This is a genomic window from Bradyrhizobium sp. USDA 4504, from assembly GCF_054063995.1.
Genome location: NZ_JBSSGV010000001.1, coordinates 2,450,942 through 2,895,854, shown reverse-complemented (window position 1 = coordinate 2,895,854; position 444,913 = coordinate 2,450,942). Strand labels below are relative to the sequence as shown.

Genomic DNA, 444,913 nt, shown 5'->3' with positions numbered 1-444,913 from the left:
GCGTCGATCAGGACGCAGCGCTCCGGATCTTCGGCCGCGATCCGGCGGTACGCGTCACGCAAATCCTGATGGAACTTGATGCCTTCGGCTTCGAAGCGATCGGCGGTGGCGTCGCCGCGGCGCGAAGCGGCGCGTTGCAGTCCGACCTCGACCGGCACATCGAGGATGAAGGTCAGATCGGGCTTGAGATCACCGATGGTCACGCGCTGCATGGCGTTGACCAGTTCGGGCGACACCTGCCCGAGCTGGCCCTGATAGGCACGCGTGGAATCGAAGAAGCGATCGCACAGCACCCAGATGCCCTGGTTGAGCGCCGGCAGGATCACGGTGCGGACATGGTCGTCGCGCGCGGCGGCGAACAGCAGCGTCTCGGCCTCCGGCCCGAGCAGCTTGCCCATCCCCGACAGCACGAGGTGACGGATGATCTCCGCCCCCGGCGAGCCGCCGGGCTCGCGGGTCACGATCGCGCTCAGCTTGGCGGCATCGAGCCGTTCGGCAAGCTTGCGGATCTGGGTCGATTTGCCCGACCCCTCGCCGCCCTCAAAGGTGATGAAGCGACCGCGCAAGCTCGGCCGTTGGACTGCTGCTTCCGCCATGTCAGAGCTTCTCGACCCCTGCGCGGAACATGCCGATGACCAACTCCTGAGCGCCGTCGAGCGCGCGACGCATCGTCGATCCGGTGCCGACCGCGTCCGCTGCGAAGACCGGAGCCTCCATCGCGACATTGGCGCCGCGCCACACCCGCACCACCCCGATCTTCTGGCCGGCGGTGATCGGCGCCTTGACCGGGCCGCTATAGATGATGCGCGCGAGCAGCTTGTCGTTGCCGTTCTTCGACACCATCACCTTGATCGGATCGGGGCTGACGAGCTTGACCGAGCGGCTCTCGCCGCCGAACACCCGTGCGTAGCCGACCGGCTGGTTGGCCGCGATCAGGGTCCGGGTCTCGAAGCTGCGGAACCCCCATTCCAGCATCTTCTTGGCTTCGGTCGCGCGGTCCTCGGAATCCTCGAGGCCATTGACCACGACGATCAGCCGTGTGTCGTTCTGCACCGCCGAGCCGACCATGCCGTAGCCGCCTTCCTTGGTGTAGCCGGTCTTCAAGCCGTCGGCACCGGGCAACGCGTTCAGCAGCGGATTGCGGTTCTGCTGGCGGATCTTGTTCCAAGTGAATTCCTTCTCGCCGAACAGCTTGTACCGGTCCGGGTAGGTCAGGATGATGTGCCGCGCCAGCGTTGCGAGCTCCCGCACCGTCATCTTGTTGGCCGGGTCGGGCAGCCCGTTGGAATTGCCGAAGGTCGACTTGGTCATGCCGAGCTCGCGGGCGCGCTTGGTCATGAATTCGGTCGCAAAGGTATGCTCGTTGCCGGCAATGCCTTCGGCGAGCGCGATACAGGCGTCGTTGCCGCTCGGGATGATCGCGCCATGCAGGAGATCGTCGACCGAGACCTTGCTGTTGATTGCCGCGAACATCGTCGAGGTGCCGGACGGCGCCCCGCCCCGCCGCCAGGCGTTCTCGCTGATCCGGTACTCGTCCGTGAGCTTGATGTCGCCCTTCTTGATGGCGTCGAACACCACCTCGGCCGTCATCAGCTTCATCATGCTGGATGGCGCGCGGAGCTCGTCGGCGTTCTTCTCGAACAGCACGCTGCCGCTTGAGGCCTCCACCAGGATCGCGGTCGGCGCATCGCCGTCGAACCCGCCCTCTTCCTTCTTGGCGCCCTGGACACTGTTGTTGGCGGCATAAACCACTCCGCCGCAACCGATCGCCAGCGCGACCGCGGCCGCGACCAGGCCGCGCCAGCAACGCCCGGCGCGAGCTGACAACGTGCGGGGAACTGCGGTCTGGGCTGCCATCGGCGATGTCCTGAGAGACTGCGTTCTAACAGCTGGAAGTATCGCAAACAACTGAGGTTTCTGCGCTTGTGCACGGCCGGCCGGATTGCCGGTTGCGTTGAACGTCCCTATCCTTGGAACCAGCTAACGTCAGCAGAACCGGCAAACAAGGCGGAAACGCGAATGTCATCCTCCCGCACCATCTCCGCCAACGGCATCGACATGTTTGTGCGCGAGGCCGGGCAAGGCCCGCTGGTCGTGCTCTGCCATGGCTGGCCGGAACTGTCCTATTCATGGCGGCACCAGATCGCGGCGCTGGCCGCGGCAGGCTTTCGGGTCGTCGCGCCTGACATGCGCGGCTTCGGCCGCACCGGCGCGCCGGCCGAGGTCGGCGCCTACACGATCTTCGATACGGTCGGAGACATGGTGGCGCTGGTTGCCGCGCTCGGCGAGACCCGCGCGATGATCGTCGGCCATGACTGGGGCGCGCCGGTGGCCTGGCACGCGGCCCTGTTCCGTCCCGACATCTTCACGAAGGTCGCCGGCCTCAGCGTGCCGCCGCCGTTCCGCGGCCGTGGTCGCCCGCTCGAGACCCTGCGCGACAGCGGCATCACCAATTTCTATTGGCAGTACTTCCAGCCGCCCGGCGTGGCCGAGGCCGAGTTCGAGCGCGACATCGTCCACACCATGCGCCTGGTGCTCGGGCGTGGCGTCTCCGATCCGAGCTCGATGTTCGTCGACGAGGCCAAGGGCTTCCTCGGCAAGCTGCCGGCCGGGATGCCATTGCCGGCCTGGCTGACCGAGGCCGACATTGCCGAATTCGCCGAAGGCTATCGGCACTCCGGCTTCCGCGGCGGCCTCAACTGGTACCGCAATCTCGACCGCAACTGGGAGCTGACCGCGCCCTGGCAGGACGCGCAGATCCATCAGCCGTCGCTGTTCATCGCCGGCTCGAATGATTCGGTGATCACCGGGCTGATCGGCGCCAAGCGTGTCGCGGACATGGAGCGCGTGCTGCCGAACCTCAAGCAGAAGCTGATCATCGAGGGGGCCGGCCACTGGATCCAGCAGGAGCGCCCCGACGAGGTCAACGCGGCGCTGATCGCGTTTCTGAAGTGATCAGGCCAACAGCCTGATCTGTAAGCGCATGGCTCAGTAGAGGCCGCGCCCGCTCAGGACTTCGGCCGGTCCGCGCGCGTCGATCGGGACATAGGCGGCCGCCGGGCTCGGGCTTGCGGCGTAGCGCGCGTCGCCCTCATAGGAGACTTCGCGCGGATTGCTCAGAGCGCGGCGGTGCGACCGGCTCGAGGCCGACATTTCCGAGGTGGCGCTCACCGAGGCGTAGTCGGCCTGGGTGTTGCCGAGGCTGTAGGGCCGCCCCTCCGGCAACGGAACGTCGCCACGGACCCGGCCCGAGGAGGATGACATCTCCGGCACGAACGGCCGTGCCGAGGCGACGCGGACCATCGACGGGGACGGCGCTGGAGTACCGGTGCGCAGGGTCGCCATCAGCTGGCGGTCGTCGGACCCCTCGAGCGGCGCCCGGCCGACATATTCGACGCGGACGCGAGCCACGCCATTGCCTTTGAATTCAAGCAGCTCTGCGGCTTTGTTCGAGACGTCTATGAGGCGATTGCCGTGGTACGGGCCGCGGTCATTGACCCGAACGACGAGCGATCGGCCATTGCTCAGATTGGTGACGCGGGCGTAGCTCGGCATCGGCAAGGTCGGATGGGCGGCGGTGAGCGAGCCCATGTCGAACACCTCGCCATTGGCGGTCAGGCGGCCATGGAAATCGTCGCCGTACCAGGACGCCATGCCCTCGGCGCGGTAGTTCTCGTTCTCCTCCGGCACATAGGTGCGGCCGGCGACAACATACGGCTTGCCGATGCGATAGGTGCCGCCGCCTTTCGGCACGGGATCACCCAGCGCCACCACGCGCGGGCTCGACGACACCCCGTATTTGGGGTCGACCCGGTTGGCGAACTTGTTCGAGGAGGCACAATTGGCGAGGACGAGGCACGTCGCCACCGCAACGGCGCCGCGCGCCGTCCGGATCATCGAATCTGGCCGTCTAATCCCCATCTGCCCCAAGTACCATTCTGCCGGACGTGCGCCTACTCCGAGGCGTCGAAGTCGTTTGCCGTCGCTGTGCGGCCCACCTCCGCACCAGAGCGTGACGATATCGCAACCGGAACACGGCGGAAATGGGGAGAGCCGGCGGGCGGTGGCGTCTTGGTGAATGGTCTGTTGCGCCGCCTCCGTCGTTCTACTGACCTTCGCCCCTGCCAAACGCCCTCGCCTGTCCCGCGATCAGACACACTGTTGCAGCAAATCATCAGTCCGGGCGCATCTTGGATTCCAACAATTGAATCTTTTTGACTGTGCAAGCCTGCAATCGTTCTCTCCTCCGTGTGGGGCGCAAAGGAAGTTTGCGATGATCGAGACGGTTACAGCGGTGATGGGCCTAGTGAGTGCGGCGATCTTCTTGGCGCACGCCGTGGAAGGCTATCGGTACCGGGCCTGACAGTCCGTTGAAGGCGGAAAGACGCGTCACCTCTTTCCAGGAGTGAATGTTCGGAAAGCTTTAATCAATTCGGATGAGCATCGATTGAAGGCAGGTGTATCATGCGTAATCACGATTTGGTCTCCGACGGGTTTCTGACCCTGACCGCAGCAAGCCTCGTGCTGCTGTGCTCGAGCCTGCTGGCGTTCGCTTTCGGCTGAACGTTTTTGAGATTCTACCGGCGCCCGTGCGACGGGCATCGGTTACCCCTACTCATTCCCCGCCAAACGGGTTGCGGCAGACGCGCTGTCTTCTCCCCGCCCCACTCGTGACGCATCCTCGCCGTTTCCCGAAGAGGATGTACGGATGACCGGCAGTGTCAGGGAGGGAACGTCCGCCCTTCTCGTCAGCACAGATGGCCGGCTGCTGATGCAACTGCGCGACGACCTCCCGCATGTTACCGATCGCGGAAAGATCAGCCTGTTTGGCGGACGGCGGGAGGGCGCCGAGACCTTCCTCGAATGCGTCGTTCGCGAGATCCACGAGGAGATCGGCTACTACTTGCCGCCCGAGCGTTTCGAGTTGATCGGCCGCTATTCCGGTCCCGATCATGCAACGCCAAACGGCGCGCTTCGCGGCGAGGTGTTCCTCGCGCGCGATGTGCCCATCGACCAATTGACGGTGACCGAAGGCCGCCTCGAGATCGTCGCCATCGACGACCTCGAACGCATCAGCGGCAGGCTCGCGCGCCCGGCTACGTTTGCGCTGGAGATCTTCCTGAAGCGCGAACCGATGACCTGAGCGCCGAAACCAGCGTGCGGATGTGATCGTCGATCATGGCCAACGCGACTGACGGATGAGCAAAGTCGATATCGTCCACGTGCCAGTAAGTCACCCTGTCGGCGACCTCGGGGAACCGACGCTCGATCAGCGGACGGTGCTCGGTCTCCTTGAGCGCGATCACGAGGTCGGCGTCGTCGAAATCGGCCAATGAACAGGGCTGCGGAAAGCGCGCTGCGCCCTCCGGAACGATGCCGCTCGCGCGAAGACGATCGTCGGTGAAGACTGACATCGGCCCGACATTGTCGGGCGATCCCCGCTCGGCCGCGCCTCTGGAGGAGGCGCGCCACGCCAGTTGTTCGGCTCTTGCAAGATGGTTGAACAGTTCCTCTGCGTATCGACTGCGATAGTAGTTGCCGGTGCAGAGAAAGAGGACACGCTTCATGGGCGTCATGATGGCCAAGGTGGGCCCTCGCGGTCAACGGCGTTGCGAGCATGGGCCCTTTGAGTTCACGGACCGGGCGAATGACGGGTCGGCCCGGGTTTCGCTGCCAGGTTCGCGTTGCGTTCGGCGCCGCCCTACGCTAAGGGCCTGATCCTTGATCCGGAAGGGTGGCCGAGTGGTTTAAGGCACCGGTCTTGAAATTCTGGAATCACTGTCCCGCATGGTGTTAGCGCGTCCTGTTACGTGCTGAATTCCAAGGACAAAACGAAAGGGCGACACAGTGTTGTGCCGCCCTGTTTTGTTTCGTTTTGACGAGTTGGGTAGCAAAAGCGGTAGCAGTTCCCCTCCCCGGGTCAGTTCACCGTGCCGCCGCGGTGCTCGATCTGCTGGACGGCGCCGCCGGTCTCGCGGGCGATCTCCCGGGCGGCCTGGACAGCGAAGCCCAGGGCGTCGCCGATCGAACTGCAGGGCATGAGCAAGGTGCACTGGTCGTCCCAGGCTCCTTCGCGCTCTACCGCGAAGTAAAGCCGCACCAAGCCACCGCTCAGCGGCTCGACTTTGCGGACGGTCGACGCGACGTGTTCCGGCGCGCGCCGGCGGGCGGTGCTGCTCATGCCTGCCCCCTTACCGCCAGCGCATCCTGGATGGTGAAGAGGAGCGTTTCGAGCCGGCTGTCGCCCCGGAAGTGAAACTCGACGTCGTCGAATTCCTCCACGAGATAGGAGATGAGCGCGCGCAGGCCGTGCATCGTGGCAGGCGGTGTCGCCAGAAGCTCGTCGAACGCCTCTGATGCCGCGTCGCCGGCCGCATCGGTGGCACTCTCGGCATCGCCGAGAACGTCGCTGTGGCGCTTCAGCACCGCATCCAGATCGGCATGGGCCTTCTGGCGCGCTTGATCCGAGAGGCCGACGAAATTGTCTATTTGCTGGTGGCTATGGCAGATCATCGGTCGTGACATCCAAAGGATGGTCACGTATGGGCGAACGCCTATGCCCTCGTCGTAGAGCTGTTGCTCGCGTCGCGACTGCTCGGCGGTCGCGTCAGAATAGGCCTTCTCCGCCGCGCGATGCGCCTCGATCAGCGCAAAGATCGGATCGGCATCAACCGCCATTGCTGCGGCTGTGGTGGGGACAAGGGCGGCGACGGCGGCACCGGCGAGAAACCGCCGTCTCGATGTGGTATCTGTGGTCTTAGCCTGTTGTGACATGGATCAAGCTCCGTGTTGCTGGAGGTCAGGCTCGTCGCGGTGTTCCAAGCACTTCGGCGAGCCGCTTGCTTTTGGCAAGTTTGAATGATGTAATACATCAGAATGAAAAAGGCAATACTAAAATCATCGAGAGGCGGAAAGCGTCCTGGTGCTGGTCGGCCAGCAACAGGCAACGATCCCGTGCGCACACTGCGGCTGTCGGATGAGTTCATCCAAAAGGTCGACCACTGGGCAGCAGAGCAGGAAGATGCTCCCGGCCGGTCCGAGGCGATCCGCCGGCTGGTCGAGATCGGGCTGAGGGCTAAGACGAAGTGAATTCCCCTGATCCCAATTTCTACGGCATAACCCTGCCACTCGTTTTAAGCGCGGTCCTGACCTTGATGACGTCCATTGGAGCTGCCTTTTTTTCGGCTCGATGGGGCACCGCTCAAGCTCGAAGGCAATTCACAAAGCAGATCGAAGATGATGAACGAGCAGCCGCGGCGGAATTGATCCCGCTGCTGTTAAAGCTTTCGCTCGACTGCGACAGAAAGAAAAACAATCTGTCGCTCTACCTTTCTAGCGATGGCGAGGAAGGCAATGACGAGCCCATGAGCGGAGTGAACTTTCCGGCCGCTATCCACGCCGCCGCAGCCCGGCTTGGCCCTAGCATCACAGAGCGCGCGATCAAACTGGAGACCTGCAAGACTCGCGCTGAAGGGTACGTGCACGAAGGGTCCGGCCATATCGACCGCTTCGAGCTCGACCAATCGATTTTGAGTTTTCTCGCTCTGCTTTCATTGCGAGCACGTTACCTTGTCGATCAAGCTAGCGAAAGAGTTGGGCTAAGGGCGCGCCATCCTAAAGACGACATGGATCGCCTCTTGAAAGAGGCGATGAAGCATATGCACGAGATTGATTCCGGCAATGAAGAAAGCTGGTACTGACTACCGCAAAATCCTGTTCCTGAAGCCGCTGCTCTCCCTCACCTGAGAGCACAAGTACCTGAAGCCCAAACTAAACCCCCGTAAAAATCCGGCAGAACGCCCCGCAACCTTCACGCGTGTTGCATTTCTGCCATTGACTCAACCGAGGGTTATGGTGGTACCCTACAGCCTTTCATTGGCGGGGTTTTTCATGAAACAGTTTTTAGGCGCGCTGCCGCTGGTTTTATTGATTCTGTCGTCTCCTGTTCTCGCACAATCAACGACGGCTCGAGATCCATCACCACAAGGACCGGGAAAAGGGGAAGTTATCTCCGCGGTCGAGCAACTCAACATTGCTCCTGGTCAGGCGAAGCTGATCAAGTTCAATCGCATGATTGGCGATATCCAGACCAGCGTGAACAATGTCGTCAGATCGTCTGTTCTAGGCGACAAGTTTTTGATGTCGGTGACTGGAGTATCCGCCGGAGCCACGGATCTGATCGTCGTCAATCAATACGGCGACGTCATGTATATCGGGCACGTCACCGTTTCTCCAGGGCTTGAGGCAGACGGCGACGCTCCGCACATCGTTCGGATGTATGGTTGGTCGGACACCAAAAAGGGCTCCGCCAATTTCGGTACGATCCTCAATATCACCAATGGTGACTCGAAGGGTACGGCTGGCGAGCCGACGGCTAATTACGTCGAGATGTACTGCAGTTCTACGGGTTGCGGCCAGCCAATTAGCCGGGGCAATCAGGGAGCGGGTTTAGACACGACCGATCCGCAGAAGGAGCGGCAATGAAGCGCCTGCTGTTCGCGATTTTCATCGCGTCCATTAGCACGTCGTCGTGGGCCGGGGGGTATATGGGTTTCGAGAAGCCCTGCCCTGATCAAGATCCGCGCTTGAGTCCACCCGCCCCGTGGGAAACCTGCGATTACGTAACAATTATCAAGCGTTGCGATGGCGATTTATCGGAGCGCGTGTTCAAACTGCCACGCCATCCATCCAAGCTAATGTCGGAGAATGGGCCAGATCACCCGCGACGATTGGTCTGTCATCACGACAACGAGTGACCGCGGCTGCGGGCTAGGCACTGAAGAAGGCCTATCGGTTCCAACTTGGCGCAACTCCACCACTAGCGAGCTGCGCCATTATCGCCTCTCGCTTCAGTTCTTCGAGAACACTCCGCTTCATCTGCACAGGATAGTCGCCGGCATTGGTGCGGAGATCGATGGTATGATGCTCGCCGCTGCCTGAGCTGCTCTCGATCAACGGCGCTTTGCCACCGATGCTGCCATCGAAACCGATTGGGCTATCGATCGACAACTGAGGGAAACCTACCTGAGCGCCGCCCCAAGCTGATCCACCGAGACCCACCGATCCACCTTCCGCAAAGTGTCCGACCGCGCCGCCCGTTGAGACATAGGTGTCATCGTTGGGATTGTCGTTATGGCCAAATTTTCCTTTGAACCAGCTTTTGTATTTCGGCTTCTTGGACTGCTCCCGCATTCCCGCCTTGCTCTCTGCAATTCCTTTCTTGACGACAGGGTCATCCAGGAGTGGATCGCCGGGCAGGTGCAGGATGCCATCGACGATCGCTCCGCCGGATCCTGGATCGAACGTGACCGTATGCTGGCCGGGTCCAAGCCTGGTTGCATTGGCGAGTGTGCGGCCGATGACACCGTCATCATCCGACACGTCGCCACCATCGGCGTAACCGTTTGCGTTGAGCTGATCGAGACGGGATCGCCCGATCTTGCGGGCCGAGCTGGCGCGGATGACATATTCACCATCGCTTAGCCGCGCAGGTATGGAATCGCTTGTCGACGTGCCGGGCCCGCTGACGTGACCTCCGCCGTCCATATTCTTGCGCACTTCACCGCCTGAAGCCACTTGCACGCTCGCGGGTTTGGCCTCAATACGCGAGGCGACAGCTTCCAGCGCGGCTGCCAGCTTATCGCCCGCCGACGTGATCGACTGGCTGGCGTCGGCAACTGCTGTGCCGGAAGGGGCTTCGCCGCGAATGCCGCCGCTGGCTGGCTCGTCAACATTCAGGTCCGGCCGCTTCGCGTTGTTCGCGGCGGCTGAGATACTTTCTAGGATGGTGCGCAGCGCGCTGGACAGATCCGCAGTCTGCTGCTGCGGTTGAGCCTCACCCACACGCGGCGCCTGTTCAGGCGCGACGGAGGGCGCTGGGGTGGTCGGACCCGGCGCGATTGGCCAGTTGTATCGCGAGTTGGGATCGCGACGGATGTAATCGCCACCATCAGGCGCGGGCGTGAAGCTGTCTCGCTTTCCCTTTGGTCCGATGACGTCCACATCGTTGGGCGTGCCTTGATACGGTAGCGGCTTCGCTTCAATCGGCTGCCCAATCGTACCAGGATCGCTGATTGCCGGGGCGGGCTCGCTGCTTGCGCGGCGGCGACGCCGGCCGACTCTTTCGCTGCATGTAGTAGGCGTCGAACATCTCAAGTCCCCTTTCTGCGTAAGTGTCCGGGAGCGCGCGCCAATGGAGCCAAACACGCGCTCCCGGAGTGATGCCGGCACAGCACCGATCCATCCTCGGTACGCCCGACGGCCGGCATAGCTTCAATCCTTCTTCGGTGCGGGCATATCGCTGGCAAGGCCGAGCGCCGCGCGCGGATCCAGATCTGCCCGAGGCAACAGCCCAGCAAGTTCGCTGAAGGCCGCCTCGTCGCGTTCGGATGCCAATGTGTCGGCATCGATCTCGGCGAGCTTGGCGATGCGCTGCTCAACGGTGAGTGCGTTGGCATCGTCGCCGACGCCGGCCAGTTCGCGATCAATCGCTGCGATGAACTCCTTCGGGAACAGCCAGGCAAGCAGCCCGACCGGGTCGGTCAGGTAGACCGCAGCCGCGCTGCCGCCGTGCTGGGAAACACCGACGCGCTTTTGGGGAAACTCGATCGGCTCCAGCCGGTCAATCAGCGGTGACACGTCAGGTCGAGCCGCCTCGATGCGCTGCTCGAGCTGCTCCCGGATGAGCTTCTTGGCGAGAGCCACCGGGAACGGTGATGCCAAGACCGCCTGCCTGTCAGCCTTGAGGGTGCGGGTGCGGCGCGCCGCGCGCTCCAGTGCGTCGATGGCGGTTTCGCCTGATTTGAGAGCCGAAGCATCGCCATCATGCAGCCGAATGCCGCCATCCTCGGCATCGAGCAGATACCGTTCGAGATTGGTCACGAGCCGAGCTGCGGACTGCCAGGACGTGCTCAGCTCGGAATTGCGCTCGGTCGAGCGGGCCAGCGCAGCAGTCGCATTCTTGATCTCTGTATTGGCCTCGATGAACGCGGGGTGGCTATCGTCGTTTCGATGTTCGGGCGGCATATTGGCGCGAAGGTTTTGCAGCCGACCTTCCCACGTCTGCAGGTGCAGCCGCATTTCCGAGACACTGTCGGAAACCCGGCGCAAGGCCGCGTGTCGGTCGCCCTTGATGTCGCGCAAGCTGAGGAGCTTATCGCGGATCTGGTGCGGAACACGGTCGGCGATGTCGGGTGCGAAGCGGAGCGGCTCGGCACCGGCCTCGCTGCGATCAGCCTTGGCCTTGGCTTCCACTCCCTCCGACAACGTCGCGCCGCGAATGATGCTCATGTTTTTTGCTCCCAAATCAGTTGCCGAATTCGTCGCGCACCGCATTGCTCATCGCAACTTGGCAAGAATTCTCCTGATGGTTGATGGACTTGGAGTGTCCGGATTTGGCGGTGCCGTCCGAAGGATCATCCAGTACAACTCCGTCCTGCCTGTTGCCGGTGGTGTCGCTGCGGATCGATCTCGGCGCCAAGCGCCCGCCGCATAGCGGCTCAGGCCGCGCGAAATCTCATGCGCAGCGGCGTGGTCAGCAAGCTCGGCGAAGTACCGGCGCCGGCAATCGACGATGAGCGAATCCCGCTCGGCGTGTCTCGCCGGCATCACCGCGCGCAGCGCCTCCGCGGCCGCCGCTCTGTCCGACACCGACAACTCGGCGCCGGCAGCGAGCACCTCAGCAAGGCGGTGCAGGTTGACGCGCAGGGTCATTGGCGAGGCGCCTCGGCGGACCACCTCCACTGATCGACGCAGTCACGGTGAAGATGAACTCCACCGTCAGCACCTTCAAAGACTTCAACCGTGACGCCATTCCCGCCACAATGGGCGCACCGGCTTTTGTGCGCTACCTGCGCTACCTCGGCTACCGGATTGTTTTGATTGTTCAATTCAGTAGCGCTGGTAGCGCTGGTAGCGCTCATATTGGGCAGGTAGCGTTTCCAGGCGTCCGCGAAGCTCTCGGCCTGGTACCCCTTCTTGTTGGTGCCGGAGATTTTGACGTCGCAGGACTTGATCCCGTACCCTTTCAGTCGCTTCGCAAGCCCTCGGTCGTCGAGGGAGCGACCGTGTCCGATATTCTTCCACCGTGACTCCGGCCGGTCATGCAGCCGCTGCAGCAAGGTGTCGGTCCAGAGCCTGCCATCGGCGCCAAACGCCTCCCGGATGTCGGCCAGCAGCTCGACGCCGTCGGACATGGTTTCCGCCTTCCCGCCCTGGACGAAGTGCACGGCTGCCTTTCGCGCCAGCTCTGGCCACTTGCCGCCGGCGGCCTCAGCAACAAGCAGAAGCGGCTCCCAGCATTCGGCCGCCCGATCGGTGACGCCGGCCGGCATCTCCGGCGTCGCCGCGCTCAAGTCTGACAACGAGCTCGCCCACGCGGCGATCTTGTCGTAGATGCCGGTTGCGATCGGCTCGATCATCCGGGTTCGGAATTGCTCGACCTGCTCGTCTGGCGCTCTCCGACGCATTCGAATAATGATCGCGCGAGAGGCCAGCGTATCTGGCAGGTCCTTGAGACCCGCAAGCGCAACCGGAGCGAACGAGTCCAACTCCTCCACCTCGATGCGCTTGCCGACGGTGACGCAGCGATATGCCTTGGCGCCGCGCTTGTATCCAGAATTCAGGATGGATCGAACATCAAGGTTGCCCTCCTCGCGCTTGCTGTTGCCGAAGAGCGCGTCAATCTCGTCGAACAAGATCGTGTGCCCGCCTTCGGCCACCTTCCTGACGAGCGCCGCCGGCGACAGATTGAAGCTGAGCAATGCCCCCGGCGTTAGAGGTTCCGTGACTTCTAGCCCGCGCGTCTTGCCGCTCTCTTTCTCCTCCGACATGAAGGCTAGCCGCGGCGACGTGTGCCAATGCGTCATGCAGTGGGCGTGAACGATCCACAAGGTGTGCGCGATCTGGGCGTGCTCGCTCGGATGGCGCAGGTAGCGCCCGATGAATTCGAACACTTCGCGCAGGACGCGTTCGCCTTGACCGGCATCGGCCTCTTGTACAAGTCGGTCAAGCTCGTTGTTGTCGGCGATGCTGATGTCCATCAAAGCGCCTCCAAGACGGCCGGAGGTGCCGCTGTCACGGCATCGAGGCAACCGGGCGCAACATCGTGACACCACTCGACCGCCGTTTCCGGCGTTATCACCCCGGTGGCCAGAGCAACCCCAATGAGGTTGATTTCTTCGCGGACCAATTGGATGCGAAGCGACGCGCAGCGGAGCGCTGCAATGACAAATTCCGTGTTGCTCATAGTGCGATCCTCGCTCCCAGAAAGTCACCGAGGGCGAGAGCCGCAGCCTGTGCGTGCTCGATCTCCTGAAATCGATGCTTGCTCTGCCAAAATGTGGCGCGGCTTTCGTAGCAAACCGAATAGCGGACATCGCCGCTCGCCGGATCACGGATCAGCGAGACGCCGACCTTCCCGCCGACGGCACCGGAGATAATTTCCTGGATGTTCTTGGTCACGACTGCCCTCCCGCGTAGGCCAGTTCGGCCAGAACAAGAGCGGTTGCGACGGGCATTGCAAAGCGCGACATGATGCGCGCGGCTTGCAAGGTGAGAGGGCTGGCTGTAGTTTGCGGGAGATCGCCGCCAAGCAGATCACCGACAGACACAGCCCCGCCCCTTGTGGCGGGGTTTTTGCTGGGCATCAGTCAATCCCCAGCTTCTTGCGCAGCGGGGCCGTGGGCACCTTCAGGAGACGCCCCACGCGGATGGTTTCGATTTCACCCCGCCTGACGGCGTCGTAGCTCCCGTTGCGGCTAAGACCATAGCAGATGCGCCCCACGTCCGGCACATCCGCGGTCGGCCTCGACAGCAACGCCTGCAGTTCCTCATTTAACTTCAGCATTGGCTCACCTTTCGTAGTAGGGCCACTGTTGGCCCTATCCAAGAGATGCGCTTCGTACCTGACAGTCAAGTCTGAGCCAAAGTTGGCCCCAGAAAAATCATGGGGCCACTTGCGGCCCCATGCAGTTCATGCCAGATTGTCCCACGTAGTCATCGAGAACCGAGGGGCAATGCATGACAAAGAAGCCGACCGAGCTGGTGAAGCTGAATCTGCGGTTCGATGAGGGGTTGAGGGCGACCTTGGAGAAGCGTGCATCCAAGAACAACCTTTCCCTGAATTCCGAGATCGTGGCTCGGCTGGAGCGGTCGATCGATGCTGAAAAGGTCCGAGAAGAACGTCTTGCTGATCTGCGGGACTACTTGTCGTCGGAATGGGGCACAGACGTCTTCAACATCGCCTTGAGCACGTCGAGGGCGCTCGCCAGCATCGAGCGGTTTACCGGTCACCGGTGGGTTGAGGACGACCACACGTTTGAGCTGTTCACGCTCACCCTCCTTCAGCTCGCGAAGAACTACCGAGACATCGTCATGCGCAACTACGGGAAGGAGGATCCGCCAGGCAACCGGCTGGCAAACGCCAAGACTGACGAGCAGCTGGCCGAGGTGTTCGCAGAGCTGAGCGGTATCTCTCCTCCGTATCCACGGCCCGACAAGGACGCGGAGTATCAGGCGGCGGACCGGGCGAGCAGCCTGAGAGAGTTCAAACGAAAGATTGCCAAGAGCAGACCTTTGCCAGGAGACGAAGCATGAAAGGACATATCCGCGAACGATCACCGGGCCATTGGGCCATCATCATCGAGCAGCGCGATCCGGCGACGGGAAAGCGCAAACGCAAGTGGCATTCCTATAAGGGTAGCAAGCGGCAAGCGCAGACCGAGTGTGCTCGCCTGATTTCTGAGGTGAAAGCTGGCGCGTATGTCGAGCCTTCCAAGACCACGGTTACGGAATTTCTGACGCGCTGGCTGAAGCACATCAAACCCAACGTGTCGCCTCGCACTCACGAACGATACGAACAGATCGCGACGAAGAACATCGCCCCATTGATCGGCGCTAAGATCCTTTCGAAGCTGCAGCCCATCGACGTCAGCGAGGCCTATGGGAAGGCGCTTCAGTCAGGCCGGCGCGACGGCAAGGGCGGCCTGTCGCCGCGCACTGTGCACCATATGCACCGCGTCCTCTATTCCGCGCTGAACCAGGCCGAGCGCTGGAAGCTGATCGTTCGCAATCCCGCCGCCCTCCTAGAGAAGCGCGACCGCCCCAAGATTGAGCGAAAGGCAGTTCGAACGATCGACGCCCCGTCGACCGCCGCCGTGTTCGACGCGGCCCGGGAACGCCGGCTGTTTGTGCCGTTGATTCTCGCCTCTCTATGCGGTCTCCGCCGAGGCGAAATCACGGCCCTCCGCTGGAAGGCGGTCGACCTCGAGAACGGGCAGCTCGCCGTGGTGGCGAGCACGGAGCAGACCGACGCCGGTGCCATCCGGGAGAAGGAAGCAAAGAGCGGCCGGGCGCGAACGGTTGCCCTGCCCGCCATGGCGGTCGAGGAACTGCGGCGCTGGCGCGTTGCGCAGGCGCAGGAACTGCTGCGGCTTGGGGTGCGCGCGGATGATGACTGGCACGTCGTAACTCAAGCCGACGGCTCGCCGCTCCAGCCCAGGAGCCTCACACATGTCGTCTCGGCGTTCCTGAAGGAGTGGCGGGTCACCCTGCACGGGTTGCGCCACAGCCACGCCAGCCACTTGCTGGTGTCGAACATCCACCCCAAGGTGGTCCAGGAGCGGTTGGGACATTCCTCGATCGCGATCACGATGGACATCTACAGCCACCTGATGCCGAACATGCAGGGAGAAGCCGCGGCGGCGGTTGACGGGGCGATGCGCGCGGCCATAAAGAAGCGCACCGACGACGTTGGGTAGCAAAGCGGTAGCAGAGTCCTAGTTTTGTTCTCTCTGCCGAGACGAAAAGCTAAACAATTTCAAGGCTTGGAAGGGTGGCCGAGTGGTTTAAGGCACCGGTCTTGAAAACCGGCGTGCCCGCAAGGGTACCGTGGGTTCGAATCCCACCCCTTCCGCCACCGCTTTCAATTGGGCGCTGTCCAGCCGGGCTCAGAGCTGAGACCAAAGCGGCAGCGATAGCCAACCACCAAATGGCCGCAACGGAGGTAACGGGTTGCGCGTCGCCGTATCCAGCCACCTCCCGCAGGACGTGATCCGCAGAAAGTGATCGCTTCGGCGTTGTGCGGTTGTTTCCGAATATTGCTCGGGCTGGAGCCGTGATGATAGCTCTGAGGAGCAATGCGTCGCGCACTACCTTGGGTTTTGGCCGTTACTTTTCTGATTGGTTTTGTCGCTTCCTTTGCGGAGCTGCAGAGGATGCGCAACCGTTTCGGCGAAGTGTCTCAGCACGCCTTTCACGATCATGCCGCGGTGCGCGAATTCATGATACGCGCTGCGCTCGCCGACGCGCCGGCGCCGATCGTCGTGCTTGGCGACAGCATCACCGAAATGGCTCCGCTGCCCCGGCAGCTCTGCGGACGTCCGGTCATCAATGCCGGTGTTGGCGGTCAGACCATCGCGGAGGCAAAGCAGCTCGCCGGGCGCGTGCTGCAGGACCAGGGCGCATTCTTGCTCGTGCTCGCGGTCGGCGCCAACGACGCCGGATCGCCAACGGCGCAACGCGACTTCGCCAACCTCATCGAGACCGTCAAGTCGCTCTCGACGCGGCCATTGGTGACCATCGCCGTCGCAGCTGACGAATCGACCAACCGGGCGATCGAAGCCGCCGCAGTTGCGCGTGGTGTTCGGTTTATCGACCCGCATCTGCCGCCGGGCGCGAAGATGGCCGACGGCATTCACTTCACCGCGGCCGCCTACAAGGCCTGGGTGCCGGCACTTGAGGCTGCGATCTCGGCGGAATGCACGATGTGACGCGTAGTCACGTCTGCCGCATGAACTCCGCAATCAGGCCGGCGATTTCCCCAGGCGCATCCTCGAAGCAGTAATGCCCGACGCCGGCAAGGCGTCTGACCGGCGCCGTCGGGAAGATTGCGGAAAACAGCGGCAGGAAATGCTCCGCGCGCAGCGTGCGGTCCGCCTCGCCCCAGATCGCGAGCGCAGGCTTGCTGCGGATCAAGCGGTGGGCGGCGGGATCGGGCGTCTGGAATTGATGCGCGCCGGTCGCAAAGCCCTTGGCCCAGCCGATCGCACCGAGGCAGTCCGCCGGACGGGCGAAGTGCGCGCCGTAGGCGGCGAGCCAGGCGTCCGTGATGACGGCGTTGTTCTCGAATCCGTTGAGCTTCAGCGTGCTCAAAATGTTGAAGCCGAGCTGTCCGAGAACCGGCTCAAGGTCGCCGCTCGCCTCGGCCTTTGCGATCCATTGAAACCACGGCGAGACCTGCGCGTTGGCGGCGACGCGATCGAACAGATCGCTCTGCCCGAACGGCGTTGGCCCGTTGGCGGAGACGATGCGGCGAATCCGGCCCGGATGCCGGGCCGCCAGCCCCATGCCGACCGGGCCGCCGAAATCATGCATGACCAGCGTGATGTCGGTGAGATCGAGCGCGCGGACCAGCGCTTCGAGATTGTCGACATGGTCCTGAAGCCAATAGCTGCGATGCGCCGGCGTCGCGCTCTTGCCAAAACCCATGTGATCCGGAACGACCACCCGGTGCGTCGCACTGAGGCTCGGCACGAGGTGGCGGAACAGATAGCCCCAGCTTGGTTCGCCGTGCAGGCAAAGCAGCACCTCGCCGTCCCGCGGACCTTCGTCGACATAATGCATCTGAAAGCCCGGCGCCGCGCTGAAATGCGGTGCGAAAGGAAAAGTGCCGTCGAACGCGGCGTCGGCTTGGATCATGGCGCACCTCAGGAGGTTTTAATTTGCAACCATCGTGTATCGCTTGAGGTTTTATTTTGCAACCAATATATCGAACCCACGATCGGGTGGTTTTCCGGCCGCGGCTCTGAGCGCCGATCATCCCCCAGGGAATGAGTGTTGAGGATCACGATGGCCAAGCGAGTGAGCCACAGGGACTCGATGTGCGGCGTTGCCCGGCCGCTGGATGCGATCGGCGACTGGTGGTCGCTGCTGATTGTCCGCGATGCGTTCGACGGGCTGCGCCGCTTCGGCGAATTTCAGAAGAGCCTCGGGCTTGCCAAGAACATCCTCTCGGCGCGGCTCCGCAATCTTCTGGCGCACGGCATCATGGAGACGGTGCCCGCAAGCGACGGCAGCCCCTACCAGGAATATGTGCTGACCGAAAAGGGACGCGGCCTCTTCCCGCTCCTCGTGGCGCTCCGGCAGTGGGGTGAGGATTTCTTCTTTGAGCCCGATGAGGCGCATGTGCTGCTGGTCGACCGCAAGAACGGGCTGCCGGTGCGACGGCTCGAATTGCGCGCGCAAGATGGACGCGTCGTTGGCGCGGAGGACACGATGGTGCGGCTGCCGCCGGCTTCACCTGAGTGAGTGAAGCAAGCGTGTCGCGCGCGCCGTCAACGGCAACCGGATGTTAACTCTCCGTGCCGCAGCATCCGCGCGTGGAGGTTCGACCAATGCAGACATTCCGGATTTCGCTGAGCGATGGGACGCGGCAATTCCACACCGCGATTCAGGCGCCGGACCCCGCTTCCGCGCGCATCAAGGCCGCCTATTTCTTCGATATCTCGAAGTGGCGGATTTTGAGCGTGTCGCTGAGTGGAGCCAGCGCCGCGGCGGCGTAGTCGCTGCGCGCCCTACGCCATCCGGTCGAGTTCGGCGGCGGCGAGCTGTGCAATCGTAAGGTCGATTTCGGCGAGCGGATCGTCATCCCCCAGAAACCATGCGGCCGACAAGCCGGTCCAGGCTACGATCCATGACAGCAGGCGCCGGCGATCCAGCCGCGCGGCTTCAACGACGATGTCGAGTCGCCGCGCAAAGCGTCCGGGTTCGGTCGCGACCGGCCGTGTCGGATCCGCAAGATCCGGATTGGTGAAGATGTTGGCGAAGTCGAAGCCGCGCTCGCCGACGAGATGCTTCGGATCGATCGCAAGCCAGCCGCGCGCGCCGAAGTCGAGCACGTTGTCATGGTGCAGGTCGCCATGCAGGACCACGATCTCGCGCTGACTGCCCAGCAGAGCTTCGGCAACTTCCGCCGATCGGTTCAGAATGCCGCCATGCGCCCTCGCCGCGGGCCACAACTCACGAAACCAGTGCGTCAGCGGCGTCAGATCCGGCCGCGGCTTCGCTCGCTCGGCGTGAAGCCGATCAGCCGTTGCGCAGAGAATCCTGCAGGCCTCGTCGTCCCGGCCGGTTCGCGCCATTTCGCTGAGCGAAGCCGATCCCGTCGCCCTCTCGAGCAGAAGGGCGTCGCCGTCACGGGCAAGAACCCGCGCCGCACCTTCGCCGTCCCACCACTCCATCACGATGGCACCGAGGCGCTCGTCCGGCTCGTGCGAGAGCTTGAGCATGGCCGGCTCCCCATGCCGGCGCACCGGCAGCAACCGTGCGGCGCGCGTCACGATCGGGTCGCCGTCGGGGACAAGGCTCCAGGCCGAGAGATAGGGAGCGAACATTTGGGTGGACTGACCGGGGACGAAGAAGCGAGCCTCGTGGTTCTAATCATTGCTTCCGCGTGCTGCCACGCCGGTTCCCTGCGGCGCATCGTGGCAGGGCCACGCGAACCGGTTCCCGCTGCCCTGGCCATGTTGGCTGATGACAGCCCCCACCCATCTCGCGCTACAATGTCGCAGCCGGTGCTACGGAGGGTGTGGCGATGCCGCGAAAGGGAATTACCGGACACGACGAATGGGTGGTCACGGAGGCCCTGGCCACAGCGCTGGTGGCGCTCGAACAGCTGCCGACAAAGCATCAGCCGCGCGCGCATATGGAGGATGTCCGAAAAATTCTGACCGCCAGATGTGAGGCCGGCGCCGTCACGCTGCATCTTGCGCAGGCCAAGTGCCGGTTGTTTCCCGACACCGATCCCCTGACCATCTACGAGGAGTATGGCCTCAAGGACGGACTCGGCTAGCGCGCGCCGTCTGGAGCATTAGTCGCGGCTGACGCGCCAGATCGTGCCGTTGCCGTCTTCGGAGACCAGCAGTGCGCCGTCGCGAGCGACCGTCACACCGACCGGACGGCCCCAGACCTCATTGTCGCCGATCACAAAGCCGGTGACGAAATCCTCGTACTCGCCGGTCGGCACGCCGTCCTTCAGCCTGATGCGAATGACCTTGTAGCCGGTCCGCTTCGACCGATTCCACGAGCCGTGTTCGGCGGCAAAGGCATCGCCGCGATACTCCGGCGGAAAGCTGCTGCCGGTGTAGAAGGTCAGGCCAAGCGACGCCGAGTGGGCCTGCAACAGCACGTCGGGGACCGTCACCTTGTCCTTCAGGTCGGGCCGCGCGCCGGCATGCGCGGGGTCTTCGTTGCCGCCGATGTAGTACCAGGGCCAGCCGTAGAACGCGCCTTCGCGGACCCGTGTCACATAGTCGGGCACAAGATTGTCGCCGCGGCCATCGCGCTCGTTGGTCGAGCACCACGGCGTGCCGCTTCCGGGCTGGATCGCAAGTCCGACGCAGTTGCGGATCCCCGTGGCAAACAGCTTCTGGTTCTTGCCATCAGGATCGAAGGCGAGCACGGCGGCGCGATCGGTCTCGTCGCCCCATGCCGCGCCGAGCGCATGGTCGCGGCTCCAGGCCTCGATGCCCTTCGGCGGGCGACCCAGCCCCTCGCCTGCGTTGCCGGCGGAGCCGACAGACACCAGCATCCGCTTGTCGTCCGTCGTGAACACGATATCACGCGTGGAATGGCCGTAGCCGGGCGGCAGCCGGGCGACGATCGTCTCGGGTTTTCCCGACGCCTTGAGATCGCCGTTACGGTAGGCAAAGCGCACGACGCTGTCGGTGTTGGCGACATAGAGCCATTGCGGATTGTCACCGCTCGGAAAGAACGCGATGCCGAACGGCTGGTTCAGGCCGGTTGCGTAGACTTCATTGGTCGCAGGCCTGGTGGCGCCCTCGGCGCTGCGCAGGATACGAATGCGGCCGGAGCCCGTTTCCACCACGTAGATATCGCCATTGGGCGCGGTCCGGATGATCCGCGGACCGCTGAGCCCGCTCGCAAACAGTTCGACCTTGAACCCTGCCGGCACCTGCGGCGCGGCCGACGCAGGTCTCGGCATGACGCGCGGAAACTTGCTGCTCGACGCCGTTGCCCCGGGCTTGGGTAAGTCCTGCGGCGTGATCAGGCGCACCGTGCCCGGCTTGTCGCGTTGCCAGTCGCCGAAGGCTTCCGCGCCTTTCAGCACGGGCTCGGCGCCCGACCGCGTGATGCTGATCGCCGCGAGGAAGACGACCGACAGACCCGCACCGACAAGACTCGTCCTGGGCATATGCTCCTCGCGCGATTTCCCTTCGGCCACGCCGTTCATAGCGTGGTTCGGCCGCTCCCGCGTTCACAATGTCGTCTGCTCTAATGTCCCTTGGGTGGCGCCGTCAGATCGACCGGTTTGATGATCAGCGCCAGCGGGATCATCACGAGGCCGATGATCGAGAGCATCCAGAACACGTCGATATAGGCGAGCAGGTCGACCTGCCGCTGCAAGGTCTGGCCGACCCAGGCGACCGCCTGGGACGCGGCGTCCGATGCGTTCGACCCCTGTGCCTCAAAGAAGCGCGTCATCGTGTCGATGGTCTGCTGATACCCGATGTCGGACGGCGCGGCATGTTCGACCAGCCGGCTCTGGTGGAATTGCTGGCGTTGCGCCAGCGCGGTCTGGGCGAGTGCGACGCCCATCGACCCGCCGATGTTGCGCGCGACGTTGATCAGCGCCGAGGCTTGGTTGGTCTTGTCCGGCGGCACGCCGTCATATGAGGCCGTCGTGACGGGGAGAAACAGGAACGGAAGCCCGGCGGAGAGAAAGATGCGTGAGAGCGCAGCATAGCCATAGGTGATGTCGCCGTTCAGTCCCGTCAGATGCCACATCGAGAATGCGACGATGCAGCCGCCGATCGCGATCAGATATTTCGGCTGGACGCGGCTGACCAGATGGCCGACCACCGGCATCAAGATCAGGGTGACGACGCCGCCGGGCGACAGTGCGAGCCCGGCAAGCAGCGCAGTATAGTTCAGCTCGGTCTGCAACAGCTGCGGCAGGAGCTGCGTCGACGAGATCAGCACCGCGCCGGTGCACAGCATCACCAGGAAGCACGATCCGAACTGGCGACGTCCCAGCAGGCGGAGATCGACGATCGGGTCCTTGCGCGTCAGCTCCCAGGGGATCAGCGCGATCAGGCAAATCGCAGAGGCCAGCGCGAAGCCGACGATCATGTTGGACCCGAACCAGTCCTTGCGCTGGCCTTCGTCGAGCACGAATTCGAGCGAACCGAGCCCGATCGCGACCAGTACGAAGCCGATGTAGTCGACGCGCAGGCCGTCCTTGAGGAGCTCCTTGCGCTCCTGCTCGGCGCCGAACGGCTCCTTGACCAGCGTCCCGACCAGGAACAGCGAGAGCAAGCCCATCGGCACGTTGATCAGAAAGATCCAGTGCCAGCTATAGGTATCGGTGATCCAGCCGCCGAGCGTTGGCCCGACCACGGGAGCAACCACCACCGCGACGCCGTAGATCGCGAACGCCTGGCCACGCTTGGCCGGCGGAAAGGAGTCGGCGAGGATCGCCTGCTCGCTCGTCGCCATCCCGCCGCCGCCAAGGCCCTGGATGATCCGGAACAGAACCAGCGCCTCTAGGCTCCAGGCAAGCCCGCACAGCAGGGACGCGAACGCGAAGGTGCCGACGCAGATCATGTAGAAGCGCTTGCGGCCGATCACGGTCGAGAGCCAGCCCGAGATCGACAGCACGATCGCGTTGGCGACCAGATAGCTGGTGATCACATAGGTGCTCTCGTCGATGCCGACGGCCAGGCCGCCCGCGATATGGCGCAAGGCCACGTTCGCGATCGTGGTGTCCAGCACCTCCATGAATGTCGCGATCGAGACGACGAAGGCAATCAGATAAGGATTATGTCCGCCGGCAGCCGAACGCTCCGGCGACCAGGCCGCGCCGCCGCCTGCCGCAACGTCGCTCATCGCACCCTGGTCCAGGGCACGACCGACATGCCCGGCCCGATCGGAACGTCATTCGGCCAATTGTCGATCACGATCTTCACGGGAACGCGCTGCACGACCTTGACGAAATTGCCGGTCGCGTTCTCCGCCGGCAGCAGGCTGAACGCAGTGCCCGAGCCCGGCTGAACCGAAGCCACGCGGCCAGTGAGCTTGCGCCCCGGATACGCATCGATCCTGATCTCGACCGGCTGGCCCGGGCGCATGTCCGTCAGCTGCGTTTCCTTGTAGTTGGCGGTGATCCAGACCTCGTCAGGAACGAACATCATGACGCTCTGGGCCGGCGCCACATAAGTGCCGACCGCGCCGCTCAGCTTGACGACGCGTCCGGATTGCGCTGCGACGATGCGGGTATATTGCAGGTTCAATTTGGCCTGATCGAGCTGGGCCTGCGCCTGCTCCAGCGATGCCTTGCTGCTCTTGAGCTGAGCCTCAAGCGTCTTGACGCCGAGCTCTGCGGCAGTCACTGCCGTTCTGGCGCGGCTGGCATTGGCCTGCTGGGCGTCGAGATCCGAGCGGGTCTGCTGCTGCCGCTGCACCGTGCCCGCGCCCTTTTCGACGAGGTTCTGGGCGCGCTCCGCCTCCTCCCGCGCGAACTTCAATTGCGCCTCGGCCTGTTGCTGCTGCGCCTTGGCTTCCTTGATCTGCTCCTGCTGGCTGTCGATCTGGGCCTCGACATTGGCGATATTGGCCTCTGCGACCGCGACCTGTGCGCTGGCCTGATCGACTGATATCTTGTAGTCGCGCTCGTCGATCCTCGCGAGGAGATCGCCGGCATTGACGTGCTGGTTGTCGGTGACGGGGACCTCGACGACATAGCCGCCGACCTTCGCCGCCACCGCAAAGCTGCGTGCGGCCACGAACGCGTCATCGGTCGATTCATAGTGACGCACGTTGAGCCAATAGCTCACGCCACCGATGATCGCGAGCAGGAGCAGACAGGCGCCGACTGTGGCAAGCAGCCAGTGCTCGCGCAGCCGGTCGCGCATCGATGGCTTGCGCTCGGTTTCCTGCTGTGGCGCGGATCCGCGGTCGGGTCGCGATCCTTGCTCGGGGTTGCGCTCGGGCTGCCGCGGCTTCTCCCCGGACGGCCCGCGCTCTCGGGTTTGGGCATCCAAGGCAGCACCTCAAGCCACGAATGGAGCGATCAAGCCCCGTTAACCGCAGCGTCCGGCGCTTGGTTCCTGTTCGATGGGAGGCGCTACACGGCCCTGGAACTGACCATGGGCTGGCGCTGCTCGGCCGTCGACAAATCGCGGTAGGCCGCGGGCTCTCCGGCCAGCGCCTTGAGCGGAACCGTGAGCCGGCACACCAGGCCCTCGGTGCGCCAATCGAAGTCGGCGCGGCCGCCGAGCTGGGTCTCGATGCTGGCGATGACGCTTCTCGTGCCGAAACCTCTCTGCTTCGGCTTGGTCACGGGAGGTCCGCCGGATTCCACCCAGGCCAGGATCAGCGTTTCGTCGTGCAGTTCCCAGGTGATCGCAAGCCGGCCCGACAGCACCGACAGGCTACCGTATTTGGCGGAGTTGGTGACGAGCTCATGCAGCGCCAGCGCCAAGGTCTGCGCGGTCGCGGGCTGCAACTGCACCTCTTCGCCATCGATCTGGATCTGTCCGGCTTCCGAATACGGCGCGATCTCCTCGGCGACCAGCCGCCGGATTTCGGCGCCCTGCCAGCTCGACAGCGACAGCACGGTGTGAACGCGTGCCAGCGCCGTGATGCGGCCCTCGACCGCCCGCACATAGGCGGTCACGTTCTGCGCGCGCGTAAGCCGCACGATCGATTGTGCCAGCGCGAGCGCGTTCTTGGCGCGATGGTCCACCTCGCGGGTCAACAGGCTCTGCCGCTCCTCGGCCTTCTTGCGATCGGTGATGTCGACGGTGACGCCGCTCACCCGTACCACCTTGCCGTTGCGGTCGCTGGTGGCCGCGGCTGTACCGACGCACCAGCGCACTTCGCCGTCCGGCCGCATGACGCGGAATTCGGTTTCATAGGACGTCTGGCCCTTGCCGAAGCCGGTCCAGGCTTGCCGGAGGTGCTCGACATCGTCGGGATGAAACAGCGCTTGTATATTGTCGGAGGTGAGCTTGAAGGATTTCGGGTCGACGCCGAAGATCTTGTATTGCCCCTCGTCCCACATCCAGTCGCCGTTGACCCAATCCCAGTCCCACGAGCCCATCTTGCCGGCCGCAATCGCCATGCTGCGGCGTGCCTCGCTTTCGACCAGTCGCGTGGTCGACTGCTCGAGCTCGGCGGTGCGTGCGCGCACGCGGTCCTCGAGCTCCGCGTTGAGGCGTTCGAGCTGTCGTGTCTTGCGGTAGAGCTCGGCGAACACGCGGATCTTTGCCCGCAGCACCTCGGGCACGACGGGCACCGGCACGTAATCGACCGCGCCCATCTCGTAGCCGCGGAGCCGGTCGATATCGCTGACCTGGATTGCCGAGATGAAGATCATCGCGGTCTTCTGGAAGCGCGGATGGTCGCGGATCATCGCCGCGAGCTCGAAGCCGTCGAGCTCTGGCATGCAGACGTCGACCAGGATGACCGCGACTTCGTTCTTGAGCAGGAACTCCAGCGCCTCGCGGCCCGACGACGCGGCGACCAGTGTCTCGCCGAGCTCCTTCAGGATGACCTCATAGGCCAGCAGCTTCGCCGGCTGGTCATCGACCAGAAGGATGTTTACCTTTTCGTGGTCCATCATGTTCGATCGCCGATCAGCGGTGCAGCCACATGCGGATCGCCAGCAGCAGTTGCTCGGTGTTCACGGGTTTCGCCAGATAGTCGGACGCGCCTGCCTCCAGGCATTTCTCTCGATCGCCTTTCATCGCCTTCGCGGTCAGCGCGATGATCGGCAGCCGCGCGAAGGCGGAGTTTTGCCGGATGGCGCCGATGGTCTGGTAACCGTCCATCTGCGGCATCATGATGTCCATCAGCACGATCGCAATCTTGGGATTGGATTCGACCAGCGAGATGGCCTCGTGACCGGTTGTCGCAGTCAACACCTTCATACCTCGCCGCTCCAACACGCTCGAGAGCGCGAAGATGTTGCGGGCATCGTCGTCGACCAGCAGTGCGGTCTTGCCAATAAGATCCTCATCGGAACTATTGAGCTTCTCCAGCATCCTCTGTTTTTCGACGGGCAATTCCGTGATCACACGGTGCAGGAACAGTGACGTTTCGTCGAGCAGACGCTCCGGCGATTCCACGCCCTTGACGACGATGCTGCGCGCCATCGTATGCAGTTCCGCGTCTTCTTCCGCTGAAAGTTCCCGGCCCGTAAACACGACGACGGGTATATTGGACAGCGTCTCGTCCTTGCGGATCTGATCCAGCACTTCGAAACCGCTCATGTCGGGCAGGCGCAGGTCGAGCACGACGCAGTCGCACGGATTTTCGCGCATCGTCGAGAGCGCCCCTGCCCCGGTGCCGGTGGTCACGATCTCGATATCCTCGTGCCCGAGCAGTTCGGTGATGCTGAGCTGCTCCGCCGCATTGTCCTCCACGATCAGCAGGCGCTTGCGGCGTGGTCTGGCGTATTCCTTGATCTGCGACAGCGCAGCGCTGACGCCTTCCGTCGTCGTCGGCTTGTTGACGAAGGAGAACGCGCCGCGCGCCAGCGCGTGCTGCCGGTCCTCGTCGAGCGTGATGATCTGAACCGGAATGTGACGGGTCAGCGGATTGTGCTTGAGCTGGCTCAGCACCGTCCAGCCGAGCATGTCGGGCAGGAAGACGTCGAGCGACACCGCGCTCGGCTGGAACTGCTTGGCCAGATCCAGCGCTTCGGCGCCGCGGCTTGCGACCAGCACCTTGAAGCCCTTGTCGCGCGCCAGATCGATCAGCACCCGCGCGTAATGCGGATCGTCCTCGACGATCAGCAGGATGGTGTCGCCGGGCTCGAGATCGAGCCGGTCGTCCGGAAGCTGCTCGATCACACGCTCCTGCGCGCCCGAAGCCTGCAGTGCCGGCGCCGGCGCGTGCGGCATCGCGATCGGCTGAGCCTGCGGGCGCAGTGCCACCGAGGGTCCGGCATATTTCAGCGGCAGATAGAGCGTGAAGGTCGAGCCCTTGCCCGTCGCACTGCGCAGATGGATCTCGCCGCCGAGCAGACCCGCGAGCTCACGGCTGATCGCCAGTCCAAGACCGGTGCCGCCATATTTGCGGCTGGTGCCGGCGTCGGCTTGCTGGAACGCCTCGAAGATCAGCTTCTGCTTGTCCTGTGGAATGCCGATGCCGGTATCCGACACCTCGAACGCAACGACCGCAGGCGCCGCGTTGAGGATCGGATGCTCCACACTCCAGCCGCCGAGCGCGGCCGACACGGTCAGGCTGACGCCGCCTTCCGCGGTGAACTTGAACGCATTCGACAACAGGTTCTTGAGCACCTGCTGCAGCCGCTTGGAGTCGGTCACCATGCTGCGCGCAAGATTGGCGTCGACATCGATGCTGAACGAGAGATGCCGGTTCTCCGCCTCGTGCCGGAACGGCCGTCCGACGGTCTCGAGCAGGCTCGATGTCAAAATCTCCTCGGCGTCGACCGTCACCGTGCCGGACTCGATCTTGGAGAGATCGAGGATGTCGCTGATCAGGTTCAACAGGTCGGTGCCGGCGCCGTGAATGGTGCGGGCAAACTCGACCTGCTTGCCGGTCAGATTGCCGTCGGGATTTTCGGTGAGCTGCTGGCCCAGGATCAGGATCGAGTTCAGCGGTGTCCGCAACTCGTGCGACATGTTGGCGAGGAATTCGGATTTGTACTTCGAAGTCAACGACAGCTCGGTCGCCTTTTCTTCCAGCGCGCGCCGCGCCTGCTCGATTTCCTGGTTCTTGCGCTCGACGTCGACATTGCGTTCGGCCAGCTGCTGGGCCTTCTGCTCCAGCTGATCGTTGGTCTGCTGCAATTCCTTCTGCTGGGTCTGCAACTCGCCGGCGAGCTGTTGCGACTGCTTGAGCAGCGCCTCGGTCTGCATCGTCGCCTCGATGCTGTTGAGCACGATGCCGATACTGTCGGTCAACTGTTCGAGGAAGGTGATCTGCGAGGTCGTGAACGAGGAGATCGAGGACAGCTCGATCACCGCCTTGACCTGGTTCTCAAACTGCACCGGAAACACGACGAGGTTCTTCGGCATGATCCGCATCAAGGCCGAATTGATCGGCACCGCATCGCCGGGAATTTCGGAGACGAGACGCTGGCGCTTGTCGAGCGCGCATTGGCCGATCAATCCCTCGCCGAACTGGACGATCTGCGGATGCGGATTGCTGCTGTCGCTGGCATAGGCCGACAACAGGCGCAACTGCGCATTCTCGGGATTGTCGACCTGGTAGATCACGCCCATATGCGCGTTGATCAGCGGCGCAAGCTCGGTCAGCAGCAGCCGGCCGACGGTCGCAAGATCGCGCTGGCCCTGCAGCATGTTGGTGAAGCGCGCCAGATTGGTCTTCAGCCAGTCCTGTTCGGTGTTGCGCTCCGTGGTGAGACGGAGGTTCCCGATCATCGTGTTGATGTTGTCCTTGAGCTCGGCGACCTCGCCGCGGACGTCGACCTGGATCGAGCGCGTCAGGTCGCCCTTGGTCACGGCGGTCGCCACTTCCGCGATCGCGCGCACCTGCGAGGTCAGGTTGGCCGCGAGTAGGTTGACGTTGCCGGTGAGATCCTTCCAGGTGCCGGCCGCGCCGGGCACGTTGGCCTGACCGCCGAGCCGTCCCTCGACGCCGACCTCGCGCGCCACGCTGGTGACCTGTTCGGCGAAGGTCGCAAGCGTCTCGGTCATGTTGTTGATGGTGTCGGCGAGCGCGGCCACCTCGCCCTTCGACTTCACCGTCAGGTTCTGCTTCAGGTCGCCGTTGGCGACCGCGGTCACCACCTTGACGATGCCGCGCACCTGCTCGGTCAGGTTGACCGCCATGACGTTCACGGTGTCGGTGAGGTCCTTCCAGGTGCCGGCAACGCCGCGCACCTCGGCCTGGCCGCCGAGCTTGCCCTCGGTGCCGACCTCGCGCGCCACGCGCGTCACCTCGCCGGCGAAGGCGTTGAGCTGGTCGACCATGGTGTTGATGGTGTTCTTGAGCTCGAGGATTTCGCCCTTCACGTCGACCGTGATCTTGCGCGACAGGTCGCCGCGCGCCACCGCGGTGGTGACTTCGGCGATGTTGCGCACCTGGGTGGTCAGGTTCGCCGCCAGCAGGTTGACGTTGTCGGTGAGGTCCTTCCAGGTGCCGCCGACGCCGGGCACCACGGCCTGGCCACCGAGCCGTCCCTCGGTGCCGACCTCGCGCGCCACGCGCGTCACTTCGGCGGCGAACGAGCGCAGCTGCTCGACCATCGTGTTCAGGGTGTCCTTGAGCAGCAGGATCTCGCCGCGCACGTCCACGGTGATCTTCTTCGACAGGTCGCCGCCGGCGATCGCGCTCGCGACCTCGGCGATGTTGCGGACCTGCGCGGTCAGGTTCGACGCCATGAAGTTGACGTTGTCGGTCAAATCCTTCCAGGTGCCGGCGACGCCGGGCACTTCGGCCTGGCCGCCGAGCTTGCCCTCGGTGCCGACCTCGCGCGCCACACGCGTCACCTCGCCCGCAAACGCATTGAGCTGGTCCACCATCGTGTTGATGGTGTTCTTGAGCTCGAGGATTTCGCCCTTCACGTCGACGGTGATCTTGCGCGATAAGTCACCGCGCGCCACGGCGGTCGTCACCTCGGCGATGTTGCGGACCTGCGCGGTCAGGTTGCCGGCCATCGAGTTGACGTTGTCGGTCAAGTCTTTCCAGGTGCCGGCGACGCCGGGCACGTTGGCCTGGCCGCCGAGGCTGCCGTCGGTGCCGACCTCGCGCGCCACGCGCGTCACCTCGCCCGCGAAGCGGTTGAGCTGGTCGACCATCGTGTTCAGCGTTTGCTTCAGCTGAAGGATCTCGCCGCGCACGTCGACGGTGATCTTGCGCGACAGGTCGCCGCCGGCGATCGCGGTCGCGACCTCGGCGATGTTACGAACCTGCGCCGTGAGATTGCCGGCCATCGAGTTGACGCTGTCCGTCAGGTCCTTCCAGGTGCCGGCGACGCCGGGCACCTCGGCCTGGCCGCCGAGCTTGCCGTCGGTACCGACCTCGCGCGCCACGCGAGTCACCTCACCGGCGAAGGCGTTGAGCTGGTCCACCATCGTGTTCAGCGTTTCCTTCAGCTGAAGGATTTCGCCCGACACGTTCACCGTGATCTTCTTCGACAGGTCGCCCTTCGCCACCGCGGTCGCGACCTCAGCGATGTTGCGGACCTGCGCGGTCAGGTTCGAGGCCATCGAGTTGACGCTGTCGGTGAGATCCTTCCAGGTGCCGGCGACGCCGCGCACCTCGGCCTGGCCGCCGAGCTTGCCTTCGGTGCCGACCTCGCGCGCCACGCGCGTCACTTCGCCGGCGAAGGCGTTGAGCTGATCGACCATCGTGTTGATGGTGTCCTTCAGCTCGAGGATTTCCCCGCGCACGTCCACCGTGATTTTCTTCGAGAGGTCGCCGCCAGCGACCGCGGTCGTCACGGCGGCGATGTTGCGCACCTGCGCGGTCAGGTTCGACGCCATGAAGTTGACGTTGTCGGTCAGATCCTTCCAGGTGCCGGCGACGCCGAGCACGTTGGCCTGGCCGCCGAGCTTGCCTTCGGTGCCGACCTCGCGCGCCACGCGCGTCACTTCCGACGCGAACGCGTTGAGCTGGTCGACCATGGTGTTCAACGTTTCCTTCAGCTGAAGGATCTCGCCCGACACGTTGACCGTGATCTTCTTCGAGAGGTCGCCGCCGGCGATCGCGGTCGCGACGTCGGCGATGTTGCGGACCTGCGCAGTCAGGTTCGACGCCATGAAGTTGACGTTGTCGGTCAGGTCCTTCCAGGTGCCGGCAACGCCGGGCACCTGGGCCTGGCCGCCGAGCTTGCCCTCGGTGCCGACCTCGCGCGCCACACGCGTCACTTCCGACGCGAACGAGTTGAGCTGGTCCACCATCGTGTTGATGGTGTCCTTCAGCTCCAAAATCTCGCCGCTGACGTCGACCGTGATCTTGCGCGACAGGTCGCCGCGCGCCACGGCCGTGGTCACGTTGGCGATGTTGCGTACCTGGGCGGTCAGGTTGCCGCACATCGCGTTCACCGAGTCGGTGAGGTCCTTCCAGGTACCGGCGACGCCGGGCACGATCGCCTGGCCGCCGAGCTTGCCGTCGGTGCCGACCTCGCGCGCCACGCGCGTCACTTCGGAGGCGAACGAACGCAGCTGATCGACCATCGTATTGATGGCTTCCTTCAGCTGCAGGATCTCGCCGCGAACGTCGACCGTGATCTTCTTGGACAGGTCGCCGTTGGCGACCGCGATCGTCACCTCGGCGATGTTGCGGACCTGGCCGGTCAAATTGTTGGCCATCGAGTTGACGCTCTCGGTCAGGTCCTTCCAGACGCCGGTCACTTCCGGCACCTGGGCCTGGCCGCCGAGCTTGCCCTCGGTGCCGACTTCGCGCGCCACGCGCGTGACCTCCGAGGTGAACACCGAGAGCTGCTTGATCATCGTGTTGACGATGTTCGCCGACTGCAGGAATTCGCCGCGCAACGGCCGGCCCTCGACGTCGAGCTGCACGGTCTGCAGCAGGTCGCCTTGCGCCACCGCAGCGACCGCGCGGGTGACCTCGCGCGTCGGCCACAGCAGATCATCGATCAGCGTGTTGACCGAACTCTCCATATCGGCCCAGGCGCCGCTGGCGAGGCCGAAATTGACGCGCTGGCGGGTCTGTCCCTCGCGGCCGACGACCTGGCCGACGCGCGCCAATTGCTGCGCCATGCGCTCGTTGGCGGCTGCGATTTCGTTGAAGGCGTCCGCGATCTTGCCGTCGATGCCGAGATAGTCGCCACGCATCCGGACCGAGAAATCGCCGGCGCGCATCGCCTGCAGCGACTGCAGCAGGTCATGCGAAGAATCGAGGCTTCCGTTTGATTGCTGGCTGCGGCGCGTATCAGCACGGGGACGAGGCGACGAACCGAGATCGGTCATGTAATTTCCCCTACGCGCTGGCTGCGAATCCAGAGACTCGGAAAAGCCAGTGTGACCATCAGAATGACTGCCCTTGATCTATTCAAGCGGGAAAACGCCAAAACCGCAATTTGTGACGCAAACCGAGTACCTTAATCGCGATTGGAACCAAAAGTTCCGACCGTTGGCCGAACTTTTCCGAAGAACGACGGAGCCGGCCCTGATCGCCCGGTCCTCGTGCTCGCATGGAACATTGACCATCCCTGCGCGTTTCGGGCGGGGGCAGGATCGGTGATGGTTAAGAAATCAGAACAACTCAAACGGGGCATCGTCGAGAGCCGGCACGATCGTCGGCCGGTGGCTGGCGGCGTGGTCGACTACGCCATTTGCACGCTCGGCCCCGATGGCCGGGTCATCAACTGGAACAAGGGCGCCGAGCGCATCACGGGCTATCCGGCCAAGGCGATCCTCGGCAAGCACTTCTCGGTCTTCTATCCTGCCGAAGACCGCGCATCCGGCGTTCCGGCGAGAGCGCTGCAGATGGCGCGGAAGGAGAAGCACTCAGCGGCCGAAGGCTGGTCCGTCCGCAAGGACGGGTCGCAATTCTACGCCGCTGTGGTCATCGATCCGATCTACGAGAAGCGCAAGCTCGTCGGCTACACAATGGTCACCCGCGACATCACCGAGCGGCATCAGGCGCGCGCGGATCTCGAGGCCAGCGAAAGCCAGTTCCGCCTGCTGGTGAGCAATGTCACCGACTATGCGCTCTATATGCTGACGCCGGCCGGCATCGTCGCCAATTGGAACGCCGGCGGCGAGCGCATCAAGGGCTATTCGCCCGGCGAAATCATCGGCCAGCACTTCTCGCGGTTCTATACGCCGGCCGACCAGGCTGCCGGCAAGCCCGCCCATGCGCTCAAGATCGCGGAAGAGACCGGGCATTACGTGGAGGAAGGCTGGCGGGTCCGCAAGGACGGTTCGTTCTTCCGGGCGAGCGTCGTGATCGATCCGATCCGCGATACCGACGGCAGCCTGGTCGGCTTCGCCAAGATCACCCGGGATATTTCCGAGCGGCGCGACGCGCATCAGAAGCTCGAACAGGTGCAGCGCCAGCTTGCGGAATCGCAAAAGATGGATGCGCTCGGCCAACTGACCGGCGGCGTCGCGCACGACTTCAACAACCTGCTGATGATCATCTCCGGCAATCTGCACCGGATCAAGCGCGAGGTGATGAGCGAACGGGGGACGCTTGCACTCGGCGCGATCGAAACCGCATCCGAGCGTGCCGCGTCCCTGACCAGGCAGCTCCTCACCTTCGCGCGTCGGCAGAGTGTCAATCCGCAGACCATCAACGTCGCTGACAGGATCACCGCGGTGCGAGAGGTTTTGACCAGCGCGCTCGGCGGCGCGATCAAGCTGAACATGGAGATCGGACCGGATCTCTGGCCGATCTTCGTCGATCCGACGGAATTTGAGACCGCGCTGATCAACCTCGTGGTCAATGCCCGGGATGCGATGACCGGCGGCGGCACGCTGACCGTCGCGGCGCGCAATGTCCCGGAAGCCGCCCAGGTGGTCGTCAGCATTACCGACACCGGCGAAGGCATTCCAGACGATGTCATGAACAAGGTCTTTGATCCCTTCTTCACCACCAAGCCGGTCGGCAAAGGGACCGGCCTGGGGCTGTCCCAGGTTCACGGTTTCGCGCACCAGGCGGATGGCCGGGTCGAGATTACAAGCGCGCTCGGCAAGGGCACGACGGTCAGCATCTATCTCCCGCGCGGGACTGCGGCCGCAAAGCGCACGGCTACGGGGCACAGCACGCCCGGCTTGGCCACGATCCTGCTGATCGAGGACAATCCTGCCGTCGCCGATGCGAGCACGGGCCTGCTCGAACAGCTCGGCTACACCGTGCGCTGGGCCTCGAACGCGGAGGCCGCCTTGTCGGAAATCGACGCCAACGGGATCGATGTGGTGTTCAGCGACATCGTCATGCCCGGCAGGATCGATGGACTGAAGCTGGCGCGCACGATCCGGGACAGAAAGCCCGAGCTGCCGATCCTGCTGACGACAGGCTACAGCGCGAGCGCACGCGACGTGAGGTCCGACTTTCCGGTGTTACGCAAGCCGTACCACATCCACGACCTCAGCCGCGAACTCGCAAAGTTGACGGGGCACGGCGTCGGCAGCGCGACGAGCGGGCCATCCGGCAACGCTTCGAGCGAGTTCGATGCCACCGCGCATGACGTCGTGGCAAGACCAAAGGCGAAAGCCCGCTCCTAGTGTGCTGAATGCGAAGTTCGTGCGATTTCGCGGCAGCCACTTTCACGAACTTCGCATTCATAAAGCACACTAGAATCATAAGTTTGCCAGTGTCCTTATCGAATCCGAAGTTCGCTCCGAAGATGCGGCAAATGATGCGAACTTCGGATTCGGGACACTAGTTCAAAATCGAAAGGCTAGCGTTCCGCCGGCCAGCTTCGCCGCACCAATTGCACCCGCTCGATGCGGCTGCATTGCTCGCAGCGGTACTGAAGAATATCCCTGCCCTCGCTGCCCGGATGGCTGCTCTCGAGCCGCATCGTCCTGATGCAGCTGATGCAGGAGATCAGCGTCAGCAGTGGACTGCGATCGTCATTCATCGATGCCCGCGGTGGCGCGGTCGGATCGGCGATCATGGCGCTGGGCGATGCTATGGTATTGGCTCTCACCACAAGAAAATGCAGATCCTGCGGTCCCAGTTCCTTCCTTGAAACCTGATTTGGGCCTGAGCCGGTGTTCGAGGCTCCCTACTTTGGACAAACCCCCGGATCACACCCGGGCGTTGCTGTGACCGGGCGCAGGCTTCGCCTTGTCCTTGTCCACCTTGACCTTCGTGCCGGCGCGGTCCTCGAAGCTCCGGCTCAGCCGCTCCCGGACCGTAGGGAGACGCTCGCCGCCGCCGGCGGCTTTCCACCGGCCGACCAGTTGGGCCACTTCGGCTCGCATCGCCATCAGCCGGTACGATGCTTCACTGCAATCGAGGTCGCGGTTGACCTGATCCCGGATCGACGCCTCGATCAGGCTCATCTCAGCTCGCAACGTGCTGATCTTGCGCCGAATTTCATTGATCTTATTGTCCATGTCTTGTTAGAACAAAAATAGAACATATTGTCAAGTCACGATCCAGCAAGCGAGGCAAGCAATGAGCGTGGCAGCGGTAAGATATGGTGGGGTCGCGGAGCGGCTTGGTGGGCTGATGACCCGTGCCCAGGCGCTGCGGTTGAGGAGCCTTGCCGAGGAGGCCTATCAGCCGAACCAGTACGCACGCGACCTGACGTCCGAGGAAGCCGAACGGCGGATCGACGCGCTGAAGGCGGAGATCGCGCTGGCGGATTCGTTCTGACCGTCCGCGCCAGCCAGGCCGGACGTCCCCTTAAGGCTTTGATATAGCGGCGCAGCTAGGTCTGTTCCTGTTATTGCTGCTTTGTCTTATTGCTGCTTGGTCCTGGGGGAGCCTGACGTGCTGGAGTTGGAGAAGCGGTCGCCGCTTGCGTTCCCGATTACGCTGAAGGACGGGCGAACGCTGGCGACGGTCGGCGACGCCGCGGACTACCTGTCCGCGCTAAACCTGGATCAGCGCGAGCGCGGCTACTGGAAGACGGCGATCATGATGTTCAACAACGCCATGCGCGAGCCGAGCTATCTGAAGATCGCAACCATGAACCTCCGGTCCGCGCTCGTGTATGACCGCCTGGTCGATGACGTTGGCCCGTGATTGTGGTGCCGCGGCTACAGCCGAATCGGCGGTGGTTGCGTAAGGCGCTGTTCGTTATGGCCGCAAACAAGGTAACGGCGGTACACGCGACGGCCGGGTGCGCAATGCGCTTCAGCCGCACTCTCGGGCCGCCTTGGAGGGCCAATGGAACACCAAGGAGGCTCATTTTCTTTTCAAAGCAGTTTCGCGCGGACGAACAGCATCCGCAACGCGTTGGTCGCTTGCACCGTCAGCATGGCGTTACCGGCCGCTCTCTCGAGCGCAACCAATGCCTCGTCATGCAGCGAGCGGAACTCCATCCATTCGACGGCGCTGAGATTGCTGATGAAGCTATAGGCCTGGCCGACGGTCGCGAGCGTCACCGTCTCGCCGTTCAGCCGCACCTTGAACGTCGCCTTCAGCGGCGTGTCGGATTTGGATACGTCACCCATGGCGGGGTTGTGCGCCGCGCCGCGTTAATGTCAATCTAATTTCTCTCCGTCCGCCTCGGCGCGCCGGCCCCAATGAATCGCAATGTCTGTTAGCGTTTCGTGGGGGTGATTCGTGACTGATCTTGCCAACACAGCCTATCTCGATGCGCTCAATGCCGAGCAGCGCCGCGCTGTCGAGCACGGGGTCGGCAAGGATTGCATCGTCGGCGCGCCGCTGTTGGTGATCGCGGGCGCGGGGTCCGGCAAGACCAACACCCTCGCCCATCGCGTCGCGCATCTGATCGTCGCTGGCGCCGATCCGCGCCGCATCCTGTTGATGACCTTTTCGCGGCGCGCCGCCGCCGAGATGGCCGGCCGCGTCGAGCGCATTGCGCGCCGCGTGCTCGGCGATCGCGCCTCGGTCATGACCGACGCGCTGAGTTGGGCCGGCACGTTCCACGGCATCGGCGCGCGGCTGCTGCGCGAATTCGCCGAGCGTATCGGCCTCGACCCGGCCTTCACGATCCATGACCGCGAGGATTCCGCCGACCTGATCAATCTGGTCCGCCACGATCTCGGGTTCTCCCGCACCGAAAGCCGGTTCCCCACCAAGGGCACCTGCGTTGCGATCTATTCGCGCTGCGTGAACGCGGAGATGCCGATCGAGGCCGTGCTCGGCCAGTTCTTCCCGTGGTGCTCCGGTTGGGCCAGTGAATTGAAACAGCTGTTCGGGGCCTATGTCGAAGCCAAGCAGCGGCAGAACGTGCTCGATTACGACGACCTCCTGCTCTACTGGGCGCAGATGGTGACGGACAGCGCGCTGGCCGAGGAGATCGGCGGCCGTTTCGACCATGTGATGGTCGACGAATATCAGGACACCAACCGCCTGCAGTCCTCCATCCTGCTCGCGCTCAAGCCCGCGGGCCGCGGGCTCACCGTGGTCGGCGACGACGCGCAGTCGATCTATTCGTTCCGCGCCGCCACCGTGCGCAACATCCTTGACTTCCCGGCCCAGTTCAGCCCGGCCGCCGAGATCGTCACGCTCGATCGCAACTATCGCTCGACGCAACCGATCCTGTCGGCCGCCAATGGCGTGATCTCGCTCGCCAAGGAACGCTTCACCAAGAACCTGTGGACCGACCGGACCTCGACCCGCAAGCCGCTGCTCGTCACGATCCGCGACGAGGCCGATCAGGCCCGTTACATCGTCGAGCAGGTGCTGGCCAATCGCGAGGAAGGCACCCTGTTGAAGCACCAGGCGGTGCTGTTCCGCACCTCCTCGCACAGCGGACCACTGGAGGTCGAACTGGCCCGCCGCAACATTCCGTTCGCGAAATTCGGCGGCCTCAAATTCCTCGACGCCGCGCATGTCAAGGACATGCTGGCGCTGCTGCGCTTCGCCGCCAATCCGCGCGACCGGGTTGCAGGTTTTCGCATCCTGCATCTGTTGCCCGGCGTCGGACCGGCCTCGGCGCAGCGGGTGCTCGACCGCATGACCGAGGCCGCCGATCCGATTGCTGCGCTCGTCGCGCTGCCCGCTCCGCCCCGCGCCGGTGCGGACTGGCGGCTGTTCGTGGAGGCCATCGAGAACCTTCGCTACTCGGAATGGCCCGTCGATATCGAACGCGCCCGCCTCTGGTACGAACCGCATCTCGATCGCATCCACGAGGACAGCGAGGTACGCCGCGCCGATCTCATTCAGCTCGAGCAGATCGCCGCCGGCTACCCGTCACGCGAACGTTTTCTCACCGAGCTTACGCTCGATCCACCCGATGCGACCAGCGACCAGGCTGGCGTGCCGTTGCTCGATGAGGATTATCTGATCCTGTCGACGGTCCATTCCGCCAAGGGCCAGGAATGGAAATCCGTCTATGTGCTCAATGTCGTCGACGGCTGCATGCCCTCCGACCTCGGCGCCGGCACGTCGGCCGAACTCGAGGAGGAGCGCCGCCTGCTCTACGTCGCGATGACCCGCGCCAAGGACGATCTGCATCTGCTGGTGCCGCAGCGCTTCTTCGTTCACGGCCAGGCCGCCAAGGGCGACCGCCACATGTATGCCTCGCGCACCCGCTTCATCCCGGAACGACTGCTGCCGATGTTCGAGCGGACCACCTGGCCGCGCGCCGCGGCCGCGCAGGCCTCCGCGGCCAACCGCGCGCCGCCGATCGACATCGGCGCCCGGATGCGCGGCATGTGGCGCTGACGCCGGTTCGAAGATTTTCATACGGGCTGGAACCAAGCCGCCGACCTTGCGTTGAGGCGGCGTTCGTAATCGGCAAACGACCATCCCCGACGGCTTCGGCGCGCAGTTGCACGCTGGAGCCGTCTTTTTTGCGCCGCGTCAATTCACGCGAAAGCCAATTCACGCAGGAAATAATGTGACGGGCTGGTCGAAGCCCTTCAGGGTGTAATCGGCACCGGCTGCCGTGATCATGTCGCGGGTTCGATCCCGCACGGCCGTCGTCACAAGGATCTCGCCTGACCTGGCGGCCGCCTGCGCGCGTGCCGCGCGATTGACCACCGTGCCGACTGCCGTCAGGTCGCGGTGGGCCTGGCCGAACTCACCGAAATTGGTGTCACCGCTATCCAATCCGATTCCGATTCCGATGCCGATCTCGATGTCGCCGGCGCCGATCGCCCGCACCAGCGCATCGTGCCTGTCGCGAAAACTGCGCTGGATCTGGCGCGCCGCGAGCAAGGCCTGCACGGAGATCGTCGCGCCGCACCGGGAAATTGAAGATCGCGAACACGGCATCGCCGATGGTCTTGTTGAGGATGCCGTCATAGCGCCAGATCGCGGCGGCGCAGTCGTCGTAGAACGCGTCGAGCAGCGAGGTCAGCCCGTCCTGCGCGATGGTCTGCGTCAGTGTGGTGTAGCCGCGCAGATCGGCGAACAGGATGGTGGCGTCGATGGTCACGGCGCGCGCCTTCATGATCTTCGAGAAGGCCATCTCGCAGAGCGTGCATGTGTTCGGGTTCATGCGGCTCGGCCGGGCGCCGAACAGACGCAACGGCGCCGCCAATGGACCGCGCAACGGGATCGGCATATGCAGGTTCTGCCAGCAGCCAAGGCAGATCGTTGCAGGTTCCGGAGTCATCGGCGGATCACCTGCTGTTCCAGCAACGAAACCCGACCGCCTTGGCACGCAGGTTCATGGGCGTCCCCAATCGAGATAGCCGCGCTCAGGCGGTTGCCACGAAACTCACTCCAATTCGCGACTTCTTACTCCAGATCACCTGGCACTCGTAGACGACCGAGGCGTCGCGGGCCATCACCAGGCGGAATCGGTGCGGGACGAAGGCCGTATTCTCGACCTCGATGGCCGCCCCCTCCGGCGAGATGTTCACGATCGTGCAATGCATGACCGAACCGCCCGACGAGACATAGCCGGGTTCATTGACCTCGGTTCGCGGATGCTTGCGCTTTTCGTCCACCCGGCTGCTCCCCGCTTCCTCCACGCAAACGTGGGCGATCGGCATTGCAGAAGTCAACGGCTCCGGCGGCTCACATCGGGCTTTCGCACCACCATTTGTGCGCAGCTATACGCCGAACCGCTTATCGCGCGAATGCAGATGAGCCCCGCGTCGGCGCGGGCTTGTCGTTCGCGCTGGCACGAGGATAGCCTCATCCTATGGGCGATGCGCTGGCGCGACGCACGCTCCGGGGAACAATGAACAGGCGCCATGGGGAGACGCGCCATGTTCGAGATTCTCGATCGCCGGACGACTCTGACCGGCAACCAGATCAAGATCCTTGCGGCGGCCATCATCGGCGATGCGCTGGAATTCTTCGACTACTTCCTGATCGGCTTCGTGCTCGCGTTCCTGATCGGACCGTGGAAGCTCACCTTCGGCCAGTCGGCCACCGTGCTGATGAGTTCCGGCATCGGCGCCATCCTCGGCGCCTACCTCTGGGGCTGGCTCGCCGACCGGGTCGGGCGGCGTATCGTCTTCATCGGCACGGTGCTGAACTTCTCGATTGCGACCGGCCTGCTCTATTTCACACCGGATAATGGCTGGGTCTATCTGGCGATCCTGCGCTTCTTCGTCGGCACCGGCGTCGGCGGTCTTTATTGTGTCGACCTGCCGCTGGTGCAGGAGTTCATGCCCTCGCACAAGCGCGGCTGGGTCGGCGGCCTCGTCACCTGCGTGATCCCGCTCGGCGTCGGCCTCGGCGCGGTGCTCGGAGCCGTCATGGGAACCGATCAGTGGCGGCTGTTGTTTGCGATCGGCGTGCTGCCGTCGGTCCTGGTGCTGCTGGTTCGGATCTGGGTTCCGGAGTCGCCGCGCTGGCTGTGCCGGCAAGGACGCTATGACGAAGCCCGCAAGTCGCTCGCCTGGGCGCTGCAGGTGCCGCCGTCGGAGCTGCCGCTGCCGAGCGCGGCCGACGCCGGTCCGATCGTCACGACGAGCTGGTTCGATCTGTTCAAATATCCGCGCAGCCTGATCGTCTCCTGGCTCGGCAATGCCGGCGCGCAAACCGGCGTCTACGGCATCACGCTATGGGCGCCCGCACTGTTCGTGCTGCTGCTGAAGGTGACGCCGCAGGAAGCCGCCAAGATGATGATCCTGCTCAGCATCACCGGCTTCCTCGGCCGCATCTCGTTCTCCTGGTTCTCGGAGCTGCTCGGACGGCGTGTTGCCGGCGGCCTGCTCGGCTTCGGCGCCGGCGCGCTGACGATCATTGCCGGCTACCACTACGATGCGACTTTGTTCGGCATGTCGGCGTTCTGGCTGCTGCTGGCCGCCGCCTTCTTCTTCTCCGACGGCGGCTTTGCGATCGTCGGTCCCTACGCGGCGGAAGTCTGGCCGTCGCATCTGCGTACCACGGGGATGGGGTCGGCCTATGGCTTCGGCGGCATCGGCAAGATCATCGGGCCGGTCGGGCTTGCGCTGATCGTCGGTTCGAACAACTACCTCAAGCCCGACGTGCCACTGACCCAGATCCCGACCGCCTTTGTCTATCTCGGCTGCTGGTTCCTGATGGCGGGGGCCGTCTATTTGTTCTTCGGGCTCGAGACCCGGGGCAAGTCGATCGAGCAGATCGACAAGGAGCTCAATGCGACGGCCGACGTCGCGGCCTCCGCAACGATCCGGCGCGCCTGAGGGAGGCCGAACATGAATGTGACTGCTGCGGACCTTATCGGTGATCGCGACGTGATTGCCCGCGCCGAGGCGATCAGGGACACGGTGGCGGCCGCCTCCAACGATATCGAAACGACGCGCCGCCTGCCGCCCGACTTGCTCGACCGGCTGCATGAGGCGCGGCTGTTCCGCCTGCTGCTGCCGCGTTCAACCAACGGGATCGAAACCGACCCGGTCACCTTCTTCCATGCCATCGAGACCATCGCCAAGGCGGATGCCTCGACGGCGTGGTGCCTGAGCCAGGCCGGCGGCTGCGCGATGTCGGCGGCCTATCTCGACCTGCCGGTCGCGCAGGAAGTGTTTGCCGACCCGCGTGCCGTGCTGGCCTGGGGCCCCGGCCCGAGGGTCAAGGCCATCGAGTGCGAGGGCGGCTACCGCGTCACCGGGGTCTGGTCGTTTGCCTCGGGCGGGCGGCACGCCACCTGGCTCGGTTCGCACTGCCCGGTCTATGCCGCGGACGGCTCGCCGCGCCGGGATGCCAATGGCGAGCAGGTCGAGCGCACCATGCTGGTGCGGACCGAAGACGTCGCATGGACCGACATCTGGAACACGGTCGGATTGCGCGGTACCGCCAGCGACCAGTTCGCGCTCGACGATTTCTTCGTCCGCGCGGACCATTCGATCACCCGCGAATTCGACCGCGAGTGTCGCGAGGATGGCCCGCTGTACCGGATGAGCAACCATACTTGCTACCAGATCGGCTTTGCCGGAGTCGCCTGCGGCATTGCCCGCAGTGCGCTCGACAATTTCGTCGACGTCGCCCGCAACAAGGTGCCGCGCGGCATGAAGAAGACACTGCGGGACAATGCGGTGGTGCAGTCCGGCCTCGCCCAAGCCGAGGTCAATCTGCGCGCCGCCCGCGCCTTCCTGCTGCAGTCGATGGCCGACATCTGGAAGGATCTGGTTGCCGGCCACAGCATCACGGTGGCACAGCGCATGACGATCCGGATGGCGGCCACCCATGCCATCCACAAGGCGCGGGAGGCCGTCGATTTCGCCTACAACACCGCCGGCGCCACCGCGATCTTCGACGGCCATCCGCTGGAGCGGCGCTTCCGCGACATCCACACCGTGACGCAGCAATTGCAGGGCCGCTTCAGTCATTTCGAGACGGTCGGCGCCTGGATGCTGGGCGTCGATGCCGACCTCAGCTTCGTTTAACCCGATTTCTCAAGGAGAAGAACCATGCCATTGGGTGGACTACAGCATTACACCATCGAGCCGCAGGATCTGGAGAAGACCAAGGCGTTCTATTGCGATGTGCTCGGGCTTGAGAACGGCGAACGGCCGCCGCTCGATTTCCCCGGCTACTGGCTCTATTCCGGCGGTCAGGCCACCGTCCATCTGATGGGCACCCGCAAGCCCCGCGACGGCATCGTGGTGCGCGGCACCGAGAAGAAATATGAGGACACCGGCCGCCTCGACCATATCGCCTTTGCCGCCAGCGACGTCGAAGCCGTGCGCAAGCGCCTGCAGTCGAAGAACGTCACCTTCCGTGAGCAGATCGTGCCGCGCACCGGCGACACCCAGATCTTCCTCTACGATCCGGACGGCGTCGGTGTGGAGCTGAACTTCCCGAAGAGCTAAGCGCCAGCGTTTTGCGGATCGCTGATTGCCGCGGCAGAGCCGTCCGAAGGACATCGTCGCTTTGCCGCGCCGATGTCCCGGTCATTGACGGCTCAATCCGCGCTGGCCTCGGGCGCTGTGGATGGTTCCCGACAAGGCCCTGACTCGGCCATCACTCGGGCGTGATCCGGTCCGTTTTTCTTCAACATTGAATGACGAATTAACCGGGCCGCGCCGCTGCGGCAGAATAGCCGGGTGCTGCGCCTTTAACCTACCCCAGGGCTTGGTGGCCCGGCTATTCGTCCCCACTTGGCCGGCGAGATTTCCTCAGTCGAGCCCGCGTTCGTGGCTCAGGCGGACCATTTCGTTGATGAAGATTTGTTTCTGCTTGTCGTCGAGGCTGGCAAACAGCGGCTCGGCGGCGTCGGCGACGCCGCGCTGATCGACCGCCCGGTCATTGAGGAACTGGGCCTCGTTGCGCATCTGCTCGATGATGTCATCCGGCGGATCGCGCTGCGCCCGCGCGATGCGCAGGTTGAGTCGGTCGGCGCCGTTGTGGCCGAGATAGTGCATCGCACTGTTGAAGCCGGCCCAATTCTTCTCCTGCTCCGGCGTCAGGTTGAGCTCCTTCTTGATCCGTTCGATGTTGGCGTCGCTGTTGGCGACGATCTGTTCGGCCGTCAGCTGCGGCGCGCCGGCCTGGGTCAGCACGGTCGGCGCTTGCTTCGCGCCCTTGTCCTTTGCGGCGGCCTTGGCCGACTTGGGGGCCTTGGCGCCGGCCGCCGCGCCCTGTGCGTTCTTGCCGCTGCCGGCATTGGGGTTGTTGCCATTGTTGCCGGTCAACACCCCGGTCACGCCGGTCACCACCCCGACAACGCCGCCGATGGCTCCGCCGAGAACGCCGCCGACCGGCCCGGCAGCCTTGTTGCCCTCGCGCGCCCCCTTTTCGACGCCCTGCACGATCTGCGCATCGACCATATGAGGCACTGCGAGCAACGTGACGGTGGCGGCCCCAACCGCGGCGCACAATCTCCATTGTGCGCGCAGCTTCGCTACCGGGATGAGCATGATCGGGTCTCCGTGATCGGTGGTGGATTGCGGAATTGATGCGGGAGTAGGTTCGACAAATCCGGACTTTAGCGTTTCCGGCTTCAGCAAGTCTATCGGCCGCGCCGGGCATCAACATGGCGGAACAGAGTTCGCTGAGGCTTGACCGGAAAGCTGCGGCTCAACCGCGCACCGTCTGCGACCTTGTCTGCGTCGCCGCCCGCGTGCGTCGCAGCATGATCGCAAGACGCACGGCAAACCGCCGGCAACTGCAGTGATGCGAACGGCACTGCCTGCTATTTGACCACAACGTTAGTTCTAGTTGGCATCAGCATCTCGTTTCTCGACAGATGCCGGCAATTCTGTTCTGATCGGTTTCAACGCAATCCCGCGACGTCGCGCAAACGCGACGCACAAAAAAGAACAACGGGATTCAAAAAGTCTTTTGTCCGTCGGCTACCAGGGAGGGAATGCCATGTCACGGAAGAAGCTCTCGCGCCGAGAATTCGTCGCAGCGACAGCGCTGTCATCGGCCGCGCTGATTACAGCCCCCTACGTGCGTGGCGCCTACGCAGCCGGAAAGCTCTCGATGGGCTTCTGGGATCACTGGGTGCCCGGCGCGAACAGTGCGTCCACCGAGCTGGTCAATGAATGGGCTGCCAAGGAGAAGGTCGAGGTTCAGATCGACTACATCACCAGCCAGGGCAACAAGAACATCGTCACCATCGCCGCCGAGGCGCAGGCGAAATCCGGTCACGATATTTTCCAGATGCCGACATGGTGGCCGCAGGCCAACGCCGAGTTGCTCGAGCCGGTCAACGACATCATGGATCCGCTCCTCAAGCTGAACGGCGATGTCAACGGCACGGTGAAATATCTCGGCCAGGCCGGCGGCAAATGGCTCGGCGTTCCCGCCAGCGTCGGCAGCCAGATCAAGGGTCCTTGCTCGCGCATCGACCTGATGAAGAAACACGCCAACATCGACGTGCAGGAGATGTATCCGGTCGGAAGCGAGCCGAAAGCCGATAACTGGACCCTCGATACGTTCCTCAAGGCGGCTGAAGCCTGCCACAAGGCCGGATTCCCGTTCGGTATCGGCCTTGGCGAAACCAGCGACAGCGTCGACACCGCCGGCGCGATCTTCCAGTCGTTCGGCGCGCAGCTGGTCGATGCCAAGGGCAATCTCACCGTCAAGACCGACGCGGTGCGCCAGGCCCTCGACTACTACAAGAAGCTGCTCGCCTTCCTGCCGCCCGATGTGGCGGCATGGGACGACGCGTCCAACAACAAGTGGCTGGTCGCCGGCAAGGGCGCGATGATCCTGAATCCGCCGAGCGCGTGGGCGGTCGCCAAGCGCGATGCTCCGCAAGTCGCCGAGCAGTGCTGGACGCACGGGTTCCCGGCCGGGCCGAAGGGACGCTTCGCGCCCTATCTGCCGTTCTTCTGGTCGATCTGGTCGTTCTCGAAGAACAAGGAGGCGGCCAAGAGCCTGCTGACGCACCTGTCGCAACCTGCATCGATCGAGAAAATGGTGGTCGCCAGCGGTGGCTATGACCTGCCGGCCTACGAAAAGCTCACGACCTTGAAGGTCTGGGCGGAGCAAGCGCCGCCAAAGGGGACGCTCTACCACTATCCGAACCCCTATAAGCACCAGACGCTGTCGATTGCGGCCTCGCCCGCGCCGCCCAAGATCGCGCAGCAGATCTACTTCCAGGCCACGCTGACCAAGATGTGCCTGCGGTACTACCAGGGTGAAAGCATGGAAAAGACACTCGCCTGGGCCGAGGGCGAGTGCGAAGGCTTCATGCGAAGCTGACGACAAGCGAGGTCTCGCGCGACCACCCGTAATGTTGGCCGCGCGAGGTCCCGTCTTCACATCCCAGCCGCCGGACTGGCGAGCTGTGCAACCAACCCGCGCGAGGGACCTGCGTTATGGTTGACGTCGCATTCCAATCCAACCGCGCAGCCGCTGCCCAGACGGGACGAAGGCGCGCCGGCCTGCGCAACGCGCTGCGGCGCAAGTCGATGGCCGCGTTCCTGATGACATTGCCGCTGATCCTCCTGATCGCGATCCTGGTGCTCTACCCGGCCCTCTACTCCTTGCACCTCGCGACGCTGAACAAGGCGATGACGAAGTTCGTCGGGTTCGGCAATTTCGAGTTCCTGTTCAAGCGCGACACCTTCTGGCTGGTGGTCAAGCAATCCTGCATTTTCGCGATCTCGGCGGTGATCTTCAAAGCCCTGATCGGCTTCATCGTCGCGCATTTCGTGCACAACGTACCCGCCAACAAGCAGCGCAAGTGGCGCGGCATGCTGCTGGTGCCATGGGTGATCCCGCCGGCGATGAGCACGCTGGCGTGGCTCTGGCTGTTCGACCCCTCCTACAGCGCCTTCAACTACACGCTTTCCTTCTTCGGCATCGGGCCGATCCCGTGGACCGGCGATGCGATGTGGGCGCGCTTCTCGGTGATCCTCGTCAACGTCTGGTACGGCGCGCCATTCTTCATGATCATGTATCTGGCGGCGTTGAAATCGGTACCCGACCAGCTTTATGAGGCGGCCGCTATCGACGGCGCCAATTGGTGGCAGCGCATCTGGTACGTTACGCTGCCGATGATGCGCAACATCATCGCGATCACGACGCTGTTCTCGCTGATCGTGACCTTCGCCAATTTCGACATCGTGCGCATCCTGACCGCGGGCGGGCCGCTCGACCACACCCATATCTTCGCCACCTGGGCGTTCCGCGTCGGCATCGAGGGCAGTGATGTGCCGCTCGGCGCCAGCGTTTCGCTGTTCATGGTGCCGATCCTCGCGGTCGCGGCGATCTTCATCCTGCGCGACATCACCAAACGCGGGAACGAAGCCTGATGAGCTCGCTGACGATCGACAAGTCCGGACCGACCCGCAAGGTCAAGTACGGCAGCATGAGCCGCGACCGCGCCTGGGCGCTACGCTGGTCCTATTTCTTCCTGGTGCTGTTTGCGATCTTCTCGCTGACGCCGCCGATCTACATGCTGATCACCTCGCTGAAGAGCAGCGCCGAGATCTCGGCCGCGACCAATCCGTGGTGGGTCTATCATCCGACACTCAGCAACTACATCGAGCTGCTGACCTCGAACCAGTTCCTGCGCTTCTTCTGGAACTCGGCCTGGGTCTCGATCATCGTGGTCACCATCACGATGCTGATCAGCGTGCCGGCGGCCTTTGCGCTGGCGCGGATGAAATTCTGGGGTTCGGCGACGCTCGCGACCGGCGTGTTCCTCACCTATCTCATTCCGGACAGCCTGCTGTTCATTCCGCTGTTCAAGATGTTCGCCGTGTTCGGCGACTGGACCGGCATCCAGCTGGTCAATCGCTGGTACGTGCTGCTGTTCATCTACCCGACGCTGACGGTGCCGTTCTGCACCTGGATCATGATCGGCTATTTCGCCTCGATCCCGAAGGAGCTCGACGAGGCGGCGATTATCGACGGCGCGAGCTGGTTCCAGACGCTGACCCGGATCTTCATCCCGGTCGCGCTGCCCGGCCTGATCGCGGCCACGATCTTCGCCTTCACCGTCTCCTGGGCTCAGTTCCTCTATCCGCTGGTGTTCACGACATCGACCGATCAGCTGGTGCTGCCGGTCGGCATCATCACGACCCTGATCAAGGGTGACGTCTTCAACTGGGGACAGATCATGACCGGCGCCCTGCTCGGCGCCGCGCCGCCGCTGATCATCTATGCCTTCCTGATGGACTACTACATTGCTGGCCTGACCGCCGGTGCGACAAAGGGTTGAACTTATGGCTGATGTCAGTTTGCGGAAGGTTGTGAAGCGTTACGATGAGGTCGAGGCGGTGCGCGGCATCGACCTTGATATCGCCGACCATGAGTTCGTGGTGCTGGTCGGGCCAAGCGGCTGCGGCAAGTCGACGACGCTGCGGATGATCGCCGGCCTCGAGGACATTTCCGACGGCGACATCATGATCGGCGGCGACGTCGTCAACGACGTGCCGCCGAAGGACCGCGACATCGCGATGGTGTTCCAGAACTATGCGCTCTATCCGCATATGACCGTTGCCGAGAACATGTCGTTCGGCCTGCGGCTGAAGCACTATCCCAAGGCCGAGATCAAGAGCCGGGTCACCGAGGCAGCCCGCATGCTCGACATCACCGACCTGATCGACCGCAAGCCGAAGCAGCTCTCCGGCGGCCAGCGCCAGCGCGTCGCGATGGGGCGGGCGATCGTGCGCAATCCGAAGGTGTTCCTGTTTGACGAGCCGCTGTCCAACCTCGACGCCAAGCTGCGCGTGCAGATGCGGATCGAGATCAAGAAGGTGCATCAGAAGGTCCGCACCACGACGGTCTACGTCACCCACGACCAGGTCGAGGCGATGACGCTTGCCGACCGCGTCGTGGTGATGAATCACGGCAGGATCGAGCAGATCGGCACGCCCAACGAGCTCTACCACAAGCCGGCGACCCGGTTCGTCGCAAGCTTCATCGGCTCGCCCGCGATGAATTTCGTGCCCTGTCGGCTCGAGGACACCGGCGGCAAGCTCAACGTGCGGCTGACCGATCGCCTCGCTTTCACGCTGCCGCCGGCACGCGCCGCCCGCTACCAGGCTCTCTCCCGCACCGACAAGCTGTTGCTGGGCATCCGGCCCGAGCACGTCATGGAGGCGCGGCCGCATGCCGAACCGGGCATCGAGCCGTTCGACGCGACGCTCGACGTCACCGAGCCGATGGGGATGGAGACCCTGGTCTATTTCACGCTGGAGGGCACCCAGGTCTGCGGCCGGGTCAATCCCAATGCCGGTGCGCAGGATGGCAGCCCGCTCCGATTGGCTGTGGACCTCAACAATATGCATTTGCTAAACGAGGTGACCGGCGTCGTCCTTTGACGGCGCACAAGAAACCTCAAGGGCAGGAAATGGCCACCAACAAGAAGAAGATTTTCGTCACCCAGACTTTGTCACCGGGGGCACGGGTGCTCCTCAACGAGCGGGACGACGTAGAACTCATCGAATTTCCCAACCTGATCTCCGCCAAGGACTTTCAGACCATGCTCGAGCAGCATGCGCCGGTCCATGGCGTGGCGCTGGGCGCAACCCGCTTCGGCGAGGCGGAGCTGGAGGCGTCCAAGGGCATGATGGTGGTGACCCGGATCGGTGTCGGCTATGACGCCGTCGACGTTCCGGCGCTGTCGCGCCGCAAGGTGCCGCTGATGGTCGCAGGCACGGCGAACTCGCCGTCGGTCGCCGAACAAGCTGTGTTCATGATGCTGACGCTGGCCAAGCGCGCGCAGGAAATGCACACGATGGTCAAGGACGGCACCTGGGCGAGCCGGCTCGGCGTGCTGCCGTTCGATCTCTACGGCAAGACCGTCCTGATCGTTGGCTTCGGCCGCATCGGCACCCGCACCGCCAAGCGCTGCCTCGCCATGGAAATGAACGTGCTGGTCTACGATCCCTACAAGCCCGCCAGCGAGATCACGGCTGCCGGCTGCGAGGCCGTGTCGAACCTCGAAGCGGCGCTGCCGCGGGCGGACTTCGTCACGATCCATTGCCCGAAGAATCCCGAAACCGTCGGGCTGTTTAACGCCGCGCGGATCAGGTTGATGAAGCCGACCGCCTATCTCATCAACACCGCCCGCGGCGGCATCGTCGACGAGACGGCGCTGCACGACGCGCTGGTGTCAGGCAAGCTCGCCGGTGCCGGCCTCGACGTGTTCGAGGTCGAGCCGCCGCCGGTCGGCCAGCCCCTGCACGCTTTGCCCAACGTGATCATGGCGCCGCACGTCGCGGGCGTCACGGTCGAGGCCGTCGATCGCATGAGCGAGCAGACCGCACGCAATATCCTGAGCGTGCTGGATGGCAATCCGCTGCGCCAGAATGTGATCAACCAGGACGTCCTCGGCTGAGCTTTCAGCCTTCCTCGTTTGCGCCGCGGCCGATCCGAAACGATCGGCCCGGCGATGCGGAGTACCCACATGGCCTTCAAGGAATTCGGCAACTACGATGCGGTCGGTCTCGCCGAACTCGTCCGCAACAAGGACGTGACGCCGAAGGAGCTGCTCGACGAGGCGATCGCGCGCACCGCCGCCGTCGATCCGAAGATCAACGCGGTCGTCGTCAAGCATTACGACTATGCCGAGCGCCAGATCGCCAGAGGGCTGGCTGACGGTCCCTTCACCGGCGTGCCGTTCCTGCTGAAGGACCTCGATCTGCTCGAAGGCACCCGCACCACGTCGGGCGCCAGCCTGCTGAAGGACTTCGTCGCCGATCACAACGGCACCCTGGCCCAGCGTTTCCTCGATGCCGGGCTTGCGATCTTCGGCAAGAGCTCGAGCCCGGAATTCGGGCTGATGCCGACGACGGAATCCCGCCTGTTCGGCCCGACCCGCAATCCCTGGAATCTCGACCATTCCTCCGGCGGCTCGTCCGGCGGCGCTGGGGCTGCGGTCGCGGCCCGCATCCTGCCCGTCGCGCATGCCAGCGACGGCGGCGGGTCGATCCGGATCCCCGCCTCCGCTTCCGGGGTGTTCGGCATGAAGCCGACGCGCGCCCGCAATCCGGTGGGTCCCGATCGCGGCGAAGGCTGGGGCGGCTTCTCCGTCGGCCATGTGCTGAGCATCAGCGTCCGCGACAGCGCGGTGATGATGGATGCGATCCACGGTCCGGAGCCGTCGAGCCTCTACGTGGCGCCGCCGCCGGAGCGACCGTTCTCGCAGGAAGTCGGCCGCGATCTCGGCCATTTGCGCATCAGCTTCACCGACAAGTCGCCCTACGGCGATGCGATCGATCCCGAGATCGCTGCGGCGGTGCGCGACATAGCCAAGCTGCTGGCGGGCCTCGGCCATCACGTCGAGGAACGTGCGCCGCCGCTTGCGGCCGATCCCGCCGCAGTCATGACGACCATCGTCGGCGGCAACACGGCGCTGACGATCCGTCTGCTCGAGCAGCGCGTCGGGCGCACCCTGACGTCGGACGATGTCGAGCGGCTCACGCTCGCCAGCGCCCAGAATGCGACCAAGATGAACCCGGCCGACTACGTGGCCGCGCAGCTTGCGGCGTTCCAGATCTCGCGCGCGCTTGCGACCTTCTTCGAAGGTTGCGACATCTTCCTCAGCCCGACGCTGTGCGCGCCGCCGCTCCGCCTCGGCGAGCTGAACACGATGTCCGAGGACCTCGGCCACATCGCGCCGGTGCTGCGCCGCTACATGCCGGGCACCTCGATGTTCAACATGTCCGGACAGCCGGCGATGTCGGTGCCGCTGGCTTGGAACAAGGCCGGTCTGCCACTCGGCATGATGTTCGCGGCCAAGCTCGGCGAGGAAGGACTGCTGTTCCGCCTGGCCGGCCAGCTCGAACAGGTCCGCCCCTGGAAGGACCGGCGTCCGCCGGTTTGCGCGTAGGCCCCACCGAAGCGCCCGGGCTGACAAAGGCCAGTCAGATCAGGTAGATAGGAATGGCGTCGGCGCGATTCCGCCAACGCCGAGCCTGGGAGACCGAACCGTGAGTGACCCGACCGACAATGCGCTCGCCGCAATCGCGAGCATCCTCGATCAGACGACGACACCTCCCGAGAAGGCCAAATCGTCCGACAAGACGGCGGATAAGGAAGCCGAGCCCGCCAAGGAGCCTCCGGTCTCCATCGCGATGCCGCCGCCCCTTCCGTCGTCAGTCGAAGTCGTATCAGTCGAGACCGTGTCCATCACGACCGTGTCCGTCGAGGCCGCGCCCGCCGAGTCGTCGGCGGGCGAGCCGCCGCCGGTCGAGGCGTCCGAACCGGTCGAACAGCCCGAGGCAAGTAAAGCTGAAGCAAGTGAACCGGAGCCAACCGAACCGGAGCCGAGCCAGCCGGAAGCGGAGCCGGAGTCGATCCAGCCGCCGCCCCAACCGATCGAGGCCAATGGCTATTCCAAGTCCGGCCCAGGACCAATGGCCGCGCTGCGCTTCCGCTGGACGGTGCGCCAGGACGGCGCCCAATATTATGTCGACGAGACCGTCGGCGAGGCATCGACCCCGCTCGTCAACGGCCCGATGGAGCGGGACGCCGCGATCAAATTCGTCGACGATCGCGAGGCCCAAGCGCGGCGGCGCTTCGAGCATTTCAAGCACGAGATGCTCAGCCGCACTGCAAGCGTCGTTCAGGCGAGCAAGGACAGCAACGAGGCCTGAGACGCGATACGTGCCCTTCGGGCATCGCAATCAAATGCGGATGGAAAAGACCTCGATGTTTCGCGCGCTGGCCGGCCTCGCTCTCGCTTTGCTCCTGTCCGCCGCGCACGCGCAGCAGGCGCCGTCCCGGCTCGATGAGATCGTCAAGCGCGGCATCCTGCGCGTCGGCATGACCGGCGACTATTTGCCCTTCACCTATCTCGACAAGGAGACCAAGGCCTTCCGCGGCTTCGATGTCGACATGGCGCAGTCACTCGGCAAGGCGCTCGGCGTCAAGGTCGAGTTCGTGCCGACATCGTGGCCGCAGATGACCAGGGATTTCGAGGCCGACGATTTCGACATCGCGATGGGCGGCGTCTCCATCACCTTCGATCGGCAGAAGAAGGGTCTGTTCTCGACGCCGATCATGCGCGAAGGCAAGACGCCGATCGCGCGCTGCGCCGACAAGGGCAAGTTTGAGACGATCGCCGAGATCGACAAACCCGGCACCCGAGTCATCGTCAATCCCGGCGGCACCAACGAGCGCTTCGCGCGCGCCCACGTGAAAGCCGCCGAGATCCGCGTCTTCAACGACAACACCAAAATCTTCGACGAGATCGCCAAGGGCGACGCCGACCTGATGATGACCGATGCGTCCGAGACGCGCTATCAACAGAAACTGCATCCCGGCGTGCTGTGCGCCGTGCATCCCGACAAGCCGTTCGACTTCGCGGAAAAGGCCTATTGGATGCAGCGCGACGTCGCCTTGAAAGCGTTCGTCGACCAATGGCTTCACATCGCGCGCGAAGATGGCAGCTACGCGAAGATCTACGCTGCATGGTTCGAATAGCCCGCGCCACGCTCAAAATTTGAAGCGCACGGCCTGAAACCAGACCGCAATCCAGCGATTTGAACCTAGGCCGCGAGGATACGACTCATGTTCTGACCGTGATCTAGGACACGTTCAGCGAGGTGGTCACCGGATAGCCTTGCGAACAGGTTCCCTGCACCGGAGGTCGGGATGAGAAAACTACTGGCGATCGCCACGTTCGTACTGGCGAGCACGGCCGCAGCGCAGGCGCAGTACACATTCGATTACGGCGGCCGCACGATTCGAATCGATCCCGATCGCGGCACGGTTTCGATCCCCGGCGTCTACGACAATACTCCCCGCCGCACCAAACGCGCCAAAAGCGAGGACACCGAGCAGAAGCGCAAGGTTCCGAAGGAAGCCAACACGGACGCCAAGTCGGACACTAAGACGGACGCTAAGACGAATTCCCAGGCCGCGCCGCCCAGCGCGCCAGCAGCGACTGCTCCGCCCGCCGTCGATCAGGCCGCCGTCCCGCCGGCGCCTGCCGCAACGGCAGAGCCGCCCAGCACGGGCGTTGCGCCCACGCCGCCTTCAGCTACAGCCGCGACCACACCGCCGCCGCCCGCGGCGCCAGCCGTCCAGCAAACTGCGCCGGCTGCAAAGCCCACCACCGCTCCAACGGTCGGCGCCGCCTCGCCGAGCGCTCCGGTGCCCAAGCCGCTCGCCAATCCCGTGCAAGCAGCGAACTCGCCGCTCGGCGTCTGGCTCACCGAAGAGAAGGAAGGCAAAATCCGCATCGAGCAATGCGGTGGCAATCTCTGCGGGTACGCCGTCGACAAGAAATCGAACGCCAACGGCGAACAGGTGCTGGTCAACATGAAGGCGGGCAAGGACAAGTGGAGCGGCCGCATCTTCGATCCGAACAGCGGCAGCACCTACGATTCCACCATCGCGATGAGGAGCCCGGACACGCTACGCGTCCAGGGCTGTGCGTTCGGCGGCATGTTCTGCGGCGGCCAGACCTGGACGCGGGTGAATTGATTGCCTGCAAATCGTAGCCCGGATGGAGCGAAGCTTAATCCGGGATTTTCACCATGGGAGAGACTGCCCCGGATTGCGCTTCGCTCCATCCGGGCTTCTGTAACGGGCCTTGGTTAGTCAATCCCTTTTCGCGTCATCCACTCGCCGGGCACTTGCTTCTGTACGGGATCGGCGCGAAGGCCGTCGCCTGATGGGGTGCATTGAGGAGCCGGCCGGCCAATCTACGGATTGCGTGGTCGTGAGCCACTTCCCGGATGGCGGCCTGACCGGATCCATCGTCCCAGCGGAGGGACTTCGCTCGGGGAGAGCCTGGTGTCGTGGCCCGCCCGGAACCGATTGCTGCTCCTGGCTAGATGGCCTTGGTCATCGGGTTGAACGGTTTGGTGTCGGCGAGCATGCGATGCAGGATCACGGCGAGCTTGCGAGCCAGCGCTACCTTGGCCTTGCGCATGCCTGCGCGCCGGGCGATCCGCATCGCCCAGCTCTTCAATGCCGAGCAATTCTTGACCGGCTTGGTCAGCATGACGTGAGCTGCCTGGTAGAGTGCCTCGCGCACGGAGGCATCCCCGATCTTGCTGATGCGGCCGGTGTAGTCGGTCTCACCGGACTGGTACTTCTTCGGGGTGAGCCCAAAGTGGGCTCCCGTGGCCTTCGAGGAGCGGAAGCGCTTCGGGTCGTCGATCGCCGCGGCATAGGTGAGCGCCACGATCGGACCAACGGACGGCGTTGTCATCAGGAGCTTGGCGGATGGATGCGTCCTGGCGAGCTTCTGGGTGTGCTTGTCCAGGCTCTTGAACTCCCGCAGCAGCACCGCATGGGCTTGGAGCAGCGCCGCCGCGACCAACTCCAGTCCGGGATGGCCGGTCACGAGCTCGCGGATGCGTCCGGCGAACGTGCGCTCGGTGGTCGCACCGACCTTCAGGCCAAAACCGCGAAGTATGCCGCGCAGGCTGTTCTCGACATCGCGAAGCTTGGATTGCAGCAGCTTGCGCGCCGTCAGGATGGCGCGGGTCTCCTGCGCCGCGACCGACTTGCAGTGCACCGGCCGGAACCAGCCGAGCCGCATCAACTGCGCGATCCGGCGGGCATCGTTGCGGTCCGTCTTCACCGGCATCGACTTGAAGGCTTCGCGAACGTGCCGCGTTTCCAGCAGCTCGACCGCAAGCCCTGCGTCTCGCAGACCCGCATACAGCCATTGCGACAAGGGGCCTGCCTCCAGCCCGATCCGTTCCAGTACCAGACCCAGCGACCGGAACCAGGCGATCAGCGCCGCCGGCTCGCTCGCAACCTTCGTCTCGCGCAAAATCTTGCCTGTCCCATCGACAAGGCAAACGCTCGAGCATTCCAAAGACACGTCATTCCTGCATAGTGGTACATGGTCGTCCCTTAATGATGCTTGGAGCGGGCTTGCCCGACTCCGTTGAACACCATCAGTTTGAGGGACGACCGCCTTCCAACCAACAGGCCGCTCGCGAGCGCGCTTCCAAATTGCGCCGTAGCGAGCGGGCGGCCGGCCCGTCACCCCATCTACGGTCTCATAAAATCAAAAGCCCCACCTGATAGCGGGGCTTTCATCTTGCGAACTGCTACGACGCTTCAGCCGACCTTGCCGCTGTATTCCTCGTCGGTGACGTGCTCCATCCAAGTCGAATAGACGCCATCGAGCGCCTCCTGCATGGCGATGTGGGTCATGCTGTTGTCCGGCGAGGCCCCGTGCCAGTGCTTCTCGTTCGGCGGAATCCAGACGACGTCGCCAGGGCGGATCTCCCTGATCGGGCCGCCCTTGGCCTGCACGCGCCCGATGCCGGAGATCACATACAGCGTCTGTCCGAGCGGATGGGTGTGCCAGGCGGTGCGTGCGCCGGGCTCGAACGACACGCGCGAGGCGTTCAGCCGCGCCGGCGCGGGCGCCATGTTGATCGGGTCCTGTAACACCGTGCCGGTAAAATTCTCCTTCGGCGCGCGGCGGGTCGGCCGCGAGCCGGAAACGTGGATGTCCATGGGGTTACCTCCCTTTCTTGACGTTATTTCTTGGTCGCGGCGTAGCGCGCCTTGGTCTCGGCATTCATCGGATACAGGCCGGGCAGCTGGGCGCCATTGTTCACCTCGTTGACGATCCACGCTTCCATCCGTTCCTGCTCCGGCCCCTCGGCCAGCACGTGATCGAGGAACGCCTGCGGGATCAGCACCGCGCCATCCTGGTCGGCCACCACCACGTCGTTCGGGAATACGGCAACGCCGCCACAGCCGATCGGTTCGCCCCAGCCGACGAAGGTCAGACCTGCAACCGACGGCGGAGCCGCGTAGCCGTCGCACCACACCGGCAGGCCGGTGCCGAGCACGCCCTCGACGTCGCGCACCACGCCATCGGTGATCAGCGCCGTCACCCCGCGCTTGGCCATGCGGGCGCAGAGGATGTCGCCGAAAATGCCGGCATCGGTGATGCCCATGGCATCGACCACGGCAATGCAGCCCGCCGGCATCGCCTCGATCGCGGTGCGGGTCGAGATCGGCGACGACCAGGATTCCGGCGTCGCCAGATCCTCACGGGCCGGCACGAAACGCAGCGTGAAGGCCGGTCCGACCAGCCGCTTCTGCCCTGGCTTCAGCGGCTTGGTGCCGCGCATCCAGATGTTGCGCAGGCCCTTCTTGAGCAGGACGGTGGTGATGGTGGCGGTGGACACGTGCGACAGCGTCGCGATCGCTTCGGCGGACAGTGACATCTGGAAAGCTTGCTCCGATGGGAGGAAAAGACCGGCGCATGTTGCCGGGCAAAGGCCTTGCGTCAAGGGCTGCGCGAAAAAGCTGCGATCATCCAGATTTATCACTGGCATGCCGATTAATTTATTGAAGTTGCTGCATCATTTTGCACGAAGCGAATTCCGTTTTATCTCGAAACACGCTAGCTTGATGGTTGACGAACAGCGCTTCACCCAATGGCCGACCCCTTAAGTCCTCCCCGCCTTTTGCCGAGTGGCGACAGCGCCATCACGGTGGAATTCAGCCGCACCATCGACGACGCCGCCAACCGGCGGGTGCTGGCGCTCGACCGCGTCATCGCTGCCGAGCCGATTGCCGGCATCACCGAGACCGTGCCGACCTACCGGTCGCTGCTGGTGCATTACGACCCCGTGCAGATTACTTTCGATGCGCTGGGCGAGCAGCTGCTGGCACGCGCCGCCAAGGCGCCGCCGACCGAGACCGGAACGCGGCGCTGGCGCATCCCGGTGACCTATGGCGGCGAGCACGGCATCGATCTCGAGGACGTCGCGAAGGCGCTCAAAACCACGCCCGACCAGATCGTGGCGCGCCATGTCGCCGGCGACTATCGCGTCGCCATGATCGGCTTCACGCCGGGCTGGTCCTATCTCAGCGGACTGGAGAAGTTCCTGCACATGCCCCGGCGCAAAGATCCGCGGCTCCTGACCCCGGCCGGCACCATTTCGATCGGCGGCATCCAGACCGGCGTGCAGTGCCTGGCCGGCCCGAGCGGCTGGCACCTGCTCGGCCGCACCCCGGTGCGAACCTACCAGTTGCATCGCGATCCGACCTTCCTGCTGGAGCCGGGCGACGCCATCACCTTCACGGCGGTGGACGCCAAGACCTTTGCCGAACAGGACCGCGCCGCCGAGGCCGGCGAGTTCGTCGCCGAACTGGTGACGCCATGAGCAAGCTCGTCGTCAGCTCGATCGGCCCGGCGAGCTCGGTGCAGGACGCTGGTCGTCCGGGCTCGCAGCGCTACGGTCTCGTGCCGAGCGGCGCGATGGACCGGCTTTCGCTGGCGGCCGCCAACACGCTGGTCGGCAACGACCTGTTCGCCGCCGCGGTCGAGATCGGCCCGTTCGGCGCCAGCTTCACCGCGCGCGGGGGCGCGGTGCGCGTCGCCCTCGCCGGCGCGTCGCGCAATGCGGATATCGGCGGCCGGCCGGTCGCGTTCGACAGCTCGGCGACGCTTGCCGAAGGTGAGACGCTCACTCTCGGCTTCGCGCGCGGCGGCTCGTTCAGCTATCTCGCGATCGAGCACGGCATCGAAGGCGAGCCGATGTTCGGCAGCCTCGCCGTCAACGCCCGCGCCGGGCTCGGCAGCCCCTACCCGCGGCCGCTGCAAAGCGGCGACGAGTTGACGACGCAGGCTGCAAGCGGCGCGCCCGAGCGCCGCATCGAATTGCCGGCCGCGACCGATGCGCCGATCCGCATCCTGTTCGGCCCGCAGGACGACGAGTTCGCCGAGGACCACAAGGAGCTGTTGGTCGACAGCGAGTGGAAGATCTCGGCGACCAGCGACCGCATGGGCTATCGCCTCGAAGGTCCCGCCATCAAGCATCTCGACGGCCACAACATCGTCTCCGACGGCACCGTGAACGGCAGCATCCAGGTGCCCGGCAACGGGCAGCCGATCGTGCTGATGCCGGACCGCGGCACCAGCGGCGGCTATCCGAAGATCGCAACCGTGATCACGGCCGATTTCGGCCGCTTCGCGCAGATCTCGGCCGGCCGGCCGTTCCGCTTCAAGGCGGTGACGATGGCTGAAGCGCAGGCCGAGGCGATCAAGTTCCACGAGCTGCTGCGTTCCCTGCCCGACCGCCTCCGCGGCATTGAGGATTTTGGTCTCAACATCGAAGCGCTGCGGGATGCGAATGTCGCGGGTCAGGCCGTCAACGCCGTCGATGTGTCGACCTGGCAAGTTGCGCTACCCTGAATCTGTACAACAACAGACGGATCGATCGTCATGACTTCAACTATCGACCTCAATTGCGATCTCGGCGAAAGCTTTGGCCCCTGGGAAATGGGCAATGATGCCGCGATGATCGAGCTTGCGACCTCGGTCAACGTCGCCTGCGGCTTTCATGCCGGCGACGCCGACATCATGCGCAAGACGGTCGAGCTGGCGAAAGCGCGCGGCGTCAGCGTCGGCGCCCATCCCGGCTATCGCGACCTGCACGGCTTCGGCCGCCGCCCGATGCCGGGACTGACGTCCTCGGAGATCGAGAACCTGATCGCCTATCAGATCGGCGCCCTGCAGGCGATCGCGACCGCGGCCGGCCACAAGGTCACCCACGTGAAGGCGCATGGCGCGATTTCCAACGTCGCTTGCGAGGACGACATGACGGCACGAGCGATCGCCAATGCGATCAAGGCAGTCGATCCCAATCTCATCTTCGTGGTGCTCGCCAACTCGAAGCTGGTGCGCGCAGGTGAAGCGGCGAATCTGCGGATGGCGCATGAGGTGTTCGCCGACCGCGCCTATGAGGACGACGGCAACCTGGTGTCGCGCAAGAAGCCCGGCGCGGTGCTGCACGATCCCAAGGCGATTGCCGATCGTGTGGTGCGGATGGTGCAGGACGGCGCGGTCGTCTCGGTCACCGGCAAGGTGATCAAGATGCAGACCGATACCGTCTGCATCCATGGCGACACGCGTGGCGCCGTCGAGATTGCGCGCGGCCTGCGCGAGGCGCTGAAGCAGGCGGGCATCACCGTTGCGCCGTTCAAGACCGCGCACTAAGCCGCGAACATCGATCAAAAAAGGGCCGGCCGCCGTGCCGGCCCTTTCGATTCCGTTAAGAGTCTTCTTAAACCCAAACTTGCCGTTTGATTGTTAGGTGCAGCTTCCGAGCCTTTGATTGTCCTCTTAGGAAATTGGGTACGAAAGCATGTTCCGCACCAGCCTCTCCCTCACCATTGCCGCGGTTGCCACCGCCGCCTTCACCAGCGCGGCATCCGCCGGCTGCTACAGCTGCTATACGCCGCCGCCGCAGCCGTGCACGACCTGCTATCAGGTGCAGAGCGTGCCGCCGCAGTATCGCACGGTGCAGGAGACCGTCATGGTGGCGCCGGGCCGCGTCGTCGCGCATCGCACGCCGGCACAGTATCGCACCGTGATGGTGCCGAGGACGGTGATGGTCGCGCCCGAAGGCGTCGCCTATGAGCGCATTCCGCCGCAATACGCCACCCAGGAGCGCGTGCAGATGGTCTCGCCGGGCTATTCCTACTACGCGCCGGTTCAGCAGACCTGCAGCACCTGCGGTGGCGGCTACGGCTACGGATATGGTCGCGGTTACGGCTACTGAGCTGTCAGCATCCAGCCAACACAAAGCCGCCGCCTGAGGACATCAGACGGCGGCTTTTGAATTTTCCGAAGGACTCAGAACGGGTGGACGGACAGCGTGCCGAACACGATGGCCGCGATCACCGCAAAGGCGCTGTACAGCGCCGCCGTGTGAATTCCGGTCCCGGACTTCCGTGAAATGTTACGCGCGTAAAGGTGCAGGCGGGCCTCCGCCGATAGCTCGCGCATGGTCGATCTCCAACGCCCCATTGTCGGACGTATGGAATATCGTTCGCGCCCGGATTCAAGCGGGCGGCAAAAATAGCGACGCCGCCGCCTTCGGGAACTCGGTTCCGAGAGGAATATTCCTTCCCGCGCGCTCGGCCGAGAATCCTATTCGCCGCAATTCGAGGCGTCGGGAACCCGCGCCAGTCCCGCGATAACCGAAAATCTCGAAAACAACCCCATGCAAAGTAGCCGGAGGTCGATAGCCGAGGCGCTGCCGCCGCCGCGCCTGTTGCCCATCCCTGTCTGTCCCAGCAACACGACGCACCGGTCGTGCACGTGCCGCCGGAAGCGGCCGCTGCGGCGCGCTCAGGCCTTCCAGCGCCCGATCTTGAACGCCGCCAGATGGCCCGGAACGTCGCTCGGGTCGAAAGGCGGGCCGGCGAACGCCCCGATGGCGCTGGAGGCGCCGGCCGGGCGACCCGATGCCGCGTCGTAGAGATCGGGCCTGAACACGGCCATGGCGGTCTTCAGCGCTTCCGGCCGGTATGGCGCCTGGCCCCAGCGAACCATCTGCGCATAGAGCCAGGCCGCCTGCCCCGGATCAGGCCGCGCCGCCGCCTCGCGCCCGACCAGCAAATAGCGATTGCTCTCGCGCATGGTGCCGTCGGGCGAAATCTTCAGGTGGCCATCGAGCGTGCGCTGGATGACGCTGGCATCGACGCCGATCCGCTCGGGCTGCGCCAGGATGCGCGCGACCTCGGACCGGTTCTCGGGCCGCTCGATGAACTCCACGGCGCGCAGATGTGCACGCACCAGCGCCGCCACGATGTCGGGATGCTTCTCCGACCAGCTCTGCCGCACCGCCAGCACCTTTTCCACCGCGCTGAGCAGGATGTCGGAGACGAAGTGCAGGATGTGGCCGATGCCGAGATCGACCGCGATCGAATTCCAGGGTGCGCCGACGCAGAACGCGTCGACATGACCGTTGGCGAGACTGTCGACCATGTAAGGCGGCGGCAGCACCACGAGCTGGACATCCTCGTCGGGATCGACGCCGCCGGCGGCCATCCAGAACCGCAACTGGTAATTGTGGGTCGAGAACGGGAAGGTCATGCCGAAGGTCAGCGGCTCCGCCCCGCTCTTCCGCCGCTTGGCCACCACGCGGGCGAGCGCCTGTGCGGTTGCCATCGGATCGAAGCGGTCGCCGTCGATCTCTTCCATCAGCGCGGCGTGCAGCGCCGGCGATACGGTGATGGCATTGCCGTTGAGCCCGAGGTTGAAGGGCGCCGCGATCGGCACCTTGACGTGACCGAGCCCGAGGCTCGAAGCGATCGCCACCGGCGCCAACAGATGAGCGGCATCGAACAGGCCGATATTGAGCTTGTCGCGGACGTTCGACCACGACACTTCCCGCACCAGCGTGACGTCGAGGCCTTCGGCCGCCGCGAATCCCTTGTCGACCGCAACGATCAGCGCGGCAGCGTCGACCAGCGGAATGAACCCGATGCGCAATGGTGTGGTCATTTCAACAGCTCCGACGCCGTCAGGATCGATTGCGCGATCTCTCCGATTTTCTTTTTCTCGCGCATCGCGGTCGAGCGCATCAGCACGTAGGCCTCCTCCTCGGTCAGTCCCTTCACCTTCATCAGGATGCCCTTGGCGCGATCGATCACCTTGCGCTCCTCCAGCGCGTGCTTGGTGCGGTCGAGCTCGTCCTGCAATTTGGCGAAGGCATTGAAGCGGGAGACGCACAGATCGAGGATCGGCTTCATCCGCTCCTTCTTGAGACCGTCGACGATGTAGGCGGAGACGCCCGCCTCGACCGAGGCCTGGATCGAGGCGGCGTCGCTCTGGTCGACGAACATCGCGATCGGCCGGCGGACGGCGCGGCTGACCTGGAACATTTGTTCCAGCACGTCGCGACTGGGGTTCTCGAGGTCGATGACGATGATCTCGGGGTCGAGCGCATAGATTCGCGAGAGCAGGCTCTGCATCTCGCTGATATGCACGACATCCGTATACCCGGCCTCCCGCAGTCCCTCTTCCAGGATGGCCGCTCGGATCGGGCTCTCGTCGACTATGACGATCTTGGGAGACGATTCAGCGCTCATCGACAACTCTTAAGGCCCGGCAGATGCATCCATATCATGCCGGAAGCGCCGGGAAAGGGTTGTAATTCTCGGCAATTGGGACTAGCTCCTGCCCATTCATCAGGCAGATCAGAGATATGCAAGAGGCCGCCGCGCCGAAAGTGAGCTTTGTGTCCTTGGGGTGCCCCAAGGCGCTGGTCGATTCCGAGCGCATCATCACCCGGCTGCGCGCGGAAGGCTATGAGCTGGCGCGCAAGCATGACGGCGCCGACATCGTCATCGTCAACACCTGCGGCTTCCTCGACAGCGCCAAGCAGGAATCGCTCGCCGCGATCGGCGAGGCCATGGCCGAGAACGGCAAGGTCATCGTCACCGGCTGCATGGGTGCCGAACCGGAGCAGATCGAGAGCGCCTATCCCGGCGTGCTCTCGATCACGGGGCCGCAGCAATATGAGAGCGTGCTGGACGCCGTGCATCGGGCGCTGCCGCCGGCGCACAACCCGCATATCGACCTGGTGCCGCCTCAGGGCGTCAAGCTGACGCCGCGGCACTACGCGTATTTGAAGATATCCGAAGGCTGCAACAACCGCTGCAGCTTCTGCATCATCCCGAAGCTGCGCGGCGATCTGGTGTCGCGGCCGGCCAATGACGTGCTGCGCGAGGCCGAGAAGCTGGTGAAGGCCGGCGTCAAGGAATTGCTCGTCATCTCGCAGGACACCTCGGCTTATGGCGTCGACCTGAAATACGCCGAGAGCCCGTGGCAGGACCGCAGCGTCCGCGCAAAATTCTTCGATCTCGCCAAGGAGCTCGGTGAGCTCGGCGCCTGGGTGCGGCTGCAATATGTCTACCCCTACCCGCATGTCGACGAGGTCATCGGCCTGATGACCGAGGGCAAGGTGCTGCCCTATCTCGACATCCCGTTCCAGCATGCGAGCCCTGACGTGCTGCGCGCGATGAAGCGCCCGGCTGCGCAGGAGAAGACGTTGGCGCGGATCCAGAAGTGGCGCGAGCAGAGCCCCGAGCTGACGCTGCGCTCGACCTTCATCGTCGGTTTCCCCGGCGAGACCGATTCCGATTTCGCCTATCTGCTCGACTGGCTCGATGAAGCGGAAATCGATCGCCTCGGCTGCTTCAAATACGAGCCGGTTGCCGGTGCCGCGTCGAACGCGATTGGCAATGCCGTACCCGACGAGATCAAGCAGGAGCGCTGGAATGCGCTGATGGCGCGGCAGCAGAAGATCTCCGCGAGGCGCCTCAAGCGCAAGGTCGGCACCCGCCAGCAGGTCATCATCGACGAGGTTGGCCCCACGGTGGCGAAGGGCCGGTCAAAGGCCGATGCGCCCGAGATCGACGGCGCCGTCTACCTCACCAGCCGCCGCCCGCTGAAGGTCGGCGAGATCGTGACCGCCAAGATCGAGCGCTCCGACCAGTACGACCTGCACGGCAGCGTCGCCGGATTCTAGCTCCAGTCCGCTCCTTCGAGACCACCCCGGATACCAAACGGCGTCCGTTGCTAGACGGAACTCAAGCGTCGCCGACAAATTGTTGGTCCAGGAGGAATACGATGAGCCGAGCAGATCTTTTGAGGCAGGCCGAGAACGCGGAGCGCCACGCTGACCAAGCCACCGATGAGGAAATCAAGAGCGCGCTAAAGAAGGCCGCCGATGATTATCGGCGCGAGGCCGCGCAGGAGACTGCTATCGCGACAATCGCGTCAGAAGCTGCCGAGCGCGGCTGAAACATCACGGAAGATAGTTGTGCTGAGTACGAGGATCTGGAAGATCACGACGAGAATGCAAAGCAACTGATAAAATGGAACGGACGGTTCGATCGGCTTTGCCCAACGCACCCAAGCAAAGGTCTCTCGCCCCCTAGCGACAGCTTCATCAGTCATGCTCATTGCCTGCCTGGCTCCCCACAATGGCATCAAGACAAGCCAAACTAGGAAAATCGGGCAAACGAAGAGGTAGGATATAGCGTTCTCAGGCTCAAGCGGCTTACCGAACCTATCGAGCCCATGACGGATGATTTCCGAGGGAATTGGAAACTTGAGGTAGATGTACAAGGTCACGCTTATACCCACGAAGGCAAGCAATGCATTGATGATTGCCGTGCGCTTCATGAGTTGCCGAAGGACACCGGCCAACTCGTCGGGCACCCGAGGACGGGCTTGCGCATTTTGAGACATTCAGGTCGAAACCTTCGAGCTTCTGCGAACAAGGCTAGAACAGCACGCGGGCCGGTAGCAACTGCGCGGGGTTTCCGCTCCGTAGGAACGCCGCTTCTTTCCGTTCGTTAACGGAACATCACCGCACGGCTAGTGGCAACTATCGGTGATGAGATCGCCCGGTTTAGCGCTCCGGCCCAACACCAGCAGGGAGCAACGCCATGACCAGCAAGCGGCGTCGTTTCAAGCAAACCCAATCACTGCAAGAACGCCTAGCCGACGAGGCCGTGCGCTCGCAGGCCAAGGCACTCTCTCCGTCTGCAAAAAAGAAGCCCTGCTCAGGAGAGCCCGGCAAGGCGAGACCCCAGCCAATCTGACGGAGTGGCTGACGACCCCAGGTTCACGAGCGCCGATCTAGGCCGCGCCATGATCAACCAGCCCCAATTCGATTCCTATTCGACGGCTGCGCGCGTCTGTCTAGGAGTTGCGGTCTTTAGCGCCACGATGCTCGCTGCACCGATGACGAGCATTCTTATGTAATAGGGCCTCTCAGTTGGCCGGTCTGCAGCGAGGCTGACGTATTACCCCTATTCGCGCAGTAGAAAGGGCCCCAGCTGCGAAAGCTGAGGCCAGTGTTCAGCTGGGCGTCTCAGTGCCGGTAGCGGTGCGGCACCGAACAGGGCGAACAATGCGGCCGCAAGCGCTTCGTTCCTACTCATAAAAAAGGCCCCTGCATCCGGATCATGCAGGGGCCAAGCTGGATCGCCGCACCGCTGTTCACCGAGAAGCAACGGTCGTCGTCCTAGGGCAGAAAAAACACGAAATGAAAATCACGCGCCCTCTTGCCCGGATCATCCCAACGACATCCAGTTCCGGAAATAACTCGTGTGAATCTCGGCGAGACAAATTGCCGCTTTTTCCTGTCCCAAGCGACGGTCCCAATAGAGATGGTCGCGAATGTGCCCCGGGTCTTCGGGGGCAAGACCCGGGGCACGTTCATTCGTCTAATGCCGCTCTGCCGAGGAGCGGCGCATTGCTAACGACGCGTCGAAGGTACCGTTCCTAACGTCTTCCTTATCGCCGACCCGAGCCGGCGCTCAACTCGCTTGCGGCTATTGCCGACCTTCTTGACGGCCTTCTTCACCGATGCTGCCGACTTCCGGGTTTTCCTCGCCTCATAGCTCACCTCGTAATCCTGCCCGCCGGCGACGCGCGCACGGTCCTGCTTGCGACCGCGCGCGGTCTGCTTCCGCGCTATGCCCGTCGAATGAGGCGCTGTCCGCGCTTGACACCACCGCCCCTCTCGCTGTATGGGCCTGCGCCATGAAGCTGAACCGGACCCACCGCCGCGCCATCTGCCGTCGTCGCACCCGCGACGATGCTGGGCTGCGCCGTGTCCGACGCCATCGCTGATCCTATAAATCAGCCGAGGTTTTCGAGAAGGCCGCGCCCCCAAGCGCGGCCTTCTCGCTTTTCGGCCTGACCTTTCCCAACACCGACCCCAGAGGAGATCGACATGACCAACGCTACCCATCCGTTCGATGCGCTGATGGACATCACCGCTCGCCCCGAGGTCGTGTTCGTACGCGGCGCCGGCTCGTATTTGTGGGACAGCAACCGCAACCGCTATCTCGATTTCGTGCAGGGCTGGGCCGTCAATCCCCTCGGCCACTCCCCGGTCATCGTGGCCGACGCGCTGGCGGCGCAGGCGAGACGGCTGCTGACGCCGAGCCCGGCGTTCTACAACGAGCAGAGCCTGAAACTGGCAAAGCTGCTGGTCGACAACAGCTGCTTCGACCAGGTGTTCTTTGCGAACTCAGGCGCGGAGGCCAATGAGGGTGCGATCAAGCTCGCGCGCAAATATGGCACGAAGTACAAGAACGGCGCGCATGAGATCATCACCTTCGAAGGCGGCTTCCACGGCCGCACGCTCGCGACCATGTCGGCCTCGGGCAAGAAGGCGTTCGAGCCCCTGTTCGAGCCGAAGGTCTCGGGCTTCCGCAAAGCCAGACTGAACGACATCGAGTCGGTGCGAAAGCTGATCACGTCGTCGACGGTCGCGGTCATGCTGGAGCCGATCCAGGGCGAGGCCGGCGTCTGGCCCGCGACGGATGAGTTCTTGCAGGAGTTGCGGGCGCTGACCCAGCAGCGCGGCCTGCTGCTCATTGTCGACGAGATCCAGACCGGCATCGGCCGGACCGGAAAGCTGTTCGGCTATCAGCACGCCGGGATCGAGCCCGACATCATGACGCTCGGCAAGGGCATCGGCGGCGGCGTGCCGCTCGCGGCCCTGCTCGCGACCGAGCATGCCTCGTGCTTCGATCACGGCGATCAGGGCGGCACCTTCAACGGCAATCCGCTGATGTGCGCCGCGGGGCTTGTCGTGCTCGATCAGATCGGAAAGCCCGATTTCCTGAAATCGGTCGTCGATGCCGGCCTTTTGCTCGAGCGCGAATTGCAGCGGCTGTCGTCGCGGCACGGTCTCGGCGAGATCAGGGGCCGCGGCCTCCTGCTGGCGCTCGACCTCAAGATGCCGATCGGTGCCGCCGTGGTTGCCGAGGCGTTCGCGGCCGGCGTGCTGATCAACTCGCCGCAGCCGGACACGCTGCGCTTCATGCCGGCGCTGAACGTGACGCGGGAGGAGATTTCCCTTGTCATCGACTGCCTGGATACGGTGCTGACCAAGGTCGGCGCGGCGCGGCGGGTGGCGTAGGATCCTCCCCGCTCGTCATTGCGAGAAGCGAAGCGACGAAGCAATCCACCTTCCCGGGTGGAGAGGTGGATTGCTTCGCGGAGCCTGTCATCCGGCGGCGCTTTGCGCCGACCGGGTGGCTCGCAATGACGGCGAGAATTACGGCCGCAGGATCGCTGCGCCCGTCGTCGCCCGGCTCTCCAGGTCGATATGCGCCTTGGCCGCATCCTTCAGCGCATAGGCGTGGTTGATCGGCACATGCAGCTTGCCGTTGATCACGGCGGCGAACAGCGTGTCGGCGCCTTCGAGCAATTCCTTGCGGGTGCCGACATAGTCGTTGAGCTTGGGCCGCGTCGCGAACAGCGAGCCGTGGTTGTTGAGCTCGGCGAGCGGGAACGGCGGTACCGGGCCCGACGCGTTGCCGAAGGAGACGAACAGACCGCGTGGCCTGAGGCAGGACAGCGATCCCGGGAACGTGGTCTTGCCGACGCCGTCATAGACGACGTCGCAGAGCTCGCCGCGGCTGATCTGCTTGACGCGTTCGACGAAGTTCTCCTCGTTATAGAGGATGACGTGATCGCAGCCATTGGCGAGCGCGAGATCGGCCTTCGCCTTCGAGCCGACGGTACCGATGACATGCGCGCCGAGCGCCCGCGCCCATTGGCAGGCCAGCAGCCCGATGCCGCCCGCCGCGGCGTGGATCAGCACGCGATGGCCGTGCTCGACCTTGAAGGTCTTGTGCAGGAGATACCAGACCGTGAGGCCCTTCAGCATCAGCACGGCGCCCTGCTCGTAGGTGATATGGTCGGGCAGCTTGACGAGCTTGTCGGCCGGGATGACGCGCTCGGACGCGTAGCCGCCGAGATTGTAGTAGTAGGCGACGCGATCGCCGGGGTGGAAATTGGTCACGCCCGGACCCACGGCCAACACCTCGCCTGCAGCCTCATTGCCGGCAATGAACGGCAGGCCGGGCGCCTTGTAGAGGCCGGTGCGGAAATAGACGTCGATGAAGTTCAGACCGACCGCATGCTGGCGGATCCGGACCTCGCCCGTCCCCGGCGCGCCCACCTCGACGTCCTCGTAGGTCAGGACTTCCGGGCCTCCCACCTGGTGCACGCGCACAGCCTTGGTCATGTCGTCGCTCCCCTCAATATCAGCGTCAAGCGAGCGAATGCCATCGCGGCCGGCTTGTCAACCAAGCGGGCCGGAACCGGCTACGCCACGTTCCGGAAAAGTGGGAAGCGGCTTTCCCTCGCGACAAACGCGCTGCGTTTGCGCGGAGATCATGCCCATCAGCGCGCCGGCTTCCTGCGGTTGCGCTTGGCCATGACGTTGAACGCCTCGACCGCGGCCGAGAAGGCAATCGCGAAATAGATGTAGCCGCGCGGAATGTGGAATTTGAAGCCGTCGGCCACCAGCGCCACGCCGATCAGCACCAGGAAGGCCAGCGCCAGCATCTTGGTGGTCGGATGCTCCGCGACAAACCGCGCCACCGGTCCCGACGAGATGTACATGATGACGCAGGCGATCACGACCGCCGCGATCATGATCTCGATGTCCTGCGCCATGCCGATCGCGGTGATGATCGAATCCAGCGAGAACACCAGGTCGATAATGATGATCTGCACGATCACCCAGAAGAACGCGCTGGCGCTCGGCCTGTCGCCGGCTTCCGCCTCGCGCGCCTCGACCTCGCCGTGGATCTCATGGGTCGCTTTCGCGATCAGGAACAGGCCGCCGCCGATCAGGATGATGTCGCGCCACGACAGCGCGACGTCGCTGACTGATATCACCGGTTGGGTCAGCCCGATCAGCCAGACCAGGATCGAGAGCAGCAGAATGCGGAACACCAGCGCCAGCAGCAGGCCGATCTGCCGCGCGCGCTTGGCCTGCGCCGGCGGGATCCGCGACACGATCACCGACAGGAAAATCACGTTGTCGATGCCGAGCACGATCTCGAGCGCAGTCAGGGTCAACAGCGCCGCCCAGGCTTCCGGGCTGGTGATCAGTTGCATCATGCTCTGAAGGCTTTCATCCGGCGGATCACGGTATCGCTGCCGATGATGTAGACGGCGATGGCGCAGAGACCGAAGGTGATCGGGGCTCCGACCACGAAATCGTTGGCGAGCGTGTACATGCCGAGCAGCGCCCATGCGCCGAGCAGCCACAGCGTCAGCCAGCGCAGCCGCACCACACGCAGCGGATGCAGCACGTGGAACGGCGCGAAGGTCAGCACGATCAGGAGCGCGACCACGATCGTCGACAGCACGGGCGGCAGATGCAGCAGGAACAGGTAGAACGCCGCCGCATTCCACAGCGCCGGGAAGCCGCGGAAATGGTTGTCATCGGCCTTCATGCGGCGGTCGGCGAAATACAGCGCGCTGGAGACCACGATGCCGATGCCGAGGATCGGCGCCGCCAGCGGCAGCAGCATGCCGCTCGCGGTGATCGCATAGGCCGGCACGAACACATAGGTGACGAAATCAACCACCAGGTCGAGCACCTCGCCCGACCAGTTCGGCTGCAGCCGCACCACGTCGAGCCGGCGCGCCAGCGGGCCGTCGATCCCGTCGATGATGAGCGCGACCCCGAGCCAGGCGAACATGTTGGCCCAGTGCTCGCGCACCGCCTCCAGCATCGCCAGCAGCGCGACCCCGGCGCCGAGCGCCGTGAAAATATGAACGGTGAATGCGGCGGTCCGCATCCGTTCTGGCAACGCATCGGGCTGGCTCGAATGCTCCATCGGCCGAGTGCTATCAGGAATCGGACCGGTTTGCATATGCGGTCTTGCGGCGTTCCGCCGCGCAAAGCGTTGGAGACTCTTGGTGGTTACCGATGGCTTGAAAATCGGGCCAAGCATGTCAAATGTCCTGATATGACCGACAGCTCGCTGGATTATGACGTTATCGTAATAGGCGGCGGTCCGGCCGGATTAACGGCTGCGATTGCCCTTGCCGACGCAGGTGCGCGGACTGCGCTGCTGGCGCGCCGCGCGCCCTATGCCGACAACCGGACCACCGCGCTGCTCGGTGCCTCGACCGATATCCTGGATCGGCTCGACGTCTGGCGGCGCTGCAGCGACCGAGCGGCGGCGCTCAAGACCATGCGCCTCGTCGACGACACCGGCCGCCTGATCCGTGCGCCCGAGGTGCGCTTTTCGTCCGATGAGATCGGCCGCGAGCAATTCGGCTTCAACATCGACAACCGCTCGCTGGTCGCGGCGCTCGAGGACCGCGCCGGCGAAATGTCCGCGCTGACGCGGTTCGACGATGAAGCCGCCTCGGTGCGGCCGGACGATGCCGCGGTTACCGTGGTGACGCGGCAGGGCCAGTCGCTTCAGGCCCGGCTCGTGGTCGGTGCCGACGGGCGCAATTCATTGTCCCGCGAGGCCGCCGGCATCGAGGTGACAAGCCGCGAGCTCGGGCAGTCCGCCCTCACCTTCAACGTCACCCACACCCGGCCGCACCACAACATCTCGACCGAGTTCCACACCGAGCACGGCCCCTGCGTGTTCGTGCCGCTCAGCGGCGTCAGAAGCAGCGTGGTCTGGGTCTCGGCGCCCAAGGAGGCCGAGCGGCTGATGGCACTCGGCGACGACGAATTGTCGCTCGCCGCCGAGCGGCAATCGCATTCGATCCTCGGCCGCATCGAGGTCCAGGGCGGCCGTCACGTGTTTCCGCTCGCGATCGAGCGGCCGCGGCAATTCGCCAAGGACCGGATCGCGCTGGTCGGGGAATCCGCCCATGTGCTGCCGCCGATCGGCGCGCAGGGCCTCAATATGGGACTGCGCGATGCCGCCGATATCGCCGAGATCACCGGCCAGGCGATCGGTCGTGGCGAAGATCCCGGCGCGCCCAATGTGCTGTCGCGCTACCAGGCGGCGCGGCGCCCCGATGTCGCCAGCCGGACCTGGGCGATCGACATCGCCAACCGGTCGCTGCTGAGCGATTTCCTCGGCATGCAGACGGCGCGTGCTGCCGGCCTGCATCTGCTCGGCGCATTCGGCCCGTTGCGGCGCCTGGCGATGCGCGAAGGCCTCGCGCCGTCGTGGCGGCGGTGAGCAAAGCGTTTTCGAGCGAAGTGGGTACCGGTTCGCGTTAAGAAAATGCGTCAAATAAGAAGCGCGCCGATCAGGGAAACACCAGCCGTCCGCTCTGGATGAACCACATCACGCTGGTCAGCGTGACCACCGAGGCGAAGGTGCCGATCAGCACCGCGACCGACGCCGGCTCGATCCAGGTGTCGTTCTGCCGCGCGATCACGAACACATTGAGCGCCGGCGGCAGCGAAGCCATCAGCACCGCTGTCGCGGCCCAAGGCTGCGCGAACGGGCCGAACAGCAGCATCAGGCCGAACGCCAGCAGCGGATGGATCAAAAGCTTGATCGCGACCACGCCCGGGACCTCCCACGGCACCCGCTCGAACGGCCGCAGCGCCACCGTGATGCCGAGCACGAACAGCGCTGTCGGCGCGGCGGCGTTTTCCAGGAACTGGATGGTGCGATCGAGCGCGACCGGGATCGGGATGTGAAACGCGGCGACCAGCGCCCCGAACACCGCCGACATGATCAGCGGGTTCTGCACGATCTGTCGCAGCACCACGCCGAGTGCGTGCAGCAGCGAGGGATGGTCGCGGTCGGTGAGCTCGATCAGCAGCGGCACGATCGAGAACAGGAAGATGCTGTCGCAGCAGAAGATCAGCGCCGTCGGCGCCGCCGCCTTGGCACCGAGCACGGCGAGCGCGAGGCCAGGCCCCATATAGCCGATATTGCCGTAGGCGCCCGACAGGCCGGCCAGCGTCGCCTCGCGCAGCGTGAGCCCGCCGATCAGCTTGCCCGCGACCATCGCCAGGAAGAATGCGAGCACGGTTCCGAGCGTGGTGGCGATCAGAAATGGCGGGTTGTTCAGCTGCGCAAACGGCGTCTTGGACATGATCCCGAACAGCAGCGCCGGCAACGAAACGTAAAGCAGGAAGAAATTCATCCAGGCGAGCCCGCTCTCTGGCAAATCCTTGGCCTTGCCGCACGCATAACCGATGAAGATCAAGCCGAAATACGGCAACGCCAGATTGAGGATATCGATCATTCTGAAAGTAGTTTCTCGGCCGGATTTCGGGTCGTTTTTGCAGGGCTGGAATCGGTAAAGCGCGGGTTAATTCGGACCTTAGCCCCTAGCATCGGCCACAATGTTGGTCTATCGACGAGCCATGATCAAAGCGCGCACCGCCAAGTTTCAGATCGGGCAGATCGTCCGTCACCGGGTGTTCTCCTTCCGGGGCGTGATTTTTGATATCGACCCGGAGTTCAACAACACCGAGGAATGGTGGCTGTCGATCCCCGAGGACATGCGGCCCCACAAGGACCAGCCGTTCTACCATTTGCTCGCGGAAAACTCGGAGACCGAGTACGTCGCCTATGTCTCGGAGCAGAACCTCTTGCCCGACGAGTCCGGCGAGCCGATCCGGCATTCGCAGGTGGCGGAGATCTTCATCAAGGATAAATCGGGCGGCTACCGTCCGCGCAATCCCTCGCTGAACTGAGGTCCGGCGGCGCTCCGGCGAATGCCACGGCGTTCGCGCTGCCACGCTCACACCCCCTCGCGCCTGGCCAAGACAACCGCGATCGCCCAGACAACAAATCCCGCCAGCGCCAGCCCCGCGCCGACGAGGCCGGTCGACGTCCAGCCATAGCCGGCTGCGACCGCCATTCCGCCGAGCCACGGACCCAGCGCATTGGCGACGTTGAAGGCGGAGTGGTTGAGCGCCGCGGCGAGGCTCTGTGCCTCGCCCGCGACGTCCATCAGGCGGGTCTGCAACACGGTGGCGAGCGCCCCGCCCAGCCCGATCAGGAACACGTCGGCGGTCAGCGTCCAGAAATTTCCGGCCGCCAACGGATAGAGCGCGAGCGTCGCCGCCGACCACAGCAGGAGCCCGCCCGCGGTTGCCATCAGCGCGCGGTCGGCGAAGCGCGGCACGATGATGTTGCCGGCGGTGAGGCCGGCGCCGAACACGCATAGCGTGACCGGCACCAGCGCGGGCGAGGTGTGGGTCACCGCCAGCATGGTCGAGGCCAGGTAGGTGTAGACCGAGAACAGCCCGCCGAAACCGATGGCGCCGATCGCCAGCGTCAGCCAGACATGCTTGCGCCCGAGTGCCGACAGTTCGCGCAGTGGGCTCGCCTTGCTGTTGGCGGCATCACGCGGGGCGAAGATCAGGACCAGGACCGCGGTCAAGAGCGCGAGGCCGGCGACGATCGCGAAGGCCCAGCGCCAGCCGATCGCCTGCCCGACCCCGTTGGCGAGCGGAACGCCGATCGTGGTCGCGATGGTGAGCCCCAGCAGCACGCGGCCGACAGCCGCCGTGCGCTTGTCTGTCGGGACCAGCGAGGCCGCGACCAGCATGGCGATGCCGAAATAGGCGCCGTGCGGCAGCCCCGCCAGGAAGCGCAGCGCCAGCATGGCGTGATAATCGGGTGCGAGCCCCGAAAGGCCGTTCATCAGCGCGAAGAAACCCATCAGCGCGATCAGCAGCGTCCGCCGCGTCATGCGCGCCGACAACACCGCGATGACCGGCGCACCGACGACGACGCCGAGCGCGTAGGCGCTGATCGCGTGGCCGGCCTGGGGCTCGCTGACGTGCAGGTCGTGGGCGAAGAACGGCAACAGGCTCATGGTCGCGAATTCGGCGATGCCGATTGCGAAGCCGCCCATCGCCAGCGCGAGATGGACGATGCCGGGATGAAACGTTCCGGGGACGTTGTCCTGGCTGACGCGAACGCCAGCATCGACCGAAGCACCGCCGGCCGGCTGCTCCCGAGGCCGGGAGCGCAGTTCCCGCCGCTGCGTGCCGGCTTGCTGGGACATTGCGCGACTTCCATGACTGCGAGCGGCGGCCAGGATTCGCGGAAGAACCACGCGCGCATTCGCGCATCGAAGGCGCCGTTCGCGCTTTCGTCTGGCCTCCCGTATCGGATTTATGATTGTGCTTCGACGCCGGATTGGTCCGGACAAGGCACCAACGATGCGCGCTCATCGCGCGACGCAATCGAAGCACCCTTCGACGACCATCGCACACGATCTGCGCAATCACCAGCGCAGCAGGCTGCCAGCAGCCAGTCTGTTTCGCATGACAAAAAAGGCGCCCTTCCGGGCGCCTTTTAATCGCGATGATCTCGCGTTTTCTCGAACGCGTGATTGAAGTGCTTACTTGGCCGCCGGGTTGGCCGGCGCCGGAGCCTGCGCAGAGCCACCGCCGGCGCCTTCCAGCTTCTTGCGCTGCTCTTCGGCGCGCTTCTGCAACTCTTCCTGCAGCTTCTTCGAGTTTTCCTCGAACACCTTCGGATCGGTCGGCGGGCCGTCATAGGCCTTGGCGAATTCGGTGTTGAGCGGCAGCGGCAGCGTCAGCGGCGCGCCGTTGGAATTGATCGCCTGGACCACGAGGTTCTGGCCCTTCTTCATGTTGGCGATCAGCTCGGGCGTTGCTTCATAGTCGGACATGCAGCCGTTCTGGAAGCAGATCACATAGGGCGCCTGCTGCGGCGGGTTGCCGTCGACGATGATGCGGGTGCCGTGCACGAGCTGCATGCCGAGCGGCAGCGTGACGCGCAGGATCTTCTTCGGCTCGCCTTCCGGCTCGATGATCACGGCGGCGATCACCGGCTGGCCGGACTCGATGCGGCCGTCCTTGCCGGTGAAGCAGACCTGCTTGGCGTTGGCTTCCTGGCCCTTCAGGCAGAACTTGGTCCAGGGGGCGTAGATCAGCTGGATCTGCTGATCCTGCGCCGGCGGCTGGGCGGCCGCATTGGGCGGCTGGCCGGCGGCCGGTGCTTGGGCGGGCGCCTGGGCTGCCGGAGCCTTCGGAGCTGCCTTGGGTGCCGCCTTGGGCGCAGCCTTCGGTGCCGCAGGCGCCGGCGCTGCCGGCTGCTGGGCCCGAGCGGCAGGAACCAGGAGCGCTGCAGAGAATGCCGTCGCCGCCATCAGGGCAACAATTCGCCCATGCGGCCGGACCGGGGCGGCCAAGATACGGAAATTCATTGCGGAAAACCCTTTCTGAACGGAAGCCCGAAACCGCTGCAGGCGCCGACACATAGCCGTTTGGGCGGCTGTCTCCTAGTCAATTGAGGCGGATACGTGACAGGCGTTCCCGCCTTCGAATTGCACGCCTTCAATACAGCGGCGCGCGGAAAGATCAATGCCGACAAGCGGATTTGCGCCCATCTCGCGGCGAGTTTCAGCGGCCTGTGATAAACCTCCGGACGTGACGTTTCGCGAATCAAATCCGGCGCCTCACGCACGTGTTCCCGGGCACACTTGGCGCGCCGCATGGGCCGCCATCTGGCTGGTGTTGGGATTCCTGGGCTTGGGAGTCCTGACGAGCGGGCTGGTCCCTGCGGCCGCCGCCGAGAGCCACGCCATCGCGATGCATGGTGCCCCCGCGCTGCCACCCGACTTTACCCACCTGCCCTATGCCAATCCCGACGCTCCCAAGGGCGGCCGCCTGGTCCAGGGCGTGATCGGCACCTTCGACAGCCTCAATCCCCTGATCATCAGGGGCATCGCCGTGCAGCAGGTCAGGGGCTACGGCTATGAGCGCGGTTATGTCTACGAAAGCCTGATGGCGCGGGGCAATAACGAGCCGTTCACGCTGTACGGCCTGCTCGCGCGCAGCGTCGAGACCGACGACGCCAGAAGCTATGTGACATTCCACATCGATCCACGCGCCCGCTTCTCGGATGGCCGGCCGGTACTGGCCGACGACGTGCTGTTCTCGCTGGCGCTGCTGCGCGACCATGGCCGTCCGATGCACCGCCAGTATTATTCGAAAGTCGCAAAGGCCGAGGCGCTCGACTCGCTCACGGTCCGGTTCGATTTCGGCGGCGTGGCGGACCACGAATTGCCGCTGATCCTCGGCCTGATGCCGATCCTGCCGCGGCACGCCATCGACCCCGAAAAATTCGAGGAAACCACCTTGGCCCCACCGATCGGGTCCGGCCCCTACCGCGTGACGGCGGTCAAGCCCGGCGCCAGCGTCACCTTCACGCGCGACCCCAATTATTGGGGCCGCGACCTGCCCATCAACCGCGGCCTCTGGAACTTCGACGAGATCAGGCTCGATTACTACCGCGAGGCCAACGGCATGTTCGAGGCCTTCAAGCGCGGCCTGTATGATTTCCGGACCGAGACCGAGCCGTTGCGCTGGCACGACGGCTATGACTTCCCGGCGGCGCGCAACGGCGAGGTGATCCGCGACACCATCAAGATCGGCACGCCGCGGCCGTCCGAATTCCTGGTTTTCAACAGCCGGCGGCCGAAATTCGCCGACCTGCGGGTGCGTCAGGCACTGGCGATGCTGTTCGATTTCGAATGGGTCAACCGCAACTATTATTTCGGACTGTTCTCACGCGCCGGCGGTTTTTTCGCCGGATCGGATCTGTCCGCCTATGGCCGCCCCGCCGACGATCGCGAGCTCGAGCTGCTCAAGCCATATCTGTCGCACATCCAGCCCGATATCCTCGACGGCCGCTATCGTCTGCCGGTCACCGACGGGTCGGGGCGCGACCGCGGCCTCCTGCGCACTGCGCTCGCGCTGCTCGCCGAGGCGGGCTACGCGCTCGACGGCACGGTCTTGAAGCAGCGCTCGACAGGGACGCCGCTGCGCATCGAGATCCTGGTGACGACGCGCGAGCATGAGCGGATCGCCCTCGCCTATCAGCGCGACCTGAAGCGGGCCGGCATCGAAGCCGCGGTGCGGGTGGTCGACGCGGTGCAGTTCGAGCAGCGCCGGGTCGGCTATGACTTCGACATGATCCCCATCCGCTGGGACCAGTCGCTGTCGCCGGGCAACGAGCAGTGGTTCTACTGGAGCAGCCAGGCCGCCGATGTGCCGGGCACAAGGAATTACATGGGCGCCAAGGATCCCGCCATCGACGCCATGATCGCGGCGCTGCTCGCGGCGCGCGAGCGGCCGGCCTTCGTCTCGGCGGTGCGGGCGCTGGACCGGGCCCTGATGTCGGGCTTCTACGCTATCCCCCTATTTAACTTGGGAGAGCAATGGATCGCGCGCTGGAATCGGATAGAACGGCCTTCGACCACGGCGTTGACGGGCTACCTGCCGGAAACCTGGTGGCAGAAGCCCGCCGCGCAGTCCAAGTGATTTCCAAGTGATTTGCGACCCGATGCGGCATGACCTGGTCCGATCGAAGCGATGCAACCGACGTTGAACCTGTGAACCAGTCGATCACCTCGCCAACGCTCGATACCTTGTTCAAGCGCATTTTGGCGCGGCAACCCGAGGCGCTGGCGCTGGTCGACCCGCTCAACAAGCAGCGCATCACCGGACAGACCCGCAAGCGCCTGACCTATGCCCAGGCCGACCGCGCGATCTCGGCGATCGCCGCCCACTTCGTGCAGAGCGGATTGCCGGCCAACACGGTGATCGCCGTGCAGCTGCCCGGCACGGTCGAATTCGCCTTGACCGTCCTTGCCGCGCATCGGGTCGGCCTGGTGGTGGTGCCGCTGCCGCTGCTGTGGCGGCAGGCCGAGCTGACGTCCGTGCTCAACCGCACCGCGGCGCGGGCGATCGTCAGCTGCGGCCGGATCGACGGCGTCTCCTATGCCGACATCGCCATGAACGCCGCGGCCGAAGCGTTCTCGATCCGCCATGTCTGCGGCTTCGGGACCGATCTGCCCGAAGGCATGGCGTCGCTCGACCAGGCGATCCTGGAGGACTCCCGGGCCTCGCGCCCGATGATCCAGGACGGCCGCAAGCCGGCGCTGATCTCCTTCGACGTCACCAGCGAAGGTCTTCGTCCGGTGCCGCGGGCGCATTTCGGCCTGATAGCCGGCGGGCTCGCGATGTCGCTGGAGAGCGATCTGCCGCAAGGCGCCACCATCATGTCGGCATTCGCGCCGATGTCGTTCGCCGGCATCTGCGCGTCGCTGGTGACCTGGCTGCTGTCGGGCGGAACGCTGGTGCTGCACCACCCGTTCGACGAGGAAGCGTTCGAGACCCAGTTCAACGATCACACCTGCAACACGCTGATCGCGCCGGCGCAGCTCGTACTGCGGCTCGACGAGCGCGGCCTGTCGGAGCGCCTGCCCAGCCTGCGCACCGTGATTGGCCTCTGGCGTACGCCCGAGCAGGTTGCCTCCAGCGCGCACTGGAGCTCGCGGCGGGTGACCATGACCGACGTCTATCTGTTCGGCGAGGCCGGGCTGTTCGGCGCCCGCCGCACCGCCGAGGACGGATCGCCGGCCGTGATCAAGCCGGGGCCGCACAGTGCGCCGCGCGAAGCGCCCGGCGCATCGGTCGCCGGCGAGATCCTGCTGACGCCGAAGGGCACGCTCGGCCTGCGCGGCCCGATGGTGCCGGTCGCCGCCTATGCGCCGCCGCCTCCGCCCGGCGACAGCCTGATCGCGCCGCCGCCGCGCGATTTCGTCGACACCGAATATGCCGCGCGGGTCGATCGCGCAACCGGGGCCGTCAACATCACCGCGCCGCCGTCGGGGGTGATGACGGTCGGCGGCTACCGCTTCCTCGCCCAGGAGCTGCAGGAATGGTCGCGCCGCCTCGGCCAGGGCGCGCTGCTCACCGCATTGCCGGACCGTCTCAGCGGCCACCGGCTGGCCGGACGGGCACAGGACAATGCGCGCGCCCGCGACGCTCTCACAGAACTTGGGCTTAACCCTTTGATGGTCGAAGCATTTCGCGACCGTGGCGGCGCCGGGTTGAGTTAAAATCTTATCATTGTGTTAGTCTTATCATTGTGTTGACGCCGCATTAAGCCATGCGAACTAGCATCGCAGCCGTTGCTGATCTTAAGCATTGGTTTTCGAGCGTTCGAATGTCCCAGCAAGGTCCGGTCCTCATCGTATCGGCGTCGACAAAGCCGTCGTTTGCCGCAGCCCTCGATGAGACGAAACTCTTCCCGGTCGTGGTCACCGACTGGAACGAGGTCGGACGGGCCATCGAGCAGGTCAAGCCGGCCGCGATCATCGCGGCCGCCGAGGGGGTCGACTTCGTCACCCTGTCGGGCCTCGCCAAGCGCGCCGCCGCCCGTGCGCCGTATCTGCCGCTGATCGCGGTCGATCCCGCGACCACCCTGCCCGACACCGTGATCGCATTCTTCCAGAGCAAGGGTCTGCCGGATCGGCTGGTCGCCCGGCTCAACGCGTCCTTACGCGTTCGCGCGCTGCATTCTACCGTGATGCGCCGCCTGGTGCCGCCGGCACCGATCGCCCTGTCTGACATCGATCCGATCGGAGAGGCCACCGCGCTGTTGATCGGCCGCGGCGGCGCCTACCCGACGCTGTCGGTCGCGCTCGGCGAACGCGCCGGTGTGGTCGGCGCATTGAGCATCGAGGCCGCCGCCAAGCATCTCTCGAGCCGCGACATCGACGGCATCGTGCTGGCGGAAGGCTTCACGCCGCGGGTGATGGATGCGTTCCTGACCGTGCTGACCGAGGATGTCCGCTTCCGCCCGTTGCCGGTGATCGTCGCCTCGGGCGAGCTGACGCCGCGATACGAGCTGCCCAATCTCGAGATCGTCACGGCCGGGCCGACCCGCATCGCCGACATGGCGCTGCCGATGATCCGCCAGCACGCCTTCGAGGCGCGGCTCGGCCGCATGCTGAAGGCGATCGACGCCAAGGGCCTGATCGATGCCCGCACCGGCCTGCTCACCAAGGCCGCGTTCGAGCGCGACTTCGCGACCGCGGTCTACCAGACCGCCGAGCGCGGCGGCGCGCTCTCGGTGGCACGCTTCACCTTCGACAACACGCAGCCGCGCGCGCAGTTCGACGGCGCGCGGATCATCAGCCGGCTGATGCGCCGAGCCGATTTCGGTGCCGTGCATGACGAGCGCTCGCTGGTCGTGGCATTCGCTGGCACCGACCTGCGCAACGCGCAGGCGATCACGCGGCGATTGGCGAGCGTCATGCGCCACACCCAGAACGGCCGCCGCGACGCCCGCGCCGAGCCCGCCGTCAGCGTCGCAACGCTGATGCCGGGCGATTCCGCACTCTCGCTGCTGGGGCGGCTGTTCGGAGCGCCGGAGCGCGCGGCGTCGTAAGGCCCGCGGATTTTAGGGCACGGTCATCGCCGGCGTAGCATGACCGATCAAGCCGCTGCGATTTCAGTCCGGCAACAGCCCCATGCCCGCGGCAAGCAGCACGAGAGCCTCCATGATCATATGGGCGCAGAGCTGGGCGGCCATCCCCTGAACGTCCTGTGGCGGGCTGACCGTGTTGAAATCCATCGCGACGATATTCAAGCCTGAAAGGCTGCGCAGCAATTCGATCCCCTCGCGGGCCGACAGGCCTCCCCAGGCGGGCGTGCAGACGCCGGGAGCAACCGATGGATCGAACACATCCATGTCCCAGCACAGATAGACCGGCCGCGCGCCGACGACCTGGCTGAATTCCGCGACGGTCTGCGCGAAACCGCGCCGCATCAGCTCCTCGATCGTGACGACGCGAAATCCGAGCGACCGCGTATGTTCGAGCACACCCGGGCAATAGGTGAAACCGCGCACGCCGATGTGCCAGGATCGGCCGGCGTTCACCACGCCTTCCTGCGCCGCGTTGGTGAACTGCGTGGCCGCATTGTACCGATCGTCCGGCGTATACGGATATGCATCGGTATGGCTGTCGATATGCAGTGCGACGAGATCCTTGTGATACCGGGCGGCGGCGCGCATCAGCGGAAGCGAGACCGAACCGTCGCCGCCGATCCCGACCGGCACCGCGCCAAGCTCGAGAATCCGGCCAGCGGCAGCCTCGATCTTGACAAAGGCGTCTTCGATGCGTCCCGGCACCAAGGCAACATCGCCGGCATCGACTGCACCCAGCAATGACAGCACATCGACGTCGGCGAGCGACGGATGATAGCGGCGAATGAGCCGCGACTCCCGCCGGACCTCCAGGGGACCTTGCCGGGCGCCGACGCGGAACGGATGCGTGCCGCAATCGAACGGCACGCCGAGCACGGCAGCGCGGCTGCCCGGCCGCGGTAACCCCGCCGGCAATCCCATGAATGTTTCCGGACCCACGAAACCCGCCACGTCGCTCATTCTCTGTTCTCTCTTGTCAGCATGTCGAAGGCGGTCAGCGCGTGCACGCGCGACACCGTCGCCAGTTCGGCGATGTCAGCGTACTCGTCCGGCGCGCCCATGTTGTGAGGTGTCGGTCCATAGACGACCGTCGGGATTCCGGACATGCGAAACCAGCGCGCATCGGAGCCGCCGACGCGCATGTTGATCGCCGGCGCCCTGCCGATGATGTCCGTCGCCGCAGTTGCGCAGCGCGTGACGATCTCGTCACCGGGGCCGGTGTGATTGGGTTCGAAACAGCGCAACACGCGCCATGTGATCCCGGGCAGATCGAGCACCTCTCGCAACAGCGCCAAAACAGCTTCCGACGTGACGCCGACCGGCAGACGCAGGTCGATGGCCGCTCGCGCCTGGCTCGGCACCAGGTTCGGTGACGAACCGCCACTCACCGTTCCGATGTTGACTGTGACGCTCGACAGGACGTCGGCTTCGCCGGCGCCGCACAACGGTTCGGAGACAGGCCTTGCGCGGCGGATGGCATCCGCCACATTGACCGGCATCACAACCGCCAGGCTGCGCAGCTTACTCACTCTGTCCAGCGCTTCGCGCAAGCGATCGATCGCATTGATGCCGAGATGGACATGCGCGCCGTGCGCCGCGTAGCCCTCCGCCTCGATCTCGATCCAGAGGAATCCCTTCTCGCCGAAGCGCAGCACCATCGGCGAACCGGCGTCGCCAATGATCACGGCGTCTCCGCTGGCATGGGAGACCTGGTCGAGCAGGTATTTGGTGCCATACGGACCCATGCTTTCCTCGTCGCCGGCGAGCGTCAGCACCACCTCTCCCGCCCATGCCTCGCGCTGCTCGGCCAGTGCGGCCATCGCGGCCATTGATGCCGCAATGCCGCCCTTCATGTCAGCCGCGCCGCGGCCGTAAAGGCGGCCGCCCACGACCTCTCCGTCGGGATTGACCGACCAACTCATCCGCTCCCCCAACGGATAGGTGTCGAGATGGCCGTTGAACACGATGCGGCGGCCGGGGGCATGGCCTTTGATCCGCGCGACGACGTTGACGATCTCGGCTGTCCCCGGATGCAGCTCAACCGCAACGCCCGGCACATGCGCCCTGAGGAGATCGGCCGCCAGCGCCGCGACGGCGCGTGTGTCGCCGTCCGGATTTGGCGACGCCACTCCGATCAGCCGCATCGCCAGCTCGACGACCTGGCTGGTCCGATCGCTCGAAACCGCGCGGCGAACTCGATCAACGTTGTGCAAGGCGCGCTTCCCATATGCGGATTGAGTGGGTGAGCGGCCAGCAGATCGCGAAATACACCACCGCGATGAAGGTGAATATTTCCAGCGGCCTGAACGTTGACGACGACAACTCCATGCCGCGCCGCGTGACCTCGCCGACCGACACCACGGACGCAAGCGAGGAATATTTGATGAGCTGGACGAAATTGGCGGCCAGCGGCGGCAGCACGCTGCGAATCGCCTGCGGGCCAACGATCCGCACAAAGCTCTGCGCGGGCGTCAGGCCGAGCACCTGCGCCGCCTCGCGGTGCCCGACCGGAACGGTCTGGATGCCCGCCCTGAAGACCTCGGAGATGAACACCGCCGAATAGAGCGAGAGACCGAGGATCGACGCGGCCAGCGCATCGATCCTCACATTGAAGACGATCGGCAGCACGTAATAGACCCATAGCAGCTGCACGAGGATTGGCGTATTGCGGACGATTTCGCCGACCGAAAGCGCGATGATGCGCGCGATGCAGAAGCGGGACATCTGCATGATCGCGATGACGAGCCCCAACAGGGTCGCCACCACGAGCGTGACAATTGAAATGAAAAGGGTCATTTCCATGCCGGAGGCAAGAAAGCCCAGATTGTTCGGGATGACGTCCCAGCGAAAGCTGTAGCTTTGCATCTGATGTCTCAGGGCGCGACGATCGGTCCGAGCTTGTTCTTCTCGGCGGCGGCCTTGAGCCGGCCGTCGAGCTTGATGGTGCGTACGAACAGGTTCACGTAGTTCAGCCAGATCTGGTCACCCTGGTTCATGACGTACGCGTAAGGCGTCACGGACAGGTTTTCCGGCGGCGCCACCGTCGTAGTCCAGTCGAACTGGGCATTCATTTTGATCGAGGCCGGATAATCGGTCATGACGACGTCGACGCGTTGCGCCATCAGCTCAGCCTGGGTCGTGGCGGGAGGTGCGACCGCGACGGTCTTGGCGTTCTTGAAGTAGGACCGCATGAAGTTCTCGACATAGCTGCCGAGCGAGACGCCGGCGTTGACGCCCGGCTTGTCGATATCCGCCCAGGATGTGATCGGGCCGCCTTTGCGCACGACGGCATAGACGCCGCTCGTCAGATACGGGTCCGAGAACGCGACGGCCTGCGCACGCTTCATCGTCGCCCCGACGCCGAACATGCCGAGATCGCATTTGTTGGCCTGCAGGTCGGCGATGAAACTGCCAAAGCTGGTCTCCACATAGTCCAGCTTCACGCCCATGTCCTTGGCGAGTTCCTTGGAGAGATCGATGTCGATCCCCTCGAGCTGTCCGCTATCTGGATTGCGGAACGAAATTGAATAGTACATCGGCCAGATGCAGACCCTGAGTACCCCGCTCTTGGTGATCTCGTAGAGGCGCGACTGCGTCTGCTGGGCAGCCGCCGGCGTCATCGAGAGAAAGAGCGCGCAAACGAAGGCAAGTCGGCGCAGATTTGGCATGAGCTTCAATCTCCTGTCGTGCAGTGATCACTCGTCAAACTGATTGAGAAAGCGCTTGGCGCGCTCGGTTGTCGGCCGTTCGAAAAAGGCGGCCGGCGTGCCGTGCTCAACGATCATCCCCTCGTCCATGAACACGACATGGCTCGCCACGCGGCGGGCGAAGCCCATCTCGTGCGTCACCACGAGCATCGTCATGCCTTCGAGCGCGAGCGTGCGCATGACCTGCAGCACCTCGCGGCGAAGTTCGGGATCGAGAGCCGACGTCGGCTCGTCGAACAGGAGTATCTTCGGCTGCATGGCAAGCGCCCGGGCGATCGCGACGCGTTGTTGCTGGCCTCCGGACAGCCTGGCCGGATAGGCATCGCGCTTCGCCTCCATGCCGACCTTCTGAAGCAGCCGTTCGGCCGTGACGACCGCCTCATCCCGGCTGACCCCGCGCACGCGCATCGGGGCCTCGATGATGTTTCCCAGCACCGTCATGTGCGGCCACAGATTGAACTGCTGGAACACCATTCCGATTTCCGGCCGCACCTTGCGGGCAGCGAGCCGCACATCGGACGATGGCCGGGCCTGCGAGACCGTCGCCCCCTCCATCACGACGCGCCCGTCGGAAGGAGCCTCCAGCAGCGCCATGCATCGCAGAAGGGTCGTCTTGCCTGAGCCGCTTGGACCGATGATGCAGGTCGACTGCCCGGTGCCCAGCGCAAGATCCACGCCGTTCAGAACGGTGTGGGCGCCGAAGCGTTTGACCACCGCTTCGGCGGCCAGGACCGACGCGGCGCACGATGCGTGGCTTGTGTTCATCCCCGCAGACCCTCCAGACGACTTCATCTCGAAACATAAGCAAATATAATGCCAATGCTCGTCACGCTCAGATTGCGGTAACATTATCTGGAATTTCGCCGGCGTGGTGTGCGAAAATTCCTTGTATTATTGGCGTTTCCCTTCATGCTCATACCACGAGCGACATCGAAACGATATATAGATATTGGTTATGGATCGGCGTCTTGTTGAGATTTTTCATGCTGTTATGCAGCATCGATCGGCAACCGAGGCCGCGCGTGCACTCGGGGTATCGCAGCCGGCTGTGAGTGCGGCCTTGAAACGGCTGGAGGCAGATGTCGGGTTTGCGCTGTTTCGCCGGGAGAGCCGCCATATCGTGCCTACGCCGGAGGCGCATCTGTTGCACAATGAAGCGATCCGGGCGCTCGCCGGGTTTGCCGAACTGGAGGACGCCGCTGCCGGAATCTCCGCAGGCAAGCGCGGCGTTCTGACGATCGCGAGTCCGGGACCTGGGATAGTCTGGCTTCCAGGCGTCGTCAGCCGCTTCCAGCGCGAGCGCCCGTCAACAACGATCAGGCTCCTGACCCGAAGCTCCGAGAATGTCCGGAGCCTGGTGTCGGCACGTGCATTCGACTTCGGAGTCGCCGAGCCGCCGTTCGACCGCACCAATGTCGTATTGCGGCGCTACCGAATGTCCCTGGACTGCGTGATGCCTGCAACGCATGCACTGGCTGACCGGAAAGTCGTCACTCCCGATCTTCTCGAGCGACATGATCTGATCATTACCTCGCAGAGCCGATCGACCTATGCCGCGGTATCTCGCGCCTTCGAAGCCAGCGGTACGCCGTTTCATCCGGCGATCGAGTGTGAATTCTTTGCCGTCGCGCTCAACCTCGTCATCGATGGCGCGGGTGTCTGCCTCGTCGACGCGCTCAGCGCGTCCGAAACGCTCAGGCGAACCAGCGGAGCGAGCAAGCTTGTCGTCCGCCCCTTCGCGCCGGCGATCCACTACGAGGTCGGAGTCCTGAAGCCGACGATCGGCGAACTCAGCGTTCTCGCCGAGCAGTTCCTGAAACTGCTCGACGACCACGTTGCGCCCTATTTGATCCGATCCTGAGCCGAGGCCTGCGTCGGACCGCGTGTTAAGCCGCCTTCTTGCTCTCGGCGAGGTTGGCGAGCTGGCGCAGGATCTCGGTGGTGCCGGCGAGCCGCTCTTCCGGAGTATCCCATTCCTGGAAGAACACCACCTTCATGTCGGGCCGCACCTTGGCGGCCTGGCCGTGCTGGCGGATGAAGCTCACCAGCCGCTCCGGATGGGCAAAGCTGTTGTCGCGGAATGCGATCACGGCGCCCTTCGGGCCGGCGTCGACCTTCCCGACATTGGCCCTTCGGCAATAGGCCTTGATCGCCGCGACCTTGAACAGATAGCGCACCTCGTCCGGCAGCACGCCGAAGCGGTCGCGCATTTCGGCGGCGAAGGCGTCGATGTCCTCGTCGGTGTCGAGATCGGCGAGCCGGCGATACAGCGACAGCCGCACGCTGAGGTCGTTGACATAGTCATCGGGGATCAGGACCGGCATGCCGATCGTGATCTGCGGCGACCAGCGGTCGGCGGCCGGCTCGGCGACGCCGGCCTTGAGGTTGACGATCGCCTCCTCCAACATCGACTGGTACAGCTCGAAGCCGACTTCCTTGATGTGGCCGGATTGCTCTTCGCCGAGCAGATTGCCGGCGCCGCGGATGTCGAGGTCGTGCGAGGCGAGCTGGAAGCCGGCGCCCAGCGTCTCCAGCGACTGCAGCACCTTGAGCCGCCGCTCCGCCTGCGCCGTGATCTTCTGCTGTGCCGGCAGCGTGAACAGCGCATAGGCGCGCAGCTTGGAGCGGCCGACGCGGCCACGCAGCTGGTAGAGCTGGGCGAGGCCGAACATGTCGGCGCGGTGCACGATCAACGTATTGGCGTTCGGGATGTCGAGACCGGACTCGACGATCGTGGTCGAGAGCAGGATGTCGTACTTGCCGTCGTAGAACGCGGACATGATGTCCTCGATCACGGTCGGCGGCATCTGGCCGTGGGCGACCGCGACCTTCATCTCCGGCACGTTCTTGTCGAGGAAATCCTTGACGCCGGCGAGGTCTTCGATCCGCGGCACGACATAGAACGCCTGCCCGCCGCGGTAGCGTTCGCGCAGCAGCGCCTCGCGGATCATCAGGGGATCGTGGGGCGCGACGAAGGTGCGCACCGCAAGGCGATCGACCGGCGGCGAAGCAATGATCGAGAGCTCGCGGACGCCGGTCAATGCAAGCTGAAGCGTGCGCGGGATCGGGGTCGCCGACAGCGTCAGCACATGGACCTGGGCGCGCAACTGCTTCAGCCGCTCCTTGTGGCTGACGCCGAAATGCTGCTCCTCGTCCACGATCAACAGGCCGAGGTCCTTGAACTTGATGGTCTTGCCGAGCAGCGCATGGGTGCCAACGACGATGTCGACGTTGCCGTCGGTGAGCCCCTTCTTGACCTGGTTGAGCTCCTTGGTCGACACCAGCCGCGAGGCCTGCGCGACATTGACCGGGAAGCCGCGGAAGCGCTCGGTGAAAGTACGCGAGTGCTGACGCGCCAGCAGCGTGGTCGGCACCACCACCGCGACCTGCCTGCCCTCCAGCGCCACGGCGAACGCCGCGCGCAGAGCCACCTCGGTCTTGCCGAAGCCGACATCGCCGCAGATCAGCCGGTCCATCGGGCGGCCGATCTCGAGGTCCTTCAAGGTCGAGGTGATGGCCCCGAGCTGATCCTCGGTCTCCTCATAGGGGAAGCGCGCACAGAACTCGTCATAGACATGCGGCTGCAGCGGGAATTTCGGCGCCTCGTGCAGCTGCCGCTCGGCCGCGATCTTGATCAATTCGCCCGCGATCTCGCGGATCCGGTTCTTCAGCTTGGCCTTGCGTGCCTGCCAGCCGCCGCCGCCGAGACGGTCGAGCTCGACATTGGCGCTGTCGGAGCCATAGCGCGACAACAGCTCGATGTTCTCGACCGGCAGGAACAGTTTTGTTTCGGCGGCATAATGCAACTCGAGACAGTCATGCGGCGCGCCGGAGACTTCCAGCGTCTGCAGCCCGACGAAGCGGCCGATGCCGTGCTCGACATGGACCACGAGATCGCCGGTTGCAAGGCTCGTCACCTCCGAGATGAAATTGTCGAGCTTGCGGCTCGCCTTGCGCGGCCGCACCAGGCGGTCGCCGAGAATGTCCTGCTCGCTGATGACGGCGAACTCGTCGGTCTCGAAGCCGGATTCCATGCCGAGCACCGCCAGCATGGTTTCGTTGCGCGGCGTCGCCTGCACGATCCGCCAGGTGTTGACGCTGGTCGTGTTCAGGAGCTTGTGGTCGCGCAGCATCGCGCCCATGCGGTCGCGCGAGCCCTCGCTCCACAACGCGATCACCACCTTCTTGCGCTGTGACTGCAGCGCGCCGACATGGCCGACCACGGCCTCGAACACGTTGACATTGCTGTCGGCGCGTTCGGGGGCGAAGTTGCGGCCCTGCCGCGCGCCGGCGTCGAACACGTCGGGCGTGCCTTCGGGCACCGCGAACGGCGTCAGCCGCGCCAGCGGCGCATCGCCGAGCAGCTTGGTCCATTCGGCCTCGGTCAGATAGAGCTGGTCCGGCGGCAGCGGCTTGTAGACCGCGCCGCTGCCCGGATGCTCCAGCGCCTCGCGCCGTGCGTCATAGTAGTCAACGATCTGCGAGAAGCGTTCGCGCGCTGCGTCCTCGCCCTGCGGCTCGATCGCAACCGTCGCCCCGTCGAGATAATCGAACAGCGTGTCCATCCGCTCCTGGAACAGCGGCAGCCAATGCTCCATGCCGGGGTGACGCCGTCCCTCGGAGACGGCTTCATAGAGCTGATCGTCGCGCCCCGGCGCGCCGAACGCGGCGACATAGCCCATGCGGAAACGCCGGATGGTTTCGGTGGTGAGCTGGAATTCCGACACCGGCACGAGATCGAGCCCGCGCATGTCGAGTAGCGTGCGCTGGGTCTCGGCATCGAAGGTGCGGATCGATTCCAGGCTGTCGCCGAAGAAGTCGAAGCGCACCGGCTGGTCGAGGCCGGCCGGAAACAGATCGAGGATGCCGCCGCGCACGGCATATTCGCCGGGCTCGCGCACCGTGGACGAGCGGGTGTAGCCATTGTGCTCGAGCCAGGCCACGACCGAATCCATCGGCACCACATTGCCGGGCGCAACCGACAGCGCTTGCGCTGCGACCTGATCGCGCGCCGGGACCCGCTGCACGGCCGCATTCACCGTGGTGAGCACAATCAGCGGCTTGTCGCTGCCGACCAGCCGCGACAACTTGGCCAAAGCGGTGAGCCGTTGCGCCAAAATGCCGGAATGCGGCGAGACGCGGTCGTAGGGCTGGCAGTCCCAGGCCGGAACCTGCATCACGGCGATATCGGGCGCAAAGAACTCCAGCGCGCGGGCGAGCTGCTGCATCCGCGTGCCGTCACGGCACACCACGGCAAGGCTGACCGCCGGCCGCTTCGGCTGCGCCGCGATCGCGCGCGCCAGGTCGGAGATGACGAGCCCTTCGGCGCCCTCGGCGACGTTGGCGATGGTCAGCACCCGGCCGGGCGCGAGCATCGCGGCCGGTGATTTCATCGGCTGTTTCATGCGCTGGGATCCGCGACCCGGAACGACTTGATGCGGGCAAACAGCGCGGTGGCATATTCGGACGGCAGCACCTTGTCGCCGGTCAGCGCCGCATAGAGGTCGGGATCCGGGACCTCGATCAAATGCTCGAGCTCGCTGAGCTCGTGATCGGACAGCTCGCCAATGGTCGCGTCGGCGAAGCGGCCGAGGATCAGGTCCATCTCCCGGGTGCCGCGGTGCCAGCAGCGAAACAAAAGCCGCTTGCGGCGGTCATCGAGCCCGCTGCTCGATCGTGTCGATCCCGTCATGTCCCAAAATCCATCCAACGCCAAAAGCCCGGACGTGCCGGGCGGGCTTGATATAGCCATGGCGATGGCCGATGTCAGCCCTCATTCGCCGCGTTTTGGGGTTTCCCTGGGCGCATGCCGTCATTGCCGGGCTTGCGCGCCCGTCGAAGTCTTGGCGTAGACGGGACCGGCCGACATCAGCTCCAAAAAAAGACGTGGATGCCCGGCACAAGGCCGGGCATGACGGTGTGAAACGGTCTTGGATTCGTCGATGCGCCCAGCCCTGCTCAATCCGCTGTTTGCCCAGGTCACGACCCTGCAAGGGGTCGGCCCGAAGCAGGACAAGCTGCTGCGCTATCTGCTCGACCGCAGCGAGACGCCGCGGCTGGTTGACCTGCTGCTGCATCTGCCGGCGAGCGTGATCGACCGCCGCGCCCGGCCGAAGATCCGCGACGCCGCGGTCGGAACCATGGTGACGCTCGAGGTCACCGTCGACCGCCATCGCCCGCCGCCGCCGCGCAATTCGCGCGCGCCCTACCTTGTCTATGCCAGCGACGACACCGGCGACGTCGTGCTGACCTTCTTCCGTGCCCAGCCCGGCTATGTCGAGAAGCTGCTGCCGGTCGGCGAGAAGCGCTACGTCTCCGGCACGCTGGCGATGTATGACGGCATCCCGCAGATCGTGCATCCCGATCGCGTCGTCGATGAAGCGGGCTTTGCAAAACTGTCCGGCATCGATCCGGTCTATCCGCTGACCGAGGGGCTTGCGATCGGCTCGCTCCGCCGCGCCATCGCGCAGGCGCTGACCAGGCTGCCCGAGCTGCCGGAGTGGATCAGCCCCGAGGTGCTGCGCCGCTGCAACTTCCCGCCGATCAGGGAGGCGCTGACCCGCGTGCATGTGCCGGTCGAGCTGACCGATATCCTGCCCGACGGTCCGTTCTGGTCACGTCTCGCATTCGACGAGCTGCTGGCCGGCCAGCTCGCGCTCGCCCTGATCCGCGCCACGCTGCGACGCCCCAGCGGTGTGCGCAACGCCGGCGATGGTCATCTGCGCCGGAAGATCATCGATGCCCTGCCCTATGCGCTGACCAGGTCGCAGCAAGAGGCGGTCGCGGCAATCATCGCGGACCTGCAGCAGCCGGTGCGGATGCTGCGCCTCGTGCAGGGCGATGTCGGTTCCGGCAAAACCGTGGTGGCGCTGCTGGCTGCCGCCGCGGTTGCGGAAGCCGGCAAGCAGGCCGCGCTGATGGCGCCGACCGAAATCCTGGCGCGCCAGCACATCAAGACCATCGCACCGCTCGCCGAGAGCGCTGGCCTACGGGTTGCGATCCTCACCGGCCGCGAGAAAGGCAAAGAGCGCCGCGAGCTGCTGGCACAGCTCGAGGCCGGCGAGATCGATCTGTTGGTCGGCACCCACGCACTGATCCAGGACGACGTGATCTACAAGGCGCTGGCGCTTGCCGTGGTCGACGAGCAGCATCGCTTCGGCGTCCGCGAACGGCTCGCGCTGACCTCCAAGGGCGAGGCCGTCGACGTGCTGGTGCTGAGCGCCACCCCGATCCCGCGCACGCTGGTGCTCACATACTTTGGCGACATGGACGTCTCGGAGCTGCGCGAAAAGCCCGCCGGCCGCCAGCCGATCGACACCCGCGCGGTGCCGATGAGCCGGATCGAGGACGTCATGGACGGCGTCGGCCGCGCGCTCGGCGCCGGCAAGCTGGTCTACTGGATCTGCCCGCTGGTCGATGAATCCGAGGCCGAGGGCACCGAGCATCTCACCAACGCGACCGAACGTTTCGAGAGCCTGCAGAAGCGGTTCGGCGATCGCGTCGGTCTCGTGCACGGCCAGATGAAGGGCACCGAGAAGGACCGCGTGATGACGCAATTCGCCGCGCACGAGATCGGCCTCCTGGTCGCGACCACGGTGGTCGAGGTCGGCGTCGACGTGCCCGCGGCGACCATCATGGTGATCGAGAACGCCGAACGTTTCGGGCTTGCGCAGCTGCATCAATTGCGCGGGCGCATTGGCCGCGGCTCGGAGGCCTCGACCTGCCTGCTGCTCTACAAGGAGCCGCTCGGCGAGATGTCGAAGGCGCGGTTGAAAGTGATCCGCGAGACGACGGATGGATTCCGGATCGCCGAGGAGGATCTGAAGCTGCGCGGCGAAGGCGATGTGCTCGGCATCCGCCAGAGCGGCCTGCCCGGCTACCGCATCGCGCGCTCCGAAGTGCACGGCCAGCTCATCACCCAGGCCCGCGACGAGGCGCTGCGGATCATGAAGGACAACCCGAAGCTGAAGGGCGAACGCGGCGAAGCGCTGCGCGTCCTGCTCTACCTCTACGAACGCGACGAAGCCGTGCCGCTGATCGGCGCGGGGTAGCGGCCAGCCCCGTCATTGCGAGCGCTCTACCCAGCGTCATTGCGAGCGCAGCGAAGCAATCCATCGTTCCGCATATGCGGAAGCGTGGATTGCTTCGTCGCTCCGCTCCTCGCAATGACGGTATATACTTGCGGCTGGGGGACATCATGAAACAACCATGCGTCTACATCTTCGCCAACAAGCGTCACGGCACCGTTTACATGGGCGTTACCGCAACGCCCAAGCGTGCGTTTGAGCATCGCGAGGGATTGGTGAAGGGCTTCTCGGCCAAATATGGCTGCAAGATTCTGGTCTGGTACGAATTGCACAAAACCATGTACAACGCGATCACTCGTGAGAAGCAGATCAAGGCCGGCAGCCGCGCGAAGAAGATTGCGCTGATCGAGGCGCTGAATCCAGATTGGAACGACCTCTACGAGACGCTGATCTAGGTGTGCTCATCGCCCCTTCCCGCCGTCATTGCGAGCGTAGCGAAGCAATCCATCGGTCCGCATATGTGGAATCATGGATTGCTTCGTCGCTTCGCTCCTCGCAATGACGAGGATGGAGTTGGGCCTCTTATTCGACCTTGGCCGGCGCGGGCTGAGTTGCCGGCTGCAGCGAGGCCTGGTTGGTCGAAGCCTGGCTCGCAATGCGCGCAGCATTGGCCATGCCGGCGAGCGCCGCGGCGCGCTTCTGATCGGCGGTGCCGCCGGGCTGCACCACGCCGGCGGACATGATCAGCGTCGCGGCATCCTCGGTGCTCATTTCGATCTCGATGATCTTGCTCTTCGGCACGTAAAAGAAGAAGCCGGTGGTCGGGTTCGGCGCGCACGGCAGGAACACCGAGATGTGCTCTTCCGCTCCGGGCAGGCTAGCGGCAAGTTCGGCGCTCGGCGCCTGCGAGATCAGCACGATCGACCACATGCCGGGCGAGGGAAACTCGACGAGGCCGACGCGGCGAAAGCTCGAGCCGTTGCCGGAGAACAGCGTTTCGAACACCTGCTTGAGGCCACGATAGATCGCGCGCACCGCAGGGATGCGGCCAAGCAGCCGTTCGCCGAGATCGACCAGGGTTCGCCCGATCAGATTGGCGGTGAGGAAGCCGAGCAGCGTAAGCGCGATGACCGCGACGATCAGGCCGGAACCCGGCAGCCCGAATGGCAGATAGGTTTCCGGCCGGTAGGCCGTGGGCACGAACGGCCGGACCAGATTGTCGACCCAGTTCACGAACCACCAGGTCAGATACAGGGTGATCGCAACCGGTCCGGCCACCACGAGGCCGGTCAGGAAATAGTTGCGAAACCGCGCCATCAGCCCGCGCGGGGCATCCGGGGGCAATTCACCGGTCGAGGCGGGAGGCACTTGGTTGGAGGTCATTGCGGTTCCAGGGTCGTCGAAGCGGCCGTAGTCCACCACCCAGCTAAGCCATTCTGTCGCATTTTTGAAGGGCCGCGTGAAGCCGCGGCTTGCGACTATTCGACCGTGACCGATTTGGCCAGATTCCGCGGCTGGTCGACATCGGTGCCCATCACGACAGCGGTATGATAGGCGAGCAGCTGCACCGGAACGGCGTAGACCATCGGCGCGAAGGTCGCCCCCATGTCCGGCATCACGATCGTCACCAGCGACTGGATGGTCGCCTCCGCCGCGCCCTTGGCGTCGGTCATCAGGATGATCTTGCCGCCGCGGGCGGCGACCTCCTGCATGTTGGAGACGGTCTTCTCGAACACCTTGTCGTAGGGCGCGATCACCACGACCGGCATGTGCTCGTCGATCAGCGCGATCGGCCCGTGCTTGAGCTCGCCGGCGGCGTAGCCCTCGGCATGGATGTAGGAGATTTCCTTCAGCTTCAGTGCGCCCTCCAGCGCCAGCGGATAGCTGGTGCCGCGGCCGAGATAGAGCACGTCGCGAGACTTCGAGATCTCGCGCGCCAGCTTCTCGATCTGCACTTCAGTGGTCAGCGCTTCCGACATCAGGCGCGGAATCTCGACAAGGCCATGCACCAGCTTGGCCTCGTCGGCATCGGACAGCTCGCCGCGCGCCTTGCCGGCGGCGACCGCGAGCGAGGCCAGCACCATCAGCTGGCAGGTGAACGCCTTGGTCGAAGCGACCCCGATCTCGGGACCGGCGAGCGTCTGCAGCACGGTCTCGCTCTCGCGCGCGATCGTCGAGGTCGGCACGTTGACGACCGAGAGCGTGTGCGCACCCTGCGCCTTGGCGTAGCGCAGCGCCGCCAGCGTGTCGGCGGTCTCGCCCGATTGCGAGATGAAGATCGCAAGATCGCCCTTGCGCAGCGGTGCCTCGCGGTAGCGGAATTCGGAGGCGACATCGAGCTCGACCGGTAGCCGCGCCAGCCGCTCCAGCCAGTATTTCGCGACGAAGCCGGCATAGCTCGCGGTGCCGCAGGCGGTGACCGAGACGCGCTGGATATCCTTGAAGTCGAACGGCAGCTTCACCGGCATGGTGACGCGCTCGGTCGCCATGTCGACATAGCGCGCCAGCGTGTGCCCGACCACTTCGGGCTGCTCGTGGATCTCCTTCGCCATGAAGTGACGGTAGTTCGCCTTGTCGACCAGCGCCGTTGCCGTCGTGTGCTTGATCGCCTCGCGGTGGACGATGGCGTTGTCCTTGTCGAAGATCGTGGCGCCCTTGCGATTCAGCACCACCCAATCGCCGTCCTCGAGATAGCTGATCGTATCGGTGAACGGCCCGAGCGCGATCGCGTCGGACCCGAGAAACATCTCGCCTTCGCCATGGCCGACCGCGAGCGGCGGGCCGTTGCGGGCGCCGATCATCAGGTCATCCTCGCCGGCGAAGATGAAGCCGAGCGCGAACGCGCCGCGCAGCTGCGACAGCACCGCCCTCACCGCATCGATCGGCTTGACGCCGCCCTTCAGCAGATTGTCGACCAGATGCACCACGACCTCGGTGTCGGTCTCGGTCGAGAACGCCGCGCCCTTGGCCTCGAGTTCCTCGCGCAGCTCGCGGAAATTCTCTATGATGCCGTTATGCACCACGGCGACGCGCTCGGTGGCGTGCGGGTGCGCGTTGTTCTCGGTCGGCCGCCCGTGCGTGGCCCAGCGGGTGTGGCCGATGCCGGTATGGCCGCCGAGCGGCTTGGCCTCGAGCCGGGCCTCGAGATTCTTCAGCTTGCCTTCGGCGCGGCGCCGCGCCAGGCCGCCATTCTCCAGCGTGGCGACACCCGCGGAATCATAGCCGCGATATTCGAGCCGCTTGAGCGAATCCACCAATTGCTCCGCGACCGGAGCGCGTCCAAGAATGCCGACGATGCCGCACATGCGGTTCAATGTCCCCAAAAATCGCCGAAAATTTGCCAAAGCGGCGACACGGTCCCTTAACGGGAATCGCCGGCCGCAAGATACTCAATAATTATTGCCGATTGCGACAGTCTTAAACGGCAAGGTTGATGCGAAAGGCTGGTTAATCGGGGCTAACCATTTTGGCAAGAGCGCGTCAGCGCGGATCCGCCGGCGCGGGCCACGGTTTCGCCTCCCAGATCGTGGTCCATTCCTGACCCGCGCCGCACGCAGGCGCGCTGACCTCGACGCGAACCACGACAAAGCTTTCGCGATTGGTCACGTCTAGCCGATAGACATGCCGCAGGTGTGGGCTGGGACACAGGTCCGATCCGGTTTCGGCCTGAAACAAGCCGGCCTCCTCCCTCCATGTGATGAAACCCGGAGTGTCCGTCGTACCGAAGCCGTTCAGCGCGACGTACGGAAATTCCATCGGCTTTGGTCTGCTGACGTCGGAAAGATCGAACGCGCGATGCGATCCGGTCACGGAAAGCCGACAGAACATCAGCGCGAGACGGTGCCCGGCCACTTTCATGAAGCGAACCGGCAACTTTTCGATGTCATCACTGTATTTGCAGCCGGATTGCTCGGCCGCAAGCGCGAGCATCCTTGGCACCAAGGCCGGATCGGAAATTTCAAAGTCCGTGCGTCCATTGGCAAGGCTGCTCCATTCGCGAAGCGCCTCGCGTCGTGCATTGATGCTCGCAGTTTCGTCGCCGCGCGCGACCGACACGAGCGGCGGACCGGCCGTGAGAAGACCTCCGAGCAGCACCTTGATCAATCCAGCGATCAGCCGCGCGCTCACGGTTCCCATCCCCGGCCACGCAGCCAGACCTCGCGGCACGTAACCAGCATGCCGAGCAGTCCGTTCTTGAGGAAAAACAGATAGAGCGCGAACAGCAGCACGAAGCTGGGCCGATCGTCGCCCCAGGAAACGAACTCAGGTTGGTCGTGTGTCTTCCGGGACAGCACCGCCAACTGTCCGGTCTCGGCCCATTGGTAGAGTCGTGCGGCGCTGAAGTACGTCACCAGGCTGCAAAAGACGCCAATCAGAACGGTCGCGGCATGTTTGCGCATGCCGTGTTTTGCCTTGTCGCCTCCTAAGAGCGATGAAACCGCAGACGGCAAACGTCGTTAACCGCATCAATATGTCATTAACGCCTTTCGGCGAGGCCAGCCGACGCTGGCGGTAGTCGACGCTCCCGGGACGCCCTAATGCTCCACCCGGTAGAGCCGCCATCGCTCCGGCACGCCTTTGAGCTGGTGCGCGCCGCGGTCCTTGAAGCGGATTTCGGACTTTGACATCAGGTCCTTGACCGCTCTCGAGACCAGCACTTCGCCGGCCCGCGCTTTCGCCGCGACGCGCGCGCCGATGTGAAACGCAAGCCCGATCACCTCCGCGCCACTCACCTTGTATTCGCCCGCGTGCAGTCCGACCCTGATCTCCAGCCCCAGCGTGCGCACGGACTCGCGGATCGCGGTCGCGCAACGGATCCCGGCTGCCGGCGCGCGGAACGTCGCCAGCAACCCGTCGCCCGTGGTCACGACTTCCTTCCCCCGCAAGGCCTTCAGCTCCCTGCGCACAGCGACATAGTAGTGGTTCATCACCGTCGCCCAGCGCGTGTCGCCGAGCCGCGCGGCCTTTTCGGTGGATCGGACGATATCGACATAGAGGATCGTGGCGAGCGCCTGCTTGAGCTGCGAGTCCCGGTCGGTGGTTCGCCGCCGGTTAGCGATATTCCCAGCCAGCGGTTCATAGCGATGGCTGCGTCGCCGCGCGATGGCGGCCTTGGTGTAGTCCTGGGCGCGCTGCACCGTGCGGCAGCGAATGGTTTTTTCCTGCGGTGGAAACGTCCAGTGGACCTTTCGCCTGTCGCCCGCGCCATCAACCTGCACGGCGCCCCATTTCAGGAAAACCGTCGAGCCGGCCCGTCGAATGCACCATGCCTTCGACGTGTATCCGGAAACGTTCGACTGATGGACTCCGATGCGAAGGAATTTTGGCATGAGCGTCCGGCCGATCGAAGGTCGTTTGGCAGCCTACCCAGGGTAAAGCGTAGCCATACATTCCCGCGTTGGCAACGTTGCAGGTTTGCGGTGTCAGTAGCTCGTGATCTGTCGCCTGTTTGTAGCTCGTGAAGTGTCGTGTTTTCGGTGCTCCGGAACAAGGGGGGCGCGATGGGCACGGCATCCATTCACGAGGGTGTACGACGGATGCGGTTTTCAGATTTGCTGGATCGGACGGAGGCGAAGGAACTGACGCAGGAGGCAGCTTCGGAGGTTCTTGGGATCAGTGTTCGGACGTTTCAACGCTGGGCGGAGCGCTATGAGGCGGAGGGCGACGACGGGCTTGTCGACCGCCGGCTGGGGCGTCGTTCGCCACGGCGGGCGCCGGAGGAGGAGCTGGAACGGATGCTTGCGCTGTACCGGGACAAGTACGCGGACTTCACGGTGAAGCACTTCCACGAGCAGATGCAAAAGCGGCACGACTATGTGCTGGGCTATACGGTGACGAAGCTGGCGCTGCACGCGGCGGGGCTGGTGCGGAAGGCTCCGAAGCGTTCGGCGCACCGCAAGAAGCGGCCGCGGCGGCCGCTTCGGGGCATGCTGCTGCACCAGGACGGATCGCGCCACGTTTGGATCGAAGGCCTGCCCGCGAGGGACCTGATCGTCACGATGGACGATGCGACCAGCGAGATCTACTCGATGGTGCTGGTCGAGGAAGAAGGAACGGCCTCGACCTTCCAGGCCTTGCGCGAAGTGATTGGCGAGCATGGCCTGTTCTGCGCGCTCTACACCGACCGCGGCAGCCATTATTTCCTGACCCCAAAAGCTGGCGAGAAGGTCTCGAAGACGCAACAAACCCAGGTGGGACGGGCTTTGTCGCATCTTGGGATCGAGCATATCGCAGCCTATTCGCCGCAGGCGCGCGGGCGCTCCGAGCGGGTGTTCGGCACCTTGCAGGACCGGCTGCCGAAGGAGCTGCGGCTTGCCGGGATCACGACGGTTGAGGCTGCCAACGCGTGGCTGAAGGCGCATTACATCCCCGGGCACAACGCCGCGTTTGCGATCAAGCCCGAACAGGAAGGCACGGCATTCGTGGCCGACCGGCATGAGGCCTGGCGCGAGGCGCTGTGCGTGATCGAGGAGCGAACCGTCGCCAACGACAATACCGTTGCATGGAACGGTCGGCGGCTGCAGTTGCCGCAGAGCCGGCTCAGACCTCACTTCGTCAAGGCCTTGGTGCGGCTCCATGAGTATCCCGATGGCACCGTCAGCGTGTTCCTTGGACCGCATCGATTGGCGAGGTTTGCGCCTGACGGACAGCAGATCAGCCCCGACGCGCTTCAGCCTGGCGGCGTGCTCGGAGCCGTCAAGGACAAGCCCTGGCGGGCGCGCAAGCGCGCGTCCTTGACCGCTCCTGCGCGCGCCGCCGTCGAGAAAGTGCGGGTCGGGGCGGAGAAACGGGCTTCAAGTCGAACAAAGAAACTCACCCACAGGGCTAAAACCGCCACAACAGCCGTGGCATGATCAATCAGGGAAAGCCGTCCCCGCCTTCCGGCTCCCCTGCAAATCAGACACGAAGGCGACAGATCACGAGCTACAAAAACACGACATCTTCACCCGCTACGGACACGTTGCAGGTTTGCGGACTATCGAGAATGCCGGACCGCGATGTCCGCGTCGGGTCCCGCACGCGGACGAAGGATCGTGTGAGGCAGCACCAAGGCTTCGTCAGCTCCGGAGGTCGCGGCCCTGCCCATTCGATGCAGCGTCGGCATCGACCGACAGAATTGCCGCGTCTTGCACGTCCGCTATCGGCTGCTCTGGATCGCGGAATCGAGCCGGGGTCAACCGGCTGCGGTCGACCGTCACGCCGAAGATGTCGAAGCGGTTGTAGTAACCGACCACGTCGTGAAACTGTTTCGGCTCGACGCAGCGATTGAGATCGATCTCCGCGTAGGCGATCCCCTCCTCGTCCTGCAATCCATCGCCGAAGACGCTGCCGGTCGGATCGACGAAGAAGCTCGCCGCACGTGGTGTCTGGTCGATCACGTCGGCGATCGTTCGATCGCGTTCAATGAGGAAGGCGCGCAGTGCCTGGTCCATGTAGCCGGCGGTGACGATCCCGAATACCTTGGCTTCGAAGCAATGGGCGCTGGCCCGGATGCGGTTGGCGGCCACGTTGTCGAAATTGCCGCCGCCTGCCGGGCGCCGGGTGGGCCACATCGGCGGCCAGCTCGAAATGTGCACCTGCTCGCCCTGCGCCATCAGCGCGAAGCGGGCCAATGGGTTGGTATTCTCGCCGCAAATCAACCCGCCGATCCGGCCCTGCCGCGTCTCCGCGACCTTGAGGCCCGCACCATCCCCTGACGACCACACTAGCTTCTCATAGAAGGTCGGAACCAGCTTGCGGTGATGGATGAGAATTTCTCCGGTCTCGCCGATCAGCAGGTTCGAGTTCCACAGCCCCCCGACGCTGACGGCCGAGCGCTCGCTGATGCCGATCGAGACCGTGACGCCGAGGGCGCGCGCCTCGGCGCAAAGCCGCGCCACTTCCGGTCCGTCCGCCAGCACGGATTGCTCCGCCATGCGCACGAACAGATCGTGGTTGTCGATTGGAGGCCACAGCGCAGCCCAGACCGGAAAGGCGGGAATATAGGTTTCGGGAAACGCGATCAGCGCGGCGCCGGCCCTGGCCGCCTCGCGAATGATGGCGATCGCCTTTTCGGTGGTCGCCCAGCTGTCGAGGAAGACGGGCGCGGCGTGGACGGCAGCAGCCTTGAAACGAGGAAGCATGTCGAAAATCCCGGCTAGGACTAGGGGAGCGAAGCGGTATCATCCCTGGCTTGCCGGCGTGCATGGGAATTGTCGCAAGGTCGGTTGCGAAGGATCGGAACCGCCACGCGCTGGAACGGGAATTGCTTTGCTGACAAGGGCCGCAATTTCAACGGCCGCAACCGGGAGGCAGGTGATGTTCGACACGATCAACTGGGACGATCTGCGGGTGTTTCTCTGCGCCGCCCGCGCCGGGAATTTGAGCCAAACGGCAAAGCGGCTGCGGCTCGACCATTCCACCGTCAGCCGGCGCATCGCCCAGATGGAAGCTTCGCTCGGGGTTGCGGTGTTCGAACGCCACCGCACCGGGCTCAAGCTGAACGAAGTCGGCGAGCGGCTGTTGCGCCATGCCGAGCGGGTCGAGAGCGCGGTGATCGCGATCCGCGAGGAGGCCAGCGCCAGCGACACCCAGGAGCTCGTCGGGACCGTGCGGCTCGCCACCATGGAGGGGATCGCCTCGCTCTATCTGGCGCAACGCTTTGCCAAGCTGCGACGCACCGCGCCACAGCTCACCGTCGAACTCGTCACGTCCGCCCAGACGGTCTACGTTCATAAGCGCGAGGCCGATCTGTTCGTGTCCTTCTTCCGGCCGCCCGGTCCGGGCCTGATCTCGGAGCGCATCGGCAAGTTTCGGCTCGGGCTATTCGCGAGCCAGGACTATCTCGACCACCACGGGATGCCCGCAAGCCTGCGCGACCTGCAGGATCATTGGTTCGTGTCCTATATCGAGGACCTGATCCAGGTCGACTCGGTGCGCTGGCTCGCCGATGTCATCGAAGAGCCGAAAATCGCCTTCCACTCCAACAGCATGATCGCGCAGATGAACGCCGCGGCGGGCGGCCTCGGCATCGTGATGCTGCCGAGCTTTGCCACAAGGGACCGGCCCGACCTGATACCGGTGCTGCCCGCTCTCGCCGGCACCGTTCGCGAGGTCTGGCTCAACGTCCACAGCGACCTGCAATTCGCCCCGCGCATCCGCGCCGTCCGCGCCTTCCTGAAAAATACCCTGAAGCAGGATCCCGACATGCAGGTCACGCTGGCCGATGTCGTGCCGCAGCCGCGCACAGCAGATTGCAAAAATCCATAATTCCCTTCCGTCAGCCCCCGGCTGAAGCTCGTTCGATTGGCGCAAGCAGAGCGCGCTGAGTTTTTGAGGGAGCCGATATGAACGTGGTTATTCCCGGCAATGCCGATCCGGCGCCGAACGGCGGCGCATTGGCCAAGAAGCAGGCCGAGAAACTGGCCAAGAAGCGGCTGACAGTCGCGCTCGTTCTGAGCGTTGCGATGATCGTGATCTATTTCGGCTTCATGGGGCTTTTCGCGTTCGACAAGCCGCTGCTCGGCACCATTCTGATGCCCGGCCTGTCGCTTTGCATTGTGCTCGGCCCGCTCGTCATCATCTCTTCCTTCGTGCTCTGCCTGGTCTACGTGCTGTGGGCGAACCGGGTGTTCGACGCAGGCGTTCGCGAGCTTCGCTAAGGGGACAGGCAAATGGGCAGCAGCACGCTTTCGATCGGGTTCTTCTTCGCCTTCATGGCGTTGACGCTGGCGATCACCTATTGGGCTGCGCGGCGCACGCGCACCACCGAGCACTTCTTTGCCGCCGGCGGCCAGGTCACGCCGTGGCAGAACGGCTGGGCACTCGCGGGAGACTTCCTGAGCGCCGCGGCCCTGCTCGGAATTGCCGGCATCGTCACCTCGAACGGCTTCGACGGCATGATCTATTCGATCGGGTGGCTGGTCGGCTGGCCGATCATTCTGTTCCTGATCGTCGAGCCATTGCGCAATGTCGGCCGTTTCACCTTCGCCGACGTCGTGGCCTATCGCCTGCGCCAGCGCCCGGTGCGCCTCGCCGGCGCCATCGGTACACTTGCCGTGATCCTGTTCTACCTGATCGCCCAGATGGTCGCGACGGGATCGCTGATCAAGCTGCTGTTCGGCCTGCCCTACACCTGGTCGGTCGTCGTCGTCGGCAGCGTCATGCTGGTCTATGTGCTGTTCGGCGGCATGTTGGCGACGACCTGGGTGCAGGTGGTCAAGGCTGTGCTGCTGATGGGCGGCGGCATCCTGCTCGCCCTCCTCGTGTTGACCCATTTCGACATGAACCCGCTGAAGCTGTTCGCCGCGGCATCCGAGAAATACGGCACCAAGGTGCTGCAGCCGGGATCGAAGGTGGTCTCGGGTCAATGGGATGCCATCTCGCTCGGGCTCGGCCTGATGTTCGGAACCGCCGCGATGCCGCATGTGCTGATGCGGGCCTACACGGTGAAGGATTCCAAAGCCGCACGGCTGTCGATCCTCTATGCCACCGGCCTGATCGGCGTCTTTCATCTCATGGTCTTCATCATCGGCTTCGGCGCCATGGTGCTGGTCGGCGCCGAGGCGGTGGCCAAGGCCGGCGGCGGCGGCAACATGGCAGCGCCCCTGCTCGCACTCACCGTCGGCGGCAACGCGTTCTTCGGCTTCATCTGCGCGGTCGCGTTCGCGACCATGCTTGCCGTCGTCGCGGGGCTGACGCTGTCGGGCGTCGCCACGCTCTGCCACGACGTCTGGACCAATGTGATCAGGAGCGGCACCGCTTCGGAAGCCGAGCAGCTCAAGGTCGCGCGGGTCGCGACGGTTCTGATTTCCATCCTCGCCATCGGCCTGGGCATCGCGTTCGAAGGCCAGAACGTCGCGTTCATGGCGGGACTTGCGTTCTCGATCGCCTGCGCCGCCAACTTCCCTTCGCTCGTGCTCGCCATCACCTGGCGCCGCTTCACGACGCCTGCTGCCGTGGCGAGCATCCTCGTCGGCACACTGAGCTCGCTGGTGCTGATCTATCTGTCCCCGACCATCCAGGTCGACATTCTCGGCAAGCCGCTCGCCGCGGTCGAGCATCAATGGTGGTTCGTGTCGCTGCGCAATCCCGCGATCATCAGCATGCCGCTATCCTTTGCGGTCGCGATCCTGCTGTCGCTGGTGACACGGGAGAAGAACGCAAACCTCGCCTTCGACCAGATGCAGCGGCGCATCCTGCTCGGACCGGTAGAGCCGAACACCGACGAGCCGCGCCAGGCGAAGAATGCGGCATGAACCGGGTCAACCGATCGACGTTGCGATCAGCCCGTTGCGAACCCCGTCACCCGATGCGCATATGTGACTCACAGATCGCGCAACACATACAGTGTCGTCCCGGCGAAAGCCGGGACCCATAGCCACCGACGGTCATTGCTTCACGATGCTGGAACGACGAGTCCTGTCCCCAACTTCCGCCGCGGAATATGGATCCCGGCTTTCGCCGGGATGACATTTTATGGTCGAGACAGGCTCGCAAATATGTCGCGAGAAGATCACTTCCCCTTCGCCGCCTTCTCCTTCAGCTTCGCCGTTCGGTAGCGCGCGGCGCCGCCTTCGCGGATGGACTGCTCGCTGCGCTCGAGCGCCATCGCATCGTCGGGAACATCCCTGGTGATCACGGAGCCCGAGCCGATATAGGCGCCCTTGCCGATCGTGACCGGCGCGACCAGCGACGTATTGGTGCCGATGAAGGCGCCCTCGCCGATCAGCGTCTTGTGCTTGAGGAAGCCGTCATAGTTGCAGGTGATGGTGCCGGCACCGAGGTTGGAATTGGCACCGACATGGGCGTCGCCGACGTAGGAGAGATGGTTGACCTTGACGCCGGCCTCCAGCCTCGAACCCTTGGTCTCGACGAAATTGCCGATCTTCACGCCGTCGCCGAGCGAGGTGCCGGGCCGCAGCCGCGCGTAGGGTCCGAGCTCCACCTTCTTGCCGATCGTGGCTTGGGTGATGTGCGAGAAGGAATGGATCACGGCGCCGTCGTCGATCGAAACGCCGGGTCCGATCACCACGAACGGCTCGATCGTGACGTCCTTGCCGAATTTGGTGTCAGCGGCGAGATAGACCGTCTCCGGCGCGATCAGGGTCACGCCGGCCTCGAGCGCCTGGTTGCGCAGCCGCGCCTGCATCACGGCCTCGGCCTCGGCGAGCTGCGCCTTGGTGTTGATGCCGCGCACTTCGTCTTCGCTGGTCTCGATCACGACGGCCTCCAGTCCGAGTTCCCTGACAATGCCGACGGCATCGGTCAGATAATATTCGCCCTTGGCATTGGCATTGCCGATCTTCTCGATGATCGCGAGCGCCTTCCTGCCGTCGAACGCCATCACGCCGGCATTGCACAGCGTGATCTTGCGCTCTTCGGCACTGGCATCGGCCTGCTCGCGGATCGCAACCAGCTTGCCGTTCTCGACCACCAGGCGGCCGTAGCCGGTCGGGTCTGCGGCATGGAAGCCGAGCACCGCAAGCGCCGCGCCGTCGCGCAGCGGCGCGCGCATGCGGGCGAAGGTCTCGGCCGAGATCAGCGGCGTGTCGCCGAATGCGATCAAGAGGTCGTCGGCGCTGCGGGCGATCGCCTCGCGCGCCGCCAGCACCGCATGCGCGGTGCCGAGCCGCTCGCGCTGCACGAAGGTCTGTGCGTCGGGCCGCACCCGACGCACCTCGTTGGCGACCGCCTCGTGGTCCGGGCCGATCACGACCGCCAGCTGCGACCCCTCGCCGGAGGCCGCGGCGTTGAGCACGTGCGCCAGCAGCGGCTGCCCGGCCACGGGGTGCAGCACCTTCGGCAGCGACGAGCGCATCCGCGTGCCCTCACCGGCCGCAAGAACCACTGTCAGGCTCGTTCGCGCAGTCATTCGCAATCCTCGATGTCGCGCGCAGTTCGCTGCGCAAAGCTGTCTTCGAGGCCGTCTTTAATTGTTTTCCCCGGCAGAAGAAACCGATTCGCCTCCGTGGCGCTCCGGATTCAAGTTCCCGGTCCATTTCCTGTTAATCTTTGCCTCGTGATTCGGCGGGCCTTGAGGAGGGCCAAGCGGGCTTTGGCCAAAGATCGCGACAATCTGGCGGCGGAATTCGACACCGAGAGCACCACCGGCTTTTTGGCCGAGGAGGATGCTCTGGATCGCCGCATGCTGTGGCGGCTCGGCTCGTGGGGCGTTGCCGCGGTCGGCGCCGTCACCGTCGCGGTGATGGCCAACCAGTCGGCGTTGACGCTGCGGCGCGACCAAGTTGCCGCAGCGGACCTCGCGCGACAGGCCCAGCAGTTGCAGACGCTGGCGAAGGAGAGCCACAACGAGACGCGCCGGCTGGCGTCTGCGATCGATACGCTCAACGGCGACCGCGACCGGCTGTATTCGCGCGTCACCACGCTGGAGCAGGGCCTCGACTCCGTGACCGGCGCGATCGCCAGGCAGCCGCCGGCACCATCGCCCTTGGCAGCGCCCGGTACCTCGCCCGCAACCGCCAGTTCGTCGCCCGCCGCCTCCGCGCCAACCGTTGCCGCCGTCGCAACGATGCCGACGGTCGCATTGGACAAGCCGGCGGCGATCGACAAGCTGCCCACAGCCGGCGACAGCAAGGCGACTGGGCCGATCGAGAAGCCGGTTGCGGCGGCCGAAAAGCCGGCAACGGCCGACAAGAAACCCGCGTCCGCGCCCGCCAAGCCGCAGGCCGCCGCGGAGAAGCCGCCAGCCTCCGACAATTCGCCGCCGAATTCCGCCACGGCCGCATCGATCGCAAGTCCAATGAGCGCCGCCGCGGCCGGCGCCGAGGATGCACCCGCTGCGCCGGTGCCGGTCGCGGACAAGCCGCTTGTCGACAAGCCGGTCCTGGCATCGCTCGATCCTGCGGCGAACAAGGCAACCGAAACCGTCAAGCCGCCGACCGCCAACGATGTCACCGTCGCACCGATCCCTCCGCTGGTGATCACAGCGGATCCGGACGCCGAGGACGATGCGCCGCAGGCACAGATCCACCGCACCGAGTTCGGCGTCGATCTCGGCACGGCCAACTCGGTCAATGGACTGCGCGCGCTGTGGCGCGGCCTGTTGAAGTCGAAGGCCAACGCGCCGCTGGCGGCGCTGCGGCCGATCATCGTGATCAAGGAGAGCAGCAACGGGCTCGGCATACAGTTGCGCCTGGTGGCCGGACCGCTGAACGACGCCGGCACCGCAGCCAGGATCTGCGCGGGCCTCAGCCTGGTGCAGCGGACCTGCGAGACGGCGATCTATGACGGCCAGCGACTGGCCCTCAACGAGCCGGCCGCCGGAGCCAAGCCGGCGCCGTCGCATCGCCGGGCCGTGCCGAAGCGCGCCGTCGCGCCGCCGCAGCAGCAGCAGCAGCAGCCGGTCGCCGAGGACAAGAAGCCGGAGCCGACCACGATCTCCTCGATATTCCGGCGGAACAGCCAATAATCATGTGAGCCAAGGGATTGTGGCCGGATTTTCAACCGATTTCGATGCTCCGACCGAACTTGTCCCGCAACCCGATCCCGACCATAGTGCCGCGATGACAAAACCTCCGTTCCGCCTCTCCCCCTATCAGGTCCAGTTCCTGATGGTCGTGGGCTTCGTCACCGTCGGCTACGCGCTCTACGTGCGCTATCTGGCAATCGAGTTCTCTCCCGTTGCGCTGGCCTGCGACGCCGGCGCGCAGACCATGCTCTGCAAGGCTCGCGCGCTGTCGACCGTACTGTTCAAGAACTCGGTGTTCGGGATCACCGCGCTGGTAATCGCGGTGCTCAACCTGACGCGGCCGTCGATCGTGCTGCTCACCGTCGGCTTGATCGCTGCGGGGCTCGGGATCGTGCTCTACAATGTCGTGCTGTCGGGGCTCGCGATCGGGCTGTTCATCCTGGGTTTTGCGCGGCCCGCGCCCGCCACAGCGTAGCGGCGAGCAAGAGGTACATCACGCAGGTCCAGTCCGACTGCCAGTTGATCGTGCCCTCGTTGTAGATCGTGTAGCCGGCGGCGATCACCAGCAGGCCGGCGAATACGGATTCCGCGAGCGGCCGGATGCCTTCCTTCGGACGGTTGAGCATGGTCAGGAGCGCGAATGGCACCACCGCCATGGTCAGCGAGGCATACGGGAAATCGCGGTAGCGCGGATCGAAGGTAAAGCCGAGCGCGGTTTCGGCAGCAATCACCGTGGTGATGATCAGCACAATTGCCAGCGCCGCGCCGATCACGCCCTTGCCGCGATAGTCGCGCGGCCCGACCAGCTCCAGGAAGGTCGGCAGCGACCGCCCGGCGATCAGCGCGTGAGCCGTCAGCAGCGGCGCGGCAATGCCCGCTGCGAGCAGCACGCCCCAATGCAGCCAGCCGCCGACGCCGTAGCTCTCGTAATACATCTTGTCGCCGGCAATCCCGAGCAGCGCCCCCGCCGTCGTGGCCGAAATGGCGACCGCGATCCAGGCCGACGGCCGCGGCGTCCAGGGCCGGCGGCGCAGCGTCAGCCAGGCCGCGAGGAATGTGGCGACGGACAGCGCCATGCCGCCCGCCATCTGCAGCTTCCAGTCCGGATAGTTCGTGATAGCAACGCCGGGCGGATATTTCACCTGCCGCTTGACCGAATCGAACAGGCCCCAATTGCCGCCGACGGTGCCCTCGAGCTTGCGCTTCCAGGGCTGGTCGTAGGCCTCGATCAGGTTGACCCGAAAGCCCTCGCGCTTGGCGAGGTCGAGGATCTCGGACACCACCCGCGCCTGGTTGGTGCGCGACGGCAATGCGCCCTCCCGCATCCGCCCCTGGCTCGGCCAGCCGGTCTCGCCGATCAGGATCTCCTTGCCCGGGAATGTCACCGCGATCCGCTTGCGGATATCGTCGACATGCGCCGCGGCGTACTTCGCCTTGACCGGGATGTCCTCCCAATACGGCAGGATGTGAATGGTGACGAAATCGACCGCGTCATAAATCTCGCGGTTCTTCACCCAGTATTCCCAGACGTCGGCATAGGTGACGGGAAGATTGCCCGCCGCCGCCTTCACTGCGCGGATGTTGCCGGCAAGATCGGTGGCGGTCATCTCGCCGCGCAGCAGCACCTCGTTGCCGACGATCAGCGAGGTGACGACGCCGGGATACTCCTTGGCGAGCCGCACCGCGATCGCGATCTGCTGCAAATTCTTGAAGCGGTTGCTGCTGAGCCAGATGCCTTGCATCACCTTCAGCCCGACCTTGGCCGCAACGCCGGGGACCTGGTCGAGGCCGTTCTCGATCGAATAGGTGCGCACGCAGTCGGTGACCTTGGCGAGATCGGTCAGATCCTGCTCGATCTGCTCGACTGGAATCTGCGTGGTGGGATCAAGCGGCGTCTGCGCGCCGCGGAACGGCGTATAGGACACGCATTGCAGCTTTGCAGCGGGATCGATCGGCGCGCGCACGAGCGTAATCGGCGTGGCGAGCCACCACCACACGGATGCAATCACGGCGAGCGAGATCAGGAGAAGCGCCAGCGGCGTACGAAGCGAAATCGGTTCCATCCTCCGGGGGACCGTCGAATTAGCCGGTCACAGCCCATCTGCCAAGAGCGGGATTAGGTCAATACCATGGTTGTCCTGCGACAGTTTTGCGCTGGGTCGATAAAGTTGTGAGTTTGCTGGACAAAATACCAAATTCCAGTCATCAGATTTCGCCAGAGTCTCCGCCGCACTGGAGACCTATTTGGACGGCATCACGCGAGCCGTTAGGATGATCCCGCGGGGGCAGGAACATTATCGGGGAATACATGCGTCGACGGCTGCTTGAGTTGAAGAACACTACTTTGCGCCATCTTGCCGTAACGGGCCTTGTCACGGGCCTTGCGCTCCTCATTGGGGCCGGCGGCGCGTTCGCCCAGAGCGGCACGCCGAATCCGCCGGATCAGGCGAAACAGCAGCCTGGACAGCCCGACGCCAACGCAAATGCCGCACGGGAAGCCAACCAGCGCAAGGTCGAGGAGTTCGTCGAGGCCCAGCAGGCCATCAACGGCCCGGCCGGCAACCCGGAATGCGTCTGGCTCGGCCGCCGCGTCGTCCGCTTGATGTGGAACGACGACCTCGATACCGCGTTCCGCCATCTCGACCTCTACGACCGGTTCGGCTGCCCCGGCGGCCACGTCCAGGCGGCGTTCCGCTGCCTGACCCGGTTCGGCGCCCAGATCGACGACAAGGTCCGCGGCAGCCTCGACGGCCGCATCCACGCCTGCTGGATCAATCCGGGCGCGCAGCCCCAGGCCGCGGCCGCCGCCGCTGCTCCCACCCCGGCGCCGGCGACGGCCGGCACCGCCGCACCGGCACCGGCAGCCTCGCCCTCGCCTGCACCGACCCCGTCGGCGTCACCTGCGCCGGCGTCGAAATAGCCATATCCCGCGACCGGGGTCCGGCCGCGATTTTTTCGCGGCTGGAACGGCTTGCGCCCTTAAAACGCCATCGCGGCACACCAGTTGTTAAATCGGATGGCGGAGATATCTTTCCCTCCGCTGTCGTGTTGGTCGAACCCAGGGGACGGGTTCGCTTAGTCCTCAATCTCAGGCCCCGTATGGTTTAACCGCGATGCGCGCCGTCGTCGCCGTCCTGTTGCTTGTCACCGCCGCCCACGCCGCCCTGTGGGGTCTCTTCCAGGAGAAGCAGTCGGCGCCCGATTTCCGTGGCACGCTGCCGAGTCTGTCCTACGCTCCGTTCGAGTCAGGCCACACCGTCGCAGACGTTGCCGCCGACACCGAGAAGGTGCGCACCGACCTGCGAAAACTGTCCACGCTCACCAAAGCGGTCCGCCTCTATTCGTCGACGGAAGGCAACGAGCTGGTGCCGCCGGTCGCCGCCGAGTTCGGCATGAAGGTCACGGTTGGCGCGTGGATCGACAAGGACGCCAACCGCAACAACCGTGAGATCGAAGCCGCGATCAACCTGGCCAAGCGCAACAGCAACGTCATCGGCATTGTAGTCGGCAACGAAACCGTGTTCCGCGGCGAGCAGGTGCCGCTGGAAAACCTCGGCTCGGTTCCGGAGATCGGCGTGCCGCCCGAGGAGTCCGAGAGGATTCTTCGCGAGGAAGCGCAGCGTCTTCACGACGCGGAAATGCAGCCGGATGAAAACGGCAGCAGCGGCTTGAGCAAGCGCGCTGAAGCGATCAAGTGGGCAGTCGCCGAAAACAACGTGCACCGGCTGATCAAGGTGATCCAGCGGGTCAAGAAGTCGGTCAACGTCCCCGTCACGACCGGTGAAATCTGGAACATCTGGCGCGACCATCCGCAGCTCGCCAACTCGTCCGACTTCGTCGCCGCGCACGTGCTGCCCTACTGGGAAAACTTCACCGACAAGCAGGCGGTGGACCAGGCGGTCGACCGCTACAATTTGTTGCGCGACTCCTTCCCCGGCAAACGCATCCTGATTGCCGAATTCGGCTGGCCGAGCCAGGGCTACAATCTGCGCAGCGCCGTTCCCGGCCCGTTCCAGCAGGCCACCGTGCTGCGCAACTTCGTCACCCGCGCCGAAGCCATCGGCATGGACTACAACATCGTCGAGGCGATCGATCAGCCCTGGAAGTTCTTCGAAGGCGGCGTCGGACCCTACTGGGGCATCCTCAATGCCGACCGCGAGCCAAAGTTCGCCTGGACCGGTCCGGTCACCGATCCGAACTACTGGAAGATCGCGCTGGTCGCCGTCCTGGTCGGCCTGTTCATGTCGCTACCGATCCTGCGGCTGGACCAGCCGACCGTGATGCAGGCGCTGCTCTTGTCGGCGGCCGCCAACGGCGTCGGCGCCTGGGTCGCGACCGTGTTCTCGTACTGGACGACGCACTACTTCGTCTGGGGCTCGGCCTTCGCGCTCAGCCTCGGCCTGGTGCTGCTGGTTCCGCTGGTGCTGATCGCGATGGCGCGGATCGAGGAGATCGCGGCGGTGGCGTTCGGCCGCGGCCCGCGCCGGCTGATCGGCAAGAGCGCGCCGCTCGCGCCCGCCACGATCGGCGAGAACGTCAAGTTTCCGAAGGTCTCGATCCACATCCCGGCCTATTTCGAGCCGGTCGAGATGCTGAAGCAGACGCTCGATGCGGTGTCGCGGCTCGACTATCCGAACTTCGAGTGCGTCTGCATCATCAACAACACGCCCGATCCCGACTTCTGGCGGCCGATCCAGGATCACTGCCGGCTGCTCGGCGAGCGCTTCAAGTTCATCAATGCCGAGAAGGTGCAGGGCTTCAAGGCCGGTGCGCTGCGCATCGCGATGGACCGCACCGCGGCGGATGCCGAGATCATCGGCATCATCGATGCCGACTACGTCGTGCATCCGGACTGGCTGAAGGATCTCGTGCCGGCATTCGCCGATCCGCGCGTCGGCCTCGTGCAGGCGCCGCAGGAGCATCGCGACGGCGATCGCTCGCTGATGCACTACATCATGAACGGCGAATATGCCGGGTTCTTCGACATCGGCATGGTCCAGCGCAACGAGTTCAACGCCATCATCGTGCACGGCACGATGTGCCTGATCCGCCGCGCCGCGATGGACAAGGCCGGCGGCTGGTCCTCTGACACGATCTGCGAGGACACCGATCTCGGCCTCTCGATCCAGCAGCAGGGCTGGCTCACGCACTACACCAATGTGCGTTACGGCGAAGGCCTGCTGCCCGACACCTACGAGGCCTTCAAGAAGCAGCGCCATCGCTGGGCCTATGGCGGCTTCCAGATCGTCAAGAAGCACTGGCGGCGCTTCCTGCCCGGCGCCAGCCGGCTGACGCCGGATCAGCGCCGCGAGTTCTCGCTGGGCTGGCTGAACTGGCTCGGCGCCGAAAGCCTCGGCGTCGTGGTTGCGATCCTCAATCTGATCTGGGTGCCGATCGTTGCCTTCGCCGACATCGCGATCCCCGACAAGATTCTGACGCTGCCGATCATCGCCTCCTTCATCGTCTCGCTGGTGCATTTCGTCGCGCTCTACCGGCTGCGCGTGAACATCAAGGCCGGTCAGATGTTAGGGGCCATGATCGCGGCGATGAGCGTGCAGTGGACGGTGTCGCGCGCGGTGGCGCAGGGCCTGATCACCGAGCATCTTGCGTTCGCCCGCACCTCCAAGGGCGGCCTGTCGCGGATGTCGATCGAGTTCCAGGCGTTCTGGGAAGCCGTGATCGGCGTGTTGCTGCTGATCGGCGCCGTCGTGCTTGTCGTCACCAACGGCTACAAGCAGGTGCGCGAGATCTACATCTTCGCCGGCGTCCTGGTGTTGCAGAGCCTGCCATTCCTGGCGGCGGTCTCCATCGCAATCCTGGAGAATTCGCGGATCAACGAGTTCGCATTCTGGCGCAACAGCGCGATCCGCACCGCGGAACTGATCGGGTTGCGCCCGGTCAGCCTGCCCTCGGTCGCCGCCCCGTCGCAGCCGGTCGGCTCGGAAATCCGCCGCGACAACTGAGCCAACTTCAAGAAGCGGCCCTAAGCACAGGCGCCGGAACAGCAAATCCGGCGCGTCGGTGCACAATTGAGCGCCCGTCGGCTATTGACCCGATGGGCCCTGCCCCCTACACAGCGCGGGCTGGAGCACGATCCGGAGCGGTTCACCGCTGGCGTCCGGATCTAATGTTCAGGTGAGTGAGCGCGTAGCTCAGGCGGTAGAGCACGTGACTTTTAATCATGGGGTCGAGGGTTCGAGTCCCTCCGCGCTCACCAAACAAATTCTGTCCAGCCCGGAGACATGGGTAACAGGTCGTACCTAAGACATGGGTGACAGCCTCGTGCCGAACGGGTTGTCGCGGGGTTGCAGGGTTTTCTGCTCCAGGTCGAAGTATCCCAAATCATAGTGCATGAAGCTGACGAGCCAAATGCCGTCGTCGACCTCCTTGATGCCGAGTTTTAGTCCAGCCAGCACGGTGGAGAGGTTGATGCGCTTGCGATGCAGGCAGAGCCGTCCACAGGCGGTGACGAGCACCTCGCGATCGTGGAGTGGTCTCCTGCTTGAGCGTGAGGTGCATGCGCTCGTGACGGCCGTTCTGCTGCGGATGGCCGGGCTTGATGCGTTCGATGGCAATGCCAAGCCGCAGCCACCACACCGAGAGCTTTGAGAGATTGAACAAGGCGTTGGGACTGGCAAACGGCACGCCATTGTCGGAGCGAATGGCGCGCGGCATGCCGCGCTCACGGAACAACCGCTCGAAGGCCGCAATGGCCGGCTCCTCGCGGGTGGAATCGAGCGCTTCGCACAACAGCAGGAAGCGCGAGGCATGGTCGGTGACGGTCAGCGGGTAGCAATAACGGCCATTGCCGAGCTTGAACTCGCCCTTGAAGTCGGCGCACCACAGATCATTGGGTCCGGCCCCCGCGGACAGAGGCGTGCCGCGCGCGCGGTGGCGCGGCACGCCTGCGCGCTTGACCAGGCCATGGCGATCGAGAACCGCATGGATGGTGCTCTTGGCCGGAACCCGGATATCGCCGTCGAGCCGCCGGACCAAGAGCTCACGGATCTTGCGCGCGCCCCAGTGCGGTTTCTCGGCTTTGAGACGAACAATCAGGCCCTCGATTGGCTCGGGGAGCTGATTGGCATAGCGCACCGGTCGCCGCGACCGATCGCATAGCGCCGCCGCGCCCTGTTCCCTGTAGCGATCGAAAATCTTGTAGCCGGTCTTGCGGGACACGCCGAACTCCCGGCAGACGTCCGTCATGGCCTCCCCGTCCAGCAGACGGGCGACAAAGCGAAGGCGCTCTTCCATCACCGAACTCGCTTTCCACGGCATCCACACCTCCCGCAGAACAAAAGCGGAAAGTGTAACCCATGTGTCCGGTACGAAATGTCACCTATGTCTCGGGCCGCTCAGAGCTTCTGCGGAGGGTCGTCGAGGCTCTTCCCACGAGGTTGGATGCGGACGGAACAGCCTACATCAATGCTCTGTTTCCGAATCCTCCGGGAACGAAAATCAGGGATCATTTCGATGCTTGGCTTGAAGGCAATCTCACGGAGTGGGATGTGCTGGATCACACCTGGCCTGTGCCGGGATATCAAGATTTGTTCTCCGAGCAGCCATTCCAAGGTGATATGAGCGCGTGGCGCTTTGGCGTGGTGAGTATGCGTCGATCGCGGATTGGCCGGGGTTGGTGGAAGGAAGTCGCAGGCAATGGCCTGTTTTTTCGAGAGGACGGAAGTTGCAGCGTAATCGCTGATCACGATGCCTACGGGCCACCTGCTGGAATATCGTAGGACACGCGGAACACGGCATCACTCCCGGCAGACGTCCGCCATGGCCTCCTCGTCCAGAAGACAGGCGACAAAGCGACGGCGCTCTTCCATCACCGAACTCGCTTTCCACGGCATCCACACCTCCCGCAGAACAACAGCGGAAAGTGTACCCATGTGTCCGGTACGAGATGTCACCGATGTCTCGGGCCGCTGAAACCATTTGAGCCAAGTAGTCCCCCTCCCAAACATTCGCGAAATTTCCGTGTGGCAGTGACATCGCTCTCGTGGTGTTTGGAAGCCGGCCCGGGCCCTGGCGCCGGCTCTTGTTCTTAATTTTGTGTGAACCAAGCCACAGTTGTTCGGCGTGATCTTTAGTAGGTTTTCGGCGCTGGGGATTTCAGGGCCCAGAGGCTGGAAGAACAGGGCGCCGCCGGGACAACTCATTTCGGGCCCGGCGGCGTAATTTTTCGGGACGGTCAGAACTGCAATCCCAATGCTCGGACCAGACGCATTCGGACGCCAACGGCTCGTTGCTCTCCCTGTCGCAGTCATCACGTTCGGCGTCGCTTGCGTCGAGCCTGCCTGCGGTTCTCCGGACCGGTCGGAGGCGCGTGTATTCCGGCATGAGCCTTGCTCTTTAGGTGGCGCAGGAAATTTCAGTGTCCCGGTTCAGGAACAAGCTGTCGCCGGATGTGTCTTTTGGAGACGAGCAGCTGGATTCATTGGGAGGTATCGTTGAGATACGCAGCGCCCCTACAGTCAAGGTTTGTCGTTCGGAGAGGAAGCACCGACTGGATGGTTTATGATCGAGAGCTCAAGGGACCAGCGCAGTTGAAGAAAGACGGCCACTTCGCCGAGAAGCTGACGAAGGAACAGGCCGAACACATAAAGCAGGCCTTGACGGACGCCCTTGAGCCCGAGCCGTAGGCAGAGCTGGATCGAATACCCCGATCGGTGGCGACACAAACCGCGAACAGATGACATCTGTGTTACCTCGTAAGGTATATGAACAGAGTTGGGCAAAGCGAACGAGGCGCGGCGAAATGGCGGCGCATCGGTGGAGCAATTAGGCCCTTGCGAAATTCAGCTTTGGCCACGGGACGTTCTGAGCGGGCCACGTCGCCGTTGGAAGGGAACGATCGGGGAACAGCTCAAGGCACAACGAAAACCGCCCCCCTCACAAAGTTTACCCCCGCGCCGAGGGGGAGCGCGACGCATGACGGCGCAAGCGCGCCGTTCAGCGCACAATTCGGAGCGAACATTCGGAACGCTGCTGGAGTTCGGCCGTCAAGATAACGGCAGTTCGCCCTGACCGCCTGTCCAGTCGATGATATCGAGCTGCATCCCTCGCTTCAGCATCTCGGCCTCGAGGCTGCCGGCATGCCGTTTCCACTCGGGCGTCGCGCGGACGCGGAATTTTGGCTCTTCGCCGGCTGCCTCGAATTCGTCGTCGGCTCTGAGCGCACCGCGGACGGCTTCGTACATCATCTTCAGGCTGGCGTCGGTGAAGGCGCCGTAGTCCATCGGTCGTCTCCCTTGACACTGTGGGACGCAAAAGGCCGCCACGTAGTCACTCGTGGCGGCCTTCTGCTAGCGGCCCATCCAGATGGCCTGAAACGACGTTGCGTGAGTCGGGTTAATGAAACGTTGTTCGTGCGGCGCGCACTCAGATAGCGATGCGGTCGAAGTCGATGGCTATCCTGCTGTTCGGGAAAGTCCTCGTCGCCTCCGCCAGAATGTCCTCGTCCGGATAGCGGCCGGAGATGTGCGTGAGGACGAGCTGCTTGACCCCGCTCCGCGCTGCGAGCGCGGCGGCTTCGCTGGCCGTCAAATGCCCGTAGTCGCGCGCGATGGCCGCGTCGCGCTCGAGAAACGTCGCTTCGATCACCAGCACGTCGGCGTCCCTGACGTGTTCAGCCAGCCCCTCGGTTGTTTCAGCATCACCGACAATGACGAGCTTCTTTCGCCCCTGGGCCGGGCCAAGCACCTGCTCCGGATCGATGGTGCGACCATCGTCCAGCTTCGCCTGCCGCCCCTCCGCCAGCTCCCGGCGAACCGGCCCATCAGGCACGCGCAGCGCCAGAAGCCGGTCCGGGAGGAGATGCCGGCGTATCGCGCTCTGAAAGGTGAAGGCGAAGCTGTCCGTATCCCGGTGGCGGACGGGAAAGCAATCGACGGTGAATTCGCCGGCGTCGAGGACTCGCCCCTCGCTTAACGGCACCAGATCAAGCGGGATCGGCGCTCTGCCCTCGCCCCACAGGCCTGCCAGCATCCGGACGACGACATCGAGCGTGCCTGGCCCGGCATGAATCGTCATCGCATCCGAACTTTGCCGCAACCGGAGGGTCGAAAACAGCCCGGGGATGCCGAGCACATGATCGAAATGCCCGTGGGTCAGCAGCAGGTGATCAAGCCGTCGAAAGCCGGCGCCGCTCCGCAGCAGCTGGCGCTGCGTTCCCTCGCCGCAATCGACCAGAATACGACTGCCGGCTGCCTCGACGAGAATGCCCGGGTGATTGCGCTCGGGAGACGGCACGCTTGCCGACGTTCCCAGAAAAGTCAGCGAGAACATCGCAGCACCTCGCCTTCCGACTGCCGACGGCGCCACGCCGCCGAGATCGCGCAATCTGATGGCAGCGTCGCCCGATGTGTTCAAGCATCTCGATGCCGACGACGGTGGACCGAAAGGTCCTGAAGCCGGCGGCTTTAGGCGCAGACCGCATCCGCGCCATCGGGATCGGTCGTCGTGACCGGCGCCCTCGTCACGCCCTCAACCGGTCACAGCCTCAAGCATCGAAACAGCTGCGCGAGCGCGGTGTTGGCGGATTGCGCGCGCCGTTCGACGATTTCGGCCGCGGCGGCGTAGTTGCGCGCCAGGATCTGGAGCGCGCGGCGGGCATCCGGCAGCGTGGATTGCTCCGCCATCTCCAGGCACTGATGCTCGAAATATCTGAGCTCCTCAAGTTCGGTCATTCGCGAATCGTCCGATCGGGTCCTTACATTTTCGAACTCAGTGCGCCAGCGCCCTAGTGAAAGTTTGGCAAGTTTGTTGCGGGGGACGCGCAATCTGGTCGGAGTGTTTCTGGACGCATGATTTGATGACCACCGCTCCGTGACCGATGCGAGGGTGAGCCGCGCGGATCGACAAGCGCGTGCAATCGTCTCACAATGCGGCGGGCTCGCTTGGCGAGCCTCGGAACACACGCGGTTGGTGCGGTATCGAATTGGCTTTGTTGGACCGATGAGGAAACGCGATTGGGCTTTCGTGGCGGCCTGTGTGGCAGGCGCGCTGCTGTTCGGCGTCTGGAGTTTCCAGATGGGTATCGCGTATCATCGATCCCAGCACGGCGCGACCGACCTCTCCAGTTCGCACCGGCGGAGCCAGGACGGCGCGTCCGCGCACAGCCCGGCCCGGCCGAAGGCGGATGATGGCGATCAGGCCGGGCAGCCGCGATAGACGCCACGATCGCGTTCGTCACCGCCACATCGCGTCGGACTAGGCCCAAGCCAGGCCTGCCATGCCGGCGGCGCCATCGTCATCTGTCTTCGCATGCGTGAGCCGCCTGCGGCGCGTGCTGTCCTTGGCGCGACGGTGACGAACGCCAAACCTGTGCAGCGCCATCGGCACATGCTGCATCACGCCGCGGACGAGACCGATAGCCTGTCTGACGACCGCCACAACCGTCGCAACCCGGGTAAAGAAGCCGATCAGGAAGATCATCGAGAAAATGTCGATATAGGCCAGCACATCGCCGACCAGCATCAGCTCGGGAGGAAGCGGAATCCGGTGCCAATAGGCGCCGATCACGATCGCAACCGGGATCAGCGCGATCAGCTTCCGCAACGTCAGCCGATCGAGCAAGGCGGCGAGCTCAACGACCAGGATCTGCCACAGCCAATCGCCAAGCGCGGCCGGCTTGTCGATCGTCCAAGTTTGCCACAAACGCTGCCACATCGCCGCTCCGCCTCCCCTTGCGCGCAATACCGGCGCGCTACGGCTTCGACGACGCCTCGCTGCCGCTGCCCTCGTCTGCGGCGCCCTGCGCATCAGCCGGGTCGGCCGATGGAAAGATGCGCTCATAATTCGCACGCGCCTCGCGGATCAGACGCGCACGCTCGCGTTCGGACTTCGAGATGAACCTGATGATCTCGCCCATATTCGCTCCAAGGCAGAAAAAATGATCCGACCGTCAGCTATGCAACCATCGTGCCCGACGGTCGCTTGGCCCGACCTCCTTGCACCGCTCAGCGGAACGCCCGCGGCGCCAACCGCTGCTGGCTGAAGGCAACGCGCGGATTGATGCCGCAATAGGCGTCGCGGCCCGACGCGGATGCCTGGCACTGCTGATAGGTCTGGTAGCCGCAATAGCCGGGATATCCCTCCTGCCGGCCCTGGATGCACCAGGGATACTCGTAGGGATCGGCCGCCGCAGGCGACGCGGAACCGACAATCCAGCTCGTTCCGAGCGCCGCGAACGCCAGAATTGCCCAATTCGTCCTGCGCATGATCGTGTTTCCTTGCTCAATCCGGCTCCCAGCCGCTGATCTAGGTACGGCGGCAGGATCTGCGAGGTTTCCGGGCACCGCCTCAAGAAGCTGTGACGATGGCTCAAAGCCCGGTCGCGCCACGGTGAGGACCGGCTGACCGGTCATCGGCCCCCGCGGCCTCCAGACCCGCTGCCCGCCGGGCCATCCCAGCGCATGTAGTTAACCGGCGCCTAATCGCAGATGCCCGGTTGAAATGTACGACTTAAGCGCGCCGCAAGGCGGCTGCCCTAGTCTCCCGCGCGGCTCAATGGACGACGACACCCGGAGAGGGCTCGTCGCACGGGGGATAATCATGCGCAGCACGCTCATTGCTTCAATGATCCTGTCACTTGCGGCCGGAGCGGCCGTTGCCGGACCACGAATGTCGGGGGCGTCCGAGGCGGCACCAAGCAGCGTCGAGAAATATCGCGGCTACGTCTTCGATCTCTCCGAGAACGCCGACCGCAAGGACGTCACCAGCATCGCCGACATGGTCCGCCGCCAGCTCGACGTCGTGGAAACCGCGGGCTTCAGCCCGAAGGTGTTGCAGTTCTTCCATCGCGTGCCGATCGTTGCGAGCGAGATGGCGTGTCTCGACGAAGGCGCGGCAGCGGCCTGCTATGGCTTGACGCCGCCGGAATGGGACCGCGGCACGACCCGCGACGTCACCATCTGGGATCACGACAAGCAGCAATGGACCAATTCGGATCCGCTCGCGCTTGCGCTCGATTCCGGCATCGGCATCATCAGGATGCGTCCGAACATGATGCGTTACGCGAAGGACCCGGTGCTGCTGCACGAATTCCTTCACGCCTATCACGCGCGGCTGATGCCGAACGGCTTTGAGAACAAGGGCATCAAGGGCTTCCTCAGCCAGGCCAAATCGAAGGAGCTGTTCGCCAAGGAGGCCTATGCGCTGAAGAACCAGCAGGAGTTCTTCGCGGTGACGGCGAGCATCTTCCTGGCCGGCAAGGATTCCGAGCACGAACCCTATACGCGCGCCACGCTGAAGGAGAAGATGCCGGACTACTACAAGTTCCTCGTCGGCCTGTTCGGCGCCGATCCCGATGAAACCGGCGTCACGCCGGTCGCATCGGCCAACTGAGCCCGGTATCCCACAAAAAAACGAGGCCCGGTGTGCCTAGGAGACCGGGCCTCGTTTCTGATGTCCCCCGCCTCGTGGCGGATCAGGTCTTGTCGTTACGCGACCTTGTCCGCGCGATCCATCCCGGATGATTACGGGGTCGGGCGCGCGCCGGCCTCACTTGCTGTAGCTGTAGAACCCCTGCCCGGTCTTGCGGCCGAGATGGCCGGCGTCGACCATCTCCCTCAGCAGCGGCGCCGGCCGGTACTTGGGGTCGTTGAAGCCGGTGTAGAACACCTCCATCACCGACAGCATCGTGTCGAGCCCGATCAGATCGGCGAGCGCGAGCGGGCCGATCGGATGGTTGCAGCCGAGCTTCATGCCGGCATCGATCTCCTCGGCGGTGGCAATGCCTTCCTGCAGCGCGAAGATCGCCTCGTTGATCATCGGGCACAGGATGCGGTTCACCGCAAAGCCGGGGCTGTTCTTCGCCGTGATCGCCACCTTGCCGACTCGCTTGGCGAACGCTTCGGCCTTGGCGACGGTGTCGTCCGAGGTCTGCAGGCCCCGGATCAATTCGAGCAGCGCCATCACCGGCACCGGATTGAAGAAATGCATCCCGATGAAGCGGTCGGGACGATCGGTCGAGGCTGCAAGGCGGGTGATCGAGATCGACGAGGTGTTGGTTGCGACCAGTGCGCTCGGCTTCAGCCCCGCACAGAGATCCTTCAGGATCTTGACCTTCAGCTCCTCGTTCTCAGTCGCGGCTTCGATCACCAGATCGCAGGCGGCGAGCTTGGCCTTGTCGGTGGTCGCATTGATGCGCCCGAGCGTCGCGTCGCGATCGGCCGCGGTCATCTTCTCCTTGGCGACCAGCCGATCGAGACTGCTCCCGACCGTCTTCAGGCCGCGCTGGACCGCCGCGTCGGAGATATCCACCATGGTCACGCCGAGGCCTGCCGCCGCGCAGATCTGCGCGATGCCGTTGCCCATGGTCCCGGCGCCGATAATGCCAACCGTCTCAATCATTGCGTTCGTCCCTCGTCGCTTGCGTGGCCGCGCGGCCGCATCGTCAAAAACGGCGGACCGGAGGGGTCCGCGGATGGCGCATGAATAGCAGTCCGGCCGCACGGCCGATACAGCGGAGGCTGGTATTCCGGTGAGGTCTATTCGGGGCGCGGCGGGACAGGCCGCCGTGGCGGAACAGCGGGCCGCGGCGGCGATAGGGTGCGCGGCGGTTCGGCCGCGCGCGACGGTTCGAGCACGCGGTTAAATCGGACGATCCACCAGGCCAGCCGCCCGTAGCTGCGGCGCAGCGCCGATCCAAATCCCTCGTCGATGTCCTGGTCACGATCCATACCCCTATCAATAACGTGCATCCTTGAAGGAACGGTGAGCGCCATCACGTGCCGCGCCGGCAATCGTTAGGAAGCTGGCAACTATTTCGCGCAAGCCTCGGTTGACGGCGTGGGCGCCGTAATCTCCCGGATTGCGTGCGAGAGACATTGCGCCGCAGCATCGCCATGCCGGTGCGACTCGCATTTTGTTGATCGAATTTTCCGCGGCGCGCCGCGACACAAGGACATTAGACGACGAGGGCTACGCCCATGCTTGCTGAAAAATTCTTTTTGGTGCTCGAGACATTGCTCAACGGCCAGACCCATTCCGACGGAAGCCCCCGCGTGGTGAGCACCGCGCCCCACATCCCGGTCGAGCTTCCGCGCGAAGGCCAGCCGAAACGCAGCCCCCGCTAGGCCGCTTGCTGGCGGCAGGTGGTCGCCAAGGCCGATCTGGAGTCGCCGCGGCCACGTTGCTGCGGAATGCTGATCGCGACGTTTGCCTCCGCCAGTTGGCCCGTCGTGACGCACGAAGCCATTTGGCCGGAGCGGCTCCTCCGCTCGTGATCCAGCTCATACTACACCGCTCCCGCAACGACGTGGTGCCGCCGTGGACGATAAGACCGACAGCAAGACCGATTTCGGAAGCATCGCCGTCGCAATCTGCGTCGCCGCCTACATCGCGATCATGCTGGCTTATCTCGCCCAATACGATCTCGGCCTGACCGCCGCGCAGACGCGCCATCTCTCGATGCTCGCGGCGCTGTCCCTCGCGCTGCCGGTCGCGCTGGATTTGCTGCGCACCGGGCCCGGCGACGCTCGCTGACGCGGGCACGAACAAGCCTGCCGCCTCCGATCTGCCCTGCCGCAAACGCGCCCGCGCAACATAGCGCTAGGTGAAGCGACGCGAATCAGCGTTACTTTGCAACTGATCGCTTCGTGGGATTTGGCGGCATGACCCAGCCCGACGTGTTTGATCAGAAGGTTCTGGATCAGAACATTCGCGAACTGCAGGAATGGCTGCGCAAGGCCTGGCAGCAACTCGCGGACCCCTCGCTCACCGCCTTCTCCCGCCGCGAATTGCGCAACCAGATGAAGCAATGCAACGCCGATTTGCGCGTGCAACTGCAAGCCGCCTCCAAACGAATGCTGATGCAGCCCGCCTCATCGGGCAGGAGGTTCGCCAAGCCGCCGCTGCGGATCCTCGCCTAGGCATGATGCCAGCGCGCCAAAATGCCGCGATCTCCTGCTGCATGCTGGCCATACGCACCCTCTGCTTGTGCAGGGACGTCCGACAAGGCACAGCAAAACCGCTCCGGTATGCCTATATTGGGTCGTGTAGCGGCCAACGCCGCCAATGTTTAGGTACTCCCGTGCTATATCTGGAACTTGCGATCGTGGCGGTCTTGATCGTCGTCAACGGTCTGTTGTCGATGTCGGAGCTCGCGATCGTTTCCTCGCGTCCGGGGCGTCTCGCGGCGCTGGTCGAACGAGGCGTCAGCGGTTCGCGCCGCGCCCTTGCACTGGCCTCCGATCCCGGCAAGTTCCTCTCTACGGTGCAGATCGGCATCACGCTGATCGGCGTGCTGTCGGGCGCCTTCTCGGGCGCAACGCTCGGCCAGCGTTTGACGCAATGGCTGTTTGAGCTCGGCGTGTCCCCAAGTGTCGCCGACGCGGTCGGCGTCGGCCTCGTCGTCGGCGTGATCACCTATGCCTCGCTGATCGTCGGCGAGCTGGTGCCGAAGCAGATCGCATTGCGCGATCCCGAGTCGATCGCGGTCAAGGTCGCTCCGGCCATGACCATGATGGCGCGGCTGTCGCTGCCGCTGGTGTGGCTGCTCGACCGTTCCGGCAAGTTGCTGCTGTGGGTGCTCGGCCATCGCGAGGATGCACAGGACCGCGTCAGCGAGGACGAGATCAAGACGCTGGTGGTGGAGGCCGAGAACGCCGGTGTGCTCGAGCCCGGCGAAAAGGAGATGATCGCCGGCGTGATGCGGCTCGGCGATCTGCCGGTCGGCGCCGTGATGACGCCGCGCCACGAGGTCAGCCTGATCGACCTCGCCGCTCCCGCGGCCGAGATCCTGGCGACGCTGCAAAAGAGCAGTCACTCGCGCTGCGTGGTGTTCGACGGCAACCGCGACCATGCGCTCGGCATCGTGCAGGCCAAGGACGTGCTCGACGTCTACCTCGCGGGCCAGACGCCCGACATCCGCGCGCTGACGCGCGATGCGCCGATCATTCCGGAGACCGTCGACGCCCGCGACGTGGTCGCGATCCTGCGCGACTCCAGAGTGCATATCGGCCTCGTCCACGACGAGTACGGCACCTTCCAGGGCGTCGTCACCAGCGCCGACATCCTCGAGGCCATCGTCGGTGCCTTCCACACCGAGGAAGGACCGGCCGAGCCGGCCTATGTCCGGCGCGCCGACGGCTCCTACCTGATCTCCGGTTGGATGCCGGCGCTGGAATTCAGCGAGCTGCTCGGCATCACGCTGCCATCGCCGCGGCCCTACCAGACCGCGGCCGGCTTCCTGCTGCATGAATTCGGCGCGATCCCCGATGTCGGCGCGAAAACCGCCGCGCAGGGCTGGGAATTCGAGATCGTCGACCTCGACGGCCGGCGCATCGACAAGGTTTTGGCCAGCAAGCAGCCGGCGGCCTGACATTTGCCACCCGGCCGTCCTGTTGATAAGGGGCAAGACAGCGAAACAGGCCGCCGCGGTATGCTATCGGCATAGCGGCGGCCCGAGCAATCCCCGAGTAAACCCCACGGAATAGATCCCGATGCGCATTACCCTTGTCGGTTCCCGCCATTTCGGCGTGACGACCCTGAACATGCTGCGCGAACACCACGTCACGCTGGTCAGGGTGGTCGTCCATGACGGCGAGGACCGGCTGGCGGCAGCGGCCAGGGCGGCCGGCATCGAAGTCGTTGTCCAGGCTGATCCCAAGCTGGTGACGGCCGCCGAGATCGCGCCGGACACCGACCTGATCGTGACCGCCCACAGCCATGCCCGGGTCAGCAGGGAGGCGCTTGCCGCGTCCCGGCTCGGCGGCATCGGATACCACCCGTCGCTGCTGCCGCGCCACCGTGGCATCGCCGCGGTGGAGTGGACCATCAAGGAAGGCGATCCGATCGCCGGCGGCAGCATCTATCACCTCGCCGACCGCATGGACGCCGGCGCGATCGCCGCGCAGGACTGGGTGTTCGTCAAGAAAGGCGAGACCGCCCGCGAGCTCTGGGAGCGCGCGCTGGCGCCGCTCGGTTTGCGTCTGCTCGCCCAGGTCATCGACTATGGCAAGGTCAACGGCTCGCTGCCGGCCAAGGTCCAGGATGAGCAGTTCGCGACCAAGGCGCCGAATCTGAGCCCTGGCAAACACTAACCGAGCTAGAGTACAACAATACCTCGTTCGGAAAAGCCATGCTCGGATTTTCCGTTCCTGATCCGGAACCGAATTCACCATGATGTGTTTGAGTTCACAGGAACATTTGGGGACTCCCGCGACGCAGCAAATTTTGAACACATTGTGACAGGATAAGCCGCGTCATCACACGAAATTACAGGGATTTGATTCATGCGTTCGATCCGCATTCGCGACCTGATTTTGGTCACTTCGGTCGCTTCGGCTGCTGCCCTCACCGCTGCTCCCGTGTCCGCTCAGCAGCCTTATGACGGGCTTTGGAACGTCACCGTCGTCACCAAGACCGGCAGCTGCGAACCGTCGCAGAGCTCGACCGTGACCGTCGCTGAAGGAAAGATCTCGGCACAGGGCGCGGCGATCTCCGGCACCGTCGGCAGCGGGGGACTTGTGCGAGTCTCGATCAATGGTGCATATGCGAACGGACAACTCAGTGGCAACTCCGGATCGGGGAAGTGGAATGGGGCATCAGCTGGCGTACCATGCAGCGGCCGATGGGAAGCATCCCGTCAGTAAGATCACCAGCCTATCAAGTTTCTTTGCCATCGCGCGGCGGCCAGCATTTGCAGCCGCCGCGTTTTTCGTGACCGCACTCGCAAGTACCACGGGCCATGCCCAGTCCGGCCCGTTCGCCGGCATGGCGGGCACCTGGTCGGGCGCCGGCTCGGTCACGCTGGACGACGGCTCCAGCGAGCGCATCCGCTGCCGGGCGACGTATCACGTCGGCGGGCCCCGGATGACCATGAGCCTCACCTGCGCCAGCGACGCTTACAAGTTCAACCTAGCGGCCGATGTGCAGGCCGAAGGCAGCGTGGTCAGCGGCAATTGGAGCGAGTCCAGCCGCAATGTCAGCGGCTCGTTGCAGGGTCGCGGCGGCGGCGGCAACTTCCAGGTCGTTGCCAGCGCTCCCGGCTTCAACGCCGATATCTCGATGCGCACCACCGGCAACAAGCAGGCCGTTACCATCAGGGCTGACAGCCAGTTCCGCGGCGCCAGCATCACGCTGTCGAAGTAATCGATCCGAACTCCAACCTGGAAAGCCCTCGAGTCATCCCCGAGGGCTTTTTGTTTACGCCCCAGCGGTGCTATGCCGCAGGCACGAATGCGGTGACCTCGATCTCGACCTTGGCGCGCTGATCGACCAGCCCGTCGATATAGAGCAAGGTGGACGGCGGGAAATTGCGCCCGAGCGTCTCCTTCCACGCCGCGCCGATACCGGCGCCCGCGGCCTCATATTCGCTGCGGCTGGTCAGGTACCAGGTCAGGCGGACGATGTGCTCGGGGCCAGCACCGGCCTCATTCAACAGCTTGATGATGCGCTTCAACGCGGTGCCGACCTGGGCGGCCATCTCGGGGGCGTAGTCGCCCTTCTCGTCGCCGCCGGTCTGCCCCGCCAGCACGATCCACTTGCCGGGCGCGTCGAACGCGACACCGTGCGAGAAGCCGCGGGGTTTCGACCATTCGGCCGGTTGCAAGACGCGCATGAGCAGATCCTCCTTTTTGGCGTTCGTCATTCCGGGATGGCTCGCAGAGCCAGACCCGGAATCTCGAGATCCCGGGTTCGCCCGTTTCACGTGCGCCCCGGGATGACAGCGTAGTCGATGCTGCTTAGCAGAGATCGCGTGGGTGACGCATCACCGCGCAGACGGAATTGCGCGTTGCAAATTCATGGCAGCTCGCCGATACCGGGCACCCCTCCTCCGCCGTTCCCCGTCATGGATCGCACGCCCTCAAAGACCCGCGCAGCATTGTGGATGTCCGGCTGGCTCGCGCTGATGCTGATCGTGGCGGTGGCCGGCCGCGAGGCGACGCGCGAGGTCAACGTCTTCCAGCTGATGGCCGTGCGCGGCGTGCTCGGCTTCGCGATGCTCTATCCGCTGATCCACATGAATGGCGGGTTTGCGATCGTGAAGACGGCACGGGTGCACGTCCATATCGTGCGCAACCTGATCCATTTCTGCGCGCAGCTCGGCTGGTTCTTTGCGCTGACATTGATCCCGATCGGCCAGGTGGTCGCGATCGAGTTCACGATGCCGATCTGGACCGCGATCCTTGCGGCGAGCTTTCTCGGCGAGCGGATGACGCTGTGGAAGATCGTCGCGATGGTGCTTGGGCTGGTCGGCGTGTTCGTGATCGTGCGGCCGGCGGCCGGCGCGATCAATCCGGGCCAGCTGATCGCGCTCGCCGCGGCGGTCGGCTTCGGCATCTCGGTCGCCGTGGTCAAGTCGCTGACGCGGACCGAGCAGACGCTGACGATCATGTTCTGGATGCTGGTGGTGCAATCGCTCGCGAGCATCGGGCCTGCGGTCTATGTCTGGACCTGGCCGCCGCTCTCGACCTGGGGCTGGCTCGCCGTGATCGCGTTCTGCGGCACGTTCTCGCACTATTGCATGGCACGCGCCCTGCTCCACGCCGACGCCACTGTCGTGATCCCGATGGATTTCGTCCGCGTGCCGCTGACGGCGATCGCCGGCTGGCTGATCTATGCCGAAAGGCTCGATGTCTACACGGTGCTCGGCGCGGCCATGATCCTGGCCGGCAACCTCATGAACCTGAAACCGACCGCAAGGAAGCCGGCGCGCGCGAGGTGACGCTCGCGCCATGCGCGCGCAGCGTCGCCGCGCCCCGCCAGCCAAAGCCCGGGGATCGTCCCAGGCCTCCTGGTTTCGAAAGCGTGTTACTTTCCGGCGGCCTTGCGCAGCGCCGCGTTGATGCGATCCTGCCAGCCGGGGCCGCCCTCCTGGAAATACTCCAGCACGTCCTGATCGATCCGCAGCGTGACCTGCTCACGGACGCCGGGGACAGCGACGGTCTTTGGCACCGCGTCCGCGACCTTGGTGGTGGCGCGCTTGAACGCCGCCTCGGCTTCGCTGCGCGCATCGTTCAGGGTTCGCGGTCGCCTCGGCTGGTCAGCCATATGCTGGATTCCTGTGTCTCAGATTCCTTCAAACAGTACCGTAGAGAGATAGCGCTCCGAGAATGACGGCACAATCGCCAGAATGGTTTTGCCGGCGGTTTCCGGCCGCTTGCCGATCTGCAAGGCGGCAGCGATCGCGGCACCCGACGAGATACCGCCGGGGATGCCTTCGTTGCGCGCCAGCTCGCGCGCGGTCTCGATCGCGGTCGCACTGTTGATCTTGACGATCTCGTCGATCACCGAGCGGTCGAGGATGTCAGGGATGAAGCCCGCGCCGATGCCCTGGATCTTGTGCGGCGTATGCTGGCCACCCGACAGCACCGGGCTCTCTTCCGGCTCCACCGCGACGACACGCAATGATGGCTTGCGCGGCTTCAGCACCTGGCCAACGCCCGTGATGGTGCCGCCGGTGCCAACGCCGGCAACGAAGTAATCGATGTTGCCGCCGGTGTCGTTCCAGATCTCCTCGGCGGTGGTGCGGCGATGGATCTCGGGATTGGCGAGGTTCTTGAATTGCTGCGGCATGACAGCGTTGGGCGTCGTGCGCACCAATTCCTCCGCGGTCGCGATCGAGCCCTTCATGCCCTGCGCGGCCGGGGTCAGCACAATCTCCGCGCCGAGAAAGGCCAGCATCCGCCGCCGCTCGATCGACATCGATTCCGGCATGACGAGCTTGAGCCGATAGCCGCGCGAGGCCGCGACATAGGCAAGCGCAATCCCGGTGTTGCCCGAGGTCGGCTCGATCAGCACGGTGTCGGCGTTGATGATGCCGGCCTTCTCCATCGCCACGATCATCGCCGCGCCGATGCGGTCTTTCACGCTGGCTGCCGGATTGAAGTATTCCAGCTTGGCGAGGATCGTCGCGTTGACGCCAGCCGCCTGCGGCAATCTGCGCAGCCGCACGATCGGCGTAGAGCCGATCGCATCGACGATGGAGTCAAAGACGCGGCCGCGTCCGGGTTGCACTGCACTCGTTGTCGACGGCGCGTCCATCAAGCGGCTCCTGTAGCGGATGTGCTGGGAATATGCGGTCTTGTCTCATTAGAAGCAGCGCACCATGGCACGCAAGTGAGAAACCGCCGCAACGCGAATTCGTTGCATCGCAAAATAGAACCTACGCAAATAACGTAAAACCTACGCATTTGTGTTGCGACAAGGTCAAACAAATGGGTTTATATACTTTCGTCAGGTGCAGCTCAGAACGCAAAGGAGGTCACATGCCAGCTCTCGCTGAAGTTCTGTCGACCACAGCGTCCAGGCCCGATCCGCGCGGCTGCGATTTGCCGACCTGTCCGGTGTGTGCGGACTCCATGGTGGCGGCGGAAGCCTCCGCGTACCTGTTCGACAATTTGATCAGCTATCTCTGGACCTGCGACAACTGCGGTTACGGGTTCGTTACCAAACACGCGGTGAAACCGATCGTGTGCAACTGATCACACAGCTCATCTTGGAGCGATGTCACCGCGCGCCCAACCGGCGCGCGTTTTCGTTCTGAAGTCCTCGAACGTGCCGTTCGCCACCGCATCGCGGATGCCCTGCATCAGCTGCTGGTAGTAGGCGACGTTGATTTCGGACAGCAGCATTGCCCCAAGTGTTTCGCCTGATCGAACCAGGTGATGCAGATAGGCACGCGAATAGCCGCTCGCCGCCGGCCACGGGCTCTCTTCATCGAGCGGGCGCGGATCGTCGACGTGCCGGGCGTTGCGCAAATTGATCTGCCCGAAGCGGGTGAACGCCATGCCGTGGCGTCCGTTCCGTGTCGGCATCACACAGTCGAACATGTCGACGCCGCGCGCTACCGCCTCGAGGATGTCCTCCGGCGTGCCGACGCCCATCAGATAACGCGGCCGATCGACCGGGAGCGCCGGCGCGGTCTCCTCGATCATCGCCAGCATCACCGCCTGCGGCTCGCCGACCGCGAGCCCTCCGATCGCGTAACCGTGAAAGCCGATGTCGGTCAGCCCGCGTGCGCTGGCGTGCCGCAAATCCGGGACGTCGCCGCCCTGTACGATGGCGAACAGCATGTAGCCGTCCGGCGCCGCCTCGAAGGCGCGCTTGGAGCGCTCTGCCCAGCGCAGCGACAGCTGCATCGCGCGCTCGATGTCGGCGCGCTCCGCCGGCAACCGGACGCATTCGTCCATCTGCATGGCGATGTCAGAGCCGAGCAGCCGCTGCACCTCGATCGAGCGCTCCGGCGACAGCTCGACCTTAGTGCCGTCGATATGCGAGCGGAAGGTCACGGCCTTCTCGGTCACCTTGCGCAGCTCCGAAAGCGACATCACCTGGAAGCCGCCGGAATCCGTCAACATCGGGCCGCCCCAGCCGGTGAAGCGCTGCAGGCCGCCAAGCCCGGCAATGCGCTCGGCGCCCGGGCGCAGCATCAGGTGATAGGTGTTGCCGAGCACGATATCGGCGCCCGCATCGCGCACCTCGCGCCAATGCATGCCCTTCATCGCGCCCGCGGTGCCGACCGGCATGAAGGCGGGCGTCCGCACGAGGCCGTGTGGCGTGGTCAGGCGCCCGGTGCGGGCGGCGCCGTCGGTCGCCAGCAGTTCGAAATGATTGGGAAGAGTCATGCGGCTGCTTATTGCGTGTCGCCGGTGCCCGATCAACCCGTCGGATTGCGGCCCTCGCGCGACTTCGTGAACACGGACGACCGGCCGGATGCCGGCCTTGCATCATCAGCCCCGTTAAACAAAACGAAACAGTGTCGTTTTATGACGACAATAGAGCAACCGGCTTCCCGCAGCGACGTCGATCCGCGAACGTGACTGGCAGACATGGTCTTACCCCCTAGCGCCCGGCCCGCCGGCGCCGGCCTTTGGATAACGGCCGCCCGCGCGATCCGGCAAGCGATCCTGCTGTGCGGCCTCGCCTTGGCGCTTTCGGCCTGCAGCTCGCTGCCGCGGATGCCCTACACGGCCGCCGACGCCGCCAATTCGCGGGTGCTCGACCTCGACGGGCTGCGCCGCTATGCCGACGAGCCGGCGTCAAAATTCAAGCTCGAGAAGAGCGACCTCGCCCCGATCAAGACCTACCTCGCCCTCTCCGGCGGCGGCGCCGACGGGGCTTATGGCGTGGGCGTCCTCAACGGCTGGACCGCGGCCGGCAACCGCCCGGCCTTTTCGGTTGTCTCCGGCGTCAGCACCGGCGGACTGATTGCGCCCTTTGCCTTCCTTGGCCCGCGCTACGACGACACGCTGAAGGAGGTCTACACCTCGGGCATCGCGGAAAGCCTGCTGCAGGATCCGAGCCTGATGCGGGTGCTGTTCGGCTCCGGGCTGTTCGGCAACAAGCGGCTGCGCGAACTGGTGGCGCGTTACGTCGGTCAGGACATCCTGAGCGAGGTGGCGCGCGAAAACGCCAAGGGCCGAAAGCTCCTGATCGTCACCACCGATCTCGACACCCAGCGCACGGTGATCTGGGACATGGGGCGAATCGCCGCTGTCGGAACGCCCGAGGCGCTGCAGCTGTTTCGCGACGTGATGGCCGCCTCCGCCAGCATCCCGCTGGTGTTTCCGCCGATCATGATCGACGCCGAAGGCCAGGGCCGCCGGTTCCAGGAGATGCATGTCGACGGCGGCGTGACCGCGCCGGTGCTGACATTGCCGGATGCGCTGCTGTTCCGCGAGCGCGGCTGGCCCCCAACAGCCGCATGAACATCTACATCCTCGTCAACAAGAAGCTCGAGGGCAACTTCGAGCTGGTCTCGAACTCGACGATCGAGGTCGCCTCCCGCAGCATTTCCGCGATCACGCAGGCGCAGACACGCTCCGTGATCCTCTCGACCTATGACTTCGCCCGGCGCAACCGGCTGGGTTTCCATCTGTCCTACATCGAGCGCGGCTATCCGGCGCCGGAAACGCAGGGCTTCGACACCGCCTATATGCGCGCGCTGTACCAGTACGGATACGACAAGGCCGCCGCCGGGCAGGCCTGGACTGCAACGCCCCCTTAAGCGGCCTGCTCCCGGTACCGCGCGAATGGACGAATCCGCACGGCGCGGGTTATAGACCGGACAGACCCGTCCGATGCACAACGAGATGAATGGGCAAATGGGATTGACGGCAACCAAGGCCAAGGTGGCCAAGCGCGGCGTGATCAAGTCACGCGGCGGCCGGCCGACGCGGGACGCTGCGATCGAGCGCGACCAGCGGCTGATCGAGGTCGCCACCCGCCTGTTCCTCGAGCGCGGCTTCGATGCGACGTCGATCGACGCGGTGGCCGAGGCCGCCCGCGTCAGCAAGCCCACCGTCTACGGTCAGTATGGCGACAAGCGCGGCCTGTTCGCCGCGGTGCTCCGCCGCGAGATCGCCCGCTGGCTTGCCCCGCTCGCCGCCGCGGCAGCCGAAGCGCAGGCCGGCGGCAACTGCGACGGTTCGGTCGAGGAACGGCTGACCGAGCTCGGACGCCAGCTATTGGTGCTGAATTGCAGCGCCGACTCCATCGCTTTCAGCCGGATCCTGACCGCGCAGGCAATTAATTTCCCCGAGGTCGCCAAGCTTGCCGTCGACGAGGGCTGGTCGAAAGCGGTGTCCACCACGGCGGATTTCTTCGACCATCTGGTCGATAAAGGCGTTCTCGATCTCGAGGACACCACAATCGCCGCCGAGACATTTCTCAACATGGTGGTCGGCCACACCCACCGGATGGCAACATTCGGAATTCCGATCGACATGAAGACCGCCGAGACCCGGATGGAAGTCTCGATCCGGCTGTTTCTCGCCGGCGCCGTCGGGCCGCAGGACCGGCTTCGCGATGCGGCCAAAGAGGCGATCAAGGAAGCGACGAAGGCGCGCCGCCGCCCGGCCCGCTGACAGTTTTAGGATCGTTGCATCGCCTCACACGTTGTCGTGATGAGCCTTGAAGGAAACAGAACGAAACCGTATTGTTTAGTTGCAATGAGACGCGAAACCCAAGTTCAGCCCCCCAACGGTTTCGTGTCGCCTTGTCACTTCGATCGTCAGGACGGAGCTGCCGCCATCGCTCCGTCTGAACGTTCGGCGGCCGACCTCTGACTAACAAAGGTCGGCCGCACTTTCTCTGCCCGGGCGGCGGTTCGACGCGACGGATGCGACCATGACGACGGGACGATTACACGCACTGCGGCATTGGGTATTCGGCACGCGGCTGCTGGCAACCGCGCTCATTGCCCTGCCCTTCGCGACGCCGGCGCACGCGATCACGAGCTCAACGGCTGCAGCACTTACCCCGCAGGATAACGACACCGCGCTCGATGCGCACACGGTTCGCCGCGAGCTCGACAGCTTCCAGGCGGCCCAGATCTCGCTGCGCAAGGCGATGGCGATTGCGGAGGCGCTGCATTCCGGTTCGATAACCGCCGACATCAGCTTCGACGGCGCGTCGGAGCCTGCGGTCTACCGGGTCAAGACCATGCAGCAGGACCGCATCTGGCGGCACGCCATTGACGCGGCGACCGGCGAAGTGGTGGGTGGCGAGGCCGCCGCGCCGCTGAAGTCGCTCGGCACCGAAGACCGTGACAACCTCGCCGTGCTGAGGGCGCTCCGGCATCGCCTCGCCGACGCCGTGCGGGTGGCCGAGCGCACGACCTCCGGAAAGGCGATCAGCGGTGGCCTGATGCGCGAACGCGGCAAGCTCAATTTCGTTATCGTCGTGCTCGCCGGCAGCGACCTGAAAGAGGTGATCCTCGAACCGCCCGGCGCGCGCAGGCGCTGAGGCCGGCGCGGCACTCGCCAAGTTTTCTCTCGCCAAGTTTTCGCCCAAAAGCCGTTGACGGACGCCGATCTGTCCCGCATAAGTCCGCTCCATGATCACCGCGACCAAACGCACCAGCAAAACCACCAAGCCCTCCGGGGCCTCGGGAGGCGTGCGCGCGTAGTCGGTCGAACCGCATCATCTCTACCCGAAGCCCCGCCTGATGAAGGTCCGGGGCTTTTTTGTTGCCTGAAATACAACTCGAATGGAGGACAATGTGAGTAACGATCCCGTCGTCGCGATTGTCGGCGTCACCGGTGCCGTCGGCGCCGAATTCATCGCCACCATGGACAAGCGCGGCTTCCGCGTCGGCAAGCTGAAGGCGCTGGCGAGCGCCCGCTCGGCCGGCAAGACCATCAGCTTCCGCGGCAAGCCGATCGTGATCGAGGAACTGACCGAGCGCGCCTTCGAGGGCGTCGACATCGCGCTGTTCTCGGCCGGCAGCGGCATCTCCAGGAAGTTCGCGCCGCTTGCGGTGAAGTCCGGCGCCGTCGTGGTCGACAATTCCTCGGCGTTCCGGATGGATCCGAACGTGCCGCTGGTGATCCCCGAGATCAACGCCAACCGCATCCGCGACCACAAGGGCATTATCGCCAACCCGAACTGCGCCGCCATCACCGCGCTGGTGCCGCTGTGGCCGATCCACCAGAAGAACCGCATCAAGCGCGTGATCATCTCGACCTACCAGGCCGCGAGCGGCGCCGGCGCAGCTGCGATGGAGGAGCTCGTCGAGTCCACCCGCGCCAATCTCAACGGACAGGTCTACACCCCGAAGGTGATGCCGCACCCCTACGCCTTCAACCTGTTCAACCACAACACGGCGATCGATCCGGAGACCGGCTACAACGACGAGGAGACCAAGGTCATCAAGGAGACCCACAAGATCTTCGAGGACGAGAAGATCGCGGTCGGCGTTACCTGCGTGCGGGTGCCTGTGCTGCGCGCGCATTGCGAGTCGATCACCTTCGAATGCGAGAAGCCGATCACCGAGGACCAGGTGCGCGCGATGATGGCGCAGGCGCCGGGCGTCAAGGTCGTCGACGATCGCGCCAAGAACTACTTCCCGATGCCGATCGATGCCTCCGGCCAGGACGACGTGCTGGTCGGCCGCATCCGCAAGGATCTCAGCGACCCCAGCGGTCACTCGATCTCGATGTTCGTCGCGGCCGATCAGCTGCTCAAGGGCGCCGCCCTCAACGCGGTGCAGATCGCCGAGCTGCTGCCCGAACGCGCGATGGCGTGAATGCAAGAACCGTCATCCCCGCGCAATGGCGCAGCCATTGTCGCTGGAGGAGCCCGCGCGGCGGGCGTCTCGAAGGATGCATCGGCCCCAGTCGGGCCGTCGCCCTTCGAGGGCCGCTGAAGAAGCGGCCGCCTCAGGGTGACGGTGAAGCAACCGTGCTTGCGGAGCTAGCCTCGCGCGCGAAACAGCAAACACGCATCGCCATACGAATAGAACCGGTAGCCGTCCCTGATCGCATGCGCGTAGGCGCCCTGCATCGTCTCGAGGCCGGAGAAGGCCGAGACCAGCATGAACAGCGTCGAGCGCGGCAGATGGAAGTTGGTCAGCAAAATATCGACCGCGCGGAAGCGGTAGCCCGGCGTGATGAAGATCGAGGTTTCCGCCGCAAACGGCTCGATAGTGCCGTCGGCACTGGCGGCACTTTCCAGCAGGCGCAGCGACGTGGTGCCGATCGCGACGATCCGGCCGCCTTTTGCGCGCGCGGCATTCAAGGCGGAAGCGGTCTCGGCGGTGATGCAGCCCCACTCGGCATGCATCTTGTGCTCCGAGGTCTCCTCGGTCTTCACCGGCAGGAAGGTCCCTGCCCCGACATGCAGCGTCAGGCGGTGCAGCTCGACACCGCGGCTCTTCAGCGCGGCCTCCAAGGCCGGCGTGAAATGCAGCCCCGCCGTGGGCGCTGCGACCGCGCCCTCATTGGCGGCGAACATGGTCTGGTAGTCGCTGACGTCCTTCTCGTCAGGCTTGCGCTTGGAAGCGATGTAGGGTGGCAGCGGCGTGGCGCCGACATCGGCGATCGCCTGGTCGAGCATCGGACCATGGAACGAGAATGACAGCGTCACCTCGCCCTCCTGCCCCTTGGCCTCGACCTCTGCATCGAGATTGCCGAGCAGGCACACCCTGCCCTCATTGCCGAAGCGGATGGTGTCGCCGGGGCTGAGCTTCTTCGCCGGCTTCACCAGCGCCTGCCAGCGTGAGCCGTCGAGCCGCTTGATCAAGGTCGCCTCGATCTTCGGTTCGGTGTCGCGCCCGATGCGGCGGCCCTTGAGTTGCGCCGCGATCACCTTGGTGTCGTTGACGACGATCTGATCACCCGGCTCCAGCCACCGCGGCAGGTCGGCGATCGCGGCGTCGCGCAGCACGCCGCCCGGATGCACCACCAGCATCCGCGCGGCATCGCGCGGGCTCGCGGGGCGAAGCGCGATGCTTTCCGGGGGCAGTTCGAAGTCGAAGAGGTCGGTGCGCATGGCGGTGACTAATACTTCAGCGCCGTCATTCCGGGGCACGCGAAGCGTGAACCCGGAATCTCGAGATTCCGGGTTCGATGCTGCGCATCGCCCCGGAATGACGGAGTGTTTGACTTACGCCGCGTCGGCGGCCATGCGCGCCTTGACGATCTTGTCCGGATCCTTCACCGGCTCGCCGCGCTTGATCTTGTCGACGTTCTCCATGCCCTCGGTGACCTTGCCCCAGACGGTGTACTGGCCGTTGAGGAACGAGGCGTCGTCGAAGCAGATGAAGAACTGGCTGTCGCCGGAATCCGGATTGGCGGCGCGGGCCATCGAGGCGGTGCCGCGGACATGCGGCTCCTTGTTGAATTCGGCCTTCAGCTTCTTGCCGGAGCCGCCCATGCCGGTGCCCTGCGGGCAGCCGGTCTGCGCCATGAAGCCGTCGATCACGCGGTGGAATACGATGCCGTCGTAGAAGCCCTCGCGCACCAGCTCCTTGATCCGCGCGACGTGGCCGGGCGCGAGATCCGGGCGCATCTCGATCGTGACCGGGCCCTGGGTGGTTTCGAGGATCAGAGTATTTTCGGTAGCAGCCATGCTCGCTTCTCCTGGCTTCGGGGTGGATACTTCTTATTCCTGAACGGGATCGCGAATGGGCGGCCGGCGACTGCGCCGCCCAGGCTCTCGGTAAATGGCAACGGCGTGCAGCGTTGCAACGTCTCCATCACCGCGATCCGGTATGCAATCCGGTCGTTGTCGGTCGCCTCCTGCGATTCATAGCTGATCCTGGGATGCCCGAGGATCGCGCCCTCGCGGTTGAAGCTGACAATGACGGTGATGTCGATCGGGCCGGCCTTGTCTGCCGGCGGCGGCCGCCAGCAGCGGTGGATGGCAAGAACAACGTCCTTGATCGTATTGAGTTGCTCCGGCTCGGCCTGCACCGGTGCGGTCAGCGTCAGGCAAACCAGCGGCGCGGCGAACCAGGCGAGTGGTTTGCAGCGCGCCGCCATGCGGATCACTTGATGTCGGATGCGACCTGCACCTTCACCATCTTGTCGGGATCGGTGACGGCTCCACCAGGAGAGCCCGCAGACGCCTTCTTCAGCTTGTCGACCACGTCCATGCCCTGCACCACCTCGCCGATCACGGTGTACTGGCCATTCAGGCTCGGCCCGTCGGCGAACATGATGAAGAACTGCGAATTGGCGCTGTCGACGCTGTCGCCGCGCCGGGCCATGCCGACGATGCCGCGCTTGAACGGGACCTGGGAGAATTCCTGCTTCAGGTTCGGATATTTCGAGCCGCCGGTGCCGTTGAAGTTCTGGCCGTCGCCGGTCTGCGCCATGAAGCCGTCCATTACGCGATGGAACGGCACGTTGTTGTAGAAGCCCTCGCGCGCCAGCTGCTTGATGCGCTCGGCATGCTTGGGCGCGATATCGGTGCGCAGCTTGATGACGATGCGGCCCTTGGTGGTGTCGATCACGATCGCATCGGCCTTGTCGAGATTGGCCGGCAGCGGCTGTGCGACCGCGGGCACGACGCAGAGCAGCGCAGCAACGAATGCAAGAATGCGGATCATGGCAACTCCGGAGCTTTAACGTTGGGGTGTGGCAGGCCGCCGGGATCAGCCGGCGAACTTGGCCTTCAGGCTAGCTGCGACTGATGACGGCACGAATGAAGAGAAGTCGCCGCCCATCTGGGCGATTTGGCGCACCAGTGTGGCGGTGATCGGGCGGACCGCAACCGACGCCGGAACGAACACGGTATGCACCTCGGGCGCCATGGCCTCGTTCATGCCGGCAAGCTGCATCTCGTAATCGAGATCGGTGCCGTCGCGCAGGCCGCGAATCATCAGCGTGGCCTTGGCCGCGCGCGCCGCTGCGACCGTGAGATTGTCATAGGTCGCGCTCTCGAAGGCGCAGCCTGCCTGCTGGGCGATGGGGCCGAACACCTCATGGACCATGGCCAGCCGTTCCTCGGTGGAAAACAGCGGCTTCTTGCCGGGATGGACGCCAATGGCGACGATCAGGCGGTCGCAAAGGAAGACGGCCTGTTTCACCACGTCCAGATGGCCGTTGGTGACGGGATCGAAGGAGCCGGGATAGATCGCGATACGGGACATGGTCCCTCCTAACCCGCCCGGCTCTCCCCGGCAAGCCGCCCGGGTTCCATTGCTCGCTCGGAACAAATTTCCAGTCGTCCAGTGAACGAGTCCTGGGATGCCAGCGTCTACGGGGTGAATGTTTCGTCGGCCGTTGGCGGACGAAACAAAACCGGCCCGCGACGAAACCATTTCCCGCGGTGGCGAAGACACCAGGAAACTTGCGGCCGGTAGACATTGGACAACGAAACGACGGGCCCGGGCGGCCCGATCAACTGGGGACCGTCATGATCAAGGCACTTTCCGCCATCGCTGTTGCCGCGTTCATTGCCGCCGCGCTCACCGTGCTGCCGGGCTTTGCGCCGCAGGTCGAAGCCTCCACCCCGCAGCCGCTGGCCAAGAGCGACCGTCTCGACGTCCACCCGGTCGGCAAGGACTGCTCGCAGCAGGCCTGGCCGAATTTCGAGGCCGCGTGCCTGCGCAGCGCCGGCAACAAGACAGTGGTTCGCGAAGCCCGCCTGGTCACCGCCGACCGTACCCCGTAGCCCGTAGTCGAGCGACGTCCCTCGTCAGCCCGGCGTAAGGTCAGGCCGTCACACAAAACCCAATGGTAATTTGCGACGTCCCGTCGCAGACTATCGTCTAAGGCGCCCGGCCGGATGACCCGGCGCGCGCAAGACACCGGGGGATTGCCGTGACGAGTACGCCCGCCATCGTTTCTTCTGGCCACCCCCCGTCCAGTCCGATCCCGGTTGCCGTCACGCTCGGTGCCCTGGGCGTCGTCTATGGCGACATCGGCACCAGCCCCCTCTATGCCCTGAAGGAAGCCGCCAAGGCCGCCACCCATGGCGGTCCGCTCACCGAGAGCGCGGTGCTCGGCGTGGTCTCGCTGATCCTGTGGGCGCTGATCCTGATCATCTCGATCAAATACGCGATGCTGATCCTGCGCGCCGACAACCGCGGCGAAGGCGGCATCGTCGCGCTCTTGGCGCTACTCTCGGCGCGCAACGCGGCGCCCGGCACCTGGCGCGCCCATCTTCTGGTGGTCGGCCTGATCGGCGCCGCCCTGCTCTATGGCGACGGCGCGATCACGCCGGCCATCTCGGTGCTGTCGGCGATCGAGGGCCTCAAGGTCGACGCGCCCTCGCTGACCCCTGCGGTGGTGCCAATCACCGTCGTGATCCTGATCGGCCTGTTCATGATGCAGAAGCAGGGCACCGGCTTCATCGGGAGGATCTTCGGCCCGGTGATGCTGTTCTGGTTCGCCGTGCTGGCAGCGCTCGGCATTCACGGCATCGTCAAGGCGCCCGGCGTGCTGGTTGCGCTGAGCCCACTCTATGCATTCGATTTTCTGATCCATCAGGATTTTCACGTCAGCTTCGCCATCCTCGGCGCCGCCTTCCTCGCGGTGACCGGCGGTGAGGCGATGTATGCCGACATGGGGCATTTCGGCCGCTTTCCGATCCGGCTCGCCTGGTTCGCCGTCTGCCTGCCCGCTCTGGTGCTGAACTATTTCGGCCAGGCCGCGCTGTTGATCACCGACCCGACCGCGATCGAAAACCCGTTCTTCCAGCTGTCGCCGGACTGGTCGCATTACCCGCTCGTCCTGCTCGCGACCATTGCCACCGTGATCGCCTCGCAGGCCATCATCTCGGGTGTGTTCTCGCTGACCCAGCAATCGATCCAGCTCGGCTTCCTGCCGCGCATGCACATCGAGCACACCACGAGCGATGCCATCGGGCAGATCTACGTGCCGCTGGTGAACTGGCTGCTCGCCGCGGGGACACTCGGCGCGGTGCTCGCCTTCGGCACCTCGGACGCGCTCGCCGGCGCCTACGGCATCGCAGTGTCGCTGTTGATGGCGATCACCACGCTGCTTGCAGCGCTGGTCGCGATCCAGTGGGGCTATTCGCCCATCATCGTGATCGCCGTGAACGGCTTTTTCTTCATCATCGACGCGATCTTCTTTGCGGCGAACTCGACCAAGCTGTTCGAAGGCGGCTGGTTCCCGCTGCTGCTCGCCGCTGCGGTGGCCTTCCTGATGCTGACCTGGCGCGGTGGCGTGAAACTGGTCGAGACGGCGCGCAGCAAGCTGCGTCAGCCGGAAGAAGATCTGATCGAGACCGCGGTCAACAAGTGCCACAGCCGGCTGCCGGGCACCGCCATATTCCTCGCCTCCGCCCCTAACGGCGTGCCGCTTGCCTTGACCCAGTTCGTTAAGCACAACCACGTGCTGCACCAGCGCGTGCTGCTGGTCACCGTACAGATCGAGGAATCCCCCCGCATCCCGGACGAGGATCGCGTTGTGGTTCACGACGTCACCCCGGGCATCATCCGCGTCATCCTGCGTTACGGCTTCATGCAATATCCGACCGTTTACGAAGGGCTAAAGCTCGCCTGTCGTCAGGGCAAACTGCCCGGTCTCCGTCTGACCGATGTGACCTACTACATCGGCCGCGAGACCATCATCCCGCGGGAAGACATTCCGGGCATGTGGGTGTGGCGGGAATCGCTGTTCGCGTTCCTGCAGCGCAACGCCGAACGGTCGGCGGCGTTCTTCGGCGTGCCGACCGGACAGGTCGTGGAATTCGGGACGGAGATCGAGATCTAGTCCCACAGCCCGGATGCGGACATGTCAGACGATCCGCCTCTTCAGCTGAAGCCGCGGCTGGCGATTCCGATCGATCAGGCTCAGGCGATCATCGATCGGATTGCGCCAGGCGCGCGCGTGGCAGGCATCACCGAGCTACGCGGCGGCGAGATCAGCACGATCCTCCAGATCACGCGGGCTGACGCGCCAAGCTGCATCCTCAAGGTCTACCCCGCCCAGCTGCAATGGAAGATGGCGAAGGAGGTCTATGTCCTCGGTCTTCTGCGCGACGCCGGCATTGCCATTCCCCGCATCCTCATAGCCGACGACAGCCGCGCGCTGATCGACTTCAATTTTGTGCTGATGAGCAAGCTCGACGGCGTCGTGCTCGGCAACCGCGAGGCGGCGCCGACGGATCAGGAGCTGTTTTCGATCTACGCCGCCATGGGCACGGCACTCCGCCGTATCAATGGCATCACGCTCGACAGCTTCGGCTATATCGGCCCGCACGGCGTCTGGACGTCGTACCCGACCAACCGCGCCTACATGTCCGCGCAGTTCGCGCGGGCTCCCGATGGCCGCCTCGTCGGCGCCCGCGGGCATAATTCATTCGGGCAATCCCGCCCTCCGAAGCCCCTCGATCAACAGCTGCGCGTTTGGGTACCCGCCCCTGGCGATCATTGCGGAAATTGTAAAGGCGGGATCGAGCTGAAGCAGGAGCGCCGCCGCCTCGCGCGCCTCCGCGTCGCGTCCGAGATGAGCGAACGCGGACGCGAGACAACGGTAGGCCAGCGAATAGGAGGCATTCTGGCGCCGGCATTTATTCGCTGCGGCAATGGCCTCGTCAAAGCGGCGAAGCTCGATGAAGGCCATCCCCATCCCAACAAACGTGATGGGTAGCCGCGGGTCTAACGGGCTCAGGCGGATGGCGCGTTCAAAACTCCGGACCGCTTCATCGGGAAGCCCGGCAACTCTGTAGACGCTGCCTCTGGCGGTCCATGCGCGATATGAATTCGGATTGAGAGCGACCACCCGGTCGGCCAATTCGATCTCACTCTCACAATCGCCGACCATGTACGCCGAGGTGAGGGAAACCCAGGCTAATGTTTCCGCATCACCATCGTCGATGCTCAATGCCAGGCGAAGCAGCCGGACCGCTTCCTTGCGGTCAAATTGAGGATCGACGGCATGCCCCCAAAGGATGTTCTGCATGTGAGCGAGACCTGCCAGAGCGGCGACAAAGCCGAACCGGGGATCAAGCTCCAAAGCACGATGCGCCAGCCTGATCGCCTCGGCCAACCCGTCGGCGGTCATCAGGTAATGCTGCTGCATGGCGCGGAGATAGAAATCATAGGCGGTGAGGTTCTCTGGTCGCCGTGCCGACAGGCCGATTTCGATCTGCAGCAATTTTGGTTGAATGGCCGAGACGACGGCGACGGTCACCTCGTCCTGGAGAGCGAATATGTCCGTCAGGTCACGCTCGAACCTGTCTGCCCAGATGTGCGTTCCGGTAACCGCATCGATCAACTGCCCGGTGATGCGAACCTTCCCCGCGGCCTTGCGCACAGACCCCTCAAGGACATAGCGGACGCCGAGCCTGCGGCCGACCTCCTTGATATCGACCGCCCGGCCCTTGAAGGTAAAACTCGAATTTCGGGCGATCACGAACAGCCATTTGAAGCGCGACAGCGCCGTGATGATTTCCTCGACCATTCCGTCCGCGAAGTATTCCTGCTCGGGGTCGCCGCTCATATTCTCGAACGGCAGCACGGCGATCGACGGCTTGTCAGGGAGCGCCAGAGCTTGCGCGCTGTCGACCGGCGGCTCGGTCGGGGCGCTAGCGGGATGGCCCGCGTTTATCCTCAATCGCCACGCGCGCATCGGCTCAGCAATGTTCTTCAGGTTCTGCGAGCCCATGTCCTCGAACACGGCATCGACCTTGCCGCGGATTTGACGTTGCGCATCGTCCGAGATGCAGATCCCGCCGGGCTCCGCGATCCCTTCAAGGCGGGCGGCGATATTGACGCCGTCTCCAAAGATATCGTTTTCATCGACGATGATGTCGCCGACGTGGATGCCAATGCGGAATTCGATCCGCTTGAGTTGCGGCACCGTGGCATTTCGCTCGGCCATTCCGCGCTGGACCTCAATGGCGCAACGCACCGCATCCACGACACTGCCGAACTCGGCGAGCATGCCGTCGCCCGTGTGCTTGACGACCTTGCCACGGTGTTCGCTGATCTTGGGATCAGCGAGTCCACGCAGACACTCCCTCAGCCGGACGTGTGTCCCTTCCTCGTCCAGGCCGGTCAACCGACTATATCCGGCCACATCAGCCGCCAGGATAGCTGCAAGCCGCCGCTCAACGCGATGATCGGTCACAACGGCCTCCCGAAATCGGTAGATCCGCCGGACCCCATCAAAGCATAGGGCGTTGCCCTTGGGCTAGGGGCGTAAGGCAGGCCGCCGGATTTCGCGGAGCCTGTCAACGGGGCGCGCATGTTGTGCGCGCCCCGTTGGCTGCATTCGGGCTGGGGGTTCTCCGAAACGGCGGCGCTAGCCGCCGTTGCCGTTCTCGCCGTTTTCCTCTTCAGGAATGTGCTCGACCGAGACCACGTGCTCGTCCTCGGCGGTGTCGAACACGATCACGCCCTGGGTCGAGCGGCCGGCGACGCGGATATCGGCCACCGGGCAGCGGATCAGCTGACCCTTGTCGGTGACCAGCATGATCTGGTCGGCGTCCTCGACCGGGAACGACGCCACCAGGTTGCCGTTCCGGTTGTTGACGCTCATCGCGACGATGCCTTTGCCGCCGCGGCCGGTGGTGCGGTACTCGTAGGACGAGGTCCGCTTGCCATAGCCGTTGACGGAGACGGTCAGCACCACCTGCTCGGCCGCCGACAGTTCGGCATAGCGCTCCTGCGACAGCTGGATCGCATTCGCTGTCTCCTCGCCCTCGGCCTCGACCGGCTCCTCGGTCGCGGCCTCGCCGGCCACGGCGCGGCGCATCTTCAAATAGGCCGAGCGCTCGTCCGACGTGGTCTCGACATGGCGCAGGATCGCCAGCGAGATCAGCTTGTCGGCCTCGGGCAGCGCAATGCCGCGCACGCCCATCGAGGTGCGGCCGGTGAAGACGCGCACATCGGTGACCGGGAAACGGATGCACTGGCCGCCGGCGGCGGTCAGCAGCACGTCGTCATGCTCGGTGCAGATCTGGACGTCGACGATCGCCTCGCCTTCCCCGAGCTTCATGGCGATGATGCCGGAACGGCGCACGTCGACGAAGTCGGACAGCTTGTTGCGGCGAACGGTGCCGCCGGTCGTCGCGAACATCACGTCGAGATTGGCCCAGGAGGATTCATCCTCCGGCAGCGGCATGATCGTCGTGATGCGTTCGCCCTGCTCCAGCGGCAGGATGTTGATCAGCGCCTTGCCGCGCGCGTTCGGCGCGGCCATCGGCAGCCGCCAGACCTTCTCCTTGTAGACCTGGCCGCGCGACGAGAAGAACAGCACCGGCGTGTGCGTGGACGCCACGAACAGGCGCGAGACGAAATCCTCGTCGCGGGTCTGCATCCCGGCGCGGCCCTTGCCGCCGCGGCGCTGCGCCCGGTAGGTCGACAGCGGCACGCGCTTGACGTAACCCGCATGCGACACGGTGACGACCATGTCCTCGCGCTGGATCAGGTCCTCGTCCTCGACCTCGCCTTCCTGCTCGATGATCACGGTCTTGCGCGGGGTGGCGAACTGCTGCTTCACCTCGGCCAGTTCGGTCTTGACGATGCCCTGCACGCGGGCGCGCGAGCGCAGGATGTCGAGATAGTCGGCGATCTCGGCCGCGAGCTTGTCGAGCTCTTCGGAAATCTCGTCGCGGCCCAGCGCGGTCAAGCGCTGCAGGCGAAGGTCGAGGATGGCCCTGGCCTGCTCCATCGACAGCCGCAGCGTGCCGTCCTCGTTGATGCGATGCCGGGGATCGTCGATCAGCGTGATCATCGCCTCGACGTCGCGTGCCGGCCAGTCGCGTGACATCAGGGCCTCGCGCGCGGTGTTCGGATCGGGCGAGGTCCGGATGACGCGGATGATCTCATCGATGTTGGCGACCGCGATCGCGAGGCCGACCAGGATGTGGGCGCGGTCGCGCGCCTTGCCGAGCAGGAACTTGGTCCGCCGGGTCACCACCTGCTCGCGGAACGCGACGAAGATGGTGAGCAGGTCCTTCAGATTCATCGTCTGCGGACGGCCGGAATCCAGCGCCAGCATGTTGGCCGGGAAATTGGTCTGCAGCGGTGTGAATCGGTAGAGCTGGTTCAGCACCACGTCGGGCACCGCTTCGCGCTTCAGCTCGATGACGACGCGATAGCCGTCACGATCGGACTCGTCGCGCAGGTCCCCGATGCCCTCGATCTTCTTCTCTTTGACGAGATCGGCGATACGCTCGACCATCGTCGCCTTGTTCACCTGATAGGGAATCTCGGTGATGATGATCGCTTCGCGATCCTTGCGGATGGTGTCGATCGTCACCTTGCCGCGCATCACGATCGAGCCGCGGCCGAGGTGGTAGGCGCTGCGAATGCCCTGACGGCCGAGGATGACGCCGCCGGTCGGGAAGTCCGGTCCGGGAATGATGTCGATCAGTTCGTCGATCGTGAGCGCCGGATTGTCGATCAGCGCCACGCAGGCATCGACGACCTCACCGAGATTGTGCGGCGGGATATTGGTCGCCATGCCGACGGCGATGCCGCCCGCGCCATTGACCAGAAGGTTCGGGAACCGGGCCGGCAGAACCGACGGCTCTTGCTCGGAGTTGTCGTAGTTCGGCTGGAAATCGACCGTTTCCATGTCGATGTCGGCCAGCACGGCGAGCGCCGCCCGGGTCAGCCGCGCTTCGGTATATCGATAGGCGGCCGGCGGATCGCCGTCGACCGAACCGAAATTGCCCTGGCCGTCGATCAGCGGCACGCGCAGTGAGAAATCCTGCGCCATGCGGACCATCGCGTCGTAAATCGACTGGTCGCCATGCGGGTGATATTTACCGATCACGTCGCCGACGACGCGGGCGGATTTGACGTATTTCTTGTCCGGCGTATGTCCCTGCTCATGCATCGAATAGAGGATGCGCCGGTGCACCGGCTTGAGCCCGTCGCGCGCATCGGGCAGCGCACGCGACACGATCACGCTCATCGCGTAATCGAGATAGGACTTCTTCATCTCGTCGAGGATGGAAACGGGACGAATATCTGAGGGTCCCGGCGGCTCGCCGGGCTTGTGGTCGTCGTTATCGGACAAAGGGGAAATCCGGTCGGTTCTGCTGGGGAATCATATAGCCCATCAGGGGCCTGATAACCACCCTTGCGCGGCTCCGGCAAGCCGTTTTTCCGTTCGTTTTTTCATGCACTTACGGGTGGAGCACCGAGGTTCCGGCTGCCTGGTCGGGAAGCGCGTGGCGAATGGCGAATAGCGGATGGAAAAATCCCTATTCGCCACTCGCCAGTGGCAGTTCGCCTCGCCAGTCAGTGGCCGAAAACCACTGCGTGCATGATCCGCCCGGGCATCAAGGTGAACAGTCCGGCGATGAGCAGCGCGCCGAAGAAGATGCCGATCATCGTGAACCTGTGGCGGCGGACATTGTGGCTCCGTGCGGCCGTGACGCCGAGCGCCAGCATGGCGAGCGAGAAGATCGACAGCAGGTGGATCGGGCTCCAGGGACCGACCAGCTGGATCTGATGGATCCAGAACGAGCTTCCGGCGACCACCAGCATCAGGATCACCCAGATCCAGCCCAGGGTCCGGTGCGGCAGCGTGCCCTTGGGGGCGGCGAGCTGGATGGAGCCGAGCACGAAGGCGGCCATCGCGGCAAAGGCGTGGAGCGGGATCGCAGGCGCGGCGTCGAGCAATGGCGCGAGGCTCATGATGGCCGGCCCTCGGGTGAAGCTCGCGGCCAGGCATCAAATGCCGCAGGCCAATGTAAATATCATTTACATCAGGCTGTGTCAAAGTCCAGGGAACCCGCATCCCCTTACGTCGAACCACCGACGTTCTGACAGAGAGTTACCGGGTTATCCTCATATTCCACACGAGGAAATTGCTGGTGCCGATCGCAACGACCGTTCCGGGAAATGATCTTCACGGAACGGCGCCTGACGGAATCGACGGAAGCGCGACCGCTGCTCAGAACGGGATGTCGTCGTCCATGTCGCTGTTGCGGCTGCTGCCACCACCCGCGGCGACGGCGCGGCGCGGCGCCGAGCTGACTGGTCCGGCCGAACCGAAATCGCTGCCGCCATCATCGGAGAAGCTGCTGCCCCCACCGCCACGCCCGTCGAGCATGGTGAGGTTGGAGTTGAAGCCCTGCAGCACGACTTCGGTCGAGTACTTCTCGACGCCGCTCTGGTCGGTCCATTTGCGGGTCTGCAACTGCCCCTCGATGTACACCTTGGCGCCCTTCTTCAGATACTGCTCGGCGACCTTGCAGAGGCCCTCGTTGAAGATCACGACGCGGTGCCACTCGGTCTTTTCCTTGCGCTCGCCGGTGCCCTTGTCGCGCCAGGTTTCCGAGGTGGCGATGGAAAGGTTTGCGATCGGACGGCCGTCCTGCGTCCGCCGGATTTCCGGATCCTTGCCGAGGTTTCCCACCAGGATCACCTTGTTCACGCTTCCTGCCATCGCATCATCTCCACTCAAAAACCGGGCGTCCGGACATTCGGCCGCCACTCTCAACCTTCGCCACTTACGCCGCAGGCGTCGTGGATGACCCTATACGCCGGTGCCGGCTCGTCGCCTTTGCCGTCTCGCGGTTATCCACGGATATCGGGATATAGCACCGGATCCGGCATCGTTCCAGTTTTGTTCGCCACAACCATCCGTAGAAGCGGCGAGTGCCGTCAGAGCGGCAGTCGATCTCGGTGCAGGCCGACGCTCGGCAGCAAGATTTAGAAAAACAACAAACAAATCAGCAGCTTGCCTTATCGATACTTCTCCCGCGAGTGTTGCATTTGGGAGACTGCGTTTTCGGTTGAATCAGCGTATAGCTCCAACCATGGCGCGGGCGCTCGCGTCTGGGATCGTGCTTCGGGACCGTTTGGAAGCCGATCGGGGTGCTGGGGGATTGATAATGAAGAAGTTTTTGCTCGGTACGGTTGCTCTGATTGCGTTTGCTGCGCCTGCCGCGGCTGCCGATCTCGCTGCGCGCCCGTACACCAAGGCGCCGCCGCCCGTGGTTGCCCCGATCTATGACTGGACCGGCTTCTACATCGGCGCCAACGGCGGCTGGGGCTCGAGCCACAATTGCTGGGACCAGCTCCCGGCCGGCATCTTCCTCGCATCAGATGGTTGCCATGATGCAACCGGCGGCGTCGCCGGTGGCCAGATCGGTTATCGCTGGCAGGCTGGCGCCTGGGTGTTCGGCCTCGAAGCGCAGGGCGACTGGGCTGACCTGAAGGGCAGCAACAACAGCGCGATCTTCCCGGGCCTGTTCACCAACCAGTCCAAGATCGACGCGTTCGGCCTGTTCACCGGCCAGATCGGTTACGCCGTCAACAACGTGCTGCTCTACGCCAAGGGCGGCGCGGCGCTGACCGACAACCGCTTCAACACCTACTTCACCCCAACCGGCGTGCTGGTCGGCAGCGCCAGCGACACCCGCTGGGGCGGCACCGTCGGCGCCGGCATCGAAGTCGGCTTCGCGCCGAACTGGACCGCGGGCATCGAATACGACCACCTGTTCATGCAGGACAAGACCTATAACCTGATCGCCCCCAACGGCACGCTGAACAGCACCATCCGCGATCGCCAGGACGTCGACCTCGTTACCGTCCGCGTGAACTACAAGTGGGGTGGTCCGGTCGTCGCGCGCTATTGATCGCGCCAGGCCGATTGATCCAGACGAAAGGCCGGCCTCGCGCCGGCCTTTTTGTTTGCGCCTGTTTGTGCGCCGGCTTTTTCGTTGCGTGTGCACGCGCACCTCACCGGGGCCGTTTTCGGTGCGTTGTGGTTTCGCGGATACACACGTTCCGGCATTTCTCTGTAGAAGCACCAGCACGTCACGCGACACTGCTGTGACGCTCTCTTCAAGATATCTGAAGGGACAACAAGAAAATGGGACTGGGACTTTGAAAATGAGGACTGTTTTGCTGGCCTCGGCCGGCATGTTTGCACTGAGCGCTTTTGCACCGGCAATGGCCGCCGACATGGCGGCACGCGCGCCTTACGTGAAGGCTCCGCCGCCAGCCGCGATCTACAACTGGACCGGCTTCTACGTCGGTGGCTTCGGCGGCTACGCCAGCGAGAACTCCGGCACCCCGAGCATGGAAGGCGGCTTCGGCGGCGGCACCATCGGCTACAACTGGCAAGCCGGCAACATCGTGTACGGCCTCGAGGTCGACGCCGCAGGCGCTGACATCGACGCATCGGTCTCCGCGCTCGGCGTCACCGCCCGCAGCAAGATCGACTCGCTCGGCACCGTGCGCGGCCGCCTCGGCTTCGCCGTCGACAAGGTGCTGTTCTATGGCACCGGCGGTTACGCCTGGGCCAACAACGAGGTCAGCGTCACCGCGCTCGGCGTGACCGCCTCGCAGAGCAACTTTCACTCCGGCTGGACCGTCGGCGCCGGCGTCGAGGCGTTCATCGCGCCGCAGTGGTCGATCAAGGGCGAATACTTGTATCGCAGCCTCGACAGCGAGAACTATTTCGGCGTGCCGTCCGGTACGCTCGAGCTGCACAGCGCCCAGTTCGGCGTCAACTATCACTTCGGCGGCCCGATCGTCGCCAAGTACTAAGCCTGAGCGAATTGCCTGACCGCCATCGGCGGTCAGATCGCACTGGCCGGCCTAGCGCCGGCCTTTTTGCGTAAGCGCGTTTTCGAGCGAAGTGAATTGCGGTTCGCGTCAAGAAAACGCGTCACAGCAGGAATCCAGAGCTCCCGTTCCGATCCCATCGAAGCGGGAAAAGGCTCTAGCGGAACCGGCGCTGCTGACGGCTGCTGCCATCAGGCAAACTATCCGTTGATGGACGCGACTCAGCACTGGAAATTGTCGACCGTTCTTCCTACGTTCCAGTCTTCACACCCCATCGGCGCAAGGTCCCGGCATCACCGGCGATGCGCGCCCAAAAGGCGCCAAGCATGCGCCCGGAACTGTCGCTATGGATGAAGTGCTCAAGGCGAAGCGCCAACAGAACGCCGGCTCCTCATCGCGCGCCATCACGATCCGTGGCGCGCGCGAACACAATCTGAAGAACATCGACGTCGAGATTCCCCGCGACAAGCTCGTGGTGTTCACCGGCCTGTCCGGCTCCGGCAAATCGTCGCTCGCGTTCGACACCATCTATGCCGAGGGCCAGCGCCGCTACGTCGAATCGCTGTCGGCCTATGCGCGCCAGTTCCTCGAGATGATGCAGAAGCCGGATGTCGACCAGATCGACGGCCTGTCGCCGGCGATCTCGATCGAGCAGAAGACCACGTCGAAGAACCCGCGCTCCACCGTCGGCACCGTCACCGAGATCTACGACTACATGCGCCTGCTCTGGGCGCGCGTCGGCGTGCCCTATTCGCCGGCCACCGGCCTGCCGATCGAGAGCCAGATCGTCTCGCAGATGGTCGATCGCGTGCTAGCGCTGCCGGAAGGCACCCGCCTCTATCTGCTGGCGCCGGTCGTGCGCGGTCGCAAGGGCGAGTACAAGAAGGAGCTCGCCGAGTACCTCAAGAAGGGCTTTCAGCGCGTCAAGATCGACGGCACCTTTTACGAACTGTCCGAGGCGCCGGCGCTCGACAAGAAATTCCCGCACGACATCGACGTCGTGGTCGACCGCATCGTGGTGCGTCCCGACCTCGCCCAGCGCCTCGCGGAAAGCTTTGAGACCGCGCTGAAGCTCGCCGAGGGCCTCGCCGTGATTGAATATGCCGACGCGCCGGCGGCGGCCGCCCAGGACGACAAGAAAGAGGACAAGAAGAAAACCGCCAAAATCCACGACAAGAGCGGGCCCGAGCGCATCCTGTTCTCGGAGAAGTTCGCCTGCCCGGTCTCCGGGTTCACGATCCCCGAGATCGAGCCGCGCCTGTTCTCGTTCAACAACCCCTATGGCGCCTGTCCGGCCTGCGGCGGCCTCGGCGTCGAGCAGCATATCGACGCGGACCTGGTCATCCCCGACAAGGAGCTGACCTTGCGCAAGGGCGCGATCGCGCCCTGGGCGAAATCATCCTCGCCCTACTACATCCAGACCCTGACCGCGCTCGGCAAGCACTACAAGTTCACGCTCGACACCAAGTGGAAGGACCTCACCAAGAAGGTCCAGAACGCGCTGCTGCACGGCTCCGGCGACGACGAGATCAAGTTCTCCTATGAGGACGGCGTCCGCTCCTACGACACCAAGAAGCCGTTCGAGGGCGTCATCACCAACATCAACCGCCGCTACCGCGAGACCGAGAGCGAGTGGGCGCGCGAGGAACTCGGCAAGTATTTCTCCGACGTGCCCTGCGAAGGCTGCAACGGCCACCGCCTGAAGCCGGAGGCGCTGTGCGTCAAGATCGGCGGCAAGCACATCGGCGAGATCTCCGAGCTCTCGGTCAAGCGCGCCGGCGAATGGTTCGAGACGGTGCCGGAGGCGCTGAACGCGCAGCAGAACGAGATCGCAACGCGCATCCTGAAAGAGATCCGCGAGCGCCTGACCTTCCTGCTCGACGTCGGCCTGAACTACCTGACGCTGTCGCGCTCCTCCGGCACGCTGTCCGGCGGCGAGAGCCAGCGCATCCGCCTCGCCTCGCAGATCGGCTCGGGCCTCACCGGCGTGCTCTACGTGCTGGACGAGCCGTCGATCGGCCTGCACCAGCGCGACAATGCCCGCCTGCTCGACACCCTGAAGCGGCTGCGCGACCTCGGTAACACCGTGGTCGTGGTCGAGCATGACGAGGACGCCATCCGCCTCGCCGATTATGTGCTCGATATCGGGCCCGGCGCCGGCATGCATGGCGGCCACATCGTCGCCGAAGGCACGCCCGACCAGATCATGCGCAATCCGAAATCGCTGACCGGCAAGTATCTCACCGGCGAGTTGTCGGTGCCTGTGCCCGACCGGCGGCCGCCGAACCACCGGCGCACCATCAAGGTCGTCAACGCCCGCGGCAACAACCTCAAGAACGTCTCGGCCGAAATCCCGCTCGGCCTGTTCACCTGCGTGACCGGCGTCTCCGGCGGCGGCAAGTCGACGCTGTTGATCGACACGCTGTACCGCGCCATCGCCCGCAAGCTGAACAACGCCAGCGAGGGCGCGGCGCCGCACGACCGCATCGAGGGCCTCGAGCACATCGACAAGATCATCGACATCGACCAGTCGCCGATCGGCCGCACGCCGCGTTCCAACCCCGCGACCTATACCGGTGCCTTCACGCCGATCCGCGAATGGTTCGCCGGCCTGCCGGAGGCGAAGGCGCGCGGCTACGAGCCCGGGCGCTTCTCCTTCAACGTCAAGGGCGGCCGCTGCGAGGCCTGCCAGGGCGACGGCGTCATCAAGATCGAGATGCACTTCCTGCCCGACGTCTACGTCACCTGCGACACCTGCAAGGGCAAGCGCTACAACCGCGAGACGCTGGAGGTGCTGTTCAAGGGCAAGAGCATCGCCGACGTGCTCGACATGACGGTCGAGGAAGCCGCCGAATTCTTCAAGGCGGTGCCGCGCGTGCGCGAGACCTTCCAGACCCTGCACCGCGTCGGCCTCGACTACATCCATGTCGGCCAGCAGGCGACGACGCTGTCGGGCGGCGAAGCCCAGCGCGTCAAGCTGGCGAAGGAGCTGTCAAAGCGCGCCACCGGGCGCACGCTCTACATCCTGGACGAGCCGACCACCGGCCTGCACTTCCACGACGTCGCCAAGCTGCTCGAGGTGCTGCACGAGTTGGTCGCCCAGGGCAACACGGTGGTGGTGATCGAGCACAATCTCGAGGTCATCAAGACCGCCGACTGGGTCATCGACCTCGGCCCCGAAGGCGGCGACGGCGGCGGCGAGATCGTCGCCTGGGGCCCGCCCGAGGACATCGTCAAGGCCCCGCGCAGCTACACCGGCAAGTTCCTGGCTCCGGTGCTGAAGAAGGCGAACAGCAAGCCGAGGAAGAGCTCAGCGAGCGAGGCGGCGGAGTGACACAGGCCGGGTGAGCGAGCCGCAAACATTCATCTCGTTCGAAGATGAGGGCGCGTCGTCCCCTGCAGCGGTGCGCGCCAGCATCCTTGAGAATGTGACGAGCAAAGCGGCGCTCTTGGCCACGCTCGCTGCACAGCTCGAATTTCCCGGTTACTTTGGGAGCAATTGGGATGGGTTCGAGGAATGAATCCGCGATCTCTCGTGGTTGCCGCACGGTCCCGTGCTTGTAATGCATGCTGATGTGCGGCTGGTTGGCGACCTGCCGAACGCGATGACCTACGTTGCGATACTGAATGACGCTGCTCGCAAAATGTCAGGATCGAAAGACCATCCGCTTTCGGTTGCATTTCCCCTCAGATATCGCGACCAGGTCATGTGGCTGCTTCGAGCAGACCAGGCCCGTAGCAAGTAGCCTGGATGAGCGAAGCGATATCCGGGGCCTCTCGCGGCCAACAATGACCGGTCCCGCATATCGCTTCGCTCATGCGGGCTACACACTTAGCTCCCACGGCAGGTGGCGATCTGCCAGACGTTGGCCCAGGCATCCCGCACCATCGCGCGTCTGTCGCCATAGGGCGTATCCGCAGGCGGCTCGATCGATTCAGCGCCTGCCGCGATCGCCCGCCGATAGGTCTCGTCCGCGTCTCGAACATAGACGTAGAGAAAGGCCGACATCGCCTCGCGGACGCCTCCGCCGTCGCTGATCAGGATGATCGAGTCTCCGATCCGGATTTCCGTTGGCGCGCCGGAGCGCACTTTGCCCTGCGCATCGAAAACGTCTCGAAGAAATCTGGCCAAGCCAGTGAGGTCGCGGGTGACAATTCGCGGTATGACGGAAGGCCAGCCGGCGGGCTTGAATTGGGGCATGTGCCTGACTTAGTAGCCCGCATGACCGGAGCGATATGCGGGGTCTATCAGCCGAACAAGTTGACCGCTCCCGCATGTCGCTTCGCTCATGCGGGCTACGGTCTCTCAACCGCTCTGCTACACCGCCCAATAGTTCGGGTGCGTGTACGATCGCGAGCGGTCGCCCCAGTCGAATTCGTCGCCGTCGAATTCGGAGGGTCCTGACCGCAGATCATCCAGCGTCACCTCGGCCTCGAAGGCCTGCCGCACAGGATCGAATCGCAGCGCGGTCCATCTGACGGGATAGTGGTGGTGGGTACTCAGCACGCCTCCGGTCTTGATGATGGCATAGGCCACCGTTCCGCTCACCTTGTCGAGCATCAGCCGCTCGATCGACCCGAGCTTGGCGCCATCGCGCCCGAAGACGCAGACATGCTCGACCCGGTCACTGGGCACCAAGGTATGATGCATGGCATCCTCCCTGTGTTCCGCTTATTTGCCCGATAATATATGCCTGCCGCGCTGGTGAGCCAATGGGGCGCGGCTCGGCGACCGGCCGCAGGGGCCGGTTGGCTCTATCCTGCGGCGGCGGACGCTTGCACAATTTCGGAATAATAAAAACGTACCGCTGATTTGCCCGACGCGTCAAGTCGCTTTTCCGAGTCTCGACGGCAGCCTGCTCCTTTGCATGGGGTTGTTTTCGATATTTTGGGACACCCCACGCACCTTCCCCCTACTCCGTCCGTCTGAGGAACGCCCCGAACGCGCGCGGGCCGTCGCCGACCTTGACCTCGCCAATCACCTTCAGCTCGGCGGCGTCGATCATGCTCAGCGTGTTGCTTTCCCAGTTCGCGACCAGGATGCGCTTGCCGTCGGCGGTCGCCTCGATGCCTTCGGGGTAATCGCCGACCGTGATCCGCTTCACGGGCTGCAACGTCGCGAGGTCGAACACGCTGACCTTGCCGTCATACTGGTCGGTGACGAAGCCGCGGCCCTGCGCCAGCGCCACCGCGTAGGGGCGCAGGCCGACATGCACGCGGCCGATCTCGCGCGCGGTCGCGACGTCGATCACCGAGACGTCGTTGGTGCCGACATTGGCGGTGTAGGCACGCTTGCCATCGGCATCGATGGTGACACCAAACGGCCGACTCCCGACCTTCACGATCCCCCTCAGCTCGCGCGAGGCGGTATCGATGATGGAGACGCTGTCATCGTCGCGATCCGCCGACAGCAGCAGCAGCCCATCCGGTGTCACCGCCAGCCCGGACGGCGATGCACCGACCGCGATACTTGCGACGACACGCTGCTCTCTGGCATCGATCACCCGCACCGCGGCGGCGTACCAGTCGGCGACATAGACCATCGCGCCATCGGGCGCGACCGCGATGCCGAGCGGCCCGCCGCCGACATCGACCCGCCCCACGACCTTTCGCGCCGGCGCGTCGACCACCGTGACCGCCTTGGCATCCGGGCTGGTCACATAGGCGAAGCGGCCGTCATTGCTGACGGCAACGCCCGCCGGCTTGCCGCCGATCGCGATGGTCGCGACCGGCTTCGAGGTCGCGAGATCGACCACCGTGAGATCGTCGCTGAGCTGGTTGGTGACGAACGCCTCCTCGGCGCGCGCGGCGCCGAGGCTGGCAAGCAGCGCGACGAGCGCAATCGCGCGCACGGCTAAAGCCCGACGAGATTGGGACAAACCATCATCGCGCTTTAGCTCCTCGTCTTGAGCATGATCTTGTCGGAAAACCGCTTCGCACTTTTCCGGATCATGCTCAGGTCCCGCTCTCGATCTTCTTCTTCAGCGCTTCGAGCCCGGTCTTGTAGAGCCCGCTCACCGCCTTCACCGCGGCCTCGTCGCTCAGCTCCGGCGGCGGGTCGTTGTTGGGAAAGCCGCGATAGAACGCGCCGGCCCATTCCAGCTTCGACTTGCCGTCCGGCGCCGGCGACACCGTCAGCGTCGAGGAATAGTTGGTGACCGGCAGCACCTTCACGTCGACCGCCGTGATCCGGTACGAATAGCTCATCATCTCTGGTTCGTATTTGTAGAGCTCCTCGTCGATGGTAATGCCGGGCGCCAGTGTCAGCCGCCGTGTGGCGCCGATCTCGTTGCCCTTCTCGCCCTCGGTCTTGGCGACACCGGCAAGCCAGCTCATGTCCTGGAAATTGCCGATCACCGCCCACACCTTGGCCTGCGGCGCATCGATCTCGATGGATTCCCGCACCTTCTGGCGGGTCGGCCCATGAGCCCAAACGGCCCCCAACACGGCCAATGCCGCCACCACCACGAAAGTCCGTGCGATCGTCCGCCTCATCCTTGGTCCTCTCCCGATGTCTGTCGGCCCTGCGCCGCCTGGCGCATGCCGCAGTTTATGATTGGAGGTTCTAGACTAGACCGGCAACCTGCTTCTTGCACCAGAGCGAACTCGCACCCGCCGGCTTCCCCGGGAGGCAAGCCTGCCGGGCAGCGGCGTCAGTCCTCGATCGCCGCCTCGACGAACCCCTTGGGGTCGTCGCAGAACTCGCGCATCAGCCGGTAGTGATCGGTCTCCCTCAGGCCCACCGGCTCCAGCGCGTATTTGCTCAGCCGCAGCAGCGTCGCATTCGGATAGGCCATCAGCACCGGCGAATGCGTCGCCATGATCACCTGGCAGTGGCCGGTGCCGTTCATCCGGTGCAACAATTTGAGGAATTCGATCTGCCGCGACGGCGACAGCGCGGATTCCGGCTCGTCGAAGATGAAGATGCCCTGCCGCTGGCAACGCTCGTTGAAGAAGCGCAGGAAGCCCTCGCCGTGGGAATAGGACAGGAAGTTCGGCGGCACGTCTCCGACATCCAGCGCGGCCTCGTCGACGTAGCGCGCCACCGAGAAAAAACTCTCGGCGCGGAAGAACCAGCCATTCGTGATCTTAGGTAGCCAGCTGGCACGCAGCGCCGACGCAAGCGAGCCGCCCATCTTCTCAACGGCATTGCCATGGTCGACCGCGCGATAGCCCTTGCCGCCGCCGGCGTCGTCATAGCCGGCCATCACGGCGATGCCTTCGAGCAGCGTCGATTTGCCGGTGCCGTTCTCGCCGACGATGATCGTGATCGCCTTGTCGAAGCTCAGCTCGAAATCGTCGCGCAGCAGCGGCAGTACGAACGGATAGGCATCGCGGTTCGGAATTCGCGCAGGATCGAGCCAGACCCGCTTCAGATACGGCGCAGGCATGTTGATCGGGCGGTTTCGTCTGGCCATGTGCGCGGATCCGGGGAAACAATGGCGGGCGGCCCAGTTTATGATAAGAGCCCGCAACAATCCTAGATGGCCGGATGCCCCATGCCCAGCAAGTCTTACGCACTCTTCCGCAAGGCGATCCTCAACGAACAGCAAGCGGTCTGCATCTATGACGGCCGGCCGCGCGAACTCTGCCCGCACATCATCGGCCACAACAAGAGCGGTGAAGAGGTCGTGCTGGCCTGGCAGTTCGGCGGCTCGAGCTCGGGCCAACTGCCGCAATGGCGCTGCCTGCGGCTCGCTCACGTCAGCGACATCAGCCTGCGCAACGGCCCTTGGCACGAGGGCGGATCGCATCGCACCGAGCAGACCTGCGTCAGCGAGATCGACCTCGACATCAACATCCATGTCCGCAAGCGGAGGTGAGCGGCCCCTGCGCCCCCTGGTCAAGAGAGGGCGGCGAAGGCGGCAAGCCTCGGACAATTCATGTCGCGAGAATGCGGATATGTGACTCGCAGATCGCGCAACAAATTAGGTGTCGTCCCGGGCAAGCGAAGCGCGACCCGGGACCCATAACCACCGAAGGTCATTGTTGCATAACGCTTGAGCCACAGCTCGCTTCGACAACGAATGTCTGTGGTTATGGGACAGCGGAGGCCGCGGCGCGATATCGGCTCCGGCGAACGCCAGGACGACCGCCGGGAGAAAGCGCCCGCCCCTACGGCTGCTCCGCCTCCGCCAGCACCTCCAGCGCCAGCTCCATCGTCATCAGCACCGGATTGTCGCCGCGCACCAGGCGTCCCTCGGCGATGCCGCCGAGATAGTCGACCAGCGCGATGTCGAGCTCGGCATGCAGCCGGCCATCCGCGTCCGGTGCGATCTCGCCCGCGGTCACCGCGAGCTCGGTCGCGAACGGCACCACGCTGTGGCCGTCGGTGAAGACGGCGCCGATGGTCGAGCCGACGCCGCCATGCAGCCGCGCGCGCAGGATGCCGTGCTGGCGGCAGAAGGCTTCCAGCGCGCAGGCAAAATCCTGGTTCGGCCGCAGCCGCAGCGCGAAGGCATGGCTCGTGGTCCTGGCCCCACGCGGCTCGGCTGCGACCGGACCGAACAGCTTGAAATTGGTTTCGCTGTCCGCCTCGGCCAGGAACGTCGCGCCGTCAATCCCGAACGCGTTCACCTCGAACGGCTCGGCGACAATGGTTTCTTCCGGCAGCATGTGGCCGCCATTGAAACGGCCGTCGGCCTCAGTCCACAGGCCGTGGCAATGAAAGAACGGCGCGCCGTCGCGTTCGCCGAAGGTCAACGCCGCCAGCTTGAGCCGGGTCACGCCGTCGGGACGGAACGTGTCGCTGTAGAACGCAGCGTTGACGCCATCCTTCGACAGCGCCGGCATCACATAGGCGAACGGCCCGAGCGCGCCGCTTTTCGCGCTCAGGACGCCGCTGCAAAAGCCCTCCGCCGCAAAGCCGCGGCGCACGGCTTCGAGCAAGGGAATGCCGGCCTCGAGCACGAATGAAAAGGCGCGGCCGCGCGCCCTGACCCATTGGATGCGCTCTGGATGCGGAGCGCCAGGCTGGGCGATGCTGCGCATCGCCTCACGCGCCCGTCGATTTGGCGATCACTTCGAGCAGCCCGCGCGCCTCGAGCTCGTCGCGGATCAGCCGCTTCGGCACCTTGCCGTAGCCGGACTTCGGCAGCGCCTCCCAGAAGAAGAAGCGTTTCGGCATCTTGTAGCGCGGCACTTTTGGCGCGAGATGGGCGGCAAGCTCCGCCTCCGCGACCGCCTCGGTGCCCTCGCGCGCGACGCAGACGGCGACGCCGACCTCGCCCCAGAAGGGATCGGGCACGCCGAGCACCGCGACCTCGCCGACCGCGGGATGGGTCAAGAGCTTCTCCTCGATCTCGCGCGGATAGATGTTGGAGCCGCCCGAGATGTACATGTCGGAGGCACGGCCGGTGATGTAGACGAAGCCCTCCTCGTCCATGTGGCCGAGGTCGCCGGTGCGGAACCAGCCGTCGCGAAACGCCTTCGCATTGGCCTCGGGGTTGTCGTAGTAGCCCGCGAACACGCCGGGACCGATCACGCAGATCTCGCCGGTCTCGTGCGCCTTCAGCTCGCTGCCATCGTCGCCCTGGATCGAGACCTGCATCCCGGTGCGCTCGAAGCCGCAGGTGCCGATCCGCGCATGCGGCCCGTCCTCGGGATCGTGAAGTCCGGGCGGCAGCACCGTGATGTTGCCGGTGACCTCGCCGAGGCCGAAATACTGCACCAGCACGCCGCCGAGCTTGTTCAGCGCCGCCTTCTGGTCCTCGCGATACATCGGCGCGCCGGCGTAGATGATGTAGCGCAGCGAGGAATGGTCGTGCTGGTCGGCGGCGGGATGCTCGACCATCATCTTCAGGATGGTCGGCACCGTGAACATGTTGCTGACGCGATGCTTGGCGATCAGCCGGAAGGCTTCGGCGATGTCGAACTTCTCCGACGGCAGCAGGATGGTCGGCACGCCGCGCGCGGTCTGCACCAATTGATGTACGCCGGCGCCATGCGATAGCGGCGCCACCACCAGCGAGGCGTCCTCTTCCGTGGTGCCGGGCATCAGGTCAGCGAGATGGTTGGTGATGACGAAGGCCATCTGGCCATGGGTCAAGACCGCGGCCTTGGAGCGGCCGGTGGTGCCGGAGGTGAAGAAGAACCAGCAGGGATCGTCATAGTCGACGGCAACGTTCTCGACCACAGCGCCGGCGTGCTTGGCGATGACATCGCCGAGCGTCGCCTCGCCGAACGTGCCCTCCTCCCCGATCTGCCAGACGAATTCGAGCGCGGGATTGGCGGCCGCCTTGGCATGTTCGGGGAAGTCGGCGTGGCACAGAAACGCCTTGGCGCCGGAGGCCGCCGCGAGATAGGCGACCTCGTCCGGCATCAGGCGGAAATTGGTCGGCACCCAGACCGCGCCGAGCCGGAAGGCGGCGAACATCGACCAGAACATCTCGTCGCAGTTCTTGGAATGCACCAGGATGTGGTCGCCCTTGACGATGCCGCGCGCGGCCAATGCCGCCGCCAGCGCCGAGACGTTCTGGTCGATATGGCGCCAGGACCAGGCCTTCTCGTTCCAGATGAAGCCGGGGCGATCGCCGTGGCGGCGGGCGTTCTGGGTCAGGATGTAGGCGAGGTTCATGACCCGGCGCGATACCCGCGCGATCCCGCCGCGCGGCGCGGCAGCAGCCGTCCCGCTCATTGCCGCCCCGCCGATACGCACAACAGACAGGGCAAGGTCAGGACGATCATCGGGTGTTTCCTCGGTCAGAACCGGGCGTCTTCAAGCGCCGCAAGGGATTGGTACCGCCCGGTTTATCGCCAAGCCGCCGCCTTCGGCAAGGCCCGACGGGCGCGGCCCGATGATACCGCGCGCCGGCGGCGGTCAACCCGTTGTTTTCTGCCCAGCCCGCTACTGCGGGTGCTTGGCGAGTTCCTGCTCGCTCAGGTTCCAGTCCTGCCACAGCTGCAACGCGCCTATAAAGGCGACCAGCGCGCCGAGCAGGATGTGCCAGAACTGCAGCGCGTGGTCCTCGGCGTAACCAAAGACCATGGGCGATGCCATCAGCCAGAGACCGAGCAGGATGCTGGCCACCTCCTCCCAGCGGTGCAGCGCGACATATTCGAGCTGGGCGATGCCGAGCACCAGCATGCCGACGATGAAGCTGTTGAGGACGAGGTGGCTGCGCTCGATATCGACAGCGCCGCTCACCTGCATCGGAAACCAGGGCGAGACCATGATCAGCACGCCGAGCAGCATGCCGAGCCAGTCCTCCCAGGGACGGTGTGTGTTGAAGAAACGATTGTCCGACATGACGAACCTCCTCCGACAAGAGGCATACGTCGGCGGCCGGCTCCGCCACTCCGTACCAGACGACCATCCAGCCGCATCAGGGGCGTATGTCTGTCATCAAACGTAATCGAACTGCATCCATCCGCAAGGCCCGTCCCGCGTATGTGCGACACGGCAGGAGCGATCGTTGCCGGCAAGATGTCACCGCGCTCCGCCGAGCCGCGCCAGCGCTCCCTTGGCGCTCTGCAAATCGGGCTGCAGCTCGAGCGCCTTGCGGAAATCGGCCGCCGCGCCCTTCTTGTCGCCGAGCCGCAGCTTGGCCTGGCCGCGATTATTCCAGGAATAGACGTCGTTCGGATCGTATTGCAGCGCCTTGTCGTAATCGGCGAGCCCGCCCTTGTTGTCCCCTTGAAAGAGACGGATCATGCCGCGGTTGCGCCAGCCGCGCGCATCGGTCGGCGCGATCCTCGCAGCCTCGCCATAGTCGGCGGCGGCGCGATCGAGCTGCTCGGTATCGCGATAGACATTGCCGCGGTTGATGTAGGCGAGCACGTTGGGCTCGAGCTTGATCTCGGTGGTGAAGTCGGCGATCGCATGCGCCGCGTCGCGCTTGCGGTAGTAGACGAACCCGCGATTGCCATAGGCGGTGGCGAGCTGCGGATTGTATTTGATGGCGAGGCTGAGATCGGCCAGCGCGCGGTCGAGATCGCCCTTGTTGAGCCAGGCATCGCCGCGATTGTTGTAGGCCAGCGCAAATGCCGGATCGATGCGGATCGCCTCTTCGTAATCGGCAATCGCATGATCGAGATCGCGCTTGAAGGCGTAGACGCGGCCGCGATTGGTATAGGCGCAGGCGTAGGCGGGATCGAGCTTGATGGCCTCGTTGAGGTCGGCGAGCGCTGCATCGAGCTCGCGCTTCTCGGTCAGCCCATGGCCGCGATTGCAATAGGCCCCGGCCAGCCGCTTGCCGGTCTCGGTCTTGCCGTCGATCACCGTGGTGCAGGCGGCCACGCGGTCGCCGGGCGCCGTCGTCAGGCCGACGCAGGTCTGCCAGCTCGGATCGTCGCCGGCGGCGGCTTGCGGCGGGTCTGGAAGCGTCAACGCGGCGCCGAGCAACACGGCGGTCAGGCAGGCCAAAATGCGCATATCGTCAATCCACAAATGCCAATTTGCGGGTTGGTCGCGGCTTTGCATCGGCGGGTTCACACGCTTACATCAGGGCCTGCGAATCAACCGGGATTTTGCGATGGCCGCCGTCCGCGACAACAGGGACCAAAACCGCTTCGAACTCGACACCGAGGGCGGCCTCGCTTTCGCGAATTACCGGCGGACGCCCGCGGCCGTTATCATCACCCATACCGAGACACCGCGCGCCCTGCGCGGCCGCGGCATCGCATCGGAGCTGGTCAAGGGTGCGCTGGATCTGATCCGCGCCGACGGCCACAAGGTGATCGCCAGCTGCGGTTTCGTGGTGGATTACCTCAACAAGCATCCGGAATACGCGGATCTTGCAGGTTAGAGCCCTGCCCCTCAGACGATCTTGATCGACATGTCGGGCAGGCCCTCGAGCTTGCACAGCAACACGTCGCCCTTGACGACCGGGCCGACGTTCTCCGGCGTACCGGAATAGATGATGTCGCCGGCCTTCAGCTCGAAGGCCTCGGAAAGCTTCGCGATCTGCTCGGCGACGCTCCAGATCATGTTCTTCAGATCCGAGCTCTGCCGCACCGTGCCGTTGACCGCGAGCGATATCGCACCTTGCGTGAAGTGGCCGGTCTTATCAGCCGGATGGATCGGCCCCAGCACTGCGGCATGATCAAAGCTCTTGCCGATCTCCCACGGCTTCTTTTCCGCCGCCATGCCGTTCTGCAAATCGCGCCGCGTCATGTCGAGGCCGAGCGCGTAGCCATAGACGTGATCGAGCGCCTTGTCGGCCGGAATATTGGTGCCGCCGGATTTCAGCGCGGCGACCAGCTCGACCTCGTGGTGATAGTTCTTGGTCAGCGACGGATAGGGATGATCGGCGACCGTGCCGATCGCGACATTCTGGATCGCGTCGGTCGGTTTCTGGAAGAAGAACGGCGGCTCGCGGGTCGGATCGGAGCCGCGCTCGATCGCATGCGCCGCGTAGTTGCGGCCGATGCAGTAGATGCGGCGGACCTGGAACACTTCGCTGGCGCCAACGATCGGGATCGTCACCGCCGGTACCGGAAACATCGCCTTCGACGCGGTCTCGGCATGGGCCGGCGCGGATTGCGCGGCGGCGCCGGCCAGTGCGAGGGCGCCGGTCGCAAGCATCGTCCGGCGATCGAGATCAGTCATGAGCGTTCTCCTTCTTGTTCGCCGATCTATAGATGCTCGCCGATCCATAAAAAAGGCCCGCGCTGGCGCGGGCCCTGGCCGTGTGCGGGATGATGATCCGCTCAGTGCTTGATGTCCGGGGGCAGCTTGCCGCCATTGGCCGCGAGCTTCGTCATCACCTGCTTGTGCAGCCAGATGTTCATGCTGGCGGAATCGCTGGTGTCGCCGGAGTAGCCGAGCTCCTTGGCGAGCTCCTTGCGCGCCGACAGGCTGGAGTCGATGTCGAGCGCCTTCATCAGGTCGACGATCGAGGTGCGCCATTCGAGCTTCTCGCCCTTCGCGGCCACCGCCTTGTCGAGAATGGGGGCGACGTCAACGGACTGCGCGGGCGCTGCGCCGGCCGGCACCGCTGCAGGAGACGACGATGCACTGCCGGATCCACCGGCGGGAGCTGCGCTTGTGGCCGATCCGCCTGCGGGCGCGGCGCTGGCGCTGCTACCGAAGATCGCGCCCATGATTTTTCCGAAAATGCTCATCGTTCGCTCCCAAGACTGTTGAGATGTGAAAGCCAGACGGCGCTGGGACGCCTGACCGCGGTCGCAGTTGAAGTCTATAGCCCCCTCCATAGCTTGCCAATGCGACATTCACTTAAGCGTGAGTGCTTTTGCCACGGTTTGGGAGTAGCCTTGCCGAACAGTTCGCGACACGGCCAGTTCCCTGCTCTGTCTTTCGCGTCTGGCTTGATCGTGATCGCTTCGAGAGGCGGCAGGTTTGTGCCCGCGTGCCGGGCGCCAGATGCGACCGCCCAGAGGGAGACAACGACCATGGCCACGTCATACCAAGGCAATGTCAGTTCGATGACGCAGAGCGGACAAGGCGCCGCGTCTGCGCCGGTCATCCGCACCATCGGCCTGTCCGATTTGCATCATGCGCTGCGTCTCGGCTGGGAAGACTTCAAGGCGGTGCCAAGTCACGCCATCGTCCTCTGCCTGATCTATCCGGTGCTCGGCCTCGTGCTTGCGCGCACCGTGCACGGCTATTCCGTGCTGCCCCTGCTGTTTCCGCTGGCCGCGGGCTTTGCCCTGCTCGGCCCGTTTGCCGCCATCGGCCTCTACGAAATGAGCCGCCGCCGCGAGGACGGCGGGGAAGCATCTGCCTGGGATGCCATGGAGGTATTCCGCTCACCGTCATTCGGCGCGATGCTTGGGGTCGGAACGCTGCTTTTCGCACTGTTCGTGACCTGGATCGCCACCGCCCAGGCCATCTACACGGCGGTGTTCGGCTATGAGACCGCGGCCAACATTCCCGATTTTGCCGCGCGCGTGCTGACCACCCAGCAAGGCTGGTGGCTCATCGTGGTCGGCTGCGGCGTCGGCTTCCTGTTCGCGCTCGTCGCGCTTTGCATCAGCGTGATCGCCTTCCCCATGATGCTCGACCGCCAGGCGACCGCCGGCGAAGCCATGGTGACGTCGATGCGCGCCGTCGCACAGAACCCGGTGCCGATGGCGGCCTGGGGCCTGATCGTCGCGGTGCTGCTGGTGCTGGGCACGATCCCGTTCTTCCTCGGGCTTGCCGTGGTGATCCCGCTGCTCGGTCACGCCACCTGGCATCTCTATCGCGAGGTCATCGTCAAGGATCCGAATGCGCGGCCGGTGATCCCCGAACCGCGCGAGCGCAAGCCTGCCGCGGACTTCCCGGCCAATCTGTTTCCGTGGCGGCGCAGCGATCGCGGCTAAGCGCCGCTAACCCGGATTCGTAAACGTCAAAGCAACCGCCGGCCGATATGTTCGGCCGGCGGTTTGTCGTTCAGGATCGTCAAATGGGTGTGAAACTGGCGTGGCATTTGCAGCGCGGCCTGAGAAAAAGCGGCTCGGTCACGAGCCTTGTTTTGGCCGCTGTTGCCGCGAACATACCCGCCGCCTTGCGCGACCAATCGATGACATCGCAGACTCCGGAGTGAATTGCTTATGACCTCTCGCTCTTGCTTTCGCACGCTCGCCATCGGCGCGTGGCTCCTGACCTCGACGGCATCGGCGCTGGCCGCTCAATGCGGCACGGGCACGTTCGAATCCTGGCTCGACGATTTCAAGAAAGAGGCTGCGACGAAGGGCATTTCGCAGAACGCGATCCAGGCCGGGCTGGCTGGCGTCACGCAGGACAAGGCGATCCTCGCCCGCGACCATTCGCAGCAGGTGTTCAGCCAGACCTTCGAGCAATTCTCGAGCCGCATGGTGCCGCCGCGGCTCAATCGCGGCTCCGACATGATGAAGCGCTACGGCTCGGTGCTGTCGCGAATCGAGGAGGCCTACGGCGTACCGGGCGAAATCCTGGTCGCGATCTGGGGACTGGAGACCGATTTCGGCGTCAACACCGGAAAGTTTCCGACCATACGTTCACTGGCGACGCTCGCCTATGATTGCCGCCGCTCCGACATGTTCAAGGCCGAGTTGATGGATGCCTTGCGCATCGTCGAGCGCGGCGATCTGCCGCCGCAGGAGATGCGCGGCGCCTGGGCCGGCGAGATCGGCCAGACTCAATTCATGCCGTCGTCCTACATCAAGTTCGCGGTCGACTTTGACGGCAACGGCAAGCGCGACCTCCTGCACAACGTGCCCGACGTGCTGGCGTCGACGGCGAACTACCTGAAGAGCTATGGCTGGAAGAAGGGCAAGGGCTGGGAGCCCGGCAGCGAGAATTTTGCGGTGATCCAGCAGTGGAACAAGAGCGAGGTCTACGCCAAGACGATCGGCTACTTCGCCACCCAGCTCGCCAAGGCTCCGTAGCGCTTTCACACCAGCTTGCGTGGCGCAGCGAGCCAAGGACGAGGCCACCCTTCTGCTCTGACTAGATCAAAGCCGGTCCAGCTACGGATGAATCAAAAAGGGCCGACTGCCCCAGGCAATCGGCCCCTATCGCCATGATCAAAACCTACTTCGCCATGCTGGCTTCGGCAGCCTTGCTGAGATGCGCGCCGCAAGCACCCCACTGGTTGTTCAGCATCGCGTCCTGAGCGAGCGAGACTTCCTTCTCCGCCGCGAATTTGACCTCATTGTCAGCCATAGCTTCGACTGCAGCTTCGGTCTTGCCGAGATTGGCACCGCTGCAGCCGAGGCCCGCGTGATGACGATGCGCGGCCTGAGCGGGAGCGACAGCGTAGGCAACGGCAGCCACGGTGGCTGCTGCGATCAATGTCTTAATCATGGGATGATCCATCTGTTGTTCTTGGACAGATCCCAGCGTGATTGCGGAATCTGCGGAACGATTATTCGCTGTTCCCGACACCGTTCAGAATGAACTTCGCGCGATACAAACGTGATGAGCGCTGCGCGCGCATCGCGCATGCGTTGCATAGTGTTTTGATTACATGTCGGTAAGGAAGCGGCGCCGCAATAGCTTTGCTCGACGTGTTCACTTCAATCGAGCTGCACTTCCGATAATCAGCAGCGCGTTCGCGCGGCAGGCGAAAATCTGAGCGGGCGGGAGGGGCCGAACTACCTCCGAGGTCAATGCGACTGATTGACGCTGCGTCCGCCTAGGTGCCAACCCCATCATGCTATGAATATTAAATCATTCATACGGCAATATTTCGCATGCGAATCACGCATGGAACACGCCGCCGTGATCTGGCGTCAGACGCGTGCCATCCCTTGACCGAACGGTCTGTAATTACCATATGATCGGCGTAGTTCAAGTCACTACCATTCTTCTAACTCACTGATCTCAAGAAGATTTTGACGCCGTCGCCCGGCTCTGCGGAACTTTGGTCCACTGGACCTGGCTCGATGCGCCAAACGGTTAACCGGAACTTACCGCCGCTATGCGTTTTGAGCTTAGCTGCATCGCAACATCGGAACTACCGCACTGCACTATATCATCTATATTCACTTCAACGATGAGGCTTTTGAAAAGCTGAATCTGAATTACTAGGAGACTACCATGTTGCTCTCGCTCATCCGCATGATCCAGGCTTTCCGGGATTATCAGCGCAATGTCAGCGAACTGTCCCAGCTCAGCGATCGCGAACTCGCCGATATCGGCCTCGACCGCTCGGACATTCCGCGCGTTGCCGCCGGCACCTACAACGGCTAATCGGCCGCAAGCCATCTGCTAAACGGATAACGCCCGCCTCCACAGCGGGCGTTGTCGTTTGTGGTGCGGTTTCAGATGCATATGAGATCAAAACGCGCTAACGCTGCGCGATGACACCGCATCAATCCCCTTCCCAACCCGTGCACATCGTGGGCGCGGGGCTCGCCGGCTCGGAAGCCGCCTGGCAGGTCGCCAATGCCGGCGTCCGCGCCGTGCTGCACGAAATGCGCCCGCACCGGATGACCGAGGCGCATCGGACCGAAGGCTGCGCCGAACTGGTCTGCTCGAACTCCTTCCGCTCCGACGATGCCGCCAACAACGCGGTCGGGCTGCTGCACGCCGAGATGCGGCGGCTGGGCTCCCTGATCATGCGCTCGGCCGACGCCAACCAGGTGCCCGCCGGCGGGGCGCTGGCGGTCGACCGCGACGGCTTTTCGGCCGCCGTCACCAAGGTGCTCAACGAACATCCGCTGATCGAGATCAGCCGCGAGGAAGTCGCAGGGCTGCCGCCGGCCGACTGGAGCAACGTCATCGTCGCGACCGGCCCCCTCACCTCGGCACCGCTTGCCGACGCCATCAGGCTTCTGACCGACGAGAGCGCGCTGGCATTCTTCGACGCGATCGCGCCGATCGTGCACAAGGATTCCATCGACATGTCGGTGGCCTGGTTTCAGTCGCGCTACGACAAGGTCGGCCCCGGCGGCACCGGCGCCGACTACATCAACTGCCCGATGACGAAGGAGCAGTATGACGCCTTCGTCGCGGCGCTGCTCGACGGCGAGAAGGTCGACTTCAAGGACTGGGAGACCAACACGCCCTATTTCGACGGCTGCCTGCCGGTCGAGGTGATGGCCGAGCGCGGTCACGAGACGCTGCGCCACGGGCCGATGAAGCCGGTGGGATTGACCAATCCGCATAACCCGACGGTCAAGCCGTATGCGATCGTCCAGCTGCGGCAGGACAACAAGCTCGGCACGCTCTACAACATCGTCGGCTTCCAGACCAAGCTGAAGCACGGCGCGCAGCAGCGCGTGTTCCGCACGATCCCCGGCCTCGAGAACGCGGAGTTCGCCCGCCTCGGCGGCCTGCATCGCAACACCTTCCTGAATTCGCCGAAGCTGCTCGACGGTCAGCTGCGTCTGCGCGCGCAGCCGCGGCTGCGCTTCGCCGGGCAGATGACAGGCTGCGAGGGTTACGTCGAGTCGGCCAGCGTCGGCCTGATCGCCGGCCTTTGTGCCGCCGCCGACATGCGCGGTGCCGCGCTGACGCCGCCGCCGGCGACGACCGCGCTCGGCGCGCTGCTCGGCCACATCACCGGTGGCCACATCGAAACGATCGAGGCCGGTTCGCGCTCGTTCCAGCCGATGAACATCAATTTCGGTCTGTTCCCGCCGCTGGCCAGTGCGCCGACCAAGAAGCCGGACGGCTCGCGGCTGCGCGGCAACGAGAAGACCGTCGCCAAAAAGCAGGCGATCAGCGCGCGCGCGCTCGCCGATCTCGACCACTGGATCGCAGAGCATCTGCGCGTTGCGGCAGCGGCCTGACAGTCATGAGCTTGCCGAAAGACGATGACGCCACCCTGTCGGTGCGGTGGAGCCAGGGCGTGCTGCTCAAGCGCGACGTGTTCTCGACCGTCGAGCGCGGCCGCTTCCGCGCCGATGACGGCGAGGTCGACGGCGTGCTGCGCCGGCTCGATCAGGTGCCGTTCTGGTCGTTCGCCCTGGCGCTGCATCTGTTCTCCCGCGAGCGCCGCGCGCTGACCTTGGCGCGCGACCTCGACGTCGGGCCGAAGCTGTTGTGGGCCGGCCGTCGCGCGCTGGTCCGTGGCTTCATCGACGGCGCGGCGCTGCATCTGGCGAAGCCGCACGGCGACGTCGCCTATTTTCGTTCCGCCAAGGCCGCGTTGCGCAAGCTGCATCGCGCCGGCATCTGCCACAACGATCTCGCCAAGGAGCAGAACTGGCTGGTCGGCCGCGATGGCCGCGCCTACCTCACCGACTTCCAGCTTGCCGCCTGCTTCAAGACCCGCAGCCGACTGTTCCGCATCGCCGCCTATGAGGATCTGCGGCATCTGTTGAAGCACAAGCGCAGCTACGCGCCGGAGGCGTTGACGCCGAAAGAGCGCAAGGTGCTCGCAAAGAAGTCCGCGGTCGCCAGCATCTGGCTCAAGACCGGCAAGAAGGTCTATCAGGCGATCACGCGCGGCATCTTCAATTTCACCGACCGCGAAGGCGGCGGCCGGAGGCTGGTCAACGACGCCCCGGTATTGATCGATCTGATCCGCAAGAATCCGCAGGTGCGCGACACCGCGATCGTCGCCTTTGCCGACCGGCGCGTCGGCGTCGGACTCTACGCCTTCGTCGAGGCGGACCAGTCCGCGCTGGAAAAGACGCTGCGCAACGAGCTTACCGCGGCCAGGGGCGTCAAGCCGCCCGAACACATCCAGATCGTGCACGCGCTGCCGCGCGATGCCGCCGGCAAGCCGCGCACCGAAATCCTGCAGCTCGTCGCCATGAACCAGATCGACCTGATCGAACCGATGATGCGCAGCGACGCCGATCGCGAGTTCCTCAAGGACATCCTCGAGCAACGCAAGAATTTGCGCGACCGCTTCAATTTTGAAGTCGCCGAGATGGACCGGCCGGCGGGTTAGAGCGCGCTTGTCGGCGCGTGGCCCTCGACAAACGTGGCGCGAAGCTTCACTCTTTGCGAGGGGTAGCGCGCTCAAGGGACAAGTTTAATGCCACTCACCCGTGGCCGGATCGGGGGATACAATTCCGAACGACTGGCGTTCGGATTCACCATGATGAACGGCGACCAGGAAATCGAATGCCAGATCAGCGACGCCGCACTGGACGAGTTGGCCGGCACGCGTGGAACGGCGAGCATGGCGCGGCAAGCCCAGTTCGTTGCGCTGCGCGACGCGGTCGAACAGATCGCATCCGACATCTATGACAGCGGCCCGATGGTCAAGGGCAGAACGATCCGGATCTTCACCAAGCACATCTCGAAGGAGCAAAGCTAGCGACCGAACTCCTCCGTGCGCGCGGCTCGCCACAACGTCCAGAGTGTGCGCAGGCGTGAAACCGGCTTCGGCAGGAACGGGTCGTAGTCGTCCCTCCTCGCCCGGTTCAGCTCGCGCCTGACATGGGCGAGCGGCAGGAAGATCGGCCTCACGCCGGACGGGACATCCGCAAGCAGCCCGAATGCGGTCTTGAGATGGCCCTGGGCCTCATCCGCAAGCTGATCGATGGCGGCACGGATGTTCGGCGTCACCTTGCCGGCAAACACCTCCTCCTTGCTGCCGCCGTGCTGCTGCAGCAGCTGTAACGGCAGAAACAGCTGATGCCGTGAGGCGTCGCGTCCGAACGAAGCGATGACCTGCGCCATGCCCTGGGCAAGACCCGCATGACGGGCCAGGTGATCAATCGCCTCCGACGGTCGCGCCACCACGCGCGTAGCCTGCGAGAACAGCACTGAGGCCGTGGCGTCGAGATAGCCCTCGAGCGCGGCCAGCGACGGCATCGGGTCGTTGTAGAGATCGAACTGGTGCTCCTCGACCAGCTGCGAGAATGGCGAGACCGGCAGACGGTGATTTCGGATCGTGTGCAGCAGTTCTGCCGCGACCGGATTGCCCTCGACGCCGCCATGGCCCGCACCGGCCAGCATGTCGGTCCACCATTGCAGCCGCATCTCGCCGGGCAGCGGCTGGCTGACCTGCTCGTGCACGCGCGAGACCTCGATGTTGAAGGCATAGATCGCAAGCATCGCCCGCCGTTCCGGACCCGGCAAGAACAGGGTCGACGCGTAGCGTACGAAGTCATGGCTCCGCACCAGATCGGCGCAGAAGGCCGCGCCGTCCTTCGGTGCCTCTGTCGCGCTCATGGCACCGCGATCAGCGCCGCCGCGACGCGACGCCGCTCGCCCAGCATGATGTTGTAGGTGCGGATCGCGGGTCCCGTCTGCATCGGATCGAGCACCACCTGCACGGCCCGCAGGGCCTCGCGCAGGCCCTTTGGCGGGACCCAGACGTCGGTGCCGGTGCCGACGATCAGCGTGTCGATCGCATTGGCGGCCGCGAACACCTTTTGCAGCGAGTATTCGTCGATCTCCTGCGGCCTGGTGACCGGCCAGGCCCAGATCGAGTCAGGCAGGCACAAGAGCGAGCCGCGGTGCGACATATCGGCAAACGCGAAGCCGCCCTTGCCGTAGGCCTCGATCGGCGCCGACCTCGGAAGATGGGGAGCGTCCGAGGAGTTGCTCATGACCGGCTACTTCTTGGCTGCCGCCGTGTCCGGCTTCTTGGCCGGCGCGTCCTGCGCCGCGTCTCCACCCCGCGTGGTGTGAACACCGAGATAGATCAAAATCGGCGCCGCGATAAAGATCGATGTGTAGGTGCCGACCAGCACCACGCCGAACATCATGACCGCGGTGAAGCTGTGGATCGCCTGGCCGCCGAACAGCAGCAGCGCGAGCAAAGCCAGCGTCACGGTGACGTGGGTGATGATCGAGCGCGACAGCGTCGAATTGATCGATTCGTTCAGCAGCTGCGGCATCGGCATCTTCTTGTAGCGCCGCAGCATCTCGCGGATACGGTCGTAGATGACAACGGTATCGTTGAGCGAATAACCGAGAATCGTCAGCAGCGCCGCGATGCTGGTGAGGTCGAAATCGACCTGGGTGATCGACATGAAGCCGATCGTGAGCACGATGTCGTGGACGTTGGCGATCATGGCGCCGAGCGCGAACTGCCATTCGAACCGGAACCAAAGGTAGATCAGGATGCCCATGATCGCGAACATCAGGCCGATCATGCCGTAGGCCAGCAGTTCGCCGGAGACGCGCGGTCCCACCACCTCGACGCGACGGTAATCGACGGATTCGCCGAGCGCGCCGCGCACTTTCGTCACCGCATCCTGCTGCGCCTTGTCGCCGCCGGGCTGCTCGGCGACGCGGATCAGGACTTCCGCCGGACCGCCGAACTGCTGAAGCTGCACCTCGCCGAGGCCAAGGCCGTTCAAGGTGGTGCGCATCGCGGCGATGTCGGCGGTGCCGGATTTCGCCTGCACCTCCAGCAGCGTGCCGCCCTTGAAGTCGATGCCGAAATTCAGGCCGTGGGTGAAGAACAGCGTGATGGCAAGGATCGAGAGCAGCGCCGAGATCGGGAAGCTGATGCGGCGAAAGCGGGTGAAATCGAAATGCGTGTCGTCCGGCACGATGCGCAGCGGCGGCAGCAGGCCGAGCGCCGCGACCACGGTCAGGACGGCGATCAGGATGCCAAGGCCAATGAGAACGGTATGGGTCACAACAGGCCTCTCAGATCGGCACGGTTTGCGGCCGCTTCCACCGCACCCAGCCGGCGACGATCAGGCGCGTCAGGGTAAAGGCGGTGAACACCGTGGTGATGATGCCGATGCCGAGCGTCACGGCAAAGCCGCGGACCGGTCCGGTGCCGATGTAGAACAGCACGGCGGCGGCGATGAAGGTGGTGATGTTGGAGTCGAGGATGGTCGCCAATGCCCGCTTGAAGCCGGCGTCGATCGCCGAGATCGCGTTGCGGCCGCCGCGCAATTCCTCGCGGATGCGCTCGTAGATCAGCACGTTGGAGTCGACCGCGATGCCGACGGTCAGCACGATGCCGGCGATGCCCGGCAACGTCAGCGTGGCGTTGAGCAGCGACAGCAGTCCGAAAATCATGGCGACGTTGATCGCCACCGCGATGTTGGCGAACACGCCGAACAGCCGATAGGTGATCAGCATGAACACGATGACCAGGATCGAGCCGACATAGGCCGCGAGTTCGCCCTTCTCGATCGAGTCCTGCCCGAGGCCGGGACCGACGGTACGCTCTTCGATCACGGTCAGCGGCGCCGGCAGCGCGCCGGCACGCATCAGGATCGCCAGATCGTTGGCCGACTGCACGGTGAAGCTGCCGGAGATCTGGCCCTGTCCGCCGGTGATCGGCTCACGGATCACGGGTGCCGAGATCACCTTGTTGTCGAGCACGATCGCAAACGGCTGGCCGACGTTTTCGGCGGTCGCCTGCGCAAATTTGCGCGCTCCCGACGTATTGAACTTGAAGCTGACGATCGCCTCGCCGGTGCGCTGGTCAAAGCCGGGCTGGGCATCGGAGAGCTCGCCTCCGGAAACCAGAACCTGTTTCTTGACGACATACGGAACCGGCGGCGGTGACGCGCTCATCAAGAGCTCGGAGTCCGGTGGCAGGCGGCCCTGCTGGGCCTGGTCCGGCGACACCGAGCTGTCGACCATGCGGAATTCCATCTTGGCGGTCTTGCCGAGCAGCTCCTTCAGGCGCGTCGGATCCTGCAGGCCCGGCACCTGGACCAGGATGCGGTCGGTGCCCTGACGCTGGATCACCGGCTCGACCGTGCCGAGCTCGTTGACGCGCCGTTCGACGATCTGGATCGATTGCTCGATGGTCTGCCGGATGCGCTCGGTGATCGCGGCCTGCGGGACCCTCAGACGGATCAGGCCGCCGCCGGCATCGGCAACCTCGAGGCTGCGCTGGCCGCTGGAGCCGAGCAGGCCGCCGAGCGGCTGCGACAGCTCGCGGAGCTTCGACAACGCCGTCGCCTGGTCGCCTTCCTTGGAGATGCGGACTTCCACCGCGTCGTTACGCGTGTTGAGGCCGGTGTAGCCGATCTTGGCTTCACGAAGCACCTTCCGGACATCGTCGCGGATCTGGTCGAGCTTCTCCTTCTTCACGTAGTTGGAGTCGACTTCGAGCAGCAGATAGGAGCCGCCCTGCAAATCGAGGCCGAGGACCAGGCGCCGCTGCGCCCAGGCCGGCCAGGTCTTCACCTGCGCTTCGGGGAAGAAATTGGGCACGGCGCACAGGCAGACCACCAGCGCTGTCAGGATAATCCCCAGCGCTCGCCACCGCGTGAAATACAACATCGAGTTGACCCGTCAGATTCCAAAAAGGCGCCGCGGCAATCAGCTCGCGGACGCCTCGTCCTTGGCGTCGCCCTTCGCCGGCTCACCCTTGGTACGCACACCAGAGATCATCTGGCGCATCTGGCGCACGCGAACGCCGTCCGAAATCTCGAACTCGATCTGGTCGTCGTCGACCACCTTGGTCACCTTGCCGACCAGGCCGCCCGAGGTCACCACGGTGTCGCCGCGGCGGATGTTCTTCACGAGGTCCGCATGGTCGCGCACCTTCTTCTGCTGCGGGCGCAGAATCAGGAAGTACATGATGACGAAGATCAGCGCGAATGGCAGCAGCGACATCAACATGCTGTTGGTGTCACCAGTCGCTCCAGCCTGGGCAAACGCAGGAGTAATCAGCATTCGGACGATCCTCGGATAAGACGGGAAAGAACCGGCAGCGGCCTCGGATTCGGGGCGGTATGGCGGTCCGGACAAATTCGCGCGGACTATAGCGGCCGCGGTCCCAATTGCAACGTTAACGGACCTTCATTTAGGGCGCTTGCGGGACCGCCGCCAGCCCGATAAGGCTGCGCCGTCAGGAACTGGACAAATGCCGAAAAAAGCCAAGAAAACGACCAGTAAAACAACCCGCAAAACCACCCCCAAGGCTGCTGCCAAGCGCGCTGAAAACGCCGCGACAAAACGCCCGGTAACGGCGCTCGACGGCGCAGCGGCCGAGCGGATCGCGAACGCCCTGGAGGTCATCGCCAGCCGCCTCGCGGACGCCTCCCCGGCCCTCGATCCGGCCGAGACCTTCGGCGCCGCGGACGCCTTCGTCTGGCATCCGGACGGGCGCCTCGCCCCGGTGCCGCGCGTCAGCCGCGTCGAGATCGGCCTGCTCAAGGGCGTCGATCGGATGCGCGATATCCTGATGGAGAACACCGAGCGCTTCGCCGACGGCCTGCCCGCCAACAATGCGCTGCTCTGGGGCGCCCGCGGCATGGGCAAGTCGTCGCTGGTCAAGGCCACCCATGCCAGCATCAATCTCGACCGCAAGCCGGCCGACCGGCTGAAGCTGATCGAGATCCACCGCGAGGACATCGAGAGCCTGCCCGGCCTGATGGAGCTGCTGCGCAGCTCCTCCTTCCGCTTCATCGTGTTCTGCGATGACCTCTCCTTCGACGGCAACGATGCCTCGTACAAGTCGCTGAAGGCGGTGCTGGAAGGCGGCATCGAGGGGCGCCCCGACAACGTCATCCTCTATGCGACCTCGAACCGGCGGCATCTGCTGGCGCGCGAGATGATCGAGAACGAACGCTCGACCGCGATCAATCCCGGCGAAGCGGTCGAGGAAAAGGTGTCGCTGTCGGACCGCTTCGGCCTCTGGCTCGGCTTCCACCGCTGCAGCCAGGACGAATACCTCGCGATGGTGAGGGGCTATTGTGACCATTACGGCATCAAGATCGCCGAGGACGAACTCGAGCGCGAGGCGCTCGAATGGTCGACCACCCGCGGCTCGCGCTCGGGCCGCGTCGCCTGGCAGTACACGCAGGAACTCGCAGGCCGGCTCGGCGTGCGGCTTAGTGGCAATTAACAGGAAATGGGAGGCATAGCCCTCCCGTCATCGCCTGTGTAGCCCGGATGAAGCGCAGCGCAATCCGGGATCGGTGCACGCCGCGGGTGAGCTCCCGGATTTCGCTTCACTCCATCCGGGCTACGCGGCTGAGCGGCAAGTAATCGTCGCTGCAATCGTCAAAACAAAACGGGGGATGCTTGCGCCTCCCCCGCTGTCTTTGTTGTGAGACTTGGAAGTCCCTTGAAGTCCCGACGCGTAGCTTACGCGCCGTTGAGGAACTGGAGCGGATCGACCGGCGACGATCCCTTGCGGATCTCGAAGTGGAGCTGCGGCGAACCCGCCTCGCCGGACTGGCCCGACTTGGCAATTACCTGACCGCGCTTGATGGTATCGCCGCGCTTCACCAGGATTTCGCTCGCATGGGCGTAGGCTGTGACGTAGCCGTTGGAATGGCGAACCAGCACGAGATTGCCGTAGCCCTTCAGCTCATTGCCCGAATAGGCGACGACGCCGTCTTCGGCCGCTTTCACCGGCGTGCCCTCGGGCACCGCGACGTTGATGCCGTCATTGACCTTGCCGTTGGTCTTCGAGCCGTAGGCGGTGATGACCTTGCCGCGCACCGGCCAGCGGAAGGTCGGCAACGCGCCGGTGGCCTCGCTCGACTTGGTGACGACGGGCGCTTCAGCGGCGGCCGCCGGCTGCTCGACCGTCGCGGTTGGCTGGACCAGCCGCGCGCTCTGCTGCGGCAACGCGGTTGCAACAACCTTCGGGGCCGCGACCGCCGGCGCCGGAGCCACGGCAGCAACCGGCGCGGCGGCAACAGGTTGCGCAACGGGCGCGGGTGCCGCCATCGCCGTCTTGGCGCCGGGCACCACGAGCTTCATGCCGAGGCTCAGCCGGGCCGACTGGTCGAGGTTGTTGGCGCGGGCGAGCTCGGCCACCGGGATGTGGTGCTGACGCGCGATGCTGTGCAGCGTGTCGCCGCGATTGACATAGTGGACGCCGGCGGGCGCGGCTGCCACGGCGACAGGGCGCGCGGCCGGTGCGGCCATTGCCGGCGCCGCGGCCGATGCGGTCGGACGCGGAATGACCAGCTGCTGGCCGGGCGACAGCGCGCGCGGTCCCTTGTAGCCGTTGGCGCGCAGGATCTCGGCGGTCGAGACGTTGTAGCGGCGTGCCAGCACTTCCAGCGTATCGCTGGTGCCGACGATGATGGTGGTGCCGTTGTGCCCGGCAGGGGCTGCGGCGACCGAATGCGGAACGGTGCCGGTGGATTCGATCTGCGGACGCGCGGGCGGCGGCGTGTAGGACGAGACCCCGCGCCCTCCTCCGGAGACGCCGGCATTGCCATTGGCGACCGGATAGGACTGCGGCGCCGCTGCGACCGGCGGCGGCAACGGCTGTGACTGGTATTGCGAATACTGCGGTTGCGTTCGCGGCCGCGCGTATTGCGGCAACTCGCGCGGCGGCGGCGCCTGCTGCACGGTGCCGGTCGGCTGCGGATCAAACGCAAACGGATTTTGCGAGTAGGAGTTTTGCGAGAAGCGCGACGACATATCGGCGCTGCAACCGGCAAAAGCCATGGACATCAGCGTCAGCACCGCAACCTGCGGTACGCGACGCGAGCGAAGCAACTCAACAACCCCAGACATGGTTACTCACTCGTACGCAACAAAAGACTGTTTTGAGTAAACACGTACCGAGTAAATAACCGCTTAACCCTGCGAATAAGGCGTTGGTGCCAAGCAGCAAATCGCCAAATTTACAATTCGCGCGCGATTCCCGGCAACGCCGGCACAAAGCGGACGTCGACCAATTCCTTGCGGTCGAAGCGGTTCTCGGTCCGCACCACGCGGACGAGGGTCTGGATACCCTGATGCGGCCCGACCGGGGCGATCAGGATGCCGCCGGGTTCGAGCCGCTCCAAGAGCTTCTCCGGGATCTGCTCCATCGCCGCGGTGACGATGATGCGGTCGAAGTCGCCTGCCCCAGCCGGAACGTCGAAGCCGTCCCCGAGCAGCACCTCGATATTGTAATAACCCAGCTTTTCGAGGCGCTTGCGGGCGCCGTCGGCCAGCGTCCGGTAGCGCTCGATGGTCAGCACCTGCTTGCACAACCGGGACAGCACGGCCGCCTGATAGCCCGAGCCGGTGCCGATTTCGAGCACGCGATGGTCCTTCTGCAGTTTCAACTGCTCGGTCATGTAGGCCACGACGAAAGGCTGGCTGATGGTCTGCCCACAGGCGATCGCAAGCGCGCTGTCGCGATAGGCCTCGTTACGATCGCGCGGATCGACGAAGACCTCGCGCGGCACCTCCTCCATCGTACGCAGCACCGCCTGATCGCTCACCCCACGCCGCCGCAGGGTCAGCTGAAACATCATTTTCTCGGTCGGATCGGGGTTCACGGCCATGTTCATCAGCGTCTCTGGGCGGCAGCGCGGAATCTTGCCCTCTAGTGTGCTGAATGCGAAGTTCGTGCGATTTCGCGGCAGCCACTTTCACGAACTTCGCATTCATAAAGCACACTAGAATCATAAGTTTGCTAGTGTCCTTATCGAATCCGAAGTTCGCTCCGAAGGTGCGGCAAATGATGCGAACTTCGGATTCGGGACACTAGATGCCATTGAAATCCGAAATACCGCGTTAAGGAAAAATTTCCCGTCGCGTTTTGTTCCCGGCCAGGAACCATCGCCAGATTTGGCATTGGCGCCGGCCCGGCCCCCTCACATATAATTGGCGGCGATGCGCAGTTAACGTCTGGGTGGCGCAGATCAGGGCGCTCGTAGGGCCAACACACCTCGTTGGCTGTTGGGCAAATCTTGCGCAGCAAAGCCCGCCAGCGAGATGCGGAAAACGCTGTGGCGCGCCGGAAAAGGACCAATTCCCGAACGTTTGCATTGCGCGCTGTAATGTTATTTGCGAGCCTGATTCAGGGAAGGGCAAGGATTCCATCATGACAGCGATACGGCCGGCGGGCTGTTCAGTTTTCCTCGTAGAGGACGAGGTCATGATCCGGATGATGGTCGCCGATATGCTGGAGGAACTCGGCCATAGCGTTGCGGCCGAGGCCGGCGAGATCGGCGAAGCGGTCAAGCTTGCGCAATCGACCGAATTCGACCTCGCGATCCTCGACGTCAACGTCAATGGCAAGGTGATCACCCCGGTCGCCGAACTGATCAACGCCCGCAACCGCCCCTTCATCTTCGCGACCGGCTATGGCTCGTCCGGCCTGCCTCCGGAGTATCGCGACCGTCCGGCGCTGCAAAAGCCCTTCCAGCTGGAAACGCTGGCCCAGGTGATCTCCAGCGCGATGAAGGGCGCGCCGGTCTAGCCGCAAGTTGCGCGCGTAGCCCGGATGGAGCGAAGCGTAATCCGGGGACTTCACAATACGGGTTCCGGATTTCGCTTCGCTCCATCCGGGCTACAGATTCCCCGAGGATTACTTCAGCGTATCAATCAGCGTTTCCGAAAATGCTTCATCGGTGCGGTCGAGCCGCAGCGGTGTGACCGAGACGTAGCGCGCCGCAAGCGCGGCGAGATCGGTGCCTTCGGCCGGCGCATCCATCATCGCCGCGCGCTCGAAGCCGATCCAGAAATACGGATTGCCGCGTCCGTCGTGACGGCGATCGATCTTCAGGAACCCCTGATTGCGCTTGCCCTGCCGCGTGATCCGGATGCCCTTCACGTCATCGGGCATGCAGGACGGGAAGTTGACGTTGATCACGGTGTTCCTGGGGACGCCGGCGCCGATCACCTTGCGGATGATGTCGGGCCCGAATTTCAGCGCGGTGTCCCACAGCGGCGCATTGCGCGTCTCAATCGAGAATTCCTGCGACAGCGCGAATGACGGAAAGCCCAGAATGGTGCCTTCGAGCGCGCCGGCGATGGTGCCGGAATAGACCACGTCCTCGGCGACGTTGCGGCCCTTGTTGACGCCGCTCAGCACGAGATCGGGCAGCTTGTCTCCGAGAATGTGGCGCGCGCCCATGATGACGCAATCGGTCGGCGTGCCGCGCACCGCGAAGTGACGCGGGCTGACCTCGCGCAGACGCAGCGGATCGTTGAGCGACAGCGAATGCGAGACGCCGGACTGATCGAGCTCGGGGGCAACGATCCAGACGTCGTCGGACAACGCGCGTGCGATCTGCTCGACGACCTGCAGGCCTGGAGCATGAATGCCGTCATCATTGGTGCAGAGAATTCGCATCCGTCAAAGTGCCTTTTGTTCCGATTCGGCGCGGGTATCGGCTTCTTGAGTTGACTGTCGTCTTAACCGGCTAGGGCCGCGGAGGCAAACCTGGCGATGGCCCGCGCCATCGTGCCGACGTCACGCGCCATGGACGGACAAATCGCGCGCTGCCGGCGATCTTGCGCTCGAACACCGGCCAGGCTGCTCTGGCCGGCCGCCGAACAACCGCGATCACGGGCGTTGGCCGCGGCGCCTCCGGCACTTTGACCCGTGGGGTCTGACGCAGTTCGGCCCCGAGCCCCCGGGACGCGACAGCTTCTGACCTTGGAGGCTCGGGCTTGGCAGGTTCAGGCTTGGCAGGTTCAGGCTTTGCTTCAACCTTGGGAGCTTCAGATTTGAGAGCTTCAACCTTGGGAGCTTCAACCTTGGGCGGCTCAACCCTCCGAGCTTCCGGCCTGGCCGGCTCAAGAGCAATTGGTGCGGTTTGGCGAGGCTCGGGCTCGGGAGGCTTCGGAAGCTCCGACGTGGGGAGCTCGGACTTGATGGGATCGGCCGTGATGGGATCGGCCTTGGCCGGCGCGGTCGTGAGCGACTCAGCCTTCGGAGCTTGTAACGCGCGAGACTCAGCCCTGGACGGTTCGGGGGCGACCGAAGCCGCTTGGGGGAGCTCGGACCGCGCCGGCTCGACCTTCCGAGGCTCAACCCCGAGCGGTTCGGGTTTGAGCGGCACCGGAGCGAGCGCTTCGCCCGGCGCCGTCGCAGCCGATTTCGATTTCAGCCTGGCCAGCAGCTCCTCGATCGAGGGCACCGATGTCGCGTCAAGCGGCGCGCGCGGCGCGGCCGGCGGCGTCGCCCGGACCGGCGGTGGCGGCGACGCAATCGGTGCAGGTGGTGGCGGCAGATCTGCCGGCGCCAATTGGGCGAACTTGCCGCGCGCGATCTCCAGCGCCTTGTCGAAGTCGGGCCTGTCGATCCAGGCCTTCGATTGCACCTCGGTCACGCGCGCGTCCCACAGGCGCGCGGCCTCGATGTCGTAATAGCCCATCTGCTTCTGATTGATCAGCTGCAGACCGTGGCCCGTGACGGCCCATTGTCGACCTAGCCAGTGGATGTCACGGTGCAGCGGCATCGCACTGGCCCTCGCCTCACATGCCGTGCTCGATGACCTTGAGCCCGCCCATATAGGGCTGCAGCACATCGGGCACCGCGATCGAACCATCCTGCTGCTGATAAGTCTCCATGACGGCGATCAAGGCCCGCCCGACCGCCGTGCCGGAGCCATTCAGCGTATGCACGAAGCGCGGCTTGCCGTCGGGGCCGCGATAGCGCGCGTCCATGCGACGGGCCTGGAAATCGCCGCACACCGAGCAGCTCGAAATCTCGCGATAGGCGCCGCCATCGCCCTGCCCCGGCATCCACACTTCGATGTCGTAGGTCTTCTGCGCGGAGAAGCCCATGTCGCCGGCGCACAGCGTCATTACGCGATAATGCAGGTCGAGCTTTTGCAGAACCTGCTCGGCGCAGGACAGCATGCGCTCGAGCTCATCCTTGCCGGCTTCCGGCGTCGTGATCGACACCAGCTCGACCTTTGTGAACTGGTGCTGGCGGATCATGCCGCGCGTATCGCGTCCCGCCGCGCCGGCTTCGGCACGGAAGCAAGGCGTCAGCGCGGTGAGCCGCATCGGCAGCTCCTTCTCGTCGAGGATGGATTCGCGCGCGAGGTTGGTCAGCGAGACTTCGGCGGTCGGGATCAGGCCGAGGCGCTCGCTGCGCAGATCGGCATTCGGCGACGCGAGCAATTCGCCCTTGATCGCCCAGAACTGGTCGTCCTCGAATTTCGGCAGCTGTCCGGTGCCGAACATCACGGCGTCGCGCACCAGCAGCGGCGGATTGATCTCGGTATAGCCATGCTCGCCGGTGTGCAGGTCGAGCATGAATTGCCCAATCGCGCGCTCGAGCCGCGCCAGCCCCTTCTTCAGCACGACGAAACGTGCGCCGGACAGTTTCGCCGCCGCCTCGAAATCCATATAGCCGAGCGCGGTGCCGAGATCGTCATGCAGCTTCGGCGCAAAGCCGTAGTCGCGCGTCTTGCCGTACACATGGTGCTGGACGTTGCCGTGCTCGTCGGTACCGTCGGGCACCTCGTCGAGCGGCAGGTTCGGAATCGACGACAGCTCTTTGGTCAGCTGTTCATCGGCCGTCTTCGCCGCCGCCTCGAGTTCTGGCATCGTGGTCTTCAGCTCGGCAACTTCAGCCATCAGCTTGGCCGCGCGCGCCTCGTCCTTTGCCTTCTTGGCCTCGCCGATCTCCTTCGAGGCCGCATTGCGCCGCGCCTGGGCCTTCTCCGACGCCAGGATCGCCGCCCGCCGCTTCTCGTCAATCGCCAGCAGCGACGGCGACAGGGCCTCTAACCCGCGGCGCTTCAGGCCGGCGTCGAAGGCTGTCGGGTTGTCGCGGATCGCTTTGATGTCGTGCATAAGTCAGTCCTGGCAGGCTATGCGTAAGCAACCAACATTGCGTTGGCAAACTACGGTTTGCAGTTCCACTACCACGACCGTCATCGTCAGCGAAAGCGGGTGATCCAGCATTCCAGAGACGTCGGCGTGTCACCGAGAAGCCGCGGCGTACGGGATACCCCGCTTTCGCGGGGTATGACACCGACTGTGAGGTGAAATCACCCTATTCGGCCGGATTGGTCGCCCCGGACGACGCATTCGAGGTCGCGGCCTTCTTCTCCACGATCCGGACCGCGATAATGGCGCCCTCGTAGAGCGCGAGCAGCGGGATCGCGAGCGAGGCCTGGCTCAGCACGTCGGGCGGCGTCAGGACGGCGGCGATGATGAAGGCGATCACGATGAAGTAGCGCCGCTTCTCCTTCAGCATCTTCGAGGTGACGATGCCGATGCGGCCGAGCAGCGTCAGGATCACCGGCAGCTGGAACGCGATGCCGAAGGCGAAGATCAGCGACATCATCAGCGAAAGATATTCGCCGACCTTGGGCAGCAGCTGGATCTGCGCGGTCTCCGCGCCGCCGGCCTGCTGCATGCCGAGCGAGAACCGCACCAGCATCGGCAGCACAACGAAATAGACGAGCGCCGCGCCCATCACGAAGAACACCGGAGTGGCGATCAAATACGGCAGGAACGCGTTGCGCTCATGCCGGTAGAGACCGGGCGCGACGAATTTGTAGATCTGGGTGGCGACGATCGGAAACGAGATGAAGCCGGCGCCGAACAATGCGAGCTTCAGCTGGGTGATGAAATATTCCAGCAGCGCGGTGTAGATGAACTTCGAATTCTCCGGCCCCGCGATCCAGACGAACGGCCAGACCAGCACGTTGTAGATCTGCTTGGCGAAGAAGAAGCAGATGATGAAGGCCACGCCGAAGCCGAGCAGCGCCTTGATCAGCCGCGAGCGCAGCTCGATCAGGTGATCCATCAAGGGGGCCTTGCTGGCCTCGATGTCTTCGGCGCTCATGACGCCCTCGCGTCCTTGAGCGCGTCGGGCTGTACCGGCGTCACGTCCTGCGGCGCAGGCTCGGCCTTCACCTCATTGGTGATCGCAAGCGGCTCGCTGGCTGCCGCGTGCGCCTCGGCCTCGACGAAGGTTTCCGGCGTCGGCTCGACGGGAGTCGTGGGCGTCACCGGTGTGTCACTTGACGCCACCGGTGCGTCGATTGCGGACGCGACCTGCGCATCGACCGGCTTGTCGATCTGCAGGGCGTCGCTGACGTCCTTCTGCAGCGAGGTCATAATGTTGCCGTTGGTGATGCCGGTTGCGGCCTCCTTGACCTCGTCAAAGCTCTTTTTGAGGTCGGCCATCTCGGCCTCGCGCATGGCTTCCTGGAATTGGCCCTGGAATTCGGAGGCCATCTTGCGGGCCTTGCCCATCCATTGCCCGACCATGCGCAGCACGCCCGGCAGTTCTTTCGGGCCGATGGCGATCAGCGCGACGACCGCGATGACGACCAGTTCACTCCACCCGATATCGAACATGAATTCTTCCGCCTAAGCGCGCCGCCATCGGCCCCATCGCTCCTAACAGGATCTGGGGCTGCCGGCGCCTTTTCTCAATCGGCGTCCATAGCGCGTCTGTGCGACGGCGTCACCGTTTCGCGCAAGAAAAAACGTCGAAATATGCGTCAGTACAAGCGCGTTAGACGGCCTTGCTGCCGACGTCCTGGCGCGCGGCCGACGTCGCCGCATTGTGATCGATCGACTTGGTGGGCTCGGTCTTCTCGGCGACCTTGTCGTCGTCCTGCATGCCCTTCTTGAAGGCCTTGATGCCCTGGGCGACGTCACCCATCAGATCGGAAATCTTGCCGCGTCCGAACAGCAGCAGGACCACTGCGATCACGACGATCCAGTGCCAAATGCTCAACGAACCCATCCTGCAACCCTCCAGAAATGGCCGGCGGACCGGCCTGAACTTTGCCGGAAGGTAGGCCCGCGGGGTGTCAAAAACAAGGACCTCGGCCGCGGCAAATCGCTGTCGCGGCTACGTAATATTGCTAGGCTTAACCGGGAATATTCAGGCCTTCTCGCCCTTGTCCTCGGTGGCGGCGTCATCACCCGCGTGGTCGGCGCGGTCTTCCGGCTCGCCGGTGTCAGGTTCGGCCGCATCCGCGTCAGAGGGAACGTCCGCCTCGACCTCCGCTTGGGCGGTCGTTTCGACCTCAGCAGTCCCGACCTCATCAGTCGTTTCTGCGTCGGCCTTCGGTTCCTCGGCTTCCAGCTCGACGGCCGGCGCCAGCAGCAGTTCCAGCGTATCACCCGGCTCGAGCGGCTCCTCGTCCTCCCGCAGCGTCGCGTCATCCGACGGCGACGGAACGGAAAATCCGGTCGGCAGACGCGAGTCGAGCAGACCCGTGCCCTTCAGCTCCTCGAGCCCCGGCAGGTCGCCGAGCGCTTCCAGGCTGAACTGCGACAGGAACGCGTCGGTGGTTCCGAAGGTGAGCGGACGGCCCGGCGTCTTGCGCCGGCCGCGCGGGCGGATCCAGCCGGTCTCGAGCAGCACATCGATCGTGCCCTTCGACGTGACCACGCCGCGAATCTCTTCGATCTCGGCGCGAGTCACCGGCTGGTGATAGGCGACAATCGCAAGCACCTCGATCGCGGCACGCGACAGCTTTCGGGTTTCGGTGCTTTCGCGCGTCATCAGCCACGACAGATCGCCGGCGGTGCGGAACGTCCACTTGTTGGCGACACGCACCAGGTTGACGCCGCGCGGCGCGTATTCCGCCTGCAGCTGCGCGAGCGCCGCCTTGACGTCGACGCCGTCGGGCATCCGCTTTGCCAGCGTTGCCTGATCGATCGGCTCGGCCGATGCAAACAACAGGGCTTCCAGGAGCCGCAATTCCTCAGGACGCGCCACCGGATCCATAGGAGAAACCTCCTCCTCGGGCTCTTCTCTGCGCACTTCCGCCAAGCTTGCCATGGGCTTGCTCTCCTTCTTCCACTTACTCAACCGACAGGTCCGGCGCTGCCATTGCGGCCTGCGCTTGACGCTTTCGGAAATAGATCGGCGCGAACGCCTGCTTCTGGTTGATCTCCATCTCGCCCTCGCGAACCAGCTCGAGGGCGGCAGCGAAGCTCGATGCGAACACCGTCGCCTTCTGGGTGGGATCGGCGACGTAATTCATCAGATACTCGTCGAGGCAGCTCCAGTCCTCGGCGATGCCGACCAGCCGCTCCAGCGACGCACGCGCTTCGGCCAGCGACCATACGGTACGCTTTTGCAGATGAACCGTCGTCAGCACGCGCGACTGGCGCTGCGTGGCGTAGGCCGACAGCAGGTCGTACAGGGTCGCGGTGAACTTCGGATGCTTGATCTCGGCGATCGATTCCGGATTGCCGCGCGGAAAGATATCGCGCTGGAACTGGGGCCGGTTCATCAGCCGGTTCGCCGCCTCGCGGATCGCCTCCAGCCGGCGCAACCGGTTGGCGAGCGCGGTCGCCATTTCCTCGGCGCTCGGCCCCTCCGCGCTCGGCGGCTCGGGCAGCAGGAGCCGCGACTTCAGGAACGCCAGCCACGCCGCCATCACCAGATAGTCGGCCGCAAGCTCGAGGCGAATCTTGCGGGCAGCCTCGATGAACGAAAGATACTGGTCGGCAAGCGCAAGGATCGAGATCTTCGACAGGTCGACCTTCTGCTGCCGCGCCAGCGTCAACAGCAGGTCGAGCGGGCCCTCATAGCCCTCGACGTCGACCACCAGCGCCGGTTCGCCCTCGGCGAGGTCGGCCGGCCGCCCGGTATCAAACGAAAGAATTTCAGCGGTCATGCCGTCCCTACCCGATCCAACAACGCATCCAGTTCAGCCCGTGCCGCCTGCCGGTCGAGCGGCTCAGGCGGCTTGCGCGCGGCGAGCGTCGCCTTGGCGCGCTCAAGCGCCTTGCCGGTCAGTTCCGGCGTTTCGCGTGCGACCTCGCGCATCTCGTCAATATTGCCGTTGCAGTGCAGAACCATGTCGCAACCGGCGGTGACGATGGCGCGGGTCCGCTCGGCAATCGATCCGGCCAGCGCATTCATCGACACGTCATCACTCATCAACAAACCCTGGAACCCGATCAGGCCGCGAATCACCTGTTCGATGATTGTCGCAGAAGTCGTCGCCGGATGGACGGGGTCCAGCGCGCTAAACACAACATGTGCAGTCATGGCCATCGGCAGGTCCGCAAGCGGCTGGAACGCGGCAAAATCGGTCCGTTCCAGCTCGGCCCTGGCGGTATCAACGGTCGGAAGCCGGAAATGGCTGTCCGCTGTGGCCCGGCCATGGCCGGGAATATGCTTGAGAACCGGCAGTACCCCGCCCTGTTCCAGCCCGTCCGTGACCGCGCGGGCGATTGCCGCGACCTTGCCGGGTTCAGTTCCATAGGCCCGGTTGCCGATCACCGCGTCCGCCCCGGCCACGGGAACATCGGCCAAGGGCAGGCAATCGACGGTGATTCCGAGATCGGTCAGATCGGCCGCAATCAGCCGTGAACTGAGCCGGGCTGCCGCAAGCCCGAGCTTCGGATCGATGTCGTAGAGCGCCCCAAAGCTCGCGCCCGGCGGATAGGCCGGCCAATGCGGCGGGCCGAGCCGCTGCACCCGCCCGCCTTCCTGGTCGATCAGGACCGGAGCATCGGAAACGCCGACTGCGGACCGGAGTTCCTCAACAAGAGCCGCCACTTGGGCAGGACTCTCGATGTTGCGCTTGAACAGGATGAAGCCCCATGGCCGCTCGGCGCGAATGAATTCGCGTTCGGCGTCGTTGAGGATCAGCCCGGATATGCCCGTGATGAATGCGCGGTTCGTCATTCGGCCGATTAGGCCGTATGCAGCTCACGGGTCAAGGAAACGGCCTTTAATTTCTTTGGATGAGGCACTGCGGTCCACCCGCCGACATCAGGCTCTTGCACAGCTGGCTCGCCTCTTCCGAGGACGCGAACGGGCCCGCGAAGGCGCGGTAGTAGACGCCTTTCTCTCCGAGATCGACGCGCTTCACCACCAAGGGCTGCGAACCGAGCACGTTGCGATACTTGCCCTGCAGCGTCCGGTACGACGCCTGGGCGTCCGCCTCGTTCTTCTGCGAGGAGACCTGGACCAGATATCCGCCGCCCCCAACCGGAGCCGCCGAGGTCGAGGCCACCCGGGTCGGAGGTGCGGCCGGAGCCGCCTCAGCCTGGCCGGGAACAAGCGACATTGGCGAGTTGACGCTGGCGTTGGCCGCAGCCGGGTTGCCGCGCGACACCGGAGACTTCGCCGCCGCCGGAGGCTTCGCCGGCACGGTTGCGGTGGCCTGCGTGCCATCGGACGTATCGCCCTTGACCGAAAGCGTGCGGACCTTGCGCGGCTCGTTGTTCGGCAACGTGCCGTTCGCGGTGATCGGCGCCGGCGCCGGCTGTGCCGTCTGCACGCTGGCGGGCGGCGGTGGATTCGCATTGGCGTTCAGCGGCGGAAACACGACGCGCGGTCCGGCGGTCTTCGAATTGACGTCGACCGGCGTCTCTTCGCGCGACACGATCTTCTCGGTGCCGTCGCCCGTCGCCATGCGGTCCGGCGTCTTGGCCGGCGCGTCGGCCTGGGCCGGGATCACCTTGGTCGGCGTGTTGTCAGCCTTGATGATCGGCGGCTCACCGCTGCGGGGCGAACCGACGTAGGTCCGGTAGGCATACGCGCCACCGACACCGAACACGCCGAGCGCCAGCACCGCGGCGACCGTTATCAGGCCGCTGCGCCGCCGGCGGGGCTCGGGTTCTTCCTCGTAGGCCTCCTCATAGGCATAGGGATCGTCCGGATAGGCGGGATCGCGCTGCAGGTCCTGCTCGCCGGCTTCCAGCTGGCCGTAGAGCGCGTCGTCATAGCGCGACGGATCCTGACTCTGACCGCCACTCTGATAGTGCGGCTTCTCGTCAAATGCCTCCGGCTGCCGAGGGGCCTCGACCGGCCGATACTGCGCCACCGGCGCGGGCGCGGGCTGCGCCTGCTGAGCCGCGTAGCGATGCAACGGATGCACCGGCTTCGGCTGGTAGTCCTGCTCGGGCTCTTCGTCTTCGATGTTCTGCACGGGAGGCGGAGCGACAGCCTCCTGCCGCGCGCGCTGCATCCAGGGCGGCGGGCCCGCGGGCGGCGCATCCTCGTCCGCGGCCTGCGGCTCGTACTGTTGCGGCCGCGCGTTGGCGCGCGACTGCAGCGGTCGCGGCGGTGGCTTGTTCGCGCTGCCGAAGGGATCCGTCTGGCCGATCAGCCGTGCCAGTTCGGCAAGCGGATCGCTGTCGGCCTTGGAAGCCGTGTCGGCGGGAAAATGTCGGTCCTGATATCGATCAGCCATTGTGATCATGCATCCCCTTCGGGACAGCGCCAAGATCGCCGGCACAGCCGGTCCGAACGAGTTGGCCCCTGCCAGATGCCCTCACAAATCCCCACTCGTGAGGGCCTAATGCCCCTGCCTACCGCATCTCGGTCGGAGCGTGGACGCCTAGAACAGCTAAGCCCGATGCCAGAACCGAGACGACGCCCTGAACCATTGCCAGTCGCGCCCTCGTGATCTCTGCATCATTATTGATAATGAAGCGTAAATAGGGCAAATCGCGCCCCTTGGTCCAAAGCGCATGAAATTCACTGGCCAAATCATAGAGATAAAAAGCGATTCGGTGCGGCTCATGTGCCACCGCGGCAGCCTCGATTATCCGCGGATAAAGCGCAAGCCGCTTGAGCAGTTCGAGCTCGGCCGGGTCGGTCAGCCGCTCGACCGTAGCATTACGGAGATAGGCCAGCCGGGCCTCATCGGTCTCGGGCAGATCGGGAACCGCTTCCTCCCGCGCGTTGCGGAAGATCGAATGGCCGCGGGCGTGGCCGTACTGGACGTAGAACACCGCGTTGTCTTTTGACTGCTCGATCACCTTGGCGAGGTCGAAATCGAGCACCGCGTCGTTCTTGCGGAACAGCATCATGAATCTGACAGCGTCGGAGCCGACCTCGTCGACCACCTCGCGCAGCGTGACGAATTCGCCGGACCGCTTCGACATCTTCACCGGCTCGCCGTCGCGCAGCAGCTTCACGAGCTGCACGATCTTGACGTCGAGCACAGCCTTGCCCGCGGTCACCGCCTTCACGGCGGCCTGCATGCGCTTGATGTAGCCACCATGATCGGCGCCGAACACGTCGATCAGATTGGTGAAGCCACGCTCGAATTTGTAGCGGTGGTTGGCGATGTCGGATGCGAAGTAGGTGTAGGAGCCGTCCGACTTGATCAGCGGACGATCGACGTCGTCGCCATAGGCGGTGGCGCGGAACAGCGACTGCTCGCGGTCCTCGTAGTCCTCGACCGGCTTGCCCTTCGGGGGCGGCAGGCGGCCCTCGTAGATGTCGCCCTTGGCGCGCAGGAAATCGATGGTCTCGGCGACCTTGTTGTTTCCTGACGTGATAAGCGAGCGCTCGGAGAAGAACACGTCGTGATGGATATTGAGCGCGGCGAGATCGCCCTTGATCATCTCCATCATCATCGCGATGGCCTTGTCGCGCACGATCGGCAGCCACTCGGCTTCGCTCATGTCGAGCAGCTTCTTGCCATATTCCTTGGCGAGTGCCTCGCCGACCGGCACGAGGTAATCGCCGGGATAGAGCCCTTCCGGGATCGCGCCGATGTCCTGGCCCAGCGCCTCGCGGTAGCGCAGGAACGCCGAGCGCGCGAGCACATCGACCTGAGCGCCGGCGTCGTTGATGTAGTATTCGCGGCAGACGTCGAAGCCCGCGAATTGCAGCAGGCTGCACAGCGCGTCGCCGAACACGGCGCCGCGGCAATGGCCGACATGCATCGGTCCGGTCGGGTTGGCCGAGACATATTCGACATTGACCTTCTCGGCCTTGCCGATGTCGCTGCGCCCGTAAGCCGAGCCGGCGGCCAGCACGGCACGCAGCGCGTCCGCCCAGACCTGCGGCTTCAAGGTCAGGTTGATGAAGCCGGGCCCGGCGACATCGACCGAGGCCACCAGCGCATCGGCGCGCAGCCGCTCGGCGATCTTGTCGGCGAGCTCGCGCGGCTTGGCCTTGGCATCCTTGGCGAGCACCATCGCGGCATTGGTCGCCATGTCGCCATGGCTGGCGTCGCGCGGCGGCTCCACCACGACGCGGGACAGATCGATGCCGGCGGGCCAATTGTCCTCGGCTGCGACAGCGGCACAGATCGCATGCACGCGCGTCAGCATGTCGGCAAAAAGGTGTGGTGAAGTAGTGGTGTCGGCCATGGCAGGGCGCTAACGCAAATCCGGGGTCGAGTCAAAAAGCCTTTGGTGCTCGATCAGGGCGAAACGGTCGGTCATCCCGGCAATGAAATTGCCGATCCGCCTGTTCCGAGCGCTTCCGGTCTCCTGCACGCTGCCCTCGATCCATTCCGCCGGCAGGTCTTCAGGCGATTGCTGGTAGCGCTCGAACAGATTGCGGACCACCTCCTCCGCCTCCCCCATCACCAGCATCACCCGCTTGTGGCGATACATCCGCCGGAACAGGAACGCCTTGATCGCCGCCTCCTGCTCCGCCACCTCCGACGGAAACGCGATCAGCGGGGTATTGTGGTGGCGCACGTCGTGCGCCGATTGCGGCTGCGCGGCCGCGAGGCGCCGGCTCGCCTCGTTGAAGACCGCGCTGATGAAGTGTGAGATCAGCTCACGGACCAGTTCGGCGCCGCGCCGGACCTCGTCGAGCCCGGGATAGTGGCGGTCGATCTCGGCGATGATCTCAGCGGTCAGCGGCATCTCCTTGAGGTCGTCGACCGCGAACAGGCCGGCACGCAGGCCGTCATCGATATCGTGCGCGTCATAGGCGATGTCGTCGGCGAAGGCCGCGATCTGCGCCTCGAGCGAGGCATAGCTCCAGAGCTCGAGGTCGTGGCCCTTGTTGTAGTCGGCAATCCCGATCGGGATTCCACTTACCAGGTAGCGGCCGGCGGGTGCGCCACCGCGCTCGGTCAGCGGACCGTTGTGCTTGACGATCCCCTCGAGCGATTCCCAGGTCAGGTTCAGCCCGCCGAATTCGGGGTAGCGATGCTCCAGCGAGGTGACGACCCGCAGCGCCTGCGCATTATGGTCGAAGCCGCCGTCATCCCTGAGGCATTCGTCGAGCGCCCGCTCCCCGGCATGGCCGAACGGCGGATGGCCGAGGTCATGCGCCAGCGCCAGCGTCTCGGTCAGGTCCTCGTCGACCCCGAGCTGGCGGGCCAGCGCCCGGGCGATCTGCGCGACCTCCAGCGAATGGGTCAGCCGCGTGCGGTAGTGATCGCCTTCGTGGAAGACGAAGACCTGCGTCTTGTGCTTGAGGCGGCGGAACGCGGTGGAATGAATCACCCGGTCGCAGTCGCGCCGGAACGGGCTCCGGGTCCGGCTCGGCGGCTCCGCGACCAGCCGGCCGCGGCTGCGATCGGGGTCGCAGGCATAAGGCGCGCGGGGGGCAGCCATTCCGACCGACACTGTATTTTAGTCCTTATCCATTTGATTCCATGGTCCGACGCACTTAACTATGACTGAGGCGGCCGACCAAATGAATTGGGGATGACGCCGGGCCTGATCCGGATCGGATCATGCTCAAATAGGGTTTCGGAGACCGACATGACTGCTGCCATCACCGTCAGCGAACGGGCCGCCCGCCGGATCGGGCAGATCCTCAGCAAGGAAGGCGAAGGCGCCAAGCTGCGCATTTCGGTCGAGGGCGGCGGCTGCTCCGGTTTCCAGTACAAGTTCGACGTCGAGCGCACCCAGGCCGATGACGACCTCGTGATCGAACGCGACAGCGCGGTGGTGCTGATCGATCCCGCCTCGGTCCCGTTCCTCGCGGGCTCGGAGGTCGACTTCGTCGACGACCTGATCGGCGCCTCGTTCCGCGTCGTCAATCCGAACGCCACCGCCTCCTGCGGCTGCGGCACCAGCTTCTCGATCTAACGCTTCGCGATCCCGGGCGGTTTCTCCCGGCGCGCCGGTTTCCGGCTCGCGCCGAATGCTCGGCTATTCCGCCGCGACCACCTGCGGCCGCTCGACGTCGCCGCCCGCCTCGGCTTGCGGGTCGAGCTTGCGGCGCAGCCTGCGGTCGATGCGGTCGAGATAGATGTAGATCACCGGCGTGATGAACAGCGTCAGCAGCTGCGACACGCAGAGGCCGCCGACCACGGCGACGCCGAGCGGTTGACGCAGTTCGGCGCCGGCACCCGCGCCGAGCGCGATCGGCAGCGTGCCGAAGATCGCCGCGAACGTCGTCATCATGATCGGACGGAAGCGCAGCAGTGCCGCCTCGCGGATCGCGTGCTCGGCGCTGAGGCCGACGCGGCGACGCTCCAGCGCGAAGTCGACCATCATGATCGCATTCTTCTTGACGATGCCGACCAGCATCACGATGCCGATCATCGCAATCACAGACAGCTCCATCCCGAACATCATCAGCGTCAGGATCGCGCCGATACCGGCCGACGGCAGGCCGGAGATGATGGTGATCGGGTGGATGAAGCTCTCGTAGAGAATGCCGAGGATCACGAAGGCTGCGAACACCGCGGCGAGGATCAGCACGCCCTGCCCGCGCAGCGAATCCTGGAACACCTGCGCGGTGCCGGAGAAGCCGGTCACAATCGTCGGCGGCAGGTTCGCGGTCTGCTCGAGTTCGGTGATCTTGTCGACCGCGTAGCCGAGTGAGGTGCCCGGCGCGAGGTTGAACGAGATCGTCACCGCCGGCTGCTGGCCCTGGTGGTTGATCTGCAACGGCCCGACCGTCGGCACCAGCCTCGCCACCGCATCCAGCGGAATGGTCTGGTTGTTCGCGGTCTTCATGTAGAGCTTCGAGAGGTCGGACGGATCGACGCGGAACTGCGGCTGCACCTCGAGGATGATCTGGTAGTCGTTCGACGGCATGTAGATGGTGCCGACCTGCCGCGCGCCATAGGCGTTGTAGAGCTGGTTGCGGACCTGATCGACGGTGACGCCGTAGACCGCCGCCTTCTCGCGGTCGATGTCGACCGTCATCTGCGGGTTCTTGATGTACAGGTCGGTGGTAACGTCGAGCAAGCCCGGAATCTTCTCGATCTTGTCGCGCATCTCGGGCGCCAGCCGGTACAGCGCCTCGGTATCGCCGCTCTGCATCACATACTGATACTGGCTCTTGGAGATGCGCCCGCCGATGCTGAGGTTCTGGATGCTCTGGAAGAACGCCTGCATGCCCGGGATCTCGCGCGCCTTCTGCCGCAGACGGCCGATCACCACGGTGGCGTTGTCACGCATCTTCTGCGGCTTCAGCGCGATGAACAGACGGCCGTAATTCGCCGTCGGATTGGGACCGCCGGAGCCGACCGTAGAGTTGATGTACTCTATCGCCGGATCGGTCCGCAGCACCTCGACCAGCGCCTGCTGGCGCACCTTCATCGCCTCGAACGAGGTGTCGGTCGCAGCCTCCGTCACGCCGATCAGAAAGCCGGTGTCCTCCTGCGGGAAGAAGCCCTTCGGCACGATCATGTAGAGGTAGACGGTGCCGCCCAGCGTAGCCAGCGTCACCACCAGCATCAGGGCCTTCTTGGCCAGCACCCAATCCAGCGCCCATTCATAGGCCCGCAGCCAGGCCTCGAACATCGCCTCGAACGCCCGCAGCACGACGTTCGGCCGCTTGGTCGCGTCATGCGCGCGCAGCACACGGGCGCACAGCATCGGCGTCAGGGTCAGCGACACGAAGCCGGAGACGATGATCGCAACCGAGATCGTCACCGCGAATTCGCGGAATACGCGGCCGACGATGCCGCCCATCAGCAGCACCGGGATGAACACGGCGATCAGCGAGAAGGTGATCGAGATGATCGTGAAACCGATCTCGCGGGCACCCTTCAGCGCCGCCTCGAACGGCTTCATGCCGTGCTCGATGTGGCGGACGATGTTCTCCAGCATGACGATGGCGTCGTCGACCACGAAGCCGACCGAGAGCGTCAGCGCCAGCAGCGTCATGTTGTTGATGGAGTAGTCCAGCGCGTACATCGCCGCGCACGTGCCGAACAGCGAGATCGGCACCGCGAGCGCCGGGATGAAGGTGGCAGAGGCCGAGCGGAGGAACAGGAAGATCACGAGGATCACGAGGCCGATCGCGATCAGCAGGGTCTCCTCGACGTCGCTGACCGCCTGGCGGATCGAGACCGAGCGGTCCATCATGACCTGCATGGTCACCGAGGGCGGGATCGCGGCGCGCAGCGCCGGCAGCTTGGCCAGCACGGCGTCGACCACCGCCACGGTGTTGGCGTCGGGCTGCTTCTGGATCGCGAGCACGATCGCCCGCTCGTCGTTCATCCAGGTCGCGATCTTGTCGTTCTCGACGCTGTCATAGACCTTGGCGATCTCGTCGAGCCGGACCGGCGAGCCGTTGCGCCAGGCGACATAGATCTGGCGGTAGTCGGCCGCCTTGTCCATCTGGCCGGAGGCCTGCAGCGCGACGTCCTGCTTGGGGCCATTCAAGGTACCGACCGGCGTCGACGAATTGGCGCGCGACACCGCGGCGCGGATATCCTCCATCGAGACGCCGCGCGCGGCGGCGGCCTCCGGATCGGCCTGAACGCGGATGGCGAATTTCTGCGCGCCGTAGATCAAGACCTGGGCGACGCCCGGCAGCTGCGACAGTGCCTGCCCGATCGTGATGTCGCCGTATTCGTTGACGCTCGACAGCGGCAGCGTCGCCGAGCCGAGCGAGACGAACAGCACCGGGAAGTCCGCCGGGTTCACCTTTCGGAAGCTCGGCGGGATCGTCATCTCGATCGGCAGCCGTCGTTGCGCGATCGTCAACGCGGTCTGCACGTCGAGCGCGGCGGCATCGATGTTGCGGTTGAGGTCGAACTGGATGGTGATGACGCTCGTGCCCTGCGAGGAGTTCGAGGACATCGAGGAGATGCCGGCAATGGTCGAGAGCTGGCGCTCGATGATGCCGGCGACCGAGGCCGCCATGGTGTCGGCGCTGGCGCCGGGCAGGGTCGCGGTCACCGCGATGGTCGGGAAGTCCACCTTGGGCAGCGCCGAGACCGGCAGCAGGCGGAAGCCGAACACGCCGAATGCGATGATCGACGCCGTGATCAGCGTCGTCATGACCGGGCGGCGGATGCAAAGCTCGGAGAGCGTCATCGGTCAGGCTCCGGCCTTGCGCGCCCGCAGTTCAACCCGCGATCCCTCCGAGAGCAGCAGCTGGCCGTCAACGACGACGCTTTCATCGCCCGCCAATCCGTCTGAGATCACCGAGCTGCCCTGGAAGGTGCGATCGACCTTGACCGGCCGAACCTTGGCAACGCCGTCCTTGACGACGAAGACGAAATTGCCGTTCTGGCTGCGCTGCACCGCGACCGTCGGCACCACGACCGCGTCTTCGCTGCGGATGATCAGCTTGGTCTGCACGATGGTGCCGGGCCAGAGCGTCTCGCTCTCGTTGTTCATGATGCCGCGCACGGTCACCATGCCGGTGGTCGCGTCGACGGCGTTCTCCACCATCGCGACCTTGCCGCGCTCGGAGCGCTGGTGGCCGGGAATGGTCGCGATCACCTTTGAATCGCCCTTCCCCATGGCGTCGCGCAGATCGACCAGCGCCCGCTGCGGAATCGCGAAGGTGACGTAGACCGGTGCCATCTGGTTGATGACCGCGAGCGGCTGGGTGTCGGCGGGGCGGACGAAGTTGCCGACCTTGACGTTGGCGGCGCTGATCCGTCCCGCGAATGGTGCGCGGATGACGGTGTAGCTCTTCTGGACGCGGAGGTTCTCCAGCGCGAAGCGGTCGGCCTTGATGGTGCCGATCAGGACGTCGGACTGGGTCTTGGCGTTGTCGAGGTTGACCTGGGTGGTCGCACCCTTGCCGACCAGTTCGGTGTAGCGGCGGAGGTCGCGCTGCGCGCCCTCGAGCTGGGCCTGGTCGCGGGCCAGGACGCCCTCGGCCTGTTCGATCTGCGCGTCGATCTGCCGCGCGTCGAGGGTGAACAGCAGGTCGCCTTCATTGACCCTGGCGCCGTCCTCGAAATGCACCGAGACGATGGTGGTCTCCAGCCGCGACTTCAGCGCCACGCTGGAGATCGGCGTGACCTGTCCAATGGCATCGACATCGACCGGAACCGATTTGCGTTCCGCCTTAGCGAGATCCACGGACACCACGCGCGGCCGCGCCGTCCCTTGCGCGGTGGCGGCGCCGCCACCCATCCATGAAGTGCGGGTCATGTAAGCCGCCCCGGCCGCAATGCCGAGAACAGCGACAGTCAGAACCAAATTGCGTTTTTTCATAAGTTTTGCACGTGCGCCGCCGGCTTCCCTTGAAGGCCGGGTGCGCGTCGTCACTCCCCCATCGGCAATTGTTGCGCCTTGTTTCCTGAGAGGGTTAGCACAGGCGGACCGCCCATGGTATGCCACCTAAGTGAAATAGTGCGGCTTCAATCCGGTGATTTGCATGCGCATCGCCGGACGTTTTGAGTAACCGGGCCGCATCCGTTCTGCTTCATTGAGCTTTCGAATCGCGACCTTATGTCCACCTCCGTCCTTGTCTGCCCCTGGGAAGAAGCTCGCGAACGCTCCCGTGCCATCCGCTACAGCGTCTTCGTCGAGGAACAGCGGGTGCCGGTAGAATTGGAATGGGACGACATGGACGCATCGAGCTGGCATGCGCTGGCGTTCGCCGACGACGGTGCGCCCTTGGCCACGGGCCGGCTGTTGCCGGACGGTCATATCGGCCGCATGGCCGTGCTCAAAGCTGCGCGCGGCACAGGCGTAGGCGCCCGCGTGCTGGACGCGCTGATGGCCAAGGCGGCCGAACTCGGCTATCCGGAACTGATCCTCAACGCGCAGACGCACGCGGAGCCGTTCTACGCACGCGTCGGCTTCGAGCGCATCGGCGCGGAATTCGAGGAGGCCGGCATCCCGCACATCGAGATGCGGAAGCGCCTGGTCTAAGCGGGGCGGCGCTCGGTCACGTGCCCCCACAATGAAGGAAGTCCGATGGCAGTTCGCATCGCTACGTGGAACGTCAACTCGGTCCGGCAACGGATCGAGCTTCTGGTCAGCTGGCTGAAGGAGTGCTCCCCCGACATCGTCTGTCTGCAGGAGATCAAATGCGTCGATGATGCGTTTCCCCGCCTCGAGGTCGAGGCGCTCGGGTACAATGTCGTCACCCACGGCCAGAAGACCTTCAACGGCGTCGCGCTGCTGTCGAAGCTGCCGTTCGACGAAACCAAATCGGGCCTCGCCGGTGACGACGAGGACGCACATGCCCGCTTCCTCGAGGGCGTCGTCACGCTGAAGCAGGGCGTGATCCGGGTCGCGTGCCTTTATCTGCCCAATGGCAACCCCGCCAATACCGACAAATATCCGTACAAGCTCAAGTGGATGTCGCGGCTTCTTGAGTATTCGAAGGAGCGGCTGAAGGCCGAGGAGCCGTTGATCCTGGCCGGCGATTTCAACGTCATCCCGGCCGCGCGCGACGTCTACAATCCCGCCGCCTGGGCCGATGACGCCCTGTTTCGGCCTCAGACCCGCGAGGCCTTCCAGTCGCTGCTCGGCCTCGGCCTGACCGACGCGCTGCGGGCGGTCAATGACGAGCCGGGCCAGTACACTTTCTGGGACTACCAGGCCGGCGCCTGGCAAAAGAACTGGGGCCTGCGCATCGACCACCTGTTGATGTCGGCACAAGCGAGCGACCGGCTGATCGACGTCGGCATCGACAGCTATGTGCGGGCTTGGGAGAAGCCGTCCGACCATGTCCCGGTCTGGGCCGATCTCGATTTCGAGATCGCCTGACCCCGCCGGCCGGCGGGAAGATCAATCCCGGCGGCCCTGCACCCAGTGCTCGAGCATCTGCAGCGCCATCGCGCGATCGTCCTCGGAGGCCTTGGCGATCGCCCGGTTGTAGCTTTCCTTGATCCAGGCCTCATCCGGCGTCGCGCTGTCGCGCGCCAGCGTCAGCCACATCAGGCCGCGGGCCCGCTGCGGCGGCAGGCGGTCGCCGTTGAACAGCATCTGGCCGAGCAGCGCCTGCGCCTGATGCTGGCCCTTCTGGGCGGCAAGCCCGAGCCAGCGCGCGCCGTAGCGGAAGTCGTCCCGCGAGGCGTCCGGCGTCTTCAGGTAGAGCCGGGCAAGGTCGTATTGGGCGTCGGCATTGCCGAAATAGGACGCGGCATAGGAGAACATCTCCCGCGCCCGCTCGGTGTCCGCCTTCACCTTGGAATTGGGAATGCCGCTCAGATAGTAGCGGCCGAGCGCGACGAAGGCGTTGGCCACGATCGAGGCCTGCGGTGCCGACGGCGAATCCTCGGCATGCGCATTGGCGATCCGGCTGAAATATTCGAAGGCGCGCATGTCGTCCTGGATGACGCCGTCGCCCTCGGCGTACATCTTGCCGAGCTTCCACTGCGCGACGGGGTGGCCGCCTTCGGCCTGGTACTGCAGCGTGCTGAACGACGAGGTCGGCGAGGTCGCCGCAGGCGCCACTGGAGTGGCGGCCCGTTTCAGCGCGCCGGCGGTCCCCGGCTGCGGGGAAACCACAGGAAGAACCGTATCTTGTGGGTTGACCGGTGCGCCGTCGAATCCGAATCCGGGGCCCGCCACCGGGATGGCCCCTAACGCAAACGCCAATATCGTACGCCTAAACGTCCGCATAACACTGTTTCTCGTACGCGCCACCCGGATGGGTGACTGCGCCATCCACCGCCGGCCCCACTTGCTCGGCGTACTTCCACAGCGCACCAGATGTATGGTTCGTCGCGCGAGGGGCCCATTTGGTCTTACGATTTGCGAGTTCGGCGTCGCTCAAATTTACGTTAAGGGTGCCGGCGACCGCATCGATCTCGATGATGTCGCCGTCTTGCAACAACCCGATCGGCCCGCCGACGGCCGCTTCAGGTCCAATATGTCCGATGCAGAAGCCACGGGTGGCGCCGGAGAACCGGCCATCGGTGATCAGGGCAATCTTGCCGCCCATCCCCTGCCCGGTCAGTGCCGCCGTGGTCGCCAGCATCTCCCGCATGCCGGGACCGCCCTTCGGCCCCTCATAGCGGATCACGATCACCTCGCCTTCCCTGTAGGTGCGCTTCTGCACCGCCTCGAAGGCGTCTTCCTCGCGGTCGAAGCACCGGGCCGGACCGGTAAACCTCAGGTTGGACATTCCCGCGACCTTCACGATCGCACCCTCCGGAGCGAGATTACCCTTTAGCCCGACAACGCCACCCGTCACGGTGATCGGATTGTCGGCGGGCCGCACCACATCCTGGTGCGGATTCCATTTCACGCTTTTGAGGTTTTCGGCGATCGTTCGGCCAGTGACGGTTAGGCAATTCCCGTGCAGGTGGCCATTGTCGAGCAGCGTCTTCATCAGCAGCGGAATGCCACCTACTTCAAACATGTCTTTGGCAACATAACGGCCGCCCGGCTTCAAATCCGCGACGTAAGGAGTCTTTTTGAAGATTTCGGCAACGTCGAACAAATTGAATTTAATGCCGCACTCATGGGCGATCGCCGGCAGGTGCAGCGCAGCATTGGTCGAACCACCTGAGGCTGCAACCACGGCCGCAGCATTTTCAAGGGCTTCGCGGGTGACGATGTCGCGGGGCCGGATGTTTTTCTCGATCAGCTCCATCACCTTCTCGCCGGCGGCGGCGCAGAAGGAGTCGCGGATCTCGTAGGGCGCCGGAGCCCCGGCGGAATACGGGAGCGCGAGGCCGATCGCCTCGGAGACGGTCGCCATGGTGTTGGCGGTGAACTGGGCGCCGCAGGCGCCGGCCGACGGGCACGCCACCCGCTCGATCTCGTCGAGGTCCTCGTCCGACATGGCGCCGACCGAGTGCTTGCCAACCGCCTCGAACATGTCCTGGACGGTGACCGGCTGGCCGCGGAAGTTGCCGGGCAGGATCGAGCCGCCATAGATGAAGATCGACGGAACGTTGAGGCGGACCATCGCCATCATCATGCCCGGCAGCGACTTGTCGCAGCCGGCGAGCCCGACCAGCGCGTCATAGGAGTGGCCGCGGACCGTCAGTTCGACCGAATCGGCGATGCATTCGCGCGACGGCAGCGACGAGCGCATGCCGTCATGGCCCATTGCGATGCCGTCGGTGACGGTGATGGTGCAGAACTCGCGCGGCGTGCCACCGGCCGAGGCCACGCCCTTCTTCACCGCCTGCGCCTGGCGCATCAGCGAGATGTTGCAGGGAGCGGCTTCATTCCAACATGAAGCAACGCCGACAAAGGGTTGATGAATCTGGGCTGTCGTCAGCCCCATCGCGTAGAGATAGGACCGGTGCGGAGCGCGTTCGGGCCCTTCCGTCACGTGACGGCTGGGCAGCCTGCCCTTGATGTTCGTCTTGGCGTCCATCGCGACCCTGTTCCCGGCGCTCTTTCCTCCATCAACGCCGGAACCCGAAAAAATGTCCCGCCGTCGGAGCGCTGGCTATTCAGCTACGTGAATATCCTTTCATGTCGGGGTGTGGCTAAAAAGCGGCGCGACTACGGACCGGGTGCTTTTAAGGTTAAATGTTCAGGCATCGTTGCAACATCGCAACAATCGTGGCCGCCGCGCAACCATGTATTATCAGTCCTTATAGGGACCTGACGGGGACCCGACCACCTGCAATTTGCCCGGCGGCCAGCTTCGGTGGCGACGGAGGTGACCAGCACTCCGTGCGATTCCTGCCGTGCTCCTTGGCCTGGTAGAGCGCCGCATCGGCAGCCTTCATTAGGGCATCGATCCCCGGCATGCTTGTGAGCGCCTCGGCAACGCCGATGCTCACCGTGAGTGATACCGGCCGATCATCCGCACCCACCGTCAGCGCTTCCGCCCTCTTGCGGATGCGTTCGGCGACGGTTCGGGCGCGCGACAATGTGGTCTCCGGCAGCAGGACGGCGAACTCCTCGCCTCCAACGCGGCCGACGACGTCGGACTTGCGCTTGCCCCGAATGCATATCCCGGCGACAGCCTTGATGGCCTCGTCACCGACCGCATGTCCGAAGCGGTCATTGATGCTCTTGAAGTGATCGATATCGACCATCAGCACGGATACCGAACGATAGTAGCGCTGGAACCGGCTCCACTCCGCATCCAGCGTCGTCAGGAAGTGCCTGCGGTTGAACAATCCGGTGAGCGGATCGGTGGTCGCGAGCACCTCCAGCTGCCGTGCGTTGCGTACGAGATCGGTCACGTCGACGAAGGTCAGCATGCGACCGCCGTTTGCCATCGTCGAGCAATGGATCCTGATATGGCGACCGTCCGGCGTCTGCACGTCGCGCTTGTGATCGCCTGCCTTGATCTCCGCAATCCGCTTCGCAGGAAAGGCCCTGATCTGCTCCGGGGTCGCGCCCGTCGGAGCGGCGCGGCGGTTGCGCGTGAGCAGCGTGATGTATGCCGGATGCCGCGCGACCTCCTCCTCGCTCACCTCCCAGAATTCCCGCATTCGCCGATTGAGGAAGATCGCATTGAGATCGCGGTCGAGCAGGACGACGCCGTCCTCCACAGTCTCGAGCGCGCCGGTCAGCACCTTCAGCTTGTCGGACGCGCGCACGATGTCGGTCACGGGCGTGTAGCTCACCATCCGGCCGCCGTCGGGCAGCGGCGTGCACTGACATCGAACCACGTCGCCATTGCTGCGCCTGAGATCGATCGGGCTCGGGTCCCCGACGTTCACGAGGCGGACGCGCTCGGCAACATAGGCTTCGAGTTGCGCGGCCGGCAGCTCGTAGGCCATCGTCTTGCAGCCGTGATGCATCAGGTCGGTGAAGCTGGGGTTGCGGTCGGCCACCTCGTCCGGAAGCCGCCACATGTTCCGAAACGCGCGGTTGATGAACTGGGCCTTCAGCTCCACGTCCAACAGCAGGATGCCGACGGGTATCTGATCGAGCGCCGCGCGCAGCGCCAGCATGTGCCCGCGCAGAATATCGCCGCTGCGCCGCTCCGGAATGGCGGCCGGCGCAGGAGCGGCAGGCGTGGGCGCCGCAGCGTTGGCCTGCTGCTCTTCAAAAGCCAGGCCGAGCTGGCGGTCCGATTGCCACAGCCGTTTGCATGGCTTCACCTGATTGCTGCCGACGAGCAACAGTTGAATGTGATCGGGAATGCCAACGACACTTTCGAGTTCCACGGTGGCGCCCGTCTCCGTGAGCTGGCGGACCGTGCAGTCGAAGGCCGACCGGCCGAAGTTGAAGACGATCTTTCCGGCCAGAAACGTTCGGCCGCGGGAAGCTGACACCTGTCCGGACATAGCGAGAATCCACCTGGAGCAATTGCGAGCCCCTCACCTCAGCACGTTTGAGTCACCAAGCCATGAACGCTTTCCGGAGGGTTTATCGGGAGCCGAGCCGATGACGCCGGCTGTGTGCGCCGCAAAACGGGTTCCATTCGGTGGAAAGGACTCGCTCGTAGGGTGGAGCGAAGCGATACCCATCATTCGCGCCGCGGATACTGAATTGATGGGCTTCGCTGCGCGCTACCGATCCGATTACGGCTCCGCCGCATCGTCCTCATATCCGAGCGCTTCGATTTGCCTCCGGAATTCCTCGAAACGCTCATGCGCTTCCGCCTTCGCTGTTCGAGCTACGGCGGACAAGTCGCTCCCATCAATCGGTCAAAGTCACTGCCGGGAAGAATTTAGTTCTACCCCATAATTATGCTGTGTTAGACACAGTCCGAGTAGTAGCGTCGCAACTCCCTCAGTAACAGTGTCAGGGAAACGCCCGCCATGTCTGCTCTCCAAGCAAAGCTGGAACGATTTGAGATCCTCGCCGACGAATGCGAGCTGATCGCTAGCAGGACGCTGGATGGGAGCAACCGCGAGCTATACCAGCGGCTGGGCGGGCACTATCGCGAGCTGGCGACCGATATGAGGGCCGTGATCGCGACGATCAATGCTCCTGCGGCGTAAGAAAAAGGGCCGCTCGAAACAACAAGCGGCCCAAGTCTAGGGAGGAAACGCCCTCAAGGAGGGCGGCGATAGCGCGAGGCGCTGTCGCACGCTACGCATATGGGTTGAGAGTCCAGCATCGGGAGCCCAGACTGCGCAAGCCAGAGGCGCGACTATGAGCCTTGAATCTGCGCTTCGCAGCGCATAACTCCCAACGCGACCGCCGACGATTGAGGCGGCTACGATCCCAAATCGCTCCAAGCATCCCACAATTTACGATTTGGCGAGCCGCGTGCGCTTCGCGTTGAGCGCGGACGCAACACGGCTGACCGGCGGACGGCCGAGCAAGCCGGCCATCTCGTTGGTCGCGGCCAGCAGTCTGTCCATATCGATCCCGGTCTTCACGCCCATGCCCTCGAGCATGTAGACGACGTCCTCGGTCGCAACGTTGCCGGTGGCGCCGGGGGCGTAGGGGCAGCCGCCGAGCCCCCCGGCGGCGGCATCGATGACGCGAACACCCTCTTCCATGCCGGCATAGAGATTGGCCAGCGCCTGGCCGTAGGTGTCGTGGAAGTGCATCGCAAGGTTGCCGACCGGCAACTCGGAACCGACCGCACGCAGCATCTGTTTGGCCTTCAGCGGCGTGCCGACGCCGATGGTGTCGCCAAGCGAGATCTCGTAGCAACCGAGATCCCACAGCGTCACCGCGAGGTCGGCGACCGCCTTCGGCTTGATCTCGCCGTCGAACGGACAGCCGAGCACACAGGAGATGTAGCCACGCACCTTGACGCCGTCGGCCTTGGCGCGCGCCAGCACCGGCTTGAAACGCTCGATCGATTCCGCGACCGAGCAATTGATATTGGCGCGCGAGAAGCCTTCGGAGGCCGCCGCGAACACCGAGACCACCGCGGCGCCGGCCGCGCGCGCGGCGTCATAGCCCTTCTCGTTCGGAACCAGCACGTGGAATTCGGCGCCCTTGATGTGGCTGACGCCGCGCAGCACCTGGTCAGAGCTCGCCATCTGCGGGATCGCCTTCGGCGACACGAAGGCGCCGACCTCGACGGTATTGAGCCCGGCCGCCACCAGCGCCTCGACGAAGGCGATGCGCGCCTCGACGCTGACCGGCGTCTTCTCGTTCTGCAGGCCGTCGCGCGGCCCCATCTCGACGAGCTGGATCTGATCGCTCATGATGCGGCCGCAGGTTCGACTTCGGCAAGCTCGACGCCCTCGCCGACGATGTCGCCGACCTTGCATTTGAGCTTCTTCAGCAGCCCGGCATAGGGCGCGCGCAGGGTCTGCTCCATCTTCATCACTTCCAGGGTGAGGATCGGGGCGCCCTTCTCCAGTGTCGCGCCCTCCTCGGCCAGCAGCGCCACCACCGTGCCCGGCAAGGGCGCCACGATCTTGTCCTCGCCGACCTGCTCCTCGCTCTCGCCGCCGAACGGATCGACCCAGTGCAGGTCGAAGCGGCCGTTGCGGGTGCGCAAGTAAAGCTCGTGGCCCTCGATGACCGAGGCTATACTCGACTTGAGGCCGTTGAGCGTCAGGTCGAAGCCGTCATCGCCGGCTGACGAGATGGCGAAGACGAGTTCGCGCCCGCCGACGGAGAGCGTCGACGGTCCGTTGCCATAGTGCAGCGTGATGGTCTGGGCAGGCTCATGGCCCTGCCGGAACGAAAACACCCGCTGACGGCGGCCGACCGGCATCCAGCCGAAGGCCTGCCAGGGCGAGTTGGCCTCGCGTCGCGCCGCCTTCTGTTCGTCGTTGACGATCGCGGCCACCGCCGCGCAAAGCTCGAACTCGCCGGCCGTGCCCGTGCTCGATGTCAGGTTCTTCAGCTCGCGCTCGATGAAGCCGGTGTCGATCGCATTGGCTCGCGTATCCTTGTGCGTCACCAGCGCCGACAGGAACGGGATATTGGTGACGATGCCGCGGACATCGGTCTCCTGCAGTCCGCGATTGAGCTTGTCGATCGCGCCCTCGCGCGTCGGCGCCCAGGCGATCACCTTGGCGAGCATCGCGTCGTAGTACGGCGAGACGTTATCGCCGCTGCGATAGCCGGCATCGATGCGCAGGCCGTCGCCTTCCTGTGGCGTGCGCCAGGTCTTGATGCGGCCGACCGAGGGCATGAAGTTCTTCTGCGGGTTTTCCGCGTAAACGCGCGCCTCGATGGCATGCCCGTTCAGCCTGATCTCGTCCTGCTTCAGCGGCAGCGCCTCGCCGAAAGCGACGCGGAGCTGCCATTCAACGAGATCGACGCCGGTGATCAGCTCGGTGACGGGATGCTCGACCTGCAGGCGGGTGTTCATCTCGATGAAGAACACGTCCTTGCCGTCGGAGACGAACTCGATGGTGCCGGCGCCGATATAGTTGACCGCGCCGGCGGCCTTGCGGGCGGCCTCGCAAACCGTCTCGCGTTGCGCGGCGTTCAGCGTCGGCGACGGCGCCTCCTCGATCACCTTCTGGTGGCGGCGCTGCAGCGTGCATTCGCGCTCCCACAGCGAGAGCAGATTGCCGTGGCTGTCGCCGATGATCTGCACCTCGATGTGGCGCGGGTTCTGCACGTATTTCTCGATCAGCATGCGGTCGTCGCCGAACGCCGCCTTGGCCTCGCGCTTGGCGCTGGTGATCGCGGCCGTGAGCTCAGCCGCCGAATTGACCACACGCATGCCGCGGCCGCCGCCGCCGGCGGACGCCTTCACCAGCACCGGGAAGCCGATCCGGTTGGCGGCCTCCGCCAGCGTCGCCTCGTCCTGGGCCTCGCCGTGATAGCCCGGCACCAAGGGCACGCCGGCCTTCTCCATCAGCGCCTTCGAGCCGGACTTCGAGCCCATCGCCGTCATCATCTCGGCGGTCGGACCGACGAACACCAAACCTGCTTCAAGACAGGCCTGCGCGAACTCGGCATTTTCAGACAGGAAGCCGTAGCCAGGATGCACCGCCTCGGCGCCGGTCTCCTTGGCGGCGGCGATGACGCGCTCGATGTTGAGATAGCTGTCGCGCGCCCGGGCAGGCCCGAGCAGCACGGCCTCGTCGGCGAGCGCGACATGCATCGCGTCGCGGTCGGCCTCGGAATAAACCGCGACGGAGCGCAGCCCCATGGCGCGCGCCGAGCGGATGACGCGGCAGGCGATCTCGCCGCGGTTGGCGATCAGAAGCGTGCGAAAACGCCGGGTGAGTTTTGAGCGGTCCATGATCAGATCCTGGGTCACATCCTGAACAGGCCGAATTTCGTCGGCTCGATCGGCGCATTCGCCGCCGCCGAGAGGCCGAGCCCGAGCACGAGGCGCGTATCGGCGGGATCGATCACGCCGTCATCCCACAGCCGCGCCGTGGCGTAATAGGGATTGCCCTGCTTCTCGTATTGCGCGCGGATCGGCTCGCGGAACTTGTCTTCCTCTTCCGCCGACCAGCTCTCGCCCTTGGCCTCGATGCCGTCGCGCCGCACCTGGCTCAGCACCATCGAGGCCTGCTCGCCGCCCATCACCGAGATGCGCGCGTTCGGCCACAGCCAGAGGAAGCGCGGGCTGTAGGCGCGGCCGCACATGCCGTAATTGCCGGCGCCGTAGGAGCCGCCGATCACGACGGTGAATTTCGGCACCCCGGCGGTGGCGACCGCCGTCACCAGCTTGGCGCCGTCGCGCGCGATGCCGCCGGCCTCGTACTTCTTGCCGACCATGAAGCCGGTGATGTTCTGCAGGAACACCAGCGGAATGCCGCGCTGGCAGCACAGCTCGATGAAATGCGCGCCCTTCAGCGAGCTCTCGCTGAACAGGATGCCGTTGTTGGCGATGATGCCGACCGGATAGCCAAAAATATGGGCGAAGCCGCAGATCAGCGTGGTGCCGTAGAGCTTCTTGAACTCGTCGAATTCGGAGCCGTCGACGATCCGCGCGATGATGTCGTGCACGTCGAACGGTTTTCTGCCGTCGGCGGAGACCACGCCATAGATCTCCTCGGCCGGAAACAGCGGCTCCTGCGCAGGGCGCATGTTGAGCTGTGCCTTCACCGGCTGCTTCAGCGTGCCGACGATGCGGCGCGCGATCCCGATCGCGTGGGCATCGTTCTGGGCGTAGTGATCGGTCACGCCGGACTGCCGGGAGTGGACATCGGCGCCGCCGAGTTCTTCGGCGGTGACGACCTCGCCGGTCGCGGCCTTCACCAGCGGCGGACCACCAAGGAAGATCGTGCCCTGGTTGCGTACGATGATGCTCTCGTCGGACATCGCCGGCACATAGGCGCCGCCCGCGGTGCAGGAGCCCATCACGATCGCGATCTGCGGGATGCCCTGCGACGACATCTGGGCCTGGTTGTAGAAGATGCGGCCGAAATGCCGTTCGTCGGGAAAGATCTCGTCCTGCAGCGGCAGGAAGGCGCCGCCGGAATCCACCATGTAGACGCAGGGCAGATTGTTCTGCCGCGCGATGTCCTGGGCGCGCAGATGCTTCTTCACCGTCATCGGGTAATAGGTGCCGCCCTTGATGGTGGCGTCGTTGGCGACGATGATGCATTCGCGGCCCGCGATGCGCCCGACGCCGGTGATCACGCTGGCCGAATGCACGTCACCGCCATAGAGCCCGTTGGCGGCGAGCGGCGACAGCTCGAGAAATGCGGTGCCGGGGTCGACCAGGAGATCGACGCGATCGCGCGCCAGCATCTTGCCGCGCGAGGTGTGCCGCTTGCGCGAGGTCTCGCCGCCGCCGCCGGCCACCTGGTTGAGCTTGCCGCGGAGCTCCGCGACCAGGCCGCGCATCACCTCGGCGTTGCGGGCAAATTCAGAAGATGTGGGATCGATCGTCGAATGAAGCGGCATCGGTGTTTGCACGTTTCGTTGGAGTATCGGTGGGGTTCAAGGTCAATCATCGTGCCGGGGTGAGCACAACTGCCACCACTGGTGCGGTGACAGCCCCTCACCCCGCCCCTCTCCCCGCAAGCGCGGGCGAGGGAGAAGACATCAGGCTGTCTTGGCGAACAGTTCGCGGCCGATCAGCATGCGGCGGATCTCGCTGGTGCCGGCGCCGATCTCGTAGAGCTTTGCGTCGCGCAGCAAGCGGCCGGTGGGATAATCGTTGATGTAGCCGTTGCCGCCGAGCAGCTGGATCGCATCCAGCGCGCATTGGGTGGCCTTCTCCGCGGCATAGAGGATGGCGCCGGCGGCGTCCTCGCGCGTGGTCTCGCCGCGATCGCAGGCCTTCGCCACCGCGTAAACATAGGCGCGCGAGGCGTTCATCGTGGTGTACATGTCGGCGACCTTGCCCTGCACCAGCTGGAACGAGCCGATCGGCTCGCCGAACTGCTTACGCTCGTGCACGTAGGGCAGCACGACGTCCATGCAGGCCTGCATGATGCCGATCGGCCCGGCCGCCAGCACCGCGCGCTCATAGTCGAGACCACTCATCAGCACGTTGACGCCGCGGCCGACCTCGGAGAGCACGTTCTCCTCCGGCACCTCGCAATCCTCGAACACCAGTTCGCAGGTGTCGGAGCCGCGCATGCCGAGCTTGTCAAGCTTCTGCGCGGTGGAAAATCCCTTCATGCCCTTTTCGATAATGAACGCGGTGATGCCGCGCGGGCCGGCGTTCGGATCGGTCTTGGCGTAGACCACCAGCGTATCGGCGACCGGGCCGTTGGTGATCCACATCTTGTTGCCATTGAGGACGAAGCGGTCGCCCTTCTTGTCGGCGCGCGTCTTCATCGAGACCACGTCCGAGCCCGCCTGCGGCTCCGACATCGCGAGCGAGCCGACATGCTCGCCCGAGATCAGCTTCGGCAGGTATTTGCGCTTCTGTGCCTCGTTGCCGTTGCGGCGGATCTGGTTGACGCAGAGGTTGGAATGCGCGCCGTAGGACAGGCCGACCGAGGCCGACGCCCGCGAGATCTCCTCGACCGCGATGCAGTGCTCGAGATAGCCGAGGCCCGAGCCGCCATACTCCTCCTCGACGGTGATGCCGTGCAGGCCGAGCGCGCCGATCCTGGGCCAGAGGTCGCGCGGAAACTGGTTGCTGCGGTCGATCTCGGCGGCGCGCGGCGCGATCTCGTTGGTCGAGAAATCATGCACCGTCTCGCGGATCGCATCTGCGGTCTCGCCAAGGTCGAAATTGAAGATTGCCGCCTGGTTCGAGGCCATGATCCCTCCCGTGAGATTCATCTTGCAATTAAACGATCATACGTTTTTTTCTTGGCTTCGCAAGCAATCGTGCTATGGTTTGTGCGCGAAATCCGCAGTTCATTGAATTCACTGGGATTTCATGCGATATACATACGGTCGTTCGCTTGTTTCCTGGTCCTCCCTGGCAAGCCAACACCCTCCGAGGCCCCGATGGCACGCACGATCGGCTCACACGGCCCCACCACGCTGGAGGCGATCCGCAAGGCCGGCGTGCGCCTGATCTTCGAGCACGGCTACGAGGCCATGAGCCTGCGCCAGCTCGCCGCCGAGGTCGGCATCCAGGCGGGCTCACTCTACAACCATATCTCAACCAAGCAGGACCTGCTGTTCGATCTGGTGCAGGACCATATCAACGATTTGCTGCGCGAGCTTGACCTTGCGCTCGAGGGCAAGGCCGATCCGGGCGAGAAGCTGCGCGCCTTTGTCGCGTTCCACGTCACCTATCACATGACCCGCAAGCGCGAGGTCTTCATCGCCAATTCCGAGCTGCGCAGCCTCGATGCGAAGAACTACGACGCGGTGGTGGCGCTGCGCGGCGCCTATGAGCAGCGGCTGGCGCAGATCCTCACCGACGGGGTGGCGGACGGCGCGTTCGAGGTGGTCGACATCCAGGTCGCGACCTTCGCGATCCTGGCGCTGCTCACCGGGCTGTGCACCTGGTACCGCCCCGGCGGCCGGCTGACCCGCGACGCCATCATCGCGGCGCATGAGAAGCTGGTGCTGTCGGGCGTGGCGCCGCGGGCTGCGATCGGCCAGGCGAGCCACGGCAGCGACAGCCGGCGCGCCGCCGTGGCGGGCTCGTGACCGTGACCGAGCGCCCACAGCTCGATGACATCGATCTGCGGATCCTGTCCGAGTTGCAGCGGGACGGCCGGATCAGGATCAACGAGCTCGCCGAGCGGGTCGGCATCACTGCCCCGCCTTGCCTGCGCCGGGTTCGCGCCCTGCGCAGCCGCGGCGTGATCCAGGCGATCCGCGCCACGCTGGACGAGCGGCTGCTCGGCTATGAGGTGACGACCTTCGTGCTGATCCAGCTCGACAGCCAGACCCTGAGCGCGATCGAGGCGTTCGAGGCTGATGTGGCGGCCGTGCCGCGCTTCCTGCAATGCTGGCGGATCTCGGGCGATGCCGACTTCATGCTCCGATGCGTCGCGCCCAGCGTCGACGAGATGCGCCAGCAGCTGCTGCAATTCGCCGGCCTGCCCAATGTGCGTAAGATCAGAAGCTTTCCGGTGCTCGGCGTCTCCAAGGACGCGCCGCTGCCGATCCCGGGCGCCCTCGCCGCGCCCGCGGCGAGCTGATCGGGCGCTAGTCTGGACTTAGTGGGTCCAACCTTAGTGGGTCCAAGGCTCCCAGCGGCGGAACGCGAAATTGTCGGCATAGGCGATCTGGCGGTGCGCCGAATCCTTCGGCTCGATCACCTGGTAGGCGATGCCCTTGCGCTCGCAATAGGCGACCGCCTCTTCCTTGGTCTCGAACTGCAGCGTCAGCTGCTGCTTCATGTCGGTGGACGAGGTCCAGCCCATCAAAGGCTCCACGGAGCGCGGCTGCTCCGGCTCGTAGTCCAGTTGCCACTCTTTGGTCTTGGCACGTCCCGATTGCATCGCGTTTTTGGCGGGCTTAAAAATGCGTGCGGTCATGGATGGTCGGCCCCGTGGGATGTGCGACATGGAAGCGATTTGAAGGAAACCGCCGGGATAGTATAGAGACACCTATCAACGATCTGATCGGTGATTCCTCGATCTCGGAGGCAGCCTTCGCCGGACCGGTATAGTCATTCTACCGCGCTGTGACAATCTGGCCTCGGGAGGCTTCCCTTAGCAGTCCCCCGGGCCCGCGGCGCGATCTTCTCGACAAGCATCACCTCGAGGAAACGGCGCGCCATGGAAATCCACGCTACCCTGCCCGAAAAAGGACGTGACCTCCGGCTCGACCTGTTCCGCGGGGTCGCGAACTGGGCGATCTACCTCGATCACATCCCCGACAACGTCGTGAACTGGATCACGACGCGGAATTACGGCTTCAGCGACGCCGCGGACCTGTTCGTCTTCATCTCCGGCTACACCGCCTCCTTCGTCTATGCCCGCATGATGCTGGAGCGCGGCTTCATCGTCGGCGCCACCCGGCTGACCAAGCGGGTCTGGCAGCTCTATGTCGCCCACATCATCCTGTTCGTGATCTACATCGCCTCGATCAGCTATCTGGCGCTGCGCTTCGGCGATTCCGAGATCATCAACGAGTTCAACGTCGCCGGCCTCGTCGACAACGCCACCGAGACGCTGCGCCAGGGCCTGTTCCTGAAATTCAAGCCGGTCAATCTCGACGTGCTGCCGCTCTATATCGTGCTGATGGGCCTGTTCCCCCCGGTGCTGTGGTTCATGCTGCGGCGGCCGAACTGGACCATGGCGGCCTCGCTCGTGCTGTGGCTGGTGTCGCGCCACCAGGGCTGGAACCTGCCGGCCTACCCGGCCGGCAGCTGGTACTTCAATCCGTTCGCCTGGCAGGTGCTGTTCGTGTTCGGCTCATGGTGCGCGATGGGCGGCGCCCGCAACAACATGCGCATCATCAACTCGCGCTACACGCTGTGGTTTTGCATCGCCTATATGATCTTCGCGCTGATCATGACGATGGCCGGGCGCTTCCCGGACTTCGGCGCCATGTTCCCGGACTGGCTCTATTCGGCCTTCAACCCGAACGACAAGACCAACCTCGCGCCGTATCGCTTCCTGCACTTCGTGGTGATCACGGTGCTGGTGATCCGCTTCATCCCGAAGGACTGGGCGGCGCTGGAGTGGAAGGTGTTCGATCCCCTGATCGTCTGCGGCCAGCAGTCGCTGGCGGTGTTCTGCGTCGGCGTGTTCCTGTCCTTTGTCGGACATTTCGAGCTCTCGATGAGCTCGGGCTCGCTGTTCGCGCAGATCTTCGTCAGCATCTCCGGCATCGCGATCATGACGATCGTGGCCTATTACATCTCGTGGTCGAAGCGGCAGGACAAGCCGGTCAAGCCGCCGGCGGCAAAACCCACGGCGCCGGCGAAGGCGGCGTAAGTCCCTTATTTTTGAGCAAGGCCGCGCAAACGCTTCGCGTTTGTCGCGGGGAAAACCGCTTCGCACTTTTCCGGGCCATGCTCTAGAGCATTTTCGGTTCTGATTGAATCAGAACCGAAGCTCTAGATTCTTGTTTTGACGCGTTTTCTTCACGCGAACCGGTGCCCACTTCGCTCGAAAACGCTCTCTAGCCGCCGCGACTGGTATCCTGCGTCGTCGAGGAGACGATGGTGGCGACGTCGCCGAACGTCGTCATCACGGGCGTGACGACCTTGTGCATGGCGGTCTTCGACACCAGCGTGTCATGCATCACGAGGTTGTCGATCCCGGTGGTGAGGAAGCAACTCACCGCGTCCTGCGGCGTCTCGATGATCGGCTCGCCCTTGACGTTGAACGAGGTGTTGATCAGGACCGGCACGCCGGTCAGCGCCTCGAACTCCTTCAGCAGGCGATAGAGCATCGGGTTGGTCTCTTCCCGCACGCTCTGCACCCGCGCCGAACCGTCGACATGCACGATCGCCGGGATCTTGTCGCGCCATTCCGGCCGCACCGGCTTTGCGATCAGCATGTAGGGCGAGTCCTCCTCGCCTTCGAAGATCTCCTTCATGCGCTCGGCCAGCACGATCGGCGCGAACGGCCGGAAGGCCTGGCGGTGCTTGACCCGGCTGTTGAGGATATCCTTCATCTCGGCCCTGCGCGGATCGGCGATCAGGCTGCGGTTGCCGAGCGCGCGCGGACCGAACTCGGAACGGTCCTGAAACCAGCCGATCACGCGCTGGTCGGCGAGCAGCTTTGCGGTGTCGCGGCAGATATTGTCGCTGCGCTTCGCGTCGACCTGGATGCGCACCAGGAAGCTTTGCAGCGCGGCGGCCACCTCGGCGTCGCTGTAGCGCCGCCCGACATAGGCGTGGTCCATCACGAACGAGCGGCGCTGCTTGAGCACCTCGAGCCAGCCGTAATAAGCGCAACCAATCGCGATGCCGTCGTCGCCGGCGGCGGGCTGGATCCAGATGTTTTCGAAACCCGACTCGCGCGCGATGCGCCCGTTGGCCACGCAGTTCAGCGCGACGCCGCCGGCGATGCAGAGATTTTTCGCCCCCGTGGTCTCGCGCAGCCAGCGCGCCCGCGCCAGCAGCACGTTCTCGGTATCGTCCTGCACCCGCCAGGCGATGTCCTCCCAGTGCCGCATCGTCGGGCTCTTGTCCCAGCTGCCGCTGTCGAGCACGAAGGGCTGCTGGTTCTCGGCGCCCCAGAACGGCACGTGCAGCTTGCCGTCCTTCATCTCGAGCAGATGGCCGACCTGCTCATGGCGGCCATAGGGCGCCAGCCCCATCAACTCGCCGCACTTGTTCCAGTCGCCGAACACATAGGTCGAGACCCGGCTGTACAGCGCCCCCAGTCCCGGCATGTTGTAGAACTCGTCCGACAACAGCCCCCGCGCCGGCTCCATCCAGACCTTCTTCAGGCATTCGAGCCTGGCGTCGTCGAACCTGTAGTAGCTCTCGGACTCGCGGGCCAGCGGCGACGCCTCATCTTCGGAGCAGGACTCCATCGCGTCGGCCCGATAATTGCCGACGCCGTCGACGATCATCACGACGCCGTCCTTGAATGGGGACACCGCGAACGCGCTGTAGGCATGCGCGAGGTGGTGCGAGATCGACACCACCTTGTCGGATTTGGAACGAAACAGCGGGTGCTTGATTGCCTCGTTGCGTTCGGCGATCGGCAAGAAGCCCGGCATATCCTGGTGGAGCATCCGCTCCTCCATCTCGGGCACCGGCAGGATGTAGCTGTTGCGCACCACGAGATCGACGTCGTCGAGGGTGATGCCCTCGGCCGACAGGCAGTAGTCGACGACTTCCTTGTAGAAGCCGGAGGCGTGCTTCTCGCGGGTGATGCGCTCCTTGGAGATCGCGTAGGCGATCGCGCCGTCACGCAGCAGGCAGGCGCTGACGTCATGGTCGTAGACGTTGAGACCAAGGACGTAAGTGTGTTGTTTCGGCATGGGCACTCTTTGGAAGGATACAGCAACGCTCAGAGAACAGGATCGTGTCGACTTCAAGTTCTCGCCGGCATTTTCCGAGGTTCTCAAACCTCTGCTTCTGCGATGCACAAATCAAATCGGCGCAACGCAAGATGAACAGAATGAACGGCGGATGAACGACAAGATGAGCGCAGCAACGACAGCATCCTCTGCAGGCGGGACTGTAACTTGACCTTACCTGTTGGTCTCAATAGAGTCGTTAAAGCTCGCAAGAACCTTAGTGAAAATATTGTCTTAGCATGCACGAACCGAATGCCGGTGTCGCGCGTCTAAGCGAGACAGCCAGCATCAGTTCAGATGTTTGGAAGTGGACTGGAGATCTTCAGAATGACTAAACGCTACAATATCCTGACTCGTTGCCTGGCAGCAGTCGCTTTGTTGTTCGTCTATGTCGCAAGCACCTCCGCCATCCTGGTCGGCGCCACTACGTCGTCTGCGCAAGCGCAATGGCGCGGACGCGGCGGCTGGGGCTATCGCGGCGGCGGCTGGGGTCGCGGCCGCGGATGGGGTTATGGTCGCGGCTATGGATACGGACGCGGCTATGGCTACTACGGTGGTGGGCCCCGTTGCTGGTGGACCCCGCGTGGCGTTCGCGTTTGCCGGTGGTAACAACCGCCCGGTCGACACAAGCGATATTAAAGACATGAAATCAGGTGCGTCGTTCCCGACGCACCTGATTTGCTTTTTGGGGTTGGTTCACCTGCCGGGCTTGGCTCAGCTGCGGCACGCAAGAAAGAGCCCCGGAGACGCCGGGGCTCTAGTCACGGGAGAGAACGCTTCCGAAATCGGGACGCGAGGACGAGCCGGCGGCCCGATCACCCAATGCATCTACTGCGTGCATTAAAGCAGATTCGGCTGCCTCAGGCTGTAGCCGTGCCGCAACAACCCGCCGTAATGCACAGCCTGTCCACCGGTTCCCGAAGCTGGCCGATCACAACCCCGGCGCGCCTAGCCGTCGAGGATGGCGACCGCCCTCGTCCAGCCCGCCGACGCGCGCTCGATCTTCACCGGGAAGCACGACACCATGAATCCGGTCGACGGCAGCTGCTCGAGATTGTGCAGCTTCTCGATGTGGCAGTAACCGATGTGCCGCCCGGCCTTGTGGCCTTCCCAGATCAGGCTGGCGTCCCTGGTCTCGGCGTATCTCTTCGCGGTGAAGACGAACGGCGCGTCCCAGCTCCAGCCGTCGATGCCGGTCAGCCGCACGCCGCGCTCGAGCAGATACATCGTCGCCTCGTAGCCCATGCCGCAGCCCGAATTGACGTAGTCGGGCTGGCCATATTTCGCGCCCGCGCTGGTGTTGACGACGACGATCTCGAGCGGCGACAGCGTGTGGCCGATGCGCTTCAGCTCGGCTTCGACATCCTTGGCGGTCGCGACATAACCGTCAGGCAGATGGCGGAAGTCGAGCTTCACGCCCGGCTGGAAGCACCACTCCAGCGGCACCTCGTCGATGGTCCAGGATCGCTCGCCGCGGTTCATGGACGGATGGAAATGCCAGGGCGCATCGAGATGCGTGCCGTTGTGGGTGGAGAGCGAGACCTGCTCGACGGCCCAGCCCTGTCCGTCGGGCAGGTCCTCCGCCTTCAGTCCATCGAAGAACTGCAGCATGCGCGGCAGCCCCTGCTGGTGATCGATATACTGGATGGTCGGATGGTTGCCGGGCGGATCGGCCGGAACGTCGTTCTGCAGGGGAACGGAGATATCGATCAGTCTGCGCGCCATGGTGCTTTTCTCGCGGATTGGTCTTGTCGGGCCGAACTACCCTGCCAGCGCGCGCGCGTTATCGGCAAGCCACATCCGCTCGAGATCGCGCAGCTCACGATGTCGTGGCTTGGACTGCGGCAAGGCGGCGCAACGTTGAACCTATCCCCCGCCGGCACGACCCATTGGCACTGGGGATTTCAGGGCCCAGTATTTCGACGGCGCCGTCTGGACGAGCATATTCCGTCCAGGCGGCGTTGTTGCCTCAGGCGAGACAATCTCGGCCGAAGCTTGGTTACCCGTACCGGAACGCTGTTCACGCACAGAGAGCCACAGAAACAATACGTGTGCTCATTTCGCGCGGATTGCTGGTGGTGTTGCCACGCCGATACAGAGATACCCCCGCAACGATGCTAACCAACCTGCATCTGAACCAAGACGGGGTTGCGTCGTGTCGGGATTTGATCACTGGAACGGTGCAAATAGAGCCTACTCGTCCGCCGAAGCGCCACATCTGCGCGATGAGCAGCAGCAGTTCGACCGCTATCACAAATTCGACGACCCCATCTCGCGACCGCCGGAGGGTGGCTCAAGAACCGTGATCCTCGATCGCTACAACCCGCCGGCTCGTTGATCTGGTCAGCGCCCGGGCGGCTGAAGTTGCGAGCAGTGGAGCGCGGGGGCTTCGGTCCCGCGCTTGCTATTTCAGGGTGCCAACTGACCGCGATTTGTGGACCAGGTCAGGCGCGAGTGCCGAGCACGCGCCGACCATAAACATCGCGTCCGCCTCATCTACCGACGGAGCGTCTCTGTTAAGTCTTTGATTGGGATGGTCGGGGCAGCTGGATTGGTTCTGCCCCGACGAAAATCTCAGCAAAATCAATAAATGCTTGAATCACAAAGGCTTATTGGCTACCGCTAGCCCCGACAACTGTTACGACTCGATGTTGCGAGGGGGCAATGGCGCTAGCGTCAAACATTCAGCGGCGGGGCGGTTCCGCCGTCTATTACGTGCGGCTCGCGGTCCCGAAAAAGCTTCAGGCCATCGTCGGCAAGAAAGAGATTTGGAAGTCCACTGGTGTCCGCGATCCGAAGTCGGCGCGCGTCGCTGCACTGCCTATTCTGGCGAAGTATCGGGCGCAGTTTGAAGCGCTCTCCCAGCGCCAAGAGCCGACGCCGGGCGACCTACAGGCGGCGATCTGGCGCCACTATGAAACCCTGCTGACCGACGACCAGCGCCAGCGCGCAGCTATGCCTACGGCCGCGATGGTGCAGGACGCGACGGACAAACTCGCCGACGATATCGCGACCGGCGCGGTCGAGTGGTCCGACGATCCGCTTGTCCGGTTGAACGCCGCCTCCGACGTCATCGCAATGAAGGGTGTCGCGGCCTTCCTCCGCGAGGGACGCGCCGCCAAGCTGGCCGCGCTCCGCGAACATCTGGGGACGGGTGAAACCGCGCTGATCGAAGGAGCGGCGGATGACGTGATTCGGCGGGACCGGCTGCTGATCGAGAGGGGATCACCCAAATACCGGGAGCTATGCCAGTTGCTGCAGCGTGCCGAGATTCAGGCGCTGGAGCGCGCGGCCGAGCGCGACGCTGGGAACTGGACTGGTGTGCCGGCTGATCCTGATGTCGCGCCGGCTGATCCGACCTTGGGGAAGCAAAAGGCCGCTGCCGGCGAAGGCCTGTGGGAGCTTTACGACCGTTTCGAGAGCGAGAAAAAGGCTTCCGTGAGCCTCGATACGTGGACCCAGAACCGGGTCATCGTCGGGCTGTTCTTTGAGTTCATCGGCGAGACTTCGCACGTGTCGGCGATCACCAGGAAGGCCGTCCGCGACTGGAAACATGCCCTCGCCTCCTGGCCGGTGAAGGCCCTCAAGATCAAAGAATTCGAGGGCATGACCTTCCGCAAGATCATCGAGGCGAACAAGACGGTCGGCAAACCGTCGATCAGCGAGAACACAACGAACCGCTACCTCTCCGCGATTGCTGGATTCTGCGAGTGGCTGCTCGTGAATGACTTCCTCGGACAGGACGTCATCCGAGGCATGTTCCTGTCGATCGACAAGAAAAAGCAAAAGGTGTTCCCTTACACTGACGACCAGCTGCGCGTGATCTTCACGTCCCCACTGATGACGCGGTGCGCCGGTGACGACCAGGAACACAAGGCCGGGAATGTCGAGATCAGGGACTGGCGCTACTGGTTACCGTGGATCGCCGCCTATACTGGCGCGCGGCTTGGAGAGCTCGCGCAACTGTTGACGGCGGACGTTCGCCAGATACACGGCGTCTGGTGCATTCACGTCACGCGCGAGGGATCGCGGCTCAAATCGACTAAAACGGGCGGCTCACAGCGCGTGATCCCGATCCATAGCCAGTTGATCAAGCTGGGGCTGCTCGACTACCACGCCAGGATGGTTGCGCGCGGAGAGCAACAGCTATTCCCCGAATTGCAGCCGGACACGCGCGGATTCTTCTCGCGCACGCCGTCGCGGTTCTTTGCGGGCTACTTCAAGCGGATCGGCGTCAAGAGCGACAAGAGCCAGAACTTCCATTCATTCCGGCATGGTGCCGCCGATGCATTCCGGCGCGCCGGCTTCCTGGATGAGCAGTTCGGGCCACTGCTCGGTCATACCAAGAGCACCACGACAGGGCGCTATGGCGTCATGCCAGTGGGGCCGTTGCGGGATCGAGTGAAGATGATCGAAGCTATACGATACTCGCTGATGGAAGCGCGCCCCTCGTCATAATTTGGCTGCACTACGCTCGAAGTTCAACTATAAGCTTCGCGCATCAAACGGAGAAGGCAGCATGATCGGCGCACCCGACTACGCATCTGAGTTCTATATCATCGAGCGCACCGTGGAATTGGTCGCAAACAAGAATACATATCGCATCGAGGTAATAAAGTCCGTCGCCGGAGCCGAGCATTACAGCACAAGGGTCTATCAAAGAGAGGATTACGTGCTGCAGCCGGCATACCCCTGGTCATCGGCAAACGGGTATGAGCGGAAACCAGAGACTGTCGAGATGTGGAAATCGATCGATGTGGGTTGGACCCAGAGAGATACGGCTGATGGCGCCCTAAATCAGGCCCTGGGCTTCCTTGGCGAGCGCTTCAGAAAAGTGGACTAGTTCTCCAACTTTTCCGCGAAATCCGCCCAGTGAGAATACGCAATGGGCGGGGCGGCGATGGTGAGAAGAGCCAGATCAGACGACCTCCAGTCCTGGGTATCGTCATAGATAATCGCCTGCTGAACATCGGCTCGCTTGGCCCTCTTGAGGTCCAAGTGAGACACTAAGGCAGCATTAACCGACGACGAATCCGGAACGACCGCATCCATAACGATCATGGTCCCGGAAGGACGTCGAATCAGAAAATCAAACTTGTGGACCTTCGTGCTCGCTCCGGGCATATGCCCTCCCGCCTTGAACGCGTCGCGGAACTGCACCTGGAGCTTGTCTCCGATCTCTTTTCTAAAATCGGAGTGTCGTTCCGGCTTGAAGTTTCGGAGCAGTATCTCGGAACATCGCACAGACGTTTCTGCAATGAGACTGATGGCCGCCGTGAGCTCGGAGCGCCTTACAGGCGAAGTGTATATGGCTCCGGACTTATCGACCCTCAAATTGCCCTGGCCGCGCAGTAGCACCTGCAAAAGCTTATGAGCAGCGACTTTGTGCCCTCCGGCACCATGCAAAGTTTCGACTGCTCCGGCTCCATCCGAAACGACAAAGACGTCATTCCCGCCCTCGATGGTCACATAGACGACGGCATTCGAGGGATAGGTGGACAAAGTCGGCACAAACACGCGTGATCCGACTAGCTGTGGCTTGAACCAAGCTTCTAGCTCTTCGGTGACGACTGAGAGCACGTTACTCATAGCAACAAGTCTTTGTTTGGCAGAGCCGGAAGAGGCCGAGAACCAAGATTGATATTGGCGATCCCACACAGCCAGCGGAACGAATTCTCAAAGCCCTTCACCTGAGGCGGCAGTAGCACTGCGAACTCAAGTTCCTTCGGAGGCTCCGACTTGCATAGCATCCGGTTGTGCTCCCAAAGATGCACGTGGGGTCCAACGATCCAACCATGCACGATCCCGGCCGGTAGACCAATTCCTTTCACACTGTGGTTAAGGTGACGTTCTAGTTCTCCGTGGTCGATTCTCGTCACTGCCGCGCCGTATACGAGCAAGATCGTGAATTTCGGCGTCTCATAACGAGGGTATGCATCGACTATGAGATTGAGAGGCGTCACCTCGCCCTTGACCGCGAGGGGTGCAAGCCAACGCATCTGTCCATCGTAGTCGGTGCTAACCCACTGGGGGATGCCGACGATCGATTTCTCGGTCGCCATCAGCGCATCAATAGTTTCGCGCAGTTCCATTCCGACTCAACAGCGGGTTGCACTGGCGTCAGATTAGACGGCGCTCCAGATGGAACAAGCTGTTAACTCGATCCATCCAAGAGAACATAATAGGAACGATCGGTCAGATCAAGGTGTCAGTCGATCTTCCAGGTCGGCGAGCGCAACATGTGCCCATATGCACGATGGCCATACGCCGCCGTGCACACCGAGCGCGACCTTCACCTGGTCGTCGGTCATCTCGCCGGACCAGGGGCACCCTTCGAGGTCAGCGAGTCGTTCGGCCAGTCCCGGGCGATCGGCGAGCAGCGGTCCCATGGCGAGGTGGATCAGATCGACGTCGCCTTGGCCTGCGACTGAGCGCACACGATCGACGACGGCGGTGTAGAGAACGGTCGGATAGAACTCTTCAGGCATTGGTGGTCCCATTGGTGTGATGCAATTCGCCATGCATCAGCGATCTGGGAACCATAGACAAGCCCACCAATTTCGGGAATAACGAATTGTCAGCGATCACTGACTCGGGGTGCGAGTCAGAACAGTCACTTGGCCGGCTCAACTTTATTTTGATCAGTGGTCACTGACATAGCGTCGTCCGGCGCGCAATCGCCATTCGCCATCGCTTCGACCGTTTCAATGACGCGGCGGCGTGCAGCACGGTCCCGGATCGAGCGGAAGGCTCGGAGCAGCCGGAATGCATCCGCTGCGTCTTTGCTCAGTCGTTCCTTCGTCAAGCTCGCCCTCGCATGATCCGCCTGATCTCGGTGTAGACCGACCTAGCTTCCCGTCCTAACGGTTGAGTTAGCGTAAAGGTCCGAGGGCCGATGATCTTGGCGACCTTCCGCTGGTTGCGCATGCAGTAGGTCGCCCAGCCGTCATCACAGGGGACGGGACCTACCCAAATCTGAAACTGCCTATGCTTCTGCCACGGCCCCCATGCCTTCCACATGATCTGCCTCAATGCCGGGTGTTCATCAAGGTAGGCACCGAACGCGCCCTGAATGTGCAGCCGCCCTTCCGGGGTGATGTCGATCGCGAACCAGTAAGGCAACCGAATGCCAGCCTTGGATAGCTCTCGATCGAACGGGCGTTTCAGCGAGTCCAGGAAGCCTGCAGGATCGCCTAAGGCCTTGGCGTGCGCCTCGTCAGTCAGATTGAACCGGAACGGATGGGCGGGCTTCTCCGCGATTTGGAGCGCCGCCGTCGCTGCTACCGCTTTGACGGTGTCACCTACCAGGGACCACACAGGGACGTGCTGGTTGTCGTTTAGGGGTGTGGGTGAAGGGACGGTTGAGGGGGTGTTGGGTGTGGCAAGTGAAGTGGTCCCAACAGCCGACGATGCGAGAGGATCGAAAGACCGCATCTTTTCAATGGTTTTGCGGTCTTTCGACGACGAGCGCCGGACACGTTGTGGAACGTTTTTCGACCGCTTTTTCTGGCGGTTGTCCTGCAGAATGGCAGTCGGTTGGCTATAATCATCCTGTTCGGACTTATTCGTCAGCAACGTCAAGTTCGGCTCCTGCTAGAGGCCAACCGCTTTCTCCGGGCGGTTGGCCTTTCTTCAATGGATGAATATAGCGCCCGCTCGAAGGTTTGCGCTCAGTCGACGGCCGATTAGGCCTCAAGCCCGAAATACTGCTCAAGGTTCGCGGTCAGCGTGAACGGCGTGTCGAAGGTCTCTTCCACGCCGACGCACTTCCACTTGCGAGTGATGCCGTTCGCCGGTGTGTAATAGAACGGCGTCGTGATGTGCCCCTCCAGGAAGGTCACGATCGCTGCCTGCTGTTCGGGTAGCAGCACGTCCCAGGTCAGGCTGATCTTGCGCTTGATCGGGTTGGAGCCGTCCGGCCCTTCCTGGGTATAGCCGTCGCCGAACTCCGCCTTGCGCGTCTTGATGTCCCGGGAGAGCTTCGTGCCCGGGCTCGGCGGCGGGTTGGGAGTGAACGTGTCGAGTGCCATCATTACCTCTTCAAGATGCCGCCCGGACGCATCTGCGCTCGGACTTCTTTAACGACGATCTGGCGGATGGTGGGTTCAATCTGCCGGCCGATCTTCTGGCCCATGGCCTGATGATCGGCGCTGGACTGGCCGGGGTTGCCCTGCACTGTGACGTTGATCGTGGGCGCGACGGTGACGCTGCTGCTGTTGACCATGGCGCCGTCCGAACCGCTGCCGGCAGCGCCGGAGATGTCACGCGCCATCGCGGCGCTGACATGGTTGGGAAACACCCGCGAGCCGCGCGGCAGGTTGACCAATTCCGGACCGCGCTCGCCGACCAACGCCAAGCCACCGGGCGCGACGCCGCCGTCCGCGAAGGCCGGGATGAGCGATCCGCCGCCGCCGAGGCCGAGCGAGCGCATGAGCGGTGCGACAATGGCCTGCTTCACGATCACTTCCTCGATGCTGCGGATAATGCTTTTCGCCATCGAGGCGAAGGCGTCACCGGCGCTCTTGGTGCCGTCGATGAGGTCGGCCAACCCCGACGTGAGCGAGTTGGACACGGTGTTGCTGATCTCCCGTAACGCTTCATTGGTGCGCATGGCGTTGGCCTCGACGCTGTTGAGGGCCGTCGCCACGTCCGGGTAGATACTCCGCAATTGCTCGGCGATTTGCACGTCGCTGGGATCGAGCAGCGCGGTCTGCCGGCCGCGCCGGATGTCGTTAGTGATCCGTGCCTTCGCCAGCGCGTCGGCCGCAGCGCCCGCCTGTTCCTGCAGCTTCTTAAACTGCGCGGCCTGCTCAGAGGTCTCTTTACCGCCGTTCGCCTGCACCGCTGCTGTCTCGGCGGCCTGCGCCCGGAATCGCGCCAGCGCGGCGTCGCCAAGACCAACAGCCGCCGTGTCCGCTTTCGTCACCTCAATGTGGCGCTGCAGGCTGCTGATCGCGCGGTCAACGGCGTCGGTATCATCGATCGCAGTCTTCACGCCGGGCACCTTGGACACGTCACCGCGCACGGCGTCCGCCACGCTGCTTGTTTCTTGCATGGCTCGCCGCGTATTGGCCGGGTTCAGCATTGCCGCACGGAGCCGGTTGGTCGCGTCGAGGCGTTGGACGTTGACGCCGGTCTCAAGCCCTTCCGGAACCGAATTCAGGCCCAGCCGTTCGCTTAGGTCGGTCAGCTTCTTCCAGACGGACGCATTGCCCATCGCCGCGAAGGCGTCGGGGATTTCCTTCACCGTCGCATAGAGACGATCCGCCAGCCCGACAAGCTGAGCGAAGGTGGTGACGACAGAGGCCCAGTTGTCCCGCGCATTGAGGCCCAATTCGGCCATATCGCGCTGAACGGGCTTCCACTTATCAGCGAGAATCTGTTGGGCCTCATTCATCCGGTCCCGAAGCTGGATCACGCGGCCGATGTCATCCTGGCTCACGATCTCGGCCTTCGACATAGCGTCGGCCTTCCGAAGCATCTGATCGAGATAGTTATTGTCAGCCTGCAAAGCCGCCCGCACAGGTTCACCGAACGCCTTGCCCGCGATGTCCAGCGCCGCCATCTGCTGGCCCTTCTGCATGGCCTGATCGATCAAGCTAACAATGGCACGGAGGCGCTGTTCGGTGTTAGACGCACCAGCGAAAGCACCTACGCCGGTGTTGCCGGCGAAGTTGCCAGCCTTCACAAGCTCGTCAATCCGCTGCTGTAGCTCGCTGCCGCCCAAGCGATCGGTGGAAGCTTGGCTGAACCGCTGCAACGCCTCCGTAACCTGATCAATGGACATGATGGCGCTCGGGGCGGACTTCGTGAACCGCTGCCAGAAGTCCGTCGAGACGCCGGACGAACTCGCCTTCGCGGCGATGTTGCTGAACGTTTCGATCTCTTGGCCTGCAAGCTCAATGCTCTTCTTAAGGAACTCGAACGTGTCCACGACTGCGGTAACACCGAGCGCGATGGGTCGCAGGACGCTCAGCATCTTGCCGAAAGCGAGTGTAGCGGCACCGGCCGCGCCTTGCGAGGCGAGAAACCCCGCCGACATTTTGATCGTCTGGGCAGTGACGGCGCGCGCGGCATTCGCCGCTGTCACGTTCATCTCGTTCATGTTCTTCTTAAAGCCGTCTAGACCGACGACCTTGATGGGAATGTTAAGCGCTGGCGTCGGCATTGGGCTTTCCTGCATAGAGGGCGAACAAAACGGCTGCAGCGGCCCCTGCGTTCTCGGCGATGGGTTTGGTGCGGACGTGATCGTTCAAAAGCTGATCGGCCTCGCGTTCGGAGGTGCCGGCGCCGATCAGTCCTAGCTCTAGGATGCGTTCAACATCCTCGATGGTGTAGCTGCCCGTCTCGAATCCGAGGAGTAGAGTCGCAGGCGGCTTCCCATTGACGCCAGCGTAGCTCAACACGCGACGAACCCACGGGTGATTGAGATTCAAGGCATAGTTTCGATCGCCCCAAGTAATGTCCCGGGCGCAGGGATCGGCTTCAGTCATTGATTGATTACCTCGTTAACAGCGTTTTGAAGTGCTTCGTTGATTTCGTCTTTGCGGGCGCGGTAGGTCGGCCAGAAGAAAGGTCGCGCTGGCTGTCTGGAATTCCCATACTCGAAGGCCTCAGCGTGATCGTATGGCTCGCCAGAACCACCCCTAACCTCGCCGGTCGTAAGATCGCCTCCAGCGGTCACTATCCATTCCGTCGGCTCGTTGCCCTTGACGGTGGTGCAGGACTCTTCGAGATGGCCGGTTTCACTTGGCGACTGTTCCAACGATTGCAGCGCGCGGCGCTGTGCGTCCGAAAGCAACTGCGCCTGTTCGCGGACTACGTCGTCAAGGTGCGCCTCCAGCTTGTCCGGAAGCGCTTGCAGCCAAGCGTCAAAGTCGTCCTGGTCGCTCATGATACAAAATCCCCCGGTGTAAGGGTCGGATCATCCCAGAGCGATGGACCGCCATCGCCAGCGGCCGCTCGCGAAACGGCCATCCAAGTCGCGGATGCACCGTCAATGCGGTCGGTCGACTTACCCTTGTGAATGGTCCGGTTGTCGTTGGTGTCTTTGTGAATGGCGACGTTGGCGAAGCACCAGCGCAAGATCGGGTGTCCGCCATGACGGAATTTTCCATCGATGATCGCCCTTTCAAGCGTGTTGAGCGCCGGAGATTGGGTCGCCCAGCCCTGCCGCATGGTCACAACCGGAAAACCATCGTCGATCAGGGGGGCCATGACGGCTTGCGCATACGCCACGTCAAACCCAATCTCGCGAACCTCGAAACGTTCGGCGAGGCCGCGAATGTAGTCGGCGATGGCGCTGTTATCGATGACGTTACCGGGCGTGGCGGTCAGGAACCGGTCTTTTGACCACTGCGAATAGTTCACACCGTCGACGTCGCCGCGCCGGAGGATATCGGCCTCGGGGCAGAAGAATTGCGGCAACACGGTATAGGTGTCGCCATCCTTGAAGCACGCGACGACGGCCGAAATGTCGGTGGTTTTCGACATATCTACGCCGACCCAGCAGGGCCGACCGCGCAGGGCTTCATAGTCGATCGGTGCCGCGCCCTGGTCATAGATCGCCATGTCAACGAATGGCGAGGTCGAGTGATCCTGCCAGATGTTAAGCTTGAACTGCTTTAGCGATGCACGTTCGCCGGGCGAGGTCTTGGCGTGCTCAACGTGTCGCCGGAACGCCGCGATCGAAGGGTATCCGTGAACACTACCGGGATTGACCTTGCGCCACACGTCATCGCTCGACCAATCACAATCGGGGTCGGCCTCAAACAGCACGGGTAGCCATGATGGATCGACGATCTCGCCCCGGGCGATCTTCCTGGCGCGCTCGATCACTTCCCATGCAATGCTGTCCTGACCGCGACCGGCTGTCGTCGCGATAACCAGCAACGTGTCGTCGGTCTTATCGAGACCGTTGCGGAGCACCTTCCAGAGGCCGTCACCCCGCCAAATGTGGATTTCATCGGCCAGCACGAACGTCGGTGTCCGACCTTCCTGCGCCGGTGCGTCGCTAGAGATTACCTCCAACTCGACGCCAGCCCCGGCATAGCTGATCTTCTTGGCGCTGTTGAAGGCGTCGTAAATCTTGGTGGCCGGCACCAGGTGCTTGGTATCGGCCTTGACGATGCCACACGCCTCTTTGAACGCGATACCTGCCTGTCGGCGATCGCTGGCCGCAAAGATCACTTCGCCGCCCTCTACCTTCTCGGGTCCAAGGGTGTGGAGAAGAGCGAGCGCGGCAGACAGAGAGGTCTTACGGTTGCCGCGCGGCACCAGGATCACAACCGTCTTGACGATACGTGAGCCGTCCGGATGGCGCGGGCCATACACCGCCCGCACCACCCTTTCCTGCCATTTGTCCAACTGGAAGGCCTTCTTTGGCAGGCGGGACTTGGGATGTTTCAGCCGCCGCAGGAACGTGACGGCCTTCTCGCCGCGACCCATGGGGTCATCGATCGGGCTATCGTCGTAAATCCAATGCGGAAACGTGTCCTTAGACGGCGAGCGGGTTGTCATCGTCGCCTTCGTCGGTGCCGTTGTCGCGCACCGCCGGCCGCGACCGGGAAACGGGCGTGAGACCGAGCTCGGCCGCAAGCTGGCGTTGGACCGTCATGCATTGGATCATGGCTCGGTTAAGCTTGAGATCGAACCCCTTCTGCAATTCCGTCTCAAGCTCGCGGATGCGCCCGGTAGCAACGCAATAGGAGGTAAACGTGGCGAGGTCCGCGACCGTCAGGATGCGACGGCGCGTTAGTTCCGGCATGGTGTTGCGCCATTCCGCCTTGGCGAACTTCGACAACCAGGACGGCGGCTTCATGTCGCCGATGGCGTCGGGGTCAGTCTGAATCTGCGGCTTTGTGCCCTTCACGATATACTCGCGAACTCGCCGAAGTGCTCCCGCTCGGCGTCGGCCCGCGCGTCGCCAGCGGCTTCAAGCGTCGAATACGTGCCCAGATTGACGTGCCGGCCGTCGACAAAGATGGATGCGCGGTAGTTCCCGTTCGCACTGAGGCGCACGCCTTTGACGCCAAGCTTATTGCTGGCCTTCCGGCCGCGCGCGGTCTGACGCGATGACGCCAGTCTGAGGTTCGCCCAGGTCACGTCCGACCGGTCATCGCTCCAGAAGCTGACACCACGCGCCGGCCATTCGCCCGTCATGTAGAGCCACGCTAGACGGTGCCCGCTGTAATCGCGGCCGTCGATCTTGATCCGGAGATAGCCCTGTGGGCAGATGCTACCCGCAACCTTGCCGTCACGGGTGAAGGTGCCGGCGATGGGGTCATAGTCGAGAACAGCGCGAAGGCGCCGAGCGGTAAGGGTCACGCTCCAACCCTCTCGCAAACGATATCTACGCCACGGCGGCGCCCCAATTCCTTCAAGCGGGTGATCTTGAAGGCCTGTCCGTCATAGAGGAGCCGGTGATCCAAGCTGAGACCGTCCAGCCAGCGGCACCGGAAGGTGATCACGGTGTCCGTCACGTCGCCGCGCTGGCCCTCGCGGTTGTCGGTGGCGTTCTCCAGTTTCTGGGCGCGCATGGTTGCTACCTTCGCCCAGGTATCGATCGCGGTGCCGTAGAGATCGAGGCCGGTCGTGCGACGCTGGATCTCAATCACGCGGTCTAGATTTCCGGCGCGCATCAGTTGGCCTTCACGATGGCCGCGACGTTGATCACGGCATGGGAGAAAGAGCCGTGCGGGTCGCGCAGGAAGCGGGTATCGCTGGCGCGCATGTCGAGCACAGTGAAGTGGTCCAGCGACACGGCGCCGTCGCGCTGGACGTCGACGCGCATGGCGTCAACGATCAGGCCCGCCGCCTGTTTCGCCAGCACGAGGCCGGGCTCTTGGAACCAAGCGTGCAGCGTGGTGTGAACGGTCGCGTCCCAGCGCCGGTAGACGGTCTGCCCCTCGCCGATGATGACGCTGGGCATGCGCTCTGGACGTCCTGTGACGTCCAAAACATTGTCGGCCGGGATCATCGCCATGAGGCCGGCCGACGCCAACAGGCGCGCGCGGACGGCCTTCTGCAGGTCCAGAGAGGGGTCAAAGCCGGCCATCAGAACGAAAACGCCCGGTAAGGTGACAGCAAATCGAGCAAACCGAACGGCAGCGACTGGGCCGTGACGCCGACAAGGCTAGTCTCTCGGTTCTCATAGAGGTGCGCGGTCAGTTGCAGCACGGCCTCGCGAACCGGCGCCGCAGTGGTGTCGGAATCCACGTCTCCAGCGGTATAGGCCGCGACCCAAGCCTTCGCCGCGTCCAACTTCCCTTGGATCAGGGCGTCGTCGAACTCGGTGGTGACGTTCAGATGGGCCTTGGCTTGATCGAGGGTGATCACTGAAAAAACCTCAATTAGATGCTGTCTTGCGCGGTGGGGAATGACCGGTCAGGGACGCTTTTCGCTGGCGCTTGACCCACCCCCGGGGATGTTTGCCGTTGACGTTTGGCCGGTGCGAACAACGCTTCCTCGATCGACCAGCCGCAACTGATGCGGTAGTAGACGGTCTGCTTGAGAACCGGCGACTCTTTAAGCCAGTCCGCGAAGCGCTTGGTCACGCCGTTGATCGTGCACGTCTTGCCCCGCAACTTGACCGGCTTGGGCTTCACTGACCGTTCTGCGCGCACGCGCTTCGGTGCTGCATCGACGCGCTTGCGTGCGGCTGCCTTGACAAAGTCCGGCTCGAGCTCGGCGAGCGCACACACTTCGTTGAAGTGGCGATTGGGTTTGAACAGGTAGTCGTGAGCCTGCTGACGTTCTAGGTCGGTGCAAGCCACGCCACAGGCGTCCGAGATCATTTGATTGATGAAAGCCAGCCACAGGGCTTTGCATGCGCTGGTTTCTTCTGAATCAGCGGTCATTACGCTTCTCTTTGCTTTGCTTACGGCTGGTGTGACAGGGCGACGACGCCAAGGCCTGCCAGTTCTTGCGGTCCCAGAAGAGCTTCATGTCGCCGCGATGGGGAACGATGTGGTCCACGCAATCGGCGATCCGACCGCAACCACAGGCGCAATGGTGGTTCTGAGGCAGAGCTAGGAACGCCCTGCTCTCGCGCTGCCATTTGGCGCCATAGCCACGCTGCGAGGCCGTTGGCCGGCGCTTATCGGCGTCAGCCTTGCGAGCGATCTGGCACGCGCACATGACGCCGGATGCGACCTTACGGCCGCAGGAACAGATTCTGGGTGGACGCACCGGCATTACAGCGGGACCTCGGCCATGCTGTGGACATTCTGGTTGCCGAGCGCGTTGAGGCGGTCGCGCACTGACTTGACGTCTGTGACGGTGGTGTCGTCTTCGTCGTCCTTGCCGCTGCCGAAGATGGCCTTGAGCATCTCCATGCGACCCTTGTAGGCCTCAGTGATCTCGGCCGGCGTCGCGTTCCAGGCCTGCTCTGGCGTCCAGCCTAACCACCCGGTGGCTCGGCGATAGAGCCCGGCGAAGTATTCATCGAACGACATGGGCTTGCCGGTCGGCTCGGTGTCGGACTGGTCGTCATCAATACCGGCGAGCAGCATGACGAACCGCAATAGCGGCTCGCGAAGTGCGCTGATGGTCTCAAGGGTCTCGTAGGCGATCATCAGTTCGGCCGCTGTCGGATTGACCGCACCCAAGCGGACCAGGTCCATTATGGTGGTCAGTCGCCATGCGGCGATGTCGTCGGAGAGCTTCTGGAAGCCGCCGTAATCCCGCTCAAGGCGGGACGCGGCTCGCAAGGTCGGGCGTAGCCTGATCGTGCCGGAGGGAAGCACGATGACCAGTTCGTCATTTGCGAGCCGCATGTTCATGGTCCCTTAAGTCGCCGAGACCTTGAGCTTCACGAACCGGTCAGGATTCGTGATGTCGCCGCCGACGCGCTTGCGCGAGTGGAAGCGGGTCTGGCCCTTGGTCGCCAGCGAATACGGGTCTCGGAGCACCTGGAAGCTGACCCGGTCCACGATGCGGTAGCCGGAGAGATCGCCGAACAGGATCGGCGTCTTGCCGGCGCCGATGTCGTCCATGTCGACGGCCTCGACGATCGGCCGGCCGAGCAGCGTCGGCACTGCGTCGCCGTTGAGGTTGTCGATCAGAAGGTAGCGGCCCGTGCCGTCCTTGAACTGGCGGATCGCCGACATGGTGTTGCGGTTCATCAGCCACACGCCACGCTGCGCCCATTGGGTCGCGATCGAGTGGAACACGCCAATGAGCACGTCGGCCGGGTTGGTCGCCGGGAAGCCACCAGCCGCGCCGGTGATCACCTGGGAGATGCCAGCGGCGGTCATCAGGCCCTTGGGCTGGGTCGTGCCGTTGCCCTTCACGAAAGCGGTGCCCTCCGCGATACCGAAAGACTCGGCGGTGTCGGAAGCCAGTTCGCCTTCGAGATTGTAGGCGTTGTCCTCCAGCAATTGGTTGGACACGTCGGTGTAGGTCGCAGCCTCATAAGGCGTGATGTTCACGCCGGTGTAGGCCGTCTCGCTCTCGGTGCGGTCGTCAGTGTCAGCCACCCAGGTCGCGGCCGTGCTACCGGTGCGCTTGGGATACTGAACCTGTGCGGCGCCGATGGTGACGACGCGCGCATACTGGCGGATTGGGGAGAACAAGCGCAGCAACTTCAGCACTTCGTTGCCGAACTCGGGCGGGGTCAGAGCGCTGTTGCCGGTGACGACCAGGGACTTCTTTTCGAGGTCGCCGATCGCATCCGGGCCAAGGCGCAGGAAATTCTCGAAGGCCTTCATTTCGAGGCTGGCGTCGGCATTGCCGTTGCCAGTCGGCAGCCGCGATGCCTTGGCCTCAAGCTCGTCAATGCGGCGCTTGAGAGCGGCGTTGTCGTCGGCGCTCTTCTTTTCGAGCCGGGCCTGCAGGTCGGCGAGCTCTTTCTGCATAAGCTCGGCCGACGACAGTTCCGGCGCGTCCTTGAATTCGAGGGTGGAGAGATGCTTCATAGTGGTAGTTCAACCTTCCTTGGTTTGATGAGATCAGAGCTTTGCCGTGAATTCACGAATGGCCGTCGCGACGGCGAGCGCGGCGTCCTGTTCTTTTGCTGAAGAGATGCGGGCGCGCGGGTGCGCGGGATCGCGCACGATCGAGACTTCCGCGAGATCGAGCGCGGTGATCACTCGATTGCGGCCCTGCTTGGTCGCCTGCTTGGTGCGGAAACCGATCGACAACCCGTCAACCAGCTTGCTCTTCAGCATGGCGAGCACGGTGCGCGATCGCAGGTGATCGAGGTGCAACTGGCCTTTCACCTGGAGACCGTCCGGACCTTCGTTGATCTCGGTCCAGGTGCCGACAAGGTCGGCCGGATTGTGCTGGAATAGGATCGGCAAATTCTCGGCGATCACGCCGAAAGCGCCCTTGGTAATGATATCGCCGACGCTGTCCGGCTGGCCGTAGAACCAGGCCAAGCCGGTGATCTCGCCGGCATCGGTGATGGTGAAGCTGGTTTTGACTTCGATCTTATCGAGCGTCATTTGGTTGCCTCGTTCGGTGCGCCGAAAAAGACACGTTCAAGAATCCTGGCGGCGATGGGATAGGTCTCGGCGATCGGTCGATCGGCGACATAGGCTGCGACCAGTTCAGCGGCGCGCTTCGGCGCGGTGCCGCCACCGATCAGCGCTAGCCGGATGGTCTCGCTGAGATCGGCCTGTGAGAACTGGCGGTAATTCACGCGATTGAAGAGCGCGCCGATCGGACCGCACTTCGCCTCAAGCTCGGGGAGAAGCTTGGGCGTAAGCTGGAACGTGTGCTCGGCGTCGCCGAAGAATGCGCTGTAGGGCGTCATCAGTAGGACCCCGCTGGTGCAACCGCGCCGCCCATCGCACCCAGGTAACCAGACAAGCTTTGGCTGCTGTAGGCGCCGATATCCTCGATGTCGGCGTCGAATGAGATGTTGACGGTCTGCACCATGGTGCGGCCGTAGATCAGTTGGATCGGATCGCCCTGCTGACCGACGTTACCCGGGCCGTTCAGGTTGTAGGACTGGGATTGCTCGGTGCTCTCGGTGGGCCTGGACAGCAGCGTGGAAACGCCGGCCAGCGTTAGGCCAAGGCCTACCATTGCGATATTGCCCCACGTGACGCCGATACCCGGAATTGCCGCCGCGCTCATGTTCGCGAGCGGTGCAGCCAGCGTGCCGCCCGACAGGAAAATAGCGCCACCGATCAGAGCGACGCCGATGATCGTCTTGGCCGCGCCCTTCCCGTTCGCCGCACCACGCGCGGCCGGGATCAGGTGGAGATCAGCGGCGCCCAACTTGAGCTTGTTTACGAACTCCATATCGGTGAAGTGCTGACCGGAATGCTTGTCGCCTCGCACCAGCTTGAATGACCCTGTCTGGAGGGCCTTCACGAACTCGCCGGGGAATGCACAGTTCAGTGCGCGCAGGGCCTCGCCTGCAGTCGCAACGTCGAACCGGTGCGTCTTGCCAAATTGCTTGCCGAGCCTGCCATGCAGATGAATGGTGCGGATCATTGGGTCCTCATGACAACGACGCTGACGGAACGGCCGTTCTCTCGCGCGAGGATGATCCAAGGCAGTCCCGCCGCATGCTGTTGAGCGATGTCCCACTCTGATGCGGCCGCAGGGCCGCGCGGGTGCGAGTGGACGACGGCCTGAATCGTGCCTGCGATGCAGGCTCGATCGTAACGGTCGTCGTCGATCTCGAAATTGGTCAGCGGGTCTTTGGCCTTGTTCTCACAGGCGACGTAGAGATCGCTCGCAATGAAGCCGCAGCTTTCCTTGGGAAACTCACTGCGCGCGTGAGCTTTGGCCGCTTCGATCGCCACATGGCTCTCGTCAAGCATCAGGCGGCCTCCGCGTCGGTGTTCTGGTTGTCATGCGGCTGACCATTGAGTTTGCCGCCGGCATAGGCGGACGACGTCCACGGGTTTTCGAGCACGTTGCCGCCCTCGATCGGTCCGAGAGACCAGCCGAGATCGCGCGCTTCGTTGGGCGTCATGATCCGGCCGGAGACCGCGTTGGCGAGCGCCTGACTGCGCTGGGCGAGATCGGCCTTAACGAGGTGCGTCGTGTCGTATTCGACCGTGACGCCGGCATCGCGCTCGGCTTCCGTGAGCAGCTTGAGCGTGAATTCCTGTTGCTGCGCGACAAGGTGCGGCAACAGCGTGAAACTCAGGAATTCTTGGCCCAGTGCCTCGATCGACCGGGCGACGTTCTTTTCCATCGCCATGAGCAGGTGCAAGCTGACCCGGAAGATACGGGCGATCTCGCCGAGCATGTAGGTGCGCAACTCGATGTATTGAGCGTCGGTCGCGTTGAGCATGAGTTGCTGGAACTTCATGTCGTCGGTGACCCAAGCGGTGCCGCCCGCGCTAGAGCCCGAATGAGCGGCGCTGAATGCCGCCTTAGCCTTGTCGAGAGCGTCTTTCCCGAACGTCCGGGGGACACTCATGATGCCGCTGGGCTTCGCGCCGTTCAGGAACAGTTGGTTCGCGAAACGCTCCAGCACGATCGCCAGAGCAATGGCGTCTCGGTTCTCGCCGACCAGTCCGCGCGTCGGATCATAGGCGGGTGTGGCGAAGTGCAGGATCTGCGAGCCCGGGATGGGGGTCGCGGCGCCGTTCGCACTGGTCTTGAGCGCATACGCTGGCTCATAGTTGTCGAAATTGATCACGATTGACGACAGGCGGGGATCGAGCCGGAACAGTCTGATGCCGTCATCGACGCGCATGACATGACAGAACGCGCCGTAGGGCTGCAGCAGGCAGTCCATCGTCATCAGGCGCTTGAAGGTCGCGGCGGGCTGCCAGCTATTCGGCGCCTCGTTGAGAAGCTTGGTGATGGGATGGTCGGCGATCTCTTCGGGGCCGTCGTCGGTCTTTTTGAACACCTTGACCGGGAGCGACGACACGGCCTCGGAGATCGCGCGGACCGCGCAAGAGACCGGCGCGCACTGCATGGCGCTGTAGGGAGAGACGGAGATTCCGGCGAGCGTCGGGGTCGCACCGAACAGGTCGAAATAGAAGCCGCTCGCGTCGGCGAGGCTGGCTTTGGTCTCTAGGGGCGCCGGAGCGGCCTTACGGAATCGATCGAGGAAGGACAAACGCACATCACGGTTGGCGCTCGCTGGGTCGGCGAGTGCGGGAGAATCAGGGTTCTCTGTGTGTGCATTCGTTTCAGGACTCGGCCCGAACGTGAAATTATATTGCGCGACAACTACGGCAAAATTGAGTCGGAAGTCCCGACTAAGTGCCTCGATGGACTGTTACGAATTGCAACGTTTTTCGAAAGTTGCATTCGGTTAAGTCGCTGACTTTACTGGATAAAATTGCAAATGGTCGGGGCAGCTGGATTCGAACCAACGACCTGCAGTACCCAAAACTGCCGCGCTACCAGGCTGCGCTATACCCCGACATTTCCGAGAAGCCCCGTGGATACACGCTTCAGCCAGCGCCAGCAAGGCACCGGTGCGGGGCTTCGTGCGGCGAATCCGGCATCGGTTTCCGCCCGGAAATCGCGTCGAAACCGGCTGCTAACGGCCGCCGAACAGCGGATGGGCAACCCGGTCGCCGGGCTGGATGCCGTATTTCTGCGCGGTCCCGGCAATCACCTCGAGCACGCCCTTGGCGAGCCCGCGCGACGGAATGATCCGGGTCGAGAGCGGCTCGGTGTTTTCCGCGATCCGCAGGATGCGCCCGTCGGCGCGGATGAAGATCATGTCGAGCGAGATGTAGGTGTTCTTCATCCACATCGACACTTCCTGCTCCGGTGAGAAGTCGAACAGCATGCCTTTGCCGTCCGCGAGCTCCTTCCGGTACATCAGGCCGGTCTCCTTCTCCTGCTCTGTGGTTGCCATTTCGACCGAGAAGACGTGCACGCCCGATTTGGTGACGATCTCGAGCGGCTGGACGCTGGCAGCCTGCGCGGCCGGAGCCAGCAGCGCACCGAACATGATCACGAGGCAGGCCATCAGCCACGAACGATGGCGCCCAACAATGCGAACGAAATTCATCGACAAATACTCACACCGGGGAAGATTTTCCGGCGGACCCTAACCCGACGATTGCGGCAAATGCCAGAGCCGAGAATGCTCGCCGGCGGCTCACGTTTCCGTCAGGGAGGATCAGACCCGGATCAGTGCGAGGACAGCGCCGACGGACCGGTCTCCGGGTGGATCTCGGCGGCCATCATGCCCTTGGAGCCGGGCCCAAACCGCACCAGCACGTACTGGCCGGGGCGCAGTTCGGTCATGCCGAAGCGGCGCAGCGTCTCCATATGCACGAAGATGTCGGGCGTGCCCTCGCCGCAAGTCACGAAGCCGAAGCCGCGCAGCCGGTTGAACCACTTGACCTGCGCGCGCTCGAGCCCGCTTGTTGCCGTCACCGTGACATGGGTGCGCGGCGGCAGCATCTGCGCCGGATGGATTGCCGTCGATTCGTCCATCGAGACGATGCGGAAAGCCTGGTAGCCCTTCGCGCGCTGCACGCATTCGACGACCAGCCGCGCGCCTTCATAGGCGGTCTGATAACCGTCGCGCCGCAGCACGGTCACGTGCAGCAGGATGTCGGGCCAGCCATTGTCGGGGACAATGAAGCCGTATCCCTTCGAGGCGTCGAACCATTTGATGACGCCGGAAACTTCGACGAGGTTGGCCGCTGCGTCGCCGAGGCCTGAGAAAGCATCCATCGCCGGATCGCGTGGCGCGCTTCCATACTCGCCTTGACCAATCCTGCTTTGCCCAACTCCGCCCATCGGCGGTCCGCCGAGCTTCTTGGACTCAAATCCGTCCGACCCCATGACCCCGGACCCCACACATCAAATGCAGATCGCCGTCGTTGCGGCGCACCCTGTACACGCTGCTCTCCATGACCAACTCACTCGGACTGATTTGGACGCGGCGCGAATCTCTCAACCAAAAGATAACACTCCCGCTTGCGGGGCATAGCTAAAAAACGATTCTTGCGGGAACTATGAACAGACTTGCAGAGCCGCGAATCAATCAGGCATCAATTGCCTACGAAAGGACCAAGCGTGTCGCCGATGTCGTGGCGGATCACCAGATCGGCGATGTCGTCCTGATCGGTCGGCTCGTTGTTGATGATCACGAGCCGCGCACCGCTCTCCTTCGCCATCATCGGAAAGCCTGCGGCGGGCCACACCACAAGCGATGATCCGATCGCCAGAAACAGGTCGCAGTGCCGGGAGAGTTCCGCCGCGCGGCGCATCGCATCCTCGGGCATCGATTGCCCGAACGAGATCGTCGCGGTCTTCACCGGATCGCCGCAGTCCGCGCAGTCGGGGGCGCTGCCCGTCTTGTCGAACTGCTGCTTCACCCACGACAGCTCGTAGTCCTTGCCGCAGCCGATGCAGCGGCCATAGGTCGTGTTGCCGTGCAGCTCGATCACGTCGTCGGCCTTGAAGCCCGACGCCTGATGCAGATTGTCGATGTTTTGCGTGATGATGCCGGGAACCTTGCCGGCCCGGTAGAGCGACGCAAGCGCGCGATGCCCACGACCGGGTTTGGCCGCCGCAAACGTCTGTTCCATCGCAAAGCGGCGCCGCCAGGACTCGTCGCGCGCGTCCTGGCTGGCGACGAACTCGTCGAACGGAATTGGTCGGTTGCGGGTCCACAACCCGCCGGGCGAGCGGAAATCGGGAATGCCGCACTCGGTGGAGATGCCCGCCCCGGTGAAGGGCACGATGGACGACGCCTCCGCAATCATGTTGCCGAGCTGCTCGACGCCGCTGCGCAAGTCTTTTGCGATCACTAAAAACAATCCGGTTGGCCGCAGCGACTATAGCACGGCCCGACCGATTGCGAGCTCAACCGTTGCGCGAGCGATCGGCTGCGAGCGGCGTGTCTTGATCGATCGGCTTGCGATCAGCTGCGTCGGCGCCTCCGCTTGGTCGCTCTTCCAGCGCCTCAGCATCATCACATTCCTGCACTGGCTGCTCCGCATTGACGCCCAATTCGCCGACGCCAATGCGCCCGGGACAGGACCACGGCCAGGAGGATGGGCATGACCGATCAGGAAGACCGCGTCGCGCGCGAGCGCGAGGAGATCGTCGCACGCGTTGCCAGCTTCAGGGCGACGCAGCAGAAGTTCGAGCGCGATCGCCAGGAATATTACGACAACACGCTCGGCAATGCCTGGAGTGGATTTCAACGCAAGACCGCTTGACGCAAGACCGCTTGATGTCCTTGCCAGGCGACCGCGTTCATGGTCCGGGCGCCATGAGGCGCAAGTGAGAAAGCCCCGAGCGGCGTGCTCCGGGCTTATGGCTATTGCCAGTGCCGCCGTGCGATGGTTGCCGCAAACGCAGTTCCGGTTCCCTCGAGCGTTTTCCGTTCCGATCGGATCGCTCGAAAACGCGCCAGCCATACGATAGCGCAAAGCTACCATCGGTTAGCGCTGGAACAAAAATACAACCTCAGAGATTAGCTTGGCGGTGAACGAGGTTGGCATCAATGCCGGCATGGATGGAACTGCTGCTTAACGTGATGGGCTTTGCCGGCTTCATCGGCATCGCGATGTATCACAAGCATCCGAATGGGAAGCTGCCCGACTGAGCGTCGGCGGCGCGTCTCGGCTTGCCGCTCCCCCGGCTTGCCGTCTTCAGTTTGCCTTCCGGGCCTCTCCCGCGGTCCGGACCAACCGGTCCGACTTCACCAGCACTTTGCCGCTCTCCGGCTGCGGCCGCAGCCAGAAGCTGATCACGACAAAAGCCGAGCAGAACAGCAGCCCCACCACCATCACGCGCCGGTGGGTCGGTCGATCAGCACTGTGGAACGATGGCATCATGGCTGTCACCCGCAGCCATCCCAATCGCAATCGCAGGTGGAGACAACACGATGCTGCTCTTAACCTAACCAGGTAGGGTTAGCGGTGGCCGGGTAACGCCTCGTCCGGATCTCCCGATCGGCGGCCGCAGCGGGATTCACAGCGATATCCCCTGCTTGTCCGCAGCAAATCCACAACGCCAGCGGGTCCAATTATCCAACGAAATACGCATCTTGCTGCGCGCTTGTCCACAGCCTCGCGCCGCGTGCGCGCATTCAGGCATCGGCGAGCCATTTCAGGGTGGCCCGGAAACCCAGGCTGCGGGTTCCAACCAGCACGGTTCCGAACACCTCAGCCTCGTCGCCGCTGAATGTGCCGGAGAACCCGCTCGTCACTTCCTGTCCGGCGAACAGCGGACGGGTGAACGGGTCCGCGAAGGGCGAATGCTGGTTGGTGCTGAGATGTCCCTTCCAGGTGCCCTCGCCGGCCGTATAGGCCCCGATTGACCAGAAATATGGCCCGCCGCCGATCAAGAGACCGTCGCGCAGGATCAGGATGCCGCTGTCGCGGCCCCTCACGCCGTCGGTCATGTGGATGTGGATCGAATAGAGCCCGTTCTTCATCGATCGCGCCGCCCGGTCCTGGCGGCCCGCAGTATGGCTCCAATCCGGCCGGCGTGCGAGGCCGATACCGCCCGGCCCTCCGAATCGGCGCAAAAAGGCAGCTCCCCGGGCGCTTACAAATCGTTAAGAAACCCCTGACAAGGTTCGATCCTCCGGAGGGAGAGAGCCATGCTCGTATACCCCGTACCTGTCGAAGTGACGCAAGCCAGAGTGCAGCTCGTCGTCGACCAGACGGCGAAGGAGCAGCCGCGCATCATCAATGAGGATGTGCTGGATGTCTTCGCCGCGAAGAACCAGGCCGACCGTGAAGCGGTCGAGACCATCCTCGACATCAAGGTGTGAGAGCGGCAGTAGCCGACAGGAACCTCTCGACTGCGCACGGGTCATCCTGGTGACGCCAGGAGGCACCCATGTGCAAGCTGATCGCGGTCACCGTCTTCACCCTGATATGCGGCGGGGCCTTTGCCCAGGATATTGGTCCAGCGCCGCAGAGCGGCATGGAACGGCCTGAAAACACCAACGGAGCCACTCAGAGCGGCGCGATGGACACCACGGGGATGGATGTGAAGCGGGCCAACAAATCCGAGATGAAGAACACGGCAAAGGGCGCGGCAAAAAGGGACGACGCAAAAAAGTAGGTTCCCACGACGGAACGTCCGGGAAGCTGCGACCTTAAAAAACGACCTTGAAAAAAAGACGCGACCATCAAAAAAAGGAAGGAACGAGTCTCTCGTTCCGCCGTTATTTTGGCGAGCGGTACAACGAGGGAGAAATCCACCGGAAATATCAGCTCAACAAGCCCCGTCAGCTTACTTCGGTAACTGGCGGGGTTTTGTTTTGTGGAGGCGCCCATGTACGCCCTGTTCCGCGGCAAGACTCAGCTCGGAAGATCGTTCGCGACGGAGAAGGAAGTTTGGGAGGCGGCGCTGATCGACGGTCTTGTCGAGGATGTTCCGGTCGCAGACGAACTCGGTGGCCAGATCCTGCCCGCCGGCTATCGCGTCGAGCGGGTCGATGAATACGAGCCGTAGCCCGATTGGAAACCCGGACGTTCCTGACGCCGGTCAGCCAATTGGAGGAACCAGCCGGCCGAAACGACATGCACATCGCGCGTGGTGCCGACAGCTCACCGCCCTGTCGGCTTTGGAAGGCCCCGCGAATCCCCCTCGCGGGGTCTTTCTTTTGAACCTTTCGCGCGCCGCGAAGACATAAAGGGCGCTGGGGGATTTCAGGGCCCAGCATCCGGCGCAGCGCTGTGGGACGAACATACTCCGTCTACGCGGCGCTGTTGCATTTTACAAATTCAACCTTAAGTTTGGTGTCCAACAGTTGACGGCTCACGCCCTGAGAGATCCCCAGTCCGTCAGCTGGGAAAGCCCCGCATCCAGCCTGCGGGGCTTTCTATTTTCCGGACCCAGGAACCTTCCGCGCGCAGCGACATTGTCTGCCCGGTTGCCGGCACGATCTCCCCAAGGCCGGTCGGCATAGACCTCGCGAGCCCACTCGCGGGGTTTTGCGCTTTAGAGGCCGTCCAACCTCGCGCGTCCTTGATTGGCCGTGATCGGCAATCGGTGCGATAGAGGCCGCGCCTCCAAGGCTCGACCACAAGCCCCGTCCCAGAAATTTCGCTGGGCGGGGCTTTCTTGCATCCGCTGCTGCGCAAGCGTGTCGCGGCACGTCCCGTCCATATCCGGCCGCGTGATCGCGCGGCGCAACCGGAGCCAACGCTCGCGAAGGCGTGAGCATGCAAAGGCGAAATGCGATCGGCAAAACTCGCGCTAACCCCTGCCCCGCGTCGCGTTTTGCTGCTATTCCTTGCCCCGTCTCGCCCGAGCCCAAACAAAATCTCTGAATCTGCAGGAGGATAAGAAAATGCGCTATCTGCACACCATGCTGCGCGTCCGCAATCTTGATGTCGCGATGAAATTCTATCAGGACGCGCTGGGGCTGAAGGAAGTGCGCCGCATCGACAATGAGAAGGGCCGCTTCACGCTGGTGTTTCTCTGCGCAGAGGAAGACCTCCATCTGCTCAAGTCCCTGCCGCAGACCCGCGGCGCGCCGCTTGTCGAGCTGACCTACAATTGGGATGAGGAGAAATACGGCGAGGACCGCCATTTCGGCCATCTCGCCTACGAGGTCGACGACATCTACGCGACCTGCGAGAAGCTGATGAAGATGGGCGTCACCATCAATCGTCCGCCGCGCGACGGCAACATGGCGTTCGTGCGTTCGCCCGACCTGCACTCGATCGAGATCCTGCAAAAGGGCGAGCCGAAAGCCCCGGCCGAGCCGTGGGCATCGATGCCGAACACCGGCCATTGGTAAACACCGCGCCCGCTCCTACGTTCCTGTCGGCGTTTCGCCCTTGCTGAAGCGCCGAACGATCGCGAGGAACGCGACACGATCGTTGACGTTGCTCCCTCACAAGCATGCGAGGAGGCAACGATGGGAAGAGGAATTTTGCTTTGGCTGTTGGGTGTGCCGATCCCGGTGATCATCGTGTTGTGGTTGTTGTTCGGTCACTGACGGCGTCTTGATGCATCGCTATCAACAAGGCTCTGCCGCTATGCGGTGGAGCCTTTTTTTGCTCTCGGTACAATTCACCCCGCGCTTTTCCCCGACGCTTCAGCTATGAACGCGCGCAAAGCACAACAGCGGGAAGAAACGCGTGATGGACGGTAAGCCGCAACTGACGATCTGGGGTCGGGCCAACTCGGTCAACGTGCAGAAGGTGCTCTGGTGTCTCGCCGAGCTCGACCTCCCCTATCAGCGCATCGATGCCGGCATGCAGTTCGGCAAGAACGATCAGCCCGACTATCTCGCGATGAATCCGAATGGCCGCGTCCCGACGCTGGTCGACGGCGACTATGTGCTGTGGGAATCCAATTCGGTGATGCGCTATCTCTGCATGGCCTATGGTCATGGCGCGCCGCTCTATCCGCAAGCGCCGAAGGCGCGCGCCGCCGTCGACCGCTGGCTCGACTGGACGCTGTCGACGCTGCAGCCGGTCGACCGGCCGGTGTTCTGGGGGCTGGTGCGCACGCCGCCGGAGAAGCGCGATATGGTCCAGCTCCAGAAGGACGCCGATGCCGAGGGCGTGGTGTGGCGCGTCGTCGAGGCGCAGCTTGCAAGGCGCCGCTTCATCGAGGGCGATCAGTTCACGATCGCCGACATCGCGCTCGGCGCCTTTGCGCGGCGCTGGCTCGGCGTCGAGGGCGTCACCAAGCCGAAGCTGCCCCATCTCGAACGCTGGTTCGGTGAGATCGCGGGGCGGCCGGCCTTCGTGCGCTTCATCGCGCCGCCGATGTCGTGAGCGCGGGAGGCAAGCCGCTCAACGCCCGCCGCTGGACATCCCGCCACCGACGCTGACGGCGCCACCGAGCTTCACGCAGGTGTCGGAGCCCTCCACCTTGACGAAGCCGGGTCCGTACGATGCGCATGGATTGCTCCGCGTCGCGGATTTCGACGGCAAGGTTTTGCCGGCGTCCGTGGGCATCTGGAAATTGCGGCGGTCGCCCTGCTGCGCGAACGCGGCGGCGGGAAGCAGGACGGCGATGATGGCAATGCAGGTCTTGCGCATCCGGCCTTTTATCCCACGCCGCCGGACGAGGCTAGCTCATGATGCGATCGGGAAGGATCGCAGCATGAGCTAGCTCTTTTCTTGAGCATGATCTGTTCGGAAAACCGGATCCACTTTTCCGGATCATGCTCTACCGCACGAACTTGACGCCGAACGTCCTGCCCTCGCGCCACACCACTTCGCAGGCGCGCCCGGTGCGGGCGTCGCGCGAGAACGCCAGCCGCAGCTTTGCCGGCAGCGTGTTGTTGTCCTGGACCGTGATCTTGGCGCCCGACGAGGACATGTCCTCGACCACGCAGGGCCGCGCGGCAAATCCGCCGTCGAGCGTGATCCAGCCGGATTGGCGCAGCGATTTGCGCGTTTCGCGCTTCCTGGTCCCTGGAGACATCACATCATCCCGAGCCTAGCCGTATCGCCGCTAACTTACCAAAGGGTTGCGAAACAGCTGCGGATTGCAGCGATCCGCCGACCCGTGCACAACGGACGAGACGGCGCGGCGAAAGCGTCCGTCCGAGCACAATGCGTTGAGTTGGCTGGATTTCCGGCTGGCCATGATGGCGCTCCCTAGCGGAATCGAACCGCTCTCTCCACCGTGAAAGGGTGGCGTCCTAACCGATAGACGAAGGGAGCAAAACTCCCGGCAAATCAATACGTTAGACGTGAGATGCGCCGGACTGGCCACGGCCCTCAAGCCGCGACGGGCGAACGTATAGTGGCGATTGGCCGGGCGGGCAAGCGTTCAGAACGCTTTTCCCGGCTTGCAGGTCACAGGGAAGGACATCTGGAGATCACCTGCAGGACAATCCGGCCTCGATCGAGGTCCAGAAGCCGCAATGCGTCGGCACATGCGCATGCGCCCGCGAGCCCCCGACGTGAATCAGGATTGCGGCAGCAAGCGCGACGACGACGACGGGAACAATGAATCTTCGGATCGACATGGGCCTGCGCATCGACCGACATCGTGGCCTAACTAAGGCCTGCGAGCCGGCTGGATGTCCAGGAACAGCGCTCAGCGCCAGCCGCTAGTGATTGCTGGCGACGTCCTGACGATTATTCGGCTGCGCCGCCACAGGCGTCCGCTTGATGCAGGTGCTGCAGATCACGAGCTTGCGCGCCAGCCGGTCGTCGGCATCCGCTTCCGACAGTCGCGCCGGCGATGTCTCCGCCACCGCAGGCGACGCATTCCGCGCATGGCGCCGCGGCTGCGGGAGATTGGGATCCTGTCCGGCACCGTCCCAGGCCAGCGGACCTGTCCCCGGCGGCGGCGTGGTCATGCTGTATTGCTGCGAGACCTGCGCGCAGGCGCCGACAGCGATCGGAAGAAACAGCACAGCGGCCTTGCGAGCCCAGTTCCGGAATGCAGACATGATCACACTCTCACGCTATTCGTACTGCGACCTAAGAGCAGAACCGCTAAGAAATCGTTTGCCCTGATTGTTCCGTCGCATCCAACCGCGTCGGCATCAAGACGGGATTGAGGCGCCAAGGCGCAAATCAAGACGGCAATCCGGAGTCCAATCATGCCAGGCATCAACGGTCGCTTCGACGGCAAGCGCGTGCTCGCCGATCTCAACGCGCTGCGCGCGATCGGCGCCTACAAGACCGGCGTGCACAAGCCGACATTCTCGGAACCGCATCTGCGCTCGCTCGACTGGCTCGCGACGCGTTTGCCCGACGCCAATCTCACCGCAACGATCGACGGCATCGGCAATGTGCTCGGCTCCAGCGCGAAGGCGGGGCCAAAACTGCTCGCCGGCTCGCACCTGGAGAGCCAGAACCATGCGGGCTGGCTCGATGGGCCGCTCGGCGTGATCTACGCGCTCGAGGCGGCGCGCGTCATCAACACCGACCCGGACGCGAACGGCGCGGTCGAGGTCGCCGCGTGGTGCGACGAGGAAGGACATTTCGGCAGTTTCCTCGGCAGCCGGTCGTTTGTCGGCGCGGTGACCGAAGCCGACATCGACGCAGCCCGCGACCGCTCCAGCGATCGCACCATGCGCGATGCATTGCGCGACGCAGGCTTCGCCGGCCGCCCGCGCCTTAATGCCGAGGCCAGCCGCCATATCGGCTATCTCGAAGCGCATATCGAGCAAGGCGACACGCTGGAAAGCAGCGGACTCAAGATCGGCGTCGTCACCTCGATCGTCGGCATCTGGCAGTACCGCATCACGTTCGCCGGCGAGCAGAACCACGCCGGCACCACGCGGATGGCGGTGCGCAGGGACGCCGGCCTCGGGCTGGCGCGGTTCTGCGTCGCGATCGACGACAGCTTCCCTGCCCTGTCGGGACCGCGCACGGTGTGGACCACCGGCCGCATCACGCTGGACCCAGGCGCACCGAGCATCATTCCAGGCGGCGCCGAGATGCTATTCCAGATTCGCGACGACGATCCCGAAGTGATCGGCCGCCTCGAACAACAGCTGCATCGCCTGGCGGCCGAGGCCACCGCTCAGGGCCGTTGCGGTGTGAAGGTTGAGCGCATCCGCACCGGGGTGCCCGCGATGATGACGCCTGCATTCCAGGATGCGATCGAAGCCGCGAGCGCAGCCTGCGCCGGCGGCAAATCGATCCGCATGCCGAGCGGCGCCGGCCATGACGCCCAGGTCCTCGCCACCATCATGCCGGCGGCGATGCTGTTCGTGCCGTCGATCGGCGGCATCAGCCATCACTGGAGCGAGAACACCGACGACGCCGATATCGTCACGGGTGCCGAGGTCTTTGTCGAAACCTGCCGGCGCCTGCTCGCAGGTTAGATCGCCTTCAGGTCGGACCGCCCCGGTTGCCCGACTTCAGCGAAGCCAACGCGTGCGAGTCCTGCACGGTGCTTCTCCTTGCGGTGAAGAAGACGTACAGCAAGCAGATGTCGATCAGGATCGTGCCGGCCATGACGCTGTAGGCCCACGGGCTTTCCATCAGCTTCACTTCGATCAATACGCGCGACAGGCCGAATCCCACGACCCACGCATCAAAGCTCATGCAGATCCGGCGAAACGTCTCGGCGTCCAGCCGCCGGATCAGCCAGGCACCGAGCGGTATGCCGAGGACAACGCAGGGAACGAGCACAAACAGGATGCTCCGGCTCTCGTCGATGAACAGACCGAGCTTGTAATACGCGATTGCAGTAAGGCTGGACTCCGTCACCCGAACCAGTGCGAGACCGGCCCGAAACTCATCTTTGACGAGGCCCTGATTGTTGAAGAGGATCGCCAGCGGCGGGCCCGAAATGGTCGTGACCGAGTACAAGATCCCGAGCATCGTTCCGAAAGGCAAACCGACCAGCCATTTCGACTGGATCGGCCTCCGCCAACCGGCCGCCTGCAGCAGAATGAGCGGCAGAATGATCGAGTAGGTGGCGAACTTGGTCCAGCCGGGCTGAAGCGACGTCAGCGCAAAGGCTCCGACCGCGATGCCGGGCAGCATGCCGATGAGAATAGGCAGCACGCGCCGCCACACGGCCGGAACGCCGCTCAGATTGATGCACAGGACATACAGATTGACGAAGACTTCGACGATGACCACCGCGGGATTGAGGACGCGGTTGGTGTAGAAGACGAGTGCGACCGGCACCGTGAGCGAGGAAAACCCGTAACCAAGCGCGCCATTTACAAACGCCGCAAACAGCGCGATCACGGCAAGAACGATCACAGCAAAATCAATCGAAAGCATCTCTGGCTTTTACCGGATCGGTCGCCTTGCCCACCGCATTATAGCCCAACGACGGGGACGCGGTGCCGAAAGCTGATCGGACCCACAGGCCGCGATCCCGGAATCGTCGGGCTACCAAAGCTCCTGCGCCTGGAACGCCATGGACCTGGCGCTTGGCAGGAACCTGTCCGGGAGCCGCCCTCGGCCCTTAGCTGATCAAGGTCCGCAACGGCACTTTCCAACCCGCTTTCGTAAGGCACCGTGGCATATTGGTCACGAGAACGGCATCAGACCGATTTGCAATCCGCTGAACTTGCTGCCATTTCTTCGGCACGCATCGCTTTGGTGCCATTAAAGGGGCCCGTCCGGCTCATGTTGTTGCTTGAGTCGCTTCCAACCGTCATCGGCGCCGCCGCCATTGCCCCCGCATTGCTGGTGTTGTGGCTGGTCATCGCCGCTGACGAGCGCCCCGGACCGCCGGTTCAGGTGTGGCTCGCCTTCGTGCTCGGCGCGGCCAGCATCTCCCTGCTCGGCTTGGCGCGAATTCCGTTCAATGCGCTGCTTGCCATTCCCGACAATCCCTGGGCGACGCAGGCGGTGCGTGCAGCTTTCGGAGTCGCGGCACCGGAGGAGATCGTCAAGGTGCTCGTCATCGTCGTCATCTCGACGCGGCGCCGCGCCTTCGCCGATCCGATGGATACGGTGGTCTATGGCGCGGCCGCCGGACTTGGATTTGCCGCCTATGAGAACCTCGCCTATCTGGTCCAGCACAAGGACATGTGGCGCGCGCTCGCGGCATTGCGCAGCGTGCTCACGGTGCCGTTCCACGGCGCGCTCGGCATCATCGCCGGCGCCTATCTTGCGATCGCGCGCTCCGGCGGCGCGCTCGGCGCTTACCGGGGTCACCGCGACTGGGCGCGCATGACGAATTGGGCGCTGGTGCTGGTCGCGCCGGTCGCGCTGCACGCGGCGTTCGATTTTCCGCTGCTCGCGCTCCAGCGCATCCCCGATCTCGGCTCGACCACGCGGCTGCTGCTCGGCTCGGCCAGCGTGCTGATCGGCTTCTCCTCGATCGGCTTTGCAATCCGCCTGGTGCGACGCCTCGGCAAGCATCATGCGCCGCGCACCGACGTTGCGCGCGAGCGGCTCAGCCAGCTGCGGCGGATGTGGGCGCTGCTGCTGATCGGCGGCGGCGCCGGCTTTGCCGGCGTCTCCTTCCTGCTCACCTCGCTGCATCATTGGTACGTCAATCCCGAGCGCAATGCGTCGTTCATCCTGGTCCCGATCGGCTTCACCTCGATCCTGATCGGACTGGCGCTGCTCATCGCGACCACCGCCGTCTACTTCCTCGGCCGCAACCGGATGCGGACCGCCTCGGAGGGCTTTCCGTCCGCTCCCGGTCAAAGCTAGCGCCCCGGCCGGCACCGCTCCCCTTGCAAAACAACCTCGGCGGGTTCAGGGAGAGACACAGACCAGGCGCGAGAGGACGATGGGGCACAACTACAAGAATTATCGGCCGGATATCGACGGCCTGCGGGCCGTTGCCGTCTCGTTGGTCGTGCTCGGCCACGCGTTCCCGCAATATGTTCCCGGCGGTTTCGTCGGGGTCGACATCTTCTTCGTCATTTCCGGCTACCTGATCACCGGGATCATCTATAGCGACATTCAGAACGGGAGCTTCAGCCTTGCGACGTTCTATGCGCGTCGCATTCGCAGGATTTTTCCCGCCCTGATCGTCGTCTTGATCGCCGCCTTCATCGCCGGATGGCAACTTCTGATGCCGAGCGAGTTGGTGGCCCTTGGAAAGGAGATTGCGGCAGGCGCGGGTTTCTCGGCAAACCTGCTGTTCTATTCGGAGGGTGGCTATTTCGATGCGGCCGCGCAAACGAAGCCGCTGCTCCATCTCTGGTCGCTCGGCATCGAGGAACAGTTCTATCTTGTCTGGCCTTTGCTGCTGTGGGCGCTGATGCGATGGCGGATCGCCGCCGCCGCTCCCCTTGCCCTGATCTTCATCGCATCGCTTGTCGCAAATATCCTGGTCGTTCGAACCAACCCTGAAGCCGCATTCTACCAGCCGTTCACGCGGGCGTGGGAGCTCGCGGCCGGAGCATTGGTGGCCGTCTGCCTGCCCAACGGATTCTCCGCGGCGCGCGACCTTCTCGGATGGTTCGCGCTCGCGGTGATCGCTGCGGTAACCGCATTCTATTCGCCCTCCATGACCTACCCCGGGATCGCAGCGGTGGCGCCGGTCGCCGCAGCTGCCGCCCTCATCATGTCAGGTCGCAATCGATTTCTCTCGACGCGTACCGCGGTCGCGATCGGGCTGATGAGCTATCCGCTCTACCTCTGGCATTGGCCGATCCTGGTTTTTGCGGCGAGCTTCAAAGGTCGTCCCCTGACTTTGGCCGAGAACGGGCTGGCCGTTGGGGCCAGCTTCATTCTGGCCTGGGCAACCTATCGCTACGTCGAGCGCCCAATCAGGTTCGGGCAGTGGCGGGTGGCGCCGGTCCTTGCGGCATCGATGGTGGCCGTTGCATCGGTGGGAGCATTGGCGATCGTCGACGGCTTTGCCTTTCGGCTTCCGGCGATCGTTCGCGAAGCCGGCGCCATGACCGTATCCAGGGACTTCCTGAGATACGGCGAATGTCATATCTCCGCTTCCGCCGATCCCGCGTTTGATCCGAGTTGCGTTGACGCCAGCAAGCGCCCGCTTGTTTTCGTATGGGGCGATTCGACCGCCGGCATGCTTGCCGCCGGGCTGCGGCAAGTCCAGGGCGATCAATTCGGGTTAGCCCAGCTCACCGTCAATTCCTGCCCGCCACTCTTCACCGCGCAGGCCGAGACCATTCCGTTTTGTGTTCAAACCAATCGCCACATCGTTGCTGCGGTTGCCCGCTCGCACCCCGATGTCGTGCTTCTGCACCTGGCGTGGAGCAAAGAACCCACCGCCGACGATCTCCGCCCGACGATTGTCGCCCTCAGACAGGCCGGCGCCGCCCGTGTCATCCTGGTCGGCCCTGTCCCCGTCTGGACCGACACGGTGCCCCATCTGACGGTGCAATATTTCCTGCGCCATCATACATTGATCCCGGAACGCAGCCACGATGTGCGATCGACCAAGCAGACTGACGACAGGATTGGGCAGCTCGCCGCCGATCTCGGGATCGAATATCTGTCGCCCTATGACGAGCTCTGCAACGCGGACGGATGTCTGACGAGGGTCGGGACCAGCGCAAACGACCTGGTATCGGCCGACTTCCTGCATCTGTCGCCGCGCGCCTCGCGATATCTGGCGGCCAGGCTTGTGCCAAGGATTCTGGCTGTCGAAAACCGCCATGCAGAAAGATGAGCGCACAGCTATTGCCGCCGCAACTGACGGGCTGACCATTTATAACCGGTTAGGATAGACTGCACACGCGCAGATCCGGAGAGCCGCGATGACCCTGTCCAACGACCTCGACAAGCTGCGATCGAAAATGCAGGCCGCGGTGAAGGCGCACTGGAAGGCGTTCCTGTTCGAAGGCATCCTGCTGGTGATCCTCGGCATCGCCGCGATGATCGTGCCGACCTTCGCGAGCCTCGCCGTCACCATCTTCCTCGGCTGGATGTTCCTGATCTCAGGGATCGGCGGGCTGATCGTGACGTTCTGGGCGCGCAACATGCCGGGCTTCTGGTGGTCGCTGATTTCGGCCGCGCTCGCCGTGCTGGCCGGCATGGTGCTGCTCGCCCGTCCGATGCAGGGTGTGCTGACGCTGACCATCGTGGTCGGCGCCTATTTCGTCGCCGAGGGCGTCGCCACCGTCATGTACGCGCTGGAGCACCGCCGCGAATTGTCGGGACGCTGGTCCTGGCTGCTGATCGCCGGCCTGATGGACATCGTGATCGCCTTCTTCATCATCGCGGGCTTGCCGGAATCCGCGGGATGGGCGATCGGCCTCCTCGTCGGCCTCAATCTGATGTTCGGCGGGGCGACCCTGATCGGCATGGCGTTGGCGGCGCGCAACACCTGACGCCGAACCGCGGGGGGCTTGCATTTGGGGGGTGACAGCCCCAAATCCCTGCGCTATAGAGCCGCCCCATGATCACCGTCGCCACCAGCTATTTTTGGTACTTTAGCTACGACAGCTCGCTGGCGGCAGGAGGATCGCGCTCAATCTGAAGAATTGCAGCAAACGTCCAAAACAAGCCGCCAGACCTGGCGGCTTTTTTGTGTGCCGGCAGGTCCCGAAATCCAAAGGAGCCAGCCGTGTTGAGTACGACAGACGATCTTCGCATCAAGGAATTGAAAGAGCTCAGTACGCCCGAGGAGGTGATGCGGGAGGTCCCGCGCACCCTGACGGCGACCCGGGTGGTGATGGGCGCCCGCAACGCCGTCCACGCGATCCTGAACGGCACCGATGACCGCCTGCTGGTCGTCGTCGGCCCCTGCTCCATCCACGATCCCGCGGCGGCCGTCGATTACGCCGAGCGCCTCGCCAGCCTGCGCGAACAGCTCGCCGACCGCCTCGAGATCGTGATGCGGGTCTATTTCGAGAAGCCGCGCACCACCGTCGGCTGGAAGGGGCTGATCAACGATCCCGATCTCGACGGCAGCTTCGACATCAACAAGGGCCTGCGGCTCGCCCGCAACGTGCTGTCGGCGGTGAACAATCTCGGCCTGCCGGCCGGCACCGAATTCCTCGACATGACGACGCCGCAATACATCGCCGATCTGGTTTCCTGGGCCGCGATCGGCGCGCGCACCACCGAGAGCCAGATCCATCGCGAGCTGGCTTCCGGCCTGTCCTGCCCCGTCGGCTTCAAGAACAGCACCGACGGGGGCGTGCGGATCGCGGCGGACGCGGTGAAGTCGGCCTCGCACCCGCATCACTTCATGGCGGTCACCAAGGGCGGCCGTTCAGCGATCGCCGCGACCAGCGGCAACGAAGACTGCCACGTCATCCTGCGTGGCGGCCGGGCGCCGAACTATGATGCCGCGAGCGTCGATGCTGCCGCCGCCGAGCTCGGCCGCGCCGGTGTCGCGGCGCGGCTGATGATCGACACCAGCCACGCCAACAGCAGCAAGAAGCCGGAGAACCAGCCAGCGGTTGCCTCCGACATCGCGCGCCAGGTCGCAGGCGGCGAACAGCGCATCATCGGCGTGATGATCGAGAGCAATCTTGTCGCGGGACGCCAGGACGTCGTGCCAGGCAAGGCGCTGACCTACGGCCAGAGCATCACGGATGGCTGCATCGACCTCGGGACGACGGCTGACGTGTTGAAGCAGCTGGCCGATGCCGTCGACGCAAGGCGCAGCGTGCGGCGTGACGGCCTGCAGGAGCGTTCGGCCTGACGCGGCCGAACGGATTGAGCGTTGCCGGCGGGGCGAATATCGCGCCTCGCCGGTCAGCTGCGTGGGTTAGCAACCGCGGCAGATGCTCTTGATCTTCCTGTCGAGCGCCGCGTCTTCCTTGTTGGCTTGACTGTTCGGATCGCTGATATTCTTCTCGCTGCCAACGTCGCCGCGGCGCGGCTGACGATGTCCGATCGGCGCCTCCGGGACCGTCCCGCCCTTCTGCATGGAGGACGATCCGCCCTGTTGCTGCGCCCAGGCTTGGGAGATGCCAAGCTGGGGCGCTCCGGCCGCAACCATCATCAGAGCCATCAACAAAACTGTCTTCCGCATCTCGCGTCTCCGCTTCTCAACCCTATCGCGCCCGTTCCGGCACCTCGACGGTAGCACAGTTGCGTCGCCCCTGCGCTGCGCAATCCTGTACCTTCCGTATATCGGCCATCGTGCCAAGGAGCCAGATTCCCGCGGCGACCAGCACCACAAAGAAGCCGAACATCACAGCATTTTCGATGCTGCGGTTGCCCTCATCCTCGGGCGGCTCCTGCCGTCCGTCCCCGGCCCCGCTCATCGCCGCCTCAGGATTGCGGCGGGTAAAGATGAACGTCACCACAATAATCGACGATACGGTAGCGCCGTTCCATCGGATCTTCACGTTCGCGGGAAGCCGGCTGCGACAAATAGCTCGGGCCGATCGGCGCCTTGCCGTGGCCGCCGGGGATGTCGAGCACATAATCCGGCTGACAAAGTCCGGACACACGCCCGCGCAACGCCCGCATCAGTTCCTGCCCGGCTTCGATCGTGGTGCGCAAATGCGCTGTGCCGGGCGCAAGGTCGCCGTGATGCAGATAATAGGGCTTGATCCGGCACTCGACGAAGCCGCGCATCAGCGCCTCGAGCGTCGCAGCATCATCATTGACGCCGCGCAGCAGGACGGACTGGCTTACCAAGGGAATGCCGGCGTCTGCAAGGCGCGCGCACGCTGCGCGGGCATTGTTGCTCAGCTCACGCGGATGGTTGGCATGGATCGCAATCCAGGTCGTCGCGCCTTCGACCCGCAGTGCCGCGATCATCTCGGGATTGATACGGCCCGGATCGGCGATCGGAACACGGGTGTGGAGGCGAACGATCTTCACATGATTAATGTCGGCGAGATCGGCCATGATCTCGGTCAGCCTGCGCGGCGACAGCATCAAGGGATCGCCGCCGGTCAGGATGACTTCCCAGATCTCCGGATGGCTGCGGATGTAATCCAGCGCCGCACGGTAGGCGTCATCGGACAAGGCCGAGGCCTTTCCCGGCCCGACCATTTCGCGCCGGAAACAGAACCGGCAATACACCGCGCAGACATGGACGAGCTTGAACAACACCCGATCGGGATAGCGATGCACGATTCCGGCGACCGGCGAATGCGCTTCGTCGCCGATCGGATCGGCGTTCTCGCCCGGCTGCTCGACGAGTTCGTCGGCGCTCGGGATGAACTGCCGCGCGATCGGGTCGGCGGGATCGGCCGGATCAATCAGCGCGGCGAGCTCCGGCGTCACCGCGACCGCGTAGCGCGCAGCAACCCGCTCGAGCCCGGCCAGTGCTGCGACCGGCGCGAGCCCGGCATCGACCAGCTCGCGCGGCTGTCGCAGCGTCGCCGCCAGTTTTGGATCGATCCTGTTCATGTCTCTCCCGCAGGCGGCGTCCAGACCACCTGATCAATTCGTGGCGCGCCGCTCGCGAGCATCACCAGCCGGTCGAAGCCGAGCGCGACGCCGCTGGCCTCCGGCATCTGGCCGACCGCGGCAAGGAAATCGTCATCGAGCGGATAGCGCTCGCCATAACGGCGGGCCTTCTCATCCATCGCTGCGGTGAAACGATGGCGCTGCTCGGCCGCGTCGGTCAGCTCGCCGAAGCCGTTGGCGAGCTCGACGCCGCAGGCATAGACCTCGAAACGCTCGGCGACGCGCTGATCGCCGGCCTTGGTGCGCGCCAGCGCGGCCTCTGGCGACGGATATTCGAACAGCACCGTCAGACGGCCCTGTCCCAGATGAGGCTCGATATGCTCGACCAGCACCTTGCTGAAGATATCGGACCAGGTGTCGTCATCTGCAACCCGCACCCGCGCTGCTGCAGCCGACGCCAGCGCTTCGCGGTCGCCTTCGCCGCCTGAGATCGTCGCCAGGAGATCGATGCCGGCGAAGCGCTCGAAACCTGCCGCGACCGTCAACAACTCCGGCTCCGCAAACGGATCGGCCGTCCTGCCGCGGAATGAAAACCGGCCGATCCCGGTCGCCTGAGCCGCATGGGCGATCACCACGATCGTGTCGGCCATGATGGCGTCATAGCCGGCATTGGCGCGGTACCATTCCAGCATCGTGAATTCGGGCAGATGCAGGTCGCCGCGCTCGCGGTCGCGGAACACCCGCGCGAACTCGTAGATCTTCGGCTCGCCGGCCGCGAGCAGCTTCTTGCAGGCGAACTCCGGCGAGGTGCGCAGATAGCGGGGCGCATGTGAGCCATCGGCCTGCCTGAGCTCGGTGCGAGGAGCGTGCAGATGGGTCTCGTTGCCCGGCGAGATCTGCAGGATCGCGGTCTCGACCTCGGCAAATCGCTGCTCCTCGAACCAGGCGCGCAGCGCTCGCGTGATCGCCGTCCGCGCCTGCAGGAACGGCCTGCGGTCGGCATAGCGCTGCGGCATCCACCAGGGCGACGGCCGGTCATGAGCTGTCATCGCCAGAGCATCCTCACGGATTCAACATCAACGAGCCGCCATCCGCACTCAAGAGTCCCGCGCAACCGATTGATTCCACACAAATTCATAAGCCTACACAGCCCGAGCCTCCGCGGAACGCAGCGAGGCTGATCCCTTCTTGTCGAAAGACGCGCACCTTGTCCATGCGCGCGCGTGGCTGAACCTGAACCACGGCTCGCGCGTCCCATCCGCAGTTTCGCTGAAACGGATGAGCCCATGGCCGAAAAATAGGGCCGATCGGGACGGCCGGGACGGTTGGCAACCTTGCGAATTCGGCCGCAAAAGACTGGCATCTCAGGGACAAATCAGTATGTTGCAGCCCGAAATCGCCGCCATGGCCGAGGGGCTGCCGATCCGGTTGGCGCCCTTAGGCTCTCAAATTCAGGAAAACACCTTTGAAAGTCATCGCCAGTTCCATCCGCAAGGGCAACGTCATCGAGCAGGACGGCAAGCTCTATGTGGTCCTGTCCGCCGAGAACATCCATCCCGGCAAGGGCACCCCGGTCAGCCAGATCGAAATGCGCCGCATCGGCGACGGCGTGAAGGTTTCGGAGCGCTACAAGACCACCGACCAGGTCGAGAAGGCCACCGTCGAGGACCACAACTACAACTACCTCTATGAAGATGGCGACGGCTTCCACTTCATGAACAACGACAACTACGACCAGGTCCAGGTCTCCAAGGAGATCGTCGGCTCGTCCGCGCCGTATCTGCAGGAGAACATGACCGTGAAGCTCTCGATGCACGAGGGCAACCCGGTCGCGATCCAGCTGCCGCAGCGCGTGACGCTGGAAGTGGTCGAGACCGAGCCTGTGACCAAGGGCCAGACCGCCTCCTCGTCCTACAAGCCGGCCATGCTGTCCAACGGCCTGCGCACCGGCGTGCCGCCGCACATCACCACGGGCACGCGCATCGTGGTCATGACCGAAGACGGTTCCTACGTCGAACGCGCCAAGGACTGAGCGCTTGAGGCGCGGTGGGATTTGAAATGAATCGTCACCGCGCCTCAACTTGTTGGTTAAGCATCAACTTTAGCGAAAACCGCTACACACTTTTCCGGAACTTGCTTTAGTCTTACGGGCGATCCGACATGAGCCCGGGGTGTGCAGTGAACAGGAAGGTGGTCAGCTTCGTCAGTTGCTGGCTGGCAGCCCTGCTCTCGCCTCTTCCCGGCGCCCATGCCGACGAATTCCGAACGCCATCGATCTCGGCCATGCGGGTCGAATGGCGCGCCGTGCTCGACCAGCTGCGGCAGGAGATCGGCAGCCGCCCGGCCATCGCCGCCGGCTTCACTTTCGCAGGCCAGCGCCGCGTGCCCGCCACCGATCCGCGGGCGACGCCTGCGCTGGTGCAGTTGAACGCGGTGACAGCGCCGCTGTTTCCCGGCATTGCGCAGAGCCCGATCCCGGTGCTGCTGCCGCTCGACCCCGCAAGCTATCTCGACGCGCGGCAAAACGGTGCGCTGGACAGCCTGTCGATCGCGCGCTACCAGGCCGACTTCCGCGCGGTCGATTTCTTCCATGCCGGTGCATCGGGCTACGATGCCGTGTTCTCGCTCGACCCCGGCGCCGGCGACGGCCTGCCGCCGCGGACATTTGCAAAGCCGGTCGAGGTGCAGATTTCCGGCTCGATCCTGGTTTACGACCTCGCCGACCGGCTCGGCGGCAAGGGCGAGCCGGTCAGGACGCTGGCCGCGCAGTTTCCGGACCTGCGCCGCTTCATTCGCGAGGGCTATGTCCGCTACGCCTTCACCCGCTTCGGAATTCCCTATGTCGTCTCGATCCAGTGCCTCGACAGCGCGCCGCGGCCGAAGCGGCTGGCCTGCCGCGAGGCCTATCCGGTCGCCGAGCGGTTTCTGAGGGCCCTGCGCATTGTCGGCGGCCAGCCGTCACGGCCACGCAGCGACGTCGCCTCCGACATCGCCGAGCGGCCGGCCGCGCAATCCGCCGACTTCACCTACCACCCGAGCGGCGACATCGTCGCGGGCAGCGGCGGCCGCAGGCAACAAGGCGGCCACGCCGACTTCACCGTCTATTCGCAGATCCGTTTTCCGCTCGAGAAGGCGCCGGCCTTCGCCCACTCGCAATCCTTCGCCAAGCGCAAGCCCGGCGCGGCCATCGACACGTATCCCTGGCAAGACAATTTCTGCGAGGCGCGCAGCTTCGAGGTCGGCCAATGCGCCAGCGGCTACGGCCATCAGGGCCAGGACATCCGCCCCGGCGCATGTCCTGTCGACAGCAAAGATGGCTGCGACCCCAAGCAGCAGGCGGTCGTTGCGGTGCGCGACAGTATCGTGATCCGCTCGGCGCAGCAGCAGGCCGCGACGTTGCAGGTCAACACCCGCACCGAGCATGTCCGCTTCCGCTACATGCACATGAACCCGTCAGTGATGGATGCAGACGGCCTGCTCAACGGACGCCGCGTCAGCGAGGGCGAGAAGATCGGCGTGGTCTCGAACTATCTCGACCACCCCAACGGCACATCGCGGCATCTGCATTTCGACGTCCAGCTGTTTACGCGCGACGGCTGGCTGTGGGTCAATCCCTACACCACGCTGGTGTCGGCCTATGAGCGGCTGATCCGTGGCCGCGGCCGCGAGATCGGACCGGAGCCCGGGCTTGCAGCCGCCGTGGCCCATGCCCTGCCCGACGACGTCGTGCATCGCATCGACACCCAGGAAGGCGGCGGCAATTAGAGTGTTGTCGAGCGAAGGGGACACCGGTTCGGGGCGCACTGCCAAAATATCGAAAACAACCCCATGCAAAGTAGCCGGCGGCTGCCGTCGTTCGACACGACAACTTGACACGTCGGGCAAATCAGCGGCATTATTCCATTATTCCGAAATTGTGCAAACGCCCACCGCAGGTTCCATTCGGAATCGCATCGATGCGCGCCATGTCGCGGCGACAATTGCCAGCTTGAATGATCATGATGGAAGCAGCAATCCGCGGGAACCTGTCCCGCTTTGACCGTCGGACGCAAGTCTCTATCAGATGCCCATTCAGGCTGGACCACAACCAAGCATGCTCTCGACCTTCCGCTGGTTCTTTCTTTCGGTGAAAGGCCGCATCAGCCGGCAGGAATTCGGCCTGGGATTTTTCGGTCTCGTGCTGGTCGACATGCTCATCATTCGCATCGGCGTAAGGCTCGACCACGGTCCGCGGTATTATGACAGCAGCCCGCCCGCCGACGACCTGTCCGTCCTGCGCTTGCTGCTCATGTTGTCGTTGTGGCCGTTCGCCGCGATCCTGGTGAAGCGGCTGCACGACCTCAACGTCTCGGGCTGGTGGGCGCTGACGATCCTCGCCGTTCCCCACCTCGCCGCCGCGCTGCACGTCAAATACTGGGTCCCCTATCTGGCGCTCGTCGCAACGCTGAGCGTGCTGCCGGGATCGAAGGGTGACAACCGGTTCGGCCGCGACCCGCTGGCGCGCGCCGGCATCTAGCGCCCTCCGCCGTGGTTGCGATCAGTCGATCTCCATCGCAGCCAACGCCTCCTTGACGCGCCTCTGAGCGTCCGCGGGCAGCGGCAATATCGGACGTGGAGGCTCGGCCGCGCAGACCCCTCTGAGATTGGCAAGTGCGTAGACAACACGCAGACTGGAATATGTCCTGAACAGATCCCAAATCGGCTGCAGACGCGCGTTGAACTCTCGCGCCCGGGCCGCATCGCCGCTCCTCGCGGCGCGAACGATGTCCACGCAGACCTTCGGGAAGATTCCTGCGACAACGCTGTACCAGGTATCTCCGCCCGCCAGCAGCGCCTCGGTGCAATTCCAGTCGGCGCTGTAACCCAACGCAACGCCGTCCGGAACCACAGCCCGCAATTCCCTGAGATGGCCCGCCACGGTCGAAGCATCCAGCGCCGGACTTTTCACCGCGACGATTCCCTCGACCCGGCTCAGACGGCCGATGAGAGCCGGCGTGAATTGAAAATGAGTCGTTCCGGGATTGTCATAGATGCAGATCGGCAACCCGCTCTCGCGGGCCACGGTTTGAAAATGCTCAAAGACCTCGTCATCGGTTAGCGGGGTATAGGAAACCGCCGCCAACAGGCCCGCCGTCGCGCCGGCATCACGCGCATCTTGAGCCAGCCGCACCGCATCGTCGGTGCGCAGTGCGCCGATGCCAACCAGTATTGGTGTGTTGCCGGCCGCCGAGGCGATGGCCGCTTGCACGGCGCGCCGCCGCTCATCACGGCTGAAATAGGGATATGAGCCGGTACTTCCGAGCAGCCCGACCGAATCCACCTTCGCCGCAATCAAGGGGTCGAGCAAGGCGCGGAGCGCGCCTACATCGACCCGCCCATCCCGGCTCGAAGGTGTTATCGGGAAGGCAGAGAGCCCCTTCAGGCTGATCATCGATTTGTCCCTCGTCGGCAACCGTCGCCGCAACGTGTCGTGCAATCAATCGACACGCCCCGTTGCGCGCAAGGTCCAGTTTCACGCGAACTGGGCACCAAACTGGTCCAGTGCGCACGTCTTGCAGAAACGAGCGCCCAACCGATCGCTATTCGAGCATCGTGGTCAGCTGCGCGCCCTCGTCCGCCACGAACACCGCGATCAGTTCCGCCGGCTCCGTCGTGCTCGCATTGGCCGAGACCATGTGGGTCGAGCCCGGCGGCTCGAAGAACGACTGGCCGACCTTGAAGGTCTCGACCGGCCCGTCGCCGAGCTGGGAGCGGATTTCACCCTTGGTGATGTAGGCAGTCACCGAACCGGAATGGCGGTGCGGCGGCGTGAAGCCGCCGGGACCATAGAACACGCGCACCACCGTGACACGCTTGCCCGCCACATTGGGCAGCGCGTGCGAGGTGATGACCTCGACCTTGTCGAGCGGTGACGCCGCATTGGCGCTGGCGCACAGCGGCGCGATCACAGAAGAGATCGCGTCCATCGGGGTCGGCACTGCCTTGCCGATCACGAAGGCGGAGGCCAGTCCCGCGATCACGGCCAGCGCGACCGGCCGCGGCGGCCGCGCGAATGGAAGGGATGGTGTCATTGCCATCGAGGTCATTGCTTTTCTCCCTGTCGGTTGCCGTTTGATCCGCCTCGACGTTACGAAGCCGCCGCGTCCGCACGCTGCCGGCGCGGCGGCGGCGTCCAGCGATAGGCCGCGCCGAACCGGTTCCAGACATTGATCGATGCGATCGCCGAGGTCAGGTAAGTCAGCTCCTGCTCGGAGAATTCGGTGGTGGCCTGCGCATAGACCTCGTCGCTGACGCCGTTCGGCAGGGTCGTCAACGCTTCGGTCCAGGCCAGCGCGGCGCGCTCGCGCGGCGTGAACTGCGGTGCCTCGCGCCACACCACGACGAGATTCAGCTTGTCGGCGGGCACGCCGAGGCTCTCGCCCTGCAGGATGTGATACTGCACGCAGAACGCGCAGCCGTTGATCTGCGAGGCGCGCAGCTTGACGAGTTCGAGCAGCTGCTTGTCGAGGCCGGCCTTCGCCGCGAACTGGCCGAGCGCGCGCACCGCGGCGAAGACGTCGGGCGCGAGCTTCTCGAAGTCGGTGTATTCCTTGCGGGCATGTGACATTGGCCTGGCCTCATGTTATCAGTGTACTGAGATATTATCAGAGCTCTGATATCGTCGGCAAGATGCGGGCATCGGCAAAGGCGGCAGCACGCGACATGGCGGCAATGCGGAAACGAGGCAAATCGGGCACCGCCGAGCGGCGCCCGGTCGGAAAAGCCGCCGGTCGACGGGCCGCAGCGAATGCGGGATCGAGCGCAGGCGACGTCATGTTCGCCCCTTCCGTTCCGGCGCCGGGCGAAGGCAAGCGCGGCGAGCAGGGCTATCTCGCCTATCTGCTGCGTCAGGCCCACGCGGCCTCGCGGCTGTCGATGGAGCGCCAGCTGGGACAGCTCGGCGTCACCTCGCCGCAATTCGTCGTGCTGACGATGCTGAAAGCCTATCCGGGGCTCTCAGGCGCCGATCTGGCTCGCGTCGCGCTGCTGACCCCGCAGACCGTGAGCGTGATCATCCGCAACCTCGAGCGCGACGGCGCGATCGGCAAGACGCCGCACCCCGTCCACGGCCGCGTGTTGCAATGGACCCTGACCGGCCATGGAACCGCGCTGCTGGAGAAATGCCGGCAGATCGCCCAGGCCCAGGAGCGGCGGCTCGCCGCTAGCCTCGACGCGAGGTCGGAGCAAATTGTCCGGCAATGGCTGTCAAAAATCGCCACAGATTTGCAAGACACATAGCTCCTGCGGCGGCGTGGCTTTTGGCTCACCCGATCGGCGCCGCTACACTGGCCCGATGAAACAGCCTGATTCTCCGAAATCCCCTGCCCGCCGCGCCGCCCTTAAGGCCGGGCTCGCGGCCGGCGTGGTGCTCGTCAATCCGCTCGGCGCGCTCGCGGCCGCCCCTCCGGGCTTCGACCAGTGGCGCGACAATTTTCGCGCTCGCGCGCTCGCCAAGGGCATTTCGGAGGCGACCTGGAATCGCTGCATGGGGCGGATCGAGCCCGACATGAGCGTGTTCAGGCAGATGCGCAACCAGCCTGAATTCCACGAGCAGATCTGGCAGTACATCAACCGCCGCGTCTCCGACTGGCGGGTCATTCACGGCAAGGAGGCGCTGAAGAAGAACGAGGCGCTGTTCGGCCGGATCGAACGCGATTTCGGCGTCGAGCGCGGCACGCTGCTCGCGCTGTGGGGCGTCGAGTCGGCCTATGGCGATCCGCTGGTGCAGCAGAACCACATGACGCCGGTGTTTCCCTCGCTGGCGGCGCTCGCCTGGAACGAGCCGCGTCGCAAGGCCTATTGGGAGACCGAGTTGATCAACGCGATGAAGATCGTGCAGCGCGGCTGGAGCACGCCCCAGGAGATGAACGGCTCCTGGGCCGGCGCGATGGGTCATTCGCAGTGGATGCCGGAAGTCTGGCTCAATGTCGGCTTCGACTATGACGGCGACGGCAAGGTCTCGCCGTTCGGCCGGCCCGACGACGCGCTGGGCTCGACCGCGAAATATCTCGTCAACCGCGGCAAGTGGCACCGCGGCGAGCATTGGGGCTACGAGGTCCGCGCGCCCGGCGGCGGCGGCAGCGGCAGCCGCACCTATGCGGCCTGGGCCAGCGCCGGCGTCGTCAGAGCCGACGGCCAGCCGTTTCCGCAGCCGAACGCATCAGCGCAACTGTGGATCCCCGTCTCGGGCGGCCCGGCCTTCCTGCTCGGTCCGAACTTCAATTCGGTGAAGAGCTACAACCCGTCGATGAACTACGCGCTGGCGATCTGCCATCTCGGCGATCGCTGCCTCGGCGGGCCGCCCTTCATCCAACCCTTCCCGGGCTCGGAGCGCGCGCTGACGCTCGCCGAGGTGCAGGAGATGCAGACGCGGCTGACCAAGGCCGGCTTCGACACCGGCGGCACCGACGGCCGCGTCGGCAACGACACCATGAAGGCGATCAAGGATTTTCAAATCAAGACGGGCCTGTTGCCCGCCGATGGTTACGGCGGGCTCAAGGTGCTGGCGCGGTTGCGCCAAGGCGGCTAGCCATCATGCGATCCGCGTAGCCCGGGTGAGCGAAAGCGATACCCGGGGACGCATTTCCCGCATATCGCTCCGCTCATGCGGGCTACGACAGTTCGCTCCTACCGGCTCGCAGGCTGCCGCACGACGCCGCCGGCATTCATGCCGCCGTCGATCACGAGCTCGCTGCCTGTGACGTAACGCGACGCGTCGGAAGCGAGATAGAGCACGCCCTGGGCGATCTCGATGGCCTGGCCGGCGCGGCCCAGCGGTGTGGCGAACCTCGCGCGCTCCTCCGGATCGATCGGCGCGTTCTGGCCGGCGCCGGTCGCGCCGGTCGGGATCTTGCCCCAGATCGGCGTGTCGATGATGCCGGGATGCACCGAGTTGACGCGGATGCCGTCGCCGATCTGCGCGCATTCCATCGCGATCGACTTGGCGAACAGCCGCACCGCGCCCTTCGTCGCGCTGTAGCCGGAGAGCGTCGCCGCGCCGCGCAGGCCGGCCAGCGACGACATCATGATGATGGAGCCGCCGCCATGCTTGCGCATCAGCGGCAGCGAGTGCTTCACCGACAGGAATACGCCATCGATATTGATGGCGGTCTGGCGGCGCCAGTCCGCGAGCGACATCTCGACAATCGAGGGCGCTCCGATGCCGATGCCGGCATTCGAGACCATGATATCGAGGCGGCCATGGCGCTTGCCGATCTCACTGATGATTTCGATCCAGCGCTCCTCGCTGGTGACGTCCTGCGGCAAGAAGGTCACGTTCCGCCCGGCCTTGGTGAGCCGCGCGGCGAGCTCGGGTCCCCTCAACTCATCGATATCGGTCGCAATAACGGTCGCGCCTTCCTGCGCGAGCAATTCAACGATGGCCTCGCCAATGCCCGATGCGCCGCCGGTCACCAGCGCAACCTTGCCTTCAACCTGTCCTGACATGTCCTCTCCCAACGTTTCTTATCGGATCACCGTCGGGCCCTGATCCGGCACCGCGACGTCGAGGACACGGAATTGCACACGTTCGGTGCCTTGCCAACGGTCGACCGCAAGAGAGCCCGCCACGTGCAATTGCTGGCCGCGATTTTGCGTCAAGGCGCTGCCGAGCTTCTGTCCGACGGAACGGAACGCGATACCGTTGACGATGGAGCCGTCGCCTGACTTGAAGCGCAGCCGCAGATGCGCCTGCCCGACTTCGTCGGCATAGACCAGCTGATGCGACGGCAGCGCGATCACCGGTTCCGGATTGGCGCTGCCGAACGGGCCAGCACGATTGAGTGTCGCGGCGAACTCCGGCGTCACCGCGCGCGCGGTCACGGCGCCGTCGATGAACAGCTCGTTCTCGTGCCGCGAATTGGCGACGTCGGCCGCCAGCGCGCTCTCCATGTAAGCGCGGAATTCGGCGAGCTTCTCCTTGCGCAGCGTGACGCCGGCCGCCATCGCGTGCCCGCCGCCCTTCATCAAAAGGCCGTCGTGCACCGCCTGCCGCACCGCCTTCCCGAGATCGACGCCGCCGATCGAGCGGCCCGATCCGGTGCCGATGCCGCCGGGCTCCAGCGCGATCGCGAACGCAGGACGCGCGAACTTCTCCTTCAGCCGCGCCGCCACAAGCCCGACCACGCCGGGATGCCAGCCTTCCGCCGCGGTGACGATGACAGCGCCCTTGTCCTCGAGCCCGAGCGAAGCCAGCGCCTCGGCCTCGGCCTGCGCCTCGGCCGCCTGCTCGATCACGCGCCGTTCGGCATTGAGGCGATCGAGCTCGGCCGCGATCCGCGCAGCTTCCGAGATATCGCCTTCGAGCAATAGTCGCACGCCGAGATCGGCGCGCCCGATCCGGCCGCCGGCATTGATGCGCGGTCCCAGCATGAAGCCGAGATGCCAGGCCTCCGGCGGGCCGTTCAGGCGCGCGACATCCATCAGCGCGGTGTGGCCGACATGGTCGCGGCGACGCATCGCGATCAGGCCCTTGGCGACGAAGGCCCGGTTGAGCCCGATCAGCGGCGCGACGTCGGCAACGGTGCCGAGCGCGACGTGATGCAGCACGCTGAGCAGGTCGGGCTCCGGCATCTCGCCGGTCCAGAAGCCGCGCTGGCGCAGTTCGCGATTCACCGCGACCAAGGTCACCAGCACGAGGCCGACCGCTGCGAGATGGCCGAGCCCCGAGAGATCGTCGGGCCGGTTCGGATTCACCAGTGCGTCGACCTCGGGCAACACATCGCCGGTCTGGTGATGATCGATCACGACGACCGACATCCCGAGCTTCCTGGCTTCCGACAGCGGCTCGATGCTGGTGGTGCCGCAATCGACCGTGACCAGCAGCGTCGCGCCCTTCGCCGCCAGCGCACGCACGGCGTCGACGTTCGGCCCGTAGCCTTCGAAAATGCGGTCGGGAATGTGGATCAGCGGGTCCAGCCCGCAATGGCGCAGATGCCAGGTCAGCAGCGCGGCCGAGGTCGCACCGTCGACATCATAGTCGCCGAAGATCGCAACCTTCTCGCCGCGCACCGCGGCATCCGCGATGCGCTTGGCCGCGTGCTCCATCTCGGTGACCGTGTGAGGATCCGGCATCAGCTTGCGGATGGTCGGGTCGAGGAAGTCGGGAACCTCGTCGATCCCGACGTCGCGCCCCGCCAGCACGCGCGCCAGCATTTCCGGCAATTGATAGCGCTGCACGATCGCGAGCGCCCGCGCCGCCCCGCGCGCATCCAGCCGGTCGCGCCAGAGTTTTCCGGTCAGCGACCGCGTCACGCCGAGGAACGCCTGTGGCGCCTCGACGGGCAGTGCGGATGCGTGCAGCGTCATGAGCCCTTCCGAACAGAGCGTTTTCAAGCGAAGTGGGCACCGGTTCGCGTGAAGAAAACGCGTCAAACAAAAATCCGGAACATCGGTCCTGATCCAATCAGGGCCGATGCGTCCGGCAGGAATCGTAACGCTTCGATGATTTGTGGACCAGTTCTAGCAGCCCATTCGGCTGGCGATTTCCCCGAAATCCTTGGCCACGATGTCCCACTCGCCGGTGGCCTCGAAATCGTACTTCTGCAGCGGACCGTATTCGGTCGGACGCGCCACGAAGGCGGTCTTCAGGCCGAGCTTCTGCGCGTGCTTCAGGTCGTAATTGTGGGCGGCGACCATCATCACCTGCTCCGGCGGCAGGCAGAGCAGCTTCGCGGCGCCGAGATAGGTTTCCGGATCGGGCTTGTAGTGCTCGAACAGTTCGGCCGACATCACGAGGTCCCAGGGCAAGCCTGCGAACTTCGCCATGTTGGTGAGCAGCGCGACGTTGCCGTTGGAGAGCGGCGAGATGATGTATTTGGTCTTCAGCCGGGTCAGGCCGGCGACGCTGTCGGGCCACCCGTGCAGGCGATGCCAGCCCAGCGTCAGATGCTGCAAATCGGCCTCACTCAGCCCCTTGATGTCGAATTGCGCGACGAGTTTTTCCAGCGAGCGGCGGTGCAATACGTCGAGGATGACGTAGCCGTTCTGCGGGTTCTTGCGCACCTCGTCCATCGAGGCCGCATAGACCGCGCGCCAGCCGTCGACCAGCGCCGTCCAATCGGCCTTGATACCGCGCGTCTCGCCCCATCTGGTGAAGTCGTTGATCAGGCTGGTGCGCCAGTCGACCACGGTCCCGAACACGTCGAACACCAGCGCCTTGACCCCGGACAGATCGGACATGCGCGTCTCCCTTGTTGTTGTTTTTGGTCCGTCGTTCCGGGGCGATGCGAAGCATCGAACCCGGAACCTCGAGATTCCGGGTTCGCGCTTCGCGCGCCCCGGAATGACGGTTGTTGTAGGCTCGTCCTCAATCCAGGTGGAATTTCTCAAGCTGCCGATGTTCGGCCTTGATGTAGCGCACGGTGCCGGTGACCGAGCGCATCACGACCGTCTCGGTCTCGATCACGTCCTTCTTGAACTTCACGCCGGTCAGCAGCGAGCCGGTGGTGACGCCGGTAGCGGCGAACAGGCAGTCGCCCTTGGCCATGTCCTCGATGCCGTAGATCATCTTCGGATCGGTGACGCCCATCTTGTGCGCGCGCTCGCGCTTCTCCTCGGTGTCGAGGATCAGGCGGCACTGCATCTGGCCGCCAATGCAGCGCAGCGCGACCGCCGCGAGCACGCCCTCGGGCGCACCGCCGGTGCCGATATACATGTCGACACCGGTCTCATCGGGCTTGGCGCAGTGAATGACGCCGGCGACGTCGCCGTCGGTGATTAGTTGCACGGCAGCGCCGGTCGAACGCACGCTGTTGATGATGTCGGCATGGCGCGGACGATCGAGCACCAGCACGTTGATGGCGGTCGGGTCGACGCCCTTGGCCTTGGCGAGCCGGCGGACATTGTCGGCCGGCGGCGCGTCGAGCTCGATCACGTTCTTGGCGTAGCCCGGGCCGATCGCGATCTTCTGCATGTAGACGTCGGGCGCGTGCAGCAGCGTGCCGCCATCGGCCATCGCCATGGTGGCGATCGAGCCCGGCATGTTCTTGGCGCACAGCGTGGTGCCCTCGAGCGGGTCGACCGCGATGTCGACCTTGGGGCCGGCATTGAGGCCGACCTTCTCACCGATGAACAGCATCGGCGCCTCGTCGCGCTCGCCCTCGCCGATTACGACCGTCCCCTCGATCGGCAGCTTGTTGAGCTCGCGCCGCATCGCGTCGACCGCGGCCTTGTCGGCGGCCTTCTCCTGGCCGTGGCCGCGCAGCCGCGCGGCCGACACCGCCGCGCGCTCCGTCACGCGCACGATTTCGAGCGTCAGGATGCGCTCGAGCAGCATCTGCGGCGGAACGGAAATATGGGTCGACATCGGCGTACTCCTTAAGCCTCTGGGACAGGCCAGCCTGCCCGCATCAATCGTCTCACGCCCGACCCGTTCAGGCCATGCGCTAGTTTTTCTCGATCCGGATCACCTGCGGCCGGCCGCTGATGACCTTATCGCGCTGCACTGCGGCCAGCGCACGATGCACGGCATCCTCGCTGGTCGCATAGGTAATCAGAATGACCGGGACCGGTGAAGGTTTTTTGGCCGCACCGTTCACATCGACGCCATCCGGGTGCCGTTGCACGATGGATTCCAGAGATATCTTCTGTTCCGCCAGCCGGGTGGCGATTGTTGCGGCAGTGCCTGCAAGATCGCGCGCCATCAGGCGGATATAATAGCCACCCTCATGGCGTTCCATCGGCGCCTTGGTGGTGTCGCGCAACCGCTCCACCGGACGGCCGAACGGCTTGGCGCGGATGCCGCGGGCGACGTCGGCGATGTCGGCGACCACGGCGGAGGCCGTCGCGCCGCCGCCGGCGCCCGGCCCCACCAGCGTGATCGGCGGAATCCCCTCGCCGTCGATCGCGACAGCGTTGGTGACGCCCATCACCTGCGCGATCGAGGATGATTTCGGCACCATGGTCGGATGCACGCGCTGTTCAATGCCCTTTGCCGTGCGCACCGCGACGCCGAGCAACTTGACGCGGTAACCGAGTTCCGCGGCGGCCTTGAGGTCTTCCGGCGTGATCGAGGAGATGCCTTCGACGTAAACCGCGCTTTCCGCAACCTTGGTTCCGAAGGCGAGGCTGGCCAGGATCGCGAGCTTCTGCGCGGTGTCATGACCATCGACGTCGAACGACGGGTTGGCTTCGGCATAGCCGAGACGCTGGGCGTCCTTCAGACACTCCTCGAACGATAGGCCCTCCTGCTCCATCCGGGTCAGGATGTAATTGCAGGTGCCGTTGAGGATGCCGTAGACGCGGTTGACGCTGGTGCCGGCGAGGCCCTCGCGCAGCGTCTTGATGACCGGGATCGCCGCACCGACCGCCGCCTCGAAATTCAGCGCGCCGCCATGCTTCTCGGCAGCCGCGGCGAGACGCAGTCCATGCTTGGCGATCAGCGCCTTGTTGGCGGTGACGACCGACTTGCCGGCCTTCAGCGCGGTCTCGATCGCGGACAGCGCGGGATCTCCAGCGCCGCCCATCAATTCGACGAAGCAGTCGATATCGGGATCTTCGGCGAGCGCCTCGGGGCTCTTCGCCCAGGCGATGCCGCGCAGGTCGAGGCCGCGCTTCTTGGCTTTCGAGCGCGCCGTGACCGCGACGACGCGAACGCCGCGGCCGCTGCGCTCGGCCAGCGCACGTCCTTGCGTTTCGATGAGGCGGACGACATCGGCACCGACGGTGCCGAGCCCCGCTATGCCCACGTTCAGGGGTGCGACCATGGATTTAAGGGACCTGGAGATTAAGCAACCTGGAAGGATTAGCGTCGGTTGGCGAGAGGAACGACGTTGTGCAACGTTTCGATGCCGCTTTCAAGGAAGCGGCGCACGCCGCGCGCAGCCTGCCGGATGCGCTGCTCGTTCTCCACCATCGCGATGCGGACATAGCCCTCGCCATGCTCACCGAACGCCACGCCGGGCGACACCACGACGCCGGATTTCTCCACCATCAGGGTCGCGAACTGCATGCTGCCGACCGCCTCGAACGCCTTGGGCAGCGGCGCCCAGGCGAACATCGAGGCCTGCGGCGGCGGAATGTCCCAGCCGGCGCGACCAAATGACTCGACCAGCGCATCGCGGCGCTTGCGGTAGGTGTCGCGCATCTCGCGGATGCAGTCGTCGGGACCGTTCAGCGCCGCGGTCGCCGCCACCTGGACCGGCGTGAACGCGCCGTAATCGAGATAGGATTTGACCCGCGCCAGCGCCGCGATGATCCGCTCATTGCCGACCGCAAAGCCCATGCGCCAGCCGGCCATCGAGAACGTCTTCGACATCGAGGTGAACTCGACGGTGACGTCGATCGCGCCGGGCACCTGCAGCACCGACGGCGGCGGATTGTTCTCGTCGAAATAAACCTCGGCATAGGCGAGATCGGACAGGATGAAGATGTCGTGCTTCTTCGCGAACGCGACGAGATCCTTGTAGAAGTCGAGGTCCGCGACGTAGGCTGTCGGGTTCGACGGATAGCAGACGATCAGCGCGATCGGCTTCGGGATCGAATGGATGATCGCCCGCTCGACCGCCTCGAAGAACTGCGGCGTCGGCTCCGAGGGCACCGAGCGGATCACGCCGCCCGCCATCAGGAAGCCGAAGGCATGGATCGGGTAGCTCGGATTGGGGCACAGCACGACGTCGCCCGGCGCCGTGATCGCCTGCGCGACGTTGGCAAACCCCTCCTTCGAGCCGAGCGTCGCAACCACCTGGGTGTCGGGGTTGAGCTTGACGCCGAAGCGGCGCGCATAATAGGCGGCCTGGGCCTTGCGCAGGCCGTTGATGCCGCGCGAGGCCGAGTAGCGGTCGGTCCGCGGCTTGCCCAGCGTCTCCTTGAGCTTCTCGATCACATGCGGCGGGGTCGGCAGGTCCGGGTTCCCCATACCCATGTCGATGATGTCGGCCCCGGCGTTGCGCGCGGCCGCCTTGGCCTGGTTGACCTTCTCAAAGACATAAGGCGGCAGACGGCGAATGCGGTAAAAATCTTCCATGGGACCCTTGCTCCGACAACCGCGATGCCAGAATCGACCCCCTTGGCGTAGTTTGCGGAAGCCGGCTCGGCCTCTGACAGAAATCGCACTGAATCAATGACTTAGAGCGAATTCAGGCGCACGATCTGGGGGCTGCGGCCGGATCTGCGGTTGAACTGGGTTTCTTTTAGCACGGACACCGGGCGGCGCCAGCGCTGATCGGCCGTTTGTCGGGCGCTACTTCCCGCTTTGGGCAGCCGTCGAGGCCTGGCGCGCGCGCGCGGCAATGAGCTCCTGCTCGATCTTGGCCTGGTCCGCCGGCTTGATCGTCGGGTCGGCGCGGTCGGGCGGAAGATCATGGACCGGCAGGTAGCCGGCGGCGTCCTTCTCGCGCGCCGGCGCATCGGCCGGCATCGTCATATCGGCGATCGTGCTCGAGCACCCGCTCAGCGCCACCAACGACGCGAGCAGCACTGCGGCCGCGAGCCCCCTGTTCATTCGATCGATCGGCATGCGCCGAATTGTCCCCAACAAGCTAGCGCGCACGTCGCACGTTGCCGACACGGGTCGCACTGGTACGAGCCTTGCAGCGTCCCGCTGCGTTAATTTCGACTTTAGCGTTTCAAACCATTGTCGCCCGAAACGCTTAAAGCGGGAACACCAAAAGCGACCCCTGAGGCTTCAATATGACGGAACAAAGATTTTTTCTCGCACCGCAACAGAGCGAAATGCTGGATTTTGACTGATTTGCGTTGCCGCACCGCGCGATGACGCCCTCCAAACGACGCGATATTGTACCTCAGATGAGCAACGTTAGTACCGACACCCAGGCCACCCCGAAATTCAACGCCGAAGCCTTCGCCATGAACATCGCGCGGGCGATGGAGAGCAGCGGCCAGGCGCTGGCAGCCTATCTCAAGCCGCGCCAGACCGGAGAAGTCCGCGACAAGCCGCCGAATGAGCTCGGTGAGGTCATCAAGACCTTCAGCGTGATCGCCGAATACTGGCTGTCCGACAAGGAGCGCGCCTCGTCGCTGCAGATGCAGCTCGGCAAGGACTATCTCGATCTCTGGGGCTCGGCGGTGCGCCGCATGGCCGGCGAGGCCGATGCCAAGCCGGCGATCGCCCCGGCCCCGCGCGACAAGCGCTTCCAGGATCCGGAATGGAAGTCGAACCAGTTCTTCGACTTCATCCTGCAGCTCTATTTGCTGACCGCGAAATGGGCGCAGCAGCTGGTCCATGACGCCGACGGGATCGATCCCCACACGCGCAAGAAGGCCGAATTCTACGTCCAGCAGATCACCAACGCGCTGGCGCCGTCGAATTTCGTGCTGACCAATCCGGAGGTGCTGCGCGCCACCGTCGAGACCAATGGCGACAATCTGGTGCGCGGCATGAAGATGCTGGCCGAGGATATCGAGGCCGGCCACGGCACGCTGCGGATCCGCCAGTCCGACTCGAGCAATCTCGAGGTCGGCGTCAACATGGCGACGACGCCGGGCAAGGTGATCTTCCAGAACGAGCTGATGCAGCTGATCCAGTATTCGCCGGCGACCGAGAACGTGCTGCGCACGCCGCTGCTGATCGTGCCGCCCTGGATCAACAAGTTCTACATCCTCGATCTGCGCCCCGAGAAATCCTACATCAAATGGTGCGTCGACCAGGGCATCACGGTGTTCGTGATCTCCTGGGTCAATCCGGACAAGGAGCTCGGCAAGAAGACCTGGGCCGACTACATGACCGAAGGCCCGCTGACGGCGATGGACGTCATCGAGAAGGTCACCGGCGAGATGAAGGTGCATACCGCCGGCTATTGCGTCGGCGGCACCCTGCTCGCCTCGACGCTCGCCTATCTCGCCGAGAAGCGCCGCCAGCGCGTGACGTCGGCGACGTTCTTTGCCGCGCAGGTCGACTTCACCCATGCCGGCGATCTCCTGGTGTTCGTCGACGAGGACCAGATCTCGGCGCTCGAACGCGACATGCAGGAATCCGGCGTGCTCGAGGGCAGCAAGATGGCGATGGCCTTCAACATGCTGCGCTCGAACGACCTGATCTGGTCGTATGTCGTGAACAATTATCTGAAAGGCCAGACGCCGTCCTCGTTCGACCTGCTGCACTGGAATTCGGATGCGACGCGGATGCCGTCGTCGAACCACTCCTACTACCTGCGCAACTGCTATCTGGAGAACCGGCTGTCGACCGGCACCATGGTGCTGGACAACACGCTGCTCGATCTGTCGAAGGTGAAGGTGCCGGTCTACAACCTCGCCGCCCGCGAGGATCACATCGCGCCGGCGGAATCGGTGCTCTACGGTTCGCAGTTCTTCGGCGGCCCGGTGAGATATGTGCTGTCCGGCTCCGGCCATATCGCCGGCGTGGTCAATCCACCCGCGTCGAACAAGTACCAGTACTGGACCAACGACAACATCAAGGACATGAAGCTCGCCGACTGGCTGAAGGGAGCCGAGGAGCACAAGGGCTCGTGGTGGCCCGACTGGCGCGGCTGGCTGGAAAGCCATGACCCGGAGACGGTCCCGGCGCGCATGGTCGGCTCCAACGGCACGCAGGTGCTCGAGGACGCCCCGGGCAGCTATGTCCGCGTCCGCGCGTAGCGCCAACTCTTCCGCTCAGCTATAAACAGACGGTCCCGACGGTCGGGAATCGAATTCACGTGAGGGGGAGACGATGACGCGCGAACTGTTCTGGCTGTCACTGACGGTGATCCTGACCGGGCTGTTGTGGATCCCCTACATCATCAACCGCTGCCAGGTGCGCGGCCTCTCCGCCGCCATGGGCAACCCCTCGCGCAACGACAAGCCGCACGCGGAATGGGCCAACCGGCTGATGTTCGCCCATGACAACGCGGTCGAGAACCTCGTGATCTTCGCGCCGCTGGTCCTGATCCTCAATGCGGCCGACTATTCCACCAAGTGGACCGTGCTCGCCTGCGCCGTCTATTTCTGGGCGCGCGTCGCACACCTGATCGTGTACACGCTCGGCCTGCCGGTGTTCCGCACCCTGGCTTTTACGGTCGGCTTCCTCGCCCAGGCGGTGCTGGCGCTCGCGATCTTCAAGGTCCTCTGATCCAGATATTCCCGCCGGTTGCGGCGACAGCCGCGCCGGCGCGGCCTCAACTACCCGCCCTTGCGCACCACGATGTGCAGCATCGTCGCGGGCGCCTCGTCAAAGCTCTTGATCTCGCTGGTGTCGGACGAGACTTGCGTCCACGCCCCTGACGCGGCGTAGGTCGCAGCGAGCCAGTCCGCCGCGGGATAATTGTAGTAGCGGCCGATGCTGTCGCGGCCATCGCCATGGCCGATCTTGTAGCTCGCGTAGAAAACGCCACCGGGTTTCAGCGCCCGATGGATGCGGCCGATGATGTCGGCCAATTCGTCGCGCGGCACGTGCAGCAGGCAGGCGCTGGCCCAGACGCCGTCATAGGCTTCGCGGTCCTCGAGCTCATCGAACAGCATCGCCTCGACGGGATGTTTGATGCGGCGCGCCGCGACCTCGGCCATCTCGGGCGACCCGTCGGTCGCACGCAGCACAAAGCCTTCGGCGAGCATGACGGCGGCATGATTGCCGGCGCCGCAGCCGAGTTCGAGGATCGCGCCGCCCGGCGGCAGCAGCTTCAGAAAGCCGATCAGCCGGGTGGACGGGGCTTTCGCCCACCCGGCATAGGCCTCGGCATTGCGCCGATAGAACTGCAGCGTGGCGTCGTCCACGATCCGCGTCGCCGTCAGCTGTCGGCCAGCCCGAGCATCAGCCGCATGTTCTGGACCGCGGCACCCGAGGCGCCCTTGCCCAGATTGTCGAGCCGCGCGACCAGCACCGCCTGGTGGTGCTTGTCGCTGGCGAAGACGTAGAGCTCGAGTTGGTTGGTCTCGTTGAGCGCCTCCGGCTCGAGCCGCCCGCCCTTGGCGGCCTCGTTCTGCAGCGGCATCACCGAGACATATTTGCTGCCGGCGTACCATTTCGCCAGAGTCGCTTGCAGATCGGTACCATCAGGCTTGCCCGGCAGCGCGTCGAGTTGCAGCGGCACCGAGACCAGCATGCCCTGCCGGTAGTTGCCGACCGACGGGATGAAGATCGGCCTTCGCGTCAGGTGCGAATAGAGCTGCATCTCCGGAACGTGCTTGTGCTCGAAGCCGAGGCCGTAGAGTTCGAAGGCCGGCGCCGAGCCGTCCTCGAAGCTGGCGATCATCGACTTGCCGCCGCCCGAATAGCCGCTCACCGCGTTGACGGTGACGGGATAATCCGCCGGCAGCACGCCGGCATCGACGATCGGCCGCAGCAGCGCGATCGCGCCGGTCGGATAGCAACCCGGATTGGAGACCTTCTTCGCGTTACGGATCTTGTCGGCCTGGTCGGGCGCGAGCTCAGGAAAACCGTAGGCCCAGTCGGGCGCAACGCGATAGGCCGTCGAGGCGTCGAGCACTTTCGGCGCGGCATTGCCCATCGTGTCGATCAGCGCCACAGTCTCCTTGGCGGCCTCGTCAGGCAGGCAGAGGATCACGAGATCCACCTCCTCCATCAGCGCGCGCTTGGCGCCGGCATCCTTCCGCTTGTCCTCGGCGATGTGCTTCACCGCAACGTCGCCGATCGAGAGCAGCCGCTCCTGGATGCCGAGGCCGGTCGTGCCGGACGCGCCATCGACGAACACGGTGGCCTTGGTCGCACCGCTCCTGGTTTTCGGTTGGTTGGTGTCGGTGAGGGTCATGGCACGTTCCTTTCGAGCTCGTTCGTTTCGTTTAACACATCTGGCCGCGCCTGCGCCGCCAACGGGGATAAGCAGTTATCCTTAGATTGAGCGCCCCTCGCCAGCGACAACAACCCCCGCTCATGGAAACAGCGCGATCTGCTCCAGTCCGGTGGTTTCGGGCAAGCCGAACATCAGGTTCATGTTCTGGATCGCCTGTCCGGCCGAACCCTTCACAAGATTATCGAGCGTCGAGAGCACGATGGCGCGGTTCTTGATCCGGTCGGCGACGACGCCGATCTGAACATAATTCGAACCACGCACGTTCTGCGTCTGTGGCAGCACACCCTTCTTCGTCACATATACGAACGGCTCGTTGGCGTAGGCCCTTTCCAGCTCGGCGCGCAAATCGTCCGGCGTAGCCCCGTTGAGCTTGACATAGGATGTGCAGAACTCACCCCGCGCCATCGGAATGAGATGCGGGGTGAAGTTCACCGTCACAGCCGAGCCAGCGGCCGCGCCAATCTCCTGCTCAATCTCCGCCGAGTGTCGATGGCTTCCGATCGAATAGGGCGACAACCCTTCGCCGGCCTCGCTGAACAGCGTGTTCTGCTTCAGTCCGCGTCCGGCGCCGGTGACGCCCGACTTTGCGTCGATGATGATGTCGTCGACGTCAATCAGCTTTGCCTTCGCCAGCGGAACAAGCGCCAGCAGCACCGCCGTCGGATAGCAGCCGGGACAGGCTACCAGCCGCGCGGCCGTGACCTCCTCCCGGTAGAGTTCGGTCAGCCCATAGACCGCCTCGTCCTGCAATTCGAGCGCCCGGTGCTCATGCCCGTACCATTGCGCGTAGCTGTCTTTGTTGCGCAGCCGGAAATCCGCGGACATATCGAGGATCTTGATTCTGGGATTGGCTTTCAGCACCGCGGCGATGATCTCTTGCGTCGTCCCGTGCGGCAGTCCGCAGAACACGGCATCGAGCCGCGTCCAGTCGACCTTTTCCCATTCCACGAGTTTTGGCAGGTCGAGCATGAAGAAGTGAGGAAACACCTCGCTCATCGTCTTGCCGGCATGGGTGTTAGCGGTAAGCGCGGTGATTTCGGCATTCGGGTGCCGCGCCAACAGGCGCACCGCGTCGGCGCCGGTGTAGCCGGACGCGCCCAAAATTCCGATTTTCTTCTTCGTCATTGCTCGCTCCTCGGAAGCGTAGTCATCTCGGTCTGTATCAGCGCGAAAGCCTGCGGGCGCACCTCGCGCATCAAGGCCGCGATGTCTTGGGCACCGGGTTCGGCCTGCAAAGCGAGCGTGTTGCCGACCGCCGCGAAATCGGTTTCAGACTTGTGCTGGTTCAGCTTGAAGCTGCCCTCCACCTCTTCCACCATCATCTCGAGACCCACGATGGCCTTCTTCATGGTTTCCAGCCTCGCGGCGGTCATCTTGCCCGACACCCACGGCTTTTTCGGCAGCAGCCGGTCCTCGAACTTGGCGCTCAGCGCGTCGATCTGAACGGCAAGCTCGTCATCCGACAACGTCCGCACCGGCCCGGTCAGATGCACCGCCTGATAGAGCCAGGTCGGCACCTGATCGGGTGACACGTACCAGTCCGGCGAAACATAGGCGTCGGCGCCGGTAACGGCCAGCAGCCAAGGTGACCCGCCCGCCAGCTTTACCAGCGGATTGTGACGGGCAACATGAAACAGCGCCCGCGGCGTCCCGTCGGCGGCGTAAGTCAAGTAGAACGGGAGCGCGGAGGCGATCGGCTTGCCGCCGTCCCACGCGCAGGCCATGCCGAAACCACGCGCTTCCGCGAAGGCAAGGCTCGCGGCACGGTCAGGCTTGAAGGGCGGTGGCGTATACATGGTCAAAGCTCCTGCATGACGAAGGAGCCGCCAGATCGAACCGCGTGTCTTTTTCAGGAGAGCGCCGCGGGATCGGGTCCGGCGGCAGAGGCGATGGTCTTAAACGCGAGCGACCGCCCATACCGCGATAATGCGGCGGCGGCGGGCAATGATGATGGTCGCGGCGTTGATCATGGCCGCGGCTATAAGGCCGCGCCCCCTTGACGTCAAGTTGTTGCTTGTCATTCCGGGGCGATGCACAGCATCGAACCCGGAATCTCGCGCTAGGACCTCCAGATTCCGGGGTTCGCGCTCCGCGCGCCCTCAGGTGCGCAATGGCGCACCGGGGAATGACTGGCTAGATCGCCGGATTCCACGGTGCCGGCACGACGCGATAGCCGCTGCCGTCCTTCACCACATGGCCGAGGCCCGGGAACGGATAGTGGAAGCCCTGCACCTGGAGCCGCTCGGCAACCACCATGTCGTAGATGCGCCGGCGGGTCTTCTCCGCCACGTCGCCGTCCTGGTCGAAGAACGCATGCCAGCCGGGGTTGGTCGCGAACAGGTTCGGATTGTTGGTGACATCGGACTGGATGAAGACCTTGTCCGGGCCCGAGGCCAGCACGTAGGAGGTGTGGCCCGGCGTGTGGCCGACGGTCTCGACCGAGGTCAGGCCCGGCGCGATCTCCTTGCCCCACTCGTACGGCGTGACCTTCTTCTTCAGGCCGGCTTCGAAGATATTGCGGTTGTTCTTGAACAGGCCCTGCATGCGGCCGGCCGGCGCCCGGCTCATCTCGCCGTCGTCCATCCAGAACTTCCACTCGGTCGCCGGCACCAGCACCTCGGCATTCGGGAATGCCGGCGTGCCTTCGGCGGTCAAGAGGCCGTTCACGTGGTCGCCGTGGAAGTGCGAGATCACGACCATGTCGACATTCCTGGGATCGAAGCCGGCGGCGACGAAATTGTCGGCGAACAGGCCATTGGCGCCCTTCGTGCTGGCCTTCGCCAGCGCACCATTGCCGGTGTCGATCACCACCAGCTTGCCGCCGGTGTTGAGCACCAGCGGTGCGAACCAGATCGTCATCATGTCGCGCGGCATGAACGCCTTCTCAAGCGCCGCGTTGACGTCGTCCCGCTTTGCATTGGAGATGAAGGAGTCTTCCAGCTTGAAGACATTCTTGCCATCGGACACAACGGTGACGAGGATGTCGCCGACCTTGTAACGATAGAAGCTCGGCGCCTGCTTGTCGGCAACCGGCGCCACAGCGCCCGCAGGAACGGTTGATAGCAACGGTGCGGCGGCGATGCCGGCAGCGCCGGCGAGAGCATGACGTCGTGTCAATTCCATGTGCTGTCCTTCCAAGTGAAACTGCGCCCGATGAATTCGCGCCCGGTGGGCGCGGTTGTATCAGCGTTTCGATACTCGCGCGATGCCGACAGCTCGAGCGGTTACCCTCCCGCCTAACCCCTGCAGGTCGGCCTTATTCCGGAGCTTGCTACACCACCCGCCACACCCACTCGATGGCATGGGCAATGACGTCGCCGAACAGCAGCAGTGCCGCCGACCAGACCAGCGCGGAGACGAAATTGGCGATCTGGAATTGCCAGTACGACATCTCGAAAATGCCGGCCGCAAGCGGCACCGAGGCGCGCAGTGGACCGAAGAAGCGGCCGATGAAGATGCTGGGCACGCCCCAGCTCTTCACGAAGGCCTCGCCCCGCGGCAGGATCTCCGGGTAGCGCGACAGGGGCCACATCTGCGCGACCTGCTCCTTGTAGCGATAGCCGAACCAGTAGGAGACCCAGTCGCCGAGCGCGGCACCAACGCCGCCCGCGATCCAGATCGGCCAGAAGCTGATCCCGCTGACGCCGATCAGGGCGCCGATCGCGACCAGCGCGCCCCAGGCCGGAACCAGCAATGAAATGAAGGCGAGCGATTCAGCGAACGCCAGCAGCATGACGATCGGAGCGGCCCAGGCCTGGTGGTGCCGCACGAATTCGGCCAGGGCCCGCGCAAGGTCTTCCATCTCGTCGTGTGCCTTCCCGCTCCGTTGAACCTCGAATGAACCTTTCTAGCGGCACGCAGCCTAAGAACAGGTAAGCCAGCCGATTGCGTGACATCAAGTCACAAAGGCGGGGATCGACCGTGATTTCCCGTAAGGCCCCTGAGGTCCAGGTTGGCATCTCCCTCACAAGAAAAAGGAATTACTGGATGATCGGATCGCTGATGATGTGCGTGAGCGTTCTCGTCCTGCTGTTCGGAATGCTCGCGGGCATCGCCATGGGTATCCAGCACGACTTCACGTTGGGACCGGCGCATGCGCATCTCAATCTGGTCGGCGGCGTGCTGCTGTTCCTGTTCGGCCTCTACTACCGGCTGGTGCCGGAAGCGGGCAGCATGCTGCTCGCCAGAATCCAGGGCTGGCTGCATATCGTCGGCGGCGTCCTGTTCCCGGCCGGCGTGGCCGCCGTGCTGCTGAAGGGACCGTCGTTCGAGGCGGCGCCGATCGTCGGGTCACTGCTGGTGGTCGCCGCCATGGCCCTGTTCACGGTCATTGTAATCCGCACCTCGCAGGCGTAATCGCGGTTTCCTATCTATGGGGATGGCCGGGCTCCAGGGCGCGGCCGTCCCCATTGGCAGCCCATCCGTGGCATAGTCAGAGCAACCGATTCGCCGCGCCGTGACCGGCGCGTCACTTGAAGAACCATGGCCAAATCATTGAAGTCGAACGCCAAAAGTAAATCTGCCGACGATCTGTTCGGAGCCCCGGAACCGAAGGGACGCGCCCCGGCGAAGGCTGCTTCGCGATCCGCTGGAAGCGCCGAAGCCGGTTATACGGCGGCTGACATCGAGGTGCTGGAAGGGCTGGAACCGGTCCGCCGGCGCCCCGGCATGTATATCGGCGGCACCGACGAGAAGGCCCTGCACCACCTGTTCGCCGAGGTGATCGACAACTGCATGGATGAGGCGCTGGCGGGCCACGCCACCTTCATCGACGTGGAGCTGACCGCCGACGGCTTCCTGACCGTGACCGACAATGGCCGCGGCATTCCGGTCGACCCGCATCCGAAATTCCCGAAGAAGTCGGCGCTCGAAGTCATCATGTGCACGCTGCACTCGGGCGGCAAGTTCGACTCCAAGGTCTACGAGACCTCGGGCGGCCTGCACGGTGTCGGTGTCTCCGTGGTCAACGCCCTCTCCTCGCGGCTCGAGGTCGAGGTTGCGCGCAGCGGGCAGTTGCATCGCATGACCTTCGAGCGCGGCCACCCCAAGGGCAAGCTCGAAGACCTCGGCAAGGTCAACAACCGCCGCGGCACGCGCATCCGCTTCAAGCCGGACACCGACATTTTCGGCGCCAAGGCGGCTTTCAAGCCGCAGCGTCTGTTCAAGATGACGCGCTCGAAGGCCTATCTGTTCGGCGGCGTCGAGATTCGCTGGCACTGCGACCAGGAGCTCCTGAAGGGCGTCGAAGACGTCCCGTCGGAAGCCAAGTTCCACTTCCCCGGCGGACTGAAGGATTATCTGGCCGCGGCGATCCACGCCGATACGCTGGTGCATCAGGATATCTTCTCCGGCAAATCCGGCCGCAGCGGCGCGCATGGCGCCTGCGAATGGGCCGTGGCCTGGACGGCCGATGCCGACGGCTTCCTGTCGTCCTACACCAACACGGTGCCGACGCCCGATGGCGGTACGCATGAATCCGGCCTGCGCAGCGCATTGTTGCGCGGTCTGAAGGACCACGCCGAACGCGCGGGCCAGGGCAAGCGCGCGGCGTCCATCACCTCGGAAGACGTGATGGTGGGCGCGGCCGTGATGCTCTCGGTGTTCGTGCGCGAGCCTGAATTCCAGGGCCAAACGAAGGACCGCCTCGCCACCGCCGAAGCGCAGCGCATCGTCGAACAGGCGATGAAGGATCCGTTCGATCACTGGCTGTCAGGCAATCCGAACCAGGCCAACCGGCTGCTCGATTTCGTGATCGATCGCGCCGAGGAGCGGCTGCGCCGCCGCCAGGAAAAGGAGACCGCGCGCAAGACGGCCGGCAAGAAACTGCGTCTGCCCGGCAAGCTCGCCGACTGCTCCGACGCCGGTACCGAAGGCTCTGAGCTCTTCATCGTCGAAGGTGACTCGGCCGGCGGCAGCGCCAAGCAGGCGCGCGACCGCAAGACGCAGGCCGTGCTGCCGCTGCGCGGCAAGATCCTCAACGTCGCCTCTGCCGGCAAGGACAAGCTGACCGCCAACGCGCAGCTCTCCGACCTCGTGCAGGCGATCGGCTGCGGCACGCTCGCGCATTACCGCGAAGAGGATCTGCGCTACCAGCGCATCATCATCATGACCGACGCCGACGTCGACGGGGCGCACATCGCATCGCTCCTGATCACCTTCTTCTACCGGCAGATGCCGCGGCTGATCGACGAAGGGCACCTCTATCTGGCGGTTCCGCCACTCTACAAGCTGAAGCACGGCACCAAGTCGATCTACGCCCGCGACGACGCGCACAAGGACGAGCTGCTGAAGAGCGAGTTCAACGCCAACGCCAAGGTCGAGGTGAACCGCTTCAAAGGCCTCGGCGAGATGATGCCGGCGCAGCTGAAGGAAACCACGATGGATCCGGCCAAGCGCACGCTGCTGCGCGTGGTGCTGCTGGCCGACGATCGCGAGGGCACCGCCGACTCGGTCGAGCGGCTGATGGGCACCAAGGCCGAAGCCCGCTTCGCCTTCATTTCCGACAAGGCCGAATTCGCCAGCGACGACCTACTCGACGTCTAGGCCCAACCGATTGATCTGAAATGAATTTCCGGCCGCCCCCAGATTGGGGCGGGCGTTGCCATTTTGCCCGTTCGGAGAGCCCCAGTGGCTTCGTTTTCGGCCGGATGTGTCTCACCAGCAACAGCATTTCCGGCGGAACCACGTATAGTTCGACCATGAGTTTCGGGAATCGGTGCCAGCGCACTCCCCTGAGCGACCTGATCGAACGCTAGTCGAGGATTTGGATATGAAGAAGATTTTGCTCGCTCTGACCGCGGTTGCTGCGATGACGGCATCGGCGTCGGCTGCCGATCTGGCCGCCCGCCCCTACACCAAGGCTCCTGCCCCGGTTCCGGTCGCTCCGAGCTGGACCGGCTTCTACATCTTCGGCGGCGGCGGCGGCGGCGTCTGGGATGCTGACACGGGCGTCCAGTCGACCGTTACGGGTGCGCCGATCCTCGGCTTCAACCAGCGCCAGGGCGGCGATGGCTGGTACGGCACCGTCGGTGCCGGTTATGACTGGCAGACCGCCAACAGCTGGGTCATCGGCGTGTTCGCCGACGGTCAGTTCGGCAGCCTGAAGGGCACCATCCAGGATCAGGGTCCGTTCGTCGCCGGCAACATCAAGAACGACTACAGCTGGGCGGCTGGTGCGCGCCTCGGCTACCTGATCGCGCCGAACGTCCTGTCCTACGTCAACGCCGGTTACTCCAGCTCGCACTGGAAGGGCACCACGCTGTTCAACACCGCGAGCGCGCTTCCCTCGGGTCTGCACACCAACGACTTCGATCGCGGCGGCTGGTTCGTCGGCGGCGGCGTCGAGAACAACCTGAACATCTTCGGCATCACCGCGCCGGGCTGGTTCATGAAGACCGAGTATCGCGCCGCTTACTACGACAACAAGAACATCTCGGAGCTGGTCGACGGCACCAACCTCTCGAACGGCCGCGACATCACCTTCAAGCCGCTTGTCCAGACCATCAGCACCTCGCTGGTCTACCGTTTCAACTGGACCGGTCCGGTTGTCGCCAAGTACTGAGCTGCGTACTGATCCCTGCTGAGATAGCAGAGCAAAAGCCCCGGCATTGTCCGGGGCTTTTTTGTTGCCCGAACGTCATGGAAATCGCCCGACGCGCAAGCCCGCCGGCGCAGGGCGGACCGGCTGTGGCCGATCTGGTCAGCGCCGTGACGATCGGGCACTCTCGCGCCCGGTTCAAACCTCAACGGACAACAACAATGAAAAACGGACAGTTTGATCTCTCGGGCCGGGTCGCCATCGTCACCGGCGGCAATGGCGGCATCGGGCTTGGCATGGCGCGCGGCCTGGCGGACGCCGGCGCGGCGGTTGCCGTGGTCGGCCGCAACGAGGCGAAGTCAAAGGCCGCCGTCGAGGATCTCGGCAAGCGCGGCGCCAAGGCGATCGCGGTGGCAACCGACGTGACCGACAAGGCCGCCGTCGCGGCCATGGTCGAACGGGTCGTTCGCGAGCTCGGCCGGATCGACATTCTCGTCAACAACGCCGGCATGAGCATCCGCAAGCCTCCGCACGAGCTCGAACTGGAGGAGTGGAGCAAGGTGATCGACACCAACCTCACCAGCGCGTTCATGTGCTCGAAGGCGGCTTATCCGGCGCTCAAGGCGTCGGGGCACGGCAAGATCATCAATATCGGCTCGATGATGTCGATCTTCGGTGCGAGCTTCGCCGCGGCCTATGCCGCGAGCAAGGGCGGCATCGTACAGTACACCCGCGCCTGCGCCAACGCCTGGGCTCCCGACAACATCCAGGTCAACGCCATCCTGCCCGGCTGGATCGATACCGACCTGACCAAAGGCGCGCGCCAGCAGGTGGCCGGGCTGCACGAGCGCGTGCTTGCGCGCACGCCGGCGGCACGCTGGGGGGCGATCGACGACTTCGCCGGCATCGCCGTGTTCCTGGCGTCGCCGGCGTCGGACTTCGTCACCGGCACCGCGATCCCCGTCGACGGCGGCTATTCGGTGATGGCCTGAAAACACGGGCGCTCTTCCGGTCGCGCGGCGCGCAGTTCAGCCCGCGGCCGGCGAATGCACGTGCTCCGGCCGCACCCCGACGGCGACCAGACGTGCGGTGAGGCCCTGCAGCCAGGGCATTGCCGTGATCAACCGCAGCGCCAACGGCACCGGCTGATCGCCGGCCTTCAGCGCCGCGCTGATGATGTTGTTCTGCGCAATCACCTGCATGCGCTGCGTCACGCGCACCGGGAATTCGCGGCGCCGCCGCACCGCATCGAGCTCGTCTTCCGACGGCACGCCGTGAACGAGCTTCGCCGCCAGGATGTTGGCGGTCGCGACCGCATCCTGCACCGCGAGGTTGACGCCGACGCCGCCGATCGGCGACATCGCATGCGCGGCGTCGCCGATGCAAAGCAGGCCGGGACGGGTCCAGCGCGTCAGGCGATTGATCGCGACCGTGAGCAGCTTGACGTCGTCAAAGCTCTTCACGTCGGCAAGGCCGGCCTTGAGGATCGGCGCCAGCCGCAGCACGTCGTCGAGCAGCGCCGGCAATCCCCTCGCCTTCACCGCCTCGTATTGGCCCTTGGCGATCACATAGGCGCATTGCCAGTAGTCGCCGCGATCGAACGTCACCATCATCTTGCCGTGCTCGACGCGGGCGAACAAATTCTCGGTCTCATCCGGACGCCGGCCGACGCGAAACCACAAAACGTCCATCGGCGCGCCGATCTCCTCGACGTCGAGGCCGGCGCGCTCGCGCACGATCGAATGACGTCCGTCGCAGCCGACGGTGAGATCCGCCTCGATCTCGACCGGGCCGTCGAGTGTGTTCGCGTGCACGCCCGCGACAGCATCGCCGCGCCGGATCAGATCGGTCGCCTCGGCCTTCATCAGCACCTTCAGCGAGGGGAAGCGCTTGCCGCTCTCGCGCAGGTAATTGAGGAAGTCCCACTGTGGCATCATCGCGATGAAGGGGTATTTGACGCTGAGGCGGCGGAGATCGGCGATCCGCACCGAGGTGCCGCCGAACATGCCGTCGAGCGTCTGGATGTCCTGATGCGGCAGCTTCAGGAAGCCGTCGATCAGGCCGAGTTCGTCCATCACCTGCAGGGTCGACGGATGCACGGTGTCGCCACGGAAGTCGCGGAAGAAGTCGGCGTGCTTCTCCAGCACCACGACATCGACTCCGGCGCGTCCGAGCAGATAGCCAAGCATCATGCCGGCCGGCCCACCACCGACCACGCAGCAGCGCGCCCTGATCTGACGCGTGTTCGGTCCTGCCGGATTGCCTGCATCCATGATGCCGTCCTCACCGCTGCCTCGCCCCTCAGAATCCGATTGTAACGCGGATCTGGCGGCAAGGATGCAAGGCTATCGCCTGAAGGTCTTGATTTCCGACACGCTGCCGTCGCGATAGGTCAGCTCGACCGAGACCGCCCTGGTCTGCGGCGCAAGCTTCAGATAAGGCTGCGCGTCAGACGGGATCGCGCTGGGATCGCGCGAATTGCAGGATGGCATCTTCAGGACCTTGTCCGGCACCGCGGTGTCGATGCCGATGCGCACCTCGCGGATCGCGCAGCGATACGACATCAGGTGCGTATAGTAGACCAGCAGCCCGTTGAACTCGCGGAATGACAGCCAGCTGGTCGCGGTCATGTCGAGGATCTTGCGCTGGTCGCGGATCAGCGCGGCGTCGGGATCGAACTTGATCGGGAACGGCCCCTGCATCATGCCTTGCGTATCGACATAGCGAATCTCGATCGTTGCGGCCGGCGCATCGGCCGGCAGCTCGACCGACGGATTGGGCATCCGCTTGCGCGTGCGCGGATCGAGCGTGTCGATGAAGCCGGTTTCGCGGAAATCGCCGCTGTCGCCGATCCGCCAGGAAATCCCGAGCGTCGGATCGGCGATCGAGAACACCACGGTCCAGCCGCCATTGTGCCGCGAGAAGCTCGCGATCGGCGCGTTGATCGAATCCTCCTTAGGCAGCTTCGGCACCGCGACCGGCGGCAGCGCGGCCACCTGCTGCGGCGGCGCGGACGGCTTGGTCGCCTCGGCCTGCCCCTTCGCGATCCCGTTCAGGAAGACATCGTCGACCATCTGGTCGAAATAGACCGGGATCTGCTTGTGCTTCACGGTCTCGGCCATCTCACTGACCAGGCGCCGCGTGCGCTGCGCGACCTGCACGAGATTCTCGCCGGGCTGCAGCAGCTCCTTGGCGAAGGTCCGCGTGAATACCGAATTGGGATTGGCATCATCGTTCGAAAGACGGTCGAGCGCGGTCTGGCGCGGCCCCGCCGAGAACACCGAGAACACGCCCTCCGGCAGTTGCGTCATCGGCGCGAGGCCACCGCCGCCGGCGACCGCGCGCGTGCCGGCGCGCTCGAACGGATTGTTGCGGCAGGCGTCGAACACCAGGATCGAGGTGCGCGCCTTCTTGTTCTGCAAGCGCTCGACGATGCGGTCGGCGAGAACAGAGGCGTCGCGCACCAATTCCTCCTGCCCTTCGGTGGCGGCCGGCACGTCGGTCGGTAGCAGGAAATTCTGGCCGGCGATCTCGAAGCCGTGGCCGGCATAGAAGAAGAACGCGGTATCGCCGGGTTCGACGGCGCGGTCGAACGCGAGCAGCGTCTCGGAGAACGCCTGCCGGTTGAGGTTCTCGGCTACCATGACGCTGAAGCCGAGCTGCTTCAGCGTGTCGCCCATGGTGCGGGCGTCGTTGACCGCCTTCTGCAGCCTGGGCACGTTCCTGTAGTCATTATTGCCGATCACCAGCGCGACGCGCTTTTCGGCCTGGGCGGGTGCGGCCGATGCGACAAATGCAACCGCCCAAAGGATCGCCGAAAGTCTCGAAAGCCAGCTCTTCATCCCGTTTCCCCGCCTGCACGACAAATGCGCCGCCCGTGCGACCGCCGTCTAATAGTCGGACCAGCCGTTTCGCCGGTTCAAGGCCGGCCGCGGACGGCCGTTCCGGCCGGCCACGCCAGGCCGAAATGAGGGATCCGATTTGTCTTAGGTCAAGTTTCTTTTTACGGCCCGCGTGATAGATTCGAAGCTCCATCCGGTTCGAGCTCTCCGCACGTCGCAACGGCTTTTCCGTGCACACATGGTCTACTGATCAAGTCGATCCCAAGGATCGCTTCGACTATTGGCGCGAGGTCCGCGCCAAGGGGCTGTTCGGCGTCACCGCCGAGTTGGAAGCCGACCGGCGCCGCGACTTCTTCGGCGAGTTCTCGCTGCGCAAGCTCGGCGATGCCGGGCTGGTCGAGCTGCGGGCCTCGCCGTACCGCGTCGAGCGGCGCACGGGCGACATCGCCGATGCGGCCAGCGACAGCCTGTGCATCTACCAGCAGCTTGGCGGCGGCGGCTGGTTCGGCGGCGCGCGGCTCGATGAATTTGCCGTTCGCGACGGCATGTTCGCGACCAGCTATTCGGACCTGCCCTATCGCACTGTCCCCCTGCACGATGACGGCTTCCACCTGCGCATCATCAAGGTCCCGGTGGCCAACATCGTCCCGCCGGGCGCCGAGCTCGGCGAACTCGTCCCCAGGCCCGTGCAGGATGAGACCGCGCTGCGGGCCCTGCTGGAAGCATGCTTCCGCGACCTCATCGAAAGCAATGATGCCGCGGCGGCGGGCACGGCGCCGACGGTGCAGGCGCTGGCGCATATCGCGCTGATCGAGCGCGGCATCATGCGGCCGAAGAGCCGGCTCGCGCAGCAGGCCTTGCGAACCGCCCATTTGTCGCTGGCCCGGCGCCTGATCCGGCGCCACCTGGCGCGTGCGGCGCTGTCGCCAACCCTGATTGCCGGCCTGCTCGGCATCTCGGTCCGTCACCTGCACATCCTGTTCGAGGAAACCGAGATGAGCTTCTCGGAGACCGTCACCGCGCTCCGGCTCGAGCAAAGCCGCCGCCTGCTCCGCGAGCAGCCCAGGCAGACGATCGCCGAGGTCGCCTTTGCCTGCGGCTTCGAGAGCCTTGCGACGTTCTACCGCCTCTTCAATGCATCCGAATCCATGACACCGGGCGACTACCGCGCGCGAACGGCCTGAGCGCCCGTCCGGACCGGCCGGGACACCGCGCTCGCAGTTTGCCGAGCTCCGCCGCGCCCCCTTCACTCCTTGAACTTCACACCGCCGCGCGATCCGACGTTCGTTGAACCGAAGTGATCAGCCTGCGCGCATTGAGAAGATATTTTCCGGCCATTTCGCCAGAACCACTGCGGCGCTTCGCCCGGGTTCGGCACCGCAAATTTCCTTACCGACGACGCGCGCGCTCATGCAGAGCGAGGGATCAGTCACGATGCGCGGTAAGCACGGGGATCACAGCCAGGAAACGCCAGCTACAGGCGCGACGCGCATTTATCTCGATGCCGCGGACCTGCGAGCGGATCAAATCCCGGCATCTGAGCCAGCCCGTCAGGGCTCAGCGGCGACCGGCAATCACGGCTGGACGCCGCTGCTCGAAGCTTGCCTCGCCGACTTCAAGGAAGCGACGAAGGCCGGTGATACCGCTTGCATTCCTGCGCTGGTCAAGATCGTGGCGGACCTTGCGCTGATCGAGCGCGGTGTGATCAGGCCGGGCAGCCGCCGGGCGCAGCAGGCGCTGCGCGTCGGCCGGCTCAGCCTCGCGCGCCACCTGATCACGCGCCATCTTGCCAAGCCAAGCCTGTCGCCAGGGATGGTCGCCGGCATGCTCGGCGTCTCGGTCCGCTACCTGCACGTCCTGTTCGAGGCGACCGGGGCAAGCTTTTCGCAGACCGTCACCGCCCAGCGCCTGAGCGAGAGCCGAAGGTTGCTTTGCGAGAAGCCGCCGCGGCCGATCGCCGACATCGCCCTCACCTGCGGGTTCGGCAGCCTCGCCACCTTCTACCGGATATTCGGCGATTCCGAAGGCCTGACGCCCGGCGGATTCAGGATGAAAAACAGCGCGGAGGCCCCCGCTGTGACCTCGCCGTCCGGGGCGGGGGTCGTGATTCATTTGACCGCCAAATGACGAAAAGACGCGTATTTCAGTCAAAACGTTAAGCTTTTTCGGCCATCCGGCTGGTTCCAAGATTGACTTTACCGCTTTCGCCCCTATGTTGCGGGCAACGCGGCCCTCGGATCGAAACGCGATTCGTCAGGTTTGCCGTCCGTCGGCGTTAGTCAGAGCCCCCGAGCTTTATAGAAAAGCGAGCCGTTTCGGGGCCGAACGCGACAGCCTTTTACCTGCGATGCCGAACGGCGGTTTCGACCAGAGGCTCAATGTCTTTTTCCAATCTAGGCCTGTCCGATAAGGTCCTCGCCGCAGTTGCGGCCACCGGTTACACCAATCCCACTCCGATCCAGGAACAGGCAATCCCGCACGTTCTCGCCCGGCGCGACGTCCTCGGCATTGCCCAGACCGGCACCGGCAAGACCGCTGCCTTCGTTCTCCCGATGCTTACCCTGCTCGAGAAGGGCCGCGCCCGGGCACGGATGCCGCGCACCCTGATCCTCGAGCCGACCCGCGAGCTTGCCGCGCAGGTGAAGGAGCAGTTCGACAAATACGGCGCCGGTCAGAAATTGAACGTGGCGCTCCTGATCGGCGGCGTCTCGTTCGGCGACCAGGACTCCAAGCTGATGCGCGGCGTCGACGTCCTGATCGCTACGCCCGGCCGCCTGCTCGACCACACCGAACGCGGCGGATTGCTGCTCACCGGCGTCGAGCTGCTGGTGATCGACGAAGCCGATCGCATGCTCGACATGGGTTTCATCCCCGACATCGAGCGCATCTGCAAGCTCGTCCCGTTCACGCGGCAGACCCTGTTCTTCACCGCGACGATGCCTCCGGAGATCAGCCGCATCACCGAGGCCTTCCTGCACAATCCTGCGCGGATCGAAGTCTCCAGGCCCGCGACCACCGCCGTCACCGTGACGCAATTGCAGGTCCCGGCCGGTCGCGAAGCGCATGACAAGCGCGAGATCCTCCGCCGCCTGCTGCGCGATGCCAAGGATCTCAACAACGCGATTATCTTCTGCAATCGCAAGCGCGAAGTCGCCGTCCTTCACAAGTCACTCCAGAAGCACGGCTTCAGCGTCGGTGCCCTGCACGGCGATATGGATCAATCCGCCCGCACCGCGGCCCTCGATCAATTCCGGAAGGGCGAGATTCCGCTGCTCGTCGCCTCCGACGTCGCCGCCCGTGGTCTCGACATTCCCGCGGTGAGCCACGTCTTCAATTTCGACGTACCGCACCACCCCGACGACTATGTCCACCGCATTGGCCGTACTGGCCGCGCCGGACGCACCGGTACTGCGATCTCCATCGTCACCTCGCTCGATAGCAAGTCGATGACCGCGATCGAGAAGCTGATCGGCCAGCCGATCCCGCGCGCTGAGGGCGACTACACCGTTCACAGCGAAGCCTCCGACGAGGACGCCGCGCCGCGCCGCTCGCGTGGCCGCGAAGGTTCGCGCGATGGTGCCCGCGGCGGCCGCAAGCCGCGCCGCGAGCGCGAGGCGCGCCACGGTGAACGCGAGCCGCGTCACGGTGAACGCGAAGCGCGTCACGAGCGGGAGCCCCGCGAGGAGCGCGCAGCGAAGCCGGAGCGTGAACCGCGCCACGGCCGCAATTCGGCTCCGCAGGCCGCTCCGTCGCACGTGCCGTCGATCGGGCGTGCCGAGCCACGGCGGCCGCAGCGCGAGGTGGACCATGAGCCCGCCGATCATTCGCACCTGCCCGCCTTCCTGCTACGACCTGTGCGCGCACGCGCATAAGGCCTGCTCTGATGCCGCCGCGCCAGCGGCGGTATTCCGGACACTTCTGTTACCGCCCACGACCGGCGCACGCGCTGATTCCTCAGCGTTTGAAGCAAATGCGCCCAGTTTGCGCCTCGCACCAAAGCGCGATGAGATTTGCGCGAAGCGTCATCGCGCCTTAGCTCGTTGTTTGTGCATGATCTTTTCGGAAAACCGCTGCGCACTTTTCCGGATCATGCTGTAGCGAGCAAACGAAAAGCGCCCGAAAGTGGCGCTCAAGGCGGACAAACATCGGGCGCGCCGCATGGTCGCCGCAGCCGGCTTCCCCGTAGTTCCACTGTTTACCTTGCCTTCACTCTCGTCCCGTACCCTCGCCCCAATAGTTTAGTCATTGCTGCCGGGTTTAATCGGCATTGCGTGCATTGAGGACGTGACAGTGGTCAAGCTGCTGGACGAACACGAACGTACGTTGGCCTTTGCCGAAGTGGCGCTTGGCCAGATCCGCTCGCTTCGCCAGACCGCAGTCCCCCGCAACTATGAAATCTGGTACGTCTACGCGACCGGATACAACGCGCCGCTCAACAAGGTCATCAACGAGACGCTGGCGCGCAGTGGCAAGCTCTCTGAATCCGATCTCGAGCAGATCTACGAAACCTACCTTTCGCACATCAAGACCTCGGACCGCATCGACAAGGTCGGCGCGCGCGTCATCGGCGAGATCGACGCCGTCATGAAGCTGATCACCGATGCGCTCGGCGTGTCCGCGACCTATGACGCCAGCCTCGTCGGCGCCAGCGATAAGCTTGCGAGCGCGACCACCCGCGATCACATCAAGCCAATCGTCGATAGCCTGGCGAAATCGACGCGCGAGATGCGCGAGACCAATCAGGCATTGGAGAACCGGCTCGCGCTGTCGAAGTCGGAGATCAGCGACCTGCAGCATAGCCTCGAGGCGATCCGTGCCGAGAGCCTGACCGATCCGCTCACCGGCCTCGGCAACCGGAAATATTTCGACCGCTCGATCGACATGGCGGTGCAAGCCGCGCTCGCCAGCGGCGAGCCGCTGTCGCTCCTGATGTTCGACATCGACCACTTCAAATCGTTCAACGACTCCTACGGCCATCTCACCGGCGACCAGGTGCTGCGGCTGGTGGCACAGTCGCTGAAGCAGAACATCAAGGGCCAGGACATCACCGCCCGCTATGGCGGCGAGGAATTCGCAGTGGTGCTTCCCAACACGGCGCTGCGGCAGGCGCTGACGGTCGCCGACCACATCCGCCGCGCCGTGATGGCCAAGGAGCTGAAGAAGAAGTCGACCGGCGAGATCCTCGGCCGCGTCACGATCTCGGTCGGCGTCTCCATGCTGAAGCCGACTGACGACACCGACTCGCTGATTGAGCGCGCCGACGCCTGCCTCTATGCCGCCAAGCGCGCCGGCCGCAACCGTGTGATCTGCGAGGCCGATCCGGAATACAGCACCGAGATCCAGACCCGCGTGGCGTGAGCCGCATATGCGGGTCTGCGGATTGCTTCGTCGCCCATGCTCCTCGCAATGACATGGACAAATTCGCTCATCCTTTCAGGGTGATGGGGATGCAGCGCAATCTCTCCCCTCGTCGTCCCGGCGAAAGCCGGGACCCATAACCACAGGGTTGAGTTGTTAGAAGGTTGTGGCCCCAGCGTCGTGCAACAATGACCTTCGGTGGTTATGGGTCCCGGCTTTCGCCGGGACGACATCGAGCATGTTGCGTCATCGAGAGGCATACATTCACGGTCTCTCAGGATCGGGACCGATTCTTTCCTGTGCGCTTCTTCCGAGCCGAAGATTGCTTCGCAGTCGCCTTGCTCGCGGCCACCTTCTTCCCTGCGGTCTTCCTGCCTGCAGTCTTCTTCGCAGGCGCCTTCGACTTTCGCGCAGCCGCTCGTTTCCTCGGCCGCTTGCGCAGGGCGGCGCGCTGGGCGGCGCCGAGTGCCGACCGTGCCCAGACTGCGAGTTCTTCCGAATCATCGAACAGCCGTGCCGGCAGCTGCCAGTAGGAGTTCACCGTGACGGTCTTCGACCGTGTCTGATACTGGAATGGCCCGCAGCCCTCCGCCTCAAATTGCGGGATGGTCTGCTCGTCGGCACGAAAGTAGAGCCCGGCACGCAAGGCGAGCGCGAAGTTAGTGCCGTCCGCGGAGATGCCGTAGCCGGAGAACATCCGGCGCAGCGTGACCGGGCCGAAATCGGCGAACAGGTCGGTGAGGAATTCGCGGTCCATGTGCCGATCGCCCCCGTTTCTGTCGCCTCATGGTAAGGAGCACGTCTCCATCCATGTCATTGCGAGCGTAGCGAAGCAATCCATCGCGCAACAAGCGGAAACATGGATTGCTTCGCCACGCTCGCAATGACGGGCAACACAGGTGCCGATCACACAACAATCGATATGCGGACGTCTCTAGACCGTGGCCGGCTTGAGCTGCACCGATTCGCCGCAGCCGCAGGCGGAGACCTGGTTCGGGTTGTTGAACACGAACTGGGCCTGCATTTTGTCGGCCACATAGTCCATCTCGGTTCCAAGCAGGAACAGCACGGCCTTCGGATCGACCAGGATCTTCACGCCCTTGTCCTCGACCACTTCATCGGTCGGACGGATCTCGTGAGCGTATTCGACGGTATAGGACTGTCCGGCGCAGCCGCCATTCTTGATGCCGACGCGCAGCCCGACGATCTCGGAATCCGCGCGCTTGGTCAGCTCGGTGATCCGCTCCGCGGCGGCATCGGTCAGTTTCATGACCTGCGGGCGCGGCCGCTTCGGCTTGGCCGGGGTTGGTGAAGCTTGCGTCATGTCACTCATGTGGTCAGTCCCAGCGGCAAATCAATTGCCGATCTTCTTGAGCCTAAGTCCAATCCGTAAAGGTTCTTGATCAGAACCTTTACCTCTTGTTCTGACGCGTTTTCTTCACGCGAACCGGCATCCACTTCGCTCGAAAACGCTGCGACGCATCACCACATATTGAGGACGAGGCGCGCCTCGTCCGACATCCGGTCCGGCGTCCAGGCCGGATCCCACACCAGGTTGACGTTGACGACGCCGACGCCGGGAACGCTGGCGACCGCGTTCTCCACCATCTGCGGCAACTCGCCGGCGGCCGGGCAGTTCGGCGTGGTCAGCGTCATCATGATGTCGACCGAGCGATCATCCTTGAGATCGACCTTGTAGATCAGGCCGAGTTCGTAGATGTCGGCCGGGATTTCCGGGTCGAACACCGTCTTCAGCGCCGCGACGATCTCGCCGCTCATGCGCTCGGTCTCCTCCACCGGCAGTGCCGAGGTGGTTTCCATGGTGGCCGTCTTGACTTCGGCTGTATCGGTCATGCGAACAATTCCCGCGCCTTGATCAGCGCCTGCGCCAGATGGTCGACTTCTTCCCTGGTATTATACATCCCGAAGGATGCACGGCAGGTGGCCGTCACGTTGAACCGCTCTAAAAGCGGCATCACGCAATGCGTGCCGGCGCGCACCGCAATGCCCTGACGATCGATCACGGTCGCGACATCGTGGGGATGCGCGCCCTTCATTTCGAACGAGATCACGGGACCCTTGTTGCGAGCGGTTCCGATCACCCGCAGCGAGTTGATCTCGCGCAGGCGCTCCTGCGCATAGGTGAGCAGCTCATGCTCATGCGCGGCGATGCGCTCCTTGCCGATCGAATTGACGTAGTCGATCGCAGCCCCCAGCCCGATCGCCTCGACGATCGGCGGCGTCCCGGCCTCGAACTTGTGCGGCGGATCGCCATAGGTGACCCAGTCCTTGGCCACCTCACGGATCATCTCGCCGCCGCCGTTGAACGGCCGCATCGCCACCAGATGCTCGTGCTTGGCATAGAGCGCGCCGATGCCGGTCGGTCCGTACACCTTGTGACCGGTAAAGGCGTAGAAATCGCAATCGAGGTCCTGGACGTCGATCGGCAGGTGCACCGCGCCCTGTGCGCCGTCGACCAGCACCGGGATGCCGCGAGCGTGCGCCAGCCGGATCACCTCCTTGACCGGAACCAGCGTGCCGAGCGCGTTCGACATCTGGGTGATCGCGACGATCTTGGTACGCGGGGTCAGAAGCTTCTCGAACTCCTCGATCAGGAAGTTGCCCTCGTCGTCGACCGGTGCCCACTTGATCACGGCACCATGGCGCTCCCTGAGGAAATGCCAGGGCACGATGTTGGAGTGGTGCTCCATGATCGAGAGGACGATCTCGTCACCCTCCTTGATGTTCACCCCGCCCCAGGACGACGCCACCAGGTTGATCGCCTCGGTGACGTTGCGGGTGAAGACGATCTCTTCATTGCGGCGGGCGTTGATGAACTGCGCGACCTTGCCGCGGGCGCCCTCATAGGCCTCGGTCGCGGCATTGGCGAGGTAATGCAGGCCGCGATGCACATTGGCGTATTCGCTCTTGTAGGCCTCGGTCATGCGGTCGAGCACCGCATTCGGCTTCTGTGCCGAGGCCGCGTTGTCGAGGTAGACCAGCGGCTTGCCGTAGATCTGCATGGCGAGCGCCGGGAAATCCTGCCGCACCAGCGCGACGTCGTAACTGCCGTTGGCGACCGCCTTGTGCATGCTCACGCCCTCGCCTGAAGCCAGCGCTGCGCGGTGGCAATTGCGACCTCGCGCAACGCTTCGCTGGCGATGGTCTCGATCGCCTCGCCGACGAAGGCCTGGATCAGGAGCGCCTGCGCTTCCTTCTCGGGCAGTCCGCGGGCGCGCATGTAAAACAGCAGGCTTTCGTCGAGCGCACCGGTGGTCGCACCGTGACCGCAGGTGACGTCGTCGGCGAAGATCTCGAGTTCGGGCTTGTTGTCGGCCTCCGCGTCGTCGGACAGAAGCAACGCACGGGTCATCATCTTGGCGTCGGTCTTCTGCGCGTCGGGGCGGACGATGATGCGGCCCTGGAACACCGAATGGGCGCGGTCGTCGACAACGGCACGGAAGATCTCGCGGCTCGCGCAGTGCGGCACCGCGTGATCCATGAACAGCGTGGTGTCGGCGTGCTGCTTGCCGTTGATCAGATTGACGCCGTTGGTCTCGACCGTCGAGCCCTCGCCGGCGCAGGTCACCGCCAGCTGATAGCGGCTGACATGACCGCCCGAGGTCAGGCCGAAGGTGTTGAAATGGGCATGCGCGCCGAGCGACACCGTCGCCGAGGAAATGTTGAAGGCATCGACGCTGTCTTCGACCAGGCGCACGTGATCGAGCCGTGAATTGTCACCGATCGCAACAACCAGTCCGTCATGGGTCTGGTAGGCCTTGGCGCCGTCGGCGGCGAGATAGCTCTCCACCAGCGTCACGCCGGTATCGCGGCCGAGCCGGAGCAGCGACCGCGTGAACGTCGAGGCCGGCGCAGTGCCGGATGCGACATGCACGATGTGCAGCGGCTGGGTCAGCACCGTGCCGTTGGCGACGTCGATGACGACCCCGTCGGTCGCCATCGCGCCATTCAGCGCGATCATGGGGTTGGCGACATCAGACGCGAGAGCCTGTGTCGCGACGATCTCGTCGCCGGCTTCCAGCGCGAGGCGCAGCGGATTGATCGAGAGCCCTTTCTCCAGATCTCGCCAATCGGAGAGATCAGGCGCGAACGCGCCGTCGACCAGCACCAGACGCCGGACGCCTTCGATCGCGCGGGCCTGTACGACGGCCCTGGCGCGGCTCAGCGCGGCATCATCCGGTGCCGCCGCGAGCGGCAGCACCTCGCGCATCAACGCGCGCAGGTCGGTGTATTTCCAGTCCTCGATCCGGCGATGCGGCAGGCCTGATCGTTCATAAGCCTCGAAGGCCTGGCGCCGCTGATCGGCGATCTTGCCCTCGCCCGGCAGACGGTTGCGCACCACGGCGAATGCATCGCCCAGCGCGCGCCCGGTCTCGGTCTTTGCAACAACGTTCATCACAAAACCCGCGTTTGTCAGGCAGCGTCTTCGAACTGCGCGTAACCGGACTCTTCCAGCTCCAGCGCCAGTTCCTTGCCGCCGCTCTTCACCACCCGGCCCTTCGACATCACGTGCACGAAGTCCGGCACGATGTAGTTGAGCAGCCGCTGATAGTGGGTGATCACGACCATCGCGCGCTCCGGCGAGCGCAGCGCGTTGACGCCGTCGGCCGCGATCCGCAGCGCGTCGATGTCGAGGCCGGAATCCATTTCGTCGAGGATGCAGACGGCCGGCTCGAACAGCGCCATCTGCAGGATCTCGTTGCGTTTCTTTTCGCCGCCGGAGAAGCCGACATTGACGCCGCGCTTCAGCATGTCCTGCGGAATGTTCAGCGACTTGGCGACCTCGCGGACCTTCTTGAGGAAGGCCGGCGACGAGATCTCGTCCTCGCCGCGCGCCTTGCGCTGGGCGTTGAGCGCCGCGTGCAGGAAATTCCAGGTGGTGACGCCGGGAATCTCGACCGGATACTGGAACGCCAGGAACACACCCTTGGCGGCGCGCTCGTTCGGCTCCATCTCCAGCAGGTCCTCGCCCCTGAACAGGATCTGCCCGCCGGTGACTTCATAACCCGGCTTGCCGGCGATGACGTGGGAGAGCGTCGACTTGCCGGAGCCGTTCGGCCCCATGATCGCGTGCACCTCGCCCGGGTTCACCGTGAGCGACAGCCCGTGGAGGATCTCACGCTCCTCGACACGAACCTGCAGATCTTTCACTTCAAGCAGAGACATCTGATTTTTCCTGAGCATCACCACGAGGCGCGTCGGCCGCGCCGTTGGCGGGATGGATTAGCCAACCGAACCTTCAAGGCTGATCGAGATCAGCTTCTGCGCTTCCACCGCGAACTCCATCGGCAGTTGCTGCAGCACGTCCTTCACGAAGCCGTTGACGACGAGGCCGACGGCTTCCTCCTGCGAGAGCCCGCGCTGGATACAGTAGAACAGCACGTCCTCGGAAATCTTCGACGTCGTCGCTTCATGCTCGAACGTCGCCGAGGAATTCTTGGCCTCGACATAGGGCACGGTGTGCGCGCCGCACTTGTCGCCGATCAGAAGCGAGTCGCAGGCGGTGTAGTTGCGCGCGCCGGTGGCCTTGCGGTGCGCGCTGACCAGGCCGCGATAGGTGTTCTGCGACTTGCCGGCGGCGATGCCCTTGGAGATGATCCGGCTCGACGTATTCTTGCCGAGATGGATCATCTTGGTGCCGCTGTCGACCTGCTGGAAGCCGTTCGAGATCGCGATCGAGTAGAACTCGCCGCTCGAATTGTCGCCGCGCAGGATGCAGCTCGGATATTTCCAGGTGATCGCCGAACCGGTCTCGACCTGGGTCCAGGAGATCTTCGAATTGCGACCACGGCAGTCGCCACGCTTGGTGACGAAATTGTAGATGCCGCCCTTGCCTTCCGAATTGCCCGGATACCAGTTCTGCACCGTCGAATATTTGATCTCGGCATCGTCGAGCGTGACGAGCTCGACCACGGCGGCGTGCAGCTGGTTCTCGTCGCGCTGCGGCGCGGTGCAGCCCTCGAGATAGGAGACGTAGGAGCCCTTGTCGGCGATGATCAGCGTGCGCTCGAACTGGCCGGTGTTGCGCTCGTTGATGCGGAAATAGGTCGACAGCTCCATCGGGCAGCGCACGCCCGGCGGCACGTAGACGAACGAGCCGTCGGAGAACACAGCCGAATTCAATGTCGCGAAGTAATTGTCCGAGGTCGGCACCACGGTGCCGAGATATTTCTGCACCAGCTCGGGATGCTCGCGGATCGCCTCCGAGATCGGCATGAAGATCACGCCGGCCGCCTTCAGCTCCTTCTGGAAGGTGGTCGCAACAGAAACCGAATCGAACACGGCGTCGACCGCGATCTTGCGGTTCGGCGTCTGCTCGCCACCGGGCGGCGGCTCGACGCCCTCGAGGATCGCGACCTCGCGCAAGGGGATACCGAGCTTCTCGTAGGTCTTGAGGATTTCCGGATCGATCTCGTCGATCGAGGACAGCGTCTTCTTCGGCTTCGGCGCCGCGTAGTAGTAGATGTCCTGGTAGTCGATCTTCGGATAGTCGACGCGCGCCCAGGTCGGCTCGGTCATGGTCAGCCAGCGGCGATACGCCTCCAGGCGCCATTCCAGCATCCAGGCCGGTTCGTTCTTCTTTGCGGAGATGAAGCGGACGGTGTCTTCCGACAGCCCCTTCGGGGCCTTGTCGGACTCGATCAGCGTCTCAAACCCATATCGATACTGGTCGACGTCGATGCGCCGGACGCGCTCGACCGTCTCTTGTACAGCAGGCATTCAATCCTCCGCTCGCGGTTTCAAGGACCGCGGTGGATCTCAAGTTCCGAAAATCTCTTACGATGCTTTGATGACGAAATCCGCTTAGAACAGTTCAAGCTGTGTTTCGTCGTCCCCCCTTAACTAAGGTATCGGCGAGCTTTCGCCAAGCCTTGAGGGTCAAATCCACGTCTGTCTCCGTGGTAGACCAGCCAAGACTAAGCCGCACCGCTCCCTGGGACACCTCCGAACGGTATCCCATTGCCTCCAGCACGTGGGACGGCTGGACCTTGCCCGAGGAGCAGGCGGAACCGGACGAGACCGCGATTCCCCCAAGGTCGAACCCGATGACCGCCGTCTCGGCCTTCATTCCGGGCGCCGTGAACAGAACGGTATTAGGCAACCGCTTGACGTCATCGGAGAACACCAGCACGTCCGGCGTCTGCCGCAGCCCGTGCTCGAGCCGGTCGCGCAGTCCCCTGACGCGGGCTGCATCGGCCTTCAGCGCCGCCATCGCGGCCTTGGCGGCCGCACCGAACCCGGCGATGCCGGCGATATTCTCGGTCCCTGCCCGCCGCCCGAGCTCCTGCCCGCCGCCGCGCAGAAACGCCTCAAGGCCCTCGACGCCCTCGGCGAGCACCAGCGCGCCTGCGCCCTTCGGTCCGCCGATCTTGTGCGCCGACAGCGTCACCAGGTCGGCCTGCGTCGAGGCCAGATCGAACGGGATCTTGCCGAACGCCTGGATCGCATCGACATGCAGCAGCCCGCCAGCCGCATGGACGATTTCGGCGACATCAGCCACCGGCTGAATGGCACCGGTCTCGTTGTTCGCCAGCATCACCGAGACCAGAGCCGGCGGACCATCGGCCAGCAGTGCGCGCAGATGGTTGAGATCGATCACACCGGCCCGCGTGACATGGATTGCGGAGGTCGCCTCCGTCGCAAACCGACCGCCCGCGAGCACGGACGCGTGCTCGATCGCCGACACCAGGAGCCGCTGCACCGGCGCGCCCGCAGCGCGGCGCAATCCCGGCGTCAGTGCGAGCGCATTGGCTTCGGTCCCACCGGAGAGAAACACCACGTCCCGCGGCCGGCCGCCGACCGCCTTCGCCACGGCATTGCGGGCATCCTCAAGCAGCCGTCGCGCCCGCCGTCCCTCGCTGTGCACCGAGGACGGGTTGCCGATCAATTCCCACGCCGCAGCCATCGCCGCCTTCGCCTCCTGGCGAAGCGGCGTGGTGGCATTCCAGTCGAGATAGACGCGATCGTCCATGGAGCTATCCGCGGCAACCACCATGGTTGCGGCCTTCACTGCGAGATAACGACAGTTAACGACCGAGACCAGATCAGACGTCACCGGCACGGGAGATTTTTCCCGCGCGGCGGGAGCCTCGCGCTGCAGCCAGACACGGCGTTCGCGGTCCCCCAAGCGCGATCGCATTTTGACAGACTGAAACTTCAGGTAGCCTCCGAAGCAATCCGGCCGTGTCGATCCGGATCGCCGTCGCCGCGTCGGCAACGTGCGCGTCGCGACGCGGATTCGCGACCGCCAAGCGGCACAATTTCCTTGATTTTTGCCCCTTGCGTCATGCTAGAAGGCCTCCAGCGTGCCGCGCGGCGGTGCCTGCGCCGATTTCATCACGAGCTGCTCTGTTCGCGAACCGTCGCTGAAGATGGCTCCAACCGGTTGATTGATCGACGTCAATCAAGGGAACGCGGCAATCAAGGGAACACAATGCCTGAAGTCATTTTCACCGGCCCTGCTGGCCGCCTCGAGGGCCGCTACCACCCGGCCAAGCAGAAGAACGCGCCGATTGCGATGATCCTGCATCCGCATCCGCAGTTCCACGGCACGATGAACCACCAGATCGTCTATCAGTGCTACTACGCGTTCGCGCATCGCGGCTTCTCGGTGCTGCGCTTCAACTTCCGTGGCGTCGGCCGCAGCCAGGGCTCGTTCGATCACGGCACCGGCGAATTGTCCGACGCCGCGAGCGCGCTCGACTGGGCGCAGGCGATCAATCCGGAGGCCCGTGCCTGCTGGGTTGCGGGCTTCTCGTTCGGCGCTTGGATCGGCATGCAGCTTCTGATGCGCCGGCCGGAGGTCGAGGGATTCATCTCGATCGCGCCGCCCGCCAATCTCTACGACTTCTCGTTCCTCGCGCCCTGCCCGTCGTCGGGCCTGATCGTGCACGGCGACAAGGATGCCGTGGTGCCGCCCAAGGACGTCAACACGCTCGTCGAGAAGCTGAAGACGCAGAAGGGCATCGTGATCGACCAGCAGGTCATCCCCGGCGCCAACCACTTCTTCGACGGCAAGCTCGAGCCGCTGATGGAGACGGTGACCGGCTATCTCGACATGCGTCTCGCCAACGTGCGCTGACGACGCCGACCTTGTAGCCCGCATGAGCGAAGCGACGTGCGGGTCGCGGCCGACAAGACCCCGGATATCGCTGCGCTCATCCGGGCTACGGCACTGACCTATTCCGGCGCCAGCTTCAGCGCCGCAATCCCGACCAGCACCAGCGCAATCCCTGCGACCTTCATCGGATTGAGCGCCTCGTTGAACAGCAGCACGCCCATGGCCAGCGTGCCGGCCGCGCCGATGCCGGTCCACACCGTGTAGGCGACGCCGACACCGAGCACCTGCAGCGCGCGTCCGAGCAGGAACACGAACGCGGCGAGCAGCAGCAGCGAGACCAGCGTCCAGCCGAGCCGCGTATAGCCTTCGGCATATTTCATCGAAATCGCCCAGCCGACGTCCAGCAGGCCGGCGACGACGAGCGCGATCCAGGCAACCGAATGCGACATGGCTTACGCGGCGAGCTTCAGCATATGCGCGCGGTGGCCGACCAGGAACGCATGCAGCAGCGCCGGATAGTCAGGCGACACCGCACTGCGTACGCTCGGCCGCTGTGCCAGCGCGCTGCGCCAGGCGCGAAGTTTTGGCGTGTGCGTGAAAACAGCGAGATCGGTCAGCTGGTCGAACAGATCGAAATAGCGGAAGATCGGCGCGAACACCGCATCCACCAGACTGAAATTCTGGCCAGCGAAGAACGGACCAGCGCCGAGTGCGGCCTCGACGCGCGCGAATTTTGCCACGACCGCCTGCCGCTTGCTCTCGAAGGCCGCGGCATCGGTGGCAGTCTCGAGCCCCCAGAGATCGCCGAGAATGGCCGAGCCGAACTCCATCCAGGCGCGATGCTCGGCGCGGACAAGAGGATCCTGTGGGTGCAGCTTCGCCCCCGCCTGCGTCTCCTCGATGTACTCGCAGATCACGTTGCTCTCGAACAGCGCGACCTCCTTGCCGTCGTCGCGCGTCACCACCAGCACCGGCACCTTGCCGAGCGGCGAGATCTTCAGGAACCAGTCCGGCTTCCTGGCGAGATCGATGTCGATCCGCTCGAACGGCACGCCCTTCTCACGCAGCGCGATCACCGCGCGTTGCACATAGGGGCAGAGCTTGTGGCTGATCAGTTTCAGGGCGGCCATGACGAACCTCGCGTTCAATGCAACTGCATCGAATTAAATGCAGCGGCATGGAACTGTCAAGGTAGATGCATTTGCATCTAAATCACGGTCGCGCGATAATGCCCCCGGTCATCGGGATCGGCACCCCCGTTGTGGCAGGGTAGCTCAGAGGCAGGCCCTTCATGCCGCGCGCGGCAAGGAAGCCGAACGCCTGCGCCTCGATCGCATCCGCCGCCCAGCGCGAGCGCCTCGGCCGGCTCGACGGTCGCCGGCGCGAGGCGCTCGCGCAGCATCCGCAGCATCGTGAGGTTGGAGGCGCCGCCGCCACAGATGATCCAGCTTTTCGGCTGTTTCGGCAGCAGCGGCACGACGCGGGCGATGGCCGCGGCCGTGAAGGCGGTCAACGTCGCGGCGCCATCGGCCGGCGCCACGGCGCCGAGCTTGAGACTGGCGAAGTCGTTGCGGTCGAGCGATTTCGGCGGCGGCAGCGCAAAGAACGGCAGCTTCAGCGCCTGTGCGATCCAGGCGTCGTCGGGCTTGCCCATTGCGGCGAACTTGCCGGCGGTGTCGAACGGCTGATGCATCTGACGGAACATGAAGTCGTCGAGCAGCGCATTGCCCGGCCCGGTGTCGCAGGCGATCAGCGTGTCCGTGCCGTCGATATACGTGATGTTGGAGACGCCGCCGATATTGACCACGACGATCGGCCCCTCGCGGTTTAGCGATTGCGCCAGCGCGCGGTGGTAGACCGGCACGAACGGCGCGCCCTGCCCGCCGGCCTCGACGTCGGCGGCACGGAAATCGTGCATCACCGGAATGTGGATCACCTTGGCGAGCGCCAGGGCATCGCCGATCTGCACCGTCAACCTCCGCTCGGGGCGATGCAGCACGGTCTGGCCATGGAACCCGACGATGTCGATATCCTGGGCCGAGATCCGGTGCTGTGCTGTGAAGCTGGCGACCGCCTCGGCATGGGCCGTGGTGACGGCCTGCTCGGCCTGCCGCAAAATCCCCGGCCGGGCGTCGCGCCGCGACAGATGGACCGCCTCCGTCAGCGCCTGGCGCAGCAGGCTGCGCTCGCCTTCGGTATAAGGCCGATAGCCCGAGGGGCCGAAGGCCTTGATCTGGCGGCCGTCGGTCTCGATCAATGCCACGTCGACCCCGTCGAGCGAGGTGCCGCTCATCAGACCGAGTGCCGTTAACATCATGCTGGAAGCGCCCCAGCCGGGAACCCCCGGCTTGTCTCAAACAAGTACATCCTATAATGCCACTGCGCGTCCGCCTGCGGCAGCCTCAAGCATCAAGGTTCCGCAAATAGATGCAAAAACCGTAAAACAAGAATGATCTGGCTCGCCGACAAATGACTGCATTTAAATCGGATTTCCTGAACACTTTACAGGAACGCGGCTTCGTCCACCAGTGCTCCGATTTCGAGGGCCTCGACGCGCTTGCCGCGAAGGGCCAGGCGACCGCCTATGTCGGCTATGACTGCACCGCGCCGTCGCTGCACATCGGCAACTTCCTCACCATGATGATGCTGTACTGGCTGCAGCAGAGCGGCAACAAGCCGATCACGCTGATGGGCGGCGGCACCACGATGGTCGGCGACCCCTCGGGCAAGGACGAGACGCGCGCAATGCGCACGGTTGCGGAGATCGAAGCCAACAAGGTCTCGATCCGCGGCGTGTTCGCCAAGGTGCTGCGCTATGGCAACGGGCCTTCCGACGCCATCATGCTCGACAATGCCGAGTGGCTGACCAAATTGAACTGGATCGAGATGCTGCGCGACATCGGCCGGCACTTCTCGGTCAACCGCATGCTGACCATGGACTCGGTGCGGCTCCGGCTCGAGCGCGAGCAGGAGATGAGCTTCATCGAATTCAACTACATGGTCTGCCAGGCCTACGACTTCGTCGAGCTGTCGCGCCGCGCGGGCTGCCGGCTGCAGATGGGCGGCTCCGACCAGTGGGGCAATATCGTCAACGGCGTCGATCTCGGCCGCCGCATGGGCACGCCGCAGCTGTTCGCGCTGACCACGCCGCTGCTCACCACCGCCTCCGGCGACAAGATGGGCAAGACCGCCAAGGGCGCGGTGTGGCTCAACGCCGACCAGTTCTCGCCCTACGATTTCTGGCAGTACTGGCGCAATGTCGAGGACGCCGACGTCGTCAAGTTCCTCAAGCTGTTCACCATCCTGCCGATGAGCGAGATCAGCAAGCTTGCGGCGCTGGCCGGCGGCGAGATCAACGAGGCCAAGAAGGTGCTGGCGACCGAAGCGACCGCCCTGCTTCATGGCCGCGATGCAGCGAACGAAGCCGCCGAGACCGCGCGCCGCACCTTCGAGGAAGGTGCGCTGGCCGAAACCTTGCCGACGGTGGAAATTCCGCGCGGCGAATTTGAAGCCGGCGTCGGCGTGCTGGTCGCCTTCGTCAAGGCCGAGCTCGTCGCTTCCAACGGCGAAGCGCGCCGGCAGATCAAGGGCGGCGGCCTGCGCGTCAACGATGCAGCCGTGACCGATGAGAAGATGCTGCTGACTTCGGCCAATCTCACGCCGGAAGGCGTGGTGAAACTGTCGCTCGGCAAGAAGCGCCACGTCCTGCTGAAGCCTGCATAGGCGCATTCGCATTTGTCGGTTGTCGGGAGCGCGGAAAGCGCGCTCCCATCTTTCCGATGGACCAGACCACGCCTCCGAACGTCACGCTTGCAACGCCGGCGAAGCAGTCCCGCGTCGCGCTGAACGTGCTCGCGCTCTGCTTCGTGCTGTCGGTGCTTGGGCGCGGCCTTAGCGACAGCTTCACCGTTTTCCTGAAACCGATCTCGGAAAATTTCGGCTGGGACCGCGCCTCTGTGGTGTCGGTCTACTCGCTGACCTGGCTCGCCAGCGGCCTGACCGCGCCACTGGTCGGACGCCTGTTCGACCGCTCGGGTCCGCGCCTGGTCTATGCGCTCGGCCTCTCGCTGCTCGGTTGCGCCTTCCTCGTCGCCTCGCGCGCGCAAGCGCTCTGGCAATTCCAGCTCAGCGTCGGCCTCTGCGTCGGTTTCGGCACCGCGCTGATCGGCAATGTGTCGAATTCGATCCTGCTCGGCCGCTGGTTCGGACCACGCCTGCCGACCGCGATGGCCGTGATGTATTCGGCGACCGGCGCGGGCCTGTTGCTGCTGTTGCCGCTGTCGCAGGTTCTGATCGACCGGATCGGCTGGCGCGAGGCCTATCAGGCGTTCGGCGTCGGCGCGCTCTGCCTGCTTGTTCCTCTGGTCTTTCTGCCGTGGCGGCTGCTCGCCGGCGGATCGCCGCATATCGTCAGAAAGGCAGAGGCTAGTCTGGCCGACGAAGGCTGGACGCTGCTCAGCGCGATGCGCCACCACGCCTTCTGGGCGCTGTTCTCCACCTTCTTCTTCACCGCGATCGCAATGTATGCGCTGACCGCGCAGATCGTCGCCTATCTGATCGATGTCGGCTTCCCGCCGCTACAGGCGGCAACCGCCTGGGGCTTCTCCGGCGTAGCCCTGTTCGTCGGCATGCTCGGCGTGTCCACCCTCGACGGCATCATCGGCCGCCGGCCCTCGGTGCTGTTCAGCTACGGCGTCTCGATCCTCGGCATCATTCTGCTCTGGCTGCTGCAGTGGTATCCGAACTACTGGCTGCTGACCGGCTTCATCATCTGCTTCGGCAGCATGATCGGCTCGCGCGGCCCGTTGATCACCGCGACCGCGCTGAAGATTTTTCGCGGCGAGCGCGTCGGTACGATCTACGGCACGATCATGATCGGCAGCGGTCTTGGATCAGGGCTAGGCTCATGGGGCGGCGGCCTGATCCACGACTGGACCCACAGCTACAATCCGCTGATCGTCTTCGCGCTGGTCAATGTGGTGCTCGGCCTGATCCCATTCCTGGTGGTGCCGGCGCTGCGACGGTGAGTTCGGACGCGTCCGCTTGCCCCTGCGGAGGCGATGTGGAATCCGACACGAACGCATGCCGGCCTTGGGCCAACGCCTTTGGGCCGACAGGCGGCATTCGCGAAATGAAACAGGCCGCCAACAGCAGCGGCCCTAGTCGATGGCTCCAATTCCTTGATTGCGAGAACCGACTCGAGCAGGCTTGTAAGCCCGGAAGTCGATCCTCTGGTCCGGTACTGCTAGCCGCAGCGACGAACTCTCCGGACCGATCCGTCGTCACGCTCGATCGTGACGGTGCGGCATCCGCGATATCCGCGATCATACCCGTAGGCGCGATAAGCGGGTCGATCGTAGTCTCGGTAGTAACGGGGCTCCGGGCCCACTCTCACGCCGCCGAGCGGAGTATCAACGGCAACCTGAGCTGACGCGGGTGCAATGGAGATCGGCGTGGCCATAGCGAAACCGGCGACCGCCAGTACACCAGCCAATAACAGGGCTCTCATGAGAGTTCCTCCTGAGTTGTTGAATTGCTCTCCAACATCCCAGACAGGGCAAGGTTCCTGCGCGAACGTCATCCGGTCGGCGGGCCGCTCGGACTTGGTCGCAGCCTCGGATGAATGCGGACAGGAACCCGCCGCTGCGCGTCAGCGCGCGAGCTCGACCGACCTTGAAAGCAGGCGTCGATGAGCGAGCGTTCTAGTTGTTCGTCGTCGGCAGATCGTTCGGGCCGTACTGCTTGAACTCGAAGATCTTGCGCGTCAGGCCGGGCGCCAGCGCAGAGATCGGATTGACGCGCAGCACCGGTGCGCTCGGCGTTCCCACCACTTCGTAGGTCACGCCGATCAGGCCTTCATTGCTGCCGGCGCCGAGGAAAATCCCGAAGAACGGGATCTGGCCGAACATGTTGTTCAACCCGTACATCGGAATGAAGGTGCCGTTCATCCGCACCTGGTTGCCGATATAGTCGATGCTGCCTTCGATGGTCGCGCCGATGGTCGGTCCCTTGACCACACCATTGCGGATCGAAAGCTGGCCGCTCTGGCGCGTGAATTCGGCGCGTAGCGCGTCGAACCCGATGCCGTTCTGGGTGCTGACCGGCCCGCCGGCAACGGCCCGATCGAGCTGGGTTTCGCCCTTCACCGAGAATCCGGTGATATTGATGAGCCCTTCCCTGGGGCTCGGCTCAGGGATCGGCGGCTCCATCGCGAGCGTAAGCTGGCCGCCGACCACCTTCGAATAGGTGTCGATGAAGCGCAGGAACGCACCGGCGTCGCTGGTCTGCAGATAGATCACCTCGCGGCCCTGCTGGCGTCCGCGCATATCGACCGTGACGGGGGTGTCGCGACCGACCTTGCCGCTCAGCGTGAACGCCTTGAAGAACCCGTTGCGGCGCGAGACCTTGGCGTCGACGCTGCGCAGCGCTTCGCCGTTGAATCCTGCGACCGCGCCGAGTTTCAGGTCGACATCGAAATCGGTGGTCCTGGTCTTGCTCTTGGGATCGCTATCGCGGCCGGAGATCGCCGACTTCAGGAAGCCGCGGCCGTCGAACACGTCGCCGCGCATCGTCACCTTGATCACGCCGTCGGGACCGCGATCGGCCCGCAGCGAGGTCTTGTCGCCTTCCGACGGCGCGTAGGTCGGGAAGTACGCATTCATGAGATCGCCGTTCTGGTCGACCTCGAGCGCCCCCTTGATCGACACGCCGGCGCCGTCGATCGAGATATCCTCGAACCGGGTCGATTGCCCCTTCGGCACCACGTTGAAGGTCGCCTTGCCGGCCCGGCCCTGCGCCTTGACCCAGCCCGGCAGGATGTTGTCGAGCTTGAGCTGGGTCAGGTCGGCCTCGACGCCCATCTTGGTGGTGGGATTGTCGCCGCTGCCGATCTTGCCGCTCAGCTTGATCGGGATCGCGCCCGAGACCGCGGGACCGAGGTCGAGCCCGAGGCGCGCGCGGCTCGCATCGTCCAGCGTCGCCTGCAGCTTGACGTCGGCGTCGCCCTCAGCCGGCTTGCGGTAGTCGAGCGAGGCCGCCTGCCCGTTGATCTTGACGTCGCCCTTGACCTGGAAGCCGGCATTGCTGGCAATCACTTTCAGCGCGTTGGCTTCGAGCTTCTGGTTCATCACCAGCTTGTCGACGGCAACGCCGGCGATGTCGGCGGTGACCGAGTAGAGCGTATCGGCCTTGGTCAGCTCGCCCTTCACGGGCATGCCGAGATTGATCGTCGCGGTGACGTTGCCCTTGCTGGCGTTGGGATCGATCGGCGGACCGGAGAGATCGCTGAGCCGGTCGGAGGCGAGGATTTCGGCGGCAGCCGGCACCGGACAGTCGACCCGGAACTTGACCTTCGACGGCGACGGCTTCGGCGCCATGTCCGGCACCTCGAAGGTGAAGTCCGACAGCGTGATCTTGCGGCCCGCCGGCGTGTCGGCAATGCCCTGGTTGATGGTCACGGTCGCGCTGCGGCCGGTCACCCTGGCCTTCAGATCCGCGTCATGCACCGCGGGCATCTGATCCACCGGACGCACCGTGACACCCGAGGCGACAATGTTGACCGAGAGGCCGTCATCCGGAATCGGCGGTCCCTTGCGCGACAGGTTGTGCACCGGCGAATTGACGCCTACATCGATACGCTGGAGCGTGCCGCGGTCGATGCGCTCGAGCACCCATTCGCGAACCTCGGGCACGATGATGACCGGCCACATCCGTTTCAGGGCCGAGGCCGACATCGGCGTGCCGGCGAATCCGAGCTGCAGCCGCGGCTCGCCGGAATAGTCGATGCTGCCGGTTCCGGCGACGCCGATCTCGCCATTGGAGATGTCGGCCTGGGTCAGCAGCACGCGCTTCTTGTCAGTGTCGAACCGGAAGCCGATGTTGATGCGATTGAAGATCAACGGTGGTTCGTTCTTGTCGGCGCCGGCCAGCACGATGGTGCCGCCCGACAGGCCGGCCTGCCAGTCGGTGACGTTGTCGTTCGGCGGCTCGAGATGGCCGAGCAGCGTGATGCGGTTGGCGCCCGAGACGACCTTGATCGGCGCCAGCAGTACGCGCCGACCCGAATCCCATTCCACGCTCATCTCGGCCGCATCGATCGGCATCGGATAGTCGGGCGTGTCGGTGTCGATGATGTTGCCGGCGCCGACATTGATCTTGCCGCGGAAGTATGTCGGCAGGCCGTCGCGGCCGAGTTCGCCCTTCATCTCGCCCGACAGCGGCAGGTCGGCGGTGTAGGTCAGATCCTTGGTCCGGAGCGCGAGCAAGATGTTCCGGGTGGAAACCTTGTCGGCTTTGATGTCGACCGAGCGCACGCCGTTCTGCTGCGGTCCGACCAGCACGCGCACCGACCAGGGCTTTGCGCCCTCCTCGCCGAAGCTGAGCGCGACGCCGCCGCCGCTCGGGCGCCGCAGGCTGAGGCTGATGTTCTCGAAGCTCCATTTGTTGCCGCGCTGCTGATCGTCGACGACGAGATTGCCGTTCTTCAGGCCGATCTCGTTGAGGTTCTGCCCGTCGAGGCCGGTCATGCTGAGGCTGTCGAGCCAATCGAGACCGGCGAGCAGCCCGCTCTGAGCCGAATCGGACGCGCCCGCGGAGGGCTCGGCGGCAGCTGGCGGCGAGGCAACCGGCGGCGGCGGGGCTGCGGGTGTCGGACGCGGGAATGTCGGCGGCATCCCCGCCTCCCGCTTGGAGGCAACGCCGGTGGCCAGCGGTTTTGCGGTGTCACCGGCGGACACGGTGACATTGCCGTCTGGCGTGATGCGCACCGACAGCTCCGCGTCGACCAGATTGAGGCTCTCCGCCCGCAACTGGCCCATCAAGAGCGCGGTTCCCGACAGGCGCACTTCGGCCTTGGGCGCGCTCGCAACCACCGCATGGTCGCGGTCGCGGACGATGATGTCGCGGATGCGCACCGCGATCCTGACGCGGCCGGCGCGCTCGATCTGCGTTCCGCCGACCTCGACCGTGTTGCCGTGGCCGATGTTCTCCTCGATCGCCGCGGCGAGCCACGGCGTCGCCATGTCGAGATTGATCGGGCCGGCGCCGAGCCGCCACCACAGCCCGCCGAAGCAGGTCGCGAACATCGCGACCAGCACCACGAGGACCAGTCCGATGCGACGGATCCAGCGCTCGCCGTTCAACCAGCGCCGCATGCCGGAGCAGAAATCGGTGAAGCGATGCAGGTTGGTGTGGGAACGCGCCAGCAATTGCCGCGCACGGTTGCCCGCCGCCTCATCCTGCTCGTCCCACGCAGCGTCGTCCTCCCATTGCGAGAGGTCAGCCCCGGCGCGCGGATTTGGACCCTGCGGCGACGTGTTCCTTGCCATTGCCTCTCGGTGCTGACGGCGAAGCTGATCGCCGCCATCGGGGCGCCCGTCGATCCGTATCGAGCGCTCCTGTGCCGGCATCGCCGCCTATCCTCGCCTAATCATGTTACTCGCCGATGGCCCCCAGAGCGGACCAAACCAACCAATCAAAAGCCAATTCAGCAAGCGGACGGGTCACGCGTCGAATTCCTTGTCACCATACTCCGTGGCCATCAAACTTGCCCAGCGGCCGGTGCGAATCCGGCCGCCGCCAATAAGACCGCAATACCCCAATGGTTGAGCTTCGGAAAGCGACGAAAGGAAGGCGTATGTCCAAGAAAACGCGCAAGAAATCCTCCAACACAACCGGGAAGCGGGTCGCAACAAAGGTTGCGCGCGCCGCAAGCGCAAGCACTGGGAAGTCCGCGACGAAAACCCGCACAGCGGTTGCGAAGAAGGCAGCGGCCAAGAAAACAACTAAGAAAACGACCAAGGCGACCGCAGCGGGTGTTCGAAGCAAAGCCTCGCACAAGGCGGCATCGAAACCGTTAAAGCGAGAGCCGGCCGCGACCGTGACCAGTTCGTCCGCCGTCACACTTGCCGAGGGCGCCGCGGCGCCTGGCTTCAACCTGCCGCGCGACGGCGGGGACAGCGTTTCGCTGAAGGATTTTGCCGGCAAGAAGCTGGTGCTGTTCTTCTACCCCCGCGCCGACACCCCCGGCTGCACCCGGGAGGCGATCGATTTCACCCGGCTCAAAAGCGAGTTCGTAGCGGCAGGGACCGAAGTGGTCGGCATTTCCGCCGACACGGTTAAGGCGCAGGAGTCATTTCGAAACAAACACCAGCTGTCGGTGCCGCTGGTCTCCGATCCGGCCCACCAGATGCTGGAGGCCTATGGCGCCTGGGGCGAAAAATCCATGTATGGCAGGACCTTCATGGGAATTATTCGCACGACGGTTCTGGTCGATTCCGGTGGAAAGGTCGCCCGCATCTGGCGTCATGTGAAGGTCGACGGCCACGCCGAAACGGTATTGGAGGCCGCCCGGGCGCTCTGACGGGACGGGTTCCGTTTCCAGAAAATTAACCATGACGAGCTCAAATCGGCCCCGCAAATTAGCCGTACGGAGCTTGGTCCGACCGGCCGCGGGAGTACCGATGTCGAGCCGGTCCGGACACCACAAACACCATCATCCGCAGGACCATGGCCGGACGCCGGTACGCCGTCCGGCAGCCCATCACCCCGCACCTGCCGCCGCGGCGGTGGCGGCCTCCGGCGAGGGCTATACACTGGTCCATGCCGGCAAGCAGGTCCGGTTCGGGCCGGTGGTGTTCTGGATCATCGTCGGCACCGTGGTGCTGCTCGGCATGTGGTCGGCGGCGACCGCGACCTATTTCGCGTTCCGCGACGACGTGCTGACCCGGCTGATCGCGCGCCAGGCCGAGATGCAATACGCCTATGAGGACCGCATCTCGGAGCTGCGCGCCAAGGTCGACCGCACCACCAGCCGCCAGCTGCTCGACCAGGAGCAGTTCGACCAGAAGCTCGACCAGATCATGAAGCGGCAGTCGACGCTGGAATCGCGCGCCACCGCGCTCGGCGCGATGCCTGACGTCACCAGCACCGGATCGATCAAGCCGCAGGGCCGCGCCGAGGCGGCGCCGTCCTCGGGCACCCTGAAACCCTCCCCGATCAGCGACACCGTGATCTTCGTGGCGCCGCCGGATCGCGAGGCACGACTGGAATCGCGCGCGCCACTGATCGCCAAGATGCAGCCGAACCAGTTCGCCAAGGCCCAGGGCGTCGACAACGTGCTGGTCCGCCTGCAGACCTCGCTTGACCAGGTCGAGCGGCGCCAGGTTGCCGCGCTCGCCTCGGTCGAGGATAGCATCGATTCCAGGGTGCGCCGGATGCGCGGCGTGATCTCCGATCTCGGCCTCAACATGGCGCAGCTCGAGGCGGCGACGCCGCGCTCCGGCATGGGCGGGCCCTTTGTCCCTGTGAAACTCTCTGCCGACGCCGGCGCGTTCGAACGCCAGCTCTATCGCATCAACATCAACCGGGCACAGATGCAGCGACTGAACCAGACGCTGGCGCTGGTGCCTTACCGCAAGCCCGTGGTCGGTGAAGTCGAATTCACCAGCGGCTTCGGCGTGCGCTCCGACCCCTTCCTCGGCCGGCCGGCAATGCATACCGGCCTCGACTTCCGCGCCGCGCAAGGCGATCCGGTGCGTGTCACCGCCAATGGCAAGGTGGTGTCGGCGGGCTGGGCCGGCGGCTATGGCCGCATGGTCGAGGTCGATCACGGCAACGGGCTCTCGACCCGCTACGGCCATCTCTCCGAGATCGGCGTCAAGGTCGGTGAATACGTCAAGATCGGCCAGGTGATCGGCGCCGTCGGCTCGACCGGCCGCTCCACCGGTCCGCATCTGCACTATGAAACCCGCATCGACGGCGAAGCGGTCGATCCGCAGAAATTCCTCCGCGCCGGCGTCCGGCTCAGCGCGGGCTAGCTCAATCTCACGACGATCGATCTGAAGATCGGCGCAAGCGGTCTCGCTTGCGCCGATCTTGTTTGTGGTTTCAGCGGCGGCCGCCGCCCATGCCGCCGGGCGGTCCGCCGCCACCGAATCCGCCGCCGGGCCCGAACGGACCACCGCCACCGCCGCCAGGGCCGTTGCCCTGGTCGTTGCCGCGCTTCTTGACCTGCGCGCCCGCGAGCGACGTTCCGGCAAGCCAGAACGCTGCCAACAGCGCGCGGCGCGAAATGACCGGCGGGCGCTTCACGCTGCACCGCCTTCGTCGGCATCGTCATCGACCGGACCATCCGGCCCCTCGCGGTAGATGTAGATGCCGAAATTCAAGCGATAGTCGCCGCCCTTGTCTTTTGCGAGCGCGCGGTTGGCCTCGCGGTTGGCGACCTTGAGCGCCTCCATCGCCAGCTCGCGCGAGCGGCCCTCGAGCCGTTTCGCCAGCTTCGCCGACAGGCCGTCGTAATGCACCGCGCGTTCGAGGAAGCGCGGCGCGGCCGACGACACGTTCATCTCGGCGGCCGCCACGTGATCATGCAGGTTGCGGCCGAGATAGTGCCATTTGCGGTCGTCGTCGCCATGCGGCACGAAGGCCTCCTCGACCAGCATGATCTCGTCGTCGTCATTGATGGTGACGAGCTTGCGGTCGAGCCATTCGTCCAGCACGGCGCGCGGCCGCACATCCTTGGTGATCGATTCGACCAGCGTCTCGAACGACGGCGCGCCTCCGTCCGCGGTGCGCGGCAGCGGCAGCGGATCGCCCTTGGCATCGGTGAACTCGGGCCCGGCCAGCCAGCGCGCGATGATCGCGCTGGTGCGCGACAGCGTCGCCGGCACTGCATTGACCGGCGCGCCGGCGCCGCGCAGCCGCGCCACCTCCTTGCGGTGGATGCCGGTCAGCAGGCTGACGCGGCTGTCGGTCTGCTCCTTGCCCTCGAGCGCGAAGTCGTGCTCGGCGACGTTGACATAGAGCTCGCGCAGCAGCTGGGTCAGCGCCGGAAACGTCATGCCGCCGCGGATGCAAAGCCGCACCAGCGGGCGGAACATCCGCGCCAGCGGCGTGTGCAGCTTCGCTGCGGCGATCGGCGCGAACGATCCCACCTTCGACTTCGGGGCCTTGGCATTCATGCCTAACTTTTAGCCGTCCGCGCCGTGGGACACAATCCCACCTCACTTGACGTGTGATATTTTCCCACTTGTGGGAAACAAAATCATCTCCGGACAAGGTTCGCGCGCTCGCCAGCGGGTGTCACGGAGTCCGGCACTGCCGCCATCGCCACGGACCGCTCCATGACGTCTGCCCGATTCGACCTTGCGATCGCGGAAGCCTGCCGGATCGCCCAGGTTCCGTTTGAGGAGTTCGTGTCGACGGTGATGGCGGGCGGCTATCCCTGCCTGCCGGGCGTTGCGCCCGGAACGCCGCGCCGCTTCGACGAAACCGACCTGCTCGCGCTCTATCGTTACCTCGATGAAACCGACATGAACTCGCCGATCATGCGCGGCGGCCTGCGCCGCACCGTCAGCTGGTTCAAGCACAAGCTCGACGCGGCGACCTCGCTCGAATTCATCATCGCCTTCCTGCGCTCGATTCATCTGCTGCCGACCAGCGTCAAGCTGATCGAGAACCGGACCGAGGGCCTCGAATACATTCCGACCGATTTGCGCGATCTCGAATTGTTCGGCGATTTCCTGCTCGAGCCCGGCTTCTACAGCTATCAGGACACCTCGGCCCTGACCCGGTTGCCGCCACCGCGGGTCGATGCGCGCGACTACGACGTCATTCTCGTCGACACCCCGACGCGGGTTGCGATCCAGCGCCGCCCGGGCGCAAAGGTGATTTGCGTCGTGCATGACCTGTTACCGATCACCGATCTCAAGCTGGATGACATCGCAACACGCCTGTTCCTGTCGCGCTTTTTCACCAGCGTGAATCAGGCTGACGAGCTCGCCTTCGTCTCGAACTACAGCATGAACCGCTTCCGCGCCCTGCTCCCGCAATATGCGCACATTCCGGCGCGAGTGGTCTATCCGCGAACCCGTTTCGACGTCGCGGAAGCGCCGCTTGTACCGGCGCCAACCGCGGTCCCGGCACGGCCGAGCTTCGTCGTCATCGTCTCGAACGAGCCCCGCAAGAACCTCGCCGCCGTCATCCACGCCTTCCGCAAGTTGCCGGAGGCCGATCTCGTCGTGATCGGCTATGCCGGCGGCGCCAACCAGGCGCGCAACCTGCCGAAGAACGTCCGCTTCTCCGGCTATGTCGACGAGCACGAGAAGGCGGCACTGATCGCGGACGCGCATGGCCTGATCATGCCGAGCCTCGCCGAAGGCTTTGGCGTCCCGATCATCGAGGCATTCGCGGCCAACACTCCTGTGCTGTGCTCCGATATTGCCGTGTTCCGTGAGGTCGCGGGCGAGCTTGCCGACTATTTCGATCCGTTCTCGACCGACTCGATCTGCGCCTCGGTGCGACGCGTGCTGGCGCAGCAAGAGCAATGGCGCGACCGGATCCGCGCGCGGCGGGCCGAGCTGGCCGAGCGCTTCGGCCACCACACCCAGGCGCGCGACCTGCTGTCGCATCGTGCTGCCCCGGACGTCGCGGCCGCTGCTGCGGCGCTCACCGCCGCGATGGCGACCTTCAACGGTGCAACCGCGCACGGCGTGTAACCGGTCATGAGCACCGATTCCGACGCCATTGGTCTCGCAATCGAACCGCCAGCACGATGGCGCGATCGCGTCCGCACCTGGTCCGCCTCAGTCGCCTATGTCCGCGCCACCGATACCCTGATCGCCTTGGCCACGGCGTCGCTACCCTGGTCGACCACGGCACTCGCCGTCTTCATGCTGCTCTGGCTTGTCGCCGTGATCCCGACCATCGACTGGGAGCAGTTCGTGCTCGACCTCGCGCGGCCTTCCTTTGCGTTGCCGATCGCGCTGGTCGCACTCGCCGTGATCGGTGTGGCGTGGTCGGAGACGAGTTGGGCCGAGCGGCTGCAGGGCATCAAGCCGCTCGGCAAGCTGCTGCTGCTGCCGTTCCTGCTCGGCTACTTCCAGCGCTCGCAACGCGGGCTCTGGGTGTTCCTGGCCTTCCTGGTGTCCTGCACGGTGCTGATGATCCTGTCCTGGATCGTGCTGGCGCTGCCGCAGCTCAAGCTCGCGCACACCGCATCCGACGGCGTGCCGGTCAAGAACTACCTCGACCAGAGTCAGGAGTTCGCGCTCTGTGCGTTCGCGCTGGCACTGCCGGCATTGACGACGCTGCGGGCCCGGCAATGGCGCTTCGCTGCCGGCGCCATCGCGCTGATGCTGCTGTTCGTCGCCAACATGCTTTATGTCGTCTCGGCGCGGGCCGCGCTGGGCTACATGCCGGTGCTGTTGATCCTGTTCGCGTCGCTGCATCTGTCGCGGCGCGCCACGCGGCTGCTGTTCGCCGGCGTCGCGGTCACCAGCCTCGTGGTCTGGACCACGTCTCCCTACCTCCGCCAGCGCATCGCCGACGTCGGCATCGAGTATCGGGCCCACGATACGTCAGGCATCGCTTCCACGGCGCAGCGCCTGACCTATTGGCGGAAGTCGGTGAAGTTCATCGGCGAGGCGCCGCTCGGGCACGGCACCGGCGCGATCAGGCGCATGTTCACGCAGGATGCCGTCGGACAAGCCGGCCTTGAGGCCGAGGTGATCAACAACCCGCACAACCAGACCCTCAATGTCGGGGTCCAGTGGGGGTTGATCGGCATCCTGCTGCTCTACGCGATGTGGATCAGCCACGTCAGGCTGTTCGCCGGCCGCGATCTCGTGAGCTGGATCGGACTCGCCGTGGTCGTGCAGAACATCACAAGCTCGCTGCTCAATTCGCATCTGTCCGATTTTCACGAGGGCTGGATGTACGTGATCGGCGTCGGCGTCGCCGGCGGCATGGCGCTCCGCGCCCGCCGGCCGGAGAAGATTTTGGCGGACAATGCCGCGGCAGGCGGGTTGAAGCGGCTTGTATAATCCGGAGCTGCATCTGCTCGCGCCGTGTGTGACTCACGGGTGGCGCAACAAATTCAGCGTCGTCCCGGCGTAGGCCGGGACCCATTACCACCGAAGACGATTGTTGCGCGACGCTAGGGCCACAGCTTCCTCACCAACCCAATCCTGTGGTTATGGGTCCCGGCCTACGCCGGGACGACGGTGGTGTTTGCCGAGCGAGCATCGGCTTCATCACTCCCCGCCTACCGCGACGCTTCGTGCCCGACCTCGCCGGTGATGACGTCACCGAACAGCTCCCACGCATCGCCGTTGAAGCGCATCAACTGCATCTGCTCGATCGGGAAGTAGTCGTCGGGAGAGGTGTTGACCATGACGCCCGGCAGCATCAGGTCGGAGTGGAAGTTCTTCAGGTTGGCGGCCTGCTTCATCACGTTCTCGCGCGTGAGATTGTCGCCGCATTGCTTCAATACCTGCATCATCGCCTCGGCCTGGACATAGCCATAGAGGTTGTTGGCATTGGCCTTGTCGCCGTCGGGGTAATACTTGTCCATGAAGGCACGCCAGCTCTGCACCGCCGGATCCTTGTCCCAGGTCGGATCGGTCGGGTCCTTCAGATAGGCGGTCGAGATGATGCCCTTGGAGAACTCGAGCCCGGCCGGCTTCAGCACCGAGGCAACCGAGGTCGCGGTGTTGGCGAGGAAGAATTTCGGCTTCCAGCCGAGCTCGCCCACCTTCCGGATCGCCTGCGCCGAGCCCTTCGGCGCCGCCCAGGAGAAGAAGATGTCGGCGCCGGAATCGTGCAGCGCGACGATCTGCGAATCGATCGAGGGATCGGAGACCTCGTACGACTTGTCGGCGATGATCATGCCGACCTTGTCGCCGAGCCCGTCCTTCAGGCCCTTGAACTGATCCTTGCCGGCATCGTCATTCTGCCAGAACACCGCGATCTTGCTGTCGGGGAATTTGTCGCGAATGTACTTTGCGTAGATGCGGCCCTCGCTCTGGTAGTTGGGCTGGAAGCCCATCGTCCAGGGAAAGTTCTTGGGATCACCGAACTTGGTGCCGCCGGAGGCGACGAACAATTGCGGCACCTTCTTGGCATTCATGTATTTCATGATTGCCGAATTGGACGGCGTGCCGAGCGGCTGGAAGATCAGCAGCACCTCGTCGCTCTCGACCAGCTTGCGCGCCTGCTCGATCGCCTTCGGCGGCGAATAGGCGTCGTCGTAGCTGATGAAGTTGATCTTGCGGCCGTTGATGCCACCCTGCTCGTTGGTCATCTTGAAGAACGCGGCCTCGGTCTTGCCGATCACCCCATAGGACGACGCCGGGCCGCTGTATGGCATGATGTTGCCGATCTTGATTTCGCCATCACTCGCGCCGGGATCGTATTTCTTCTGCGCGGTGGCCGAGGTCGCGATCAGTGCGGCACTTGCGAACGCCGCGATTGCGCCAATATATCCGAAACGAGCCGGCATCGTTTTCTCCCGATTTTTGTCGTTGGTTTTGGCGGCAAGTCTCGCAAGAGACGCATGTGCTGGCAAGCGCTGGGTTTTTCCGCTGGGCGAAACGGCATTGTTGCCTGGCGCTATTTATGATTGAAGGTCGATCTGGGGATCACGAGTCGAGGCGTTCTGATTGCGTAAACCGGACATCCGTACCGGTCCGCGGCATCCGCATCTTGCGGCCGCGGGCTATGAGATCACGCGCCGCCTCAGCGAGTCTGCGCTGGCGAAGCGTGGCCTGCACAAGGCCAATGGCGCGTTCGCGCAGCGCACGATCGCCTCGATCCGCGAAAAGCTGCAGCGCGGCGAGACCGTCTATATCGCAGGCCTCGCCTGCCCCGGCACGCACAATACCGGCGTCGCGCTGGTCGAGATCACCCAGAAGGACGGACCGCGCCTGATCGTCAACAACGAGGAAGAGCGCTTCTCCGGTAACAAGCACACCAACGAGTTCCCGCAACACGCGCTCGACGACATGCGCAAGGTGTTGCAGCGGATGGGCCGCGACATCGGCGATATCGCCGCCTTCGTCACGACATGGGACTATCCGGCGCTGCTGGCGATGCTGATCCGCACCTCGCTCGAGGAAGCGCCGGCCAGCCTCAAACTGCTGCGCGCCCCGATCGCACCGGCGATCAATCTGCGCCAGCTGGATCAGGTGCGGCGGCTGTCGCACCGGCTCGGCGGGATGTACGGGCTCGACAAGCAATTGCCGCTGATCTGCATGCCGCATCACGACAATCACGCCTGGTACTCGTTCACGGCCTCGCCATTCGCCGATGCGCGCGAGCGTGTCGCGATCGCGGTGCTCGACGGTACCGGCGACGTCGGCTCGATCTCGCTCTATGTCGCCGAGAACGGCGAGATGAAGCAGCTCTATTGCAACGAGAGCCTGTTCGACTCGCTCGGTGCTTTCTACACCGTGATCTCATCCAGCCAGGGCGGCTGGACTTGGCTGTCCAGCGAGGGACGCTACATGGGCGCCGCCGCCTGGGGCGACATGAACCGCGCCACCAATCCGTATTATCAGCGCTTGAAGGCGGTGCTGCAGCTCGGGCCCAACGGCAGCGTGCAGCTCAATCGCGCGATGGCCAATTGGTACGCCGATCCCGCCGACAATCCCTATCGTCAGCCGCTGATCGACATTCTCGGCCCGCCGCTGCGCCCGGACCAGCTCTGGAATCCAGACGCCGTGCTGCGCGTCGAGGACATCAATCACCGCCCCGACACCAAGGACCGCGTTGATAAGGCAGCCGCGACGCAACTGGTGTTCGAGGACGCGATGATCCATGTCATCGACCATCTCCTGCGCACCACCGGCACCGACCGCCTGGTGCTGACCGGGGGCGTCGCGCTGAACGCGCTCGGCAACATGCGGCTGCTCGAGCATTTCGACGAGGCGTGGTTCGAGCGGGCGCAGCAGCGCAAGACGCGACTGCATATGTGGGTGCCGCCGGTGCCCGGCGATCCCGGCGTGCCGATCGGCGCCGCCTGGCTGTTCGCGCATATGGCGGGCGCGCCGCGCGGCGCGCCGCTGTCGCACGCATTCTATTGCGGCCTGCCGCCCTCGAACGCCGGCATCACCGCGGCGCTGCAAGCCGACGACATCGCCTCGACCGAGATCGGCAATGTGGCGACGTCAGAAGGGCGCGATGCGGTTGCCGACCTGATGGCATCCATGGTCGCGCAAGGCGGCGTGATCGCGATCTATCAGGGCGCCGCCGAAACCGGCCCGCGCGCGCTCGGCCATCGCTCGATCCTCGCCAATCCCTGCGATCCCGAGGTGCGCGAGCGGCTCAACGAGCGCGTCAAGTATCGCGAGGCGATCCGGCCGCTGGCGCCGATGGCGACGCTGCAAGCTGCGCGCGATTATTTCGAGCTGGAAGACGGCGCCTCCGACGCTGACTACAACGCCTATAACTACATGGTGCTCACGGCGCATTCGAAGCCCGAGGCGCGCGCGAAGATTCCGGCGGTGGTGCATGCCGACGGCACCGGCCGCGTCCAGATCGTGCGCGAGGCCGACGATCCCCTCACCTATGCCTATCTGAAGGCGCTCGGCCGTCATATCGGCGTCGAGATGTCGGTCAACACCTCGTTCAACGTCGCAGGTCCGATCGCGCAGACGCCGGCGCAGGCGATGAACACGCTGCGCCGCTCCAAGGGGCTCGATGCCGTGGTGTTGGTCGCCGACGACGGCACCGCCTACGCCGCCTGGCACGGCGGCGAGCGCGACAGCGGCCGCTTCAGCGGATGGTATGCGGCGTGGAAGCAGGCGCGCGGCTGAACCAAACCAGCACGCGGCCGTCGATCAAGAGCAGCGCGCTCGCGATCACCAGCGCGCCGATCACCTCGCGCAGTGCGATCGGCTCGCCGAGCACGAGATAGCCGAGCAGCATCGCGGTGACCGGAATCAGCAGCGTCACCAGCATCACATTGGTCGCTCCGGAGCGCTGCAGGATCTGAAAGAACACGATATAGGCCAGCGCCGTCGACAGCGCCGCGAGCCCGAGCACGGCGAGCCATGTCGCGGGATGCGGCATCGGCAACAGCCACGGCCGATCGACGACGGCGGCGATGGGCGCCATCAGCACCGCCGAGGCCATCATCTGGAACGTCGCGGTGCCCAAGGGCGGCACGCGCTGCGGCAGCCGCCGTCCGACCAGCGCCGCGATGCCGTAGCTGAAGGCGCCCGCGAGGCACAGCAGGATGCCGATGCCCTGCCGGCTCTCGAAGCCGAGCGCATCGCCATGCAGGATCGCAACCCCGATCAGCCCGACCAGAACGCCCGCCACGCGGCGCGCTTGCAACCGTTCCTCGCCGGCCGCCGCCATCACGACCACCGCGAACAGCGGCGTCGTCGCGTTGAGGATCGAGGCCAGCCCGCTCGGAATATAGGTCTGCCCGAACACGATCAGCGCGAACGGCAGCACATTGTTGAACAGCCCCATCGCAACGAACGGCGCCCAGCCGGACAGGCTGCGCGGGAATTCGATTCCGGCGGCCCGCAGCAGCGGCAGCAGGATGATCGTGCCGAGCACGACGCGCAACAGCACCAGGGTCAGCGGCGGCAATTCGCGCAGGATCACGCCGTTGAAGAAGAACGAGCCGCCCCAGAGTACCGACAGCAGGACAAGCAGCCCCCAGTCGCGGCGATCGATCCAGTTGTCGGCGGAAGGCATGTCGGGCACTCACCTGCAGTCGGACAGGTGACTAGGGCAGCGCCGCGAATATTCCCACCCGATTTCCGACAATGGCGGCCCGCCTATTTCGGCCGCGACACGATCTCGATCATCTGGCCCTCGTCGGCGTCGGGCGCATGGGCCTTCGCCTTGTCGTAGGCGGCGAGCGCGGCGCGGCTCACGGGCACGCCGGGCAGCAAGGTCTCGGCGAGCCGCACGGCGTAGTCGGCATCCTTGTGGCGCAGCGCCGCGGTGAACGATGCGCCGGAGAAGTTGCGGTCGATCATCCGCTTGGAGTGGCGGATCACCTGCGGGCTCGCCACCGCGCCGGTCGCCAGCGCCTCGGCCACCAATTGCATGTCGAGGCCCGCCTGCTCGGCGATCGCCACGCCCTCGGCGAGGCTTGCGATCTGCACCGCGCCGATCAGGTTGTTGATCAACTTGAACACAGTGCCGGTGCCAACCGCGCCGAAATGGCGGATCGTGCTGCCGATCGGCGCTAGGAACGGCCGCGCCCGATCGAGATCGGCGGGATCAGCGCCCACCAGCAGCGTCAGCTTGCCGGCCGCCGCCGCCTCCGGCAGGCCGGTGACCGGGCAATCGATGTAGACCAAGCCACGGCTCTGCAGTTCGCGCGCCATCTCGACCGTGTGCTGGTACGAGACCGTGGAGCATTCGATCGCGAGCGTGCCGGCCTTCATGTTGGCGGCGGCGCCGTCCCTGGTCAGCCAGACCGCGCGCGAGGCTTCGTCGTCGGCGACCATGGTCACGACAGCATCGGCGTCGATTGCGGCATCCTCCGGCGAGGTCGCCCACAGCGCGCCGCGAGCGATCAGGTCCGCGGCCTTGGCCTTGCTGCGGTTCCACACGGCGACCGTGAAGCCGGCATCGAGGTAACGGCCGGCCATGCCGTGGCCCATGCGTCCCAATCCGATGAAAGCGACGCGCGGCATGGGCTAATCCACATCCTCAACGGAACCGGGCCCGGTGCCGAAGGCACGCTGCGCCAAGGTCGCCGCCATGAATTCATCGAGGTCGCCATCGAGCACCCCCGACGTGTCGGAGGTCTGCACACCGGTGCGCAGGTCCTTCACCATCTGATAGGGCTGCAACACATAGGAGCGGATCTGGTGACCCCAGCCGATGTCGGTCTTGGCGGCCTGATCGGCGGCAGCCTGCTCCTCGCGCTTCTTCAGCTCGATCTCGTAGAGCCGCGCGCGCAGCATGTCCCAGGCCTGCGCCCGGTTCTTGTGCTGGGAGCGGCCGGCCTGGCAGACCACCGCGATGCCGGTCGGGATGTGCGTCAGGCGCACCGCCGACTCGGTCTTGTTGACGTGCTGACCGCCGGCGCCGCCCGACCGCATGGTGTCGGTGCGGACATCGGACTCCTTGATCTCGATCTTGATGGAGTCGTCGATCACCGGGAAGATCTGCACCGACGAGAACGAGGTGTGCCGCCGCGCGTTGGAATCGAACGGCGAGATGCGCACCAGGCGATGCACGCCGGCCTCGGTCTTCAGCCAGCCATAGGCGTTGTGGCCGCTGATCTGGATGGTGGCGGACTTGATGCCGGCCTCTTCACCCTGGGATTCTTCGAGGAACTCGATCTTGAAGCCGTGCTTCTCCGCCCAGCGCGTGTACATGCGCAGCAGCATCTGCGCCCAGTCCTGGCTCTCGGTGCCGCCGGCGCCGGCATGGACTTCGAGATAGGAATCGAACTTGTCGGCCTCGCCCGACAGCAGCGCCTCCAGCTCGCGCCGGGCGACCTCCTTCTTGAGATCCTTGAGCGCCTTCTCGGCCTCGGCGACCACGCCCTCATCGTTCTCGGCCTCGCCGAGCTCGATCATGCCGATATTGTCCTCGAGCTCGCGCTCGACCTTGCCGATGCCTGAGAGCGCGTCCTCCAGTGAGGTACGCTCCTGCATCAGCCGCTGGGCCTTCTGGGGATCGTTCCAGAGATTGGGGTCTTCTGCGAGCTTGTTCAGCTCAGCGAGGCGTGCCGTCGATTGTTCGACGTCAAAGATGCCTCCTCAGCAGCCCGACTGACTGCTTGATCTCTTCAACAAGGCGTTCGATTTCCGCGCGCATGGTCTTTCAGGTGTTGGCTAAAAAGGTTCCGGGGGATGTAGCGACCGGCGCGGCAAAGCGCAATCGACTTGGCCGCACTATCCCGGCGATTTGGCCGGACAGGCCGCTAGTAAAGCCCCCCGGTTCCCGGACGCATGAAGAAGCCGCCATCCGGCTGCGCCCCATTCTGCGACGGCTGCGGGCCAGGCGCAGGGCCGCGCCCATCGGCATCGGCGACGCCGATGACCGAATAGTTCTCCGGCGGCGCGGTGCCCGGCTTGAAGGCTTCGAGGATGGTGTTGCCGCCGTCGCCGGGACCGGCGCGCATGCCGGTCTTGGCGTCGACGCGGATCAGCTTGATGCCGGCCGGAACCTTGAACGGCGTCGGCGGCTTGTCGGCGAGCGCAAGCTTGAGGAAGTCGCGGGCGATCGGCGCTGCGACGTGGCCGCCGGTGGCGGCGCGGCCGAGATTGCGCGGCTTGTCGTAGCCCATGTAAACGCCGACTGCGAGATCCGGCGAGAAGCCGACGAACCAGACGTCCTTCTCGTCGTTGGTGGTGCCGGTCTTGCCGGCGATCGGCTTGCCGACCTCCTTCACGACGGTCGCGGTGCCGCGCTGGACCACACCTTCCATCATCTCGGTGATCTGGTAGGCGGTCATCGGGTCGAGCACCTGCTCGCGGCGGTCGACCAGCTGCGGCTCCGGCTGGCTCTTCCAGCCCCCGGGCGCGTCGCAGCCGCGGCATTCGCGGGTGTCGTGCTTGAAAATGGTATGCCCGTAGCGATCCTGGATGCGATCGATCAGCGTCGGCTTCACCCGGCGGCCGCCATTGGCGAACATCGAATAGGCCGTGACCATGCGCATCACGGTCGTCTCGCCGGCACCCAGCGCATACGACAGATAGTTCGGCAATTCGTCATAGACGCCAAAGCGCTTGGCGTATTCGCCGACCAGCGGCATGCCGATGTCCTGCGCGAGCCGCACCGTCACGGTGTTGAGCGAGCGCTGCAACGCGTTGCGCAGCGTGGTCGGGCCGTAATATTTGCCGGTCGAATAGTTTTCCGGACGCCACACGCCGGCGCCCTGCCCCTGATCGATCTCGATCGGCGCGTCGATCACGGTGGTCGACGGCGTATAGCCATTGTCCAGCGCCGACGAGTACACGATCGGCTTGAACGACGAACCCGGCTGCCGGTAGGCTTGCGTCGCGCGGTTGAACTGGCTCTGGTCGAACGAGAAGCCGCCGACCATCGCGAGCACGCGGCCGGTCCACGGATCCATCGCCACCATGGCGCCGGACACTTCAGGCAATTGCCGCAGGCGATACTGGCCTTCGACCGCGTTGCCGTCCTTGGTCACCAGCGGATCGGCGTAGATCACGTCGCCCGGCTGCAGCACCTGCGAAACGGCGCTCGGCGCCTTGCCCTTGGTCTTGGCCCAACGTACGCCGTCCATCGTGATGATGCCGGTCTGCCGCTCCTTGCTGACCGCGCCGCCGAGTTCGCGGCCCGGCTGGAAGCCGATCCGCGCCGACTGATCGCTGGTCTCGAGCACGACAGCCATCCGCCACGGCGAGATGTCGGAGAGCGACTTCACGTCGGCAAGCTTGACGCCCCAGTCACCGGAAATGTCGAGCTTGTGCAGCGCCCCGCGCCAACCCTGCGCCTCGTCGTAATTGACGAGCCCCGCGACCATGGTCTTGCGCGCCATCACCTGGATCTTGGGATCGAGCGTGGTGCGCACCGACAGACCACCCTCGTAGAGCTTCTTTTCGCCGTAGCGCTCGAAGATGTCGCGGCGGACCTCCTCGGCGAAATATTCGCCGGCGAAGATATGCGCGCCGTTCGAGCGGCTGGTGACGTTGAGCGGGTCCTTGCGCGCCTTGTCGGCGTCGGCCTGCTTGATCCAGCCGTTCTCCAGCAGACGATCGATCACATAATTGCGGCGCTCGATCGCGCGGTCGCGGTTGCGCACCGGATGCAGCGCCGCCGGCGCTTTCGGCAGCGCGGCGAGATAGGACGCCTCCGCAATCGTCAGCTCGTTGACCGACTTGTCGAAATAGACCAGCGACGCCGCCGCGATGCCGTAGGCACCGAGGCCGAGATAGATTTCGTTCAGATAGAGCTCGAGGATGCGGTCCTTGGAATAGGCGCGCTCGATGCGCATCGCCAGCAAGGCTTCCTTGATCTTGCGGCTGAACGAGACCTCGTTAGTGAGCAGGAAGTTCTTCGCGACCTGCTGGGTGATGGTCGAGGCGCCCTGCGGGCGACGGTTCGAGCCGTAGTTCTGCGCATAAAGGATCGCAGCGCGCGCCATGCCCTGATAGTCGATGCCGCCGTGCTCGTAGAAGTTCTTGTCTTCGGCGGCGAGGAAGGCGTTGATCACGAGCTTCGGCACCGCCTGGATCGGCAGATAGAGCCGGCGCTCCTTGGAGTATTCGCCAAGCAGCGCGCCGTCGGCGGCATGCACGCGGGTCATCACCGGCGGCTCATAGTCCTGCAGCTGCGAGTAGTCGGGCAGATCCTTGGAGAAATGCCAGATGGCGCCAGCGACGGCGGCGACACCGACCAGGAACACGACGGTTCCGGCGGCGAACAAGAAACCCATAAACCGCACGAGCAGGCGCATTATCGACGTTCCGTTCCTACCCTCCGGCGCTCAGTCGTCAGAAGCGCCTGTCCAAAAGTGCGAAAGCCTCACACAACGAAGCTTTGGCCCAGCGAGCCACCTTGCGCACGCGAGTATACAAGAGCCGCCGGACAATATGGTCGATTCTGCGGACCTGCGGTCCATTGTCTATACCGTCGCGGCTGTGGCCAAACTAGGGCTTCGGCGCAACGGCCCCGGCTTTTCAGCGAGCCGATTTCACTTTGCCGACCCGGCAGTTGCCAGCCGTTTGGCGAAGAACGTGTCGATCGCCTGCACCATCGAGCCGACCGCCTTGTTCCGCCAGCTCTCCGAGACCAGGTGCTCGAGGTCCCCCTTGTTGGAGACGTAGCCGATCTCGACCAGCACGGACGGCACGTCGGGCGCCTTCAGCACCCGGAAGCCGGCCGATTTGAGCGGATGCTTGTGCATCCGCACCGTGGTCTTCATCTCGTCCATCAGAAGACGGGCGAAGCGATTGGAAAACGTCTTGGTTTCACGCTGCGCGAGGTCGATCAGGATGTCGGCGACCTCGGTCGGTTCGTCGGTCAGGTTCACCCCGCCGATGGCGTCGGCCTTGTTTTCCGCCTCCGCCAGCCGTTCGGCCTCGGCGTCGGAGGCCTTGTCCGACACCGTGTAGATCGTGGCGCCCTGGGCATCGCCCTCGCGGCGCGGCAGGGCGTCGGCGTGGATCGAGACGAACAGCGCCGCGGACTGGGAGCGCGCGATCTTCACCCGATCGTTGAGCGGGATGAAGGTGTCGTCGGACCGCGTCATGACCACCCGATACTTGCCCGACTTCTCGATCCGGTCGCGCAGGGCAAGGCCAAAGCCGAGCACCAGGTTCTTCTCGGTCTGGTCGCCGGATTGCGTGCCGTTGTCGATGCCGCCGTGACCGGGATCGATCACGATCAGCGGGCGCGCGTCGGTGACCGCGACCGGCGGCAGCGCCGCCGAGGTGACGGCCGGAATGGTGGCGGTGGTGGATTCGGAAATCGCCGGTTTCGATTCGGGCCGGCTCGCGGGCGCCAGCGACTGCACGAAGCTGGTGCGGTCGACCTCCTCGAAGTCCAGCACAAGCCGCGGCGGCTGGCCGTTGGCGGCGTCGAGCACGTAGGAATTCGCGATCTTCACCGGTCCGGTCAGGTCGAACACGATCCGCGAGCCGCCGGGCATCACGAGGCCATAGCGGAACGCCTTCACCAGGCCCCGCCCCGCCGAGCCGGTGCCGGCCGCGAGCTGAAAATCGACCTGCGGGATATCGACCACGACGCGGTAGGGGTCAGCCAGCGGGAAGGCGCGAAATTCGATCTTGCGGTCGAGGTCGAGGATGAATCGGGTCTGCTTGGCGTCGCCGGCGAGCCTGGCGCCGGATGCGACCGGGAAATTCGGGGAGCTCGCGGCCGGCGCAGGCGGGCTGTTCTGCGGGCCCTCAGCGGCGCTCGGGGCGCCGGCAATGGCAAACACCGATGTTGCGGCGCAAAATAGCCCGCATCCCAGAAAAACAAGGTGTTTTGCGCGGTTCGCCACCCGATTCGTAGCCTCCCAGCTGCTTCTTACCGCATTAGAACCACACGGTTAATCGCCCCCTAATGACGCTCCGGCGAAAAGAACCGAGTGTTGCGGCGGCGTGACGCTTCCCTTGCACGCGGCGGTCAATCCACGTATGTACGAGGTGCTGACGGCTAGTACTCCCGGTTGTGTCGCGTTCAGCCTCCCGGTGCAGCGGTGGAACCTTCCTGATCGAAGATCCCGCCGTGTTTTTCCGGTCCCTCCCCAGCCAGCGCCGCGCGCGGCTGACACGGAGTGGCGGATTCAAGCCCGAGCGGCGTCCGGTCCCAGGCACACTCCCTCGCCAGAGGGACGGTTTGAGACAAGGCATAACCGATTATCCGGTCCCTTGGGGCCTCGATATGCGATGGCCGGCAGGCGCTTCGGCGCCAGACGGGGCTTTCAGCAAAAGATACGGCGGTATTTTTCGCCGCCAACATGTTTAGACGGGCCGACGCTTAATGCGCCAGACTGCATTGCCGACCAGGATCCCCCGAATGATCGCGCTGACGCGAGGTGAAAACTTCGCCCGTCGCATCATCCCGGTGAGTTCCCGTCCGGCGCTGCGCCGCGAGATGCGTTTCGGCCTTCCCCTCACCCCCGAATCAGGTGGACCGTCGCGTCACCGGGCGGCGCAGTTTGCGCGCGCCATGATCCGCGCCCGCCGCCGTCAAGAGCTCCAAAATGCCCAACAAGATGTTGATCGATGCCACCCACCCGGAAGAGACCCGGGTCGTCGTGGTCCGTGGCAATCGCGTCGAAGAGTTTGATTTCGAGACCGCCCAGCGCAAACAGCTGCGCGGCAACATTTATCTCGCCAAGGTTACGCGCGTAGAGCCGTCGCTGCAGGCCGCCTTCATCGAGTATGGCGGCAACCGGCATGGCTTCCTGGCCTTCAGCGAAATCCATCCCGACTATTACCAGATCCCGGTCGCCGACCGTCAGGCGCTGATCGAGGCCGACGAGCGCGCCCATCGCGAGGCCGAGGAAGAGCACGAGAACCGCGGCCATCGCCGCCGGTCGCGCCATCGCAATGCCCGTCGCCGCGGCCATGGCGAGCGCGTCCAGAGCGAGGTGATCGAGGGCGCGAACGACACCCAGGCGCTGCCCACCATCGAGGCCCACGAACATCCCGTCGATGCCGAGCATCATGAACATGATGCCGGGCACCAGGATCACGGCGTGGTCGCCCACGAAGGCCACGAGCATGAGGCGCATGATCATGCGCATCACGAGGACCATGAGCATCACCATGATCATGACCACGACGATCATGGCGACCACGATCATGGTCACGACGACCATCACGACCACGATCATGCCCATGATCACGACCACGCCCCCGAGGTGAGCGAGGCGGCGGTTGCCGACGCCCCCTCCGACCCCGTCGTTGCGGTGGTCGAAGCCTCCGCCGCGTCGGCCGCGCCCGAGACCGTCGAGACGGTCGAGGTCAATCATGAGCCCGAGCGCGCCCATGAGGAGCAGATCGAGGAAAACGCCGCGCATGCCGACGACGCGCCGCATGTGGCTTCCGACGAGGTTCACGCCGATGAGCACGCGGTCGCCGAATATGGCGCGCTCGCCGAGGTGGTCGCGCCCGAGACCGGGCCTGGCGACGAGGCCGGCGAAGATGACGAAGAGGATGACGGCGAGGAAGGCGAGGAAGAGGACGTCGTCGAGTCGGTCGGCGGCGACGACGTGCTCGAGGAGGTTCCGGAGCGCCCGTTCCGTCCGCGCCGCCAGTACAAGATCCAGGAAGTGATCAAGCGCCGGCAGGTGATGCTGGTGCAGGTCGTCAAGGAAGAGCGCGGCAACAAGGGCGCCGCGCTGACCACCTATCTGTCGCTCGCCGGCCGCTACGCCGTGCTGATGCCCAACACCGCGCGCGGCGGCGGCATCAGCCGCAAGATCACCTCCGCCCAGGACCGTTCGCGGCTGAAGGAAGTGGTGCAGGATCTCGACGTGCCCGAGGGCATGGGGATCATCCTGCGCACCGCCGGCGCCTCCCGCAGCAAGCCGGAGATCAAGCGCGACTTCGAATATCTGATCCGGATGTGGGAAACGGTGCGCGACCTGACGCTGAAGTCGCAGGCGCCGACGCTGGTCTACGAGGAAGGTTCGCTGATCAAGCGCTCGCTCCGCGACCTCTACAACAAGGAGATCGACGAGATCCAGGTGGCCGGCGAAGCCGGCTACCGTGAAGCGCGCGACTTCATGAAGATGCTGATGCCGGCCAATGTGCGCGCGGTGAAGCAGTATCGCGACGGTCAGCCGCTGTTCTCGCGCATGGGCGTCGAAAGCCAGCTCGACGCAATGTTCTCGCCGACCGTGCAATTGCGCTCCGGCGGCTACATCGTGATCAACCAGACCGAGGCGCTGGTCTCGATCGACGTCAACTCCGGCCGCGCCACGCGCGAGCACCATATCGAGGACACCGCGCTCAAGACCAATCTGGAAGCGGCGGAAGAAGTCGCGCGCCAATTGCGCCTGCGTGACCTCGCCGGCCTGATCGTCATCGACTTCATCGACATGGACGAGAAGCGCAACAACCGCGCGGTCGAGCGCAAGCTGTCCGACTGCCTGCGCCAGGACCGTGCGCGGATCCAGGTCGGCCGCATCTCGCATTTCGGCCTCTTGGAAATGTCGCGCCAGCGCATCCGCGCCAGCGTGCTCGAAAGTTCGACGGAGCCCTGCCCGCAATGCGGCGGAAGCGGTCACGTCCGTTCGGTCTCGTCGGTGGCGCTGCAGCTGTTGCGCGGCATCGAGGAAATCCTGATGAAGGGCGCGACCCACAATCTGGTAGTCCGCACCCGCACCGACGTCGCGCTCTACGTGCTCAACCACAAGCGCGGCCATCTGCGCGACCTCGAAGACTCCTTCCGGGTTTCGCTGTCGATCGTCGCGGACGCCACGGTGCATGGCCAGCAGTCCTACATTATCGACCGCGGCGAGCAGGTGCATACGCTCGAAGCCGCCAAGGCGCTGCTCGCTGCGCAGGCTGCCGCTGCGCCGGCCCAGGCCGAAGAGGCCGATGACGAGGAAGAACTGTTCGAATACGAGGCCGAGCTCGAAACCGACGAGACCGAGGGCCTCGCCGACGAGCGGGCGGCCGGCGATGAATCGGGCTCCGCCGAGGGCGAAGGCGACGGTCAGCGCCGCAAGCGGCGCCGCCGGCGCCGCGGCCGCGGTGGCGGCAGCGAGGCGCGTGAAGGCGCCCAGCAGCCGCGCGAGGACGGCGATCTCATGCATGTCCTGCCCGAAGGCACCGAGGCGGTTGCCGCCGCCGATGCCGAAGGTGATGAGGACGAAGGCGACGAGCAGCAGAGCGCTGCCCGCGACGACCAGGCCGGCAATGGCGATCGCCGTCCGCGGCGCCGCGGACGCCGTGGCGGCCGCCGCCGGCGCGGCAGTGGCGGACCGGATGACGGTCTCGCCGGATCGATCTCCGATGAGTTGAGCCCGGCGGCGACGTCGGAGGCCTCCGACGCAGTCGCCGATTTCGATAGTCATGACGCGGAGCCGGCTCCCTCGCTGGCGCAGCCCGAATTGGTCGCCGAGCCGCCGGAGTGGCAGCCGACCGAGGTCGCCCCCGTCGAGCCGGTCGCGGCACCCGAGCCCGAAACTGCCGCGGCGTCTGCCGCCGAGGACACTGCCGAAGGCGACCGCGCGCAGCGTCGCCGCTCGACGGTGCGCGAAAAGGTCAACTTCGCATCGAGCCCGCAGCCCGAGGCATCAGCGGCGCTGGTTCAAAGCCCGGCGGAGGAAGCTGCCCCTGAGCCGGCCGCGGCTGCTCCAGAGCCGGCTGCGGCCGAGGCTCCGGCCCGCAAGGGCTGGTGGTCGCGCCGCTTCGGCGGCGGCAACTAGCACCACCTGCAAGTCAAAACGCCCGGCTCGCGCCGGGCGTTTTTATTGAACAGGCAATCCGTTCGTCAGATGCCGGCGCAACGGAGCCTGACGGAGACGGATCCCAATGCAAAGCGCGATCGTTCTTGGCGGCGGCATGGTGGGTGTCAGCACGGCGCTGCATCTGCAGCGCCGCGGCTGGTCGGTGACGCTCGTCGACCGCAAGGAACCGGGCCGCGAAACCAGCTACGGCAATGCCGGCATCATTCAGAGCGAAGCGGTTCGGCCCTACCCGATGCCGCGCGATCCCGCCATCCTCGCCCGGATCGCGATGGGGCGCACCAACGACGTGCGCTACCGCCTGGCGTCGCTGCCGCAGCATGCCGGCCCGCTGCTGCGCTATTGGTGGAACTCGACGCCCGAGCGGCACCGCGAAGCCACCATCGCGTGGGCGCGCCTGATCGCCTACGCCACCGCGGAGCACGACACGCTGATCCGCGACGCCCATGCCGACAATCTGATCCGCCGCGCCGGCTATCGCCTGCTGCATCGCGACCCGGCCGCGCTGGAGCAGGCCATTGCAATCGCCGAGGAGAACCAGCGCGACTTCGGCGTGACGTTTCGCGTGCTTGATGGCCGCGAGCTCGCCGAGGCGGAACCGTTGCTGCGCGACGACCTGCCCGGCGCCATTCACTGGCTTGGGCCCTGGACCGTGTCGGACCCCGGCGGACTTGTTTCCGCCTATGCCGGACTGTTCGAACGTCTCGGCGGCACGCTGCTGCGCGGCGATGCGCAGACGCTGACGCAGACGACGTCCGGCTGGTCGGTCGACACCAGTGGCGGCCGGATCGATGCCGCCCACGTTGTGGTCACGCTCGGCCCGTGGTCACCGCAATTGCTGCGCAAGTTCGGCTACCGGATCCCGCTAGTACGCAAGCGCGGCTACCACATGCACTACCAGGGCGGCCGCTCGCTCGACCTGCCGCTGGTCGACACTGCAAATGGCTACGCGATGGCGCCGATGGCCAAGGGCATCCGCATCACCACCGGCGCGGAGCTGACCAGTCCCGACGCACCGGCGACGCCGATCCAGCTCGGCTACGCCGAAGCGGCGGCGCGCGAGCTGATCGAGATCGGCAGCCGCGTCGAGCCCGAACCGTGGTTCGGCACCCGCCCCTGCACAACCGACATGCTGCCGGTGCTCGGGCCGGTGCCGCGGCATCGCGGGCTGTGGGTGAATTTCGGCCACGGCCATCAGGGCTTCACGCTCGGCCCCGCGACCGCGCGGGTGCTGGCCGAAACGATGAACGGCGAGGCATCCGCGGTGGACACCTCGCCGTATCGGCTGGACCGGTTCTAACTAAGGAGAACTAGTCCGTCGTCAACGCGGTCTCCATGTCGGTTGGGTCGACCTGTTTGGCGAGATTGGCATTGAGCTTGTCGCGGTCGAGCTCACCCTCCCACCAGGCGACGATCACGCAAGCCACGCCGTTGCCGCACAGATTGGTCAGCGCGCGGCACTCGCTCATGAACTTGTCGATGCCGAGCACGATCGCCATGCCCGGCACCAGCCGCGGATCGACCACCGCAAGCGTCGCCGCCAAGGTGATGAAGCCGGCGCCGGTGATGCCGGAGGCGCCCTTCGAGGTCAGCATCGCCACGATCAGGATGGTGATCTGCTGGCTGAAGGTGAGATCGAAGCCCAGCGCCTGTGCGATGAACAGGGTCGCCAGCGTCATGTAGATGTTGGTGCCGTCGAGGTTGAACGAATAGCCCGTGGGCACCACGAGGCCGACCACCGATTTCGAGCAGCCGAGCCGTTCGAGCTTCTCCATCAATGACGGCAGCGCGCTCTCGGAGGACGAGGTGCCGAGCACGATCAATAGCTCGTCCTTGATGTAGGCCAGGAACTTGAAGATCGAGAACCCCGCGATCCGCGCGATGATGCCGAGCACCACGAACACGAACAGCGCGGCGGTCAGATAGAATGTCGCGATCAGCCCCATCAGGTTGAGGATCGCGCCGGTGCCGAACTTGCCGATGGTGAAGGCCATCGCGCCGAACGCGCCGATCGGCGCCGCCCGCATCACGATCGAGATGACGCCGAACACGGCGTGCGCGGCGTCGTCGATGAACGAGCGGATGGTGTGGCCGCGCTCGCCGAGGCCCATGATCGCGAAGCCGAACAGCACCGAGAACAGCAGCACCTGCAGGATCTCGCCCTGCGCGAATGCACCGACCACGGTGTCCGGAATGATGTGCAGCACGAAGTCGACGCTCTTCTGCGCCTCCGCCTGCTTGGCATAGCCGGCAACCGCCTGCGCGTTCGCCGCCGCATTGCCGAAGCCGGCACCGGGCCTGACCAGATTGCCGACGAGCAATCCGATCACCAGCGCGAAGGTCGAGACGACCTCGAAATACACCAGCGCCTTGACACCGATGCGGCCGACCTTCTTGGCATCTTGTATATGGGCGATGCCCGATACCACGGTGCAGAAGATGATCGGCGCGATCACCATCTTGATCAGCTTGATGAAGCCGTCACCGAGCGCCTTGATCCACTCGTTGGTGGCAAGGCCCGGCCACAACCAGCCGACCAATGCGCCGAGCACGATCGCGATCAGGACCTGGACATAGAGAACTTTATACCACGGCTTGCTGCCGGCGCTCGCCGGCGCAGCCGTGACAACGGTTGCCGTTGCCATGTGTCACTCCCCCTCAGAAATGGCGGAAACAGCCAAGATCAACTTGGCGGTTCAAGTCAAATGGAACTGTGTGGGCCCTGCCGCTTATCCGCGATGATCCGCCCGCCACAGTGCCGGCGAAACCACGGCACTGCGCTGCGAAACCGATCCGAAAGGCAAAGCGAACGCCGGAAGGCTCTTGATGGCTCTTGGAGTTTGAAGGCTCCTGGAGTTCGCGGGCTATTTAAGCCAATGCGCGATCCGTGCAACTGCTTCCTGCATCTCCGCGGCCGAGCGTGCATAGGAAAAACGGATGAAGGCGCGGCCGTGGATCGGATCGAAATCGACGCCGGGGGTCGCCGCGACATGCGCCTTCTCGAGCATCTCGCTGGCGAAGGCGAAGCTGTCGGAGGTGAAGTCGGAGACGTCGGCATAGAGGTAGAACGCGCCGTCAGCGGGAAGGAATTTGGTCAGGCCGGCCTTCGGCAGCCCTTCGATCAGGATGCGGCGGTTCTCCTGATAGCCGCGCTTGATCGCCTCCATCTCCTCGCGGCCTTCGAACGCCGCTTCGGCCGCGATCTGCGACAGGGTCGGCACCGAGATCGACAGGTTCTGCTGCAGCCGCTCGATCGGCCGCACCAGCACGTCGGGCACCACCATCCAGCCGACACGCCAGCCGGTCATGCAGAAGTACTTCGAGAACGAGTTGATCACGAGCGCGTTCGGCGACAGCTCTGCGGCCGTCACCGCAGGAAACGCATAGTCGAGCCCGTGATAGATCTCGTCGGAGATGAAGCGGATGCCCGCGCTGTCGGCGGCCGCCATCAGGGTCGACAGCGCCTCGCGCGACATCATGGTGCCGGTCGGGTTGGCGGGGCTGCCGACCAGCACGCCCTTCAGCGGCGCCTTGCGATGGGCGGCGAGCAGCGCCTCGCCGGTCAGGGCATGGCGGGTGTCGCCGGAGGTTTCGATCAGCACCGGCTCGCAGCCCAGCGCGGTCAGGATATGCCGGTACGGCGGATAGCCCGGCACGGTCACGGCGACCCGGTCGCCCGGCTCGAACATCGCAAGAAACGCCAGGATGAATCCACCCGACGAGCCGGTCGTGACGATGATGCGCTCAGCGTCTACCGCGCAACCATACGTGTCGCTGTAGTGCCGGGCGATGCGTGCGCGCAGCGAGGGAACGCCGAGTGCCGAGGTGTAGTCGATCCGCCCGTCCGCAAGCGCGGCCTGCGCGGCCGCGATCGCCGGCTTCGGCGCGCCTGCGGCAGGCTGCCCCACCTCCATATGGATGACATGGCCGCCGGCGGCCTCGATTCGCGCGGCCGCCGCCATCACGTCCATCACCATGAACGGCGGAACATCGCTCCGTCCGGACGCTGTCAACAGGCTGCCTACACGGTCTCTCGGTGTCGCTTCACGCATGGATTTCTGCTATTGCACGGCCGCTGCCGAATTCGGGTTCCCGTTACCGGCTGCCGCCCCAGACTGGCCGCATTCGGTGGCTCCTTATAACGCTTTCAGGCCTAGTGAATACCCGGTTCGCGTGAAGAAGAACTGCAAAAACAACAGACTGCGCCACGCGCCTGATCCGGTCGGGCCCGGAACACGGACTTGTGCCGGCGCGTCCAGTCATCGCCGATAGATCGCCCATGCTGTTCCGCCTCGCGCTTCGCACCAGGACCTTCAAGCTGACCGCGCTCATGACCGCGGTTGCGCTCGCGGTCGGCCCCGTGGTCCCTGCGCGAGCCCAGCAAAAAGGCCCGCCGGTGCTGCGCGACACCGAGTCCGAGCAGCTGTTGCGCGAATACACAAGGCCGATCCTGCGCGCCGCCGGTCTGGAGAAGCAGAACATCCAGATCGTGATCATCAACGACGGCTCGTTCAACGCCTTCGTCGCCGACGGCCGGCGCATCTTCGTCAATTACGGCGCGCTGCTGCAATCGGAGACGCCGAACCAGATCATCGGCGTGCTGGCGCACGAGACCGGCCACCTCGCCGGCGGCCATCTCGCCAAGATGCGCGAGCAGCTGGCGCAGGCCCAGACCCAGATGATCATCGCGATGCTGCTCGGCGTCGGCGCGCTTGCCGCGGGTGCGGGCGGCCGCGGCGGCGGCAATGGTCTCTCCAGCGCCGGCGCCGCGGCGATCTCGGCGCCGCAAGCGGTCATTCAGCGCACGCTATTGTCCTATCAACGCCAGCAGGAAGAGAACGCCGACCGCGCCGGCGTCAAGTTCCTGAATGCGACCGGACAATCCGCCAAGGGCATGTACGAGACGTTCAAGCGCTTCACCGACGAGAGCCTGTTCGCCTCGCGCGGGGCTGACCCTTATCTGCAGTCGCATCCGATGCCGGTCGATCGCGTCTCCGCGCTACAGGAACTGGCGCGCTCCAGCCCCTATTGGGACAAGAAGGACGATCCGGCGCTGCAGCTGCGCCACGACATGATGCGCGCCAAGATCTCGGGCTTCATGGAGCGGCAGGACACGGTCTACCGCCGCTATCCGCTGTCCAACACCAGCCTGCCGGCGCGCTATGCACGCGCGATCACGACCTATCTGCACGGCGATCTGCGCTCGGCGATCGCGCAGATCGACGGCTTGATCCAGGTGCAGCCCAACAATCCCTATTTCCATGAATTGCGCGGCCAGGCGCTGCTCGAAGGCGGCCGGCCGGCCGAAGCCATCGCGCCGCTGCGCCGCGCAGTGCAGCTCTCCAGCAATTCGCCGTTGATCGAGATGCTGCTCGGCCAGGCGCTGGTCGCCTCGGACAACAAGGCCTACACCGACGAGGCGATCAACATGCTGCGTGCCGCGGTGGCGCGCGAGCCAGAGGCGCCGCTCGGCTATACCCAGCTCGCGATGGCCTATGGCCGCAAGGGCGACTATGCCCAGGCCGACCTCGCCTCGGCGCAGGCCGCCTATCTCCGCGGCGACACCAAGACCGCCCGCGATCTTGCGTCACGCGCCAAGACGCGGTTCGCGATCGGCACGCCCGGCTGGGTCAAAGCTGACGACATTGTGAGCGCCAAGCCCATGCCGGGTCAGAAAAACAACTAGAAATAAACCGTAGTTCCATACAACGATCACCTAAACCGGCTCACGGCCCCGCCGTTTTTTTGAGCCACCGCGAACAAGGATTTTGTCATGCCAGCGCTTCGTTTTCTTGCCCCTGCCCTGCTCGCGCTCGGCGTTTGCGCCGCGCCGCTTCCGGCGTCCGCGCAGAGCTTCACCGACACCCAGCGCGGCGACATCGAGACCATCGTGCGCAACTATCTGATCGCGCACCCGGAGGTGCTCGAGGAGGCGATGAACGAGCTGAGCAAGCGGCAGGCCGCCGCCGAAGCCGAGAAGCATGAGCAGAGCGTCGCCAAGAACGCCGACACCATCTTCAATTCGCCGCGCGGCGTCATGCTCGGCAACAAGGACGGCGACGTCACCTTCGTCGAGTTCTTCGACTACAATTGCGGCTACTGCAAGCGCGCGATGTCCGACATGCTCGATTTGATGAAGGCGGATTCGAAGCTGAAGGTCGTGCTGAAGGAATTCCCGGTGCTGAGCCAAGGCTCGGTCGAGGCCGCGCAGGTCGCGGTCGCCGTGCGCATGCAGGATCCGACCGGCAAGAAGTATCTCGATTTCCACCAGAAGCTGCTCGGCGGCCGCGGCGCCGCCGACAAGGCGCGCGCGCTGGCGGTCGCCAAGGAGGTCGGTCTCGACATGGCGAAACTCGAGAAGGATATGGCGAGCCCCGAGGTGAAGGCGACCATCGAGGAGAACTTCCGCCTTGCCGAATCCATGGGCATGAACGGCACGCCGAGCTACGTGATCGGCAAGCAGGTCGTGATCGGCGCCGTCGGCGTCGACAACCTCAAGGAAAAGATCGGCATCGCCCGCTGCGGCAAGGCGACCTGCTGATCGCCGCTCCGACAGCGCTCATCGCGTACAAGATCCGGCTGCGATGCAGCCGGATTTTTTGTGGCCGCCACCGAACCGATTCCGCGCGGGTCGCAACCAAGGGCCGTCACCAACGACGCAAGTCGCGCGAGGCCGAAAATATAGCGCGACCTAATCTCGAGATCGAAGAGCATTTCGGCGGCTTCAATTTCGGCGGCGGCAACGGCCAGCTCGATCATGCGGGCGCGGAGTTCGACTGGGCCTGCGGTTGAAGCAGCCGCGCATTCATCTCGCGCGTTCATCGCGCATTCACCTCAAGAACAAACCGCAAGGAACCGCAAATCAACAGGAACATCGCACATGCTCTCCCGTTGTCGGCGCGGGCAATGCTGAAAAACGAGGAGGAATTGCGATGTCTAACCGCTTTCTGATTTCGGTCGCGGCGGCGGCTTTGATCGCCGGCACCGGTTTCGCGAACGCACAGGGCGCCGGCGGCGCCAACAAGGAAACCGGGGCCGGTGGTGGTGCGACCACGCAGCAGTCTGCACCGTCCGGTGGTGCGTCATCGGGCACCATGCAGCATGACAAGAGCGGCATGAAGGGTTCCGAGCATTCGACGACCGGTGAGTCGAGCACCAAGGGTGCGGAGTCCGACAAGTCCGGCACGGCCACCAAGGGCGCGCAGGACAGTACCCAAAAGTCGAAGGGCATGAGCTCGGAGAACGAAGCGACCAAGGGCTCCAAGGAGGGCTCGAAGGACATGAAGGCCGAAGGTCGCGACAAGAGCGGCAACATGAAAGCCGAGGAGCGTGACAAGAGCGGCAAGATGAACGCCGAGGGCCGCGACAAGAGCGGTGCCGGTGCCACGACCAACCAGAACGCTCAGACCAAGAGCCCGGCCGACCCCAACCGCGCGCAGACCAACGACACGAGCCGCACGCAGACCACGACCGGTAACGCGGCAACGTCGGCCACCGCGGCTCCGCCGGCCGAGAAGCGCAGCCAGATCACGACCGCGATCAAGTCGGAGCACGTGACCGAAGCCACCAACGTCAACTTTAACGTGTCGGTCGGCACCCGCGTTCCGGCTGACGTTCACTTCTACCCGGTGCCGGAGCGGGTCGTGACGATCTACCCGCAGTGGCGCGGCTATCAGTTCATCCTGGTCAAGGGCCGCTACGTGATCGTGCAGCCTGAGACCCATGAGATCGTCTACATCATCGAGGGCTAAACCGGCCTCGGTGCGAGGGCGCCCAAACGGGCCCTCGCCTTCATCTCGACCCCGCCCCCTTCGGGGCGGGGTCTTGCTTTCGGCCGCACCCCGCATCACGCAGTGGATGGCGGGCCGGAGCGCCCGCCAAGGGCAGCTTCCGCAAGATTTGGTTAATCAGCATTTTCCGCAGGTTAGGACAGTCATCTAACAGGGTGGAGGAAGTTGTTGAAGACGTTCTGATTTCACCTAAAGACTTCCCCTTCGGCCGGTTGTTACCTATAACCCGGCCCACTCCACCCCTTGTCGGACCCCCTCTCGGAACCTTTGGCCGGAACTCTTGGCAGGAAACTCTGGAATGGCTGCTGCCGGAACGATCTATGTGCTGAACGGCCCGAACCTCAATCTGCTGGGGACGCGCGAGCCGGAGACCTACGGCCATGCCACCCTCGCCGATGTCGAGAAGCTGTGCGCGGACACCGCGCGCCAGTTCGGGCTGAGCGCCGACTGCCGGCAGTCCAACCGCGAGGGCGAACTGATCGACTTCATCCATGAGGCCCACGCCAAGAAGGCGGTCGGCATCATCATCAACGCCGGTGGCTACTCTCATACCTCGATCGCGCTGCATGACGCGCTGATCGCGGTCAAGATCCCCGCGGTCGAAGTTCACGTCAGCAACATCCACGCCCGCGAAAGCTTCCGACACCACTCGTTCACTGCTAAAGCCGCCTTCGCGTCACTTTGCGGCTTCGGCATCGACGGCTACCGGCTTGCGATCATCGGCCTCGCCACCAGGATCGGCGTCAAGATCGACGCCAAGCCAAAGACATAATCGTCAATCCTGACGTTCCCCGTCACCAGACAAAGATTTTGGATCACAGAGCATGGCGCGCCAGCCAGACGACAAATCAACCGCAAAAAAGAACGACTCCAAGAGCGACGACAGCGCCCTCATTCGCGAACTCGCGCTGCTGCTTGCGGAAACCAATCTGACCGAGATCGAGATCGAGCGTGCCGGCCTGCGTGTCCGCGTCGCGCGCAACATCAGCATCGCGGCCTCGGTGCCCGCCGCCTCCGTGACGGGCGTTGCCGCACCGGCCGCCATTGCCGTCCCGGTGGCTGCGGCTGCGACCGATCTCGCCAAGCACCCGGGCGCCGTGCCGTCGCCGATGGTCGGCACCGCCTATTGGGCGCCCGAGCCGGGCGCCAAGCCGTTCATTGAAGTCGGCACCAAGGTCTCCGCCGGCCAGACGCTTCTGATCATCGAGGCGATGAAGACGATGAACCAGATCCCGTCGCCGCGCGCGGGCACCGTGACGCAGATTCTCGTCGAGGACGGCCAGCCGGTCGAATTCGGCGAGCCGCTCGTCATCATTGAATAGCTTCCGTCAACACCAGGCGCTGCGATGTTCGACAAGATCCTCATAGCCAATCGCGGCGAGATCGCGCTTCGCGTGCTGCGCGCCTGCAAGGAGCTCGGCATCTCGACCGTCGCGGTGCATTCCACCGCCGACGCCGACGCCATGCATGTGCGGCTCGCCGACGAGAGCGTGTGCATTGGCCCGCCGCCGTCGAAGGATTCCTATCTCAACGTGCCGGCGCTGCTCGCGGCCTGCGAGATCACCGGCGCCGACGCCGTGCATCCCGGCTACGGCTTCCTGTCTGAGAACGCGCGCTTCGCCGAGATCCTCGCCGACCACAATCTGGGCTTCATCGGACCGAAGGCCGAGCACATCCGCCTGATGGGCGACAAGATCGAAGCCAAGAAGACCGCCAAGCGCCTCGGCATTCCCGTGGTGCCCGGCTCGGACGGCGCGGTGACCTCGGAGGCCGACGCGCTCGCGATCGGCAGAGACATCGGATTCCCGGTGCTGGTCAAGGCGGCGGCCGGCGGCGGCGGCCGCGGCATGAAGGTCGCCCATACCGAGGCTGACCTCGCGCTCGCGCTCTCGACCGCGGCCAACGAGGCCAAGTCGGCGTTCGGCGACGCCTCGGTCTACCTGGAGAAATACCTGCAGAAGCCGCGCCACATCGAGATCCAGATTCTCGGCGACGGCCGCGGCGGCGCCATCCATCTCGGCGAGCGCGACTGCTCGCTGCAACGCCGTCACCAGAAGGTCTGGGAGGAAGGCCCCTCGCCCGTGCTCGCGGCGGCGGCGCGCGCCAGGATCGGCGAGACCTGCGCCAAGGCGATGCGGGACATGAAATATCTCGGCGTCGGCACCATCGAATTCCTCTACGAGGACGGCGAGTTCTATTTCATCGAAATGAACACGCGCATCCAGGTCGAGCATCCCGTCACCGAAAGCATCACCGATATCGATCTCGTGCTGGAGCAGATCCGGATCGCCGCCGGCGGCGACCTTCCGGCCAAACAGGACGACATCGCGATCATCGGCCACGCCATCGAGTGCCGCATCAATGCGGAGAACCCGCAGACCTTCCGTCCCTCGCCCGGACGGATCACGCAATTCCATCCGCCTGGCGGCCTCGGCGTGCGGATCGATTCCGCCGTCTATCAGGGCTATGTGATCCCGCCCTATTACGACTCGCTGGTCGGCAAGCTGATCGTGCACGGCAAGACCCGCGGCGAATGCCTGATGCGGCTGCGCCGGGCGCTGGACGAGATGGTGGTCGACGGGATCGAGACGACGCTGCCGCTGTTCCGCGCGCTGGTGCGCGAGCCCGACATCATCGAGGGCGACTACCACATTCACTGGCTGGAGCAGTACCTCGCCGGCCAGCCATCCGACGCCGCAAAATAGTTCGGAACTCCGTGGAACCCAGCCCTTCCTCAAACGTACTATAGGGTTATTGGCTTTCCACGGGGACGCGTTGAATCCCACTCCCATAGCGAGATCGTCGTGACGCTCGTTTCACGACGCCGGTCGACGTTACAGATCCTCCTGCTATCGGCGGGATTTTTCGTGCTGGTCGCGGTCAGCGTGGCGTCCGTCCTGCTGGTCAACAAGGCGCGCGAGGACAACGCCTGGGTGATTCACACCGTCGAGACCGACAGCCAGATTGCCAACCTGCTGCTCGACATCAGGCGCGCCGAAAGCGCGACCAGGGCGTATCTGCTGACATCAGCACCACAATACCTGTCCGAGTACCAGTCCGCGGCAGCAGGAGTCCCGGCCGCGCTCAACCATCTCCAGATGATGACCGTGGATAATCCGGCGCAGGTTGCCAATGCCGCGAAGCTCAAGGCCGCCGTCGAGCAACGGCTGGCCGAGTTCGCGCTCAGCATCGAGCGCGTCAAGAACAACGACACGGCGACCAGCATCGACGTCCTGCGCAAGACCACATCGACCGATGCGGTCGAGGCGATCGTCCGGATCGCCCGCGACATCCGCACCGAGGAGGATCGTCTGCTGGTGCTGCGCACCGCGACGGCGGACAAGACCCAGGTGCTGGCCTCCTCCGTCACGATCGCCGGCTCCTGCATGGTGCTGGCGCTCGCCGCTCTCTCGGTGGTGCTGCTGCGGCGATCGTCGCGGGCGCGCGACGAGGCCGAGGCCAGGTTGCGCGACAGCAACGTCAATCTCGAAACCATCGTTGACGAGCGCACCTCCGACCTGCGCGAGGCCAACGAGGAAATCCAGCGCTTCGCCTATATCGTCAGCCACGATCTGCGCTCGCCGCTGGTCAACATCATGGGCTTCACCAGCGAGCTCGAGGAACTGCGCGGCGACATCTTCAAGCGGATCGCCACGCTCAATCGCGCCGCCTCGCTGGCGCCGGCGATGCCGGAAGACGCGACCGATGTGGCCGAGCCAGAGCTCGAAGGCTCCGACAAGCAGCTATCCGACGACTTCAATGAATCGCTCGGCTTCATCAAATCGTCGATCGCCAAGATGGATCGCCTGATCAGTGCGATCCTCAATCTCACCCGCGAGGGCCGCCGCGAGTTCAAGCCCGAACGCATCGATCTGTATGAGCTGATCGACGGCATCGTCAAGACGATGGCTCACCAGGCCGTCGAGGCCAACGCGACCGTCGAGGTCGGCGCGCTGCCCAATATCGTCAGCGACCGCCTCGCGCTGGAGCAGATCTTCTCCAATCTGATCGACAACGCCCTCAAGTACCTCAGGAACGGCGTTCCCGGCGAGATTTCGATCGAGGGCCGCACCAAGCTCGGCTTCGCGATCTTCGAGGTCACCGACAACGGCCGCGGCATCGATCCGAAGGACCACCAGCGCATCTTCGATTTGTTCCGTCGGGCCGGAACCCAGGACAAGCCCGGTCAGGGCATCGGGCTTGCCCATGTCCGCGCACTTGTGCGCAGACTGGGCGGCACCATGTCGGTAGCATCGGAACTTCACAACGGCAGCACCTTCACGATCACGCTGCCCATCAATTGGTCAGGCAAGAACCGGGACAAAGTGACATGAGTGATCCAGTCACCATCATCATGATCGAAGACGACGAGGGCCATGCCCGCCTGATTGAGCGGAATATCCGGCGCTCGGGTGTCAACAATGAGATCATCCCGTTCACCAACGGTACAGAGGCGGTCAACTACCTGTTCGGCAAGGATGGCAGCGCCGTCGAGCGCAAGGGCCAGGCCCTGCTGATCCTGCTCGATCTCAATCTGCCCGACATGACCGGCATCGATATTCTGAGGCGGGTCAAGGAGAACAAATATCTCAAGTCGACGCCGGTGGTCGTGCTGACCACGACCGACGACTCCCAGGAGATCAAGCGTTGCTACGAGCTGGGTTGCAACGTCTACATCACCAAGCCGGTGAACTACGAAAGCTTCGCCAACGCCATTCGTCAGCTTGGCCTGTTCTTTTCCGTGATTCAGGTGCCGCCGGCTGCCGTATGACCAGCGCAACGCCGACACTGCTCTACATCGACGACGACGCGGCGCTGGCGCGCCTCGTCGAACGCGGGCTGACGCGCGCAGGCTACAAGGTCGTGCACGCCGCAAGCGGCCAGGAAGGCCTCGATCGGCTCGCCCAGGGCGGCATCGACGTCGTCGCGCTCGATCAGTATATGCCCGGCCTCGACGGGCTGGAGACGCTGGAGCAGATCCTCAAGATACCGGACGCTCCGCCGGTGGTGTTCGTCACCGCGTCGCAGGATTCGGCGATCGCCGTCACCGCACTGAAGGCCGGCGCGGCGGACTATCTGGTCAAGGACGTCAGGGGCGAATTCATTCCCCTGCTCCAGGTCGCGGTGAACGGCGCGATCCGGCAGGCCGCGCTCCAGAAGGCGCGCGACGAAGCCGAGGCCGAGGTGCACGCCTCGCGCGACCGCTATGCCGCGCTCGCCGCGGAGCGTGAGGTTCTGCTCCGCGAGGTCAACCATCGCGTCGGCAATTCGCTGCAGATCATCGCCTCGTTGCTGCATCTGCAGGCCAACTCCGCAAGCCAGCAGGATGTGAAGGCCGCGCTCACCAACGCGATGGGGCGCGTCGCGGCCGTCGCACAGGTGCACCGCCGCCTCTACACCTCGCACGACTTCAAGACGGTGATGCTCAACCAGTATCTCGAGGCGCTGCTCGAGGATCTCCGGCGATCGGCCGAAGGCAACAAGATGTCGCGGCTGACCTTGAAGGCCGACCCGATCGAGATCGATCCCGACCGCGCGGTAGCGATTGGCATCATCGTCAACGAGCTGGTCATGAACGCCGTGAAATACGCCTATCCCGACGGCGCCGGCCCGATCCATGTCGAGCTGAAGCCGCAAGGCGACGATCTGCAGCTCGCGATCAGCGACGACGGGGTCGGCTTTTCCGATAAGGCCGATCCGCGCGGCACCGGCATGGGCCAGCGGATCGTCAGCGCGATGGCAGCCAAGCTCGATGCCAGCGTCGAGCGCGACCCCGGCCACAAGGGCACCCGCTTCGTGGTGCGGTTCGCCCGCGTCAGCCCGGCGCTCGACAAATCGACAAGCGCCGCCGCCAGCTAATGCCGCCAATTTCAGCAAATTCGATTGATTTGTCCGGTTCGCTTTAACGACTGCGTCATGCTGTTGATGAATCGCGGCGCGCCAAGCCTGACCGATTAAGGAAGTTCTGGGCGTCCCTTGCGATGCTTGTGCCGACTGCTTGGCAGGAGCGGCACGCGATGTTCGGGCGCAGGCCAATTTTTGGAAAGAAGCAAGAGACGACCCAAGAGACAAACTCGGGCGAGCTCAAGGAGACCGTGCGTCCGGCGCCGGGCGCCGAGGGCGCGACGCCGGCTTTTCACAAGCAGCAGTGGGATCACCCGCTGATCGGGTCGATGCTGCGCGATGCAGGCTTCGCGCCTGCTGACGAAGCCAGCATCGTGCCGACGGCAGACAATCGCCTTGCCGTGTTCGCGGCGGCCAACAAGCGATTGCAAGACCGCACCGAGACCTTCAACCGCGACATGACGGCGCGGCACGGCCACTGCCACGCGGTGCCGTTCCTGGTCATCGACCAGAAGATCTGGGATGGACCGCATGGCGCGTTTCTCTACGCGCAGATGGGGCTGATCGGCTACGACGAGTGGAACGTGATCATGCTGGCAGGAGATCCGCAGACCACGGCGTCATGCGGCCTCGCAGGCCATCCCGGCTTCCTTCCATCCGTGACGCAAGTCATGACCGAGCATGTGATCACGTGGAAGGCGCGGCACAACGCTCTGCTCGAGACGTACGGAATCACCACGACCGGTGGCCGGGATATCTCGCACGAACAATACGAGATGGAAAAGGACACCTTGCGCAACGAAATCATCGACAAGGCCGGCTGGATGAAGCTGCGCATCATCGACAAGCTCTTGCGCAAGGCCTAGAGGCATCAAGCCTTTGCGAAGCGCCTCACTCGTGCCTGCCGCGGTGCCGGCGTGCGCGGTGCGGACGGCAGTCCTGGCACGGCGCGCCAAACACAACCTGCGACGGATAGGGTCGCGCGGAATGCCACGGCGTCGAGCCGAACAGGCCGGCCGCACCGAACCCCGCGCTGAAGGGATCGGCCGCGAAATTGCCGGGGAAATAGCCGTTGCTGCGAAAATCCCGGTCGTCGTCCCTGCCGTCGAAATACGCGCCGCCGGCGCTGCCGTAGCGCAACGGCCGCTGCTGGGCCGATGCCGCGGCTACGCTGAGCGCGATGGCGGCGCAGGCGATCAATCCTCTCATGGCGATCATGGCCAGAACCCTCATTGCGGAAGGGTGCCCCAGTCGCCCTTCCAGGCGATCAGGCGTCCCTTGCCGAATTGCAGATAGAGCCCGTCGCTGCGCCTCGACAGCACGCTGCCCCTGACATTGGGCAGCGCGACGAACAATTCATTGCCCGGCGTGCCGCGCACGTAATTCAGGGGAACGCCGAGCGACCGGCTGGCCTGGTCGGCGCTCATGCCGAAGGCGAGCGGAACGCTGTTCGGTGGCCGCTGCTGCGCGCGGGACGCGCCGGTCGATGCGCCGAGCCCGATGACGAGGGCAACGAGGAGTGCCGCGAAACGCTGCATGGCTGACCTCATGGCACTGCCGCCGCCAGCGTACCGGCGGGCGTCCAGCCGCCGCCGAGCGCCTGGAACAGGCTGCTCGCCGCGAGCAGCTTGTTGAGCCTGACCGTGACCAGATTGTTCTCGGCGGTGAACAGCGTCTGCTGCGCCTGCAGCACCGTGATCAGGTTGACCGTGCCGCCGCGCAGCTGCGTCTCGGCGACCTCGAACGCCTTGCGCGAGGCGGCGACGACGTCGGACTGCAGGCGCTCCTGCAATGTGTACTTCTGCAACGCGATCAGCGCCTTCTCGACATCGGCGAAGGCCGACAGCACCGCCTTGCGATAGGCCTGCAGGTTTTGCAGCTGCTGCCCCTTGGCGAGCTTGAGCTGGCTCTCCAGCAGGAAGCCGTCGAACAGCGGCTGGGTCAGCCCGGCGGCGAGCGTGTAGTACCAGGCGCCGGGCGCGAACAGCGCGGCGAGCGCCGCGCTCTGGAAGCCGGTAGTGCCGGTCAGCTGGATCTGCGGAAAGAATGCCGCGCGCGCCGCGTCGACGCTGAAATTGGACGACGCCAGCTGCGCCTCGGCCTCGCGGACGTCAGGCCGCTGGTAGAGCAATTCCGACGGCAGTCCCGGCGTGACGCGCGGCACCGCGATCTGCGTGGTGGACCCGCCGCGCACCTTGAAATCGGCCGGCGCGCGCGCCACCAGCACGGCGAGCGCCGCGGTGTTCTGCCCGACCGTTACCTCGAGCGGCGGGATCGCCGCGCGCTGCGTGGCGACCAGCGCCTCCTGCTGCGACAGATCCAGCTGCGAAGCGGTGCCGCCCGCAAATTGCGACTTGATCAGCGCAAGGATGCGCTCGGCCGCCGCGAGGTTGCGGCGGGTGACCTTGATCTGGTCCTGCGCCGCCAGCAGCTGGAAATAGGTGTTGGCGACCGTCGCCATCGTGGTCAGCGCGACCACCTCGCGATTGTAGCGCGCGACGGTCGCGCTCTCCTCGGAGGCCGACAGCGTCGCGCGGTTCTTGCCCCAGAAATCGACGATGTAGCTTGCGCTCAGCCCCAGGCTGTACTGCGAGAAGGTGCCGCTGGTGCCGAACGACGAACTGGATCCCGTTGCCACGCGCTGACGCTCGGCATTCGCCGATCCGGAGATGGACGGCAGCAGCGCGGCGCCGGACACGCCGACCTGGGCGTCGGCCTGCACGATCTGGGCGATCGCCACCGCGATGTCGAGATTGTAGAGCTGCGCGGACTCCATCAGCCCGGTCAGTTCGGGCGAGCGGAAGCCGCGCCACCAGGCGAGCGCCGGAACAGCCGCGTCGGCATCGCCTTTGGCCGCAGTCTTGTAGCTCGCCGGCACTTCGAGGCTGAGCTCCGGCTTCTCCGCCCCGGGAATACAGCCGGACAGACCGAGGCTGAGGCCGCCGAACGCCGCCACGCGCAGAAACCGGATCGGCTTGCGCATCAACTGAAGATTTCGCAACGCTGTACCTGTCGGCATTTACTCGCCCGGTTGAAGTGAGGAGCCCGGCGTCCGCATCGCGCCGCCACGGCGCGCGCGCTGGGCCCACAGGCGGAACCGGTCGAGATAGAGGTAGATAACCGGCGTCGTGTAGAGCGTGAGGACCTGGCTCAGGATCAGGCCACCGACGATGGCGATGCCGAGCGGCTGCCGCAGCTCGCCGCCGTCGCCCATGCCGATCGCCAGCGGCACCGCCCCGAGCAGCGCGGCCATCGTCGTCATCATGATGGGGCGGAAGCGCAGCAGGCAGGCCTCCCGGATCGCCTCGAGCGGCTCCAGCCCGCGCCTGCGTTCCGCTTCCAGCGCAAAGTCGATCATCATGATGGCGTTCTTCTTCACAATGCCGATCAGCAGGATGACGCCGATCAGCGCCATGATACTGAACTCGGTCTTGAATGCCATCAGCGCCAGCAAGGCGCCCACACCCGCCGAGGGCAATGTGGACAAGATGGTCAGCGGATGGATGTAGCTCTCGTAGAGCACGCCCAGCACGATGTAGATCGCCACCAGCGCGGCCAGGATCAGGAACGGCTGGTTGCTCAGCGAGTCCTGGAACGCCTTGGCGGTACCCTGGAAGGTGCCGCGGATCGTGGCCGGGACCCCAATCCGGTTCATGGTCGCCTCGATGCTGCCGACCGCCGTGCTCAGCGACACGTTCGGCGGCAGGTTGAACGAGATGGTGTTGGCGACCAACAGACCCTGGTGATTGACCGCAAGCGGCGTCGCGCCCTGCTTGAATGCTGCAACTTCCGACAGCGGGATCATGGTCTCGCTGCTGGTGGAGACGGCCGATCCGGTCGAGGCAACGCCCTTCCCGGTCGAACCGATCGAGTTGGTGGCCTGGTTGCGCGCGGCCTGGGCGTTGGCTGCACTGGCCGCGCTGGAGTTGCCTGGGGCGACGACCGTGCCTGCCACCGCGTTGGTCGATTGCGAGCCGCCGACCGATCCGCCGGACGTGCTGATATAGACGTCCTTCAGCGTCTCCGGGTTCTGCCAGTAGCGCGGCGCGACCTCCATGATGACGTGATACTGGTTGCGCGCGACATAGATCGTCGACACCTGCCGCTGGCCGAAGGCGTCGTAGAGGGTGTTGTCGATCTGGCTCACCGTGATGCCGAGCCGGGCCGCGGCGTCGCGGTCGATCACGAGATCGGATTCCAGGCCCTTGTTCTGCTGGTCGCTGTTGACGTCGGCGAGATCAGGATCGCGCTGCAGGGCCGCCGCGATCTTCGGCGTCCATTCATTGAGCTCCTCCAGCGTCGATCCCTGCAGCGTGTACTGATACTGCGCGTTCGAGGCCCTGCCCCCGACCCGGATGTCCTGCACCGCCTGCAGGAACAGGCTCGCGCCCGGCACCACCGACATCTCGCGGCGCAGCCGCGCGATCACGCCGTCGGCGCCGATCTTGCGCTCATCAAGCGGACGAAGCGAGACGAACACGAAGCCGGAATTGGTCTGCCCGCCGCCGGTGAAGCCGACCGCCGTCTCAACCGCCGGATCGCGCTTGATGATGCCGACGAACCGCGCGAGCTTCTGCTGCATCAGCTGGAACGACACGCTCTGGTCAGCCTGGATCGAGCCGACCAGCCGGCCAGTGTCCTGCTGCGGGAAGAAGCCCTTCGGGATCACGTCGTAGAGATAGAAGTTGAGGCCGAACACCGCCGCCAGGATCAGCATCACCGACAGCGGATGCGCCAACGCCGCGGTCAGCGTTCTGCGGTAGAAATTTAGCATCGCCTCGAAGAAGCGCTCGCTCGCCCAATAGAGCCGGCCATGGCTGCCGGCGTCGGGCTTGAGCAGCACGGCGCACATCATCGGCGTGGTCGCCAGCGAGACCGCGAGCGAGATAAGGATCGAGATCGAGATCACCATCGCGAACTCGCGGAACAGCCGCCCGACGATGCCGGCCATCAGCAGGATCGGGATGAACACCGCGATCAGCGAGATGCTCATCGACAGCACGGTGAAGCCGACCTCGTTGGCGCCCTTCAGCGCCGCCTCGAGCGGGCTCAGCCCCTGCTCGATGTAGCGGGTGACGTTCTCCAGCACCACGATGGCGTCGTCGACCACGAAGCCGGTCGCGACCGTCAGCGCCATCAGGGAGAGGTTGTCGAGGCTGTAGCCGAACAGGTACATCGCCCCGAAGGTCGCAACCAGCGACACCGAGACCGCCACCACCGGAATGAAGGTGGCCCGCGCATTGCGCAGGAAGGCGAACACCACGATGATGACCAGCAGCACCGCCAGAACCAGGGTTCGTTCGACGTCCCGGAGCGAGGTGCGGATGGTGGTCGAACGGTCGACCGCAAAGCCTATATCGATCGCCGGCGAGACTGACGCCTGCAGCTGCGGCATCACCCCCTTCACGAGGTCGACGGTACTGATGATGTTGGCGTTCGGCTGCCGGTAGAGGATGATCAGCACCGCCGGCTTGCCGTTCGCGAGACCGGCATTGCGCAAATTCTCGACGCCGTCGGCCACCTCGCCAACGTCGGAGAGATGAACCGGCGCGCCATTGCGGTAGGCCACGATCAGCGACTTGTAGTCGCCGGCCTTGTTGGCCTGGTCGTTGGCGTAGACCTGGTAGCGCTGGTCGCCGACGTCGATGCCGCCCTTCGGGCTGTGGGCGTTGGCGCTCGACAGCGCCGCGCGGACGTCTTCCAGACCGATGCCGTATTTGTAGAGCGCCTGCGGGATCAGATCGACGCGCACGGCCGGCAGCGAGCTGCCGCCGACCACGACCTCGCCGATGCCCTCGACCTGCGACAGCTTCTGCGCCAGCACCGTGGAGGCGGCGTCGTAGAGATCGCCGCGCGTCAGCGTATCCGACGTCAGCGTCAGGATCAGGATCGGCGCGTCGGCCGGGTTGACCTTGCGGTAGGTCGGATTGCTGCGCAGGCTGGTCGGCAGGTCGGCCCGCGCCGCATTGATCGCGGCCTGCACGTCGCGCGCCGCGCCGTTGATGTCGCGGTTCAGCCCGAACTGCAGCGTGATGCGGGTCGCGCCCACCGAGCTCGACGACGTCATCTCGGTGACGTCGGCGATCTGGCCGAGATGTCGCTCGAGCGGACTTGCGACCGTGGTCGCGACATCCTGCGGGCTGGCGCCGGGCAGCGTCGCCTGCACCGAGATGGTCGGGAAATCCACCTGCGGCAGCGGCGACACCGGCAGCTTGAAGAACGCGACAATGCCGGCCGCCGCAAGCCCGAACGTCAACAGCGTCGTTGCCACCGGCCTACGGATGAAGGGCGTTGACGGATCCATGGCTCAACGCGACCCGCTCGCCTCGCCGATCTCGTCCGCCCGCCCGGCAAACCGCAGCGCGAGGCGATCGAACCAGAGGTAGATCACCGGTGTCGTGAACAGGGTCAGCAGCTGGCTCACCAGGAGGCCGCCGACGATCGAAATGCCGAGCGGATTCCGCAGCTCGGACCCCGCGCCGCTGCCGAGCATCAGCGGCAGCGCGCCGAGCACAGCTGCCATCGTCGTCATGATGATCGGCCGGAACCGCAGCAGGCAGGCCTGATAGATCGCCTCCCGCGGCGGCTTGCCCTCGTTGCGCTCGGCATCGAGCGCGAAGTCGATCATCATGATCGCGTTCTTCTTCACGATGCCGATCAGGAGGATGATGCCGATGATCGCGATGATCGTGAGATCCTGTCCGGCCATCATCAGCGCCAGCAGCGCGCCGATCCCGGCCGAGGGCAGCGTCGAGAGGATGGTTAAAGGATGGATGAAGCTCTCATAGAGCACGCCGAGCACGATATAGACCGTGATGATCGCGGCGAGGATCAGGAACAGCTGGTTGGACAGCGAGGACTGGAACGCCAGCGCCGCGCCCTGGAAGCTCGTGATCATGCCGAGCGGCTGGTTGATGTCGGCCTGCGCCTGCTTGATCGCCGTCACCGCCCCGCCGAGCGAGGCGCCGGGCGCCAGGTTGAACGAGACGGTCGCCGACGGGAACTGGCCGAGATGCGAGATCTGCAGCGGCGCGGTCTCCACCCGCATCTTGGCCATCACCGACAGCGGCACCGGCGTCGAGCCCACCGATGACGGCAGGTAGATCGACGACAGAGAGTCCAGCGAAGTCTGCAGCGACGGATCGGCCTCGAGGATCACGCGGTACTGGTTCGAATTGGTGAAGACGGTCGAGACGATGCGCTGGCCGTAGGAATCGTACAGTGCGTTGTCGATCGTCGCCGGCGTGATGCCGAATCGCGCCGCCTGGTCGCGGTCGATGTCGACGAACACCGAAAGCCCCTGCGCCGAAATATCGCTCGTGACATCGCTGAGCTGGGGCAATTCCCGGAGCTTGTCGACCAGCTTCGGCGTCCATTCCGCAAGCTCGTTCGGATCGGCATCCTGCAGGATGAACTGGTACTGCGTCCGGCTCACCGTGCCTTCGATGGTGAGGTCCTGGACCGGCTGCATGTAGAGCGTGATGCCGGTCAGCGCCGCCGTGCTCGCCTTGATCCGGTCCATGATCGTCGAGACATTGGCCTTGCGCTGCTCATGCGGCTTCAGATTGATCAGGATGCGGCCGCTGTTCAGCGTGGTGTTGGTGCCGTCGACGCCGATGAACGACGACAGGCTCTGCACGTCCGGATCCTTCAGGATCGCGCTGGCGAGCCGCTGCTGCCGCTCGGCCATCGCCGCATAGGACACCGATTGCGGCGCCTCGGAGATCGCCTGGATCACGCCGGTGTCCTGCACCGGAAAGAAGCCCTTGGGGATAACGACGTAGAGCAGCGCCGTCAGACCAAAGGTGGCGAGCGCGATCAGCAGCACGAAGGTCTGGCGATCCAGCACCCAATTGAGCATCCGGGCGTAGATCGCAATGACGGCATCGAAGCCTTCGCGGCTGAGCCGCTGGAAGGTGTTTTCCCGCGCCATGGCCTCCGGCTTCAGTAGCTTGGCGCAGGCCATCGGCACCAGGGTCAGCGACACCACGGCCGAGATCAGGATCGTGACCGACAGCGTGATGGCGAATTCGCGGAACAGGCGGCCGACGACGTCGCCCATGAACAGCAGCGGGATCAGGACCGCGATCAGCGATACCGTCAGCGAGATGATGGTGAAGCCGATCTGCTCCGACCCTCGCAGCGACGCCTCGAGCGGCGATTCGCCCTCCTCGATGTAGCGCGAGATGTTCTCGATCACGACGATGGCGTCGTCGACCACGAAGCCGGTCGCGATCGTCAGCGCCATCAGCGACAGATTGTTCAGGCTGAAGCCGAACAGATACATCGCGCCCAGCGTGCCGACCAGCGAGAGCGGCACCGACAGGCTCGGGATCAGCGTGGCGCGGGTCGAGCGCAGGAACACGAAGATCACAAGCACGACCAGAATCACGGCGAGCGACAGCTCGTATTCGACGTCGCGCACCGAGGCCCGGATCGTGACGGTGCGGTCGGTCAGGATATTGAGGTCGATCGCGGCCGGCAGCGTGGCCTGCAGCTGCGGCAGCAGGTCCTTGATGCCCTGCACCACCGAGATGACGTTGGCGCCGGGTTGGCGCTGGATGTTGAGGATGATCGCCGGCGTCTCGTTCATCCAGGCGCCGAGCTTGTCGTTCTGCGCGCCGTCGACGACGTTGCCGACATCGCTGAGGCGGACCGGCGAGCCGTTCTTGTAGGCGATGATCAGCGAGCGGTAGTCGCTGGCATTGCGGATCTGGTCGTTGGCATTGATGGTGTAGGCGCGCATCGCGCCGTCGAAGTTGCCCTTCGGCGTGTTGACGTTGGCGTTGCCGAGCGTGGTGCGGAGATCGTCGATGTTGAGGCCATAGGCCGCGAGCTTGCGGATATCAGCCTGGATGCGCACCGCGGGCCGCTGGCCGCCGCTGATGCTGACGAGGCCGACGCCCGGCAGCTGCGAGATCTTCTGCGCCAGCCGCGTGTCGACGAAATCCTGTACCTGGGTCAGCGGCATGGTCTTCGAGGTCAGGCCGAGGGTCAGGATCGGCGCATCGGCCGGATTGACCTTGGCGTAGATCGGCGGCGCCGGCAGGTCCGACGGCAACAGATTGCCCGCGGCATTGATCGCGGCCTGCACCTCCTGCTCGGCGACGTCGAGCGAGATCGACAGGCCGAATTGCAGCGTGATCACGGACGAGCCCGCCGAGCTCACCGAGCTCATCTGGGTCAGATTCGGCATCTGGCCGAACTGCACCTCGAGCGGCGCCGTCACCGACGAGGTCATCACGTCGGGGCTCGCGCCCGGATAGAAGGTCTGCACCTGGATGGTCGGGTAGTCGACCTCCGGCAGTGCCGCGACCGGGAGAAATCTGAATGCCAGCATGCCCGACAGCATGATGGCGATCATCATCAGGGTCGTCGCTACCGGCCGCAGGATGAATGGCCGCGACGGGTTCATTTCTTCTGCCCGTCCTCGGACCGCTTGTGGTGGCCGCCTCCGGGATCAGCGCCGTCCTTACTATCTCCCTTGCCGTCTCCCTTCGCGGCCCCGTTCGCCGCCCCCTTGGCCGCAGCGGCAGGGTTCGCGGCATCGGCGGCGGAGCGCACCACCACCTTCGCACCCTCGCGCAGCTTGTCGGCGCCGTCGATCACGATGCGATCGCCGGCCACGAGCCCGGACAGCACCTCGACCCGGTCGCCGTCGGTGACGCCGAGCTTGACCGGCCGAACCGAGACCGTGCTGTCGGCGTTGACGAGATAGACGAAGGTGCCGGGGACACCGCGCTGGATGCCGGCGGTCGACATCGTCGTCGCATCCTTGTGGGTATCGAGCAGCAGGCGGACGTTGACGAACTGGTTCGGAAACAGCGTGCGCTTGTCGTTCTCGAACTGCGCCCGCAGCTTGATGGTGCCGGTGGTCGCATCGATCTGGCTGTCGAAGGTCTGCAACGATCCCTCGGCGAGCTTGTTGGCGCCGCTGCGGTCATAGGCCGCCGTCGGCAGCACCGCGCCCTCCCTCAACCGCTTCGAGACCGCCTGCAGATTGTCCTCCGGCAGCGTGAACAGCACGCTGATCGGCTCGAGCTGCGTGATCACGACGAGGCCGTTGGTATCGCCGGGCGTCACATAGTTGCCGAGATCGACCTGGCGCAGTCCGACGCGCCCGTTGATCGGCGACACGATGTGACAATATTGCAAATTCACCTCGGCCGACTTCACCGAGGCGCGATCGGCCTCCACCGTGCCCTGGTACTGCGCGACCAGCGCGACCTGGGTATCGAGCGTCTGATGCGGCACGGCGTTCTGCGCGGCGAGGTTCTGGTAGCGGGTGAGATCGACCTGGGCGCCCTTCAGCTGCGCCTCGTCGCGGGCGAGCTGGCCCTTGGCCTGCGCCAGCGTCGCCTCGTAGGGGCGCGAATCGATCTCGGCGATCAGGTCGCCCTTCTTGACCTCATCGCCCTCCTTGAAATCGATCTTCATCAGATAGCCGCTGATCTGGCTCCTGATCGTCACGGTCGCGAGCGACGTCACGGTGCCGAGCGCATTCAGGCTGACGCCGATATCGCCCTTGCCGATCGTCTCCGGTACGATCGACATCGGCCCGGCGTTGCGCCCGCCACCGGCCTGCGGCGGCGCGGCCTGCTGCCGCGTCCACCAGACGATGCCGGCAAGCACCGCCAATACGAGACATCCCGTCAGAAACCCCCGCCAACGCGATCCTCGCCTGGTTCGCTCGGGCGCCACAATCGACGGGTCTTTGATCTGCTGGTCCATAACCTGCCCACGAAGAAACACGAATGAGCTCGCGCGGCTCTATGTGTCCCCTGAACTCCGCGCGCGCCACATCCGACGAAGCATTTTGAAGGCTTCTGCCGGACAAAGCGCGTTAAGAATTGTAAGGATAGCGGCTCTTCCCGGTCGGCCGCTGTTTCTCGCTGGATTGTGGCTATTTTACCCGATCATTTGTAACCAGGGCAACACGATCAGCAACAATCCGGCAAAGTAGATCAGGCCGAAGATCAGCCCGAATTTCCAGAAGTCGCCTTTGCCGATATAGCCGCTGCCGTAATACATCGGCGCCGGTCCCGTGGCATAGGGCGAAATCACGCCCATCAGGCCCAGCGAATAGACGCAGAGCAGCATCAAGGTCTGCACCGACAGGCCGGGAATGCTGGAGCCGACGGCGAGCACCACCGGCAGCACCGCGGCGGTATGCGAGGTGATGCTCGAGAAGAAATAGTGGATCCAGAAGAAGAAGGTGACGAGCAGGATCATCCCGACCAGCGGCGACGTGCCGGAAAGCGGCTTGGCATAGCCCTCGGCGACCCATTTGATGAAGCCGATCTCGTTGAGGCCGGACGACAGCGTGAGCAGCGAGGTGAAATAGAAAAATACCTCCCACGCACTCTTCTCCGCGACGATGTCCTCGAACGCGATCACGCCGGTCAGCAGCATCAGCGAGATCACGACGAACACGACCGTGGTCGCGTTGATGAAATTCGAGCCGAGCAGCGGCACGCTGATGTTGGGATTGGAGCCGCAGATCCACAGGAACATCGCGAGCACCACCAGCACCGCCATGATCCATTCGTGCCGCGACGGCGGCCCCATCTTGGCGAGCTCGCCCTCGCTCCAGGTCACGATCTCGGGGCTCTCCTTGATCTCGGGCCGGCAGACCAGATAGCTGAGCAGCGGCACCAGCAGCAGCAAGAGGATCCCGAGCGGCGCGAAGCCTATGAACCATTGCGACCAGCCGACCTCGATGTTGACGAGCTTCTTGGCGATCGAGAGCGCGGCGGCGTTCGGCGCCAGCGCGGTCAGGAACAGCGAGCTGGTGACGGCCGTGGTCGCGAACGCGGTCCACATCACGAAGGTGCCGATCTTGCCCGCGGTCGGGCCGGGCTCGGAGCCGTAGATGCGCGGGATGTTGCTGACGATCGGATAGATGGTGCCGCCGGAGCGCGCGGTGTTGGACGGCGTCGCCGGCGCCAGCACGAGATCGGAAAACGCCACCGCATAGCCGAGCCCGATGGTGCGGCGGCCGAGGCCGCGCACCAAGAGCAGCGCCAGCCGGCGGCCGAGCCCGCTCTTGCGATAGCCGATCGAGAACACGAAGGCGCCGACGATCAGCCACACCGTGCTCTCGGAAAAGCCGCCGAGCATCCAGCGCAGCGATTTGTTCGGGTCGTGCTCGACATAGCCGCCGATGCCGGCGACCGTCAGGCCGATCAGACCGACCGCGCCGACCGGCATCGATTCAAGGATCAGCCCGGTGATCACGGCGGCGAACACCGCGAAATAGTGCCACTGATTGGCGTTCAGCCCCGAAGGCACCGGGACCAGATAGATCACAAGCCAAACCAGCAACGGCGCAAACGTCCGCCATGACCATTTCATGCAGCGTCCCCCTCACCTGTGTCGATTGTCGGGCGCGCAAGCCGCCGTGTCCCGGCAGCGCCGCCATCTTTTTGTTGCAATCTAGCACGACCGCGCAGTCCGTCTCGGGAAACTGCTGCGGAACGGCGCGGCTTGTGGAGGAACCAGCGCGTTTCGTCAACACGTAGCGTCCCGGTGGCAGCCCCCATCGCAAGACCGCCCGCGCTTTGCTATCCTTGGCGGTATGACGTCACGCGACTCCGCCTCCTCCGAGATCACGCCCGAGGTGCTGCTGCGCGCCTATGCCTGCGGCATCTTCCCGATGGCGGAGAGTGCCGACGATCCGACCCTGTTCTGGGTCGAGCCGGAATTGCGCGGCGTGATTCCGTTCGACGGCTTCCGTGTCGCCTCCCGCCTGGCGCGCACCGTGCGCTCGGATGCCTTCACGGTCACCGTCGATACCGCGTTCAAGGCCGTGATCGCCGGCTGCGCGGCGCCGCAGCCCGGCCGCGACGACACCTGGATCAACAGGCGCATCCGCGATCTCTATGTCGGGCTGTACGCGTCGGGCCATTGCCATAGCGTCGAGGTCTGGCAGGACGACAATCTGGTCGGCGGGCTCTACGGCGTCAGCCTCGGCCGCGCCTTCTTCGGCGAAAGCATGTTTCACACCACGCGCGATGCATCGAAGGTCGCGCTGGTGCATCTGGTGGCGCGGCTGATCGCGGGCGGGTTCGAACTGCTCGACACGCAATATGTGACGGAGCACCTGAGGACGTTCGGCGCGATCGAGATCTCGCGGCGCCGCTATCGCGCGCTGCTCGACAAGGCGATCACGGGCGCGCCGGCGGATTTCCGCAAGCTCGACGCCACCCAGCCGGTCAAAGGTGCCGACGCGCTGGCAATCATTGCCGAGCGCAATTGAACGGTTGATCGCGTAGCCCGGATGAAGCGAAGCGCAATCCGGGACAAGTCTCTCCGCGGAGAGAAACCCGGATTTCGCTGCGCTCCATCCGGGCTACGCCGTGCTTGCTAGTTCCCAAACAATCCGCCGAACAACCCGCCCGGCCGCTGCTGTTGCTGGGGCGGCGGAGGTGGCGGCTGCTGCTGCTGGTATTGCGGCTGTGGCGGCGGACGCGGCGCGGCCTGCTTCGGCGGCGCGCGCTTCTGGGCCGGCGGTGGCGGAGGCGTCGGCGCCTTCGGCGGGTCGGGCGCAGCGGTCACGATGGTCTGGTCCGGCCCTTTGCAGTCGGTCAGCCAGATGTCGTAGATCGGATGCTCGACGCCGTGCAGGCCGGGGCTTGCCGCGAACATCCAGCCCGAGAAGATCCGCTTCACCTCGCCCTGCAGCGTGATCTCGTCGACCTCGACAAAGGCGTCGGTGTTGGCGGCTTCCGTCGATGGCCTCGTGTAACAGGCATCGGTCTTCACCCGCAGCGCGCCGAACTGCACGGTCTCGCCGATATCCTCGTCAAAATTGATGATGCGTCCGGTGATCTTGTCGAGACCGGAGAAGCTCGCCTTCTTGTTGGTAATCTTGGTCGACGGCGGCTCCTGCACGACCTCGTCGCCCGGCTGCAACGTGGCAGGCGTCTGCGGCGGGGTGCCTGGGGGCGTGCCCTTGGGACGCTGCCCCGGCGGCAGCGGGTTGGCGCCGGGCGGCGTATTGGCGACGGCGGGACCGCCGGGTTGCGGCGGCTGCACAGCGACACCGGGCTGGGTGCCCTGCGGAGCCACCGTCGAGCCCGGCGGCGGCGCCAGCGGCTGCGACTGCACGCTGCCGGGCGGCGGCACCGCCTGGCCTGGCGGCAGCGCCCGCGGCTGTGTCGGCAGCAGACGGCCGCGCGGCAATTCCGGCACTTCCTCGTCGTCGTCGCTGGGAGGAGCCGGCTGACCACGCGGGATCGAGCCGGGCGGACGCGGCGCGGGATCGGAGAAAATCGTTCCGATCTGCGCGCGCGCGGGCGGCGCAAGCGAGATGGTTGAGGCGGCAACCAGGGCCGCAAAGCCAGTCAGGGCAACGGTTCGAAGCATCTCGCGCGGCTTTAAAGGGCGAATCGGGCTCGCGACAGTCTACCTTGATATCGGCCGCTCGCAGGCCACCGGTTAACACGCCGAATACGGCGGGGAAAGGGCACCCGGCCACCTCTCCCCGGTCCACTGGGCAGCCTCTGGTCACTCCTGGGAACACGTGTGATAGTCCTCACGCTGAAGGCACGCCGCCGCGCGTGAAAACCAGGAAAATCCGGATCGAACCGGACCAGCCAGAGGAAACCCACCATGCCCGATCGCATCAGGCTCGACGGCCGGGTCGCCGTCGTCACCGGGGCTGCCGGCGTCATCGGAACCGCCTCGCTTCAACTGCTCGCCGAACGGGGTGCGCGGATTGTCGCAGTCGACCGCAAGGGCGCCGATCTCAAGGCCGCCATCAAGGACCTGCCCGCCTCGGCCGAGGCCCTCGCAATCGAAGCCGACGTTACCGACGAGGACGAGGTCAAGGACTATGTCCGCGCCGCCGTCGACCGCTTCGGCACCATCGATGCCTTCTACAACAACGCCGGCGTCGAGGGCGACATCAGGCCGATCCCCGAATATTCGCTGGAGAGCTTTCGCCGGGTGCTCGACGTCAATGTGGTCGGCGTCTTCCTCGGCATGAAGCATGTGCTGCCGGTCATGCTGAAGCAGAACCAGGGCAGCATCATCAACACCGCCTCGATCGCGGGCCTGATGGGATCACCGATGATCGCGGTCTACAGCGCGAGCAAGCACGCGGTGATCGGGCTGACCAAGAGCGCGGCCTGGGAATGCACCGGCACCAGCGTGCGGGTCAATTGCGTCTGCCCCGGCATGATCGAGAGCCGGATGCTGAGCACGATCCTGCAGGGCCGCTCCGGCGGCAACGCGCCGCCGCCGATCGAGAAGATCGTCGACCGCATCCCGGCGCGCCGGCTCGGCCTCGCAAGCGAGGTCGCCTCCATCGTCGCTTTTCTTGCCTCCGACGAGGCGAGCTACGTCTCCGGCTCCGCCTACACCGTCGACGGCGGCCGCACCGCCGCCTGACACGACCGTCATTCCGGGATGGTGCGCAAGCACCAGACCCGGAATCTCGAGATTCCGGGTTCGATGCTTCGCATCGCCCCGGAACGACATCACCAAAAGAAGGTCCTCCCAATGCCCGTCGTTCTCGATCCCGATGCCGCTGCCGTCTACAAGGCGTTCCAGGAGTCCGGCCGTCCCGCCTATGAGACGCTGACCGCGCCGGAAGCGCGCGACTATTACCGAGCCGCCCGCGTCGTCTCCAATCCCGAGCCTCCCGCGTTGGAATCGAGCAAGCCGCTCGCGATCCCGGCGCCGCACGGCACGATCCCTGCCCGCATCTACACGCCGTACACGCTGCGCAAGAAAGACGGGCTCGCGCCCTGCCTGGTGTTCTTCCACGGCGGCGGCTGGGTGATCGGCGACCTCGATACCCATGAGGTGGTTTGCCAGAAGCTTGCCCATGAGGGCGAGCTGATCGTGATCTCGATCGATTACCGCCTCGCGCCCGAGCATCGTTTCCCTGCCGCGGTCGATGACGCCGTCACCGCGACCCGATGGGTCGCCGCCAATGCCGGGGATCTCGGCATCGACGTCGCGCGCCTGATCGTCGGCGGCGACAGCGCCGGCGGCAACCTCGCGGCGGTGGTTGCCCTGACCGCCCGCGACGGCGGGCCGAAGCTCGCGGCCCAGCTGCTGATCTATCCCGCGACCGATTTCTCGCGGAAGCATCCCTCGCATCGCGAGCCCGAGACCAGCATCCTCCTGACGCATTCGGTGATCGGCTGGTTCGCCAACCATTATCTCGGTGACGCCGACAACAACGACTGGCATGCCTCGCCGGCGCGCGCGAAGGACTTTGCCGGCTTGCCGCCGGCCTATGTGCTGACCGCCGGCGCCGATCCGCTCCGCGACGAAGGCGACGAGTATGCGAAATTCCTCAAGGACGCCGGCGTGCCGGTGACCTACCGGCATTTCCCCGGCCAGTTCCACGGCTTCTTCACCATGGGCAAGCTGCTCAATCAGGCCAATATCGCGGTGACCGAGATCAGCGCCTGGCTGAAGACGCTGGGCTAAGCAATCAGATCAGCGGCGACGTGCCTAGCGTCGTCCCGATCGGGCTCGCGAGCGCATCGCGAGCCTGTTGCGGCGTTCCTGTTGCGGCGTTAGTGCGCCTTGAAGTTCCCCACGCCGCGCGATAGTGCCGCCGTCAGCGCTTCACGCCGCCGGGCACTCCAGCCATCGAGATCGTCTTGCTCACGCCACTCCTCGTCTACGGTATCCCGCTCGATTTCATCCTGTTCGCGCTGACGCTGCTCGGCGTCGCGATCTTCCATCACCACACGCTCGCGGTGGCGCTGACGGGCCTTGCCGCGATCGTCGCCTACAAGCTGCTGTTCGCGGGCTTTGCGAAATTCGGCGCGGGCCTGCCCGGTCTCGCGCATCACATGGAGCATGAGTGGGTCACGCTCGCCAACCTGTTCCTGCTCCTGATGGGCTTTGCGCTGCTGTCGCGCCATTTCGAGGAGAGCCGCATTCCCGACGAGATGCCGGCGCTGCTGCCCGATGACTGGAAGGGCGGACTGATCCTGCTGGTGATCGTGTTCGTGCTGTCGGGCTTCCTCGACAATATCGCGGCCGCGCTGATCGGCGGCACCGTGGCCCGCCACGTGTTCCGTGGCCGCGTCCATATCGGCTATCTCGCGGCCATCGTCGCCGCATCGAATGCCGGCGGCGCCGGCAGCGTCGTCGGCGACACCACGACGACGATGATGTGGATCGACGGCATCAGCCCGCTCACGGTCGTGGAGGCATATGTCGCAGCCATCGTCGCGATGCTGGTGTTTGCGGTGCCGGCCTCGCTGCAACAGCACCGCTTTTCGCCGATCGTGAAGGATGCACCGTCCGGCCTCAGAATCGACTGGGCGCGGGTTGCGATCGTCGCCGTGATCCTGCTCGCCGCGCTGACGGCCAATGTGACGGCCAATCTGAAGTTCCCCGCGCTGCTCGATGCGCTGCCCGTGCTCGGGCTCGCGGTCTGGGCCGCGATCCTGGTCACCTCGGTGCTGCGCCGACCGGATTGGTCGGTGATGCCCGAGACGCTGAAGGGCACCGTCTTCCTGCTCGCGCTGGTGACGGCGGCCTCGATGATGCCGGTGGAGAAATTGCCTGCCGCATCGTGGCAGACCGCGCTCGGGCTCGGCTTCGTCTCGGCGGTGTTCGACAATATTCCCCTGACCGCGCTGGCGCTGAAGCAAGGCGGCTATGACTGGGGCTTTCTCGCCTACGCGGTCGGATTTGGCGGGTCGATGGTCTGGTTCGGCTCGTCGGCGGGCGTTGCAGTGTCCAACATGTACCCGGAAGCCAAATCGGTGGTCCGCTGGATCACCCAAGGCTGGCCGATCATGGCGGCCTATGTCGTCGGCTTCTTTGTGATGCTCGCACTGCTTGGCTGGCATCCCGACGCGCCACATTGACGCAACACAATGCTGCAATGCACAATTGCGCTTACCTCAAAACTGTGGAAAATCGAGACAATTCCGTTGACATTGCTAAACTCCATTCGCCGTAACAAGTTATGGAGAGTTCGCATGAGTGTTAGTGCAGAAGTCCTCGCCCGCGCTCCGTCGGAGCAGATGGAGGACGAAATCAACACGGTGACTTCGCATCGACCACGCAGCAACATCCGGCCCCTCTCGCCGATGCCGGACTATGTCGAGCATCGCAACGGCGTCAACGAGGTGGGCAAGCTGTCGGCCGAGGCGGTCGTGCGCGAATATGAAGCGGCGGTGAAAGAGATCGAGGCCCTTGGATCGGAACTGCAACTGGCCGCCAAGAACTGCGAGGTCATGGTCGCAGGCGTTCATGACATGATCGCGGAGATCAAGGAGTTCGCTGCCGGTTACCGCGATCAGGGCAAGCGCTTCTTCCTGCAGATCGAAGCCGTCTCGCTGATGACCGCGGAGGTCAGGGATACCTGCGAAGCACTCAAGAAGAAGATCGCAACCGATACATTGGGCCAGTGATCTTTCGGTTGAAGCACGGTTCGCGATCAGAGCATCCGTGGATCTCTGCGATCGTGGGCTGATCCTGTATTGGTGAATGACTGCGCTATTCCGGCGCGGCGGAACCGTTAGTTCTATTCAAGACCAAGTCGCTCAAGACTAAGTCGTTCAACATCTTGCCCCGCTTCGGCGGGGCATTTTTTGTTGCGAGACGAGTGATCTCTGCACGGGCTGCGTCCTCGAACCGGCCGGACCTCCGTCCATGCCCTTAACGTGCGTCAGTTGCACGCCCGGTCATGTCCGTTGCCGGAGGCAAATCGGATATCGCGGACCAGCGATCGCTGAAATCCTTGGCCGGGATTGTGTCCGTGCCGGCGACGGCAATGCCGTCGGTCCGGGGCGCGTGCGACTTGATGGTCGCGGCGGTCGCGGTGACAGCCAGCAGGGCGACAGCCACGAACCCGGTAATCGTTCGATGCTTTGTCATTAGAACCTCCTCGGGTCCCCAATGCCCACTTAACGTGGGTCACGGGAACCCTCGTCAGGTTCATCACTGCAAAGACGACATGGATCGCGTGAAATCGGACAACGAGCTTGTCCCAAACGCGCCTACCCGGCCCGCGCCGCACGCCGCAGTGATTGCGGCGGCTGGCCGAAGGCGCGGATGAAGGCGCGGCGCATCCGCTCAGGATCGCGGAAGCCGGTGATCTCGGCGACGCGCTCGATCGCCTCGCCCGACGACTGCACGCGCTGCCGCGCGACTTCGATCCTGAGCCGCTCGACCGCTTTCGACGGCGTCGTGCCGGTCTCCGCGATGAAGGCGCGGGTGAAATGCCGCGAACTCATCCCGGCCTTGTCGGCGAGGTTCTCGACCGTCAGCGGCGCATCGAGATGCTCGCGCGCCCAGGCGAGCAGTGGCCCGAACCGGCCGTTCGGCGTCTTCAATTCCAGCAGCGAGGAAAACTGCGACTGCCCGCCGCTGCGCCGATGATACAGCACGAGTTGCCGCGCGGTATTCTGCGCGACCTCGTCGCCATAGTCCTCGGTGATCATCGCGAGCGCGAGGTCGATGCCGGCGGTGATGCCAGCCGAACTCCAGATATTGCCGTCACGCACGAAGATCTGGTCCGGCTCGAGCTTGATCTTCGGATAAGTCTTCACGAAATGCGGCGTGCGCTGCCAATGCGTGGTGGCGCGGCGGCCGTCGAGCAGGCCCGCCTCGGCCAGCACATAGGCGCCCGAGCAGACGCTGGCGACGCGAATGCCGCGGCTGGCCATCCGCCGCACGAATGACAGCGTGACTGGACAGGTCGCCGGCGTGCGCACACCGTTGCCGCCGGCAATGATCAACGTCGTGATCGCCGTCGATGGCTTGAAGCCGCGTGCGAGCATCTCGACACCGGACGAAGAGCGCACCGGTCCTGCCTTCACGGCAAGCGTCCTGATCGCCGGCGCGTTGTTGGCGAAGCGCGCCGCGATCTCGAAGGCCGCGATCGGCCCGGCCGCGTCGAGCAGCTGGAAGTCGGGAAAGATCAGGATGCCGATCATCGCCAAATCCTCGCGGGTGACGTTACTTTCCTGGCAGCCCTCTCTCAGGAGCCTTCGTCCGAAAATAAGGGAAATACGCCATTTTGGACGAGAGGCCATCATGACATCGTGGTTCCGTCAAGCGCTATTTGGAGCCCCCGATGACCGAACCCCTGCAGATTGGATTGCTCGTCTTCCCGAAGGTGACCCAGCTCGACCTGACCGGTCCGCTGCAGGTGTTCTCCTCGGTCCCCGGCGCCAAGGTGCATCTGATCTGGAAACGCATCGAACCTGTTCCGACTGATTCCGTCATGGTCCTGACGCCGACCACGACCTTTGCCGATTGCCCGCAGCTCGACGTGATCTGCGTGCCCGGCGGCTTCGGCACCAACGACATGGTCGGCGACGAGGAGATGCTGGCCTTCCTGCGCAAGCAGGCCGAGGGTGCGAAATACGTCACGTCGGTCTGCACGGGATCGCTGGTGCTCGGCGCGGCCGGCCTGCTCAAGGGCTTTCGCGCCACCACGCATTGGAGCTCGATCGATTTCCTGTCGGGCTTCGGGGCCATTCCGACCAGGACGCGCGTCTGCGTCGACCGCAACCGCTTCACCGGCGGCGGCGTCACGGCGGGCATCGACTTTGCGCTGACGCTGGTGTCGCAGCTCGTCGACCGCAAGACCGCGGAAGCGATCCAGCTCAGGCTCGAATACAACCCGGCCCCGCCGTTCAACGCGGGCTCGCCGGAGACCGCACCGGCCGAGATCCTCGCTTTCATGAAAGAGCGGATCGCGCCGTCGCAGGCGCGCCGCGCCGACTTGATGGGCCGTGCCGCGGCACGGCTGTCCTGACCTGATCGCCGCAATCGGGATAGGGGGGAGCCTCGCAGCCCCTCCCACCGGGTCACCGGAGGCGGTCGCCCGCCCCCGGTTCCCACAGAACGTGGCGTGCGGATTTCCCGCACCGACGCTCTTCGACAGTTGGTTCACAGCACTGCAAGCGCTTGCAGCTCCCGATAAGGGAGGCGCAGCTTAGGCTTCAGCAACGGTGTCCGTTCTTTGATTTGGTTGAAGGCGTCCCAAGTGAGGCGTCGGCCTGCCCAGCTGCGGCTGCGCAGCATTCCGCGCCAGTAACGCTCCACGGCCCGATAGACTTTTACGAGGCTCCGGAGATTTCCGGCGACGCCGTAATAGCCATAGTGGCCGCGCAGGACGAGGTTGATTTCATCGGCCTGGTCACTGATCTTGTAATGCCGTATTTGCCGCATCAGCTCCTGCAGAGACATAAGGCTGCGCTTTAGCCGAGATTTCTCGGTGCGCATCCCAACCTTGAAGTTGCCTTTTTGGTTTCGCGTGCAATAGAGCGTCAGCCCCAGAAAGTAGATTGTTTCCGGGCGGTTTCTGCCGCGTTTGCCCGCATGTCTTTGCGCGAACCGACCAAACTCGACCAACTTGGTCTTGGTCGGCTCTAGAGTGAGGCCGAACTTCCCCAACCGAAGACGCAAGGCCTCCTGTACGCGGGTGGCGTCCGATCGATATTGGAAGCAGATCACAAAGTCGTCGATATAGCGCACCAGTCGGGCTTCGCCCCGCAACCGACCCTTCACCACGCGTTCGAACCAGAGGTCGAGAACGTAATGAAGGTAGAGGTTGCTCAAAAGCACACTGATCGATCCGCCTTGTGGCGTTCCTTGTTCGCTCGGGTGCACCGCTCCGTCTTCCAGGATGCCCGCTTTCAACCAGCGCCGGATCAAGCTGATCAGGCGCGGATCACCGACTCGATGTTCGACAAACCGGAGGACCCGATCATGATCGAGACTCCCGAAGAAGTTCTTCAAATCCGCCTCCAACACCCAGCTGATCATGCCGCCGGCGATCACCTCATTGAGGGTCGCCAAGGCATGATGGGCGCTGAGCTTCGGCCTGCCGCCGAACGAGCAGGGTAAGAAGTCCTGCTCGTAAATAGCGGCCAGCACCTCAGCCGTGCTGCGCTGGAGCGCCCGGTCGGCGACAGTTGGAACCCCGAGGGGGCGCTTCTCCGTCTTACCGGGCTTGGGGATATAGACCCGCCGAATGTTCGGCGCCCGATATCCCTGGCGATGGATGGATTGGAGCATTGGCCCTATCCAGTCCTCGAAGCTCTCCTTCGCCGCCTCCACCGTCTGTCCGTCCACCCCGGCGGCGGAGCGCTTCGGAATCTGTAATAGATTCTTTTGCACTCGGTCGCGCGTGATGTGATGGGCCAACGAGGTGAAGCGAAGATTTGTCTCGCGCCGAGCTTTCACTGCTATTTGTTCAAGTTTCGTTTCCATGGTCAGCTGATCTTCTCTTTGCATAGAAGGCCGTAACTCCCGTTGAATGGAGCCCATGTCGCCCAAGAACAATTCAACTACCGCTGACCGCTTCCCCATGTGGCCGGCTCTCCCGTCCTCGGAGTACTATCGGTCAGTCTGACTTCCACCCGGTCGTCAGACCCTTCTCACCTCAGCGGCTTGGCAGGTCTTACAAGCTTGCGCTTGAACCGGATGGATCTCCCTTGTTCACGCTGCTTCCTTTGATTGCATGCTGGCGGTACGAACCCCGGGAGCACCTCTGACCGCTCGCGTTGTCGCGGCCTGCGGTTCCGCCTTCCCCTTTGAGAGACAGGGTCGGCTACTCCGATCACGTTCGATTTCGGGGCTATTTTCCCGTTCACTTCATTCCGGCCTACAACCTCCCTGTCTACGCTTCGCAACGGCCGTTACCGGACGCCACGCAAGACTCGGTTCGCGGCTGCTCGCTAGGCTTTGCCGCGGCCGTCATCTCAGACGGCAGACTTCAACGCGCTTGCAAGGCGCAACTCCCACACCACCGTACATACGGGTCCGTATACGGCGGTTCACCGGATTAAGCGCGAACGGTTTGTTTTGCGTCCGCGCCAGAGGCTCAGATAGTGGTCTCCGTCGTGTCGGCTTCGGCCCCTTTGAGCGGCGCCGTCCGGGCTTCACCCTTTCCCGCCGCTCCAAAGGCCAGTGACCTGGATTTCAGCCGCATGGCCGGCTCGAGGCTTCCACATCCAAACGTCTTTCCAGCGTTCGGGCCTTCAGCGAAACTCGTTCCGCCTACTATGCCGTCTGCTGACTTCTCCGTCGCGATCACGGACCTTGCGGCCCGCTCAGTCCGGTCGCCCGGACACGCCGAAGATCTCCCGAGGTAAGTTCGACCGCCTTCCCTGCACGCCCGCCGGATTTACCACCCCAACCCTTGATGACTGTGGACTTTGCGATCATTGGCTCGCTCGTCCGGTTGGGTAGGCCTCGTTATCCGGTTTTTGTCCATCGGGCCGCAGGTTTGCTCCACCACGCTTCCTTCAGACCCCACCTCGCGATGACGCCCTTGCGCTTCGCTAACCCTTCGCCGCCATCAGGCTGGGTAAAGGACTTCCACCTCCAAGCTGTCGAACATGCTCGGCACACCAAGAAAAAGGCCGCCCGGTTTCCCGAGCGGCCCTTCCTGTCTCACGGTAGCCTCACATTTGCGGGCGATTTCAGGACGTCTGTACCGGGGGCCTATCTCCCGGCCGCATCCAACTCGGAGGCCGCTGCACATCGGGACAGTCGCGATCTGGAGCCCGATCCGACGCGATGGTTTCCCATCTCCGTAAGATGGCCCTATTGAGCCGCGAACCCGCGCCCGGCGCAAGCGGGCAGCATCGGCTGCAGCCCACCTGTCCCCGCTGTTACCGTTGTTCACAGGCGCGCGCTTGCGCTGCCGGGCGCGTGTGCGATGCACGCGCGTCGTTACGCACGTGCACGTCAGAACAACAATGCGTGAAAGTCAGCTTCCCGGCGTCCAGGCGTGATAGTCGCCGGTCGCCTTGGGGCGGCGGCCGCTCGCCAGCGTCGAGCCGGACGGGCGGTAAGCCTGCGCGGTGCCGGTCAGGTTCGGCAGATGCGGCTTCTCCCATTCGCGCGCCTGGTAGCTCTCCTCGGTCGGCGGCACATCAACCGTGTGATGCAACCAGCCGTGCCAGCCGGCCGGAATGCGGGAGGCTTCGGCGTAGCCGTTGTAGACCACCCAGCGGCGCTCGAAATGCAGCGTCGGGTCGATCTCACCGCCCTTGGTGCGGTAATAGCGGTTGCCCTGCTCGTCCTCGCCGACCAGTTCGCCGAATCGCGAGGTCCACAACTGCGTGCCAAAGGTCTGGCCATTCCACCAGGTGAAGAATTTCAGCAGGAATTGTTTCATGCGTGGCCGGTCGTCGGTTCGAGGCTATGGGCTCTGATGCCACCTCATTCCCCAAATGTCCAGCCGCCGCCAAGGTAGCTCCGCACCCCTCGGACAGCTCCCGGTTTATGCACCCGTTTGGCGACCAAATGACGCGCTCACGAGGAGTTTTGTTCAGCTGCCATACATGAGCCGCCGGCTACGCGAAGATGACCCACAATCAATGTGGAGCACGGGAACGTCCGACCACAGAGATGGTTAGACATTCACCGTTTTGATGGAGTCCAAAATGATCAATATGAAGGTTCTGAGCACCGCCGCGGCTCTGGCGCTTGCGCTGCCGTTGGCTGTGGCGCCGACCGTTTCGTTCGCCCAGTCTGCCGCACAGATGGGCGCGATGGGCGGCGGCGGTGGCCACGTTGGTGGTGGTGGTGGCGGCGGTGGTGGCTTTGGCGGCGGCGGCCACGGAGGTGGCATGGGCGGCGGCGGAGGCGGCGGCTGGCACGGCGGCGGTGGCGGCGGTCACTGGGCCGGTGGTGGCGGCGGCGGTTGGCGCGGCGGTGGCGGCTGGCACGGCGGTTACCATCGTGGCGGCGGGTTCTGGCCCGGCGCGGTGGCCGGTGCGGTCGTCGGCGGCGCCCTCGCCTCGGGCGCGTATTACGGCTCCGGCTATGGCTACGGCCCCGGCTATTATGACGACAGCTACGGCTATTACGATGAACCGTCTGTTGCCGTGGAGGTGCCGAGTGGCGGCGGCGCCAGCTACTGCGCGCAGCGCTACAGGTCCTACGATCCTGCCTCGGGCACCTATCTCGGCTATGACGGCCGGCGGCATCCCTGCCCGTAATGAAGGCCTGAATTCTTGATTGCAAAAGGGCGGCGCCAGCGCCGCCCTTTTTTCATGTACGCAAGTCTTATGTGCGCAAGGCGACCGCGACGGCCGCGAACGTCACCACGAGCGCTGCGATGTCGCTCGTGCTGAGCGGCTCGCGCAGCATCGCCGCTGCCGCAAGCACGCCGACGACGGGGACCAGCAGCGTGCCGATCGACGCGGTCGCCGCCGGCAATCGCTCGAGCGCCGCAAACCAGCAGACATAGCAAAGGCAGAACTGGATCAGCGTCATGTAGATCATCGACGCCCAGCCGAACTGCGACAGCGCGGCGAGCTGCGGCTGCTCGATCATGATGCCGATGATTGCGATCGGCACGCAGCCGATCGCAAGCTGCCAGGCCGCGAGCGACAGCGGCGGCATCGCGAGCTTGAACGATTTGGTCAGCACCGTGCCGAGCCCGACGCAGACCGCGCCGGCGAGCGCGAACAGAATCCCCGGCAGCTTGCCGAGGCTTGCGTCGATGCCGCCGCCGCCGATCAGCACCGCGATCCCGGCGAGCGCCACCGCAAGCGCAAGCGCACGCGGCAGCGACACACGCTCGCCGAGCACCGGCCAGGCCACCAGCGCGACCCACACCGGAATCGATATCCCGAGCACGGCCGCCTCGCTGGCCCGCAGCCAGATCAGCGCGAGGCCCATGGACGCGACCCAGCCGCCGATCGACAGTGTCGACACCAAAGCAAGCCGCAACCACATGCCGTCGGGCACGCGCAGCGTCTGTCCCCGCACCAGCGCGACCAGCCCGAGCGCAACCGCGCCGACCACGCCGCACAGCCCGCGCGCGGACAGCGGCGGCCACTCCGTGAGCAGGAACTTCATGATCGGGAAGTTGAGTCCCCAGCCGATCGAGGCGACCACCAGGAATGCGACGCCAAGCGGTGACAGCGGGGCGCGGCCGGCGATGGGAACTGCGGTCATGGACCTGTCGTAAAGGGGATGGACAAATACAGGTGATGTGTCACGGCTAGCTGGAAATCTGCTTGTCAGCAAACAGCATATGCATTCTATGATACAGACTTTCCGTCTAGGTTCCGCCTTAATTGACGAACAGGCCAAGCGAGTCGCCGGCACGCGAGGCCGTTAGAAAGAGGATGCATCGTGCCGAGCGTTCTCGTGGTTGATGACGACCCGATGGTGTGCGTTGCCATCGAGGTGTGTCTGCAACGCCAGGGCTTCGAGGTCACCGTCGCCGATGGCGGCGAAGCCGGCATGCGCGCGCTGGAGCAGGCCACCTTCGACGTCATGCTGGTCGACGTCTTCATGCCGCATATGCGCGGGTTCGAGGCGATCCGCGTCTTCCACGAGCGTGCCCCCGATATTCCCGTCATCGCGATGTCCGGCTATGCCTTCGCCAATGCCGATCGCGCGCCGGACTTCCTGCGGATGACGATCGAGCTCGGCGCGTCCGCCTGCCTGCGCAAGCCGTTCACCCCGCAGGCGCTGATTGCCGCCGTTAACGAATGTCTTGCGAAGTATGCACCTTCCGCTCGTCTTTCGAAATAATTGCTCGTACTAATCGTCGATGGCTTCCCAGCGTCTCATTCTCGGCAGCGGCCTTGCGATCCTCCTCGTCATCAGCGCGGCGTCGATCGGGTTGGACGTCAAGTCGCGCAGCGAGATTGATTCGGTCGATCGCACGCTCAGCATCCTCAAGCGCATTTCGGACGCGCGTCAGCTGCCGCGCAGCGTCGAGAGCGCGGCGCGCGGTTTCGCGCTGACCGGCGATGCGTCCTTTGCCGACGAGTTTCGCGAGCAGAGCGCAGCCCTCACCGCGGCCTTCGACGATCTGATGGCGGCGGTGACGTCGGCCCCCGAGGAGGCGCAGCTGATCACGGGCACCAGGGTCGAGGTCCAGCGTGCCATTGCGCTCGGCGCCGAGCTGATCAGGTTGCGCAGCGCGGGCGACACGGCCGGCGCCGCGGCGCTGGTCTCCGCCGGCGAGAGCCGCGCGCTGACCGACAAGGTCGGCGCGGCGCTCGACCGCCTGGTCACCGAAGAGCGCCGCCTGCTCCGGATTCGCACCGACCAGTCCAAGACCAATGGACGGCTGCTGCTGATGATCGATCTCGCCGGCGTGGCGATGATCCTGCTGCTCGCGATCGCGCTGACGCTGACGGCCCGGCGCGCCAGCCGCGAACTGCAGGGCGCGCTCAGCGCGACCAAGGCGACCAATCTGTCGCTCGAGGGCAAGGTCGCCGATCGCACCAAGGATCTCGGTGCCGCGCTCGAAGAGCTCCGCCGTTCCACCTCGGTGATGGAAACCACCTTCCGCACCATGGCGGAGGCGGTGCTGGTGATCGACAGCGCCGGCACCGTGCTGCTGTCGAACCCGGCCGCCGAGAAGATGCTGCGCTACAAGCCGGGCATGACGGTCCGGCAGCTGCGCGCCATGAGCAACGTGTTCCAGTCCGACGGCGTCACGCCGATGCAGGCCGACGACATGCCGTCGGCCAGGACGCTGCGCGGCGAGGAATTCGACGGGCTGGAATTCGTCGCCAAGCCGGTGCGCGGCGCGCCGGAGATTCACCTCGTGGTGTCGGGCCGGCCGCTGCGCGATGGCGACGACACCATCACCGGCGCGGCGCTGATCTATCACGACATCACCGCCTCGCGCGAAACCGAGCACAAGCTGCAGCAGGCACAGAAGCTCGACGCCATCGGCAAGCTGACCGGCGGCGTCGCGCACGACTTCAACAACATGCTGACGGTCATCACCGGCACCACCGAGACGCTGGTCGACAGCCTGCGCGCCCAGCCGCAGCTCGCGAAAACCGCCGAGCTGATCGACCGCGCCGCCGAGCGCTGCCGCGAGCTGATCCAGCATCTGCTCGCCTTCGCGCGCCGCCAGCCGCTGGAGCCGCGCACCGTCGACATCAACGGCACCGTGGTCGACATCGCCAAGCTGCTGCGGCCGACGCTCGGCGAGCAGATCGAGATCAGTTCGGTGCTGGCGCCCGATGTCGCCAGCGTCCATATCGATCCGTCGCAGCTTGCCAACTCGCTGCTCAACATGGCGATCAACGCCCGCGACGCGATGCCGAACGGCGGCAAGCTGCTGTTCGAGACCAGCAACATCGTGCTCGACGACGCCTATGCGGCTGTCAATCCCGACATCACGCCGGGCCGCTACGTGCTGCTCGCGGTCAGCGACACCGGCACCGGCATGTCGCACGCGGTGCAGGACAAGGTGTTCGAGCCGTTCTTCACCACCAAGGAAGTCGGCAAGGGCTCCGGCCTCGGCATGAGCATGGTCTACGGCTTCGTCAAGCAGTCCGGCGGACATATCAAGATCTACAGCGAGGAAGGCCACGGCACCACGATCAAGCTCTATCTGCCCCCTGCCCGCGGCCAGGTCGAGGTCGAGGCGCCCCCGCCGGAGCCGGTGCGGCGCGGCAGCGAAGTCATCCTGGTGGTGGAAGACGACCAGCTGGTACGCAACTACGTCGTCACGCAGCTAGGCGCGCTCGGCTACAAGACCATCGCCGTGCCCGACGCCCGCGCCGCGCTGGCCCTGGTCGACAAGGGCGAGAAGTTCGACCTCCTGTTCACCGACGTGATCATGCCCGGCGGCATGAACGGCCGCCAGCTCGCCGACGAGGTGCAAAAACGCCGCCCCGGCATCAAGGTGCTCTACACCTCGGGCTATACCGAGAACGCGATCGTGCATCACGGCCGCCTCGACGAGGGCGTGCTGCTGCTGGCCAAGCCCTACCGCAAGGCGCAGCTCGCCAGCATGCTGCAGCAGGCGCTCGGCGAGTGATGTGAGCGCCCGATAGCGCGTGGCGCCTCGCTCGGATGGCCGCTCTGCGCGCTCCCCGTCATTGCGAGCGAAGCGAAGCAATCCATTTCGCCGCTTGTGGAGGCAGTGGATTGCCGCGGCGCTGCGCGCCTCGCAATGACGCGGTGAAAGAGAAGCGACTTACCTCGTCGCGAGCGCGACGCCGGCGAGCGTGAACAGCAGCGCGACGATCTGGCTTGGCCCCAGCGGCTCGTGCAATGCGACCGCGGACGCCACCACGCCGATCACAGGCACCGCCATGGTGCCGATCGCCGCCACCGAGGCTGGCAGGCGGGCGAGCGCGGCAAACCACGCGACATAGGCGACGCAGAACTGGATCAGCGTCGAATAGACCAGCAGCCACCAGCCGACCGTCGTGATGCGGTCGAGATGCGTGGTCTCGATCACGAGGCCGACGATCGCGATCGGCACGCAGCCGAGGCCGATCTGCCAGGCCGCGGCCGGGATCGGCGGCATCACCAGCGGATATTTCTTGGCCAGCACGGTGCCGAGCGCAAAGCCGAAGGCGCCGCCGAGCGCCATGATGATTCCCGGCAGCTTCTCCTTGCTTGCGGTGATGCCGCTGCCGCCCATGATCGCGGCGAGGCCTGCAAAGGCCATCACCAGCGCGATGGTCCGCAGCAGCGTCGGCCGTTCGCCGAGCACCGGCCAGGCCAGCAGCGAGGCCCATACCGGCATCGTGTAGGCGATCAGCGCGGCCTCGCTCGCCGGCAGCCAGAGCAGCGCCAGCCCCATCAGCACCATCCAGCCGGTGACGTTGAGCGCCGCATAGAGCACGAGCCGCGGCCACAGCCGTTTCTCGACATGCAGGCTCTGGGCGCGGATCAGCGCCAGCACCGCCAGCAGCACGGCGCCGATCACCCCGGTGGTGCCGCGCAAGGTCAGCGGCGGCAGCTCGCTGAGCAGGAACTTGGTGGACGGCCAGTTGAACCCCCAGCCCACCGAGGTGATGGCGAGGAACATCAGGCCGGCGGGCGCAAGGCGCGGCCGCGCTTGAGGCTTCTGGACTGTCATGGAACCCGGCAAGGGTGTGAAAAGGATGTGAGTCGGCCTCACCTTGCCCGCGATTTTGTCGCCCGACCATCACGGCTCTGACATGCCTGATCCGTACTTTGCCCGTAGGCCTACGTGAGTCCCCAAAATTCAATCCGGGACCGCGAATAAAAACTTCGCCTGTGAACAGCGGGGCGAAGCTCCGATCCACAGGCGATAGGAATTTTTTTGGCTTGGGAATCCCTGAGGACTCACCGATAGTTGGCCCGATCACAGGCGCGGCAACGACCCCTGTTATCCCCCTCTTTCCACCATATTTAGTGTTTGATTCAGAAACTCGTACTAGTCCTTGACGGGCGTAACGGACATGGCCTAGCTTTCAACCTGTTCGGCGCGAGTGTGTTTGGGTCCCCGCCGGTCGCTCCCACAAGGGTTCCAAAATGACCACTCCGCCAGGCCTTCGGGCCGCGGGTGAAGGGCTTTTCTGCCCTGATTTTGGGGCCGCCGTCGGGGACGACAAACGGGCCGCGAAGGACCCGGAAACAGAGGCCGTAACCGGCCCGCAAGAAGCGTACGCGTGACGTGTCGCGTGAAGCGTTTTGGGGCGTTGAATGCATGACCCGGAGCACCCGACCAGTCGGGCGCCGCGCCGGGACGATGCCGCCGCAGGACCGGTCATACCGGTGCCCAGCGGATGAGAGAAAACAGGCCGGATCCACCGGCTGAGCTGCGGATGACGGGAGGCGTGCTGACGCGTGTTCCGAAGTCCGCGAACAGACAACATTCCGGCACCTGCGGGGAAACGTGGGGCCGGGCAGAAGAAGAGACGGGGCTCGACCATGCGAATCGAACGACGCAACACCACCAGCGGACAATCTCCCTATGCCGGGATCAATTTCCGCCTGACCACCTCAGAGATCCGCAATCCGGACGGCTCGGTCGTGTTCCGCGCCGAGAACGTCGAGGTTCCGGAGTTCTGGTCGCAGGTCGCCTCCGACGTGCTGGCGCAGAAGTATTTCCGTAAAGCGGGCGTTGCGGCGCGCCTGAAGAAGGTCGAGGAAGAGACCGTACCGTCCTGGCTGTGGCGTTCGGTGCCCGACACCGAGGCGCTTGGCCTCCTGCCAGAGAGCGAGCGCATCGTCGGCGAGACCTCGGCCAAGCAGGTGTTCGATCGCCTCGCCGGCTGCTGGACCTATTGGGGCTGGAAGGGCGGCTACTTCTCCACCGAAGAAGACGCCCTCGCCTTCTTCGACGAGCTCCGCTTCCAGCTGGCCAAGCAGATGGTCGCGCCGAACTCGCCGCAGTGGTTCAACACCGGGCTGCACTGGGCCTACGGCGTCGATGGCCCCGGCCAGGGCCACTATTATGTCGACTGGAAGACCGGCAAGCTGACCAAGTCGAAGTCGGCCTATGAGCATCCGCAGCCGCATGCCTGCTTCATCCAGGGCGTCGGCGACGACCTCGTCAACGAGGGCGGCATCATGGACCTCTGGGTGCGCGAGGCGCGCCTGTTCAAGTACGGCTCCGGCACCGGCTCCAACTTCTCGAGCCTGCGCGGCGAAGGCGAAAAGCTGTCCGGCGGCGGCCGCTCAAGCGGCCTGATGAGCTTCCTCAAGATCGGCGACCGCGCGGCGGGCGCGATCAAGTCCGGCGGCACCACCCGCCGCGCCGCCAAGATGGTGGTGGTCGACGCCGATCACCCCGATATCGAGACCTATATCGACTGGAAGGTGAAGGAGGAGCAGAAGGTCGCCGCGCTCGTCACCGGCTCCAAGATCAACCAGAAGCACCTCAAGGCCGTGATGAAGGCCTGCGTCAACTGCGAAGGCAGCGGCGACGACTGCTTCGATCCGGAGAAGAACCCTGCGCTCCGCCGCGAGATCAAGCTCGCGCGCCGCGCGCTGGTGCCGGACAACTACATCAAGCGCGTCATCCAGTTCGCCAAGCAAGGCTACAAGGACATCTCGTTCGACACCTACGACACCGACTGGGATTCCGAGGCGTATCTCACCGTCTCCGGCCAGAACTCCAACAACTCGGTGTCGCTGAAGGACGATTTTCTGCGCGCGGTGGAAACGGACGGTGACTGGAATCTGGTCGGCCGCACCACCAGGAAAGTCACAAAAACGCTGAAGGCCCGCGACCTCTGGGAGAAGATCGGCTACGCCGCCTGGGCGAGCGCCGATCCCGGCCTGCACTTCAACACCACGATGAACGACTGGCACACCTGCAAGGCGTCCGGCGACATCCGCGCGTCCAATCCGTGCTCGGAATACATGTTCCTGGACGACACGGCGTGCAACCTCGCCTCGGCCAACCTGCTGACGTTCTACAGCACGACCACCAAGCGGTTCGACATCGAATCCTACGAGCACCTGTGCCGGCTCTGGACCATCGTGCTCGAAATCTCGGTCATGATGGCCCAGTTCCCGTCGAAGGCGATCGCCGAACTGTCCTACGAATTCCGCACGCTCGGCCTCGGTTTTGCGAATATCGGCGGCCTCTTGATGACCATGGGCCTGCCCTATGACAGCAAGGAAGGCCGTTCGCTGTGCGGCGCGCTGACCGCTGTGATGACCGGCATCGCCTACAAGACCTCGGCCGAGATGGCGGCCGAGCTCGGCACCTTCCCGGGCTACAAGAAGAACGCCGCCCACATGCTGCGCGTGATCCGCAACCACCGCCGCGCCGCCCACGGCAACGCCACCGGTTACGAGGCGCTCTCGGTCAACCCGGTGCCGCTCGATCACGCCTCCTGCCCGCAGGCGGACATCGTCACCCATGCCAGGCTGGCCTGGGACGACGCGCTGGCGCTCGGCGAGGTCAACGGCTACCGCAATGCGCAGACCACGGTGGTGGCGCCGACCGGCACCATCGGCCTCGTGATGGATTGCGACACCACCGGCATCGAGCCCGACTTCGCGCTGGTGAAGTTCAAGAAGCTCGCCGGCGGCGGCTACTTCAAGATCATCAACCAGGCGGTGCCGTCGGCGCTGCGCGCGCTCGGCTATCGCGAGAGCGAGATCGCGGAGATCGAGGCCTACGCCGTCGGCCACGGCTCGCTGTCGAATGCACCGGGCATCAATGCCTCCACCCTGAAGGCCAAGGGCTTCACCGATGAAGCCATTGCCAAGGTGGAAAAGGCGCTGCCGACCGCGTTCGACATCAAGTTCGCCTTCAACAAGTGGACTTTCGGTGAAGACTTCATCCGCGACCAGCTCGGCATCGGCGCCGAGGCTATCGCTGCGCCCGGCTTCGACCTGCTCTCGGCGGTCGGCTTCAGCAAGCGCGAGATCGAGGCCGCCAACGTGCACATCTGCGGCGCGATGACGGTCGAAGGCGCGCCTCATTTGAAGGCCGAGCACTACCCCGTGTTCGACTGCGCCAACCCCTGCGGCAAAATTGGAAAACGCTACCTCTCGGTCGAGAGCCACATCAGGATGATGGCGGCCTCGCAGCCGTTCATCTCGGGCGCGATCTCCAAGACCATCAACATGCCGAACGACGCCACGGTGGAGGACTGCAAGTCCGCCTACCTGCTGTCGTGGAAGCTGGCGCTGAAGGCCAACGCGCTGTACCGCGACGGCTCGAAGCTGTCGCAGCCGCTGAACTCGCAGCTCATCGCCGACGATGAGGACGAGGACGATGCGGTGGAAGCGCTGTACGAGAAGCCGATGGCCGCGCGTGCCGCCCAGGTCTCGGAGAAGATCGTCGAGAAGCTGGTCGAGCGCATCGTCGTGATGCGCGAGCGCGAGAAGATGCCCGATCGCCGCAAGGGTTACACCCAGAAGGCGGTGGTCGGCGGCCACAAGGTGTACCTGCGCACCGGCGAATATGACGACGGCCGGCTCGGCGAGATCTTCATCGACATGCACAAGGAAGGCGCGGCGCTGCGCTCCTTCATCAACAATTTTGCGATCGCAGTATCCCTGGGTCTGCAATACGGCGTGCCGCTGGAAGAGTATGTCGACGCCTTCACCTTCACCCGCTTCGAGCCCGCGGGCCCGGTGCAGGGCAACGACTCGATCAAGTACGCGACCTCGATCCTCGACTATGTCTTCCGCGAGCTCGCGGTGAGCTACATGGCGCGCTTCGATCTCGCCCATGTCGATCCGAACGAGTCTGGCTTCGACGCGCTCGGCAAGGGCGTCGAGGAAGGCAAGGAGCCGGATGAGGCCCCCGCCCAGCACCAAGCGACCAAGTACCTGTCGAAGGGCCTGACCCGGTCGCGCACCGACAACCTCGTCGTCATGCGCGGCGGCTCGGCCGCGGTGAGCCAGGGCGCCGACAACGCGCCCGCCGGCAACCGCGTCACCGCGCTCGCCTCCCACGGCGCAACCGCGCGCGGCGCTTCCGACACCGTCGAAGGCGCGGTCGCCCTGAAGCAGGAGGTCAGCCACGACCTCTCGCCGACCGAGAAGCTCGAGGCATTGAACTGGAGCAAGCCCGGCACCGCCGCAGCCGCCGCCCCGTCGAAAGCGGAGCGTCGCGCCGAAGCGAAGGCCAAGGGCTACGAAGGCGAGATGTGCTCGGAGTGCGGCAACTTCACGCTGGTGCGGAATGGCACGTGCATGAAGTGCGATACGTGCGGGTCCACGACGGGGTGTTCGTGAGGCGGTAGATCGCACTGACTGACAAAAATCACAGAGGCCGCTCCAACGAGCGGCCTTTACTTTTATAGCGATACGCGACGCAATATCCGAGACCGGCATTGCAGGTCGCACGAGGATTTAAAGAAAGTGATCATTCAAAAAGTGGCTAAGGTCCGGACTTCTGATCCTGCCCACTATGCTTGGACCAAACTCCGCAAGTTCCAAAACATTGAAGCGGTCACGGATACAATAACAGGTGTCCACGATGTCCCGATCGAGCATCGAGACAATGCGAGAAAACAAGCCCGCCAACTTCGCTATTGCATGATCCAAGCCAGAGAGTACTTCGAAGCCGCAAAGGCCGTTACCATCGCTACCAAGCCAAACTTACTCTACTACGGCACTATGAGCTTGGCGCTCGCCGAAATTCTGATGAAGCAATCCGGGCTTAGCAGCCTCGACAAGGCCCGCGAAGAACATCACCATCACGGCTTGACGATGTCAGCGGGTGCAATTCCAAACGGCGCTAACCTCGGTGTCGCGTCTAAAGAAATTCGCGCGTTCCCATTAGAGGTGAGCGGACGCCGCAGAGGGACTTTCGAAATGTGGCATCGCTCCAGCCGTGAGCATCCACTCGCCGGGGATCAGACCGTGATCTATCCCACGGGCAGAACGACGACTGCGTTCTCAGGGCTCTTCGGCGCACTTGACGTACCATATCCGCCGATTCCGAAAACTGGTCTGAGTTTGAATGATTGCCTAAGCGGACTCCCCTTGATGCGAGACACCGGTTCGGCGGCATACTTGCCTTCAGGCTTCATCCGTGGCCGATGTGACTCACGGCTCGTCCAGGGGGCAGAATGGAGCCAGAGTATCCGTTTGATGTTTCACCCAAGCCCCCTAGGTGGTGTGGACTCTAAGGATTCCCTTTTAGGCGCAAATCAGATTCAAGGCTGCTTTTGGGGAGGCCGCCTTGGGTGTGATGGACCGCTTGGTATTGAGCGACGCGACATGGGAGCGGATGGCGCCGCTGATCATCGGCCGGCCTGACCAGAAGGGTTCGACCGGACGGGACAACCGGATGTTTGTGGAGGGCGTACTTTGGATCGTGCGCACTGGCTCTCCCTGGCGTGATCTTCCGGAGGTGTTTGGAGACTGGAACAGCGTGTTTCGGCGCTTCAGTCGATGGAGCATCAAGGGGGTCTGGTGGCGCATATTCGAAGCGATGTCCGGTGATCCGGACTTCGAGTATCTGATCGTCGACTCCACCATCGTCCGGGCGCACCAGCACGCCGCTGGGGCGAAAAAAGGGGGTCTGAAGATCAGGCGATCGGTCGCTCGCGCGGTGGCCTGAGCACCAAGATACATATGGCCGTTCGCGGCCTGGGATGTCCCGTACGGTTCAAGCTCACCGCAGGTCAGAAGAGCGACGTACCGCAAGCCGCCGAATTGATCGAGGGATTACCTGCCCAGGTCGTCATGGCGGATACGGCTTATGACGCCGATCACTTGCGCCAGGCGATCGCTGCCAAAGGCGCGCTCGCCGTCATCCCCAACAACCCGTCACGTGCGCTCAAATATCCGCTGGACAAGCAGCTCTATGCCCAGCGTCATCTCGTCGAATGCTGCTTCTCAAAACTCAAGCAGTTCCGCCGCGTCGCAACCCGCTTCGAAAAGACCGCCCGAAATTACCTGGCCGTCGTTACTCTCGCAGCCATCGTCTTATGGATGCGATAAATGTCCACACCACCTAGTGCAAGCGCTGATTGAACGAACCGAAATCAGGCCGGACATGGTCGACTATATCGACGTAGCCGAGGTTGGAGGAGGCCTACAAATCGACCTTAGGTCCGGCTTTGTACAAGGTCACGTTGGTTTTCGCCTTCCTCCCGCCGCGACAATTGACACGCTCGAATGGCGAATGTGAGCGAACGATCCGCCACTCAACGAGTTTGGATACTTTTACGTAGCGCTCTTTCTGGCGGGCAACTACGCTCGCTACTACCCGGACAGATGGCTAGTGGATGTGGAGCAATCGACGCCTCTTGGCCTCGCAATAGAAGAGCTCTGCAATATTGCGGAGTGGCGGGTGCCATGGCTTTCATTGTGCGAACTCGATTTCAATCTTTATGTAAACGAGGCGTAACCAAACGTAGGAACGCTCCGCTACCTACCAAACAAGCAAGCAAGCGTAGCCCGGATGAGCGGAGCGACATCCGGGGCCGACACGCAGGTCACAAGATCAATCCTGCATATCGCTTCGCTCATGCGGGCTACTAGCTTCGCTGACCCGCCCTACGCGCTGCACCCCAGATCATCTTGGCACAAACGCAGACATCCGGCACGCTTCCCAACCGCTCGAAAGTGCTGTCATATGCGCTCCGGAGACACTTAGCGTTTGGGGCAAGGGTCCCGGCTTGCGGGAGGAGAATGCGCGTGAAAGAACTCGCTGGAAAGACCGCGTTCGTGACCGGCGCAGCGTCAGGCATCGGGCTGGGGATCGCGACCGCTTTGGCCCAGGCGGGGGCGAAAGTCATGCTTTGCGATATTGAGGAAGCGGCTCTGTCCGCGGCGATCGAGCAACTGAGGCGCACCAACGTCGATGTCGACGGCGTGAAGGCGGACATCTCACTCAAAGCCGAACTCGTGGCGGCCGCCGAAGCCACGACTGCCCGCTACGGCAAGGTGCACATCCTCGTCAACAACGCGGGCGTCGGTGGCGGTGGGCCCTATGGCACCTGGACCGACGCGTCGTGGGATTGGACCCTGGGCGTCAACCTGATGGCGACCATTTGGGGAATCGAGATTTTCGGGCCGTTGATAGAGCAGCATGGCGAGGGCGGACACATCGTCTCCACGGCCTCGATCGCCGGTCTTATTTCAGGGGCGAGCAACGCATACAATGTTTCGAAGTACGGCGTTGTCGCGCTGTCCGAGGGACTGCGCCTTGAACTCGCACCCCGCGGGATCGGCGTATCGGTGCTGTGTCCCGGCTTCATCCGCACGCAAATCGTGAACTCGAGGCGCAACCTTCCCGAGCGCTTCGAGGGGGCGGTCCGTACCTTGCCGACGTCGGGCCCAATTGCCGAGCAGATCAATCTGATCCGCCAACGCGTCTCCGAGGGCATCGATCCCAACTATGTCGGTGAGCTCGTTCGCGAAGGCATCGAAAACGACTGGCCCTATATCTTCACCGACCTCGAATTTGAGCCGATCGTCGACACCCGCTTCGCCGCAATCAAGCAAGGCTTCGACCGGATCCGCGGGCGCACCCCGAAGCGATGAGCGCGCAGCAAGCGTAGGGCGGATGAGCCAATGGGCCGCGCGAATGCGCGCCCGATGACAGGCTCCGCGACATCCGGGACCAGCATCACAGCACGTGACCACCCGACCCCGCATATCGCTTCGCTCCTGCGGGCTACCGGCTGGCACGCCTTTCAAGAAGCAGCGTGCGGTCGGCGATGTCCTGCAATTCGAACGCCTGGGAGTCGAGGAATGCGACGGAGCCGTTGTTGGGGTCCGCGGCAAGGCGATGGGTTTCGCTGAGATGATGCTTCAGCCAGGCCCGCTGCTCCCTGAGCAATTGCGCGTGCGCCTCGCCCTTCGAGCTGGCGAGAAGGGCTTGATAGGCGGTGTTGAGCCTCGTGTCCCACTTATCGATTTCGGTCTTGCCGCAATCGAGCATCTTCGTCGACACCCCTTCGGCCTTGTCCATGCACGCATCATACTCGACGCTTTGTTGCGCGCGGACCGATAAGGTCCCGAGCACGAGCATCGCCGCAACAATGACTGGCCTCCGCGAAAGCATCACCACGTCCAAATCACCCTACCTAGCGTCTTTCTCCAACCATCGCCGCACAAAGGCGTCCCTGGCAGCGCCTGGGGCCGACGGCCGACGCAGTTTACGCCGGCAGCACGATCACCTTCGTTTTGACGGGCGTTCGCGAATAGAGGTCGATCATGTCCTGACTGAGGAGGCCGGTACAGCCGCTCGTAATACCGTTCCCGATCGCTTCGGGGGCGCTGGTGCTATAGATCGTGTAAAGCGTGTACACCCCATTTTGGTAGAGGTAGAGCACGCGCGCGCCAAGTGGATTGTCGAGCCCCCCCGCCATGCCGCGAGCATATTTGCCCGCCTCCGGCTGGCGCGCGATCATCTCCTTGGGCGGCGTCCAGGTCGGCCATTCGGCTTTGCGCCCGACATAAGCCTCCCCGCTCCACCGGAACCCATCGCGGCCGACATTGGCGCCATAGCGGGTCGCGTTTCCATCGCCTTCGATGCGGTAGACATAGTATTTGCTCGGATCGACGATGATCGTACCGGGCGCCTCATCGCTGTCGTACTTCACGGTCTTGCGAAAATATTTCGGATCGACCTTACTGACGTCGACCGCGGGGATCGGGAATTTCTCGTCGGGCACGGGCCCGTAGACCTTCTCCGCCTCGGCCAGGCTCATGTAGTCGGACGCACAACCGGCCAGGCTCAGTGCGGCGAGACCAGCAGCAGAACCGACCAGAAACGCCCGGCGGTTGAGAAGCCGCGACCGAGGCCCAGGCGGAGCGCGCTCGCCCATCGCACCAGCGTCGGCAATTCCACGGTCCATGATCATGATTTCTGATTTTCCCTTGTCCCGTTACGCGGCCGAAGCAGACTTTGGCATACAGTAGAAGGGAAAAGAAAAGTTCTTCGTCATTGTCTGAGGTTGACCAACAGATGGTCTTGTGAATCCTTCCGAGAACAATGCGAGAACTTCAGCGGATTACGCTTCCGCCTTCGCTCAATGAGCTAAAGGTCGGCGGGTTACGCCTTCGGCTAATCCGCCCTACGCGATGGCAACAACTGATTGATCACGTTTCCATGCGATTGATCTGCGGCGCTTTGTCGGACCAAATTAGTATGGAATCACCGCCCCACCACCCTGCCGCATTCCATGCGGAAAATGAATCGAAGGTGAAAACCCAATGAGACGCGTTGTCCAGGCTTCGCTCGGACTCCTCGCATGGAGCATTCTCCAAACCTCGCCCGCATTCGGCCAGCTCAAGGGCAACGCCGACAACATTGTCGGAACGGATATTTCCCGCGCGAGAGCACCGACTACAGGCTGGCGAAGATCAAAGGCGCAGCCGGCGACAGGATCTATTTCCGCGGCGATGGCAACGAGCGTTGCCCCGACGACCAAGCCTGTCGTCTGAAAACTTATGTCGTTCGCAACGATGAAGTCATTGTTTCCCGGACGTCAGGCAAGTTCGCATGCAGTTGGTTTCAACCTCGCAAGGGCACTGAGACGGTCGGCTGGATCGAGATCGAAAGGCTTGCGTGGCAGGAGGACATACGACGACCGGCAGAACGGGATTGGCTCGGCGAATGGCGTGCCTACGACAACGTCATTCGCATCTCGAAATCGAAAGAGGCAGGTCAGCTGGCCATCAAGGGCGAGGCCATTTGGGGTTCGGGCAGCCGCACCCATTCCGGCGAGCTTGATTACGAAGCAAAACCTTCAGACGATAAGATGAAATTCGGTGACGGGACGGACGAACTCGACTGTCAGGTCACGATGCAGCTCGTCGGCAAGTTACTGGTTGTCGGCGACAACCTCCATTGCGGCGGGACAAACGTCTCATTTTCAGGTGTCTACCAAAAGAGACCGACGCGATGAGCATCTCGCGGCTCGTAGGGCGGATTAGCGCAGCGTAATCCGCCCTTCGTCGCGGTAACGCCGAGCAGCGGGTTACGAGGAGTCTATCATCGGACACGCGCTCCGCGCGATCCGTTGGCGAACCCACCCTACTCGTTACGTGCTTGTTCGTTCGCTCAGGCCGCCTTCGCTGCACCTCGATCGCGAAGAGATTGGTGTGAAGCTGGCAAGATCATTGCCGCTGTCAGACCGAGATCGGCGGGACGAAATCGACCCGTTGCGGACGTAGATGGGTCGGCCATAATGTCTCCTTTTCTAGGCAATTCGGTCGGAGGTGAGATGGTCGATCCGTGGCCCGCAGATGCAAAGTTTCAAATGGGTGACTATGCCGCCAAGAAAGGGCGAGCATCATGGCGCGGTCGAATCGTTGGTTGGTATCGTACGGATTTGACCAGGCTCGGATATGCGATCGAGAGCTACTTCGAGCCCGGCTCGGTGCAGATTTACCCGGAGACGGCGATCGACGCATGGCAGCCGCCGGCCTTGGAACGTGAGTGACCGATTCTCACCCTCCTGCGACCTTCGGAACGTTTGCTCGTGCACGAATCGGAAGCCTCGTAGCCCGGATGAGCGAAGCGATATCCGGGACCGGCATCGCCATACGCACGACCGACCCCGCATGTCGCTTCGCTCATGCGGGCTACCGCTGCCGCCCTGGCCGAGAAACAGACCGGACACCGCGCATCGCATGCGCAACAAATCGATCAGACGCCTTCAGCCACGCGCAACGTGATCCGGGTCAATTCCGACGGGCGGCCGAGCCGCAAGGCAAAGCCAGGCCATAGCGCGGTGCCGTTGTTGACGTAGAGCGTCATCCCGTCGACGTCGTAGCGGCCCGAGACGAAGCCGGCATTGGCGCGCGCGGCGAGGCGATCGATCCCCAGGATCAATCCGCCATGGGTGTGCCCGGAGAGCTGCAGGGCGACGCCGAGCCGGGCGGCCTTTCGTGCGTCGCTCGGCTGGTGGTCGAGCAGGACGACGGGCGCGCCTTTCGGGGCGCCGTCGAGAACCGCGGCAAGGTCGCGGATCGAATGCCCCCGGTGGCGCGACGCGCGGTCGGTGATCCCCGCGATCACCAGGCGGCCGCCGCCGCGTTCGAGCACGATGTGCCGGTTCTCGAGCGAGCGCAGGCCGAGCGCTTCGTAGTGCGCCATCCAGCCGTCATAGCCGAAGATATATTCGTGATTGCCCGAGATCACGTAGACGCCGTCGGCCGCCATCAGGTCGCGCAGCGGCGCGATGTCGCCCCGCCGCGCGTCGATGGTGCCGTCGATCAAGTCGCCCGTGATCGCGATCAGGTCGGCGCCGAGCTTGCTCGATCGCTCGACCACGGCGCGCGCCCAGGGCGCGGGAAACAGCCGGCTGATGTGCAGATCCGTCAGTTGCAGGATGGTATAGCCATCGAACTGAAGCGGAAGTCCGCGGATGCCGACCTCGACATCCCTGAGCGGCGGAATGCGCATCGCCTGATGGACGCCGATCGCGGCGGCTGCGCCCGCGAGCGCAGCAAGTGCGTAGCGGACGCCGTCGGGCGCGCCGACGAAGCCGCCGTGGATCAGCGCGGCCACCAGCAGCCCGGCATCGAGCGCCAGTTGCAGCAGCGCCAGCAGCATGATCGCGCCGAACGCCCAGTTGAACAGGACGACCACCGGACGCGGAAACTCCGGCGAGAATTCCGATCCCGACGACAGCCTGTTCCAGCGGTGAAACTGCAAGGCGACCAGCACCAGCAACGCGGCGACGATCTTTGCCGGCAGCGGCCAGTCGAGCGGCCAGATGAAGCGGGCCAGGATCAGCAGGCTGGTCAGGCCGAAGATGAGTTGGGGAATTGGTTCGCTCCGGATCGGATCGGTTAAGGCTGCGCGGTCGGCGCCCAGCGAAGGTAGGGTGGATCGGCCGCGCGCGTAAGCCGCCATCGTCAGCACATTTTCGGCAAGTCGCGCGTCGCCGAAACGCTCTGCGCTTTTGTCCCAGTAGTCCGGATGAGCCAACGGGTCGCGCGAACGCGCGCCCGATGACAGGCTCCACGACATCCGGGGTCCGCCTCGCACCGGCCCCCGCATATCGCCTCGCTCATGCGGGCTACGGGCTGCGCGCGTTGCTGTGGAGCGCAGCCGGAGGCCGCGTTGACGCCTCGGGTCTCCGGGCACCTTCCCCATCAGCATTATCGGCCCCTCCCGAAAAATGAACTTGAACGTCGCTCATTTCCATGTCAGATATTGAACATTGTTCATTTTTGTCGGAGCCGACGATGCAAACGACCTTCCGGATGGACGGATTGACCGGGATCGAACGGCCCGTGAAACCGTGGATGAAAGTCGCCCCGACGATCATCACGATCGGCATCATTGCGGCATTCGCGGTGCACGGGCGCATCGCGCAGCCGGCGGGCTATAACGATTTCGCCGACCACTCGGCCCTGTCAGGCATTCCCCACGCAGGCGATGTTTTGTCGAACATCGGCTTCGCCGTGGTCGCGATCTGGGGCTGGCTGGCGCTACCGCAATAGCGATCGGCTGCGCGCCGGATGGCCCGGCTACCGCCTGTTCCTGATCGGACTGTTCCTGACCGCGTTCGGGTCCGCCTTCTTTCACCTTGCTCCCGACAATGGCCGGCTGACCTGGGACATGCTGCCGATCGCGCTTGCCGGCGCGGGCCTGCTGGTCGGCGTCCGCGGCGACACCCGGCCGGAATCGAAGACGAACATCGAAACGATCGTGCTCGGGCTTTACGCCGCCGCCAGCGTCGCGTGGTGGGTCCATACCGACCGGCATGGTGCGGGCGACCTGCGGCCCTATCTGCTGCTGCAGGTCCTCCCGCTCATCCTCATCCCGCTCTGGCAGTCGATCTATCGCGCGCCGCGCGCCGACCGCATCGCATTCGCCGCCGCGATGGCGCTGTACGTTGTGGCCAAGATCGCCGAGGTGCTCGACCACGAGATCGCAAACACGCTTCATTTCGTCAGCGGGCACACCTTGAAGCATCTGCTCGCGACTTCAGCCACGGCCGCAATCGTCTGGGGACTGACGCGACGAATCTCCGATGGCGGCGGGCGACGGGGTTATTTCGGAATAATGGAAAAGTATCGCTGATTTGCCCGACGCTTCAAGTCGCTTTTCCGAGTGCCGGCAGCAACCTGCACCTTTGCATGGGGTTGTTTTCGATATTTTGGATGGGCAGCTCTGCTTCCTCGATCGCATCGGGCGGATTGACCGGCAAGGCGACCGCATCCATATGCATCTGCATGAACCGGCTGCCCCCGCCGTTTCGCATCCACCTGGACACAGCCAAATACCATCGGCTCACCGTCCCTAACGCTCCGGAGTCGCCGTGGCCGCCCTCTCCATTCTCGATCTCGTCCGCGTCACCGAGGAAACCGACGCGCGCGGCGCGCTCTATAACGCGCGCGATGTCGCCGTGCATGCGGAGGCGCTCGGCTATCGCCGCATCTGGGTGGCGGAGCACCACAACATGGCGGGCATCGCCAGCGCCGCGACGTCGGTCGTGATCGGGCACATCGCGGCGGGCACCAAGACCATCCGTGTCGGCGCCGGCGGCATCATGCTGCCGAACCACGCACCCTACGTTATCGCCGAGCAGTTCGGCACGCTGACGCGGCTGTTTCCTGACCGTATCGACCTCGGCCTCGGCCGCGCCCCGGGCACCGACCAGCTCACGCTGCGCGCGCTGCGCCGCACGCCGGAATCCGCCGAGAACTTTCCGCAGGACGTGCTCGAGGTGCAGGCCTTCCTCGCCGCCGCCGGTCCCAACCAGCGCATCCAGGCGGTGCCAGCCGCCGGCACCGACGTGCCGCTGTGGATTCTCGGCTCGAGCAATTTCGGCGCGATGCTGGCCGGCGAGCTCGGCCTGCCCTACGCCTTCGCCTCGCACTTTGCCCCCGAGCTGCTGATCCAGGCGCTGCAGATCTATCGCGCCCGCTTCAAGCCGTCGGAGCAGCTCGATCGCCCCTACACCATGGTCGGCGTCAACATCATCGCCGCCGACACCGACGAGGAGGCGCGGCGGCTCGCGACCACGCAGCAGATGTCGTTCACCAACATCTTCCGCGGCGCGCGCGGCCTCAGCCAGCCGCCGATCGACGACATCGAGAGCTACTGGTCGCCGGCGGAGAAGGCGCAGGCGATGCGGATGCTCGCGCGTTCCATCATCGGCTCGCCCGCGACGGTGCGCGCCGGCATCGACGCGCTGGTCGCGGAGACCGGCGCCGACGAGCTGATGATCGTGTCCGACGTCTACGATCACCAGAAGCGGCTGCGATCGTTCGAGCTGATCGCCAAGGCCGGCGGGATCACACCGCAGACGTAGCCTGCAGGATGGGCAGTAGCCGACACACTAACGCAGCCTCACTTCGGCGCGCCGGCGGGCGCCTGCGACTGCGCGAGCTGGCCGAGCGTCACGCTCAGCGAATTCGGCGCGTTGTCCCGCAGCATCGAAAGCTTGACCGAGCTGCCCGGCGCGCCCGCATAGACCTTCTTGGTCAGCTCGTTGGCGCTCTTGATCGGCTCGTCATTGACCGAGGTGATCACGTCCCCTCGCCTCAATCCGGCCTTCGCTGCCGGACCGCCGGTCTGCACGCCGACCACGACCGCGCCGTGCAGATTGTTCGCACCTAAGCTTTCGGCAATGCCGGGGGTGATCGATTGAATCTGGGCGCCCATCCAGCCGCGCGTGACCATGCCCTTGTCCTTCAGCTGCGGGATCACCGTCTTCACGGTATCGGCGGGTATCGCAAACGCGACACCGACCGAGCCGCCGGAGGGCGAGAAGATCAGGCTGTTCACGCCGATCACCTCGCCATGCGTGTTGAAGCTCGGCCCGCCGGAATCGCCGCGGTTGATCCGCGCGTCGATCTGGACGAAATCTTCCGACGACCCCGTTTCCAGGTCGCGTGCACGCGCCGAGACGATCCCCGCGGTGACGGTGTTTCCGAGACCGAATGAATTGCCGGCCGCGAGCACCCAATCGCCGGTGCGCGGCGCTTGATCCGCGAGCCTGACATAGCTGAAGTCGGTCCGCCCATCGACCTTGAGCAGGGCCAGGGCGCTGACCGGATCCTTGCCCAGGACTTTCGCCTTGTAGACCTTGTTGTCGCTGGTGCGGACATCGGCGCGGTCGCTGCCGCCGAGGACGTGATTGTTCGTCACTGCGTAGCCGTCCGCCGAGATGAAGAAGCCCGAACCGATCGAGGTCATCTCACCCAACTTCGGCAGATTGCCCGGTCCGCGCCTGCCGGGATCCGGAACGGCCCTTCCCGGCGTGTCCTGATCGGGAGAGCCGTCCGGCCCGAGAGAACCGCCGGGGGAGTCACCGGGAGACGAGTCGTCGTCATCCGCCGCAGCCGCCACCTTGGCGTTGACGCCGATCACGGCCGGCCCGACCTTCTCGGCAAGGTCGGCGAACTCGCCGGGACCACCATTGCCGTGATCCGCGCGCGAATTCACCGGCTGTGCGTGGGCAAGACTTGCGGTTACAAGACTTGCGCACACAAGACTAGCGCCCACCAGCAACGCCGACGTGAAGGCGGCGGTGACGAGCGACGTGCGAAGGCAGACGAAGGCCGAATTTCTCTGATTCATCTTCCGCGTCCATGTTTGGGATCAGCCGATTGCTCCTGGATGAATTGCCGGCCCGGACGCGACGATCAGTGAACCGTTCCCCGCAAGCACAGGGGCGCAATGCCGAGCGACGGACGGCAACGGATAGAGGCGCAGACCGTTCCACCGGCATCCGCGGGTGGACGAGTGGCTCGCCACCTTTGCGCCGCTTTGCGCATCAAATCGCCGGGTTTTTGCTTGCTTTGGCCGCCTGTGCCTCTACGGTGCGCCCGCAACGACGGAGACGATCTCGACTATGGACGCCGCAATGAACTGCCCGAAATGCAATTCCGAGCATGCCTATCAGGACGGCGTTCTCTGGGTTTGCCCGGAATGTGCCCATGAGTGGAGCAGCGATGCGGCCGCGGCCGCCGAGACCGCCCAGCAAGCGGGCGTGCGCGACGCGCATGGCAACCCGCTGACGGACGGCGACAGCGTCATCGTGATCAAGGACCTCAAGGTCAAGGGCTCGTCGTCGGTGGTCAAGGGCGGCACCAAGGTCAGGAACATCCGCCTCACCGAGGGCAGCGACGGACACAACATCGCCTGCAAGATCGACGGCATCGGCGCGATGAATCTGAAATCGGAGTTCGTCAAGAAGGCCTAGCGTAGCCCAGCTTACGCATCCGCCAAGGCTTTCGCCGGTGCGGCGGCAGCCTTCGCGATGTGCCGGTTCTTGTCGTCGACCAGCACGACCCGCGGATGAAATTTGCGCGCCTCGTCGGCGTCGAAGCTGGCATAGGCGACGATGATGACCTTGTCGCCGGCCATGGCGAGCCGTGCGGCCGCGCCGTTGAGGCCGATGGTGCCCGATCCCGCCGGCGCCTCGATCACGTAGGTCGAGAAGCGCGCGCCGGTGTCGATGTTATAGATGTCGACGCGTTCATTGATGAGGAAACCGGCGGCCTCGATCAAATTGCGGTCGATCGAAATCGATCCCTCGTAATGCAAGTCCGCTTCGGTGACGTGCGCGCGATGAATCTTGCCCTTCATCAAAGTCACTTGCATCGAGACCATCCCGTATCGTTGCGTCGGAATTTTCCGCGCCGCCAATAACGGCGCGCCGCCTCCGCGTCAACGTTGTCCGGGTGTACGCTCGCTTCGAGCGCAGTTCCGCGACGATGGGTTTGTCCTGAAATCGTTGACCGCGCCGGGCTGCAATGCTCCGCGCCACCGAAATCGGAGAATGAATGCGCTGCGGCGGAGCCTTTCCGGAGCAGGCTATTATTTGTGACCCGGTAGCGAACGCCCTACTCTCGCTTGCTCGCAATCTCGTTCGCCAAGACCACTATCACCTCGCCGTCGAGGATCGGCTTCGCGACCTCAAAGAAGCGCGCCACAGCCGGCGAATTGTTGTGCCGGTCCATCGCCGCCTGATCCAGGTATCGCTCATACGTCGAAAATATCCGCGGACTGTCGACATCCTGCGAGACGTAGTAGCCGACGGTGGACGGCTCGTTGGCGCGGACATGCTCGACGACGTCGAGCAACGCCTGACGCATCGCCGGCTCATGGCCCTTCTTCGCGCGGATGATCGCCGTGATTGCCAGCATGCACTCTCTCCGGAGGTTAGTAGCCCGTAGGACGGGTTTCGTGGAGTTTATCATCGGGCCGCGCGACGCGCGGCCCCGTTGGCTCGACCCATCCTACACGCTTTTGACTGGCTCACACCCGGCTCAACGCCTGCGCGATGTCGGCCACCAGGTCGGACGGATGCTCGATCCCGATCGAGAGCCGGATTGTCGAATCCAGCACGCCGATCCGCTTGCGGATATCGGCTGGCACGCCGGAATGCGTCATGGTGGCCGGCAGGCTCGCGAGCGACTCGGTGCCGCCGAGGCTGACTGCGAGCTTGAAGATCTGCAGCGAGTTGAGGAATTTCTCCGCCGCCTGCTGCCCGCCGGCGATGTCGAACGAGAAGGTCGAACCGGCGCCGCTGCTTTGGCTCGCGAACACGCGCCCCGCGGGGGACGCCGGATCGTGATGGCCGAGGTAATGCACCTGCGCCACCTTGGGATGGTCGCGCAGATAATCGGCGACGATCCGCGCGTTGCGGTCGGCCTTTTCCATGCGCAGGCTGAGCGTTTCCAGCGAACGGCTGATCATCCAGCAGGAATGCGGATCGAGCTGGGTGCCGATCGCGCCGCGCAGCGCCTTGATGTCCTTCATCAGCTTCTTCGAGCCGAGCGCCGCGCCCGCGATCAGGTCGGAATGGCCGCCGACATATTTCGTCAGCGAGTACAGCGAGAGATCGGCGCCGTGCTCGATCGGCCGCTGAAATACCGGCCCGAGCAGCGTGTTGTCGCAGGCGATGATCGGCGTATGGCCCTGTGCCTTGCCGATCGAATCGGCGATGCGCCGCGTCAGCGCGATATCGACCAGGCCGTTGGTCGGATTGGCCGGCGTCTCGATGAAGATCATCGCGACACGGCCCTTCTTCATCGCCTCGTCGGCAGCGGCGCGGATGACACTCTCGTCGAGGCCGTCGGCAAAGCCCACGGCGTGAATCGAGAAGCCCGCCAGTGTCCTGGTGAACAGCGTCTCGGTGCCGCCATAGAGCGGCTGCGAATGCAGGATCACGTCGCCGGGCCGCGCGAAGGCCAGCACCGTGGTCGAGATCGCCGACATGCCGGAGGAGAACAGCGCGCAGCTCTCGGTGCGCTCATAGATCGCAAGCCGGTCCTCGACGATCTCGCTGTTCGGATGGTTGAAGCGCGAATAGACCAGCCCCGCCCCCATGCCCTCCGGAGGCTCGCGCCGGCCCGCGACAAAGTCGAAAAAGTCCTTGCCGTCCTCGGCGGTGCGGAACACGAAGGTCGAGGTCAGGAACACGGGCGGCTTGACGGCGCCCTCCGACAGCTGCGGGTCGTAGCCGTAGTTCAGCATCTGGGTTTCCGGATGCAGCAGGTGATTGCCGATATGGGTTTTGGACGGAAACGGTTTTGTCATGGCCGGTCTCCTGTTCACGGGCCGCCGCGCTGGCGGCGATTCCCGGAATGATGGGACCAGCATACCCCAGCTTTATGCCATTCAGCCAAAGCACGGCATCAGACAGTTCTGGATAACGAACGGCCGGCGTGCGCCTTGCTCCGCCGGCCGTTCCGAATGTCAGGCAGTGTGAAGACGCGGGCTACCAGCCGCGATCCACGTTGCGCACCTCGCCGGTCCGCGCGTCGACATCGACCTTCATCCAGCGGCCGAGGCGGTCACGCCCCTCGACCTCCCACTCGTCGCCGAGGAACTGGGTATTGGACACCGTCACGATGCCGAGACCGGTCGCGACATCGAGCGCGGCCTCCATCGAGACCTGGCTGCCGGAATCGTAGGCCATCGCCGGCGTCGCTGCGCCGATCGCCAGGGCCGCGATCGCGGGAATAATGAAACTTCGCATGGCTCACTCCTCATGGAACAGGATGTTATGCCGCATAAAACGAGCGGCGCACCCATCAGTTCCGACAACAGGAGTGCGAAGCAGCGCGAAACTTCAGCAGTTGCGGCGATTTGGTGGCGGTTCCGGTTTCATCGACGCACGCCGTTCGCCTTGCGCGCTCTCTTCTTCCACATTCGAAATCCGCCTTCGAATGCGTTGGCGTTGTCGCCGAACCTCACCTTGGGCGGCGGGTTGTCGACCTTGTCGGCATTGCCGCCGCCGAGCACGATGTACTCGGGCTCCAGCGCGGCGGACAGCCGCGCGATGACGTCGTCGACGCTCTTGCGCCATTTCTTCCGGCCGCGCCGCTCGAGACCCGCGGCGCCGACATAATCCTCGAACGTCGCGCCCTTGCGGTACGGCAAATGACCAAGCTCCATCGGCTCGTAAACACCGTCGACGATCATCGCGGAGCCGAGGCCGGTGCCGAGGCCGAGAAACAGCATCCGCCCGCCCTGATAGCTGCCGATCGCCTGCATCAGCGCATCGTTGACGACCCTGGTCGGGCGGCCGAACGCGTGGTGAAAATCGAAGCCGGCCCAGCCGCGGCCGAGATTGTGCGGCTCGGTCAGCGGACGGTTGTGAACGACGGGTCCCGGATAACCGACCGAGATCACATCATAGGACCAGTCCTTGGTGAGCAGCTTGACCTGCCGCACCATCTCGGTCGCGGACAGAGTTGGACCTGACTCGAATTCGCGCTTGATGCGCTCTTTGTCGGTCATGACCTTCACATGCGTGCCGCCGACGTCGATCGCCAGCACAGTACGGCGCGACGCGGGCCCGTTCGTCTTCTTGCTGGTCTTGTTGCCTGCCTTCCTGGCCATCAATCCGCTCTCCTATGCGCGCCGAGTGGAGCAGAGAAACGCATCGCGCACCACAGCGACGTTCTGCATCTGACTCCAATTTGTTCGCCAAGAACGAATCGGAATCGAACAAGTCAGGAGAGTCCAAACATTAAGAAGTCGTGTGCATCATCAACGGCGCGTAGCGATTGCGCTGCGGGGCGATGTGGGGCCGTGCGCTGTCCGCACAAATTCGGCCCGTCGGCCGGACTAATCCTTTGACACGAAATCCTTCAAGCGAAGCCGGCTCCGGTGATCCGCATGCGTTTCTTCGCCCGAGGGATTGAGGCCCCGAAAATAGGTCTTTTGCCACCGCTGCTGCGTTGCCCCCGATCCCGGGTCCTGCAAGTCGGTATTGAAGGCGTTGCGGCCTTCGGACCACAGTCTGTGCTCGCGCTCGATGTCGGGCGCCTTCGATAATGGCAACGTCTCCGGCTCGATCCGCTCAAGACTGCCACGCTCAATCGGAAAAAGATGGCAATAGGGCTCCCCCCGCTCAAATCGTATCTTTGTGTTTGAACGCGTGAATCGCCAGTTCATCGTGAAGGTGTACGGTGACCAATCCGTCTCGATGACCCCGCTCAACGGCGCAATGGCGTCTTTCGGCCTGTTGATGGGTCCGGTGACAAAAAGGTCGAAACCAGGATCGGTGCGGAACAGGCACGGGACGTGGAAGGTCAATACACCATGTCCGAAGTGACTCACAGCCGGCGCGTCGGTGCCGAGATCAGCCTTGACCCGAATGGTCTCCTTATGATTGAGCCCGTCCCAACGAGCCGAGAAGCCTGACGGACAGAGCAGTTCCCAGCCATGGGCGTTTGCAATGTTGAGTGGCAGGCAGCGGTACGCATAGCGCTGGTCGGAAGCATCCATCCAATCGCGCTCGGGCGATGCAGGCCGGATGTGAACCGCATGGCCGTCCATCGTATAGGCAATGAGCTTTGGCATCACCCAGCCTTATCGCGAGAACCAGCTGCTGCCGCCGCTTGGCGGACCAGTCAACTTATAGCTCAACCCTACGCGAACAATGTTTTCAGTCAATTTCGCCGAGTGGTCCCAAGCGTACGCGCTGAGCCCACCGATGTTCTGCAGTGCCGGGGCCGTCCGATCACCGAGATCGACATAGAGATATTCGAACTTCGCGGTCCAAGGGCCGCTCACGACGGCCTCCCAGCCGACGCCCGCCGTCCAGCCCGGCTTCACACGGGAGTCGGAGCCCGCAAATCGAAAGCCACTGAAGCCGGGAAAATCTGTTGCCGTCGAAAATGCATAATCCGCATAGGCGAGGCCCGCGGTCACGTACAGCATGTTCGATTGATTGGCCAGGATTCCCAGACGCCCACGGACCGTGCCGAGGTAATTCGAGCGAAAACTGTTTTCCCAGGTGGTTGATACGCCGGCCGCGAGCGGAAACGGCCCGCGCAGCTGGGACGATTGCAGATCTGTGTAGTTGATGTCGGTTTCTAGTCCGATGACCGTCTTGTCATACTGCACGTTGCAGGAAAGGCCGCCGCCGGCAGTCAGCCCTCCCGCGTTCCGGGTATTGATCGAGCCCGCCTGCTGAGCGGCGATTTCGGGAAGGACGCCGTTACGTTGCGCGAAATCGATGATGGCGCCATTTGGATCGGAAGAGAATTGCGCCTTGGCTGAACCATACCCCGCATTCACGCCGACACTGCAGCCAGTCCAGCTGAACGGGGCGACTGGCGGCGGCGCCTTGACCGGCATATAAGCGGCCAACGCCGAGCTCGTCTCGTCGAAGCGCATCCGGAAATGCGCTTTCGCCTCCCAGGCATCGATCCCGGGTCACGCTGCTCGCATTGATGCAATAGTCGTTGGTCGCGGAGCGATAGCCGTCGAAGCCCAGATGGATTCGGTCCGCGGCGACCGCGACGTTGCCGGAAACGAGCGACGCCGCGGTCCCCAATAAGAAGGGACGAACTCGCGTCTGCCAGTATCGCTCCGTCGGAGCGGAACATGCGTGCTGTCGGTTGGATCCTACCGAGGCTTCGGTTGGCATCGTTGATGGAATCAAGGCCGAACGAGTTCGCGGTGCATCCATCCGCGGTCTCCACAAATCGGCCCCACTGCACGCTAGCGCTTGGGGATGAAATATTCAGTCACATAATTGCGGCGTGATGAATTGCTACCTGAAATAGTTCCTTGATGTTGCCGCGTGGCAACGATTCACTACAATTTCCACGATAGTTCCTCGCAACCTCGCGCGATCGGCGCCGAACTCTCCGCATCGTCGCGCAAGCTATGGCATAAACTGCACCTTGCTCCCGTGGGCCGCACAACGATCGCGTTCGCGATCCGACTCCAGTTTGTTCGCGAAGAACGAATCGGAATCAGGAAAATCGGCGCGATCCAGATGTTAACAACGCACATACATCGACCGCATCCGAACAATCGATGTTGTATCATGATGGGATTATTGCTCTCGGCGTGCAACACCGCGGCGCATCTCAGGCACACTGCGTTCTCCCGCATCACTGATCGATCGATGAGTCGCACCACGGCCACGTTCCCGATCCGACTCCAGTTTGTTCGCGAGGAACGAATCGGAATCGAAAAATCGACGCAAAACGATTCTTAACAAGAGGTTTGCGCGATTCGATGCCGCGGCGCTTCGTACGGCGGATGAGCGCAAGCGTAATCGGACATCCACCGACGACATCACCGCGTCGGGTTACTCCGCGCCCATTATCGGCCGCGCTTCGCGCGGACCGGTCGGGTCGCCCGCCCTGCACGCTGAGCGAGCCGCCAGCCTTTGAGGTGAAGCCAGAGCGCTTCGGCGACCGGTCCGTGCGAATGCTGGCGATGACGGACTGCCGCAAGATTTTCCTCGCGGCCCGGAAAATTCGGTCCGGCGATGCTGATCAGCCTGCCGTCCCGCAGCTCGTCCTCGATCAGCCATGCGGGCAGATGGCCCCAGGCAAGACGATGCAGGATCAGCTCCTTCTTCATCATCTGGTCCGGCACGCTACACTGGTGCGCACCTTCGATCAGGAAGAAGTTTTCCGGCGACGCTCGCCGCGCCGTGTCGCGGATGACGCACTGCGTGAACGGGCGCATCTGCTCCGGCGTGACTTTCTTCGTCCACGCAAACGGCAGAAAGCCGGGAGCGACGACCGGCACCATGGTCGTGCGCGAGAGCCTGATCTGTTCGAAGCGCGGATCGGACGGCTCCGCGCGATGAAACACCAGATCGGCGTTATCATCGATCAGGCGCTCGAGCGGTCCGCCGACCGCCTCATATTCCAGGTGCAGGCGCGTGTTGGGATAGCGGGCAAAGAACGCCGAGAGCATCTGCAGCACCGGCGGCCGCGGGCACAGGTCGCCGATGACGATGCGCAGGACGACTTCTTCTCCGCCTGCAAGCTGCTCCGCATAGCCCCGCAGCAGATCGAGCTCGCGCAGCGTCACCTGCGCGCGTGCGTGAAACGTCCGGCCGGCGTCCGTCAGCCCGATACGGTATCCGCTGCGATCGAACAGCGTGAGGCCGAGTTGCTGTTCGAGCCGGGCGACCGCCGCAAACACCGACGGGTGCGACCGGTTCAGCGCCGTGCCGGCGGCCTGAAAGCTTCCCTCGGTCGCGACAGCGTCAAAGCAGCGCAAATCGTGCAGCTTGATCCGATCCATTGTTCATAAAACCTTACAGAGATTGATCAATCTTAGTAATTTTTCTTCGAAGGCGCGAGTCCTAGCCTGGGTCGACGCGAAGCCTGCCGGCTTCCACCAGCACAAGGGACTGACGAGATGAGCGGCGATCGACACTTCACCACGGCGGATGGCTGCCGGATTGCGTACCGCATCGACGGTCCCGACGATCGGCCGGTGCTCGCGCTGTCGAACTCGATCGCCACCAACCTGCACATGTGGGATCGTTCGATGCCGGCCCTCAGCCGGTCGTTTCGGGTGCTCCGCTACGACACCCGCGGTCACGGCGGGTCGGACGCACCGGTGGGCGCCTACTCGATCGACCGGCTCGGCCGCGACGTGGTCGAACTGCTCGACGCCCTCGGCATCAATCGCGCGCATTTCCTCGGTCTGTCGCTCGGCGGCTTCGTCGGGCAATGGCTCGGCATCTTCGCGCCTGACCGCATCGACCGCCTGATCCTCTCGAACACCTCGTCCTATCTGGCGTCCGAACTGGCGTTCGACGAACAGATCCGCGCGGTGCTCGCGGCCACGGACATGAATGGAATCGCAGACGGCTTCATGCGCAACTGGTTTCCGGCAGCGATGCTGGCCACGCCGAACGAGGTCGTCGACGAATTCCGCAACATGGTGCTGACCACGCCGCCGCGCGGTCTCGCCGGATGTTACGCCGCACTGCGCGACGTCGATCTCCGCCGCGTCATCTCGCTGATTGCGGCGCCGACCCTCGTCGTCGGCGGCAAGAGCGACACGGTCACGCGGGCCAGCCACAGCGCTGATATCGCCACGACAATCACCGATGCCAAGCTTGTCCTGCTGCCCGGCGTTCACATCCTCAATATCGAGCAGCCGGATCGATTCAACAGCGAGGTCGTGAGCTTCCTGGCGCTCCACCACATGACTGCGTAGCCCGGATGAGCGAAGCGACATCCGGGACCGCTCCAAGAGTACGTGGTCAGGCCCGCATATCGCTTCGCTCGTGCGGGCTACATGGATCACGCACCACATGTTCCCCATTCGACTCCATTTTGTTCGCAAAGAACGAATCGGAATCGAACAAATCAGCGCGGAGCGATTCTTAACAACACGTTCGCGGACTCGATGCCGATCGGCTCTATGGCGCGGATTAGCGCAAGCGTAATCCGCCCTCTGTCGCGTAGAGACAGCGCCGGGTTACACGGAGCTGACCCGCCTTCCGCACGGTCCAATGTCGTATTCAAGCTCCGGCCGCAGCGCGTGCATCTTCTCCGCCAGCCTTTGGCTTGCCGTCTCCTCCGCGCGCGCGAGGCGATTGACCAGCGCGACATAATCCGCATCGCTCTTGTGCTGGTTCAGCTTTGACTGGCCCTCGATCTCGTCGACGACGATGTCGATCACCCTGATCCCCGCCAGCATCGCTTCGCGCTTGCCGGGCTCCATCTGCGTCAGGTCCCAGGGTTACTTTTGCAGCCGCGCCTCGGAGACCGCGAGCAGCGCGTCGCCATGGCCGCGGTTCTCGCCGTGATCGCGCAGATGCGCGACGCCGGACAAATGCACCGCCTCGTAGAGCCAGGTCGAGACGTTGTCGGGTGAGACATACCAGTCGTTCGAGATGTAGGCGTCATCGCCGGAGACGATCAGGAGAAAGCGCCTGACACCGTCGGCGAGCTCGACCAGCGGATTCTTCGCGGTGAGATGGATCTGCACGATCACGCGATCGTCGCCCCGCTCGATCACGAACGTCACGTGGGACGCGCGCGGGCCGCGTGCATCGGCGGCGACGATGGCGCCGAAGCCGCGCGCCGCCGCAAAGGCGAGCGCGCGGTCTTGCTCAATGCGAAACTGGGGACGGAGGATGTGCATGGCGGCGGCGCTCGCGAGCTGGAGGGAGACGACCCAGCAAGGCTAGCGCAACTTTCGCCGGAGATCACCGCCATGCACGATCCGGCTCAGCAGATCATGGCATTGTCGCCGTGATCGCAGACGCCGCCGGGCTGGTCGCGCGGCAGCGCCTCGGACTCGCCGAAATGCGGGACCGCCATGCGCGGCGGACCGCCGCTCCAGCGGCCGGCGGCGGCATGGCTCTTCACGAGCGCGGATGGGCCCGCCGCCGGCACTTCGTGTGCCATGGCCGACGCCGTCAGCATGGCGAGCGCGGTCAGCGCGGCCGCAATCTGTTTGATCCCTGACATCAGTTGCTCCTGTTGGATACGGCGCGCCGGCGCGTTGTTCGTCGCCGCCGATCGGTTCGCGCTCACATCATGATCGATCGCTCTGCCGTCTTATTCCGACGCCATGAGGCAAGCGTTTGGATGCAGGACAGTCCACCCACGCATCTTCTTCCACGTCGATCCGACACGATCGGTTGATCGCAGCGTGACAGACGAGGTCCCGACGCGAACCCGCAAATCAAACCCGGCTGCGCCGCCTGCGACAAAACAGCCCCACGGGCAACTCAGCAAAACCTGTCGATATCAGAATAAGAAAATATTCCGCCTACTGCCCTTTGCTCGCGGCCCATGGGTGCGGTCAGACAAAACATGTCGCGAGAATGCGGATGTATGACTCGCAGCGCACCACACGTTCGATGTCGTCCCGGCGAATGGAGAAGATGCGCGCGCCGACTCCATCACCGTCATGCCGGCAGTAAAGGCGAGGGCTTTGCCCAGGAATGATCGAGCTTAGCAATGCCGCGGAATCCCAATCCGCCGTTGAACTGACGGCAACTGGCAGGTTACGCTGTCTCCACGCTCACGCCCTCCCGCTGGAAGGATTCCCCATGAACGGCAATCGATATTATGGCGTCCGCGTCGAGGGCGCGAAATACGGCGTGGGGTTCGGCTCGGCGCTGGCGATCGCGATCTCCTACACCAAGAACCATTCGATCCTGTGGGCCATCATCCACGGTATCCTGGGCTGGCTCTACGTCATCTACGCCGCACTGTTCGGGTGATGCGCACAAGATGACCGTCATCTCGATCCAGTCACAGGTCGCCTGGGGCCATGTCGGCAACAGCGCCGCCAGCTTTCCGATCCAGCTGCACGGCATCGATGTCGTCGCCGTGCCGACCACGCTGCTCAGCAATCGGCCGGGCTATCCGACCATCCGCGGCCGGGTGCTCGACGTGCAGCTGGTCGCCGACCTGCTGCGCGGCATCGAGGAGCGCGGCGCGGTCGAGGCCGCGCGGCTGATCCTGTCGGGCTATCTCGGCTCGGCCGACATCGCGATGGACGTTGCCGACTTCGTCGAGCGCGCGAAGGCGGCGAACCCGGCCCTGCTCTATTGCTGCGATCCCGTGCTCGGCGACCGCGACCGCGGCATGTTCGTGCGGTCGGACATCCCGCCGCTGGTGCGCGACCAGCTCTGCCCGCTCGCCGACATCATCACGCCCAATCATTTCGAGTTCGAATTCCTCTGCGGCGCACGCGCGACGACGATCGACGACGTCGTCGCGCAGGCGAGCGCGCTGATGGCGCGGGGACCTGCGACCATCGTCGTCACCAGCGCCGAGCTGGCCGGCACGCCGCACAGCGAGATCGAGACGCTGGCGATCGAGCGCACTCAATCCGACAAGACTTGCGCCTGGCGCGTGCGCACGCCGCGGGTTCCGATCAGCCCGTCCGGCACCGGAGACCTGTTCGCCGCGCTGTTCGTCGCCGCCCGCGCGCGCGGCCTTGCGACGCCGGATGCGCTCAGCCACGCTGCGTCAGGCATCCACGGCGTGCTGGAGCGCACGGCGCAGAGCGGGACCGAGGAAATGCGCATTGTCGAAAGCGCCGGCGTGATGCTTGATCCGAAGCCGCGCTTCGCGGCGGTTACCATCGCCGCATCCTGACATCCGGGACAGGTCTTCATGATCGACATCACCACCCTCCTCACCTACGCCGCCGTCGTGCTCGGCCTGTTCCTGATCCCCGGGCCGGCGGTGCTGCTGGTGCTCGCGCGTTCGGTCACCGGCGGAGCGCGCGTCGGCGTCGCGACCGGGTTCGGGATCGCCCTCGGCGATCTCGTCCACACCGCGATGGCGACATTCGGCCTCTCGGCCGTGCTGATGACCTCGGCGCTGGCGTTCTCGGTCGTGAAATATGCCGGCGTGATCTACCTGATCGTGCTCGGCGTCCGCGCCCTGTTCGAGAAGAACGACGACCTGGATTTGCCGGCGGCGCAGCCGGTCGATCCGCGCCGCGCGTTCCGGCAGGCGATCTGGGCGGAAATGCTCAATCCGAAGACCGCGCTGTTCTTCCTCGCCTTCCTGCCGCAGTTCGTGCACCCCGGCCACGGCTCGGCGGTGGCGCAGTTCGCGACCCTCGGCCTTATCTTCGTCGTGATGAGCGCGGTCTACACCTCGCTGCTGGCGCTCGCCGCCGGCCAGATCAGCCCGTGGATCAGTCGGCATCGCCGCATCGGGCAGTGGCAGGGCCGCGTGGTCGGCACGATCTACATCGCGCTCGGTGTCCGCCTTGCGTTCCAGGAGCGCTGATGTCCCCGCTCAAGCCGCAGGCCAGCTACGACGACTTCGCCCGCCTCGATATCCGGATCGGCGAGGTCGTCGAGGTGCAGCCGTTTCCCCGCGCCCGCAATCCGTCCTACAAGGTCGGCGTCGATGTCGGCGCCGGGCGAATCATGTGGTCGAGCGCGCAGATCACGAATTACGAGCCGGCGGCGCTGGTCGGCGCGCTGGTCGTGTGCATCTGCAATCTCGGGCCGAAGAACATCGCGGGTTTCACCTCGGAACTCCTGATCCTCGGCGCCAAGGACGCCAGCGGCGAGGTGATCGTGCTCGGTCCGCGCAGCGAGGTTGCGATCGGCGAGCCGATCTTCTGACGTCGGGCTGATCACAGCCGCGTGATTCAAATCGTCTGGAATCCCCGTAGTTTACCGATGGGGGATCACCCGGATTCTCCGTGCCCGCGCGCGCTGCTATTGCAACGCGCGAGAATCGCTTCGGCATGGGAATCGGAAGAATGTCTGCAGTTTTCTTTCACTGCTCCGACGACAAGCACGTCATCCTGGATCGCACCGGCGCCGCCATGGATCTGGCGGAGGCGCGCGTGTATGCGGAGCAACTGGCGCGCAGCTTTGTCATGACACCGAGTGTGGAGGACTGGCGCAACTGGGCGGTCCACGTCACCGACGACATCGGAACCGAGATCTTCGAGCTGCCGTTCACTGCCATCCTCGGCGAGCTGCATTGAGGGCGTGCCATGAATGCGATGGAACTTGCCCTGCAGCCGTTGCGACCGCCACCTCGCCCGCCTCGTCGCGCGCTGCGTCGCGCTGATCGATGGCGTCATCAATCCCTATCGCCCCGAACTGTATTACATGCGCGGACCCCTGGCCCGAAATGCCGCGCCCGGCGGCAAGCCGCGCTGCGCGACTAGCTTCGCGGCATCCACAACGAGAAAAGGCCGGCGGGCGTTACGCCACCGGCCTTCTCCTGCAGCTGCCGGTTCCCGGAGTCCGGTTCCGCTGCGATTCCACTTGGTCCTGAGCTTGCGACGACTGTTTTAATCAAATCTTAACGGCATGGCGGTGAGCTGGTTCAAAGGACTCCTTCGCCGTGCGGCGTGGCTTGTTCGTTCGTCGTGCTTGATGCGCTGCACATCGTTTTTGCGCCGATCGCACGTTGATTGTGCGCCACGCATCTTAGGGAATGCTCGATTCAGTGTTACCCTGTGATGCAAACCGAAACGGAGACTTCGGAATGCCGTACTACACCTTCGATCTCGTGGTGGGGGACGAGTTCCGCAATCAAGGAACCATCATCCTCGAAGACATCAGTCTCGCCTCCGACCGCGCCGACCAGCTCGCCAACGAGCTGTCGCAGGTCAAGCCGGAGCTGAAGGCGCGCGGCTGCGCGGTGCGCGTCACCGACATCGACCGGCGCGAGCTCTACCGCACGCCGCTCGATCCCGTGCCGCGGTGGCGCAGGGCGGGCTAGCGTCCGTCGGTTAGATCTGCGGCGACCGCGCTCGCCTCGCGCGGTCCCAGTGTTGTTGCGCGACGGCGGGGTCGCTGCCCCGCCCGCCGTCAGCTCTGATGCGGTCCGCGCATCATCTTCAGCGCGTCCTCGATATGGCGCCAGTCGCGCGCGTCGTCGGTCTCGCCCTTGCTCTCGCAGGCCACGGCGTTCTGCGCGGCCTGGGCGATCGCCTGCGGACCGTGCTTCAACAGCATCTGCCGCGCGATGGTGTGGATTTGCATCTCGGCTAACATGGCGCTCTCCTCGGCTGTCGACTGCTGACATCAGAAACCACCGAGCGCCGCGTCTGGTTCCAGCAGCGCGCCGGGCGCGCCACAATCAGCGGTTCCCACCCGGCGCGGCGGCGGCTACAGAGAGAGCCATGGCGCAGAACATCTATGACGATCCCGGCTTCTTCGCCGGCTACAACCAGCTGCCGCGGCAGGTCCGCGGACTGCTCGGTGCGCCCGAATGGCCGGCGATCCGCGCCATGCTGCCCGATGTCGCGGGCAAGCGCGTGGTCGATCTCGGCTGCGGCTTCGGCTGGGTGTCGCGCTGGATGCGCGAGCAAGGCGCATCCGACGTGCTCGGCATCGACCTCTCGCAGAACATGATCGGCCGCGCCGCGGCCATGACGCAGGATGCGGCGATCACCTACGAGATCGCCGACCTCGAGACGCTGGAGCTGCCGAAATCTACCTTCGATCTCGCCTACTCCGCCCTCGCCTTCCACTACATCAGGGATTTCGATCGCCTGGCGCGCATGCTGTATCGCGCGCTGGTCCCGGAGGGGCATCTGGTCTTCACCGTCGAGCATCCGGTCTACATGGCGGCCGTCCATCCGGACTGGGGGCAGGACGAAGACGGCCACAAGACCTGGCCGGTCAACCGCTACTTCATCGAAGGCGAACGCCGGACCGACTGGTATGTGAAGGGCGTGCTGAAATATCACCGCACCATCGGCACCACGATCAACGCGTTGATCGCCGCCGGCTTCACGCTGCGCCATGTCGAGGAATTCTGCCCGACGCGGGAGCAGGTCAAGGCCGCGCCCGAACTGGCCGACGAGCTCGAACGGCCGATGATGCTGCTGGTGTCAGCGCAACGCTAAAGCATGATCCGGAAAAGTGCGAAGCGGTTTTCCGAGGAGATCATGCTCTAACTGAAGAGCTAAAGCGCGATGAAGCTTCAACCCGAACTCATCGCGCTTTGGCGTCAAGCCGCGAGCAGCTTGTCGAACTCCTCGGGCGGGTATGATTTCCCGTCCTTGTCGGTGATCACCACCTGCCACCCTTCGCTCGCCCAGACCTTGGCCTTGGCGATGATGATGAAGGTGCTCTCGCGCTCGATCCTGACCGTTTCGTTCTCGCGTTCTGCGATCATCTTGTAGGCCAACGCTTGTCCCTCGCCGACTTGGTCCATCCGGCGTTTGTTGGCAGCGGCTTTGGGCCGGATTTCGCTGGGACTGTGACAATTTGGTGGAACCGCCGGCGCAGGATCCGCCAGCGCGCAACGTTCGGTCGCGCCTATGCGAGCTTTCCCATCAAGGTCGGCATATCCAGCGCCAATGAGTTGACGCTGCGCGCGAATCGCATCTGCGGCCCCTCGAAGGTGCAGGTCACGGTGTCGCGAAACGCCGATTCCACGCAGGTCCAGGTCATCACGAACGTGCGCAGGTCGCGCTAGCTGCCGCTCGCGACCACGCGCATCAGGTCGGGCTGGTACTCGTGATGCAGCTTGTTGCCAGTCATCGTCGCGGTGCCCTCGCGCGGCGCATCGAGGCCGACCTCGATCCGGTGCGTGCCTCTGCCGTCCTCGAGCGTGCGAAGCCGTCAGTTTCTTGATTGTTGTTTGGCATGGCCGCCCTCCAAAGCAGAACGGAGGTTATGGCGCCGGCTCGCCCTGTCGACGCATGCGGCGCGCATGGCGGCCACAAGAAAAACCCCGCCCTGGGGGGACACCAAGGCGGGGAAGGTTCATTGGGTAGAAATCCACGCGCCTGGAAATGGAGAGCGCGGGGAAGTAGCGGCAACAATTCTATTTGCCGCCGTCATTCGGACAACAGGATTAAAGCGCGCGCAACGCCGGGACTTTTTCCCGATCGAGCTGGCAAAAATCCCGAACCTGGCTTGCGCCACGCTATTTACTGCACCACGTCGAGCCTGACATTCGTGATGCCCTTGCCGATCATGCCGAGCGATTGCGCCGCAGAATGCGAGACGTCGACGATGCGCCCGGGGACGTAGGGTCCGCGGTCATTGACGCGCACGGTGACCGAACGACCGCTCTTGACGTCGGTCACGCGCAGCTTGGTGCCGAATGGCAATGTCGGATGCGCGGCGGTCAACTCGCGTCCGTCGAACTTCTCGCCGCTCGCGGTCGGCTGCTCCTCGCTGTAGAAGCTCGCGACGCCCTGCGACGCAATCTTGGTGTGGCCGGTCCTGCGCGAGGCATACGGCGTATGCTTGCGCGCCGTGGCGACACGTGTGCGTGTCGCAGATGACGCAGCCCGCGTCGGCTCGATCGACGCAGGCCGGCTCGCTAGCGCCTGTGAGCGCTGGCTGACAACGGAGGACTGCGCGCACGCCGCGAGCGACGCCGCGCCGATCATCACGGCAAGTAGCCGGAGCGGCTTTTGGGCATGCGCAAACGGGATCGGGGCCGCAGCACCATGCGCGCTGCATTTGACGCCGACGTACGAGTTGACTGCATCGTCGCGTGACATGTTGCACCCCCAACTTGCGCCCCCAGCCCAAGCCGAAAATCCAACGGCCTATCAGCCGAATCCAATCGGGGCGGAACGGTGGCGGAGCACGGTCGGAGGTGCCGGACGCCATGCGATTTGCCCTCGGGTGTGGTGGATGCGCCACACAACCCAGGGAGCTTTCATCCGGAATGCGGTAGGGGCGCTGCGCGAGAGGCCGTGGACGTTCGTGCGCTTCGTCCCCGGCTTGGGTTCCCGAAACTCCCCAACCTCTCCACCCTCTCGCCTTGCTTTGGTCAAACCGGACTGGAGTCGTGGGGACAGGGTCAGGGGTCAATACAGAGCGTAAATTTGCCGGCCGCCCATTTGCGGTTGACCTTGGAATGAAACGGGGACCGCCATGCAATCGACACTGAAAGACGCAGATCCACACGATATTTTCGCGATCGAACCGAGCTTCGCTCCGGTACGCCCGGACAACGCCGCCGCGCCTGCCGGAAGGACAGCGCCGGGGCAGCGCGAGCCCTATTTCGGCTCGAGCCTCGCGCCTTCGTCCACACCCCCGGTCGCGGCCGTCGCCTCGGTGCCGCCGGTCACGCCAATGTCAGTGGCGGCCGAGCCGGCCTATAGCGCGCCAAGCCATGACGGCCGACTGGACGACATCAGATTGGACCGCGCGCCGCGCCCCACCAGCAAATGGGCGATCCGCGCCTTCTGGTTCTGCTTCGCGATCGCTGGCGCCATGGGCACCGCGGCGTGGCAGCACTACGGCGATCGCGCCAAGCAGATCGCCGCCGAGTGGGCGCCTCAGATCGCTGCACTGACTTCGCTGATCCCAGGCAAGGCAGCCTCCGCCTCGGATCAGGTGAGTGCGCCGCCAGCACCGGCGGCGACAACCGATCAGGCGGCAGCTGAAGCTGCACCGGCCACTCCGCCACAGGACGTCGCCACGGCCGTGCCCGCCACGGCCGCGCCGGCGCCCGCCCCTGCCGCGGCACCGGCTGCCGCAGGAGCGCCGGTTGCGCCCGCTACCGCGGCGGCACCAGCCGCAGCGGCACCCGACCAGACGCAATTGCTGCAATCGATGGCGCGCGATCTCGCGTCGATGGGACAGCAGATCGAGCAGTTGAAGACCAGCATCGATCAGCTCAAGGCCGGCCAGGATCAGTTGGCACAGCGCGTCGCTAAGACGACCGAGACCAGGGCCGTCGAGCCGCGGCCGGTCGCTCCGCCGCGCCCGCGCGCCGCGGTCACGCCGCAGGCGGCGCCGCATGCCGCCGTTGCGCCGCCGCCGGTGCGCCGGCCGGCGCAGGCCTATATCCCGCCGCCTCCACCGCCCGCTTCAGCAGCACCGCTGCCGGCTCCCGCCGCCGCCCCGCAGGCGGTTGCGGCACCGCGGCCGGTGCAGCAGCAGTCCTCGGTTGTTGACGCGGATGATGGCGGCCCGGTGGTTCGGCCGCCGATGCCGCTGCGCTGAAGCCCGACCGACCTTTAAAAAAGCTTGCGGCCGATCGCGATGACGCGATCGGCCGCAATACACTTTGTATTCGAATTACGCGCTCTGTCCCGGCGGCAGAACGACCACGGTCGCGCCCGGCTTGACCCGCTGATAAAGGTCGATCACGTCGCCATTGGTCATGCGAATGCAGCCCGACGAGATCGCCTGCCCGATATATTCGGGCTGGTTGGTGCCATGGATGCGATACAGCGTGTCCTTGTTGCCCTGGTAGAGGTAGATGCCGCGGGCGCCGAGCGGATTGGCCGGTCCACCGGCGACACGCTTCGGATACGGCCCGAGCCGCTCCTGGATATCCTGGGTCGGAACCCAATCCGGCCATTCGGCCAGGCGGCCGACGGTGGCGACGCCGGAGAAGGCCATCGCCTCCTCGCCGACGGCGACGCCGTAACGGATCGCCTTGCCGCCGGGCAGCACGTAATAGAGGTAGCGCGCGTCGGTATCGACCAGGATCGAGCCCGGCTGCTCCCGACGGGTGTACTCGACAATGTGCCGCTGGAACTGCTGCGGGATCTTGGCATCCGCATAGGGCGGATGCGCCAGCAATTGCCGATCGCGCGACGTCATCGCGACATCCGTCGCCGGCGACAGCGTCGCCTGCATGCAGCCGCCAAGCGCAAGCGATCCCACCAGCACCGCAGCAAGCCCCAACTTTGACACGATCATTCTCCCCTGCGTCAACTTGTGCCACATGCTGCCGAAATCGTGCTCAAATCGTGGCAGCGCAGGTTGGAACACGTCCGTTTGATCGGTTCTTTCCGTGAGTGTGTCCTGGCGGTTGCACTCGGTTCCCTTGGACGCTAGCTTCACAAAAAACGTCCAAAACCTCCGGAGGAAATTCATGCGTTACGCCCTGCTGATCGGCGGCCTGATTGTCGCAGCAACCCCTGCCCATGCCGATCCGCGCGCGGCCTATGTCACGATGGTGCTGCAGGCCTTCGCCGCCAAGGTCGAGTGCCCCGGCACCGATCTGGTCTATCAGGACCTCGTGCAGCGGGCGCAGGACATGCATCTGCCCGACGGCACCACCGAGAAGGTGCGCAAGGCGATCGCCTTCATGCATACCGGCGGCAAGATGGGCGAGAAGCAGGCCGACGACCTGATGACGGAAGTCGCGATCGCAACCCAGACCACCGACCTCGATCAGCGCCGCGCCGGCAGCATGACGACCTGGTGCCAGGACCAGAAGACGCGGCTCGCGGGTTACATCAGGACGAAGGAATAGAACGCGTTTTCGAGCGAAGCCTGTCCCGCACTTGATGCGGGATGGGCACCGGTTCGCGTGAAGAAAACGCGTCAGACAAGAATCCTCAATCGAGCTCCGGCGGCGCGAACCAGTTGGTCAGCGACAGGCCGCCGTCGACCACGATCGACGCCCCGGTGACGTAACCCGAGAGCTTGTGCGAGAGCACGGCAAGCGCCATCGGCGCCAGATCGTCCGCCTGGCCAAGCCGCCCGAGCGGAATGTGCTTTGCCAGCGCGGGATCGGCGACGAAGCCGCCGGCCGCGATCGCGCCGGGCACCAGCGCATTGACGCGGATGCCATAGCGGCCCCAGCTCTTGGCAAGCTCCTTCACCAGCATCGCCATGCCGGCCTTCGTGGTCGAGTAATGCGGCAGGTTGCGCGGCGTGCCGGCATGCAGCGAGGTGAGCAGCAGGAACGAGCCCGGCGTCTTCGCCGCGATCAGCCTGCGCGCCAGTTCGCGCGACAAATGAAAGCCGGCATCGAGATTGACCGCATGCATCTGCCGCCAGATCTCTTGATCGACGGCCATCGCATGATCGGCTTCGCGGCGCGGCGGCGAAGCACTGTGGACGAAATGGGTCACCTGCCCGAGCGAGGCTTGCGCATGCGCCAACAGGGCGTCGCACGCCGCGTGCTGCGCGAGATCGCCGGCCCACGCGACCGCGAGTTCGGGACGCGGCGCGGCCTTGATCGCCGCCAGTACCCTGTCCTCATACAGATCGGCAAACACCGTCCGCACACCTTCGCCGACCAGGGCCTGCGCAATGGCGCGGCCGATGCCGTTGCCCGCGCCGGTGACCAGGGCTGTCTCGCGTGCGGGATCGAACGGCGATGTGAAGAGGCTCATGATCGCGAAACTCCCGGGATTGGCAGACCTGCGCTCAGTAGGGCGGCGCCTTGCGCGCCCGCTGTGCCTTGGCGGCTTCGATCCACCAGGAAAAATCCTCGGCAAAGCGCGGAAAGGCGCGTTCGAGCGCCTTGCCGCCCTCGCCGATCGGCTTGCCCTCGGCCGATAGCGTCTGCGCGATCGGCCCCGCACCGATCGTGCTCGATACCACCACCATGCCCATCTCGGACAGCGTACCGTGCCAGGCGGTCGCGGCACGCACGCCGGCGAACCGCCCGGCCGAATAGCTTGCGATCGCCGCGGGACGCCAGAACCATTCCTCGAGGAAATGGTCGGTCAGGTTCTTGAGCCCGGGCTGAATGCCCCAATTGTATTCGCCGGTGACGAACAGGAAGCCGTCGGCGTCGCGGATTTTTCCGGCGAGCGTTTCGAGCACGGCCGGCGCCTGCCCCTTGGGATGTTCCTTGTACATCCGGTCGAGCATCGGCAGGCCGACCTCCTTGGCATCGATCAACTCGACATCGTTGCCGCGGGCACGAAGGCCGTCGACGACGAAATGTGCCAGCCGGATGCCCATGCGATCCGAGCGATAGGAGCCGTAGAACACGAGTATGCGGTGGGTCATGGGGCGATCCTAGCACGGTGCGGCAACAGCGTCCTGCGGCGCGGGCGCGGTGAGCCGCCGCGCACAAGTGTTAACCGGCATGCCGGCTCGTTCCGCCAGCATTAAGCAATTCGTCGCAGGCCCTTCGCCGTGGCCAAAAATCGCCAGATTTGTTTTCTGGATATGTTTTCGCTTCGAGAAGGAGGAACCGACATGCGGATCGCAAAGCTGGTTTTCGCAGGCTCGCTCGCAGCCATCGCTGCCGTTGCCACGCCCGCGCTGGGCAAGAGTACCGAGCGGCAGAAGGCCGACGACAAATCCACGACCACCACCTCGTCCGGCTGCCAGGCCTATCAGCAGGCCGCCGATGGCACCTGGAACCAACTCCCCTGCGGCGAAGCGGGCTCGAACGGCGCCACCCAGCACCGCCCCGCGGCCAAGGGCGCTGACGACGACGAGCACTGACGTGTCACGCCCGCCGCCACGCGCGGCCGGGCGACGCGGCGCCTTCGACTTTCGGACCAAACGGCCGGGGCCGTTGCGGCGGCTCCCGCATCATAAACCCAAGCTTAATGCACGCCCGCTACGGTTGAGGCCACCCCTCTCTCGTCAAGAATGGCGCGCATCCCATGAAAATCGGTACTCTCCTGACGGCCGCGATCGTCTCATTGTCCGCGGTCGGCGGCGGACTGGCGGCCTATGTCGCGGTGACCAAGTACCAGACCATGGACAAGATCTCGACCGCGCAGAGCCGGCTCGAAATCGTCCGCGCCGTCGGCGACATCCCGCGCTACATGAACTCCGAACGCGGCATGTCCACCAACCTCTTGTTCAGCACCGGTGCGATCGACCAGAAGCAGATCACCGATCTCGACAAGCTGCGCAAGCTGACCGACGGCGCCCTCGCCAAGGTCAATCAGGTCCGCGCCACGCTGCCCGGCTCGCTCGACGACGGCGAAGCGGTTGCGAGCGCGATCGATGCGCTGAAGGCCAAGTTCGTCGCGCTCCGCGACGCGATCGAGAAGGCGATCGCAGGTCCGGTCGATGCCCGCCGTCCGGCGGCAACCAAGATCGTCGCCGACAACTCCGTCTTCAACGCCGGCGTCACCGTGCTGCTCGACGAGCAGGTGCGCCGCCTCGCCGGCCTTGACGGCAACGCCTACCGCCAGGCCAGCTACGCCAATGTCGCCTGGACGCTGCGCGACACCGGCGGCCTCAATGCCAGCCTGCACAAGGCGCTGGTCGGCGCCAAGCGCGTCGCGACCGAACAGGAAAAGCTGGAGCTGTTCCGCAGCACCGGCCGCACCGAGCAGATCCTCTCGACGCTGCAGGAGTTGCGCAACAATCCGGCGACATCAGCCAATGTCCTGACGGCGCTGGGCAAGATGCAGGCCGACTACGTCGAGCGTTTCGGCAAGGCGCTGAAGCTCGCCAAGGAAGGCGCGATCTCCGGCAAGTATGAGCAAGACGTCGAGACCTATTACGCCGAATCCCAGATCGGCCTCGCCTCCATCATCACCGTGCGCGACGCATTCTACGAGAACGCCGAGCAAGGCCTTGCGGGCGCCTATTCGTCGGCGCGCTTCAGCTTCGTGGTGGCGCTGATCGGGCTGCTCGCGGTCGTTGCCGTCAGTGCCGGCCTGATCGTCATGGTCCGCCGCCGCATCCTCAACCCGATCGCGGCCCTCACCGGCCGGATGTCGCGTCTTGCCGCGGGCGAAGTTGCCGAGACGATCCCGGGCGCCGCGCGCAAGGACGAGATCGGCGCGATGGCCGCCGCCGTGCAGGTGTTCAAGGACAACAAGATCGAAGCCGATCGCCTCGCTGCCGAGAAGGAAGCCGAGAACGACGTCAAGATGCGCCGCGCCCGCGTGCTCGACGATCTGACCCGCGCCTTCGAAGCCAAGGTCACCGAACTGGTCGGCGGATTGTCCGCGGCATCCTCGGTGATGGAGGACACGGCGCAATCGATGTCGGCAACCGCCGCCGACACCAACCGCCAAGCCGCAATCGTCGCCGCGGCGTCCGATCAGACCTCGACCAACGTGCAGACGGTGGCGAGCGCCACCGAGGAGCTGACCTCCTCGATTTCGGAGATCGCCCGCCAGGTCGCGACCTCGACCGAGATCGCCGCGCGCGCGGTCGATCATGCCCGGCGTACCGGCGACACCGCGCGCTCGCTGGCCGAGGGCGCGCAGAAGATCGGCGACGTCGTGACGCTGATCCAGAGCATCGCGGCACAGACCAATCTGCTGGCGCTCAACGCCACCATCGAGGCGGCCCGCGCCGGCGAGGCCGGCCGCGGCTTTGCCGTGGTCGCGTCCGAGGTGAAGTCGCTGGCCGGCCAGACCGCGAAGGCAACCACGGAGATCTCCGAGCAGATCACCGCGATCCAGACCGCGAGCGACGAGACCGTGACGGCGATCCGCAGCGTCATCGACGTCATCACCGAGATCGACCAGATCGGCACCGCGATTGCCGCCGCGATCGAGGAACAGGGCTCGGCGACCAAGGAGATCTCGCGCAGCGTTCAGGAAGCCGCGCGCGGTACCCAGGAGGTCAATTCCAACATCTCCGGCGTGCAGCGCGCCGCGGACGACACCGGCGGCGCCGCGAACCAGGTGCTGGGCGCGGCCGAACAGCTCTCGACGCAGTCCAAGGACCTCGCCGGCCAGGTCAACCGCTTCCTGTCCGACGTGCGGGCCGCGTAATCGAGACCACGTGGCGACCACGTGGCAGGTTTTCTCCTCGTCATTGCGAGGAGCGACAGCGACGAAGCAATCCATGTCTCCACTGCGGCACGATGGATTGCTTCGCTTGCGCTCGCAATGACGGGTTTGCTTGAGGGCCGCGCGCCCTGCTAGCCGCCGCGCAGGCCGAGCACGCGGCGGGCGATCGCCTGGCGATGCACCTCGCTCGGGCCTTCGTAGACCCGCATCAGGCGGGCCTTCTGCCACAGCGCGTTCAGCGGCAATTCCAGCGTCACGCCGAGCGCGCCGAGCGTCTGCATGGCGTGGTCGCAGGCGTCATAGGCCATCTCGGTCGCGAACACCTTGATCATCGAGGCCTCGTGGCGGATGTCCTCGCCGCGGTCGGTCTTGTCGGCGGCCTCGCGCACCATCAGCCGGCACGCATGCATGCGCGTGGAGATATCGGCGATCCACCACTGGATCGCCTGGCGCTCGGCGAGCTTGACGCCGAACGTCTCGCGCTGTTTGGCGTGCTCGCACATCATGTCGAGCGCACGCTTGGTGATGCCGACGCAGGTCGATCCCATCTCGAGCCGCCGCGTGCGCAGCCGCAGCTGCATCGGCGCGTAGCCCTTGCCGACCTCGCCCAGCACGGAGTCCTTCGGGATGCGGCAGTCCTCGAACACGATCTCATAGGTCGAGCCGCCGCCGACCATCGGAATCTCGCGCTCGATGATGAAGCCCGCCGTGCCCTTCTCGACGATGAAGGAGGTGATGCCGCCCTGGCGCTGATCGTTGCCGACCCGCGCCATCACGATGATGAAGTCGGCGGCGCGCGCATTGCTGATCCAGATCTTGCGGCCGTTGAGCACCCACTGTTCGCCTTCGAGCACCGCGCGCGTCTTCATGCCCGCGGGATCGCCGCCGGCTCCGGGCTCGGAGATCGCGATCGCCGAGGCCATCCGGCCTTCGATATAGGGCTGCAGATATTTCTTCTTCTGCGCGTCGGTACCGACCGCCTGCAGCATGCGCAGGTTCGGCGAGTCCGGCGGCAGCACGAACGGCACGCAACTGCGGCCGAGTTCTTCGTGCACCGCAGCCATCGTGCGCGTCGGCAGGTCGTGGCCACCGAGATCCTCGGGCGCATCGAGGCCCCAGAGGCCGAGCTCCTTCGAGACGTCGCGTAGCCGCTTGCGCTGTTCCGACGTGAGCTCGGGGTGATCGCTGCCGGGCAGCTTCGATTTCAGATAGTGCGGCTCGAGCGGGATCAGTTCGCGATCGACGAATCTCGCGACGGTCTCGCGGATCATAGCTGTCTGTTCATCGTCGCTCATCTGGGATTCCTCGCCCGCGCTGTTGTGCTTCAAAAAACCAGTAGCGCATTTTTTACCGGCGAGAATAGCGGAAACGCGCAGCCACGCTCACGCTCGCGCGATGGTTTCACGGCGCGGAATTCAATATCCCGCGGCGTGGTCGGCGCGTACGCCAATGCGCCGGACACGCCCGTGCATCGCGCAGCCGATCGCGACGCACGAGGTTGTTATCCCCTGAGCAAGCGATCGACGCGGCGCTAATCGGCAAAGCCGACGTAGCGGACAAAATCGTTGTTGGCCTCGCGGTCGGAGCGCACCGCATTGGCGGCAAAGCTGTCGTCGGGATAGCCCATCGCGACGCAGGTCATGATCACCTCATCTTCCGGGATGTCGGCGACCTCGCGCACGATGTCGGAGCGCATGATGCCCTGGCCGTTGATCACGCTGCCAAGGCCGCGATCCCAGGCTGCCAGCACGATGCCGTAGCAGAGCGCGCCGAGATCGAAATGGCAGACCGCGCCCGGATCGAGGATCCGGTCGTAGGTCAGGACCAGCGACACCGGGGCGTCGAACTGGCGGAAGCCGCGCAGCACCCAGTCCTGCCGCATCGGCTTGTCGTCGCGGGCGATCCCCATCGCCCCGAACAGCTTCTTGGCGATGTCGACCTGGCGGCCGCGGTGCACGCCCTGGTATTCGCCATGGCTGACGATGTCGCGCTTCACCTTGGCACCGGCGACCATCTCTTCCATGTTGCGGCGGCGCACTTCCTCCAGCGGCGCCCCGGTCAGGACGTGAACGTGCCAGGGCTGGGTGTTCATCGAGGACGGCGCGCGCTTGGCCACCTCGATGATCTCCTCGACGGTCGCCCGCGACACCGGCTGCTTCTTGAACCCGCGCACGCTTTTGCGTGACTGTACCAGCGTCTCGAATTCCATTCCGCGCTTCCCCGATTTTGTTCCGCGCTGCGCGCGGAATTTCCTTGATCTGATCGGGTTATTTTATCGACAAAATCGGCCATGGGAACTTGATCGGGCCAAGAATCCCGTATCCAATCCGGCCACTGGTTTGGTTTAGGGAGAACCCAGATGAAGCGGATTTTCTTGGCGGCCGTGATCGCGACCTTTGCCGCCGGTTCGGCATTTGCACAGGACGCCTCCTGCGAGACGAAAGCCGTCGGCAAGGACGGCAAGCCGCTGGCCGGCGCGGCCAAGACCTCGTTCATGAAGAAGTGCACGACGGACGCCTGCGAGACCAAGGCAGTCGGCTCCGACGGCAAGAAGCTCGCCGGCGCGGCCAAGACCTCGTTCATGAAGAAGTGCCAGAGCGGCGCCTGAGCCTCTCGCCGACGCCTTTTCACCCCTCATCGGGACAGACTTCAATCGGGACAAACCATCGGGTCGCGCAGGGCGCGGCCCGAACGGCTATTGGCCGGTGGATCGCCCCTGATCGGCGGGCGCCCTCAGAACGATACGCCGACCCGCACACCCCTGCTCCAAACCCGCCGGCAACGCTTCCGGGTGTTGCCATGAAACATTTCGAAACGCTCCGGCAATTGGGTCGGCTTGGCAAATTCCAGGCAGGCCCCGCCGGCGGAATAGTCCACCAGCCGGCACTCGATCAGCGGCGCCTTCGGTTCAAGCTGGAGCTTGACCACACTGGACACGCATCCGCTCGGACGAACACGCGCAAATCTCCGGGGATGCATTGCCGTCGCCTCTGGTGAAATCGTACCCACAGGCTCGTCGGCGGCCGTTAAGATTCCGTTCAGATCGATGGTTACGAACCGTGTCCGCGGGACGGATCGGCGCGGGTGGCGCCCGGACGGCGCGAGGCGGCCAATGTTTCGGATGGCGCTTCCCCGAATTGCGACCGATAGCTGCGCGAAAAATCGCTCAAGTGCCAAAATCCGTAGGCCAGCGCGCACATCTTGACGCTGGGCGCACCGGCCAGCAGTTGCTGGCGCACCAGCCAGAGCCGGCGCAACCGCAAATAGCGATGCAGGCTGACGCCCCGGTAGCGCTGGATGGCGTCATGCAGCGTGCGCACCGACACGCCGATCTGCCTGGCGAGTTCGCCGCTGTAGATCGGGTGCGCCACGTCGCCTGCCAGAATTGCGCGCGCGTCGTTGAAGACCTTGAACTGGCGCGTCGTGTTGGCCCGCGTCGTCCACTTGGCCGGCACAATCTCGGCGAAGGCGTTGTCGATCGCGGCAAGCAGCGTCTCCTTGATCGACTCGCCGCTGGCGAACGGGGCATCATCGGTCGGCTGCGAGGTCACGAGCAGGATGTGCCTCACCACTTCGCGCAGCCGATCCTGCGCGCGTTGAGAAATTTCGTGAATGCTGAAATGGAGACCCGCCTGCGGCCAGCCACGATCGACAATCTCCGGCGTAAACATCACCGAGGCATATTGGCGGGGCGTCTCCTCCACCGACGAGTAGAACGCGCCGCCGCCACCGAGCACGATGACCGCGCGATCGCGCTCGACGCCGTTGAAGCGGATCGGGACCCCGTCATCCATCGTGAAGCCGGCCGCAGTGGTGTGCGGCGCAAGCTGTGCGTCGACGATCCGCGGAAAGGACTGCGTGTAGTTGAGCTCGCATCCCGGCAAACTCAGGATGACCTGCTCGGCCGAAATCTTCCGCGCAAGTGGCGTGAAATCAACATCCAGATTTCGGATCGAACTCCGGAATGCATCAACATCGTCAAAACGAAAGACTCTCGGCACCGGTAATGGCGCCGTCAAATGACCGCTCCCGTGAAATGCTCTTGAAAAATTGCGCGCGACGCGGCGCCTTGCGCGCCGGCCGCATCAATAAATTCCATGCACAAAATGCGAATCGTCCAATAGGTTCAATCAGGAAAAATGCGGTCCGTTCGTCGAACCGGACAATCCGCCAATGTAACGCGGCTGCCGAATTTCGATAGTCTTTAGCGGGATATCCACCGCCGCAATCGGCCCTCCCCATCAATTTCTATACCCCTATTAAAGATTCGAGGAGCAAATTGGCATCGGGAACGATGATGTTCCTCGTCGCGGACCATTTTAGAGACCGCAATGACAGTTATTGCCTCGCCCGATCTTATTGCCAAACTCGACCATGTCTTGAAAGCTGGCTCGCCCGACCTCCGCACGCGCATGCTGCAGGAGGTGGCCGGGTTGTTTCTCGAAGACGCTCACCGCCTCAGCGCGCACCACGTCGAGATGTTCGACGGCATCCTGGTCCGCCTGACCGAGAACGTCGAACTACGGACCCTGACCACGCTCAGCCGCTCGTTTGCCGATTTGCGCTTGGTGCCGCGGGAACTCGCGCGCCGTCTGGCCAACCATGACGACGCCGATGTCGCCGCTCCGATCCTGCGCAAATGCGAATGCCTCCCCGATGCCGACCTGATCGACATCGCCTGGATGCGGGCCGAGGGACACCTCTGCGCGATCGCAGGACGCAAGGCCGTCAATGCGGAGCTCACGGACATTCTCCTGATGCGAGGCGACAGCAGCGTGCTTCGGGTCCTCGCGCGCAATCCCGGCGCTGAACTGACCGGCGCGGGCCTCGCCATGATGATCGATGCTGCCGAGCGCGACGACGACATCGCCGACGGATTGATCTCGCGCAAGGATCTACCTCGCCGCGTTCTTGCCGACCTCGTTATGCGGTCCACGCCGCGCCAGCAGGCCCGGCTGCTCAAGCTTGCGCGGCCCGATCTTCAGGACACGATCCGCGCTGCAATCGATGCCAGCGCAGCCCGCGCCTCCGCGACCCCACCAGCCACAATCGACGATGCGGAGGCGCGGGCCACGGTAACGACGAAGCGCTCCCGGGCAGGAAGCGCTCTCAGGTCGTGCGAGTGATGCAATGACGTATGGTGACCGCACGGCGGAACGCGTCAGGCTCGAGACGCGCTATCCCGTCAATCTCATGGGTGTCGACGGCACGTGGCGGCGGAGTTGCATCCTGCTCGACGTCTCGCAGAGCGGGGCCCGGCTCGAGGTCGACGGATCGCTCGATGTGCTGAAGGCCCAGGAGTTCTTCCTGGTGCTGTCCTCGCGTGGACTGGCCTTCCGCCGCTGCGAGCTCGTTCGCGTCGACGGTGCCGAGATCGGCGTGAGGTTCATCGAAGAGAGACGGCGAAAGGGACGCCCCGTCATTCCAAGGTGAGGATTGCAAAATGAGGATTGGCGCAACCGGCCCGAAGGGAAGTTGACGACATGACCGTACAGAGAGCGACCAACATCAGGGTATCGACCGCCTCCGCCGCACCGTTGCGCGGGACCATCGAGATCGACTGCGCCGGCAGCGTCGCGACGTTTGCGATCGACGAGGAAATGGCGCATCGCCTGTGCGCCGATCTGGAACGGTTTCTGACCCAGGTCCCGCGCCGGACCCGCGCAGCGCGGTGACCTTGAGCTGCCGACTGTCGCGCGCCTACTCCCGCTTGAAGCGATAGTCGAAGCGATCGCCATCTGCCTTGATCAGGCCGACCGTCGGGGCCGGAAAATGGATCGGCAGGATCAGCGTGTCGGTCTCGGCAACGGAGGCAAAGAATTTCCGCCGCGATATCGCCGACTGCTTCGGGTCCCAATCGGGCTTGGCCGACCATTCCGGTTCGCGGCACTGGATTGCATGGTGCATAAGGTCGCCGGCGACCACCGCGCGCTGCCCCTTCGAGAAGATGTTGATGCAGCAATGGCAGGGCGAATGGCCCGGGGTCGGCGTCAGCGTCACGGTGTCGTCGAGCGCGTAGTCGTCGTCGACCAGGAGCGCCTGCCCGGCCTCGACGATCGGCAGGCAATTGTCGCGGAACACCGTACCGGGCGGATTGGCGCCCTTGGCGTTCTCGGCCTCCCAGGCCGCATACTCGCCCTTGTGGAAGACGTATTTCGCGTTCGGGAAGGTCGGCACCCAGCGCCCGTCGCGCAGCGTCGTATTCCAGCCGGTGTGGTCGATGTGCAGATGGGTGCAGAACACATAATCGATCTGCTCATAGGAGATGCCGAGCGCGAACAGCTCGTTGCGCCAGCGCTCCTTGCCCGGGAAGTCGAACGGCGGCGGGTGGCCCTTGTCCTCGCCGGTGCAGGTATCGACCAGGATGGTGTAGCGCGGCGTCCGCACCACGAAGGTCTGATAGGTGATCACCATCATGCCGCGCGCGGCATCGAAGACCTCCGGCTCCATCGTCTTCAGATGATGCTTGAACACATCGTCGTTGTAGGTCGGGAAGAAATCCTGCGGCCGCCGCCACGGTCCTTCGCGCTCGATCACCGCGTCGATCGTGATGTCGCCGATCCTGATCTGCTTCATGGTTGTTTCGCTCCCGGTTTTTTGTAAAGCGTAGCGGGCGGCACCTCGCCTCACAAGCCGAGCGCCGTGCAGCACGCCATGCGGCTTTGCATTGCTGGAGGGAAACAACCATGCCGCAAATCATCCGAAATCCTGCTCATGCTGCGGGAATGACCCATTGCGCGATTCCGATCGTCCTCCTGATGCTCACGACATTGCCGACAGCGGCGGCAGCCGCGCCCGACACCGTTTTCTTTCCGAGCGCCGACGGCAAGACCGAGATCGTCGGCTACCTGTTCAGGCCGCAAACGCCGGGCCCGTACCCTGCCATCGTGCTGCTGCACGGCCGCGGCGGCCCCTATTCGACCAATGTCAACAAGGACTGCACGCTGGTGTCGCGAACCAATCCGTCGGCGGCCTGCAATGCCGGCAGCCTGTCCAAGCGCCACGCGATGTGGGGACAGTATTGGGCCGACCACGGCTATTTCGCGCTGCTGCCGGACAGTTTTGGTCCGCGCGGCAAGGCGCACGGCTTCGGCCGCTACACGCATGACGATCCTGATCGCAGCGACGTCAATGAAAAGACTGTGCGGCCGCTAGACGCCGAGGGCGCGCTGAGCTGGCTGCGCAGCCAGAAGGAGATCAGCAGCAACCGCATCTTCCTGCAGGGATGGTCGAATGGCGGCAGCACCGCGCTGAACGTGATGCAGCGGCAAGGCGCGACGACGTCGGGGTATCGCGCCGCGCTCGTGTTCTATCCGGGCTGCGGGCCGGCCGCGCTGCTGGCGCAGACGCTCGGGTCGGCAGCACCGATCACGATGTTGCTCGGCACGGACGACGAGGAAGTATCGCCCGACCGCTGCCGGGACGTCGCCAGCCGCTCCGTTGCTGCCGGCAGCAAGATCGACGTCGTGGTTTATCCGGGTGCCACCCACGATTTCGACGATCCCGGCCGTCGCCGCCAGTCGAATCCCGCCAACAGCGCGGCGCTCCAGGACGCGATGGTGCGGGCGATTGCCGCAATCGACGGCTTGAAGGATTAGGCCGCCGCAAATCGACCAGAAAGCACCCCTACCCGGGCCGGCGATCCAGCAAGGAACCGAGTCGCTTGGGCAGGAAACTGAAATACGCGGCAGCGGCGATCGTTGCCGTCGCCGCCGCAATCTACCTCAACAACACGAGCCTTCTCGCAACGCATGCCGGCGGCAAGCCGGTGCTGCTCGCCCATCGCGGCATGGCGCAGCGCTTCGACGAGCGCGACCTCAAGAACGACACCTGCACCGCGGCGCGCATGCTGCCGCCGACCCATGACTATCTCGAGAACACGATCCGCTCGATGCGGGCGAGCTTCGAGCGCGGCGCCGATATCGTCGAGCTCGACGTCCATCCGACGACCGACGGCGAGTTCGCGGTGTTTCACGACTGGACCGTCGATTGCCGCACCGATGGCCAGGGCGTCACCCGCGAACAGCCGATGGCGCGGCTGAAGATGCTCGATATCGGCTATGGCTACACGGCCGATGACGGCAAGACCTTCCCGTTCCGCGGCAAGGGCATCGGCCTGATGCCGTCGCTGGACGAGGTGCTTAAGACCTTTCCGGATCGCCGGCTCCTGATCAACGTCAAGAGCCGCGATCCCTCGGAAGGCGAGAAGTTCGCAACGGTCTTGAACCGGCTCGCCGCCGAACGGCGCAAGCTGATCATGGTTTATGGCGGCGACGAGCCGATCGAGGCGATCCGGCGGCTTGCGCCGGAGACCCGAACCATTTCGCGCGCGACGCTCAAGAGATGCCTCGTCCGCTATATCGGCTATGGCTGGACCGGCATCGTGCCTGATGCCTGCCGCAACGCCATCGTGCTGGTGCCGATCAACTACGCGCCCTGGCTATGGGGATGGCCGGACCGCTTCCTCAACCGCATGGCCGCGGCCAACAGCGCGGTCTTCGTGCTCGGGCCTTATCAGGGCGGCGAATTCTCGACCGGGGTCGACGATGCCGACCTGTTCCGGCGCCTGCCCGAAAGCTATTCCGGCGGGATCTGGACCAACGAAATCGAGACCATCGCCCGCCTCGCCGGGCGTTAGATCCGGCCTCCTCCTGTCATCTCTCCGTCATAGAAATTGTGCGACTGAAGCGGCTCGTCGCATCGAGGACAACGCTATGAACGCACCGAGCCTGACCCGCCCCAAGATCGCCGAAACCGTCATCGAGCCGACGGTCAAGCTGCGCGAGGTCAGGGTCGGACGTTGCTGTGAGGTTCTCGGCGACACCGCGATCGAATACACCGAACTTGGCGACTACTCCTATCTCGGCAGCGGCTGCATCGTCGCCGACGCCGTGATCGGCCGCTTCTGCGCGATCGCGGCGCAGGTCCGGATCGGCGCGCCCAATCATCCGCTCAAGCGCCCCTCCCAGCATCGCTTCACCTATTGTCCGGAATATTACACCGCCTCAGCCGAGCGCGATCATGACTTCTTCAGGAACCGACGCGCGGATCGCGTCGTGATCGGTAACGACGTCTGGATCGGCCACGGCGTGATCGTGCTGCCCGGCGTCACTGTCGGAGACGGCGCGGTGCTGGCGGCCGGCGCCGTGGTCTCGCGCGATGTCGCGCCCTACACCATCGTCGGCGGCGTGCCGGCCCGGCCGATCAAGGAGCGGTTCAACCGCAAGATCGCCGCCGAGCTGTCGCAGATCGCCTGGTGGAACTGGCCGGCTGAAACCATCTGGGAGCGCCTGCCGGAATTCCAGTCCGGCGACGTCGAGGCGTTTTGCGCGCGATGGCGGACTTGAGCTAGCTCCGCAGTCCCGGCGCTTCCTGGCCGGTACGCGCGACATACTCAGTGTAGCCGCCGCCATATTGGTGGATGCCGTCAGGGGTTAGCTCCAGCACGCGGTTGGAAAGCGCGGCGAGGAAGTGCCGGTCGTGCGAGACGAACAGCATCGTGCCTTCGAACTCGGAGAGCGCTGATATCAGCATTTCCTTCGTGGCGAGATCGAGATGGTTGGTCGGCTCGTCGAGCACCAGGAAGTTCGGCGGATCGAACAGCATCTTGGCCATCACCAGCCGCGCCTTCTCTCCACCCGAGAGTACCCGGCACTTCTTCTCGACGTCGTCGCCGGAGAAGCCGAAGCAGCCGGCCAGCGCGCGAAGGCTGCCCTGGCCGGCCTGCGGAAACGCGTCCTCCAGCGACTGGAACACGGTGCGCTCGCCATCGAGCAGGTCCATCGCATGCTGGGCGAAATAGCCCATCTTGACGCTGCCGCCGACCGCGACCGCGCCGTCGTCGGGCTCGGTTGAACCGGCGACCAGCTTCAGGAGCGTCGACTTGCCGGCACCGTTGATGCCCATCACGCACCAGCGCTCCTTGCGACGGATCATGAAGTCGAGGCCGTCATAAATGCGCTTGCTGCCATAGGCCTTGTGGACGTTCTTCAGGCTGACGACATCCTCGCCCGAGCGCGGTGCCGGCTGAAATTCGAACGCCACGGTCTGCCGCCGCCGCGGCGGCTCGACCCGTTCGATCTTGTCGAGCTTCTTGACCCGGCTCTGCACCTGGGCGGCGTGCGAGGCGCGCGCCTTGAAGCGCTCGATGAATTTGATCTCCTTGGCGAGCATTGCCTGCTGCCGCTCGAACTGCGCCTGCTGCTGCTTGTCGGAGAGCGCGCGCTGCTGTTCGTAGAACTCGTAATTGCCGGAATAGGTGGTGAGCTGGCCGGCGTCGATCTCGACCACCTTGTTGATGATCCGGTTGATGAACTCGCGGTCATGCGAGGTCATCAGCAACGCGCCCTCATAGCCTTTCAGGAACTGCTCGAGCCAGATCAGGCTTTCGAGATCGAGATGGTTGCTCGGCTCGTCGAGCAGCATGACGTCCGGACGCATCAGAAGAATACGCGCAAGCGCGACGCGCATCTTCCAGCCGCCGGAGAGTTTGCCGACGTCGCCGTCCATCATCTCCTGGCTGAAGCCGAGACCCGCCAGCGCCTCGCGCGCGCGGCCGTCGAGCGCATAGCCGTCGAGCTCCTCGAACTGATGCTGCACCTCGCCATAGCGCGCGATGATATCGTCCATCTCGTCGGCCTTGTCGGGGTCGGCCATCGCGGCCTCGAGTTCCCTGAGCTCGGCCGCGACCACGCTGACGGGCCCTGCCCCATCCATCACCTCGGCGACCGCGCTGCGGCCGGACATCTCGCCGACATCCTGGCTGAAATAGCCGATCGAAATGCCGCGATCGAGCGAGACCTGGCCCTCGTCCGGGATTTCCCGGCCCGAGATCATCCGGAACAGCGTGGTCTTGCCGGCGCCGTTCGGCCCGACGAGGCCAATCTTCTCGCCCTTCTGGAGCGCCGCGGAGGCTTCGATGAAGAGGATCTGGTGGCCGACTTGCTTGGAGACGTTATCGAGGCGGATCATGCTCTAATACTGGGGAACTGAGGGTTTGCGGCCTCTTATTCGATCTGGGCCGTGGGTGGAAGCCCATTCCGCAGGTTCGTGCCGCGTTTCGTGCATGCCACGATCGTTGCCAATCGAATATGACATGAAGCGGTTCGACGATCGGTTTTGGGGCATCTTATGCAAGTCTGGTTTCTCTATCTGCTCGCGCTCGGCGCCGGCATCTGCGTCGCCGTTCAGCAGGTCCTGAACGGCAATCTCAGGTCCGCCCTCAACTCGCCGGCCTGGGCCGGGCTCGTCAGCTATCTCGGCGGGCTCGTGACGATGGCGGTCGTGCTGGTCGCGACGCGCGAGCCGGTGCCGTCCTGGAAGCTGGTGACGGCGGTGCCGTGGTGGGCCTGGAGCGGCGGCGTCCTCGGCGGCATCTTTATCCTGCTGATGATCCTGCTGCTGCCGCCACTCGGCGCCGCGACCCTGCTGGCACTGGTGGTTGCGGGTCAAATGCTCGCGGGCATCGCGATGGACCATTTCGGCCTGTTCGGGCTGGCGCAGCACCCGGTGTCGGTTTCACGGCTGGCCGGCATCGCGCTGATCATCGGCGGCGTGCTTCTGATCAAGGATTGACGGGCTCTCCTCAGGCGCGGCGCATCAGCCGCAATTCGGCGGACAGACGAAGGCTGCGCTTGCCGGCCAGCGCGATGCCTTCGAGCTCGGCACCGTCCGCACGGCACGAACCGGCAAAACCGATGCCGACTTCATAACCGCCGAACACCGGGTACTCGCCCTTCGCCGGCGTATGCTCCTGGTTGACGATCTCGCCTCGCCAGCGGCCATCGGCCGACGAATACGAACCGAGATAGTAGAAGAACGCATCGCCGCCGAGGATGCGGCCGTCCATCAGCAGCATGACCCCGGTGAGCCCGGCATCGACACCGTCGAGCGCGCGCAGATGGATCGAGTACAGTCCGTTGACGATGCCGCCGGGACCGACCGCCCCGCGCGGCGGCAAGGCCTCGTCGTCGAGCGGCGCCAAATTCGCCCAGAACACGCCGTCCGGCATGGCGTCGGCCTTGCCCTCGAGCAGGATGGTGGAACCCTCGCTCCTGCCGCGCACCTTGATGACGGTGACGTCGGCGCCCATCAGCGGCTTGAAGTTCGGATCGTCATTGTGGCGCTCGGTGATCACCTCGGCGGCGATCTCGCCTTCCGTCACCTGATAGGTGCCGAGATGGGCAAAGGCCGAATTGCCGCCCAGCATCTTGCCGTCATGCATGCACATGATGCTGCGGCCGAATGCGCCGTTGATGCCGTACTCGACCTTGTAAAGTCCGTTGAGCACGCAAAAATCCAAAAAATAAAATTGATTCTATTCGCCCCATAGCACCAGGCCGAGCGCCGCACCATTGCGTCTTTTGGCGCAGGCACGCCCGCAATGTCCGGGTGTGGACAGCAGCCGATTCGTCGCTTAGCTGTAGGCACCGCCCGCGTCGTGCTGCGTCACGCGGGATCCGGTCTGCCGGTTCTCTGATCTCCCAGTTCATTGTGTCCAAGCATTTGCGCATTCCGCCAATGGTCGCGCGGCCGCACCCGGCCTCGACACAGGCGAGGCTTCGAGGAGAATCACATGATCAATCGCTTTGGCCTGGCCGCCGCGCTGGCGCTGCTGCTCGGCGGCGACGGCACAGCCCTGGCCCAGTCACTTCCCGACTATATGGGGCCGATCTCCGGTAAGACCTCATCAACGCCGGCCGACGTCGCGACCAAGGACGTGCTCGCGCTCAACACCGGCATGTTCGAGCTCTACGGCGATGCGGCGCGGATCTTCCAGAAGAACATCCTCGACAAACACCCGGTGATCCTCGGCCTGTTCTCCGGCGCCGGCGGCCGCCTGATCCTGTACCGGCCGGGGAAGCCGCCGACCGAGGCGCCGCAGGTGCCGATCGTCTATCAGCTGCTCAAATCGGTCGGCCACAGCACGATGGCGCTGGCCGAGGTGGTCGGCCCCTATGTCAACAATCCCGACGACAAGGCATGGCGCGGGTCGATGCAGGCCTATCGCAGCCGGATGCAGTCGGCGCTCGACGGGCTCGATGCCACGCCCATGCAGGCGGACTGGCGCGACAACAACCGTGCCATCCTCAAGAACAACATCGCTTTCATGGATGAATGCCTCACCGCGGGCGCGATCCCCTTCGCGACGCTCGAGGCGTTCGGCAAGAAGCAGGCGCCGCTGCTCGCCAAGAACGTCGCCTGGGCCGCACAGACCCAGGTCGCGCACTGGATGACGGTCATAGCCGACTGGAAATCCCAGCTCGGCGCCGACTGGGACAAGACCTACGGCGCGAGCAACACGATCTATGTGGCGCGGCAGAACAACGTGATCTTCAGCGTGCTGGCGCAGTTCTTCGGGCCCGACGCCATCAACAGCCGCCTGATGCTGATCGAGACGATCTCCTTCACCACCACGCCATCGGACATGCTGGAATCGCTGACCCGGATCATCGCGGACCGCTCGGTCGGCGCGCTGTTCTTCGGCAGCTATCACCTGATGGACTATGAGCTGATGGGGGGCGACGCGCGTGAGGCGATCATCGCCGAGACCAAGAAGCGCGGCATGACCGCCTTCCTGCCGCCGCTGGTGCCGTTCGGTTCCAAGCAGTGGCCGACGCTGATCACGCCGGGTCCGGGACCGGCCACCATCGCCGACCTGAAGTGAGACCAAAGCTACGAGTGAGGCAGCTACGACCTATTGCGGCGTTGCGGTTGCGCTCGCTTTGCCGCAATACTTTCACGTGCATTGCACCAATTGTTAAACCCCGGCGCGATATGCCGTCGTCGAGGTGTCGATGAAAGATCAGACCATGCGGCCTTCGCGACGCGATTTCGTGAAGTGGTTGTCGGCAGGCGGCATCTCGGTCAGCCTGTCGCATCTGGCGCTGGCGAAGGAACCGGCTTTCGCGACCCGCGAGACGCTGCCCGGCCGCGGCCATTTCAACCCGGCGGAAAAGGGCGCCGGCCGTGTCGACGGCGTCGCCAAGGTCACCGGCGCAAAACTCTACGCGTCCGACTTCCGCGCCGCCGACATGCCGGGCTGGCCCGCGACCACCGCGCACGCCATCCTGGTCCGCGCCGATGACGCGACGCATGTCTATGCCGGCATGGACCTCGCCCGTCTCGATGGTCCGGCAAAGCCGTCGGTTATCGTGACCGCTGCCGATCTCGACCGGATCGGCACGCGGGTCCCGGAATTCTACACCGGCGACCTGTTCTGCCCGGTCGGCAAGACGCCGCTCTATCTCGGACAACCGGTCGCGCTGTTGATCTTCGAGCAGTTCGACGCCTTCGACCGCGCGCGCCTCGCGCTGCGCGACGGCGGCTTCGTCAAATTCGGCGACGAGACCGGGCCGGTCATCCTGCCGAACTACGGCGCGTATCGCTTCACGCGCGTGGCGGGCGCCTCGCCTGACGCGCCCGACATCTATTCGCCGATCCAGGCCGGTTGGGTTTCGCCGAGCCGCATCCAGAACGCGGCGCTGCCGGTCTGGCTGCCGCTCGCCAAGGAGACCAAGGCCGACTACGCCAAGGCCGCAACCCATGGCGAAGCGATCCGCGCCCAGCTCGCCAAGGACGATCCATCACAGCTCGTGCTCGACCGCGAGTTCGAGACCCAGTCGGTCGATCCGATGTTCCTCGAGCCGGAGAGCGGTCTCGCCTGGTACAGCGACAACAGCGGCAATCTCGAACTGGTGCTCGGCGTGCAGTCGCCCTATGAGGCGACCGAGTCGATCGCCTTCATGCTCGGCAAGGCTCGCCCGCCGTTCCGGCCCTCGCACATCAACGCGCAGTTCGCCCATGTCGGCGGCGGCTTCGGCGGCCGCGACCATACCCCGTTCGTGCTTTACGTGGCGCTGGCGGCGATGTTCTTCCCGGGCCGGCCGGTGCGGCTGGCGCAGGACCGCTACCAGCAATTCCAGGGCGGCATCAAACGCCACCCGATCAAGATGCGCTCGCGGATCGGCATCGATCGCGCCAGCGGCAGGATCACGGCATTTGCCGCCGATCATGTGCTCGACGGCGGCGGGCTCGCCAACTTCTCCGCCAATGTCGCGGTCGTCGCCGCGACCGCTGCGATCGGCATCTACGACATCCCGAAAGTCGACGTCACCACCGTGGCGCTGCACTCGCGCGGCGTCACCGCAGGCTCGATGCGCGGCTACGGCACGCTGCAGACCATGACCGCGCTCGAAGTCCTGGTTGACGAGGCGGCGAGCGAGCTCAAGGTCGATCCGATCGCGTTCCGGCGCAACAATGCGCTGAAGCAGAACGGCCGGACCATGACCGGCAATCCCTACATCGTGTCGGTGCGCACGCCAGACATCCTCGACAAGCTCGAGAAGCATCCGATCTGGCAACAGCGCGCTGGCTTCAAGCAGAAGGCGCCGGAGGGACGCCTGGTCGGCACCGGCGTCGCCTGCGTCACCAAGGATTACGGCTCGGGCGCGGATTGCTCGCTCGGCCGGGTCGAGATCGACCCCGAGGGACGGATCGCGATCCACTGCGACCACGTCGAGATGGGCAACGGCGTCGGCACCGCGCTCGCCAACCGGGTCGCGAGCCATCTCGGCGCCGTCGCCGACGAGGTCGCGGTCTCCCGGGTCGACAGCTACGACGCGCTCGGGCTCGTCACCTCGGGCGATCCCTACACGATGGATCAGAAGACCCAGGATCTCGCCGAGAAGAACCCGCGCTGGGTGCCGGCGATCAGTTCGGCAACCAGCGCGTCGATCGGCGCCCATGTCGGCACGCACTCGTCGGCCGAGGCGGCCCGCGTCATCTTCCGCTTCGGCCTGTGGCCGGCGGCGCTCGAGCTCTGGCACATCGCCAAGGCCGATCCCCGCACCCGCCAATGGGACAAGGCGCACTGGAAGGATGGCCAGCTGGTGCTCGACGATCTCGCGCCGCTACCCTTGCCAAAGCTTGCCGCGACCGCGCATGCGCGCGGCTTCGTCACCGGCGCCATCGCGCACAGCTTCTCGCGCTGGGCCTGGTCGCGCGCCCGCTTCCCGCTGTTCGGCGAGCAGTACCGCGCCGAGATCGACGCGCTCGCTATTCGTCGCGGCCGGAGCCAGTTCGAGCGGATCGACCGAACAAGCGTGAAATTTCCACCGACCGACAACAACCGGATCGGCACCGCCTACACCTCGATGTGCGGCACGCTGGTCCGCGTCGAGATCGAGCGCGCGACCGGCAGCTTGCGCATCGCCAAGGCCTACAGCGTGTTCGAATGCGGCCAGGCGCTGGTGCCTGAAGTGGTGCTCGGCCAGTCGCATGGCGGGTTCGCGATGGGCGTCGGCTACGCCCTGCTGGAAACCCTGCCGCCGTTCGAGGGCGGGCCCGGCAACGGGCAGTGGAATCTCGGCCAGTACCTGATCGCGCGCGGCTCCGACCTGCCGCTGCACGATCTCGAGATCGAGATGCTGCCGCCGCTGACGCCGGACGAGCCGCCGAAGGGCATGGCCGAGGTGGTGATGATCCCGATCGTGCCGGCGCTGCTCAACGCCATCAACGATGCCACCGGCCACCGCTTCCGCTCACTGCCGGTGACAACAAGCCTGCTCAAGGGAGCGCTGGCGTGACGACGCTCAACCTCACCATCAACGGCCAGAAGCACGGTCCGATCGAGGTCCGCGACGACCTCTCGATGAACGATTTCCTTCGGGAAATGCTCGGGATGACCGGCACCAAGTTCGGCTGCGGCGCCGCGCAATGCCTGAGCTGTGCCGTTATCATCGATAATCCCGACGGCACGAGCTACACCACCCCGACCTGCGTGGTGCCGGCGGCCAATTTCGACGGCAAGGCGATCCGCACCGTCGAGGGCCACGCCAGGGACGGCGAACTCTCGGCGTTGCAGCGCGCCTTCATCGACCACTTCGCGTTCCAGTGCGGCTATTGCACCGCCGGTTTCCTCAACGAAGGCCAGGTGCTGCTCGAACGGCTGGCGAAGACGCCGGTGGCGCGGGACCAGCTCGAGAGCGTCATTGCGGATGCGCTCGACGGCCATCTGTGCCGCTGCACCGGCTACATCAAGTATCACCAGGCGGTGCGCGACGTGATCCTCGCCGATGCCAAACGCTATCTGACCGCCAGCAAGTGAGCGCGCGAGCAATGCCATCGCAAACGCGGTTTCGGATCGTTGCGGTGCTGACGGCGCTCGTGACCAGCCTGTGCGCAGGCTACGCGGCGTCGGAAAGCGCGAGCCACGCCCTCGCCTCGCCGGAAAGCTTTGCCGGCATCGAGAATGTCGAGCAGCGCTCGGCGGCGATCTTCACCGAGCTCGGCAAGGTGTTGACGCATCCGCGCTGCACCAATTGCCATCCCGCCGGCGACAGCCCGCGGCAGGGCGACATCAGCCGCATGCATCAGCCGCCGGTGACGCGCGGTGCGGACGGCCACGGCAAGGACGCCATGCGCTGCTCGATCTGTCACCAGCACGCCAATTTCGACCCCGGTCGGGTGCCGGGACACCCGGAATGGCACCTTGCGCCGCGCGAGATGGCATGGGCCGGCAAGACCGTCGGCGAGATTTGCGCGCAAATCCGCGACCCGGCACGCAATGGCGGCCGCAAGGTCGAGGAGCTGATCGAGCATATCGGCAAGGACACGCTGGTGGGCTGGGCCTGGCATCCCGGCTTCGGCCGCGCACCGGCACCGGGCACGCAGGCGCAGGCCGGCGCGCTGGTCGAGGCCTGGGTGAAGACCGGCGCGGCCTGCCCAGCGCCTTAGTTGCGCAACTCCGAACTAGTGGCGCTTGAAATACTGCACGTCGCGCTCGTGCTTCTCCGCCGCCGCGCGCGACTTGAAGGTGCCGAGATTGCGGCGCTTGCCGGTCTTCGGATTGACCTTGCGGGAATAGAGCCGGTACTCGCCGGAACTTAGTTTGCGGATCATCGCAACGCCTCGCCAATGCCTTTCGCATGTCAACGACATGCCGCGGAGAGCGTTCCAGTTCGGTTAGAAGCAGAGATTGGTCACGGCATTGCCGCGCTTGTCCTTGATGACATAGGGACAGCGGGCCCGCTCCAGCGCCTTCTTGGCATCCTCGTCGCCGAGCGCCGCCGCCCGCTCGTAATAGGCTTTTGCGGCATCGCTGTCCTTCGGCCCGCCGCGACCGGCCTGCGCGAAGGCGCCCATCCGCTCCAGCGCGCCCGGATGGTTCTGCGCAGCGGCCTTCTCGAACAGCGCCCGCGCGCCGACATCGTCCTGCGCGCCGCCCTGGCCTTCGGCCAGCATCATGCCGAGCTGGTACTGCGCTTCGGCATTGGTCTCGGCGGATTTGGCGAGCAATTCGCGCGCGCGTGCCGGATCAGCTGCCGCGCCGCCGCCGCCGAGCGCGGCGAGATTGCTGACGCCGCGCGCGTTGCCGGCCTGCGCCGCGCGCTCGAACAATTTGCGGGCCTGCGCCTCGTCTTTGGCAACGCCGGTGCCGTTGCCGTAGAGCACGCCGAGCTCGACCATCGCCGAGGTCGAGCCCTTGTCGGCGGCCTTGCGCCAAGCGCTTGCGGCTTCCGCCGTCTGCCGGTTGGCGGCATAGGCCCGGCCGAGCTGGTACATCGCGCGGCGCGACGATCTTGCGGCCACCGCGCAGTACTTGATCGCGGTCGCGATGTCGGCCGACGCGATGTCGGGCACGCCCTTCACGTCGGCCGGCTTGTCGGGATCGGTGGGATCGGCGGCAAGCCGGTCGCACAGCACGAGATCGGCGGATTGCGCGTGGGCGAGCACCGGCGCGGCCAGCGCAGCGACGACGACAATAGCTTGGAGAGGTCTGAACATGGGCGGCAGGTTGCGTCGCTGTGCGGGCAAATTCAAGGCTCAAGCCCGGTCTCGCGCAGCACCGGCGCCACATCGGCTGACGACAAATAGCGCAGCAGACGATCAGCCGCTTCCATGCGCTCCGACGTCGTCATACGGCCCGCGGAGAACACCGCCGGCGTCTGCAAACCCAGCGGAATTGGCCCGACCACCTCGATGCCATCGATCTGCTTCAACTCACTGATCTGCTGGATCGCGAGGTCGGCCTCGCCGCTGACGAGCTTCTCCGCGGTGAAGCCGCTCGGAATGATCACCGCCCGCGCGTTGATCGCCTCCACAATGCCGAGCCGCTCGATCAGCTGCGCGAACAGGATGCCGCTGGCGCCGAGCCGCGAATAGGCCACCGCCCGCGCACCGAGCAGCGCCGCACGCAGCGCGGCTTCAGTCGCGATGTCGGGATGAGCCGCCCCCGCCTTCACCGCGACGCCGACATAGGAGCGCGCGAGATCAACGGCACTTTCCCGCGCAACGCGGCCCTCGCCGATCATCTCGTCGAGGCCCTGGCGGGTCAGGATCACGAGATCGGAGCCCTCGCCGCCGCGCAGGCGTTCGAGTAGTGCCAGCGTCGGGGCGAAATCGGCGTCGATCGCAACGCCGCTCGCCGCCTGATAGGCAGCGGCGAGCCGCGCGACCGCGCCCTTCAGCGCCAGTGTCGAAAGAACGCGAACCGAATTGCCCATATGGCCTATGCCCGCCGCATCAGCTTGAGCGCGGCCGTGAGGCGCAGGCTGCGCTTGCCGGCAAGCGCGGTCGCCTCCAGCACGGCGCCCTCGGCGTCGCAGGTGCCGGCAAAGCCGATGCCGACCTCGTGGCCGCCAAAGATCGGGTTCTCGCCCATCGCCGAAGTGTGCTCCTGATTGAGGATCTGGCCCTTCCAGCGGCCTTTCTCGGAGGTGTAGGTGCCGAGATAGTAGAAGAAAGCGTCGCCGCCAAGGATGCGGCCGTTGTTCAGCAGCATCACGCCGGTGAGGCCGCCGTCGACCCCGTCGAGCACGCGGATGTGGATCGAATAGAGCCCGTTGATGACGCCGCCCTCGCCGACCCCGCCGGCGAGCGGGATGTCCCCCTCGGTGATCGGCGTCATCACCGACTGGAACGGCACGCCGGGCAACTCCTTCAGCTCGCCCTGGAAGCGGTAGAGCTCGCCGTCCGGCCGGCCCTTGGCGATCAGCGTCGCATCATCGGTGCCGGCCATCGCGCGGTAGTTCGGATCGGGGTTGTGGCGAACGGTCTGGATTTCGACCGCGACCTCGTCGCCGTCTTTTGCGTAGGTGCCAATATGAGCGAACGCCGAATTGCCGCCCAGCATCTTGCCATCGCCGACATACATCACGCCGCGGCCGACGGCGCCGCCGAGTTCGAACCGGACCTTGTAAAACCCCTCAAACAAGCGCCGCATCCCCGGCAGCCAAGATGCACCCGTTATCTAGCGCGGTTCATAACGCAGCGAAACCGGTTTCGGCGGAACGCCGCCTGCAAAGGGTATCGCTAAATAGCGAAGGTCCGCCAAGGCTGTCGCCCTGGCGGACCCGATTTGCGGTACCGGATGGCTCCATCCGGGTCCGATAGCAGCTTAGGCCGCAGCCACTTAAGCCGCAGCCTTGGCGCCGGTCGGCACCTCGGAGATCGTCTTCAGGATCTGCGAAGCGATCTGGTAGGGGTCGCCTTGCGAGTTCGGACGACGGTCTTCCAGATAGCCCTTGTAGCCGTTGTTGACGAAGGAGTGCGGAACGCGGATCGAGGCACCACGGTCAGCCACGCCGTAGCTGAACTTGTTCCAGGGCGCGGTCTCGTGCTTGCCGGTCAGGCGCTTGTCGTTGTCCGGGCCGTAGACGGCGATGTGATCCATCAGGTTCTTGTCGAAGGCCTTCATCAGGCTCTCGAAGTACTCCTTGCCGCCGACTTCGCGCATGTACTTGGTCGAGAAGTTGGCGTGCATGCCCGAGCCGTTCCAGTCGGTGTCGCCGAGCGGCTTGCAATGGAATTCGATATCGATGCCGTAGCTCTCGGTGAGGCGCAGCATCAGGTAGCGGGCCATCCACATCTGGTCAGCGGCGGTCTTGGAGCCCTTGCCGAAGATCTGGAATTCCCACTGGCCCTTCGCCACTTCGGCGTTGATGCCTTCGTGGTTGATGCCGGCGGCGAGGCAGAGATTGAGATGCTCTTCGACGATCTTGCGGGCGACGCTGCCGACGTTCTTGTAGCCGACGCCGGTGTAGTACGGGCCCTGCGGCGCCGGATAACCCTCTTCCGGAAAGCCGAGCGGACGGCCGTCCTTGTAGAAGAAGTATTCCTGCTCGAAGCCGAACCAGGCGCCTTCGTCATCCAGAACGGTGGCGCGCTTGTTCGAGACATGCGGCGTCTTGCCGTCGGGCATCATGACTTCGCACATCACCAGCACGCCGTTCTCGCGCGCGGCGTCGGGATAGCAGGCGACCGGCTTCAGCACGCAGTCAGAGCTGTGGCCTTCAGCCTGCTGGGTGGACGAACCGTCAAAGCCCCACAGCGGAAGCTGTTCGAGGGTCGGGAACGACGCGAATTCCTTGATCTGCGTCTTACCGCGCAGGCTCGGCGTCGGCGTATATCCGTCGAGCCAGATATACTCGAGCTTGTACTTGGTCATTGAACCTCTCTGTTGATGATGCAAAACCGTGAGGAACCGAAAGCCAGTCGGCCGCCGCACGCGTACCCGGCCACCATCGGCCGGCTCTTACTAAGCAATTAAAATGCCAGTCGCTGCACTGCGGTGCCCGCCCGGCCGCGGATGTCCACAGCGGAGATCGCATTTTTTTCTGCGACATAGCAGCGCGGCTGGCATGCGCCGCGGTCAGTCAAAATCTTCTCCCAGCGCCCTCCGCCGCCCGTTTCTGCAGCAAATTCGGCTACGGCATCGCCTGCCGCTTAATGCGGCGGCAGCGCGATGTGACAGTTCGTGTCCAACGATCGGGTGCCCCGCAACCATCGTCGCGGCTCAAGCGTTGGTCAGCTACATCCTGCCTCACAGGAAGCAAACCCGAATCTGCCCACGAATTAGCCAAACAATGACTATTTCTTGTTCACTTGCACCCCGCCCAGCCCGGGCCGATATCGAAAACACGGTAACCACACGCGAATGAGTCGGGCGCACCATGGAGGCTCGCTCCGGCCAAAGGAGACTTTGACATGATCACCACGGGCCAAAACCAAGGACCGATCCAGGGATCGGCAACAATCTATCAATTCCCGGCAGGGGGCCGCGCGGCTCTCGGCGGACGCCGCTACGGCGAAGCGCGGACCGCGCTCGAACTCGCCGCTGAAGTCGAGACCTCGGCCTGCAGCGAGAGCTGGTACCATCAGGCGGCCATCGACGACGCCAAGCCGGGCCGCGATCACTGATGCCGATGCGATCGAGGGGCGCGACGCAAAAACGTCAGACAGCAGCAGAACAATAACAAGGGTCGGAACGCGAGCGTTTCGGCCCTTTTTTCATGCCAGCTCGCAGGCCGTCGCCGGCCGCCTTGCATGCCGGAGCCTGGCAAGCCCGGCCCGGCTGATCTCGAGCGTGACTCCGCCGCCCTTGTAGCGCGTGCCCGTCAGCGACAGGCGCTTCTTCAGCGTCACCGCCTTGCCGTCGAGTTGCAGATGCGCGCGCGTATCCCCGTTGAAGAACCCGGCAATGAATTGCGTGCCGTCGGCGCAGCGATAATTCCGAAAGGCGGACTGCGCCGACACGTTCGAGGAACCAAAGAGCTCGAAAAGAATTGCGCCGATGACAATGGCGCCCCCGCGATAAGTCATATTCTCCCCCCAACGGGCCGGTTATAGACCTGTCTGCGCCGCTATTCCTGCGCCAAGACCTCATCAGCTGCAACAGGCCCGCCCGATGTCCGAAGCCCCTGCCCGTCATCTCAATCTCGCCGGCGCCAGCAATTTTCGCGACCTCGGCGGCTACCAGACGCGCGACGGGCGGACGGTGCGCTGGCGCCAGATCTTCCGCTCCAACCATCTTGCGCATCTTACCGAGCAGGACGTCGCCGTGGTGCGCTCGCTCGGGGTCAGAAGCGCGTTCGATTTTCGCGGCGTCGCCGAGCGCGCCGAGGCGCTATGCGGCATGAGCGACGTCACCGTGCATTCGCTTCCCGTCGAGCCGACCGTGGTGGCTTCGCTGCGCGAGATCGCCAGCAACCGTCAGCTCTCGGAAGCCGATGCGATCGACGTGATGCGGGACTCCTACCGGGGCTATGTGCAGGACAACACCGCGCGCTACCGCACGCTGTTTGCCCATCTATTGGAAGACCGCGCACCGCTGGTGATCCACTGCACCGCCGGCAAGGATCGCACCGGCTTTGCCTGCGCGCTGATCCTGCACGCACTCGGCGTATCCGATCAGGTGATCGCGGACGACTATCTCCTGACCAACCGGTTCTACAAACGCGACCCGGCCCACAGCACCGAGCTGCCTGACGACGTCAAGCAGGTGCTCGGCACCGTGCGCGCGGCATTTCTGGAGGCTGCATTCGAGGCGATCGATGCCGACTATGGCAGCCTCGACGGTTATTTCCGCGACGGCCTCGGGCTCGGCCAGGCCGAGCGCAAGGCGCTTGAAGGCCGCTATCTGCAGGCCTGATCAGTTCGCCCGACTTTTCGAGCGACGTGCACACCGGTTCGCGTGAAGAAAACGCGGCTGAACCAAAAAAGCTCAGGCCGCTGCGGCCTCGAGCTCGAGTTCCGCATCGAGGTCGGCAATCACATCCTCGAACGCCGAGATCGCCTGCTGGATCGCGGCGATCTGCATCAATTCCCAGCTGCCCACTGGTCCGTTGCGGTTTTGCAGCGCCACCACGAGATCGCGCCGCTGCTCCTTAAGCTGAACCAGCGGTAAACCGTGATCCGGAAGATTTCCCATTCGCATAACCCCTACCTTGGCTGGAGTTCCGCTTCTAAGGAAAGGGTTCTGCAAACGACTTACAGAACTGCTGCAAATTTTATCCAACCGGCCCTACCCCGTAGTCTTACGTAGTCGGGCCGACGTCGTTGGGCTTACGTGATCGCCTCCGGCTTCAAGGCGTCGTCGATCGCGCCGAACAGCGACTGGGTTACGCAATTGGTCGCCCATTCGCTGGTATGAAGCTGCCCGCCATCGTCGAGCTCGGCGAGTGGAATCCCGTCATCGGTCCAGCGCTTCATCAGCGCGAAGCGGCTGAACAGATTCACCTTCTTGCTTGCGGTCACTTCGGCGATCATCGGCATGATCACGTTGGCGAGATTGAGCGCAGCTTCCGTGCCGACGATCGCCTGCGTGTACTGGGAATCCATCACGACGACGTCAAGCGGAAGCGCTGTGAGCACGTCGAGCCCGGCCTCCAGCGTCGCGCGCACCTCGGCCGGATTGTAGCCCTTGTAGACGGCGTTGGTGCCGACCTGCCAGATCACCAGCACCGGCGCCTCAGCCGTCACGTCGGACTCGATGCGCGAATATTCCTCCGGCGCCTCCTGCCCGCCGATCCCGCGATTGATCACGTCGATCATCCGGCCGAAGAAGCGTTGCCGCAGCAGCATCTCGAGCCGCGGCGGAAACGGCAGGATGTTGTCGGCGCCCGCGGTCGAGGACGATCCAAGCGCCATCAGCTTGATCTTGCGCTGATGCCGCAGCGCATCCGCGAAGTGCGGCAGCTTATGTCCGAACCTGATGAGATCGGGATGGGTTTCGCACGGTCTGGGTGTCGGCATCGCAAACATCCTTGAGGTGAATGAATTGATGAATGCGCGCAGTAGGCGGCGAAATTGGCGGCATTGCAAATGAATTCCGCCTGATCATAGTGGGCATTCGTTTGCTCGCGAATGCGGAGACCGCCATGCACGGAAAAGCCATCGTCATCACGGGCGCCCTTGGCGCGCTTGGCAAAGTGGTCGCCACAGAGGCGCTGGCGCGCGGCGCGCGCGTCGCCGGCATCGATCATGCCGCGTCAACGCTTGCGGCGACGGCCGACCATATGGAGCTGGGCGGTGTCGACCTCACCGACACGGCGCAGGCGACCGCCGCGATCGACAAGGCGGCCGCGCATTTCGGCCGGCTCGACGGGCTGATCAACATCGCCGGCGGCTTTACCTTCGAGGCGGTCGGCGACGGCGACCCGGCGACCTGGCAGCGCATGTATGCGATGAACGTGATGACGGCGCTCAACACCTCGCGCGCCGCTATCCCGCATCTCACCAAATCGGGCGCCGGACGGATCATCAATATCGGCGCACTCGGCGCCTTGCAGGCGGCCTCCGGCATGGGTCCCTATGCCGCCTCGAAGGCCGGCGTGCACCGCCTTACCGAGTCGCTCGCTGCGGAACTGAAGGGCAAGGTCACGGTCAACGCGGTGTTGCCCTCGATCATCGACACCGCCGCCAATCGCGCTGCGATGCCGCAGGCCGACATCTCCAAATGGGTGACGCCGAAAGAGCTCGCCCAGGTGATCCTGTTCCTCGCCAGCGATGCCGCGAGCGCCGTCACCGGCGCGCTGCTGCCGGTGAACGGGCGGGTTTAGATGCGCTCCCTCTCCCGGATGCCTTTCGGGTCGATCTGGCCGATGCCATATGCTCGTGATGACTACTGCAGAAGACATCGAAAAGGCCGTCGACGGCTGCCTCCTCGTGAGCTGGCCCGCTTTCGCGCCTGGTTTGAAACGTTCGATGCCGAGCGTTTCGATGCAGCGATCGAACGGGACGCAAAGGCCGGGAAACTCGACGCCTTGGCGGACGAGGCCTTGGCAGCTTATCGCGCCGGACAGTCGCGCGACTTGTGAAGCACTCGGCCTCCCCCAAATTTTGGACTGCCTACGAATAACTACCCGTTCCAATCCGTGAGCTCGCCGACGCGAACTTTGCGCTGTTGAAGCGCAATTCACGTCATCCATCTCTACAATTCAAGAAGATCGGGCGATTTTGGTCCGTTCGGGCTGGCTTGCGCTATCGCGCGCTTGCCGTCGAAACAAACGAGGATACCTCTGGTTCTGGATCGGCTCGCACGCAGAATATGATCGCCTGATCAGCTGAGGCCGCGAGCGCGACTAGCATCGGCAGTTCAGTCCGCAACCAGCAGCCGCAGCTTCGACCGGAAGCGGATGCTCTGCTTGCCGGCGAGCGGCATGCCGTCACCTTCGGCTGTCTGGTCGGTGTAGGTGCCGGTAAATCCGATCGTGACCACCTTGCGTTCCCACACCGGGCGCTCGCCATCGGTCGGCGAATGCTCCTCGTTGGTGACCTCGCCCTTCCACTTGCCATCGGCTGCGGTGTAGCTGCCGTAGGCAAAGAAAAACGAGTCGCCGCCGCGCATCTGTCCGTCGCGCAGCACCATGACGCCCTGGTTGCTGCCAGAGACGCCGTCGAGAAATTCGACGGTGATGTGATCGAGCCCGTTCCGGATCATGAGCTGCGCCTGGTCCCGGTTCCGACAATAGCCGCTCGGCCGTGTCTTGGGCAAATTCCAATCGCATCGGCGGGCGCAATTCCGCGCTATGCTGGCGCACCGAGTCGCGGCCGATGCCGCAGGAGCCTGCCTGTTGGAAACCGCGCTTTATCTGCCCGTCAAACGCTTCCTGGAAAAGCTCGGCTTCACGGTGAAGGGCGAGATCGGCGGCTGCGACCTCGTGGCGCTGAGCGGCGATGATCCACCGGTCGTCGTGGTTGGTGAACTCAAGCTCGCCTTCAATCTCGAACTGATCCTGCAGGCGGTCGATCGCGCCGGCGCCGCTGACGAGGTGTGGATCGCGGCCAAGGTGTCGGCCCGCGGCAAGGGCCGCGAGAGCGACGCGCGCTATCGTAATCTGTGCCGGCGGCTCGGCTTCGGCATGCTCGGTGTCACCGACCGCGGCGACGTCGAGGTGCTGGTGCCGCCGCCGACCGCGGCGCCCCGCCGCAATCCGAAGAAACGTTCACGGCTGATCACCGAGCACCAGAAGCGCAAGGGCGATCCCGCAATGGGCGGATCGACGCGGGCGCCGATCATGACCGCCTACCGGCAGCAGGCGCTGGCCTGCGCCTGTGCGCTTTCGGATGGGCCGCGGCGGGTGCGCGACCTCCGCGCGGATATTCCCGACGCCGGCAAGATCCTGCTGCATAATGTCTATGGCTGGTTCGATCGCGCCGAGCGCGGCATCTATGTGCTGACCGATGCCGGTCGCGCCGCGCTGAAGCGCTGGCCGCAGCAACAGATGAGTGCATCCGGGGCAGAAGCCATCCCGTAGAGCATGATCCGGAAAAGTGCGAAGCGGTTTTTCGAAAAGATCATGCTCAAACAAGAACCTAAAGTGCGATGATGACTTGGCTTCATCGCGCATTGGAGGGGGAAATCATGATCGTCGTCACCGGCAGCGTCACCGCCCGCCCCGACTCGTTCGACGAGGTGCGGCGGCTGAGCCTTGAACATGTTCATCGCTCGCGCACCGAGCCCGGCTGTATCTCCCACGCGGTCCATGTCGACTGCGAGAATTCGCTCAGACTGGTGTTCTTCGAGCAATGGGCCGACCGCGCCGCGCTGGCGGCGCATTTCGCGGTCCCTGCGTCACGCGATTTCGTCCGCTCGCTGCAATCTCTCGCGGCCGCGGCGACCACCATCGAACTTTATGACGCTCACAAGATTGAGAGACTCTAGCTGCATGGCTGGATTGCCATCTCACATTCATATTGCAATGCAACATTGGGGACCTTACGTATCTCTCGCGATTCAATGATGAGGCGGCGATGAGCGGAGACTGGAACACCAAGTATGGCACCCGGCGCGTGCGGCATGATCCGCCGACGCTGGAAGAAGCAATCTTCGCTGCCATCGGCATCACCGATGACGTGGAGGCCCAGGCCGAGATCGCGTCGGCCCTCATGGGGCTGCCCTATGACGACGTGCTCGCCGAGGTGAAGAAGACCGCGCGCGTCAGTGCCCGCACCGGCACGGCAACCCGTGTCATCGCCGGCGAACAGGGCGCGCAGCGCTCCGTGGTAGTCGAGCGCCGCGTGGTCCGCCGCTTTGCGACCGACAAGCGCACCGGCACCTGAGACGCACCATCCAATCGCTGAAAGAAAAAGGGCAATCCATTGAGTGGATTGCCCTTTTTCGTTTGATCTGGGGTTCTTGTTGGACGCGTTTCCTTCACGCGAACCGGTATCCACTTCGCTTGGAAACGCTGCCGATTCAGGCCGCCCGGCCCCAGCCGGAGATCTGCATCACCATGCGCCAATACGCGCGGTTCATTTCGACGATCGCGTGCGCAGCCTCGACCGGCGTCACCGCGGCGACAGCCGGCGCCGCTTCGGGCTGCTTTTGCTCGCTCAGGTCGATGCTGCCGGTCGACTCGCCATGACGGAAGGTCAGCTGGGCACCGAACTTGGTGGCGAGCGCCCGCATCGCATCGTTCTGTGCGCCAGTGGTGATGCGCAGGCTGCCGTAGCCCTTGGCGTGCGCCTCGGCGATCAGCTTGCGGAACAGGGTGCTGCCGACGCCCTTCCGCCGCGCCGACCGCTCGACGCTGAAAGCGATCTCGGGCTGGGCATCCGGTGACTGCTCCGGCGGATGCAACTCGGCCGCGCCGCGGACCACGCCGTCCTCGAAATAGGCGATGATGACCGTGCCGTCATTGGCGCAGCGCTCGGCGTAGCGGCGGATGAAACTGTCGTCGATGAAGCCATGAAAACGATCATGACGGCTGGTGCGATCCAGCCGCAGCAGGTGATCGCGCAGCAGCGGAAGCTCTTCCTGCTGGCTCAACGTCCGCACGGTGCCCTTGGCGGCCGTCGAACGAATGGAATCATAGTTCATTTCATAACTCCTCTTGGTAGCCCTCGAGGAGGCGTCGAGTCCCTAGCAACCCCTATATTGTGCGACGCACCATAAAATTCAAGCGCCGAGATTCATTCAATTAAGGCATGTGGTGATTGGTAAATCACATTATCGCCCCATCATAGTACCAGCTGTGTCTGGGTCACTACCGCGACCAGCTTGCCGTCTTCGGTCTCCAGCCTGGTCTGCCACACCTGGGTCCGCCGCCCGCGGTGAACCGGTGTTGCGGTCGCAATCACGGTCGTCCCCTCCTTGGCGCCGCCGATGAAGTTGGCCTTGCTCTCCAGCGTCGTGGTGCCCTTGGCGTCCCCAGGCAGGTTGATCACGGTCGCGGCGGCGCCGACCGAGTCCGCAAGGGCCATCACCGCGCCGCCATGGATCGTGTTGCGGAGGGTGCAGAGGTCCGGCCGCACCACCATTTTCGCGACCACCCGGTCCTGATCGGCCTCGATGAACGTAACGCCCTTCAGTTCCGCAAACGGCATCTTCATCGACTGGATCTTTTCGAGCGGCGTCATGGGCACTCCCTGCTTTGTGGCCTTCTTCGAGGTTGATATCGGGCATGATGGATTGCCAGAGCGGGCCCTGCAATGACGTCTGAGGTAATGGCGCGAATGACGTCATGACATCAGTGACAATGTGCCTCGGAGCCTGCATACCGCCTGCCATGCGCGACTTCCCTCCCCGTCGGATCGTCTGCCTGACCGAAGAGACGGTCGAGACGCTCTATCTGCTCGGCGAGCAGGACCGCATCGTGGGCGTCTCCGGCTACGCGGTGCGGCCACCGCAGGTCCGCCGCGAGAAGCCGCGCGTGTCGGCGTTCATCTCCGCCGACATGCCAAAGATCCTGGCGCTCGACCCCGATCTGGTGCTCGCCTTCTCCGATCTGCAGGCCGACATCGTCGCCGATCTCGTGCGCGCCGGCGTCGCCGTCCACGTCTTCAACCAGCGCGACGTCGCCGGCATCCTCGCGATGATCCGCAGTCTGGGCGCAATGGTCGGCGCCGCCGACCGCGCCGATCGGCTCGCGCAAAACCTCGAACAACGGCTGGCGACGATCGCGGCAACGCCGCGTCCGGCACCGCGGCCAAAGGTCTATTTCGAGGAATGGGACGATCCGCTGATCAGCGGCATCGGCTGGGTGTCCGAACTGACCGAGATCGCCGGCGGCGAGGACGCGCTGCCGCATTTGCGCGTTCACAAGGCGGCGAGGGATCGCATCGTCACGCCTGACGCGGTGCGCGCGGCGATGCCCGACGTGATCCTGGCGTCCTGGTGCGGCAAGAAGGTCGTGCCCGACCGCATCCGCAAGCGTGAGGGCTGGAGCGAAATCCCGGCGGTGCGCAACGACCGCATCGTCGAGATCAAGTCGCCCATCATCCTGCAGCCCGGCCCCGCCGCGCTGACCGATGGGCTCGATGCGATCGTGAAGGCGTTGTGGGCGGAGCGCTGAAACCTCCAGCGTCGTCCCGGCGCAGGCCGGGACCCATACTCCGCGGCTAATGTTGTGATCGGGACTCGTCCTCGCAGCGCTGCACAACAAGCAGGATTTGTGGTTATGGGTCCCGGCCTTCGCCGGGACGACAGCGAATTTGTTGCGCAATCACGCACAAGACTATGATTGCAATGGCATAGGGAGAAGGAAGCTACGCCTTCTCTACGCCGCACCATTCCGCGATGAACAGCGCCATCGCCTTGGTCGCTTTCCGCAGCGACTCCAGTTCGACATATTCGTTGAAGCCGTGCATCGCCGCGCCGGTGGCGCCGAAGCAGAGGCTCGGGATGTTGTGGTTCAAACCGTAGAAGCGCGTGTCGGTCAACGCGGTGAAGGCGCGGTCTTCCACAGCGCCGCCATAGACGACCGAGTGCGCCTTGGCGAAGGCAGCTTCCGGTGCCTCGGAGTTCACCAACTCGTAGCCTTCCGACAGGAAGCCCGACCATTCGACCTGCGGCGGATTGTTGGAGAGGAAGCGATGATCGCGCGACGCCGCCGACACGCAGGCCAGAATCTCCTTCTGGCACTCGGCGATCGACCAGCCCGGCAAGACCGCGATGCGGCAGTCGACGTCGCACCAGGCCGGCACGCTGGAGGCCCAGTCGCCTCCCTTGATGATGCCCGGATTGAAGTTGATCGGGTGATTGACGCCCTTGAAATGGCGGTCGGCCTTGGCGCGCTCGTTCCAGGCGATCTCGAGCTTCTCCAACGCATGCACCAGATGATACGCCGCCATGATCGCGTTCGAGCCCGCGCCGGCCTCGAACACATGCACCGGGAAACCGCGCACCTTCAGGCGGAACCAGATCACGCCGACCTGCGAGCGGATCATCGTGCCGTTGGTCGGCTCCGGGATAAAGCAGGCATCGGCGCGATAGCCGCGCTGCAAGGTCGAGAGCGCGCCGACGCCGGTGCTCTCCTCCTCGATCACGGACTGGAAGTGAATCCGCGCCGTCGGCTTCAGGCCGGCCTTCACGATCGCATCCAGCGCGTAGAGCGCGGCGATCGTGCCGGACTTCATGTCGCAGGCGCCGCGGCCATACATCCTGCCGTCCTTGATGACGGGCGAGAACGGCGGCGTCTCCCACATCTCGAGCGGACCGGTCGGCACCACGTCGCAGTGGCCCTGCAGGATCAGCGATTTGCCGGCATTGCTGGCCGGGCGGTAGGTGCCGACCACCGTGCGTGCCTTCGAGAAATCATGCTCGATCGGGCCGAAGCCGCGCAAATCCTTCAGCTCGTCGAGATTGATGTGCCAGTCGTCGACCTCGTAGCCGCGCTCGCGCAGGAGATCGCCGATCATGTCCTGGCACGGCCCCTCGGCGCCGCGGGTCGAGGGGATCGCGACAAAGGCCTGCGTCGTCGCAAGCTGCGCATCGAATCCCTCATCAACAGCGGCAAGGATTCGTTGTTGCGTCTCGGCAGTCATGCTTTGGCTCCATCGGGAAAACAGATCAGGCGGGAGCCGCAGCGTAGCCCGATTTCACTCCGCCTTGTATTGCGCAAAATAGGCATCCCGCAATGCATCTTCGAGCAGCCGGCCCTCCGAATAACCATCGAGCGTCTTCGGCCGCGTCACGCCGTCGAGCAGCCGCGGACACGGCTCCGGCGCGCCGAGCACGGTGCGCACCGGAATGCGCTCGGCATAGATCGGCAACTCGTAATCCTCGTCATCGTCGGCGACGCCCTTGGCGCGAATTTTTGCCGAGGCCTCCTCGATCTCCATCGCGATGAACGAGGTCGCCTTGATCTCCTGCTTGTTGCTGGCACGCAGGCTCGCGGTGCGCTCGGGAAAGAAGCGGTCGACCATCGCGACGATCGCGCGTTCCTTCTCTGCGGGGTCGGTGACGAGATAGGCCGACCCGAACGCCATCACCGCGCGATAGTCGGCCGAGTGGTTGAAGCCGCAGCGCGCCAGCACCAGGCTGTCGAGATGGGCGACCGTCAGGCACACGCGTTGCCCTTCGGACTGGTTCTCCAGCATCCGGCTCGCGCTCGAGCCGTGCCAGTAGAGCCTGGTGCCCTCGCGCCAGAAGAAGGTCGGCGTGCAATAGGGCTGGCCGTCGATCACGTAGGAGACGTGGCACAGCATCGAGGCGTCGAGGATCTTGTGCACGGTGGCGTGGTCGTAGAAGCCGCGGTCGTGGCGGCGCTTCACGCGGCTGCGGGACGACATGGGATAGGACGGAGCGGATGCGCCTTCGGTCACGGTGAGCCTTTCGAAATCTGGAATCTGTCCAGAGTTGTAGCGGCTCATTTGGTCTGCGATAGTGCCAATTCC

Annotated in this window: 440 protein-coding genes, 4 tRNA genes and 8 pseudogenes (1 of these 452 only partly in view); 193 read left to right on the top strand and 259 right to left on the bottom strand. The window is 64.5% G+C overall.

Translation table 11 applies throughout. From position 1 onward, the window contains the following. Positions 1–596, bottom strand: partial view of a dTMP kinase gene (tmk, locus tag ACVMB1_RS13220; protein ID WP_456848667.1) — the 5' portion only. 91 nt of this gene lie to the left of the window's left edge; only the first 596 of its 687 coding nucleotides appear in the window; the start codon lies at positions 594–596; the stop codon falls past the left edge of the window. A gap of 1 nt (position 597) precedes the next feature. Then, complete coding sequence (locus tag ACVMB1_RS13215) at positions 598–1,857, bottom strand: D-alanyl-D-alanine carboxypeptidase family protein (protein ID WP_456848665.1); 1,260 nt, start codon at positions 1,855–1,857, stop codon at positions 598–600. Between the two features lie 162 nt (positions 1,858–2,019). Here ACVMB1_RS13215 and ACVMB1_RS13210 point away from each other — a divergent pair, with 162 nt between their 5' ends. Beyond that, complete coding sequence (locus ACVMB1_RS13210) at positions 2,020–2,955, top strand: alpha/beta fold hydrolase (RefSeq protein ID WP_456848663.1); 936 nt, start codon at positions 2,020–2,022, stop codon at positions 2,953–2,955. A gap of 33 nt (positions 2,956–2,988) precedes the next feature. On the opposite strand, the gene ACVMB1_RS13205 is transcribed toward ACVMB1_RS13210, so the two are convergent. Further along, complete coding sequence (locus tag ACVMB1_RS13205) at positions 2,989–3,921, bottom strand: septal ring lytic transglycosylase RlpA family protein (RefSeq protein ID WP_082653899.1); 933 nt, start codon at positions 3,919–3,921, stop codon at positions 2,989–2,991. Positions 3,922–4,708: 787 nt separating this feature from the next. Between ACVMB1_RS13205 and ACVMB1_RS13200 the strand changes: the two genes are divergently transcribed. Continuing rightward, entirely contained in the window at positions 4,709–5,143 is a 435-nt protein-coding gene (locus tag ACVMB1_RS13200) for an NUDIX domain-containing protein (protein ID WP_456848661.1), read from the top strand. On the opposite strand, the gene ACVMB1_RS13195 is transcribed toward ACVMB1_RS13200, so the two are convergent. The 3 genes from ACVMB1_RS13195 to ACVMB1_RS13185 all read right to left on the bottom strand — a co-directional run bounded on the left by ACVMB1_RS13195 (position 5,097) and on the right by ACVMB1_RS13185 (position 6,774). Beyond that, a complete protein-coding gene (locus ACVMB1_RS13195; protein WP_456849896.1) occupies positions 5,097–5,576 on the bottom strand; it encodes an arsenate-mycothiol transferase ArsC in 480 nt (159 codons plus the stop codon). The genes ACVMB1_RS13200 and ACVMB1_RS13195 overlap by 47 nt on opposite strands. Before the next feature lie 344 nt (positions 5,577–5,920). Then, entirely contained in the window at positions 5,921–6,181 is a 261-nt protein-coding gene (locus tag ACVMB1_RS13190) for a hypothetical protein (protein WP_456848659.1), read from the bottom strand. After that, a complete protein-coding gene (locus ACVMB1_RS13185; RefSeq protein WP_456848657.1) occupies positions 6,178–6,774 on the bottom strand; it encodes a hypothetical protein in 597 nt (198 codons plus the stop codon). The genes ACVMB1_RS13190 and ACVMB1_RS13185 overlap by 4 nt, the downstream gene beginning before the upstream one ends. Positions 6,775–6,954: 180 nt before the next feature. On the opposite strand from ACVMB1_RS13185, the gene ACVMB1_RS13180 reads away from it, so the two are divergent. The 4 genes from ACVMB1_RS13180 to ACVMB1_RS13165 all read left to right on the top strand — a co-directional run bounded on the left by ACVMB1_RS13180 (position 6,955) and on the right by ACVMB1_RS13165 (position 8,756). Continuing rightward, positions 6,955–7,089 carry a hypothetical protein gene (locus tag ACVMB1_RS13180; RefSeq protein WP_456848655.1) on the top strand — a complete coding sequence of 45 codons (135 nt, stop codon included), beginning with the start codon at positions 6,955–6,957 and terminating at the stop codon, positions 7,087–7,089. Continuing rightward, on the top strand, positions 7,086–7,700 hold the full coding sequence (locus tag ACVMB1_RS13175; protein ID WP_456848653.1) for a hypothetical protein: 615 nt from the start codon (positions 7,086–7,088) through the stop codon (positions 7,698–7,700). The genes ACVMB1_RS13180 and ACVMB1_RS13175 overlap by 4 nt, the downstream gene beginning before the upstream one ends. Positions 7,701–7,890: 190 nt before the next feature. Further along, positions 7,891–8,484: a pilus assembly protein N-terminal domain-containing protein gene (locus tag ACVMB1_RS13170; protein WP_456848651.1), complete on the top strand. Its 594-nt coding sequence runs from the start codon at positions 7,891–7,893 to the stop codon at positions 8,482–8,484. Next, on the top strand, positions 8,481–8,756 hold the full coding sequence (locus tag ACVMB1_RS13165; RefSeq protein ID WP_456848649.1) for a hypothetical protein: 276 nt from the start codon (positions 8,481–8,483) through the stop codon (positions 8,754–8,756). Before ACVMB1_RS13170 ends, ACVMB1_RS13165 begins: the two co-directional genes overlap by 4 nt. A 31-nt stretch (positions 8,757–8,787) precedes the next feature. Here the strand turns inward: ACVMB1_RS13165 and ACVMB1_RS13160 are convergent, their stop codons facing one another. The 7 genes from ACVMB1_RS13160 to ACVMB1_RS13130 all read right to left on the bottom strand — a co-directional run bounded on the left by ACVMB1_RS13160 (position 8,788) and on the right by ACVMB1_RS13130 (position 13,846). Beyond that, positions 8,788–10,002 carry a hypothetical protein gene (locus ACVMB1_RS13160; RefSeq protein WP_456848646.1) on the bottom strand — a complete coding sequence of 405 codons (1,215 nt, stop codon included), beginning with the start codon at positions 10,000–10,002 and terminating at the stop codon, positions 8,788–8,790. Between the two features lie 270 nt (positions 10,003–10,272). After that, on the bottom strand, positions 10,273–11,289 hold the full coding sequence (locus tag ACVMB1_RS13155) for a hypothetical protein (RefSeq protein ID WP_456848644.1): 1,017 nt from the start codon (positions 11,287–11,289) through the stop codon (positions 10,273–10,275). 48 nt (positions 11,290–11,337) lie between these two features. Then, positions 11,338–11,712 (bottom strand): hypothetical protein, encoded by a 375-nt coding sequence (locus ACVMB1_RS13150; RefSeq protein ID WP_456848642.1) that lies wholly within the window; start codon positions 11,710–11,712, stop codon positions 11,338–11,340. Beyond that, positions 11,709–13,040, bottom strand: coding sequence for a DUF3631 domain-containing protein (locus ACVMB1_RS13145; RefSeq protein ID WP_456848640.1), 1,332 nt, complete (start codon positions 13,038–13,040; stop codon positions 11,709–11,711). The genes ACVMB1_RS13150 and ACVMB1_RS13145 overlap by 4 nt, the downstream gene beginning before the upstream one ends. Next, positions 13,040–13,246 (bottom strand): hypothetical protein, encoded by a 207-nt coding sequence (locus ACVMB1_RS13140; protein WP_456848638.1) that lies wholly within the window; start codon positions 13,244–13,246, stop codon positions 13,040–13,042. The genes ACVMB1_RS13145 and ACVMB1_RS13140 overlap by 1 nt, the downstream gene beginning before the upstream one ends. After that, a complete protein-coding gene (locus ACVMB1_RS13135) occupies positions 13,243–13,461 on the bottom strand; it encodes a hypothetical protein (RefSeq protein WP_456848636.1) in 219 nt (72 codons plus the stop codon). The genes ACVMB1_RS13140 and ACVMB1_RS13135 overlap by 4 nt, the downstream gene beginning before the upstream one ends. A 184-nt stretch (positions 13,462–13,645) precedes the next feature. After that, positions 13,646–13,846 (bottom strand): DNA-binding protein, encoded by a 201-nt coding sequence (locus tag ACVMB1_RS13130; protein ID WP_456848634.1) that lies wholly within the window; start codon positions 13,844–13,846, stop codon positions 13,646–13,648. Positions 13,847–14,019: 173 nt separating this feature from the next. Between ACVMB1_RS13130 and ACVMB1_RS13125 the strand changes: the two genes are divergently transcribed. The 4 genes from ACVMB1_RS13125 to ACVMB1_RS13110 all read left to right on the top strand — a co-directional run bounded on the left by ACVMB1_RS13125 (position 14,020) and on the right by ACVMB1_RS13110 (position 16,769). Continuing rightward, positions 14,020–14,595 (top strand): Arc family DNA-binding protein, encoded by a 576-nt coding sequence (locus ACVMB1_RS13125; RefSeq protein WP_456848632.1) that lies wholly within the window; start codon positions 14,020–14,022, stop codon positions 14,593–14,595. Further along, positions 14,592–15,758 carry a tyrosine-type recombinase/integrase gene (locus ACVMB1_RS13120; protein ID WP_456848630.1) on the top strand — a complete coding sequence of 389 codons (1,167 nt, stop codon included), beginning with the start codon at positions 14,592–14,594 and terminating at the stop codon, positions 15,756–15,758. Before ACVMB1_RS13125 ends, ACVMB1_RS13120 begins: the two co-directional genes overlap by 4 nt. A gap of 68 nt (positions 15,759–15,826) precedes the next feature. Then, positions 15,827–15,916 (top strand) — tRNA-Ser (locus ACVMB1_RS13115). Positions 15,917–16,214: 298 nt separating this feature from the next. Then, entirely contained in the window at positions 16,215–16,769 is a 555-nt protein-coding gene (locus ACVMB1_RS13110) for an SGNH/GDSL hydrolase family protein (RefSeq protein WP_253623885.1), read from the top strand. A gap of 7 nt (positions 16,770–16,776) precedes the next feature. Here ACVMB1_RS13110 and ACVMB1_RS13105 read toward each other — a convergent pair whose 3' ends face one another. Further along, entirely contained in the window at positions 16,777–17,697 is a 921-nt protein-coding gene (locus ACVMB1_RS13105) for an alpha/beta fold hydrolase (protein ID WP_168856382.1), read from the bottom strand. Positions 17,698–17,847: 150 nt separating this feature from the next. On the opposite strand from ACVMB1_RS13105, the gene ACVMB1_RS13100 reads away from it, so the two are divergent. Both ACVMB1_RS13100 and ACVMB1_RS13095 read left to right on the top strand, forming a co-directional pair. Further along, a complete protein-coding gene (locus ACVMB1_RS13100) occupies positions 17,848–18,306 on the top strand; it encodes a winged helix-turn-helix transcriptional regulator (protein WP_028340657.1) in 459 nt (152 codons plus the stop codon). 86 nt (positions 18,307–18,392) lie between these two features. Next, a complete protein-coding gene (locus tag ACVMB1_RS13095) occupies positions 18,393–18,560 on the top strand; it encodes a hypothetical protein (protein ID WP_016847764.1) in 168 nt (55 codons plus the stop codon). A gap of 12 nt (positions 18,561–18,572) precedes the next feature. On the opposite strand, the gene ACVMB1_RS13090 is transcribed toward ACVMB1_RS13095, so the two are convergent. Further along, positions 18,573–19,391 carry an aminoglycoside phosphotransferase family protein gene (locus tag ACVMB1_RS13090; protein ID WP_253623886.1) on the bottom strand — a complete coding sequence of 273 codons (819 nt, stop codon included), beginning with the start codon at positions 19,389–19,391 and terminating at the stop codon, positions 18,573–18,575. A gap of 200 nt (positions 19,392–19,591) precedes the next feature. On the opposite strand from ACVMB1_RS13090, the gene ACVMB1_RS13085 reads away from it, so the two are divergent. Further along, on the top strand, positions 19,592–19,849 hold the full coding sequence (locus ACVMB1_RS13085) for a hypothetical protein (RefSeq protein WP_028332011.1): 258 nt from the start codon (positions 19,592–19,594) through the stop codon (positions 19,847–19,849). An 18-nt stretch (positions 19,850–19,867) separates the two neighbouring features. Here ACVMB1_RS13085 and ACVMB1_RS13080 read toward each other — a convergent pair whose 3' ends face one another. From ACVMB1_RS13080 to ACVMB1_RS13060, 5 genes are all read right to left on the bottom strand, one after another. After that, positions 19,868–21,211 (bottom strand): PQQ-dependent sugar dehydrogenase, encoded by a 1,344-nt coding sequence (locus ACVMB1_RS13080; protein ID WP_253623887.1) that lies wholly within the window; start codon positions 21,209–21,211, stop codon positions 19,868–19,870. Between the two features lie 80 nt (positions 21,212–21,291). After that, complete coding sequence (locus tag ACVMB1_RS13075) at positions 21,292–22,905, bottom strand: DHA2 family efflux MFS transporter permease subunit (protein WP_057018671.1); 1,614 nt, start codon at positions 22,903–22,905, stop codon at positions 21,292–21,294. Further along, positions 22,902–24,059, bottom strand: coding sequence for an HlyD family secretion protein (locus ACVMB1_RS13070; RefSeq protein WP_253623888.1), 1,158 nt, complete (start codon positions 24,057–24,059; stop codon positions 22,902–22,904). The genes ACVMB1_RS13075 and ACVMB1_RS13070 overlap by 4 nt, the downstream gene beginning before the upstream one ends. 83 nt (positions 24,060–24,142) lie before the next feature. Beyond that, positions 24,143–25,639 carry a sensor histidine kinase gene (locus ACVMB1_RS13065; RefSeq protein WP_057018673.1) on the bottom strand — a complete coding sequence of 499 codons (1,497 nt, stop codon included), beginning with the start codon at positions 25,637–25,639 and terminating at the stop codon, positions 24,143–24,145. A 16-nt stretch (positions 25,640–25,655) separates the two neighbouring features. Then, positions 25,656–31,946 carry a HAMP domain-containing protein gene (locus ACVMB1_RS13060; protein WP_057018674.1) on the bottom strand — a complete coding sequence of 2,097 codons (6,291 nt, stop codon included), beginning with the start codon at positions 31,944–31,946 and terminating at the stop codon, positions 25,656–25,658. A 273-nt stretch (positions 31,947–32,219) separates the two neighbouring features. On the opposite strand from ACVMB1_RS13060, the gene ACVMB1_RS13055 reads away from it, so the two are divergent. Beyond that, the gene (locus tag ACVMB1_RS13055) at positions 32,220–34,208 is read left to right on the top strand and encodes a hybrid sensor histidine kinase/response regulator (RefSeq protein ID WP_057018675.1); all 1,989 of its coding nucleotides are present in this window, start codon (positions 32,220–32,222) and stop codon (positions 34,206–34,208) included. A 176-nt stretch (positions 34,209–34,384) separates the two neighbouring features. Here ACVMB1_RS13055 and ACVMB1_RS13050 read toward each other — a convergent pair whose 3' ends face one another. Both ACVMB1_RS13050 and ACVMB1_RS13045 read right to left on the bottom strand, forming a co-directional pair. After that, positions 34,385–34,567 carry a hypothetical protein gene (locus tag ACVMB1_RS13050; RefSeq protein WP_225646739.1) on the bottom strand — a complete coding sequence of 61 codons (183 nt, stop codon included), beginning with the start codon at positions 34,565–34,567 and terminating at the stop codon, positions 34,385–34,387. A gap of 169 nt (positions 34,568–34,736) precedes the next feature. After that, on the bottom strand, positions 34,737–35,048 hold the full coding sequence (locus ACVMB1_RS13045) for a hypothetical protein (RefSeq protein WP_038377154.1): 312 nt from the start codon (positions 35,046–35,048) through the stop codon (positions 34,737–34,739). A 61-nt stretch (positions 35,049–35,109) separates the two neighbouring features. Between ACVMB1_RS13045 and ACVMB1_RS13040 the strand changes: the two genes are divergently transcribed. Both ACVMB1_RS13040 and ACVMB1_RS13035 read left to right on the top strand, forming a co-directional pair. Next, positions 35,110–35,310: a DUF3072 domain-containing protein gene (locus ACVMB1_RS13040; RefSeq protein ID WP_026192767.1), complete on the top strand. Its 201-nt coding sequence runs from the start codon at positions 35,110–35,112 to the stop codon at positions 35,308–35,310. A 117-nt stretch (positions 35,311–35,427) separates the two neighbouring features. Next, positions 35,428–35,682: a hypothetical protein gene (locus ACVMB1_RS13035; RefSeq protein ID WP_028332017.1), complete on the top strand. Its 255-nt coding sequence runs from the start codon at positions 35,428–35,430 to the stop codon at positions 35,680–35,682. 173 nt (positions 35,683–35,855) lie between these two features. On the opposite strand, the gene ACVMB1_RS13030 is transcribed toward ACVMB1_RS13035, so the two are convergent. Beyond that, positions 35,856–36,113: a hypothetical protein gene (locus tag ACVMB1_RS13030; protein ID WP_057018676.1), complete on the bottom strand. Its 258-nt coding sequence runs from the start codon at positions 36,111–36,113 to the stop codon at positions 35,856–35,858. A gap of 112 nt (positions 36,114–36,225) precedes the next feature. Between ACVMB1_RS13030 and ACVMB1_RS13025 the strand changes: the two genes are divergently transcribed. After that, positions 36,226–38,295: an ATP-dependent helicase gene (locus ACVMB1_RS13025; RefSeq protein WP_253623889.1), complete on the top strand. Its 2,070-nt coding sequence runs from the start codon at positions 36,226–36,228 to the stop codon at positions 38,293–38,295. Positions 38,296–38,454: 159 nt separating this feature from the next. Here ACVMB1_RS13025 and ACVMB1_RS13020 read toward each other — a convergent pair whose 3' ends face one another. The 3 genes from ACVMB1_RS13020 to ACVMB1_RS13010 form a co-directional block, all read right to left on the bottom strand. Beyond that, positions 38,455–38,682, bottom strand: a complete 228-nt coding sequence (locus ACVMB1_RS13020; RefSeq protein ID WP_456827543.1) for a hypothetical protein — start codon at positions 38,680–38,682, stop codon at positions 38,455–38,457. Then, positions 38,675–39,190: an adenylate/guanylate cyclase domain-containing protein gene (locus tag ACVMB1_RS13015; RefSeq protein ID WP_253623891.1), complete on the bottom strand. Its 516-nt coding sequence runs from the start codon at positions 39,188–39,190 to the stop codon at positions 38,675–38,677. Before ACVMB1_RS13015 ends, ACVMB1_RS13020 begins: the two co-directional genes overlap by 8 nt. Positions 39,191–39,275: 85 nt before the next feature. Next, the gene (locus ACVMB1_RS13010) at positions 39,276–39,527 is read right to left on the bottom strand and encodes a PilZ domain-containing protein (protein ID WP_253623892.1); all 252 of its coding nucleotides are present in this window, start codon (positions 39,525–39,527) and stop codon (positions 39,276–39,278) included. 264 nt (positions 39,528–39,791) lie between these two features. Between ACVMB1_RS13010 and ACVMB1_RS13005 the strand changes: the two genes are divergently transcribed. The 3 genes from ACVMB1_RS13005 to ACVMB1_RS12995 are packed head-to-tail and all read left to right on the top strand — an operon-like array spanning position 39,792 to position 42,824. Next, positions 39,792–41,198: an MFS transporter gene (locus ACVMB1_RS13005; protein WP_253623893.1), complete on the top strand. Its 1,407-nt coding sequence runs from the start codon at positions 39,792–39,794 to the stop codon at positions 41,196–41,198. A gap of 12 nt (positions 41,199–41,210) precedes the next feature. After that, positions 41,211–42,398, top strand: a complete 1,188-nt coding sequence (locus tag ACVMB1_RS13000; RefSeq protein ID WP_253623894.1) for an acyl-CoA dehydrogenase family protein — start codon at positions 41,211–41,213, stop codon at positions 42,396–42,398. Between the two features lie 24 nt (positions 42,399–42,422). After that, positions 42,423–42,824 carry a VOC family protein gene (locus tag ACVMB1_RS12995; RefSeq protein WP_141342398.1) on the top strand — a complete coding sequence of 134 codons (402 nt, stop codon included), beginning with the start codon at positions 42,423–42,425 and terminating at the stop codon, positions 42,822–42,824. 306 nt (positions 42,825–43,130) lie between these two features. Here the strand turns inward: ACVMB1_RS12995 and ACVMB1_RS12990 are convergent, their stop codons facing one another. Next, positions 43,131–43,871: a Spy/CpxP family protein refolding chaperone gene (locus ACVMB1_RS12990; RefSeq protein ID WP_076828866.1), complete on the bottom strand. Its 741-nt coding sequence runs from the start codon at positions 43,869–43,871 to the stop codon at positions 43,131–43,133. A 454-nt stretch (positions 43,872–44,325) separates the two neighbouring features. Between ACVMB1_RS12990 and ACVMB1_RS12985 the strand changes: the two genes are divergently transcribed. From ACVMB1_RS12985 to ACVMB1_RS12945, 9 genes are all read left to right on the top strand, one after another. Then, positions 44,326–45,666, top strand: coding sequence for an ABC transporter substrate-binding protein (locus tag ACVMB1_RS12985; protein ID WP_076828868.1), 1,341 nt, complete (start codon positions 44,326–44,328; stop codon positions 45,664–45,666). A 116-nt stretch (positions 45,667–45,782) separates the two neighbouring features. Then, positions 45,783–46,721 (top strand): carbohydrate ABC transporter permease, encoded by a 939-nt coding sequence (locus ACVMB1_RS12980; RefSeq protein ID WP_016847560.1) that lies wholly within the window; start codon positions 45,783–45,785, stop codon positions 46,719–46,721. After that, positions 46,721–47,632, top strand: coding sequence for a carbohydrate ABC transporter permease (locus ACVMB1_RS12975; protein WP_016847559.1), 912 nt, complete (start codon positions 46,721–46,723; stop codon positions 47,630–47,632). Before ACVMB1_RS12980 ends, ACVMB1_RS12975 begins: the two co-directional genes overlap by 1 nt. Before the next feature lie 4 nt (positions 47,633–47,636). Then, positions 47,637–48,737 carry an ABC transporter ATP-binding protein gene (locus ACVMB1_RS12970; RefSeq protein WP_057018685.1) on the top strand — a complete coding sequence of 367 codons (1,101 nt, stop codon included), beginning with the start codon at positions 47,637–47,639 and terminating at the stop codon, positions 48,735–48,737. Between the two features lie 29 nt (positions 48,738–48,766). After that, a complete protein-coding gene (locus tag ACVMB1_RS12965) occupies positions 48,767–49,756 on the top strand; it encodes a hydroxyacid dehydrogenase (RefSeq protein WP_057018686.1) in 990 nt (329 codons plus the stop codon). 69 nt (positions 49,757–49,825) lie between these two features. Next, a complete protein-coding gene (locus ACVMB1_RS12960) occupies positions 49,826–51,250 on the top strand; it encodes an amidase (RefSeq protein WP_141342399.1) in 1,425 nt (474 codons plus the stop codon). Positions 51,251–51,350: 100 nt separating this feature from the next. Continuing rightward, positions 51,351–52,016 (top strand): hypothetical protein, encoded by a 666-nt coding sequence (locus ACVMB1_RS12955; protein ID WP_057018687.1) that lies wholly within the window; start codon positions 51,351–51,353, stop codon positions 52,014–52,016. Positions 52,017–52,056: 40 nt separating this feature from the next. Continuing rightward, a complete protein-coding gene (locus ACVMB1_RS12950) occupies positions 52,057–52,845 on the top strand; it encodes a transporter substrate-binding domain-containing protein (RefSeq protein WP_456849894.1) in 789 nt (262 codons plus the stop codon). A gap of 171 nt (positions 52,846–53,016) precedes the next feature. After that, entirely contained in the window at positions 53,017–53,850 is an 834-nt protein-coding gene (locus tag ACVMB1_RS12945) for a DUF2147 domain-containing protein (RefSeq protein WP_253623895.1), read from the top strand. 349 nt (positions 53,851–54,199) lie between these two features. Here the strand turns inward: ACVMB1_RS12945 and ACVMB1_RS12940 are convergent. The 3 genes and pseudogenes from ACVMB1_RS12940 to ACVMB1_RS12930 form a co-directional block, all read right to left on the bottom strand. Next, positions 54,200–55,227 (bottom strand): annotated as a pseudogene (locus ACVMB1_RS12940) (IS110 family RNA-guided transposase). A gap of 219 nt (positions 55,228–55,446) precedes the next feature. Further along, complete coding sequence (locus tag ACVMB1_RS12935) at positions 55,447–55,851, bottom strand: (R)-mandelonitrile lyase (protein ID WP_076828878.1); 405 nt, start codon at positions 55,849–55,851, stop codon at positions 55,447–55,449. Between the two features lie 23 nt (positions 55,852–55,874). Continuing rightward, positions 55,875–56,573 (bottom strand): ribonuclease activity regulator RraA, encoded by a 699-nt coding sequence (locus ACVMB1_RS12930; protein ID WP_076828879.1) that lies wholly within the window; start codon positions 56,571–56,573, stop codon positions 55,875–55,877. 213 nt (positions 56,574–56,786) lie between these two features. On the opposite strand from ACVMB1_RS12930, the gene pxpB reads away from it, so the two are divergent. From pxpB to ACVMB1_RS12910, 4 genes are all read left to right on the top strand, one after another. Beyond that, on the top strand, positions 56,787–57,518 hold the full coding sequence (pxpB, locus tag ACVMB1_RS12925) for a 5-oxoprolinase subunit PxpB (protein ID WP_057018691.1): 732 nt from the start codon (positions 56,787–56,789) through the stop codon (positions 57,516–57,518). Further along, positions 57,515–58,549, top strand: a complete 1,035-nt coding sequence (locus tag ACVMB1_RS12920; RefSeq protein WP_141341295.1) for a 5-oxoprolinase subunit C family protein — start codon at positions 57,515–57,517, stop codon at positions 58,547–58,549. The genes pxpB and ACVMB1_RS12920 overlap by 4 nt, the downstream gene beginning before the upstream one ends. A gap of 30 nt (positions 58,550–58,579) precedes the next feature. Beyond that, positions 58,580–59,353 carry a LamB/YcsF family protein gene (locus ACVMB1_RS12915; protein WP_057018693.1) on the top strand — a complete coding sequence of 258 codons (774 nt, stop codon included), beginning with the start codon at positions 58,580–58,582 and terminating at the stop codon, positions 59,351–59,353. 148 nt (positions 59,354–59,501) lie between these two features. Then, positions 59,502–59,918, top strand: coding sequence for a hypothetical protein (locus ACVMB1_RS12910; RefSeq protein WP_057018694.1), 417 nt, complete (start codon positions 59,502–59,504; stop codon positions 59,916–59,918). A 74-nt stretch (positions 59,919–59,992) separates the two neighbouring features. Here the strand turns inward: ACVMB1_RS12910 and ACVMB1_RS12905 are convergent, their stop codons facing one another. From ACVMB1_RS12905 to ACVMB1_RS12895, 3 genes are all read right to left on the bottom strand, one after another. Then, complete coding sequence (locus tag ACVMB1_RS12905) at positions 59,993–60,145, bottom strand: hypothetical protein (RefSeq protein WP_016844408.1); 153 nt, start codon at positions 60,143–60,145, stop codon at positions 59,993–59,995. A gap of 345 nt (positions 60,146–60,490) precedes the next feature. Beyond that, complete coding sequence (locus ACVMB1_RS12900) at positions 60,491–61,648, bottom strand: CmpA/NrtA family ABC transporter substrate-binding protein (RefSeq protein ID WP_057018695.1); 1,158 nt, start codon at positions 61,646–61,648, stop codon at positions 60,491–60,493. Then, positions 61,645–62,235, bottom strand: coding sequence for an ANTAR domain-containing response regulator (locus tag ACVMB1_RS12895; protein WP_028332037.1), 591 nt, complete (start codon positions 62,233–62,235; stop codon positions 61,645–61,647). Before ACVMB1_RS12895 ends, ACVMB1_RS12900 begins: the two co-directional genes overlap by 4 nt. Before the next feature lie 116 nt (positions 62,236–62,351). On the opposite strand from ACVMB1_RS12895, the gene rimO reads away from it, so the two are divergent. Both rimO and ACVMB1_RS12885 read left to right on the top strand, forming a co-directional pair. Then, positions 62,352–63,677: a 30S ribosomal protein S12 methylthiotransferase RimO gene (rimO, locus tag ACVMB1_RS12890; RefSeq protein WP_057018697.1), complete on the top strand. Its 1,326-nt coding sequence runs from the start codon at positions 62,352–62,354 to the stop codon at positions 63,675–63,677. Positions 63,678–63,778: 101 nt separating this feature from the next. Continuing rightward, positions 63,779–63,952 carry a hypothetical protein gene (locus ACVMB1_RS12885; RefSeq protein ID WP_159109454.1) on the top strand — a complete coding sequence of 58 codons (174 nt, stop codon included), beginning with the start codon at positions 63,779–63,781 and terminating at the stop codon, positions 63,950–63,952. Here ACVMB1_RS12885 and ACVMB1_RS12880 read toward each other — a convergent pair. Both ACVMB1_RS12880 and ACVMB1_RS12875 read right to left on the bottom strand, forming a co-directional pair. Next, on the bottom strand, positions 63,929–64,360 hold the full coding sequence (locus ACVMB1_RS12880; RefSeq protein WP_456848628.1) for a hypothetical protein: 432 nt from the start codon (positions 64,358–64,360) through the stop codon (positions 63,929–63,931). The two genes, ACVMB1_RS12885 and ACVMB1_RS12880, sit on opposite strands and share 24 nt — an antisense overlap. Before the next feature lie 1,057 nt (positions 64,361–65,417). Next, a complete protein-coding gene (locus ACVMB1_RS12875; protein ID WP_076828958.1) occupies positions 65,418–65,639 on the bottom strand; it encodes a DUF3606 domain-containing protein in 222 nt (73 codons plus the stop codon). 258 nt (positions 65,640–65,897) lie between these two features. Between ACVMB1_RS12875 and ACVMB1_RS12870 the strand changes: the two genes are divergently transcribed. Continuing rightward, entirely contained in the window at positions 65,898–67,094 is a 1,197-nt protein-coding gene (locus ACVMB1_RS12870) for an acetylornithine transaminase (RefSeq protein WP_141341298.1), read from the top strand. Positions 67,095–67,232: 138 nt separating this feature from the next. Here ACVMB1_RS12870 and ACVMB1_RS12865 read toward each other — a convergent pair whose 3' ends face one another. The 3 genes from ACVMB1_RS12865 to pcsA all read right to left on the bottom strand — a co-directional run bounded on the left by ACVMB1_RS12865 (position 67,233) and on the right by pcsA (position 69,816). Then, positions 67,233–68,207 carry a quinone oxidoreductase family protein gene (locus ACVMB1_RS12865; RefSeq protein WP_050384723.1) on the bottom strand — a complete coding sequence of 325 codons (975 nt, stop codon included), beginning with the start codon at positions 68,205–68,207 and terminating at the stop codon, positions 67,233–67,235. A 158-nt stretch (positions 68,208–68,365) separates the two neighbouring features. Then, positions 68,366–69,091: a TerC family protein gene (locus ACVMB1_RS12860; protein WP_141341302.1), complete on the bottom strand. Its 726-nt coding sequence runs from the start codon at positions 69,089–69,091 to the stop codon at positions 68,366–68,368. After that, positions 69,088–69,816, bottom strand: a complete 729-nt coding sequence (pcsA, locus tag ACVMB1_RS12855) for a phosphatidylcholine synthase (protein ID WP_057018701.1) — start codon at positions 69,814–69,816, stop codon at positions 69,088–69,090. The genes ACVMB1_RS12860 and pcsA overlap by 4 nt, the downstream gene beginning before the upstream one ends. A 132-nt stretch (positions 69,817–69,948) precedes the next feature. On the opposite strand from pcsA, the gene ACVMB1_RS12850 reads away from it, so the two are divergent. Further along, positions 69,949–71,133, top strand: coding sequence for a UbiH/UbiF family hydroxylase (locus ACVMB1_RS12850; RefSeq protein WP_141341304.1), 1,185 nt, complete (start codon positions 69,949–69,951; stop codon positions 71,131–71,133). A gap of 70 nt (positions 71,134–71,203) precedes the next feature. On the opposite strand, the gene ACVMB1_RS12845 is transcribed toward ACVMB1_RS12850, so the two are convergent. Beyond that, entirely contained in the window at positions 71,204–72,157 is a 954-nt protein-coding gene (locus tag ACVMB1_RS12845; protein ID WP_057018703.1) for an AEC family transporter, read from the bottom strand. 121 nt (positions 72,158–72,278) lie between these two features. Here ACVMB1_RS12845 and hspQ point away from each other — a divergent pair, with 121 nt between their 5' ends. Then, entirely contained in the window at positions 72,279–72,611 is a 333-nt protein-coding gene (hspQ, locus tag ACVMB1_RS12840) for a heat shock protein HspQ (RefSeq protein WP_021081543.1), read from the top strand. Positions 72,612–72,658: 47 nt separating this feature from the next. On the opposite strand, the gene ACVMB1_RS12835 is transcribed toward hspQ, so the two are convergent. Together ACVMB1_RS12835 and ACVMB1_RS12830 are read right to left on the bottom strand one after the other, a co-directional pair. Continuing rightward, positions 72,659–73,933 carry an MFS transporter gene (locus tag ACVMB1_RS12835; RefSeq protein ID WP_200844480.1) on the bottom strand — a complete coding sequence of 425 codons (1,275 nt, stop codon included), beginning with the start codon at positions 73,931–73,933 and terminating at the stop codon, positions 72,659–72,661. Between the two features lie 339 nt (positions 73,934–74,272). Then, complete coding sequence (locus tag ACVMB1_RS12830; RefSeq protein WP_141341306.1) at positions 74,273–75,103, bottom strand: invasion associated locus B family protein; 831 nt, start codon at positions 75,101–75,103, stop codon at positions 74,273–74,275. Positions 75,104–75,488: 385 nt separating this feature from the next. On the opposite strand from ACVMB1_RS12830, the gene ACVMB1_RS12825 reads away from it, so the two are divergent. The 3 genes from ACVMB1_RS12825 to ACVMB1_RS12815 all read left to right on the top strand — a co-directional run bounded on the left by ACVMB1_RS12825 (position 75,489) and on the right by ACVMB1_RS12815 (position 80,139). Beyond that, the gene (locus tag ACVMB1_RS12825) at positions 75,489–77,222 is read left to right on the top strand and encodes an extracellular solute-binding protein (RefSeq protein ID WP_246786658.1); all 1,734 of its coding nucleotides are present in this window, start codon (positions 75,489–75,491) and stop codon (positions 77,220–77,222) included. 29 nt (positions 77,223–77,251) lie between these two features. Further along, positions 77,252–78,805, top strand: a complete 1,554-nt coding sequence (locus ACVMB1_RS12820; protein WP_141341308.1) for an AMP-binding protein — start codon at positions 77,252–77,254, stop codon at positions 78,803–78,805. Between the two features lie 107 nt (positions 78,806–78,912). Then, the gene (locus ACVMB1_RS12815; protein ID WP_057018705.1) at positions 78,913–80,139 is read left to right on the top strand and encodes a hypothetical protein; all 1,227 of its coding nucleotides are present in this window, start codon (positions 78,913–78,915) and stop codon (positions 80,137–80,139) included. 63 nt (positions 80,140–80,202) lie between these two features. Here ACVMB1_RS12815 and ACVMB1_RS12810 read toward each other — a convergent pair whose 3' ends face one another. The 5 genes from ACVMB1_RS12810 to ACVMB1_RS12790 all read right to left on the bottom strand — a co-directional run bounded on the left by ACVMB1_RS12810 (position 80,203) and on the right by ACVMB1_RS12790 (position 84,650). Continuing rightward, on the bottom strand, positions 80,203–81,138 hold the full coding sequence (locus ACVMB1_RS12810; RefSeq protein WP_018271602.1) for an arginase family protein: 936 nt from the start codon (positions 81,136–81,138) through the stop codon (positions 80,203–80,205). Beyond that, positions 81,135–82,235 (bottom strand): M20/M25/M40 family metallo-hydrolase, encoded by a 1,101-nt coding sequence (locus ACVMB1_RS12805; protein WP_456835106.1) that lies wholly within the window; start codon positions 82,233–82,235, stop codon positions 81,135–81,137. The genes ACVMB1_RS12810 and ACVMB1_RS12805 overlap by 4 nt, the downstream gene beginning before the upstream one ends. 142 nt (positions 82,236–82,377) lie before the next feature. After that, a complete protein-coding gene (locus ACVMB1_RS12800; RefSeq protein WP_141341309.1) occupies positions 82,378–83,043 on the bottom strand; it encodes an amino acid ABC transporter permease in 666 nt (221 codons plus the stop codon). Between the two features lie 8 nt (positions 83,044–83,051). Continuing rightward, on the bottom strand, positions 83,052–83,846 hold the full coding sequence (locus ACVMB1_RS12795) for an ABC transporter substrate-binding protein (protein WP_141341311.1): 795 nt from the start codon (positions 83,844–83,846) through the stop codon (positions 83,052–83,054). A gap of 27 nt (positions 83,847–83,873) precedes the next feature. Continuing rightward, complete coding sequence (locus tag ACVMB1_RS12790) at positions 83,874–84,650, bottom strand: amino acid ABC transporter ATP-binding protein (protein ID WP_038386315.1); 777 nt, start codon at positions 84,648–84,650, stop codon at positions 83,874–83,876. 190 nt (positions 84,651–84,840) lie between these two features. Here ACVMB1_RS12790 and ACVMB1_RS12785 point away from each other — a divergent pair, with 190 nt between their 5' ends. Continuing rightward, on the top strand, positions 84,841–85,746 hold the full coding sequence (locus tag ACVMB1_RS12785; RefSeq protein WP_076828905.1) for a LysR family transcriptional regulator: 906 nt from the start codon (positions 84,841–84,843) through the stop codon (positions 85,744–85,746). Between the two features lie 25 nt (positions 85,747–85,771). Here the strand turns inward: ACVMB1_RS12785 and mfd are convergent, their stop codons facing one another. Next, positions 85,772–89,290, bottom strand: coding sequence for a transcription-repair coupling factor (mfd, locus tag ACVMB1_RS12780; protein WP_141341312.1), 3,519 nt, complete (start codon positions 89,288–89,290; stop codon positions 85,772–85,774). Next, entirely contained in the window at positions 89,287–89,577 is a 291-nt protein-coding gene (locus ACVMB1_RS12775) for an FAD assembly factor SdhE (protein WP_141341314.1), read from the bottom strand. Before ACVMB1_RS12775 ends, mfd begins: the two co-directional genes overlap by 4 nt. 250 nt (positions 89,578–89,827) lie before the next feature. Between ACVMB1_RS12775 and recG the strand changes: the two genes are divergently transcribed. Continuing rightward, the gene (gene recG / locus ACVMB1_RS12770; RefSeq protein ID WP_141341324.1) at positions 89,828–91,936 is read left to right on the top strand and encodes an ATP-dependent DNA helicase RecG; all 2,109 of its coding nucleotides are present in this window, start codon (positions 89,828–89,830) and stop codon (positions 91,934–91,936) included. Between the two features lie 146 nt (positions 91,937–92,082). Continuing rightward, entirely contained in the window at positions 92,083–92,367 is a 285-nt protein-coding gene (locus tag ACVMB1_RS12765) for a GIY-YIG nuclease family protein (RefSeq protein ID WP_141341326.1), read from the top strand. Positions 92,368–92,494: 127 nt separating this feature from the next. Here the strand turns inward: ACVMB1_RS12765 and ACVMB1_RS12760 are convergent, their stop codons facing one another. The 5 genes from ACVMB1_RS12760 to ACVMB1_RS12740 all read right to left on the bottom strand — a co-directional run bounded on the left by ACVMB1_RS12760 (position 92,495) and on the right by ACVMB1_RS12740 (position 97,242). Beyond that, positions 92,495–93,295, bottom strand: coding sequence for a DUF502 domain-containing protein (locus tag ACVMB1_RS12760; RefSeq protein WP_057018726.1), 801 nt, complete (start codon positions 93,293–93,295; stop codon positions 92,495–92,497). 95 nt (positions 93,296–93,390) lie between these two features. Continuing rightward, positions 93,391–95,217, bottom strand: coding sequence for a glutamine--fructose-6-phosphate transaminase (isomerizing) (glmS, locus tag ACVMB1_RS12755; RefSeq protein ID WP_141341328.1), 1,827 nt, complete (start codon positions 95,215–95,217; stop codon positions 93,391–93,393). 175 nt (positions 95,218–95,392) lie between these two features. After that, on the bottom strand, positions 95,393–96,040 hold the full coding sequence (locus ACVMB1_RS12750) for a hypothetical protein (RefSeq protein WP_057018714.1): 648 nt from the start codon (positions 96,038–96,040) through the stop codon (positions 95,393–95,395). Next, entirely contained in the window at positions 96,037–96,312 is a 276-nt protein-coding gene (locus ACVMB1_RS12745; RefSeq protein WP_057018715.1) for a hypothetical protein, read from the bottom strand. The genes ACVMB1_RS12750 and ACVMB1_RS12745 overlap by 4 nt, the downstream gene beginning before the upstream one ends. Positions 96,313–96,447: 135 nt before the next feature. Next, a complete protein-coding gene (locus tag ACVMB1_RS12740; protein WP_456848626.1) occupies positions 96,448–97,242 on the bottom strand; it encodes an adenylate/guanylate cyclase domain-containing protein in 795 nt (264 codons plus the stop codon). A 207-nt stretch (positions 97,243–97,449) separates the two neighbouring features. Here ACVMB1_RS12740 and ACVMB1_RS12735 point away from each other — a divergent pair, with 207 nt between their 5' ends. Continuing rightward, on the top strand, positions 97,450–98,766 hold the full coding sequence (locus ACVMB1_RS12735; protein ID WP_253623899.1) for an ISNCY family transposase: 1,317 nt from the start codon (positions 97,450–97,452) through the stop codon (positions 98,764–98,766). 204 nt (positions 98,767–98,970) lie between these two features. Here ACVMB1_RS12735 and ACVMB1_RS12730 read toward each other — a convergent pair whose 3' ends face one another. Next, on the bottom strand, positions 98,971–100,035 hold the full coding sequence (locus ACVMB1_RS12730; protein WP_141341331.1) for a carbon-nitrogen hydrolase family protein: 1,065 nt from the start codon (positions 100,033–100,035) through the stop codon (positions 98,971–98,973). Positions 100,036–100,210: 175 nt separating this feature from the next. On the opposite strand from ACVMB1_RS12730, the gene ACVMB1_RS12725 reads away from it, so the two are divergent. From ACVMB1_RS12725 to ACVMB1_RS12715, 3 genes are all read left to right on the top strand, one after another. Then, positions 100,211–101,161, top strand: coding sequence for a LysR family transcriptional regulator (locus tag ACVMB1_RS12725; RefSeq protein ID WP_076828910.1), 951 nt, complete (start codon positions 100,211–100,213; stop codon positions 101,159–101,161). Between the two features lie 77 nt (positions 101,162–101,238). Continuing rightward, the gene (locus ACVMB1_RS12720; protein ID WP_141341333.1) at positions 101,239–101,553 is read left to right on the top strand and encodes a DUF485 domain-containing protein; all 315 of its coding nucleotides are present in this window, start codon (positions 101,239–101,241) and stop codon (positions 101,551–101,553) included. A 12-nt stretch (positions 101,554–101,565) separates the two neighbouring features. Next, entirely contained in the window at positions 101,566–103,149 is a 1,584-nt protein-coding gene (locus ACVMB1_RS12715; RefSeq protein WP_141341335.1) for a solute symporter family protein, read from the top strand. Between the two features lie 257 nt (positions 103,150–103,406). Here ACVMB1_RS12715 and glmU read toward each other — a convergent pair whose 3' ends face one another. After that, positions 103,407–104,765, bottom strand: a complete 1,359-nt coding sequence (glmU, locus tag ACVMB1_RS12710; protein WP_076828914.1) for a bifunctional UDP-N-acetylglucosamine diphosphorylase/glucosamine-1-phosphate N-acetyltransferase GlmU — start codon at positions 104,763–104,765, stop codon at positions 103,407–103,409. A gap of 183 nt (positions 104,766–104,948) precedes the next feature. On the opposite strand from glmU, the gene ACVMB1_RS12705 reads away from it, so the two are divergent. Together ACVMB1_RS12705 and ACVMB1_RS12700 are read left to right on the top strand one after the other, a co-directional pair. Beyond that, the gene (locus ACVMB1_RS12705; RefSeq protein WP_141341337.1) at positions 104,949–106,322 is read left to right on the top strand and encodes a hypothetical protein; all 1,374 of its coding nucleotides are present in this window, start codon (positions 104,949–104,951) and stop codon (positions 106,320–106,322) included. Positions 106,323–106,416: 94 nt separating this feature from the next. Beyond that, positions 106,417–106,797 carry a hypothetical protein gene (locus tag ACVMB1_RS12700; RefSeq protein WP_016844836.1) on the top strand — a complete coding sequence of 127 codons (381 nt, stop codon included), beginning with the start codon at positions 106,417–106,419 and terminating at the stop codon, positions 106,795–106,797. Here the strand turns inward: ACVMB1_RS12700 and ACVMB1_RS12695 are convergent. Further along, entirely contained in the window at positions 106,757–108,385 is a 1,629-nt protein-coding gene (locus ACVMB1_RS12695; protein WP_141341339.1) for a glycoside hydrolase family 17 protein, read from the bottom strand. The two genes, ACVMB1_RS12700 and ACVMB1_RS12695, sit on opposite strands and share 41 nt — an antisense overlap. A gap of 245 nt (positions 108,386–108,630) precedes the next feature. Here ACVMB1_RS12695 and ACVMB1_RS12690 point away from each other — a divergent pair, with 245 nt between their 5' ends. From ACVMB1_RS12690 to ACVMB1_RS12680, 3 genes are all read left to right on the top strand, one after another. Further along, positions 108,631–109,242 carry a hypothetical protein gene (locus ACVMB1_RS12690; protein WP_057018479.1) on the top strand — a complete coding sequence of 204 codons (612 nt, stop codon included), beginning with the start codon at positions 108,631–108,633 and terminating at the stop codon, positions 109,240–109,242. Between the two features lie 193 nt (positions 109,243–109,435). Next, positions 109,436–112,285, top strand: a complete 2,850-nt coding sequence (locus ACVMB1_RS12685; RefSeq protein ID WP_076828919.1) for a glycosyltransferase — start codon at positions 109,436–109,438, stop codon at positions 112,283–112,285. 178 nt (positions 112,286–112,463) lie between these two features. Next, positions 112,464–112,539, top strand: a tRNA-Lys gene (locus ACVMB1_RS12680). Positions 112,540–112,582: 43 nt separating this feature from the next. On the opposite strand, the pseudogene ACVMB1_RS12675 reads toward ACVMB1_RS12680, so the two are convergent. The 8 genes and pseudogenes from ACVMB1_RS12675 to ACVMB1_RS12640 form a co-directional block, all read right to left on the bottom strand. Then, positions 112,583–113,600 (bottom strand): annotated as a pseudogene (locus tag ACVMB1_RS12675) (DDE-type integrase/transposase/recombinase). A gap of 1,199 nt (positions 113,601–114,799) precedes the next feature. Further along, positions 114,800–115,024 (bottom strand): hypothetical protein, encoded by a 225-nt coding sequence (locus ACVMB1_RS12670; protein ID WP_158074204.1) that lies wholly within the window; start codon positions 115,022–115,024, stop codon positions 114,800–114,802. Between the two features lie 303 nt (positions 115,025–115,327). After that, the gene (locus ACVMB1_RS12665; RefSeq protein ID WP_057018484.1) at positions 115,328–115,564 is read right to left on the bottom strand and encodes a hypothetical protein; all 237 of its coding nucleotides are present in this window, start codon (positions 115,562–115,564) and stop codon (positions 115,328–115,330) included. 142 nt (positions 115,565–115,706) lie between these two features. Next, positions 115,707–116,612 (bottom strand): ribonuclease Z, encoded by a 906-nt coding sequence (locus ACVMB1_RS12660; protein WP_057018604.1) that lies wholly within the window; start codon positions 116,610–116,612, stop codon positions 115,707–115,709. A 206-nt stretch (positions 116,613–116,818) separates the two neighbouring features. After that, positions 116,819–117,013, bottom strand: coding sequence for a hypothetical protein (locus ACVMB1_RS12655; protein WP_016846119.1), 195 nt, complete (start codon positions 117,011–117,013; stop codon positions 116,819–116,821). Positions 117,014–117,536: 523 nt separating this feature from the next. Continuing rightward, the gene (locus ACVMB1_RS12650) at positions 117,537–117,995 is read right to left on the bottom strand and encodes a hypothetical protein (RefSeq protein ID WP_092083366.1); all 459 of its coding nucleotides are present in this window, start codon (positions 117,993–117,995) and stop codon (positions 117,537–117,539) included. A 37-nt stretch (positions 117,996–118,032) separates the two neighbouring features. Beyond that, the gene (locus ACVMB1_RS12645; RefSeq protein WP_016846117.1) at positions 118,033–118,197 is read right to left on the bottom strand and encodes a hypothetical protein; all 165 of its coding nucleotides are present in this window, start codon (positions 118,195–118,197) and stop codon (positions 118,033–118,035) included. A gap of 88 nt (positions 118,198–118,285) precedes the next feature. Continuing rightward, entirely contained in the window at positions 118,286–118,546 is a 261-nt protein-coding gene (locus ACVMB1_RS12640; protein WP_057018487.1) for a DUF3551 domain-containing protein, read from the bottom strand. A 334-nt stretch (positions 118,547–118,880) separates the two neighbouring features. Here ACVMB1_RS12640 and ACVMB1_RS12635 point away from each other — a divergent pair, with 334 nt between their 5' ends. Then, the gene (locus ACVMB1_RS12635) at positions 118,881–119,672 is read left to right on the top strand and encodes a hypothetical protein (RefSeq protein ID WP_200844441.1); all 792 of its coding nucleotides are present in this window, start codon (positions 118,881–118,883) and stop codon (positions 119,670–119,672) included. Between the two features lie 156 nt (positions 119,673–119,828). Here ACVMB1_RS12635 and ACVMB1_RS12630 read toward each other — a convergent pair whose 3' ends face one another. Then, entirely contained in the window at positions 119,829–120,680 is an 852-nt protein-coding gene (locus tag ACVMB1_RS12630) for a 3-hydroxybutyryl-CoA dehydrogenase (protein WP_141340401.1), read from the bottom strand. Between the two features lie 578 nt (positions 120,681–121,258). On the opposite strand from ACVMB1_RS12630, the gene ACVMB1_RS12625 reads away from it, so the two are divergent. The 7 genes from ACVMB1_RS12625 to ACVMB1_RS12595 all read left to right on the top strand — a co-directional run bounded on the left by ACVMB1_RS12625 (position 121,259) and on the right by ACVMB1_RS12595 (position 125,423). Then, entirely contained in the window at positions 121,259–121,405 is a 147-nt protein-coding gene (locus ACVMB1_RS12625) for a hypothetical protein (RefSeq protein WP_176936926.1), read from the top strand. A 193-nt stretch (positions 121,406–121,598) separates the two neighbouring features. Next, complete coding sequence (locus ACVMB1_RS12620; protein ID WP_141340403.1) at positions 121,599–121,814, top strand: hypothetical protein; 216 nt, start codon at positions 121,599–121,601, stop codon at positions 121,812–121,814. 128 nt (positions 121,815–121,942) lie between these two features. Beyond that, complete coding sequence (locus ACVMB1_RS12615) at positions 121,943–122,200, top strand: hypothetical protein (RefSeq protein ID WP_141340404.1); 258 nt, start codon at positions 121,943–121,945, stop codon at positions 122,198–122,200. A gap of 161 nt (positions 122,201–122,361) precedes the next feature. Beyond that, positions 122,362–123,651: a hemolysin family protein gene (locus ACVMB1_RS12610; RefSeq protein WP_141340405.1), complete on the top strand. Its 1,290-nt coding sequence runs from the start codon at positions 122,362–122,364 to the stop codon at positions 123,649–123,651. A gap of 121 nt (positions 123,652–123,772) precedes the next feature. Next, a complete protein-coding gene (locus tag ACVMB1_RS12605; protein ID WP_018271570.1) occupies positions 123,773–124,372 on the top strand; it encodes a formyltransferase family protein in 600 nt (199 codons plus the stop codon). Between the two features lie 192 nt (positions 124,373–124,564). Continuing rightward, positions 124,565–124,924 carry a hypothetical protein gene (locus ACVMB1_RS12600; protein ID WP_076828571.1) on the top strand — a complete coding sequence of 120 codons (360 nt, stop codon included), beginning with the start codon at positions 124,565–124,567 and terminating at the stop codon, positions 124,922–124,924. After that, complete coding sequence (locus tag ACVMB1_RS12595; RefSeq protein ID WP_076828573.1) at positions 124,869–125,423, top strand: hypothetical protein; 555 nt, start codon at positions 124,869–124,871, stop codon at positions 125,421–125,423. The genes ACVMB1_RS12600 and ACVMB1_RS12595 overlap by 56 nt, the downstream gene beginning before the upstream one ends. 70 nt (positions 125,424–125,493) lie before the next feature. Here the strand turns inward: ACVMB1_RS12595 and ACVMB1_RS12590 are convergent, their stop codons facing one another. Next, entirely contained in the window at positions 125,494–125,892 is a 399-nt protein-coding gene (locus ACVMB1_RS12590; RefSeq protein ID WP_057018605.1) for a RidA family protein, read from the bottom strand. A 231-nt stretch (positions 125,893–126,123) separates the two neighbouring features. Between ACVMB1_RS12590 and ACVMB1_RS12585 the strand changes: the two genes are divergently transcribed. Continuing rightward, positions 126,124–126,999 carry a DMT family transporter gene (locus ACVMB1_RS12585; RefSeq protein WP_141340406.1) on the top strand — a complete coding sequence of 292 codons (876 nt, stop codon included), beginning with the start codon at positions 126,124–126,126 and terminating at the stop codon, positions 126,997–126,999. 86 nt (positions 127,000–127,085) lie between these two features. On the opposite strand, the gene ACVMB1_RS12580 is transcribed toward ACVMB1_RS12585, so the two are convergent. Then, positions 127,086–127,325: a BrnA antitoxin family protein gene (locus ACVMB1_RS12580; RefSeq protein ID WP_050400483.1), complete on the bottom strand. Its 240-nt coding sequence runs from the start codon at positions 127,323–127,325 to the stop codon at positions 127,086–127,088. Between the two features lie 18 nt (positions 127,326–127,343). Further along, positions 127,344–128,318: a cysteine synthase A gene (gene cysK / locus ACVMB1_RS12575; protein ID WP_141340407.1), complete on the bottom strand. Its 975-nt coding sequence runs from the start codon at positions 128,316–128,318 to the stop codon at positions 127,344–127,346. A 224-nt stretch (positions 128,319–128,542) separates the two neighbouring features. Here cysK and ACVMB1_RS12570 point away from each other — a divergent pair, with 224 nt between their 5' ends. Beyond that, positions 128,543–128,758, top strand: a complete 216-nt coding sequence (locus tag ACVMB1_RS12570) for a hypothetical protein (RefSeq protein WP_028332087.1) — start codon at positions 128,543–128,545, stop codon at positions 128,756–128,758. A 9-nt stretch (positions 128,759–128,767) separates the two neighbouring features. Here ACVMB1_RS12570 and tgt read toward each other — a convergent pair whose 3' ends face one another. After that, the gene (gene tgt, locus ACVMB1_RS12565) at positions 128,768–129,901 is read right to left on the bottom strand and encodes a tRNA guanosine(34) transglycosylase Tgt (protein ID WP_057018496.1); all 1,134 of its coding nucleotides are present in this window, start codon (positions 129,899–129,901) and stop codon (positions 128,768–128,770) included. A 333-nt stretch (positions 129,902–130,234) separates the two neighbouring features. Here tgt and ACVMB1_RS12560 point away from each other — a divergent pair. The 4 genes and pseudogenes from ACVMB1_RS12560 to ACVMB1_RS12545 all read left to right on the top strand — a co-directional run bounded on the left by ACVMB1_RS12560 (position 130,235) and on the right by ACVMB1_RS12545 (position 134,304). Then, positions 130,235–131,283: pseudogene (locus ACVMB1_RS12560) on the top strand (patatin-like phospholipase family protein). 97 nt (positions 131,284–131,380) lie between these two features. Next, entirely contained in the window at positions 131,381–132,142 is a 762-nt protein-coding gene (locus tag ACVMB1_RS12555) for a TetR/AcrR family transcriptional regulator (RefSeq protein ID WP_141340408.1), read from the top strand. A gap of 262 nt (positions 132,143–132,404) precedes the next feature. Further along, positions 132,405–133,022, top strand: a complete 618-nt coding sequence (locus ACVMB1_RS12550; protein ID WP_076828582.1) for a PepSY domain-containing protein — start codon at positions 132,405–132,407, stop codon at positions 133,020–133,022. Positions 133,023–133,266: 244 nt separating this feature from the next. After that, positions 133,267–134,304 (top strand): aspartate-semialdehyde dehydrogenase, encoded by a 1,038-nt coding sequence (locus ACVMB1_RS12545; RefSeq protein ID WP_141340409.1) that lies wholly within the window; start codon positions 133,267–133,269, stop codon positions 134,302–134,304. A 167-nt stretch (positions 134,305–134,471) separates the two neighbouring features. On the opposite strand, the gene queA is transcribed toward ACVMB1_RS12545, so the two are convergent. The 5 genes from queA to coaD form a co-directional block, all read right to left on the bottom strand. After that, positions 134,472–135,548: a tRNA preQ1(34) S-adenosylmethionine ribosyltransferase-isomerase QueA gene (gene queA / locus ACVMB1_RS12540; protein WP_141340410.1), complete on the bottom strand. Its 1,077-nt coding sequence runs from the start codon at positions 135,546–135,548 to the stop codon at positions 134,472–134,474. 114 nt (positions 135,549–135,662) lie between these two features. Beyond that, complete coding sequence (locus tag ACVMB1_RS12535) at positions 135,663–136,127, bottom strand: peptidylprolyl isomerase (protein ID WP_016846097.1); 465 nt, start codon at positions 136,125–136,127, stop codon at positions 135,663–135,665. Further along, the gene (locus ACVMB1_RS12530) at positions 136,103–136,540 is read right to left on the bottom strand and encodes a hypothetical protein (RefSeq protein ID WP_057018502.1); all 438 of its coding nucleotides are present in this window, start codon (positions 136,538–136,540) and stop codon (positions 136,103–136,105) included. The genes ACVMB1_RS12535 and ACVMB1_RS12530 overlap by 25 nt, the downstream gene beginning before the upstream one ends. A gap of 5 nt (positions 136,541–136,545) precedes the next feature. Next, positions 136,546–137,109: a peptidylprolyl isomerase gene (locus tag ACVMB1_RS12525; protein WP_028332096.1), complete on the bottom strand. Its 564-nt coding sequence runs from the start codon at positions 137,107–137,109 to the stop codon at positions 136,546–136,548. Positions 137,110–137,154: 45 nt separating this feature from the next. Then, positions 137,155–137,652 (bottom strand): pantetheine-phosphate adenylyltransferase, encoded by a 498-nt coding sequence (gene coaD, locus ACVMB1_RS12520; protein WP_057018504.1) that lies wholly within the window; start codon positions 137,650–137,652, stop codon positions 137,155–137,157. Between the two features lie 266 nt (positions 137,653–137,918). Here coaD and ACVMB1_RS12515 point away from each other — a divergent pair, with 266 nt between their 5' ends. The 3 genes and pseudogenes from ACVMB1_RS12515 to ACVMB1_RS12505 all read left to right on the top strand — a co-directional run. Beyond that, positions 137,919–138,176, top strand: a complete 258-nt coding sequence (locus ACVMB1_RS12515) for a hypothetical protein (protein WP_057018505.1) — start codon at positions 137,919–137,921, stop codon at positions 138,174–138,176. 167 nt (positions 138,177–138,343) lie between these two features. After that, positions 138,344–140,242 carry a potassium transporter Kup gene (locus ACVMB1_RS12510; RefSeq protein WP_057018606.1) on the top strand — a complete coding sequence of 633 codons (1,899 nt, stop codon included), beginning with the start codon at positions 138,344–138,346 and terminating at the stop codon, positions 140,240–140,242. 21 nt (positions 140,243–140,263) lie between these two features. Next, positions 140,264–140,713 (top strand): annotated as a pseudogene (locus ACVMB1_RS12505) (phosphotransferase family protein); the annotation flags it as partial. Between the two features lie 114 nt (positions 140,714–140,827). Here the strand turns inward: ACVMB1_RS12505 and ACVMB1_RS12500 are convergent. From ACVMB1_RS12500 to ACVMB1_RS12485, 4 genes are all read right to left on the bottom strand, one after another. Continuing rightward, positions 140,828–142,603 carry an adenylate/guanylate cyclase domain-containing protein gene (locus ACVMB1_RS12500; RefSeq protein ID WP_141340412.1) on the bottom strand — a complete coding sequence of 592 codons (1,776 nt, stop codon included), beginning with the start codon at positions 142,601–142,603 and terminating at the stop codon, positions 140,828–140,830. 174 nt (positions 142,604–142,777) lie between these two features. After that, positions 142,778–145,504 (bottom strand): DNA gyrase subunit A, encoded by a 2,727-nt coding sequence (gene gyrA, locus ACVMB1_RS12495; protein WP_141340413.1) that lies wholly within the window; start codon positions 145,502–145,504, stop codon positions 142,778–142,780. A gap of 224 nt (positions 145,505–145,728) precedes the next feature. Continuing rightward, complete coding sequence (locus ACVMB1_RS12490; protein WP_141340414.1) at positions 145,729–146,127, bottom strand: DUF2306 domain-containing protein; 399 nt, start codon at positions 146,125–146,127, stop codon at positions 145,729–145,731. 259 nt (positions 146,128–146,386) lie between these two features. After that, the gene (locus ACVMB1_RS12485; RefSeq protein ID WP_057018508.1) at positions 146,387–146,881 is read right to left on the bottom strand and encodes a single-stranded DNA-binding protein; all 495 of its coding nucleotides are present in this window, start codon (positions 146,879–146,881) and stop codon (positions 146,387–146,389) included. 448 nt (positions 146,882–147,329) lie between these two features. Here ACVMB1_RS12485 and ACVMB1_RS12480 point away from each other — a divergent pair, with 448 nt between their 5' ends. From ACVMB1_RS12480 to ACVMB1_RS12465, 4 genes are all read left to right on the top strand, one after another. Continuing rightward, positions 147,330–148,076: an outer membrane protein gene (locus ACVMB1_RS12480; protein WP_076828596.1), complete on the top strand. Its 747-nt coding sequence runs from the start codon at positions 147,330–147,332 to the stop codon at positions 148,074–148,076. Positions 148,077–148,332: 256 nt separating this feature from the next. Further along, the gene (locus ACVMB1_RS12475; RefSeq protein ID WP_076828598.1) at positions 148,333–148,992 is read left to right on the top strand and encodes an outer membrane protein; all 660 of its coding nucleotides are present in this window, start codon (positions 148,333–148,335) and stop codon (positions 148,990–148,992) included. 364 nt (positions 148,993–149,356) lie between these two features. Then, complete coding sequence (uvrA, locus tag ACVMB1_RS12470) at positions 149,357–152,344, top strand: excinuclease ABC subunit UvrA (RefSeq protein WP_141340415.1); 2,988 nt, start codon at positions 149,357–149,359, stop codon at positions 152,342–152,344. A 10-nt stretch (positions 152,345–152,354) separates the two neighbouring features. Beyond that, positions 152,355–152,531, top strand: a complete 177-nt coding sequence (locus ACVMB1_RS12465; protein WP_141340416.1) for a barstar family protein — start codon at positions 152,355–152,357, stop codon at positions 152,529–152,531. A 311-nt stretch (positions 152,532–152,842) separates the two neighbouring features. Here the strand turns inward: ACVMB1_RS12465 and ACVMB1_RS12460 are convergent, their stop codons facing one another. The 6 genes and pseudogenes from ACVMB1_RS12460 to ACVMB1_RS12435 form a co-directional block, all read right to left on the bottom strand. After that, positions 152,843–153,142: a VOC family protein gene (locus ACVMB1_RS12460; protein WP_200844442.1), complete on the bottom strand. Its 300-nt coding sequence runs from the start codon at positions 153,140–153,142 to the stop codon at positions 152,843–152,845. 186 nt (positions 153,143–153,328) lie between these two features. After that, positions 153,329–153,661: a PRC-barrel domain-containing protein gene (locus ACVMB1_RS12455; RefSeq protein WP_141340418.1), complete on the bottom strand. Its 333-nt coding sequence runs from the start codon at positions 153,659–153,661 to the stop codon at positions 153,329–153,331. Between the two features lie 262 nt (positions 153,662–153,923). Then, positions 153,924–154,862 carry a YVTN family beta-propeller repeat protein gene (locus ACVMB1_RS12450; RefSeq protein WP_141340419.1) on the bottom strand — a complete coding sequence of 313 codons (939 nt, stop codon included), beginning with the start codon at positions 154,860–154,862 and terminating at the stop codon, positions 153,924–153,926. A gap of 103 nt (positions 154,863–154,965) precedes the next feature. Beyond that, on the bottom strand, positions 154,966–155,505 hold the full coding sequence (locus ACVMB1_RS12445) for an SRPBCC family protein (RefSeq protein ID WP_141340420.1): 540 nt from the start codon (positions 155,503–155,505) through the stop codon (positions 154,966–154,968). Between the two features lie 158 nt (positions 155,506–155,663). Further along, positions 155,664–156,146, bottom strand: a complete 483-nt coding sequence (locus ACVMB1_RS12440) for an AAA family ATPase (RefSeq protein WP_456849892.1) — start codon at positions 156,144–156,146, stop codon at positions 155,664–155,666. Positions 156,147–156,209: 63 nt separating this feature from the next. Beyond that, positions 156,210–156,320 (bottom strand): annotated as a pseudogene (locus tag ACVMB1_RS12435) (AAA family ATPase); the annotation flags it as partial. A 189-nt stretch (positions 156,321–156,509) separates the two neighbouring features. Between ACVMB1_RS12435 and ACVMB1_RS12430 the strand changes: the two are divergent. Beyond that, the gene (locus ACVMB1_RS12430) at positions 156,510–156,833 is read left to right on the top strand and encodes a hypothetical protein (protein WP_141340422.1); all 324 of its coding nucleotides are present in this window, start codon (positions 156,510–156,512) and stop codon (positions 156,831–156,833) included. Between the two features lie 292 nt (positions 156,834–157,125). On the opposite strand, the gene ACVMB1_RS12425 is transcribed toward ACVMB1_RS12430, so the two are convergent. The 4 genes from ACVMB1_RS12425 to ACVMB1_RS12410 all read right to left on the bottom strand — a co-directional run bounded on the left by ACVMB1_RS12425 (position 157,126) and on the right by ACVMB1_RS12410 (position 161,383). Then, positions 157,126–158,001: a PCC domain-containing protein gene (locus ACVMB1_RS12425; protein ID WP_229189818.1), complete on the bottom strand. Its 876-nt coding sequence runs from the start codon at positions 157,999–158,001 to the stop codon at positions 157,126–157,128. Positions 158,002–158,005: 4 nt separating this feature from the next. Further along, on the bottom strand, positions 158,006–159,646 hold the full coding sequence (locus ACVMB1_RS12420) for an acyl-CoA synthetase (RefSeq protein ID WP_141340424.1): 1,641 nt from the start codon (positions 159,644–159,646) through the stop codon (positions 158,006–158,008). A 210-nt stretch (positions 159,647–159,856) separates the two neighbouring features. After that, a complete protein-coding gene (locus tag ACVMB1_RS12415) occupies positions 159,857–160,258 on the bottom strand; it encodes an SPW repeat protein (RefSeq protein WP_057018520.1) in 402 nt (133 codons plus the stop codon). A gap of 180 nt (positions 160,259–160,438) precedes the next feature. Then, positions 160,439–161,383, bottom strand: coding sequence for a tetratricopeptide repeat protein (locus tag ACVMB1_RS12410; protein ID WP_057018521.1), 945 nt, complete (start codon positions 161,381–161,383; stop codon positions 160,439–160,441). A 100-nt stretch (positions 161,384–161,483) separates the two neighbouring features. Between ACVMB1_RS12410 and ACVMB1_RS12405 the strand changes: the two genes are divergently transcribed. Then, complete coding sequence (locus tag ACVMB1_RS12405; RefSeq protein WP_141340425.1) at positions 161,484–161,756, top strand: GNAT family N-acetyltransferase; 273 nt, start codon at positions 161,484–161,486, stop codon at positions 161,754–161,756. Between the two features lie 11 nt (positions 161,757–161,767). Here the strand turns inward: ACVMB1_RS12405 and ACVMB1_RS12400 are convergent, their stop codons facing one another. Further along, positions 161,768–162,559: a fumarylacetoacetate hydrolase family protein gene (locus ACVMB1_RS12400; RefSeq protein ID WP_141340426.1), complete on the bottom strand. Its 792-nt coding sequence runs from the start codon at positions 162,557–162,559 to the stop codon at positions 161,768–161,770. 101 nt (positions 162,560–162,660) lie between these two features. Next, entirely contained in the window at positions 162,661–163,074 is a 414-nt protein-coding gene (locus ACVMB1_RS12395) for a DUF3597 domain-containing protein (RefSeq protein WP_057018523.1), read from the bottom strand. Between the two features lie 288 nt (positions 163,075–163,362). Here ACVMB1_RS12395 and ACVMB1_RS12390 point away from each other — a divergent pair, with 288 nt between their 5' ends. The 3 genes from ACVMB1_RS12390 (at position 163,363) to ACVMB1_RS12380 (ending at position 165,321) form a co-directional block, all read left to right on the top strand. Then, on the top strand, positions 163,363–164,274 hold the full coding sequence (locus ACVMB1_RS12390; protein WP_076828616.1) for a DUF2189 domain-containing protein: 912 nt from the start codon (positions 163,363–163,365) through the stop codon (positions 164,272–164,274). An 83-nt stretch (positions 164,275–164,357) separates the two neighbouring features. Beyond that, a complete protein-coding gene (locus tag ACVMB1_RS12385; RefSeq protein WP_156436338.1) occupies positions 164,358–164,498 on the top strand; it encodes a hypothetical protein in 141 nt (46 codons plus the stop codon). 7 nt (positions 164,499–164,505) lie between these two features. Beyond that, positions 164,506–165,321 carry a lytic murein transglycosylase gene (locus ACVMB1_RS12380; RefSeq protein ID WP_057018524.1) on the top strand — a complete coding sequence of 272 codons (816 nt, stop codon included), beginning with the start codon at positions 164,506–164,508 and terminating at the stop codon, positions 165,319–165,321. Positions 165,322–165,466: 145 nt separating this feature from the next. On the opposite strand, the gene ACVMB1_RS12375 is transcribed toward ACVMB1_RS12380, so the two are convergent. Beyond that, positions 165,467–165,751 carry a hypothetical protein gene (locus tag ACVMB1_RS12375; RefSeq protein WP_057018525.1) on the bottom strand — a complete coding sequence of 95 codons (285 nt, stop codon included), beginning with the start codon at positions 165,749–165,751 and terminating at the stop codon, positions 165,467–165,469. 723 nt (positions 165,752–166,474) lie between these two features. Here ACVMB1_RS12375 and ACVMB1_RS12370 point away from each other — a divergent pair. The 4 genes from ACVMB1_RS12370 to ACVMB1_RS12355 all read left to right on the top strand — a co-directional run bounded on the left by ACVMB1_RS12370 (position 166,475) and on the right by ACVMB1_RS12355 (position 169,652). Then, on the top strand, positions 166,475–166,627 hold the full coding sequence (locus tag ACVMB1_RS12370; protein ID WP_016846063.1) for a DUF1127 domain-containing protein: 153 nt from the start codon (positions 166,475–166,477) through the stop codon (positions 166,625–166,627). 110 nt (positions 166,628–166,737) lie between these two features. Further along, positions 166,738–168,171, top strand: a complete 1,434-nt coding sequence (gene trmFO / locus ACVMB1_RS12365) for a methylenetetrahydrofolate--tRNA-(uracil(54)-C(5))-methyltransferase (FADH(2)-oxidizing) TrmFO (protein ID WP_141340427.1) — start codon at positions 166,738–166,740, stop codon at positions 168,169–168,171. Positions 168,172–168,176: 5 nt separating this feature from the next. Next, positions 168,177–169,280 carry a serine/threonine protein kinase gene (locus tag ACVMB1_RS12360; RefSeq protein WP_141340428.1) on the top strand — a complete coding sequence of 368 codons (1,104 nt, stop codon included), beginning with the start codon at positions 168,177–168,179 and terminating at the stop codon, positions 169,278–169,280. Positions 169,281–169,367: 87 nt separating this feature from the next. Further along, positions 169,368–169,652 carry a DUF1488 family protein gene (locus tag ACVMB1_RS12355; protein ID WP_141340429.1) on the top strand — a complete coding sequence of 95 codons (285 nt, stop codon included), beginning with the start codon at positions 169,368–169,370 and terminating at the stop codon, positions 169,650–169,652. On the opposite strand, the gene ACVMB1_RS12350 is transcribed toward ACVMB1_RS12355, so the two are convergent. Genes ACVMB1_RS12350 through yajC form a run of 5 tightly spaced genes read right to left on the bottom strand, consistent with a single transcriptional unit; the run spans position 169,649 to position 173,941 of the window. Further along, entirely contained in the window at positions 169,649–170,512 is an 864-nt protein-coding gene (locus ACVMB1_RS12350; RefSeq protein WP_141340430.1) for a phytoene/squalene synthase family protein, read from the bottom strand. The genes ACVMB1_RS12355 and ACVMB1_RS12350 overlap by 4 nt on opposite strands. After that, complete coding sequence (locus tag ACVMB1_RS12345; RefSeq protein ID WP_141340431.1) at positions 170,509–170,892, bottom strand: Mth938-like domain-containing protein; 384 nt, start codon at positions 170,890–170,892, stop codon at positions 170,509–170,511. Before ACVMB1_RS12345 ends, ACVMB1_RS12350 begins: the two co-directional genes overlap by 4 nt. A 6-nt stretch (positions 170,893–170,898) precedes the next feature. Continuing rightward, positions 170,899–171,933 carry a protein translocase subunit SecF gene (gene secF, locus ACVMB1_RS12340; RefSeq protein ID WP_141340432.1) on the bottom strand — a complete coding sequence of 345 codons (1,035 nt, stop codon included), beginning with the start codon at positions 171,931–171,933 and terminating at the stop codon, positions 170,899–170,901. 10 nt (positions 171,934–171,943) lie between these two features. After that, on the bottom strand, positions 171,944–173,545 hold the full coding sequence (gene secD, locus ACVMB1_RS12335; protein ID WP_141340433.1) for a protein translocase subunit SecD: 1,602 nt from the start codon (positions 173,543–173,545) through the stop codon (positions 171,944–171,946). Between the two features lie 39 nt (positions 173,546–173,584). Further along, a complete protein-coding gene (yajC, locus tag ACVMB1_RS12330; RefSeq protein ID WP_026192737.1) occupies positions 173,585–173,941 on the bottom strand; it encodes a preprotein translocase subunit YajC in 357 nt (118 codons plus the stop codon). A 190-nt stretch (positions 173,942–174,131) separates the two neighbouring features. Between yajC and ACVMB1_RS12325 the strand changes: the two genes are divergently transcribed. After that, positions 174,132–175,115: an ATP-binding protein gene (locus ACVMB1_RS12325; RefSeq protein ID WP_141340434.1), complete on the top strand. Its 984-nt coding sequence runs from the start codon at positions 174,132–174,134 to the stop codon at positions 175,113–175,115. 242 nt (positions 175,116–175,357) lie between these two features. Here ACVMB1_RS12325 and ACVMB1_RS12320 read toward each other — a convergent pair whose 3' ends face one another. Continuing rightward, positions 175,358–176,749: a LysM peptidoglycan-binding domain-containing M23 family metallopeptidase gene (locus tag ACVMB1_RS12320; RefSeq protein ID WP_076828627.1), complete on the bottom strand. Its 1,392-nt coding sequence runs from the start codon at positions 176,747–176,749 to the stop codon at positions 175,358–175,360. A 110-nt stretch (positions 176,750–176,859) separates the two neighbouring features. After that, on the bottom strand, positions 176,860–177,516 hold the full coding sequence (locus ACVMB1_RS12315; RefSeq protein ID WP_057018533.1) for a protein-L-isoaspartate(D-aspartate) O-methyltransferase: 657 nt from the start codon (positions 177,514–177,516) through the stop codon (positions 176,860–176,862). A 536-nt stretch (positions 177,517–178,052) separates the two neighbouring features. Here ACVMB1_RS12315 and ACVMB1_RS12310 point away from each other — a divergent pair. After that, positions 178,053–178,430, top strand: a complete 378-nt coding sequence (locus ACVMB1_RS12310; protein ID WP_026192734.1) for a response regulator — start codon at positions 178,053–178,055, stop codon at positions 178,428–178,430. A gap of 108 nt (positions 178,431–178,538) precedes the next feature. On the opposite strand, the gene surE is transcribed toward ACVMB1_RS12310, so the two are convergent. From surE to ACVMB1_RS12250, 12 genes and pseudogenes are all read right to left on the bottom strand, one after another. Beyond that, a complete protein-coding gene (gene surE, locus ACVMB1_RS12305; protein ID WP_028332131.1) occupies positions 178,539–179,306 on the bottom strand; it encodes a 5'/3'-nucleotidase SurE in 768 nt (255 codons plus the stop codon). A 70-nt stretch (positions 179,307–179,376) separates the two neighbouring features. After that, positions 179,377–180,417 (bottom strand): hypothetical protein, encoded by a 1,041-nt coding sequence (locus ACVMB1_RS12300; protein ID WP_141340435.1) that lies wholly within the window; start codon positions 180,415–180,417, stop codon positions 179,377–179,379. Between the two features lie 16 nt (positions 180,418–180,433). Continuing rightward, positions 180,434–181,765: a serine--tRNA ligase gene (gene serS / locus ACVMB1_RS12295; RefSeq protein ID WP_141340436.1), complete on the bottom strand. Its 1,332-nt coding sequence runs from the start codon at positions 181,763–181,765 to the stop codon at positions 180,434–180,436. Between the two features lie 202 nt (positions 181,766–181,967). After that, entirely contained in the window at positions 181,968–182,765 is a 798-nt protein-coding gene (tatC, locus tag ACVMB1_RS12290; protein WP_038381092.1) for a twin-arginine translocase subunit TatC, read from the bottom strand. After that, entirely contained in the window at positions 182,762–183,283 is a 522-nt protein-coding gene (gene tatB, locus ACVMB1_RS12285) for a Sec-independent protein translocase protein TatB (RefSeq protein WP_141340437.1), read from the bottom strand. The genes tatC and tatB overlap by 4 nt, the downstream gene beginning before the upstream one ends. A 160-nt stretch (positions 183,284–183,443) precedes the next feature. Further along, positions 183,444–183,677, bottom strand: coding sequence for a twin-arginine translocase TatA/TatE family subunit (locus ACVMB1_RS12280; RefSeq protein ID WP_016846882.1), 234 nt, complete (start codon positions 183,675–183,677; stop codon positions 183,444–183,446). 156 nt (positions 183,678–183,833) lie between these two features. Further along, positions 183,834–184,724: pseudogene (gene scpB, locus ACVMB1_RS12275) on the bottom strand (SMC-Scp complex subunit ScpB); the annotation flags it as partial. A gap of 22 nt (positions 184,725–184,746) precedes the next feature. After that, a complete protein-coding gene (locus tag ACVMB1_RS12270; RefSeq protein WP_050420355.1) occupies positions 184,747–185,568 on the bottom strand; it encodes a segregation and condensation protein A in 822 nt (273 codons plus the stop codon). Further along, entirely contained in the window at positions 185,565–186,587 is a 1,023-nt protein-coding gene (gene nagZ / locus ACVMB1_RS12265) for a beta-N-acetylhexosaminidase (RefSeq protein WP_141340438.1), read from the bottom strand. Before nagZ ends, ACVMB1_RS12270 begins: the two co-directional genes overlap by 4 nt. Before the next feature lie 46 nt (positions 186,588–186,633). Then, positions 186,634–188,100, bottom strand: coding sequence for an SPOR domain-containing protein (locus tag ACVMB1_RS12260; protein ID WP_076828729.1), 1,467 nt, complete (start codon positions 188,098–188,100; stop codon positions 186,634–186,636). A 118-nt stretch (positions 188,101–188,218) separates the two neighbouring features. Next, on the bottom strand, positions 188,219–190,015 hold the full coding sequence (gene argS, locus ACVMB1_RS12255; RefSeq protein ID WP_141340439.1) for an arginine--tRNA ligase: 1,797 nt from the start codon (positions 190,013–190,015) through the stop codon (positions 188,219–188,221). 9 nt (positions 190,016–190,024) lie between these two features. Next, on the bottom strand, positions 190,025–191,233 hold the full coding sequence (locus ACVMB1_RS12250; protein WP_141340440.1) for a deoxyguanosinetriphosphate triphosphohydrolase: 1,209 nt from the start codon (positions 191,231–191,233) through the stop codon (positions 190,025–190,027). A 138-nt stretch (positions 191,234–191,371) separates the two neighbouring features. Between ACVMB1_RS12250 and erpA the strand changes: the two genes are divergently transcribed. Next, positions 191,372–191,701 (top strand): iron-sulfur cluster insertion protein ErpA, encoded by a 330-nt coding sequence (gene erpA, locus ACVMB1_RS12245; protein ID WP_016846874.1) that lies wholly within the window; start codon positions 191,372–191,374, stop codon positions 191,699–191,701. 63 nt (positions 191,702–191,764) lie between these two features. On the opposite strand, the gene ACVMB1_RS12240 is transcribed toward erpA, so the two are convergent. Both ACVMB1_RS12240 and ACVMB1_RS12235 read right to left on the bottom strand, forming a co-directional pair. Further along, complete coding sequence (locus ACVMB1_RS12240; RefSeq protein WP_141340441.1) at positions 191,765–194,893, bottom strand: efflux RND transporter permease subunit; 3,129 nt, start codon at positions 194,891–194,893, stop codon at positions 191,765–191,767. 3 nt (positions 194,894–194,896) lie between these two features. Then, the gene (locus tag ACVMB1_RS12235; protein ID WP_057018545.1) at positions 194,897–196,030 is read right to left on the bottom strand and encodes an efflux RND transporter periplasmic adaptor subunit; all 1,134 of its coding nucleotides are present in this window, start codon (positions 196,028–196,030) and stop codon (positions 194,897–194,899) included. Between the two features lie 237 nt (positions 196,031–196,267). On the opposite strand from ACVMB1_RS12235, the gene ACVMB1_RS12230 reads away from it, so the two are divergent. Continuing rightward, on the top strand, positions 196,268–196,693 hold the full coding sequence (locus tag ACVMB1_RS12230; RefSeq protein WP_057018546.1) for a GNAT family N-acetyltransferase: 426 nt from the start codon (positions 196,268–196,270) through the stop codon (positions 196,691–196,693). Between the two features lie 45 nt (positions 196,694–196,738). Then, a complete protein-coding gene (gene xth, locus ACVMB1_RS12225; RefSeq protein WP_076828641.1) occupies positions 196,739–197,536 on the top strand; it encodes an exodeoxyribonuclease III in 798 nt (265 codons plus the stop codon). Between the two features lie 21 nt (positions 197,537–197,557). Here xth and ACVMB1_RS12220 read toward each other — a convergent pair whose 3' ends face one another. The 3 genes from ACVMB1_RS12220 to ACVMB1_RS12210 form a co-directional block, all read right to left on the bottom strand. Further along, positions 197,558–198,394: a tetratricopeptide repeat protein gene (locus ACVMB1_RS12220; protein WP_026192730.1), complete on the bottom strand. Its 837-nt coding sequence runs from the start codon at positions 198,392–198,394 to the stop codon at positions 197,558–197,560. Continuing rightward, positions 198,381–200,105, bottom strand: coding sequence for a dihydroxy-acid dehydratase (gene ilvD / locus ACVMB1_RS12215; protein ID WP_018271516.1), 1,725 nt, complete (start codon positions 200,103–200,105; stop codon positions 198,381–198,383). The genes ACVMB1_RS12220 and ilvD overlap by 14 nt, the downstream gene beginning before the upstream one ends. Before the next feature lie 223 nt (positions 200,106–200,328). Continuing rightward, positions 200,329–201,981, bottom strand: coding sequence for a sensor domain-containing diguanylate cyclase (locus tag ACVMB1_RS12210; RefSeq protein ID WP_253623902.1), 1,653 nt, complete (start codon positions 201,979–201,981; stop codon positions 200,329–200,331). A gap of 477 nt (positions 201,982–202,458) precedes the next feature. Here ACVMB1_RS12210 and ACVMB1_RS12205 point away from each other — a divergent pair, with 477 nt between their 5' ends. After that, a complete protein-coding gene (locus ACVMB1_RS12205; RefSeq protein ID WP_016846867.1) occupies positions 202,459–202,641 on the top strand; it encodes a hypothetical protein in 183 nt (60 codons plus the stop codon). Between the two features lie 252 nt (positions 202,642–202,893). Here ACVMB1_RS12205 and ACVMB1_RS12200 read toward each other — a convergent pair whose 3' ends face one another. The 4 genes from ACVMB1_RS12200 to ACVMB1_RS12185 form a co-directional block, all read right to left on the bottom strand. Continuing rightward, positions 202,894–203,808: a hydroxymethylglutaryl-CoA lyase gene (locus ACVMB1_RS12200; RefSeq protein WP_076828643.1), complete on the bottom strand. Its 915-nt coding sequence runs from the start codon at positions 203,806–203,808 to the stop codon at positions 202,894–202,896. Beyond that, positions 203,805–205,814 carry an acetyl/propionyl/methylcrotonyl-CoA carboxylase subunit alpha gene (locus tag ACVMB1_RS12195; RefSeq protein ID WP_076828731.1) on the bottom strand — a complete coding sequence of 670 codons (2,010 nt, stop codon included), beginning with the start codon at positions 205,812–205,814 and terminating at the stop codon, positions 203,805–203,807. The genes ACVMB1_RS12200 and ACVMB1_RS12195 overlap by 4 nt, the downstream gene beginning before the upstream one ends. A 14-nt stretch (positions 205,815–205,828) precedes the next feature. Further along, positions 205,829–207,433, bottom strand: coding sequence for a carboxyl transferase domain-containing protein (locus ACVMB1_RS12190; RefSeq protein WP_038386820.1), 1,605 nt, complete (start codon positions 207,431–207,433; stop codon positions 205,829–205,831). Between the two features lie 141 nt (positions 207,434–207,574). Beyond that, positions 207,575–208,747 (bottom strand): isovaleryl-CoA dehydrogenase, encoded by a 1,173-nt coding sequence (locus tag ACVMB1_RS12185; protein WP_028332150.1) that lies wholly within the window; start codon positions 208,745–208,747, stop codon positions 207,575–207,577. Between the two features lie 192 nt (positions 208,748–208,939). Here ACVMB1_RS12185 and ACVMB1_RS12180 point away from each other — a divergent pair, with 192 nt between their 5' ends. Then, on the top strand, positions 208,940–209,593 hold the full coding sequence (locus ACVMB1_RS12180) for a TetR/AcrR family transcriptional regulator (RefSeq protein WP_076828648.1): 654 nt from the start codon (positions 208,940–208,942) through the stop codon (positions 209,591–209,593). 2 nt (positions 209,594–209,595) lie between these two features. Continuing rightward, on the top strand, positions 209,596–210,090 hold the full coding sequence (locus ACVMB1_RS12175; RefSeq protein WP_057018554.1) for an Lrp/AsnC family transcriptional regulator: 495 nt from the start codon (positions 209,596–209,598) through the stop codon (positions 210,088–210,090). Positions 210,091–210,123: 33 nt separating this feature from the next. Here ACVMB1_RS12175 and ACVMB1_RS12170 read toward each other — a convergent pair whose 3' ends face one another. Then, positions 210,124–210,429 (bottom strand): ETC complex I subunit, encoded by a 306-nt coding sequence (locus ACVMB1_RS12170; RefSeq protein ID WP_016846428.1) that lies wholly within the window; start codon positions 210,427–210,429, stop codon positions 210,124–210,126. Between the two features lie 243 nt (positions 210,430–210,672). On the opposite strand from ACVMB1_RS12170, the gene ACVMB1_RS12165 reads away from it, so the two are divergent. Next, on the top strand, positions 210,673–211,836 hold the full coding sequence (locus ACVMB1_RS12165; protein ID WP_050384313.1) for an OpgC domain-containing protein: 1,164 nt from the start codon (positions 210,673–210,675) through the stop codon (positions 211,834–211,836). 187 nt (positions 211,837–212,023) lie between these two features. Here the strand turns inward: ACVMB1_RS12165 and ACVMB1_RS12160 are convergent, their stop codons facing one another. After that, positions 212,024–213,841: a carbamoyltransferase family protein gene (locus tag ACVMB1_RS12160; protein ID WP_076828650.1), complete on the bottom strand. Its 1,818-nt coding sequence runs from the start codon at positions 213,839–213,841 to the stop codon at positions 212,024–212,026. A 366-nt stretch (positions 213,842–214,207) separates the two neighbouring features. Between ACVMB1_RS12160 and ACVMB1_RS12155 the strand changes: the two genes are divergently transcribed. Further along, on the top strand, positions 214,208–214,489 hold the full coding sequence (locus tag ACVMB1_RS12155) for a hypothetical protein (RefSeq protein WP_076828733.1): 282 nt from the start codon (positions 214,208–214,210) through the stop codon (positions 214,487–214,489). Between the two features lie 339 nt (positions 214,490–214,828). On the opposite strand, the gene ACVMB1_RS12150 is transcribed toward ACVMB1_RS12155, so the two are convergent. Beyond that, complete coding sequence (locus ACVMB1_RS12150) at positions 214,829–215,605, bottom strand: cyclase family protein (protein WP_076828652.1); 777 nt, start codon at positions 215,603–215,605, stop codon at positions 214,829–214,831. Positions 215,606–216,544: 939 nt separating this feature from the next. Between ACVMB1_RS12150 and ACVMB1_RS12145 the strand changes: the two genes are divergently transcribed. Continuing rightward, positions 216,545–218,338, top strand: a complete 1,794-nt coding sequence (locus ACVMB1_RS12145; RefSeq protein WP_456848624.1) for a DUF6538 domain-containing protein — start codon at positions 216,545–216,547, stop codon at positions 218,336–218,338. A 61-nt stretch (positions 218,339–218,399) separates the two neighbouring features. Further along, positions 218,400–218,723 (top strand): hypothetical protein, encoded by a 324-nt coding sequence (locus tag ACVMB1_RS12140; protein ID WP_456848622.1) that lies wholly within the window; start codon positions 218,400–218,402, stop codon positions 218,721–218,723. Here ACVMB1_RS12140 and ACVMB1_RS12135 read toward each other — a convergent pair. The 28 genes from ACVMB1_RS12135 to ACVMB1_RS12000 form a co-directional block, all read right to left on the bottom strand. Next, complete coding sequence (locus ACVMB1_RS12135; protein WP_456848620.1) at positions 218,720–219,469, bottom strand: DUF1829 domain-containing protein; 750 nt, start codon at positions 219,467–219,469, stop codon at positions 218,720–218,722. The two genes, ACVMB1_RS12140 and ACVMB1_RS12135, sit on opposite strands and share 4 nt — an antisense overlap. Further along, entirely contained in the window at positions 219,466–219,972 is a 507-nt protein-coding gene (locus ACVMB1_RS12130; RefSeq protein WP_456848618.1) for a hypothetical protein, read from the bottom strand. Before ACVMB1_RS12130 ends, ACVMB1_RS12135 begins: the two co-directional genes overlap by 4 nt. A gap of 108 nt (positions 219,973–220,080) precedes the next feature. Next, a complete protein-coding gene (locus ACVMB1_RS12125; RefSeq protein WP_456848616.1) occupies positions 220,081–220,368 on the bottom strand; it encodes a hypothetical protein in 288 nt (95 codons plus the stop codon). 125 nt (positions 220,369–220,493) lie between these two features. Next, positions 220,494–220,685: a hypothetical protein gene (locus ACVMB1_RS12120; protein ID WP_456848614.1), complete on the bottom strand. Its 192-nt coding sequence runs from the start codon at positions 220,683–220,685 to the stop codon at positions 220,494–220,496. Beyond that, entirely contained in the window at positions 220,682–221,461 is a 780-nt protein-coding gene (locus ACVMB1_RS12115; RefSeq protein ID WP_456848612.1) for a hypothetical protein, read from the bottom strand. Before ACVMB1_RS12115 ends, ACVMB1_RS12120 begins: the two co-directional genes overlap by 4 nt. Positions 221,462–221,565: 104 nt before the next feature. After that, positions 221,566–221,910, bottom strand: a complete 345-nt coding sequence (locus tag ACVMB1_RS12110) for a phage tail protein (RefSeq protein ID WP_456848610.1) — start codon at positions 221,908–221,910, stop codon at positions 221,566–221,568. 2 nt (positions 221,911–221,912) lie between these two features. Continuing rightward, entirely contained in the window at positions 221,913–224,048 is a 2,136-nt protein-coding gene (locus ACVMB1_RS12105) for a hypothetical protein (protein WP_456848608.1), read from the bottom strand. Continuing rightward, entirely contained in the window at positions 224,029–224,373 is a 345-nt protein-coding gene (locus ACVMB1_RS12100; RefSeq protein ID WP_456848606.1) for a GTA-gp10 family protein, read from the bottom strand. Before ACVMB1_RS12100 ends, ACVMB1_RS12105 begins: the two co-directional genes overlap by 20 nt. Next, a complete protein-coding gene (locus ACVMB1_RS12095; RefSeq protein WP_456848604.1) occupies positions 224,370–224,774 on the bottom strand; it encodes a hypothetical protein in 405 nt (134 codons plus the stop codon). Before ACVMB1_RS12095 ends, ACVMB1_RS12100 begins: the two co-directional genes overlap by 4 nt. Beyond that, positions 224,771–226,399, bottom strand: a complete 1,629-nt coding sequence (locus ACVMB1_RS12090; protein ID WP_456848602.1) for a terminase large subunit — start codon at positions 226,397–226,399, stop codon at positions 224,771–224,773. Before ACVMB1_RS12090 ends, ACVMB1_RS12095 begins: the two co-directional genes overlap by 4 nt. Further along, positions 226,377–226,751: a P27 family phage terminase small subunit gene (locus ACVMB1_RS12085; protein ID WP_456848600.1), complete on the bottom strand. Its 375-nt coding sequence runs from the start codon at positions 226,749–226,751 to the stop codon at positions 226,377–226,379. The genes ACVMB1_RS12090 and ACVMB1_RS12085 overlap by 23 nt, the downstream gene beginning before the upstream one ends. Next, positions 226,748–227,206: an HNH endonuclease gene (locus ACVMB1_RS12080; protein WP_456848598.1), complete on the bottom strand. Its 459-nt coding sequence runs from the start codon at positions 227,204–227,206 to the stop codon at positions 226,748–226,750. The genes ACVMB1_RS12085 and ACVMB1_RS12080 overlap by 4 nt, the downstream gene beginning before the upstream one ends. Then, positions 227,203–227,520: a head-tail adaptor protein gene (locus ACVMB1_RS12075; protein ID WP_456848596.1), complete on the bottom strand. Its 318-nt coding sequence runs from the start codon at positions 227,518–227,520 to the stop codon at positions 227,203–227,205. The genes ACVMB1_RS12080 and ACVMB1_RS12075 overlap by 4 nt, the downstream gene beginning before the upstream one ends. Next, positions 227,520–227,936: a DUF3168 domain-containing protein gene (locus ACVMB1_RS12070; RefSeq protein ID WP_456848594.1), complete on the bottom strand. Its 417-nt coding sequence runs from the start codon at positions 227,934–227,936 to the stop codon at positions 227,520–227,522. Before ACVMB1_RS12070 ends, ACVMB1_RS12075 begins: the two co-directional genes overlap by 1 nt. After that, positions 227,936–228,217, bottom strand: a complete 282-nt coding sequence (locus ACVMB1_RS12065) for a head-tail connector protein (protein ID WP_456848592.1) — start codon at positions 228,215–228,217, stop codon at positions 227,936–227,938. The genes ACVMB1_RS12070 and ACVMB1_RS12065 overlap by 1 nt, the downstream gene beginning before the upstream one ends. Positions 228,218–228,231: 14 nt before the next feature. Next, the gene (locus ACVMB1_RS12060; RefSeq protein WP_456848590.1) at positions 228,232–228,738 is read right to left on the bottom strand and encodes a hypothetical protein; all 507 of its coding nucleotides are present in this window, start codon (positions 228,736–228,738) and stop codon (positions 228,232–228,234) included. Next, positions 228,728–228,856, bottom strand: coding sequence for a hypothetical protein (locus tag ACVMB1_RS12055; protein ID WP_456848588.1), 129 nt, complete (start codon positions 228,854–228,856; stop codon positions 228,728–228,730). Before ACVMB1_RS12055 ends, ACVMB1_RS12060 begins: the two co-directional genes overlap by 11 nt. 218 nt (positions 228,857–229,074) lie before the next feature. Beyond that, positions 229,075–229,656 (bottom strand): hypothetical protein, encoded by a 582-nt coding sequence (locus tag ACVMB1_RS12050; protein ID WP_456848586.1) that lies wholly within the window; start codon positions 229,654–229,656, stop codon positions 229,075–229,077. 12 nt (positions 229,657–229,668) lie between these two features. Continuing rightward, a complete protein-coding gene (locus ACVMB1_RS12045; protein WP_456848584.1) occupies positions 229,669–230,796 on the bottom strand; it encodes a phage major capsid protein in 1,128 nt (375 codons plus the stop codon). Between the two features lie 33 nt (positions 230,797–230,829). Next, a complete protein-coding gene (locus tag ACVMB1_RS12040; protein WP_456848582.1) occupies positions 230,830–231,324 on the bottom strand; it encodes an HK97 family phage prohead protease in 495 nt (164 codons plus the stop codon). After that, positions 231,321–231,635 carry a gene transfer agent family protein gene (locus tag ACVMB1_RS12035; RefSeq protein ID WP_456848580.1) on the bottom strand — a complete coding sequence of 105 codons (315 nt, stop codon included), beginning with the start codon at positions 231,633–231,635 and terminating at the stop codon, positions 231,321–231,323. The genes ACVMB1_RS12040 and ACVMB1_RS12035 overlap by 4 nt, the downstream gene beginning before the upstream one ends. Further along, the gene (locus ACVMB1_RS12030; RefSeq protein ID WP_456848578.1) at positions 231,635–232,324 is read right to left on the bottom strand and encodes a hypothetical protein; all 690 of its coding nucleotides are present in this window, start codon (positions 232,322–232,324) and stop codon (positions 231,635–231,637) included. The genes ACVMB1_RS12035 and ACVMB1_RS12030 overlap by 1 nt, the downstream gene beginning before the upstream one ends. After that, entirely contained in the window at positions 232,321–232,656 is a 336-nt protein-coding gene (locus ACVMB1_RS12025) for a C40 family peptidase (protein ID WP_456848576.1), read from the bottom strand. Before ACVMB1_RS12025 ends, ACVMB1_RS12030 begins: the two co-directional genes overlap by 4 nt. Further along, positions 232,656–233,915, bottom strand: coding sequence for a phage portal protein (locus ACVMB1_RS12020; RefSeq protein WP_456848574.1), 1,260 nt, complete (start codon positions 233,913–233,915; stop codon positions 232,656–232,658). The genes ACVMB1_RS12025 and ACVMB1_RS12020 overlap by 1 nt, the downstream gene beginning before the upstream one ends. Positions 233,916–234,147: 232 nt before the next feature. Then, positions 234,148–234,224, bottom strand: a tRNA-Pro gene (locus ACVMB1_RS12015). A gap of 120 nt (positions 234,225–234,344) precedes the next feature. Continuing rightward, positions 234,345–234,824 (bottom strand): DUF192 domain-containing protein, encoded by a 480-nt coding sequence (locus ACVMB1_RS12010; protein ID WP_057018558.1) that lies wholly within the window; start codon positions 234,822–234,824, stop codon positions 234,345–234,347. A 122-nt stretch (positions 234,825–234,946) separates the two neighbouring features. Then, complete coding sequence (locus ACVMB1_RS12005; protein WP_057018559.1) at positions 234,947–235,609, bottom strand: cold-shock protein; 663 nt, start codon at positions 235,607–235,609, stop codon at positions 234,947–234,949. A gap of 209 nt (positions 235,610–235,818) precedes the next feature. Then, on the bottom strand, positions 235,819–236,580 hold the full coding sequence (locus ACVMB1_RS12000) for an SIR2 family NAD-dependent protein deacylase (protein WP_076828654.1): 762 nt from the start codon (positions 236,578–236,580) through the stop codon (positions 235,819–235,821). Between the two features lie 252 nt (positions 236,581–236,832). Between ACVMB1_RS12000 and ACVMB1_RS11995 the strand changes: the two genes are divergently transcribed. Then, positions 236,833–236,994, top strand: a complete 162-nt coding sequence (locus ACVMB1_RS11995) for a hypothetical protein (RefSeq protein ID WP_162832435.1) — start codon at positions 236,833–236,835, stop codon at positions 236,992–236,994. A 435-nt stretch (positions 236,995–237,429) separates the two neighbouring features. On the opposite strand, the gene ACVMB1_RS11990 is transcribed toward ACVMB1_RS11995, so the two are convergent. Next, positions 237,430–237,615, bottom strand: coding sequence for a hypothetical protein (locus ACVMB1_RS11990; protein WP_057018561.1), 186 nt, complete (start codon positions 237,613–237,615; stop codon positions 237,430–237,432). A 254-nt stretch (positions 237,616–237,869) separates the two neighbouring features. After that, positions 237,870–238,310 carry a GrlR family regulatory protein gene (locus tag ACVMB1_RS11985; protein ID WP_244558847.1) on the bottom strand — a complete coding sequence of 147 codons (441 nt, stop codon included), beginning with the start codon at positions 238,308–238,310 and terminating at the stop codon, positions 237,870–237,872. Between the two features lie 75 nt (positions 238,311–238,385). On the opposite strand from ACVMB1_RS11985, the gene ACVMB1_RS11980 reads away from it, so the two are divergent. The 5 genes from ACVMB1_RS11980 (at position 238,386) to ACVMB1_RS11960 (ending at position 241,530) form a co-directional block, all read left to right on the top strand. Next, positions 238,386–238,559 carry a hypothetical protein gene (locus tag ACVMB1_RS11980; protein WP_018271496.1) on the top strand — a complete coding sequence of 58 codons (174 nt, stop codon included), beginning with the start codon at positions 238,386–238,388 and terminating at the stop codon, positions 238,557–238,559. A 68-nt stretch (positions 238,560–238,627) separates the two neighbouring features. After that, positions 238,628–238,855, top strand: coding sequence for a hypothetical protein (locus ACVMB1_RS11975; protein WP_076828658.1), 228 nt, complete (start codon positions 238,628–238,630; stop codon positions 238,853–238,855). 213 nt (positions 238,856–239,068) lie between these two features. Continuing rightward, complete coding sequence (locus ACVMB1_RS11970) at positions 239,069–239,248, top strand: hypothetical protein (protein WP_141341102.1); 180 nt, start codon at positions 239,069–239,071, stop codon at positions 239,246–239,248. A gap of 841 nt (positions 239,249–240,089) precedes the next feature. Continuing rightward, positions 240,090–240,542: a VOC family protein gene (locus ACVMB1_RS11965; protein ID WP_016844600.1), complete on the top strand. Its 453-nt coding sequence runs from the start codon at positions 240,090–240,092 to the stop codon at positions 240,540–240,542. Positions 240,543–240,888: 346 nt separating this feature from the next. Next, entirely contained in the window at positions 240,889–241,530 is a 642-nt protein-coding gene (locus tag ACVMB1_RS11960) for a glutathione S-transferase family protein (RefSeq protein ID WP_057018564.1), read from the top strand. A gap of 18 nt (positions 241,531–241,548) precedes the next feature. Here the strand turns inward: ACVMB1_RS11960 and ACVMB1_RS11955 are convergent, their stop codons facing one another. The 5 genes from ACVMB1_RS11955 to ACVMB1_RS11935 all read right to left on the bottom strand — a co-directional run bounded on the left by ACVMB1_RS11955 (position 241,549) and on the right by ACVMB1_RS11935 (position 243,164). Beyond that, a complete protein-coding gene (locus tag ACVMB1_RS11955; protein WP_057018565.1) occupies positions 241,549–241,797 on the bottom strand; it encodes a hypothetical protein in 249 nt (82 codons plus the stop codon). A 130-nt stretch (positions 241,798–241,927) separates the two neighbouring features. Next, positions 241,928–242,185 (bottom strand): PilZ domain-containing protein, encoded by a 258-nt coding sequence (locus tag ACVMB1_RS11950; RefSeq protein ID WP_057018566.1) that lies wholly within the window; start codon positions 242,183–242,185, stop codon positions 241,928–241,930. Positions 242,186–242,352: 167 nt separating this feature from the next. Beyond that, positions 242,353–242,427 (bottom strand) — tRNA-Glu (locus tag ACVMB1_RS11945). Between the two features lie 158 nt (positions 242,428–242,585). Next, positions 242,586–242,735, bottom strand: a complete 150-nt coding sequence (locus tag ACVMB1_RS11940; RefSeq protein WP_016844593.1) for a hypothetical protein — start codon at positions 242,733–242,735, stop codon at positions 242,586–242,588. A gap of 84 nt (positions 242,736–242,819) precedes the next feature. Further along, positions 242,820–243,164 (bottom strand): hypothetical protein, encoded by a 345-nt coding sequence (locus ACVMB1_RS11935; RefSeq protein ID WP_141341101.1) that lies wholly within the window; start codon positions 243,162–243,164, stop codon positions 242,820–242,822. Between the two features lie 153 nt (positions 243,165–243,317). On the opposite strand from ACVMB1_RS11935, the gene ACVMB1_RS11930 reads away from it, so the two are divergent. Then, on the top strand, positions 243,318–244,550 hold the full coding sequence (locus tag ACVMB1_RS11930; RefSeq protein ID WP_057018568.1) for a Zn-dependent hydrolase: 1,233 nt from the start codon (positions 243,318–243,320) through the stop codon (positions 244,548–244,550). A gap of 7 nt (positions 244,551–244,557) precedes the next feature. On the opposite strand, the gene ACVMB1_RS11925 is transcribed toward ACVMB1_RS11930, so the two are convergent. Further along, on the bottom strand, positions 244,558–245,463 hold the full coding sequence (locus ACVMB1_RS11925) for a sulfite exporter TauE/SafE family protein (protein WP_057018569.1): 906 nt from the start codon (positions 245,461–245,463) through the stop codon (positions 244,558–244,560). A 351-nt stretch (positions 245,464–245,814) separates the two neighbouring features. On the opposite strand from ACVMB1_RS11925, the gene ACVMB1_RS11920 reads away from it, so the two are divergent. The 4 genes from ACVMB1_RS11920 to ACVMB1_RS11905 all read left to right on the top strand — a co-directional run bounded on the left by ACVMB1_RS11920 (position 245,815) and on the right by ACVMB1_RS11905 (position 250,774). Next, positions 245,815–246,852 (top strand): PrsW family glutamic-type intramembrane protease, encoded by a 1,038-nt coding sequence (locus ACVMB1_RS11920; RefSeq protein ID WP_028342108.1) that lies wholly within the window; start codon positions 245,815–245,817, stop codon positions 246,850–246,852. Between the two features lie 79 nt (positions 246,853–246,931). After that, positions 246,932–248,791, top strand: a complete 1,860-nt coding sequence (locus tag ACVMB1_RS11915; protein ID WP_141341100.1) for an acyltransferase family protein — start codon at positions 246,932–246,934, stop codon at positions 248,789–248,791. 88 nt (positions 248,792–248,879) lie between these two features. Further along, positions 248,880–249,452 carry an HdeD family acid-resistance protein gene (locus tag ACVMB1_RS11910; RefSeq protein WP_057018572.1) on the top strand — a complete coding sequence of 191 codons (573 nt, stop codon included), beginning with the start codon at positions 248,880–248,882 and terminating at the stop codon, positions 249,450–249,452. Between the two features lie 236 nt (positions 249,453–249,688). Next, positions 249,689–250,774, top strand: a complete 1,086-nt coding sequence (locus tag ACVMB1_RS11905; protein WP_057018573.1) for a 3-deoxy-7-phosphoheptulonate synthase — start codon at positions 249,689–249,691, stop codon at positions 250,772–250,774. Positions 250,775–250,840: 66 nt separating this feature from the next. On the opposite strand, the gene ACVMB1_RS11900 is transcribed toward ACVMB1_RS11905, so the two are convergent. Genes ACVMB1_RS11900 through epmA form a run of 4 tightly spaced genes read right to left on the bottom strand, consistent with a single transcriptional unit; the run spans position 250,841 to position 253,490 of the window. Then, entirely contained in the window at positions 250,841–251,086 is a 246-nt protein-coding gene (locus tag ACVMB1_RS11900; RefSeq protein ID WP_225644401.1) for a hypothetical protein, read from the bottom strand. Between the two features lie 43 nt (positions 251,087–251,129). Next, the gene (locus tag ACVMB1_RS11895; protein WP_225644190.1) at positions 251,130–251,381 is read right to left on the bottom strand and encodes a hypothetical protein; all 252 of its coding nucleotides are present in this window, start codon (positions 251,379–251,381) and stop codon (positions 251,130–251,132) included. Continuing rightward, positions 251,350–252,441, bottom strand: a complete 1,092-nt coding sequence (locus tag ACVMB1_RS11890) for a lysine-2,3-aminomutase-like protein (protein ID WP_141341099.1) — start codon at positions 252,439–252,441, stop codon at positions 251,350–251,352. Before ACVMB1_RS11890 ends, ACVMB1_RS11895 begins: the two co-directional genes overlap by 32 nt. Then, positions 252,438–253,490 (bottom strand): EF-P lysine aminoacylase EpmA, encoded by a 1,053-nt coding sequence (gene epmA, locus ACVMB1_RS11885; protein WP_141341098.1) that lies wholly within the window; start codon positions 253,488–253,490, stop codon positions 252,438–252,440. Before epmA ends, ACVMB1_RS11890 begins: the two co-directional genes overlap by 4 nt. A gap of 416 nt (positions 253,491–253,906) precedes the next feature. On the opposite strand from epmA, the gene efp reads away from it, so the two are divergent. The 3 genes from efp to ACVMB1_RS11870 all read left to right on the top strand — a co-directional run bounded on the left by efp (position 253,907) and on the right by ACVMB1_RS11870 (position 256,957). Then, complete coding sequence (gene efp, locus ACVMB1_RS11880) at positions 253,907–254,473, top strand: elongation factor P (RefSeq protein WP_016844580.1); 567 nt, start codon at positions 253,907–253,909, stop codon at positions 254,471–254,473. 128 nt (positions 254,474–254,601) lie between these two features. Next, a complete protein-coding gene (locus ACVMB1_RS11875) occupies positions 254,602–256,206 on the top strand; it encodes a M23 family metallopeptidase (RefSeq protein ID WP_141341097.1) in 1,605 nt (534 codons plus the stop codon). A 328-nt stretch (positions 256,207–256,534) separates the two neighbouring features. Next, on the top strand, positions 256,535–256,957 hold the full coding sequence (locus ACVMB1_RS11870; RefSeq protein ID WP_159109549.1) for a DUF805 domain-containing protein: 423 nt from the start codon (positions 256,535–256,537) through the stop codon (positions 256,955–256,957). A gap of 21 nt (positions 256,958–256,978) precedes the next feature. Here ACVMB1_RS11870 and ACVMB1_RS11865 read toward each other — a convergent pair whose 3' ends face one another. The 4 genes from ACVMB1_RS11865 to ACVMB1_RS11850 all read right to left on the bottom strand — a co-directional run bounded on the left by ACVMB1_RS11865 (position 256,979) and on the right by ACVMB1_RS11850 (position 259,256). Next, positions 256,979–257,872 (bottom strand): dihydrodipicolinate synthase family protein, encoded by an 894-nt coding sequence (locus tag ACVMB1_RS11865; RefSeq protein ID WP_141341095.1) that lies wholly within the window; start codon positions 257,870–257,872, stop codon positions 256,979–256,981. A gap of 148 nt (positions 257,873–258,020) precedes the next feature. After that, the gene (locus ACVMB1_RS11860) at positions 258,021–258,527 is read right to left on the bottom strand and encodes a cupin domain-containing protein (RefSeq protein WP_141341094.1); all 507 of its coding nucleotides are present in this window, start codon (positions 258,525–258,527) and stop codon (positions 258,021–258,023) included. A gap of 41 nt (positions 258,528–258,568) precedes the next feature. After that, on the bottom strand, positions 258,569–259,048 hold the full coding sequence (locus tag ACVMB1_RS11855; protein WP_057018579.1) for a carboxymuconolactone decarboxylase family protein: 480 nt from the start codon (positions 259,046–259,048) through the stop codon (positions 258,569–258,571). A 37-nt stretch (positions 259,049–259,085) separates the two neighbouring features. After that, positions 259,086–259,256, bottom strand: coding sequence for a hypothetical protein (locus ACVMB1_RS11850; RefSeq protein ID WP_456814398.1), 171 nt, complete (start codon positions 259,254–259,256; stop codon positions 259,086–259,088). Here ACVMB1_RS11850 and ACVMB1_RS11845 point away from each other — a divergent pair. Both ACVMB1_RS11845 and ACVMB1_RS11840 read left to right on the top strand, forming a co-directional pair. After that, positions 259,255–259,719: a MarR family winged helix-turn-helix transcriptional regulator gene (locus tag ACVMB1_RS11845; protein WP_246786882.1), complete on the top strand. Its 465-nt coding sequence runs from the start codon at positions 259,255–259,257 to the stop codon at positions 259,717–259,719. The two genes, ACVMB1_RS11850 and ACVMB1_RS11845, sit on opposite strands and share 2 nt — an antisense overlap. A 55-nt stretch (positions 259,720–259,774) precedes the next feature. Beyond that, on the top strand, positions 259,775–261,010 hold the full coding sequence (locus tag ACVMB1_RS11840) for a lytic murein transglycosylase (RefSeq protein ID WP_141341091.1): 1,236 nt from the start codon (positions 259,775–259,777) through the stop codon (positions 261,008–261,010). Positions 261,011–261,108: 98 nt separating this feature from the next. Here the strand turns inward: ACVMB1_RS11840 and ACVMB1_RS11835 are convergent, their stop codons facing one another. The 7 genes from ACVMB1_RS11835 to ACVMB1_RS11805 all read right to left on the bottom strand — a co-directional run bounded on the left by ACVMB1_RS11835 (position 261,109) and on the right by ACVMB1_RS11805 (position 268,936). Beyond that, entirely contained in the window at positions 261,109–261,927 is an 819-nt protein-coding gene (locus tag ACVMB1_RS11835) for an SDR family NAD(P)-dependent oxidoreductase (RefSeq protein ID WP_076828684.1), read from the bottom strand. Between the two features lie 18 nt (positions 261,928–261,945). Continuing rightward, a complete protein-coding gene (gene recJ, locus ACVMB1_RS11830; RefSeq protein ID WP_141341090.1) occupies positions 261,946–263,787 on the bottom strand; it encodes a single-stranded-DNA-specific exonuclease RecJ in 1,842 nt (613 codons plus the stop codon). Positions 263,788–263,940: 153 nt separating this feature from the next. Beyond that, the gene (locus ACVMB1_RS11825; RefSeq protein ID WP_057018584.1) at positions 263,941–264,660 is read right to left on the bottom strand and encodes a haloacid dehalogenase type II; all 720 of its coding nucleotides are present in this window, start codon (positions 264,658–264,660) and stop codon (positions 263,941–263,943) included. A gap of 127 nt (positions 264,661–264,787) precedes the next feature. Next, positions 264,788–265,786, bottom strand: coding sequence for a class II fructose-bisphosphatase (gene glpX, locus ACVMB1_RS11820; RefSeq protein WP_050420275.1), 999 nt, complete (start codon positions 265,784–265,786; stop codon positions 264,788–264,790). Between the two features lie 79 nt (positions 265,787–265,865). After that, the gene (locus tag ACVMB1_RS11815; protein WP_057018585.1) at positions 265,866–267,185 is read right to left on the bottom strand and encodes a homoserine dehydrogenase; all 1,320 of its coding nucleotides are present in this window, start codon (positions 267,183–267,185) and stop codon (positions 265,866–265,868) included. Positions 267,186–267,223: 38 nt separating this feature from the next. After that, the gene (locus ACVMB1_RS11810; RefSeq protein ID WP_016842955.1) at positions 267,224–268,444 is read right to left on the bottom strand and encodes an LL-diaminopimelate aminotransferase; all 1,221 of its coding nucleotides are present in this window, start codon (positions 268,442–268,444) and stop codon (positions 267,224–267,226) included. 216 nt (positions 268,445–268,660) lie between these two features. Continuing rightward, positions 268,661–268,936: a hypothetical protein gene (locus tag ACVMB1_RS11805; protein WP_057018586.1), complete on the bottom strand. Its 276-nt coding sequence runs from the start codon at positions 268,934–268,936 to the stop codon at positions 268,661–268,663. Between the two features lie 290 nt (positions 268,937–269,226). Between ACVMB1_RS11805 and ACVMB1_RS11800 the strand changes: the two genes are divergently transcribed. Beyond that, positions 269,227–271,035: a PHA/PHB synthase family protein gene (locus tag ACVMB1_RS11800; protein ID WP_076828693.1), complete on the top strand. Its 1,809-nt coding sequence runs from the start codon at positions 269,227–269,229 to the stop codon at positions 271,033–271,035. Between the two features lie 73 nt (positions 271,036–271,108). Beyond that, positions 271,109–271,507 (top strand): MAPEG family protein, encoded by a 399-nt coding sequence (locus ACVMB1_RS11795; protein WP_076828695.1) that lies wholly within the window; start codon positions 271,109–271,111, stop codon positions 271,505–271,507. 50 nt (positions 271,508–271,557) lie between these two features. On the opposite strand, the gene ACVMB1_RS11790 is transcribed toward ACVMB1_RS11795, so the two are convergent. From ACVMB1_RS11790 to ACVMB1_RS11765, 6 genes are all read right to left on the bottom strand, one after another. Continuing rightward, a complete protein-coding gene (locus ACVMB1_RS11790) occupies positions 271,558–272,148 on the bottom strand; it encodes a class I SAM-dependent methyltransferase (protein ID WP_057018589.1) in 591 nt (196 codons plus the stop codon). 14 nt (positions 272,149–272,162) lie between these two features. After that, positions 272,163–273,143 (bottom strand): N-acetyl-gamma-glutamyl-phosphate reductase, encoded by a 981-nt coding sequence (argC, locus tag ACVMB1_RS11785; protein WP_076828697.1) that lies wholly within the window; start codon positions 273,141–273,143, stop codon positions 272,163–272,165. A 120-nt stretch (positions 273,144–273,263) separates the two neighbouring features. Next, a complete protein-coding gene (gene argC / locus ACVMB1_RS11780) occupies positions 273,264–274,310 on the bottom strand; it encodes an N-acetyl-gamma-glutamyl-phosphate reductase (protein ID WP_057018591.1) in 1,047 nt (348 codons plus the stop codon). Continuing rightward, positions 274,307–274,981 carry an FMN-binding negative transcriptional regulator gene (locus tag ACVMB1_RS11775; RefSeq protein ID WP_076828700.1) on the bottom strand — a complete coding sequence of 225 codons (675 nt, stop codon included), beginning with the start codon at positions 274,979–274,981 and terminating at the stop codon, positions 274,307–274,309. The genes argC (ACVMB1_RS11780) and ACVMB1_RS11775 overlap by 4 nt, the downstream gene beginning before the upstream one ends. Positions 274,982–275,318: 337 nt before the next feature. After that, the gene (locus ACVMB1_RS11770; protein WP_076828702.1) at positions 275,319–276,308 is read right to left on the bottom strand and encodes an MBL fold metallo-hydrolase; all 990 of its coding nucleotides are present in this window, start codon (positions 276,306–276,308) and stop codon (positions 275,319–275,321) included. A gap of 148 nt (positions 276,309–276,456) precedes the next feature. Beyond that, positions 276,457–276,987: a DedA family protein gene (locus ACVMB1_RS11765; protein ID WP_028332199.1), complete on the bottom strand. Its 531-nt coding sequence runs from the start codon at positions 276,985–276,987 to the stop codon at positions 276,457–276,459. 203 nt (positions 276,988–277,190) lie between these two features. Between ACVMB1_RS11765 and ACVMB1_RS11760 the strand changes: the two genes are divergently transcribed. From ACVMB1_RS11760 to ACVMB1_RS11745, 4 genes are all read left to right on the top strand, one after another. Continuing rightward, positions 277,191–277,541 carry a hypothetical protein gene (locus ACVMB1_RS11760; RefSeq protein WP_244558850.1) on the top strand — a complete coding sequence of 117 codons (351 nt, stop codon included), beginning with the start codon at positions 277,191–277,193 and terminating at the stop codon, positions 277,539–277,541. A gap of 126 nt (positions 277,542–277,667) precedes the next feature. Then, positions 277,668–279,728, top strand: coding sequence for a DNA topoisomerase IV subunit B (gene parE / locus ACVMB1_RS11755; protein WP_076828704.1), 2,061 nt, complete (start codon positions 277,668–277,670; stop codon positions 279,726–279,728). A 226-nt stretch (positions 279,729–279,954) separates the two neighbouring features. After that, positions 279,955–280,746 carry an outer membrane protein gene (locus ACVMB1_RS11750; RefSeq protein ID WP_076828706.1) on the top strand — a complete coding sequence of 264 codons (792 nt, stop codon included), beginning with the start codon at positions 279,955–279,957 and terminating at the stop codon, positions 280,744–280,746. 197 nt (positions 280,747–280,943) lie between these two features. Next, positions 280,944–281,714 carry an SDR family NAD(P)-dependent oxidoreductase gene (locus ACVMB1_RS11745; RefSeq protein WP_016842941.1) on the top strand — a complete coding sequence of 257 codons (771 nt, stop codon included), beginning with the start codon at positions 280,944–280,946 and terminating at the stop codon, positions 281,712–281,714. Between the two features lie 36 nt (positions 281,715–281,750). Here the strand turns inward: ACVMB1_RS11745 and ACVMB1_RS11740 are convergent, their stop codons facing one another. Further along, positions 281,751–282,995 (bottom strand): FAD-dependent oxidoreductase, encoded by a 1,245-nt coding sequence (locus ACVMB1_RS11740; protein WP_456816152.1) that lies wholly within the window; start codon positions 282,993–282,995, stop codon positions 281,751–281,753. A gap of 72 nt (positions 282,996–283,067) precedes the next feature. Continuing rightward, positions 283,068–284,564, bottom strand: coding sequence for a caspase family protein (locus ACVMB1_RS11735; RefSeq protein ID WP_141341088.1), 1,497 nt, complete (start codon positions 284,562–284,564; stop codon positions 283,068–283,070). A 230-nt stretch (positions 284,565–284,794) separates the two neighbouring features. Here ACVMB1_RS11735 and ACVMB1_RS11730 point away from each other — a divergent pair, with 230 nt between their 5' ends. The 4 genes from ACVMB1_RS11730 (at position 284,795) to ACVMB1_RS11715 (ending at position 289,922) form a co-directional block, all read left to right on the top strand. Then, positions 284,795–285,748, top strand: coding sequence for a helix-turn-helix transcriptional regulator (locus ACVMB1_RS11730; protein ID WP_076828710.1), 954 nt, complete (start codon positions 284,795–284,797; stop codon positions 285,746–285,748). A 250-nt stretch (positions 285,749–285,998) separates the two neighbouring features. Further along, positions 285,999–286,691 (top strand): helix-turn-helix transcriptional regulator, encoded by a 693-nt coding sequence (locus ACVMB1_RS11725; protein WP_309143530.1) that lies wholly within the window; start codon positions 285,999–286,001, stop codon positions 286,689–286,691. Positions 286,692–286,942: 251 nt separating this feature from the next. Beyond that, the gene (locus ACVMB1_RS11720; RefSeq protein ID WP_057018600.1) at positions 286,943–288,436 is read left to right on the top strand and encodes a DEAD/DEAH box helicase; all 1,494 of its coding nucleotides are present in this window, start codon (positions 286,943–286,945) and stop codon (positions 288,434–288,436) included. Between the two features lie 418 nt (positions 288,437–288,854). Beyond that, positions 288,855–289,922 (top strand): GGDEF domain-containing protein, encoded by a 1,068-nt coding sequence (locus tag ACVMB1_RS11715; RefSeq protein WP_141343350.1) that lies wholly within the window; start codon positions 288,855–288,857, stop codon positions 289,920–289,922. Positions 289,923–290,196: 274 nt separating this feature from the next. Here ACVMB1_RS11715 and ACVMB1_RS11710 read toward each other — a convergent pair whose 3' ends face one another. The 8 genes from ACVMB1_RS11710 to ACVMB1_RS11675 all read right to left on the bottom strand — a co-directional run bounded on the left by ACVMB1_RS11710 (position 290,197) and on the right by ACVMB1_RS11675 (position 297,915). Further along, a complete protein-coding gene (locus ACVMB1_RS11710; protein ID WP_076828718.1) occupies positions 290,197–290,679 on the bottom strand; it encodes a TfoX/Sxy family protein in 483 nt (160 codons plus the stop codon). Positions 290,680–290,856: 177 nt separating this feature from the next. Continuing rightward, positions 290,857–291,246, bottom strand: a complete 390-nt coding sequence (locus ACVMB1_RS11705) for a HesB/IscA family protein (protein WP_050384272.1) — start codon at positions 291,244–291,246, stop codon at positions 290,857–290,859. A 158-nt stretch (positions 291,247–291,404) separates the two neighbouring features. Further along, a complete protein-coding gene (locus tag ACVMB1_RS11700) occupies positions 291,405–291,776 on the bottom strand; it encodes an SUF system Fe-S cluster assembly protein (RefSeq protein ID WP_141343349.1) in 372 nt (123 codons plus the stop codon). Then, positions 291,773–293,020, bottom strand: coding sequence for a cysteine desulfurase (locus tag ACVMB1_RS11695; protein WP_141343348.1), 1,248 nt, complete (start codon positions 293,018–293,020; stop codon positions 291,773–291,775). Before ACVMB1_RS11695 ends, ACVMB1_RS11700 begins: the two co-directional genes overlap by 4 nt. Beyond that, positions 293,017–294,339, bottom strand: coding sequence for a Fe-S cluster assembly protein SufD (sufD, locus tag ACVMB1_RS11690; RefSeq protein ID WP_141343347.1), 1,323 nt, complete (start codon positions 294,337–294,339; stop codon positions 293,017–293,019). Before sufD ends, ACVMB1_RS11695 begins: the two co-directional genes overlap by 4 nt. A 17-nt stretch (positions 294,340–294,356) precedes the next feature. After that, on the bottom strand, positions 294,357–295,109 hold the full coding sequence (sufC, locus tag ACVMB1_RS11685; RefSeq protein WP_028332213.1) for a Fe-S cluster assembly ATPase SufC: 753 nt from the start codon (positions 295,107–295,109) through the stop codon (positions 294,357–294,359). 57 nt (positions 295,110–295,166) lie between these two features. Continuing rightward, positions 295,167–296,663, bottom strand: coding sequence for a Fe-S cluster assembly protein SufB (gene sufB, locus ACVMB1_RS11680; protein WP_038380064.1), 1,497 nt, complete (start codon positions 296,661–296,663; stop codon positions 295,167–295,169). Positions 296,664–296,757: 94 nt separating this feature from the next. Next, positions 296,758–297,915 carry a cysteine desulfurase family protein gene (locus tag ACVMB1_RS11675; protein WP_253590347.1) on the bottom strand — a complete coding sequence of 386 codons (1,158 nt, stop codon included), beginning with the start codon at positions 297,913–297,915 and terminating at the stop codon, positions 296,758–296,760. A gap of 462 nt (positions 297,916–298,377) precedes the next feature. Here ACVMB1_RS11675 and ACVMB1_RS11670 point away from each other — a divergent pair, with 462 nt between their 5' ends. Continuing rightward, positions 298,378–299,025, top strand: a complete 648-nt coding sequence (locus ACVMB1_RS11670; RefSeq protein WP_016843213.1) for an alpha/beta hydrolase — start codon at positions 298,378–298,380, stop codon at positions 299,023–299,025. A 98-nt stretch (positions 299,026–299,123) separates the two neighbouring features. On the opposite strand, the gene ACVMB1_RS11665 is transcribed toward ACVMB1_RS11670, so the two are convergent. From ACVMB1_RS11665 to ACVMB1_RS11655, 3 genes and pseudogenes are all read right to left on the bottom strand, one after another. Further along, entirely contained in the window at positions 299,124–299,453 is a 330-nt protein-coding gene (locus tag ACVMB1_RS11665) for a DMT family transporter (protein WP_028332217.1), read from the bottom strand. Between the two features lie 3 nt (positions 299,454–299,456). After that, positions 299,457–300,134 carry a glutathione S-transferase family protein gene (locus ACVMB1_RS11660; protein WP_141342564.1) on the bottom strand — a complete coding sequence of 226 codons (678 nt, stop codon included), beginning with the start codon at positions 300,132–300,134 and terminating at the stop codon, positions 299,457–299,459. Positions 300,135–300,216: 82 nt separating this feature from the next. After that, positions 300,217–301,321: pseudogene (locus tag ACVMB1_RS11655) on the bottom strand (anhydro-N-acetylmuramic acid kinase). Positions 301,322–301,473: 152 nt separating this feature from the next. On the opposite strand from ACVMB1_RS11655, the gene tyrS reads away from it, so the two are divergent. Next, on the top strand, positions 301,474–302,727 hold the full coding sequence (gene tyrS, locus ACVMB1_RS11650) for a tyrosine--tRNA ligase (protein ID WP_057020016.1): 1,254 nt from the start codon (positions 301,474–301,476) through the stop codon (positions 302,725–302,727). 56 nt (positions 302,728–302,783) lie between these two features. Beyond that, complete coding sequence (locus tag ACVMB1_RS11645; protein WP_076832296.1) at positions 302,784–304,031, top strand: MFS transporter; 1,248 nt, start codon at positions 302,784–302,786, stop codon at positions 304,029–304,031. 675 nt (positions 304,032–304,706) lie between these two features. On the opposite strand, the gene ACVMB1_RS11640 is transcribed toward ACVMB1_RS11645, so the two are convergent. Continuing rightward, entirely contained in the window at positions 304,707–308,411 is a 3,705-nt protein-coding gene (locus ACVMB1_RS11640) for a YhdP family protein (protein ID WP_141342565.1), read from the bottom strand. A 227-nt stretch (positions 308,412–308,638) separates the two neighbouring features. Between ACVMB1_RS11640 and ACVMB1_RS11635 the strand changes: the two genes are divergently transcribed. Both ACVMB1_RS11635 and ACVMB1_RS11630 read left to right on the top strand, forming a co-directional pair. After that, on the top strand, positions 308,639–309,364 hold the full coding sequence (locus ACVMB1_RS11635) for a peroxiredoxin (protein ID WP_200844516.1): 726 nt from the start codon (positions 308,639–308,641) through the stop codon (positions 309,362–309,364). A gap of 100 nt (positions 309,365–309,464) precedes the next feature. Continuing rightward, on the top strand, positions 309,465–310,820 hold the full coding sequence (locus ACVMB1_RS11630; protein ID WP_076832288.1) for a M23 family metallopeptidase: 1,356 nt from the start codon (positions 309,465–309,467) through the stop codon (positions 310,818–310,820). 70 nt (positions 310,821–310,890) lie between these two features. Here ACVMB1_RS11630 and ACVMB1_RS11625 read toward each other — a convergent pair whose 3' ends face one another. Both ACVMB1_RS11625 and ACVMB1_RS11620 read right to left on the bottom strand, forming a co-directional pair. Then, positions 310,891–311,094 (bottom strand): hypothetical protein, encoded by a 204-nt coding sequence (locus ACVMB1_RS11625; RefSeq protein WP_076832286.1) that lies wholly within the window; start codon positions 311,092–311,094, stop codon positions 310,891–310,893. Further along, positions 311,091–311,966 (bottom strand): DUF6502 family protein, encoded by an 876-nt coding sequence (locus ACVMB1_RS11620; protein ID WP_076832283.1) that lies wholly within the window; start codon positions 311,964–311,966, stop codon positions 311,091–311,093. Before ACVMB1_RS11620 ends, ACVMB1_RS11625 begins: the two co-directional genes overlap by 4 nt. A gap of 162 nt (positions 311,967–312,128) precedes the next feature. On the opposite strand from ACVMB1_RS11620, the gene ACVMB1_RS11615 reads away from it, so the two are divergent. Then, positions 312,129–313,502: a glycosyltransferase family 4 protein gene (locus ACVMB1_RS11615; protein WP_244558944.1), complete on the top strand. Its 1,374-nt coding sequence runs from the start codon at positions 312,129–312,131 to the stop codon at positions 313,500–313,502. A gap of 6 nt (positions 313,503–313,508) precedes the next feature. Further along, positions 313,509–314,828, top strand: coding sequence for an O-antigen ligase family protein (locus ACVMB1_RS11610; RefSeq protein WP_141342566.1), 1,320 nt, complete (start codon positions 313,509–313,511; stop codon positions 314,826–314,828). A gap of 221 nt (positions 314,829–315,049) precedes the next feature. Here ACVMB1_RS11610 and ACVMB1_RS11605 read toward each other — a convergent pair whose 3' ends face one another. Then, positions 315,050–316,285 carry an ABC transporter substrate-binding protein gene (locus ACVMB1_RS11605; protein ID WP_057020008.1) on the bottom strand — a complete coding sequence of 412 codons (1,236 nt, stop codon included), beginning with the start codon at positions 316,283–316,285 and terminating at the stop codon, positions 315,050–315,052. 160 nt (positions 316,286–316,445) lie between these two features. On the opposite strand from ACVMB1_RS11605, the gene ACVMB1_RS11600 reads away from it, so the two are divergent. Then, positions 316,446–318,599 (top strand): carbamoyltransferase C-terminal domain-containing protein, encoded by a 2,154-nt coding sequence (locus ACVMB1_RS11600; protein WP_456816151.1) that lies wholly within the window; start codon positions 316,446–316,448, stop codon positions 318,597–318,599. Here ACVMB1_RS11600 and ACVMB1_RS11595 read toward each other — a convergent pair. From ACVMB1_RS11595 to ACVMB1_RS11570, 6 genes are all read right to left on the bottom strand, one after another. Further along, complete coding sequence (locus ACVMB1_RS11595) at positions 318,559–319,494, bottom strand: DMT family transporter (RefSeq protein WP_076832278.1); 936 nt, start codon at positions 319,492–319,494, stop codon at positions 318,559–318,561. The genes ACVMB1_RS11600 and ACVMB1_RS11595 overlap by 41 nt on opposite strands. 83 nt (positions 319,495–319,577) lie before the next feature. Next, entirely contained in the window at positions 319,578–320,447 is an 870-nt protein-coding gene (locus ACVMB1_RS11590) for an NAD(P)-dependent oxidoreductase (protein ID WP_057020005.1), read from the bottom strand. 3 nt (positions 320,448–320,450) lie between these two features. Further along, a protein-coding gene (gene prfB, locus ACVMB1_RS11585) for a peptide chain release factor 2 (RefSeq protein WP_141342568.1) occupies positions 320,451–321,582 on the bottom strand; the annotation gives its coding sequence in 2 pieces (ribosomal slippage) (positions 320,451–321,512 and positions 321,514–321,582; 1,131 coding nt in all). 106 nt (positions 321,583–321,688) lie between these two features. Further along, positions 321,689–324,190: a penicillin-binding protein 1A gene (locus ACVMB1_RS11580; RefSeq protein ID WP_028332239.1), complete on the bottom strand. Its 2,502-nt coding sequence runs from the start codon at positions 324,188–324,190 to the stop codon at positions 321,689–321,691. Between the two features lie 237 nt (positions 324,191–324,427). Next, on the bottom strand, positions 324,428–325,738 hold the full coding sequence (locus tag ACVMB1_RS11575) for an N-acetylmuramoyl-L-alanine amidase (RefSeq protein ID WP_057020002.1): 1,311 nt from the start codon (positions 325,736–325,738) through the stop codon (positions 324,428–324,430). Positions 325,739–326,353: 615 nt separating this feature from the next. After that, entirely contained in the window at positions 326,354–327,085 is a 732-nt protein-coding gene (locus ACVMB1_RS11570) for a hypothetical protein (protein WP_283812361.1), read from the bottom strand. A 21-nt stretch (positions 327,086–327,106) separates the two neighbouring features. Between ACVMB1_RS11570 and ACVMB1_RS11565 the strand changes: the two genes are divergently transcribed. Both ACVMB1_RS11565 and ACVMB1_RS11560 read left to right on the top strand, forming a co-directional pair. Continuing rightward, entirely contained in the window at positions 327,107–329,623 is a 2,517-nt protein-coding gene (locus tag ACVMB1_RS11565; protein WP_456816150.1) for an Rne/Rng family ribonuclease, read from the top strand. 106 nt (positions 329,624–329,729) lie between these two features. After that, on the top strand, positions 329,730–330,962 hold the full coding sequence (locus ACVMB1_RS11560; RefSeq protein WP_141342716.1) for an NAD(P)/FAD-dependent oxidoreductase: 1,233 nt from the start codon (positions 329,730–329,732) through the stop codon (positions 330,960–330,962). Positions 330,963–330,972: 10 nt separating this feature from the next. On the opposite strand, the gene ACVMB1_RS11555 is transcribed toward ACVMB1_RS11560, so the two are convergent. Both ACVMB1_RS11555 and ACVMB1_RS11550 read right to left on the bottom strand, forming a co-directional pair. Further along, positions 330,973–332,307, bottom strand: coding sequence for a dicarboxylate/amino acid:cation symporter (locus tag ACVMB1_RS11555; RefSeq protein ID WP_057020000.1), 1,335 nt, complete (start codon positions 332,305–332,307; stop codon positions 330,973–330,975). 219 nt (positions 332,308–332,526) lie between these two features. Beyond that, positions 332,527–333,714: a pyridoxal phosphate-dependent aminotransferase gene (locus ACVMB1_RS11550; RefSeq protein ID WP_057019999.1), complete on the bottom strand. Its 1,188-nt coding sequence runs from the start codon at positions 333,712–333,714 to the stop codon at positions 332,527–332,529. Positions 333,715–333,941: 227 nt separating this feature from the next. Here ACVMB1_RS11550 and ACVMB1_RS11545 point away from each other — a divergent pair, with 227 nt between their 5' ends. The 10 genes from ACVMB1_RS11545 (at position 333,942) to ACVMB1_RS11500 (ending at position 344,162) form a co-directional block, all read left to right on the top strand. Further along, entirely contained in the window at positions 333,942–335,348 is a 1,407-nt protein-coding gene (locus ACVMB1_RS11545; protein ID WP_057019998.1) for a M48 family metalloprotease, read from the top strand. Positions 335,349–335,435: 87 nt separating this feature from the next. Then, positions 335,436–336,203 (top strand): DsbA family protein, encoded by a 768-nt coding sequence (locus ACVMB1_RS11540; RefSeq protein WP_057019997.1) that lies wholly within the window; start codon positions 335,436–335,438, stop codon positions 336,201–336,203. Between the two features lie 391 nt (positions 336,204–336,594). Beyond that, entirely contained in the window at positions 336,595–337,413 is an 819-nt protein-coding gene (locus tag ACVMB1_RS11535) for a DUF1236 domain-containing protein (RefSeq protein ID WP_057019995.1), read from the top strand. A gap of 337 nt (positions 337,414–337,750) precedes the next feature. After that, complete coding sequence (gene aroQ, locus ACVMB1_RS11530) at positions 337,751–338,224, top strand: type II 3-dehydroquinate dehydratase (RefSeq protein WP_057019994.1); 474 nt, start codon at positions 337,751–337,753, stop codon at positions 338,222–338,224. A gap of 52 nt (positions 338,225–338,276) precedes the next feature. Next, positions 338,277–338,774 (top strand): acetyl-CoA carboxylase biotin carboxyl carrier protein, encoded by a 498-nt coding sequence (accB, locus tag ACVMB1_RS11525; protein ID WP_141342713.1) that lies wholly within the window; start codon positions 338,277–338,279, stop codon positions 338,772–338,774. Positions 338,775–338,798: 24 nt separating this feature from the next. Then, on the top strand, positions 338,799–340,157 hold the full coding sequence (gene accC / locus ACVMB1_RS11520; protein ID WP_028344933.1) for an acetyl-CoA carboxylase biotin carboxylase subunit: 1,359 nt from the start codon (positions 338,799–338,801) through the stop codon (positions 340,155–340,157). A gap of 99 nt (positions 340,158–340,256) precedes the next feature. Then, positions 340,257–341,786 (top strand): sensor histidine kinase, encoded by a 1,530-nt coding sequence (locus ACVMB1_RS11515; RefSeq protein ID WP_246786695.1) that lies wholly within the window; start codon positions 340,257–340,259, stop codon positions 341,784–341,786. Then, positions 341,783–342,223 (top strand): response regulator, encoded by a 441-nt coding sequence (locus tag ACVMB1_RS11510; protein WP_057019991.1) that lies wholly within the window; start codon positions 341,783–341,785, stop codon positions 342,221–342,223. The genes ACVMB1_RS11515 and ACVMB1_RS11510 overlap by 4 nt, the downstream gene beginning before the upstream one ends. Then, positions 342,220–343,311: a sensor histidine kinase gene (locus ACVMB1_RS11505; protein ID WP_076832255.1), complete on the top strand. Its 1,092-nt coding sequence runs from the start codon at positions 342,220–342,222 to the stop codon at positions 343,309–343,311. The genes ACVMB1_RS11510 and ACVMB1_RS11505 overlap by 4 nt, the downstream gene beginning before the upstream one ends. A gap of 236 nt (positions 343,312–343,547) precedes the next feature. Beyond that, the gene (locus ACVMB1_RS11500; RefSeq protein ID WP_141342711.1) at positions 343,548–344,162 is read left to right on the top strand and encodes a hypothetical protein; all 615 of its coding nucleotides are present in this window, start codon (positions 343,548–343,550) and stop codon (positions 344,160–344,162) included. Between the two features lie 25 nt (positions 344,163–344,187). On the opposite strand, the gene ACVMB1_RS11495 is transcribed toward ACVMB1_RS11500, so the two are convergent. From ACVMB1_RS11495 to ACVMB1_RS11465, 7 genes are all read right to left on the bottom strand, one after another. Then, positions 344,188–344,514, bottom strand: coding sequence for a BA14K family protein (locus ACVMB1_RS11495; RefSeq protein ID WP_229191252.1), 327 nt, complete (start codon positions 344,512–344,514; stop codon positions 344,188–344,190). A gap of 11 nt (positions 344,515–344,525) precedes the next feature. Continuing rightward, positions 344,526–344,834, bottom strand: coding sequence for a hypothetical protein (locus ACVMB1_RS11490; RefSeq protein WP_141342709.1), 309 nt, complete (start codon positions 344,832–344,834; stop codon positions 344,526–344,528). 8 nt (positions 344,835–344,842) lie between these two features. Then, the gene (locus ACVMB1_RS11485; protein WP_076832244.1) at positions 344,843–346,315 is read right to left on the bottom strand and encodes an efflux transporter outer membrane subunit; all 1,473 of its coding nucleotides are present in this window, start codon (positions 346,313–346,315) and stop codon (positions 344,843–344,845) included. After that, on the bottom strand, positions 346,316–349,600 hold the full coding sequence (locus ACVMB1_RS11480; protein WP_141342708.1) for an efflux RND transporter permease subunit: 3,285 nt from the start codon (positions 349,598–349,600) through the stop codon (positions 346,316–346,318). A gap of 3 nt (positions 349,601–349,603) precedes the next feature. After that, on the bottom strand, positions 349,604–352,711 hold the full coding sequence (locus ACVMB1_RS11475; protein WP_057019984.1) for an MdtB/MuxB family multidrug efflux RND transporter permease subunit: 3,108 nt from the start codon (positions 352,709–352,711) through the stop codon (positions 349,604–349,606). After that, the gene (locus tag ACVMB1_RS11470; RefSeq protein WP_206601537.1) at positions 352,708–354,027 is read right to left on the bottom strand and encodes an MdtA/MuxA family multidrug efflux RND transporter periplasmic adaptor subunit; all 1,320 of its coding nucleotides are present in this window, start codon (positions 354,025–354,027) and stop codon (positions 352,708–352,710) included. Before ACVMB1_RS11470 ends, ACVMB1_RS11475 begins: the two co-directional genes overlap by 4 nt. 177 nt (positions 354,028–354,204) lie before the next feature. Continuing rightward, complete coding sequence (locus ACVMB1_RS11465) at positions 354,205–355,650, bottom strand: DASS family sodium-coupled anion symporter (RefSeq protein ID WP_018271403.1); 1,446 nt, start codon at positions 355,648–355,650, stop codon at positions 354,205–354,207. Between the two features lie 223 nt (positions 355,651–355,873). On the opposite strand from ACVMB1_RS11465, the gene aat reads away from it, so the two are divergent. Continuing rightward, positions 355,874–356,554: a leucyl/phenylalanyl-tRNA--protein transferase gene (gene aat, locus ACVMB1_RS11460; RefSeq protein WP_076832236.1), complete on the top strand. Its 681-nt coding sequence runs from the start codon at positions 355,874–355,876 to the stop codon at positions 356,552–356,554. Between the two features lie 107 nt (positions 356,555–356,661). Here aat and ACVMB1_RS11455 read toward each other — a convergent pair whose 3' ends face one another. Continuing rightward, on the bottom strand, positions 356,662–357,663 hold the full coding sequence (locus tag ACVMB1_RS11455; protein WP_168857922.1) for a DUF2155 domain-containing protein: 1,002 nt from the start codon (positions 357,661–357,663) through the stop codon (positions 356,662–356,664). 246 nt (positions 357,664–357,909) lie between these two features. Here ACVMB1_RS11455 and ACVMB1_RS11450 point away from each other — a divergent pair, with 246 nt between their 5' ends. The 4 genes from ACVMB1_RS11450 to ACVMB1_RS11435 all read left to right on the top strand — a co-directional run bounded on the left by ACVMB1_RS11450 (position 357,910) and on the right by ACVMB1_RS11435 (position 361,691). Then, positions 357,910–358,689, top strand: a complete 780-nt coding sequence (locus ACVMB1_RS11450; RefSeq protein WP_141343331.1) for an SDR family NAD(P)-dependent oxidoreductase — start codon at positions 357,910–357,912, stop codon at positions 358,687–358,689. Positions 358,690–358,800: 111 nt separating this feature from the next. Continuing rightward, complete coding sequence (locus ACVMB1_RS11445; RefSeq protein WP_141343332.1) at positions 358,801–359,742, top strand: alpha/beta hydrolase; 942 nt, start codon at positions 358,801–358,803, stop codon at positions 359,740–359,742. A 176-nt stretch (positions 359,743–359,918) separates the two neighbouring features. Further along, the gene (locus ACVMB1_RS11440) at positions 359,919–361,142 is read left to right on the top strand and encodes an SLC13 family permease (protein WP_456848572.1); all 1,224 of its coding nucleotides are present in this window, start codon (positions 359,919–359,921) and stop codon (positions 361,140–361,142) included. A 114-nt stretch (positions 361,143–361,256) separates the two neighbouring features. Continuing rightward, a complete protein-coding gene (locus ACVMB1_RS11435; protein ID WP_229193149.1) occupies positions 361,257–361,691 on the top strand; it encodes a hypothetical protein in 435 nt (144 codons plus the stop codon). A 247-nt stretch (positions 361,692–361,938) separates the two neighbouring features. Here ACVMB1_RS11435 and ACVMB1_RS11430 read toward each other — a convergent pair whose 3' ends face one another. Further along, entirely contained in the window at positions 361,939–362,157 is a 219-nt protein-coding gene (locus tag ACVMB1_RS11430; RefSeq protein ID WP_253639892.1) for a hypothetical protein, read from the bottom strand. A gap of 122 nt (positions 362,158–362,279) precedes the next feature. Then, complete coding sequence (locus ACVMB1_RS11425) at positions 362,280–363,218, bottom strand: GlxA family transcriptional regulator (protein ID WP_456848570.1); 939 nt, start codon at positions 363,216–363,218, stop codon at positions 362,280–362,282. Between the two features lie 140 nt (positions 363,219–363,358). Between ACVMB1_RS11425 and ACVMB1_RS11420 the strand changes: the two genes are divergently transcribed. Next, the gene (locus ACVMB1_RS11420) at positions 363,359–364,045 is read left to right on the top strand and encodes a DJ-1/PfpI family protein (protein ID WP_253639894.1); all 687 of its coding nucleotides are present in this window, start codon (positions 363,359–363,361) and stop codon (positions 364,043–364,045) included. A 134-nt stretch (positions 364,046–364,179) separates the two neighbouring features. Here ACVMB1_RS11420 and ltrA read toward each other — a convergent pair whose 3' ends face one another. After that, positions 364,180–365,529: a group II intron reverse transcriptase/maturase gene (ltrA, locus tag ACVMB1_RS11415; RefSeq protein ID WP_069280038.1), complete on the bottom strand. Its 1,350-nt coding sequence runs from the start codon at positions 365,527–365,529 to the stop codon at positions 364,180–364,182. Positions 365,530–367,009: 1,480 nt separating this feature from the next. Next, positions 367,010–367,420 (bottom strand): NADH:ubiquinone oxidoreductase subunit NDUFA12, encoded by a 411-nt coding sequence (locus tag ACVMB1_RS11410; protein WP_057019975.1) that lies wholly within the window; start codon positions 367,418–367,420, stop codon positions 367,010–367,012. Positions 367,421–367,688: 268 nt separating this feature from the next. Here ACVMB1_RS11410 and ACVMB1_RS11405 point away from each other — a divergent pair, with 268 nt between their 5' ends. After that, positions 367,689–368,246 (top strand): BA14K family protein, encoded by a 558-nt coding sequence (locus ACVMB1_RS11405; RefSeq protein WP_310884717.1) that lies wholly within the window; start codon positions 367,689–367,691, stop codon positions 368,244–368,246. Between the two features lie 67 nt (positions 368,247–368,313). Here the strand turns inward: ACVMB1_RS11405 and ACVMB1_RS11400 are convergent, their stop codons facing one another. After that, positions 368,314–369,210, bottom strand: coding sequence for a DMT family transporter (locus ACVMB1_RS11400; RefSeq protein ID WP_076832182.1), 897 nt, complete (start codon positions 369,208–369,210; stop codon positions 368,314–368,316). 180 nt (positions 369,211–369,390) lie between these two features. Between ACVMB1_RS11400 and ACVMB1_RS11395 the strand changes: the two genes are divergently transcribed. Both ACVMB1_RS11395 and ACVMB1_RS11390 read left to right on the top strand, forming a co-directional pair. Next, a complete protein-coding gene (locus tag ACVMB1_RS11395; protein WP_026192708.1) occupies positions 369,391–369,795 on the top strand; it encodes a response regulator in 405 nt (134 codons plus the stop codon). 19 nt (positions 369,796–369,814) lie between these two features. Then, positions 369,815–372,052 (top strand): CHASE3 domain-containing protein, encoded by a 2,238-nt coding sequence (locus ACVMB1_RS11390; RefSeq protein WP_310884718.1) that lies wholly within the window; start codon positions 369,815–369,817, stop codon positions 372,050–372,052. Positions 372,053–372,211: 159 nt separating this feature from the next. On the opposite strand, the gene ACVMB1_RS11385 is transcribed toward ACVMB1_RS11390, so the two are convergent. After that, positions 372,212–373,105 carry a DMT family transporter gene (locus tag ACVMB1_RS11385; protein WP_253639897.1) on the bottom strand — a complete coding sequence of 298 codons (894 nt, stop codon included), beginning with the start codon at positions 373,103–373,105 and terminating at the stop codon, positions 372,212–372,214. 818 nt (positions 373,106–373,923) lie between these two features. Between ACVMB1_RS11385 and ACVMB1_RS11380 the strand changes: the two genes are divergently transcribed. From ACVMB1_RS11380 to ACVMB1_RS11365, 4 genes are all read left to right on the top strand, one after another. Next, complete coding sequence (locus ACVMB1_RS11380; protein WP_253639898.1) at positions 373,924–377,697, top strand: vitamin B12-dependent ribonucleotide reductase; 3,774 nt, start codon at positions 373,924–373,926, stop codon at positions 377,695–377,697. Between the two features lie 126 nt (positions 377,698–377,823). After that, a complete protein-coding gene (locus ACVMB1_RS11375; RefSeq protein WP_253639899.1) occupies positions 377,824–378,726 on the top strand; it encodes a YaaC family protein in 903 nt (300 codons plus the stop codon). After that, positions 378,650–379,413 (top strand): IS5 family transposase gene (locus tag ACVMB1_RS11370; RefSeq protein ID WP_456848568.1). Its coding sequence is split into 2 segments (ribosomal slippage): positions 378,650–378,985 and positions 378,988–379,413, totalling 762 coding nucleotides; the frame shifts between segments, so codons are not numbered across the junction. Before ACVMB1_RS11375 ends, ACVMB1_RS11370 begins: the two co-directional genes overlap by 77 nt. A 699-nt stretch (positions 379,414–380,112) precedes the next feature. Beyond that, entirely contained in the window at positions 380,113–380,961 is an 849-nt protein-coding gene (locus tag ACVMB1_RS11365; RefSeq protein WP_456816675.1) for an SDR family NAD(P)-dependent oxidoreductase, read from the top strand. A 133-nt stretch (positions 380,962–381,094) separates the two neighbouring features. Here the strand turns inward: ACVMB1_RS11365 and ACVMB1_RS11360 are convergent, their stop codons facing one another. Together ACVMB1_RS11360 and ACVMB1_RS11355 are read right to left on the bottom strand one after the other, a co-directional pair. Further along, complete coding sequence (locus tag ACVMB1_RS11360; protein ID WP_253639901.1) at positions 381,095–381,391, bottom strand: lysozyme inhibitor LprI family protein; 297 nt, start codon at positions 381,389–381,391, stop codon at positions 381,095–381,097. Between the two features lie 187 nt (positions 381,392–381,578). After that, positions 381,579–382,286 (bottom strand): L,D-transpeptidase, encoded by a 708-nt coding sequence (locus ACVMB1_RS11355; RefSeq protein WP_456848566.1) that lies wholly within the window; start codon positions 382,284–382,286, stop codon positions 381,579–381,581. 390 nt (positions 382,287–382,676) lie between these two features. Here ACVMB1_RS11355 and ACVMB1_RS11350 point away from each other — a divergent pair, with 390 nt between their 5' ends. After that, on the top strand, positions 382,677–383,333 hold the full coding sequence (locus ACVMB1_RS11350; RefSeq protein ID WP_253639903.1) for a hypothetical protein: 657 nt from the start codon (positions 382,677–382,679) through the stop codon (positions 383,331–383,333). Positions 383,334–383,615: 282 nt separating this feature from the next. Next, positions 383,616–383,870 carry a hypothetical protein gene (locus ACVMB1_RS11345; protein ID WP_256527883.1) on the top strand — a complete coding sequence of 85 codons (255 nt, stop codon included), beginning with the start codon at positions 383,616–383,618 and terminating at the stop codon, positions 383,868–383,870. Between the two features lie 206 nt (positions 383,871–384,076). Here ACVMB1_RS11345 and ACVMB1_RS11340 read toward each other — a convergent pair whose 3' ends face one another. After that, on the bottom strand, positions 384,077–385,201 hold the full coding sequence (locus ACVMB1_RS11340; protein WP_253641045.1) for a metallophosphoesterase: 1,125 nt from the start codon (positions 385,199–385,201) through the stop codon (positions 384,077–384,079). Between the two features lie 380 nt (positions 385,202–385,581). Between ACVMB1_RS11340 and ACVMB1_RS11335 the strand changes: the two genes are divergently transcribed. Further along, positions 385,582–385,881: a hypothetical protein gene (locus ACVMB1_RS11335; protein WP_456848564.1), complete on the top strand. Its 300-nt coding sequence runs from the start codon at positions 385,582–385,584 to the stop codon at positions 385,879–385,881. 118 nt (positions 385,882–385,999) lie between these two features. Beyond that, positions 386,000–386,464, top strand: a complete 465-nt coding sequence (locus ACVMB1_RS11330; RefSeq protein WP_456848562.1) for a hypothetical protein — start codon at positions 386,000–386,002, stop codon at positions 386,462–386,464. Positions 386,465–386,477: 13 nt separating this feature from the next. Here ACVMB1_RS11330 and ACVMB1_RS11325 read toward each other — a convergent pair whose 3' ends face one another. Next, entirely contained in the window at positions 386,478–386,618 is a 141-nt protein-coding gene (locus ACVMB1_RS11325) for a hypothetical protein (protein WP_253639905.1), read from the bottom strand. A gap of 84 nt (positions 386,619–386,702) precedes the next feature. Here ACVMB1_RS11325 and ACVMB1_RS11320 point away from each other — a divergent pair, with 84 nt between their 5' ends. Next, positions 386,703–387,698, top strand: coding sequence for an LLM class flavin-dependent oxidoreductase (locus ACVMB1_RS11320; protein WP_456848560.1), 996 nt, complete (start codon positions 386,703–386,705; stop codon positions 387,696–387,698). Positions 387,699–387,736: 38 nt separating this feature from the next. Here ACVMB1_RS11320 and ACVMB1_RS11315 read toward each other — a convergent pair whose 3' ends face one another. After that, positions 387,737–388,969, bottom strand: coding sequence for a S1C family serine protease (locus ACVMB1_RS11315; RefSeq protein ID WP_310884721.1), 1,233 nt, complete (start codon positions 388,967–388,969; stop codon positions 387,737–387,739). Positions 388,970–389,243: 274 nt separating this feature from the next. Here ACVMB1_RS11315 and ACVMB1_RS11310 point away from each other — a divergent pair, with 274 nt between their 5' ends. Then, positions 389,244–389,594 (top strand): zinc ribbon domain-containing protein YjdM, encoded by a 351-nt coding sequence (locus ACVMB1_RS11310; protein ID WP_076832150.1) that lies wholly within the window; start codon positions 389,244–389,246, stop codon positions 389,592–389,594. 11 nt (positions 389,595–389,605) lie between these two features. Here ACVMB1_RS11310 and panD read toward each other — a convergent pair whose 3' ends face one another. From panD to ACVMB1_RS11270, 8 genes are all read right to left on the bottom strand, one after another. Then, on the bottom strand, positions 389,606–389,995 hold the full coding sequence (panD, locus tag ACVMB1_RS11305; protein ID WP_253639907.1) for an aspartate 1-decarboxylase: 390 nt from the start codon (positions 389,993–389,995) through the stop codon (positions 389,606–389,608). Between the two features lie 242 nt (positions 389,996–390,237). Continuing rightward, positions 390,238–390,540 carry a putative quinol monooxygenase gene (locus ACVMB1_RS11300; protein WP_310884722.1) on the bottom strand — a complete coding sequence of 101 codons (303 nt, stop codon included), beginning with the start codon at positions 390,538–390,540 and terminating at the stop codon, positions 390,238–390,240. Positions 390,541–390,652: 112 nt separating this feature from the next. Continuing rightward, positions 390,653–391,936, bottom strand: coding sequence for a cystathionine gamma-synthase family protein (locus ACVMB1_RS11295; RefSeq protein ID WP_310884723.1), 1,284 nt, complete (start codon positions 391,934–391,936; stop codon positions 390,653–390,655). Positions 391,937–392,117: 181 nt separating this feature from the next. Continuing rightward, positions 392,118–392,378 carry a PepSY domain-containing protein gene (locus ACVMB1_RS11290; RefSeq protein ID WP_057019961.1) on the bottom strand — a complete coding sequence of 87 codons (261 nt, stop codon included), beginning with the start codon at positions 392,376–392,378 and terminating at the stop codon, positions 392,118–392,120. Positions 392,379–392,506: 128 nt separating this feature from the next. Beyond that, a complete protein-coding gene (locus tag ACVMB1_RS11285) occupies positions 392,507–393,244 on the bottom strand; it encodes an ROK family protein (protein ID WP_310884724.1) in 738 nt (245 codons plus the stop codon). 228 nt (positions 393,245–393,472) lie between these two features. Then, positions 393,473–394,210, bottom strand: coding sequence for a DUF6065 family protein (locus ACVMB1_RS11280; RefSeq protein ID WP_141342626.1), 738 nt, complete (start codon positions 394,208–394,210; stop codon positions 393,473–393,475). A gap of 9 nt (positions 394,211–394,219) precedes the next feature. Then, entirely contained in the window at positions 394,220–395,029 is an 810-nt protein-coding gene (locus ACVMB1_RS11275) for an outer membrane protein (RefSeq protein ID WP_456848557.1), read from the bottom strand. A gap of 939 nt (positions 395,030–395,968) precedes the next feature. Next, complete coding sequence (locus tag ACVMB1_RS11270; protein ID WP_456814346.1) at positions 395,969–396,907, bottom strand: LysR family transcriptional regulator; 939 nt, start codon at positions 396,905–396,907, stop codon at positions 395,969–395,971. Between the two features lie 117 nt (positions 396,908–397,024). Between ACVMB1_RS11270 and ACVMB1_RS11265 the strand changes: the two genes are divergently transcribed. Then, on the top strand, positions 397,025–397,834 hold the full coding sequence (locus ACVMB1_RS11265) for an alpha/beta fold hydrolase (protein WP_456848555.1): 810 nt from the start codon (positions 397,025–397,027) through the stop codon (positions 397,832–397,834). A 264-nt stretch (positions 397,835–398,098) separates the two neighbouring features. On the opposite strand, the pseudogene ACVMB1_RS11260 reads toward ACVMB1_RS11265, so the two are convergent. Together ACVMB1_RS11260 and ACVMB1_RS11255 are read right to left on the bottom strand one after the other, a co-directional pair. Further along, a pseudogene (locus ACVMB1_RS11260) lies at positions 398,099–398,767 on the bottom strand (FMN-binding negative transcriptional regulator). Positions 398,768–398,853: 86 nt separating this feature from the next. Then, positions 398,854–399,096 carry a hypothetical protein gene (locus ACVMB1_RS11255; RefSeq protein ID WP_057019953.1) on the bottom strand — a complete coding sequence of 81 codons (243 nt, stop codon included), beginning with the start codon at positions 399,094–399,096 and terminating at the stop codon, positions 398,854–398,856. A 587-nt stretch (positions 399,097–399,683) separates the two neighbouring features. On the opposite strand from ACVMB1_RS11255, the gene ACVMB1_RS11250 reads away from it, so the two are divergent. The 6 genes from ACVMB1_RS11250 (at position 399,684) to ACVMB1_RS11225 (ending at position 402,846) form a co-directional block, all read left to right on the top strand. Continuing rightward, complete coding sequence (locus tag ACVMB1_RS11250) at positions 399,684–399,857, top strand: hypothetical protein (RefSeq protein WP_016840760.1); 174 nt, start codon at positions 399,684–399,686, stop codon at positions 399,855–399,857. 10 nt (positions 399,858–399,867) lie between these two features. Beyond that, complete coding sequence (pdxY, locus tag ACVMB1_RS11245; protein ID WP_076832126.1) at positions 399,868–400,740, top strand: pyridoxal kinase PdxY; 873 nt, start codon at positions 399,868–399,870, stop codon at positions 400,738–400,740. Positions 400,741–400,758: 18 nt separating this feature from the next. Continuing rightward, positions 400,759–401,385 (top strand): LysE family translocator, encoded by a 627-nt coding sequence (locus ACVMB1_RS11240; protein WP_456848553.1) that lies wholly within the window; start codon positions 400,759–400,761, stop codon positions 401,383–401,385. Next, positions 401,385–401,729, top strand: coding sequence for a tRNA-binding protein (locus ACVMB1_RS11235; RefSeq protein ID WP_076832119.1), 345 nt, complete (start codon positions 401,385–401,387; stop codon positions 401,727–401,729). Before ACVMB1_RS11240 ends, ACVMB1_RS11235 begins: the two co-directional genes overlap by 1 nt. A 140-nt stretch (positions 401,730–401,869) precedes the next feature. After that, positions 401,870–402,100 carry a DUF6894 family protein gene (locus ACVMB1_RS11230; protein WP_028332292.1) on the top strand — a complete coding sequence of 77 codons (231 nt, stop codon included), beginning with the start codon at positions 401,870–401,872 and terminating at the stop codon, positions 402,098–402,100. A 509-nt stretch (positions 402,101–402,609) separates the two neighbouring features. Beyond that, positions 402,610–402,846 (top strand): hypothetical protein, encoded by a 237-nt coding sequence (locus ACVMB1_RS11225; protein ID WP_016840755.1) that lies wholly within the window; start codon positions 402,610–402,612, stop codon positions 402,844–402,846. An 89-nt stretch (positions 402,847–402,935) separates the two neighbouring features. On the opposite strand, the gene ACVMB1_RS11220 is transcribed toward ACVMB1_RS11225, so the two are convergent. Beyond that, positions 402,936–403,121, bottom strand: a complete 186-nt coding sequence (locus ACVMB1_RS11220; RefSeq protein WP_076832116.1) for a hypothetical protein — start codon at positions 403,119–403,121, stop codon at positions 402,936–402,938. A 128-nt stretch (positions 403,122–403,249) separates the two neighbouring features. Here ACVMB1_RS11220 and ACVMB1_RS11215 point away from each other — a divergent pair, with 128 nt between their 5' ends. Next, positions 403,250–403,978, top strand: coding sequence for a class I SAM-dependent methyltransferase (locus tag ACVMB1_RS11215; RefSeq protein WP_076832112.1), 729 nt, complete (start codon positions 403,250–403,252; stop codon positions 403,976–403,978). Between the two features lie 104 nt (positions 403,979–404,082). On the opposite strand, the gene ACVMB1_RS11210 is transcribed toward ACVMB1_RS11215, so the two are convergent. After that, complete coding sequence (locus ACVMB1_RS11210) at positions 404,083–404,262, bottom strand: hypothetical protein (protein ID WP_092113623.1); 180 nt, start codon at positions 404,260–404,262, stop codon at positions 404,083–404,085. A gap of 3 nt (positions 404,263–404,265) precedes the next feature. Here ACVMB1_RS11210 and ACVMB1_RS11205 point away from each other — a divergent pair, with 3 nt between their 5' ends. Next, positions 404,266–404,553: a hypothetical protein gene (locus tag ACVMB1_RS11205; protein ID WP_456848550.1), complete on the top strand. Its 288-nt coding sequence runs from the start codon at positions 404,266–404,268 to the stop codon at positions 404,551–404,553. Between the two features lie 457 nt (positions 404,554–405,010). On the opposite strand, the gene ACVMB1_RS11200 is transcribed toward ACVMB1_RS11205, so the two are convergent. Beyond that, the gene (locus ACVMB1_RS11200; RefSeq protein WP_143271147.1) at positions 405,011–405,592 is read right to left on the bottom strand and encodes a septal ring lytic transglycosylase RlpA family protein; all 582 of its coding nucleotides are present in this window, start codon (positions 405,590–405,592) and stop codon (positions 405,011–405,013) included. A gap of 379 nt (positions 405,593–405,971) precedes the next feature. On the opposite strand from ACVMB1_RS11200, the gene ACVMB1_RS11195 reads away from it, so the two are divergent. Continuing rightward, positions 405,972–407,048 (top strand): hypothetical protein, encoded by a 1,077-nt coding sequence (locus tag ACVMB1_RS11195; protein WP_310884733.1) that lies wholly within the window; start codon positions 405,972–405,974, stop codon positions 407,046–407,048. Between the two features lie 75 nt (positions 407,049–407,123). Here the strand turns inward: ACVMB1_RS11195 and ACVMB1_RS11190 are convergent, their stop codons facing one another. Then, the gene (locus ACVMB1_RS11190) at positions 407,124–407,753 is read right to left on the bottom strand and encodes a L,D-transpeptidase (RefSeq protein ID WP_016843930.1); all 630 of its coding nucleotides are present in this window, start codon (positions 407,751–407,753) and stop codon (positions 407,124–407,126) included. Positions 407,754–407,928: 175 nt separating this feature from the next. Between ACVMB1_RS11190 and ACVMB1_RS11185 the strand changes: the two genes are divergently transcribed. Continuing rightward, positions 407,929–408,312 carry a hypothetical protein gene (locus tag ACVMB1_RS11185; RefSeq protein ID WP_016843931.1) on the top strand — a complete coding sequence of 128 codons (384 nt, stop codon included), beginning with the start codon at positions 407,929–407,931 and terminating at the stop codon, positions 408,310–408,312. A gap of 85 nt (positions 408,313–408,397) precedes the next feature. Here the strand turns inward: ACVMB1_RS11185 and ACVMB1_RS11180 are convergent, their stop codons facing one another. Beyond that, the gene (locus ACVMB1_RS11180) at positions 408,398–409,180 is read right to left on the bottom strand and encodes an SDR family NAD(P)-dependent oxidoreductase (protein ID WP_141340489.1); all 783 of its coding nucleotides are present in this window, start codon (positions 409,178–409,180) and stop codon (positions 408,398–408,400) included. A gap of 34 nt (positions 409,181–409,214) precedes the next feature. Beyond that, positions 409,215–409,805, bottom strand: coding sequence for an NADPH-dependent FMN reductase (locus ACVMB1_RS11175; RefSeq protein WP_057019944.1), 591 nt, complete (start codon positions 409,803–409,805; stop codon positions 409,215–409,217). Between the two features lie 192 nt (positions 409,806–409,997). On the opposite strand from ACVMB1_RS11175, the gene ACVMB1_RS11170 reads away from it, so the two are divergent. Together ACVMB1_RS11170 and ACVMB1_RS11165 are read left to right on the top strand one after the other, a co-directional pair. Further along, positions 409,998–410,249: a hypothetical protein gene (locus ACVMB1_RS11170; protein WP_057019943.1), complete on the top strand. Its 252-nt coding sequence runs from the start codon at positions 409,998–410,000 to the stop codon at positions 410,247–410,249. Between the two features lie 164 nt (positions 410,250–410,413). Beyond that, entirely contained in the window at positions 410,414–412,495 is a 2,082-nt protein-coding gene (locus ACVMB1_RS11165; RefSeq protein ID WP_456816148.1) for a methyl-accepting chemotaxis protein, read from the top strand. Between the two features lie 149 nt (positions 412,496–412,644). Here ACVMB1_RS11165 and ACVMB1_RS11160 read toward each other — a convergent pair whose 3' ends face one another. Next, the gene (locus ACVMB1_RS11160; RefSeq protein WP_016843936.1) at positions 412,645–413,808 is read right to left on the bottom strand and encodes an acyl-CoA dehydrogenase family protein; all 1,164 of its coding nucleotides are present in this window, start codon (positions 413,806–413,808) and stop codon (positions 412,645–412,647) included. Positions 413,809–414,044: 236 nt separating this feature from the next. Continuing rightward, positions 414,045–414,722 carry a nitroreductase gene (locus tag ACVMB1_RS11155; RefSeq protein WP_141340487.1) on the bottom strand — a complete coding sequence of 226 codons (678 nt, stop codon included), beginning with the start codon at positions 414,720–414,722 and terminating at the stop codon, positions 414,045–414,047. A 150-nt stretch (positions 414,723–414,872) separates the two neighbouring features. Here ACVMB1_RS11155 and ACVMB1_RS11150 point away from each other — a divergent pair, with 150 nt between their 5' ends. Next, positions 414,873–415,121 (top strand): hypothetical protein, encoded by a 249-nt coding sequence (locus ACVMB1_RS11150; RefSeq protein WP_021079659.1) that lies wholly within the window; start codon positions 414,873–414,875, stop codon positions 415,119–415,121. A 125-nt stretch (positions 415,122–415,246) separates the two neighbouring features. Here ACVMB1_RS11150 and ACVMB1_RS11145 read toward each other — a convergent pair whose 3' ends face one another. Together ACVMB1_RS11145 and ACVMB1_RS11140 are read right to left on the bottom strand one after the other, a co-directional pair. After that, the gene (locus tag ACVMB1_RS11145) at positions 415,247–415,492 is read right to left on the bottom strand and encodes a hypothetical protein (RefSeq protein WP_076832093.1); all 246 of its coding nucleotides are present in this window, start codon (positions 415,490–415,492) and stop codon (positions 415,247–415,249) included. A 71-nt stretch (positions 415,493–415,563) separates the two neighbouring features. Then, positions 415,564–416,250: an AraC family transcriptional regulator gene (locus ACVMB1_RS11140; protein WP_349629106.1), complete on the bottom strand. Its 687-nt coding sequence runs from the start codon at positions 416,248–416,250 to the stop codon at positions 415,564–415,566. Positions 416,251–416,925: 675 nt separating this feature from the next. Between ACVMB1_RS11140 and ACVMB1_RS11135 the strand changes: the two genes are divergently transcribed. The 3 genes from ACVMB1_RS11135 to ACVMB1_RS11125 are packed head-to-tail and all read left to right on the top strand — an operon-like array spanning position 416,926 to position 418,188. Beyond that, positions 416,926–417,639, top strand: coding sequence for a DUF2336 domain-containing protein (locus ACVMB1_RS11135; RefSeq protein WP_159109438.1), 714 nt, complete (start codon positions 416,926–416,928; stop codon positions 417,637–417,639). Between the two features lie 4 nt (positions 417,640–417,643). Then, complete coding sequence (locus tag ACVMB1_RS11130; RefSeq protein ID WP_456848548.1) at positions 417,644–417,946, top strand: PilZ domain-containing protein; 303 nt, start codon at positions 417,644–417,646, stop codon at positions 417,944–417,946. Between the two features lie 50 nt (positions 417,947–417,996). Then, positions 417,997–418,188 carry a hypothetical protein gene (locus ACVMB1_RS11125; RefSeq protein ID WP_057019937.1) on the top strand — a complete coding sequence of 64 codons (192 nt, stop codon included), beginning with the start codon at positions 417,997–417,999 and terminating at the stop codon, positions 418,186–418,188. Between the two features lie 25 nt (positions 418,189–418,213). On the opposite strand, the gene ACVMB1_RS11120 is transcribed toward ACVMB1_RS11125, so the two are convergent. Next, positions 418,214–419,089 (bottom strand): MBL fold metallo-hydrolase, encoded by an 876-nt coding sequence (locus ACVMB1_RS11120; RefSeq protein ID WP_057019936.1) that lies wholly within the window; start codon positions 419,087–419,089, stop codon positions 418,214–418,216. 110 nt (positions 419,090–419,199) lie between these two features. On the opposite strand from ACVMB1_RS11120, the gene ACVMB1_RS11115 reads away from it, so the two are divergent. The 3 genes from ACVMB1_RS11115 (at position 419,200) to ACVMB1_RS11105 (ending at position 421,860) form a co-directional block, all read left to right on the top strand. Then, the gene (locus ACVMB1_RS11115) at positions 419,200–420,111 is read left to right on the top strand and encodes a dienelactone hydrolase family protein (protein WP_246786588.1); all 912 of its coding nucleotides are present in this window, start codon (positions 419,200–419,202) and stop codon (positions 420,109–420,111) included. Between the two features lie 65 nt (positions 420,112–420,176). After that, entirely contained in the window at positions 420,177–421,151 is a 975-nt protein-coding gene (locus ACVMB1_RS11110; RefSeq protein WP_141340484.1) for a glycerophosphodiester phosphodiesterase family protein, read from the top strand. Positions 421,152–421,227: 76 nt separating this feature from the next. Then, positions 421,228–421,860, top strand: coding sequence for a DapH/DapD/GlmU-related protein (locus ACVMB1_RS11105; RefSeq protein WP_141340483.1), 633 nt, complete (start codon positions 421,228–421,230; stop codon positions 421,858–421,860). 1 nt (position 421,861) lies between these two features. Here ACVMB1_RS11105 and ACVMB1_RS11100 read toward each other — a convergent pair whose 3' ends face one another. After that, positions 421,862–423,484: an ABC-F family ATP-binding cassette domain-containing protein gene (locus ACVMB1_RS11100; protein ID WP_028344860.1), complete on the bottom strand. Its 1,623-nt coding sequence runs from the start codon at positions 423,482–423,484 to the stop codon at positions 421,862–421,864. 159 nt (positions 423,485–423,643) lie between these two features. On the opposite strand from ACVMB1_RS11100, the gene ACVMB1_RS11095 reads away from it, so the two are divergent. Beyond that, positions 423,644–424,087, top strand: a complete 444-nt coding sequence (locus ACVMB1_RS11095; RefSeq protein ID WP_016843015.1) for a DMT family transporter — start codon at positions 423,644–423,646, stop codon at positions 424,085–424,087. A 10-nt stretch (positions 424,088–424,097) separates the two neighbouring features. Here ACVMB1_RS11095 and ACVMB1_RS11090 read toward each other — a convergent pair whose 3' ends face one another. After that, positions 424,098–424,802 carry a GrlR family regulatory protein gene (locus tag ACVMB1_RS11090; protein ID WP_092086343.1) on the bottom strand — a complete coding sequence of 235 codons (705 nt, stop codon included), beginning with the start codon at positions 424,800–424,802 and terminating at the stop codon, positions 424,098–424,100. Positions 424,803–425,087: 285 nt separating this feature from the next. Between ACVMB1_RS11090 and ACVMB1_RS11085 the strand changes: the two genes are divergently transcribed. From ACVMB1_RS11085 to ACVMB1_RS11070, 4 genes are all read left to right on the top strand, one after another. Next, positions 425,088–426,179 (top strand): hypothetical protein, encoded by a 1,092-nt coding sequence (locus tag ACVMB1_RS11085; protein WP_141340482.1) that lies wholly within the window; start codon positions 425,088–425,090, stop codon positions 426,177–426,179. 145 nt (positions 426,180–426,324) lie between these two features. Next, the gene (locus tag ACVMB1_RS11080) at positions 426,325–429,099 is read left to right on the top strand and encodes a xanthine dehydrogenase family protein molybdopterin-binding subunit (protein WP_456849890.1); all 2,775 of its coding nucleotides are present in this window, start codon (positions 426,325–426,327) and stop codon (positions 429,097–429,099) included. After that, positions 429,096–429,620, top strand: a complete 525-nt coding sequence (locus ACVMB1_RS11075) for a (2Fe-2S)-binding protein (protein ID WP_141340481.1) — start codon at positions 429,096–429,098, stop codon at positions 429,618–429,620. Before ACVMB1_RS11080 ends, ACVMB1_RS11075 begins: the two co-directional genes overlap by 4 nt. An 11-nt stretch (positions 429,621–429,631) precedes the next feature. After that, positions 429,632–430,249, top strand: a complete 618-nt coding sequence (locus tag ACVMB1_RS11070) for an Isoquinoline 1-oxidoreductase subunit (RefSeq protein WP_141340480.1) — start codon at positions 429,632–429,634, stop codon at positions 430,247–430,249. Positions 430,250–430,264: 15 nt separating this feature from the next. Here the strand turns inward: ACVMB1_RS11070 and ACVMB1_RS11065 are convergent, their stop codons facing one another. The 5 genes from ACVMB1_RS11065 to ACVMB1_RS11045 all read right to left on the bottom strand — a co-directional run bounded on the left by ACVMB1_RS11065 (position 430,265) and on the right by ACVMB1_RS11045 (position 433,961). Further along, positions 430,265–430,414, bottom strand: a complete 150-nt coding sequence (locus tag ACVMB1_RS11065; RefSeq protein WP_092086355.1) for a hypothetical protein — start codon at positions 430,412–430,414, stop codon at positions 430,265–430,267. 63 nt (positions 430,415–430,477) lie between these two features. Further along, on the bottom strand, positions 430,478–431,299 hold the full coding sequence (locus ACVMB1_RS11060) for a tetratricopeptide repeat protein (protein WP_141340479.1): 822 nt from the start codon (positions 431,297–431,299) through the stop codon (positions 430,478–430,480). Between the two features lie 32 nt (positions 431,300–431,331). Then, positions 431,332–432,018: a substrate-binding domain-containing protein gene (locus ACVMB1_RS11055; protein ID WP_141340478.1), complete on the bottom strand. Its 687-nt coding sequence runs from the start codon at positions 432,016–432,018 to the stop codon at positions 431,332–431,334. 5 nt (positions 432,019–432,023) lie between these two features. Further along, positions 432,024–432,728 (bottom strand): hypothetical protein, encoded by a 705-nt coding sequence (locus ACVMB1_RS11050; protein WP_200844444.1) that lies wholly within the window; start codon positions 432,726–432,728, stop codon positions 432,024–432,026. 198 nt (positions 432,729–432,926) lie between these two features. Continuing rightward, complete coding sequence (locus ACVMB1_RS11045) at positions 432,927–433,961, bottom strand: glutamine synthetase beta-grasp domain-containing protein (protein WP_024581543.1); 1,035 nt, start codon at positions 433,959–433,961, stop codon at positions 432,927–432,929. Positions 433,962–434,500: 539 nt separating this feature from the next. Between ACVMB1_RS11045 and ACVMB1_RS11040 the strand changes: the two genes are divergently transcribed. Continuing rightward, positions 434,501–434,713: a DUF2735 domain-containing protein gene (locus ACVMB1_RS11040; RefSeq protein ID WP_050386610.1), complete on the top strand. Its 213-nt coding sequence runs from the start codon at positions 434,501–434,503 to the stop codon at positions 434,711–434,713. A 90-nt stretch (positions 434,714–434,803) separates the two neighbouring features. Here the strand turns inward: ACVMB1_RS11040 and ACVMB1_RS11035 are convergent, their stop codons facing one another. Beyond that, complete coding sequence (locus ACVMB1_RS11035; protein ID WP_057019926.1) at positions 434,804–435,115, bottom strand: MliC family protein; 312 nt, start codon at positions 435,113–435,115, stop codon at positions 434,804–434,806. Positions 435,116–435,200: 85 nt separating this feature from the next. Between ACVMB1_RS11035 and ACVMB1_RS11030 the strand changes: the two genes are divergently transcribed. Continuing rightward, on the top strand, positions 435,201–435,944 hold the full coding sequence (locus ACVMB1_RS11030) for a tyrosine-protein phosphatase (protein ID WP_057019925.1): 744 nt from the start codon (positions 435,201–435,203) through the stop codon (positions 435,942–435,944). 72 nt (positions 435,945–436,016) lie between these two features. Here the strand turns inward: ACVMB1_RS11030 and ACVMB1_RS11025 are convergent, their stop codons facing one another. Next, a complete protein-coding gene (locus ACVMB1_RS11025; RefSeq protein WP_038375209.1) occupies positions 436,017–436,223 on the bottom strand; it encodes a hypothetical protein in 207 nt (68 codons plus the stop codon). A 134-nt stretch (positions 436,224–436,357) separates the two neighbouring features. Further along, the gene (locus tag ACVMB1_RS11020; protein WP_456848546.1) at positions 436,358–437,047 is read right to left on the bottom strand and encodes an SGNH/GDSL hydrolase family protein; all 690 of its coding nucleotides are present in this window, start codon (positions 437,045–437,047) and stop codon (positions 436,358–436,360) included. 125 nt (positions 437,048–437,172) lie between these two features. Here ACVMB1_RS11020 and fabG point away from each other — a divergent pair, with 125 nt between their 5' ends. Continuing rightward, on the top strand, positions 437,173–437,853 hold the full coding sequence (gene fabG, locus ACVMB1_RS11015) for a 3-oxoacyl-ACP reductase FabG (protein WP_057020061.1): 681 nt from the start codon (positions 437,173–437,175) through the stop codon (positions 437,851–437,853). Beyond that, complete coding sequence (locus tag ACVMB1_RS11010; RefSeq protein WP_349629105.1) at positions 437,854–438,111, top strand: hypothetical protein; 258 nt, start codon at positions 437,854–437,856, stop codon at positions 438,109–438,111. A 278-nt stretch (positions 438,112–438,389) separates the two neighbouring features. Here the strand turns inward: ACVMB1_RS11010 and ACVMB1_RS11005 are convergent, their stop codons facing one another. After that, positions 438,390–438,734 (bottom strand): hypothetical protein, encoded by a 345-nt coding sequence (locus tag ACVMB1_RS11005; RefSeq protein ID WP_141340475.1) that lies wholly within the window; start codon positions 438,732–438,734, stop codon positions 438,390–438,392. A 133-nt stretch (positions 438,735–438,867) separates the two neighbouring features. On the opposite strand from ACVMB1_RS11005, the gene ACVMB1_RS11000 reads away from it, so the two are divergent. From ACVMB1_RS11000 to ACVMB1_RS10990, 3 genes are all read left to right on the top strand, one after another. Next, complete coding sequence (locus ACVMB1_RS11000) at positions 438,868–439,551, top strand: DUF2161 domain-containing phosphodiesterase (protein WP_057020059.1); 684 nt, start codon at positions 438,868–438,870, stop codon at positions 439,549–439,551. Between the two features lie 107 nt (positions 439,552–439,658). Further along, positions 439,659–439,958 (top strand): putative quinol monooxygenase, encoded by a 300-nt coding sequence (locus ACVMB1_RS10995; RefSeq protein ID WP_076832055.1) that lies wholly within the window; start codon positions 439,659–439,661, stop codon positions 439,956–439,958. A gap of 89 nt (positions 439,959–440,047) precedes the next feature. Continuing rightward, complete coding sequence (locus tag ACVMB1_RS10990) at positions 440,048–440,356, top strand: hypothetical protein (protein WP_016843036.1); 309 nt, start codon at positions 440,048–440,050, stop codon at positions 440,354–440,356. A 136-nt stretch (positions 440,357–440,492) separates the two neighbouring features. On the opposite strand, the gene ACVMB1_RS10985 is transcribed toward ACVMB1_RS10990, so the two are convergent. Together ACVMB1_RS10985 and ACVMB1_RS10980 are read right to left on the bottom strand one after the other, a co-directional pair. Beyond that, a complete protein-coding gene (locus tag ACVMB1_RS10985; RefSeq protein WP_456816145.1) occupies positions 440,493–441,116 on the bottom strand; it encodes an N-acetyltransferase family protein in 624 nt (207 codons plus the stop codon). Between the two features lie 140 nt (positions 441,117–441,256). After that, a complete protein-coding gene (locus tag ACVMB1_RS10980; protein WP_456827520.1) occupies positions 441,257–441,655 on the bottom strand; it encodes a PaaI family thioesterase in 399 nt (132 codons plus the stop codon). Between the two features lie 149 nt (positions 441,656–441,804). Between ACVMB1_RS10980 and ACVMB1_RS10975 the strand changes: the two genes are divergently transcribed. Next, positions 441,805–442,590 carry a cobalamin-binding protein gene (locus tag ACVMB1_RS10975; protein WP_057019918.1) on the top strand — a complete coding sequence of 262 codons (786 nt, stop codon included), beginning with the start codon at positions 441,805–441,807 and terminating at the stop codon, positions 442,588–442,590. A gap of 193 nt (positions 442,591–442,783) precedes the next feature. On the opposite strand, the gene ACVMB1_RS10970 is transcribed toward ACVMB1_RS10975, so the two are convergent. Beyond that, complete coding sequence (locus tag ACVMB1_RS10970; protein WP_456848544.1) at positions 442,784–444,061, bottom strand: ArgE/DapE family deacylase; 1,278 nt, start codon at positions 444,059–444,061, stop codon at positions 442,784–442,786. A gap of 54 nt (positions 444,062–444,115) precedes the next feature. After that, a complete protein-coding gene (locus ACVMB1_RS10965) occupies positions 444,116–444,808 on the bottom strand; it encodes a pyridoxamine 5'-phosphate oxidase family protein (RefSeq protein ID WP_430641972.1) in 693 nt (230 codons plus the stop codon). Positions 444,809–444,913 lie beyond the last annotated feature (105 nt).

What these genes read in the sequence shown, in the direction of transcription:
- ACVMB1_RS11200 (WP_143271147.1), bottom strand. Translation starts at nt 405,592, where the DNA reads ATGTCACGCGACGATGCAGTCAACTCGTACGTCGGCGTCAAATGCAGC.
- ACVMB1_RS12930 (WP_076828879.1), bottom strand. Translation starts at nt 56,573, where the DNA reads ATGTCACTGTCCGCCGAAGCGATCGCGACGCTGTCGCACGTGTCCACC.
- ACVMB1_RS11705 (WP_050384272.1), bottom strand. Translation starts at nt 291,246, where the DNA reads ATGACGCAAGCTTCACCAACCCCGGCCAAGCCGAAGCGGCCGCGCCCG.
- ACVMB1_RS12155 (WP_076828733.1), top strand. Translation starts at nt 214,208, where the DNA reads ATGACTAAACGCTACAATATCCTGACTCGTTGCCTGGCAGCAGTCGCT.
- ACVMB1_RS13200 (WP_456848661.1), top strand. Translation starts at nt 4,709, where the DNA reads ATGACCGGCAGTGTCAGGGAGGGAACGTCCGCCCTTCTCGTCAGCACA.
- ACVMB1_RS11065 (WP_092086355.1), bottom strand. Translation starts at nt 430,414, where the DNA reads ATGATCCGCAAACTAAGTTCCGGCGAGTACCGGCTCTATTCCCGCAAG.
- ACVMB1_RS11960 (WP_057018564.1), top strand. Translation starts at nt 240,889, where the DNA reads ATGGACGGTAAGCCGCAACTGACGATCTGGGGTCGGGCCAACTCGGTC.
- ACVMB1_RS11555 (WP_057020000.1), bottom strand. Translation starts at nt 332,307, where the DNA reads ATGGCAACGGCAACCGTTGTCACGGCTGCGCCGGCGAGCGCCGGCAGC.
- ACVMB1_RS12040 (WP_456848582.1), bottom strand. Translation starts at nt 231,324, where the DNA reads ATGACGCTCGATAAGATCGAAGTCAAAACCAGCTTCACCATCACCGAT.
- accB (WP_141342713.1), top strand. Translation starts at nt 338,277, where the DNA reads ATGGCGCGCCAGCCAGACGACAAATCAACCGCAAAAAAGAACGACTCC.
- tyrS (WP_057020016.1), top strand. Translation starts at nt 301,474, where the DNA reads ATGACTGCATTTAAATCGGATTTCCTGAACACTTTACAGGAACGCGGC.
- ACVMB1_RS12350 (WP_141340430.1), bottom strand. Translation starts at nt 170,512, where the DNA reads ATGAGCGCGACAGAGGCACCGAAGGACGGCGCGGCCTTCTGCGCCGAT.
- ACVMB1_RS11965 (WP_016844600.1), top strand. Translation starts at nt 240,090, where the DNA reads ATGCGCTATCTGCACACCATGCTGCGCGTCCGCAATCTTGATGTCGCG.
- hspQ (WP_021081543.1), top strand. Translation starts at nt 72,279, where the DNA reads ATGATCAAAGCGCGCACCGCCAAGTTTCAGATCGGGCAGATCGTCCGT.
- ACVMB1_RS11535 (WP_057019995.1), top strand. Translation starts at nt 336,595, where the DNA reads ATGTCTAACCGCTTTCTGATTTCGGTCGCGGCGGCGGCTTTGATCGCC.
- rimO (WP_057018697.1), top strand. Translation starts at nt 62,352, where the DNA reads ATGCAAGAGGCCGCCGCGCCGAAAGTGAGCTTTGTGTCCTTGGGGTGC.
- ACVMB1_RS11660 (WP_141342564.1), bottom strand. Translation starts at nt 300,134, where the DNA reads ATGGCCGCCCTGAAACTGATCAGCCACAAGCTCTGCCCCTATGTGCAA.
- ACVMB1_RS11700 (WP_141343349.1), bottom strand. Translation starts at nt 291,776, where the DNA reads ATGACCGATACAGCCGAAGTCAAGACGGCCACCATGGAAACCACCTCG.
- ilvD (WP_018271516.1), bottom strand. Translation starts at nt 200,105, where the DNA reads ATGGACGCCAAGACGAACATCAAGGGCAGGCTGCCCAGCCGTCACGTG.
- ACVMB1_RS12555 (WP_141340408.1), top strand. Translation starts at nt 131,381, where the DNA reads ATGGGATTGACGGCAACCAAGGCCAAGGTGGCCAAGCGCGGCGTGATC.
- ACVMB1_RS11540 (WP_057019997.1), top strand. Translation starts at nt 335,436, where the DNA reads ATGCCAGCGCTTCGTTTTCTTGCCCCTGCCCTGCTCGCGCTCGGCGTT.
- ACVMB1_RS11425 (WP_456848570.1), bottom strand. Translation starts at nt 363,218, where the DNA reads ATGATCGGCATCCTGATCTTTCCCGACTTCCAGCTGCTCGACGCGGCC.
- ACVMB1_RS13140 (WP_456848638.1), bottom strand. Translation starts at nt 13,246, where the DNA reads ATGAGCAACACGGAATTTGTCATTGCAGCGCTCCGCTGCGCGTCGCTT.
- argC (WP_076828697.1), bottom strand. Translation starts at nt 273,143, where the DNA reads ATGACCCTCACCGACACCAACCAACCGAAAACCAGGAGCGGTGCGACC.
- ACVMB1_RS11865 (WP_141341095.1), bottom strand. Translation starts at nt 257,872, where the DNA reads ATGATCAGCCTGAAGGGGCTCTCTGCCTTCCCGATAACACCTTCGAGC.
- ACVMB1_RS12095 (WP_456848604.1), bottom strand. Translation starts at nt 224,774, where the DNA reads ATGAGCGACCAGGACGACTTTGACGCTTGGCTGCAAGCGCTTCCGGAC.
- ACVMB1_RS11230 (WP_028332292.1), top strand. Translation starts at nt 401,870, where the DNA reads ATGTCTGCAGTTTTCTTTCACTGCTCCGACGACAAGCACGTCATCCTG.
- ACVMB1_RS11875 (WP_141341097.1), top strand. Translation starts at nt 254,602, where the DNA reads ATGAGCCCGGGGTGTGCAGTGAACAGGAAGGTGGTCAGCTTCGTCAGT.
- ACVMB1_RS12850 (WP_141341304.1), top strand. Translation starts at nt 69,949, where the DNA reads ATGACCGACAGCTCGCTGGATTATGACGTTATCGTAATAGGCGGCGGT.
- ACVMB1_RS12380 (WP_057018524.1), top strand. Translation starts at nt 164,506, where the DNA reads ATGACCTCTCGCTCTTGCTTTCGCACGCTCGCCATCGGCGCGTGGCTC.
- ACVMB1_RS11135 (WP_159109438.1), top strand. Translation starts at nt 416,926, where the DNA reads ATGCTGCAGGAGGTGGCCGGGTTGTTTCTCGAAGACGCTCACCGCCTC.
- ACVMB1_RS11380 (WP_253639898.1), top strand. Translation starts at nt 373,924, where the DNA reads ATGCGAATCGAACGACGCAACACCACCAGCGGACAATCTCCCTATGCC.
- ACVMB1_RS11750 (WP_076828706.1), top strand. Translation starts at nt 279,955, where the DNA reads ATGAAGAAGATTTTGCTCGCTCTGACCGCGGTTGCTGCGATGACGGCA.
- ACVMB1_RS12190 (WP_038386820.1), bottom strand. Translation starts at nt 207,433, where the DNA reads ATGCCGCTTCATTCGACGATCGATCCCACATCTTCTGAATTTGCCCGC.
- ACVMB1_RS13090 (WP_253623886.1), bottom strand. Translation starts at nt 19,391, where the DNA reads ATGTTCGCTCCCTATCTCTCGGCCTGGAGCCTTGTCCCCGACGGCGAC.
- ACVMB1_RS12075 (WP_456848596.1), bottom strand. Translation starts at nt 227,520, where the DNA reads ATGCGCGCCGGAAATCTAGACCGCGTGATTGAGATCCAGCGTCGCACG.
- ACVMB1_RS12660 (WP_057018604.1), bottom strand. Translation starts at nt 116,612, where the DNA reads ATGTTCTCGCTGACTTTTCTGGGAACGTCGGCAAGCGTGCCGTCTCCC.
- nagZ (WP_141340438.1), bottom strand. Translation starts at nt 186,587, where the DNA reads ATGACGAACCGCGCATTCATCACGGGCATATCCGGGCTGATCCTCAAC.
- ACVMB1_RS11435 (WP_229193149.1), top strand. Translation starts at nt 361,257, where the DNA reads ATGAGTGTTAGTGCAGAAGTCCTCGCCCGCGCTCCGTCGGAGCAGATG.
- ACVMB1_RS11675 (WP_253590347.1), bottom strand. Translation starts at nt 297,915, where the DNA reads ATGGACGATCGCGTCTATCTCGACTGGAATGCCACCACGCCGCTTCGC.
- ACVMB1_RS12825 (WP_246786658.1), top strand. Translation starts at nt 75,489, where the DNA reads ATGCATGGTGCCCCCGCGCTGCCACCCGACTTTACCCACCTGCCCTAT.
- ACVMB1_RS11635 (WP_200844516.1), top strand. Translation starts at nt 308,639, where the DNA reads ATGTCCAAGAAAACGCGCAAGAAATCCTCCAACACAACCGGGAAGCGG.
- ACVMB1_RS11480 (WP_141342708.1), bottom strand. Translation starts at nt 349,600, where the DNA reads ATGGATCCGTCAACGCCCTTCATCCGTAGGCCGGTGGCAACGACGCTG.
- ACVMB1_RS11070 (WP_141340480.1), top strand. Translation starts at nt 429,632, where the DNA reads ATGCCATCGCAAACGCGGTTTCGGATCGTTGCGGTGCTGACGGCGCTC.
- ACVMB1_RS11400 (WP_076832182.1), bottom strand. Translation starts at nt 369,210, where the DNA reads ATGACCGCAGTTCCCATCGCCGGCCGCGCCCCGCTGTCACCGCTTGGC.
- ACVMB1_RS11160 (WP_016843936.1), bottom strand. Translation starts at nt 413,808, where the DNA reads ATGAGCGACGATGAACAGACAGCTATGATCCGCGAGACCGTCGCGAGA.
- ACVMB1_RS11465 (WP_018271403.1), bottom strand. Translation starts at nt 355,650, where the DNA reads ATGAAATGGTCATGGCGGACGTTTGCGCCGTTGCTGGTTTGGCTTGTG.
- ACVMB1_RS12400 (WP_141340426.1), bottom strand. Translation starts at nt 162,559, where the DNA reads ATGACTGATCTCGATCGCCGGACGATGCTTGCGACCGGCGCCCTCGCA.
- ACVMB1_RS12870 (WP_141341298.1), top strand. Translation starts at nt 65,898, where the DNA reads ATGACCAACGCTACCCATCCGTTCGATGCGCTGATGGACATCACCGCT.
- ACVMB1_RS11760 (WP_244558850.1), top strand. Translation starts at nt 277,191, where the DNA reads ATGTGCGTGAGCGTTCTCGTCCTGCTGTTCGGAATGCTCGCGGGCATC.
- ACVMB1_RS12605 (WP_018271570.1), top strand. Translation starts at nt 123,773, where the DNA reads ATGCGCATTACCCTTGTCGGTTCCCGCCATTTCGGCGTGACGACCCTG.
- ACVMB1_RS11605 (WP_057020008.1), bottom strand. Translation starts at nt 316,285, where the DNA reads ATGCCGGCTCGTTTCGGATATATTGGCGCAATCGCGGCGTTCGCAAGT.
- ACVMB1_RS11990 (WP_057018561.1), bottom strand. Translation starts at nt 237,615, where the DNA reads ATGATGCCATCGTTCCACAGTGCTGATCGACCGACCCACCGGCGCGTG.
- ACVMB1_RS11950 (WP_057018566.1), bottom strand. Translation starts at nt 242,185, where the DNA reads ATGTCTCCAGGGACCAGGAAGCGCGAAACGCGCAAATCGCTGCGCCAA.
- ACVMB1_RS11725 (WP_309143530.1), top strand. Translation starts at nt 285,999, where the DNA reads ATGCGCGGTAAGCACGGGGATCACAGCCAGGAAACGCCAGCTACAGGC.
- ACVMB1_RS11355 (WP_456848566.1), bottom strand. Translation starts at nt 382,286, where the DNA reads ATGATCATGGACCGTGGAATTGCCGACGCTGGTGCGATGGGCGAGCGC.
- ACVMB1_RS12005 (WP_057018559.1), bottom strand. Translation starts at nt 235,609, where the DNA reads ATGGGGTCGGACGGATTTGAGTCCAAGAAGCTCGGCGGACCGCCGATG.
- ACVMB1_RS11325 (WP_253639905.1), bottom strand. Translation starts at nt 386,618, where the DNA reads ATGCAGATGCATATGGATGCGGTCGCCTTGCCGGTCAATCCGCCCGAT.
- ACVMB1_RS11180 (WP_141340489.1), bottom strand. Translation starts at nt 409,180, where the DNA reads ATGAGCCTCTTCACATCGCCGTTCGATCCCGCACGCGAGACAGCCCTG.
- ACVMB1_RS11190 (WP_016843930.1), bottom strand. Translation starts at nt 407,753, where the DNA reads ATGATCGTGTCAAAGTTGGGGCTTGCTGCGGTGCTGGTGGGATCGCTT.
- ACVMB1_RS12445 (WP_141340420.1), bottom strand. Translation starts at nt 155,505, where the DNA reads ATGAGGCGGACGATCGCACGGACTTTCGTGGTGGTGGCGGCATTGGCC.
- ACVMB1_RS11250 (WP_016840760.1), top strand. Translation starts at nt 399,684, where the DNA reads ATGAACGGCAATCGATATTATGGCGTCCGCGTCGAGGGCGCGAAATAC.
- ACVMB1_RS13085 (WP_028332011.1), top strand. Translation starts at nt 19,592, where the DNA reads ATGCCGCGAAAGGGAATTACCGGACACGACGAATGGGTGGTCACGGAG.
- ACVMB1_RS11815 (WP_057018585.1), bottom strand. Translation starts at nt 267,185, where the DNA reads ATGGTCGCACCCCTGAACGTGGGCATAGCGGGGCTCGGCACCGTCGGT.
- ACVMB1_RS11640 (WP_141342565.1), bottom strand. Translation starts at nt 308,411, where the DNA reads ATGCCGGCACAGGAGCGCTCGATACGGATCGACGGGCGCCCCGATGGC.
- ACVMB1_RS11185 (WP_016843931.1), top strand. Translation starts at nt 407,929, where the DNA reads ATGCGTTACGCCCTGCTGATCGGCGGCCTGATTGTCGCAGCAACCCCT.
- ACVMB1_RS12655 (WP_016846119.1), bottom strand. Translation starts at nt 117,013, where the DNA reads ATGACCGAACTTGAGGAGCTCAGATATTTCGAGCATCAGTGCCTGGAG.
- ACVMB1_RS12595 (WP_076828573.1), top strand. Translation starts at nt 124,869, where the DNA reads ATGGGGCATCAGCTGGCGTACCATGCAGCGGCCGATGGGAAGCATCCC.
- ACVMB1_RS11930 (WP_057018568.1), top strand. Translation starts at nt 243,318, where the DNA reads ATGCCAGGCATCAACGGTCGCTTCGACGGCAAGCGCGTGCTCGCCGAT.
- ACVMB1_RS11120 (WP_057019936.1), bottom strand. Translation starts at nt 419,089, where the DNA reads ATGAAGCAGATCAGGATCGGCGACATCACGATCGACGCGGTGATCGAG.
- ACVMB1_RS12150 (WP_076828652.1), bottom strand. Translation starts at nt 215,605, where the DNA reads ATGGCGCGCAGACTGATCGATATCTCCGTTCCCCTGCAGAACGACGTT.
- ACVMB1_RS11035 (WP_057019926.1), bottom strand. Translation starts at nt 435,115, where the DNA reads ATGACTTATCGCGGGGGCGCCATTGTCATCGGCGCAATTCTTTTCGAG.
- aroQ (WP_057019994.1), top strand. Translation starts at nt 337,751, where the DNA reads ATGGCTGCTGCCGGAACGATCTATGTGCTGAACGGCCCGAACCTCAAT.
- ACVMB1_RS11510 (WP_057019991.1), top strand. Translation starts at nt 341,783, where the DNA reads ATGAGTGATCCAGTCACCATCATCATGATCGAAGACGACGAGGGCCAT.
- argS (WP_141340439.1), bottom strand. Translation starts at nt 190,015, where the DNA reads ATGGCCGACACCACTACTTCACCACACCTTTTTGCCGACATGCTGACG.
- glmS (WP_141341328.1), bottom strand. Translation starts at nt 95,217, where the DNA reads ATGTGCGGCATCGTCGGCATTCTTGGACGCGCTCCGGTCGCGGAGCAA.
- ACVMB1_RS12665 (WP_057018484.1), bottom strand. Translation starts at nt 115,564, where the DNA reads ATGGACTACGGCGCCTTCACCGACGCCAGCCTGAAGATGATGTACGAA.
- ACVMB1_RS12745 (WP_057018715.1), bottom strand. Translation starts at nt 96,312, where the DNA reads ATGCGCAAACATGCCGCGACCGTTCTGATTGGCGTCTTTTGCAGCCTG.
- ACVMB1_RS12135 (WP_456848620.1), bottom strand. Translation starts at nt 219,469, where the DNA reads ATGAGTAACGTGCTCTCAGTCGTCACCGAAGAGCTAGAAGCTTGGTTC.
- ACVMB1_RS12395 (WP_057018523.1), bottom strand. Translation starts at nt 163,074, where the DNA reads ATGAGCATTTTCGGAAAAATCATGGGCGCGATCTTCGGTAGCAGCGCC.
- ACVMB1_RS13165 (WP_456848649.1), top strand. Translation starts at nt 8,481, where the DNA reads ATGAAGCGCCTGCTGTTCGCGATTTTCATCGCGTCCATTAGCACGTCG.
- ACVMB1_RS12320 (WP_076828627.1), bottom strand. Translation starts at nt 176,749, where the DNA reads ATGTCTGGGGTTGTTGAGTTGCTTCGCTCGCGTCGCGTACCGCAGGTT.
- ACVMB1_RS11175 (WP_057019944.1), bottom strand. Translation starts at nt 409,805, where the DNA reads ATGACCCACCGCATACTCGTGTTCTACGGCTCCTATCGCTCGGATCGC.
- ACVMB1_RS13215 (WP_456848665.1), bottom strand. Translation starts at nt 1,857, where the DNA reads ATGGCAGCCCAGACCGCAGTTCCCCGCACGTTGTCAGCTCGCGCCGGG.
- ACVMB1_RS13030 (WP_057018676.1), bottom strand. Translation starts at nt 36,113, where the DNA reads ATGGGTGACGTATCCAAATCCGACACGCCGCTGAAGGCGACGTTCAAG.
- ACVMB1_RS11890 (WP_141341099.1), bottom strand. Translation starts at nt 252,441, where the DNA reads ATGAACAGGATCGATCCAAAACTGGCGGCGACGCTGCGACAGCCGCGC.
- ACVMB1_RS11310 (WP_076832150.1), top strand. Translation starts at nt 389,244, where the DNA reads ATGGACGCCGCAATGAACTGCCCGAAATGCAATTCCGAGCATGCCTAT.
- ACVMB1_RS12550 (WP_076828582.1), top strand. Translation starts at nt 132,405, where the DNA reads ATGACGACGGGACGATTACACGCACTGCGGCATTGGGTATTCGGCACG.
- ACVMB1_RS12640 (WP_057018487.1), bottom strand. Translation starts at nt 118,546, where the DNA reads ATGCGCAGGACGAATTGGGCAATTCTGGCGTTCGCGGCGCTCGGAACG.
- ACVMB1_RS12100 (WP_456848606.1), bottom strand. Translation starts at nt 224,373, where the DNA reads ATGACTGAAGCCGATCCCTGCGCCCGGGACATTACTTGGGGCGATCGA.
- ACVMB1_RS12720 (WP_141341333.1), top strand. Translation starts at nt 101,239, where the DNA reads ATGAACGTGGTTATTCCCGGCAATGCCGATCCGGCGCCGAACGGCGGC.
- ACVMB1_RS12420 (WP_141340424.1), bottom strand. Translation starts at nt 159,646, where the DNA reads ATGAGCGGGACGGCTGCTGCCGCGCCGCGCGGCGGGATCGCGCGGGTA.
- ACVMB1_RS11665 (WP_028332217.1), bottom strand. Translation starts at nt 299,453, where the DNA reads ATGTCGCATTCGGTTGCCTGGATCGCGCTCGTCGTCGCCGGCCTGCTG.
- ACVMB1_RS13125 (WP_456848632.1), top strand. Translation starts at nt 14,020, where the DNA reads ATGACAAAGAAGCCGACCGAGCTGGTGAAGCTGAATCTGCGGTTCGAT.
- ACVMB1_RS13000 (WP_253623894.1), top strand. Translation starts at nt 41,211, where the DNA reads ATGAATGTGACTGCTGCGGACCTTATCGGTGATCGCGACGTGATTGCC.
- pdxY (WP_076832126.1), top strand. Translation starts at nt 399,868, where the DNA reads ATGACCGTCATCTCGATCCAGTCACAGGTCGCCTGGGGCCATGTCGGC.
- recG (WP_141341324.1), top strand. Translation starts at nt 89,828, where the DNA reads ATGCGCCCAGCCCTGCTCAATCCGCTGTTTGCCCAGGTCACGACCCTG.
- ACVMB1_RS12045 (WP_456848584.1), bottom strand. Translation starts at nt 230,796, where the DNA reads ATGAAGCATCTCTCCACCCTCGAATTCAAGGACGCGCCGGAACTGTCG.
- pxpB (WP_057018691.1), top strand. Translation starts at nt 56,787, where the DNA reads ATGGCCGACCCCTTAAGTCCTCCCCGCCTTTTGCCGAGTGGCGACAGC.
- ACVMB1_RS11835 (WP_076828684.1), bottom strand. Translation starts at nt 261,927, where the DNA reads ATGTCAGGACAGGTTGAAGGCAAGGTTGCGCTGGTGACCGGCGGCGCA.
- ACVMB1_RS12010 (WP_057018558.1), bottom strand. Translation starts at nt 234,824, where the DNA reads ATGAATTTCGTTCGCATTGTTGGGCGCCATCGTTCGTGGCTGATGGCC.
- ACVMB1_RS11450 (WP_141343331.1), top strand. Translation starts at nt 357,910, where the DNA reads ATGCCCGATCGCATCAGGCTCGACGGCCGGGTCGCCGTCGTCACCGGG.
- ACVMB1_RS12210 (WP_253623902.1), bottom strand. Translation starts at nt 201,981, where the DNA reads ATGTCCGGACAGGTGTCAGCTTCCCGCGGCCGAACGTTTCTGGCCGGA.
- ACVMB1_RS11125 (WP_057019937.1), top strand. Translation starts at nt 417,997, where the DNA reads ATGACCGTACAGAGAGCGACCAACATCAGGGTATCGACCGCCTCCGCC.
- ACVMB1_RS11595 (WP_076832278.1), bottom strand. Translation starts at nt 319,494, where the DNA reads ATGCCTTCCGCCGACAACTGGATCGATCGCCGCGACTGGGGGCTGCTT.
- ACVMB1_RS12590 (WP_057018605.1), bottom strand. Translation starts at nt 125,892, where the DNA reads ATGCGCGTCTTGCAACCGGCCGAATGGTCGAAACCCCGCGGCTTCTCG.
- ACVMB1_RS11645 (WP_076832296.1), top strand. Translation starts at nt 302,784, where the DNA reads ATGGACCAGACCACGCCTCCGAACGTCACGCTTGCAACGCCGGCGAAG.
- ACVMB1_RS12975 (WP_016847559.1), top strand. Translation starts at nt 46,721, where the DNA reads ATGAGCTCGCTGACGATCGACAAGTCCGGACCGACCCGCAAGGTCAAG.
- accC (WP_028344933.1), top strand. Translation starts at nt 338,799, where the DNA reads ATGTTCGACAAGATCCTCATAGCCAATCGCGGCGAGATCGCGCTTCGC.
- ACVMB1_RS12475 (WP_076828598.1), top strand. Translation starts at nt 148,333, where the DNA reads ATGAGGACTGTTTTGCTGGCCTCGGCCGGCATGTTTGCACTGAGCGCT.
- ACVMB1_RS12960 (WP_141342399.1), top strand. Translation starts at nt 49,826, where the DNA reads ATGGCCTTCAAGGAATTCGGCAACTACGATGCGGTCGGTCTCGCCGAA.
- ACVMB1_RS10985 (WP_456816145.1), bottom strand. Translation starts at nt 441,116, where the DNA reads ATGAACTATGATTCCATTCGTTCGACGGCCGCCAAGGGCACCGTGCGG.
- xth (WP_076828641.1), top strand. Translation starts at nt 196,739, where the DNA reads ATGGCAGTTCGCATCGCTACGTGGAACGTCAACTCGGTCCGGCAACGG.
- ACVMB1_RS11940 (WP_016844593.1), bottom strand. Translation starts at nt 242,735, where the DNA reads ATGTCGATCCGAAGATTCATTGTTCCCGTCGTCGTCGTCGCGCTTGCT.
- erpA (WP_016846874.1), top strand. Translation starts at nt 191,372, where the DNA reads ATGACTGCTGCCATCACCGTCAGCGAACGGGCCGCCCGCCGGATCGGG.
- ACVMB1_RS12405 (WP_141340425.1), top strand. Translation starts at nt 161,484, where the DNA reads ATGGCCGCCGTCCGCGACAACAGGGACCAAAACCGCTTCGAACTCGAC.
- ACVMB1_RS11610 (WP_141342566.1), top strand. Translation starts at nt 313,509, where the DNA reads ATGAGCACCGATTCCGACGCCATTGGTCTCGCAATCGAACCGCCAGCA.
- ACVMB1_RS11975 (WP_076828658.1), top strand. Translation starts at nt 238,628, where the DNA reads ATGTGCAAGCTGATCGCGGTCACCGTCTTCACCCTGATATGCGGCGGG.
- ACVMB1_RS11030 (WP_057019925.1), top strand. Translation starts at nt 435,201, where the DNA reads ATGTCCGAAGCCCCTGCCCGTCATCTCAATCTCGCCGGCGCCAGCAAT.
- ACVMB1_RS12835 (WP_200844480.1), bottom strand. Translation starts at nt 73,933, where the DNA reads ATGTCCCAGCAAGCCGGCACGCAGCGGCGGGAACTGCGCTCCCGGCCT.
- ACVMB1_RS11150 (WP_021079659.1), top strand. Translation starts at nt 414,873, where the DNA reads ATGAAGCGGATTTTCTTGGCGGCCGTGATCGCGACCTTTGCCGCCGGT.
- ACVMB1_RS12785 (WP_076828905.1), top strand. Translation starts at nt 84,841, where the DNA reads ATGGATCGGCGTCTTGTTGAGATTTTTCATGCTGTTATGCAGCATCGA.
- ACVMB1_RS11410 (WP_057019975.1), bottom strand. Translation starts at nt 367,420, where the DNA reads ATGAAACAATTCCTGCTGAAATTCTTCACCTGGTGGAATGGCCAGACC.
- sufD (WP_141343347.1), bottom strand. Translation starts at nt 294,339, where the DNA reads ATGAACGTTGTTGCAAAGACCGAGACCGGGCGCGCGCTGGGCGATGCA.
- ACVMB1_RS11745 (WP_016842941.1), top strand. Translation starts at nt 280,944, where the DNA reads ATGAAAAACGGACAGTTTGATCTCTCGGGCCGGGTCGCCATCGTCACC.
- ACVMB1_RS11130 (WP_456848548.1), top strand. Translation starts at nt 417,644, where the DNA reads ATGACGTATGGTGACCGCACGGCGGAACGCGTCAGGCTCGAGACGCGC.
- ACVMB1_RS12440 (WP_456849892.1), bottom strand. Translation starts at nt 156,146, where the DNA reads ATGGGCGGCTCGCTTGCGTCGGCGCTGCGTGCCAGCTGGCTACCTAAG.
- ACVMB1_RS13060 (WP_057018674.1), bottom strand. Translation starts at nt 31,946, where the DNA reads ATGACCGATCTCGGTTCGTCGCCTCGTCCCCGTGCTGATACGCGCCGC.
- ACVMB1_RS11405 (WP_310884717.1), top strand. Translation starts at nt 367,689, where the DNA reads ATGATCAATATGAAGGTTCTGAGCACCGCCGCGGCTCTGGCGCTTGCG.
- ACVMB1_RS11315 (WP_310884721.1), bottom strand. Translation starts at nt 388,969, where the DNA reads ATGAATCAGAGAAATTCGGCCTTCGTCTGCCTTCGCACGTCGCTCGTC.
- ACVMB1_RS12905 (WP_016844408.1), bottom strand. Translation starts at nt 60,145, where the DNA reads ATGCGCGAGCTATCGGCGGAGGCCCGCCTGCACCTTTACGCGCGTAAC.
- ACVMB1_RS12615 (WP_141340404.1), top strand. Translation starts at nt 121,943, where the DNA reads ATGACCCAGCCCGACGTGTTTGATCAGAAGGTTCTGGATCAGAACATT.
- ACVMB1_RS12830 (WP_141341306.1), bottom strand. Translation starts at nt 75,103, where the DNA reads ATGAATTTCCGTATCTTGGCCGCCCCGGTCCGGCCGCATGGGCGAATT.
- ACVMB1_RS11775 (WP_076828700.1), bottom strand. Translation starts at nt 274,981, where the DNA reads ATGTATACGCCACCGCCCTTCAAGCCTGACCGTGCCGCGAGCCTTGCC.
- ACVMB1_RS11300 (WP_310884722.1), bottom strand. Translation starts at nt 390,540, where the DNA reads ATGCTGGCAATCACGGCGATCATCCGCGCGAAGAAGGGCCATGAGCCG.
- ACVMB1_RS12110 (WP_456848610.1), bottom strand. Translation starts at nt 221,910, where the DNA reads ATGGCACTCGACACGTTCACTCCCAACCCGCCGCCGAGCCCGGGCACG.
- ACVMB1_RS13075 (WP_057018671.1), bottom strand. Translation starts at nt 22,905, where the DNA reads ATGAGCGACGTTGCGGCAGGCGGCGGCGCGGCCTGGTCGCCGGAGCGT.
- panD (WP_253639907.1), bottom strand. Translation starts at nt 389,995, where the DNA reads ATGCAAGTGACTTTGATGAAGGGCAAGATTCATCGCGCGCACGTCACC.
- ACVMB1_RS11740 (WP_456816152.1), bottom strand. Translation starts at nt 282,995, where the DNA reads ATGGATGCAGGCAATCCGGCAGGACCGAACACGCGTCAGATCAGGGCG.
- ACVMB1_RS11925 (WP_057018569.1), bottom strand. Translation starts at nt 245,463, where the DNA reads ATGCTTTCGATTGATTTTGCTGTGATCGTTCTTGCCGTGATCGCGCTG.
- ACVMB1_RS12525 (WP_028332096.1), bottom strand. Translation starts at nt 137,109, where the DNA reads ATGATCCGCATTCTTGCATTCGTTGCTGCGCTGCTCTGCGTCGTGCCC.
- ACVMB1_RS12630 (WP_141340401.1), bottom strand. Translation starts at nt 120,680, where the DNA reads ATGATTGAGACGGTTGGCATTATCGGCGCCGGGACCATGGGCAACGGC.
- ACVMB1_RS12370 (WP_016846063.1), top strand. Translation starts at nt 166,475, where the DNA reads ATGTTGCTCTCGCTCATCCGCATGATCCAGGCTTTCCGGGATTATCAG.
- ACVMB1_RS11220 (WP_076832116.1), bottom strand. Translation starts at nt 403,121, where the DNA reads ATGTTAGCCGAGATGCAAATCCACACCATCGCGCGGCAGATGCTGTTG.
- ACVMB1_RS12355 (WP_141340429.1), top strand. Translation starts at nt 169,368, where the DNA reads ATGCCACTCACCCGTGGCCGGATCGGGGGATACAATTCCGAACGACTG.
- ACVMB1_RS11795 (WP_076828695.1), top strand. Translation starts at nt 271,109, where the DNA reads ATGACGCGCGAACTGTTCTGGCTGTCACTGACGGTGATCCTGACCGGG.
- ACVMB1_RS11285 (WP_310884724.1), bottom strand. Translation starts at nt 393,244, where the DNA reads ATGGCCAGGAAGGCAGGCAACAAGACCAGCAAGAAGACGAACGGGCCC.
- ACVMB1_RS11145 (WP_076832093.1), bottom strand. Translation starts at nt 415,492, where the DNA reads ATGCATCCCCGGAGATTTGCGCGTGTTCGTCCGAGCGGATGCGTGTCC.
- ACVMB1_RS13005 (WP_253623893.1), top strand. Translation starts at nt 39,792, where the DNA reads ATGTTCGAGATTCTCGATCGCCGGACGACTCTGACCGGCAACCAGATC.
- ACVMB1_RS11970 (WP_141341102.1), top strand. Translation starts at nt 239,069, where the DNA reads ATGTACGCCCTGTTCCGCGGCAAGACTCAGCTCGGAAGATCGTTCGCG.
- pcsA (WP_057018701.1), bottom strand. Translation starts at nt 69,816, where the DNA reads ATGGAGCATTCGAGCCAGCCCGATGCGTTGCCAGAACGGATGCGGACC.
- aat (WP_076832236.1), top strand. Translation starts at nt 355,874, where the DNA reads ATGACGTCACGCGACTCCGCCTCCTCCGAGATCACGCCCGAGGTGCTG.
- ACVMB1_RS11100 (WP_028344860.1), bottom strand. Translation starts at nt 423,484, where the DNA reads ATGATCCGCCTCGATAACGTCTCCAAGCAAGTCGGCCACCAGATCCTC.
- ACVMB1_RS13155 (WP_456848644.1), bottom strand. Translation starts at nt 11,289, where the DNA reads ATGAGCATCATTCGCGGCGCGACGTTGTCGGAGGGAGTGGAAGCCAAG.
- ACVMB1_RS11995 (WP_162832435.1), top strand. Translation starts at nt 236,833, where the DNA reads ATGACCGATCAGGAAGACCGCGTCGCGCGCGAGCGCGAGGAGATCGTC.
- ACVMB1_RS12205 (WP_016846867.1), top strand. Translation starts at nt 202,459, where the DNA reads ATGTCTGCTCTCCAAGCAAAGCTGGAACGATTTGAGATCCTCGCCGAC.
- ACVMB1_RS12860 (WP_141341302.1), bottom strand. Translation starts at nt 69,091, where the DNA reads ATGATGCAACTGATCACCAGCCCGGAAGCCTGGGCGGCGCTGTTGACC.
- ACVMB1_RS12935 (WP_076828878.1), bottom strand. Translation starts at nt 55,851, where the DNA reads ATGGACATCCACGTTTCCGGCTCGCGGCCGACCCGCCGCGCGCCGAAG.
- parE (WP_076828704.1), top strand. Translation starts at nt 277,668, where the DNA reads ATGGCCAAATCATTGAAGTCGAACGCCAAAAGTAAATCTGCCGACGAT.
- ACVMB1_RS12600 (WP_076828571.1), top strand. Translation starts at nt 124,565, where the DNA reads ATGCGTTCGATCCGCATTCGCGACCTGATTTTGGTCACTTCGGTCGCT.
- argC (WP_057018591.1), bottom strand. Translation starts at nt 274,310, where the DNA reads ATGACGAAGAAGAAAATCGGAATTTTGGGCGCGTCCGGCTACACCGGC.
- surE (WP_028332131.1), bottom strand. Translation starts at nt 179,306, where the DNA reads ATGCGAATTCTCTGCACCAATGATGACGGCATTCATGCTCCAGGCCTG.
- ACVMB1_RS13095 (WP_016847764.1), top strand. Translation starts at nt 18,393, where the DNA reads ATGCAGACATTCCGGATTTCGCTGAGCGATGGGACGCGGCAATTCCAC.
- ACVMB1_RS12900 (WP_057018695.1), bottom strand. Translation starts at nt 61,648, where the DNA reads ATGACCACACCATTGCGCATCGGGTTCATTCCGCTGGTCGACGCTGCC.
- ACVMB1_RS12270 (WP_050420355.1), bottom strand. Translation starts at nt 185,568, where the DNA reads ATGACCGCTGAAATTCTTTCGTTTGATACCGGGCGGCCGGCCGACCTC.
- ACVMB1_RS12140 (WP_456848622.1), top strand. Translation starts at nt 218,400, where the DNA reads ATGATCGGCGCACCCGACTACGCATCTGAGTTCTATATCATCGAGCGC.
- ACVMB1_RS12300 (WP_141340435.1), bottom strand. Translation starts at nt 180,417, where the DNA reads ATGCCGCTGCACCGTGACATCCACTGGCTAGGTCGACAATGGGCCGTC.
- ACVMB1_RS10995 (WP_076832055.1), top strand. Translation starts at nt 439,659, where the DNA reads ATGATCGTCGTCACCGGCAGCGTCACCGCCCGCCCCGACTCGTTCGAC.
- ACVMB1_RS12105 (WP_456848608.1), bottom strand. Translation starts at nt 224,048, where the DNA reads ATGCCGACGCCAGCGCTTAACATTCCCATCAAGGTCGTCGGTCTAGAC.
- ACVMB1_RS11495 (WP_229191252.1), bottom strand. Translation starts at nt 344,514, where the DNA reads ATGATCGCCATGAGAGGATTGATCGCCTGCGCCGCCATCGCGCTCAGC.
- ACVMB1_RS10970 (WP_456848544.1), bottom strand. Translation starts at nt 444,061, where the DNA reads ATGACTGCCGAGACGCAACAACGAATCCTTGCCGCTGTTGATGAGGGA.
- ACVMB1_RS12990 (WP_076828866.1), bottom strand. Translation starts at nt 43,871, where the DNA reads ATGCTCATCCCGGTAGCGAAGCTGCGCGCACAATGGAGATTGTGCGCC.
- ACVMB1_RS11850 (WP_456814398.1), bottom strand. Translation starts at nt 259,256, where the DNA reads ATGACGTCGCCTGCGCTCGATCCCGCATTCGCTGCGGCCCGTCGACCG.
- ACVMB1_RS11105 (WP_141340483.1), top strand. Translation starts at nt 421,228, where the DNA reads ATGAACGCACCGAGCCTGACCCGCCCCAAGATCGCCGAAACCGTCATC.
- ACVMB1_RS11295 (WP_310884723.1), bottom strand. Translation starts at nt 391,936, where the DNA reads ATGACAAAACCGTTTCCGTCCAAAACCCATATCGGCAATCACCTGCTG.
- coaD (WP_057018504.1), bottom strand. Translation starts at nt 137,652, where the DNA reads ATGTCCCGTATCGCGATCTATCCCGGCTCCTTCGATCCCGTCACCAAC.
- ACVMB1_RS12060 (WP_456848590.1), bottom strand. Translation starts at nt 228,738, where the DNA reads ATGACCGCTGATTCAGAAGAAACCAGCGCATGCAAAGCCCTGTGGCTG.
- ACVMB1_RS12490 (WP_141340414.1), bottom strand. Translation starts at nt 146,127, where the DNA reads ATGAGCCTCGCGCCATTGCTCGACGCCGCGCCTGCGATCCCGCTCCAC.
- ACVMB1_RS11420 (WP_253639894.1), top strand. Translation starts at nt 363,359, where the DNA reads ATGACCGAACCCCTGCAGATTGGATTGCTCGTCTTCCCGAAGGTGACC.
- ACVMB1_RS11800 (WP_076828693.1), top strand. Translation starts at nt 269,227, where the DNA reads ATGAGCAACGTTAGTACCGACACCCAGGCCACCCCGAAATTCAACGCC.
- ACVMB1_RS12480 (WP_076828596.1), top strand. Translation starts at nt 147,330, where the DNA reads ATGAAGAAGTTTTTGCTCGGTACGGTTGCTCTGATTGCGTTTGCTGCG.
- ACVMB1_RS11390 (WP_310884718.1), top strand. Translation starts at nt 369,815, where the DNA reads ATGGCTTCCCAGCGTCTCATTCTCGGCAGCGGCCTTGCGATCCTCCTC.
- ACVMB1_RS13015 (WP_253623891.1), bottom strand. Translation starts at nt 39,190, where the DNA reads ATGACTCCGGAACCTGCAACGATCTGCCTTGGCTGCTGGCAGAACCTG.
- ACVMB1_RS11040 (WP_050386610.1), top strand. Translation starts at nt 434,501, where the DNA reads ATGATCACCACGGGCCAAAACCAAGGACCGATCCAGGGATCGGCAACA.
- ACVMB1_RS12580 (WP_050400483.1), bottom strand. Translation starts at nt 127,325, where the DNA reads ATGGCTGACCAGCCGAGGCGACCGCGAACCCTGAACGATGCGCGCAGC.
- ltrA (WP_069280038.1), bottom strand. Translation starts at nt 365,529, where the DNA reads ATGCAAAGAGAAGATCAGCTGACCATGGAAACGAAACTTGAACAAATA.
- ACVMB1_RS11060 (WP_141340479.1), bottom strand. Translation starts at nt 431,299, where the DNA reads ATGTTCAGACCTCTCCAAGCTATTGTCGTCGTCGCTGCGCTGGCCGCG.
- ACVMB1_RS11550 (WP_057019999.1), bottom strand. Translation starts at nt 333,714, where the DNA reads ATGCGTGAAGCGACACCGAGAGACCGTGTAGGCAGCCTGTTGACAGCG.
- ACVMB1_RS11765 (WP_028332199.1), bottom strand. Translation starts at nt 276,987, where the DNA reads ATGGAAGACCTTGCGCGGGCCCTGGCCGAATTCGTGCGGCACCACCAG.
- glmU (WP_076828914.1), bottom strand. Translation starts at nt 104,765, where the DNA reads ATGACTGCGCGAACGAGCCTGACAGTGGTTCTTGCGGCCGGTGAGGGC.
- ACVMB1_RS12885 (WP_159109454.1), top strand. Translation starts at nt 63,779, where the DNA reads ATGAGCCGAGCAGATCTTTTGAGGCAGGCCGAGAACGCGGAGCGCCAC.
- ACVMB1_RS13210 (WP_456848663.1), top strand. Translation starts at nt 2,020, where the DNA reads ATGTCATCCTCCCGCACCATCTCCGCCAACGGCATCGACATGTTTGTG.
- ACVMB1_RS11910 (WP_057018572.1), top strand. Translation starts at nt 248,880, where the DNA reads ATGACCCTGTCCAACGACCTCGACAAGCTGCGATCGAAAATGCAGGCC.
- ACVMB1_RS12325 (WP_141340434.1), top strand. Translation starts at nt 174,132, where the DNA reads ATGCCGAAAAAAGCCAAGAAAACGACCAGTAAAACAACCCGCAAAACC.
- ACVMB1_RS12700 (WP_016844836.1), top strand. Translation starts at nt 106,417, where the DNA reads ATGACAAAACCTCCGTTCCGCCTCTCCCCCTATCAGGTCCAGTTCCTG.
- ACVMB1_RS13080 (WP_253623887.1), bottom strand. Translation starts at nt 21,211, where the DNA reads ATGCCCAGGACGAGTCTTGTCGGTGCGGGTCTGTCGGTCGTCTTCCTC.
- tatB (WP_141340437.1), bottom strand. Translation starts at nt 183,283, where the DNA reads ATGTTCGATATCGGGTGGAGTGAACTGGTCGTCATCGCGGTCGTCGCG.
- ACVMB1_RS12535 (WP_016846097.1), bottom strand. Translation starts at nt 136,127, where the DNA reads ATGGCTGCTACCGAAAATACTCTGATCCTCGAAACCACCCAGGGCCCG.
- ACVMB1_RS13040 (WP_026192767.1), top strand. Translation starts at nt 35,110, where the DNA reads ATGAGCGTGGCAGCGGTAAGATATGGTGGGGTCGCGGAGCGGCTTGGT.
- ACVMB1_RS13190 (WP_456848659.1), bottom strand. Translation starts at nt 6,181, where the DNA reads ATGAGCAGCACCGCCCGCCGGCGCGCGCCGGAACACGTCGCGTCGACC.
- ACVMB1_RS12945 (WP_253623895.1), top strand. Translation starts at nt 53,017, where the DNA reads ATGAGAAAACTACTGGCGATCGCCACGTTCGTACTGGCGAGCACGGCC.
- ACVMB1_RS12235 (WP_057018545.1), bottom strand. Translation starts at nt 196,030, where the DNA reads ATGAAAAAACGCAATTTGGTTCTGACTGTCGCTGTTCTCGGCATTGCG.
- ACVMB1_RS11590 (WP_057020005.1), bottom strand. Translation starts at nt 320,447, where the DNA reads ATGCCGCGCGTCGCTTTCATCGGATTGGGACGCATGGGCCACGGCATG.
- ACVMB1_RS12050 (WP_456848586.1), bottom strand. Translation starts at nt 229,656, where the DNA reads ATGCGGCTCGCAAATGACGAACTGGTCATCGTGCTTCCCTCCGGCACG.
- ACVMB1_RS11845 (WP_246786882.1), top strand. Translation starts at nt 259,255, where the DNA reads ATGTTCGCCCCTTCCGTTCCGGCGCCGGGCGAAGGCAAGCGCGGCGAG.
- ACVMB1_RS11290 (WP_057019961.1), bottom strand. Translation starts at nt 392,378, where the DNA reads ATGCGAAGTTTCATTATTCCCGCGATCGCGGCCCTGGCGATCGGCGCA.
- ACVMB1_RS11445 (WP_141343332.1), top strand. Translation starts at nt 358,801, where the DNA reads ATGCCCGTCGTTCTCGATCCCGATGCCGCTGCCGTCTACAAGGCGTTC.
- ACVMB1_RS12685 (WP_076828919.1), top strand. Translation starts at nt 109,436, where the DNA reads ATGCGCGCCGTCGTCGCCGTCCTGTTGCTTGTCACCGCCGCCCACGCC.
- ACVMB1_RS12980 (WP_016847560.1), top strand. Translation starts at nt 45,783, where the DNA reads ATGGTTGACGTCGCATTCCAATCCAACCGCGCAGCCGCTGCCCAGACG.
- ACVMB1_RS12910 (WP_057018694.1), top strand. Translation starts at nt 59,502, where the DNA reads ATGTTCCGCACCAGCCTCTCCCTCACCATTGCCGCGGTTGCCACCGCC.
- ACVMB1_RS12670 (WP_158074204.1), bottom strand. Translation starts at nt 115,024, where the DNA reads ATGTCATCTGTTCGCGGTTTGTGTCGCCACCGATCGGGGTATTCGATC.
- ACVMB1_RS11095 (WP_016843015.1), top strand. Translation starts at nt 423,644, where the DNA reads ATGCAAGTCTGGTTTCTCTATCTGCTCGCGCTCGGCGCCGGCATCTGC.
- ACVMB1_RS12690 (WP_057018479.1), top strand. Translation starts at nt 108,631, where the DNA reads ATGCGTCGACGGCTGCTTGAGTTGAAGAACACTACTTTGCGCCATCTT.
- ACVMB1_RS10965 (WP_430641972.1), bottom strand. Translation starts at nt 444,808, where the DNA reads ATGTCGTCCCGCAGCCGCGTGAAGCGCCGCCACGACCGCGGCTTCTAC.
- ACVMB1_RS11045 (WP_024581543.1), bottom strand. Translation starts at nt 433,961, where the DNA reads ATGACCAAGTACAAGCTCGAGTATATCTGGCTCGACGGATATACGCCG.
- ACVMB1_RS11560 (WP_141342716.1), top strand. Translation starts at nt 329,730, where the DNA reads ATGCAAAGCGCGATCGTTCTTGGCGGCGGCATGGTGGGTGTCAGCACG.
- ACVMB1_RS12865 (WP_050384723.1), bottom strand. Translation starts at nt 68,207, where the DNA reads ATGACCAAGGCTGTGCGCGTGCACCAGGTGGGAGGCCCGGAAGTCCTG.
- ACVMB1_RS11860 (WP_141341094.1), bottom strand. Translation starts at nt 258,527, where the DNA reads ATGACCTCGATGGCAATGACACCATCCCTTCCATTCGCGCGGCCGCCG.
- ACVMB1_RS12230 (WP_057018546.1), top strand. Translation starts at nt 196,268, where the DNA reads ATGTCCACCTCCGTCCTTGTCTGCCCCTGGGAAGAAGCTCGCGAACGC.
- ACVMB1_RS12795 (WP_141341311.1), bottom strand. Translation starts at nt 83,846, where the DNA reads ATGCCAAATCTGCGCCGACTTGCCTTCGTTTGCGCGCTCTTTCTCTCG.
- ACVMB1_RS11055 (WP_141340478.1), bottom strand. Translation starts at nt 432,018, where the DNA reads ATGGGCAATTCGGTTCGCGTTCTTTCGACACTGGCGCTGAAGGGCGCG.
- ACVMB1_RS11720 (WP_057018600.1), top strand. Translation starts at nt 286,943, where the DNA reads ATGTCTTTTTCCAATCTAGGCCTGTCCGATAAGGTCCTCGCCGCAGTT.
- ACVMB1_RS11350 (WP_253639903.1), top strand. Translation starts at nt 382,677, where the DNA reads ATGGAGCATTCTCCAAACCTCGCCCGCATTCGGCCAGCTCAAGGGCAA.
- ACVMB1_RS11360 (WP_253639901.1), bottom strand. Translation starts at nt 381,391, where the DNA reads ATGGACAAGGCCGAAGGGGTGTCGACGAAGATGCTCGATTGCGGCAAG.
- ACVMB1_RS12345 (WP_141340431.1), bottom strand. Translation starts at nt 170,892, where the DNA reads ATGAGCAACTCCTCGGACGCTCCCCATCTTCCGAGGTCGGCGCCGATC.
- ACVMB1_RS12195 (WP_076828731.1), bottom strand. Translation starts at nt 205,814, where the DNA reads ATGGACCGCTCAAAACTCACCCGGCGTTTTCGCACGCTTCTGATCGCC.
- ACVMB1_RS11080 (WP_456849890.1), top strand. Translation starts at nt 426,325, where the DNA reads ATGCGGCCTTCGCGACGCGATTTCGTGAAGTGGTTGTCGGCAGGCGGC.
- ACVMB1_RS11265 (WP_456848555.1), top strand. Translation starts at nt 397,025, where the DNA reads ATGAGCGGCGATCGACACTTCACCACGGCGGATGGCTGCCGGATTGCG.
- ACVMB1_RS11545 (WP_057019998.1), top strand. Translation starts at nt 333,942, where the DNA reads ATGCTGTTCCGCCTCGCGCTTCGCACCAGGACCTTCAAGCTGACCGCG.
- ACVMB1_RS10975 (WP_057019918.1), top strand. Translation starts at nt 441,805, where the DNA reads ATGCGCGACTTCCCTCCCCGTCGGATCGTCTGCCTGACCGAAGAGACG.
- ACVMB1_RS12545 (WP_141340409.1), top strand. Translation starts at nt 133,267, where the DNA reads ATGGAGGACAATGTGAGTAACGATCCCGTCGTCGCGATTGTCGGCGTC.
- ACVMB1_RS12385 (WP_156436338.1), top strand. Translation starts at nt 164,358, where the DNA reads ATGGGTGTGAAACTGGCGTGGCATTTGCAGCGCGGCCTGAGAAAAAGC.
- ACVMB1_RS13055 (WP_057018675.1), top strand. Translation starts at nt 32,220, where the DNA reads ATGGTTAAGAAATCAGAACAACTCAAACGGGGCATCGTCGAGAGCCGG.
- ACVMB1_RS11570 (WP_283812361.1), bottom strand. Translation starts at nt 327,085, where the DNA reads ATGGGCATGATCGTGGTCGTGATGGTCGTCGTGACCATGATCGTGGTC.
- ACVMB1_RS11215 (WP_076832112.1), top strand. Translation starts at nt 403,250, where the DNA reads ATGGCGCAGAACATCTATGACGATCCCGGCTTCTTCGCCGGCTACAAC.
- ACVMB1_RS11155 (WP_141340487.1), bottom strand. Translation starts at nt 414,722, where the DNA reads ATGGAATTCGAGACGCTGGTACAGTCACGCAAAAGCGTGCGCGGGTTC.
- ACVMB1_RS11490 (WP_141342709.1), bottom strand. Translation starts at nt 344,834, where the DNA reads ATGCAGCGTTTCGCGGCACTCCTCGTTGCCCTCGTCATCGGGCTCGGC.
- ACVMB1_RS12725 (WP_076828910.1), top strand. Translation starts at nt 100,211, where the DNA reads ATGTTCGACACGATCAACTGGGACGATCTGCGGGTGTTTCTCTGCGCC.
- ACVMB1_RS11085 (WP_141340482.1), top strand. Translation starts at nt 425,088, where the DNA reads ATGATCAATCGCTTTGGCCTGGCCGCCGCGCTGGCGCTGCTGCTCGGC.
- ACVMB1_RS12985 (WP_076828868.1), top strand. Translation starts at nt 44,326, where the DNA reads ATGTCACGGAAGAAGCTCTCGCGCCGAGAATTCGTCGCAGCGACAGCG.
- ACVMB1_RS13120 (WP_456848630.1), top strand. Translation starts at nt 14,592, where the DNA reads ATGAAAGGACATATCCGCGAACGATCACCGGGCCATTGGGCCATCATC.
- ACVMB1_RS11770 (WP_076828702.1), bottom strand. Translation starts at nt 276,308, where the DNA reads ATGGAATTGACACGACGTCATGCTCTCGCCGGCGCTGCCGGCATCGCC.
- ACVMB1_RS12740 (WP_456848626.1), bottom strand. Translation starts at nt 97,242, where the DNA reads ATGCCAAAATTCCTTCGCATCGGAGTCCATCAGTCGAACGTTTCCGGA.
- ACVMB1_RS12820 (WP_141341308.1), top strand. Translation starts at nt 77,252, where the DNA reads ATGACCTGGTCCGATCGAAGCGATGCAACCGACGTTGAACCTGTGAAC.
- queA (WP_141340410.1), bottom strand. Translation starts at nt 135,548, where the DNA reads ATGCGCACCGACCTCTTCGACTTCGAACTGCCCCCGGAAAGCATCGCG.
- ACVMB1_RS12090 (WP_456848602.1), bottom strand. Translation starts at nt 226,399, where the DNA reads ATGACAACCCGCTCGCCGTCTAAGGACACGTTTCCGCATTGGATTTAC.
- ACVMB1_RS12170 (WP_016846428.1), bottom strand. Translation starts at nt 210,429, where the DNA reads ATGACCGCACGCATTTTTAAGCCCGCCAAAAACGCGATGCAATCGGGA.
- ACVMB1_RS12160 (WP_076828650.1), bottom strand. Translation starts at nt 213,841, where the DNA reads ATGCCGAAACAACACACTTACGTCCTTGGTCTCAACGTCTACGACCAT.
- ACVMB1_RS12485 (WP_057018508.1), bottom strand. Translation starts at nt 146,881, where the DNA reads ATGGCAGGAAGCGTGAACAAGGTGATCCTGGTGGGAAACCTCGGCAAG.
- ACVMB1_RS11470 (WP_206601537.1), bottom strand. Translation starts at nt 354,027, where the DNA reads ATGGACCAGCAGATCAAAGACCCGTCGATTGTGGCGCCCGAGCGAACC.
- ACVMB1_RS11020 (WP_456848546.1), bottom strand. Translation starts at nt 437,047, where the DNA reads ATGCCGACACCCAGACCGTGCGAAACCCATCCCGATCTCATCAGGTTC.
- ACVMB1_RS13100 (WP_028340657.1), top strand. Translation starts at nt 17,848, where the DNA reads ATGGCCAAGCGAGTGAGCCACAGGGACTCGATGTGCGGCGTTGCCCGG.
- ACVMB1_RS12125 (WP_456848616.1), bottom strand. Translation starts at nt 220,368, where the DNA reads ATGCCTGAAGAGTTCTATCCGACCGTTCTCTACACCGCCGTCGTCGAT.
- ACVMB1_RS12260 (WP_076828729.1), bottom strand. Translation starts at nt 188,100, where the DNA reads ATGGCTGATCGATATCAGGACCGACATTTTCCCGCCGACACGGCTTCC.
- ACVMB1_RS12635 (WP_200844441.1), top strand. Translation starts at nt 118,881, where the DNA reads ATGCGCAGCACGCTCATTGCTTCAATGATCCTGTCACTTGCGGCCGGA.
- ACVMB1_RS12650 (WP_092083366.1), bottom strand. Translation starts at nt 117,995, where the DNA reads ATGTGGCAGCGTTTGTGGCAAACTTGGACGATCGACAAGCCGGCCGCG.
- ACVMB1_RS12430 (WP_141340422.1), top strand. Translation starts at nt 156,510, where the DNA reads ATGCCCAGCAAGTCTTACGCACTCTTCCGCAAGGCGATCCTCAACGAA.
- ACVMB1_RS12735 (WP_253623899.1), top strand. Translation starts at nt 97,450, where the DNA reads ATGCGGTTTTCAGATTTGCTGGATCGGACGGAGGCGAAGGAACTGACG.
- ACVMB1_RS12645 (WP_016846117.1), bottom strand. Translation starts at nt 118,197, where the DNA reads ATGGGCGAGATCATCAGGTTCATCTCGAAGTCCGAACGCGAGCGTGCG.
- ACVMB1_RS11580 (WP_028332239.1), bottom strand. Translation starts at nt 324,190, where the DNA reads ATGCGCCTGCTCGTGCGGTTTATGGGTTTCTTGTTCGCCGCCGGAACC.
- ACVMB1_RS11920 (WP_028342108.1), top strand. Translation starts at nt 245,815, where the DNA reads ATGTTGTTGCTTGAGTCGCTTCCAACCGTCATCGGCGCCGCCGCCATT.
- ACVMB1_RS12390 (WP_076828616.1), top strand. Translation starts at nt 163,363, where the DNA reads ATGGCCACGTCATACCAAGGCAATGTCAGTTCGATGACGCAGAGCGGA.
- ACVMB1_RS12280 (WP_016846882.1), bottom strand. Translation starts at nt 183,677, where the DNA reads ATGGGTTCGTTGAGCATTTGGCACTGGATCGTCGTGATCGCAGTGGTC.
- recJ (WP_141341090.1), bottom strand. Translation starts at nt 263,787, where the DNA reads ATGACGCTGCACGCATCCGCACTGCCCGTCGAGGCGCCACAGGCGTTC.
- ACVMB1_RS13045 (WP_038377154.1), bottom strand. Translation starts at nt 35,048, where the DNA reads ATGGACAATAAGATCAATGAAATTCGGCGCAAGATCAGCACGTTGCGA.
- ACVMB1_RS11345 (WP_256527883.1), top strand. Translation starts at nt 383,616, where the DNA reads ATGTCTCCTTTTCTAGGCAATTCGGTCGGAGGTGAGATGGTCGATCCG.
- ACVMB1_RS12775 (WP_141341314.1), bottom strand. Translation starts at nt 89,577, where the DNA reads ATGACGGGATCGACACGATCGAGCAGCGGGCTCGATGACCGCCGCAAG.
- ACVMB1_RS12360 (WP_141340428.1), top strand. Translation starts at nt 168,177, where the DNA reads ATGAGCTTGCCGAAAGACGATGACGCCACCCTGTCGGTGCGGTGGAGC.
- ACVMB1_RS12130 (WP_456848618.1), bottom strand. Translation starts at nt 219,972, where the DNA reads ATGGAACTGCGCGAAACTATTGATGCGCTGATGGCGACCGAGAAATCG.
- ACVMB1_RS12895 (WP_028332037.1), bottom strand. Translation starts at nt 62,235, where the DNA reads ATGAGCGCTGAATCGTCTCCCAAGATCGTCATAGTCGACGAGAGCCCG.
- ACVMB1_RS10990 (WP_016843036.1), top strand. Translation starts at nt 440,048, where the DNA reads ATGAGCGGAGACTGGAACACCAAGTATGGCACCCGGCGCGTGCGGCAT.
- ACVMB1_RS12920 (WP_141341295.1), top strand. Translation starts at nt 57,515, where the DNA reads ATGAGCAAGCTCGTCGTCAGCTCGATCGGCCCGGCGAGCTCGGTGCAG.
- ACVMB1_RS13185 (WP_456848657.1), bottom strand. Translation starts at nt 6,774, where the DNA reads ATGTCACAACAGGCTAAGACCACAGATACCACATCGAGACGGCGGTTT.
- ACVMB1_RS11115 (WP_246786588.1), top strand. Translation starts at nt 419,200, where the DNA reads ATGCCGCAAATCATCCGAAATCCTGCTCATGCTGCGGGAATGACCCAT.
- ACVMB1_RS11385 (WP_253639897.1), bottom strand. Translation starts at nt 373,105, where the DNA reads ATGACAGTCCAGAAGCCTCAAGCGCGGCCGCGCCTTGCGCCCGCCGGC.
- cysK (WP_141340407.1), bottom strand. Translation starts at nt 128,318, where the DNA reads ATGGACGCGCCGTCGACAACGAGTGCAGTGCAACCCGGACGCGGCCGC.
- ACVMB1_RS11330 (WP_456848562.1), top strand. Translation starts at nt 386,000, where the DNA reads ATGCTGCCGATCGCGCTTGCCGGCGCGGGCCTGCTGGTCGGCGTCCGC.
- ACVMB1_RS11870 (WP_159109549.1), top strand. Translation starts at nt 256,535, where the DNA reads ATGCTCTCGACCTTCCGCTGGTTCTTTCTTTCGGTGAAAGGCCGCATC.
- ACVMB1_RS13195 (WP_456849896.1), bottom strand. Translation starts at nt 5,576, where the DNA reads ATGACGCCCATGAAGCGTGTCCTCTTTCTCTGCACCGGCAACTACTAT.
- ACVMB1_RS12585 (WP_141340406.1), top strand. Translation starts at nt 126,124, where the DNA reads ATGGATCGCACGCCCTCAAAGACCCGCGCAGCATTGTGGATGTCCGGC.
- ACVMB1_RS11735 (WP_141341088.1), bottom strand. Translation starts at nt 284,564, where the DNA reads ATGAAGAGCTGGCTTTCGAGACTTTCGGCGATCCTTTGGGCGGTTGCA.
- ACVMB1_RS11505 (WP_076832255.1), top strand. Translation starts at nt 342,220, where the DNA reads ATGACCAGCGCAACGCCGACACTGCTCTACATCGACGACGACGCGGCG.
- ACVMB1_RS12315 (WP_057018533.1), bottom strand. Translation starts at nt 177,516, where the DNA reads ATGAACATGGCCGTGAACCCCGATCCGACCGAGAAAATGATGTTTCAG.
- ACVMB1_RS12025 (WP_456848576.1), bottom strand. Translation starts at nt 232,656, where the DNA reads ATGCTTGACGAGAGCCATGTGGCGATCGAAGCGGCCAAAGCTCACGCG.
- ACVMB1_RS12310 (WP_026192734.1), top strand. Translation starts at nt 178,053, where the DNA reads ATGACAGCGATACGGCCGGCGGGCTGTTCAGTTTTCCTCGTAGAGGAC.
- sufC (WP_028332213.1), bottom strand. Translation starts at nt 295,109, where the DNA reads ATGTCTCTGCTTGAAGTGAAAGATCTGCAGGTTCGTGTCGAGGAGCGT.
- ACVMB1_RS11005 (WP_141340475.1), bottom strand. Translation starts at nt 438,734, where the DNA reads ATGATCCGGAACGGGCTCGATCACATCACCGTCGAATTTCTCGACGGC.
- ACVMB1_RS12760 (WP_057018726.1), bottom strand. Translation starts at nt 93,295, where the DNA reads ATGACCTCCAACCAAGTGCCTCCCGCCTCGACCGGTGAATTGCCCCCG.
- ACVMB1_RS12220 (WP_026192730.1), bottom strand. Translation starts at nt 198,394, where the DNA reads ATGCGGACGTTTAGGCGTACGATATTGGCGTTTGCGTTAGGGGCCATC.
- ACVMB1_RS12695 (WP_141341339.1), bottom strand. Translation starts at nt 108,385, where the DNA reads ATGGAACCGATTTCGCTTCGTACGCCGCTGGCGCTTCTCCTGATCTCG.
- ACVMB1_RS11280 (WP_141342626.1), bottom strand. Translation starts at nt 394,210, where the DNA reads ATGCCAAAGCTCATTGCCTATACGATGGACGGCCATGCGGTTCACATC.
- ACVMB1_RS11235 (WP_076832119.1), top strand. Translation starts at nt 401,385, where the DNA reads ATGTCCCCGCTCAAGCCGCAGGCCAGCTACGACGACTTCGCCCGCCTC.
- ACVMB1_RS11170 (WP_057019943.1), top strand. Translation starts at nt 409,998, where the DNA reads ATGCGGATCGCAAAGCTGGTTTTCGCAGGCTCGCTCGCAGCCATCGCT.
- tatC (WP_038381092.1), bottom strand. Translation starts at nt 182,765, where the DNA reads ATGAGCGCCGAAGACATCGAGGCCAGCAAGGCCCCCTTGATGGATCAC.
- ACVMB1_RS12455 (WP_141340418.1), bottom strand. Translation starts at nt 153,661, where the DNA reads ATGCATCATACCTTGGTGCCCAGTGACCGGGTCGAGCATGTCTGCGTC.
- ACVMB1_RS11335 (WP_456848564.1), top strand. Translation starts at nt 385,582, where the DNA reads ATGTCAGATATTGAACATTGTTCATTTTTGTCGGAGCCGACGATGCAA.
- ACVMB1_RS11615 (WP_244558944.1), top strand. Translation starts at nt 312,129, where the DNA reads ATGACGTCTGCCCGATTCGACCTTGCGATCGCGGAAGCCTGCCGGATC.
- ACVMB1_RS11710 (WP_076828718.1), bottom strand. Translation starts at nt 290,679, where the DNA reads ATGGACCGCGAATTCCTCACCGACCTGTTCGCCGATTTCGGCCCGGTC.
- ACVMB1_RS11630 (WP_076832288.1), top strand. Translation starts at nt 309,465, where the DNA reads ATGTCGAGCCGGTCCGGACACCACAAACACCATCATCCGCAGGACCAT.
- ACVMB1_RS12730 (WP_141341331.1), bottom strand. Translation starts at nt 100,035, where the DNA reads ATGCTTCCTCGTTTCAAGGCTGCTGCCGTCCACGCCGCGCCCGTCTTC.
- ACVMB1_RS12165 (WP_050384313.1), top strand. Translation starts at nt 210,673, where the DNA reads ATGGAAATCCACGCTACCCTGCCCGAAAAAGGACGTGACCTCCGGCTC.
- ACVMB1_RS11485 (WP_076832244.1), bottom strand. Translation starts at nt 346,315, where the DNA reads ATGCCGACAGGTACAGCGTTGCGAAATCTTCAGTTGATGCGCAAGCCG.
- ACVMB1_RS12375 (WP_057018525.1), bottom strand. Translation starts at nt 165,751, where the DNA reads ATGGATCATCCCATGATTAAGACATTGATCGCAGCAGCCACCGTGGCT.
- ACVMB1_RS11275 (WP_456848557.1), bottom strand. Translation starts at nt 395,029, where the DNA reads ATGCGCTTCGACGAGACGAGCTCGGCGTTGGCCGCTTATATGCCGGTC.
- ACVMB1_RS12415 (WP_057018520.1), bottom strand. Translation starts at nt 160,258, where the DNA reads ATGTCGGACAATCGTTTCTTCAACACACACCGTCCCTGGGAGGACTGG.
- ACVMB1_RS11010 (WP_349629105.1), top strand. Translation starts at nt 437,854, where the DNA reads ATGCGCTCCCTCTCCCGGATGCCTTTCGGGTCGATCTGGCCGATGCCA.
- ACVMB1_RS11980 (WP_018271496.1), top strand. Translation starts at nt 238,386, where the DNA reads ATGCTCGTATACCCCGTACCTGTCGAAGTGACGCAAGCCAGAGTGCAG.
- ACVMB1_RS13170 (WP_456848651.1), top strand. Translation starts at nt 7,891, where the DNA reads ATGAAACAGTTTTTAGGCGCGCTGCCGCTGGTTTTATTGATTCTGTCG.
- ACVMB1_RS10980 (WP_456827520.1), bottom strand. Translation starts at nt 441,655, where the DNA reads ATGACGCCGCTCGAAAAGATCCAGTCGATGAAGATGCCGTTTGCGGAA.
- ACVMB1_RS11475 (WP_057019984.1), bottom strand. Translation starts at nt 352,711, where the DNA reads ATGAACCCGTCGCGGCCATTCATCCTGCGGCCGGTAGCGACGACCCTG.
- ACVMB1_RS13050 (WP_225646739.1), bottom strand. Translation starts at nt 34,567, where the DNA reads ATGAATGACGATCGCAGTCCACTGCTGACGCTGATCTCCTGCATCAGC.
- ACVMB1_RS11430 (WP_253639892.1), bottom strand. Translation starts at nt 362,157, where the DNA reads ATGACAAAGCATCGAACGATTACCGGGTTCGTGGCTGTCGCCCTGCTG.
- ACVMB1_RS11900 (WP_225644401.1), bottom strand. Translation starts at nt 251,086, where the DNA reads ATGGCTCTGATGATGGTTGCGGCCGGAGCGCCCCAGCTTGGCATCTCC.
- serS (WP_141340436.1), bottom strand. Translation starts at nt 181,765, where the DNA reads ATGCACGACATCAAAGCGATCCGCGACAACCCGACAGCCTTCGACGCC.
- ACVMB1_RS12070 (WP_456848594.1), bottom strand. Translation starts at nt 227,936, where the DNA reads ATGGCCGGCTTTGACCCCTCTCTGGACCTGCAGAAGGCCGTCCGCGCG.
- ACVMB1_RS11915 (WP_141341100.1), top strand. Translation starts at nt 246,932, where the DNA reads ATGGGGCACAACTACAAGAATTATCGGCCGGATATCGACGGCCTGCGG.
- ACVMB1_RS12030 (WP_456848578.1), bottom strand. Translation starts at nt 232,324, where the DNA reads ATGATCCGCACCATTCATCTGCATGGCAGGCTCGGCAAGCAATTTGGC.
- secD (WP_141340433.1), bottom strand. Translation starts at nt 173,545, where the DNA reads ATGTTGTATTTCACGCGGTGGCGAGCGCTGGGGATTATCCTGACAGCG.
- ACVMB1_RS12815 (WP_057018705.1), top strand. Translation starts at nt 78,913, where the DNA reads ATGTCCCAGCAAGGTCCGGTCCTCATCGTATCGGCGTCGACAAAGCCG.
- ACVMB1_RS12845 (WP_057018703.1), bottom strand. Translation starts at nt 72,157, where the DNA reads ATGATCGATATCCTCAATCTGGCGTTGCCGTATTTCGGCTTGATCTTC.
- ACVMB1_RS12530 (WP_057018502.1), bottom strand. Translation starts at nt 136,540, where the DNA reads ATGGCGGCGCGCTGCAAACCACTCGCCTGGTTCGCCGCGCCGCTGGTT.
- ACVMB1_RS13150 (WP_456848642.1), bottom strand. Translation starts at nt 11,712, where the DNA reads ATGACCCTGCGCGTCAACCTGCACCGCCTTGCTGAGGTGCTCGCTGCC.
- ACVMB1_RS12425 (WP_229189818.1), bottom strand. Translation starts at nt 158,001, where the DNA reads ATGCGCAGCATCGCCCAGCCTGGCGCTCCGCATCCAGAGCGCATCCAA.
- ACVMB1_RS11165 (WP_456816148.1), top strand. Translation starts at nt 410,414, where the DNA reads ATGAAAATCGGTACTCTCCTGACGGCCGCGATCGTCTCATTGTCCGCG.
- ACVMB1_RS13110 (WP_253623885.1), top strand. Translation starts at nt 16,215, where the DNA reads ATGCGCAACCGTTTCGGCGAAGTGTCTCAGCACGCCTTTCACGATCAT.
- ACVMB1_RS11455 (WP_168857922.1), bottom strand. Translation starts at nt 357,663, where the DNA reads ATGCTTCGAACCGTTGCCCTGACTGGCTTTGCGGCCCTGGTTGCCGCC.
- epmA (WP_141341098.1), bottom strand. Translation starts at nt 253,490, where the DNA reads ATGACAGCTCATGACCGGCCGTCGCCCTGGTGGATGCCGCAGCGCTAT.
- mfd (WP_141341312.1), bottom strand. Translation starts at nt 89,290, where the DNA reads ATGAAACAGCCGATGAAATCACCGGCCGCGATGCTCGCGCCCGGCCGG.
- ACVMB1_RS12240 (WP_141340441.1), bottom strand. Translation starts at nt 194,893, where the DNA reads ATGACGCTCTCCGAGCTTTGCATCCGCCGCCCGGTCATGACGACGCTG.
- ACVMB1_RS11805 (WP_057018586.1), bottom strand. Translation starts at nt 268,936, where the DNA reads ATGCCGATCGATCGAATGAACAGGGGGCTCGCGGCCGCAGTGCTGCTC.
- ACVMB1_RS12765 (WP_141341326.1), top strand. Translation starts at nt 92,083, where the DNA reads ATGAAACAACCATGCGTCTACATCTTCGCCAACAAGCGTCACGGCACC.
- ACVMB1_RS12145 (WP_456848624.1), top strand. Translation starts at nt 216,545, where the DNA reads ATGGCGCTAGCGTCAAACATTCAGCGGCGGGGCGGTTCCGCCGTCTAT.
- sufB (WP_038380064.1), bottom strand. Translation starts at nt 296,663, where the DNA reads ATGCCTGCTGTACAAGAGACGGTCGAGCGCGTCCGGCGCATCGACGTC.
- uvrA (WP_141340415.1), top strand. Translation starts at nt 149,357, where the DNA reads ATGGATGAAGTGCTCAAGGCGAAGCGCCAACAGAACGCCGGCTCCTCA.
- ACVMB1_RS12200 (WP_076828643.1), bottom strand. Translation starts at nt 203,808, where the DNA reads ATGAGCGATCAGATCCAGCTCGTCGAGATGGGGCCGCGCGACGGCCTG.
- ACVMB1_RS12970 (WP_057018685.1), top strand. Translation starts at nt 47,637, where the DNA reads ATGGCTGATGTCAGTTTGCGGAAGGTTGTGAAGCGTTACGATGAGGTC.
- ACVMB1_RS11195 (WP_310884733.1), top strand. Translation starts at nt 405,972, where the DNA reads ATGCAATCGACACTGAAAGACGCAGATCCACACGATATTTTCGCGATC.
- ACVMB1_RS11255 (WP_057019953.1), bottom strand. Translation starts at nt 399,096, where the DNA reads ATGTCAGGGATCAAACAGATTGCGGCCGCGCTGACCGCGCTCGCCATG.
- ACVMB1_RS11240 (WP_456848553.1), top strand. Translation starts at nt 400,759, where the DNA reads ATGATCGACATCACCACCCTCCTCACCTACGCCGCCGTCGTGCTCGGC.
- ACVMB1_RS13205 (WP_082653899.1), bottom strand. Translation starts at nt 3,921, where the DNA reads ATGGGGATTAGACGGCCAGATTCGATGATCCGGACGGCGCGCGGCGCC.
- ACVMB1_RS12950 (WP_456849894.1), top strand. Translation starts at nt 52,057, where the DNA reads ATGGAAAAGACCTCGATGTTTCGCGCGCTGGCCGGCCTCGCTCTCGCT.
- ACVMB1_RS11620 (WP_076832283.1), bottom strand. Translation starts at nt 311,966, where the DNA reads ATGAATGCCAAGGCCCCGAAGTCGAAGGTGGGATCGTTCGCGCCGATC.
- ACVMB1_RS11025 (WP_038375209.1), bottom strand. Translation starts at nt 436,223, where the DNA reads ATGGGAAATCTTCCGGATCACGGTTTACCGCTGGTTCAGCTTAAGGAG.
- yajC (WP_026192737.1), bottom strand. Translation starts at nt 173,941, where the DNA reads ATGCTGATTACTCCTGCGTTTGCCCAGGCTGGAGCGACTGGTGACACC.
- ACVMB1_RS11935 (WP_141341101.1), bottom strand. Translation starts at nt 243,164, where the DNA reads ATGTCTGCATTCCGGAACTGGGCTCGCAAGGCCGCTGTGCTGTTTCTT.
- ACVMB1_RS12625 (WP_176936926.1), top strand. Translation starts at nt 121,259, where the DNA reads ATGCTTGCTGAAAAATTCTTTTTGGTGCTCGAGACATTGCTCAACGGC.
- ACVMB1_RS13130 (WP_456848634.1), bottom strand. Translation starts at nt 13,846, where the DNA reads ATGCTGAAGTTAAATGAGGAACTGCAGGCGTTGCTGTCGAGGCCGACC.
- ACVMB1_RS12915 (WP_057018693.1), top strand. Translation starts at nt 58,580, where the DNA reads ATGACTTCAACTATCGACCTCAATTGCGATCTCGGCGAAAGCTTTGGC.
- ACVMB1_RS12185 (WP_028332150.1), bottom strand. Translation starts at nt 208,747, where the DNA reads ATGGCCTCGAACCAGGCGGCAATCTTCAATTTCGACCTTGGCGAGACC.
- ACVMB1_RS12800 (WP_141341309.1), bottom strand. Translation starts at nt 83,043, where the DNA reads ATGCAAAGCTACAGCTTTCGCTGGGACGTCATCCCGAACAATCTGGGC.
- ACVMB1_RS11855 (WP_057018579.1), bottom strand. Translation starts at nt 259,048, where the DNA reads ATGTCACATGCCCGCAAGGAATACACCGACTTCGAGAAGCTCGCGCCC.
- ACVMB1_RS11670 (WP_016843213.1), top strand. Translation starts at nt 298,378, where the DNA reads ATGCCTGAAGTCATTTTCACCGGCCCTGCTGGCCGCCTCGAGGGCCGC.
- ACVMB1_RS11825 (WP_057018584.1), bottom strand. Translation starts at nt 264,660, where the DNA reads ATGTCCGATCTGTCCGGGGTCAAGGCGCTGGTGTTCGACGTGTTCGGG.
- fabG (WP_057020061.1), top strand. Translation starts at nt 437,173, where the DNA reads ATGCACGGAAAAGCCATCGTCATCACGGGCGCCCTTGGCGCGCTTGGC.
- ACVMB1_RS11840 (WP_141341091.1), top strand. Translation starts at nt 259,775, where the DNA reads ATGAAACAGCCTGATTCTCCGAAATCCCCTGCCCGCCGCGCCGCCCTT.
- ACVMB1_RS11810 (WP_016842955.1), bottom strand. Translation starts at nt 268,444, where the DNA reads ATGGAAGATTTTTACCGCATTCGCCGTCTGCCGCCTTATGTCTTTGAG.
- ACVMB1_RS12995 (WP_141342398.1), top strand. Translation starts at nt 42,423, where the DNA reads ATGCCATTGGGTGGACTACAGCATTACACCATCGAGCCGCAGGATCTG.
- ACVMB1_RS12790 (WP_038386315.1), bottom strand. Translation starts at nt 84,650, where the DNA reads ATGAACACAAGCCACGCATCGTGCGCCGCGTCGGTCCTGGCCGCCGAA.
- ACVMB1_RS13065 (WP_057018673.1), bottom strand. Translation starts at nt 25,639, where the DNA reads ATGGACCACGAAAAGGTAAACATCCTTCTGGTCGATGACCAGCCGGCG.
- ACVMB1_RS11955 (WP_057018565.1), bottom strand. Translation starts at nt 241,797, where the DNA reads ATGCGCAAGACCTGCATTGCCATCATCGCCGTCCTGCTTCCCGCCGCC.
- ACVMB1_RS13105 (WP_168856382.1), bottom strand. Translation starts at nt 17,697, where the DNA reads ATGATCCAAGCCGACGCCGCGTTCGACGGCACTTTTCCTTTCGCACCG.
- ACVMB1_RS12810 (WP_018271602.1), bottom strand. Translation starts at nt 81,138, where the DNA reads ATGAGCGACGTGGCGGGTTTCGTGGGTCCGGAAACATTCATGGGATTG.
- ACVMB1_RS12570 (WP_028332087.1), top strand. Translation starts at nt 128,543, where the DNA reads ATGCCAGCTCTCGCTGAAGTTCTGTCGACCACAGCGTCCAGGCCCGAT.
- ACVMB1_RS12515 (WP_057018505.1), top strand. Translation starts at nt 137,919, where the DNA reads ATGATCAAGGCACTTTCCGCCATCGCTGTTGCCGCGTTCATTGCCGCC.
- ACVMB1_RS12965 (WP_057018686.1), top strand. Translation starts at nt 48,767, where the DNA reads ATGGCCACCAACAAGAAGAAGATTTTCGTCACCCAGACTTTGTCACCG.
- ACVMB1_RS12180 (WP_076828648.1), top strand. Translation starts at nt 208,940, where the DNA reads ATGGCACGCACGATCGGCTCACACGGCCCCACCACGCTGGAGGCGATC.
- ACVMB1_RS11225 (WP_016840755.1), top strand. Translation starts at nt 402,610, where the DNA reads ATGCCGTACTACACCTTCGATCTCGTGGTGGGGGACGAGTTCCGCAAT.
- trmFO (WP_141340427.1), top strand. Translation starts at nt 166,738, where the DNA reads ATGACACCGCATCAATCCCCTTCCCAACCCGTGCACATCGTGGGCGCG.
- ACVMB1_RS13145 (WP_456848640.1), bottom strand. Translation starts at nt 13,040, where the DNA reads ATGGACATCAGCATCGCCGACAACAACGAGCTTGACCGACTTGTACAA.
- tgt (WP_057018496.1), bottom strand. Translation starts at nt 129,901, where the DNA reads ATGACTCTTCCCAATCATTTCGAACTGCTGGCGACCGACGGCGCCGCC.
- glpX (WP_050420275.1), bottom strand. Translation starts at nt 265,786, where the DNA reads ATGTCGACCCATATTTCCGTTCCGCCGCAGATGCTGCTCGAGCGCATC.
- ACVMB1_RS12410 (WP_057018521.1), bottom strand. Translation starts at nt 161,383, where the DNA reads ATGCGCATTTTGGCCTGCCTGACCGCCGTGTTGCTCGGCGCCGCGTTG.
- ACVMB1_RS12715 (WP_141341335.1), top strand. Translation starts at nt 101,566, where the DNA reads ATGGGCAGCAGCACGCTTTCGATCGGGTTCTTCTTCGCCTTCATGGCG.
- ACVMB1_RS11270 (WP_456814346.1), bottom strand. Translation starts at nt 396,907, where the DNA reads ATGGATCGGATCAAGCTGCACGATTTGCGCTGCTTTGACGCTGTCGCG.
- ACVMB1_RS12035 (WP_456848580.1), bottom strand. Translation starts at nt 231,635, where the DNA reads ATGACGCCCTACAGCGCATTCTTCGGCGACGCCGAGCACACGTTCCAG.